Annotated in this window: 403 protein-coding genes, 4 tRNA genes and 2 riboswitches (2 of these 409 running past the window's edge); of the genes, 205 read left to right on the top strand and 202 right to left on the bottom strand. The window is 66.2% G+C overall.

Annotation, left to right across the window (positions count from 1 at the left end; genetic code table 11):
- A protein-coding gene (locus tag BXU08_RS09980) for a permease (RefSeq protein WP_253190331.1) crosses the window boundary here: on the bottom strand, positions 1-750 show its beginning. Its footprint begins 807 nt before the window's first position; only the first 750 of its 1,557 coding nucleotides appear in the window; the start codon lies at positions 748-750; its stop codon lies off the left edge, out of view.
- 255 nt (positions 751-1,005) lie between these two features.
- On the opposite strand from BXU08_RS09980, the gene BXU08_RS09975 reads away from it, so the two are divergent.
- The 7 genes from BXU08_RS09975 to BXU08_RS09945 all read left to right on the top strand — a co-directional run bounded on the left by BXU08_RS09975 (position 1,006) and on the right by BXU08_RS09945 (position 14,913).
- Positions 1,006-4,038 carry a TonB-dependent siderophore receptor gene (locus BXU08_RS09975; protein WP_077509924.1) on the top strand — a complete coding sequence of 1,011 codons (3,033 nt, stop codon included), beginning with the start codon at positions 1,006-1,008 and terminating at the stop codon, positions 4,036-4,038.
- A gap of 187 nt (positions 4,039-4,225) precedes the next feature.
- Complete coding sequence (locus BXU08_RS09970; protein ID WP_253190330.1) at positions 4,226-5,014, top strand: ZIP family metal transporter; 789 nt, start codon at positions 4,226-4,228, stop codon at positions 5,012-5,014.
- A gap of 430 nt (positions 5,015-5,444) precedes the next feature.
- Positions 5,445-7,070: a hypothetical protein gene (locus tag BXU08_RS09965; RefSeq protein WP_150125492.1), complete on the top strand. Its 1,626-nt coding sequence runs from the start codon at positions 5,445-5,447 to the stop codon at positions 7,068-7,070.
- On the top strand, positions 7,052-8,668 hold the full coding sequence (locus tag BXU08_RS09960) for a hypothetical protein (RefSeq protein WP_150125491.1): 1,617 nt from the start codon (positions 7,052-7,054) through the stop codon (positions 8,666-8,668). Before BXU08_RS09965 ends, BXU08_RS09960 begins: the two co-directional genes overlap by 19 nt.
- The gene (locus tag BXU08_RS09955) at positions 8,665-9,900 is read left to right on the top strand and encodes a cytochrome P450 (protein WP_077509921.1); all 1,236 of its coding nucleotides are present in this window, start codon (positions 8,665-8,667) and stop codon (positions 9,898-9,900) included. The genes BXU08_RS09960 and BXU08_RS09955 overlap by 4 nt, the downstream gene beginning before the upstream one ends.
- An 859-nt stretch (positions 9,901-10,759) precedes the next feature.
- A complete protein-coding gene (locus tag BXU08_RS09950; protein WP_077509920.1) occupies positions 10,760-13,912 on the top strand; it encodes a TonB-dependent receptor in 3,153 nt (1,050 codons plus the stop codon).
- 125 nt (positions 13,913-14,037) lie between these two features.
- Complete coding sequence (locus tag BXU08_RS09945; RefSeq protein WP_077509919.1) at positions 14,038-14,913, top strand: ROK family protein; 876 nt, start codon at positions 14,038-14,040, stop codon at positions 14,911-14,913.
- Positions 14,914-14,942: 29 nt separating this feature from the next.
- Here the strand turns inward: BXU08_RS09945 and BXU08_RS09940 are convergent, their stop codons facing one another.
- Together BXU08_RS09940 and BXU08_RS09935 are read right to left on the bottom strand one after the other, a co-directional pair.
- Positions 14,943-15,470, bottom strand: coding sequence for a DUF3617 family protein (locus BXU08_RS09940; RefSeq protein WP_171982488.1), 528 nt, complete (start codon positions 15,468-15,470; stop codon positions 14,943-14,945).
- Between the two features lie 66 nt (positions 15,471-15,536).
- Positions 15,537-16,160, bottom strand: coding sequence for a DNA-3-methyladenine glycosylase (locus BXU08_RS09935; protein ID WP_077509917.1), 624 nt, complete (start codon positions 16,158-16,160; stop codon positions 15,537-15,539).
- Positions 16,161-16,223: 63 nt separating this feature from the next.
- Between BXU08_RS09935 and BXU08_RS09930 the strand changes: the two genes are divergently transcribed.
- Complete coding sequence (locus BXU08_RS09930; protein ID WP_077509916.1) at positions 16,224-16,541, top strand: 2Fe-2S iron-sulfur cluster-binding protein; 318 nt, start codon at positions 16,224-16,226, stop codon at positions 16,539-16,541.
- A gap of 16 nt (positions 16,542-16,557) precedes the next feature.
- Here the strand turns inward: BXU08_RS09930 and BXU08_RS09925 are convergent, their stop codons facing one another.
- The 3 genes from BXU08_RS09925 to BXU08_RS09915 form a co-directional block, all read right to left on the bottom strand.
- On the bottom strand, positions 16,558-17,283 hold the full coding sequence (locus tag BXU08_RS09925; protein ID WP_077509915.1) for a hypothetical protein: 726 nt from the start codon (positions 17,281-17,283) through the stop codon (positions 16,558-16,560).
- Between the two features lie 155 nt (positions 17,284-17,438).
- Positions 17,439-18,185: a 23S rRNA (guanosine(2251)-2'-O)-methyltransferase RlmB gene (gene rlmB / locus BXU08_RS09920; RefSeq protein ID WP_077509914.1), complete on the bottom strand. Its 747-nt coding sequence runs from the start codon at positions 18,183-18,185 to the stop codon at positions 17,439-17,441.
- Entirely contained in the window at positions 18,185-19,798 is a 1,614-nt protein-coding gene (locus tag BXU08_RS09915) for a M20/M25/M40 family metallo-hydrolase (protein ID WP_077509913.1), read from the bottom strand. The genes rlmB and BXU08_RS09915 overlap by 1 nt, the downstream gene beginning before the upstream one ends.
- A 120-nt stretch (positions 19,799-19,918) precedes the next feature.
- On the opposite strand from BXU08_RS09915, the gene BXU08_RS09910 reads away from it, so the two are divergent.
- The 4 genes from BXU08_RS09910 (at position 19,919) to BXU08_RS09895 (ending at position 26,836) form a co-directional block, all read left to right on the top strand.
- Positions 19,919-20,005, top strand: a tRNA-Tyr gene (locus tag BXU08_RS09910).
- Between the two features lie 234 nt (positions 20,006-20,239).
- On the top strand, positions 20,240-23,407 hold the full coding sequence (locus BXU08_RS09905) for a TonB-dependent receptor (protein WP_171982487.1): 3,168 nt from the start codon (positions 20,240-20,242) through the stop codon (positions 23,405-23,407).
- 54 nt (positions 23,408-23,461) lie between these two features.
- Positions 23,462-24,121, top strand: coding sequence for a DUF6250 domain-containing protein (locus BXU08_RS09900; protein ID WP_253190329.1), 660 nt, complete (start codon positions 23,462-23,464; stop codon positions 24,119-24,121).
- A gap of 9 nt (positions 24,122-24,130) precedes the next feature.
- On the top strand, positions 24,131-26,836 hold the full coding sequence (locus BXU08_RS09895; protein ID WP_077509911.1) for a Tat pathway signal sequence domain protein: 2,706 nt from the start codon (positions 24,131-24,133) through the stop codon (positions 26,834-26,836).
- Between the two features lie 119 nt (positions 26,837-26,955).
- Here BXU08_RS09895 and rdgB read toward each other — a convergent pair whose 3' ends face one another.
- Complete coding sequence (gene rdgB / locus BXU08_RS09890; RefSeq protein ID WP_077509910.1) at positions 26,956-27,585, bottom strand: RdgB/HAM1 family non-canonical purine NTP pyrophosphatase; 630 nt, start codon at positions 27,583-27,585, stop codon at positions 26,956-26,958.
- The gene (gene rph / locus BXU08_RS09885; protein WP_077509909.1) at positions 27,582-28,295 is read right to left on the bottom strand and encodes a ribonuclease PH; all 714 of its coding nucleotides are present in this window, start codon (positions 28,293-28,295) and stop codon (positions 27,582-27,584) included. Before rph ends, rdgB begins: the two co-directional genes overlap by 4 nt.
- Before the next feature lie 126 nt (positions 28,296-28,421).
- On the opposite strand from rph, the gene BXU08_RS09880 reads away from it, so the two are divergent.
- The 9 genes from BXU08_RS09880 to BXU08_RS09840 all read left to right on the top strand — a co-directional run bounded on the left by BXU08_RS09880 (position 28,422) and on the right by BXU08_RS09840 (position 36,038).
- Complete coding sequence (locus tag BXU08_RS09880) at positions 28,422-28,919, top strand: DUF6438 domain-containing protein (protein ID WP_077509908.1); 498 nt, start codon at positions 28,422-28,424, stop codon at positions 28,917-28,919.
- Positions 28,920-29,026: 107 nt separating this feature from the next.
- Positions 29,027-30,070 carry a heat-inducible transcriptional repressor HrcA gene (gene hrcA, locus BXU08_RS09875; protein ID WP_077509907.1) on the top strand — a complete coding sequence of 348 codons (1,044 nt, stop codon included), beginning with the start codon at positions 29,027-29,029 and terminating at the stop codon, positions 30,068-30,070.
- A 12-nt stretch (positions 30,071-30,082) separates the two neighbouring features.
- On the top strand, positions 30,083-30,649 hold the full coding sequence (grpE, locus tag BXU08_RS09870) for a nucleotide exchange factor GrpE (RefSeq protein WP_077509906.1): 567 nt from the start codon (positions 30,083-30,085) through the stop codon (positions 30,647-30,649).
- 126 nt (positions 30,650-30,775) lie between these two features.
- Positions 30,776-31,174, top strand: a complete 399-nt coding sequence (locus tag BXU08_RS09865; protein WP_077509905.1) for a hypothetical protein — start codon at positions 30,776-30,778, stop codon at positions 31,172-31,174.
- Positions 31,175-31,216: 42 nt separating this feature from the next.
- Positions 31,217-32,026 carry a ferredoxin--NADP reductase gene (locus BXU08_RS09860; protein ID WP_253190589.1) on the top strand — a complete coding sequence of 270 codons (810 nt, stop codon included), beginning with the start codon at positions 31,217-31,219 and terminating at the stop codon, positions 32,024-32,026.
- An 81-nt stretch (positions 32,027-32,107) separates the two neighbouring features.
- Complete coding sequence (locus tag BXU08_RS09855; protein ID WP_077509903.1) at positions 32,108-34,855, top strand: [protein-PII] uridylyltransferase; 2,748 nt, start codon at positions 32,108-32,110, stop codon at positions 34,853-34,855.
- Positions 34,856-34,869: 14 nt separating this feature from the next.
- Positions 34,870-35,250: a VOC family protein gene (locus BXU08_RS09850; protein ID WP_077509902.1), complete on the top strand. Its 381-nt coding sequence runs from the start codon at positions 34,870-34,872 to the stop codon at positions 35,248-35,250.
- Positions 35,247-35,474 carry a hypothetical protein gene (locus BXU08_RS09845; RefSeq protein WP_077509901.1) on the top strand — a complete coding sequence of 76 codons (228 nt, stop codon included), beginning with the start codon at positions 35,247-35,249 and terminating at the stop codon, positions 35,472-35,474. Before BXU08_RS09850 ends, BXU08_RS09845 begins: the two co-directional genes overlap by 4 nt.
- A gap of 354 nt (positions 35,475-35,828) precedes the next feature.
- A complete protein-coding gene (locus BXU08_RS09840; RefSeq protein ID WP_171982486.1) occupies positions 35,829-36,038 on the top strand; it encodes a type II toxin-antitoxin system RelE/ParE family toxin in 210 nt (69 codons plus the stop codon).
- A gap of 97 nt (positions 36,039-36,135) precedes the next feature.
- Here the strand turns inward: BXU08_RS09840 and BXU08_RS09835 are convergent, their stop codons facing one another.
- The 3 genes from BXU08_RS09835 to BXU08_RS09825 form a co-directional block, all read right to left on the bottom strand.
- A complete protein-coding gene (locus BXU08_RS09835; RefSeq protein WP_077509899.1) occupies positions 36,136-37,002 on the bottom strand; it encodes a family 16 glycosylhydrolase in 867 nt (288 codons plus the stop codon).
- Positions 37,002-37,505 carry a translation initiation factor IF-3 gene (infC, locus tag BXU08_RS09830; protein ID WP_077509898.1) on the bottom strand — a complete coding sequence of 168 codons (504 nt, stop codon included), beginning with the start codon at positions 37,503-37,505 and terminating at the stop codon, positions 37,002-37,004. The genes BXU08_RS09835 and infC overlap by 1 nt, the downstream gene beginning before the upstream one ends.
- 213 nt (positions 37,506-37,718) lie before the next feature.
- The gene (locus BXU08_RS09825; protein WP_216352863.1) at positions 37,719-38,159 is read right to left on the bottom strand and encodes an acetyltransferase; all 441 of its coding nucleotides are present in this window, start codon (positions 38,157-38,159) and stop codon (positions 37,719-37,721) included.
- A gap of 149 nt (positions 38,160-38,308) precedes the next feature.
- On the opposite strand from BXU08_RS09825, the gene BXU08_RS09820 reads away from it, so the two are divergent.
- On the top strand, positions 38,309-39,148 hold the full coding sequence (locus BXU08_RS09820; protein ID WP_077509897.1) for a TorF family putative porin: 840 nt from the start codon (positions 38,309-38,311) through the stop codon (positions 39,146-39,148).
- Positions 39,149-39,288: 140 nt separating this feature from the next.
- On the opposite strand, the gene thrS is transcribed toward BXU08_RS09820, so the two are convergent.
- Positions 39,289-41,286, bottom strand: a complete 1,998-nt coding sequence (gene thrS / locus BXU08_RS09815) for a threonine--tRNA ligase (protein ID WP_376787779.1) — start codon at positions 41,284-41,286, stop codon at positions 39,289-39,291.
- A gap of 170 nt (positions 41,287-41,456) precedes the next feature.
- Between thrS and BXU08_RS09810 the strand changes: the two genes are divergently transcribed.
- Positions 41,457-42,488 (top strand): family 43 glycosylhydrolase, encoded by a 1,032-nt coding sequence (locus tag BXU08_RS09810; protein ID WP_077509896.1) that lies wholly within the window; start codon positions 41,457-41,459, stop codon positions 42,486-42,488.
- A gap of 42 nt (positions 42,489-42,530) precedes the next feature.
- Here the strand turns inward: BXU08_RS09810 and BXU08_RS09805 are convergent, their stop codons facing one another.
- Positions 42,531-43,349: an LD-carboxypeptidase gene (locus BXU08_RS09805; protein ID WP_077509895.1), complete on the bottom strand. Its 819-nt coding sequence runs from the start codon at positions 43,347-43,349 to the stop codon at positions 42,531-42,533.
- Positions 43,350-43,504: 155 nt separating this feature from the next.
- Between BXU08_RS09805 and murC the strand changes: the two genes are divergently transcribed.
- Entirely contained in the window at positions 43,505-44,899 is a 1,395-nt protein-coding gene (gene murC / locus BXU08_RS09800) for a UDP-N-acetylmuramate--L-alanine ligase (RefSeq protein WP_077509894.1), read from the top strand.
- A 62-nt stretch (positions 44,900-44,961) separates the two neighbouring features.
- Here the strand turns inward: murC and BXU08_RS09795 are convergent, their stop codons facing one another.
- On the bottom strand, positions 44,962-45,855 hold the full coding sequence (locus BXU08_RS09795) for an SWFGD domain-containing protein (RefSeq protein WP_077509893.1): 894 nt from the start codon (positions 45,853-45,855) through the stop codon (positions 44,962-44,964).
- 223 nt (positions 45,856-46,078) lie between these two features.
- Between BXU08_RS09795 and BXU08_RS09790 the strand changes: the two genes are divergently transcribed.
- A tRNA-Ala gene (locus BXU08_RS09790) sits at positions 46,079-46,154 on the top strand.
- Between the two features lie 149 nt (positions 46,155-46,303).
- On the opposite strand, the gene BXU08_RS09785 is transcribed toward BXU08_RS09790, so the two are convergent.
- The 3 genes from BXU08_RS09785 to BXU08_RS09775 form a co-directional block, all read right to left on the bottom strand.
- The gene (locus BXU08_RS09785) at positions 46,304-47,290 is read right to left on the bottom strand and encodes a copper resistance protein B (protein WP_077509892.1); all 987 of its coding nucleotides are present in this window, start codon (positions 47,288-47,290) and stop codon (positions 46,304-46,306) included.
- Positions 47,287-48,984, bottom strand: a complete 1,698-nt coding sequence (locus tag BXU08_RS09780; protein WP_077509891.1) for a copper resistance system multicopper oxidase — start codon at positions 48,982-48,984, stop codon at positions 47,287-47,289. Before BXU08_RS09780 ends, BXU08_RS09785 begins: the two co-directional genes overlap by 4 nt.
- A gap of 234 nt (positions 48,985-49,218) precedes the next feature.
- Positions 49,219-50,064 carry an N-formylglutamate amidohydrolase gene (locus tag BXU08_RS09775; RefSeq protein WP_376787754.1) on the bottom strand — a complete coding sequence of 282 codons (846 nt, stop codon included), beginning with the start codon at positions 50,062-50,064 and terminating at the stop codon, positions 49,219-49,221.
- Between the two features lie 113 nt (positions 50,065-50,177).
- On the opposite strand from BXU08_RS09775, the gene cpdR reads away from it, so the two are divergent.
- From cpdR to BXU08_RS09760, 3 genes are all read left to right on the top strand, one after another.
- A complete protein-coding gene (gene cpdR, locus BXU08_RS09770) occupies positions 50,178-50,552 on the top strand; it encodes a cell cycle two-component system response regulator CpdR (protein ID WP_077509890.1) in 375 nt (124 codons plus the stop codon).
- A gap of 61 nt (positions 50,553-50,613) precedes the next feature.
- Positions 50,614-50,688: transfer RNA gene (locus BXU08_RS09765), tRNA-Val, on the top strand.
- A 60-nt stretch (positions 50,689-50,748) separates the two neighbouring features.
- Positions 50,749-51,690, top strand: coding sequence for a class I SAM-dependent methyltransferase (locus BXU08_RS09760; RefSeq protein WP_077509889.1), 942 nt, complete (start codon positions 50,749-50,751; stop codon positions 51,688-51,690).
- On the opposite strand, the gene BXU08_RS20035 is transcribed toward BXU08_RS09760, so the two are convergent.
- From BXU08_RS20035 to BXU08_RS20525, 5 genes are all read right to left on the bottom strand, one after another.
- Positions 51,677-51,853 carry a hypothetical protein gene (locus BXU08_RS20035; protein WP_171982485.1) on the bottom strand — a complete coding sequence of 59 codons (177 nt, stop codon included), beginning with the start codon at positions 51,851-51,853 and terminating at the stop codon, positions 51,677-51,679. The two genes, BXU08_RS09760 and BXU08_RS20035, sit on opposite strands and share 14 nt — an antisense overlap.
- Before the next feature lie 132 nt (positions 51,854-51,985).
- Positions 51,986-52,198: a hypothetical protein gene (locus BXU08_RS09755; protein WP_077509888.1), complete on the bottom strand. Its 213-nt coding sequence runs from the start codon at positions 52,196-52,198 to the stop codon at positions 51,986-51,988.
- 77 nt (positions 52,199-52,275) lie between these two features.
- On the bottom strand, positions 52,276-52,488 hold the full coding sequence (locus tag BXU08_RS09750) for a cold-shock protein (RefSeq protein ID WP_077509887.1): 213 nt from the start codon (positions 52,486-52,488) through the stop codon (positions 52,276-52,278).
- A 336-nt stretch (positions 52,489-52,824) separates the two neighbouring features.
- Positions 52,825-52,977 carry a hypothetical protein gene (locus tag BXU08_RS20030; protein WP_171982484.1) on the bottom strand — a complete coding sequence of 51 codons (153 nt, stop codon included), beginning with the start codon at positions 52,975-52,977 and terminating at the stop codon, positions 52,825-52,827.
- 492 nt (positions 52,978-53,469) lie between these two features.
- The gene (locus BXU08_RS20525) at positions 53,470-55,002 is read right to left on the bottom strand and encodes a DUF3597 domain-containing protein (RefSeq protein WP_366926553.1); all 1,533 of its coding nucleotides are present in this window, start codon (positions 55,000-55,002) and stop codon (positions 53,470-53,472) included.
- 122 nt (positions 55,003-55,124) lie between these two features.
- On the opposite strand from BXU08_RS20525, the gene BXU08_RS09740 reads away from it, so the two are divergent.
- Positions 55,125-56,012 (top strand): IS1595 family transposase, encoded by an 888-nt coding sequence (locus BXU08_RS09740; protein WP_077509886.1) that lies wholly within the window; start codon positions 55,125-55,127, stop codon positions 56,010-56,012.
- 53 nt (positions 56,013-56,065) lie between these two features.
- Here BXU08_RS09740 and BXU08_RS09735 read toward each other — a convergent pair whose 3' ends face one another.
- A complete protein-coding gene (locus BXU08_RS09735) occupies positions 56,066-56,875 on the bottom strand; it encodes a hypothetical protein (protein ID WP_150125489.1) in 810 nt (269 codons plus the stop codon).
- A 576-nt stretch (positions 56,876-57,451) separates the two neighbouring features.
- Here BXU08_RS09735 and BXU08_RS09730 point away from each other — a divergent pair.
- Positions 57,452-59,161, top strand: a complete 1,710-nt coding sequence (locus BXU08_RS09730) for a retron Ec67 family RNA-directed DNA polymerase/endonuclease (RefSeq protein WP_077509884.1) — start codon at positions 57,452-57,454, stop codon at positions 59,159-59,161.
- Here BXU08_RS09730 and uvrA read toward each other — a convergent pair whose 3' ends face one another.
- Positions 59,162-62,086 carry an excinuclease ABC subunit UvrA gene (gene uvrA / locus BXU08_RS09725; RefSeq protein ID WP_077509883.1) on the bottom strand — a complete coding sequence of 975 codons (2,925 nt, stop codon included), beginning with the start codon at positions 62,084-62,086 and terminating at the stop codon, positions 59,162-59,164.
- A 192-nt stretch (positions 62,087-62,278) separates the two neighbouring features.
- Between uvrA and BXU08_RS09720 the strand changes: the two genes are divergently transcribed.
- From BXU08_RS09720 to BXU08_RS09710, 3 genes are read left to right on the top strand one after another with little or no spacing between them, the layout of a single operon-like run.
- Positions 62,279-62,599 (top strand): hypothetical protein, encoded by a 321-nt coding sequence (locus BXU08_RS09720; protein WP_077509882.1) that lies wholly within the window; start codon positions 62,279-62,281, stop codon positions 62,597-62,599.
- Entirely contained in the window at positions 62,596-64,050 is a 1,455-nt protein-coding gene (locus tag BXU08_RS09715) for a hypothetical protein (protein WP_150125488.1), read from the top strand. Before BXU08_RS09720 ends, BXU08_RS09715 begins: the two co-directional genes overlap by 4 nt.
- A 52-nt stretch (positions 64,051-64,102) precedes the next feature.
- Positions 64,103-64,531: a hypothetical protein gene (locus BXU08_RS09710; protein ID WP_150125487.1), complete on the top strand. Its 429-nt coding sequence runs from the start codon at positions 64,103-64,105 to the stop codon at positions 64,529-64,531.
- A gap of 15 nt (positions 64,532-64,546) precedes the next feature.
- Here the strand turns inward: BXU08_RS09710 and BXU08_RS09705 are convergent, their stop codons facing one another.
- Positions 64,547-67,066 (bottom strand): ATP-binding protein, encoded by a 2,520-nt coding sequence (locus BXU08_RS09705; protein ID WP_171982483.1) that lies wholly within the window; start codon positions 67,064-67,066, stop codon positions 64,547-64,549.
- Between the two features lie 212 nt (positions 67,067-67,278).
- Here BXU08_RS09705 and BXU08_RS09700 point away from each other — a divergent pair, with 212 nt between their 5' ends.
- The 3 genes from BXU08_RS09700 (at position 67,279) to BXU08_RS09690 (ending at position 69,470) form a co-directional block, all read left to right on the top strand.
- Complete coding sequence (locus BXU08_RS09700; RefSeq protein WP_077509878.1) at positions 67,279-67,650, top strand: response regulator; 372 nt, start codon at positions 67,279-67,281, stop codon at positions 67,648-67,650.
- Between the two features lie 9 nt (positions 67,651-67,659).
- Positions 67,660-68,046, top strand: a complete 387-nt coding sequence (locus tag BXU08_RS09695) for a response regulator transcription factor (protein ID WP_077509877.1) — start codon at positions 67,660-67,662, stop codon at positions 68,044-68,046.
- 89 nt (positions 68,047-68,135) lie between these two features.
- Positions 68,136-69,470 (top strand): hypothetical protein, encoded by a 1,335-nt coding sequence (locus BXU08_RS09690; RefSeq protein WP_077509876.1) that lies wholly within the window; start codon positions 68,136-68,138, stop codon positions 69,468-69,470.
- A gap of 3 nt (positions 69,471-69,473) precedes the next feature.
- Here the strand turns inward: BXU08_RS09690 and BXU08_RS09685 are convergent, their stop codons facing one another.
- Together BXU08_RS09685 and BXU08_RS09680 are read right to left on the bottom strand one after the other, a co-directional pair.
- Entirely contained in the window at positions 69,474-69,932 is a 459-nt protein-coding gene (locus BXU08_RS09685) for a vgr related protein (protein ID WP_077509875.1), read from the bottom strand.
- 746 nt (positions 69,933-70,678) lie between these two features.
- Positions 70,679-71,344 (bottom strand): DUF2625 family protein, encoded by a 666-nt coding sequence (locus tag BXU08_RS09680; protein ID WP_077509874.1) that lies wholly within the window; start codon positions 71,342-71,344, stop codon positions 70,679-70,681.
- Positions 71,345-71,570: 226 nt separating this feature from the next.
- On the opposite strand from BXU08_RS09680, the gene BXU08_RS09675 reads away from it, so the two are divergent.
- Both BXU08_RS09675 and BXU08_RS09670 read left to right on the top strand, forming a co-directional pair.
- A complete protein-coding gene (locus tag BXU08_RS09675) occupies positions 71,571-72,092 on the top strand; it encodes an SRPBCC domain-containing protein (RefSeq protein ID WP_216352862.1) in 522 nt (173 codons plus the stop codon).
- A 7-nt stretch (positions 72,093-72,099) separates the two neighbouring features.
- The gene (locus BXU08_RS09670) at positions 72,100-72,435 is read left to right on the top strand and encodes a helix-turn-helix transcriptional regulator (protein ID WP_077509872.1); all 336 of its coding nucleotides are present in this window, start codon (positions 72,100-72,102) and stop codon (positions 72,433-72,435) included.
- A gap of 17 nt (positions 72,436-72,452) precedes the next feature.
- Here the strand turns inward: BXU08_RS09670 and BXU08_RS09665 are convergent, their stop codons facing one another.
- The 10 genes from BXU08_RS09665 to BXU08_RS09620 form a co-directional block, all read right to left on the bottom strand.
- A complete protein-coding gene (locus BXU08_RS09665; protein WP_077509871.1) occupies positions 72,453-72,719 on the bottom strand; it encodes a DUF1294 domain-containing protein in 267 nt (88 codons plus the stop codon).
- A gap of 67 nt (positions 72,720-72,786) precedes the next feature.
- The gene (locus tag BXU08_RS09660; protein ID WP_171982482.1) at positions 72,787-73,377 is read right to left on the bottom strand and encodes a DUF922 domain-containing protein; all 591 of its coding nucleotides are present in this window, start codon (positions 73,375-73,377) and stop codon (positions 72,787-72,789) included.
- Positions 73,378-73,452: 75 nt separating this feature from the next.
- Positions 73,453-74,154: an NTP transferase domain-containing protein gene (locus tag BXU08_RS09655; protein WP_077509869.1), complete on the bottom strand. Its 702-nt coding sequence runs from the start codon at positions 74,152-74,154 to the stop codon at positions 73,453-73,455.
- A gap of 4 nt (positions 74,155-74,158) precedes the next feature.
- Positions 74,159-75,250: an inositol-3-phosphate synthase gene (locus tag BXU08_RS09650; protein WP_077509868.1), complete on the bottom strand. Its 1,092-nt coding sequence runs from the start codon at positions 75,248-75,250 to the stop codon at positions 74,159-74,161.
- 6 nt (positions 75,251-75,256) lie between these two features.
- Entirely contained in the window at positions 75,257-76,129 is an 873-nt protein-coding gene (locus BXU08_RS09645; RefSeq protein WP_077509867.1) for a CDP-alcohol phosphatidyltransferase family protein, read from the bottom strand.
- A 125-nt stretch (positions 76,130-76,254) separates the two neighbouring features.
- Positions 76,255-76,782 carry a PH domain-containing protein gene (locus BXU08_RS09640; RefSeq protein WP_077509866.1) on the bottom strand — a complete coding sequence of 176 codons (528 nt, stop codon included), beginning with the start codon at positions 76,780-76,782 and terminating at the stop codon, positions 76,255-76,257.
- A 52-nt stretch (positions 76,783-76,834) separates the two neighbouring features.
- Complete coding sequence (locus BXU08_RS09635) at positions 76,835-77,548, bottom strand: TadE/TadG family type IV pilus assembly protein (RefSeq protein WP_150125486.1); 714 nt, start codon at positions 77,546-77,548, stop codon at positions 76,835-76,837.
- Entirely contained in the window at positions 77,545-78,144 is a 600-nt protein-coding gene (locus BXU08_RS09630; protein WP_253190328.1) for a TadE/TadG family type IV pilus assembly protein, read from the bottom strand. The genes BXU08_RS09635 and BXU08_RS09630 overlap by 4 nt, the downstream gene beginning before the upstream one ends.
- Positions 78,141-79,901, bottom strand: a complete 1,761-nt coding sequence (locus BXU08_RS09625) for a TadE/TadG family type IV pilus assembly protein (protein WP_253190327.1) — start codon at positions 79,899-79,901, stop codon at positions 78,141-78,143. The genes BXU08_RS09630 and BXU08_RS09625 overlap by 4 nt, the downstream gene beginning before the upstream one ends.
- 175 nt (positions 79,902-80,076) lie before the next feature.
- Complete coding sequence (locus tag BXU08_RS09620) at positions 80,077-80,517, bottom strand: copper chaperone PCu(A)C (RefSeq protein WP_077509863.1); 441 nt, start codon at positions 80,515-80,517, stop codon at positions 80,077-80,079.
- A gap of 167 nt (positions 80,518-80,684) precedes the next feature.
- Between BXU08_RS09620 and dnaK the strand changes: the two genes are divergently transcribed.
- Together dnaK and dnaJ are read left to right on the top strand one after the other, a co-directional pair.
- Positions 80,685-82,601 (top strand): molecular chaperone DnaK, encoded by a 1,917-nt coding sequence (gene dnaK, locus BXU08_RS09615; protein ID WP_077509862.1) that lies wholly within the window; start codon positions 80,685-80,687, stop codon positions 82,599-82,601.
- Between the two features lie 66 nt (positions 82,602-82,667).
- The gene (dnaJ, locus tag BXU08_RS09610; RefSeq protein WP_077509861.1) at positions 82,668-83,789 is read left to right on the top strand and encodes a molecular chaperone DnaJ; all 1,122 of its coding nucleotides are present in this window, start codon (positions 82,668-82,670) and stop codon (positions 83,787-83,789) included.
- A gap of 48 nt (positions 83,790-83,837) precedes the next feature.
- On the opposite strand, the gene BXU08_RS09605 is transcribed toward dnaJ, so the two are convergent.
- A complete protein-coding gene (locus tag BXU08_RS09605) occupies positions 83,838-84,221 on the bottom strand; it encodes a hypothetical protein (RefSeq protein WP_077509860.1) in 384 nt (127 codons plus the stop codon).
- A gap of 119 nt (positions 84,222-84,340) precedes the next feature.
- Between BXU08_RS09605 and BXU08_RS09600 the strand changes: the two genes are divergently transcribed.
- Together BXU08_RS09600 and BXU08_RS09595 are read left to right on the top strand one after the other, a co-directional pair.
- Positions 84,341-85,120 carry a helix-turn-helix domain-containing protein gene (locus BXU08_RS09600; protein ID WP_077509859.1) on the top strand — a complete coding sequence of 260 codons (780 nt, stop codon included), beginning with the start codon at positions 84,341-84,343 and terminating at the stop codon, positions 85,118-85,120.
- A 391-nt stretch (positions 85,121-85,511) separates the two neighbouring features.
- A complete protein-coding gene (locus tag BXU08_RS09595; protein ID WP_077509858.1) occupies positions 85,512-86,363 on the top strand; it encodes a tail fiber protein in 852 nt (283 codons plus the stop codon).
- 72 nt (positions 86,364-86,435) lie between these two features.
- On the opposite strand, the gene BXU08_RS19565 is transcribed toward BXU08_RS09595, so the two are convergent.
- The 3 genes from BXU08_RS19565 to purB form a co-directional block, all read right to left on the bottom strand.
- Positions 86,436-87,248: a peptidoglycan-binding domain-containing protein gene (locus tag BXU08_RS19565; RefSeq protein ID WP_171982481.1), complete on the bottom strand. Its 813-nt coding sequence runs from the start codon at positions 87,246-87,248 to the stop codon at positions 86,436-86,438.
- Between the two features lie 88 nt (positions 87,249-87,336).
- Positions 87,337-87,891, bottom strand: coding sequence for a biliverdin-producing heme oxygenase (locus tag BXU08_RS09585; RefSeq protein WP_150125484.1), 555 nt, complete (start codon positions 87,889-87,891; stop codon positions 87,337-87,339).
- A complete protein-coding gene (purB, locus tag BXU08_RS09580; RefSeq protein ID WP_077512222.1) occupies positions 87,888-89,198 on the bottom strand; it encodes an adenylosuccinate lyase in 1,311 nt (436 codons plus the stop codon). Before purB ends, BXU08_RS09585 begins: the two co-directional genes overlap by 4 nt.
- 205 nt (positions 89,199-89,403) lie before the next feature.
- On the opposite strand from purB, the gene BXU08_RS09575 reads away from it, so the two are divergent.
- Positions 89,404-90,006, top strand: coding sequence for a hypothetical protein (locus BXU08_RS09575; protein WP_077509856.1), 603 nt, complete (start codon positions 89,404-89,406; stop codon positions 90,004-90,006).
- Between the two features lie 201 nt (positions 90,007-90,207).
- Complete coding sequence (locus tag BXU08_RS09570; protein WP_077509855.1) at positions 90,208-90,477, top strand: hypothetical protein; 270 nt, start codon at positions 90,208-90,210, stop codon at positions 90,475-90,477.
- A 336-nt stretch (positions 90,478-90,813) separates the two neighbouring features.
- On the opposite strand, the gene radC is transcribed toward BXU08_RS09570, so the two are convergent.
- Together radC and BXU08_RS09560 are read right to left on the bottom strand one after the other, a co-directional pair.
- The gene (gene radC, locus BXU08_RS09565; protein WP_077509854.1) at positions 90,814-91,494 is read right to left on the bottom strand and encodes a DNA repair protein RadC; all 681 of its coding nucleotides are present in this window, start codon (positions 91,492-91,494) and stop codon (positions 90,814-90,816) included.
- A 46-nt stretch (positions 91,495-91,540) separates the two neighbouring features.
- A complete protein-coding gene (locus tag BXU08_RS09560) occupies positions 91,541-92,311 on the bottom strand; it encodes a hypothetical protein (protein ID WP_077509853.1) in 771 nt (256 codons plus the stop codon).
- Between the two features lie 226 nt (positions 92,312-92,537).
- On the opposite strand from BXU08_RS09560, the gene BXU08_RS09555 reads away from it, so the two are divergent.
- The 7 genes from BXU08_RS09555 to BXU08_RS09525 all read left to right on the top strand — a co-directional run bounded on the left by BXU08_RS09555 (position 92,538) and on the right by BXU08_RS09525 (position 97,554).
- Positions 92,538-92,855 carry an AtpZ/AtpI family protein gene (locus BXU08_RS09555; protein ID WP_077509852.1) on the top strand — a complete coding sequence of 106 codons (318 nt, stop codon included), beginning with the start codon at positions 92,538-92,540 and terminating at the stop codon, positions 92,853-92,855.
- A 69-nt stretch (positions 92,856-92,924) separates the two neighbouring features.
- Entirely contained in the window at positions 92,925-93,677 is a 753-nt protein-coding gene (locus BXU08_RS09550; protein WP_077512220.1) for a F0F1 ATP synthase subunit A, read from the top strand.
- Positions 93,678-93,722: 45 nt separating this feature from the next.
- Positions 93,723-93,950, top strand: a complete 228-nt coding sequence (locus BXU08_RS09545; RefSeq protein ID WP_044330387.1) for a F0F1 ATP synthase subunit C — start codon at positions 93,723-93,725, stop codon at positions 93,948-93,950.
- A gap of 54 nt (positions 93,951-94,004) precedes the next feature.
- Complete coding sequence (locus BXU08_RS09540; RefSeq protein WP_077509851.1) at positions 94,005-94,496, top strand: ATPase; 492 nt, start codon at positions 94,005-94,007, stop codon at positions 94,494-94,496.
- Positions 94,489-95,130 carry a hypothetical protein gene (locus BXU08_RS09535; protein ID WP_077509850.1) on the top strand — a complete coding sequence of 214 codons (642 nt, stop codon included), beginning with the start codon at positions 94,489-94,491 and terminating at the stop codon, positions 95,128-95,130. The genes BXU08_RS09540 and BXU08_RS09535 overlap by 8 nt, the downstream gene beginning before the upstream one ends.
- 82 nt (positions 95,131-95,212) lie before the next feature.
- The gene (locus BXU08_RS09530; protein ID WP_077509849.1) at positions 95,213-95,512 is read left to right on the top strand and encodes a hypothetical protein; all 300 of its coding nucleotides are present in this window, start codon (positions 95,213-95,215) and stop codon (positions 95,510-95,512) included.
- A 194-nt stretch (positions 95,513-95,706) separates the two neighbouring features.
- Positions 95,707-97,554, top strand: coding sequence for an ATP-binding protein (locus tag BXU08_RS09525; RefSeq protein ID WP_253190326.1), 1,848 nt, complete (start codon positions 95,707-95,709; stop codon positions 97,552-97,554).
- A 3-nt stretch (positions 97,555-97,557) separates the two neighbouring features.
- Here the strand turns inward: BXU08_RS09525 and BXU08_RS09520 are convergent, their stop codons facing one another.
- On the bottom strand, positions 97,558-98,304 hold the full coding sequence (locus BXU08_RS09520) for a class I SAM-dependent methyltransferase (protein WP_077509848.1): 747 nt from the start codon (positions 98,302-98,304) through the stop codon (positions 97,558-97,560).
- A gap of 96 nt (positions 98,305-98,400) precedes the next feature.
- Between BXU08_RS09520 and uvrC the strand changes: the two genes are divergently transcribed.
- The 9 genes from uvrC (at position 98,401) to BXU08_RS09475 (ending at position 108,859) form a co-directional block, all read left to right on the top strand.
- A complete protein-coding gene (gene uvrC, locus BXU08_RS09515) occupies positions 98,401-100,323 on the top strand; it encodes an excinuclease ABC subunit UvrC (protein WP_077509847.1) in 1,923 nt (640 codons plus the stop codon).
- 32 nt (positions 100,324-100,355) lie between these two features.
- Positions 100,356-100,595 (top strand): type II toxin-antitoxin system CcdA family antitoxin, encoded by a 240-nt coding sequence (locus tag BXU08_RS09510; protein ID WP_077509846.1) that lies wholly within the window; start codon positions 100,356-100,358, stop codon positions 100,593-100,595.
- On the top strand, positions 100,596-100,898 hold the full coding sequence (locus tag BXU08_RS09505) for a CcdB family protein (RefSeq protein WP_077509845.1): 303 nt from the start codon (positions 100,596-100,598) through the stop codon (positions 100,896-100,898).
- A gap of 128 nt (positions 100,899-101,026) precedes the next feature.
- Positions 101,027-103,825 carry a DUF3857 domain-containing protein gene (locus BXU08_RS09500; RefSeq protein WP_077509844.1) on the top strand — a complete coding sequence of 933 codons (2,799 nt, stop codon included), beginning with the start codon at positions 101,027-101,029 and terminating at the stop codon, positions 103,823-103,825.
- A 43-nt stretch (positions 103,826-103,868) separates the two neighbouring features.
- On the top strand, positions 103,869-104,825 hold the full coding sequence (locus tag BXU08_RS20025) for a polysaccharide deacetylase (protein WP_077509843.1): 957 nt from the start codon (positions 103,869-103,871) through the stop codon (positions 104,823-104,825).
- Entirely contained in the window at positions 104,822-105,763 is a 942-nt protein-coding gene (locus tag BXU08_RS09490; RefSeq protein ID WP_253190325.1) for a GNAT family N-acetyltransferase, read from the top strand. The genes BXU08_RS20025 and BXU08_RS09490 overlap by 4 nt, the downstream gene beginning before the upstream one ends.
- A 141-nt stretch (positions 105,764-105,904) precedes the next feature.
- Complete coding sequence (gene recO / locus BXU08_RS09485; protein WP_077509842.1) at positions 105,905-106,636, top strand: DNA repair protein RecO; 732 nt, start codon at positions 105,905-105,907, stop codon at positions 106,634-106,636.
- 70 nt (positions 106,637-106,706) lie between these two features.
- A complete protein-coding gene (gene leuB, locus BXU08_RS09480; RefSeq protein ID WP_077509841.1) occupies positions 106,707-107,759 on the top strand; it encodes a 3-isopropylmalate dehydrogenase in 1,053 nt (350 codons plus the stop codon).
- A complete protein-coding gene (locus BXU08_RS09475) occupies positions 107,756-108,859 on the top strand; it encodes a glycosyltransferase family 2 protein (RefSeq protein ID WP_077509840.1) in 1,104 nt (367 codons plus the stop codon). The genes leuB and BXU08_RS09475 overlap by 4 nt, the downstream gene beginning before the upstream one ends.
- Positions 108,860-108,889: 30 nt before the next feature.
- Here the strand turns inward: BXU08_RS09475 and BXU08_RS09470 are convergent, their stop codons facing one another.
- The gene (locus tag BXU08_RS09470) at positions 108,890-110,188 is read right to left on the bottom strand and encodes a phospholipid carrier-dependent glycosyltransferase (protein WP_077509839.1); all 1,299 of its coding nucleotides are present in this window, start codon (positions 110,186-110,188) and stop codon (positions 108,890-108,892) included.
- 99 nt (positions 110,189-110,287) lie between these two features.
- Between BXU08_RS09470 and BXU08_RS09465 the strand changes: the two genes are divergently transcribed.
- From BXU08_RS09465 to BXU08_RS09445, 5 genes are all read left to right on the top strand, one after another.
- The gene (locus BXU08_RS09465) at positions 110,288-111,493 is read left to right on the top strand and encodes a PLP-dependent aspartate aminotransferase family protein (RefSeq protein ID WP_077509838.1); all 1,206 of its coding nucleotides are present in this window, start codon (positions 110,288-110,290) and stop codon (positions 111,491-111,493) included.
- Positions 111,493-111,891 (top strand): Co2+/Mg2+ efflux protein ApaG, encoded by a 399-nt coding sequence (gene apaG, locus BXU08_RS09460; RefSeq protein WP_077509837.1) that lies wholly within the window; start codon positions 111,493-111,495, stop codon positions 111,889-111,891. Before BXU08_RS09465 ends, apaG begins: the two co-directional genes overlap by 1 nt.
- Before the next feature lie 139 nt (positions 111,892-112,030).
- The gene (locus BXU08_RS09455; protein ID WP_077509836.1) at positions 112,031-112,822 is read left to right on the top strand and encodes a LysR family transcriptional regulator; all 792 of its coding nucleotides are present in this window, start codon (positions 112,031-112,033) and stop codon (positions 112,820-112,822) included.
- Positions 112,819-113,355, top strand: a complete 537-nt coding sequence (locus BXU08_RS09450; RefSeq protein WP_077509835.1) for a GNAT family N-acetyltransferase — start codon at positions 112,819-112,821, stop codon at positions 113,353-113,355. The genes BXU08_RS09455 and BXU08_RS09450 overlap by 4 nt, the downstream gene beginning before the upstream one ends.
- Positions 113,342-113,596 (top strand): hypothetical protein, encoded by a 255-nt coding sequence (locus BXU08_RS09445; protein WP_077509834.1) that lies wholly within the window; start codon positions 113,342-113,344, stop codon positions 113,594-113,596. The genes BXU08_RS09450 and BXU08_RS09445 overlap by 14 nt, the downstream gene beginning before the upstream one ends.
- Here the strand turns inward: BXU08_RS09445 and BXU08_RS09440 are convergent.
- The 3 genes from BXU08_RS09440 to parE form a co-directional block, all read right to left on the bottom strand.
- Complete coding sequence (locus BXU08_RS09440; RefSeq protein WP_077512214.1) at positions 113,593-114,909, bottom strand: serine hydrolase; 1,317 nt, start codon at positions 114,907-114,909, stop codon at positions 113,593-113,595. The two genes, BXU08_RS09445 and BXU08_RS09440, sit on opposite strands and share 4 nt — an antisense overlap.
- A gap of 31 nt (positions 114,910-114,940) precedes the next feature.
- Positions 114,941-116,128: a hypothetical protein gene (locus tag BXU08_RS09435; protein WP_077509833.1), complete on the bottom strand. Its 1,188-nt coding sequence runs from the start codon at positions 116,126-116,128 to the stop codon at positions 114,941-114,943.
- Between the two features lie 87 nt (positions 116,129-116,215).
- Positions 116,216-118,195 (bottom strand): DNA topoisomerase IV subunit B, encoded by a 1,980-nt coding sequence (parE, locus tag BXU08_RS09430; RefSeq protein ID WP_077509832.1) that lies wholly within the window; start codon positions 118,193-118,195, stop codon positions 116,216-116,218.
- Positions 118,196-118,368: 173 nt separating this feature from the next.
- Here parE and BXU08_RS09425 point away from each other — a divergent pair, with 173 nt between their 5' ends.
- Both BXU08_RS09425 and BXU08_RS09420 read left to right on the top strand, forming a co-directional pair.
- Positions 118,369-119,202 carry an outer membrane protein gene (locus BXU08_RS09425; RefSeq protein ID WP_077509831.1) on the top strand — a complete coding sequence of 278 codons (834 nt, stop codon included), beginning with the start codon at positions 118,369-118,371 and terminating at the stop codon, positions 119,200-119,202.
- Between the two features lie 370 nt (positions 119,203-119,572).
- Positions 119,573-119,947, top strand: coding sequence for a hypothetical protein (locus tag BXU08_RS09420; protein WP_077512212.1), 375 nt, complete (start codon positions 119,573-119,575; stop codon positions 119,945-119,947).
- A gap of 12 nt (positions 119,948-119,959) precedes the next feature.
- On the opposite strand, the gene BXU08_RS09415 is transcribed toward BXU08_RS09420, so the two are convergent.
- Positions 119,960-120,955, bottom strand: coding sequence for an alpha/beta fold hydrolase (locus tag BXU08_RS09415; RefSeq protein WP_077509830.1), 996 nt, complete (start codon positions 120,953-120,955; stop codon positions 119,960-119,962).
- Between the two features lie 82 nt (positions 120,956-121,037).
- Positions 121,038-121,721, bottom strand: a complete 684-nt coding sequence (locus BXU08_RS09410) for a GcrA family cell cycle regulator (RefSeq protein WP_077509829.1) — start codon at positions 121,719-121,721, stop codon at positions 121,038-121,040.
- Between the two features lie 52 nt (positions 121,722-121,773).
- On the opposite strand from BXU08_RS09410, the gene BXU08_RS09405 reads away from it, so the two are divergent.
- A complete protein-coding gene (locus tag BXU08_RS09405; RefSeq protein ID WP_077509828.1) occupies positions 121,774-122,616 on the top strand; it encodes an ABC transporter permease in 843 nt (280 codons plus the stop codon).
- Here BXU08_RS09405 and BXU08_RS09400 read toward each other — a convergent pair.
- On the bottom strand, positions 122,613-123,335 hold the full coding sequence (locus tag BXU08_RS09400; protein WP_077509827.1) for a hypothetical protein: 723 nt from the start codon (positions 123,333-123,335) through the stop codon (positions 122,613-122,615). The genes BXU08_RS09405 and BXU08_RS09400 overlap by 4 nt on opposite strands.
- Before the next feature lie 198 nt (positions 123,336-123,533).
- On the opposite strand from BXU08_RS09400, the gene BXU08_RS09395 reads away from it, so the two are divergent.
- From BXU08_RS09395 to queE, 7 genes are all read left to right on the top strand, one after another.
- Positions 123,534-124,730: an aspartate aminotransferase family protein gene (locus BXU08_RS09395; protein ID WP_077509826.1), complete on the top strand. Its 1,197-nt coding sequence runs from the start codon at positions 123,534-123,536 to the stop codon at positions 124,728-124,730.
- 150 nt (positions 124,731-124,880) lie between these two features.
- Positions 124,881-125,798: an ornithine carbamoyltransferase gene (gene argF, locus BXU08_RS09390; RefSeq protein WP_077509825.1), complete on the top strand. Its 918-nt coding sequence runs from the start codon at positions 124,881-124,883 to the stop codon at positions 125,796-125,798.
- A gap of 9 nt (positions 125,799-125,807) precedes the next feature.
- Positions 125,808-126,251, top strand: coding sequence for a hypothetical protein (locus tag BXU08_RS09385; RefSeq protein WP_077509824.1), 444 nt, complete (start codon positions 125,808-125,810; stop codon positions 126,249-126,251).
- A 126-nt stretch (positions 126,252-126,377) separates the two neighbouring features.
- Positions 126,378-127,295, top strand: coding sequence for an Hsp33 family molecular chaperone HslO (locus tag BXU08_RS09380; protein ID WP_150125637.1), 918 nt, complete (start codon positions 126,378-126,380; stop codon positions 127,293-127,295).
- Between the two features lie 91 nt (positions 127,296-127,386).
- Complete coding sequence (locus BXU08_RS09375; RefSeq protein ID WP_171982480.1) at positions 127,387-127,788, top strand: hypothetical protein; 402 nt, start codon at positions 127,387-127,389, stop codon at positions 127,786-127,788.
- Between the two features lie 148 nt (positions 127,789-127,936).
- Positions 127,937-128,620 (top strand): 7-cyano-7-deazaguanine synthase QueC, encoded by a 684-nt coding sequence (gene queC, locus BXU08_RS09370; RefSeq protein ID WP_077509821.1) that lies wholly within the window; start codon positions 127,937-127,939, stop codon positions 128,618-128,620.
- A complete protein-coding gene (gene queE, locus BXU08_RS09365) occupies positions 128,617-129,249 on the top strand; it encodes a 7-carboxy-7-deazaguanine synthase (RefSeq protein WP_077509820.1) in 633 nt (210 codons plus the stop codon). Before queC ends, queE begins: the two co-directional genes overlap by 4 nt.
- 106 nt (positions 129,250-129,355) lie before the next feature.
- On the opposite strand, the gene BXU08_RS09360 is transcribed toward queE, so the two are convergent.
- The 3 genes from BXU08_RS09360 to lipB all read right to left on the bottom strand — a co-directional run bounded on the left by BXU08_RS09360 (position 129,356) and on the right by lipB (position 131,248).
- The gene (locus BXU08_RS09360; protein ID WP_077512210.1) at positions 129,356-130,039 is read right to left on the bottom strand and encodes a hypothetical protein; all 684 of its coding nucleotides are present in this window, start codon (positions 130,037-130,039) and stop codon (positions 129,356-129,358) included.
- Positions 130,040-130,199: 160 nt separating this feature from the next.
- Positions 130,200-130,454, bottom strand: coding sequence for a hypothetical protein (locus BXU08_RS09355; protein WP_150125482.1), 255 nt, complete (start codon positions 130,452-130,454; stop codon positions 130,200-130,202).
- Between the two features lie 110 nt (positions 130,455-130,564).
- Positions 130,565-131,248: a lipoyl(octanoyl) transferase LipB gene (lipB, locus tag BXU08_RS09350; RefSeq protein ID WP_077509818.1), complete on the bottom strand. Its 684-nt coding sequence runs from the start codon at positions 131,246-131,248 to the stop codon at positions 130,565-130,567.
- Positions 131,249-131,306: 58 nt separating this feature from the next.
- On the opposite strand from lipB, the gene BXU08_RS09345 reads away from it, so the two are divergent.
- Positions 131,307-132,140, top strand: coding sequence for a hypothetical protein (locus BXU08_RS09345; RefSeq protein WP_171982479.1), 834 nt, complete (start codon positions 131,307-131,309; stop codon positions 132,138-132,140).
- Positions 132,137-132,874, top strand: a complete 738-nt coding sequence (locus BXU08_RS09340; protein WP_077509816.1) for a hypothetical protein — start codon at positions 132,137-132,139, stop codon at positions 132,872-132,874. Before BXU08_RS09345 ends, BXU08_RS09340 begins: the two co-directional genes overlap by 4 nt.
- On the opposite strand, the gene BXU08_RS09335 is transcribed toward BXU08_RS09340, so the two are convergent.
- Together BXU08_RS09335 and hemF are read right to left on the bottom strand one after the other, a co-directional pair.
- Entirely contained in the window at positions 132,841-133,437 is a 597-nt protein-coding gene (locus BXU08_RS09335) for a GNAT family N-acetyltransferase (RefSeq protein ID WP_077509815.1), read from the bottom strand. The two genes, BXU08_RS09340 and BXU08_RS09335, sit on opposite strands and share 34 nt — an antisense overlap.
- Complete coding sequence (gene hemF, locus BXU08_RS09330) at positions 133,428-134,270, bottom strand: oxygen-dependent coproporphyrinogen oxidase (RefSeq protein WP_077509814.1); 843 nt, start codon at positions 134,268-134,270, stop codon at positions 133,428-133,430. The genes BXU08_RS09335 and hemF overlap by 10 nt, the downstream gene beginning before the upstream one ends.
- Before the next feature lie 202 nt (positions 134,271-134,472).
- Here hemF and BXU08_RS19560 point away from each other — a divergent pair, with 202 nt between their 5' ends.
- The 6 genes from BXU08_RS19560 to BXU08_RS09305 all read left to right on the top strand — a co-directional run bounded on the left by BXU08_RS19560 (position 134,473) and on the right by BXU08_RS09305 (position 138,903).
- The gene (locus BXU08_RS19560; protein WP_171982478.1) at positions 134,473-134,916 is read left to right on the top strand and encodes a hypothetical protein; all 444 of its coding nucleotides are present in this window, start codon (positions 134,473-134,475) and stop codon (positions 134,914-134,916) included.
- A complete protein-coding gene (gene petA / locus BXU08_RS09325) occupies positions 134,903-135,487 on the top strand; it encodes a ubiquinol-cytochrome c reductase iron-sulfur subunit (protein ID WP_077509813.1) in 585 nt (194 codons plus the stop codon). Before BXU08_RS19560 ends, petA begins: the two co-directional genes overlap by 14 nt.
- Before the next feature lie 12 nt (positions 135,488-135,499).
- Complete coding sequence (locus BXU08_RS09320; RefSeq protein WP_077509812.1) at positions 135,500-136,789, top strand: cytochrome b/b6; 1,290 nt, start codon at positions 135,500-135,502, stop codon at positions 136,787-136,789.
- 15 nt (positions 136,790-136,804) lie between these two features.
- Complete coding sequence (locus BXU08_RS09315) at positions 136,805-137,638, top strand: cytochrome c1 (protein WP_077509811.1); 834 nt, start codon at positions 136,805-136,807, stop codon at positions 137,636-137,638.
- 83 nt (positions 137,639-137,721) lie between these two features.
- Complete coding sequence (locus BXU08_RS09310) at positions 137,722-138,261, top strand: adenine phosphoribosyltransferase (protein ID WP_077509810.1); 540 nt, start codon at positions 137,722-137,724, stop codon at positions 138,259-138,261.
- 78 nt (positions 138,262-138,339) lie between these two features.
- Positions 138,340-138,903, top strand: a complete 564-nt coding sequence (locus tag BXU08_RS09305) for a hypothetical protein (RefSeq protein ID WP_077509809.1) — start codon at positions 138,340-138,342, stop codon at positions 138,901-138,903.
- Between the two features lie 96 nt (positions 138,904-138,999).
- Here BXU08_RS09305 and BXU08_RS09300 read toward each other — a convergent pair whose 3' ends face one another.
- Together BXU08_RS09300 and BXU08_RS09295 are read right to left on the bottom strand one after the other, a co-directional pair.
- Positions 139,000-139,452 carry a MaoC family dehydratase gene (locus BXU08_RS09300; protein ID WP_077509808.1) on the bottom strand — a complete coding sequence of 151 codons (453 nt, stop codon included), beginning with the start codon at positions 139,450-139,452 and terminating at the stop codon, positions 139,000-139,002.
- Positions 139,453-139,490: 38 nt separating this feature from the next.
- Positions 139,491-140,759 (bottom strand): ectonucleotide pyrophosphatase/phosphodiesterase, encoded by a 1,269-nt coding sequence (locus BXU08_RS09295; RefSeq protein WP_077509807.1) that lies wholly within the window; start codon positions 140,757-140,759, stop codon positions 139,491-139,493.
- A gap of 91 nt (positions 140,760-140,850) precedes the next feature.
- Between BXU08_RS09295 and BXU08_RS09290 the strand changes: the two genes are divergently transcribed.
- The 9 genes from BXU08_RS09290 (at position 140,851) to BXU08_RS09250 (ending at position 153,732) form a co-directional block, all read left to right on the top strand.
- Positions 140,851-141,939 carry a glycoside hydrolase family 105 protein gene (locus BXU08_RS09290; RefSeq protein WP_171982477.1) on the top strand — a complete coding sequence of 363 codons (1,089 nt, stop codon included), beginning with the start codon at positions 140,851-140,853 and terminating at the stop codon, positions 141,937-141,939.
- A gap of 53 nt (positions 141,940-141,992) precedes the next feature.
- Positions 141,993-143,615, top strand: a complete 1,623-nt coding sequence (locus BXU08_RS09285) for a bifunctional diguanylate cyclase/phosphodiesterase (protein ID WP_171982476.1) — start codon at positions 141,993-141,995, stop codon at positions 143,613-143,615.
- Positions 143,612-144,337, top strand: a complete 726-nt coding sequence (locus BXU08_RS09280; RefSeq protein ID WP_077509804.1) for a LysM domain-containing protein — start codon at positions 143,612-143,614, stop codon at positions 144,335-144,337. Before BXU08_RS09285 ends, BXU08_RS09280 begins: the two co-directional genes overlap by 4 nt.
- Positions 144,338-144,387: 50 nt before the next feature.
- On the top strand, positions 144,388-146,055 hold the full coding sequence (locus BXU08_RS09275; RefSeq protein WP_077509803.1) for a serine/threonine-protein kinase: 1,668 nt from the start codon (positions 144,388-144,390) through the stop codon (positions 146,053-146,055).
- A 7-nt stretch (positions 146,056-146,062) separates the two neighbouring features.
- Entirely contained in the window at positions 146,063-147,049 is a 987-nt protein-coding gene (locus BXU08_RS09270; RefSeq protein WP_253190324.1) for a type VI secretion system-associated FHA domain protein, read from the top strand.
- Positions 147,046-147,807: a PP2C family serine/threonine-protein phosphatase gene (locus BXU08_RS09265; protein ID WP_077509801.1), complete on the top strand. Its 762-nt coding sequence runs from the start codon at positions 147,046-147,048 to the stop codon at positions 147,805-147,807. The genes BXU08_RS09270 and BXU08_RS09265 overlap by 4 nt, the downstream gene beginning before the upstream one ends.
- A gap of 213 nt (positions 147,808-148,020) precedes the next feature.
- Positions 148,021-151,107, top strand: a complete 3,087-nt coding sequence (locus BXU08_RS09260; RefSeq protein ID WP_077509800.1) for a TonB-dependent siderophore receptor — start codon at positions 148,021-148,023, stop codon at positions 151,105-151,107.
- 73 nt (positions 151,108-151,180) lie between these two features.
- Positions 151,181-152,764: a glycoside hydrolase family 28 protein gene (locus BXU08_RS09255; RefSeq protein WP_077509799.1), complete on the top strand. Its 1,584-nt coding sequence runs from the start codon at positions 151,181-151,183 to the stop codon at positions 152,762-152,764.
- Between the two features lie 446 nt (positions 152,765-153,210).
- The gene (locus BXU08_RS09250) at positions 153,211-153,732 is read left to right on the top strand and encodes a hypothetical protein (RefSeq protein ID WP_150125480.1); all 522 of its coding nucleotides are present in this window, start codon (positions 153,211-153,213) and stop codon (positions 153,730-153,732) included.
- Between the two features lie 272 nt (positions 153,733-154,004).
- Here BXU08_RS09250 and BXU08_RS09245 read toward each other — a convergent pair whose 3' ends face one another.
- From BXU08_RS09245 to BXU08_RS09235, 3 genes are all read right to left on the bottom strand, one after another.
- Positions 154,005-155,429 (bottom strand): aldehyde dehydrogenase family protein, encoded by a 1,425-nt coding sequence (locus BXU08_RS09245; protein ID WP_077509797.1) that lies wholly within the window; start codon positions 155,427-155,429, stop codon positions 154,005-154,007.
- Positions 155,430-155,577: 148 nt separating this feature from the next.
- A complete protein-coding gene (gene glnA / locus BXU08_RS09240) occupies positions 155,578-156,990 on the bottom strand; it encodes a type I glutamate--ammonia ligase (RefSeq protein ID WP_077509796.1) in 1,413 nt (470 codons plus the stop codon).
- 94 nt (positions 156,991-157,084) lie between these two features.
- Positions 157,085-157,423 carry a P-II family nitrogen regulator gene (locus BXU08_RS09235; protein WP_077509795.1) on the bottom strand — a complete coding sequence of 113 codons (339 nt, stop codon included), beginning with the start codon at positions 157,421-157,423 and terminating at the stop codon, positions 157,085-157,087.
- Positions 157,424-157,679: 256 nt separating this feature from the next.
- Between BXU08_RS09235 and BXU08_RS09230 the strand changes: the two genes are divergently transcribed.
- Positions 157,680-157,922: a hypothetical protein gene (locus BXU08_RS09230; protein ID WP_077509794.1), complete on the top strand. Its 243-nt coding sequence runs from the start codon at positions 157,680-157,682 to the stop codon at positions 157,920-157,922.
- A 108-nt stretch (positions 157,923-158,030) separates the two neighbouring features.
- Entirely contained in the window at positions 158,031-158,972 is a 942-nt protein-coding gene (locus BXU08_RS09225) for a hypothetical protein (protein ID WP_150125479.1), read from the top strand.
- Positions 158,973-159,180: 208 nt separating this feature from the next.
- Here BXU08_RS09225 and map read toward each other — a convergent pair whose 3' ends face one another.
- The gene (map, locus tag BXU08_RS09220; protein WP_077509792.1) at positions 159,181-160,005 is read right to left on the bottom strand and encodes a type I methionyl aminopeptidase; all 825 of its coding nucleotides are present in this window, start codon (positions 160,003-160,005) and stop codon (positions 159,181-159,183) included.
- 53 nt (positions 160,006-160,058) lie between these two features.
- Between map and BXU08_RS09215 the strand changes: the two genes are divergently transcribed.
- Complete coding sequence (locus tag BXU08_RS09215; RefSeq protein WP_077509791.1) at positions 160,059-160,814, top strand: molybdopterin-binding protein; 756 nt, start codon at positions 160,059-160,061, stop codon at positions 160,812-160,814.
- A gap of 16 nt (positions 160,815-160,830) precedes the next feature.
- On the top strand, positions 160,831-162,123 hold the full coding sequence (locus BXU08_RS09210) for an APC family permease (RefSeq protein ID WP_171982475.1): 1,293 nt from the start codon (positions 160,831-160,833) through the stop codon (positions 162,121-162,123).
- Here the strand turns inward: BXU08_RS09210 and BXU08_RS09205 are convergent.
- Positions 162,085-163,686 (bottom strand): NAD(P)/FAD-dependent oxidoreductase, encoded by a 1,602-nt coding sequence (locus BXU08_RS09205; protein ID WP_077509789.1) that lies wholly within the window; start codon positions 163,684-163,686, stop codon positions 162,085-162,087. The two genes, BXU08_RS09210 and BXU08_RS09205, sit on opposite strands and share 39 nt — an antisense overlap.
- 2 nt (positions 163,687-163,688) lie before the next feature.
- Positions 163,689-165,080, bottom strand: a complete 1,392-nt coding sequence (locus tag BXU08_RS09200) for a M20/M25/M40 family metallo-hydrolase (RefSeq protein WP_077509788.1) — start codon at positions 165,078-165,080, stop codon at positions 163,689-163,691.
- Between the two features lie 224 nt (positions 165,081-165,304).
- Here BXU08_RS09200 and BXU08_RS09195 point away from each other — a divergent pair, with 224 nt between their 5' ends.
- Both BXU08_RS09195 and BXU08_RS09190 read left to right on the top strand, forming a co-directional pair.
- Positions 165,305-165,592, top strand: a complete 288-nt coding sequence (locus BXU08_RS09195; protein ID WP_077509787.1) for a hypothetical protein — start codon at positions 165,305-165,307, stop codon at positions 165,590-165,592.
- 158 nt (positions 165,593-165,750) lie between these two features.
- Complete coding sequence (locus BXU08_RS09190; RefSeq protein WP_077509786.1) at positions 165,751-166,047, top strand: hypothetical protein; 297 nt, start codon at positions 165,751-165,753, stop codon at positions 166,045-166,047.
- A 147-nt stretch (positions 166,048-166,194) separates the two neighbouring features.
- On the opposite strand, the gene BXU08_RS09185 is transcribed toward BXU08_RS09190, so the two are convergent.
- Positions 166,195-166,265: transfer RNA gene (locus tag BXU08_RS09185), tRNA-Gly, on the bottom strand.
- 111 nt (positions 166,266-166,376) lie between these two features.
- Here BXU08_RS09185 and BXU08_RS09180 point away from each other — a divergent pair.
- Genes BXU08_RS09180 through BXU08_RS09170 form a run of 3 tightly spaced genes read left to right on the top strand, consistent with a single transcriptional unit; the run spans position 166,377 to position 169,493 of the window.
- Positions 166,377-167,864, top strand: a complete 1,488-nt coding sequence (locus tag BXU08_RS09180; RefSeq protein WP_216352916.1) for a DUF5597 domain-containing protein — start codon at positions 166,377-166,379, stop codon at positions 167,862-167,864.
- 37 nt (positions 167,865-167,901) lie between these two features.
- Positions 167,902-168,750 carry a diacylglycerol kinase family protein gene (locus tag BXU08_RS09175; RefSeq protein ID WP_077509784.1) on the top strand — a complete coding sequence of 283 codons (849 nt, stop codon included), beginning with the start codon at positions 167,902-167,904 and terminating at the stop codon, positions 168,748-168,750.
- Positions 168,747-169,493: a metallophosphoesterase gene (locus BXU08_RS09170; protein WP_077509783.1), complete on the top strand. Its 747-nt coding sequence runs from the start codon at positions 168,747-168,749 to the stop codon at positions 169,491-169,493. The genes BXU08_RS09175 and BXU08_RS09170 overlap by 4 nt, the downstream gene beginning before the upstream one ends.
- Before the next feature lie 29 nt (positions 169,494-169,522).
- On the opposite strand, the gene BXU08_RS09165 is transcribed toward BXU08_RS09170, so the two are convergent.
- From BXU08_RS09165 to BXU08_RS09155, 3 genes are all read right to left on the bottom strand, one after another.
- Positions 169,523-169,954 carry a glyoxalase superfamily protein gene (locus BXU08_RS09165; protein WP_216352915.1) on the bottom strand — a complete coding sequence of 144 codons (432 nt, stop codon included), beginning with the start codon at positions 169,952-169,954 and terminating at the stop codon, positions 169,523-169,525.
- 64 nt (positions 169,955-170,018) lie between these two features.
- Complete coding sequence (locus tag BXU08_RS09160) at positions 170,019-171,398, bottom strand: DUF1501 domain-containing protein (RefSeq protein WP_077509782.1); 1,380 nt, start codon at positions 171,396-171,398, stop codon at positions 170,019-170,021.
- A gap of 12 nt (positions 171,399-171,410) precedes the next feature.
- On the bottom strand, positions 171,411-173,102 hold the full coding sequence (locus BXU08_RS09155; RefSeq protein WP_171982474.1) for a DUF1800 family protein: 1,692 nt from the start codon (positions 173,100-173,102) through the stop codon (positions 171,411-171,413).
- A gap of 203 nt (positions 173,103-173,305) precedes the next feature.
- Here BXU08_RS09155 and BXU08_RS09150 point away from each other — a divergent pair, with 203 nt between their 5' ends.
- Genes BXU08_RS09150 through BXU08_RS09135 form a run of 4 tightly spaced genes read left to right on the top strand, consistent with a single transcriptional unit; the run spans position 173,306 to position 176,615 of the window.
- The gene (locus BXU08_RS09150; protein WP_077509780.1) at positions 173,306-173,872 is read left to right on the top strand and encodes a GbsR/MarR family transcriptional regulator; all 567 of its coding nucleotides are present in this window, start codon (positions 173,306-173,308) and stop codon (positions 173,870-173,872) included.
- A gap of 60 nt (positions 173,873-173,932) precedes the next feature.
- On the top strand, positions 173,933-174,622 hold the full coding sequence (locus BXU08_RS09145; RefSeq protein ID WP_253190561.1) for a DUF4166 domain-containing protein: 690 nt from the start codon (positions 173,933-173,935) through the stop codon (positions 174,620-174,622).
- The gene (locus tag BXU08_RS09140; RefSeq protein ID WP_077509779.1) at positions 174,619-175,014 is read left to right on the top strand and encodes a thiol-disulfide oxidoreductase DCC family protein; all 396 of its coding nucleotides are present in this window, start codon (positions 174,619-174,621) and stop codon (positions 175,012-175,014) included. Before BXU08_RS09145 ends, BXU08_RS09140 begins: the two co-directional genes overlap by 4 nt.
- Complete coding sequence (locus BXU08_RS09135) at positions 175,011-176,615, top strand: SDR family oxidoreductase (protein WP_216352914.1); 1,605 nt, start codon at positions 175,011-175,013, stop codon at positions 176,613-176,615. The genes BXU08_RS09140 and BXU08_RS09135 overlap by 4 nt, the downstream gene beginning before the upstream one ends.
- A 59-nt stretch (positions 176,616-176,674) precedes the next feature.
- On the opposite strand, the gene rpsI is transcribed toward BXU08_RS09135, so the two are convergent.
- From rpsI to BXU08_RS09050, 17 genes are all read right to left on the bottom strand, one after another.
- Positions 176,675-177,214: a 30S ribosomal protein S9 gene (rpsI, locus tag BXU08_RS09130; protein ID WP_077509777.1), complete on the bottom strand. Its 540-nt coding sequence runs from the start codon at positions 177,212-177,214 to the stop codon at positions 176,675-176,677.
- The gene (gene rplM / locus BXU08_RS09125) at positions 177,214-177,693 is read right to left on the bottom strand and encodes a 50S ribosomal protein L13 (RefSeq protein ID WP_056611554.1); all 480 of its coding nucleotides are present in this window, start codon (positions 177,691-177,693) and stop codon (positions 177,214-177,216) included. Before rplM ends, rpsI begins: the two co-directional genes overlap by 1 nt.
- Before the next feature lie 135 nt (positions 177,694-177,828).
- Positions 177,829-178,665 (bottom strand): hypothetical protein, encoded by an 837-nt coding sequence (locus tag BXU08_RS09120; protein WP_077509776.1) that lies wholly within the window; start codon positions 178,663-178,665, stop codon positions 177,829-177,831.
- Positions 178,665-178,979, bottom strand: coding sequence for a divalent-cation tolerance protein CutA (gene cutA / locus BXU08_RS09115; RefSeq protein ID WP_077509775.1), 315 nt, complete (start codon positions 178,977-178,979; stop codon positions 178,665-178,667). The genes BXU08_RS09120 and cutA overlap by 1 nt, the downstream gene beginning before the upstream one ends.
- Positions 178,976-179,998 (bottom strand): COX15/CtaA family protein, encoded by a 1,023-nt coding sequence (locus tag BXU08_RS09110; RefSeq protein WP_077512204.1) that lies wholly within the window; start codon positions 179,996-179,998, stop codon positions 178,976-178,978. Before BXU08_RS09110 ends, cutA begins: the two co-directional genes overlap by 4 nt.
- 41 nt (positions 179,999-180,039) lie before the next feature.
- Positions 180,040-180,189, bottom strand: coding sequence for an AbrB/MazE/SpoVT family DNA-binding domain-containing protein (locus tag BXU08_RS09105; RefSeq protein ID WP_077509774.1), 150 nt, complete (start codon positions 180,187-180,189; stop codon positions 180,040-180,042).
- A gap of 41 nt (positions 180,190-180,230) precedes the next feature.
- Complete coding sequence (locus tag BXU08_RS09100; protein ID WP_077509773.1) at positions 180,231-180,434, bottom strand: hypothetical protein; 204 nt, start codon at positions 180,432-180,434, stop codon at positions 180,231-180,233.
- On the bottom strand, positions 180,431-180,808 hold the full coding sequence (locus BXU08_RS09095) for a hypothetical protein (RefSeq protein WP_253190560.1): 378 nt from the start codon (positions 180,806-180,808) through the stop codon (positions 180,431-180,433). Before BXU08_RS09095 ends, BXU08_RS09100 begins: the two co-directional genes overlap by 4 nt.
- Before the next feature lie 37 nt (positions 180,809-180,845).
- Positions 180,846-182,768, bottom strand: a complete 1,923-nt coding sequence (gene dxs / locus BXU08_RS09090) for a 1-deoxy-D-xylulose-5-phosphate synthase (RefSeq protein WP_077509771.1) — start codon at positions 182,766-182,768, stop codon at positions 180,846-180,848.
- 77 nt (positions 182,769-182,845) lie between these two features.
- Complete coding sequence (locus BXU08_RS09085; protein ID WP_077509770.1) at positions 182,846-183,304, bottom strand: Fur family transcriptional regulator; 459 nt, start codon at positions 183,302-183,304, stop codon at positions 182,846-182,848.
- A gap of 40 nt (positions 183,305-183,344) precedes the next feature.
- Complete coding sequence (locus BXU08_RS09080) at positions 183,345-183,713, bottom strand: MerC domain-containing protein (RefSeq protein ID WP_077512202.1); 369 nt, start codon at positions 183,711-183,713, stop codon at positions 183,345-183,347.
- 276 nt (positions 183,714-183,989) lie between these two features.
- Positions 183,990-184,667, bottom strand: a complete 678-nt coding sequence (locus BXU08_RS09075) for an alpha/beta hydrolase (protein ID WP_077509769.1) — start codon at positions 184,665-184,667, stop codon at positions 183,990-183,992.
- Between the two features lie 277 nt (positions 184,668-184,944).
- Positions 184,945-186,345: a dihydrolipoyl dehydrogenase gene (lpdA, locus tag BXU08_RS09070; RefSeq protein WP_077509768.1), complete on the bottom strand. Its 1,401-nt coding sequence runs from the start codon at positions 186,343-186,345 to the stop codon at positions 184,945-184,947.
- 15 nt (positions 186,346-186,360) lie between these two features.
- Positions 186,361-187,158: a hypothetical protein gene (locus tag BXU08_RS09065; protein ID WP_077509767.1), complete on the bottom strand. Its 798-nt coding sequence runs from the start codon at positions 187,156-187,158 to the stop codon at positions 186,361-186,363.
- On the bottom strand, positions 187,158-187,550 hold the full coding sequence (locus BXU08_RS09060) for an acyl-CoA thioesterase (protein WP_077509766.1): 393 nt from the start codon (positions 187,548-187,550) through the stop codon (positions 187,158-187,160). The genes BXU08_RS09065 and BXU08_RS09060 overlap by 1 nt, the downstream gene beginning before the upstream one ends.
- Positions 187,543-187,770 (bottom strand): hypothetical protein, encoded by a 228-nt coding sequence (locus BXU08_RS09055; protein ID WP_077509765.1) that lies wholly within the window; start codon positions 187,768-187,770, stop codon positions 187,543-187,545. Before BXU08_RS09055 ends, BXU08_RS09060 begins: the two co-directional genes overlap by 8 nt.
- Before the next feature lie 7 nt (positions 187,771-187,777).
- A complete protein-coding gene (locus BXU08_RS09050) occupies positions 187,778-189,082 on the bottom strand; it encodes a pyruvate dehydrogenase complex dihydrolipoamide acetyltransferase (protein ID WP_077509764.1) in 1,305 nt (434 codons plus the stop codon).
- A 133-nt stretch (positions 189,083-189,215) separates the two neighbouring features.
- On the opposite strand from BXU08_RS09050, the gene BXU08_RS09045 reads away from it, so the two are divergent.
- Both BXU08_RS09045 and BXU08_RS09040 read left to right on the top strand, forming a co-directional pair.
- Positions 189,216-189,671: a universal stress protein gene (locus BXU08_RS09045; protein ID WP_077509763.1), complete on the top strand. Its 456-nt coding sequence runs from the start codon at positions 189,216-189,218 to the stop codon at positions 189,669-189,671.
- A 159-nt stretch (positions 189,672-189,830) separates the two neighbouring features.
- Positions 189,831-191,117, top strand: a complete 1,287-nt coding sequence (locus tag BXU08_RS09040) for a M20/M25/M40 family metallo-hydrolase (protein WP_077509762.1) — start codon at positions 189,831-189,833, stop codon at positions 191,115-191,117.
- A 181-nt stretch (positions 191,118-191,298) separates the two neighbouring features.
- Here BXU08_RS09040 and BXU08_RS09035 read toward each other — a convergent pair whose 3' ends face one another.
- The 6 genes from BXU08_RS09035 to BXU08_RS09010 form a co-directional block, all read right to left on the bottom strand.
- Entirely contained in the window at positions 191,299-192,195 is an 897-nt protein-coding gene (locus tag BXU08_RS09035; protein WP_077509761.1) for an RcnB family protein, read from the bottom strand.
- 127 nt (positions 192,196-192,322) lie between these two features.
- Entirely contained in the window at positions 192,323-192,808 is a 486-nt protein-coding gene (locus BXU08_RS09030) for a GAF domain-containing protein (RefSeq protein ID WP_077509760.1), read from the bottom strand.
- Between the two features lie 245 nt (positions 192,809-193,053).
- Positions 193,054-193,455: an alternative ribosome rescue aminoacyl-tRNA hydrolase ArfB gene (gene arfB, locus BXU08_RS09025; RefSeq protein ID WP_077509759.1), complete on the bottom strand. Its 402-nt coding sequence runs from the start codon at positions 193,453-193,455 to the stop codon at positions 193,054-193,056.
- A complete protein-coding gene (locus BXU08_RS09020) occupies positions 193,448-194,098 on the bottom strand; it encodes an RluA family pseudouridine synthase (RefSeq protein ID WP_077512200.1) in 651 nt (216 codons plus the stop codon). Before BXU08_RS09020 ends, arfB begins: the two co-directional genes overlap by 8 nt.
- Positions 194,099-194,212: 114 nt before the next feature.
- Positions 194,213-194,815, bottom strand: a complete 603-nt coding sequence (gene wrbA / locus BXU08_RS09015; RefSeq protein ID WP_077509758.1) for an NAD(P)H:quinone oxidoreductase — start codon at positions 194,813-194,815, stop codon at positions 194,213-194,215.
- Positions 194,816-194,873: 58 nt separating this feature from the next.
- On the bottom strand, positions 194,874-195,572 hold the full coding sequence (locus BXU08_RS09010) for a pirin family protein (RefSeq protein WP_077509757.1): 699 nt from the start codon (positions 195,570-195,572) through the stop codon (positions 194,874-194,876).
- 97 nt (positions 195,573-195,669) lie between these two features.
- Between BXU08_RS09010 and BXU08_RS09005 the strand changes: the two genes are divergently transcribed.
- Together BXU08_RS09005 and ctrA are read left to right on the top strand one after the other, a co-directional pair.
- Positions 195,670-196,584, top strand: coding sequence for a LysR family transcriptional regulator (locus tag BXU08_RS09005; RefSeq protein ID WP_077509756.1), 915 nt, complete (start codon positions 195,670-195,672; stop codon positions 196,582-196,584).
- A 173-nt stretch (positions 196,585-196,757) separates the two neighbouring features.
- Positions 196,758-197,465, top strand: a complete 708-nt coding sequence (gene ctrA / locus BXU08_RS09000; protein WP_077509755.1) for a response regulator transcription factor CtrA — start codon at positions 196,758-196,760, stop codon at positions 197,463-197,465.
- A gap of 74 nt (positions 197,466-197,539) precedes the next feature.
- Here the strand turns inward: ctrA and BXU08_RS08995 are convergent, their stop codons facing one another.
- Positions 197,540-199,192 (bottom strand): MFS transporter, encoded by a 1,653-nt coding sequence (locus BXU08_RS08995; protein ID WP_077509754.1) that lies wholly within the window; start codon positions 199,190-199,192, stop codon positions 197,540-197,542.
- Positions 199,193-199,399: 207 nt separating this feature from the next.
- Here BXU08_RS08995 and BXU08_RS08990 point away from each other — a divergent pair, with 207 nt between their 5' ends.
- A complete protein-coding gene (locus BXU08_RS08990) occupies positions 199,400-201,757 on the top strand; it encodes a penicillin acylase family protein (protein WP_077509753.1) in 2,358 nt (785 codons plus the stop codon).
- A 32-nt stretch (positions 201,758-201,789) separates the two neighbouring features.
- On the opposite strand, the gene BXU08_RS08985 is transcribed toward BXU08_RS08990, so the two are convergent.
- Positions 201,790-202,419: a helix-turn-helix domain-containing protein gene (locus BXU08_RS08985; protein WP_077509752.1), complete on the bottom strand. Its 630-nt coding sequence runs from the start codon at positions 202,417-202,419 to the stop codon at positions 201,790-201,792.
- Positions 202,420-202,567: 148 nt separating this feature from the next.
- Between BXU08_RS08985 and BXU08_RS08980 the strand changes: the two genes are divergently transcribed.
- From BXU08_RS08980 to BXU08_RS08945, 8 genes are all read left to right on the top strand, one after another.
- On the top strand, positions 202,568-204,541 hold the full coding sequence (locus BXU08_RS08980) for a serine hydrolase (RefSeq protein WP_077509751.1): 1,974 nt from the start codon (positions 202,568-202,570) through the stop codon (positions 204,539-204,541).
- Positions 204,542-204,545: 4 nt separating this feature from the next.
- Entirely contained in the window at positions 204,546-205,583 is a 1,038-nt protein-coding gene (locus tag BXU08_RS08975; RefSeq protein WP_077509750.1) for a dipeptide epimerase, read from the top strand.
- Between the two features lie 62 nt (positions 205,584-205,645).
- Positions 205,646-206,794 (top strand): dipeptidase, encoded by a 1,149-nt coding sequence (locus tag BXU08_RS08970; protein ID WP_077509749.1) that lies wholly within the window; start codon positions 205,646-205,648, stop codon positions 206,792-206,794.
- A gap of 23 nt (positions 206,795-206,817) precedes the next feature.
- Positions 206,818-209,025: a TonB-dependent receptor gene (locus BXU08_RS08965; RefSeq protein ID WP_171982473.1), complete on the top strand. Its 2,208-nt coding sequence runs from the start codon at positions 206,818-206,820 to the stop codon at positions 209,023-209,025.
- A 17-nt stretch (positions 209,026-209,042) separates the two neighbouring features.
- Positions 209,043-210,083, top strand: coding sequence for a DUF1611 domain-containing protein (locus BXU08_RS08960; RefSeq protein ID WP_077509747.1), 1,041 nt, complete (start codon positions 209,043-209,045; stop codon positions 210,081-210,083).
- Positions 210,080-211,210 carry a hypothetical protein gene (locus tag BXU08_RS08955; protein WP_077509746.1) on the top strand — a complete coding sequence of 377 codons (1,131 nt, stop codon included), beginning with the start codon at positions 210,080-210,082 and terminating at the stop codon, positions 211,208-211,210. Before BXU08_RS08960 ends, BXU08_RS08955 begins: the two co-directional genes overlap by 4 nt.
- Complete coding sequence (locus BXU08_RS08950; RefSeq protein ID WP_077509745.1) at positions 211,207-212,784, top strand: serine hydrolase; 1,578 nt, start codon at positions 211,207-211,209, stop codon at positions 212,782-212,784. The genes BXU08_RS08955 and BXU08_RS08950 overlap by 4 nt, the downstream gene beginning before the upstream one ends.
- Before the next feature lie 146 nt (positions 212,785-212,930).
- A complete protein-coding gene (locus tag BXU08_RS08945; RefSeq protein ID WP_253190586.1) occupies positions 212,931-214,109 on the top strand; it encodes a dipeptidase in 1,179 nt (392 codons plus the stop codon).
- Here BXU08_RS08945 and BXU08_RS08940 read toward each other — a convergent pair.
- Both BXU08_RS08940 and ychF read right to left on the bottom strand, forming a co-directional pair.
- Positions 214,094-216,133, bottom strand: a complete 2,040-nt coding sequence (locus tag BXU08_RS08940; RefSeq protein ID WP_171982472.1) for an ATP-binding protein — start codon at positions 216,131-216,133, stop codon at positions 214,094-214,096. The genes BXU08_RS08945 and BXU08_RS08940 overlap by 16 nt on opposite strands.
- A 445-nt stretch (positions 216,134-216,578) precedes the next feature.
- The gene (ychF, locus tag BXU08_RS08935; RefSeq protein ID WP_077509743.1) at positions 216,579-217,679 is read right to left on the bottom strand and encodes a redox-regulated ATPase YchF; all 1,101 of its coding nucleotides are present in this window, start codon (positions 217,677-217,679) and stop codon (positions 216,579-216,581) included.
- A 117-nt stretch (positions 217,680-217,796) separates the two neighbouring features.
- On the opposite strand from ychF, the gene BXU08_RS08930 reads away from it, so the two are divergent.
- Both BXU08_RS08930 and BXU08_RS08925 read left to right on the top strand, forming a co-directional pair.
- The gene (locus BXU08_RS08930; protein ID WP_077509742.1) at positions 217,797-218,684 is read left to right on the top strand and encodes an oxygenase MpaB family protein; all 888 of its coding nucleotides are present in this window, start codon (positions 217,797-217,799) and stop codon (positions 218,682-218,684) included.
- A gap of 76 nt (positions 218,685-218,760) precedes the next feature.
- Entirely contained in the window at positions 218,761-219,756 is a 996-nt protein-coding gene (locus tag BXU08_RS08925) for a transferrin-binding protein-like solute binding protein (RefSeq protein ID WP_077509741.1), read from the top strand.
- A 165-nt stretch (positions 219,757-219,921) separates the two neighbouring features.
- Here BXU08_RS08925 and pth read toward each other — a convergent pair whose 3' ends face one another.
- The 3 genes from pth to BXU08_RS08910 all read right to left on the bottom strand — a co-directional run bounded on the left by pth (position 219,922) and on the right by BXU08_RS08910 (position 222,209).
- Entirely contained in the window at positions 219,922-220,491 is a 570-nt protein-coding gene (gene pth, locus BXU08_RS08920; RefSeq protein WP_077509740.1) for an aminoacyl-tRNA hydrolase, read from the bottom strand.
- A 77-nt stretch (positions 220,492-220,568) separates the two neighbouring features.
- On the bottom strand, positions 220,569-221,183 hold the full coding sequence (locus tag BXU08_RS08915) for a 50S ribosomal protein L25/general stress protein Ctc (RefSeq protein ID WP_077509739.1): 615 nt from the start codon (positions 221,181-221,183) through the stop codon (positions 220,569-220,571).
- Between the two features lie 147 nt (positions 221,184-221,330).
- Positions 221,331-222,209, bottom strand: coding sequence for a TraB/GumN family protein (locus BXU08_RS08910; RefSeq protein ID WP_077509738.1), 879 nt, complete (start codon positions 222,207-222,209; stop codon positions 221,331-221,333).
- Between the two features lie 94 nt (positions 222,210-222,303).
- Between BXU08_RS08910 and BXU08_RS08905 the strand changes: the two genes are divergently transcribed.
- The 3 genes from BXU08_RS08905 to ppdK all read left to right on the top strand — a co-directional run bounded on the left by BXU08_RS08905 (position 222,304) and on the right by ppdK (position 228,476).
- Positions 222,304-223,170: a glycine--tRNA ligase subunit alpha gene (locus BXU08_RS08905; protein ID WP_077512196.1), complete on the top strand. Its 867-nt coding sequence runs from the start codon at positions 222,304-222,306 to the stop codon at positions 223,168-223,170.
- 238 nt (positions 223,171-223,408) lie between these two features.
- Complete coding sequence (gene glyS, locus BXU08_RS08900) at positions 223,409-225,625, top strand: glycine--tRNA ligase subunit beta (protein WP_077509737.1); 2,217 nt, start codon at positions 223,409-223,411, stop codon at positions 225,623-225,625.
- A 187-nt stretch (positions 225,626-225,812) separates the two neighbouring features.
- Positions 225,813-228,476: a pyruvate, phosphate dikinase gene (gene ppdK / locus BXU08_RS08895; protein WP_077509736.1), complete on the top strand. Its 2,664-nt coding sequence runs from the start codon at positions 225,813-225,815 to the stop codon at positions 228,474-228,476.
- Between the two features lie 43 nt (positions 228,477-228,519).
- Here ppdK and BXU08_RS08890 read toward each other — a convergent pair whose 3' ends face one another.
- The 8 genes from BXU08_RS08890 to BXU08_RS20520 form a co-directional block, all read right to left on the bottom strand.
- Positions 228,520-228,798, bottom strand: a complete 279-nt coding sequence (locus BXU08_RS08890; protein WP_150125478.1) for a hypothetical protein — start codon at positions 228,796-228,798, stop codon at positions 228,520-228,522.
- 77 nt (positions 228,799-228,875) lie between these two features.
- Positions 228,876-229,865, bottom strand: a complete 990-nt coding sequence (locus BXU08_RS08885; RefSeq protein WP_077509734.1) for a type II secretion system F family protein — start codon at positions 229,863-229,865, stop codon at positions 228,876-228,878.
- The gene (locus BXU08_RS08880) at positions 229,865-230,842 is read right to left on the bottom strand and encodes a type II secretion system F family protein (RefSeq protein WP_077509733.1); all 978 of its coding nucleotides are present in this window, start codon (positions 230,840-230,842) and stop codon (positions 229,865-229,867) included. Before BXU08_RS08880 ends, BXU08_RS08885 begins: the two co-directional genes overlap by 1 nt.
- Before the next feature lie 52 nt (positions 230,843-230,894).
- Positions 230,895-232,175, bottom strand: coding sequence for a pilus assembly protein CpaE (locus BXU08_RS08875; protein ID WP_077509732.1), 1,281 nt, complete (start codon positions 232,173-232,175; stop codon positions 230,895-230,897).
- Positions 232,172-232,795, bottom strand: a complete 624-nt coding sequence (locus BXU08_RS08870; RefSeq protein WP_077509731.1) for a CpaD family pilus assembly protein — start codon at positions 232,793-232,795, stop codon at positions 232,172-232,174. The genes BXU08_RS08875 and BXU08_RS08870 overlap by 4 nt, the downstream gene beginning before the upstream one ends.
- A gap of 17 nt (positions 232,796-232,812) precedes the next feature.
- Positions 232,813-234,516: a type II and III secretion system protein family protein gene (locus tag BXU08_RS08865; protein ID WP_077509730.1), complete on the bottom strand. Its 1,704-nt coding sequence runs from the start codon at positions 234,514-234,516 to the stop codon at positions 232,813-232,815.
- A gap of 1 nt (position 234,517) precedes the next feature.
- Complete coding sequence (gene cpaB, locus BXU08_RS08860) at positions 234,518-235,543, bottom strand: Flp pilus assembly protein CpaB (RefSeq protein ID WP_077509729.1); 1,026 nt, start codon at positions 235,541-235,543, stop codon at positions 234,518-234,520.
- 54 nt (positions 235,544-235,597) lie between these two features.
- Positions 235,598-236,263 (bottom strand): prepilin peptidase, encoded by a 666-nt coding sequence (locus BXU08_RS20520; RefSeq protein ID WP_366926580.1) that lies wholly within the window; start codon positions 236,261-236,263, stop codon positions 235,598-235,600.
- A gap of 58 nt (positions 236,264-236,321) precedes the next feature.
- On the opposite strand from BXU08_RS20520, the gene BXU08_RS08850 reads away from it, so the two are divergent.
- The 3 genes from BXU08_RS08850 (at position 236,322) to BXU08_RS08840 (ending at position 238,874) form a co-directional block, all read left to right on the top strand.
- A complete protein-coding gene (locus BXU08_RS08850) occupies positions 236,322-237,269 on the top strand; it encodes an alpha/beta fold hydrolase (RefSeq protein ID WP_077509727.1) in 948 nt (315 codons plus the stop codon).
- On the top strand, positions 237,266-238,351 hold the full coding sequence (locus BXU08_RS08845; protein WP_077509726.1) for an FAD-binding oxidoreductase: 1,086 nt from the start codon (positions 237,266-237,268) through the stop codon (positions 238,349-238,351). Before BXU08_RS08850 ends, BXU08_RS08845 begins: the two co-directional genes overlap by 4 nt.
- A 109-nt stretch (positions 238,352-238,460) precedes the next feature.
- Positions 238,461-238,874, top strand: a complete 414-nt coding sequence (locus tag BXU08_RS08840) for a thioesterase family protein (protein ID WP_150125635.1) — start codon at positions 238,461-238,463, stop codon at positions 238,872-238,874.
- 285 nt (positions 238,875-239,159) lie between these two features.
- Here BXU08_RS08840 and rnhA read toward each other — a convergent pair whose 3' ends face one another.
- The 3 genes from rnhA to ispH form a co-directional block, all read right to left on the bottom strand.
- On the bottom strand, positions 239,160-239,603 hold the full coding sequence (gene rnhA, locus BXU08_RS08835; RefSeq protein ID WP_077509725.1) for a ribonuclease HI: 444 nt from the start codon (positions 239,601-239,603) through the stop codon (positions 239,160-239,162).
- Entirely contained in the window at positions 239,600-240,556 is a 957-nt protein-coding gene (thrB, locus tag BXU08_RS08830) for a homoserine kinase (protein ID WP_077509724.1), read from the bottom strand. Before thrB ends, rnhA begins: the two co-directional genes overlap by 4 nt.
- A 122-nt stretch (positions 240,557-240,678) precedes the next feature.
- Entirely contained in the window at positions 240,679-241,632 is a 954-nt protein-coding gene (gene ispH, locus BXU08_RS08825) for a 4-hydroxy-3-methylbut-2-enyl diphosphate reductase (protein WP_077509723.1), read from the bottom strand.
- A gap of 116 nt (positions 241,633-241,748) precedes the next feature.
- Between ispH and BXU08_RS08820 the strand changes: the two genes are divergently transcribed.
- The 8 genes from BXU08_RS08820 to BXU08_RS08785 all read left to right on the top strand — a co-directional run bounded on the left by BXU08_RS08820 (position 241,749) and on the right by BXU08_RS08785 (position 248,698).
- On the top strand, positions 241,749-242,387 hold the full coding sequence (locus tag BXU08_RS08820; protein ID WP_171982470.1) for a hypothetical protein: 639 nt from the start codon (positions 241,749-241,751) through the stop codon (positions 242,385-242,387).
- 117 nt (positions 242,388-242,504) lie between these two features.
- A riboswitch (glycine riboswitch) is annotated at positions 242,505-242,600 on the top strand.
- Between the two features lie 169 nt (positions 242,601-242,769).
- Positions 242,770-243,933, top strand: a complete 1,164-nt coding sequence (gcvT, locus tag BXU08_RS08815) for a glycine cleavage system aminomethyltransferase GcvT (protein ID WP_077509722.1) — start codon at positions 242,770-242,772, stop codon at positions 243,931-243,933.
- A 3-nt stretch (positions 243,934-243,936) separates the two neighbouring features.
- Complete coding sequence (gene gcvH / locus BXU08_RS08810) at positions 243,937-244,305, top strand: glycine cleavage system protein GcvH (protein WP_077509721.1); 369 nt, start codon at positions 243,937-243,939, stop codon at positions 244,303-244,305.
- Positions 244,302-244,739 (top strand): hypothetical protein, encoded by a 438-nt coding sequence (locus tag BXU08_RS08805; RefSeq protein ID WP_171982469.1) that lies wholly within the window; start codon positions 244,302-244,304, stop codon positions 244,737-244,739. Before gcvH ends, BXU08_RS08805 begins: the two co-directional genes overlap by 4 nt.
- Positions 244,739-246,097, top strand: coding sequence for an aminomethyl-transferring glycine dehydrogenase subunit GcvPA (gene gcvPA, locus BXU08_RS08800; protein WP_077509719.1), 1,359 nt, complete (start codon positions 244,739-244,741; stop codon positions 246,095-246,097). Before BXU08_RS08805 ends, gcvPA begins: the two co-directional genes overlap by 1 nt.
- Complete coding sequence (gcvPB, locus tag BXU08_RS08795) at positions 246,094-247,665, top strand: aminomethyl-transferring glycine dehydrogenase subunit GcvPB (RefSeq protein WP_077509718.1); 1,572 nt, start codon at positions 246,094-246,096, stop codon at positions 247,663-247,665. The genes gcvPA and gcvPB overlap by 4 nt, the downstream gene beginning before the upstream one ends.
- 23 nt (positions 247,666-247,688) lie before the next feature.
- Positions 247,689-248,081: a DUF6481 family protein gene (locus BXU08_RS08790; RefSeq protein ID WP_077509717.1), complete on the top strand. Its 393-nt coding sequence runs from the start codon at positions 247,689-247,691 to the stop codon at positions 248,079-248,081.
- 23 nt (positions 248,082-248,104) lie between these two features.
- Entirely contained in the window at positions 248,105-248,698 is a 594-nt protein-coding gene (locus BXU08_RS08785) for a DUF938 domain-containing protein (protein WP_077509716.1), read from the top strand.
- Between the two features lie 44 nt (positions 248,699-248,742).
- On the opposite strand, the gene BXU08_RS08780 is transcribed toward BXU08_RS08785, so the two are convergent.
- On the bottom strand, positions 248,743-249,615 hold the full coding sequence (locus BXU08_RS08780; protein ID WP_376787773.1) for a DMT family transporter: 873 nt from the start codon (positions 249,613-249,615) through the stop codon (positions 248,743-248,745).
- Positions 249,616-249,843: 228 nt separating this feature from the next.
- On the opposite strand from BXU08_RS08780, the gene proS reads away from it, so the two are divergent.
- Genes proS through BXU08_RS08765 form a run of 3 tightly spaced genes read left to right on the top strand, consistent with a single transcriptional unit; the run spans position 249,844 to position 253,023 of the window.
- The gene (proS, locus tag BXU08_RS08775) at positions 249,844-251,373 is read left to right on the top strand and encodes a proline--tRNA ligase (RefSeq protein ID WP_077509715.1); all 1,530 of its coding nucleotides are present in this window, start codon (positions 249,844-249,846) and stop codon (positions 251,371-251,373) included.
- Positions 251,374-251,377: 4 nt separating this feature from the next.
- Complete coding sequence (locus tag BXU08_RS08770) at positions 251,378-251,983, top strand: TIGR02466 family protein (protein ID WP_253190559.1); 606 nt, start codon at positions 251,378-251,380, stop codon at positions 251,981-251,983.
- 14 nt (positions 251,984-251,997) lie between these two features.
- Positions 251,998-253,023: a pectinesterase family protein gene (locus BXU08_RS08765; protein WP_077509714.1), complete on the top strand. Its 1,026-nt coding sequence runs from the start codon at positions 251,998-252,000 to the stop codon at positions 253,021-253,023.
- Here BXU08_RS08765 and BXU08_RS08760 read toward each other — a convergent pair.
- Positions 253,013-253,345, bottom strand: a complete 333-nt coding sequence (locus BXU08_RS08760; RefSeq protein WP_077509713.1) for a PilZ domain-containing protein — start codon at positions 253,343-253,345, stop codon at positions 253,013-253,015. The two genes, BXU08_RS08765 and BXU08_RS08760, sit on opposite strands and share 11 nt — an antisense overlap.
- Positions 253,346-253,395: 50 nt before the next feature.
- Positions 253,396-254,877, bottom strand: coding sequence for a glycerol-3-phosphate dehydrogenase (gene glpD, locus BXU08_RS08755; RefSeq protein ID WP_253190558.1), 1,482 nt, complete (start codon positions 254,875-254,877; stop codon positions 253,396-253,398).
- Between the two features lie 29 nt (positions 254,878-254,906).
- Between glpD and rnr the strand changes: the two genes are divergently transcribed.
- The gene (gene rnr / locus BXU08_RS08750; protein ID WP_077509711.1) at positions 254,907-257,189 is read left to right on the top strand and encodes a ribonuclease R; all 2,283 of its coding nucleotides are present in this window, start codon (positions 254,907-254,909) and stop codon (positions 257,187-257,189) included.
- Positions 257,190-257,204: 15 nt separating this feature from the next.
- On the opposite strand, the gene BXU08_RS08745 is transcribed toward rnr, so the two are convergent.
- A complete protein-coding gene (locus tag BXU08_RS08745) occupies positions 257,205-258,368 on the bottom strand; it encodes a trans-acting enoyl reductase family protein (protein ID WP_077509710.1) in 1,164 nt (387 codons plus the stop codon).
- A 174-nt stretch (positions 258,369-258,542) separates the two neighbouring features.
- Between BXU08_RS08745 and BXU08_RS08740 the strand changes: the two genes are divergently transcribed.
- Both BXU08_RS08740 and BXU08_RS08735 read left to right on the top strand, forming a co-directional pair.
- Complete coding sequence (locus BXU08_RS08740; protein ID WP_216352913.1) at positions 258,543-259,457, top strand: class I SAM-dependent methyltransferase; 915 nt, start codon at positions 258,543-258,545, stop codon at positions 259,455-259,457.
- A 119-nt stretch (positions 259,458-259,576) separates the two neighbouring features.
- Positions 259,577-260,167: a hypothetical protein gene (locus BXU08_RS08735; protein ID WP_150125476.1), complete on the top strand. Its 591-nt coding sequence runs from the start codon at positions 259,577-259,579 to the stop codon at positions 260,165-260,167.
- 6 nt (positions 260,168-260,173) lie between these two features.
- On the opposite strand, the gene BXU08_RS08730 is transcribed toward BXU08_RS08735, so the two are convergent.
- Positions 260,174-261,958: an ABC transporter transmembrane domain-containing protein gene (locus BXU08_RS08730; RefSeq protein ID WP_077509708.1), complete on the bottom strand. Its 1,785-nt coding sequence runs from the start codon at positions 261,956-261,958 to the stop codon at positions 260,174-260,176.
- A gap of 183 nt (positions 261,959-262,141) precedes the next feature.
- Here BXU08_RS08730 and BXU08_RS08725 point away from each other — a divergent pair, with 183 nt between their 5' ends.
- Positions 262,142-263,374, top strand: coding sequence for a polyhydroxyalkanoate depolymerase (locus tag BXU08_RS08725; RefSeq protein ID WP_077509707.1), 1,233 nt, complete (start codon positions 262,142-262,144; stop codon positions 263,372-263,374).
- Positions 263,375-263,781: 407 nt separating this feature from the next.
- Here BXU08_RS08725 and BXU08_RS08720 read toward each other — a convergent pair whose 3' ends face one another.
- The 10 genes from BXU08_RS08720 to BXU08_RS08675 all read right to left on the bottom strand — a co-directional run bounded on the left by BXU08_RS08720 (position 263,782) and on the right by BXU08_RS08675 (position 271,421).
- On the bottom strand, positions 263,782-264,150 hold the full coding sequence (locus BXU08_RS08720) for a YkvA family protein (protein ID WP_077509706.1): 369 nt from the start codon (positions 264,148-264,150) through the stop codon (positions 263,782-263,784).
- Positions 264,151-264,192: 42 nt separating this feature from the next.
- Complete coding sequence (locus BXU08_RS08715) at positions 264,193-264,675, bottom strand: pyridoxamine 5'-phosphate oxidase family protein (RefSeq protein WP_077509705.1); 483 nt, start codon at positions 264,673-264,675, stop codon at positions 264,193-264,195.
- Positions 264,676-264,719: 44 nt separating this feature from the next.
- Positions 264,720-265,670, bottom strand: coding sequence for a glucokinase (locus BXU08_RS08710; RefSeq protein WP_150125475.1), 951 nt, complete (start codon positions 265,668-265,670; stop codon positions 264,720-264,722).
- 155 nt (positions 265,671-265,825) lie between these two features.
- Entirely contained in the window at positions 265,826-266,347 is a 522-nt protein-coding gene (locus tag BXU08_RS08705) for a DUF805 domain-containing protein (protein ID WP_077509703.1), read from the bottom strand.
- Between the two features lie 42 nt (positions 266,348-266,389).
- A complete protein-coding gene (locus BXU08_RS08700) occupies positions 266,390-267,568 on the bottom strand; it encodes an acetyl-CoA C-acyltransferase (protein ID WP_077509702.1) in 1,179 nt (392 codons plus the stop codon).
- 154 nt (positions 267,569-267,722) lie between these two features.
- Positions 267,723-268,154, bottom strand: coding sequence for a MaoC family dehydratase (locus BXU08_RS08695; RefSeq protein ID WP_077509701.1), 432 nt, complete (start codon positions 268,152-268,154; stop codon positions 267,723-267,725).
- A 279-nt stretch (positions 268,155-268,433) separates the two neighbouring features.
- Complete coding sequence (locus tag BXU08_RS08690; RefSeq protein WP_077509700.1) at positions 268,434-268,868, bottom strand: nuclear transport factor 2 family protein; 435 nt, start codon at positions 268,866-268,868, stop codon at positions 268,434-268,436.
- A gap of 13 nt (positions 268,869-268,881) precedes the next feature.
- Complete coding sequence (locus tag BXU08_RS08685; protein WP_077509699.1) at positions 268,882-269,256, bottom strand: VOC family protein; 375 nt, start codon at positions 269,254-269,256, stop codon at positions 268,882-268,884.
- A 12-nt stretch (positions 269,257-269,268) separates the two neighbouring features.
- Complete coding sequence (locus BXU08_RS08680; RefSeq protein WP_077509698.1) at positions 269,269-270,399, bottom strand: mechanosensitive ion channel family protein; 1,131 nt, start codon at positions 270,397-270,399, stop codon at positions 269,269-269,271.
- Between the two features lie 8 nt (positions 270,400-270,407).
- Positions 270,408-271,421, bottom strand: a complete 1,014-nt coding sequence (locus BXU08_RS08675) for a DNA topoisomerase IB (RefSeq protein ID WP_077509697.1) — start codon at positions 271,419-271,421, stop codon at positions 270,408-270,410.
- Positions 271,422-271,533: 112 nt separating this feature from the next.
- On the opposite strand from BXU08_RS08675, the gene BXU08_RS08670 reads away from it, so the two are divergent.
- A complete protein-coding gene (locus BXU08_RS08670; RefSeq protein ID WP_077509696.1) occupies positions 271,534-272,088 on the top strand; it encodes a type 1 glutamine amidotransferase domain-containing protein in 555 nt (184 codons plus the stop codon).
- Here BXU08_RS08670 and BXU08_RS08665 read toward each other — a convergent pair.
- The 4 genes from BXU08_RS08665 to BXU08_RS08655 form a co-directional block, all read right to left on the bottom strand.
- Entirely contained in the window at positions 272,036-273,133 is a 1,098-nt protein-coding gene (locus tag BXU08_RS08665) for an acyltransferase (protein ID WP_077512187.1), read from the bottom strand. The genes BXU08_RS08670 and BXU08_RS08665 overlap by 53 nt on opposite strands.
- A complete protein-coding gene (locus tag BXU08_RS08660; RefSeq protein ID WP_077509695.1) occupies positions 273,130-274,482 on the bottom strand; it encodes a putative O-glycosylation ligase, exosortase A system-associated in 1,353 nt (450 codons plus the stop codon). Before BXU08_RS08660 ends, BXU08_RS08665 begins: the two co-directional genes overlap by 4 nt.
- Complete coding sequence (locus BXU08_RS20020) at positions 274,475-274,627, bottom strand: hypothetical protein (protein ID WP_171982467.1); 153 nt, start codon at positions 274,625-274,627, stop codon at positions 274,475-274,477. The genes BXU08_RS08660 and BXU08_RS20020 overlap by 8 nt, the downstream gene beginning before the upstream one ends.
- A gap of 377 nt (positions 274,628-275,004) precedes the next feature.
- Positions 275,005-275,457 (bottom strand): DUF5063 domain-containing protein, encoded by a 453-nt coding sequence (locus BXU08_RS08655; RefSeq protein WP_150125474.1) that lies wholly within the window; start codon positions 275,455-275,457, stop codon positions 275,005-275,007.
- A gap of 287 nt (positions 275,458-275,744) precedes the next feature.
- On the opposite strand from BXU08_RS08655, the gene BXU08_RS08650 reads away from it, so the two are divergent.
- Both BXU08_RS08650 and BXU08_RS08645 read left to right on the top strand, forming a co-directional pair.
- Positions 275,745-276,986, top strand: a complete 1,242-nt coding sequence (locus tag BXU08_RS08650) for a TIGR04063 family PEP-CTERM/XrtA system glycosyltransferase (RefSeq protein WP_077512185.1) — start codon at positions 275,745-275,747, stop codon at positions 276,984-276,986.
- Positions 276,983-277,891, top strand: coding sequence for a hypothetical protein (locus tag BXU08_RS08645; protein ID WP_077509693.1), 909 nt, complete (start codon positions 276,983-276,985; stop codon positions 277,889-277,891). The genes BXU08_RS08650 and BXU08_RS08645 overlap by 4 nt, the downstream gene beginning before the upstream one ends.
- On the opposite strand, the gene BXU08_RS08640 is transcribed toward BXU08_RS08645, so the two are convergent.
- Positions 277,888-278,202, bottom strand: coding sequence for a hypothetical protein (locus tag BXU08_RS08640; protein ID WP_077509692.1), 315 nt, complete (start codon positions 278,200-278,202; stop codon positions 277,888-277,890). The genes BXU08_RS08645 and BXU08_RS08640 overlap by 4 nt on opposite strands.
- A complete protein-coding gene (locus tag BXU08_RS08635) occupies positions 278,199-278,381 on the bottom strand; it encodes a hypothetical protein (protein ID WP_077509691.1) in 183 nt (60 codons plus the stop codon). The genes BXU08_RS08640 and BXU08_RS08635 overlap by 4 nt, the downstream gene beginning before the upstream one ends.
- Before the next feature lie 95 nt (positions 278,382-278,476).
- Here BXU08_RS08635 and BXU08_RS08630 point away from each other — a divergent pair, with 95 nt between their 5' ends.
- A complete protein-coding gene (locus BXU08_RS08630; protein ID WP_077509690.1) occupies positions 278,477-279,100 on the top strand; it encodes a S24 family peptidase in 624 nt (207 codons plus the stop codon).
- On the opposite strand, the gene BXU08_RS08625 is transcribed toward BXU08_RS08630, so the two are convergent.
- Together BXU08_RS08625 and BXU08_RS19555 are read right to left on the bottom strand one after the other, a co-directional pair.
- Positions 279,044-279,865: a hypothetical protein gene (locus BXU08_RS08625; RefSeq protein ID WP_077509689.1), complete on the bottom strand. Its 822-nt coding sequence runs from the start codon at positions 279,863-279,865 to the stop codon at positions 279,044-279,046. The genes BXU08_RS08630 and BXU08_RS08625 overlap by 57 nt on opposite strands.
- Positions 279,866-279,871: 6 nt before the next feature.
- A complete protein-coding gene (locus BXU08_RS19555) occupies positions 279,872-280,054 on the bottom strand; it encodes a hypothetical protein (protein ID WP_150125473.1) in 183 nt (60 codons plus the stop codon).
- A gap of 158 nt (positions 280,055-280,212) precedes the next feature.
- Here BXU08_RS19555 and BXU08_RS08620 point away from each other — a divergent pair, with 158 nt between their 5' ends.
- Positions 280,213-280,425 carry a hypothetical protein gene (locus BXU08_RS08620; RefSeq protein ID WP_077509688.1) on the top strand — a complete coding sequence of 71 codons (213 nt, stop codon included), beginning with the start codon at positions 280,213-280,215 and terminating at the stop codon, positions 280,423-280,425.
- 87 nt (positions 280,426-280,512) lie between these two features.
- On the opposite strand, the gene BXU08_RS08615 is transcribed toward BXU08_RS08620, so the two are convergent.
- Positions 280,513-281,103 carry a hypothetical protein gene (locus BXU08_RS08615; protein ID WP_077509687.1) on the bottom strand — a complete coding sequence of 197 codons (591 nt, stop codon included), beginning with the start codon at positions 281,101-281,103 and terminating at the stop codon, positions 280,513-280,515.
- Between the two features lie 99 nt (positions 281,104-281,202).
- Here BXU08_RS08615 and BXU08_RS08610 point away from each other — a divergent pair, with 99 nt between their 5' ends.
- From BXU08_RS08610 to BXU08_RS08600, 3 genes are all read left to right on the top strand, one after another.
- Positions 281,203-282,975, top strand: a complete 1,773-nt coding sequence (locus BXU08_RS08610; protein WP_077509686.1) for an SLC13 family permease — start codon at positions 281,203-281,205, stop codon at positions 282,973-282,975.
- 8 nt (positions 282,976-282,983) lie between these two features.
- Positions 282,984-283,961 carry a quinone oxidoreductase gene (locus BXU08_RS08605; RefSeq protein ID WP_077509685.1) on the top strand — a complete coding sequence of 326 codons (978 nt, stop codon included), beginning with the start codon at positions 282,984-282,986 and terminating at the stop codon, positions 283,959-283,961.
- Between the two features lie 281 nt (positions 283,962-284,242).
- Complete coding sequence (locus BXU08_RS08600) at positions 284,243-302,362, top strand: right-handed parallel beta-helix repeat-containing protein (RefSeq protein WP_077509684.1); 18,120 nt, start codon at positions 284,243-284,245, stop codon at positions 302,360-302,362.
- A 90-nt stretch (positions 302,363-302,452) separates the two neighbouring features.
- Here the strand turns inward: BXU08_RS08600 and BXU08_RS08595 are convergent, their stop codons facing one another.
- Positions 302,453-303,076 (bottom strand): invasion associated locus B family protein, encoded by a 624-nt coding sequence (locus BXU08_RS08595; RefSeq protein WP_077509683.1) that lies wholly within the window; start codon positions 303,074-303,076, stop codon positions 302,453-302,455.
- A 135-nt stretch (positions 303,077-303,211) separates the two neighbouring features.
- Between BXU08_RS08595 and BXU08_RS08590 the strand changes: the two genes are divergently transcribed.
- The 6 genes from BXU08_RS08590 to BXU08_RS08565 are packed head-to-tail and all read left to right on the top strand — an operon-like array spanning position 303,212 to position 309,649.
- Positions 303,212-304,306, top strand: a complete 1,095-nt coding sequence (locus BXU08_RS08590) for an ABC transporter ATP-binding protein (RefSeq protein ID WP_077509682.1) — start codon at positions 303,212-303,214, stop codon at positions 304,304-304,306.
- Positions 304,306-305,178 carry a carbohydrate ABC transporter permease gene (locus tag BXU08_RS08585; protein ID WP_077509681.1) on the top strand — a complete coding sequence of 291 codons (873 nt, stop codon included), beginning with the start codon at positions 304,306-304,308 and terminating at the stop codon, positions 305,176-305,178. Before BXU08_RS08590 ends, BXU08_RS08585 begins: the two co-directional genes overlap by 1 nt.
- Positions 305,175-305,990 (top strand): carbohydrate ABC transporter permease, encoded by an 816-nt coding sequence (locus BXU08_RS08580; RefSeq protein WP_077509680.1) that lies wholly within the window; start codon positions 305,175-305,177, stop codon positions 305,988-305,990. The genes BXU08_RS08585 and BXU08_RS08580 overlap by 4 nt, the downstream gene beginning before the upstream one ends.
- Positions 305,987-307,291 carry an extracellular solute-binding protein gene (locus tag BXU08_RS08575; RefSeq protein WP_077509679.1) on the top strand — a complete coding sequence of 435 codons (1,305 nt, stop codon included), beginning with the start codon at positions 305,987-305,989 and terminating at the stop codon, positions 307,289-307,291. Before BXU08_RS08580 ends, BXU08_RS08575 begins: the two co-directional genes overlap by 4 nt.
- A 16-nt stretch (positions 307,292-307,307) precedes the next feature.
- Complete coding sequence (locus BXU08_RS08570; RefSeq protein WP_077509678.1) at positions 307,308-308,816, top strand: alpha-N-arabinofuranosidase; 1,509 nt, start codon at positions 307,308-307,310, stop codon at positions 308,814-308,816.
- A gap of 44 nt (positions 308,817-308,860) precedes the next feature.
- Entirely contained in the window at positions 308,861-309,649 is a 789-nt protein-coding gene (locus BXU08_RS08565; protein WP_077509677.1) for a FadR/GntR family transcriptional regulator, read from the top strand.
- Positions 309,650-309,901: 252 nt separating this feature from the next.
- Here BXU08_RS08565 and BXU08_RS08560 read toward each other — a convergent pair whose 3' ends face one another.
- Genes BXU08_RS08560 through BXU08_RS08550 form a run of 3 tightly spaced genes read right to left on the bottom strand, consistent with a single transcriptional unit; the run spans position 309,902 to position 315,090 of the window.
- Positions 309,902-311,215 (bottom strand): sugar MFS transporter, encoded by a 1,314-nt coding sequence (locus BXU08_RS08560; protein WP_077509676.1) that lies wholly within the window; start codon positions 311,213-311,215, stop codon positions 309,902-309,904.
- Positions 311,216-311,246: 31 nt separating this feature from the next.
- Positions 311,247-312,254, bottom strand: coding sequence for an arabinan endo-1,5-alpha-L-arabinosidase (locus BXU08_RS08555; protein WP_077509675.1), 1,008 nt, complete (start codon positions 312,252-312,254; stop codon positions 311,247-311,249).
- Positions 312,255-312,267: 13 nt separating this feature from the next.
- Entirely contained in the window at positions 312,268-315,090 is a 2,823-nt protein-coding gene (locus BXU08_RS08550) for a TonB-dependent receptor (protein ID WP_077509674.1), read from the bottom strand.
- Between the two features lie 276 nt (positions 315,091-315,366).
- On the opposite strand from BXU08_RS08550, the gene araD1 reads away from it, so the two are divergent.
- From araD1 to BXU08_RS08530, 4 genes are all read left to right on the top strand, one after another.
- Entirely contained in the window at positions 315,367-316,356 is a 990-nt protein-coding gene (gene araD1, locus BXU08_RS08545) for an AraD1 family protein (protein ID WP_077509673.1), read from the top strand.
- Between the two features lie 72 nt (positions 316,357-316,428).
- Positions 316,429-317,973: an alpha-N-arabinofuranosidase gene (locus BXU08_RS08540; protein ID WP_077509672.1), complete on the top strand. Its 1,545-nt coding sequence runs from the start codon at positions 316,429-316,431 to the stop codon at positions 317,971-317,973.
- Complete coding sequence (locus tag BXU08_RS08535; protein WP_077509671.1) at positions 317,973-320,306, top strand: glycoside hydrolase family 127 protein; 2,334 nt, start codon at positions 317,973-317,975, stop codon at positions 320,304-320,306. Before BXU08_RS08540 ends, BXU08_RS08535 begins: the two co-directional genes overlap by 1 nt.
- Entirely contained in the window at positions 320,303-321,628 is a 1,326-nt protein-coding gene (locus BXU08_RS08530) for a glycoside hydrolase family 27 protein (RefSeq protein ID WP_077509670.1), read from the top strand. Before BXU08_RS08535 ends, BXU08_RS08530 begins: the two co-directional genes overlap by 4 nt.
- Before the next feature lie 45 nt (positions 321,629-321,673).
- On the opposite strand, the gene BXU08_RS08525 is transcribed toward BXU08_RS08530, so the two are convergent.
- From BXU08_RS08525 to BXU08_RS08450, 16 genes are all read right to left on the bottom strand, one after another.
- Entirely contained in the window at positions 321,674-322,249 is a 576-nt protein-coding gene (locus BXU08_RS08525; RefSeq protein ID WP_171982466.1) for a DUF3617 domain-containing protein, read from the bottom strand.
- Positions 322,250-322,507: 258 nt separating this feature from the next.
- Positions 322,508-324,313: an IlvD/Edd family dehydratase gene (locus BXU08_RS08520; protein ID WP_077509668.1), complete on the bottom strand. Its 1,806-nt coding sequence runs from the start codon at positions 324,311-324,313 to the stop codon at positions 322,508-322,510.
- Positions 324,314-324,597: 284 nt separating this feature from the next.
- Entirely contained in the window at positions 324,598-328,737 is a 4,140-nt protein-coding gene (locus BXU08_RS08515; protein ID WP_077509667.1) for a contractile injection system tape measure protein, read from the bottom strand.
- Between the two features lie 2 nt (positions 328,738-328,739).
- Positions 328,740-330,068 carry an ATP-binding protein gene (locus tag BXU08_RS08510; protein WP_077509666.1) on the bottom strand — a complete coding sequence of 443 codons (1,329 nt, stop codon included), beginning with the start codon at positions 330,066-330,068 and terminating at the stop codon, positions 328,740-328,742.
- Complete coding sequence (locus tag BXU08_RS08505) at positions 330,065-331,969, bottom strand: hypothetical protein (RefSeq protein ID WP_077509665.1); 1,905 nt, start codon at positions 331,967-331,969, stop codon at positions 330,065-330,067. The genes BXU08_RS08510 and BXU08_RS08505 overlap by 4 nt, the downstream gene beginning before the upstream one ends.
- The gene (locus BXU08_RS08500; RefSeq protein WP_077509664.1) at positions 331,963-335,364 is read right to left on the bottom strand and encodes a hypothetical protein; all 3,402 of its coding nucleotides are present in this window, start codon (positions 335,362-335,364) and stop codon (positions 331,963-331,965) included. The genes BXU08_RS08505 and BXU08_RS08500 overlap by 7 nt, the downstream gene beginning before the upstream one ends.
- Complete coding sequence (locus tag BXU08_RS08495; RefSeq protein WP_077509663.1) at positions 335,361-335,783, bottom strand: GPW/gp25 family protein; 423 nt, start codon at positions 335,781-335,783, stop codon at positions 335,361-335,363. The genes BXU08_RS08500 and BXU08_RS08495 overlap by 4 nt, the downstream gene beginning before the upstream one ends.
- 3 nt (positions 335,784-335,786) lie before the next feature.
- Entirely contained in the window at positions 335,787-336,086 is a 300-nt protein-coding gene (locus tag BXU08_RS08490) for a PAAR domain-containing protein (RefSeq protein WP_077509662.1), read from the bottom strand.
- Entirely contained in the window at positions 336,086-337,885 is a 1,800-nt protein-coding gene (locus BXU08_RS08485) for a phage baseplate assembly protein V (protein WP_077509661.1), read from the bottom strand. Before BXU08_RS08485 ends, BXU08_RS08490 begins: the two co-directional genes overlap by 1 nt.
- Positions 337,882-338,574, bottom strand: a complete 693-nt coding sequence (locus tag BXU08_RS08480; RefSeq protein ID WP_077509660.1) for a hypothetical protein — start codon at positions 338,572-338,574, stop codon at positions 337,882-337,884. Before BXU08_RS08480 ends, BXU08_RS08485 begins: the two co-directional genes overlap by 4 nt.
- A gap of 1 nt (position 338,575) precedes the next feature.
- On the bottom strand, positions 338,576-338,785 hold the full coding sequence (locus BXU08_RS08475; protein WP_150125472.1) for a DUF5908 family protein: 210 nt from the start codon (positions 338,783-338,785) through the stop codon (positions 338,576-338,578).
- Positions 338,785-339,300, bottom strand: coding sequence for a phage tail protein (locus tag BXU08_RS08470; RefSeq protein ID WP_077509658.1), 516 nt, complete (start codon positions 339,298-339,300; stop codon positions 338,785-338,787). The genes BXU08_RS08475 and BXU08_RS08470 overlap by 1 nt, the downstream gene beginning before the upstream one ends.
- Entirely contained in the window at positions 339,300-339,755 is a 456-nt protein-coding gene (locus tag BXU08_RS08465; protein WP_077509657.1) for a phage tail protein, read from the bottom strand. The genes BXU08_RS08470 and BXU08_RS08465 overlap by 1 nt, the downstream gene beginning before the upstream one ends.
- 42 nt (positions 339,756-339,797) lie before the next feature.
- Complete coding sequence (locus BXU08_RS08460) at positions 339,798-341,564, bottom strand: phage tail sheath C-terminal domain-containing protein (RefSeq protein ID WP_077509656.1); 1,767 nt, start codon at positions 341,562-341,564, stop codon at positions 339,798-339,800.
- 19 nt (positions 341,565-341,583) lie between these two features.
- On the bottom strand, positions 341,584-342,786 hold the full coding sequence (locus BXU08_RS08455) for a hypothetical protein (RefSeq protein WP_077509655.1): 1,203 nt from the start codon (positions 342,784-342,786) through the stop codon (positions 341,584-341,586).
- A 7-nt stretch (positions 342,787-342,793) separates the two neighbouring features.
- Positions 342,794-343,384 carry a Pvc16 family protein gene (locus BXU08_RS08450; protein WP_077509654.1) on the bottom strand — a complete coding sequence of 197 codons (591 nt, stop codon included), beginning with the start codon at positions 343,382-343,384 and terminating at the stop codon, positions 342,794-342,796.
- 664 nt (positions 343,385-344,048) lie between these two features.
- Between BXU08_RS08450 and BXU08_RS08445 the strand changes: the two genes are divergently transcribed.
- On the top strand, positions 344,049-346,973 hold the full coding sequence (locus tag BXU08_RS08445; RefSeq protein WP_077509653.1) for a carboxypeptidase regulatory-like domain-containing protein: 2,925 nt from the start codon (positions 344,049-344,051) through the stop codon (positions 346,971-346,973).
- 172 nt (positions 346,974-347,145) lie between these two features.
- The gene (locus tag BXU08_RS08440) at positions 347,146-348,351 is read left to right on the top strand and encodes a hypothetical protein (RefSeq protein WP_077509652.1); all 1,206 of its coding nucleotides are present in this window, start codon (positions 347,146-347,148) and stop codon (positions 348,349-348,351) included.
- A gap of 131 nt (positions 348,352-348,482) precedes the next feature.
- On the opposite strand, the gene BXU08_RS08435 is transcribed toward BXU08_RS08440, so the two are convergent.
- Both BXU08_RS08435 and BXU08_RS08430 read right to left on the bottom strand, forming a co-directional pair.
- A complete protein-coding gene (locus BXU08_RS08435; RefSeq protein ID WP_077509651.1) occupies positions 348,483-349,919 on the bottom strand; it encodes a glucoamylase family protein in 1,437 nt (478 codons plus the stop codon).
- Between the two features lie 105 nt (positions 349,920-350,024).
- Positions 350,025-351,035 (bottom strand): LacI family DNA-binding transcriptional regulator, encoded by a 1,011-nt coding sequence (locus BXU08_RS08430; protein ID WP_077509650.1) that lies wholly within the window; start codon positions 351,033-351,035, stop codon positions 350,025-350,027.
- Positions 351,036-351,227: 192 nt separating this feature from the next.
- On the opposite strand from BXU08_RS08430, the gene BXU08_RS08425 reads away from it, so the two are divergent.
- Positions 351,228-353,519: a glycoside hydrolase family 3 N-terminal domain-containing protein gene (locus BXU08_RS08425; protein ID WP_077509649.1), complete on the top strand. Its 2,292-nt coding sequence runs from the start codon at positions 351,228-351,230 to the stop codon at positions 353,517-353,519.
- A 172-nt stretch (positions 353,520-353,691) separates the two neighbouring features.
- Here the strand turns inward: BXU08_RS08425 and BXU08_RS08420 are convergent, their stop codons facing one another.
- Positions 353,692-355,023 carry an MFS transporter gene (locus BXU08_RS08420; protein ID WP_077509648.1) on the bottom strand — a complete coding sequence of 444 codons (1,332 nt, stop codon included), beginning with the start codon at positions 355,021-355,023 and terminating at the stop codon, positions 353,692-353,694.
- An 84-nt stretch (positions 355,024-355,107) separates the two neighbouring features.
- Between BXU08_RS08420 and BXU08_RS08415 the strand changes: the two genes are divergently transcribed.
- Positions 355,108-356,493: an RNB domain-containing ribonuclease gene (locus tag BXU08_RS08415; protein WP_077509647.1), complete on the top strand. Its 1,386-nt coding sequence runs from the start codon at positions 355,108-355,110 to the stop codon at positions 356,491-356,493.
- Positions 356,494-356,561: 68 nt separating this feature from the next.
- On the opposite strand, the gene BXU08_RS08410 is transcribed toward BXU08_RS08415, so the two are convergent.
- Positions 356,562-359,936 carry a PAS domain-containing protein gene (locus tag BXU08_RS08410; protein ID WP_171982465.1) on the bottom strand — a complete coding sequence of 1,125 codons (3,375 nt, stop codon included), beginning with the start codon at positions 359,934-359,936 and terminating at the stop codon, positions 356,562-356,564.
- A 371-nt stretch (positions 359,937-360,307) separates the two neighbouring features.
- Between BXU08_RS08410 and BXU08_RS08405 the strand changes: the two genes are divergently transcribed.
- The 6 genes from BXU08_RS08405 to BXU08_RS08380 all read left to right on the top strand — a co-directional run bounded on the left by BXU08_RS08405 (position 360,308) and on the right by BXU08_RS08380 (position 371,228).
- On the top strand, positions 360,308-362,581 hold the full coding sequence (locus tag BXU08_RS08405; protein WP_077509645.1) for a beta-glucosidase: 2,274 nt from the start codon (positions 360,308-360,310) through the stop codon (positions 362,579-362,581).
- A gap of 68 nt (positions 362,582-362,649) precedes the next feature.
- Positions 362,650-365,778 (top strand): TonB-dependent receptor, encoded by a 3,129-nt coding sequence (locus BXU08_RS08400; protein WP_077509644.1) that lies wholly within the window; start codon positions 362,650-362,652, stop codon positions 365,776-365,778.
- Positions 365,779-365,871: 93 nt separating this feature from the next.
- Complete coding sequence (locus tag BXU08_RS08395) at positions 365,872-367,404, top strand: tryptophan halogenase family protein (protein ID WP_077509643.1); 1,533 nt, start codon at positions 365,872-365,874, stop codon at positions 367,402-367,404.
- Entirely contained in the window at positions 367,401-368,933 is a 1,533-nt protein-coding gene (locus BXU08_RS08390; RefSeq protein ID WP_077509642.1) for a tryptophan halogenase family protein, read from the top strand. The genes BXU08_RS08395 and BXU08_RS08390 overlap by 4 nt, the downstream gene beginning before the upstream one ends.
- Positions 368,933-369,982, top strand: coding sequence for a LacI family DNA-binding transcriptional regulator (locus BXU08_RS08385; RefSeq protein WP_077509641.1), 1,050 nt, complete (start codon positions 368,933-368,935; stop codon positions 369,980-369,982). The genes BXU08_RS08390 and BXU08_RS08385 overlap by 1 nt, the downstream gene beginning before the upstream one ends.
- A 34-nt stretch (positions 369,983-370,016) precedes the next feature.
- Entirely contained in the window at positions 370,017-371,228 is a 1,212-nt protein-coding gene (locus tag BXU08_RS08380) for an MFS transporter (protein WP_171982464.1), read from the top strand.
- Here BXU08_RS08380 and BXU08_RS08375 read toward each other — a convergent pair.
- A complete protein-coding gene (locus tag BXU08_RS08375) occupies positions 371,212-371,805 on the bottom strand; it encodes an alpha-ketoglutarate-dependent dioxygenase AlkB (protein ID WP_077509639.1) in 594 nt (197 codons plus the stop codon). The two genes, BXU08_RS08380 and BXU08_RS08375, sit on opposite strands and share 17 nt — an antisense overlap.
- A 187-nt stretch (positions 371,806-371,992) precedes the next feature.
- Between BXU08_RS08375 and BXU08_RS08370 the strand changes: the two genes are divergently transcribed.
- A complete protein-coding gene (locus tag BXU08_RS08370) occupies positions 371,993-372,295 on the top strand; it encodes a helix-turn-helix transcriptional regulator (protein ID WP_150125470.1) in 303 nt (100 codons plus the stop codon).
- Here the strand turns inward: BXU08_RS08370 and BXU08_RS08365 are convergent.
- The 4 genes from BXU08_RS08365 to manD form a co-directional block, all read right to left on the bottom strand.
- Positions 372,250-373,203, bottom strand: a complete 954-nt coding sequence (locus tag BXU08_RS08365; protein WP_077509638.1) for a 1-phosphofructokinase family hexose kinase — start codon at positions 373,201-373,203, stop codon at positions 372,250-372,252. The two genes, BXU08_RS08370 and BXU08_RS08365, sit on opposite strands and share 46 nt — an antisense overlap.
- A gap of 2 nt (positions 373,204-373,205) precedes the next feature.
- Positions 373,206-374,216, bottom strand: a complete 1,011-nt coding sequence (locus BXU08_RS08360) for an AAA family ATPase (protein ID WP_077509637.1) — start codon at positions 374,214-374,216, stop codon at positions 373,206-373,208.
- An 87-nt stretch (positions 374,217-374,303) separates the two neighbouring features.
- Complete coding sequence (locus BXU08_RS08355) at positions 374,304-375,443, bottom strand: endo-1,4-beta-xylanase (RefSeq protein ID WP_077509636.1); 1,140 nt, start codon at positions 375,441-375,443, stop codon at positions 374,304-374,306.
- Positions 375,444-375,564: 121 nt separating this feature from the next.
- Positions 375,565-376,788 carry a D-mannonate dehydratase ManD gene (gene manD, locus BXU08_RS08350; RefSeq protein WP_077509635.1) on the bottom strand — a complete coding sequence of 408 codons (1,224 nt, stop codon included), beginning with the start codon at positions 376,786-376,788 and terminating at the stop codon, positions 375,565-375,567.
- 111 nt (positions 376,789-376,899) lie between these two features.
- On the opposite strand from manD, the gene BXU08_RS08345 reads away from it, so the two are divergent.
- Positions 376,900-379,050 carry an alpha-glucuronidase family glycosyl hydrolase gene (locus BXU08_RS08345; protein ID WP_077512181.1) on the top strand — a complete coding sequence of 717 codons (2,151 nt, stop codon included), beginning with the start codon at positions 376,900-376,902 and terminating at the stop codon, positions 379,048-379,050.
- 18 nt (positions 379,051-379,068) lie between these two features.
- Positions 379,069-379,785, top strand: a complete 717-nt coding sequence (locus BXU08_RS08340) for a DUF6445 family protein (protein WP_077509634.1) — start codon at positions 379,069-379,071, stop codon at positions 379,783-379,785.
- Positions 379,786-379,843: 58 nt separating this feature from the next.
- On the opposite strand, the gene BXU08_RS08335 is transcribed toward BXU08_RS08340, so the two are convergent.
- Positions 379,844-383,236, bottom strand: a complete 3,393-nt coding sequence (locus BXU08_RS08335; protein ID WP_171982463.1) for a TonB-dependent receptor — start codon at positions 383,234-383,236, stop codon at positions 379,844-379,846.
- Between the two features lie 323 nt (positions 383,237-383,559).
- Between BXU08_RS08335 and BXU08_RS08330 the strand changes: the two genes are divergently transcribed.
- Genes BXU08_RS08330 through BXU08_RS08315 form a run of 4 tightly spaced genes read left to right on the top strand, consistent with a single transcriptional unit; the run spans position 383,560 to position 390,093 of the window.
- Positions 383,560-385,068 carry a tryptophan halogenase family protein gene (locus BXU08_RS08330; RefSeq protein WP_077509632.1) on the top strand — a complete coding sequence of 503 codons (1,509 nt, stop codon included), beginning with the start codon at positions 383,560-383,562 and terminating at the stop codon, positions 385,066-385,068.
- A complete protein-coding gene (locus tag BXU08_RS08325; RefSeq protein WP_077509631.1) occupies positions 385,065-386,567 on the top strand; it encodes a tryptophan halogenase family protein in 1,503 nt (500 codons plus the stop codon). The genes BXU08_RS08330 and BXU08_RS08325 overlap by 4 nt, the downstream gene beginning before the upstream one ends.
- Positions 386,564-388,279, top strand: a complete 1,716-nt coding sequence (locus tag BXU08_RS08320; RefSeq protein WP_077509630.1) for a glycoside hydrolase family 43 protein — start codon at positions 386,564-386,566, stop codon at positions 388,277-388,279. Before BXU08_RS08325 ends, BXU08_RS08320 begins: the two co-directional genes overlap by 4 nt.
- An 8-nt stretch (positions 388,280-388,287) precedes the next feature.
- A complete protein-coding gene (locus BXU08_RS08315; RefSeq protein WP_150125468.1) occupies positions 388,288-390,093 on the top strand; it encodes a glycoside hydrolase family 9 protein in 1,806 nt (601 codons plus the stop codon).
- A gap of 144 nt (positions 390,094-390,237) precedes the next feature.
- Here BXU08_RS08315 and BXU08_RS08310 read toward each other — a convergent pair whose 3' ends face one another.
- Entirely contained in the window at positions 390,238-392,637 is a 2,400-nt protein-coding gene (locus tag BXU08_RS08310) for a glycoside hydrolase family 3 N-terminal domain-containing protein (RefSeq protein WP_077509629.1), read from the bottom strand.
- Between the two features lie 152 nt (positions 392,638-392,789).
- On the opposite strand from BXU08_RS08310, the gene BXU08_RS08305 reads away from it, so the two are divergent.
- The 4 genes from BXU08_RS08305 to BXU08_RS08290 all read left to right on the top strand — a co-directional run bounded on the left by BXU08_RS08305 (position 392,790) and on the right by BXU08_RS08290 (position 398,156).
- A complete protein-coding gene (locus tag BXU08_RS08305) occupies positions 392,790-393,911 on the top strand; it encodes a LacI family DNA-binding transcriptional regulator (protein WP_077509628.1) in 1,122 nt (373 codons plus the stop codon).
- A gap of 89 nt (positions 393,912-394,000) precedes the next feature.
- Positions 394,001-395,416 carry a sugar porter family MFS transporter gene (locus BXU08_RS08300; protein WP_077509627.1) on the top strand — a complete coding sequence of 472 codons (1,416 nt, stop codon included), beginning with the start codon at positions 394,001-394,003 and terminating at the stop codon, positions 395,414-395,416.
- A 71-nt stretch (positions 395,417-395,487) separates the two neighbouring features.
- Positions 395,488-397,263 (top strand): IlvD/Edd family dehydratase, encoded by a 1,776-nt coding sequence (locus BXU08_RS08295; protein WP_077509626.1) that lies wholly within the window; start codon positions 395,488-395,490, stop codon positions 397,261-397,263.
- 215 nt (positions 397,264-397,478) lie between these two features.
- On the top strand, positions 397,479-398,156 hold the full coding sequence (locus BXU08_RS08290) for a GNAT family N-acetyltransferase (RefSeq protein WP_077509625.1): 678 nt from the start codon (positions 397,479-397,481) through the stop codon (positions 398,154-398,156).
- Positions 398,157-398,313: 157 nt separating this feature from the next.
- Here BXU08_RS08290 and BXU08_RS08285 read toward each other — a convergent pair whose 3' ends face one another.
- From BXU08_RS08285 to BXU08_RS08265, 5 genes are all read right to left on the bottom strand, one after another.
- The gene (locus tag BXU08_RS08285; protein WP_077509624.1) at positions 398,314-400,734 is read right to left on the bottom strand and encodes a TonB-dependent receptor domain-containing protein; all 2,421 of its coding nucleotides are present in this window, start codon (positions 400,732-400,734) and stop codon (positions 398,314-398,316) included.
- Positions 400,735-400,911: 177 nt separating this feature from the next.
- Positions 400,912-401,676, bottom strand: a complete 765-nt coding sequence (locus BXU08_RS08280; RefSeq protein WP_077512177.1) for an acyl-CoA thioesterase — start codon at positions 401,674-401,676, stop codon at positions 400,912-400,914.
- Between the two features lie 107 nt (positions 401,677-401,783).
- Positions 401,784-401,987, bottom strand: a riboswitch (cobalamin riboswitch).
- 18 nt (positions 401,988-402,005) lie between these two features.
- Positions 402,006-402,275, bottom strand: coding sequence for a hypothetical protein (locus BXU08_RS08275; RefSeq protein ID WP_077509623.1), 270 nt, complete (start codon positions 402,273-402,275; stop codon positions 402,006-402,008).
- Between the two features lie 42 nt (positions 402,276-402,317).
- On the bottom strand, positions 402,318-403,259 hold the full coding sequence (locus tag BXU08_RS08270; RefSeq protein ID WP_077509622.1) for a DUF4424 domain-containing protein: 942 nt from the start codon (positions 403,257-403,259) through the stop codon (positions 402,318-402,320).
- On the bottom strand, positions 403,259-403,720 hold the full coding sequence (locus tag BXU08_RS08265; RefSeq protein WP_077509621.1) for a nuclear transport factor 2 family protein: 462 nt from the start codon (positions 403,718-403,720) through the stop codon (positions 403,259-403,261). Before BXU08_RS08265 ends, BXU08_RS08270 begins: the two co-directional genes overlap by 1 nt.
- 154 nt (positions 403,721-403,874) lie before the next feature.
- On the opposite strand from BXU08_RS08265, the gene BXU08_RS08260 reads away from it, so the two are divergent.
- Together BXU08_RS08260 and BXU08_RS08255 are read left to right on the top strand one after the other, a co-directional pair.
- Positions 403,875-404,306, top strand: coding sequence for a hypothetical protein (locus BXU08_RS08260; RefSeq protein ID WP_150125467.1), 432 nt, complete (start codon positions 403,875-403,877; stop codon positions 404,304-404,306).
- Positions 404,307-404,531: 225 nt separating this feature from the next.
- Complete coding sequence (locus BXU08_RS08255) at positions 404,532-405,032, top strand: MarR family winged helix-turn-helix transcriptional regulator (RefSeq protein ID WP_077509619.1); 501 nt, start codon at positions 404,532-404,534, stop codon at positions 405,030-405,032.
- A 182-nt stretch (positions 405,033-405,214) separates the two neighbouring features.
- Here the strand turns inward: BXU08_RS08255 and BXU08_RS08250 are convergent, their stop codons facing one another.
- The 3 genes from BXU08_RS08250 to BXU08_RS08240 form a co-directional block, all read right to left on the bottom strand.
- The gene (locus BXU08_RS08250) at positions 405,215-406,105 is read right to left on the bottom strand and encodes an SMP-30/gluconolactonase/LRE family protein (protein WP_077509618.1); all 891 of its coding nucleotides are present in this window, start codon (positions 406,103-406,105) and stop codon (positions 405,215-405,217) included.
- 1 nt (position 406,106) lies between these two features.
- Positions 406,107-406,904 (bottom strand): SDR family NAD(P)-dependent oxidoreductase, encoded by a 798-nt coding sequence (locus BXU08_RS08245; RefSeq protein ID WP_077509617.1) that lies wholly within the window; start codon positions 406,902-406,904, stop codon positions 406,107-406,109.
- Between the two features lie 81 nt (positions 406,905-406,985).
- Positions 406,986-408,116: a fumarylacetoacetate hydrolase family protein gene (locus tag BXU08_RS08240; RefSeq protein ID WP_077509616.1), complete on the bottom strand. Its 1,131-nt coding sequence runs from the start codon at positions 408,114-408,116 to the stop codon at positions 406,986-406,988.
- A gap of 414 nt (positions 408,117-408,530) precedes the next feature.
- Here BXU08_RS08240 and BXU08_RS08235 point away from each other — a divergent pair, with 414 nt between their 5' ends.
- From BXU08_RS08235 to BXU08_RS08215, 5 genes are read left to right on the top strand one after another with little or no spacing between them, the layout of a single operon-like run.
- Entirely contained in the window at positions 408,531-410,831 is a 2,301-nt protein-coding gene (locus tag BXU08_RS08235; protein ID WP_077509615.1) for a TonB-dependent siderophore receptor, read from the top strand.
- Positions 410,828-411,142 (top strand): hypothetical protein, encoded by a 315-nt coding sequence (locus BXU08_RS08230; RefSeq protein ID WP_077509614.1) that lies wholly within the window; start codon positions 410,828-410,830, stop codon positions 411,140-411,142. The genes BXU08_RS08235 and BXU08_RS08230 overlap by 4 nt, the downstream gene beginning before the upstream one ends.
- On the top strand, positions 411,139-412,743 hold the full coding sequence (locus BXU08_RS08225; RefSeq protein WP_253190556.1) for a PepSY domain-containing protein: 1,605 nt from the start codon (positions 411,139-411,141) through the stop codon (positions 412,741-412,743). The genes BXU08_RS08230 and BXU08_RS08225 overlap by 4 nt, the downstream gene beginning before the upstream one ends.
- Positions 412,740-413,027 carry a DUF3325 domain-containing protein gene (locus BXU08_RS08220; protein ID WP_077509612.1) on the top strand — a complete coding sequence of 96 codons (288 nt, stop codon included), beginning with the start codon at positions 412,740-412,742 and terminating at the stop codon, positions 413,025-413,027. Before BXU08_RS08225 ends, BXU08_RS08220 begins: the two co-directional genes overlap by 4 nt.
- Before the next feature lie 29 nt (positions 413,028-413,056).
- Positions 413,057-413,683 carry a DUF4198 domain-containing protein gene (locus BXU08_RS08215; RefSeq protein ID WP_077509611.1) on the top strand — a complete coding sequence of 209 codons (627 nt, stop codon included), beginning with the start codon at positions 413,057-413,059 and terminating at the stop codon, positions 413,681-413,683.
- Between the two features lie 149 nt (positions 413,684-413,832).
- Here BXU08_RS08215 and tmk read toward each other — a convergent pair whose 3' ends face one another.
- The 9 genes from tmk to BXU08_RS08170 all read right to left on the bottom strand — a co-directional run bounded on the left by tmk (position 413,833) and on the right by BXU08_RS08170 (position 422,557).
- The gene (tmk, locus tag BXU08_RS08210) at positions 413,833-414,474 is read right to left on the bottom strand and encodes a dTMP kinase (RefSeq protein ID WP_077509610.1); all 642 of its coding nucleotides are present in this window, start codon (positions 414,472-414,474) and stop codon (positions 413,833-413,835) included.
- A gap of 31 nt (positions 414,475-414,505) precedes the next feature.
- A complete protein-coding gene (locus tag BXU08_RS08205) occupies positions 414,506-416,113 on the bottom strand; it encodes a bifunctional diguanylate cyclase/phosphodiesterase (RefSeq protein WP_077509609.1) in 1,608 nt (535 codons plus the stop codon).
- 83 nt (positions 416,114-416,196) lie between these two features.
- Positions 416,197-417,324 (bottom strand): helix-turn-helix domain-containing protein, encoded by a 1,128-nt coding sequence (locus BXU08_RS08200; protein WP_253190555.1) that lies wholly within the window; start codon positions 417,322-417,324, stop codon positions 416,197-416,199.
- 122 nt (positions 417,325-417,446) lie between these two features.
- Entirely contained in the window at positions 417,447-417,965 is a 519-nt protein-coding gene (locus BXU08_RS08195; protein WP_253190554.1) for a hypothetical protein, read from the bottom strand.
- A 76-nt stretch (positions 417,966-418,041) separates the two neighbouring features.
- Entirely contained in the window at positions 418,042-419,094 is a 1,053-nt protein-coding gene (locus BXU08_RS08190; protein WP_077509608.1) for a sigma factor-like helix-turn-helix DNA-binding protein, read from the bottom strand.
- A 229-nt stretch (positions 419,095-419,323) separates the two neighbouring features.
- Positions 419,324-420,376 carry a peptidoglycan-binding protein gene (locus tag BXU08_RS08185; RefSeq protein WP_077509607.1) on the bottom strand — a complete coding sequence of 351 codons (1,053 nt, stop codon included), beginning with the start codon at positions 420,374-420,376 and terminating at the stop codon, positions 419,324-419,326.
- Positions 420,373-420,801, bottom strand: coding sequence for a hypothetical protein (locus tag BXU08_RS08180; RefSeq protein ID WP_077509606.1), 429 nt, complete (start codon positions 420,799-420,801; stop codon positions 420,373-420,375). Before BXU08_RS08180 ends, BXU08_RS08185 begins: the two co-directional genes overlap by 4 nt.
- Positions 420,798-422,153 carry a flagellar protein export ATPase FliI gene (gene fliI, locus BXU08_RS08175; RefSeq protein ID WP_077509605.1) on the bottom strand — a complete coding sequence of 452 codons (1,356 nt, stop codon included), beginning with the start codon at positions 422,151-422,153 and terminating at the stop codon, positions 420,798-420,800. The genes BXU08_RS08180 and fliI overlap by 4 nt, the downstream gene beginning before the upstream one ends.
- Positions 422,154-422,164: 11 nt before the next feature.
- A complete protein-coding gene (locus tag BXU08_RS08170; protein WP_077509604.1) occupies positions 422,165-422,557 on the bottom strand; it encodes a flagellar biosynthesis repressor FlbT in 393 nt (130 codons plus the stop codon).
- Between the two features lie 184 nt (positions 422,558-422,741).
- On the opposite strand from BXU08_RS08170, the gene BXU08_RS08165 reads away from it, so the two are divergent.
- The 5 genes from BXU08_RS08165 (at position 422,742) to BXU08_RS08145 (ending at position 428,315) form a co-directional block, all read left to right on the top strand.
- Complete coding sequence (locus BXU08_RS08165; RefSeq protein ID WP_077509603.1) at positions 422,742-423,122, top strand: VOC family protein; 381 nt, start codon at positions 422,742-422,744, stop codon at positions 423,120-423,122.
- The gene (locus BXU08_RS08160) at positions 423,122-423,817 is read left to right on the top strand and encodes a YafY family protein (protein WP_077509602.1); all 696 of its coding nucleotides are present in this window, start codon (positions 423,122-423,124) and stop codon (positions 423,815-423,817) included. Before BXU08_RS08165 ends, BXU08_RS08160 begins: the two co-directional genes overlap by 1 nt.
- A gap of 154 nt (positions 423,818-423,971) precedes the next feature.
- Positions 423,972-425,273 carry a flagellar hook protein FlgE gene (locus BXU08_RS08155; protein ID WP_290439641.1) on the top strand — a complete coding sequence of 434 codons (1,302 nt, stop codon included), beginning with the start codon at positions 423,972-423,974 and terminating at the stop codon, positions 425,271-425,273.
- A 25-nt stretch (positions 425,274-425,298) separates the two neighbouring features.
- A complete protein-coding gene (locus tag BXU08_RS08150; protein ID WP_077509600.1) occupies positions 425,299-427,395 on the top strand; it encodes a flagellar hook-associated protein FlgK in 2,097 nt (698 codons plus the stop codon).
- 11 nt (positions 427,396-427,406) lie between these two features.
- Positions 427,407-428,315 (top strand): flagellin, encoded by a 909-nt coding sequence (locus BXU08_RS08145; protein WP_077509599.1) that lies wholly within the window; start codon positions 427,407-427,409, stop codon positions 428,313-428,315.
- Between the two features lie 150 nt (positions 428,316-428,465).
- Here BXU08_RS08145 and BXU08_RS08140 read toward each other — a convergent pair whose 3' ends face one another.
- Both BXU08_RS08140 and BXU08_RS08135 read right to left on the bottom strand, forming a co-directional pair.
- On the bottom strand, positions 428,466-430,268 hold the full coding sequence (locus BXU08_RS08140) for a hypothetical protein (protein ID WP_077509598.1): 1,803 nt from the start codon (positions 430,266-430,268) through the stop codon (positions 428,466-428,468).
- Positions 430,268-430,516, bottom strand: a complete 249-nt coding sequence (locus BXU08_RS08135) for a hypothetical protein (protein WP_077509597.1) — start codon at positions 430,514-430,516, stop codon at positions 430,268-430,270. The genes BXU08_RS08140 and BXU08_RS08135 overlap by 1 nt, the downstream gene beginning before the upstream one ends.
- Positions 430,517-430,623: 107 nt before the next feature.
- On the opposite strand from BXU08_RS08135, the gene BXU08_RS08130 reads away from it, so the two are divergent.
- The gene (locus BXU08_RS08130; RefSeq protein ID WP_253190553.1) at positions 430,624-431,037 is read left to right on the top strand and encodes a hypothetical protein; all 414 of its coding nucleotides are present in this window, start codon (positions 430,624-430,626) and stop codon (positions 431,035-431,037) included.
- 252 nt (positions 431,038-431,289) lie between these two features.
- On the opposite strand, the gene BXU08_RS08125 is transcribed toward BXU08_RS08130, so the two are convergent.
- From BXU08_RS08125 to fliL, 6 genes are all read right to left on the bottom strand, one after another.
- Positions 431,290-432,192 (bottom strand): alpha/beta hydrolase, encoded by a 903-nt coding sequence (locus tag BXU08_RS08125; RefSeq protein WP_253190583.1) that lies wholly within the window; start codon positions 432,190-432,192, stop codon positions 431,290-431,292.
- A gap of 98 nt (positions 432,193-432,290) precedes the next feature.
- Positions 432,291-433,265: a glycoside hydrolase family 43 protein gene (locus tag BXU08_RS08120; protein WP_150125466.1), complete on the bottom strand. Its 975-nt coding sequence runs from the start codon at positions 433,263-433,265 to the stop codon at positions 432,291-432,293.
- Between the two features lie 177 nt (positions 433,266-433,442).
- Complete coding sequence (locus tag BXU08_RS08115) at positions 433,443-434,009, bottom strand: magnesium transporter MgtE N-terminal domain-containing protein (RefSeq protein WP_077509594.1); 567 nt, start codon at positions 434,007-434,009, stop codon at positions 433,443-433,445.
- Positions 434,009-434,398: a DUF6468 domain-containing protein gene (locus tag BXU08_RS08110; protein WP_077509593.1), complete on the bottom strand. Its 390-nt coding sequence runs from the start codon at positions 434,396-434,398 to the stop codon at positions 434,009-434,011. The genes BXU08_RS08115 and BXU08_RS08110 overlap by 1 nt, the downstream gene beginning before the upstream one ends.
- Entirely contained in the window at positions 434,395-435,420 is a 1,026-nt protein-coding gene (gene fliM, locus BXU08_RS08105; protein WP_077509592.1) for a flagellar motor switch protein FliM, read from the bottom strand. The genes BXU08_RS08110 and fliM overlap by 4 nt, the downstream gene beginning before the upstream one ends.
- Complete coding sequence (gene fliL, locus BXU08_RS08100) at positions 435,417-435,968, bottom strand: flagellar basal body-associated protein FliL (protein WP_150125465.1); 552 nt, start codon at positions 435,966-435,968, stop codon at positions 435,417-435,419. The genes fliM and fliL overlap by 4 nt, the downstream gene beginning before the upstream one ends.
- Positions 435,969-436,084: 116 nt before the next feature.
- On the opposite strand from fliL, the gene BXU08_RS08095 reads away from it, so the two are divergent.
- The 9 genes from BXU08_RS08095 (at position 436,085) to BXU08_RS20515 (ending at position 442,449) form a co-directional block, all read left to right on the top strand.
- Positions 436,085-436,825, top strand: a complete 741-nt coding sequence (locus tag BXU08_RS08095) for a flagellar hook-basal body complex protein (protein WP_077509590.1) — start codon at positions 436,085-436,087, stop codon at positions 436,823-436,825.
- Positions 436,826-436,847: 22 nt separating this feature from the next.
- Positions 436,848-437,630, top strand: a complete 783-nt coding sequence (flgG, locus tag BXU08_RS08090) for a flagellar basal-body rod protein FlgG (RefSeq protein WP_077509589.1) — start codon at positions 436,848-436,850, stop codon at positions 437,628-437,630.
- Positions 437,630-438,067, top strand: coding sequence for a flagellar basal body P-ring formation chaperone FlgA (gene flgA, locus BXU08_RS08085; RefSeq protein ID WP_077509588.1), 438 nt, complete (start codon positions 437,630-437,632; stop codon positions 438,065-438,067). The genes flgG and flgA overlap by 1 nt, the downstream gene beginning before the upstream one ends.
- Before the next feature lie 17 nt (positions 438,068-438,084).
- Positions 438,085-438,840, top strand: coding sequence for a flagellar basal body L-ring protein FlgH (gene flgH / locus BXU08_RS08080; RefSeq protein ID WP_077509587.1), 756 nt, complete (start codon positions 438,085-438,087; stop codon positions 438,838-438,840).
- Positions 438,841-439,128: 288 nt separating this feature from the next.
- Positions 439,129-439,983, top strand: coding sequence for a flagellin (locus BXU08_RS08075; RefSeq protein WP_077509586.1), 855 nt, complete (start codon positions 439,129-439,131; stop codon positions 439,981-439,983).
- Positions 439,984-440,283: 300 nt separating this feature from the next.
- A complete protein-coding gene (locus BXU08_RS08070; protein ID WP_077509585.1) occupies positions 440,284-441,141 on the top strand; it encodes a flagellin in 858 nt (285 codons plus the stop codon).
- A 168-nt stretch (positions 441,142-441,309) separates the two neighbouring features.
- On the top strand, positions 441,310-441,711 hold the full coding sequence (locus tag BXU08_RS08065) for a hypothetical protein (RefSeq protein ID WP_077509584.1): 402 nt from the start codon (positions 441,310-441,312) through the stop codon (positions 441,709-441,711).
- Positions 441,712-441,838: 127 nt separating this feature from the next.
- Complete coding sequence (locus tag BXU08_RS08060) at positions 441,839-442,180, top strand: hypothetical protein (RefSeq protein WP_077509583.1); 342 nt, start codon at positions 441,839-441,841, stop codon at positions 442,178-442,180.
- A gap of 65 nt (positions 442,181-442,245) precedes the next feature.
- Positions 442,246-442,449, top strand: a complete 204-nt coding sequence (locus BXU08_RS20515) for a cytochrome b6-f complex subunit PetN (RefSeq protein ID WP_366926579.1) — start codon at positions 442,246-442,248, stop codon at positions 442,447-442,449.
- Positions 442,450-442,511: 62 nt separating this feature from the next.
- Here the strand turns inward: BXU08_RS20515 and BXU08_RS08055 are convergent, their stop codons facing one another.
- The 8 genes from BXU08_RS08055 to BXU08_RS08020 form a co-directional block, all read right to left on the bottom strand.
- Entirely contained in the window at positions 442,512-443,171 is a 660-nt protein-coding gene (locus BXU08_RS08055; RefSeq protein ID WP_077509582.1) for a flagellar hook assembly protein FlgD, read from the bottom strand.
- A 9-nt stretch (positions 443,172-443,180) separates the two neighbouring features.
- On the bottom strand, positions 443,181-444,629 hold the full coding sequence (locus BXU08_RS08050; protein WP_077509581.1) for a flagellar hook-length control protein FliK: 1,449 nt from the start codon (positions 444,627-444,629) through the stop codon (positions 443,181-443,183).
- Positions 444,630-444,696: 67 nt separating this feature from the next.
- Positions 444,697-446,778 (bottom strand): flagellar biosynthesis protein FlhA, encoded by a 2,082-nt coding sequence (gene flhA, locus BXU08_RS08045; RefSeq protein ID WP_077509580.1) that lies wholly within the window; start codon positions 446,776-446,778, stop codon positions 444,697-444,699.
- 70 nt (positions 446,779-446,848) lie between these two features.
- Positions 446,849-448,183, bottom strand: coding sequence for a sigma-54 dependent transcriptional regulator (locus BXU08_RS08040; RefSeq protein ID WP_077509579.1), 1,335 nt, complete (start codon positions 448,181-448,183; stop codon positions 446,849-446,851).
- Positions 448,183-448,533 carry a flagellar motor switch protein FliN gene (fliN, locus tag BXU08_RS08035; RefSeq protein WP_077512169.1) on the bottom strand — a complete coding sequence of 117 codons (351 nt, stop codon included), beginning with the start codon at positions 448,531-448,533 and terminating at the stop codon, positions 448,183-448,185. Before fliN ends, BXU08_RS08040 begins: the two co-directional genes overlap by 1 nt.
- A 10-nt stretch (positions 448,534-448,543) precedes the next feature.
- Positions 448,544-450,163, bottom strand: coding sequence for a flagellar basal-body MS-ring/collar protein FliF (gene fliF / locus BXU08_RS08030; RefSeq protein ID WP_077509578.1), 1,620 nt, complete (start codon positions 450,161-450,163; stop codon positions 448,544-448,546).
- Between the two features lie 263 nt (positions 450,164-450,426).
- A complete protein-coding gene (locus BXU08_RS08025) occupies positions 450,427-451,101 on the bottom strand; it encodes a FliH/SctL family protein (protein WP_253190552.1) in 675 nt (224 codons plus the stop codon).
- A 1-nt stretch (position 451,102) separates the two neighbouring features.
- Complete coding sequence (locus BXU08_RS08020; protein ID WP_077509577.1) at positions 451,103-452,137, bottom strand: flagellar motor switch protein FliG; 1,035 nt, start codon at positions 452,135-452,137, stop codon at positions 451,103-451,105.
- A 129-nt stretch (positions 452,138-452,266) separates the two neighbouring features.
- On the opposite strand from BXU08_RS08020, the gene BXU08_RS08015 reads away from it, so the two are divergent.
- Positions 452,267-455,005 (top strand): hypothetical protein, encoded by a 2,739-nt coding sequence (locus BXU08_RS08015; protein ID WP_366926578.1) that lies wholly within the window; start codon positions 452,267-452,269, stop codon positions 455,003-455,005.
- Positions 455,006-455,010: 5 nt separating this feature from the next.
- Complete coding sequence (locus tag BXU08_RS08010; protein ID WP_077509575.1) at positions 455,011-455,415, top strand: flagellar basal body protein; 405 nt, start codon at positions 455,011-455,013, stop codon at positions 455,413-455,415.
- A gap of 271 nt (positions 455,416-455,686) precedes the next feature.
- On the opposite strand, the gene BXU08_RS08005 is transcribed toward BXU08_RS08010, so the two are convergent.
- From BXU08_RS08005 to BXU08_RS07990, 4 genes are all read right to left on the bottom strand, one after another.
- Positions 455,687-456,460, bottom strand: a complete 774-nt coding sequence (locus BXU08_RS08005) for a Crp/Fnr family transcriptional regulator (protein ID WP_253190551.1) — start codon at positions 456,458-456,460, stop codon at positions 455,687-455,689.
- Positions 456,461-456,650: 190 nt separating this feature from the next.
- Complete coding sequence (locus BXU08_RS08000) at positions 456,651-457,073, bottom strand: flagellar protein FlgN (protein WP_077509573.1); 423 nt, start codon at positions 457,071-457,073, stop codon at positions 456,651-456,653.
- Positions 457,073-457,360, bottom strand: a complete 288-nt coding sequence (locus BXU08_RS07995; RefSeq protein ID WP_077509572.1) for a rod-binding protein — start codon at positions 457,358-457,360, stop codon at positions 457,073-457,075. The genes BXU08_RS08000 and BXU08_RS07995 overlap by 1 nt, the downstream gene beginning before the upstream one ends.
- A complete protein-coding gene (locus tag BXU08_RS07990) occupies positions 457,360-458,463 on the bottom strand; it encodes a flagellar basal body P-ring protein FlgI (RefSeq protein WP_077509571.1) in 1,104 nt (367 codons plus the stop codon). Before BXU08_RS07990 ends, BXU08_RS07995 begins: the two co-directional genes overlap by 1 nt.
- Before the next feature lie 83 nt (positions 458,464-458,546).
- On the opposite strand from BXU08_RS07990, the gene BXU08_RS07985 reads away from it, so the two are divergent.
- On the top strand, positions 458,547-458,969 hold the full coding sequence (locus BXU08_RS07985; RefSeq protein WP_077509570.1) for a flagellar assembly protein FliX: 423 nt from the start codon (positions 458,547-458,549) through the stop codon (positions 458,967-458,969).
- A gap of 512 nt (positions 458,970-459,481) precedes the next feature.
- On the opposite strand, the gene katG is transcribed toward BXU08_RS07985, so the two are convergent.
- On the bottom strand, positions 459,482-461,373 hold the 3' portion of the coding sequence (gene katG / locus BXU08_RS07980; protein WP_077509569.1) for a catalase/peroxidase HPI. Its footprint extends 307 nt past the window's final position; 1,892 of the gene's 2,199 nt are visible here — the last part of the coding sequence; the start codon falls outside the window, past its right edge — the gene reads right to left on this strand; the stop codon is at positions 459,482-459,484.

The raw sequence follows: 461,373 nt of genomic DNA, 5'->3' as shown, positions 1-461,373 counted from the left end.
GGCGGTGACCGTCGCCACTGCGAGCAATATGCCTGCGCTGGCGAGGAGGCCGGTGGCGAGCGCCGCGCCGCGTCCGCCGCCGCAACCGGGCGCGCGGGGGAGTAGTGCGAGGATCGGCAGCGGCACGGCGGCGCCGGCGGCAATCAGCAGGTACGCGGCAGTCCAGCCAGGCTCGATCCCGAAGCTGCGCAATGTCGCCGAGAGGCTGCCGGCAACGTCGGCGAACAGGAGCGCGCCGCTGCCTGCCGCGACCATGGCGGTGCGATAGCCCCACAGGTTCGATGCGGCGACGGGACCCTGTTCCTCGGGCGTCGGCGCGAGTTCGATGCGCCAGGCGTCGGCGGCGACTTCGAGCGTGGTCGTCCAGAAGGCGAGCAGCACGGCGAACAATGCGGTCAGCGGCAGGCTGGCGTCGTCGGAGAACACCGCCATCGCCACCATCGACGTGAGGATGCCGAGCTGCGACAGCATGATCCAGCCGCGGCGCTTGCCGCAAAAGCGCGCGAAGCCGGGCACGTCATATTTGTCGAGCAGCGGCGCCCAGAGAAACTTGAAGGTCGGCAGCAGCTGGACCCAGGCAAAGAAGCCGATGACCGCGAGCACCACGCCATGATCGGCGAGCCGGACGCTGAGCACGGTCGAGAACATGTAGAAAGGCAGCCCGGCCGAGAAGCCGAGCAGGACGTACAGCGCCATGCGGGGAAAGCCGCGGGGGATGCCGCCCGACCCGGCGGCGGCTGCCTCAGCCAAGCGCGGGTGCCGATCGATTGTGCAGCCGATGTTGCGTCATGTTGCGTATCCCGCGTCCTCCGGTTCGAGGACAGGCTTGCCCGGCACTTGCCGCCAGTCAATGGCCAAAGGTGTTGCAACCACGACACAATTGCTGCGCTAACATGCCGCTCGGCTATGGCTTGGGGAACAGAAACTATGGCGCGCTGCAACATTCTTGTTACTTAATGCCCGGGTCTCGCTGCGGGTTGGCGAGGGCGTTGGGGGCACGATCACATGACTGGTTATACGGCGTTCAGAAATTTCCTCGTTTCGGGAACGGCGTTCGCCGCGCTGGCCTGCGCGCTGCCCGCCGCAGCGCAGACGGTGCCTTCGGACACGACCGGCGCGGACCAGGGCGTGGCGACCGCGGGGCAGGAGCCCGCCAGCGACGAGTTGCTGGTGACGGGTTCGCGCATCATCCGCGACGGCTTCCAGGCACCGACGCCACTGACGGTGCTGACCCGCGACGACATCAACAAGACCTCACCGACGAACAACATTGCCGATTTCGTCAACCAGCTGCCGCAGCTCGCCGGCTCGACCAAGCCGGCCAATTCGCGCCTCAATTTGTCGAACGGCTCGGCCGGCATCAACGCACTCAGCCTGCGCAACCTGGGTGAGGGCCGCACGCTGGTCCTGCTCGACGGCCGCCGCTCGGTCGGTTCGACCATCTATGGCTGGGTCGACATCAACACGATCCCGCAGGGACTGGTCGATCGCGTCGAGGTCGTCACCGGTGGTGCCTCGGCCGCCTATGGTTCGGACGCAGTCGGCGGCGTGGTCAATTTCGTGCTCAACAAGAAGCTCGAAGGGCTGCGCGTCACAGCGGAATCCGGCGTCACCACTTATGGCGACGGCTTCAACTATTCGGGCAGCATCTCGGGCGGCAAGTCGTTCGCCGGCGGTCGCGGCCATATCCTGTTCAACGCCGAGATCGCGCACCAGGACGGCATTTTCGAGATCGATCCGAACGACCGCGGGTGGAACCACACCGGCTATGCGCGCGTCGAAGATCCGACCTGGACCGCGGCCAGCACCGACCGGCCGCGCTACATCACCACGCTGCGCCAGATCGGCGCAGCGAACTCGACCCCCGGCGGCTTGATCACGGCGTCCGCCGGCGCCTCCGCAAACGCGCTGCGTGGCCTGTATTTCGGGCAGAGTGGCGCGGTCAGCACCTTCAACTATGGCGTGCTCCAGTCTCCGACGTTCACCCGCGCGCCCAACTCCTCGCATCCAAGCGTCGTCCAGGGCGGATCGTGGCAGGTCAATGATTCCGGCCGCCGCATCGGCCTGATGCCCGAGGACGATCGCTGGGGCGTGTTCGGCCGGCTGAGCTATGAAGTCGCCGACGGCGTCGAGGCGTTCTTCGAGGGTTCGTACAACCACCAGAAGGTCTATTTCAACGCAGGTCCCAACCTGTCGACCGGCATCACCTACAACACCACTGGCTGCACCACCGTGCCGGTGCCGGTGACCTGCAATGCCTTTGCGCTGCAGACGCTCGGTGCCGCACGCCTGACTGGCGTCACCAGCGTCACCGTGGCGACCACCGCCGCCGACCTGCCGTTCCGCGCGATCGACAACGAGCGCAAGGTCCAGCGCTACGTCGCCGGACTCGAAGGATCGTTCGATGCGTTCGGCAAGCCCGGGCATTGGGACGTCTATGCCCAGTATGGCCGTTCGGACGTGCGCGAACAGCTGCGCAACATCATGCACACTGCCCGGATGAATGCGGCCACCGCCGCGGCGTTCGCGCCGGCCGGCAACGCGGCCGGCTACGCAGCCGGTTCGATCCAGTGTCTGATCAACGTCGACGCCAGCACGACCAACAATGATCCGAACTGCGTCCCGCTCAACCGTCTCGGCGTGGGCGTCGCCAGCGCGGCGGCGATCGATTACGTGCTGGGCGATCCGTATCGCGATCAGGTGCTCGAGCAATATGTCGTCGGCACCAACTGGGCGATCACGCCGTTCGCCACCTGGGCGGGCGACGTCAGCATCTCGTTCGGTGGCGAGGCGCGCAAGGAGAAGATCCGCGGCACCGTCCCAACCGAGTTCCAGCCGGTCATCAATCCCAACGGCACCACGAGCAATGCCTGGTCGGTCGGCAATTATCTGCCCTTCACCGGCGAATACAGCGTCAAGGAAGCCTATCTCGAGACTGTCGTTCCGCTGGGCTTCGGTCTCGAGTTCAACGGCGCAGTGCGGGGCACCGACTATTCGAACTCGGGCTATGTCACGACCTGGAAGCTGGGCGCGACCTGGGCGCCGATCGAGGACATCCGCTTCCGTGTGACGCGCTCGCGCGACATCCGGGCGCCAAACCTCAACGAGCTGTATCAGGCGGGCACCGCCAACAGCGACTCGGTCTCCAATCCGATCTTTACTCAGGACGGTTTGAACGGCCCGCGGACCTATGGCTATTCGGGCCTGACCACCGGCAACCCGAACCTGCTTCCGGAAGAAGCCAATTCGTGGAACATCGGCGGCGTGGTGTCGCCGCGCTTCCTGCCCGGCTTCACTGCATCGGTCGATTATTTCCGTATCAATCTGGAAGGCGCGATCGATTCGATCAGCGCGCAGGAAACCGTCAATCGTTGCTATGCCGACGGGAACCAGGACTTCTGCAATGCGATCAGCGAGGATCCGGCCCGCACCGTGGTGGGGCCGCCGCGTCAGCCCTATCTGCTGATCCGCACCCAGCCGTTCAACTACGTCAGCCGTCTGGTACGCGGTATCGACTTCGACGTGGCATATCGCCTCCCGCTCGGCGCCGACCGCCTGACGCTGCGCGGCATCGCGACGCGCTATATCGAGAACCTGGCAGTGACGGGCATCGCGAACTCGGCGCCGGTCAACACCGTAGGCGCCAATGGCGGCCAGGGCAGCACGCCGACCTGGATCTTCCGCGGCAGCGTCAACTTCGAGACCCCGACCTTCTCGGCGACGGTCGTCGGCCGCGGGGTCAGCTCGGGCAAATATGTCGCGAACGGCATCGAGTGCAGCACCAGCTGCCCGGTCTCGACCACGAACTTCCCGACCTATGACAACAACCGCGTGTCGGGGCTGTTCTATGCCGATCTCAACCTGACGCAGAAGATCGCAGTCAGCGGCAGCTCGGAAGCCGAGATGTTCTTCAACGTGACCAACCTGTTCAACCGCTGGCCGCTACTGGTTCCGGAAACCGGCAACGCATCGAACAGCACCTATTCGGACATGCTCGGACGCCAGTTCCGCGTCGGTGTCCGCTTCAACCTGAAGTGAGGTCGATCGCGAGGATCTGAACTCGCGATCGGGAAGGCAATCAACCGCTCCGGGGGGAGTGAGGGCCGTGGCAGTTCCTGCCGCGGCCCTTTTGCCGTCTAGCGCCCGCGGGAACTGGTGGTGTGGCGGCGGGTTGCTGATATAGGTGCCGCCGGCAAGGAGGCCGCAACCCTTTGGTCCAGACGTCGTGAACGAGATCGTAGCCGCAGGTGCGCTGGGCAGCCTGGCCGCCGGGATGGCGACCGGGCTTGGCGCGCTTCCTGTGCTGTTCATGCGCCGGCCGAGCGACCAGCAGCAGAATTTGCTGCTGGGTTTCGCTGCGGGAGTGATGCTCGCGGCAAGCTTCTTCTCGCTGATCCTGCCTGCGATCGAAGTGGCGCGCGAACAGGGGGCTGGCCAGGCCGGCGCATCGATCACCGTCGCCGCCGCGGTGCTGCTCGGCGCCTTCGTCATCGCAAAGCTCAACGACTGGGTGCCGCCGCTCGACAAGCTCGGGCTCGGCCCGCCGGGAATCGCCGCGGCAACTGCATCGGTGCGGCGGATCTGGCTGTTCGTCGCCGCGGTGACGCTGCACAATTTCCCCGAAGGCATGGCAGTGGGCGTCAGCTTCGGCGGCGGCGATTTCGAGGCCGGCCGCGTGACGGCGTTCGGGATCGGGCTGCAGAACATCCCGGAAGGTCTCGCCGTCGGGGTGGCGCTCTCGACGATCGGCTACAGCCGGACCCGCGCGGCGCTGATCGCAGCGGCGTCCGGACTGGTAGAGCCGGTCGCGGGGCTGATCGGGGTTAGCATCGTCACCGTGGCGCAAGCCTTTCTGCCCTGGGGGCTGGGCCTTGCCGCGGGCGCGATGATCTATGTCGTCGCCTCCGACATCATCCCCGACGCGCATGCCCGGATCAACGGCGGCGGCAGGGCGAGTACCGGATTGATGATCGGGCTCGCCGCGATGATGTTCCTGGATACTACTTTCGGCTGATACCCCCGCGCGGCTGCGACAAGCATGGCCGCAGCACTAGTCGTGACCTGCGTTCCTGGCAGCATGACCGCCTGGCGCATAGAATGTGGGGGAACGGGATGTTGGGTAATCCGGTTCGGATGCCCGCGATGACGGTCGTTGGACGGCGCCGCGATCGCTCCCGACAGATATTGACGGCGACCGGTTGTGGGGCGTCGATCCGGACAGCGAGTCGCTGCAGCGGATCGATACCGGCTTCATTTCATTCGATAATAGTCTGAAATACGGATCCTTGGCTTCACTTGCCCGGATCGGCACTGATCCTCTGCACTATTTGGTTGCGCGGCGATTAAGTCGGTTCTGTCCTATCTTTGTACGATTTGCTGTGTGACATTCCGCCCGACTCGCGGATCGCCAGGGGTGGCATCCGCGCGTGTTTGGGGGGAGATGCATGCGGCAAACAACCTTGTCCGTAGCGCTCGAGGTTAAGCCTGAGAGTTACGATCACCTGTCGTCGTTGCTCGACAAGCTGCGCGCGAAACGCAGCACCGACCCGTCCGGAGGGGAGGGGCCTTTCGCCGACTTCCTGACGCGGGTGCCGGCGCTGCATTTCATGTCGCTGAGCGTATTTCCCGGGTTCGACTACGACCCGCTGTTCGTGATCGAAGCCAATTTCGACGGCGAGGCCGGGCCGTTCTGGGCGCAGTTGGAATCGGCGATCGGTCCGGATCTGCGGACGATGCTGCGCTGCTGCAAGCGGCCGCTCGACAATGACGGCCCGCTGTTCGATTCGATCGTCGCGCCCGACGCGCGCGCACCGATCGCGCCTTATCTCGAATGCCGCTCGCTGACTCCGACGGTGTTCCACCAGGGCAATCGCGGGATGACGCGCGACCGCATCCTTGCCGAGCATAAATTGTTCGAGGCTACGCGGGTCGAGCTGCGCTGCGCCAATGTCGACGGGCCCAATCCCTATCGGGTGCTCCGGCCCAGCCAGATCCACGCCAAGCTGCGCGCGGTGGTGCTGCCCGATTTCGCCTGGCTCAATACGCCGGCGCCCAAGCGGATCTCGCTGTCGGAGAATATCGGCGACTGGGTGCGGCTGATCAGTTTCATCCTGGCCGCGGTACTGGTGCTGTCGGTGCCCGGGCTGATCCTCAGTCTGGCGATGCCGTGGGACCGGTATCTGATCCTGCTCGTAGTCATCTTCGCGGGCATCGCGCTGCTGCTCAAGAAGATCGGGGTGGCACTGCCGGGAACGGGGGTGGCAACCAAGTTCAGCTTCCTCAAATTCTTCCTCCACCAGCTGCCGCCGCTCGCCTTGTTCGTGCTCGGCTATCTGGTGCTTGCAGTAGCGGTGGGTACGCCGCTGTCGATGCTGCTCACGGCGCGCAGCTTCGATGCGGCATGGCACGGGATGGTGACCTGGCTGCTCTGGGGACTGGCGAGCGCGCCGGTCACCGTGGCGATCATCGTGCTGTGGCTGCGCGTGCTCGAGCGCGGCGACGCGTCGCAGGATGCGCCGCCGGTCGATCCCAAGATGCTGCGCGAAATGGCGCGGCGCGAGGACTGGATCCCCCAGAACCACATGGGCTCGCTGGTGCTGATCAAGCCCGGCATCCTGCGCATGATCCTGATCCGCGCGGGGCATCGTGGCCTGGGGCTCGTGCTGCGGATCCAGGCGCGCAGTGGCTATCTCGGCTCGATGCGGACGATCCATTTCGCGCATTGGGCGATGGTCAACAACAAGTCGCGGCTGATGTTCTTCTCGAACTTCGACCAGACCTGGGAGAGCTATCTCGACGATTTCATCGAGAAGGCGCACGCCGGGCTTACGCTGGCCTGGTGCTGCGGCGTCGGCTTCCCGCCCACCCGCTTCCTGGTCAAGGACGGCGCCAGCCATGGCCGCCAGTTCAAGGAATGGGCGCGCCATTCGATGACGGTCAGCCGCTTCTGGTACTCGGCCTACAAGGATCTCACCGCCGAACAGATCGAGCGGAATTTCCGCATCGCGAACGGGCTTCGCAAGCGAACACTCTCGGACAAGGACGCCGCTTTGTGGATCAACGACCTGTGAGCGCCGCACCGCAAAAGGGACCGCCGAGCTGGAAGCTGGCGCCGCCGCACGATACGCTGACGCAAGGGATGGTAGTGAGCGGCTTCGCGTCGCTGCCCACCGGCCGCGCGCTGTTCCTCGAATTCTGCTGGGACAAGGCGCCGAAGAAGGGCGGCGGCGGCTGGCTGGAGGCGCTCCAGGCAGTCGCGCCGATCACCGATGCCGACGGCAAGGACGCCCGCGCGGCAGGAATCGGGCTGACCTGGGAGGGGCTCCGCAAGATGGGGCTCCATCCGAACACGCTCGCTTCGTTCGATCGGCCGTTCAAGGAAGGCATGTTCCAGGAGGACCGGCTGCGCCGCCTCGGCGACCGGCGCGAGGACGAATGGCTCCAGACGGTGATCGAAGGCGGGCCGAAGTGGAGTGGGAACACGCCGCTCGACAATGCCGCGGTCGATGACGAGGCGCGCGCCTTCGACGACACCGAACAAATCGTCGAGCAGCGCGTGAAGACGCCGATCACGGTGCACGCGCTGCTGCTCCTCTACGAGAAGGACGAGGAGACCGCAGAGGCGTGGTGCAAGACCGTCGGCGAAGCGCTGGCGCCGCATAATGTGAAGATCGTCCACGGTCTGCCGCTCGATCTCCGCCCCGACGAGCGCGGCATCGCGCGCGAGCATTTCGGCTTTGCCGACGGCGTTTCGCAACCCGCGCCGTTCGAGCCGGGCACGGTGGTGATCAAGAGCGGCGAGGATTACCCGCACGATTATTGGAACGGCGTGCCGCTCGGCGAAGTGCTGATGGGGCACGTCAACGGCCATCACGAAGTCGCGCTCGGGCCGGTGGTGGAAGATACGCCTGCGGGGCGCGCAGCCGGACTGCCGGCGCATCCACGCGGCGAGGGCTTTCTCGATCTCGGGCTCGACGGCAGCTACATGGTAGTGCGCGAGCTCAAGCAGGATGTCGCCGCGTTCTGGAATTCGATGCAGGCGGGGGCCGAACGGATCAACAAGCGCGATCCCGAGCATTCGGGGCATATCGATGCCGAATGGATCGCCAGCCGCGTGATCGGCCGCGACCTCAACGGCAATCTGCTGTGCCCGAACAGCAAGACCGGCGTGCTGCCGGTCGACAAATATGACCAGCCGGACAATGATTTCCTGTTCTACGATCGCGACCGGCACGGACATGGCTGTCCGCTCGGAAGCCATGTCCGCCGCGGCAATCCGCGCGACGGGCTCGCGCCCAAGCCGAGTGACAAACAGACGCTGCTCGACGCGGCGAACAACCATCGCATCCTGCGCCGCGGGCGGAAATACGGGCCCGACATCAAGGATCCCAAGACGGACGACGGGGCCGATCGCGGGCTGCTGTTCATTTGCCTCAACACCGACATCACGCGCCAGTTCGAGTTCGTCCAGCAGACCTGGATGCTCAACCCGAACTTCGCCTTCCTCTATGACGAAGTCGATCCGTTGCTGGGTCCCAAGGGTATGCTGACCATCCCGCAAGATCCGTTGCGGCGGATCATCGAGATCGACACGTTCGTGAAGATGGCGGGCGGCGAATATTTCTTCCTGCCGAGCATGCCGGCCATTCGATATCTGGCGTCCCTATGAGCGCGATCACGTCCACCAACGTGCTCCGCCCGGGCCCCAAGGGGTTCAAGGCCTGGATGCAGCGCATGGTCTTCGCGCTGATGCCGACCTTTTTCGGGCTGCTCCGGCGGTTCAAGCCGGTGATGAAGCTGGGCAATAATTACCTCACGTCGCGCTATGATGACGTGCGCGAGGTCTTCGCCACCGATCCGGCGTTCGGTGTGGTATACAGGCCGCATCTCGACGTGATCATGGGCGGCCAGCCCTTCTTCCTCGGCATGGGCGACACGCCGCAATATCGCCACGATACCGATGCGATGCGCAAGGTGGTACTGCCCGGCGACTTGCCCAGGCTGGCGGCGCAGACCGAGGCGCTGGCCGAGCAGATCGTCGCGACAGCGGGCGGCAAGATCGACGTCGTCGATACGCTGGTGCGCCGGGTGACCTTCACGATGCTGGGCGATTATCTTGGCGTGCCCGAGCCGCAGGTCGGCGACCTCCGCGTCTGGGGCACGCGGCTGTTCGAATTCCAGTTCGCCGATCAGGGCAACGACCCCAAGCTTCGTGCCGAAGTCGACGAGATCGCCCCGGCGCTGCGTACTCATATCCAGAACGAAATCGACCGCCGGCGTGCCGATCCGGGCAAGGACGATGTGCTGTCGCGCTGCCTGGCAATGCAAAAGGCGGGGGATGCGGGCTATAGCGACGACTTCATCCGCACCTCGCTGATGGGGTTCATCGTTGGTGGGCCGCCGCAGCCGCCGATGGTGGTGCCACAGGCGATGGAGCAATTGCTCAAGCGACCCGACGTGCTCGCCGAGGCGCAGGCGGCGGCGCGTGCCGATGATGACGATCTGCTGCGCTGCTATGTAATGGAGGCGATGCGCTTCGATCCGCTCGCGCCCGGGCTGCCGCGCGTCGCGCTGAAGGACTGGACGCTGGGCACCGGAACGTCGCATGCGGCGACGATCCCCGCCGGCGCGCAGGTGCTCGCCGCCTTCGCTTCGGCAATGATGGACTCGCGCCGCGTCGCCAATCCCAAGGTGTTCGATCACACCCGGCCGGCCAGCAACTATATGCATTTCGGCTTCGGGCTGCACGAATGCTTCGGCCGCCACATCAACCATGCGACGCTGCACCTGATGCTCAAGCCGCTGCTCAAGCAACCGAAGCTGCGCCGCGCGCCGGGCAAGCAGGGCAAGCTGACCAAGAACGGCCCGTTCGCCGAGCGGCTGGTGGTGGCGTACGGCTGAAGCGCCTCTTCTCCCTTGATGGGAAGGGCGCGCGGAACGCGCGCGTGGGAGTAGAATGACCTCTTTCCCAGGGTTCGCACTCGGATTGGAAGCCCTGGCCGGTCGAGGCGAAGGCTGTCGCAGCGGCGCTTTGCGAAAGCAAAGGTCACACCAGGGTCACACTGTCGCGCATGTTTCAGCGGTGGTGTGGCCATGCGGGAAATGTCGAAGGTTCAGCCGACGCGAGTTTGCGTTCCGGCGGGATCGACGCTGTCAAAGAGCTGGGGGCCAAGTGCCCGAGCATCGATTTCAGCAGCCGAAATCCTACATTTCAAGCGGTTTGCGAGGCCGCAGCCAGACGCTCCTCAACTATCGGGAAACGGCCATCGCTGGCTCGCACCCGTGCGGCCGGACCCTAGTGCCGCTCGCCGAGATATTACCCACCCGGCAGGGCGTTCTCCGCATAGTATTTGGCTCGACATCGCGAGGCGCACCGCGATAGCCGTCCCTGGCGTTCGAGCATCCAGCCGGGATCTTTGGCGGGCGCTTTGCTCGCCGTGACGCGCCGGGCGAGTTCCGCATGTACGGGTGACGTCAACCGATCGTCAGCGAGCGGTCCGGCCGCTTCGTGCTGCGGATCACGCTTTGGCGATGGCCAGCGGCGTGGCTTATCCCACAGACATGAGTCGGAAATACGGAGGCGCGCGCGGGCTTGCCGTGGCCATGCTGCAAAGCGGTAACTCATTATACTGAAACCAAAGACTTTGTGCGCAAATGTATGAGTTGACAGCCACTCGGCCGAGGCATAGCCATATGTGACCGCTAACATTCGGATCCACCGATGGAGCGAACGGCCCGCAAGAGGCCTTTGGAGGGGACCATGCACGCATCCACTGCACGTGATTTTTCCGCGCGCCGCGCCGCCATGCTCGGCGCGGTGCTGCTTGCCGGAACTGCCTGGCCCGCGCTCGCCCAGACCGCCCCCCCCGAGTCGCAAAATCCACCGCCTGCCGAAGAGGCGCTGCCGACGAGTGTCGAGGACGAGATCGTTGTCAGCGGCTATCGCGCAAGCCTCGAAAGCTCGACCAACGCCAAGAAGAACTCGACGGGCTTCACCGACGCGATCTTCGCCGAGGATATCGGCAAGTTCCCCGACACCAACATCGCCGAGAGCTTCAATCGCATCCCCGGCGTGACGATCAGCCGCGAAGTGACCGGCGAGGGCCTGAGCATCGCGATCCGCGGGCTGGGCACCAACTTTACCAAGGTGCTGCTCAACGGCGCGCCGGTGGCGGTGGCGTCGACCGGGCGCACAGATTCGCAGAACACCAACCGCGAAGTCGATCTCGACTTGTTCCCGACCGAGCTGTTCACGTCGCTGACTGTCGACAAGAGCGGCAAGGCGAGCATGATCGAAGGTGGCGCGGCGGGCACCGTCAACATGCGCAGCGCCCGCCCGTTCGACCGCGAAGGCACGCGCGTAACCTATGGCGGCCAGCTGACCAAGAACACCAATTCGGACAAATGGGGCTATCGCGGTTCGCTGCTCACCAGCACGACGATGGGCGATTTCGGGATATTGCTCGGCGTGGCGGGGGTGCACAACGAAGTGCGCTCGACCGGCTTCGAGACGATCGGCTGGACCAATCCGAACCTGTCGGCTGCGCAATGCGGCGCGGCGACCGGCTGCAACCCCACGGGTGGCGGCAACTGGACGATCCCCGGCACGGTGCCCGCCAATGCCGGGAACGGGCTGACCGCCGGCGCGACGATCGACCAGGCATTCCTGCTCGCGCGCAATCCCGGTGCGACGATCCAGCAGCTCGACAATGGCATCATCCCGCGCCTGGGCCGGCCGATGTTCGAGGAGGGTACCAAGGAGCGGATCAACGCCGTCGCCAGCCTGGAATATAAGGGCGAGCGCTTCCACGCCTATGTCGATGCGATGTACGGCTGGAAGGACAACCAACTCGAGCGCGTCGACATGAACTGGGTCGGCCGCAACGGTGCGATGGTGCCGCTCAACACGACCTATGACCGCACCGATTGCGCGACAGGCTGCGTCGTCACCGGCGGCACCTATGCCAATGCGCAGTTCTTCCTCGAATATCGTCCGCATCTGGAGACGGTTAAGTTCTGGGGGATCAATCCGGGCTTCGACTTCGAAATCACCGACAGCCTGAAGATCGATATCCAGGGCAATTACACCAAGAGCGATTTCCACCGCGAATCGCCGACGGTGCTGGTTATCACCCCGGCCAGCTCGGGGGTGACGGTCACCTATGACAATAGCGACGGCAACATGCCGAGCATCGGCAGCAATATCGACCTGAACAATCCGGCGAACTTCGGCTGGCCCGGCGGCCGCGTGAACATCCAGGACGAGCGCCGCGAGACCGAGACCAAGGGCATTCGCGGCAACCTGACCTGGGGTGACAGCCAGTTCAACATTCGCGGCGGCGTCGCCTATGACGATGTGTCGCGGACGATCAGCGCGTTCGACAACAGCCAGGCCTGGCAGAACGCAGTGTGCGGCAACCGCCCCAGCGTGTTCCTGCCGAGCCCCAACACCCAGCCGCCGTGCAACGGACTGGTCCAGCCGGGCGCGGCGCCGGCGGGTTATCCGACCTATCCCGCGTTCGGCACGGGCTTCTCGACGGGGCAGACCGGGCCGGTCACCTATGCGGGATCGCTCATTTCGAACGCGCAGGTGCCCAGCTTCCTGCGGCCGACATCAAGCGGTTTCGTCACGGTCGATTGGGAGCGTTTCAAGGCAGCGTCCAACTATGACGCGTTCCACGACAGCGCGCCCGAGGCCGGATCGGCGAATACCGGCGCCAATGGCGGCTATGTCCGCGAGAAGACGCTGGGCTTCTATGGCGAGATCAACGGCGACACCTCGCTCGCCGGGGGCCGGATCAACTATAATCTCGGCCTGCGCTATGTCCGCACCAACCAGACGATCGGCGGTCGCGTGTCGGTAACCGATCCGCGCAACGGCACCGACCCCGACGGCGCCGGCCCGCTGCCCAATGCGTGCCCCGGCACCGGCAATCCGCGCGATGGATCCTGCTATCCCAACGTGGTGAGCTTCCTCTACACCGAGAGCGACTATGACAATTGGCTGCCCTCGGGCAGCGCGGCGTTCCACATCACCGACAATGCCGTGGTGCGCGCCGCTGCCTCGCGGACGATGACCCGGCCCAATCCGAACACCATGCTGCCGGGGCTGAGCTTCACCTCGCCTTCGGCGGATGCGGCGACGATCGGCAATCCGGCGCTCGATCCGTATCTTTCGACCAACTTCGACCTGGGCTTCGAATATTACACCGGCAAGGAGGGCTATGTCGGCTTCACGGCGTTCCGCAAGGCGCTGACCGGCTTCACGGTCAACAGCACGACCACGGCACCGTTCTCGACGCTGGCGCCGTTCGGCATCACTTATGACACGCTGTCGCCGACGCAGCAGGCGGCGATCACCGCGCGGGGCGGGCCAGCCGCCGCCAACATCACGCTGCAGCAACAGGTCAACGCGACCGGTACGCTCAAGGTCAACGGGCTGGAAGCGACTTGGGTGCAGCCGCTCGATTTTCTGCTGGGGCGCTATCTCGGAGTCAACGGCTTCGGCTTAAACGCCAATCTGACGCTGATCGACCAGACCGGTTCGGGGGCGGCGCCCGCAGTCGCGGTCGGCGTGTCACCGGTGACCTACAACATCACGGGCTATTATGAGCAGAACGGGCTGAGCGTGCGGCTGTCGACGACGTTCCAGCGCGGTTCGGTGTCGTCGGATCCAAACCAGAACGGCATTGCCCTCGCGCGCTTCTATTCGGATGATTATCAGCAGTTCGACATGACCGCGAGCGTCGACTTTGCCGAGCTGTTCGACCTCAAATGGGCGCCGCAGCTGACCCTCGACGTGATCAACCTGACCAAGGCGCAGCAGCGCACCTACTTCCAGTTCGAGAATGCCGCCTACACGCTCTACGAGCCGGGCCGGCAGGTGATGATCGGGCTTCGCGGCCGGTTCTAGGTCGCGCGCGGGCGGCTCGATTTCCCTCGGCCGCCCGTCTTTCTGTCCGCTGCCTCGGCCGTCCTAGTGGCGGCCGTTTTTTGTGCCGGCTTTCCGCGGGGCGCCGGCTGGGCTAGCCAAGACGCATGGGAGAACCAAGGATTGCCGGGATCGAACTCGGCGGCACCAAGTGCATCGTGCTGCTCGGCACCGGACCCGACGACGTGCGCGGCCAGCACATGATCCCGACGACCGATCCGGCGGCGACGCTGGCGGCGATCGAGGCAGTGCTTGACGGCTGGGAATTCGACGCACTTGGCGTGGCGAGCTTCGGCCCGCTTCAGCTCGATCGCAGCGCGGCGGACTATGGCGCGATCACCGCGACCACCAAGCCGGGCTGGACCGGCACCGATCTCGTCCGCCGGCTGGAGCGCCGCTACGGCCGGCCGATCGGTTTCCAGACGGACGTCAACGGCGCGGCGCTGGCCGAAGCCCGCTGGGGCGCGGCGCAGGGGCTGGCAACGCATGCCTATATCACGATCGGCACCGGCGTCGGCGTCGGGCTGATCGCCGGCGGGCGGCCGGTGCAGGGCGTCGCGCATGGCGAGGCCGGGCATATGCGCGTACCGCGCGCGGCCGGCGATAGCTATGCCGGCTGGTGCCGCTTCCATGGCGATTGCGTCGAGGGTCTGATCTCGGGACCGGCACTGGCCGAGCGCTTCGGCAGCCCGGGCAAGGAGTTGCCGCACGACGGGCCGGAGTGGGATTTGTTCGTCCACGATCTGTGCGGGTTGCTCCACAACCTCGTCACCGTCGCGGCGCCCGAGCGGATCGCGATCGGCGGCGGCGTGATCGCCGCGCGCGGGCATCTGTTTCCGCGGCTGCGGGCGCGGCTTGCGGAGAGCCTGGGCGGATATGGCTCGCTGGCCGGTTATGCCGCGGAACTCGACGCGCGGCTCGGGCCGCCGGGGCTTGGCAACATGGCGGGTCCGCTCGGGGCACTCGCGGTAGGATTGCGTTGACCAGGCAGGCTCCGGATATCGCCCCAGGCTCAGCACGTCCCTACGAACTTGCTCGACGTAGCGAGTTCGAGCTTGGTCATGGTCCCGGTGCCTCCCGAAAAGGCCGATACGCTGATCCTCGCGGTCATCGCGGTGTTCTGATAGCTGGCTTGGACCTCGGTCTTGACCTTGAAGCCATCGGCGCCGTCCCCGCAGGTCGATTTGAGCCGTAGGGTATGTCCACGTGCCTCGGCGTCGATCGGGAGACAGTCAGACGCGATCTTTATTCCGGGCAGAATTAGATCGCCGTTCGCGCGCTTGCTTCCGATGCAATCCTCGGTCTCGAAAGAAGTGCCCAGCTTCTTGCGAAGTTGGTCCTGAAGCTCGTCCGGGACGGTGCTTCCGGGCGTCGCAGGCAATATCTGTCCGCTGATGATCCGACCGGTCGTGTGCCAGCGCCCTGCCTTGAGGCCCATTTGTTGCACCAGCTTGCCAGGCTCGGCCTGTGGCGATGCCAGTGCAGATGCGATCAGAAGCGGTGCCGCCAGGCAGCACGTCAAAAACCAGCCTTTGCGCATGTGTTTCTTCCCCCGTTTACGATAATCGCACTGTCGCAGACTTCGCATCGCCGCAGGCAAGGCCTGTTAGATCACGTCCATGTCGGTCTTGTAGTGATGCCACGCGAAGATCGCCGCGGCGCCGCGGTACGGGCTCCAGGGAAGCGACCATTCGCGCACCTGCTTTTCCGACGGGCGATCGGCATGGCCGAGGATGCGACCGATCTCGATCTGCACTGCCAGGTCGCCTGCCGGCCAGATGTCGGGCCGGCCCTCGGCGAACAGTAAATAGATCTCGGCGGACCAGCGGCCTATGCCCTTGATCCGGGTAAGCGCGACAATGGCTTCCTCGTCGTCCTTGGGCAAATTCTCGAGATCGAGCCGGCCGCTGGTGACTTCTTCGGCCAGGCTGCGGGCGTATCCCGCCTTCTGGCGCGAAAGGCCGGCGGCGCGCAGTTGCTCGTCGCTTGCCCTGGCCACGGTGTCCGGATTGGTCAGGTCGCCGAGTCCGGCGGCGAGCTTGTTCCAGATCGATGCCGCCGCGGCGACGCTGACCTGCTGGCCGACGATCGTGCGCAGCAGGGTTTCGTAGCCGCGGTCGCGCAGCCGCGGTTCTGGATAGCCGGCGCGCTTCAATGCTGCGGCGAAGGCGGGCTCGATCCTCGCGAGCGCGTCGATCGAGTCCTTCAGCTCGGTTTCACTCAGGCCCATGGCCGGTATCCTTGAATCGAGGGGCCTAAGGCGGCATGGGAACGGCCGGCCAAGGAGAATTGCATGCCCAAGCTTATCGTCGTCACCAGGGAAGGGGAAGAACGCGAAGTCGTGGGCGAAGCGGGCCTCAGCGTGATGGAAGTAATCCGCGACAATGGCTTCGACGAGCTCCTCGCGATCTGCGGCGGCTGCTGCAGTTGCGCCACCTGCCACGTCCATGTCGATCCGGAATTTGCGGCCAAACTGCCGGCGATGAGCGAGGACGAGAATGATCTGCTCGACAGCTCGTCGGACCGCGACGAACGCTCGCGCCTGTCGTGCCAGATCCAGTTCACACCGGCGCTGGACGGGCTGCGGGTGACGATCGCCGCCGAGGACTGAGCGGAGACGGGCGCCCTTAGAGCGCCTTTTCCTGAAGGTAGGCGGCCTCGAGCTTCTTCAGGTCCGATTTGTCGATATTGTCGGCGCCGCCGGTGCGGTTCGCCACGCCATATTGCTCCAGCTTGTTTTTCTGCTTGAGCAAATGCACCCAGTGGCGAAAGTCCGGGTCCGATTTGAATAGGCCGGTGCCGGTGTCGCGCTTGCGGCCTCCGCCGACCTTGCGGCTCTGCGTATGATCCTCCTTGCCGAAATCGGCATTCTCCCGCGCCATGGCCTCTTCGTCGTCCTCGACGGATGCGGAGCTGCTGCTACTCGCCGCCTGCGCTTCTCCCTCCTCGGAATCGGATTCCGCGAATCGATTGGACAAATAGGCGAACAGGGCCTTCCTCGTTTTGAAAGCGCTTTTTTTTCCGGTGATCGCGTTGAGGTCGTCGATTGCGTCCTGCCGCTTGGCCGCGTCCATCTGGCCCTCGCCGATCGCCAGATCGACTGCGGTATCGACGGAGAGTGTGTTGTCGAAGGTAAAGGTCGCCACGCGCTGAACGACCGTGGACGGCGCCCCTATCTCCTTGCGTTGTGCGGGTGGCTCGCGGTTGAGCGCCGCGGCTAGCTGGGCGGTCGCGCGTGCGGATGGCCGGTCGTTCAGCGCTGCGGCGCGGAGTGAATCCGCTGCGTAGTGCGAGCGCGGTGCACCGCCGCGCTGTACGGAGAGCGAGCTGCTGCGGCTCGCATAGTCGGCCATGATTGCACCTCATCCGCATGCGTCGGTGCGGACGGCATCGACGTCGCGTGACAGCCTGCGGCCCGGGCGACGGGGCGGCAATCGGAGATGGCGCGGCTTCGGAGCGAAGCCGGCCCGGAACGGAGCTTGCGTTCAGGGCCGGCCAAGCGAAACGGTCATCCCCGCGCGGCGATCGCGTACAGCGCCACGGCCGCGGCGTTCGAAACGTTCAGGCTCTCGACCTTGTCCGAGATCGGCAGCTTGGCGAGCTGGTCGCAATGCGTTTCGGTGTTCTGGCGCATGCCTTCGCCCTCGGCGCCGAGCACCAGCGCGATGCGGCCCTTGCCCATCACTTCGCCGAGCGTGCTCTCGGCATGGCCGGTCAGCCCGATCCGCCAGAAATGCGCCTCCGCGATTTCCTCCAGCGCGCGAGCGAGATTGACCACGCGGACCCAGGGCACGGTCTCGAGCGTGCCGGAGGCCGACCGCGCCAGCGATCCCGATTCGGGCGGCGAATGCCGGTCCTGGGTAATGATACCGAGCGCGTCGAACGCTGCCGCCGAGCGCAGCACTGCGCCGACATTGTGCGGATCGGTAACCTGATCGAGCACCACGAGCGGGCGCTGGTCGTCTGCGCCTTGCTGGAGCAGGTCGCCCAGCCAGATATCCTCGAGCGGATCGACTTCGATGACCAGCCCCTGGTGCGGCGCGTCGCCGGGCACCAGCCGGCCGAGATCGGCGACATCGGCAAAGGTGATCGGAATCGATGCCGGGATGTCGAGCCCGCCCAGCGCCTCGCGAGTCCCCCAGATCTTCCGCACCGTGCGTTCGGGATTGTCGAGCGCGGCGAGCACCGCGTGGCGTCCATAAAAGCGCGGATGCGCCGTGGGTGCCTTGCTCGGGCGGTGTCCTTTGCGTGCCATCAGTCTAGATCATCCGGGTTGGGGTAGGCGAACGGATCGGTGACGTTCGGCTCGGTTGGGAAGGGGAGCCGCGGCAGCGGCTTGTCGGCATTGGCGGCGTTCAACAAGAAGCTTGCCAGGATCACCGAGGCCTGGCGCATGTCCGCCGCCTTGATGTGATCGAAGGTGTCGATGCTCGTGTGGTGGAGCCGGCTGCCATAGTCCAGCGGATCCTGGATGAACTGGAATGCGGGGATGCCGACCGCCGAGAAGAACACATGGTCGGTGCCGCCCGATTTGCGGATCGCCACGGTGTTGGCGCCGAGCGAATTGAACGGGGCGAACCATTCGCGGAAGGTCGGCACCACCGCGCCGTTATTCTCGGTATTGATCCCGCGAATCTTACCCGATCCGTTGTCGAGATTGAAATAGGCCGCGAGCTTGTCATAGCCGGGCTGGCGCGTGATCGGCCAGCGATTGGCCCAGCCATAGAAGCGCGCAAGGCCGGTGGTCGCCGCGCCCGGCTTGCGCTGGCGCGTGGCGATATGCTTCTCGACATAGGCCATCGAGCCGAGCAGCCCTTGCTCCTCGCCCGACCACAAGGCGAAGCGGATCGTGCGCTTGGGGCGAACGCCCATCGCCTGGAGGATGCGCGCGGCTTCCATCACCATCGCGACGCCGGCGGCGTTGTCGACTGCGCCGTCGCCCGCGACCCAGGAATCGAGATGCGCGCCGGCCATGACATAGGCGCCTGAGGGATCGCTGCCCGGGATGTCAGCAAAGATGTTGTACGCCTGGGTATCGGTGTCGACGAAATGTACGACCTGCTCGAGTTCGACCACGGGCGCATTGCCCTGCTTGGCGAGCCGCGCGAGCCGGCGATAATCCTCGGCGGCGATCTCGACGCCGGGAACCTGCTGGGTCTCGCCCGCGCCGAACAGATAGCCGGTGCCGCCGACCAGCTTGCCGTCGCGCGACGACATCGTGGCATAGGCAACGGCGCCCTCAGCCTTGAGGAACGCGTCGAGCTTCGCGCTGTAATCGAGCCGCTTCATCCGGCGATCGCTCGCCTCGGGATCATATTTAGGCTGCTCATAGGTGTCGAACTTGGCGAGCTCGTCGCCGGTCCAGCGCTTGAACGCGGGATCGGTGGGCTCCGAGCCGTCATTGGGCAGCGTGACCATCACGATCTTGCCGGCGAGCTTGCCGCGATAGCGCTCGAAATGGCGCTCCTCGGTCATCGGCGCGACGATCACCGGCGCGCTGACCTTGCCCGCGGTCGCCGGAGTCCAGGCGATCGGGATCGCAGTGAGGCTAATCGGGCGGGGGCTGACCATCCGCGCGCTCGACCGCTCGATCCACCAGCCGCGGCCGAAGTCGAAGCCTTCCTTGTGCGCATTCTTGAGGCCCCATTGGCGGAACCTGGCCAGCGTCCAGTCCTCCGCGGCGCGCATGCCGGGCGAATTGGTGAGGCGCGGTCCGATATGGTCGGTCAGATGCTGGACCGTGCGCATTGCCTCGGAGCGGTTGAAGCCCTCATCGAGGATGCGGTTCACTTCATTGCGATCGACCGACTGCGCGGCGAGCGGCGAAGCGGCGAGGGCGATAGCGAGGATGGCGGCGGCGGTGCGCATGGGACTCCTGCGGACGGAATGGATGGCTGGGACGCTATGCGTCGCCGGGCGTGCGCGCAAGGCGTTGACAGGTCGGGGTCGCTTCGGCATTGGACCGCCTCGCTTCGCTGGCGGCACCATGGACAGGTGGCCGAGTGGTTAAAGGCAGCAGACTGTAAATCTGCCCGGGTTTCCCGTACGCTGGTTCGAATCCAGCCCTGTCCACCACCGCCGCCGGCGGGGCGTTTTCTCCCAACCCAGAATACAGATTGCTCCCGGGCATGGCCTTGCCATGCGCGGCCGTCGGCATGTGCATTGTGTCTGAAATCCCACAATATGAGCACAACTATCACATTTAGTGAATTTTGCTTCCAATCGTGGGCGGCGCTGCTATTCGACGCACAACAGCCGAGTCATCGGCGCGCGACCCTGTTGGTCGCTATCGGGTCGAGTGGAGAGTGTATGCGTAAGGGTATCTGCGTCGTTCGTAACAGCGTTTCGCTGGCCGCCATTGCCGCCGCCGCCGTGTTTTCGCCGGCCGCCTTCGCGCAGGAAGCGCCGGCAGAACAATCCGCCGACTCCGTCGATCAGGCCGTCGAAGCGCCCGCCGACGAAGGGGCTGAAAATGATACGATCATCGTCACCGGCACGCGTGCGAGCCTCCAGTCGGCGATCGGCCGCAAGAAGAATTCCGGCACGGTCGTCGATTCGATCGTCGCCGACGATATCGCCAGCTTCCCCGACAAGAATGTCGGTGAGGCACTGAGCCGCATCACCGGTGTCCAGCTCAGCCGCGAGTTCGGCGAAGGCACCCAGGTTTCGATCCGCGGCGTCGAGCCTGATCTCAACCGCGTCCAGATCAACGGTGTCAGCCAGCAGAGCGCCACCGGCGGCCGCGGCGGCGACTTCCGCGAGCTCGCGGTCGAACTGGTCAAGTCGATCGACGTCTACAAGGGTTATATGGTCGATCTGCCCGAGGGCGGCATCGGCGGCACCGTCTCGGTCGAGACGCGGCGCCCGCTCGACCTCAAGGATCCGATCTTCAGCATCAAGGCCGAGGGCCAGCGCCTCGATTTGACCGAGACCTGGCAGCCGCGCCTTAATTTCCTGGCCGGCCGCGGCGACCTGCTCGACGGCCGCTTCGGCTTCATCGTCAACGTAACGCACAGCGCGGTCGATACGCGCTCGGACTTCGCTGCGAATACCAACTGGAAGCGGATCGCCGATTTCGATCGCTCGACCGAGAAGACGATCGCGAATTCGGCTTATTCGGGCTTCAACACCTATGAGAGCTGCGCGGGCGTGACCGGCGGCACTGCGGCGGTGGCCACCGCCAACCGTCTCGCCTGCGAAACCCAGTTCTTCGATTGGGCGCCGACCATCTATCGCTATCGCTCGCTCGACCGGCGCGACTACCGCACCTCGGTCGACCTGCAGGCGCAGTTCCGCCCTACGGACAATTTCAACTTCTGGGTGCAGGGGCAGCTCAACAAGCGCCGCCAGCAGCTCCGCGACATCAATTACTCGATCAACGCCGACCGGTTCGAGCGCTATAATTACGATGCCGCGCTGCCGGCCAATGCCGCGGGCGGCACCTCGCGCCCGCGCATCACCGACGGCACCTTCACGATCGAGGACCATGTCGTCACCAGCTCGACGCTGGCGCTCAACGGCGTCAATGTCGGCACTGCCAATGCGCCCAATTACAACGGTGCGAACAGCATCGTCAGCGTCCAGCGCCGCAACTTCGATTACGACCAGTTCACTCAATATTACCAGACCGGGTTCGACTGGGATCTCGATCGGCTCAAGGTGCGGGGCCTCGGCGCCTATTCGAAGGCGCAGCTGATCAACAATACCAATCTGGTGTCGCTCAGCACCGGCGTCAGCGGGATCACCGTCGATCGCCGCAACGAACTCGGGCTCCCGGTGTTCGGCTTCCCGTCGAGCTTCGATCCGGCCAATGCGGCAGACTATGGCGTCGCCCGGAATGGCGCGAACGGGCAGGCGCTCGTCCAGGCGGGGCCGACGGTGCAATACCGTCCGTCGGACGAGGGCTCGAACGAGAAGCTGGCGCAGCTGGACATGGATTACGAGCTCGGCTGGGGCCCGTTCACCACGATCGAATGGGGCGGCCAGTTCCGCGACCAGAGCTATTTCCGCTATCAGGGCGGTGGCGGCCGGCTGCTCCAGGCGGCGGTCCCGGCCGTGCCCGCGGCGGGCATCGTCGGCTCGCCTGCAGTGTTCCAGAGCACGGCCAATGTCAGCTACAACACCGTGATCGGGCCGGTCCCGGCGAGCGGTCCGGCGGCCGACACCTATTACTGGACGCAGGCGCAGTATCAGGCGTTCCTCGCGCAGACCGGGGTGGTCAATGGCGGCTCGCCGCTTTTCACCGGACTGCAGGGCGCGCCTTCGGGTGCGCCGGGCCGGATCGGTTTTGCCGAATTCGCTCCGGAGCTTGGCAATTATTATGATCTGTCGCGCTTCACCCAGGCGCTGGTCCGCGACGCCAACGGGCTGCCGCAGATCCCGGCCTATGTCATCGACGAGCAGATCGCGTCGGCCTATCTCAAGGCGAATTTCGAGCAGGAACTGCTCGGCATGAAGCTCAGCGGCAATATCGGCGTGCGCTATACGAAGACGCGCGACCGGGCGATGGGCACCAACCGCCGCAACGAGATCCGCATTCGCCCGGGCACCGGCGTGCCCGGCATCCCGGCGGTGACCGAGACGGTACAGGCGCTCACCCAAGAAATCACGATCGAGAACAAGTACGAGGACTGGCTGCCCGCTGTGAACCTCAACCTCGAAGTGGTGCCTAACCTGTTCGTCCGCGGCACCTATGCCAAGAATATGGCACGGCCGAAGCCCACCGACCTTGCCCCGACGATCAACTGCACGATCGACACGCTCGATGCGATCGGCGTCGATGATACCTGCACGGCGGGCAATCCCGATCTGCAGCCCTATCGCGCCGACCAGTTCGACGTGAACGCGTCCTGGTATCCGAACCGCGATACGCTGATCAGCGTTGGCTATTATTACAAGGACATCAAGAGCTTCGTCGTCCCCAACGTGACCCGCACCGGGGTCGATCTCTATCATGACGGCACCACCTATACGGTGCGTCAGCCGGTCAACGCGTTCGGTGCCAAGCTCGACGGCATCGAAGTCAGCGCGCAGACGGTGTTCAGCTTCCTGCCGGGGCCGTTCGATGGCTTCGGCGTGGGCGGCAACTTCACTTATGCCCGTGTGATCAATTCGGGCTTGACCAACCAGTCCACCGGCGAAGCGCTCGACGGCTATCCCGGCCTGTCGAAGTACACGTACAACGGCAGCCTGTTCTACGATAAGGGCTTCCTGAACGCCCGCATTTCGTACAACCGGCGCAGCGACTGGCTTGCCGTGGCGTCGGACGCGAACTTCGACAACAGCCCGATCTTCCGCAAGGGTGAGACCTTCATCGATGCCAAGGTCATGTTCCGGCTGACCGACAAGTACAGCGTCTGGGTGGAGGGGCTGAATCTGGGCAAGGAATACAGCCAGACCTATATCGATGCGTCCAAGCCGGTGGAGTATAACTATCCGGGCCAGCGCATCTTCGTCGGCATGCAGTGGAAGCTGTGATGCAGGTCCGACCGGATTTTGCTGCCTGCGGCTGGGCGTAGGGGTATTCCGGTTTTGCGTCCTGTTGCGCTAGCCGGATGCCTGCTTGCCGCGGGCTGCGCGTCGGGTGCGCGGCCCGCGATTACCCCTGCTGCGACCGAATGGAAGATCGCGGCCGAGCAGGCGGCGCTGGTCACGATCGGCGAGGTTATCGACATCGAGACGCCGGCCGGATTGTCGCTCTGGTATACGCGTGAACTCAAGGGGCCGGTGACGATCGAGTTCGAGGCGCTGGCGGTGTCCGAGGGCGGCGCGCTGGATGAAGTCAGCGACCTCAACGCGTTCTGGATGGCGCGCGACCCCGCCGCTGCCAGCGGGTCGGTGTTCGGCAAGAAGCGCTCGGGCGCATTCGCCGACTATGACGATCTCCAGACCTATTATGTCGGGATCGGCGGCAACCGGAACACCACGACGCGCTTTCGACGCTATGTCGGCGAGCCGGGCAACCGGCCGCTGCTGCCGGCGCACGACCTTAAGGGCAGCGAAAATCTGCTCGTCGCCAATCGCTGGACGCGCGTGCGGCTGATCGCCGACGGGCGGCACATTGCCGTTGAGCGCGACGGGCGGCGGATCTTCGAACTCAACGACGCCAAGCCCTACAAAAGGGGCTGGTTCGCGCTGCGTACTACCAAGAGCCATTTGCGCATCCGCAACCTGCGCATCGGAAAACCATAGGAGAGAGACATGGGCGTCACGCGACGGACGATGATGGCCGGGACGATCCTGTCGGCGGCAGTCGCAGGCCCCGCGCTGGCGCAGTCGCGGCGCGGCAAGGCAGTCGAAGCGCCGATCCGCTGGATCGACGGTGCCGCGCCCGAGCTCCACAATGGCCAGACCTTCGGTGTTGCCTGGGCGCGCGGCGCGCTTGCCAAGGGGCAGGCGCTGACCGTCCGCTCTAGCGCCGGTGAAGTGCCGTCGCAGAGCTGGCCGACCGCCTATTGGCCCGACGGCTCGATCAAATGGACCGCGCATGCGGTGCCGGCGGGGCAGGGCGGCGAGAAGCTGACCGTTGCTTCGGGCCGGCCCGCGCTGCCCGCTGCGCCGGTGTCGGTGCGCGAGACGGGGGACGCGATCCTGATCCGCTCAGGGGCGCTCGAGTGGGAAGTCGCCAAGAGCGGTTCCGCCGCGGTGCGAACGGCGAAGATCGGCGAGCGTACCTTGCTCACCAATGCCCGCCTGCTCGGCGAGATCCGCGCGGGTTCGCCCGAGGGCGAGCGCGTCGCGCTGACCGGCACGATCGAGCGCGCAGTGGTCGAGCAGAAGGGGCCGGTGCGCGCGGTGGTGCGGCTTGAGGGGCATCATGTCGGCGGCGGGCGTTCGGTCCTGCCCTTCGTGGTGCGGCTCTATGCCTATGCCGGTTCGGACGCGCTGCGCGTGGTGCACAGCTTCGTCCTCGATATCGAGGCGACCGACCATATCGCGGCGCTCGGCATCGCGACCGATGTGCCGATGCGCGGGCCGCTGCACGACCGTCATGTCCGCCTCGCCACTGCTGACGATGCGATGTTCGTTGAAGCGGTGCGCCCGCTGACCGGATTGCGTCGCGATCCGGGCAAGGCAGTGCGCGAGGCGCAGATCGCCGGCAAGGCGGTCACCGCCGAGATTCGCGATCCGGTGGGCAAGCTGCTCGAGCGCATCCCGGCGTGGAGCGACTTCAGCCTTGCCCAGCTCTCGGCCAATGGCTTCACCCTGACCAAGCGCACCGGCGAAGGCCATGGCTGGATCGATGGCGACGAAGGGCGCCGCGCGCCCGGCTTCGGCTATGTCGGTTCGCCGCAGGGCGGGGCGGGGATCGCCACGCGCTATTTCTGGCAGCGTCACCCGAGCCAGATCGACATTCGCAACGCCGCTACGGACACCGCCAGCCTCACCGCCTGGCTATGGTCCCCCGAGGCCAGGCCGATGGACCTGCGCCCCTATCACGGCACGATGGGGATGGAGAGCTTCGCCGCGCAGAACGAAGGGCTCGACGTTACCTATGAGGATTACGAGCCCGGCTGGGACGACGCCAAGGGGATCGCGCGCACCAGCGAGCTGATGCTCTGGGCATTCGACGCGACGCCCGAGACGCCGCGGCTCCAGGCGCTCGCTCGCGCCGCTGCCACGCCGCCGCAGTTGATGGCCGAGCCTGCGCACCTCCATGCTGCCGGCGTGTTCGGCGACTGGGGCCTGCCCGACCGCTCGACGCCGGCGCGCGCGCGGATCGAGGACCAGCTCGCCAACCTCGTCGATTTCTACGACGGCGAAGTCGATCGGCGGAGCTGGTACGGCTTCTGGGATCATGGCGACGTGATGCACAGCTATGACAGCGACCGGCACCAGTGGAAGTACGACATCGGCGGCTTCGCCTGGGCGAACTCCGAACTCTCGCCCGATTTGTGGCTGTGGTACACCGCGCTGCGCTCGGGCGATGCCAAGACGTGGCGGCTGGCCGAGGCGATGACGCGGCACACCGGCGAAGTCGACATGTACCACATGGGCCGTTTCGCCGGGCTCGGCACGCGGCATGGCGTCCAGCACTGGAGCGACAGCTCGAAGCAGCCGCGCGTCAGCAACGCCGCCTATCGCCGCATCTTCTATTATCTCACTGCCGACGAGCGGGTGGGCGACCTGATGCGGACGCTCGCCACGTCGGAACAGACACTCGCCGGCGTCGAGATCGGCCGCAAGACCAGCGCGCCGAAAGAGAACTTGCCCGCGGGCGTGATCCAGATGGCGTTCGGCACCACCTGGGCGGTGTGCGCGGGCGCGTGGCTCACGGAATGGGAGCGGACCGGCGACAGGAAGTGGCGCGACCGCATCGTCGCGGGGATGGACAGCATCGGCCGCCTGCCCAATGGCTGGCTGACCGGCGGCGCGCCCTATGACCTCAAGAGCGGGCGGTTCCTGAGCCGCGACAACATTGGGATATCGCACCTCAACGCCGTGTTCGGTGCTGTCGAGATCCAGGCCGAGCTGATCCAGCTGATCGACGTGCCGCGCTTCCGCCAGGCGTGGCTCGACTATTGCCGCTGGTTCAATGCGCCGCGCGACGAATGGGCGGCGAAGTTCAACCGGCCCTATGGCGGACGCAACTTGAAGCAGGGCCATTCGCGGCTGACTGCTTATGTCGCGAAGGCGACCGGCGACGCCGCGCTCGCCAAGCGTGCGGCGGAGGAATTCTATTCGGGCGAAGCCGGGCAGCGCATGGCCGCGGACCCGCGGGTGAAGCTGCCCGGCGGGGTGGTGGAATGGCCGGGCATTTCGACCAACGGTGCATCGCAATGGGGGCTGGCGGCGATCCAGACGCTGGCGCTGGTCCCGGAGGCGCTCGACACGGTGCCGGTTCCGACACGCGCGCCGCGGGCGGACCAGGCAAATCCGGAGCAGGCGCCGAGTTATCGGCCTTAAATCACCCGTCACCCCGGCCTTGTGCCGGGGTCCACGGTGCCGCGACGGCTAGACTAGAGGCTCGAGCTTCTCGCCCATCCGCGAAGTGGACCCCGGCACAAGGCCGGAGTGACGAAGAACTAAAATACTGCGCTTACCAATTGCCGAAACGCGTCGGCGCGGTGGCTCATCGCGTGCTTGGCGTCGGGGTCCATCTCGCCATAGGTGATGTCGTGGCCGTTGGGCACGAAGACGGGATCATAGCCAAAGCCGTGTTGCCCGCGCGGCGGCCAGACCAGCACGCCGTCGGCGCGGCCCTCGAACCATTCGACATGGCCGTCGGGCCAGGCGATAGCGAGCGCGCAGACGAAATGTGCATCGCGGCCGGTCTCAGGCGGGAGTGCGGCGAGCTTGTCCTCGACGCGCTGCATCGCGACGCCGAAGTCTTTGGTCTCGCCGGCCCAGCGTGCCGAGAAGATGCCGGGATCGCCGCCCAGCGCCTCGACGCACAGGCCGGAATCATCGGCCAGCGCTGGAAGCCCCGACAGGTCCGCGGCCTGCAGCGCCTTGAGTTCGGCGTTGGCGACGAAGGTCGTCCCCGTCTCGTCGGGCTCGGGCAAGTCGAGCTCGGCGGCGGACACCGGCTCGATCCCATAGGGACCGAGCAGTGCCTTGATCTCGCGCACCTTGCCGGGGTTGTGGCTGGCGATCACCAGCTTGCCGGGCTTCAGCTTGCGGATCGCCTGGGGGGTGTCGCCTTCGCCGCTCATCCTACGGCCTTCAACTGCGCAGCGAAGATCTGGTTGCACCCGATCCGCGCAAGGCGGAGCAGGCGGAGCAGGCCTTCTTCGTCATAGGTCGCGCCCTCGGCCGTCGCCTGCGCCTCGGCGATCTTGCCGTCGGCGAGGAGGACGAAGTTGGCGTCGGCATCGGCGGCGCTGTCTTCGTCATAGTCGAGGTCGAGCACCGGATTGCCCTGATAGATGCCGCAGCTGACCGCGGCGACCTGCGTCAGGATCGGGTCCTTGTCGAGCAGGCCTGCCGCCAGCAGCTTGTTGGTCGCGATGCGCAGCGCCACCCAGGCGCCGCTGATCGCCGCCGTACGCGTGCCGCCATCGGCCTGGATCACGTCGCAATCGAGCGTGATCTGACGCTCGCCAAGCAGCTTGAGATCGGTGACCGCGCGGAGCGAGCGCCCGATCAGCCGCTGGATCTCCTGGGTGCGGCCCGATTGCTTGCCCTTGGCCGCTTCGCGTGCGCTGCGCGTGTGAGTGGCGCGCGGGAGCATGCCATATTCGGCGGTGACCCAGCCTTCGCCCTTGCCGCGCAGCCAGGGCGGGATCCGCTCTTCGATGCTTGCGGTGACCAGCACGCGGGTGTCGCCGAAGCCGATCAGCACCGAACCCTCCGCGTGACGCGTGAAGTTGGGTTCGATCGTGATCGTGCGCATTTCGTCGGGGGCGCGGCCGGATGGGCGCATCGGTTCATTCTCCTGCAAACTGGTTGGCGCCACCTAGACGGTGTTGGAGGGCGGCACCAGTGCGCGCGCCGCCTCCGGAACAAAGCCGGGCTGCACCCGTACTGGGCGGAACCGAGGGAGTATAATATGCGCGAGTGGATGGCATTGAGCGCGGCGGCGCTGGCACTAGCAGGGTGCGTCGCGCCCGAGCGGCCCGATGTGGTGCGGCCGATCGAAGGCGATTCGATCAGCTATGAGACCGGACCCTGCTTCGGCCGCTGCCCGGTCTATGCAGTGACGGTGCGTCCCGATGGATCGGGCGTGTTCGAAGGCAAGAACTTCACTGCGGTGACCGGCGAGCGTAGTTTCCGGCTGACCAGGGCCGAATATGACGCGTTTGCCGCCAAGCTGGCCCCGTATCGTCCGGCCACGGGCGAGATCCGCTATACCCCCGACGAGCCGCGCTGCGGATCGGCGCCGACCGACATGCCGAGCGTGGAGGTCATCTGGACCCGCGCGATCGGCGACAGCCAGAAGCTGCATTTCTATTATGGCTGTCGGCGCGACAATGCGGCGATAGCCGATGCGCTGGGCCACGCTGCGGAGCTGCTGCCGATCCAGGCGCTGATCGGGCCGCGGCCGTAGTCACCCTCACCCTACCGGCCCTCAGCCCCTCCCTCTCCCGATGGAAGAGGGAGGGGCTGAGGGCGACGGAGGTTGAGGCCGAGCCGCGGGACGCTACATAGGGTGGCATGAGCACCCCACCGATCCACGAACTCACCGATCGCGCGCGCGACGTGTTTCGGATCGTCGTCGAATCCTATCTCGACAGCGGCACGCCGGTGGGATCGCGCACCATATCGAAGATCTCGACGCTCAATCTGTCGCCCGCCTCGATCCGCAACGTCATGCAGGATCTGGAGGAAGCCGGGCTGCTCGCCGCGCCGCATACCAGCGCGGGGCGGATGCCGACTCAGACCGGGCTGCGCCTGTTCGTCGACGGGATGATGCAGGCGAGTGCGCCTTCGGCCGAGGAGCGCGCCGCGATCGAATCGCGTGCCGGGCAGGCGGGGCCGGTCGAGGAGGCGCTGGCGAGCACCACCGCGGCGCTTTCGGGCCTGTCGTCCTGCGCCGGGCTGGTGCTGGTGCCCAAGGCCGAGCCGGCGCTGCGCCAGTTCGGCTTCGTGCCGTTGAGCCAGGATCGTGCCCTCGCGGTGCTGGTCGGCGAGGACGGGTCGGTCGAAAATCGCGTAGTTGAAATTCCCGAGGGGATCGACGCGGCGGCGCTTCAGCAGGCGGCGAATTATATCAGCGCGATGCTGAGCGGGCTGACGCTCAGCCAGGCGCGGGCGCGAATCGAGCGCGATCTCGGCCAGCACCGCGCCGCGCTGGACAGCGCCGCCGCGACCCTGGTCGGGCGCGGGCTTGCGGTGTGGAGCGAGGATGGCGATCGCCGGCCGGTGCTGATCGTGCGCGGACAGGCACGGCTGATCGACACGTCCGCGGCCGAGGATCTCGATCGCGTCCGCCAGCTGCTCGACGAGCTCGAAGGCAAGGAGGAGATCGCCCGATTGCTCGACAGCGCGCGCGAAGGCGAGGCGACGCGCATTTTCATCGGATCGGAGAACAAGCTCTTTGCGTTGTCCGGGTCGTCGGTGATCGCAAAACCGGTGCGCGCGCTGGACGGGCGGGTGGTCGGCGTGGTCGGGGTGATCGGCCCCACGCGGTTGAACTATGCGCGCGTCGTGCCCATGGTGGATTTCACGGCGGCCACATTGGCCCGATTATTAGCCTGACGAACGGGAATCATGTCGAACGAGAATGAGAAGATGAGCGCGGACCTGACGGACGCGGACACCAACCTTCGCGAGGAAACTGCGGAAGCGGCGCCCGAAGTGGCGGAGCATGACCGCGCCGCCGAGCTGGAAGCGCAGCTCGCCGAGGCACGCGCCGCGGTGATGTATGCGCAGGCCGAGACGCAGAATGTCCGGCGCCGGGCCGAGAAGGAGGCGCAGGACGCGCGGGCCTATGCGGCGACTGCATTCGCGCGGGACATATTGTCGGTTTCCGACAATCTGACGCGTGCGCTCGCGGCGATCCCGGCGGATCTGCGCGAGGACGAGAAGCTCAAGGGCCTCGTGGTGGGCCTCGAGGCGACGGGCCGCGAGATCGATTCGGTGTTCGCGCGCCACGGCATCTCGAAGATCGTCTCGGTCGGCGAAGCGCTCGATCCCAATCGCCACCAGGCGATGATGGAAGTGCCTTCCGCCGACGCCGAGCCGGGCACCGTCGTCCAGGAAATCCAGAGCGGCTACATGATCAAGGACCGCCTGCTGCGCCCGGCGCTGGTCGGCGTCGCGAAGAAGCCCGACTGAGAATCGCTCGCGATTGGCTACGAGAGTGGCCAGCCGCGAGTTCGAAACTTCGCTATTGCTAATCATTCGCAACGAACGCTAAAGGCAAGGCCGGCTCGCTTCTGGGCTGGTCGCGAGGGGTTCTGCGTGTATCAATACCTCGATCGAACGGTGTGCGAACTGGGCTCGGGCGAGGCGTTGCTCGTCTGGGCGATGCGCCAATGGGTCGAGGCGATGCGCGGCGGACGCTGCCCGTGCGCGGCGCTCGGGCCCACGCTTTCGGCGCGGCGACTCGGCGCGATTCTGCCCGACTTCAACATTGCGATGATGCTGCTCGATCGCGAAGGGGTCTGCGCGCTGCAGTTCCGGCCGGTGACATGTGCCAGCTTGGGCGATGACGAGGCATTGTTGCTTGCGCTTCACGCCGCCGCCGCGCAGGGGCAGCAGGCCGTGGTCCAGAATATCGTCCAAGCCCTTGTTAAGCCCGAAGCGCAGCGCACGCTGCAACTCGCCGCCACGCGCATCGCCCAGGCCCTGGCCGCCTGAGCATTTCTATTCAACGACCCAGGATCGTCTCTTCCCATGAACATGCACGCCCGCCCGCCCCAGCTGCTTCCCGAGCACGCCGCCTTCCAGACCTGCCAGGTGCGCTGGGTGCGGCATTGGAACGAGCATCTGTTCAGCTTCGCGATCGAGCGCCCGGCAAGCTTCCGCTTCCGCTCGGGCGAATTCGTGATGATCGGGCTCGAAGGCGAGAACAAGCCGCTGATGCGTGCCTATTCGATCGCCAGCCCGACCTGGTCGGACGAGCTGGAATTCCTGTCGATCAAGGTGCCCGACGGTCCGCTCACCTCGCGTCTCCAGATGATCCGCGAAGGCGACCAGCTCTATCTCGGCAAGAAGCCGACCGGCACGTTGGTGTCCGACGCGCTGCTCCCAGGCAAGCGGCTGTTCCTGCTCTCGACCGGCACCGGCCTCGCGCCGTTCCTCAGCATCGCGCGCGACCCCGACATCTATGATCTGTTCAGCCAGATCGTCATCGTCCACAGCACACGCCGGGTCAGCGACCTTGCCTATCATGACGAACTCACTGCGCAGCTCGCCGGCGATCCGCTGGTCGCCGATCAGGCACTGCTGCAGTTCCACTATATCCCCACGGTCACCCGCGAGCCGTTCCGCACCACCGGGCGGATCGGCCAGCTGATCGAGGATGGCTGGCTGTTCCACCCGCCGGTCGCCGGCGATCGCGCGCTCAACCCGGAGACCGACCGGGTGATGCTGTGCGGCAGCAGCGAGATGATCAAGGACTTCTCGGCGATGCTCGAGCGCCACGGCTTCGAGGAAGGCTCGAACGCCAAGCCCGGGACTTTCGTCGTAGAACGCGCCTTCGTCGGCTGAGCCGATCTAATTCCCCTCCCTGTAAGGGGGGGAGTCGTGAGAGCAGGTGACGGCGAGGCCGCCAGCTCCTATCTCCACTCCATGTCTTCGCGCTTCGATTCCGTCCCAAACCGCCGCGCTCTGATCGACCGGCGGGCCGTTGCCGAACGCCTCGCCGCGATCGAGGCGAAGGACCCGGCGGAGTTTCGGCGCGCGGCGACTGTCGAGCTCAAGGCGGCGCTCGATAGCGGGCAGGCGGAGATCGCCCGGCGGCTGAACGAGCATCCCTCGCGCGGGCATGAGACCGCAGCCGCGGGAGCGTTCCTGATCGACCAGCTGCTCCGATTGCTGTGGGACTTCACTACCGAGCGGCTGCATCCCAACCATAATCCCAGCGCCGGGGAGCGGCTGACGCTGATCGCGGTCGGCGGCTATGGCCGCGGCGAGATGGCGCCGCATTCGGACATCGATATCGGTTTCCTCACCCCGTGGAAGGTTACCGGCTGGTGCGAGCAAGTTATCGAATCGATGCTCTATTCGCTTTGGGACATGCAGCTGAAGGTCGGGCATTCGTCGCGCTCGCTCGACGACATGGTCCGCCAGGCGAAGGCCGATATCACCGTGCGCACAGCGTTGCTCGAAGCGCGTTATGTGTGGGGCGACGTCGCGCTCTATGACGAGGCCGCGGCGCGGTTCAAGGCCGAGGTCCAGGCCGATACCGCACGCGATTTTATCGCCCAGAAGCTCGCCGAGCGCGACTCCCGGCATCTGCGGATGGGCGACAGCCGCTATGTCGTCGAGCCCAACGTCAAGGAAGGCAAGGGGGGGCTGCGCGATCTCCACGCGCTCTTCTGGATCGGCAAATACGCCTATAATGTCCGCGAGCCGGCCGAACTGGTCGAGGCCGGGCTGCTCACGGCGCATGAATACCGCCAGTTCCGCCGTGCCGAGAATTTCCTCTGGGCGGTGCGCTCGCAGCTCCACTTGCTAACCGGCCGCGCCGAGGACCGGCTGACCTTCGACGTCCAGCCCGAGATCGCCGAGCGGATGCGCTATGCCGACCGGCCGGGCAAATCCAAGGTCGAGCGCTTCATGCACTTCTACTTCCTTCAGGCGAAGGTGGTGGGCGACCTGACGGGGGTGTTCCTGGCGCATCTCGACGAGAAGTTCGCCGCGCGCGGATCGCGCTTCGGCTTCCCGCGGCTGTTCAAGAGTCCGCGCAAACTCAACGGATTTACGCTGGAGCGCAGCCGGCTGGCGATCCCGCGCGACACGTTCTTCCGCGAAGACCCGGTTCGGCTGGTCGAGCTCTATCAGCTCGCCGACCTCCACGGCCTGGAGATCCACCCGACTGCAATGCGTGCCGCGGCGCGCGACGCGCGGCTGGTCGACGATGTCCGCGACGATCCGCGCGCCAACGCGCTGTTCCTCGACGTGCTGACCAGTCCGCGCACGCCCGAGATGGTGTTGCGCTGGATGAACGAAGCAGGGGTGTTCGGGCGGTTCGTTCCGGATTTCGGCCGCGTCGTCGCCCAGATGCAGTTCGACATGTACCACCACTATACCGTCGACGAGCATTCGATCCGCGCAATCGGGCTGCTCAACCGGATCGAGAAGGGCGAGCTCAAGGAAGATCATCCGCTCGCCACCGGCATCTTCGAGCAGATCGTGTCGCGGCGCGCGCTGTTCGTGGCGGTGCTGCTCCACGACATCGCCAAGGGCCGCGGCGGCGATCATTCGGTGCTGGGTGCCGAAGTCGCCGAGCGACTGTGCCCGCGGCTCGGGCTGAGCCCCGCCGAGACCGAGGCAGTGGCGTGGCTGGTGCGCTGGCATCTGCTGATGTCGGCGACAGCATTCAAGCGCGACTTGTCGGACTTCAAGACGATCCTCGACTTCGCCGGACATGTGCAGAGCCCCGAGCGGCTGCGCATGCTGCTGATCCTGACGATCGTCGATATCCGCGCAGTCGGCCCCGGGGTGTGGAACAGCTGGAAGCGCCAGCTGCTCACCAATTTGTTCGAATCCGCCGAGGAAGTGCTGCGGCTCGGCCACAAGCAGAAGGGCCGCAGCGAGCGCGTTGCCGCCAAGCAGGAGGATCTGACTGCGATTCTCGGCTGGACCGAGCCGCGGATGACTGCGCTGAAGAAGCGGCTGACCGAGCCCTATTGGATCGCCGAGCCGCTCGACGTGCTCGAACGCAATGCGCGGCAGATCGACGCAGCGGGCGATTCGCAGCTGTCGATCGAGGCGCAGGTCTATCCCGAGCGCGGCGCCACGCTGGTGACGGTCTACGCCTCGGACCATCCCGGGCTTTTCTACCGCATTGCCGGGGCGATCCATGTCGCCGGCGGCAACATCATCGACGCGCGCATCCACACCACGCGCGACGGCATGGCGCTCGACAATTTCCTCGTTCAGGACCCGCTCGGCCGGCCGTTCGACGAGGAAGCGCGGCTCAACCGGATCAAGGCGAGCATCACCGATTCGCTCGCCAATCGCTCGAAGCTGCAGGAGCGGCTCAAGACCCGGCCGCTGTCGCGCCCGCGCGCCGATGCATTCGCGATCGAGCCCAATGTGCTGATCGACAACAAGGCGTCGAACCGCTTCACCGTGATCGAAGTCAATGCGCGCGACCGGCCGGCATTGCTCTGCCATCTGGCGTTCGCGCTGTTCCAGTCGAAGGTGACGATCCACTCGGCGCATGTCGCGACGTATGGCGAGCGCGCGGTGGACACCTTCTACCTGACCGACCTGATCGGTGATAAGATCGAAGGTGCGGCACGATTGAAGACGATCGAGCGGCGACTTCTCGAAGCGGCCTCCGGACAGGATATTGCCCAGGCCGCGTGACTAAGGGGATATGCATGCCGGTGATCGGATTTGGCGGTTTCTTCTTCCGCGCGCAGGACCCGGAAGCGATGACGGCCTGGTATCGCGATACGCTGGGCGTCGGCGGCGGCTGCGGCAAGGACGCAAACGGGCAGTCGAGCGACTGGTTCTGGTATCCTGAACCCGGCCCCGTGGTGTTTGCGCCGTTCAAGGCGAGCACCGATTATTTCGCCGCGGACAAGCAGGTCATGCTCAACTTCCGCGTCCGCGACCTCGACAGCCTGCTCGACCAGCTCAACGCGCTGGGCATCGAGATCACCACCAAGGACGAATGGGACACCCCCGAAACGGGACGCTTCGCGCGGATCCATGATCCCGAGGGCAATCCGATCGAATTGTGGGAGCCGCCGGCATGACCTGGGCGAATTACCTCATCTTCGCGCCATTCGCGTGGATCGCGTGGTTGGTTGCGCGCGCGATCATCGACCCCTCTCGCGTCCGGCATCCCAAGAGCGAACCTCGCTTCGAGCGAGATAGCGTCGGCGCGGCCGCGGGTGGCGAGAATATGGTGTCGCACGCCAGTTTTGGGGCGGGGAATTGCCATGACGCCGGTGATGGCGGGTGCGACGGGGGCGACTGACGCCGCTGCCACCGGGAGCCGCTTGTCAAATGAGCGCGTTGGAGGTGAGGCGCAGCGTGATGTAACGTGCAGACCTAAGGAGCCACGGATGAGAATCGAAAAGCTCAAGTCGCGGTAAATGGCGAAATGGCGGAGTTGATTCGCGGCGCCGTGGACAGCGGCGAATATGCCACTTCGGGAAGTTGTCCGCGACGCGCTTCGCGGCTGGCAGGCGAGGCGCGACGCTGCCCAGCGCGAGGTTGATCGTTTGCGCGCTTTGATCGCCGAAGGGGAGGCGAGCCCTAGCCTGCCTTGGCCCGGCACGGAGGCGATACTGGCCGACATTCATCGCCGAGCGGCGGAGGCCCACGAAGCGTGAAGCGATGGCGGCTCGAGTGGAACGAGCGCGCCAACGACGACTTATGGGAGATTTGGAAGCACGTCGCAGCCGAGGATCGTGCGGCTGCCGATCGCCTGGTGGCCGCGCTTACCGCAGTTTTCGCCAAGGCTGCTGATTACCCCTATATGGGACATATCAACGAGGCGTTGGGAGAGGACTATCGCATTCTGACACGTCGCGACTAACTGCTAATCTATCGTGTGATTGCGGAACGACATACAGTCAAACTGAGGCGGGTAGCGCATGGCGCTCGCGATCTACGACTTTGTTCTGGGGTGCCGATTAGCGCCGCTGCCAAACCCGCACATAATCCACTTCCATCGCTGCCGGGAACGCGGCGGGATCGATCCCTTTCTGTCCGCCCCAGCCGCCGACCGCGACGTTGAGGATCAGATATTCCGGGGTGGCAAAGGGCCAGGTTGCGGGATCGCCCTTCTTGTCGTTGTCGAAGCGCATGTGGGCGCGGCCGTCGATGCCGATCAGCACGCGGTCCTCATTCCAGTCGAGCTGGTAGGTGTGGAACGCAGTGCAGGCGTCGGGGACCATCGCGTTGGCACCCTTCTGGGTCTTTGCGACGTGGTTATAGGCCTTGGTATGGATCGTGCCGTGGACGCGGCCGGGGTCCCAGCCGACATGCTCCATGATGTCGATCTCGCCCATCGCGGGCCAGCCGGCGCTGCCGTCGGCGGCGAGCATCCAGATCGCCGGCCAGATGCCGCGCCCGCACGGCAGCTTCGCCCGGACTTCGAGGAAGCCGTATTTCCACTCGGCCAACCCCTTGGTGACCAGCTTGCCCGAGGCATAGTTCTGACCGCCGAAATCGGGCTTGTCCGACAGCCGCTCCTTGCGCGCTTCGAGGACGAGCCTGCCGTTCTCGACCCGGACATTTTCCGGGCGATCGGCGGCGTAATATTGGAGCTCGTCGTTATACCAGCCGTCCTTGTTGCGGCTGGTGTCGTATGCCCATTTCTTCGGATCGGGCGCGCCGGGCCGGTCGAACTCGTCGGCCCAGACCTTGGCATAGCCGGCAGGCACCGCGAGCGGCGCATCGACCTGGGAAGTGCTGGAAGAAGCTGCGGTCTGCGCGTTGGCGGCGACCGGCAGCAGGAGGGCGGCGAGGGCCGCAATCGGCAGCCCTCGCGCACGCATCACTTGGGCGAGATGACCATCAGCATCTGACGGCCTTCCATGCGCGGATAGCTCTCGATCTTGGCGATTTCCGCCGTATCGTCCTGCACGCGCTTGAGCAGGATCATGCCGAGCTGGCCGTGCGAAAGCTCGCGGCCGCGGAAACGCAGGGTGATCTTCACCTTGTCGCCTTCGCCCAGGAACTTGTGGATCGCCTTCATCTTCGTATCATAATCATGATCGTCGATGTTCGGACGCATCTTGATCTCCTTGATCTCCTGCGTCTTCTGGGTCTTCCGCGCCTGGTTGGCCTTTTTCTGGGCCTCGTATTTGAACTTGCCGACGTCGAGGAACTTGGCGACGGGCGGATCGGCGTTGGGCGACACTTCGACGAGGTCGAGGCCGACCTCGCGCGCCTGCTCCATCGCCTCGCGCGTGAACATCACGCCGAGATTCTCGCCCTCATGGTCGATCACCCGGACCTTGGCCGACTGAATGAATTCATTGAAACGCGGGCCGTTCATCGGCGGCGGTGCCAGGGGGCGCCGGGATTGGGGAGGACGTATAAGGACTGCTCCTGTTGCTGTTGATACACGATTGCTGCGGCAGAATAGCGCGCGCGCGCCATTCCGAACAGGGGAAGAACGCGCGAACTGCCGTTTTGTGGCGCGCCGATGCCCGGGCGCCACAGTGATGCATATCGGGATGCGGCGTGCTTTGCGCAAGCGCGGGAGGATTCAGCGTCCGGGATGCCGCAGATGGACGAGCGGATACGGGCGGCCCTGGGGGTCGGTCTCCGAACGGCCGGTGCGCACGAAGCCGCGGGCCTCGTAGAACGGCAGGGCGTTGGTCGCCTGTTCGCTGGCGTCGACGATCGCGTTCGGCGCGAGCTTCAGGGCGTAGTTCAGCAGCGCAGTGCCGACGCCGCGGCCATGCACCGCGGGATCGACGAACAGTGCGTCGATCATCTCGCCGTCCATCACCAGAAACCCCTGCACCCGATCGGCGTCGTCCACGGCCAGCCGGAGTTCGGCGTTGGGCAGGAAGTCCTGTGCCACCATCGCGTCGATCTCGGCGCGGTCCGCGGGCGTCAGGAAGCCGTGCGTCGCGTCTACCGCAGCGCGCCAAATCTCCAGCGCGCGGGGCACGTCCTCGGGCCGACCGTTGCGGATTTGCATCACTTTCTCCTTGCTGCATCGCAGCAACACTTCTTTACACACGGGCAGGATTTTGTTCGATAGCCTTCAACTCGCTGGAACCAGAGCCTGCCCGATCAGAGGCAGCCTGACCGGCCCGCAGGGGACCGCCACCTATAAGGGGGAGTCCCATGAAAACACCTATTGCGCTTGCTATCCTGCTTTGCTCGGCCATGCCTGCCTTCGCGCAGGACGAGGAGCCGCCCAAGGCGATCACCGTCTCCGGCAGCGTCGCGCTCGTCTCCGACTATCGCTTCCGCGGCGTCTCGCAGACCGACGAGGAGCTTGCGGTGCAGGGCGGCGTCTCGATCAGTCATGAGAGCGGCTTCTATGTCGGCACCTGGGGGTCGAACCTCGCCGGCTGGGGCACGTTCGGCGGCTCGAACACAGAGCTCGACATCTATGGCGGCTTCAAGTTCCCGGTCGGCGGCGGCACGCTCGACGTCGGCGTGACCTGGTACATGTATCCGGGCGGCGCAGACATCACCGATTTCGCCGAGCCGTACGTCAAGCTGAGCGGCACGGCGGGCCCGGTCAGCCTGCTCGCGGGCGTGGCCTATGCCCCGGCGCAGGAAGCGCTGGGCAAATGGTATCTCAGCGGCGCTGACGCTGTCGCAGGCGTGTATAACGATCCGGGCGACAAGGAAGACAATCTCTACCTCTGGGGCGACATCAGCTCGGCCATCCCCAACACGCCGGTGACGCTGAAGGGCCATCTCGGCTATTCGGACGGCAATGCGGGGCTGGGCCCGAACGGCACAAGCATCGCGCCGACCGGCAAATATTGGGACTGGATGCTCGGCGCCGATCTCGCGATCGCGGGCACGCCGCTGGTGCTGGGTGTCGCCTATACCGACACTGACATCAGCAATGCCGATGCGGCGTATCTGCTGCCCAATTTCTCGTCGACCAAGGACGGGTCGAGCATTTCGGGCAGCCAGGTCGTGTTCTCGCTGAGCGCTGCGTTCTGACCTCCAACCCCCCTCCCTTTCAGGGAGGGGGGATTACAGGTGTATGCACCACCCCCCGTTCGCTTCGAGCGAAGTCGAGAAGCGGCCACGCGCCCAGCCAACGTTTCTCGACTACGCTCGAAACGAACGGAAGGCGTTGCTCAGGCCGAGCGCAAATCCGGCGCGGTCGCCTCTTCGATCAGTTTGGCCACCGCTTCATCCAGCGTCAGCATCTGCTGCCCTTGGGAGCCCAGAACGCGCAGCGCCACGGTGCCCTCCTCGGCCTCGCGCTTGCCGACCACCAGCAGGTTCGGCACCTTCGCCACCGAATGCTCGCGCACCTTGTAGTTGATCTTCTCGTTGCGCAGGTCGGTCTCGACGCGAATGCCCGCCGCGCGCAGCTTCTCGGTCACCTGTAGCGCGTATTCGTCAGCGTCCGACACGATCGTCGCGACCACGGCCTGGGTCGGCGCCAGCCACACCGGCAGCTTGCCGGCGAAATGCTCGATCAGGATGCCGATGAAGCGCTCATACGAGCCGAAGATCGCGCGGTGGAGCATCACCGGGCGGTGGCGCTCGCCATCCTCGCCGACATAGCTTGCGTCGAGGCGCTCGGGCAGCACCCGGTCCGACTGGATCGTGCCGACCTGCCAGGTGCGACCGATCGCGTCGGTGAGGTGCCACTCCAGCTTGGGGGCGTAGAAGGCGCCTTCGCCGGGCAGCTCTTCCCAGCCATATTCCTCGGTGGCGAGGCCGGCGCGGACTACCGCATCGCGCAGCTCGGTCTCGGCCTGGTCCCACATCTCCTCGGTGCCGAAGCGCTTGTCGGGGCGCAGCGCCAGCTTGATCGAATAGGTGAAGCCGAAGTCACGATAGATACGGTCGGCGAGGCGGCAGAATGCCTGCACTTCGTCGACGATCTGGTCTTCGCGGCAGAAGATGTGCGCGTCGTCCTGAGTAAACTGGCGGACGCGCATCAGCCCGTGCAGCGCGCCATGCGGCTCGTTGCGGTGGCAGCAGCCATTCTCGTACAGGCGCAGCGGCAGGTCGCGGTACGATTTGATCCCCTGGCGGAAGATCAGGATGTGCGCCGGGCAGTTCATCGGCTTGAGCGCCATCCACTGCGCGTCGTCGGAGACGATCGGACCCTCGTCGTCGACATTGGGCACTTCGTCGGGGATGACGAACATGTTCTCGCGATATTTGCCCCAATGGCCGGACTGCTCCCATTGGCGCGCGTCCATCACCTGCGGCGTCTTCACTTCCTGATAGCCCGCGGCGTCGATCGCGCGGCGCATATAGGCTTCGAGCGCGCGCCAGATGGTGAAGCCGTTCGGGTGCCAGAAGACGCTGCCATGCGCTTCGGCCTGGAGGTGGAACAGGTCCATCTCCTGGCCGAGCTTGCGGTGGTCGCGCTTGGCAGCCTCTTCGAGCCGGTGGAGATGCTCGTCGAGCTGCTTCTTGTTGAGCCAGCCGGTGCCGTAGATGCGGCTGAGCATCGCGTTCTTCTGGTCGCCGCGCCAGTACGCGCCCGACACGCGCGTCAGCTTGAACGCGTTGGGATCGACTTTGCCGGTCGAGGCCAGATGCGGCCCGCGGCACATGTCGAGCCACGCATCTTCGCCCTTGCCGGCGCGATAGACAGTCAGTTCCTCGCCTTCTGGAAGCTCGTGCGCCCATTCGGCCTTGAAGCTCTCGCCCTGTGCGGTCCAGCGCGCGATCAGGTCGGCGCGCGACCAGACTTCGCGGATGAGGGGCTCATCCGCGGCGATGATCTTGCGCATCTCGGCTTCGATCGCCGGCAGGTCCTCCTCGGTGAAGGGGCGGTCCTTGGGGGCGAAGTCGTAGTAGAAGCCGTCATCGGTCGATGGGCCGAAGGTGATCTGCGTGTCCGGAAACAGCTTCTGCACCGCTTCCGCCAGGATGTGCGCATAGTCGTGGCGCGCCAGCTCGAGCGCATCCGCCTCGTTCTTGGCGGTGACCAATGCGAGCTGCGAATCGCCTTCGAACGGGCGGCCGATGTCGCGCAGCTCGCCATCGACGCGCGCAGCGATGGCGGCCTTGGCGAGGCCCGGACCGATCGCCGCGGCGATGTCCGCCGGGGTAGTCCCCGGGGCTACCTCACGGACGGAACCGTCGGGCAGCGTGATACGGAACATCTCGGACACGGGATTGGCTTTCGAAAGGAGTGATTTGGAGCGCGGCTTATGCCCGCGCAGGCGCGATATAGGCAAGGCATCGCCCAAGAGCCATCACGATCACGCAAATGGGGGCAATAGTCTGATGATTGGACTTGCGCGGCGCGGTGCGATCGGGTTCACACGGGGACATGAACCAGAACCTAAATCGACGCGAACTGATCGTCGGCAGCGCGGCGCTCACCCTTGCCGCCGCCGTGCCGGCGGCCGCGCAGCCCAAGGAGGCGAAGATCGAAAACCCCCTCGTGCTCCAGCGCGCCGACCCGCAGATCCTGCGCCATGGCGGCTGGTTCTACTTCACCGGATCGGTTCCCGAATATGACCGCATCGTCCTGCGCCGCGCGAAGACGATCGCAGGACTGAAGGACGCGCCGGAGACGGTGCTGTGGCAGCGCCCGGCGAGCGGCAAGCTGGCCGGCTATATCTGGGCGCCCGAGATTCATCATTTCGACGGCGCCTGGCATGTCTATTTCGCCGCGGGCGATGGCGACGACAAGTTCCATATCAGAACCTATGTGCTCCAGGGCAAGGGCGCGAACCCGCTGACTGCCGACTGGTCGCTGCTCGGCCAGTTCGAGACGCCGTGGGACACCTTCACCCTCGACAGCACGATCTTCGAGCACAAGGGCGTGCGCTATATTTGCTGGGCGCAGAAGGAGCCGGGGATCGAGACCAACAGCAACCTCTATCTCGCGCCGTTGAAAACCCCGACCACGCTCGCCGCGCCCCCCGCGCGCCTGACCGTGCCGACGCTCGATTGGGAAGTGCAGGGCTACAAGGTCGCCGAAGGCCCGGCGCTGCTGGCGCGAAACGGCAAGCTGTTCCTGACTTATTCGGCGAGCGCCACCGATGCGCGCTATTGCATGGGGCTGCTCACTGCCGACGCAGATGCAAACATCATGGATCCGAAGTCCTGGACCAAGTCGCCCGTCCCTGTGTTCGCCACTTCGGAGGCGAACCAGGTATTCGGTCCCGGGCACAACAGCTTCGTCGTCGACGAGAAAGGCCGTGACCTGCTCGTCTATCACGGCCGCGACTATCGCGAGATCAAGGGCAACCCGCTGTTTGATCCCAATCGCCATGCGCGGGTGCAGCCGGTGCAGTATCGCAAGGACGGCACGCCGGACTTCGGGGTACCGGTGGCGAACGGGGTGGTGCGCTAGCCAAACTCCCCTCCCTGCGGGCAGGGAGGGGAACTTGATGCGTCAGCCCAGCCCGAACGGCACCACGCGGTTCAGTTCGACATGGCCGATCTCGGCGCGGCCGAGATAAGGGACCTTCATGTCGCGGCACCAGCGGGTGATGATCTGCTCGATCGTCTCGCCAAAGTCGTTGCCGTTATCTGCGATCGAAGTGACTGCGCCGAGCCGCACCCCGGCGATTCCCTTGAGCTGGGTGGAATGCGCCATCTGGAAGAGCATGCGGTCGATCCGGTAGAGCGGCTCATCGACTTCCTCGATCATCAGCACGTGATCGGTGAGGTCGGGCAGCCATTTGGTGCCGATCATCGCAGTCAGGATCGCCAGGTTGAACGCGGCGGCGGGGCGGCCATCGGCCAGGCTCGGCTCCAGCGCGCGGCGGTCCTTGTCGATCAGCCAGCCCAGCGCCCAGCCCGCGGCCTCGCCGGTGTCGTCCTTGCCGAGGCTGCTCGCCATCGAGGCGTGGACCGGACGACCGATGCGGCGGGCGTAAAGGGCGCCGAGCAGGAAGCCCATGTCGGAGAAGCCCATATAGGTCTTGCGGCCGGCGGCAGCGCCCAGCTGCGGCATCACCATGTCGAGGATGCGGTTCGAGCCATAGCCGCCGCGCGCGAACCAGATCGCGTCGAAGGCGGGGTCGTTGGCATATTCGAGGAAGGCGGCGGCGCGCTGCTCGTCGGTGCCGGCGAAGTGGCCGGATTCGTAATAGCATTGCTCGTGGAAGACGATGTCGTGGTCGGGATAGGTCAGCGCCATGAACGCCGCCATCCGCAGCGAGCCTTCGCGGCTGACCGGCCTTGCGGGTGCTACCACTCCGATACGCATGCTCGCCCAATTCCCCGTTCGCCCCGAGCTTGTCGAAGGGCCGTCCTGGTCTCGGCCAGCAGGTAGAGGACAAACCGGTGCCTCGACAAGGTCAGTACGAACGAAGTGAATGGGTGGCTTGCCCTTGGCCAGTGGATTGCCGATAGCCGGACGCCATGCAGCACGGCAAACCTTACTTCTTCGTCGGCATCGGTGGCTCCGGCATGATGCCGCTGGCGATGATCCTGGCCGGGCAGGGCGCCAAAGTCGCCGGATCGGACCGAAGCCTCGACGCCGGCCGGCTGCCCGCCAAGTTCGACGACCTCAAGCGCCGCGGCGCCGCGCTGTTCCCGCAGGACGGCAGCGGCATCGCCTCGCCCGATCAGATCGTCGTCGCGTCTGCAGCGATCGAGGCGAGCGTGCCCGACATGGTTCGTGCCGCCGAACTCGGCAATGCGCGGATGACGCGCGCCGAATTGAACGCCCAGCTGTTCAACGCCGCGCCGCTGTCGATCGGCGTGGCGGGGACCAGCGGCAAATCGACCGTGACCGGGATGATCGGCTGGATCCTCCACGCAGTCGGCCGCGATCCCACGGTGATGAACGGTGCGGTGATGAAGAACTTCGTCTCGCCGCAGGCGCCCTTCGCGAGCGCGCTGGTCGGCGCGGGGGATTCGTACGTCAGCGAAGTCGACGAGAGCGACGGATCGATCGCGCTCTATCGGCCCAGGGTCGCGGTGCTCAACAATGTCAGCCTCGATCACATGCCGATGGCGCAGCTGATCGAGCTGTTCGGCGCCTTCATCGCCAAGGCGGGCAAGGCAGTGGTCAACCTCGACAATGGCGAAGGCGCGGCGCTGGCGATGACGCTGCCCGCCGATCGGCTGACGACCTTTGCGATCGACGGCGCGGCCGATCTGGTGGCGCGCGATATCGAGCAGCAGCGCTTCGGCGCGGCGTTCACGCTGGAAGCCGGTGCGGAATCGGTGCGGGTGACGCTCCAGGTGCCCGGGCGGCACAATGTCTCGAACGCGCTCGCCGCGCTTGGTGCGGTACAGGCGGCCGGCGTCCCGCTCGACGACGCGGTCCGCGCGATCGCGGGGTTCACCGGGCTCAAGCGGCGCTTCGAGCTTGTCGGCGACGCCAACGGCGTCGCGGTGATCGACGATTTCGGGCACAATCCGGACAAGATCGCGGCGACGCTCGATACGCTCCACGCCTTTCCCGGCCGGCTGCTGCTGATGTTCCAGCCGCACGGCTATGGCCCGCTCAAGGTGATGCGCGAAGCGCTGGTCGCAATGTTCGCGTCGAAGCTCGGCGCCGACGATCTGCTGGTCCTGCCCGACCCGGTCTATCAGGGCGGCACCGTCAACCGCGAAGTGACCAGCGCCGACATCGTCGCGGAGATCGCCGCCACCGGGAAGCAGGCACGCCACATCCCCGAACGCGAGGCGGCCGCGGCGCATCTGGTGGCGCAGGCGCGGCCGGGCGACCGCATCGTCCTGATGGGCGCGCGCGACGACACGCTGAGCCTGCTGGCGCAGGACATGGTGGGCCAGCTCGCCCGCTAGCCTTGTAAAAAAGGCCCGGGGATCGCTCCCCGGGCCAGGTTGCTCATGACAATATGTCGGGCTCAATAGGTGCCCGAAAAGCTGCGGTTGAGGTTGCCCGCGCTCGACCAGGCCTGCCGGTCGTCGTCGCGGCTGCGTTCGCCGAACAGCGCGCCCGATCGCTCCTCGTCGCGCCAATGGGCCTTCGCTTCGTCGGCGGTCTTGCGCAGCGTCACCTTGTCGTCGACCGACTGGATCCAGCGCGACGGAATCGAATGATGATGCCCACCGGCGTCGCTGTCGCTCTTGGTCAGCAGGATGCGATCGCCGCGGATCTTGTCGACTACGCCGACATGGCTGCCGTCCGATCCGAGCACTTCCATATGCTCGTTGACGCGGTGCAGCGAGTCGCGCTGGGTCTGCCGTTCGCCGCGCCAGCTGGTGAACTCGTTGTGGAAGCGCTGCGAATTCTCGCGCTGATATTCGTCATAGTCGCGGTCGAGCTCGGCGATGCGCTGGCGGCGCCACGACTGGTATTGGCCGTCGCCGACGCCGCCAAAGCTGCGCTCGTCGCGGCCGGTCTGGGCGTCGTAGCGCTGGTCGCGCTCGCGGCGGCGCTCGGCATCCTCGTCGCCGAACCATGAGCGGATCTCGTCGCCGGCGCGATCGAGGAAGCCGCGATCCTCGTCATAGCGGTCCCGGCTGCGATCATGGCCGCGGTGGCGATCCTGCCCGCGATAGCCGTGCTCGGCGCCGGCCGAGCGATGATAATCGGTTACCCTGGCGCGGTCATAGTCCGGATATTGGCTGCGGTCGCCGGCGTCGTCGTCGCGCCATCCGCGGCTGCCATAATCGCCGCGCGGTCGGCCGGTCCGGCCGGCATAGTCACGGCCCGAACCATAGTCCTGCGGGTATTCCTGCGGGCTGCGGCCGCCATAATAATCGCGCTGTCCGTAGCGGCGGTTGCGGTCGTCCATGTGAGTCTCTCCTGTACTTTGGACAGGGGCCCGCAAGCGTGAGACCGCTGCGTGCCCGACGCCAATTCAGCGTGCGAGGCGCGGCTTCGGTTCCGCATTTCATCGTATTTGAGAGCGCCCGGTCGAGTGGCGCGGGGAGGCCCCGCGTGCCTTCCAACCCGGTTGCGTCGAGGTTCGCGGCTCGCTAAATGATGCGCCTCCCGGGCGACCGGGTGTCGGCGGCGGGGCTGTAGCTCAGATGGGAGAGCGCTGCAATCGCACTGCAGAGGTCAGGGGTTCGATTCCCCTCAGCTCCACCAGCCGCCTTTGATTTCAGCTGGTCGCCGAGAAGTCCGTAAAGGCTATGCGGAAGTGCAGCGCAGCGCAGGATGAGTCCGTGGACCCACTACGCGCGATGGACGCCATCGATTCGGTCGCGACTGCGAGCGTGCGCCGCTCGCGGGCAGCGCTAGAACCAGCTTCGAATACCCGCGACGAAGCTCGCGCCGCCGATGTCCTCGCCGCGGCGACGCGCCTGGGTCGCGGTTCTCCCGAGTCTGCGATCCCACGACACGCCCAGATAGGGCGCGAATGCGCGGGCCCGTTCGTAGCGGAGGCGCAGCCCCAGTTCGATATTGGACAGGCCGGCGCCGATGCGGTCTTGCGGCACGTCCTGGGCGGCAAGATTGGCTTCGGCGCGCGGCTGGAGCACCAGATCCTGGGTGATCCGCTGATCATACGCACCCTGGATCCGGGCGAGCAGGTCACCGTTGGTCGACAGGAACAACCCGCCTTCGAGCCCGAGCCAGTAGGGCGCCATGCCCTCGACGCCGAGCGCGGCATAGGTGGCGCGCCTGCCGGGGCCGAGATCCTGGCGGATGCCTGCCTCGACGTTCCACCAGGGATCGAGCGCGCGACCGTATAGCGCCTGGATTTCGGCATCGTCGATCCCGCCGCCGAAATCGCCGCTGCCTTCGGTCTTGACGACGAGGCGGTCGATGTCGCCGCCGATCCAGGCCTCGGCGTCCCAGCGATAGCCGTCGCGTCCGTCGCGGACCTGCACTTCGGCCAGATCGAACAGCATCCGATGCCAGCGCCCGCCGCCATGTTCGCGCCGCAGCTTGCGTTCCGCCTGCGCCATCGCATCGACGCCCCAATAGCGATCCGCTGCGCGGTCGACCGCAGGGGGCGGCGCGGGGGCGGTACCGGCGGGCAGGTCGGTGCCGCTCGCCGGTCCGGGCGCGCCGGGCATGGCATGACTCGCATGCGGGTCGGTGGGTTGCACCGGGGCCTCCATCGTCGACATGTCATGGCCGGCATGCGGATCGGGTTGCGGGGACGTCTGTGGCGGCGGCGTCTGCGCGGCATGCATGTCGTGCATCGAATGGTCCTGCGCGCATGCGGCGCCGGCAAACATCAGCGGGGCAAGGCCGAGCAGCAGCGCGAGCAGCCTCATGCCGCATCCTCCAGCGGACGCACCCGGAGGACCTGCATCATCCCGGCATGCATGTGGTAGAGCATATGGCAGTGGAACGCCCAGTCGCCGGCGACGGCAGTGACATCCCAACTCACCTTGCCGCCGGGCAGCACGTTGACCGTATGCTTGCGCGGCGAATGATCGCCATGGCCGGTTACCAGCTCGAAGAAATGGCCGTGGAGATGGATCGGGTGCGACATCATCGTGTCGTTGATCAGCGTGACGCGGAGGCGCTCGCCGGTGGTGAAGGCGATCGGTTTGCGGACTTCGCTGAGCTTCTCCCCGTCGAACGACCACATATACCGTTCCATGTTGCCGGTCAGGTGGATCTCGAGCGTGCGGGACGGCGCGCGGACATCGGGGTTGGGCGTCAGCGCGACCAGGTCGCGATAAGTCAGGACGCGGTGACCGACATCGTCGAGACCCTGTCCGGGGTCTCCGGTGCGGTCGACCGGCATCGGTGCGATCGTCTGGACGCCGGGGCCGAGCCTCACCTGCGGCGCATTGGCGCCGTCGCGCATGGCCATGTCGTGGCCCATGCCAGCGTGGTTCATGCCGGACATGTCCATTCCCATGTCCTTCATCGTCGCGATCGGCCGCGGGCGCAGCGGCGGGACCGCCGCGATCATCCCGGCACGCGGCGCCAGCGTCGCGCGCGCCATGCCCGATCGATCGACCGATTCGGCGACGATCGTGTAGGCGCGCTCCTCGGTCGGCGTGACGATCACGTCATAGGTTTCGGCGATGGTGATCTGAAGTTCGTCGACTTCGACCGGGCGGACGTTCTGGCCGTCAGCCTGCACCACGCTGAGCCGCAGGCCGGGAATGCGGAAATTGAAGATCGTCATCGCCGAGGCATTGACGATGCGCAGCCGCACGCGCTCGCCGGGGCGGAACAGCCCGGTCCAATTGTCGCGCGGGCCGTGGCCGTTGACCAGATAGGTATAGGTCGCGCCCGTCACGTCGGCGATGTCGGTGGGGTCCATCCGCATATTGCCCCATTCGCGGCGATCCCTTGGCGACTGGTCCTTGCCTGCCAATTGCCCGGCGAGCGTCTGGCGCTGGCGATTGAAGATGCCGGGCTGCTGCTTGAGCTTGAGGAAGATCTGGTGCGGATGGAGCGGGCTGTGATCCGACAGCACGATCACATGCTCGCGGTCGAACGCGACCGGATCGAGGCCGGTGGGGTCGATCACGATCGGTCCGTAATGCCCCATCTGCTCCTGGAGCCCCGAATGGCTGTGATACCAATAGGTGCCCGACTGGACGACCGGAAATTGATAGGTGAAGCGCGTCCGCGCCGGGATGCCTGGGAACGAAATGCCGGGTACGCCGTCCATCTGGAAGGGCAGGATCAGCCCGTGCCAATGAATGGACGTCTCCTCGTCGAGATCGTTGACCACATGCAACTGCGCCTGCTGGCCTTCGCGCAAGCGGATCAGCGGGGCAGGGACGGTGCCATTGACGGCGATGGCGTGGCTGCGGCGGCCGTCGACGGTCAGCATCTGGTGTGCGACATGCAGGGTGATGTCGTTGCCCGAAAGGGAGGGTGCTGCGGCCAGCCCCGGGGAAATGGACTGTGCCCAGGCGGGCATCCAGCGCCCGAGCGCGGCGGTGCCTCCGGCGAGTGCGGCGCCGCGCAGCACGCCGCGGCGATCGATCGAACCAAACATCACGGCCGTCTTTCAGGGTGCGGAGAGCTTGTCCAGAACGGAGCGAAAATCATCTGGGCCTCTGTGGCGCACGCTTCCTCGCAAGGCCTTGAACTAACAGGCCGCTCAACTATATCTACTCCTGTACGGCGCCGTGTCCCCCCTTTCACGCGCCGTGCGGCACGCCCTCGGGCGTGTCTCCTCCCTGAACCTTGGCCACCTCGTGCTCCGGCACGGGGTGGTTTTTTTATCTGCTCATTCCGCGGCGAGCGCGGTGGGGAGCGCTTCGTCGGTGACGGCGTCGATGATGCCGCGCAGCAGCCGGCTGATGGCGGGAAGGCCGGGCCCCGGTCCGTCGAGCGCATCGTCGAGATACAGCCCGCGATCGAATTCTAGCTGGACGGCATGCACGCCGCGCCGCGGTTCGCCGTGCCTTTCGAGGATATGCCCGCCCGAATAGGGTGTGTTCGCCGCGGTGGCGACGCCGTGCGCGCGGGCCACGCCTTCGATCCGGCTCGCGAAGCGTCCCGCCGCGGACTTGCCGAACCGGTCGCCCAGCACGAGCCGCGGCGCGCTTTCAGCTGGGCCGAGCGCAGGCATCGAATGGATGTCGATCAGCACCGCGACTCCGAAGCGCACCCGCGCCGCGGCAAGCGCGGCTGAAAGCGCGGCATGATAGGGCCGGTGATCGCTCTCGATCCGCATCTGGACTTCGTCCGCGGAAAGCCGGCGCTGCCAGATGTCGCCCGAAGTGCCGACGCGGCGGGGAACGAGGCCAAGGCCGCTGCGCAGCTTGGCCGATTGCGGGCGCCCCAGCGAGACTGCGCCCTCGTCGAGCCGCGGGTCGCGCTCGTCCTCGGCGCGGTTGAGGTCGATCCAGGCGCGCGCGCGGTGCGCGACGAACATCGTCTCTGCGCCGAGGGCGTCTAGCGCCAGTGCGTCGGCATAGCGATCTTCCAGCCCCTTGAGCGCCGTCAGCGGCACGCGGATGGCCGAGCGCAGCGGCAGCGGATAGTCGCGGCCGGCATGCGGCACCGACAGCACGACCGGGGTGAGCGGTTCGATCGGCCCGTGGCGGACGAAGGAGGAAAGGATCGTCACTGATCCCTGACTAGGCACGACGTGCCGTGTCAGCAATCGCTGGGCGGTAAACGCACTGGAAATTTTTAAAGGCTTTGCGCATAGGATGAGGCCTCTGATTAGTTGGGGTAGTGATGATCCGGATTTTGCTGGCCGAGGATGACCGCGTGATGCGGGAATACCTCACTCGAGCGCTCGAACGCTCGGGATATGCGGTCAGCGCCGTCGATCGCGGCACCGAAGCGATTCCACTGCTCGAAGCCGAGCGGTTCGATCTGCTGCTCACCGACATCGTCATGCCCGAGATGGACGGGATCGAACTGGCGCAGCGCGCCAGCGAGATGGCGCCGGAGATGCGAGTGATGTTCATCACCGGCTTCGCGGCGGTGACGCTCAAGGCCGGCAAGCAGGTGCCGCAGGCGCGCGTGCTCTCCAAGCCGTTCCATCTGCGCGACCTGGTTTTGGAGGTCGATCGCATGTTCCAGTCGGAGAATGCGGGCTTCAATTGATTTTAGCGTTCGAGGGCGCTTGCGCGGGCCGAAAAGCCCCGCTAAAGCCCGCCCTCCTTGGGGGCGTGTAGCTCAGTGGTAGAGCACTGTGTTGACATCGCAGGGGTCGCAAGTTCAATCCTTGCCACGCCCACCATTAAAGGAAGCCCGCGTTGAGCCTCTCGGCTCCGCGGGCTTTTTTTATGGCTGTGACTCGATGACCGATTCCGATTCCAACGCCGCGCTGCTGCGGTTGCTCGAAGCGCTGCAAAGCCGCGGCTATCGTTTCGTCACGCCGACCCCTGCGACGCATGCGCGGGTGATGGCCAGGGCTGACCGCCGCACGGCGTGCGACCTGACCGACATATTGGGCTGGAGCCTGCCGTTCGCGCCGGCCTGCATCGATGCGGAGATATTCGCGCTGCTGGAAGCCGCCGGAGCGCTCGTGGAGATCGAAAACGGGCGATTTTGCAGCAGGTTTCGCGTGTCCTCGCTCAGGGGCACACTCTACACCCACTCCGCCTGGCCCACCGACGCCCCGGATTCGGTGTTCTTCGGTCCTGACAGCTATCGTTTCGCCGACCTGATCGAAACGGAGCTGCGCGACGCAGATCTGCCGGCCGCGGCAACGATCGTCGACATCGGTACGGGTTCTGGGGTCGGCGCGGTGGTGGCGGCGATGCTCTGTCCGGATGCGGCAGTGTGGATGACGGACGTCAACCCGGCGGCGTTGCGGCTGGCGGCGGTCAATGCCCGGGCGGCGGGCGTGGCGATCCGGGCGGTGCAGAGCGATACGCTCGATTCGATCGCCGCGCCCATCGATCTGGCGCTGGCAAACCCGCCCTACATCATCGACGAAGGTGCCCGGACCTACCGGGACGGCGGGGGCATGCTGGGCGGGCAGGTTTCGGTGGACATGGCGTCGATGGCGGTGCGCCGGCTGGCGCCGCGGGGCAGGCTGGTGCTGTATACCGGCAGCGCGATCGTCCGGGGCGACGATGCGCTCCAGCGGGCGCTGGCGGGGCTTGCCGAGGCGCAGGGGTGCAGCCTGCGCTATCGGGAGCTGGATCCGGACGTGTTCGGCGAGGAGCTGGGCAGCCCGGCCTATGTCGAAGTCGATCGCATCGCCATCGTCGCGGCGGTGTTCACGAAGCTTTAGGGTCCAGCACGCGTTCCGGAGGGATGGTGCGCTTTCGGGCGGCGATGAGCGTGGCGTAGCCGCGGGCCATGCCGAGATGGGCGATGCGGGCGGGCGCCGAGTCGGCGGCGGCGGCGCGGGCGACGGCATCGGCGTGCCGACGACTCAGATATTCAAGGTCCATGGCAAGCTCCAGGAGATCCTGTAAGCGGGAGCGCGGTCCTGTCTCTCAGCCAGCGGCGCTTACGGAATACAGGCTGCCGCTGGTGAGTCGCGTCCTAGCATGGACGCAAGGAATTGCCGAGTCCGGCGTGGGTTATTCGTGTGCCCCGACCAGGGCGGCGCGGGCCTGTGCGGCGCCTTCGCGGACGGCGCGGCCGCGCTCGGTGCGCTCTTGGCGCTCGGCCATCTGGGTCCAGGCGTCGGCGGCGCGCTGGTTGCGCTCGCGCACATTGGCGAGCGTCGCATTGTCGGCCTCGGCCTGCGCCTTGTCAGCCTGCGCGCGATACGTGTTCACGAGATCGGCCATGATTTGCTCCGAGGGGAAGGGAAGAAGGAGGAGCGCGGCGCCCCGCCCGCAAAACGAGCGAGGCGCCGCGGCGTTCCTTATTCGCCGGCCTGGAGGTTGACTGCGGCCATCTTGCCCTTCTTGTCGGGCTCGAGATCATAGGTCACGCGCTGGTTCTGGTTCAGCGTGCTGAGGCCAGCGCGCTCGACCGCGGTGATGTGGACGAACGCGTCCGGGCCGCCATTGTCGCTGGCGATGAAGCCATAGCCCTTGTCGGCGTTGAAAAACTTGACGGTGCCCTGCTGGGTCATAACTTATTCCTTCTATGGTCGGCGCGCCCCGTACGGGCGGACCTCGTGCTGCGGAGGCGAGGAGAAGGAAAAAAGGAGCCGCAAAGCGCCCAAGTGACCGTCTGATTGCGACTGTAGCAGCCCCTATATGGGCGCTTTGGCTTCAAATTACAAATCGGCTGCCCGCGGCGCTCTGATTTGTAGGAATTCTGAGGCTCAACTTCGCGGGATTCCCGCGGATTCGCTTTTGAATTAGAGGGGCCGCAAGAATATTTGCACAATTCTGCAGCCCGATCGGAGCATGCCGTGCATGCCCCGGTGCAGGGCACGGCGTCAGCCGCGCCCTGATGGGCTGGTTCAGCCGAGCACTTCGCGAACGGCGGCGCGGGCGACTTCGCGCGGGCACGGCTCGATCGGGAAGAGGCGACGGTGAACGGGGATGAATGCGTCGAACGCCTTGCGCGCGCCGCGGGTAATCTGGGTGTCTTCGATATTGGTAAAAAAGTTCATTCTATATCCTGTTGGGGTTGTCGTACCGTCCTGGACCGAAGCGACCGGCGGAATGCCGGATGCGGAGATGCACTGCGGCCAATGCATGGCCAGATGCGATCCCGTGCTGCGGAAAAGGACGAAGGGCGCCGCGGTTCCATCCAATTTCTCGGTGGGGAACAGCCGCACTGCGGCGGGCGCCTGATCCGTATATAGGGTGGCAGGGTTAACGATTCAATAACGCGGCCGGCGTCATCGGAGGAAGAAGAGGGATTGCTCACGCGAAGGCGCGACGACGCGAAGAAGAGAATAAGGACGATTTCGCGCAGAGGCGCAGAGGCGCAGAGGCGCGGAGGGCGCAGGTTGGTCTGCTTCGATGCGCAGCATCTGACCTTCCGCCTTTGCGAATGAGGGCCGCTTGCGCGGCGTTCTCCACTTACGCCTCCGCGCCTCTGCGCGAACGACTCTTCTTCGTGCCTTCGCGGCTTCGCGTGAGTCACCTTCCTACGAACCTCAACCCTTCAGGCTCGCGGGGACGTTGCCGCCGTTCCTGGCGAGCTCCTGCATCACGGCCTTGTGCAGCCAGATATTCATCTCCGCGCTGCCGTCCCTGGCGCCGGTATAGCCGAGCTCGGCGGCGAGTTCCTTGCGGTTGTCGAGGCTCGAATCGAGGCCGATCAGCTTCATCAGGTCGACGATCGAGGTGCGCCAGTTGAGGTCCGACGTACCGCGCTCGGTCTCGAAGACCATCAGCACATTCTCGACATCGACCGGGGCGGGGGCGGCCGGCGCGGCCGGCGCCTGCTGCATCTGGGGCATGGCCGGCGCCTGGCCCTGTGCGGGCGCTTGGGGAGCGGCGGGCGCGGCGGCGGCCTTGTGGCCGAAAATGGCGTCCTTGATCTTGCCGAAGATGCTCATGCGGGGTGCTCCTGTACGGGCGCGGGATCGCGCTTTCGGGGCCTCAACGCACGAAGGCGCATCAATATGCCCGGGCGCGCAATCGGCGGGGGCGGCGGGCGCTTCCGGGGCGGGCGCGGCGGGGAAGCCGAAATAGGCGTCGCGTTCGCGGCCCTCGGTAGCGGCGAGTTCGGCGAGTTGGGCGCGGTCCTGGGCCTCGTAGGCGGCCAGCTCGGCTTCGCTCAGGGCGCGCGAATATTCGTCGTCGCCGAAACTGCCGTCCTCGTCGCCGTCGAACCCCGCGGGCGGGGGGAATTCGGTGCGCCATTCCTCGCCGACCTCGTCCCACCACACGCGATCGGAGGGATGGGGATCGAGCTGGCCAAGTTGATGAACTTGACGGTTTTCGGGGTTTTGATTCGGAGCCGGGGCGAGGGCGACCAGCCCGGCGGCCTCGGCGCGAGCCCATTGCTCGCCGGTCCAGCTGGCGCGCTCGGCGGGATCGAGATCGCTGGTGTCGAGGGGGTCGGCAATGTCGGTATGGGTGCGCAGCCAGCGATCGGCGCGGGCGAGCGCGCGGATCGGCGCGAGATCGTCCTCGCCGGCAGGCTCGATCCGCGCGCCGAGGAACACGCCGGCGCGGGCCGGGCCGGCGTCGCGTTCGATCAGGTCGAGATATTGGGCGAAGTCGGCGGCGATCAGCCGCGCGGCCACGCTGCCATCGGCGGCGCCGGCCATGCGGTCCAGCCGGTTGAGCATCGCCATCGCGTGGCGATTGTCGTGGCGGTGGCGAGTGACGATACTGCCGTCGTCGCGGGTGATCGTGTCGCGGACGCCGTTGAAGGCGCGGTCCATCAGGTCGTCGGCGAGCGTGTCGCGCGCCTTGAGCACCGCGGCTTGCCAGCCGAGCGCGAAGCTCTGGCCGCGCGGGGCGTTGCGCATCGCATAGGCCGATTGCGTCGACATGCCGACGATCGCGCAGGCGCGGGTGACATTATGCCCCTCGGACAAGGCTTCGAGGAAGCGGCGCTGCTTTTCGGGCGTCCAGCCATCGTAGCGGGTGGTGCCGGGGGGCGGGGAGAAGCCGTGATAGGCGGCATGATCGAAGGTGGCCGGATCGTAGGGCTGGATCTCGGTCTGGGCGTTCATGGCTTGTGTCCCCTTCGTGTGGTTCGACTCGGAGGACTCGCCAGATATGCCGGAATGGGGTCTGTAGGAAAGTGGGCACTTATCCCCTTGAAACATGTAAGCTGTTGTGGCATACAATGGGTATGAAGACGAAAGCCCCCACGCTCCGCCAGTTTCAGGCCCGGTTCTCGACCGAGGAAAGCTGCTTGGATCACCTGTTTCAGGTTCGGTACGGCAACGCTTTCGATTGCCCCGGCTGCGGTCGTGAGGCGAAGTTTTCGCGGGTGAAGGCGCGTCGTTCCTACCAGTGCCAGTGGTGCGCTTATCAAGTCTATCCGACCGCAGGGACGCCGTTCGATCGCACCCGCACCCCGCTGCGCGACTGGTTCTTCGTCATGTTCCAGTTCTGCTCGTCGCGGAACGGCGTTGCCGCCAAGGAAGTCGAGCGCCAGCTAGGCGTCACGTACAAGACGGCTTGGCGCATGTGTCACATGATCCGGGAGTATATGGGGAAGGTTGATGGTGACGACCGCATTGGCGGGCTTGGCCGTACCGTCCAGATTGATGAGACGTTCGTCGGGGGCTACCAGAGCGTCCCCGACAAGCTGGAAGCTGGCGCGTCGAATAAGACGCTCGTGTTCGGAATGCTGGAAGAGGGTGGTGACGTCGTTACCCAAGTCGTCCCGGATCGCCGCAGCGGCACCTTGCTGCCGATCATTCGCCAGACCGTCACAAAAGGCGCGAAGGTCAGCACCGACGAGCATCTGGCCTACGGCGGGCTCGGCACAATGGGCTACGTCCACAACAGCGTGAACCACTCGCTCGACCAGTATGTCTGCTCAAAGTCAGGCGCCACCGTGAACGCCATCGAAGGCTTCTGGTCGCAGCTAAAGCGCTCGATCAACGGCACCCACATTCACGTCAGCGGGAAGCATCTTCCGAAGTATCTTGGGGAGCATGAGTATCGCTGGAACATGCGTCGGGAGCCTCACCTGATGCTGGATCGGCTGCTTTTCGCGTTCTCGCGCTAGGGTGAGGGCCGTTCGCCATCGCGTCTAGGAGGCGGTCGAAGCGGTCGTTAGGGCTATCCATTGTTAAGCTCCTTCTCCCGCAGGATATCTGCTGCCTTTCCATGGTACGCAACCTGCTCGACTAATTTGCTGATACGGTCTCTAGCGGGCTGCCATTTCTCCCATTTGACCAAAAACCGGGCATGGCGAACTCTTGCGCCGTCATCCGAAAATGTATGCGGCAGCTTTGCGAGTTGCTCCGCCTCTTCTTCGGGTTGGACAGAAATAATGTGTGTCCAAACGTTCTGCTCATACTTACGCGCAACGTCAGCCCAGAACTCGACGCGGTGGAACCATTGCTCTTCCCGTAGCTGCCATTGGCGCCCGGCGTGATCGCCTGCGCCGTCCAAGCCGCGTAGGTTCAATAATTCGCCAGCGAGGTCCTCAACCGCCACAATCTTCCGGGGAAGTACTTGGAGGTCGCCTATGGCCTCTATCGCCATGTCAAACGCTCGATGCCGAAGTATGAGACGCCCTTCAAATGCGTTCAGCTCCTGCCTCCGCTGCTCCAAGTCGCCGTTAGTCTGCGCCAGTTCTTCCTTCAAGGCATCTATGGCGGCAGGTAGTTCCTCCAGTTTGATTATTCGTTCGATGACATCAGTTAAGATGTTCTGGGCGGCGGTCAGACGACGCTCTACGATCGCTATCTCCTGACTAACTTCGCCTGCCAGGTCAGCGCCTTTTGCCGCGGGAGAAAATGGGTCCGTTTGCGCCGAGCGGGAAGTTGCCCCCGAGGTTCGCCGAACGTACTCAAATAGGGCATAAACGAAGCCAAATAAGGCAACGAAGAGCCATCCCCACCAAGGAAATGCTGCGCCCGTCATGTTCCAAGTTTTCGGTAGAGTGGGAAGGCCGAACTGATCACAGCCAAATTGATAGGCAGTCGCGAATAGCGGCCCCCAGAATAGAACCTTCGCCGACCACGGGCGCAATATCTCCTGCAGCAAGTCCTTTCGAGACTCCGGCATAGCCCTTCTACCCCCTCCGACTCGCGGTTCGCGAGCGCCCTCATTGTCCGGCCTCTACCAGACATTGGGGTACATGTCCAAAGGGGATAAGTGCCGGAAAGTGTTTTGTTCGCTGTTTGTTCTTTTCTCAGCCCGAGTAAGTTAGGTCCGTCGCGTGCGGAGTGACCGAGGACAAGAAGGGAAGCGCCTATGCCGCGAGCGTCGGAGGACAGCGAGGTAAGCGATGGCCGGAACCACGATATTGTTGCTGTGACTTGCACCGCGCGACGGCTTGACTTAGCTTGTAGCTAAGGGCCGTGGATAGATTTTACTGCCGAGTTTCTTGGCAGCTGAGAAGTATGCGAGCATCGCTCGCTAATACGATCCAGCAATGATGATGCGCTTTGAGTTACACATGCGACACCGCGTCGCCTAAGGAGTGTCCACGGCCCGATGCTCTCCGATCTCAAGGCCTGCCAAGATCGAAAAGGGTTAGCCATATTACTTGGCGTGTCGCCGAAAGAATTCGCGTATACGCTTTTTCATATTCCAGGCGATCAGAAATACGAATCATTTTGCGTTAGCAAAAAGAACGGTGGCACCCGGAACATTTTGGCTCCAGTGCCAAGATTGAAGTGGCTTCAGCGAAGGCTGCTAGAAATATTATATCAATGCGCGGAGGATATATCAGTAAGTGCAGGTGAATCACCTAATTTGCACTTTGGGTTTCGTCCGCAATTTAATATTTACGAAAACGCATTCGTCCACCGTCGACGCAGGTTCGTATTGAACCTTGATATCGTCGATTATTTTGATCAATTCAACTTTGGCAGAGTGCAGGGATTTTTCCTAAAAGATAAGAATTTTGAACTGGTGCCGGCTGTCGCCACCGCGATAGCGCAAATCGCGTGCTTCGATAATAAGCTGCCACAAGGGAGCCCTTGTTCCCCGCATATCGCCAATTTAGTTTCTCAATTTTTTGATAACCGCATGGCGAGATTCTTGCGATCACGACGATGCTCGTATTCTCGATATGCTGATGACATCACCATATCTACGAATTTGCGCGTGTTCCCCTCAGATGTTGCTGAGGCTTCCGACTCTCCGCAGGGTTGGCAAATATCTCCAATACTGACGGATATATTTCAAAGAAGCGGTTTTGCAATTAATGATACTAAGGTTCGGATGGGAGTATTTCATAGTAGGCAAACCGTCACAGGCCTAACGGTGAACAAGCACCCAAATATATCGAGAGATTTTTACTTGAATTCCCGCGCGATGTGTAACTCATTGATTAAAAGCGGTAGTTTTATTGTGCAGGACATTTCCGGTAGTTTCGGAAACAGCTGCAACCCCGACTTGCCTCCACCTATAAAGTCACCATTAATGGTGCTGGAAGGTAGGTTATCTCATATACATAACATCAAAGAGAAAAATGACGGAAGAGATCTTAAGTATAAGCAGGCAAGCCCAACTCAATTCTGGAAACTACTACGGAAGTTCTATCAGTATAAATATTTTGTAATAAATGATTACCCCCTCATTATAACTGAGGGGCCTTCGGATATTTTCTATCTAAAGAGTGCGATTAGAAACACGAAACTTCTTGTTCCAAATCTCTACGCTGATGAGAAAGGTGGACGCCGCATCCTGCCGCAGTTCTTTAATCTTTCAAATCTTCCATCAAAAGTTCTGGCTCTCAACGGAGGTGCCGGAAATATAAAAAAGTTTATTCATCAGTATTCAATTGAGATGAGGAATTTCTTTACGCTAAATCGTACAAATCCTGTCGTCATGGTTGTGGATAACGACAGTGGTGGAGAGGATGTTTTTGGTCAAATCAAAAAGAGTTTTGGATTGTCCGTAAAAACATCAGATAAAGACTGCATGGTAAAGGTGAGTGATTATCTATATTTGATAAAAACGCCCCACATTGGTCCTCAAGACAAAACAAGCGTGGAGGATATGTTGCCATCTGCAGTTAGGGGCGTAGCCCTAAACGGGAAGACATTTTCGACTGCGTCGAAATTTGATACGTCGAAGCATTTTGGAAAGGTCGCGCTCGCCAGCTATGTGCACGCCAATTCTGGGTCGGTTGATTTTTCCGGATTCGATCCTCTTCTGCTCGCTCTAGATCGGGCAATTGCCGACTCCAAAAGCTAATCACTCCGCCGCCACCGTCTCCCGAACCTTCCCCCGCTCCAGCAACGGCGCCAGATAGCGCCCGGTGAAGCTCCGCGACTCCTTCGCCACGGCTTCCGGCGTGCCCTGGGCGACGATCTCGCCGCCCTTGACCCCTCCCTCCGGGCCGAGGTCCAGCACCCAATCCGCCGTTTTGATGACATCGAGGTTGTGCTCGATCACCACCACGGTGTTGCCCTGCTCGACCAGCGCGTGGAGGACTTCGAGGAGTTTGCGCACATCCTCGAAATGGAGGCCGGTGGTGGGCTCGTCGAGGATGTAGAGCGTCTGGCCGGTGGCGCGGCGGGCGAGTTCCTTGGCGAGCTTGACGCGCTGCGCCTCGCCGCCCGAGAGCGTCGTCGCCTGCTGGCCGACCTTGACGTAGCCGAGGCCGACTTCGGCGAGCATCGCCATCTTGTCGCGGATCGGGGGGACGGCCTTGAAGAACTCGAACGCGTCCTCGACGGTCATGTCGAGCACGTCGGCGATGCTCTTGCCCTTGAACTTCACTTCGAGGGTTTCGCGGTTGTAGCGCTGGCCGTGGCAGACGTCGCAAGTGACGTAGACGTCGGGGAGGAAGTGCATCTCGATCTTGAGCAGGCCGTCGCCGGTGCACGCCTCGCAGCGGCCGCCCTTGACGTTGAAGCTGAAGCGGCCGGGCTTGTAGCCGCGCGCCTGGCTCTCGGGCAGGCCGGCGAACCAGTCGCGGATCTGGGTGAAGGCGCCGGTATAGGTGGCGGGGTTGCTGCGCGGGGTGCGGCCGATCGGCGACTGGTCGATGTCGATCACCTTGTCGAGATGCTCGAGCCCGGTGACCTTGTCGTGCTTGCCCGCGAGGATGCGCGCGCCGTTGAGCTGGCGCGCGGCGGCGGCGTAGAGCGTGTCGATCGTGAAGCTCGACTTGCCCGAGCCCGAGACGCCGGTGATGCAGGTGAAGGTGCCGAGCGGGATGCTAGCGGTGACGCCGGTGAGGTTGTTCGCGGTGGCATTGTGGACGGTGAGCTTCTTGCCCGATCCCTTGCGGCGCTTGGCCGGCAGGGGGACTTCGCGGCGGCCGGTGAGATAGTCGGCGGTGATGCTGTTCTTGTTGGCGAGGACGTCCTCGAGGCTGCCGTGCGCGACGATTGCGCCGCCATGGACGCCGGCCCCGGGGCCCATGTCGATGACGTAATCGGCGGTGCGGATCGCGTCCTCGTCATGCTCGACGACGATCACGGTGTTGCCGAGGTCGCGCAGGCGGCGGAGCGTCTTGAGCAGCATGTCGTTGTCGCGCTGGTGGAGGCCGATGCTCGGCTCGTCGAGGACGTAGAGCACGCCCGAGAGGCCCGAGCCGATCTGGCTGGCGAGGCGGATGCGCTGCGATTCGCCGCCCGACAGGGTGCCGCTGGTGCGGTTGAGGTTGAGATAGTCGAGGCCGACATTGTTGAGGAAGCCGAGGCGCTCGTCGATCTCCTTGAGGATCGCGCGGGCGATCTCGCGCTGCTGGTCGGTGAGGTCCTTGGGCAAGTCGGCGAAGAAGGCGAGCGCGTCGACCACCGAGAGGCTGGTGACGCTGGAGATGTCGCGCATCGCGACCTTGACTGCGAGCGCCTCGGGCTTGAGGCGGGCGCCGTGGCAGGTCTCGCAATGGTGCGACGCCTGGTACTTGCTCAGCTCCTCGCGCATCCAGGCGGATTCGGTCTGGAGCATGCGGCGGTTGAGGTTGCCGATCACGCCTTCGAACGGCTTCTTGACGTCGTACGACTTGCGGCCGTCGACGAAAGTGAGGGTGACGGGCTTGCCGCGGGTGCCGTGGAGGATCGCGTAGTGGATCTCCGCGGGCAGGTCCTTCCACGGCGTGTCGAGGCTGAAGCCGAATTCGCGGGCTAGGCTGCCGAGGACCTGCATGTAGTAGGGGCTGGGCGGGTTGGACTTGGCCCAGGGAACGATCGCGCCCTTCTTGATCGTCAGGTCGTGATTGGGGACGACGAGGTCCTCGTCGAACACGAGCTTTTCGCCGAGGCCGTCGCAGGCGGGGCAGGCGCCCTGCGGGGCGTTGAACGAGAATAGCCGCGGCTCGATCTCGGCGATGGTGAAGCCGCTCACGGGACACGCGAACTTCTCGGAGAAGACGATGCGGTTGGCGGGGATGCCGGCGTTCTTCATGTTGCCGCCCGACGCGGCTTCGGCTTCGCGGCCGGGGACGACGCCGTCGACCAGGTCGACATAGGCAAGGCCCTCGGCGAGCTTGAGCGCCTGTTCGAACGACTCCGCGAGCCGCGTGGCGATCTCGCCACCCACGACGAGGCGATCGACGACGACTTCGATGTCGTGCTTGTACTTCTTGTCGAGTGCCGGGGCTTCCTCGATCAGATAGGTTTCGCCGTCGATGCGGACGCGCTGGAAGCCGGCCTTCTGCCACTCGAGCAGCTCCTTGCGATACTCGCCCTTGCGGCCGCGGACGACGGGGGCGAGGAGGAGCAGGCGGGTGCCCTCGGGGAGCGTCAGGACGCGATCGACCATCTGGCTGACGGTCTGCGCGGCGATCGGCAGGCCGGTCTCGGGCGAATAGGGAATGCCGACGCGCGCCCAGAGCAGCCGCATGTAATCGTAGATCTCGGTGACCGTCGCGACGGTCGAGCGCGGATTGCGGCTGGTGGTCTTCTGCTCGATCGAGATCGCGGGCGACAGGCCCTCGATATGATCGACGTCGGGCTTCTGCATCAGTTCGAGGAACTGGCGGGCATAGGCCGAGAGCGACTCGACATAGCGGCGCTGGCCCTCGGCATAGATGGTGTCGAAGGCGAGCGACGATTTGCCCGAGCCCGACAGCCCGGTGATGACCGTCAGCGTATCGCGCGGGATATCGATATCCACGCCCTTGAGATTGTGCTCGCGCGCGCCGCGGACGGAGATGTGAGTAAGCATACGGAGGCCTGACCGTTCCAGTTATGTTCCGAGTATAAGGAGCACGTTCCGGAGGTCAACGCGCGATCGGGATGTGGGGGTGCGGTGGGCGAGCGGCAAGGGTGACGAATAGTTGCGTGGGCGTGACGGGCGTCACGCGCACAAGATCGGACTTGTCGCAACATGCATGAGTACCCAGCAGGAGTTGCTACCATGCAGTACCAGATCACTGTCGAATCCGGTGACCGCACGGCGGCCCGGTGGATCGTCGAAATCTACGCGGAGAATGCCGACGACAATATCCCGATCCGATGGGATGAAACCGGCCTGATCGGCCGGGTGGAGCTCGCAGATGGCTTCCACCAGATGACGATCACCGCGCGTAGCGGGCAAAGCGTAAGCGTCAGCTTGCGGCCTTCGCCGACTATCTTTTCGCCTCCCGGACTGCAGTGGCCGGTCAGCGTGACGGCGGCCGCCGGCATGGGCAACCAAGCCGACAAGACCGTCCATTTTCTCACGGGAGCCGGCGCATGACGCGGAGCGCTTCACTAGCGACGATCGCTTCCACACTCACCGTCTTTACGGGAACCGCGGTTGCGCAGGTCGCGCCACCCGCGTCGGAACAACTACCGCAGGGTCGAGGCATAGAGAATGGGCGCCCAGCACCCGGACCTGCCGGTCGAACGGAGAACTTCGTCCAAGGCGCCGATTTCGACTACGAGATTAGCGAAGACAGCTCGAGTGCCTCGGTGCAGGTCGGCGGCTATACGACCAACACAATCCAGGACACCACGGGGACCAGCAAGGTCGATGACAGTTGGGCATTGCGATTGGCGGTGCCGATCGGAGGCGCATCGGATCTGACCAAAGCCACGCTCGATGGTCTCGCCAATGGTGCCGAACTAAGCTTCACATGGAGCCGTTTCGGCTTTCGCGGGGCCGGGGCCGGGATCAGGTCAGAAGCTTTCAGGGAGATCATGCGCGAGGCGAGGGATCGATGCCTCGCTTCCATCGAGAGCGCAGTCGCGGTCCTCGCTACAGCGGCAATCGAGGCGGCCGACGCCGAGCTTGCCGCCCGCAGGCGGTTCGGCTTTTCGCCCGTTCTCGATCTAGATGAGGTGCGCGCTGCGATGCTCAAAGGTGCGCGCGATGCGGCGGCGAAGCTCGATTTGGCTCCGCCGGGACCGATCGTGGAGCTGATGATCGAGGCAATGGCCGAGAAACTGCCCGCGCAAGTTCAGACACGCGAGGAGCTGGAAAGCGCGCTGACGCGACTTTCGAGTGAAGCTCAAGCCGCCATCAGAGCCAAGCTTGCAGTGGCGACCGAGAAGGATGCGCCAGGTCCCATACGCTTTTGGCTCCTGAGGGATCGCTACTGTCACGCCGTCAAAGATCGCCTGTCTGAAGATGGTGATTTCGCCAAAGCATATGCCCGGCCGCCAATAAGCCGGATCAACCGAATCTATCGTGCTCCGATGTGGCGCTATGGCGCGACGGGCTCGGTCGGTCTGGCACAATTCAAGTTCATCGATTCGGCCAGTCTCTCTGAGCGGGCCCCTAACAAGCCGCAATTCAAGGTTGCCGCTTTCGGCGCGTGGTATGGCGCGGACGGGGTCAGCGCGGTGCTGCTCGGCGCCGAATACCAAAATGCATTCGAAGCCGCCGAGGACGCGCTGGTCTGCAAGCCGGTGGTTGTCGATCCCGAAGAGGATTGCACCACGGGTGCGCCGACGCCGCCTGCGAATATCGAACGCGTCAACTTGTCCGTCGAATACCGACGGATATTCGACGGTGGCTGGGGGGCAGGGCAATTCGCGATCTCGCCCAAGGCGACGTTCGATACGCTCAGCAACGAATTCGTAGCGGAGCTGCCGATCTACTTCATTCCCCGCAAGGAGTCGCAATTCTCGCCGGGTTTACGGCTGTCTTATTCGAGCAAGACTGACGAGCCGAGCTTCGGCGTGTTCATGCGGACATCTTTCTGACCGCTCTCTCGCGCTGTTTGCACCCCGGGGTGCCCGAGCCATGGAGAACAGGATGACTCAGATCGACATTTTCTGCAGCACCTATATCGCGGCCGGGCTCGGCGTAGCCGAGCTGGCCTGGTTTTTCCTGGTGGCTGCGCTGGGTGCGGCGGTCATCGCCGTTATGGTCGACGCAGCGGTCAGACTGCGAAACTCCGCCGTCAAACAGAACTCGCCACCCGCAAGAGGGCTGGCGCCAGTCAATGAGATGGCCAACGCGCTGAACGGCCTGATCACCGCCTTAGCGACGGCGCCGATATGGCTCGCGCTTTTTGCCGCCGGCATCTTTGTGTTCTGGATACCTGGAACCGCGGTCTCAGGCGTGTGTGCGCAGGCAAAACCACTGCCGCAGCGGACAAAACCTGCGGCCCCATCTGGGGCGAGCAACACTTCCAGTGCCCCAAATGTCTCCAGCGAAGCCAATCCGACCAATAGCAATTGATCTAGAGCCAGCCCACTACGCCGCCTCGGTCAGCGCCTCGGTAACATCGCGCACCCGTGCCGCGCGTTCCTCGATCGCGCACACTTCCAGCGCGTCCTCGAGGTCCGCGGCGCGCGAGCCGAGTGCGGCTTCCTTGAACATGCCCGCCGAGCCGGCGAGCTTGTGGAGCAGGCCGCGCAGTTCCTCGATCGAGGCGTCGTCGAACTGGCCGTTGCGGGCGATGCGCTCGGCGCAGGCGAGGAGCTCGGCCTTGCGGGTTTCGTAGCGGGCGCGCAGTTCGGGGGAGATGGTGAGCCTGGGCACCGGCGCGGGGGCTGGGGCCGGCTCGGCCAGGTCGATTGCGGTCGTCGCGGCGCGGGCCCAGCGGCGGATGACCTTGCCGAGATCGGCGAGCTGGACCGGCTTGGCGATGTGCGCCTGCATCCCCGCGGCGAGGCAGGCGGCGACGTCGTCGGCATAGGCATTGGCCGTGAGCGCGAGGATCGGCAGGGTCTCGGCGCCGAAGCCCGCCTTGCGGATCTGCCGGGTCGCTTCGATGCCGTCCATCACCGGCATCTGCATGTCCATCAGCACCAGATCGAAGGGCGCGCCCGAACGGGCCGCGGCGGCGACGGTCTCGCATGCCTGCGCGCCGTCGGGGACAGTGACCGAGCTGTGGCCGAGCCGGGCGAGCATCGCCTCCATCAGCGCCTGGTTGACGTCGTGATCCTCGGCGAGAAGGATCTTGAGCGGGCGTTCGGGCTGATCTTCGCGCGCTTCGGACGGGGCGGCATGCGCGTCGGCAGGGTCGGCGAGGCGGAGGGGCACGCGCAGCGTGAAGCGGGTGCCGACGCCTTCCTCGCTGGTCAGCACCAGCGAGCCGCCCATCAGCGTGGCGAGGTGGCTGCTGATCGCAAGGCCGAGGCCGGTGCCGCCGAAGCGGCGCGCAGTCGATTGCTCGGCCTGGACGAATTGCTCGAAGATCGCCGCCTGGCGATCCTGGGCGATACCGATGCCGGTGTCGGCGACGGTGATCTCGATATGGGCGCGGCGATCGTGCCAGCCGCGCCGCGCCTCGATCGAGACGCTGCCATGGTCGGTGAACTTGATTGCGTTGCCGAGCAGGTTGAGCACGATCTGGCGCAGGCGCAGGCCATCGATCAGCACGAACATCGGCAGCTCGGGCTCGACATCGAACCAGATGCGCAGGTCCTTCTGCGCGGCGGCGGGCTCGATCAGCTTGACGCAATTGCGCAGCGCGTGGCGGAAGTCGACGCGCTCGGGGGCGATCTGCATCTGTCCGGCTTCGATCTTCGAAATGTCGAGAATGTCGTTGAGCAGGCGCATCATCGCCTTGCCCGAATCGACGATGAGCTGGGCCTGGCGCGCCTGTTGCTGCGTGAGCTCGCTGTTGAGCAACAGGTCCGCGAAGCCGAGCACGCCGTTCATCGGGGTGCGGATCTCGTGGCTCATATTGGCGAGGAAGCTCGACTTGGCGCTGGCGGCGGCCTCGGCGCGGGCGCGGGCGATTTCGAGGGCGAATTCGAGATGCTTGCGCTTGGTGACGTCGCGCAGCGAGGCGATGACTTCGACCGGCGCATTGGTCTCGGGATCGCGGACGAGGCCGCAATTGGCTTCGATCCAGGTCTCGTCGGGACGGCCGCGCTTGGTGATGCGATTGGTGGTGGTGCCGCGCTCGATCTCGCCGCGGACGAGGCGGGCGTAGAATTCGAACAGCGCCGGCCGGTCCTCGTCGATGACCAGCGCGGCCATCGAGGCGCCGACTGCCATTTCGGGCAAGGCGCCGAGCACCGGCTCGGTCGAAGGCGAGGCATAGGTGATGACGCCGTCGAGATCGATGCGGAACACCGCGTCGGTGGCGTTCTGGGCGAGCAGCGCGAGCTGCGCCTCGGCGATCTCGCGGCGCGCGATGTCCTGTTCGAGCTGGTCGTTGGCGTCGCGCAGCGACAGCATCCGCTCGCGGCGGTCGCGCAGCACGAGCAGGGCGAGCAGGAGGACGAGGAAGGCGCTGCCGACGAAGGCGATCTGGACGGGCTGTTCGAGCGCGTTGGCGCGATCGAGGCGCTGAGCGAGCAGGCGTTGTTCCTGCGCTTCGATCTCGCCGACCACGCCCATCAGCCGGGCGGTCGCCTCGCGCGCCTCCGCGCTGTCGACCATGGCGACGGCGTCGGCGGTGCGGCCGATGCTGCGCAGCCACATCGAGCGCTGCGACGCGGCGAGGCGCGCCTGCATCAGCGAGGCGAGGCGGGCGACGCGGATGCCCTGATCGGGATTGTCGGTGGTCATCGTGCGCAGCGCATCGAGCTGGATCGGCAGGGCGCTCCGCTCCGCCTCTACCGCTGCCTGGTTTTCCGGGTTCGGGGTGAGCAGATAGCCGCGGCGAAAGACTTCGGCGCGCAGGCTGATGATGCGGACCTTGGCGAGACGTTCGGAGACGGCGAACGTATGGCGGACCCATTTTTCGGCGCTCTGCTTCTGCCAGGCGAGCCAAAGCCCCGAACCGGCACAGCAGATCAACAGAATAAACACCGTCACGAGCATCGTTCGCGAGCGGCGTCGATTGGCGTCCATCATCATCGAGTTCCCTGAAACTCCGATTCTTACTATAGAGCGAAATCTCCAACTTTCGGTTGAGGGGGACAACTGGCGGCGCGCGCGATTTATCCCTGCGGTGCGACCGCAATCGGTTCTCAGGCGTTATAATGGGGTGTGGCGCGGGACGCCGCAGCGGAGTTTCGAGGTAGGCCATGGCACGGATCATCATCGCGGACGACGACGAGATCGTCGGCGAAATGGCACGCGACGCGCTGATCGCGGCCGGGCACGGCGCGGGGCTGGTCAGCAACGGCGCCGATGCGCTGGCGATCGTCAAGGCGCGCCGGCCCGACCTGCTGATCCTCGACTGCAACATGCCCGAGATTTCGGGCGTGCTGCTGGTCCAGGAACTGCGCAAGATGCCCGAATATGCCGATCTGCCGGTGATGATGCTCACCGGGCGGCGCAGCGAGCGCGACGAGGAACTGGCACGCTTCGCCGGCGCCAATGATTACATGAAGAAGCCGTTCGACCCGGACGAGCTCGTCTTCCGCGTCGAAGAACTGCTCGCCGCGAAGCGCTGAGGCCCGATCATGGCACGCATCATCTATGTCGAGGACGACGATCTGGTCGGCGCGATGGTCCAGCAGGTGCTGACCGATGCCGGGCATCTGATCGGCGTGATCGGCCACGGCACGCTCGCCTATGAGACGATCGCCTTCAAGAAGCCCGACCTGGTGATCCTCGATCGCGGGCTGCCGGGGATGCAGGGCGTCGATATCCTCACGGCGCTGCGCCGGCTGCCCGGGCTGTACCTGACCCCGGTGCTGATGCTGACCGCCAGGGGCGGCGAGGCGTCGATCGACGAGGCGATGGAGGCGGGGGCCAATGACTATCTGGTCAAGCCGTTCGAGCCCGAGGAACTGGTCCGCCGCGTCGAGCAGGTGCTCAAGAACAATCTATGGCGGCGCGCCGAATAGATCCTGTCGATTTGTTGCAGAGCATAGTCATCCTTTGTTCAGCGCATCGGGCGGAAGCTGGCGCGCATAGAACAGAGGGGAGACGGGCTATGATCGCAAGAACCGCGGCGCGGCTGGGCACGATAGGCGGCGCGCTGGCGCTTTCGGCGTGCATGATGCCGTATGGCGGGCTGTACGAAGCGCCGCCGGCGCCCGCCTATAGCGACATCGAAAGCCCGGACCTCTACGCCTTTATCGACCGCGCGGACTCGCTGTGGGGCGCGATCGGGGACGCGCCGCCCGATTATGCCTTTTCCTTCGACGGCACCGAGCCCTGGGCGTGGGAAATGCCCGACGGGCACCGCATCGTCGTCGAGGAAACCGGCGACGGCATCGAAAGCTATTATTTCTCCCCCGGCGACGAGGGTCCGTTCCTGGCGGTGCGGCCGGGGATGAGCTTCGGCTTCGAAGGCGAGACGGTGGCGGTGGTCTATGGCCCCGACGGCGGAGCGGTGCCGCGCGATGCGGGCGCGGCGCATCTCGGCGAGGGCGCCGAACGCTATGCGCGCGGCCGGATGTTGCTGCGCGCGATGCTACAGCGGCAATGGCGCGAAGTCGACAGCCAGGCATGGATCGACACCGGCCCGATGATCTGGGGCAGCGTGGCGCTGTGGGACGGCGGCTGGCAGCGGCATCCCGGCTGGGGCCGTCACCGCGACCGGGTGCGCGAAAGCGACTGGCGCCATCGCCTCACCGCCGAACGCCTCCGCCGCGAGGCACTGGCCGAACAATTCCGCCGCTGGCGCGAAGGCGGCTTCCAGGGGCCGCCGCCGGGCCGCTTCCACAAGCCCGGCGTCGGCCGGCCCGGGCGACCCTTTGCGCCGGGCGTCGTGCGGCCGGGAGTCGATCGGCCGCGCCAGCCGGGGCAGGGCGGAAGGCCGCCGGGCGCGCAGCCGGGCAGGCCGCGCCCGCCCGAGGCGGGGCAACCGGCGCGTCCCTGGCAGGGGCGGCCCAACCGGCCCGCGCCGCCGGTCGTGACGCCCGATGCGCCGGGCGCGACGCCGGTGCCGGGGGCCGGAAGGCCGCAGCGTCCCGGCTGGGGCGGACGTCCGCGTCCCGAGCGCGGCGATGCCGAAGCCGGCGGGCGGGGACGCCCGCAAACGCCGCCGATGGGCGGCGCGGTTCGCCCGCCGCGTCCGGAAGGCGCGGGTCCCGGCTGGTTTCGCCCGCGTCCCGAAGGTTCGGCGCCGGCGGTGCGGCCCGAGCGTGGCGGTGGCCGGGCGGAGGGTGCGCCGAGCCAGCGTCCCGAGCGGAGCGAGCGCCCTGCCGCAAGCCAGCCGCGTGCCGCGCCGCCGGCCGAGGCACCGCGTCCTTCGCCGCCGCCGGTATCGCGGCCGTCGACGAGCGAAGGCGTGCGCGAGCGGCGGGTGCCTGATCCGGACTGACGCTCAGGCGGGCTTGAACGGAATCAGCGTGTCATATTGGGCGAGCGACGGCGCCGCGGCGATCACGCAGCGGTGGCGCAGCAGAAAGGCGTGGCGAACGATCTCGGCCTGCTGCTCGAGCCCGTATTTCTCGAACGCCTGTCCGGGCTTGAGCGCATAGTCGTAGCGGCAGAAGGGGTGGCGCTTGAGCGGCAGGAAGATGCCCTTCTGATGCTGCCAGATATGCGTCATCTCGTGTATGAAGAGCGCCTGCACGCCGATCGGCGACTGGCTGAAATCCTCGTGATAGATCCCGCTCTTGGGATGGAAGTGGATCGTCCCCATCGGCGCCATCGTGGTGTTGGCGGGCTGGAAGAAGATCCACTTGCTGTTGGCGACGCGGGCCTGCGAATAGTCCACGGCATTGCCGAATACCGAGGCGCAGAGGCGGGTTTCACCTTCGGTGAGGGAGCGGGCGGTCATTCCGGCAGCATGAACACTTGCCGGGACTTTGTCACCGGGGTTTGTCGAATGGCAGGAGATGGCGGCCCGCGCGGGAAGGGGAGCAAGTGGGTGGGACGCGGACGGTCCGCTGTCGGGAAGCTGGGCCACGATGGGTGCCGTTAGCGGCCGCCCGTCGCAAACAACCGCAATGCGTCCAGGTGCGCGCGATGGCGGTGGCAAATCACCGTCGAGTCAGATGCGAGAACCAGAAGCATAGGACAGCAGCCAGCCAAAGCATCGAAAGGGCAAAGGCCTGCCTCCCAAGAAAGACAAAGAAGAAAAGACCGTGACCATAGGGATGCAAATGAGGAGCGGCATAATATTCGGCCAAGGTGACGACGCCGTCGCCCACCCACCAGAGTGGTAAAAGCCATCCGACCGAAACAAGAGTAAGCAGAACTCGTTGCCATGCGGGCCGCGATGGTCTCTCCACGTGATCCTCCCCGATTTGAAGCGCGCACCGTCGCATCCTGCGCTTGATGCATCAATGACGGCATTCCAGCACTTCCCGCCGCCTATTGGTCCGACCACAATGACCGGATGCGAACGACGGAGATGGATGGTTGGCGGATCGTCCGCTTCGGGAGCCATAGGCCTGTCAAATGTCGTTCCCAGCCGAATGATCGCGAATGGCTGCTAACGCCCAATCGCAGACGTTCGATCTGGCGAATGCACCGCCCTGAAGCAGACACGCGGGTGCCACAGGGCCGGGCCACAATTTTGGTTTAGCTGACCGCGAAGCCGCAGAGTTCGAGACGAAGCTTCAGGCTTTCATCCGCGCTGATTACTTGGACACTCGGCTGACGATCCTTCCCTTCCTTGGTCCACAGGAAAGGATAAAATGAGAGCGTCCCCTCGAAGGCAGGCAACGGTCGCATGGCGAACACGTCGAGATAAGTGAACGGCGCATACAGAGCGCTCAGGTCGCCTGTCAGACACCAATGGATAAAATCAGAATGGCCCACCCCGAGCGGCACCCAAACGGTATCGTCGGCTGCGAGGTGAAAGACCTGTCCCTGCCTCTCTGTTCCGAACCGTCCGCCATTGAGAGCAAACAAGCCTCCGAAAACATCGTCCCCGACAATAATTATATCAGGGTAGCTCCCATCCATTGGACATCCCGCTATCTTGGCGGTTTGAATTATCGAGCGTTCGGCCCCGGAGCCAAGTAGACGCACAAGGCCATCCGCGATCGATATACCGCCAGTTTCGTAGGCGAGAGTGCCGAGCATGGAACGAGTGGTGACCTGCAAACGCACCAACGTGTCGCCCGCCACTGCCTCGGCAGGCAAAAAAAGGATACCACCGTTACCAGCCGGTTCATCGATCCATTCGCATAAGAGTGGCAGTGCAGGCTCGTCACGTTCGAGAAGTTCGTCGAGTGTTCGCATCAGTGTCTCTCAAGCCGATGTCCGCTAGCGCTTCTTCTCGCTACAAAGCTGCCTGTCGGCAATCCACCCAAATTCGGACATTCGCATGCCATCCGACGGCTCAACGGCCCCGACGGCGAGCGTGGGGGAGGCAAAAGGCCGCTCCTGACAAGGTGAACGTCGGCACGCGACCGGCCATTGTCGGACTGCACTAACTGCCCAAGGCAAAGGATAGTGAAGTTACCACTTGACTATCAAATTCCAGTTATTAGTGAAGTCCAGGCTTCACAATGGGAGATACGGTATGTCTGCGATAGCGCACGCCAGCTTCGTGCTACGCCGCGAAATACCCGCGCCGCCAGCGCGCGTGTTCGAGGCTTTTGCCGACCCTGAAATCAAGCGGCGCTGGTTCGCCGAGGGTGACCAGCACGAAGTTGAAGAGTTTGCGAGCGACCTGCGCGAAGGCGCTACGGAACGTCTCCGCTATCGCTTCCGCGAAGGCACCCAATTCGCGGGCATGCGCATTGCGAACACGGACACGGTGCTCAACGTCGTGCCGGACGAACGAATTATCTGGGCGTCCAAGATGGCGTTCGGCGATGCTGACATCTCGGCGGCGCTGATCACGGCCGAACTCCTTGCCGTGGCGGCGGGGACAGAGCTTGTCCTCACGTTCCAGGGCGCCTTTTTCGAAGGTGCCGATGGTCCTCAAATTCGGGAAATGGGCTGGGAGACGCTTCTCGACAGGTTGGCCGGCACGGTCGCATAGCAGCGGCATGACTGCTTCCGATCCATCGGCAGACGCGGGATCGATCCTGCAGGCTTTGGGCGATCCCACCCGGCGACGGATCGTGGAAGCGCTGGGGCAAGGGCCGATGTCCGTGTCGGCTCTGGCCAAGCCGTTCGAGATGTCGCTGACCGCTATCGTCCAACACCTGCACGTGCTTGAGCAGTGCGGACTGGTCAGAACCGAAAAGGTCGGGCGCGTCCGCACCTGCCAGCTGGAGATGGCCGGTCTGGACGCGCTCGCGCTTTGGATCGACGAACGTCGGCCGGAATGGCATCGCCGCCTCGATCGGCTGGCAACTCTCCTCAGCGGTAACGAACCCTGATGCTGCATTGGGGCTGATCACAAGGCGAAGAGGCCGATCGCGATGCCGGCCTGTATCGCTGCGATCAGCATCAGGTTCGTGGAGAAGGGTTGCTTGCGCGTCTTGTGGCGGAACAGGTGCCGCGCGGCGAAGGCGCCTGGAGAGCCGCCGATCACGGCGAGCCCGAGGAGGTCGGCCTCCGGGATGCGGCGGGAACCCGCGATCGCGCGCTTCTTGTCCTGCCAGAAGCGCAGCATCGTCCACAGGTTGATGCCGAGGATCCAGGCGAGCGCGGCTGCGAGCATCAGCCGTGCGTGGACCGAAGATGGTTTCGGCTTCGTTGCCAATCGGCCGACGGACCGTGCAACAGGATCACTGCAATATCGCACCCTGGGTCGCACCGTGATTGGTCTCTCGATCATAGGTGCGCTGGAAAGCTTCGATCTTGCCGGCCGCGGCAAGGAATTTGGCCTCGAGCTGGTCGCACCTGCTTCCGATGAGCGCGGCCTCGATTTCGCGCATATGGCGGTAGTGGATGCGGACATGGCCGGCTTCATGCTCGCGCAGCGCGGCGATGAAGGGCCTCCATTTGGCCAATATACGCTCGGGCACGACGCTTTCGTCGGCGAGCCTGGGCAGCGTGACGACGGCGCCGAGAGCGACTTTGAGCTTCGTGACCTTGCAGGCGGGGCCGGTGCCTAGCTGGAAAGGCCGGTAGCCCACCTTGTATCCCGTCGCGCCCATTGCCTTGGTGCCATCGGGGCGCGTGGGCGCATTCCGGGTCAGCGAGGCGTTGATCGACTCCTCGTCGGACCCGTGGAGGTCATAATATTCGACGGTGACGTTCGGCAGGTCGCGAAAGGCATCGGGCACCGCGGCGCGGGGGAGAGACTGCGCGCTTCCCGATACTCCCCACGGCGCAAACATAAGGATCAGCGCAGTGGCATAGCGAATTGTCGGCATGTCTACTCCGGCCCCGTTTCGGGCTGCCATGGCGGATCGTGTGGCGAAAGCGAACCCGGAATTGCCGCCTGCGCGTCAGGCCGCGCGGAGCCATTCCTCGGCTTTGCCGAGCGCGGCGGGGTCGTCGACATCGATCCAGCCGAGGTCGCTGCAGTCGATCGTCAGCGCCGTGCCCGCGGCGGCGAGGACGCGCATGCCTTCGGTGAGCGAGGGAGAGGGCAGGCTGTTGAGCGCGGCAAACAGGCCGGGGCCGATCGCGAAGACGCCGGTGTCGAAACAGTCGTAGTCGGGCAGATGCTTGCCGATCGCGACGATGGCTTCGCCTTGCGTGCGGACCGCGGTGACGTCGTCGAGATCGACCAGGTCGCTGGTGATGTTGCGGTCGATCGCGAGGCGGGCGCCGCTGCCGGCACCGGCCTGGGCGACGCGGGCGTAGAGCGCGGGATCGACGAGGTGGTCGCACATCGCCAGCACCGCCTCTTCGCCGGCCAGAGCGTGCTCGGCCGCCAGGGTCGAGACGCCGTTGGGCTGGCGATAGTCGGCGGTGCGGACGGTCTCGACGGCGATCGGCCAGGCGCGCGACGCAAGATGCGCCTCGATCGCCTCGGCTTCATAGCCGAGCACCACCACCACCCGTGCGAGCCCCGCGGCGGCGAACCCGGTGATCGCATGCTCGATCAGCGGGCGCCCGCCGACCGGGCACAACGGCTTGGAGGCCGCAGCGGAACGAAGGCGGCTGCCTTCGCCCGCGGCGAGCAGGACGGCGGTGGTGATCATCGGATCAGGCGGCGGCGATGAACGCCTCGACTGCGGTCTGGGCCAGATCGTCGGTCATCTGCGTGCGCGGATGCTTGCAGAAATAGGCCGAGGCGGCGTCGATCGGGCCGGCGATGCCACGGTCCTTGGCGAGCTTGGCGCAGCGGATCATGTCGATCGCGACGCCGGCGCTGTTGGGCGAATCCTCGACCGAGAGGCGCAGCTCGAGGTTCATCGGCACGTTGCCGAACATCGAGCCTTCCATGCGCAGGAAGCAGACCTTGTTGTCGTTCTGCCACGGCACATAGTCCGACGGGCCGATATGGACGTTCTCGTCCTCGAGGCGCTCGGCCGCGACCGACTGGACGGCCTCGGTCTTCGAGACCTTCTTCGAGGCGAGGCGGCGGTGGTTCGACATGTTGAGGAAGTCGGTGTTGCCGCCGGTGTTGAGCTGATAGGTCCGCTCGAGCTTGACGCCGCGCTTGGCGAACAGGTCGGTCAGCACGCGGTGGACGATCGTCGCGCCGAGCTGGGCCTTGATGTCGTCGCCGATGATCGGGACGCCGGCCGCAGTGAAGCGATCGGCCCATTCGGGGTTGCTGGCGATGAAGACCGGGATGTTGTTGACGAAGGCGACGCCGGCCTCGAGCGCGCATTCGGCGTAGAATTCGGATGCTTCCTGGCTACCGACGGGGAGGTAGTTCATCAGCACGTCGGTCTTGGTCTCGCGCAGGACGCGGACGACTTCTTCCTTGGTGGCTTCGCGGTCCTTGGCGACGACGAAGGTGCGGTCGTCGTTGAAGTCGGCCATGTGATCGGCGACGCCGTCGAGGATGCGGCCCATCTGGACGACTGCGCCGGTCGCCTCGATGCTCTCGCAGAACACGGCGGTGCAGTTCGGCTTGGCGAAGATCGCTTCGGCGACGTCCTTGCCGACCTTGCGCGCATCGACGTCCCAGGCAGCGACGACGTGGATGTCGCTCGGGCGATAGCCGCCGAGGTCCCAGTGCATCAGGCCGACCGTGTCGTTGGCACCGTCACGATAATGCGAAAGGCCCTGGACGAGCGAGCTGGCGCAGTTGCCGATGCCGACGATCGCGATGTTGATGCTCTTCATGGGTAGTCACGTCCTTTGAATGGATGAACGGTCAGATTGTGAGTGCTGTTCGGGCGCGGGGCCCGCCATGCTGCGGAGAAGGCGCGACTCGACGGCGCGATGCCAGGTCAGGCCGAGGACGAGGATCGCAGTGAGCGGGATCAACTCGAACCAGAAGAAGAGATAGGGATTGCCGGCGAGGCAGGCGATGAAGATCGCGAACACCCGGGCATTGGCGCTGAGCGGGCGCATCAGCCGCATCGGGGCACTGGCGCGCATGCCGTAAAGCGTGCCTAGCGCGGCCGAGTCGGAGTCGCGAGTCATTGCCTCGTCGAAGCGATAGGCGACGCGATCGACGCTGCCCGCGACGAAATCATAGAGCTTCACCAAGGGGTTGCGACTCGGCACCGGCGGCTCGGCGGCGACGCCCTTGCAGCGGCGATGGAAGCGGGTGCGCTCGCCCTCGTAGAGACTCGACTGGACGGCGTGGAGCACGCCCGCGGCCGTGGCGAGGATCCAGCCCGAGAGCGTTCCGATCGAGAGCGCCAGCACCAGATAGAGCAGGAAGAACACGCCGTGGTCGCACATCCCGTCTAGCGCGCGGCCAAGCGGGCTGGCGGTCTTGGTGGCGCGGGCGATCATGCCGTCGAGACCGTCGGCGATCAGCCAGCCGACCGAGAGCAGAAGCCCCAGAAACGCGAAGGGCCAGGATGACCAATTGGCATAGGCGGCGGCGGCGAGGGCGCCGAGGATCAGCCCGACCACCGAGACGCTATTTGCCGAAATGCCGCGCGCTATCGCCCAGGGAAGCAGGAGCCGCCCTGCCGGGTGAATGATCCAGAGGTTGGTCGGATCCTCGATCCGGCGATCCCGCGACCCGTCCGGCGGAGGAATTGTCATCGGCCCGTCACATACAGCGTCGGCCGGGCAATCATCAAGTCATTTGCGGTAAATTAGCAAAGTTCAGGGAACGCGAAAGGCGGATCGGCGTTTTTGCCGACCCGCCGCAACTGTCACAATTGCTGTCACAATTCGCCGAGGTCCTCGTGGACCATGTCGATCTCGCGGACGCCGCGGGCGCGCCGCGCGGCGCTGACCAGCTCGCGCAGCTTCTCGCGCCGGGCGCGGGCATGATCGACGTTGCGGATTACCAGCGGCGCGTCGCGGGTAGTTTCGTCGGACGAGGTAATGCTGATCGTGCCGAGATCGGCCATCTGGTTGATGATGGTGAAATCGATGCGGACGTCCTTGACCCGGTAGAGCTCGATCTCGTCGATCGACTTGACCAGGATGCCGCGGTGGAGGATCAGCCGGTCGTCGGTGACTTCATAGGTGGTGGCCAGGTTGGTGAACCACTGTGCCAGCAGGATCAGCACGCCTGCGGCCAGCGCGATCGGAAACAGCCAGGCCCAGCCTTCGACCGGGCGCTGGGCGAGCGCCCAGATCGTGCCGACGAAGCCGGCGAGCAGGAGCAGGATCGTGCCCCAGCCGGCGAGCGTGCCGCGCAGCCAGCCCAAAGTGGACGAACGGAAACGATCGATGGCTTGCGGCATGTAACGGCCCTCCCTTTGGTGGAAGGATAGCGCGGATCACCGCGGCTTCAACTCAGGCGGTGTATTTGTCGCAGGTCGAGCGCGTCGCAGCGGGAGCGGGGTTGAACAGCTGCGCGAGATCGCGGCGGTCGCGCACGAGGAACGAGGCGACGTAGCGCAGCCTGGTCGGCGACAGGAAGGCGCTGCCGAACAGGCGCTGATAATCGTAATTCACTTCGACGAAGATCAGCGCGCTGCCAGTCGAGGCACTGACCATCGCGCCGGTGTCGCCCATGCCGGCGGACGTGGTGCCGGCATTGCCCTTGGTGGCATCGGTCCCGGCCGTCACGCTGGTGGTGCCGTAGCTCGAATCATAGCCTGCGCCGCGCTTGAGGCCGAAGCAGCGCTGCCAGTGGATGCGCTGGACCGGGGCGGTATCGTAGCTCTGCTGGATGTTCTCGAGGCTGGACATCGTCACCCGGCCATTCTCGGCCAGGTCGAACGCCGCGCCCTGCAGGCGCGACGCCTGAAGCGCATTGTTGATGTCGAGCTCACGCAGCTGGACGGTGGAGAGCGTGGTCATCATGCCCATGCGCGCGCCATTGTCGGCGAGGTTCGAGGCGATCTGGCTGACGCGCAGATTGGCGAGCGCCAGATTGGCGGTCTCGATGCCGTAGCAGCCCAGGATGAGCACCGGCGGCAGCGCCAGTGCGAATTCGATCATCGCGACGCCGCGGGTCGCGGCAGCGAAGCGGCGGAGCGGCGCGAAGGACAGAAGGCGCTTCATTTGCATATCGTGGCCGGGGTGTTGACGGTCTGGGTGGCGTAGGGCTGGTTCATCAGCGTGGTGCTGGCGCTGAGCGTCGCGGTGCCCGGCCAGCCGAACCAGCGCGCGACGGGGAAGAGCCGGCCATAGCCGATCGAGACGGTGTAGACGGTGACGTCGTTGGCGCCGCCCTGTCCGGCGCGGCCGGCATCGTCGTCCCAACGGCCATTGCCGTTGACGTCGGTGAAGCATTCGCCGGCATCGCGCTGGCCATTGCCGTTCGAATCGACGAACGGCTCGGGCGCGATCGCGCTGAAGCTCGAATAGCTGAGCCGCGTCGGATAGCCGCTGGTGAAGGCCGCGCCCCTTGCCGTCGCCTGGATCTGGGCCAGCACCCTGGCGTCGATCGTGGCGGGCGTCGCGCCCTGGATGGCGCTGTCGCGGCCGGCCTTCTGCACTGCGCCGGTGACTGCGGCCTGGACATAGGCCTGATAGCCGATCTCCATCATGCCCATCATGAGGGTGAGCATCAGCGGCAGCACGAAGGCGAACTCGATCACGGTGACGCCGCGCCGGTCCGCCGCCAGCCGCGCGAGGAAGCGGCGCGCCGCGATCACCGCGACACCCGCAGCATCGCGACTTGCTTGGCGATATTGGCGAAGGTGGTGGACAGCCCCGAACCGGTGGTGGTGAAAAGCGCCTGGCTGGTGGTGGTGGCGCAGGACTTCATCTCGGTGGTGGCGCTCGAATCGATCGTCACCGTCCAGACCTGGATGTTGCGCGACTTGGCCGCGGTGCATTCCGCGAGGAAGCGGGCATTGTGAAAGGCCTTGAGGTTGGTGAAGTCGCCGCCGCTCACCCGCCGATCGTAATATTCATTGCCGTACATGCCGTAGACGCCGGTGTTGGGCGCCATGTCGCCGTCGGTGAGGAACACGATCACGCGGTTCGGCGCCTGCCGTGCCGGCCATGGCGCGGTATCGTTCGCGAAGATGCCCGAGGGCGAGATCAGGCGGGTGCCCCAGATCATGCCGACATCGTGATAGGTGCCGCCGATCGGCCGGAAATCGGCTGCGTTGACGAAGTTCGACACCTGGGTGCGCGTCATCGTGTCGAGGCGCGAGACCGGCTTGCCGCACGAGACGAAGCCCGACTGTAGATACGAGGTGCCGCCGATATTGGGGTGGCTGTTGCTGTCGCCGGTCGACGTCGCAGTGGCGGTGCTGCCGTAATTGTTGCGGGCATAGAGAATCTCGGGCCACATCGGCTTCCACTGCGTGTCGATGTTGCTGCCCGGCACCAGATCGGGATCGAGATCGGCCGGCAGCGCCGCCTGGCTGAAGCCGGTCGTGCCGGCAGTGGTGGCGCGTTCCTCGATGCAGCCGGCCCAGCGGTTCATCGTGCCGTTGGTCTTGCTGGGATCGAGGACGGCGACGCCCGATACGAAATTGCGGACGTCGAAATTGAGCTGCTGGTAGCGCCAGGTCGGCGTGCCGAACGACGTGCCGGTCTGCGTGCGCGACTCGTAATTCCACTGGTTGTTGGCGCTGCCCGAGCCGCCGACCATGTAGGACGGCGAGATCGACATGATCGCCTTTCCGGCGTTGACCGTCGAGGTGTAGGTGACGAAGCCATAGCGGATGTGCGTCGACGGGTCGGCGGCCGAGGCCATCGTGTCGTAGAAGCTCATCACCGCCGAGCGCAGCGCCGCGATGCGCGAGCCGCTCTTCTCCGGGACGTAATAAGCGGTGCTGCCGGGATAGCCGGCGACGCTGTCATTGCCGCTGGCCGTGCCGTCCGCCGGGCGGATGTAGCTCGTCGTGCCGGCCGAGCCGACATAGTTGTTGCAGGCATTGTCGTCGTCGCTCGGCAGGCAGGCCATCGAGCCGGTGGTGTCGAGGACGAAGATCACATCGGTGTCGGCGATGTCGTAGCTCGCCTGGCAGGTGACGTTGATCTGCTGAGTCGCGAAGCCGAATATCGACATGATCGTCATCGGCACGTCGGCGGTGGCGTTGCCGGCCACCTGCGCGTCCGCGGTCTTGGACGGCGTGAAGCTCGCGGTGGCGGTCTTGAACCAGCCGGTGCGGAAATTGTTGGCGAAGAAGGTCTGCGCCTGGGCAGTGGCGGTCGGATCGAGCGTCGTGTTGGTGAGCGAGGTGTCGGTCATCGACTTGCGCCCGGCGAGCACGCCCGCGTCGCAGGCCTGCTGGAGCCGCGTCTTGACCACGTAGAGCCGGGCGGTGTCGATCGCGCAGCCGCAAAAGGCGGCGAGCGGGATGAGCATCGCCGCCATCATCGCGAGCGTGGAGCCGCGGCTGTCCCGCGCGAGCCGCGCCATGAACCCCGAACGCTGTTGCCGATCCTGCTTCACCAGTTGCTCCGCATGGGAACCGGTTGCGGTCCGCCATTTGGAGCGCCTTGTGCGGCGGCAATGAAAAATAGTTGGTTTGTAGTGGGTTAGGGAATTGTGCCGGGGGGGATTCTACGGAGGGATGGCCGCAATCCCTTCCCTGCGAGCAGGGAGGGGGGGGCACAGATCATATTGCCTAGCGCCCCGGGGGCGGATCGCCGGCGCCGACTATCGTCGCCTGGATTTCGAGGCGCTTGCCACTGGCGAAGGCGAGGGCGAGGGGCACGCGGGTGCCCGACTTCACGTTGGGACCGAGATCGAACAGCATGACGTGCCGGCCGCCGGGTTCGAACGCGACCGTGCCGCCGGCCGGAACCGCGACGTCGCTGGTCGGGCGCATCGCCTTGACGCCCTGGGTGGTCACCGTCTCATGGAGTTCGGCGCGCAAGGCCGCGGGGGTGGCGGCGGCGAGCAGCGTGTCCGCGGTGGCACCGCCATGGAGCGTGAAATAGGCCGCGCCGGGGCGGCCGGTCACTGCGGGCAGGCGCACCCAGGCGCCGTCGGCGCGCAACTCGGCGGGCTGTCCGCATCCGGCGAGCAGCAGCGCCGCCGCAACGATCCCCGAAAATCCACGCATCTTTCGCAACTCCCGTTTCGGGAAGCCTCTAGGATTGGGTCCTTCTTGCGGCAAGCGGAAGCGCACCTATATCGCGTTTGGACAGGTTCCCCCGTCGCCGATTTCGGGGCGAGGGGAGCCGGGTTTTTGACTTTGAACATTGAACATCTGGGGGCCAACGAGGGACCATGGCTAAAGTAATCGGTATCGATCTGGGCACGACCAACAGCTGCGTCGCGGTGATGGAAGGCGGCAAGCCCAAGGTCATCGAGAATGCAGAGGGTGCGCGCACCACGCCTTCGATCGTCGCATTCGCCAAGGATGGCGAGCGGCTGGTCGGCCAGCCGGCCAAGCGCCAGGCGGTGACCAACGGCGACAACACGATCTTCGCAGTGAAGCGCCTGATCGGCCGCCGCTTCGACGATCCGGTGACCAAGAAGGACACCGAGCTGGTGCCCTACACCATCACCCGCGGGCCAAACGGCGACGCCTGGGTGAAGGCGGGTGGCGAGGATTATTCGCCGTCGCAGATCTCGGCATTCACGCTGCAGAAGATGAAGGAAACCGCCGAATCGTATCTCGGCGAGACCGTGACGCAGGCAGTGATCACCGTTCCGGCATATTTCAACGACGCCCAGCGCCAGGCGACCAAGGACGCCGGCAAGATCGCGGGCCTCGAAGTGCTGCGCATCATCAACGAGCCGACCGCGGCGGCGCTCGCCTATGGCCTCGAGAAGAACGACGGCAAGACGATCGCAGTCTATGACCTTGGCGGCGGCACGTTCGACATCTCGGTGCTCGAGATCGGCGACGGCGTGTTCGAGGTTAAGGCGACCAACGGCGACACCTTCCTGGGCGGCGAAGACTTCGACTCGAAGATCGTCCAGTTCCTCGCGGACGAGTTCCGCAAGGCCGAGGGCATCGACCTCACCAAGGACAAGCTCGCGCTGCAGCGTCTGAAGGAAGCTGCCGAGAAGGCCAAGATCGAGCTTTCGAGCGCGCAAACCACCGAAGTGAACCTGCCCTTCATCACTGCCGACGCCAACGGGCCGAAGCATCTGGTCAAGGCGATCACCCGCGCCGATCTGGAGCGTCTGGTCGACGACCTGATCCAGCGCACGCTGGAGCCGTGCCGCAAGGCGCTGGCCGATGCCGGCCTCAAGGCGAGCGCGATCGACGAAGTCGTGATGGTCGGCGGCATGACTCGCATGCCCAAGGTCCGCGAGATCGTGAAGCAGTTCTTCGGCAAGGAGCCGCATACCGGCGTGAACCCCGACGAAGTCGTGGCGATCGGCGCGGCGATCCAGGCGGGCGTGCTGCAGGGCGACGTCAAGGACGTGCTGCTGCTCGACGTGACGCCGCTGTCGCTCGGCATCGAGACGCTGGGTGGCGTGTTCACCCGGATGATCGACCGCAACACGACGATCCCGACCAAGAAGTCGCAGGTCTACTCCACCGCTGACGACAATCAGCAGGCGGTGACGATCCGCGTCTTCCAGGGCGAGCGCGAAATGGCGGCGGACAACAAGATGCTCGGCCAGTTCGACCTGATCGGCATTCCGTCAGCACCGCGTGGCGTGCCGCAGATCGAAGTCACGTTCGACATCGACGCCAACGGCCTCGTCAACGTGTCCGCCAAGGACAAGGGCACCGGCAAGGAACAGCAGATCCGCATCCAGGCCTCGGGCGGCCTCAGCGACGCAGACATCGACCAGATGGTCCGCGACGCCGAGCAGTTCGCCGAAGAGGACAAGAAGCGGCGTGCGGGCGCCGAGGCCAAGAACAATGCCGAGAGCCTCGTCCACACGACCGAACGCCAGCTTGCCGAGAATGGCGACAAGGTCGACGCGTCGCTGAAGGGCGAGATCGAGGCGGCGATCGCCGAGACCAAGACTGCGATCGAAGGCGGCGACGCCGACGACATGCAGGCCAAGGCGCAGAACCTCGCCCAGGTGGCGATGAAGCTGGGCCAGGCGATCTACGAGAAGCAGGCTGCCGAGAACGCGTCGCCGAACGCGGACGGCGGTGCAGCTGCGGAGAACGAAGCGGGCGGCGAAGAAGTCGTCGATGCCGAGTTCTCCGAGGTGGACGACAACAAGGCGTAAGTTTGCGTACCAGCCGTCATCCCGGTGCAAGCCGGGATGACGGTGACGGGCGGGGGCCGAGGTTACATGACCACCGAAGTCGATTATTACGAGCTGCTCGAAGTCGAGCGCACCGCGGACGATGCGACGCTGAAATCGGCGTATCGCAAGCTCGCGATGAAATTCCATCCGGACAAGAATGGCGGGTGCAAGGATCACGAGGCCAAGTTCAAGGCCGTCAGTGAGGCCTATGACTGCCTGAAGGATCCGCAGAAGCGCGCGGCGTACGATCGCTTCGGCCATGCCGCGTTCAAGAACGGCATGGGCGGTGGCGGCGGTCCGGGCCATGGCGCGCAGGATTTCGGCGCGTTCAGCGACATCTTCGAAAGCGTGTTCGGCGAGTTCATGGGCGGGCGCGGCGGACGGCCGAACCTGCGCGGTGCCGACCTGCGTTACGACATGGAGATCAACCTCGAGGATGCCTATCACGGCAAGACGAGCGAGATCACCGTCGATGTCTCGGGCCTGTGCGATACGTGCAGCGGCACCGGCGCCAAGCCGGGGACGCATGCGCACCAGTGCAAGCAGTGCAACGGCCATGGCAAGGTGCGCGCGCAGCAGGGCTTCTTCATGGTCGAGCGGACCTGCCCGGTCTGCCACGGCGCGGGCGAAGTCATCGCCGATCCGTGCCGCGACTGCCGCGGCGAGGGGCGGACGGACAAGACCAAGACGCTCAAGATCAACGTGCCGCCCGGTGTCGACGAAGGCACCCGGATCCGGCTGAGCGGCGAAGGCGAGGCGGGTGCGCGCGGCGCGCCTTCGGGCGACCTCTATATCTTCCTCCACGTCGCCAAGCATGCGATCTTCGAGCGGCAGGGCACGACGCTGTTCGCCAATGCGCCGATCAGCTTCACCACGGCGGCGCTGGGCGGCGAGATCGAATTGCCCGCGCTCGACGGCGAGACGATTTCCATCAAGATCGCGCCGGGCACCCAGCCCGGCCGCGAAGTCCGCCATCGCGGCGCCGGCATGCCGGTGCTGCAGGGACGCGGACGCGGCGACCTGGTCGTGCGGCTCGATGTCGAGATGCCGACCAAGCTGACTGCCAAGCAGCGCGAGCTGCTCGAGGAATTCCGCGCGACCGAGACCGGGGACGAGTGCCCGCAGTCGAGCGGCTTCTTCGCCAAGCTCAAGTCGGCTTTGGGCTGACCTTTTCCACGTCGTCACCCCGGCACAAGGCCGGGGTGACGATGGTTTTCAGATGCTACCGGTGTGTGCCTTCCACCCGCCGAGCGTATGGAGCTGCAGTCCGGCAATACCTGCAACGGCCAATGCCTGTACTGCGATGAAGGCGATCCCCAGCGCATTGGGCTGGGTCCACGCGATCGCGGCGAAACTCGCTGCGACCCATGCCAGGTTCAGCCCGGCGACGAGTTGCGCCGGCCCGCTGCCACGCCGCGCCGCCCACAGCACGAACAGCGCGAACGGGAACAGCAGGATGCCGGCTTCGCGCAGCAGCGGCACCGGCAGGTCGGTGAGACCGGCGATCGGCCCGGCCGCGGCGACGAGCAGCGCGCCCATGCCGAGGCAGGTGGCCGCGTCGAACAACATCACCGGGCGGAGCAGGTTTTGGCGGGTCATGATCACTCTCCTTGGTTGTGACATCCCAAGCATCGCGATCCGCGGACGCCAGTCGATTACCCGGCAGGTAATGGAATGCGTGCAGCGGGGACGGTAGCAGGGCGGCGAAGGAGCGCGCGATGGACAGGCAGGTTCGGCCGCTGGGCGAGCAGATCAAGCATTGGCGGCAACAGCGCCGGTTGAGCCAGATGGAGCTTGCGCTGGGGGCGGAGATATCGACCCGGCATCTGAGCTTCGTCGAGACCGGGCGTGCACAGCCTAGCCGCGAGATGGTGCTGCTGCTCGCCGAGCATCTCGACGTGCCGCTGCGCGAGCGCAATGCGATGCTGCTCGGCGCGGGCTATGCCCCGGTCTATTCGGAACGGCCGCTCGACGATCCGCAGCTGGCGCCGGCGCGGCGCGCAGTCGAGCTGGTGCTCAAGGGGCATGAACCCTTTCCGGCGCTCGCGGTGGACCGGCATTGGCACATGATCGCAGCGAACGCTGCGGTCGCGCCGCTGCTGGAGGGGGTGGCGGGGCATCTGCTGGAAGGGCATGTCAACGTGCTGCGGCTGAGCCTGCACCCCGACGGGCTGGCGCCGCGCATCCTCAACCTTGGCGAATGGCGCGGGCATCTGCTCGATCGGTTGCGGCGCCAAGCCTGGCTGACCAGCGACCCGGTGCTGGCGGCGTTGCTCGACGAGCTTTGCGGCTATCCCTCTGTAGAAGGGGCGGGGCAGGTGGACGGGTTCGGCGAAGTCGTGGTGCCGCTGCGGCTCCAGTCGTCGCTGGGCGAATTGCGCTTGTTCAGCACAACCACGGTGTTCGGTACGCCGCGCGACGTGACGCTAGACGAGCTGGCGATCGAGGCATTCTTTCCGGCCGACGCGGCAACGCTGGAGCGGCTTGGCGCCAGATGATCGCGGGTTTGTTAGTGTTTATTAGGCCTTTGCCAAGGTACTCTCATAATAATGGAGGATGTCTCAGTGTTTTGCCGATGATCTGGTGCCGGGAATCGCAACTATATCGACTCCGGTTTCGAGCAATATCGTCCGAAATATTGGACGCCGGGAGCGTAACGAACTAGGGTGGCGTCCGGAGCTCGGGAAGCGCTCCTTGAGGAACTGTCCATGCTGGCAAGGCTCATCGACGCGCTGCGGCGCCTGTTCGCGATGTTCGGCGCGGGCAAGCTATCCCCTCCGACCGAGCAAGGCGGGGACTATCCGCCGCCCCGGCCGCCGCTGATTGAATCCCTCGGCAGCAACGCCACTCGCACCGTCGCCGACTCCGCCCGCGCCGCCGGCCGAGGGCATGCTGGCGCTGCCGCAATTGATGGCGATTTCCGGCGAATTCCCCGCGCGATCGGGCGGGACGGACTCGACTGGCTTCACTCTCGGCATGATCCACAGCTTTGCGGGGAAGGGCGGGGCCTATGGCGCGCCGATCACCGACGGGCGTACGCTTCCGGTGCCCGGCAACCAGCCGCTGATGGCGGTGCTCGGGCTCACCTTTGGCGGCGACGGCATGACGCTGGCGCTGCCGAACCTGAACGGACGCACGCCGGTCGGCGGGCAACAGATCGGCCTGTCGGGCGAGGAGACGCTGCGGCTGACCTATCTGATCGCGAGCACTGCGGCGAGCGGCGCGCCCGTGCTGGGCATGGTCGTCGCGTTCGGCGGCAATTTCGCGCCGACCGGATGGTCGGTCGCCGACGGGTCGATGCTGCCGATCTCGGCGAATGTGCCGCTCTACCAGGCGATCGGCCAGAGCTTCGGCGGCGATCCGGTGGCGTTCAACCTGCCCGATCTCGACGGTTTCGCCGTGATCGGGGCGGGCGAGGGGCCGGGGCTGCAACCGATTGCGCTTGGCGGCCGCGTGGCCGAGCCGGTGCCCGCACTGGCGCTCAACTATCTGATCAATGTTGACGCCGCACCCCCGCCAGTGAGCGGCGACGGCGCCTTTCCGCAATTCGGGGGCTGGCTGGGGCAGGTGATCGCCTTTGCCGGCAGCGAGGTTCCGGCAGGCTGGGAAGTGTGCAACGGCGCGCTGATCGAGGCGGCCCAGAACCCGGCGCTCTTCGATCTGATCGGCACCCGTTATGGCGGCGACGGCGCGACCTTCGCGCTGCCCGATCTGCGCGGGCGGGTCGTGATCGGCGGCTAGGATCGGGACTCGCGCGGGGCGACCTGTCCGCTGGCGGCGCTGCTGGAGGAGAGGTCACCCGCGCCGGGGCGATCAGCGGCCGTCGTCGCTCCAGTGCGGCGGGTCGGATGCGAGCTTGATCACGCCATAGGTCGCGCCGATCGCGTGGAGATCCTTGTTGGTGTCGCCCGAGCGCGGGGCCGACACCGCGCGCGGGCGGCCGGACCTGTCCTTGACCTGGATCGTGCCGGCCCAGCCGATCGTCATGTCGATCGCGCGCGCGTCGATGTGTCGCGATGTGAGCGAGGGCTGGAAGGCGATGCCGAACAGGTCGACCATTTCCTGCGCGGCCTTTCGCGAGCTGGCGAGGTCGCCGTGGTCCCATTTGATGTCGAGGCCGGGGACGGCAGGTGCGTCCTTCGGCGCCACCGATCCGTTCGCGATGCGCCAGCTATAGTGCATCAGGTGCGCGCGGGTGCGGTTGCGCGAAGTCGCCGACACCTTGACGGTCGCGCCGGCTTCCTTGAGCGCAGCGACGAACGCGGTGACCCTGTCGCGGAACGGCTGGACGAGATCGCCGATCGCCGCGCTGTTGGGGAATCTAGCCTGATTGGCGTGCCACCACGCCGCGCCGCTGAGCGCCGGGGCCGGCGCGGGGCCGGCGCGGGTGGAGAGCGCGTTCCACGTCCGCCCGCCCGGATCGATGCGGCCGTCGGGCTTGGTCGCGCCGAGCACGCGCACCTGGAATCCCTCGATCGCGGCGATGGTGAGCGGACCGCAATTGCCGGTGGTCGGCAGCACCGTCTGGCCGGTATCGGCGAGCCAGTCATTGAGCAGATGCTGGACGACGATCACGTCGGCGAGGTCGTTGACGCCGCCTTTGCCCACCGCTGCACCGATCGCCATCATATTTCCCCGTGTTGCCCGGGCGCAGGATAGGTCCGTTCGCCTGCGCTGGAAAGCGGGCGCGCTGCCTGGCCGTGCGGTTCGATATTCAGCCGTTCGACCAGCGCTTTGCCGATCGTTCGAACGCCGCGAATACGCGGTCGGCGGCGGCGAGCGCGGAGTCGAGCGCGCCCGGCTGCGACAGGACCGCATCGAGCCGGTCGAGCAGGCCGCGCCATTTTTCGGGCGCCTGGTCGGCATCCAGATAGGCGCGGGGAAAGCCGCGCGGCACTTGCCGGGCGAGGAAGCGCCCGCCCAGCCGCGACCCTTCGAGGACATAGAGCGTGCCGGCGAGGCTGGCATCATTGCCGGCTTCCAGCACCGGCACGGCGGGCTCGGCGCCCGCGACGGTGCCGGCGTCGCGGAGAAACGCCAGATCCTCGCGCAGCAGGTCGCCGCGCTTGCGCAATGCCCAATCGGGGGCGATCCGCTCGGCGCCGGCCGCGTCGAGCGCGGCTTCATAGGGCAGCAGCACTTCGGCATGCGCGCGCAGGAACGCGGCGTAGCGTTCCCGATCGGTCAGGTCGAACCCCGCAAAGGCGCGATCGACTCGGTCGTGCGCCTCGGCGGTGCCGGCGCGCAATGCCTGGTGCGTGGGGTTCAAGCGAAGACGCGATCGAAGATCGTATCGACCTGCTTGAAGTGATAGCCGAGGTCGAACTTGTCCTCGAGCTCCTGCACCGACAGTGCCGCGGTGACTTCGGGATCGGCCTTGAGCAGTTCGAGCAGCGAGAGTTCGCCGTCGCTCTCCCACACTTTCATCGCGTTGCGCTGGACGAGGCGATAGCTGTCCTCGCGGCTGACGCCGGCCTGGGTGAGTGCGAGCAGGACGCGCTGCGAATGGACGAGGCCGCCCATGCGATCGAGGTTCTTCTGCATCCGCTCGGGATAGATCAGCAGCTTGTCCATCACGCCCGAGAGACGGGCTAGGGCGAAATCAAGCGTGATCGTGGCGTCGGGGCCGATATAGCGCTCGACCGACGAGTGGCTGATGTCGCGCTCGTGCCACAGCGCGACATTCTCCATCGCGGGGATAGTGGCGCTGCGGACCATGCGGGCAAGGCCGGTGAGGTTTTCGGTGAGCACCGGATTGCGCTTGTGCGGCATCGCGCTGCTGCCCTTCTGGCCGGGCGAGAAATATTCCTCGGCCTCCAGCACTTCGGTGCGCTGCAAATGGCGGACTTCGGTGGCGAGGCGTTCGATCGAGGAGGCGATCACGCCGAGCGTGGCGAAGAACATCGCGTGGCGATCGCGCGGGATGACCTGAGTCGAGACGGGCTCCACCGCGAGGCCGAGCTTGTCGGCGACATGCTGCTCCACGCGCGGATCGATATTGGCGAAGGTGCCGACGGCGCCCGAGATCGCGCAGGTGGCGATATCGGCGCGTGCGGCGACCAGGCGTTCGCGGTTGCGCTTGAACTCGGCATAGGCCTGGGCGAGCTTCAATCCGAAGGTCACCGGCTCGGCATGGATGCCGTGGCTGCGACCGATCGTCGGGGTGAACTTATGCTCCCTGGCGCGGCGCTCGAGGATGACCAGCAACTGGTCGAGATCGGCGAGCAGGATGTCGGCGGCGCGGGCGAGCTGGACCGCGAGGCAGGTGTCGAGCACGTCCGAGCTGGTCATCCCCTGGTGCATGAAGCGGGCATTGTCGCCGACCTGCTCGGCGACCCAGGTGAGGAAGGCGATGACGTCGTGCTTGGTCACGGCTTCGATCGCGTCGATCGCGGGAACGTCGATCACCGGCTTGGTCGCCCACCAGTCCCACAGCGCCTGCGCGGCTTCGCGCGGGACAACGCCGAGGTCGGCAAGCGCCTCGGTCGCGTGTGCCTCGATCTCGAACCAAATGGCGAAACGGGCTTCGGGCGACCAGATCGCGGTCATCTCGGGCCGCGAATAACGGGGGACCATGCTCATACTCCGTGGACGGGCGTGGCGCGAACGCCACACAGCAAATGAAATGCGACGAGGCGCCACCTAGCAGGGGTGAACCGTGGCTGCAACGCCGCTGTTCCGGAACAATTACCTCAGCTTAGCGGTTCATATTTCCGAACAGTGTCAGTTTTCATGCTCCGCTAGCTTAGAACAGTCGGAGCAATCAACAGGAGATAGAAAGATGTTGAAGTCAATTCTTCTCGCGACGTCTATGCTCGTTGCTGCACCTGCCTTTGCGCAGGAAACTCCGACCCCCGAAACTACGCAGAACCAGCCGCAGACGCCGCCGGCGACTGAGGCTCCGGCCACCACTGACGACGCCGCGCCCGGCACGCAGGGCTCGGGCACGGTCGAAGAAGCTCCGGCAGCAGCCCCGGCGCCGGCTACCGAAACCGCCCAGCCGACTCCGACCGCGCCGGCCCAGCCCGCGACGACGCCTGAGCCTGCCCAGCCCGCCACCGCGCCGGCGCCCGAGGCAGCGCCTACCGGGACGACCGGTGCGGGCACTGCGGCGGCCGCCCAGCCTGCAGCGACCCAGGACCAGGTCGCCCAGGCAGTGACGCGCGATTTCGGCACCTATGACAAGGACGCCAACGGTGCGCTGAGCGATGTCGAATTCGGTGCCTGGATGGGTACGCTGCGCAAGGCTTCGGAGCCGGCATTCGTGCCGGGCTCGGCCGAGGCGAATGTCTGGTTGGGCCAGGCCTTTGCTTCTGCGGATGCCGACAAGAGCAAAACGGTCAACCAGGCCGAGCTGACGACCTTCCTGACTCCCAAGTCGTAAGGACTTCCGCGCCCCACGCATGGCGCACTCCCGAGCGGCCGTCGGATTTGTCTCCGGCGGCCGTTTGGCGTTGCTGCACAGGCAGCCGGCGGGCGGGGCGGCCATCGAGGGTGTTACGTTCACGGAACAAAAGACGGCTTCGCCTATTTGGCACTCGAACGAATTGAGCGTTCATGTCCAACTTCCCAAAGGGGTACGACGATGAAGAAGATTTTTGTTGTCGGGGCCATCGCTGGTCTGGCCGCGCTTTCGGCATGCAACAGCAGCCCTCGTGAACAGGCTGCGGACAATATCGAGGCGAATGCGGAGGCCGTGGCCGACAATCTCGAAGAGGCCGCCGGCAATGCGACGACGCCTGCCGTCGAGGACGCCCTTCAGAACCAGGCCGACGCAACGCGCGCGGTCGGCGAGAACAAGGCCGACGACATGCGGACCCACGACGCGGATACCAACCTGTCCAACGGTATCTAAGCCGCAGTCGAAGAAACAGGTCGGGCCGCTCGCACGCAGGTGGCTCGAACGGGAGGGCGCTCGGAATGTCGGGCGCCCTTTTTTGTTTGGCGCATCGAAGTGGTTGGATTGCCGCCGTGTCCTGGTTCGTATCGCGGCAGGCGATGAACCGGCGTCCCGGATGCGGACATCGAAGGTCACGCCAAAGTCGAACTATCGCGGCATTTTCGCGGAGTTGTCTGCGAGGTCAAGGAGCGTTCGACGAGGCCACGTTCAGGCAGGCGGCGCAAATCCTACATTGCAAGGCCGGACGACCGGGAGTGGGTGGAAAGACATCCCGATTCTATGATCGACTGCCTAGATCAGCCCCTGCGCGCGCAGGCTGACATGGCCTTCGGTCCCCAGGATGATGTGATCGTGCACTGCGATGCCGAGCCGCTTGCCGGCTTCGGCGACCTGGCGGGTGATCTCGATGTCGGCGCGGCTGGGGGAGGGGTCGCCCGAGGGGTGGTTGTGGACGAGGATGATCGCGGCCGAGCCCAGATCGATCGCGCGGCGGATGACTTCGCGGACATACATCGGCGCCTCGTCGATCGAGCCTTCGTTCATCAGCTCGTCGCGGATCAGCATGTTCTTGCCGTTGAGGTGGAGGACGCGCACCCGCTCGATCGCGTGGTGCGCCATGTCGGCGCGCAGATAATCGAGCAGCGCCTGCCAATTGGCGAGGATCGGCCGCTCGGCGACCTGTGCGCGCAGCAGCCGCAGCGCCGCCGCATGGGCGGCCTTGAGCGCGGCGGCGCTGGTCTCGCCCATGCCGGGGACGCGGGCCAGCGCCTCAGCATCGGCAGTGAGCAGACCGGCGATGCCGCCGAATTCGGTGAGCAATGCCTTGGCGAGCGGCTTGGTGTCGCGGCGGGGAATCGCCAGCGCGAGGAGATATTCGATCAGTTCGTGATCGAGCAGCGCGTCCGGCCCGCCCTCGAACAGCCGCTGCCGCAGCCGGGCGCGGTGTCCTGTGTTGTCGGGCTCGGCCGTCATGGCGCTGGTATAGTTCGGCGCGTCGGCGAGCGCGAGCCGTGACGGTTCAGGAATGTGCGGTCATGACGGCGAGCACCCGATCGGCCTGCGCGGCCGGGAGCCGGGCGAGAGTCTCGGTGAGGATCACGCCCGTCCGGCACTGATCGGCCTCGCTGAGCGACTGTGCCGCAGTCCCGTCGAGAAAAGCGGCGAGCTGACGGTCGCTCAGGCCCGCGCGCTTCATCTGGGCGACCAGCGCTTCGCTGTCGGCCTGGGACAGCGTGTCGATGTCGCGTTTGGCCGGCGCCTTCTGGCCCGCCGCGATCGCCTGGAACTGGACCGTGCCGATGTCCGCGAGTAGCTTCTGCACCGCGGGAGAGGGCGTGCTGCCGGGCTGGATGGTGGAGAAGGTGTATTGCGCGCACATCTTGGTCGATTCCGCCGCAAGCCCGCGCATCAGCGCAGCCTGGCTCGTGCGAAAGGCGGCGAGTTCGGGCGCGGGCGCCAATGCCAACTCGCGGACATGCGCCTTGCGGAAGGCCGCCATCCGATTGAACCCGAGCAGGCTGAGCGTCGCCGGGCTGGCGCCGGCGCGATATTGTGCGGCCATCTCGGCCTTCAGCGCGGCGTAATCAGCCGGGAAGTGCTTGCGGAAGGCCTGGAACATCGGCCCCATCGCCGGATCATTCTGCACCTGGGTCTCGAACTCCGCCTCGACATTTCCCGGGCGCTTCTCGAACGCGTCCCAGGCGAGCTTGCCGAGGAAAAACCCGGCAACCACCGCGATCAGCGTGCCGAGGATCTTGGCTGTCGATAGATTCCGGACCGAGGCGGCCATTCGCATTCCTTACTTCGAAACAGGAAAGTGTCGCCGTTGCGGGCGCATTAGCCTAGCGCGGGAGATGCGCGGCTGGGAAGCGGCGACTGTGGCGCTCGCGCATGCCGCGGGTTCGGGCGCTGGTGTTGACTCGGACCCGAGCCCTTCCTAAAGCGCCCCTGCTTTGGCGGGCTTGCCGCTCGGCACATGCGTCTGGCCTGCCGGAAACGGCTGACAGGAGAGACAATTGGCCGAGAACGAGCCCGGACTGGACCCCTTGCCCGAGGATGTTCGCCTTAACTCGCTCGACGAGCGACTGAAGCGAGCCAAATCGGAAGAGGCGATCAGAAACGGTGCCGTGGATACCAATGGCGATGCCAGTTATCGCCTCGGGAACCGCGTGCTGGCCGAACTGATCGGCAGCATGGTTGGAGGAGCAGTGATCGGCGGTACGCTCGATTGGCTGCTGGGAACCTCCCCGTGGCTCCTGCTCGTGCTCCTGTTCCTCGGAATAGGCAGTGCTTTCAGGAACATCATCAGGATTTCGAACCAGCGCTCGAAGTGACTCTTCGGGCGCTTTGGCTAATGAAACGGATCAACGCGCGTGGCGGCTGAATCAGGCAAGATCGACCCGATGCACCAGTTCGAGGTGCAGACGATCTGGGACGGCTTCAATATAGCCGGTCACCAGATCGCCTTCACGAACTCGGCGCTGTGGATGTGCGTCGCGGCCATCGTCCTCTGGGCATTCATGCTCGGCGGCATGAAGCGCGCCGTGGTGCCCGGCCGCTGGCAGATGCTGGTCGAGAACTTCACCGGCTTCATCGATTCGATGCTGGCGGCGAACGTGGGCAAGGAAGGGCGCAAATACCTTCCCTACGTGTTCTCGCTGTTCATGTTCATCCTGTTCGCCAACGTGCTCGGGCTGTTGCCGCTGGGCCTGGTGGGCATCCACCCGTTCACCTTCACCAGCCACTTCACCGTCACCGGCGTGCTGGCGATCATGAGCTTCTCGATCGTGCTGATCGTCGGCTTCTGGAAGCACGGGCTGCACTTCTTCAAGCTGTTCGTTCCGCACGGCACGCCGCTGTGGCTGATCTGGTTGATCCCCGCGATCGAGTTCGTCTCGTTCATGGTGCGCCCGTTCTCGCTGGGCCTCCGACTGTTCGTGGCGATGATCGCCGGGCATATCCTTTTGAAGGTGCTCGCAGGCTTCGTGATCAACGCCGGCAACGCTGGTCTCATCCCCGGCCTCGGCGTCGGCATCCCCAGCTTCGTGCTGATGGTCGGCATCTCGGCGCTCGAGATCCTCGTCGCCGGCATCCAAGCCTATGTCTTTGCGCTGCTCACGTCGCTGTACATCAACGACGCCGAGCATCTGCACTGAGTTTTCCGTAAAATTATCAACTGAATCTACGCAGGAGTTTTAGAAATGGACGCAGAAGCAGCAAAGCTCATCGGTGCGGGTCTCGCGGCGATCGGCGCCGGCATGGCCGCCATCGGTGTGGGCAACGTGTTCGGCAGCTTCCTCGAGGGCGCGCTGCGCAACCCGGGCGCCGCTGACGGCCAGCAGGGCCGCCTGTTCATCGGCTTCGCGGCCGCCGAGCTTCTCGGTCTGCTCGCGTTCGTCGTCGCGATGATCCTGATCTTCGTCGCGTAACTTTTCCGGTTCGGGCCGGGGCGCGTCCCCGGCCTGCTCCTGGATAGGAATCCAATGCCTCAGATCTCCCAGCTCGCCGAGACCTACGCGTCCCAGATCTTCTGGCTGCTCGTGACGTTCGGCTTCGTCTTCTTCGTCGTGGGCAAGATCATGCTGCCCAAGGTGATGTCGACGGTCGATGCGCGTGACGCATCGGTCGCCGGCGACCTCGCGGCTGCCGAGGCGGCGCGTGCCGCTGCCGACCAGGCGGAAGAGAATTGGCGGGCTGAGGAAAACGCCGCGCGCGAAGGCGCCCAGAAGCGTATCGCCGAGGCGCGCGCCCAGGGCACCGCAGCGTCGGAAAAGCGGCTCGCCGCCGCGCATGCCGAAACCGATGCCCGCATCGCGGCAGCCGAGGCGCAGATCGCCGAGGCGACGACTGCGGCGAGCGCCGAGATCGAGGCAGTGGCAGTCGAGGCCGCGCGCGACATCGTCGCTCGTTTCTCGGGTGCCAAGGTAACGGCTGCAGAGGCCAAGAAGGCAGTGAAGGCGGCGTTCAATGGCTGAGGCAGCAACTCCGGTCGCGGCCGATCCGGTCGCGCAGAATCTTGCCGCCGCCGAGCATGGCGAGGGCATGGCTGTGCCGCACACCGGCACCAACGCCGTGACGATCGAGCATGGCGGCCCGAGCGAGACGCATCCCGATCCGTCGCTGTTCGGCGTGCTCGACGCGACCGTCTGGGTCTCGATCGCGATGGCGGTGTTCATCCTGATCCTGATCTGGAAGAAGGTGCCCAGCCTGATCACCCGCGGGCTCGACAACCAGATCGCGGCGATCCGCACCCGTCTTGACGAAGCGAAGGCATTGCGCGCCGAGGCCGAGGCGCTGCGCGACGAATATGCCAGGAAGATCGCCGGCGCCGAGGCACAGGCCCAGGCAATGCTCGTCCATGCCGAGGAGGAGGCCAAGGCCGTCCTCGCCAAGGCCGAGAGCGATGCCGCCGAGCTGACTGCGCGCCGCGCCAAGATGGCCGAGGACAAGATCGCCGCCGCCGAGCGCGCCGCGATCCAGGCCGTGCGCACCAAAGCCGCCGAAGCCGCGACCCGCGCCGCCGCAGCGATCATCGCCGACAAGCATAATGCCGAGGCCGACAAGCCGCTGGTCGACCAGACCATCGCCGGGCTGGGCCGGCTCAACTGAGCCGCGGGCGCGCCGCGCGCCTGCCTCACATCGTCTGAGCAAAACCGATCTCCGTGCGGAAGCACGGGGATCGTTTGCGTTTTTGGCCGTCGGCACGCCCGGCGGTCTGGAAGCCGGCGGCTGGCGTGCTAAGGCTGGTGCCATGGCTCCCGAACAACAAGACAAGCAGAGTGCCCGGCACGATCCGGGCGCTGGCGCATCGCGCTGGCTCACGATCGGCGGCGGCGTCGCGCTGGTGCTGGCGCTGCTCTTCGTGCTGCTCGCATGGCAGCGGGCATCCGACGAGCGCCGCGCCGCGAGCGACGTCAAGGCACGCGTCGAGACGGAAATGAAGCGGATCGAGGCCGAAGCGCAGCGAATCGAGCGTGAAGCATCGAAATAAGTTTTCGGCGGCGGCCAAAACTGTTTGCAGGTGCAGCCACATCTCAGACTTTACGTTTACGTAACTTGCCGGGATTTACGGTTAGTTAGCGTTAACTCCACGAATAGTCTTTTATGGGCGCGAATTCGGTTGCTCTTCTTTGTGGGTTGCGCAAAGCCAATCCGATGGCCCGGAAACGCTTTGATGTAGGTCGTGTGGCCCTTCTCTCCGGACTGGCGCTTATTTTCGCGGCGATCGCGGGCACCTTCGTGCTGTTTCGCTCCGAGCAGCGCGCTGACGTGTCCGTGGTGCAGACACTCCAGGTCCAGGAGCGGCTCAACAGCCTGATCACCCGCGCGCAGGAAACATTGCTGGGAGAGAGCGGCTATCTGCTCGCCGGCGACCCGCGGTTTGTCGCGCGCTACGTCGATGCACGCGAAGGGCTCTATGGCGAGCTCGCAGCGCTGACTAGCGAAGTGCAAGCCGATCCGGTGCAGTCGCGAGCGGCAGCGCAGCTCGATCGCTGCTGGCGCTCGCGGCTGGCCTACACCGATGCGCGATTTGCGATGGCCCGATCGGGCCGGGTCGACGAGGCCCGGCGTTCGATCCGTCTGGTCCTCGACCGCCCGATTACCGATCGATGCCGTGCGATCGTCGTCGGAATGAAGGCCGAAGAGGCGCGGCGATTCGAACGGCAGCGAAATATGGCCGATCGCCAGGCGACCTTGCTGTCGGTCTGGCTGCTGGTGTGCGCGGCGGCGGTGATGGCGTTCGCGCTCCGCTCGACGTTCCGGGCGCTGTCGACGGCGCGCAATGCCTCGGTGGCGCGCGACCAGCTGCTCAACGCCAATACCCGGCTGCACGAGGAAGCTGCCAGCCGCGAAGTGGCCGAGGCACAGCTGCGCCAGATGCAGAAGATGGAGTCGATCGGCCAGCTGACCGGCGGTATCGCGCACGACTTCAACAATATGCTGGCGATCGTCATCGGATCGCTCGATCTCGCCCGCCGCCGGCTCGACCAGGACGTGAAGCGCGCGCAGGAGCATATCGATTCGGCGATGTCGGGTGCGCAGCGCGCCGCGCAGCTCACCTCGCAGCTGCTCGCGTTCGGGCGCCGCCAGCCGTTGGCGCCCAGCGCGCTCGACGCAAGCCAGCTGATCCGGCGCCTGTCGGAGCTCCTGCGGCGGACGATCGGCGGCAAGGTCGATTTTCAGGTCGATCCGGCGATCGGGCTGTGGCCGATCTTCGCCGACGTTGGCCAGCTGGAAAGCGCGCTGGTCAATCTGTGCGTCAATGCACGCGATGCGATGGTGGAGGGCGGCAAGCTTGTCGTCAGCACCGCCAATGTGAAGCTCGATCGCGACTATGCCGTGACCCACCCGGACGTGATGCCCGGCGATTACGTGCGGATCACCGTGCAGGACAGCGGCGCCGGCATGCCGGCCGAAGTGCGCGATCGCGCGTTCGAGCCGTTCTTCACCACCAAGGCCATGGGCAAGGGCACCGGACTGGGGCTCAGCCAGGTCTATGGCTTCGTCAAGCAATCGGGCGGGCACGTCGCGATCGAATCCGAGGCGGGACGCGGCACCGCGGTTCACCTCTATCTGCCGCGGCACAAGGGCAAGGTCGCCGAGAGCGAAAGCTGGCAGACCGGGCCCGAAACGCGCCTGCCCGGCGCGCGCGACAGCGAGATCATCCTTGTCGTCGACGACGAGGACAAGGTGCGGCAGCTGGCCGTCGATGCGCTGCGCGAACTCGGCTATATCGTGCTCCACGCGCCCGGCGGCGAAGCAGCGCTGGCGATGATCGAGGGGCAGCCGCGGGTCGATCTGTTGCTCACCGACGTCCTGATGCCCGGGATGAGCGGCTCGCAGCTCGCCGAACGTGTCGAGGCGCTTCGCCCCGAAATCCGGCTGCTCTACATGAGCGGCTATCCGAGCGACGGCATCGTCAGCGACGGCATGCTCACCGATGGCGTGGCGCTGCTCCCCAAGCCGTTCACCATCGCCCAGCTCGCCGCGCGCGTGCGGCAGATACTCGACGAGAAGACCGTCCCCGCCTGACTCTCAGCGCGGCTTGCGGAAGCGGAAGACGAACTGGTCGGTCTTGCCGCGGATCGCCGGATCGAACACGATCGCGGTGTGCGGATCGTCCGAATTGGCGAGCAGCGGCAGGCTGCCGTCGAAGGTGAACCCCGCGCTCTGGATCTCGGCGCGCGCCGCGGCGGGATCGATGCGGTGGAGTTTGTCGGGCGCGGTGAAGCCGGGGTCGGCGGCGGCGACATGATCGACCACCAGCAGCACCCCGCCGGGCTTGAGGCTGTCATAGAGCCGCTTGGCCATCGCGACGGCGAAGCCGGGCGGGACCATCTTGAGATGCATGTCGTGCCAGTTCTGCACCGTGACGATTGCATCGAGCGGCTCGGCGAACTTCACCGTCGCCAGCGAATCGCTGAGCGGGGTGACATTGGCATAGCCGGCAACCGCGGCCTTTTGCTCGTCGCCATAGGCGGGGCGGAACTGGATGAACTCGGCGGGCTGATAGGCATAGACGCGCCCCTTGCTGCCGACGGTCCTGGCGAGGATGCGCGTGAAATAGCCGCCGCCCATGATGAAGTCCGCGACCTTGTCGCCGGGCTTCACGCCGGCAAAGGCGAGCAGTTCGCCGGGATGGCGGGTCGCGTCGCGTTCCTTGTCCGTGGCCGGACGGGCTGGATCGGCGAGCGCCGCCTTGATCGGCGCGGACACGGTCTGGGCCTGCGCGGCGAGCGGCGCGGCAAGTGCGAGCAGGGCAGTGGTCACGAGCAGTTTCACGGCGACTCTCCCATGGTGTGTGAGCGCACTATGGCACGTTAATGTGACCGGGCAAGTTGCCGGGAATCGCGGCCGCGCCTACATCGCTTGCCAGCGATGTCCGACCCCAATTCCCCCAACCGATTCAACGAGGAAAAGGCGACCTATGCCGTGCGCGGCGAGGGAGCGCCCGATCTCGACGCAGGCGTGGCGGCGATCCGCAACGTCGTGAAGACGCTGCCGGTGCGGCCGGGCGTGTACCGGATGCATGATGCGCGCGGCGACGTGCTCTATGTCGGCAAGGCGCGCGCGCTCAAGAACCGGGTGACTAATTATACCCAGGTCATGCGGCTCTCGAAGCGTCTCCAGCGGATGGTGGCGCAGACGCGCTCGATGACGATCGTCACCACCAACAACGAGGCCGAGGCGCTGCTGCTCGAGGCGCAGCTGATCAAGCGCTATCGCCCGCCGTACAACGTGCTGCTGCGCGACGATAAGTCGTTCCCGTTTATCCTTTTGCGCCAGGACCACGCCTTCGCGCGCGTACAGCTCCATCGCGGCGCGCGGCGCTACAAGGGCGACTATTTCGGGCCGTTCGCGGGGGCGGGGCAGGTGCGTCAGACGCTCAACGCGCTGCAGAAATTGTTCCTGTTGCGGAGCTGCACCGACGGCTTCTTTGCGACGCGCGACCGGCCGTGCCTGCTGTATCAGATCCGCCGGTGTTCGGCGCCGTGCGTTGGCCGCATCGACGAGGCGGCCTATGCCGAGCTGGTCAGCGATGCGCGCGACTTCCTCCAGGGCAAGAAGACCCAAGTCCAGGCCAAGCTCGGCGAGCAGATGCAGGCCGCGGCGGAGAATCTGGATTTCGAGCTGGCCGCGATCCTGCGCGACCGGCTGAAGGCGCTCACCTTCATCCAGGGCAGCCAGGCGATCAACGCCGAGGGGGTCGGCGACGCCGACATCTTCGCGCTGGCGCACAAGTCCGGCGTGATGGGCATCCAGGCGTTCTTCATCCGCGGCGGGCAGAATTGGGGGCATCGCAGCTTCTTCCCTGCGCACACCAATGACGTGCCCGAGGACGAAGTGCTCAGCCAGTTCCTGATGCAATTCTATGAGGAAGTGCCGCCGCCGCGGACGATCTTCGTCGATCGCAATCTGGAGGAAGCCAAGCTGCTGAGCGAAGCGCTGGCCGAGCGCGCCGGGCACAAGGTGGCGCTGGGGGTGCCGCAGCGCGGGCCGCGGCGCCGGCTGCTCGAACAGGCGCAGCGCAACGCCGTCGAGGCGCTCGACCGGCGGATGGCCGAGAGCACGACGCAGGCCAAGCTGCTCGCCGAGGTCGCCGACCTGTTCGAGCTGCCCGAACCGCCCGAGCGGATCGAAGTCTATGACAACAGCCATATCCAGGGGACGAGCGCGCTGGGCGCGATGGTCGTTGCCGGGCCCGAGGGCTTCCAGAAGGGCCAGTACCGCAAGTTCAACATGAAGCGTCCCGAGACGATCGCCGGCGACGACTACGGCATGATGCGCGAGATGTTCGGGCGGCGCTTCGCACGGGCGCAGGACGAGGATCCCGATCGCCAGGGCGGCACGTGGCCCGATCTGGTGCTGATCGACGGCGGGCGTGGCCAGCTCAACGCCGTGAAGGGCGTGCTTGAGGATCTGGGCATCGAGGATGTGTGCCTGGTCGGCGTCGCGAAGGGCCCGCATCATGGCCGCGACGGACGCGAAGTGTTTCACCTGATGGACGGGCGCGAGCTGATGCTGCCGGTCAATTCGCCGGTGCTGTTCTTCCTCCAGCGGCTGCGCGACGAAGTCCACCGCTTCGCGATCGGCGCGCACCGCGACAAGCGCAGCAAGGCGATCGGCGCGAGCCCGCTCGACGAAGTCCCCGGGATCGGCCCGGCGCGCAAGAAGGCGCTGCTGATGCATTTCGGCACCGCGCGCGCGGTGCGCGGGGCGAGCCTTGAGGATTTGCAAAAGGCGCCGGGCGTGTCGGCGGCGGTGGCCCAGCAGGTGCACGACTTCTACCACGCGCGTTGATCGGCGGGGGAGGAAGGTGTATCGTCCGGGGCATGGCCACGCTCGCCAAAGCTCCGACCAAGTCGACGTACCGCATGTCGCATGCGGAGTTGATCGAGACGGCTGCCTATCTGGAGGTCGATCCCACCGGGCTGGATACCGAGGCACTGCGCGCCGAAGTGAAGCGGGTTGGCGAGGCACGGTGGACGGAAGAGAATCGCGAGGCGATCGAGCAGTGGAACGCATGGGAGAAGAGCCACGGTTCTCCGCTAGATCGGTATCGCGGCTTCTAGGTGGCCCGTTTCGGGGTATATCGCGCACGCGGTAGTTCGGTCCTCCTGCTCGACTGTCAATCGGACGTCGTAGATCTGGGCCGCCGATTGATGGTTCCGTTGCTGCCCGAAGCGGGCGCCGAGATACCGGCTCGAATGCCGGGATTGCATCCGGTCTTCACGATCCGGAGTGAGCGGCTCGTCATGGCGACGCACTTGATGGCCAGCGTACCCGATCGGGAAATCGGCGCAAAGCTCCTGTCGCTGTCGCAGGAAGCCGATCAGATCATGCGCGCGATCGACTATCTGCTTTCGGGCTATTGAACAGGATCGGATCCTCTAAGCCCTGGACATGCTGCTCACCGGATTTTGACGAAATCCGCACACCAATCGCGCTTGCCCGCCGTTTCCGAACCGCTAGTCTTGGGCTGATTGAGTCAGGGGGCTTCTGAATGTTTCGGCGAACGACGTTTGCGGCGGTGCTGTTGTGTGCGCCGGCGGTGGCATGGGCAGGGGACAAGCCGCTGTATCAACCGGTGCCGGCCTGGGTGAAGCCTGCGCCGGCGATCGACGTCTCCAAACTGAGCGACGCGGATCCGATCATGCTGGTGATGGACCAGCAGCAGCGCTTCGAGGACGGCCAGGTCTGGGTCTATGCGGACATGGCGATGCGCATCGCCTCGCCCCAGGTGGCGACCCAGGCGGGCACCGTGCCGCTGCCCTGGGATCCCGCCAAGGGCGACCTGACCGTCCACCGTATCGAGATCCTCCGCGGCGCCGAGCGGATCGACGTGCTCGCCGGCGGCAAGAAGCTGGAGGTGCTCAAGCGCGAGCAGCAGCTCGAACGCGCGATGCTCAACGGCATGCTCACCGCGACCCTGCCCGTCGAGGGGCTGCGGGTGGGCGACGTGCTGCGCGTCAGTTTCTCGACGACGCGCAAGGATCCGGCGCTCCACGGCCATGTCCAGTCGATGGCGCCGCTGCTCGCCGCGCCGATGCGGCTCCAGTTCGGCCGCATCCGGCTGCTCTGGCCCAAGGCAATGGATCTGCGCTGGCGCGGCTACACCAAGCTTCCCGATCTCAAGCCGGTGACGCTGCCCGACGGCTATAACGAGCTGTCGATCGACTTGCCGATCGCCAAGGCAGTCGAGATGCCGGGCGACGCGCCGCTGCGCTTCCGCCCGGTGCCGCTGATCGACGCCACCGACTATGCCGATTGGGCAGACCTGTCGCGCGACATGGCGCCGCATTACCGCACCGACGGCACGATCGCGCCGGGCAGCCCGATCGCCGCCGAAGTCGCGCGGATCGCCGCAGCGACCGCCGACCCGCGCAAGCGCGCGGCAATGGCGCTCCAAGTGGTGCAGGACAAGATCCGCTATCTGTTCCAGGGCATGGACAATGGCGACTATGTGCCGCAGGCGCCGGCGCATACCTGGTCGGTCCGCTATGGCGACTGCAAGGCCAAGACGCTGTTGTTGCTGGCGATGCTGCGCGCGCTCGACATCGAGGCCGAGGCCGTGGTGGTCAATACCGAGATGGGCGATCTGCTCCCCAAGCGTCTGCCGATGCCGGGTGCGTTCAACCATATCATCGTGCGTGCCGCGATCGGCGGCGACTCGCTGTGGCTCGACGGCACCGGCGGCGGGGCAAGGCTTGAGGATCTGGGCGACGTGCCGCCGTTCCGGCATGCGCTACCGCTGCGCACCGCGGGGGCCGGCCTGATCGAGATGCCGATGCGTGCCAATGCCCGGCCGATGAGCGATGCCGAGATCGAGATGGACGGGCGCGCCGGCGTGCTCTTCCCGATGCCCTACACCGCCAAGGTCACGCTTCGCGGCGGCAGCGCCGAGATGCTGCGGGTGATCGCGGCGCAGGCAGACCGGGAGCAGCTCGACCAGGGGATCGATGGCATCGTGAGCGGCCTGCTCAACGAAACGGAGATCGTCGAGCGCGGATTCAAATATGACGAGGCGACCGCCACCGCCGTCGTGACGGCGTCGGGCATCGCCTATCCCGACTGGTCGAAGGAGAATGGCCGCTACCGCGTCGAGCTGGATGGCACGATCTCGAATGTCAGCTTCTCCCCCGATCGCGCGCGGCCGGCATGGCGTGAGATCCCGGTGAGCAGCGGCGCCTATGACGATTCGCGCGTGCGGACGCGGATCCGCCTGCCTGCTGGCGGCATCGGATATGAAGTCGAAGGCAATCGCACGCTGCCGGCGACGCTGGCGGGCGTCGCGCTCAAGCGCAGCGTAGCGCTGGAGGGCGGCTGGCTGAGCATCGACGACCGGGTTGTGACCGGCATCGCCGAAGTCGCGCCGGCGGACATCCCGGCGACGCGCGCGCAGGTGGCGCAAGCCAAGGGCAAGCCGCTCAAGGCCATCGCGCCCAAGGATACGCCGCCGCTGTTCCGCCAGGTAGAGGCTGCGCGGCGCAGCAAGACGCTCGATCCGATCCTCGCGGTCTACGCCAAGCAGATCGCGCAGAAGCCCGAGGAATCGGGAAGCTATTCGGACCGTGCCTGGTTCCTCGACCGAATCTACGACCGCAAGGGTGCCATTGCCGACCTGACCAAGGCGATCGCGCTCGAGCCGAGCATCGAGCGCCACCTCTGGCGGTCGCGGCTCTATTCGGCGCTCAAGGACGATGCGCGGGCGATGGCCGATGCCCGCGCGGCGCTCGAGATCGATCCGGCGTCGTCGGCGTCCGTGATCCGCGTCGCGACTTTGCTCGCCGAACAGGGCAAGCGCGATGAGGCCGTCGGGATGCTCGCCGAGCATGCCGATCAGGGCGGCGACGACAAGAACAGCTATGTCAGCAGCCAGGCGACGCTGCTCGGCGATGGCGGGCGGGTGGACGAGGGCGTGGCGCTGCTCGACGCGATGATCGCCACGACGCCGGGCAAGTCCGATCTGCTCAACTCGCGCTGCTGGCTGAAGGCGACGAGCAATGTCACGCTCGACACTGCGCTGAAGGATTGTTCGAAGGCGATCGAACTCGCCGAGAACCCGGCCTCGATCCTCGACAGCCGCGGGCTGGTCTATTTCCGGCTCGGGCGGATGGAGGATGCGCTGGCCGATTTCGACGCGGCGCTCGATCAGGCGCCCGACATGGCGGCCAGCCTCTATATGCGCGGCCTCATCCGCAAGCGCTCGGGCGCCGAGGGAGCGGAGGCCGACCTGGCCGCCGCGCGGATGATCGCACCGCGGATCGACGAGGATTATGTGCGCTGGGGGATCAAGCCATAAGGGTATTGGGAGTTTCTTCACTCCGAAGCGCTAGGGGAGCAGCATGCCGACCCGCGTCTTCCTGACTGTCGATACCGAGCTGATGTGGCGCCACCACGTCGCCGGGCTGGATGCCGAGACGATCGTCCGCCGCTCGCTGGAGCCCGCGGAGGTCGGCGTCGGCTGGCAGCTCGCGCAACTGGCCGAACATGATCTCAAGGCGTGCTTCTTCGTCGATCCGATGCCCGCGCTGGTCTATGGGCTGGAGCCGATCAAGCGCGTGGTGGGATCGATCCTTGAAGCGGGGCAGGAGGTGCAGCTCCATTTGCATCCCAACTGGACCGGCGCGCATGCCGGCGACGGCGGAGCCACCTACGGCCCCTTCGAACTGATCGACTATAGCCTTATCGAGCAAGTCGAGCTGATCGCCGGTGCGGCGGATATGCTCACCGCGGCGGGAGCGCCCGACCCGATCGCGTTCCGATCAGGCTCCTATTCGGCGAGCGACGATACGCTGGCGGCGCTGGCCAAGCTCGATTTCGCGTATGATTCGAGCCACAACGGCTCCGAGCATCCCTGGCCGAGCGCGATCAGCCTCGCGCCGCGCCAGATCGCACCGATCCTGCATCGCGGCGTGATCGAAGTGCCGGTGACGCTGATCGAGGACCAGAAAGGACATCTCCGCCACTTCCAGATCTGCGCGCTGTCGGCGGCCGAGATGAAGGCGGCGCTCGACCACGCCGCGCGCGAGCGGCACGCCGCAGTGACGATCGTCAGCCACGGCTTCGAGCTCGCCAACCGTGCGGGCACGCGGCCCAACGCCGTGCATGTCCGCCGCTTCGAGGCGCTGTGCGGCATGCTCGCCGAACGCCGCGAATATCTGGAGACCGCGCATTTCGCCGACAGGCCCGAAATGGCGCTGGACCAGGACGATGCGCCGCTTGGACCAAGCGTGTTGCGCACCCGGCTGCGCCAGGCGGAGCAGCTCTGGTCGAACTGGGTCGAGGAACGCGCGGCGTGAATGCGTTGCACGAGATCGCCGCGGCGCCGCAGACGGTGCGGCTCAAGTTCGAGATTGGCGCGCGGACTCTGCTGACGGTCCGGCGCTCGTTGGTCCGCGTGCCGCTGACGCTGGCCGAGGCGCGGAGCGGACTGGCGCCGGTGCTGCCATCGCTCGACCGCCACGCCGATGGCTATTCGCTAACCTCGCTTCCCGAGGATCAGATGCCCGCGCTGGCCGCGCAGGCGGGCGGCATGCTTCCGTTCGTGCGACAGCGCTACACGCGCTACTTCCTCGATTTCGCCGGGAACTATGACGGTTGGTTCGCCAGCCTGTCGTCCAACGCGCGGCAGGGATTGCGGCGCAAGGCCAAGAAGATCGCGGCAGCCTCTGGCGGCGCGCTCGACGTCCGCCGCTTCCGCACGCCCGGGGAACTGGCGGCGTTCCATCCCGTGGCGCGGACGATCTCGGCGACGACCTATCAGGAGCGGTTGCTCGCTTCGGGGCTGCCGGAGGATGCCGGGTTCCTTGCCACGATGCGCGATATTGCGGCGGCCGGACAGGTGCGCGCCTGGCTGCTCTATATCGGCGGCGAACCCGCGGCGTATCTCTATTGCCCGATCCACGGCGACACGGTGATCTACGCCTATGTCGGGCATGATCCGAAGTTCAACGACTGGTCGCCCGGCGCGGTGCTCCAGTTGGAAGCGATGCAGGATTTGTTCGGCGAGGCGCATTTCGCGGCTTTCGACTTCACCGAGGGCGAAGGCCAGCACAAGCGCCAGTTCGCCACCGGCGGGGTGGCGTGCGTCGACTTGCTGCTGCTCCGTCCGACATTGGCGAACCGCGCGGTGATGGCGGCGCTGGGCGGGTTCAACGGCGCGGTGGCGCTGGCCAAGCAGGCGGTGCAGCGCGCGGGGCTGGCCGGGTTGGCGAAGCGGCTGCGGCGGGGCGGTTGACCTCCGTCACCCCGGCCTTGTGCCGGGGGCCATTGTGCCGCAGCGAAACGATAGCGGCTCCAGCTTCCCGATCGGCCGCTCGGCGGACCCCGGCACAAGGCCGGGGTGACGGGTTGTTGTTGGGCTTGCTATGCCCCCCTCATGCACCTGCGCGCCGAAGCCATTCTCCTCAGCGTCCGCGCACATGGCGAGCATGGCGCGATCGTGCGTGCGCTCACGGAGAATGACGGGCTGCAACCCGGCTATGTCCGCGGCGGCCGGTCGCGCGCGCTGCGGCCGGTGCTGCAGCCGTCGAACCTCGTGCTCGGCGAATGGCGCGCGCGGACCGAGGAGCAGCTTGCCGGTCTCACGCTCGAGCTGATTCACAGCCGCGCACCGCTGTTCGGCGAACCGCTGCCCGCCGCGGCGCTGCAATGGGCGACGGCGCTCACCGCCGCGGTGCTTCCCGATGCGCAGCCCTATCCCCGGCTCTATTCGGCGCTCGACGGCGTGCTCGCCGCGGTCGAGGCGGCGCCGGCCGCGCGGGGCTGGGCCGTGGCGCTGGTGCGCTACGAGCTGCTGCTGCTCGCCGAGCTCGGCTTCGGGCTCGATCTGGAGCATTGCGCCGCGACCGGCCGCAACGACGATCTCGCATTCGTCAGTCCGAAGAGCGGCATCGCCGTGAGCCGGATCGGCGCGGAAGGCTATGAGAACCGGCTGCTGCGGTTGCCGCCCTTCCTGACCGCAGGCGGCGAGGCCGGGTGGGACGACATCATCGACGGGCTGCGGCTGACGCTGCACTTCCTCCAGCGCGACTTGCTGATCGGGAAAGGGGCGGAAATCGTTGCCGCCCGCGCGCGGCTGGTGGATCGGCTGATGCGGGCGGTTGCCTAACGCGGCGGCTGTGGGCATTGCGGTATCGAACTCCCCTCCCTTTCAGGGAGGGGGAATATAGGGAAATCGAATGCCGCTGATTGCTGTTCTGCCCGGCGACGGGATCGGGCCCGAAGTCACCACGCAAGCGCGCCGCGTGCTCGAAGCGCTCGATCTCGGGCTGCAGTTCGAGGAAGCGCCGGTCGGAGGCGCGGGCTATCTCGCTTCCGGGCGCCCGCTTCCGCCCGAGACGCTCGCGCTCGCCAAGCGCGCCAATGCCGTGCTGTTCGGTGCGATCGGCGATCCGCGCTTCGAGGCGCTGGACCGGCATCTGCGCCCCGAGGCGGCGCTGCTCGGCATCCGCCGCGAACTGGGGCTGTTCGCCAATATCCGCCCGGCGACCTTGTTCCCGGGACTCGAGGACGCATCGCCGCTCAAGCCCGAGATCGTCGCCAACCTCGACATCGTCATCGTCCGCGAGCTGACCGGCGACGTCTATTTCGGCGAGAAGGGCCGCCGCACCAACGTCGAGGGCCTGCGCCAGGGCTATGACGTGATGAACTACAACGAGGCCGAGGTAGAGCGCATCGTCACTGTCGGCTTCGAGATGGCCAAGCGGCGCAAGAAGAAGCTTTGCTCGGTCGACAAGGCGAACGTGCTCGAGACCTCGCAGCTGTGGCGTGACGTGGTCAACGAAATGAGCACGCAATATCCTGAAATCGAATTGACCCATATGTATGTCGATAATGCCGCCATGCAGCTCGTCCGGCGCCCCACCGAATTCGACGTGATCGTCACTGGCAATCTGTTCGGCGATATCCTGTCCGATCAGGCGAGCATGTGCGCGGGCTCGATCGGGATGCTGCCCTCGGCGTCGCTGCGGGCATGGAGCGGGGATAACGGCATGTACGAGCCGATCCACGGCAGCGCGCCCGACATCGCGGGGCAGGGCAAGGCCAATCCGTGCGCCGCGATCCTTTCCGCGGCGATGCTGCTGCGGCACAGCCTGACCGACGAAGCCTCGGCCCAGCGCATCGAGAAGGCCGTCGGCGCCGCGCTCGCCAAGGGTGCGCGGACCGCGGATCTCGGCGGCAGCCTGACCACGACCGAAATGGGTGACGCGGTTCTCCGGGAACTCGTGTGACGCCTGACCTGCTCGAACTCGCGGTCGTCATCCCGACGTTCAACGAGCGGGGCAATGTGCCCGTGCTGATCGCGAAGCTCGACCAGGCACTGGCAGGCCGCAACTGGGAAGCGATCTTCGTCGACGATGACAGCCCGGACGGCACCGCCGCGGCGGCGCGCGAGCTGGGTCGGGTCGACAAGCGCGTGCGGGTGATCCAGCGGATCGGCCGGCGCGGGCTTTCCTCGGCGTGCATCGAGGGGATGTGCGCGACTGCGGCGCCGTTCGTCGCCGTGATCGACGGCGATCTGCAGCATGACGAGACGATCCTCCCGGCGATGCTTGATGCGCTGGAGGGCGACGACACGCTCGAAGTGGTGGTCGGATCGCGCTTCGTCGATGGTGGCGGCACCGGGGAGTGGGACCGCGACCGCGTCGCCAAGTCGGCCTTCGCGACCAAGCTGTCGCGCCGCGTGCTCAAGGCCGATCTCAGCGACCCGATGAGCGGCTTCTTCATGATCCGCGCCGAGATCGTGCGCGGGCTGGTGCCTACCTTGTCAGGCATCGGGTTCAAGATCCTGCTCGATATCATGACCGCGGCGCCGCACCCGCTCAAGTTCCGCGAGCTGCCCTACACCTTCCGCATCCGCACCGAAGGCGAGAGCAAGCTCGATCACGTCGTCGCGATGGAATATCTGATCGCGCTGTACGATCGGATGTTCGGCAAGGTCGTGCCGGTACGCTTCGCGATGTTCTCGGCGATCGGGGCGCTGGGGGCGGCGGTGCATTTCGTGGTGCTCGGCGCGCTGTTCCGCGGGCTTGACTGGCCATTCGTCACCGGCACCATCGTCGCCACGATCGTCGCGATGACGTTCAACTTCTTCCTCAACAACACGCTGACGTATCGCGAGCAGCGGCTGAAGGGCGCGCGCGAACTGATCGGCGGATGGGTGAGTTTCTGCCTGGTTTGCGCGGTGGGCGCGGCGGCGAACGTCGGCGTGTCGGCATTCCTGCACAACGTCCAGCACGGCGACTGGCGCATATCGGCGTTGGCGGGGATCGCAGTGGCCGCGGTGTGGAATTTCGCGCTGTCGTCGCGCTTCACCTGGGGACGCTACTAATCTCCTCACCCTCAGGGAGAGGGAGCAAAGTCACCGCCAGCTGTTGAACCACATCCAATAGGCGAAGCCCTGGCTGTTCTGCAGCGGCGAGGCAGCGAGGATCGGGTAGAAATAGGCGAAGGCGACCAGCGCCGCGAACACGAACCATTCCTCGCGCCCCTTGCCCCGCCCGCGGTCGAAATGATGGAACGCCGCCGCCAGCACCAGGCACAGGAAGATGCCCGAGAGGTGGTAGTAATAATAGAATCCCAGCGACTTGGGGATCACGACATAGATGCCGAGGCTGGCGATCCAGACCAGCGCCAGCGCCAAGGGCCGGTGCGCCTTTTCGCGGAATCCGGCCCACAGGCAGGCGAGCACGCCGACCAGACCGCCCCACATGATCACCGGATTGCCGATCAGCAGCACGCCGCGCTGGGCGCCATCGTCCCATTCATAGAAATACCAGATCGGCCGGAGCATCAGCGGCCAGCTCCACCAGTCGGACTGATAGGTGTGCGGTGCGAGCACCTGAGTCTGGAGCGCGTACATCTCCTGCTGAAGCAGGATAAGCCCGGCGAGGCTGAGCGGATCGCGCGCATAGAAGAAGGCGGGGAAGAAGGTCGCGAAATAGGTGAGGATGCTGACCGCCGCGAGCAGCAGAAGCGCCCGGGCGGTGTCGAGGCCGGGCCAGTGCGGCTGTTCGCGGCGCTCGAACGCCCAGGCCAGCGGGCGTTTGGCGCGCCGCGCGTCGCGCACGCGGATCACCACTAAGGTGAGGCCGGCCAGCGCGACATAGGGGATCGCCGCCCATTTGGTGCCCACCGCAATGCCAAACAGCATCGCGGCGCCGATCAAGCGGCGCTTCACTTGCCCCGGCGTCCCGCGCATCGCCCAGAGCATCACCACCATCGCCCAGAGCAAAAAGGCACCCAGAAACACGTCGAGCATCGCGGTGCGCGCCTGGACATACACCGTCTGGTTGAGCGCAACGAGGACCGCGCCGACCAGCGCGGCGCGCATCGAGCCCAGCAGCAGCCAGACGAACGCGAAGGCGGCGAGCACGGTGGCGGTGCCGGCAAGGGAAGTGGCGGCGCGCCAGCCGATCGGATTGTCGCCGAACACCAGGATCCCCGCGGCGATCAGCTCCTTGCCGACCAGCGGATGCTCGATGTTGCGCGGGCCTTCGAGATCGAGCAGCGCATGCGCGGCGGGAACATAATGCACCTCGTCGAACAGGATCCGGCTCGGCCGGTCGAGATGCACGCTGAACAGCAGCTGCGCGGCGAGGCCCAGCAGCAGCGCGACGAGATAGGGGCGGGTCTGGAGAGCCTTGAGGCGGGAGAGCATGCGCAAGGGATAGCTTGAAGCTCCCCTCCCTGAAAGGGACGGGAGTGCGAAGGGGAGAAGTGGTTGACGCGGGCGGTCCGTGCCCTGCAAAGCGAAACCATGAAACGTCGTACCGGACAGGACCGCAGCGTCACGCGCAACTGGAAGCCCGCAACCCAGGCGATCCGCGGCGGCACGATGCGATCGGAATTCGGCGAGACCAGCGAAGCGCTCTTCCTCTCCTCGGGCTATGCCTATGACTGCGCGGGCGATGCCGCGGCGCGGTTCGCCGGCGAGCAGGACGGTATGACCTATTCGCGCCTCCAGAACCCGACGGTGCAGATGCTCGAGGAGCGGATTGCGCTGCTCGAAGGCGCCGAGGCGTGCCGGACGATGGCGTCGGGGATGGCGGCGATGACCGCGGCTTTGCTCTGCCAGCTCGAAACCGGCGATCATCTGGTCGGCGGCCGCGCCGCTTTCGGATCGTGCCGCTGGCTGACCGACACGCTGCTGCCCAAGTTCGGCATCGAGACGACGATCGTCGATGCGCGCGATCCGCAGCAGTTCGAGGACGCGATCCGGCCGAACACCAAGGTCTTCTTCTTCGAGACCCCGGCCAACCCGACGATGGACGTAGTCGATCTCGAAGCAGTGTGCGGCATCGCCAGGGCCCGCGGCATCACCACCGTGGTCGACAATGCCTTTGCCACCCCCGCGCTCCAGCGCCCCCTGGAATTCGGCGCCGACGTCGTTGCCTATTCGGCGACCAAGATGATGGACGGGCAGGGGCGCGTGCTCGCCGGCGCAGTGACCGGCAGCGAGGACTTCATCAACAACACGCTGCTGCCCTTCACGCGCAACACCGGCCCGACGCTGAGCCCGTTCAATGCCTGGGTGGTGCTCAAGGGGCTGGAGACGCTCGACCTGCGCATCCGCCGCCAGAGCGAGAACGCCCTCAAGGTCGGCCGCTTCCTCGAGGGCCGGGTGCCGAAGATCAATTTCCCGGCGCTGCCCAGCCATCCCCAGCACAATCTGTTCATGCGCCAGATGGGCGCCGCGGGCCCGATCTTCTCGCTCGAAGTGGAAGGCCGCACCCAGGCGCACGCCCTGCTCGATGCGCTGGAGCTGATCGATATCTCGAACAATATCGGCGACTCGCGCTCGCTGATGACGCATCCGTCCTCGACCACCCATTCGGGCGTGGCCGAGGAGAAGCGGATCGAGATGGGCGTGACCGAGGGCATGCTGCGGCTGAATGTCGGGCTGGAAGATCCCGAGGATCTGATCGCCGATCTCGACCAGGCATTGCGGCGCGCCGGCTTGTGATGAAGGCGCTGTTCACGGACGAGGCCGAGACGCGCGGCATCGTCGTGCGCGTCTCCGTTTCCTATCTGCCCGAACAGTCCGAGCCGCAGCGCGGCTGCTGGTTCTGGGCCTATCATATCCGCATCGAGAATACCGGGCCGTTCACCGTCCAGCTGCTCACCCGCCATTGGGTGATCACCGACGGGCGCGGGGCGCGGCATTCGGTGGAAGGCGAAGGCGTGGTCGGCGAGCAGCCGATGATCGAGCCGGGCGCGAGCTTCGACTATGTCTCGGGCTGCCCGCTGTCGACGCCGACGGGCAACATGCTGGGCACCTATCACATGATCGGCGAGGACGGGACGGCGTTCGACGTGGCGATTCCGAAATTCACGCTAATCGCACCGGCGGTGACGGGATGAGCGGGCAACAGGCATTCTCCCTCCCCTGCCAGGGAGGGGATCAAGAGGTGGGTTTCGGCGGTCGGGATGACTGGCGTGGGAACGGCGCGGCTTTGCCGCGCACCCACAGCCAGGCCCTCCCTTTCAGGGAGGGGAGCAAGTGAAGAGGACCCATCTTCCCCTCAATGGCCTGCGCGTTCTCGATGCCGCCGCCCGCCACCTTTCCTTCACCCGTGCCGCGGACGAACTCGCGGTGACGCCGGCCGCTGTCGGCCAGCAGATCCGCGCGCTGGAGGATACGCTGGGCGTCGTCCTGTTCCGTCGCACGACCAAGGGGCTGGAGCTGACTCCCGAGGCCGAGGCGGGGCTGGTCGCACTGCGGGCCGGCTTCCTCCAGTTCGAGGAATCGGTGCGCGCGATGCAGGCCGGGCAATCGTCCAAGTCGCTGACCATCGCCGCGCCGCGCGACCTCTCCGCCAAATGGCTGATGGCCAAGCTCGCCGAAATCGCCCGGGGCGACGGCGAACTGCGCTTCATGCTGGTGCCCGCCGACGAGGCGCTCGACTTCACCGAGGCCAATCTCGACCTGGCGATCCGCTGGGGCGAGGGCCCCGGCGAGCATGAGGGCGAGGCGCTGGAGAGCGACGGAATGGTCACGGTCGAGCGGCCCGGCGGCGGCATCGACACGCCAATCGCCTGGACGGGATGCCTGGCCGAGGATGCCGGATCTTTGGTCCGCGTCGCCGATGCCGGGCTCGCGCTCGATGCCGCCGCTGAGGGGCTGGGGCGTGCGACGGTGCCCGAGCTTATCGCGCGCGCCGATCTGGCATCGGGACGCGTAGTCGCAGTGGGCGAGCCCAAATCGTCGCGGCTCGGCTATTGGCTGGTCGCGCCGCTGCCGCAATGGCGCCAGAAGAAGGTTAAGACATTGGTCGAGGCGCTGGGCGAGTGACGCCGCGCGATACGCCGGTGCTCGAGAGCACGCGGCTGCGGCTGCGACCGAGCGTGGCCGCGGACGTCGAGGCGCTCCATCCCGCTTATACCGATACGGAGATGATGCGCTGGTGGTCGCATCCCGCGCACAGCTCGATCGAGCAGACGCGCGCCGACCTGGCGTCGCGCGGCCCGGGATGGCGGCGCTGGATGATTACGCTGAAGGACGAGGATCGCGCGGTCGGCTTCGTCGCGGCGGGCGAGAAGCGACAGGGCAATGTCAGCGAGATCGGCTATCTGCTGCGCCGCGAATATTGGGGCAGCGGAATCGCCGCCGAGGCAGTGGCGTGCGTGATCGACCAGGTCTTTGCCGAGGGGCAGCGCCGCGTGTTCGCCGATACCGATCCCGACAATGCCGCGTCGCGACGGCTGCTCGAGCGGCTGGGTTTCCAGCTGGAGGGCGTGCTGCGCGGCGAATGGGAAACCCATATCGGCGTGCGCGATACCACGCTGTACGGCCTGCTCCGCGAGGAATGGCATGGCGGCGCCTGACCTCAAGGATCCCGCCCAGCGCGCGGCCTATCACAAGGAATTGCGCGGCGTGGCGGTGCGGCTGCGGCGCGCGGGGATCGGCGTGGCGCTGGCGGGCGCGCTGCTGGTGCTTCTCCATCGCAAGGGCGTCGAGGCTGTGCCGTTATCGCTGGGCGTCGGCGTGCTCGGGATCGGCGTGCTGGTGACGATCGCGGCGCTGTCGACGCGGGCGGCGTATCACCGGCTGCGGATGCGGAGCTAGGGCGCGGCGAGTTCGGCGAAGCGGGTGATGAGGCTGGCGAAGCGGGTTTCCTCGACTGCCCGCGCGGTGTCGTTCCAGCTGCTGGTCAGGACATACCAGTCGCCGCGCTTTGCCTGGAGCAGCAGCGTCATGTTCATCACGCCGGTCTCCGATCCGCCCTTGTAGCCGATCCATTGCCACTTGCCGGCGGCGGCGGGCGGTATGCCGGGATTCTTCGACAGGATCGCGCGGGCCTCGGCGCCCTTGGCGCCTTCGGTATTGCGGCGGAGCCAGTCCATCATGCGGACCAGATCGGCGGGCGAGAAGAACCATTCGACCTGGTCGATCATCGCGGGCGCGCGGCCCTCGGGCGGGGCGGGGGGAAGCGCGATCAGCGGGATGCGGGCAAGCTCGCCGGCGAGCAACGCGCGCTTGCCCGCATCGTCGAGCGCGAAATAGCGGCGCGCATAGCTGCCATCGGTGAGATATTTGAGCTTGAACGCCTCCAGCGTCGCGAGGAACGGGCGATTGCGCGCCGGGTCGCGCACGCCGAGCACGGGCAGCATCGCCTCGACCTTGTCGCGGCCCAGCGTGTGCAGCAGGATATCGGTGGCGCTGTTGTCGCTGACCGCAATCATCTTTTCGGCAAGCTCGGCCAGGCTGACCTGCGTGCCTTTGGGCCGGCCGAAATAGGCGCCGCCGGGGAGATGGCTGCCATCCAGCGTCGCCATGTCGGACCATGTGCGTTCGCCAGCACTGGTGGCGCGGACCAGTTCGGCGAGGATGACCAGCTTGAACGCCGAGCCGACGGCGAGCGGCGTATCCGCCTGATGGGCTTCGAGGAGCGTGGGGCCGTCGGGACCCAGCCGGGCCAGCGCATAGCCGGTGGTGCCGTGCAGCTGCCTCAGCGCTTCGGTCGTCGCCGCAAGCGTGGTTTCGCGCGCGCCGACATCGCGAATCAGCAGCGCCGAGACGCGGTGCGGGGCGTTGGGCTCGACGGCGATCTGGAGCGTCGCGGTCGCGTCGCGATAGGCGATCCGCACGGTCGCCGAATGCGAGGTATCCGCGACGATGGTCTCGACGCCGTGCACCGGTCCGTTGGCGGCGAGCAATTGCGCGATGATCGCGTCGAGCTTGGCCTTGGGGACGTTCGCTTGGAAGCCGGCGGCGAACAGGTCCGCATAATCCCCCTTGCCCGCAAGGAGCGAGACCAGCTCGCGGATGCGCGCTTGCAGGGCAGGGGAAGCTTCGACGGTGGCGGGCAGCGGCGGTGTCTGCGCGGCGAGCGGCATGGTCAGGCCGAGCAACGCTATCGGGAGCAGGAAGCGGCGCATATCGGTGCTTTGCTGCGTGCCGCCGGGCCGATCACGGATTGCCGCCGGGCGGCTTGCGCGCGGGTGCATCGTTGGTCAGGTCCAGCGACGAGATGCGGCCGCTCGCCGCGCGCTCGCGGATGCGCGAGCGGGTCGGGCGGTAGGTGTCGTAGACCATCGTGAAGCGTTCGACGCGTGCCATCCCGTCCGAGCCCGCGGCGAGCGCAAGCGGCGCATAGCGGCGCTGAGCCAGATTCTCGCGCACCTTGGCGGGCCAGGATCCCTGGAAATCGGGCGATTCGCGCAGCGTCTCGACGTCGTTCACGGTGCCGTCGGCCGCAATCCGGTAGCGCACGTCGATCCATTCGGGCGCCTTGTTGATGTTGCGGCCGACATCGAAGCGGCCGCCTTCGTGGCCGGGCGCGCGGTCGATGCGCAGCGGCGGGGCGAAGACCAGCACCGGGCGATCGAGCTTGTCGTCGCGAAAGGCGGCGAGCGCGGTATCGATCGCGGCAGGGTCGCCTCGCTCGGAGGCGAGGCGAGCGCGCAGCAGCCGCGCGGCGAGGCGGAACTCGGCGAGCTCGGGCTCGCGGGTCTGCTCCAGCGCCTTGATCCGCTGCTCGGTGGCGTCGCGATAGGCCGAGTTCGAATAGCTGACTGCGCCGTAGATCATCGCCTCGCGCAGCATGGCGAAGCCGGTCACCCTGGGCAGGCCGGCCTTGCGGCCCTGCTTGGCGACCTTGCGATACACATCCACCGCGGCCTTGAACCGCCCGCGCTTGCCGAACTGGTCGCCGACCGCCAGCCGCTGCATCAGCACGCGCGAATCGCCCTTGTCGAGCCCGGCCTTGAGCGCGTCGAGCGCGTCGATCTGGAGCGTGCGCGCGACGTCGGGATAGCCGGTATGATCGCTGAGCCGGCCATAGGCGCGCGTGAGATCGGCGACTTCGACCGGGAAGGCCGCGGCATGGCGCGCGTTGCGGCCCCGCGCGGCGCCCAGCGTCCTGCGCGCCTCGGCATAGTCGCCCGCGACGAACTGGTTCTCGGCATGCGCGAGGCTGGCGTCGATATCCTCGTTGGGCGGGCAACGCCGCGCGAGGCAGTCCTTCAGATCGGCTTCGGTTTTCGACAAAGGCGTGCCGGTGACGACGATCGTCTGGTCCGAGCGGGCTTCGTCCTGCGCGCTCGCCGGAACGGCGGCCAGCGTCACGAACACGGCGAACGCGCCACGAAAAAGCATATCGGTTTTCCTCACACGCCAGGCCGGATCGAAGGCCCTGCAAGTCACCCGGATGCTATCATCTGCGGCTTGCCGAGCAAAGACGGATCAGGCGTCGATGACTTCTTCGTCGAGCCGCGCTGCATTCTCCTGGATGAAGGCGAAGCGGTGGGCGGGATTGGTGCCCATAAGCCGGTCGACCAGGTCCTTCACGCCTGCGCGTTCCTCATATTCCTGCGGCAAGGTGACGCGCAGCAGCCCGCGCGTGGCGGGATCCATCGTCGTTTCCTTGAGCTGGTTTGGGTTCATCTCGCCCAGACCCTTGAAGCGGCTGACTTCGACCTTCTTGCCCTTGAACGCCGTCTTCTCGATCTCCAGCCGATGCGCGTCGTCCCGGGCGTACAGGCTCTTCGACCCGACGGTCAGGCGATAGAGCGGCGGCTGGGCGAGGTAGAGATGCCCCTGGCGGACGAGGTCGGGCATTTCCTGGAAGAAGAAGGTCATCAGCAGCGTGGCGATGTGCGCGCCGTCGACATCGGCGTCGGTCATGATGATGATCCGCTCGTAGCGCAGATTCTCGGGCGCGCAGTCCTTCCGCGTGCCGCAACCCATCGCCAGGATCAGATCGGCGATTTCCTGGTTGGCGAGGATCTTGGCCGACGTGGCCGAGGCGACGTTGAGGATCTTGCCGCGAATGGGAAGGATTGCCTGGGTCTTGCGGTTGCGCGCCTGCTTGGCCGAGCCGCCGGCCGAATCGCCCTCGACGATGAACAGCTCGGTGCCCTCGGGGCTGTCCGCGGCGCAATCGGTGAGCTTGCCGGGCAGGCGAAGCTTGCGCGACGACGTCGCGGTCTTGCGCTTGACCTCGCGCTCCTGCTTGCGGCGCAGGCGCTCGTCCATCCGGTCGATGACATAGGAGAGCAGCGCCTTGCCGCGGTCCATATGGTCCGAGAGGAAATGGTCGAAATGGTCGCGCACTGCCTTTTCGACGAGGCCGGTGGCCTCGGGCGAGGTCAGCCGGTCCTTGGTCTGCGACTGGAATTGCGGCTCGCGGATGAACACCGACAGCATCAGCTCGGAGCCGACCATCACGTCGTCCGCCGTGATGTCCTTGGCCTTTTTCTGGCCGATCAGATCGCCGAACGCGCGGATGCCGCGGGTGAGCGCCTGGCGCAGGCCCTGTTCGTGGGTGCCGCCGTCGGGCGTGGGGATGGTGTTGCAATACCAGCTGTAGCTGCCGTCGCTCCACAACGGCCAGGCGACGGCCCATTCGACGCGGCCCTGATTCTCGCCCGGGAAATCCTGCTGCCCGGTGAAAAATTCGGACGTCGCGCATTCGCGGCTCGCGATCTGCTCCTTGAGGTGGTCGCCCAGGCCTCCGGGGAACTGGAACACCGCTTCGGGCGGGGTCTCGTCCGCAATCAGCGCGGCGTCGCATTTCCAGCGGATCTCGACGCCGGCGAACAGATAGGCCTTGGAGCGCGCCAGCTTGTAGAGCCGCGCGGGCTTGAACAGCATTTCGCCGAAAATCTCGACATCGGGAGTGAACGCCACCGAGGTCCCGCGCCGGTTGGGCGTGCCGCCGAGATGTTCGAGCGGCCCGAGCGTCTGGCCCTGGCTGAAGCGCTGGCGATAGAGCTGCTTGTCGCGCGCCACTTCGATGACGGTATCGACCGACAGCGCATTGACAACGCTGATGCCGACCCCGTGCAGGCCGCCGCTGGTGGCATAGGCCTTGCCGGAGAATTTGCCGCCTGAATGGAGCATCGAGAGGATCACTTCGAGCGCCGATTTGTCGGGGAATTTGGGGTGCGGATCGATCGGCATGCCGCGGCCATTGTCGGTGATCGTCAGCCGGTTGCCTTGCTCCAGCGTGATTTCGATGCGGTTGGCATGGCCCGCCACCGCTTCGTCCATCGCATTGTCGAGCACTTCGGCAGCGAGATGGTGGAGCGCGCGCTCGTCGGTCCCGCCGATATACATGCCCGGGCGGCGCCGGACCGGCTCGAGCCCCTCGAGCACTTCGATCGAGGAGGCGTCATAGGTGCCGGAGGGAACGCCCGGCGCGGCAAACAGGTCTTCGGACATGGTATCAGCTATGGCCTGCGGAAGGGGGGCGGGCAAGGGCGCGGCGCGACGGCCATCGGCGGGCGCGGCGGGCCGGCGGGCTTCGGTAACAAAATGTTGCAATGCGACGAACGGAGGAAAGGACGCGAGTTCCGAGAGTTACCACTGTCCAGTATCGTAAACCGGAGTTCTCCATGTATCTGCGTACACTGCTCAGCGCTTCCGCGCTGACCCTTTCCGTTGCCGCCATGCCTGCGCTTGCGCAGGATGCCGAGTTCAACGGCCCCTATGTCGGCGGATCGCTCGGCCTTTCGATTCCCGGCAAGCAGGGCGGCGAGCGAATCGAGTTCGACCGCGACCTCAACGGCAGCTTTGGCGACACCGTGGTGACTGCGCCGCCGGCGAACGCCGACGCCTTCGCGCCCGGCTTCTGCAACGGCGCGGCCACTTCGGCCACGCGCACCGGCTGCCGCGACGACGGCAATCGTACCCAATATGCCGCGCGCCTCGGCTGGGACATCCAGTCGGGCAATTTCGTGATCGGCGCCGTCGGCGAGATCGGCCGCAACGAACTGCGCGACAGCGTCACGGCCTATAGCACGACGCCCGCCAGCTACACGATGACGCGCGAGATCGACTGGAACGCCGGGCTGCGCCTGCGCGCGGGCTATGCGCTGGGCGGCCGGACATTGATCTACGGCACCGGCGGCGGCGCCTATGCCAAGATCGACAACAGCTTCGCGACGACCAACACCGCCAACAGCTTCACGGCGAGCGACAAGTCCGACGCCTGGGGCTGGGCGGCCGGCGGCGGCATCGAGCAGAAGGTCGGTTCGAACTTCTCGGTCGGCGTGGAATATCTCTACACCCGCTATAACGACGACGATGCCCGCGTTCGTGTCGGCGCCGGCACGGCCCCGGCTTCCAACCCGTTCCTGCTCGCGGGTGCAGGCGGCACCGATTTCCGCCGTAGCGACACCAGCTTCGACCATCACGGCGTGCGCGCGACCGCCGCATACCGCTTCTAACCGATCGGGCATTGCCCGGGTGCGCGGCCGGCGGAGCGCTCCGCCGGCCGTGTTCGCATGCGGCAAGCGCGTCAGGCTGAAACCCTGCCCGACTGCCGCGCAGAGCGTGCGCGCCGCTGCGGGCGGCCTGCGCGGAGCGCGGCGAATTCGCGCATCTCGCTCAAGATACTGCCGATGCTGCGCGCTTCGGGAGCACGGGGCTCGCCGAGGTTCGACCATTCGCCGGGCTGTACATACATGGCAAATCTCCTAGCGCCCTTCCTACCATCAGGAAGCGCACAAGAAAAGAACAAAAAGAGAACTTTGTGGTTCCATGCGCGCCAGGGGTTCGATGCCGGAGCCAAAGGCGGCGGGCGACGTTGGGGCCGGCATGATCGCACTGCTCCTGGACCTGGCCAACATCCTCGGCGGCTTCCTGCTCGCCATCGCGCTGCTCGCGCAATCGCCGCGTATCGGCGACGATCTCGCGCGCTTTGCAGGCAGGCTCGCGCCGTTCGCCTGGATCGTCGGTATCGTCGCGCTGGCGACCGGCGGCTATTATCTGATCGTCCACCTGACCAGCGGGCCGCACGTCTTCCACTTCGAAATCGTCGCGATCGGCGTCGGTCTCGCACTGCTGTGGGACCGGCTCACCGGCCAGCCCGCCGAGCAGAGCGGCACCACCGGCAAGGGGCTTATACTCGCAATCTTCGGGATTATCGCGATCCTTGTCGGACTGCAGGGACTGTTTACGCCGGACGGTTGAAACCCGCTCGCCTCATCGGCTGAGCGCGCCATCGAGCGCTTCGAGGAAGCGCTCCGAATCCTCGACCTGCGGCGAATGACCGAGCCCGTCGAGCCGCACCAGCCGCGCGTCGGGGAACGCCTTTACCGCGGTTTCGGCCGCCTGTGGCACGGTGCGGATATTGGCGCGGATCGCCTCGGGCGCGGTGTTGGCGCGGAAGGCGGTGTTGTCGGTCTGGCCGATGATCAAGGTGGTCGTCGTGCGTACCCGGCCTAGCTCGGCGGCGACCGGCTGGGTCTGGATCATGTCCGAGAGGCGGGCCTGTGCCTCGCGCACGGTGTCGCCGCGCTTACTCGCATATTGGCCGGCCAGCATCGCCACCCAGTGGTCATAGGCGGGGCGCCACTGGCCGTTGTAATAGTTACGCTGCTGATAGGTCTTGATCGACGCGGCGTTGGTCTTGGCTTCTTCGGCGCGCAGCCCGTCGAGCGGAGTATAGGGCACGCCCTCGGCCAGCGTGTCGTTGAGCCCCAGCGGGTTGACCAGGACGAGCTTGGATACGCGATCAGGATGGAGCAGCGCGAAGCGCGTTGCCAGCACCCCGCCGGTCGAATGGCCGACAAGCACGATCTTGCCGGGCGCGCCGGCCTGGTCGAGCAGATGCGCGGTCAGTGTGGCGAGCGCGTGGAAGCTGTATTGATAGCCCGCCGGCTTGGATGATTTGCAGAAGCCGATCTGGTCGGGCGCAACCACGCGGTAGCCGCGTGCGACGAGCCCGCGGATCGTGTCGCCCCAGGTCGCGGCGCAGAAATTCTTGCCGTGGAGCAGCACGATCGTGGCGCGGGGTTCGGCGTTCGGGCGGACGTCGAGATACGCCATCCGCACCGGCGCGCCCTGCGAGCGGGTCTCGAACCATTGGACCGGATAGGGATAGTCGAAGCGCTCGAGATCGGCGCCATAGTCGGGTGTCTGCGCGAATGCGGCGAGCGGCGAGCCCAGCAGCGCCAGGGCCAATCCAATGCGCAACATTCGCGTCTCCCACTATCACCGACGCCCCAAAAGCGATCGCCCCGGAAACGGGTTCCGGGGCGATGCGAACTTCAGGACTGGATCAGCGAACCCGCGGGCCGCCGAACGGCAGCGGCGGCGGCGGCCGGCGATCGCGGCGCGGAAGCTGCGCCTGATAGGCGTGGCCGCAATGCGCGACACAATAGGGGAAGCCCGGGTTCACTTTGTCGCCACAGAAGTGGAAGTCGGGCTCGCCGGGATGGCCGAGCGGCCATTTGCAGATGCGGTCGTTGAGATCGAGCAGCCCGGTCTTGCCTGCGATCGCCTCGCTCGGCTTGGCCGGAACCAGACGGCGCGGCGGTGCCGGGGTGATCGGTGCGGACTGTTCGCCCGGGTTCTGGCGGAGAAAGCCGCCGGGGCCGACGGAGCGGAGCACAGGTGCGGGTGTGTCCGGCTTGGCATCCGCTGCGGGCGCGGCGTCGCTATCCGAAGGCTCGGCCGGCGCGGCGGGCGCGCGCGGCGGGGCGGCGGCTACCGGGGGCTTGGGCGGCGGTGGCGGTGCGGCAGGCGCGGCGGGCTTGGGCGCAGCCGGCTCGGTTGCCGCGGCGGCCGCCTTGGGTTCGTTGGGCTTGACCGGCGACGGGCGCGACTGGAGACCCAGCCGGTGCGCCTTGCCGATCACGGCATTGCGCGACACGCCGCCGAGCTCCTCGGCGATCTGGGTGGCGGTCAGGCCGCTGTCCCACATCTTCTTCAGCGTATCGATACGCTCTTCGGTCCAGCTCACGTCACTTCCTTCAACTTGCGGGCGGCGCGGGCAGCGTTTACGCGAACACGCGATGAGCAGCCACCCCGAAACCGGTCATACCCTCCCCGAGCCCGGCGTTCCGGTGATTCGCAACGTGAACTGGGGGGGATTGCGTACGCTCTATATCAAGGAGGTGCGGCGTTTCTTCAAGGTGCAGCTCCAGACGATCTGGGCACCGGCAGTCACGACGCTGCTGTTTCTGGTGATCTTCACCGTCGCATTGGGTGGCGGCGGACGCACGGTCGAGCTGCAGGGGCATCCGATTCACTTCGCCGATTTCATCGCGCCGGGGCTGATCGTGATGGGAATGCTGCAGAACGCCTTCGCCAATTCGAGCTTCTCGCTGCTCGTCGGCAAGATCCAGGGGACGATCGTCGATTACCTGATGCCGCCGCTTTCGACCGGCGAGCTGCTCGCCGGGCTGTGCGGCGGGGCAGTGACGCGGGCATTCTGCGTCGGCGCGGCGGTGTGGCTGGCGATGCTGCTGTGGCCGGGCGTCGATGTCACGCCGCGGCATTTCTGGGCGATCCTGTGGTTCGGCTTCCTCGGCGCGCTGTTCCTGTCGCTGCTCGGGGTGCTGACATCGATCTGGGCGGAGAAGTTCGATCATGCCGCGGCGGTGAGCAACTTCGTCGTCGCGCCGCTGTCGTTGCTGTCGGGCACCTTCTACTCGGTCGACAAGCTGTCGCCCGTGTTCCAGACGATCAGTCACCTCAACCCGTTCTTCTACATCATTTCGGGCTTCCGCTACGGCTTCCTCGGCGTCGCCGATTCGCCGATCCTGACCGGCAGCCTGATCATCCTGGCGATCGATATGGTGCTCGGGCTGGTCTGCTACCTGCTGCTGCGCAACGGCTGGAATTTGAAGAACTAGTCCAGACTGTCGGCGACCTTGCGCAGCGCGGCTGCGGGGTCGTCTTCGATCGGGTCGCCATGGCTGACGATGATCCGCTTGAGGTCGGGGATCGCCGCCCAGTCGCGGAGCTGCGCTGCCAGCGCCCTGGAATCGCCGATCATCATCCGCCTGACGATCCGCGGCACGCGCGGGCCGTGGACGCCGAAGCCCATCAGCCGCGCCATGATCCACGCGCCGATCCCGTGCGGATGGCGGACATGGCCGATCACATCGTTGAGGATCAGGTTGGTGCCGTCGGGGCGGTGCACCTGCAGTGCAAATTCGTCGAGCCGGGCACCGGCGATCTTGGCAAAGACGATTGCGGGATCGCCGATGATGTCCACCGTCGCATCGACCGGCACGGCCTGCGCCACTTGGTCGCGGGCGCTGGGCGGGGCGAGCACCTTCATGTCGGGGTAGCGCTGCTTCCAGATCCGGCTATCGAGCCGGTGCGCCTGGTTGGGGACGATCAGGAAGCGCGGGCGCCCCAGGGCCTCGATCCGCGCCATCTCGGGCTCGCGCAGCGCGATCGCGCTCCAGATCGCCGTGCCGCCGTCTTCCAGTGCGATCACCGTCATCCGCCGCGGGAAGCGCCCGAGTGGCATCACGATCTCGCCGGTGACCGTCAGCAGGCCCTCGTCGAGTTCAACCAGCGGGCCGTGGGGGCCGACTTGCCATTTTTCCAGTATCGCGGGCATCGCTCTCTCCGTGGGACCAAACCCATGGCGGCGGCGAAACGATCCCGGCCCATGCGGCGCTGGCATGGCCCACCGCCAAAGGATTATTGACGCCGGTGTGGCGCTGCCCCTAAACACCCGCTCCGGGCGGTCCGGTTGGCCGCCCTTTTGCGTTTCTGGAGCTCCACCCAGCTTTTTCGACCAAGGAGGATTGTACCAATGCCTATCACCCCGCTGATGCCCGTTTACCCGCGGTGCGGCGTGCGGCCGGTGCGAGGCGAGGGCGTCTACCTCTATGGCGAGCGTGGCGAGCAGTATCTCGACTTTGCCGCGGGGATCGCCGTCAATGCGCTGGGCCATGGCCATCCGCATCTGACCGCGAAGCTGCAGGAGCAGGTCGCGACGCTGATGCACGTCAGCAACCTTTATGGCAGCCCCCAGGGCGAGGCGCTGGCGCAGCGCATCGTGGACAACAGCTTTGCCGACACGGTGTTCTTCACCAATTCGGGGGTCGAGGCAGTCGAGTGCGCGATCAAGACCGCGCGCCGCTATCATTATGTCAACGGCAACCCGCAGCGCCACAAGCTGATCACGTTCAAGAACGCCTTTCACGGCCGTTCGATCGGCGCGATCTCGGCGACCGACCAGCCCAAGATGCGCGACGGCTTCGAGCCGCTGCTGCCGGGCTTTGCCTATGCGAAGTTCAACGATCTCGAAGCCGCGCTGGCGCTGATCGACGACGAGACCGCCGGCTTCCTGGTCGAGACCGTGCAGGGCGAAGGCGGGATGACCGCGGGCACTCCCGAATTCATCCAGGGCCTGCGCAAGGCGTGCGACGAGCACGGCCTGCTGCTGGTGCTCGACGAGATCCAGTGCGGCTACGGCCGCACCGGCAAGATGTGGGCCTATGAGCATTACGGCATTACCCCAGACATCCTGACCGCGGCCAAGGGCATCGGCGGCGGCTTCCCGCTCGGCGCGTGCCTGGCAACCGAGGAAGCGGCCAAGGGCATGGTGGTCGGCACGCACGGCTCCACCTATGGCGGCAATCCGCTGGCGATGGCGGCGGGGCAGGCGGTGCTGGACGTGATGACCGAGGACGGTTTCCTCGAGAATGTCGTCACGATGGGCGAGCGTCTCCGCCAGGCGTTCGAGCAGCTGATCCCCAACCACGATCATTTGTTCGAGGAGATCCGCGGCAAGGGGCTGATGCTCGGCATCAAGATGAAGGACCCGGCAGTATCGCGCGATTTCGTGGCGCATCTGCGCGACAATCACGGGCTGCTCACCGTCGCGGCGGGCGAGAACGTGTTCCGCGTACTGCCGCCGCTGATCATCGACGAGAGCCACATCGCCGAGTGCGTCGAGCGGCTGAGCGCAGGTGCGCGCAGCTTCGCGCCGCCGAGCGATGACTAGAATTGTTGTGTTCCTCCCTCGCGAAGCGGGGGAGGGGGACCATGCGCAGCATGGTGGAGGGGGCGTAGCCGCAAGCGTATCGCCCGCGGAGGGTTCCCCTCCGTCACGCTTCGCGCGCCACCTCCCCCGCTGCGCGAGGGAGGAATTCTGATGACACGCCATTTCCTCGACCTTTCCGATGCCGGCACGGTGGGCGTGCAGGCTATGCTCGACGACGCCATCGCCCGGAAGCAGGCGCGCGCCGGCTGGCCCAGGGGCAAGGCCGATGCCGATGCGCCGCTCGCCGGCCATGTCCTCGCGATGATCTTCGAGAAGAACTCGACGCGCACCCGGGTGTCGTTCGACATGGCGATCCGCCAGCTCGGCGGGACCAGCATCGTGATGGACGCCGGCAGCATGCAGCTCGGCCGCGGCGAGAGCATCGCCGATACCGCGAGGGTGCTCTCGGGCTATGTCGATGCGATCATGATCCGTACCGACGATCACGCCAAGGTGGTCGACATGGCGAAATATGCCAGCGTGCCGGTGATCAACGGGCTCACCGACGCCTCGCATCCCTGCCAGATCATGGCCGATCTGCTGACCATCCTAGAAAGCGGCCGTGCGCTGCCGGGGCTCAAGCTTGCCTGGCTGGGCGACGGCAACAACGTCCTCGCCTCGATCATGGAGGCCGGCGGACTGCTCGGCTTCGACGTGGTCGCCGCCTGTCCGCAGGGCTTTCAGCCGAGCGACGCGGATGTCGCACGCGGCCGCGGCCGCGCCAGGGTCGTGGGCAGCGCGAACGAAGCCGTCGAAGGCGCCGACGTGATCGTTACCGATACCTGGATCTCGATGGGCCAGGCGCATGCCGAGACCAAGCTCGCGGCGATGATGCCCTTCCAGGTCACCGAAGCGCTGATGGCATCGGCCAAGCCCGACGCGGCGTTCCTCCACTGCCTGCCCGCGCACCGCGGCGAGGAAGTGGTCGATGCCGTGATCGACGGCCCGCAATCGCTGATCTGGCCCGAGGCCGAGAACCGGCTGCATGCACAGAAATCCGTGCTACGGTGGTGCTTCGGACAGATCTAGGGGGCAGGCATGCCGGCAATCCGGAGTATCGCGTTCGCCGCTCTGATACTGACCGTCGCGCTCGCGATCGCAGCTTTCTTCGATGAGGAATTTCGCGGGGATTCGGGAGTGCTGCTCGTGTTGTTCGTGGCCGCCGCGAATGCAGGCGCCGTGGCTAAACTCGCGAGCGTTGGCCACGTTGGCATCGCAAGTGCGGGGCTATGGTTTATCCTGCTCAGCGCTTTGCTGGCTCTCGCAGCCGTGAGCTGCTCCTATTGGGTCGGCGTCGTCCTTCCTTCCGACGACAGCTTGTCTGGAAATTTGAATCGATTCTTCTTCCTGGCGTTTCTGGTCGAGCGGCTGCTCTGGGCCGGGCTCGCCGCACTGACTATCGGCTGGATGTTCTGGGTTGCGGCATGGTTCGCGGCGCGGCGAACCGAGCGTGTTGTTTCGAGCTCGCGGCGTCCTATCTAGGCCCGGAACCCAAAATCTCCGTTCGCCCCGAGCTTGTCGAAGGGCGGTTTGCCGCAAGCATCTCGCTCGTGGAGGGCCGCCCTTCGACAGGCCGGGGCGAACGGCTGGAGACGAGAAGTGACCCCTATCACCGCCCCCACCACCGATCTCGATCGCGTGATCGGCTTCACCATTCCGGACCGCCATGCCCGCGGCCGCGTCGCGCGGCTGGGGCCGGTGCTCGACGAGATCCTGTCGGCGCATGCCTATCCCACGCCGATCGAGCGGCTGCTCGCCGAGGCGCTGGTACTCACGGCGCTGCTCGGCGCGACGCTCAAGGACGCACAGGGGCAGATGACGCTTCAGGCGCAGTCGCCCGGCGCGATCGTCAGCCTGCTGGTGTGCGACTACAAGAATGGCGAGCTGCGCGGCTATGTCCAGTTCGATGCCGAGCGGCTGTCGCAGCTGGGCAAGAACCCGACGCTCGACGCGCTGTGCAAGAAGGGGCATCTCGCGATCACCTTCGACCAGGCGACGACCAAGGAGCGCTACCAGGGGATCGTCCCGCTCGCCTCGGCGTCGATCGGCGCGGCGGCGGAGGCGTATTTCCTGCAGTCCGAGCAGATCCCCACTCTGGTGCGGATCGGCACGCATCGCGGCAAGGACGGCAAGCTGATCGCCGGCGGCATCCTCGTCCAGCATTTGCCCGAGGGCGAGATCGGGCGCGAGCGGCTGCATACCCGGCTCGACCATCCCGAATGGCAGCATGTCGAGGCGCTTTCGGCGACGATGGGCCCGGACGAACTCGCCGAGCCGAGCATCGCGCTCGAGAACCTCGTTTGGCGGCTGTTCAACGAGGAAGAGGAAGTGCGCGTGCTCGCCGGTGCCACCCTGTCGCGCGGCTGCCGCTGCGATACGGGGTACATCACCGAAGTGCTCAGCAAGTTCCCGCCCGAAGATCGCGCCGAGATGGCCGATGAGAATGGCGTGATCAGCGTCGACTGCGCGTTCTGCTCGAAGAAGTTTCCGGTGCAGCTCGCCGATTTTGTTTCACCGCCGTTGTAATCGCAAAACGGGCTTCCATATCTCCGGCGAACCGCGGACGCAGCATTCGTTTGGGGCGCCGAATGCTGTCGCGCGGGGCGGGGAGTGATGGATGATATTTAAGCCTTTGATGCGCCCGGCGATTTTGGCAGCGTTGGTCCTGTTCGGTGCCGCGGCTGCGCCTGCCCAGCGCGGCGCGCCCAATGCACTGGGCGGGATCGAGCATGGCCAATGGCAGCTCAAGAGCCCCGACGGGACGACGCGGCGCGTGTGCGTCGCCAATCCCGCGTCGCTCATCCAGATCGTCCACGGCAACACCCAGTGCGAGCATTTCGTGATGGAGAATAGCGAGCGCTCGGCGACGGTCCGCTATACCTGCCCGAGCCACGGCCATGGCCGCACGGCGATCTCGGTCGATACGCCGCGGGTGATCAACATCCAGACGCAGGGCGTGGCCAACGGCGCGCCGTTTTCCGAGCAATATGAGGGGCGGCGGATCGGCGCCTGTAGCTGATCCGGCGCGGTGACGATTCGTTAACCTTGTTCGTTTAGAGTTTGCCTCGCTCCTTCCTGGAGCATTTCCTCTCTGGCAAATTCCAACTGGGCCGCTTCACCGCGGCCCATTTTGCGTTGCGGCACGAAACCGGCTAGCGGCGGCGATCATGACCGACAGCGTTGCAGTTGCCCTGATCTCGGGCGGTTTGGATTCGATGATCTCCGCGGCGCGTGCGCGCGAGGAGGGGCATCGGCTGCTTGCGCTTTCGATCGACTATAATCAGCGCCACCAGGTCGAGCTCGCCGCCGCGCGCCGCATCGCGCAGGCGCTGGGTGCCGAGCGCCATGTCGTGCTGCCGCTCGATCTGCGCGCATTCGGCGGCTCGGCGCTGACTGCCGAGATCGACGTGCCCAAGGAAGGCGTGGGCGACGATATCCCGGTCACCTATGTGCCGGCGCGCAACACGATCTTCCTCAGCCTGGCGCTCGGCTGGGCCGAGGCGATGGGCGCGCGCGACATCTATATCGGCGTCAACGCGCTCGACTATTCGGGCTATCCCGATTGCCGCCCCGAATTCATCGCCGGGTTCGAGAAGCTCGCCGAACTGGCGACCAAGGCCGGGGTCGAGGGCGAACCCTTCCGCATCCGCGCGCCGCTGCAGGACATGACCAAGGCCGATATCGTCCGCGAAGGCATGCGGCTGGGGCTCGATCTGGGCATGAGCTGGTCGTGCTATGATCCGGCGCCCGGCGGGGTGCATTGCGGATTGTGCGACAGCTGCCGCCTGCGTTCCAAGGGCTTTGAAGAGGCCGGCGTTCCCGATCCGACGGGCTACGCGACCGCACCATGAGCTACGCCGTCAAGGAAATGTTCCTCACGCTCCAGGGCGAGGGCGTGAATGCGGGAGCGCGCGCGGTGTTCGTGCGCTTCGCCGGGTGCAATCTGTGGTCGGGTCGTGAACAGGACCGCACGACCGCGGTGTGCAAGTTCTGCGACACCGATTTCGTCGGCACCGACGGGCTGGGCGGCGGCAAGTTCGCCGATGCCGATGCATTGGCGGACGCAGTCGTCCGGCATTGGGGTGCCGAGGCCGAGCGGCGCTTCGTGGTGCTCACCGGCGGCGAGCCGATGCTGCAGATCGACGACGGCCTTGTCGATGCACTCCATGCCCGCGGTTTCCGCATCGCGATCGAAAGCAACGGCACCTTGCCCGCGCATCCCGGGATCGACTGGGTGTGCATCAGCCCCAAGGCCGGGAGCGAAGTCGTCCAGCGCTCGGGCGACGAATTGAAGCTGGTCTGGCCGCAGGCGGGAACCGACATCGACCTGATCGAAGGCTGGGACTTCGCAAACTTCCTCGTCCAGCCGATGGACGATGCGAATGGCGAAACGAATGTCCGCGCCGCGGTGGCGCTGGCGATGGAGCGGCCGAAGTGGCGGCTGTCGCTCCAGACCCACAAGCTGCTGGGGTTGCGCTAGATTTACGACTTCTCTCGTTACCCTGGCGTTGAGCCGGGGTGACGCTGCCTTTGGGTCGGGCAGAAGAAGCGGAATCCCGGCTCAAGGCCGGGATGACTGAAATTATTTAGCGCGTGGCGATCTGCAGCGCGCCGCACTTCTTCACCTGATAGGTGTTCTTGCGCCAGCATTTGTCGTTGCCGAACGGCGGCAGCGGCGCGGAGGTCAGCACCTGATAGTTGACGCTGCGGCGGAACTGCTCGCCCCAGGAAGCAAGGCTGCCGCGAAGTTCGCGCATCCGGTCATGTGCGAGATCGCCGAATTGGCCGCGGCGCGTGAACAGCGCATCATGGCCGATTGTGGCGGCGGTCTGGCAGAAAGACAGCTGGCCAGAGACAGTCGAAAAGCCCGAATAGACGCGGGTGCCGAACCGGTCGAGTTCTGTTTGTCCGGCCTTCTTCGTCTTGTACACGCGTGTGAAATATTTCTCGAGCGTTCCATAGGATTCACGCAGTTCTACTTCGTGATCCTTGAGGAGCGCATTGTAATTGCCCAGCGTCAGCAGCGTCGGCTCGAACTGGCACTGCAGCGCGGCCACGTTGAGCGCGGCACGCAGGTTCCACACCAGCGCGGCGCGGAGCTCCGCGGGGCTGGCGTCGGGAAGGGCGGGGCCGGTCATGCCCGGCTCGGCGCCGGTCACACGCGCGCCGGCGAGGTTCACCGACTTGAGGAAGAATTGCGCCGATGCGGGTGCGGCGGCGAAGAGGCCGGCCGATACGGCCAGCATGGAAACGATACGCGGAACGAGCATCACGCCCTCTTTTTAGCTTGTCCCACGCGTGGTTAAGGAATTTTGAGTCCGCGCCCAAGCTCTTTTTTCGCGGTGGCCGCCGCGGCCCTGCACGGCACCAACGAAAAGGGCCGCCCGGTTGCCCGGGCGGCCCTTCAAAACACGCTCACGCGCGCGATGATTACATCGCGTTGGTGGTGGTGTTCTCGGTGACCGTGGTGGTCGTGTTGGTGGTCTCGACAGTGGCGTTCTCGACCGGAGCAGCCGCGTCGATGTTGGTGACCATCGTGTCGGTGACGGTGACGTTCTCGGTCGGCACGACTTCGGTGGTGTTGGTCACGTTGGTCGACGTCTCGTTGCTGGTGCACGCCGAGGCCAGAAGGGCCGCGCCGGCGATCATCGAACCTGCAACGATCTTGGAAAGGACTGCACGCATGTAAAAGCTCCCTAGATAGTGGATTTGGACAGCGGTTCCGCCGTTTAATAACCCAAACCGGACTGGACATTAGTCGGTTTGTGGCAGCCCCTCAAGACTCCATTTGCTCTTCAGGCCGCCAGGGCCCCCAAAAAAGGCAAAAATGTGGCGGCCAGCGCGGCGTCGAACCGCTCCGCCGTAACGTTCTTGCCCAGGGCAGCGGCGCTGGTGACGGGGAATTCGGCGATGCCGCACGGCACGATCCCGGTGAAGTGGCTGAGATCGGGGGACAGGTTCACTGCGAAGCCATGCAGCGTCACCCATTGGCGGATGCGCACGCCGATCGCGCCGATCTTGGCCTCGTGGCCACTCTGGTCGAGCGTCCAGATGCCGATCCGGCCGGGCGCGCGGAATGCCTCGATATCGCATGCGGCAAGCGCGGCGATCACCCAGCCTTCGAGCGCGTGGACATAGCAGCGCACGTCGCGCCGCCGCTCGCGCAGGTCGAGCACGACATAGCCGATCCGCTGGCCGGGCCCGTGATAGGTGTAGCGCCCGCCGCGGCCGGTCTTGTGCACCGGGAAGCGCGGATCGAGCAGCTCGGCGGCGTCGGTCGCGCTGGTGCCCGCGGTGTAGACCGGCGGATGCTCCAGCAGCCAGACCAGCTCGCGCGCCTCGTGCCGCGTGACTGCCGCCGCGCGCGCCTCCATTTCGGCCAGCGCCTCGGCATAGTCGATCCGGTCCGGCTCGACGCGCCATTCGATATCGGATGTCATCCGCGCCGATTGCGCCGCGCGCGCGATTTGCGCAAGCATTGGCAAGCCTCCGGCGGGAGGCTAACACCTTGGCCGGGTCAAAGGGAACAAGAGTGCCATGGTGAAAATGGGAACGGTCTGGGACCGTACCGCCGAGTTCCTGAGCGACAACATCGCCGCCATCGTGCCGGTCGCGCTGCTCGCCTTCTTCGTGCCCGCCTCCATCAGCGGCAATTTCGCCGCGGCGGCGACCAATGCCGGCGCGGGCCTGAAGATAGTGCTCCAGGTCCTGCAGATCCTGTTCGCATTGCTGGCGGTGTGGGGATCGCTGGTGATCACCGCGATGGCGCTCGACATCGCTTCCGAGCGCAGCGCCGCGAACATCGCCACGCGGCGCTTCGTCCCCGCGGTGATCGTGTCGGTGGTAATGTTCGCGGTCGCGTTCGTGCTGGTGCTGCCGATCCCCGGCATCCTGGCATCCAACGGCTATGACATGATGGCGATCGCCAATGGCGAGCCGGTGGCGATCGCCAGCGGCGTTGCGTGGTCCGTCGGCCTCTACGCGCTCGTGCTGCTGGCGGTGCTGCTGTGGGTGATCGCCCGGCTGATCGTCGCGACGCCGGTGGTGGTGCGGGAGAACCGCATCCTGAGCGCGCTGGGCGAATCCTGGTCGCTGACGCGTGGCGCGGCGTTGCGCATCGTCGGCGTCATCGTCCTGTTCGCGATCGTCAGCTGGGTGGCGGGGCTCGCCGCGCAGACCGTGTTCGGCGTCATCTTCGCACTGGTCGCGGGGAATGACGGCGACGGCGTGACGCTGTCGAGCGTGATGACATCGATCGTCGTCGCCGCGGTCCAGTCGGCATTCATGGTGATCCCGCCCGCCTTCACGGCCAAGCTCTACCTCGCGCTTGCCGCACAGGCGGGCCTGCGTCACGGCGACGCCGCGGCATGAGCCTGCGCCTTGCCGGCGTGCTCGCCGACGCCCGCATCCTGTGGCGCCGAGAGCGCGACTTGCTCCTGCCGATCGCGGGGGTGTTCTTCGTGCTGCCGATGCTCGGAATCGTGCTGCTGCTCGCCAATAGCGGCTTTCCCGGCGACGTCGCGCCCGAGAAGCTGCGCGAGGCCGTGATGGCGTTCTACGTCGCCAATCTGGCGCCGATTCTGATCGCCAACCTCGCAATCGACTTCGGCACCTTCGCCGTGCTCAACCTATACCTCCAGGGCGACGGCCGCACCCTGGGCGAAGTGCTCAAGCTCACGATGCGGCGCTTCCTGCCGTTCCTCGCGATCGACATCATCGGGTCGCTGCTGTTCAGCTTCGGCGCATCGCTGTTCCTGCTCCCCGGCCTGTTCGCCTTTGGCCGGACCTGGCTGGCGGGGCCCGCTCTGGCCGCGGCGCCGGAGGGCGGGGTGGTCGGCGCATTCCGGCAGGGCTGGCGGCGCAGCGCCGGCTTCGGCTGGGTCGTGCTGCTCGCCGCGGCAGGCGTGACCTTCCTCGGCGCGTTCCTGCTGATCGTGGTGTCGACCGGCCTGCTTGGCGGGCTCGCGGCGTTGATCGGCGACCCGCGCATCGCAGCGGTGCTCGGCTATGTTGCCACTGCATTGATCGGCGGTCTGGCCTGGTCGGTGCTCGCGGTGCTGCGTATCGCGGCCTATCGCTCCAGCGAGCCCAGACAGGGAATGTGAGGCGCCGCGTCGGGGGGCAAAACTCCGGCGATCCGTGGATCGGCAAAGCTCTCCACCGTGCGCTTGTACGGCACGAAGCCGTGCCGCCGGTAGAAGCCCAACGCCGCCGGATGGTCCAGCGTGCAGGTGTGCACCCAGACGCGCGCCACGCCCTTGCGCCAGGCGAGGCCCAGCGCCTGCGCCATCAGCCAGCCGCCATTGCCCTTGCCGGTAAGCTCGGGGACCAGCCCGAAATAGGAAAGCTCGCACACGCCCTGGGTGCGGAAGTCGAGCTCGAGCATGCCCAGCTCGATTCCGGCGCGGTCGGTCGCGGCATAGACTTCGATTCGTTCGTCATCGAGGATCCGGCGCAGCGCCGCCTCTGCCATCACCAGCCGCGAGAACCACAGCCAGGGCGCGCCGACGCGGCGAAACAGCGCCCGGTATTTCTCGCTGTCCGGCGCGGGCCAATGGCTCAGCTTGAGCGGCGAGGGCGGGGCAGGGCGCAACGGCGGCTTGCTGCGCATCTCCAGCGAGGTAACGATCGTCGCGATCTGGTCGTCCGGGACGGGCGTCAGGCCCATGCGGCGACCGGCGGCAGGCTCATCAGGATAGCATCGACATTGCCGCCGGTCTTGAGCCCGAACAGCGTGCCGCGGTCGTAGATCAGGTTGAACTCGGCATAGCGCCCGCGCCATTCGAGCTGCTGGTCCTTGTCCGCCTCGCTGAACGGCGCGTCCATCCGCCGCCGGACGATGCGCGGAAAGGCGTCGAGGAACGCGCGGCCGACATCCTGGGTGAAGGCGAAATTCGCGTCCCAATCGCCTTCGAGGTGATCGTAGAAGATGCCGCCGACGCCGCGATGCACCTTGCGGTGCGGGATGTAGAAATAGTCGTCGGCCCATTGCTTGAACCGCGGATAATGTTCGGGGTCATGCGCGTCGCATGCCGCGCGCAGCACTGCGTGGAACTCGGCGGTGTCGGCCTCGACCGGGATCGGCGGGTTGAGATCGGCGCCGCCGCCGAACCAGCGCTTGGTCGTGCACAGGAAGCGCGTATTCATGTGCACCGCGGGGACGTGCGGGTTGGCCATGTGCGCGACCAGGCTGATCCCGGTGGCGAAGAAGCTGGGATCCTCGCCTGCGCCGTGGATGGTCTTGGCGAATTCGCCTTCGAAGGCGCCGCCGACGGTCGAGACGTTGACTCCGACCTTCTCGAACACCTTGCCCTTCATCACTCCGCGCACCCCCCCGCCGCCGGGCGCGCCCGAGGGATCGGTGCGGTCCCAGGCGAGATAGTCGAAGCGCGCGTCCGATCCCGCCTCGGCCTCGATCGCCTCGAACTCGGCGCAGATCTGGTCGCGCAGGCTTTCGAACCAGGTCCGGGCGGTTTGCTGCTGGGGGTCGAGGTCTTGCATGGCCGGGCTAGTAGGCCCGGGCGGGGAAGCGTGTCGAGGGGACAGAATGTCCCGCCCGCACTCGCTCAGGCGGGAAAGCCGTCGGTCTGGCGCGCGTCTCGCCAGCGCAATCTCTTGGCGGTGGATACCAGCGCGCACCGCCTTGGCCGCCTAAACATTCCTGGAAATGTAGGATTTGTTCTGCTCTCGTGACGGCATGGGCATGCTCCGCCATTTCAACGCCGCGCCGTTGCTTGACCGTCAACGCTCGCGCGATGGCATGCGTCAACTTCGTCAACGCTCGCGCGATGGCATGCGTCAACTTCGTCAACCGTTCGCGCGATGGCATGCGTCAACTTCATCAACTGTACACGCGATATGCGTCAACTTCGTCAACTTCGAAGCCGTCCCGCCAAGCGAGACCCGGCAAAATCGCTCGTGGTTGGCGCTCGGAGATACCGCCGCGTCGGTCCACCGCGCCCCGCAACGCGTCATCCCCGGCTCAAAATCCCTGTTGGCAAAGCCGCTTCCCGCCGTCTATCAGGCCCGCCAAGCCACCGGGGGGCACCGGGCGGCTCTGGGCGTGTATGCGCCCGCGTCCCGTTTATCCCGCGTGTTCGTGCGGGCATGTTCTGAAGTGCAAGGGCTGAAGCATGGCAACGCTTGAAGACGGTGTTTCCCCGACCCAGACGGTGGTCCCGCCGGGTGACGTGATCGAGAATCCGCGCCGCCGCGACTATCTCCAGATCGCCGCAGTGTCGTTCGCGGGCGTCGGCGCCGGCGTCGTCGTGCTGCCGCTGATCAATTCTATGAACCCCTCGGCCGACGTGCTCGCGCAGTCGACCACCGAGCTCGACGTCTCGGCGATCGAGCCGGGCCAGGCGATCAAGGCGAGCTTCCGCAAGCAGCCGCTGTTCGTCCGCAACCTGACTCCGGCGGAGATCGCCGCGGCCGATGCGGTTCCCGTGTCGAGCCTGCGCGATCCGCAGACGCTCGCCGAGCGTACCAAGGAAGGCCATGGCAACTGGCTGATCACTTTGGGCGTGTGCACCCATCTCGGCTGCGTGCCGCTGGGTGCGGGCGAAGGCGAGAATCGCGGGCCGTTCGGCGGCTATTTCTGCCCGTGCCACGGCTCGGCCTATGATACTGCCGGCCGCATCCGGCAGGGCCCGGCGCCGACCAATCTGGCGGTGCCCGATTATGCATTCACGTCCGACACTGTCGTCGTGGTCGGTTGAGGATAGACGCAGATGAGCTTCCCCTGGGCACGCCATTACGAACCGAAGAACCCGCTGACGCAGTGGATCGACAGCCGGCTTCCGCTGCCGCGCTTCGTCTATAACGCGGTCGGCGCCGGCTATCCGGTCCCGCGCAATCTCAATTATTTCTGGAACTTCGGCGTGCTCGCCGGGGTGTGCCTGGTCATCCAGATCGTCACCGGCATCGTGCTGGCGATGCACTTCCACTCGTCGGCCGCCGGTGCGTTCGAATCGATCAACGGCACGATCATGCGCGACGTCAACGCCGGCTGGTTCCTGCGCTTCGCGCACGCCAACGGCGCCAGCATGTTCCTGCTGGTGGTCTATATCCACATCTTCCGCGGGCTCTATTACGGCTCGTACAAGGCGCCGCGCGAGATGGTCTGGCTGATCGGCGTGGTGATCTTCCTGCTGCTGATGGCCACGGCGTTCATGGGCTATGTGCTTCCCTGGGGCCAGATGAGCTTCTGGGGTGCGCAGGTCATCACCGGCTTCTTCTCGGCGATCCCGGTCGTCGGCGAATGGATCCGCGTCTGGCTGCTCGGCGGCTATGCGCCGGACGACGCCGCGCTCAACCGCTTCTTCTCGCTCCACTATCTGCTGCCCTTCGTGATCGCGGGCGCCGTGATCCTCCACATCTGGGCGCTCCACATCCCGGGTTCGTCGAACCCGACCGGCGTGGAAGTGAAGGGCGAGCAGGACACCGTTCCGTTCCACCCGTACTATACGGCGAAGGACGGCTTCGGAGTTGGCGTGTTCCTGATCCTGTTCTCGACGCTGATCTTCTTCTACCCCGATCTGCTTGGCCACCCGGACAATTACATCCCGGCCAACCCGCTCTCGACTCCGGCGCACATCGTCCCCGAATGGTATTTCTGGCCGTTCTACGCGATCCTGCGCGCCTTCACCGCGGACTTCATCATCCCGGCGAAGCTGTGGGGCGTGGTCGCGATGTTCGGCTCGATCCTGCTGCTGTTCTTCCTGCCCTGGCTCGACAAGTCGCCGGTGCGCTCGGCGAACTTCCGCCCGGCATACCGCATCGCCTTCTGGGTGCTGGTGCTCGACGTGCTGGTGCTGGGCTATTGCGGCGGTTCGGCTGCCACGCCGGCCGTGGTCATCATCAGCCAGATCACCGCAGCCTATTATTTCGCGCACTTCCTCATCATCGTGCCGATCATCTCGCGCCTCGAGCGTCCCAAGCCGCTGCCCAACTCGATCACCGAGGCAGTGCTGGGCGATCATGGTGGCTCGCGGATGAGCGAAACGGCGCTGAGCGCGTAAAGGGGAATCGAGAAAATGCTTCCGCTGTTCATGCGCTCGATCAAGTTCCTGGTGGGCCTCGCCTTTATCGGCGTGCTGTTCCTCTCGCTCGTCGGCACGATCGTCGGCCTCGTGCAGGAGCCGCCGCAGCCTACCGCCGAGGAAGAGTTCCATCACCACGCCAAGGAGCTGAAGCTCGCTTCGGACGGGCCGTTCGGCAAGTTCGACAACGCCCAGATCCAGCGCGGCTTCCTGGTCTATGAGAAGGTCTGCGCGGCCTGCCACTCGCTGAATCTGGTGTCGTTCCGCGATCTCCAGAAGGTCGGCTACAACGAAGCCGAAGTGAAGAAGATCGCCAAGGACTGGCCGTTCAAGCAGCCGGTGCAGGATCCCAAGGCCGGCACCTGGGGCGAGCGCGACAACCTTGCCTCGGATCGCTTCCCCAAGGTGTATTATCCGGGCACCGGCACGCCGCCGGATCTCAGCCTGATCGCCAAGGCGCGGCATGACGGCGGGGCCTATGTCTACTCGCTGCTGACCGGCTATGAAGAGAAGCAGCCGGCCGAGCTGCTCAAGCACTTCCCCGGCGCCAAGACTCCGGACGGTTCGCACTACAACCCGTATTTCGCGAACCTCAACATCGCGATGCCGCCGCCGCTGACTGCCGAGAATCAGGTCACCTATTCGGACGGCACCCGCGCCACGGTCGATCAGATGGCCAAGGACGTCTCGGCGTTCCTCGTCTGGACCGCGGAGCCGACGCTGCAGACGCGTCACTCGGCAGGCTTCGCCGTGGTGATCTTCCTGCTGATCGCGACGGGGCTCGCTTACGGCGCGTACCTGACCGTGTGGCGGGGCGTGAAGCACTAAGGCCGACGCCTCCCGCGTCGCTGAAATATTGGAACCCGCCGGAGCCTGTGCCCGGCGGGTTCCTCGTTTGAGGAAGGCCGGCCATGGCGAACGACAATGAAGACATTCGCCGGCGCATCCGCACGATCCCCGATTTCCCCAAGCCCGGCATCCAGTTCCGCGACATCACCACCTTGCTGCTCGACGCCGAGGGGCTCCGGCTGACGATCGAGCGCCTGGCCGATGGGGTCGAGGGCAAGGTCGATCTCGTCGCCGGGATCGAGGCGCGCGGCTTCCTGTTCGGCGCGGCGCTGGCGGTGAAGCTGGGCACCGGGCTGCTGCTGATCCGCAAGGACGGGAAGCTCCCCGGCGCGACGATCGCCGAGGATTATGCGCTCGAATACGGCACCGATCGGATCGCCATCCACGCCGATGCGTGTGCGCCCGGCGCCCGGGTGCTGCTCATCGACGACTTGATCGCCACCGGCGGAACGGCGCGCGCCGCGGTGCGGCTGCTGCGCAAGGCCGGCGCCAAAGTGACCCAGGCCGCCTTCGTGGTCGACTTGCCCGAGCTGGGTGGCGCCGATGCGCTGCGCGGCGACGGGATCGCCGTCAACGCGCTGGTCGCGTTCGATGGGCATTGAGCGGATCGGAACATCGCCGCTGCGATACCGTTCTCAAATCGTCAGCCGTCTGACCCGGCTGCGCTTGAGAGGATCGCCATGACGTTCATTCGCCGCATCTCCGCCATCGGGCTGCTCGCTGCGCTCGGGCTGGGCACCGCCGCCTGCACCGAGGACGGCTATGGCTATTCGGGCGTCTCGGTCGGCTATGCCAGCGCGGGCTATTACGATGGCTATGGTGGCGGATACGGCGGCTATGACGATTATGGCTATGCCGGCTACGGCAGCGGCTATGGCGCGTCCTATTTCGGCTGGTACGGCGACTATTATTATCCGGGCTCGGGCTATTACGTTTACGACCGCGACCGCCGCCCGCATCGCTGGAACAGTGGCCAGCGCCGCTATTGGGAGAACCGCCGCAACAATTGGCGCGGGGATCGCAGCCAGATCCGCGACAATTGGGGGCAATTCCGCAACGAGCGGCGCGAGGACCGCGGCGCCTATCGCACCGGCCGCGGCGACGATCGCCGAACCTATCAGCCCGGCCGCACGACGCGTCCCGAATTCCGCGAAAACCGCCCGCAGAACCGCAGCGAATATCGCGGTGCCCGCAGCCAGGACCGTGGCGAGCGGCGCGGAAGTCGCCGGGGTGGCCGCGACTAAGCCGGACGCGCTTGTAATGTAGGATTTCGTCTGCTTGCATCGAGCGGCGCTTTTGCCGTCCACTCTTTGAAATCGTCTGACCGATCCACTCTGCGCCTAGTCGGCGGCCGGCCGCCGTCGCATCAGTGCCAGCGCAATGAAACGGAGCACGGGTTCGTCCTTCTGGTTGAACGTCGTCATCTGGTTACGGACGCTGCCCATCTCGGGGCGGCTCTGTGATGGCCGCACTTCCAATACTTCGCTCTCGCAGCGCAGGACATCGCCCGGATAGACAGGCTTGAGCCAGCGCAGTTCGTCGACTCCCGCCGCGCCCAGGCTCGCCTGTGGATGCGCCTTCATATGCTCGACGAACATTGCCATCGTCATCGCGCAGGTATGCCAGCCGCTCGCCGCGAGCTTGCCGAAATGGGTCTCGGCCGCTGCCCCATCGGAGAGGTGGAAGGGTTGGGGGTCATAGCGCTGCGCGAACTCCAGAACTTCGTCGCGCGTCACTTCGTAGCTGCCAAAGCTGCGCTTCATGCCGACTTCGATATCGTCAAAATAGAGCATGACTTCAGTTTCGTATGGAAACTAACCTTTGGCAAGCCTCAGCGGCGCAGCGTCGGTGCGAAGACGGCGTCGGTGCCGTCAACGCCCGCTTTGGGACCGAGGCCGAGCAAGCCGCGGAGCAGCGGATAGACATCGACATTGTCGAAGGCGGGGAGGGTGGCGGGCCGGAACGCCGGACCATGGCCGATGAACAGCGCGGCCATCTCCGGCGCGTACACGTCATAGCCGTGATTGCCGCCGGTGGCAGGCTCCGACGGTGCCGCCTTTTCGATCTGCCAGCCGGTTTCGGCGAGGCAGAAGATCGGCGCGACCCGCACGTTCGTGCCGTAGTGAAAGCGTGCCGGGAACGCGCCTCTGCGCCAGCATTGCATGTGCGGGTGGCTGGTCAGCAGCGCCTTTTCGACAGCCGCTGCATTGCCCGGCGTCGGCGCGAGCGTGACGAAGGCGCCGGTCTCGAGAACGCGGACGTCTTCCAAAGGGACCACATCGCCGAGCACGACGACCCGGTCGCTGCTCGTCGGTGCCATGCCGTGGTCGGCGACGATCACGAGATTGGCGGGCTGGTGCTGCGCGGCGAGCCCCGCGACCAGTTCACCGATGTGCCGATCGACTCCGGCCACCGCCTCTAGCGTCCGCGCATCGCCGGGCCCGAAATCATGGCCGGCCTCGTCGACGGCGTCGAAATAGAGCGTCAGGAAGCGTGGGCGAATCGCCGCGGGGCGGCGGACCCAGTCCAGAATGCCGGCAACGCGCTGGGTGCCGCTGACCGACTGGTTGAATTGCTGCCAGTCCGATGGCCGCTCGCCGCCGATCGTTTCCCACTCGTCGGCCTTCTTCTTGGTGCCGCCGATCGCGATGTTGGAACCTGGCCAGAACTGCGTGGCGGTGCGGATCCCGGCGCGCTCGGCATCGAGCCAGATCGGGGCGGCGGCGCTCCACCAGAAGGGATCGTCGCTCTTCATCGTAAAGGTTTCGCCGGGGCGCGCCGGATCCTCCATCTTGTTGGCGACCAGGCCATGGCGATCGGGGCGCAACCCGGTGACCAGGGTCCAGTGATTGGGATAGGTCTTGCTGGGGAAGCTTGGCCGCATCGCACCGCGCGCACCTTCCGCCGCCAGCCGCGACAGCACCGGCGTGACGCCGCGATCGAGATAGTCCGGACGGAAGCCGTCGATCGAGATCAGGATCGTCACCGGCGCGCGCGTCTCGACCGACGCGGCCGATGTGGGCTGCATACCGGGTGCGGCGACGCAGGCCTGCAGAAGCGCGGCGAGGGCGGCCGCGACCAGCTTCGAACTCCAGTGCATGGCCGTGCCTTGCCACTGCGATGTTGCCGGAGGAAGTCGCTTGCGCTGACTTCGCTGCGCGGTAGCATTTCGAAAAATGGGAGGGAATGTCATGATTCGGAACGCTGCGCTCGCCGCCGGCTTGTTCGCACTCGGGGCAAGCGCCGCATCCGCAGGGCCGGACCGTGCTGACACTGTGGCGCCGGCACAATCGCCCGCCAAGGTCGGGGGAATGGTCGCGAAAGCCTATCTCGACCGGCCTGACATCGTCCCGCTCAGGATCCCGCAGGCACGCGGCGTCCACTATGCCGATGCCGCGTCGGGCTATGGCGCCGCCCGGCTTGCCGAAGCGACAGGCGACAGGGCGTTGCTTGCACGCGTGATCGCCCGCGAGACGGTGGCCAAGGGCATCGAGAATTCGGCCAGCCACGTTGATGTCAGCGTCTATGGTGTGTGGCCGCTGGAGATCGCGCGGCAGACCGGGGATGCCGATGCGCTGCGTCGCGGACTGGCGCTCGCCGACAATCAATGGGCGGTGCTGGGCAGCGACGGATTGTCGACGCAGGCGCGCTACTGGATCGACGATGTCTGGATGATCGGCACGCTTCAACTCCAGGCATATCGCGTATCGAAGGATGCCAAATATCTCGATCGCGCGGCGCTGATGGGGCGGCGCTATGTCGAGCGGCTCCAGCAGCCCAATGGACTGTTCTTCCACGGCGACGCGGCGCATTTCTATTGGGGGCGCGGCAATGGCTGGGTCGCAGCGGGCTTTGCCGAGATTCTCACCGATCTGCCTTCCGAGCATCCCGAGCGCGCGGCGATCGAGGCGGGGTATCGAAAGATGATGGCCGCGCTCCTCGCCAATCAGGCAAAGGACGGGATGTGGCACCAGCTGATCGACCATCCCGAGAGCTGGAAAGAGACTTCGGGAACCGCGATGTTTGGCTTCGCAATGGCGCGCGGCGTGCGGCTCGGTATCTTGGCCGACCCGGCCTATGCCGGTGCCTATAAACGCGCCTGGGCGGCGCTGCCCGCCTATGTCCGGCCCGACGGACAGGTCGCCGAAGTATGCGTCGGAACCAACAAGGCCGACAAATTGGAGCATTACCTCAATCGCCCTCGCGCGACTGGCGACCTGCATGGCCAGGCCGCCTTGCTATGGTTTGCCGCCGAGCTGGTGGCGCAGAACAAGCGCTGAAGGTGCGGATGCTTTAACCGCTTCGTATGAGTCGGCGCAGTAGCAAGCTGCTCATGCGGCGCGCTTATTTGCCCAACGGACGCGGTTCGAGCCGATTTTTGCACGCCAGCGGGTTGCTGCTGGCGGGCACCGCAATCCTTGCGGCCGCGGTGGCGGGGTACCCCGTTGTCGCAGTGGGGACGCTGGCCGCGGCATCCCTTGGCACGCTGCTGCTGATGCGCCGCCGATTCGCCGGACTCGCCGCGCAGCTGGCCGGGCTCGCCAAGGTCGAGCCGCGCGCATCCTCGTGGGAGACGCTGCAGCACGCCATCGATCGTATCGAGGATCGGGTCCGCAGCACCGACGACCGAGTCGAGCAGCGCCATGCCCTTACCGGACTCCCGACGCGCGAGCCGTTACTGGCGTGCATGCAGCGCGACGGGGAGGGGACGCTCGGGCTGGTTGCGCTCAGCGATTTCGATCGGCTCTGCGCATTCGATCCCGGGCTTGCCGATCGCGCGCTCAAGCAGTTTGCCGCGCGGATCATGCGGATGGTCGGCGAGGAGCGGATGGTCGCGCATGTCGATCGTTCGCATTTCGCCTTGTGGTTCGGCCCCGGCCTGGAAGCGGACGAAGTCGAGCGGCAACTCGTCGCGATCAGCTATGCGCTGAGCGACGTGATGAACGAGGATGGTCGCGAACTGGTGCCCGAGGTGCGCGTGCACCACGCCACCTGGTCGGCAGCTGAGGAGGCCGCGCCCGCGACACTGTCGCGCGTCCTTGCGGCATGCGCCGCCGGTGCCGAGGCGCCACTGCAGGTTCTGCGGATCGACGAGACTTCGGCGGCGGCCGAGCGCGATCGCTATGTGCTGGAGCAGGATCTGCGCGGAGCGCTGCATAATGGCGAGTTCGAGCTTCGCTACCAGCCGCAGGTCGACGCCGCGAGCGGACGAGTGATCGGCGCCGAGGCATTGCTGCGCTGGCTCCATCCGACGCGCGGCATGGTGTCGCCGACGCTCTTCATCCCGGTACTAGAAGCGGCTGGAATGATCGAGGAAGTCGGGCTCTGGGTGCTAAACGCCGCCTGCCGCGAGGCGCGGAGCTGGCACCGGCTGGGGCAGGGGCCGCTCACCGTGGCAGTCAACGTCTCGGCGCATCAGCTCGATCGCCCCGATATCCATACCTTAATCAAGCGCACGCTCGAGCGCCATTCGCTGCGCGCCAGTCTGCTCGAGATCGAGCTGACCGAAAGCGCCGCCGCGGCGGACGTGGGCCGCGCCGAGCGGCTGTTCGAAGCGCTGCACGCGCTGGGCATCCACATCGCGATCGACGATTTCGGCACCGGCTTCTCGAGCCTCTCGGCGCTCCGCGCGCTAGCTTTCGACAAGATCAAGATCGATCGACAATTCGTCACCGAGGTCGAGCAGCGCCGCGATAGCCAGGCGATCTGCCAGAGCATTATCGCCTTGGCACGTGGGTTGGGGATCCGGGTGCTGGCCGAAGGCGTTGAGCGGCAGGAGGAATATCTGTGGCTCCGCCGCCATGGCTGTTCCGAGTTCCAGGGGTATTATTTCTCGCCGCCGCTCGGTGGTGCCGAATTCCAGTCCTTCGTCCGCAACCTCGCCCCGCTTCGCGATCGTCTGGTGCTCGATGCGCGGCAGGTCCAGACGACGCTTTCCCAAAGGCTTGCCCGATGAATCACCGATCGTTCCTGCGCCTTGCCGTCCTCGCCAGCGCGACTGCGCTTGCCGCCTGTTCGAAGGGGGCGCCGCCGCAGCCCGCCGCAGTCCAGGCGCCGCTGCCCGGGAGCGAAGTCGATGCGGTCCAGGCGTTGCTGATGCAGGGCGATCGCAAGAGCGCCGAAAAGCGGCTCAAGCCCTTGCTCAAGCGCGAGCCGATGAACCCCAAGCTGCTACTGCTCCGCGATTCGATCTCCGGCGACCCCAAGGAGCAGCTGGGGCCGGTCAACTACCCCTATACGGTCCGAGCGGGCGAGACGATCGAGGAGCTTGCAGAACGGCTGCTCGGCAATCGCCTCAAGGCGTATCAGCTCGCGCGCTACAACGACCTCGTCAATCCTTCGGCGCTAGCGGCAGGCCAGGTCCTGCGGATTCCGGGCACGCCGCCGCGGCCCAAGCCCCAGCCGGCAGAGCGTCCCCCGGTGCGGCCGGCGCCGAGCACTGCGCGTCCCAAACCGGCGGCGCCGACGCCGGCACCTGTGCCCGCCAAGCCGGCAGCCAATCCGGCTGCAGCGCAGCGCGCGCGTTCGGCGGGTCTGGCGGCGCTCAATCGCGGCGCGGTGTCGCAGGCAGTGGGGCTGCTTCAGCGCGCGCATGCGCTCGATCCGGGCAACGCAGTGATCCTGCGCGATCTCCAGCGGGCACAGCGGATCGCAGCGACCGTACGCGCCCGGCAATAGGGCGTTTCGCGCACAATAAATCCTTAAGTTCCCGCCGCTAAGCTGCTGGGATGGACAGGCTGGGCCGTTACAGAATCGAAGCGCGGATCGGCGAAGGCGCGATGGCCGATGTGTTTCGTGCGCACGATCCGGATATCGGGCGCGTCGTCGCGATCAAGGCGCTAAAGCCCGACTATCGCCGCGACCCCGAGCTGGGCGCGCGATTCCTGCGCGAAGCGCGGGCTGCCGGTGCGCTTAATCATCCCAATATCGCGACGATTTATGATGTCGGCGAGGCCGATGGCGTTCCCTATATCGCGATGGAGCTGGTCGAGGGGCGGCCGCTCGACATGGTGCTCCAGGCCCAGGGCCGCATGCCGTTCGAACGCGTGCTCGCGCTCGGCGCGCAGCTGAGCGACGCGCTGGCCTATGCGCATGCCCAGGGCATCGTCCACCGCGACGTCAAGCCTTCCAACATCCTGCTGTCGTCCGACGGCAAGACCGCCAAGCTGCTCGATTTCGGCGTGGCGCGCATCGGCGAGAGTGACGGTGGTATCGCCGATCGCCAGATGGCGCGCACCCAAGCGGGCCAGATGATCGGCACGCCGCGCTATATGAGCCCGGAACAGGCGCTGGGCCTGCCGGTCGATCCGCGCTCCGACCTGTTTTCGCTTGGCGCAGTCCTCTACGAGATGGTCACCGGCAAAACGGCGTTCGACGCCACCGGCCTTGCCACGCTCGCGCTGCAGATCGCGCAGGAAAAGGTTACGCCGATCGAGCGTTCGGCAGCCGATTGCCCGCCGGGACTGCGCCAGATCATCGACAAGCTGCTCGCCAAGAAGCCCGACCAGCGCTTCGCCGACGGCACGCACCTGCTCCAGGCGCTGCAGCGGGAAACCGTGGCGCTGACCGCGGAGGACGGGGTGACTCGCCGCGGGCTTTCGATTCGCGTCAAGCTGCCCCTGGCGCTGGTGAGCATCACGCTTGTCGCGCTGCTGCTCAGCATCTCGGCGATCCTGACCCGCCAGCAGCGCGCGCTCGAACATATGGCCGTCACTTCGGGCGAGACGATCGCAACCTTCGTGACCAAGAATGCAGCGGTCCTGCTCGCCGACAATGCCGGGCTTTCGCCTGAGGAACAGGACTGGGCGCCGCTCCAGGCGTTTGTCACGGCTGCCAGCCAGGATGGCGGCGTGCGCGGGATCGTCGTTATCGACGCCGGCGGCACAATCCGGGCAGCGAGCGACGGCCGCCGCGTCGGACAGAGCTATGCGCGACCCGCCGGCGAGGAACAGTTGAGCGACGCCGTGACCAACGCCGCGGATGGGAAGGACGGCGCGCTGCGCTTCGTCCGGCCGATCCGCTATGCCGGCGCTGATTTCGGCTCGGTCGATATCCTGTTGCCGCGTACTTCGCTGGATGCGGCGATGGCAAATGCGCGAACGCTGCTGATCGTGCTCGCCTCGATCATCATGCTCGTGGTGCTGGTGATCGGCTATATGAGCGGCGCGATGGTGGTGCGGCCGCTGCGCCGGCTCCAGCAGAGCTTCGACCAGGCACGCGAACAGGGATTTGCGCTGCGCATCTCGCATCGCCGCCGCGACGAGATCGGCGCGTTGTTCGACGGGTTCAATCGCCTGGCGGCGGACACCGAGCCGAAGCTTCACGGCACCGCTTTTGCAGACGAGCCTGCGCTAGACGCCACGTGCATCCAGCTCGCACCTAAGCGGGCCGCATAGCATGTACATGCTCCAGCTCTTCGACATCGATGATTCGGTCCAGCCGATCGACGCGCGGCTGCTGCGCGACGGCGCGATCAGCATCGGGCGCGACACCAAATGCGACTGGCCGATCGCCGATCCCGATCGTGCGCTCTCGCGGGAGCATTGCGAAGTCGCGGTATCAGCCGACGGACTGATCATCCGCCCGATCGGCACCAATGGCGTCTTCAATGACGATACTGGCGATCGGCTTTCCGATCTGGTCGACGTGCCCGTGGGCGTGCCCTTCACGTTACGAATGGGGCGCTTCCGCATCGCCGCGACGCGGGCGCCGCTCGATGACGAGCCCACCGATACTTCGCGCACGATGGTGCTGACGCCGCCACTCGGCGCATCGACTGCGATCCCGACCGACTGGGCCGATGCCCAACCAATCGCGGCATCGGGCGGCGAATCGCTGCTCGAGGCTTTCTGCCGCGGGGCCGGACTCGATGCGTCGCTGCTTTCGAGCGAGGAGCCGGTCGAGGTGATGGAACGCGCCGGCGCAGTCTATCGCCAGATGGTGCTCGGCATCGCCGACCTGATGGTCGAGCGCGATCGCGCGCGCGGGCGCTACAATCTCAGTCGCACGACGATCGGCGGCACCGGAAACAATCCCTTCAAATGGGCACCGACCCAGCGGCTGGCGATCGACTTGCTGCTTTCGGGCGTCGGCGGCTTCCTGTCGGGCCCCGCGGCGATCAGCAGTTCGCTTCAGGACGTCAAACGCCATCTGATCGCGACCTTTGCCGGGCTGCAGGCGTCGCTTCATCGGTCGGTAGCGACCTTCGACCCGAAGGACATCGACGCCGCCGTCACGAAGAACAGTTCGCTCCTCAAGAGCAAGCATGCACTGCAAACACAGGAAATCGAGACGCGGCATGCCGATCTCACTCGGCAGCTCGAAGGCGAGGAGGGCACGCTCGACCGCGCCTTCGTCCAGGCCTATGCCGCTGCCGAGCAAGGCAAATGAGCGCTGCCCTGGCGAAGTCCGTCTCCGTTCCCGATGAAGCCTCCAGCGCCTTTCATTCGGTATCGCGGAGCCATGTCGGGCGCGTTCGCAAGGTCAATGAGGACCGTGTGCTCGACCGGCCCGACCGTTCGCTCTGGGCAGTAGCGGACGGGATGGGCGGGCATCGGGGCGGCGACATTGCCGCCGATCTCGCCATCTCCGCGCTGCGTGGGCTGGCGGATGCGCCGGCGCCGATCACACGAGAGGCGATCCTTGCCGCGCTCAAGCGCGCCAATGGCGAGATCCTCGCGCGCGGCGAGACTGCCGGCGGCGTCATTGGTTCGACGATCGTGGTGCTGCATATCGCCGATGGCGCGGCGCAAATCTTCTGGGCGGGGGACAGCCGCGCCTATCGCGCACGGCATGGTCATTGGGAACAGGTCACCAGCGACCATAGCCTCGTTCAGCAACTGATCGACCAGGGCTTGATCGATCGCGAGCAGGCAGCGCGCCATCCGCAGGGGCATGTGATCACCCGCGCACTTGGCGTCGAGGACTCGGTGGAGCTTGAAACCCTGGCGTTTCCCGTCGAGCAAGGGGCGTTGCTGATGCTGTGCTCGGATGGGCTGAGCCGATCGTTAGACAACGCTATCCCGACGAATTTCGTCGTTCTAGATCAGCAGGCCGGGGACCAGATCCTTGCAAACGCACTCGAGAAAGACGGTAGCGATAACATTAGTTTCGTGCTCATCGCCGGCGGCGAAGCGCTGCGCTCCTGAGCAGTCCCGGGGTAATCCGCGGATTTCCGCGATTGTGCCGTTGACTTCCTGATATCAATTAGTAGGCTGTGATACCAGCATGTGATACGACCATGCTTAATTATGATAGCGCTACCATAAATGGCAGCGCGAAGCGGCGCATGGATCAAGCGGGATAACTCGCGTCCGGTGTCGGATGGCCGCCTGAACGGGCGGCGCTGGAGGGGAGTTCTGATGAGCAATCACTATACGCGTTCGCGTCTGCTTTGCGGAGCGGCATTCGCCGCGGCAGGACTGTTGCAGGCCATTCCGGTTCTGGCGCAGGCTGCGTCCCAGCCGAGCACCGTAACGACTCAGGAAGCCCAGCCCGAACCGGCTGCCGAAGTGCAGGACGACGCCGGGATCCTCGTCACGGGCTCGCGCATCGCCCGCAACGGCTTCGATGCCTCCACCCCGGTCAATGTCATCGGTGCCGAGGACATCAAGCTCTCGGGCAACCTCAACATCGAGAAGACGCTCGCGCAGCTGCCCCAGGCGATTGGATCGCAGCTGGGCAGCGCGACATCGAACACCGTGCCGGGCGGCTTTGCCGATGTGAACCTTCGCGGCTTCGGCGCGACGCGCAACCTCGTGCTGGTCAATGGCCGCCGCTTTGCGATCTATGGCCCCGAGCAGGTCGTCGATCTCAATACTATCCCCTCGACGCTGATCGAGCGGACCGAGATCGTCACTGGCGGCTCGTCGGCGGTCTACGGCTCGGACGCGATCACCGGCGTGGTCAACTTCATCACCCGCGACGATTTCGAGGGGCTCGAGACCCGCTTCCAGTTGAACGTCGACTATCCGACCGGAACGCCGGTCTATAATGTCGATCTCACCGCCGGCGCCAACTTTGCCGATGGCCGCGGCAATTTCGTCGTCTCGGCCAATTACCTGATGCGCAACAGCATCACTCGCGGCGAGCGCGGCGACTTTGCGTTCGAATCGCTGTCGGACGGCTGCACCGTACCCGGCTCGGGCAACCGTGACACCAGCGGCACGCCCTTCGCGGTGCCGGGTGGGCAGACCTGCACCAGCGCTGGCGGCGAGCTTGGCTTCCTTGCTGGCGGTTCGGGCGACATCCCCAATGGCCGCTTCTCGGGAATCCCGGCTGCGGGCGGGGCTAATGCTGCGCTCAACGCGGCCTATGCCGCGGCGGGGCTGGGCGGGCTCGGCTCGCGCGGTTTCACCTTCGACAGCGCCGGGACCGCCGCGCGGCCTTCGATCACGCCGCAGGATGACTTCAACCTTGGTCCAGACAATTACCTGATCCAGCCGCAGGAGCGCTGGATGGTCAACAGCGTCAGCCACTACGACCTGACCGACGGCATCACCGCCTATATGGAGCTCCATTACTCGCGCAACAAAGTCGCGGCGCGGCTGGCACCGACCAATGTCGGGTCGCCGACGCTGTTCAACGTCAGCAATCCCTATCTCAGCCCGCAGCTTCGCGAAGTGTTCCGCCAGCTCGATCTTGCCGAGACCGGCACGATCACGGTCGCGAGCGGCACCGCGTCGCGTACGACGGTGGCAGGCGACGGGCTGGCGGTCGTCACCGCTGGCCGGCGCTATGTCGAAGTCGGGCCGCGCAAGGCGACCGAGACCCGCGACGTCTATCGCGGCGCGTGGGGCATTCGCGGCGATCTCGGCAGCGTTTCCGAGGATGTGCTGAGCAACCTCAAGTTCGACCTGTACTACACCCACTCACGCAGCGAGAACACGTTGCTGCTCCAGAACGCGCTCTCGCGCAGCCGCCTCCAGACGTCGCTGCTCTCGGCGGGCGGCGCCGCGCCGGTGTGCAACATCTTCGGCCAGAACGTCTCGACTGCGTGTACCAGCGCGATCGCGATCAGCGCGACCAACCGCACGCTCGCCACCCAGCAGGTTGCCCAGGGCAGCGTGACCGGCGAGCTGTTCAAGCTTCCAGCCGGGCCGCTCGGCTTCTCGGTCGGCGGCGAGTGGCGCAAGACCAGCGCGACCTTCAGTCCCGACGCCTATCTCTCCTCGGGCGACGTCGCCGGCTTCAATCCCGGCCTGCCGACCAAGGGCGGCGTCACGGTCAAGGAAGGGTTCGGCGAAGTCCGCGTGCCACTGATCCACGACACGCCACTCATCGACAGCCTCGTCGCCAACGGTGCGTTCCGCTACTCCGATTACAGCCTCGACGGCGTCGGCGGGGTGTGGACCTATCTGGGCGGAGTCGACTGGAAGGTCAGCCCCGACCTCGCCTTCCGCGGCCAGTATCAGCGGGCGATCCGCGCGCCGAACGTCGGCGAGCTGTTCGGCGGCACCACCCGGGTGACCGGCGTCGCCACCGATCCGTGTTCGAGCCGGGCTCCGGCCGCGCAGCAGACCGCCGCGGTCCGCGCGGTCTGCATCGCCACCGGGGTTCCCGCAGGCCAGGTGTTCGGTGCCGGCGTCCAGCCCAACACGATCTTCCCGGCCGATTTCGGCGGCAATCCGAACCTCGGCGCGGAGAAGTCCGACACCTATACGCTCGGCGTGGTGTTCACGCCGCGCTTCGCACCGCGGCTCTATATCAGCGTCGACTATTTCAACATCACGCTGAACGGCGCGATCGCGGCACTGGGCGGCGGCCTGCAGAACACGCTCAACCTCTGCTACAACGTCCTCCAAGACGCCAACAGCGAGTTCTGCCAGGCGATCAACCGCAGCCCGACCACCGGCGAGATCAACGACCCCTATGTCGCGCAGATCCGCAACGCCAACACCGGGGCGCTCAAGACCTCGGGGATCGATTTCGCCGCGCGCTACCATCTCGAAGCCGGCCGCATCGGCTCGTTCGATCTGGGAACCAACGTCACCTATCTCTACGAATTCACCTCGACCCCGGTCGAGGCATTCCCCAACATCAAGAATTACTGCGCCGGATCGTTCGGGCCGACCTGCGGCCAGCCGCTGCCCAATTGGCGCGGGATCAGCCGCGTGACCTGGAATATGGACGATGCGTTCAGCCTGAGCCTGCGCCATCGCTATATCGGCAAGGTCACCACCGACCGTTACATCGTCCCGACGCGCCAGGGTTCGACCTCGGCACCCGCGCTGTCGAGCATCGCCTATCCGACGCTGGCGGCGCAGAATTACTTCGACGTTTCGTTCGACTTGTCGGTCAACGACAAGGTCGAAGTGTTCGGCGGGGTCAACAACGTCACCGGGCACTTGCCGCCGGTCACGACCCAGGGGCCGAACGCCAATACCTGGTCGGCGACCTATGACGTGCTGGGAAGTGAGTTCTTCCTCGGCGCGACGTTCAAGTTCTAAGGCCTAAAGGGGGCGCGGCGGGCTGGAGCGCAATCGCGCCCCGCCCGCCAAGCTCGCGTTCCGGAGCAACGTTATGATCCTCGACCGGCGTAGAATGCTTCTCGGCGGCACGATCGGCGCGGTTGCGCTGCTGGGCGGTACTCCAGTGCGGGCCTTGACCTTGGCGGATCGGGCGCGGGGCTGGATCGATGTCCGCGATTTTGGAGCCAAAGGCGACGGCCATGCGATCGACACGCCGGCGGTCAACAAGGCGATCGACCATGCCGCAGCGCGCGGCGGCGGGACGGTGTGGTTCCCCGCGGGCACGTATGCCTGCTACACGATCCGGCTGAAGAGCAGGGTCACGCTCCACCTCGACAATGGCGCGACGATCCTCGGGGCGGCGGCGCCACAGGACGGCCGCGGCGGCTATGACCTTGCCGAGCCGATGGATCCGGCGATCTCGAGCTTCCAGGATTTCGGTCACAGCCATTGGCGCAACAGCCTGATCTGGGGCGAGGGGCTCCACGATATCGCGATCACCGGCCAGGGGCTGATATGGGGCAAGGGGCTCGGCCGGGGCGACGGCAAGGACGCCTGGCTCAAGGATCCCAACGGCCCCGGCACCGGCAACAAGGCGATCGCGCTCAAGAATTGCCGCAACGTCACGCTGAGCGACTTCAAGATCCTGGAGGGCGGCTGGTTCGCGCTGCTCGCGACCGGCGTGGACAATCTGACCATCGACAATGTGCTGGTCGATACCAACCGCGACGGCTTCGACATCGATTGCTGCAGGAACGTCCGCGTCTCGAACTGTACGGTCAATTCGCCGTGGGACGACGCGATCTGTCCGAAGAGCAGCTATGCGCTCGGCATGCCGCGGGTCACCGAGAACGTCACGATCTCGAACTGCCTCGTCACCGGCAACTACCAGGTCGGATCGGTGCTTGCGGGCACGTGGAAGAAGATGCCGGCCGAGTTCGCCAAGGACATCCATGGCCGGATCAAGTTCGGCACCGAGACCAATGGCGGCTTCCGTAACATCACGATCACGAACTGCATCTTCGAGGACAGCCGCGGGCTGGCGTTCCAGACGGTGGACGGCGGCATGGTCGAGGACGTCACGGTATCGAACCTGACGATGCGCGGGATCGTCAATGCGCCGTTCTTCCTGCGGCTCGGCAAGAGGATGCGCGGGCCGGCAGGGCGGCCGATCGGGACGATGCGGCGCATCTCGATCCAGAATGTGGTCAGCTCGGGCGCGAACCTGCTGCCCTCGGTGATCGCGGGGCTGGCCGATCACCCGATCGAGGATGTGCATTTCGCCAATATCCATCTTCACCATGTCGGTGGCGCACCCACCGCAATGGCGGCGCTACGCCCGCCCGAGGCCGAGCTTGGCTATCCCGAGGCGACGATGTTCGGGGACTTGCCGGCGAGCGGCTTCTTCATCCGCCACGCGCGCCGCGTCTCGATGCGCGATGTCGAGATCGCAGTCGCGGCGCCGGATCCGCGCCCGGCCTTCAGGCTGGAGGATGTCGAGGATGCCGATTTCACTGGCGTCCGGGTACCCAAGGGGGCGGCCTTCTCGTTGGACAAGGTCGTCAACTTCCGCACCGCGGGAAATCGCTGGCTCAAGGATCGGGTGATCGACGGGCCCGTGTCGGGAAGGTTCTAGACCGAACTTGCTTCAGCCGTTCGCGGCTGACCGTAGAGGCGCATCGAGCGGGTGCGACGACAGTGAGCCGAAGTGCTCGAAATGTTGGATTCGCGCCGCCCAATTTTACGTTTTTCACGGTGAATCGGCAATTGTCTTGCGTGGCGTGGTAATATTGTTGCGCTGGGACGAGATCAACTAGACGGTTTCAAAGAGCGGTCTGCCAAAGGCTGGCGGGTCGAGCAAAGCAGCCGAAATCCTACATTGCAAGCAGGCGCCATATGGTGGGCCGGCCGCGGCCTTAAATGGTATTTGCTGGTCCGCTAGCGACTCGCGGCTCTCAGGAGCCGAGCGCAGTTCCTCAAAACAGTTGTTTATCAATAGTCTAGAGGTTCCTTTCCTTAGGAAAAACCGATGGACGAATCAATGGTACTCGTATGATACTGACCGCAAAATCGGAGGTCGTAATGCCTGAGGTCGTATCAGCGGTGTTCGCGGGACTGGCGGTTGCGGTGTCGCTATGGGTGATGTTTCAGACAACGCGTTCGCAGCGATCTGCTACGACGATAGACATTTGGAAAGTCTGGATATCCAAAGAGTACCGGGCCTATCGCGTGAGGGCCTATAACTTGATCAAGGATGCTAAGGAGGCGGGGCCGGTCGGGGAGGCTCCCCGCTTCGCGCCTCTTTTAGAAGACCCGGATGCCGAAGAGGCCATAGGAAGCGTTGAACACTTCTTCGCGGAGGTGGACTCCGCCATTTCGAGCGGGATGCTGAACAATAGGCTTTTTGGAGCTCTATTTGGAAGAAGTGTTTGCGACTGGCAATATTTGCTTTTGGGATTCGATCGTCGCGGAGCAGACGCATTTAGCGACTCGGAAATCGGATTAATCTTTGGGCGACTTGAGCAGCACTGTAAGAAATCCGGAGAAGCTCATGTGCCGATCACATCTCGCCGTGAAGCACAGTTGATCGCACGCGATCCGTGAAGGTCAGGCGACTGAGTAATTTTCCCTAACCGATTGCTATAAGCACACCATTTCAAAATGGGTCCGGTACGTTTGAGGTTGGGAGCCATTTTTGCTCTACATGGCGATGGCGGCAACGAGAGCTATAGCGGCCGTTGGCCCGTTCTCCGGTCGAACCTCAGCTTCGGGGCAGGAGCGCAGAATGCTGAACGACCGACTTTGGGGCGCAGGCCGCCCTTGATGGAACGTCCGCAATTGGGGCGATAGCGGTAGTTCGGCTATGCCTTGGTGAACTAGGCGAACACTCCGATCACCGACTTTACCTCGAGGAACTCGGCGAGGCCGAACTTGCCGTGCTCGCGGCCGTTGCCGGATTGCTTGTAGCCACCGAAGGGGAGGTTGGGATCGGGCTGGCCGCCATTGACGTAGATCATGCCCGCGCGAAGCCGCGGCGCGACGCGTTTCACCGATTCCGCGTCGCCGAACAGGACTGCCGACAGGCCGTAATCGGTGTCGTTGGCGATGCGGATCGCGTCTTCCTCGTCCTCGTACGGGATGATCGTGACGACGGGTCCGAAGATCTCCTCGCGCGCGATCGTCATGTCGTTGCGGACGTTGGAGAAGAGCGTCGGCTTGACGAAATAGCCGGTCTCCACGCCGTCGGGACGGCCGGGGCCGCCGGTTTCCAGCTTGGCGCCCTCTTCGAGCCCCTTGGCGATCAGGCCCTGGATCTTGTCCCATTGGGTCTTGTTGACCACCGGGCCGATATGGCGGCCTTCCTGCGCGGGGTCGCCGGTCTGAGTGGCCTGCATCATCTGCGCGGCGAGCGCTGCGACCTGTTCCTGCAAATGCCGTGGCACGAGCAGGCGGGCAGGGGCGATGCAGCTCTGACCGGAGTTCATCAGTACACTGAACAGTGTGCCGGGGACCGCCTTGGCGATGTCGGCGCTCTCAAGGACGACCGAAGGCGACTTGCCGCCCAGTTCCTGGTGGACACGCTTGACCGTGTCGGCGGCATTCTTGGCAACGAGGATGCCGGCGCGCGTCGAGCCGGTGAAGCTGACCATATCGACGTCGCGATGCGTCGACAGTGCGGTGCCGACGCCGGGGCCGTCGCCATTGACGAGGTTGAACACGCCGGCGGGTACGCCGGCGGCGTCCATCACTTCCGCGAAGATCGCGGCGCAGCTCGGCGCTTCCTCGGAGGGCTTGAGGATCATCGTGCAGCCGGCGGCGAGGGCGGGGGCGACCTTCGAGACGATCTGGTTGAGCGGCCAGTTCCACGGGGTGATCATCGCGACCACGCCGATCGCTTCATGGACGACCAGGCTCTTGCCGATCTGCTCCTCGAACTGGAATTCCTGGAGCGCGCGTGCGGCGGACATCAGGTGGCCGATGCCCGAGCCGACCTGCGCGGTCCTCGCGAGGCTGAGCGGCGCGCCCATTTCGAGGCTGATCGCCTCGGCCATGTCGCCGGCGCGCGCCTTGTACGCTTCGAGGATGCGCTCGATCAGCGCGATGCGTTCTTCGACGCTGGTGCGCGAGAAGCTTTCGAAGGCGCGTTTGGCTGCGGCGACTGCCTTGTCGACATCGGCAGCGGAGCCCAGCGTGATCTCGGTGATGGCGGCTTCGGTGGCGGGATTGATCACTTCGTGGCGGGTGCCGCCGTCGCTCTCTACCCAGACGCCGTCGATATACTGCTTGATGTAGCTGCGCATCCCGCCTCTCCGATTCGAACTTCCGGTATGGCGTCTAGATGGCGGGCCGCGGGGACGGTTGCAAGCTGCAACCTTGTCGCGCCGGGCGGACAAAGCAAAACGCCCGGACCTTGCGGCCCGGGCGTTCCGTTCATTCCAGGCTCGAAGATTACGAGCTGTAGTACATGTCGTATTCGACCGGGCTCGGGGTCATTTCCCAGCGGGCGACTTCGCCGCGCTTGATTTCGACATAGGCCGCGATCTGATCCTTGGTGAACACGTCGCCCTTGAGCAGATAGTCCTGATCGGCTTCGAGGCTGTCGAGCGCTTCGCGGAGCGACGCGCAGACGGTCGGGACCTGCTCGAGCTCGGCCGGGGGCAGATCGTACAGGTTCTTGTCCATCGGATCGCCCGGATGGATGCGGTTCTGGATGCCGTCGAGGCCGGCCATCAGCAGCGCTGCATAGCAGAGGTACGGATTGGCGAGCGCGTCCGGGAAGCGGAACTCGACGCGCTTTGCCTTGCTGCCCGCACCATAAGGAATGCGGCACGAGGCCGAGCGGTTACGCGACGAATAGGCGAGAAGCACCGGCGCTTCATAGCCCGGGACCAGCCGCTTATAGCTGTTGGTCGACGGATTGGTGAAGGCGTTCAAGGACTTGGCGTGCTTGATCACGCCGCCGATGAAGTAGAGGCACATGTCGCTGAGGCCCGCATAGCCGTTGCCGGCGAACAGCGGATTGCCCTTGTCCCAGATCGAGATGTGGGTGTGCATGCCCGAGCCGTTATCTTCCTTGATCGGCTTGGGCATGAAGGTCGCGGTCTTGCCATAGGCATGCGCGACCTGGTGCACGACATACTTGTAGATCTGCATACGGTCGGCGGTTTCGACCAGCGTGCCGTAGGTCAGGCCGAGCTCGTGCTGCGCGGCGGCGACTTCGTGGTGATGCTTGTCGCAGGGCAGGCCCATTTCGAGCATCGTCGCGACCATCTCGCCGCGGATGTCGACGGCGCTGTCGACCGGCGCGACGGGGAAATAGCCGCCCTTGGCGCGCGGACGGTGGCCGAGGTTGCCGGCTTCATATTCCTTGCCCGAATTGCCGGGCAGCTCGATGTCGTCGATCGCGTAATAGCTGGTCGAATAGCTGTTCTCGAAGCGGACATCGTCGAACATGAAGAACTCGGCCTCGGGACCGACATAGACCGTGTCGCCAATGCCCAGCGTCTGCAGATAGGCTTCCGAGCGCTTCGCGGTCGAACGCGGATCGCGCGAATAGAGCTCGCCGGTCGAGGGCTCGACCACGTCGCAGACCAGGATCAGCATCGGCGTCGCCGAGAACGGATCGACCCAGACCGCGTCGAGATCGGGCTTGAGGATCATGTCGGACTCGTTGATCGCCTTCCAGCCCTCGATCGAGGAGCCGTCGAACATCAGGCCGTCGGTCAGCTCGTCCTCGCCGAGGATCTTCGCGACCATGGTCAGATGCTGCCACTTGCCCTTGGGGTCGGTGAAGCGCAGGTCGATCCACTCGATCTCCTGATCCTTGACCATCTTAAGGATGTCATTGGCCGAGTTCGCCATTTTCGTAAGCCCTTTCGCTCTCTTTCGTACGCCCGCCGAATCGGGCAATAAAATTACCTGTGCGTGCGCTGCAATATTACAGTGCTGCGCTGCGTCAAATGGCGTTCTCGTTGCGCTCGCCGGTGCGGATGCGCAGTGCGGTCTCGACGGGGATCACGAAGATCTTGCCGTCGCCGATCCGCCCGGTCTGCGCCGCGGCGGCAATCGCCTCCACGACACGGTCGGCGAGCGTGTCGTCGACCACCACCTCGAGCTTCACCTTGGGGAGGAAATCCACCACATATTCCGCGCCGCGATAGAGCTCGGTATGGCCCTTCTGGCGGCCGAAGCCCTTGGCTTCGGTGACGGTGATGCCGCTGACGCCGACTTCGTGCAGCGCCTCTTTCACTTCATCGAGCTTGAACGGCTTGATGATCGCTTCGATCTTTTTCACGTGTTCCCCCAAAGGAAATGAGGCAGTCCCCGTAGCGCGCGACTGGCAACAACCGTGCCAGAGACAGAGTCGAGGATGCCCCTCCGGTTGCATGCCGCGCAAGGCGAAACAAGTGCCTGTCAAACGGGCAGCGGTGATTGCCGTGCCTCATTCGACGGCAGGCGGGCCCTTGCAGACGCGGCAGCTTCCGCCGCCGACTGGAACATATGTTATATTTGCACGTTCTTGCATCAGTTGAACCATATCGGAAATTGCCGTGGGCCTGTTGCCGAATGTCCCTGCCGAATTGTGGCGTGTCGACGCATCCGGGCGCTCCTCGGGCAGCGTCGTGGCGCGGGGGCCGCTGGTCATCATGGCGCACAGCCTGCTCGCGATCGACGCGGCGCGGCGCGACGGTTTCAAGATCCGCAGTTCGCTCGGCGAGATCGATGCCGAGCAGGCGCGTGAGGCGCTGCGGCGCTGGACCATTCCGCCGCATCTCCTCGACAAGGCTGCATGACAGCAAACGCGTAACCGGCGCTCGCACCGCCTGACGATCTGTATTAGGAAAACGCCGCGGCCGAGGGGATGGCCGTGCGTCAAGAACAGATCGGAAGAGCCAGCGACGATGAAAATCCGTATGATTCTGGGCACCGCGCTTGCGGCCGCACTCGCACTCGGTGCCACGCCCGCCGCGGCACAATTCGGGGGGCTGGGCGGCCTCGCCAAAAAGGCCGGCATCGGCCTGCCGAGCCTGCAAAAGGCGCCGATCACCACCAGCCTGCCGGACGCGAAATGGGGCGACCCGAGCAAGGACGGCTTCACGCCGCGAGAGCCCAAGCGCAACCTGGCGACGCTGCAGCGCACGCCGAATGGCGGCTTCTTGCTCCAGCCGGGCTATTATGAATTCCACGACCAGAGCTATTGCCTGAAGGCGGGCACGCACGGTCCGGGCGGCGGCGACGGCTATCTGTTCGGCCCGACCAAGGGCCCGGCGGAAGATGCCGTGATCACGATCCTGCGCAATTCGGTGAACCGTCCCGAGATCAGCCAGCAGAAGATCCAGACGCTGCTCTGGGCGATCATCGCGCGCGCCAAGTTCGAGGACCTGTCGACCGAGCACAAGGCAGTCGCCGCGGCGCTGCTGACGCCGCGCCAGCTCGCCTCGCTCAACCGCAACGCGCTCGACATGCTTACCAGCGGGCCGATCGCGGACAATCTGCCGAGCGGCGTGCGCCAGGTGCTCCAGGCCGAGGCGGACCTGCGCCGAATGCTGGCATCGCCGGGCACCAGCTTCGCCGAACTGGAGCGCGTCGCCGTTCTGTCGGGCATGGCGCCGATGGGGCCGGGCAGCCGCGACGTCCCGTCGGGCCGGTGGAGCGCGCATCCGGACGGCTATTGGGTGCGCTATCTGCCGCGGGGCTACAGCAACACCGTGGTCAACATCTGGGTGCCGCAGGACAGCGCCGGCGTGGGCAGGGAATATGATCCCGCCACGCACATCGCGGTGCCCGGGAACACCAACAGCCAGCGCCTCGCCCAGTCGGGCCGGGCGTATGGAGGGCATTGATCCCTGACTTCCTTCTCCCGTGGGGAGAGGTTGCGCAGACGTAGTCTTCGCGAAGCGAAGGCTTAGTCGGAGCTGGGTGAGGGTTGCACAGGTTCAGGCTGCGGTGCAGCCTGAACCTGTGCATCCTAACGGGAGCGGGACACCCTCACCTAGCTCCGCTAGGCAGCAAGCTGCCAAGCCTCGCTACCTCTCCCCCAGGGAGAGGCGTTTAGTAAGGCGGCTGGTGCAGGCCCTTGGGGCTGGTCGTGAAGATCTCGCAGCCGGTTTCGGTGATGCCGATCGAATGCTCGAACTGCGCCGAGAGCGAGCGGTCGCGAGTCACTGCCGTCCAGCCGTCGTCGAGCAGCTTCACGTCTGGGCGGCCGATGTTGATCATCGGCTCCACCGTGAAGAACATGCCGGGACGCAGCTCCGGGCCGGTGCCGGGGCGGCCGACATGGACCACTTCGGGCGCGTCGTGGAAGATCTGTCCGAGGCCATGTCCGCAGAAATCGCGGACCACGCCGTAGCGGTGCTTCTCGGCATGCTGCTGGATCGCGTGGCTGACGTCGCCGAGATGGTTGCCGGGCTTGGCCTGCTCAAGACCCAACATCAGGCATTCATAGGTGACATCGACCAGCCGGCGCGCCTTGATCGGCACATCGCCGGCCAGGTACATCCGGCTGGTGTCGCCGTGCCAGCCGCCGAGCATCGGCGTGACGTCGATATTGACGATGTCGCCGTCCTTGAGCGTGCGCTCCGACGGGATGCCGTGGCAGACGACATGGTTGATCGAGATGCAGCAGCTGTGCGTGTAGCCGCGATAGCCGAGCGTCGCGGGCACGCCGCCCGCGGCGATCGTCATGTTGCGGACGATGTCGTCGAGTTCGGCGGTAGTTACGCCCGGCACGACATGCGGCACGAGCGCGTCAAGGATCTGCGCGGCAAGCTGGCCGGCCTTGCGCATGCCTTCGAAGCCCGCGGGCCCGTGGAGCTTGATGGCGCCGTCGCGCGCCTGCGGCATGTCTTCGGTGACGGTGACATATTCGGTCATGCGCGGCGATATAGGCGTTTGCGTGGCGGTTTGCGAGGCTCTACGCCATCGCGATGAGCGAGCGCATCTGGACAGCGGCACTGGTGGTGATCGGCGACGAGATCCTGTCCGGGCGGACCCAGGACAAGAATGTCGCGCAGCTTGCGACCTGGCTCAACGTCCAGGGAATCCGGCTGGCCGAAGTGCGGATCGTGCCCGATGTCGAGGCCGCCATCGTCGAGGCAGTCAACGCACTGCGCGCCCGCAACGACTATCTGTTCACCACCGGCGGCATCGGGCCGACGCATGACGACATCACCGTCGACGCGATCGCCGTGGCGCTCGGCGTGCCGGTGATTGTCCACCCTGGTGCGCGCGCGGTGCTTGAAGGCTATTACCAGACCCGCGGCGGCCTGACCGACGCGCGGCTGCGTATGGCGCGCGTGCCAGAAGGCGCCGACCTGATTCCCAACCGGATGTCAGGTGCACCGGGCATCCGCTGGGACAACATCTTCATCCTGGCGGGCGTGCCGCACATTACCGCGGGCATGCTCGACGCGCTTACCGGCACGCTGGAGGGCGGGCTGCCGGTGCTGTCGCGTACCGTCGGCGCGTGGGTTGCCGAGAGCGAGATCGCCGATCTGCTGGGCGCGACCGAGCGTGCGCATGACGGCGTTTCGATCGGCAGCTATCCCTTTTTCCGCGAGGGGCGGACGGGCGCAAATTTCGTGGTGCGGGCGACCGATCAGGCTACGCTCGATGCCTGCGCCGACGCATTGGTCGAGGGGCTTGCGACCAAAGGGCTGGAGGCGATCGAAGGGGGAATCTGATTTGCCGGGAACACACATGACGGAATCGCGAAGACCTTTCGGCTTCTGGACGGCGACGGCGCTGGTGATCGGCAACATGATCGGTTCGGGCTTTTTCGCGCTGCCCGCGCAGCTTGCCCCCTTCGGCTTTACCAGTGTTGTCGCCTGGATCGCGGCCATCGCCGGCGCGATGGTGATCGCCTGGGTGATCGCCGGCCTGTCGCGCGCGATGCCCGAGGCGACGGGAACGCTGGCGATCTGTGCCACGGCGCTGGGCCCGCTGCCCGGCGTGCTGATCGCGTGGACGATGTGGGTCGGCGTGTGGGCAGCCAATGCGTTCATTGCGCTCACTGCGATACGCTATCTCGCGGTGTTCTGGCCGCCGCTTGCCGCATCCTCGCTGACCCTGGTGCTGGCGGCAGTCGCGCTGCTCTGGCTGGTTACGCTGATCAACCTGCGCGGGGCGCGGACGGCGGGAAGCTTCCAAGTGGTGACGACGCTGATCAAGCTGGTGCCGCTCGCCGCTATCGTCCTGCTGCTCGGGCAATTGGGCGCGGCGGGCGACCTTGCCGCCGACACCCATCCGCATGCGCCGTTCGATCCCGGCCAGCTCGCCTCGGCGGTCACGCTCGCCTTTTTTGCGATGGTCGGGTTCGAGTGCGCCGGAGTGGCCGCCGAACGCGTGCGCGATCCCGCACGGACGATCACGCGGGCGACGCTGACCGGCGTCGGACTGACCGGGCTGCTCTATCTGATTGCCTGTTCGGGAATCATTTTCGCGATGCCGCAGGAGGCGGTGGCGGGCGCCAACGCACCTGTCTCGTTGTTCGTGGAGACCTTCTGGGGCCGCGGCGCGGGATTGGCCATTGCCGGCTTTGCCGCAGTGGCGGCGATCGGTGCGCTCAACGGCTGGACGCTGCTCCAGGGCGAAGTGCCGCTCGGTATGGCGCGCGCCGGCGTGATCCCTGCGCGGATCGGACGCACCAATGCGCGCGACGTGCCGGTAGCGGCACTGCTGGCATCGACGATCCTCGCCAGCGTGCTCGTGCTCAGCAACGCCTCTCGCGACACCGCGGCGATCTATGACTTCATGCTGCGCGTGACGACCGCTGCGACACTCTGGTTCTATGCAGGTGCGTGCCTGTCGGCGCTGGTGCTGGGTGTGGTGCGGCCGGTCGCGGCGATCGGGCTGGTCTTCGCTTTATGGGCGATCTGGGGCGCCGGATACGAAGCGATCCTTCTCAGCCTGCTGCTGATGGCGACGGCGATCCCGCTCTATCTGATCCGCGGCTCAGCCGAACAGGCGGCCGAGCAGGCTCCGATCGCGTAGGATCTCGTGCGCCGCATTATGGCCCGGCGCGCCGGTGACGCCGCCGCCGGGATGCGTGCCCGCGCCGCACATGTATAGGCCGGCGATCGGCCCCCGATAATCGCCATGGCCCAGCACCGGGCGTGCGGCCCAGAGCTGATCGAGCGACATGTGGCCGTGCATGATATCGCCGCCGATCAGCCCGAACTTGCGCTCCAGATCGAGTGGCGAATGGATCTGGCGGGCAATCACCGATGACTTGAAGTTGGGCGCGTGCTTGGTGACCGTATCAATGATGCGGTCGGCGGCGGCTTCGCGTTCGTCGTCCCAGCTGCGCCCGTCGGGCAGCGTCGGCGCGAATTGCTGGCAGAACAGCGCGGCGACGTGCTGGCCGGGCGGGGCGAGGCTGTCGTCCATCGTGCTCGGGATCGTGATCTCGACAATGGGTTCGTCGGAAAAGCCCTTGGCGCGCGCGCTGGTATAGGCGCGGTCCATATAGTCGAGCGTCGGGCAGATCATGATGCCGGCGGTATGGTGTTCGCCCTTGCCCGGCAAAACCGTGAAGTCGGGCAGTTCGGACAGCGCCACGTTCATCCGGAAGGTGCCCGATCCGGCCTTGTACCCGTCCATGCGGCGGGCGAAGTCGGCGGGCATGTCGCTGCGATCGACAAGCTGGCGGTAGAGCAGGGCAGGGCCGACATTGGCGGCGACGACCTTGGCGGCAATCTCCTCGCCGCTCTCCAGCCGCACGCCTGCGACCTTGCCACCATCGACCAGCAATTTCGCGACCGGTGCTTCGAGGCTGATCTCGACGCCCGCTTCGACGCACGCCTGCGCCATCAGCTGCGTGATCGCGCCCATGCCGCCGATGCTGTGGCCCCAGGCGCCCTTCTTGCCGTTCACTTCGCCGAAGACGTGGTGCAGCAGCACATAGGCGCTGCCGGGCGTATCGGGGCTGGCATAGTTGCCGACCACGGCGTCGAAGCCGAAGGCCGCCTTGACATAGTCGTTCTCGAACCAGCCATCGAGGAAGTCGCGCGCGGACTTGACGAACAGGTCCATCGTGTCGCGCTGCGCTTCGATCGACATGCCGGCGAGCCGCTTGCCCTGCGCCGCCGCCGAGAGCAGCGCGCGGATGCCGCCGCCGGCGTTGGGCGGCGTCTTCAGCGCCATGTCGCGCAGCACTTCGGCGACGCGCTCCAGCGCCGCCTCGTACAGCGGAAAGGCCCCGGCATCCTTGCTCGAAAAGCGTGCGAACTCGTTGGCGGTGCGTGCGCTGCCCCCGCCGAGCTTCAGATAGCCGCCGTCGTGCGGCAGGAAGTTGCTGATCTGCCGCTCGACCACGCGCCAGCCGCGTTCATAGAGGCGCATGTCGGCGATCACCTTTGGCCGGAGCAGGCTGACGGTGTAGCTCGCCGTCGAATTGCGGAAGCCGGGGTGGAATTCCTCGCTCACCGCCGCGCCGCCGACGACATGCCGCCGCTCGAGCACCCGGACCTTGAGCCCGGCGCGTGCCAGGTAAAAGGCGCAGACCAGCCCGTTATGCCCGCCGCCGACGATCAGCGCATCGGTGCGGCGAGTCATGCCTACTTCGCGAGCTCGGAGATCACGCGCTTGTAGAAGGTGATCGCCGGGGCGATTTCGCCCACCGGGATGCGCTCGTTAAGGCCGTGCGCGAAGCTGTCGCTCGACTTCATGAACAACGGGCTGACGCCGTAGCTCGGCACGCCCTTGCCCCGGAACCACATGCTGTCCGTCGCGCCCGACGACATCACCGGGACCACCGGCGCTTCGGGGAAGCGCGCGTGAACAGCCTTGGCGATGACCTTCATCAGCTCGGGGCGCAGCGGCGAGGCGTCGCTCGGCACCGATCCGCTTTCGACCTTGACCACCTTTACCGCCGGATCGGCAACCAGCTCGGCGAGCTTGGCCTGGACCTGCGCGATCGGCGTGCCGGGGAAGATCCGGCAATTGATGTTCGCAGTGGCGCGCTGGGGCAGCGCGTTGGTGGCGTGGCCGGCATTGGCCATCGTCGCGACGCAGGTGGTGCCGGTCTGGCCGACGAAACCGGGATCGGCGCGGAGCGCTGCGCGGGCCTCGGCATCCTCGGGATTGGCGGCAAAACGGCGCATCGCGTCGGCAAGCCTGGTGTCGGCGGTGCGGGCGGCGGTTGCGGCCCAGCTTGCCCTGGTGATCTCGTTGACCTGGCCGGGGAATTCGAACGCCTCGATCTTCGCCAGCGCGGCGGCGAGCTGGTAGATCGCATTGGGCTTGCGGGGTGCGCTGGAATGGCCGCCGGGATTGACGACGCTCAGCTGGAAATCGGCGTAGGTCTTCTCGGCGCCCTGGACGCCGAACATCACCGGCTTGCCGGCTTCGTCCATGTCGCCGCCGCCGCCGTCGATGTTGAGCAGCAGCTCGGCGTCGTGGAATTCGTTGGCGAGCGCGGCAGTAGTCTTCATCGCCGTCTCCTCGTCGCCCGAGAACAGCATCACGATGTCGCGGCCCGGCTTGAAGCCCTCGCGCTTAAGCTGGATCATCGAGGCAGTGAAGGTCGAGACGTCGAACTTGTTGTCGCTGGCGCCGCGGCCGAACAGATAGCCGTTCTCGACCACCGGGGTGAACGGATCGCGCTCCCAATCGGCCGGCTTGGCCTCGACCACATCCATATGCCCGGAGATCAGGATCGGTTTGGCGCCGTTCTTCGCCTTGCCGGTGCCGCGATAGCGCGCGACCAGATAGGCGGTGTCGCCGAGCTTCTCGACGCGGACATCGGCATCGGCGAACCCGCCGGCGACGAGCTGCGACTTTAGGTAGCTGGCATAGTCGAAGGTCTGGTTGCCGGCGCCGGAGACGGTGCGGAAGGCGACGCCGCGCTTGAGCAGTTCGAGTGCCTGGGCCTCGGCCTGCGGATTGGTCTGCGCATGCGCGGAGCCGGCGGCGAGCGCCACTGCGAGAAAAGCCGCGAAGTGACGCATGGGGCGGGAGCTCCGATCAGAAGGATGGAGCGGGTGAAGGGTATCATCCGCTAACCCACGTCGCTAACGAGACGGCGAATTCGCGTCAATCTGCATCGGGGCGGACAGCCCCTGAAGGTCCGCTATCGGGTGGCTCGCAGTCCGACCGCTTCTGGCTCCGGTGGCGCCATTAGCTGCCGTTGCACCCGTTCCGCTCGGAGTTTATTCTTCACGCCGGAGGCGACATGGCAAACGAGTTTCTGATCGATGGAATGCTGTCAGGAACTGGTGTTCGCAACGCCGTCGACGGCGGCTACGTCGATCCGAAATCCCTCGGCCTGTCGGATCGTCTCTCAGACCGCATTGCTACGTGGCAGGCGCAATACGAAGAGGTGCACTTCGCTGGCTTCCCAAATCATCGCGTAGCCGAACTCGACAAGGAGGGTGAGGCGCTCGCGTCGATGGTCAGTGAAGAACTGAGCGGCGCATTGGTCGGCTATTTCTCCAACGGGTTCATGAAGCGCTTGGATTAGGTCCGCTCTCGGGCAAGGCAAGCCGTGAGACTAATGGCCGACTTTGCGGCGATTGCGGATTGGCAGCTTTTGGCGTCCGCTTCCCCGATAGCGAATGGCAGAGATCGGGTGGATTGCGGACATTGCCCTCGTCCGGCTGTTAGCGCATCCTACGCCGCATGGCTCCGAACGATCTCGACGCTCTGCTTGAACTTGTCCACGACGAACAAAGCTTTGGCTCGTTCCTTCATGCGTTGGCGGCAGACTTTGAAGCCGATCGAGCGATGTATGAGGCGAATCCGGAGGAGTATAAGTACTCGTCCGGCCCGCTCGGCTGGGAGGTCGGGACAATCTCGGACCTTCTCTACGGCGCAGCCGCCGAAGCGGGGCGGCGACCACCTCTCCGGCCGCACGTCGCCGAAAACCCTTGGAAACGCTGCGCTGAAATGCTGCTGACTGCCAAGATAATGGAGTAGCGCCTTTACGCGGATTGAGCCTACTCCACGAGTGCCCGACCGGCGGGATTGTCCGCTACCGGGGCGTTAGCCGACCGTCCGCATTTTCGGTCATCTCAATCCCTCGATTTAGGAGGGATGGAGCGGGTCTTCGGGAGGAGACCGGGGAGCGGGTGAAGGGAATCGAACCCTCGTCGTAAGCTTGGGAAGCTTCTGCTCTACCATTGAGCTACACCCGCGCGGCAGCCCGGTTGCCACAGGGTGGGGCGGGCGGTCAATCGGCGAATGCGTGCATGCGCGAAAGCGCGGGTGGCTTGACTGCTTCCGTAGCGGCAGGGGATGACAGGGGCATGAAACGCCTGCTCGCCTCGCTCGCTCTGCTGTTCGCCGCAGTCCCCGCCGCTGCGCAGATTCCGCATCTGAAGAACGACCAGCTGATCGTCGATGGCAAGCCGTTCCTCGTGCTGGGCGGCGAGCTGGGCAATTCGAGTGCTTCGGATCGCCAATGGCTGGGGCCGCATTGGGCACGGCTCAAGGCGATGCATCTCAACACGGTGCTGGCGCCGGTGAACTGGGAGCTGATCGAGCCGCAGGAGGGAAAGTTCGACTTCACGACCGTCGGCTGGCTGATCGAGGATGCACGCGCGCATGACTTGCGGCTGGTGCTGCTGTGGTTCGGCAGCTGGAAGAACTCGATGTCGACTTACGTGCCCGCCTGGGTGAAGCGCGACGAGAAGCGCTTTCCGCGGACGACCGATGCGCGCGGCAAGGCGCAGGAGATATTGTCGGCGTTCGGCACCGCGACGCGCGACGCCGATGCCAAGGCCTTCGCGGCGCTGATGGCGCATCTCAAGAAGATCGACGGCGATCGCCATACGGTGATCATGGTGCAGGTCGAGAACGAGATCGGCTTCCTGCCGACGGCGCGCGAGCGCGGGCCGGTGGCCGAGGCGGCGTTCGCGAAGTTCAGGGGTTCGGAGGAGGCGTTCACTGCCAATGCCTATGCGCGGTTCACCGAAGCAGTGACACGGGCGGGCAAGCGCGAATATGCGCTGCCGATGTTCGTCAACGGGGCGCAGGGACGGCCCGGAAAATTACCCGGCGAATATCCGAGCGGTGGGCCGCTGGCGCATCTGCTGGATGTGTGGCGCAAGGCGGCGCCGTCGCTCGATTTCCTGGCGCCCGACATTTATTTCCCCAACTTCTCCGGGATCGTCGCGGGCTATGTCCGACCGGGCAATCCGCTGTTCGTGCCCGAGGCGAACAATGCCGGTGATCCGCGCGCGGCGGCCAATGCGTTCGGCGTGATCGCCCGGCACCGCGGGATCGGCTTCAGTCCGTTTTCGATCGAGAGCATAGATGCAGGCGGCGCGGCGAAGCTGGGCGCGCTGTACGGCCTGCTCGACAGCATGACGCCGGAGATCGTGCGTGCGCAGGCGAGCGGGCGCATCGCGGGCTTCTCGCCAACGGTGAGCTTCGAGGGGGCGGTGGACGAGACGCCGCAGGTCCAGACGCTGGGCGGCTATCGCTTCACGGTGAGCTTCGTCGATCCGTGGACGGCGAAAGACAAGCAGGTGCCTGCCGAGCATGGCGGCATGATCCTGTGGCTGGGCGGCGAGGACTATCTGATCGCCGGGGGCGGGATCACGGTCACCGTCGAACCTGCCGACGGCAAGGGCCGGGTCGGGCTCGACCGCGTCGAGGAAGGCCGGTTCGTCGATGGGAAATGGGTGCCCGGCCGGACGCTGAACGGCGACCAGACGCACCAGGGCCGCCATGTCCGGTTGCCGCCGGACGCGCAGGGTGTCCAGCGAGTCCGGCTGTATCGTTACGGCTGAGAAGCGACCAAACGCCGGCTCGCGCGTTGCGGCGGGCATGGAAACACTGTGGTTCATCACCAATCCCAACTCCGGCACTGCCACCCGCGCCAAATGCGAAGCACTGGAGGCCGTGTTCGAAGAGAGCGGGCTGAAGCTCGCCGGGCGGACCGAATTCCCCGACCAGGGCATGCCCAAGCCCAAGGAGCTCGACGAGGCGGGGGTCGATACCGTGGTGCTGTTTGCCGGTGACGGGACGATCAACGCGGCGCTCTGCGCACTTGAGAGATGGGAAGGCGCGTTCCTGATCCTGCCGGGCGGGACGATGAACCTGCTCGCCAAGGGGCTCCACGTCGAGACCGATCCGCACAAGATCCTCCACGCCGCGCACCAGAGCACCCGCCGGGTGGCACTGCCCTATGTCATCGCCGGCAAGCATCGTGCGTTCGTCGGTCTCATCCTCGGCCCGGCCGCCGCATGGGGCCGGGCGCGCGAGGCGGTGCGCAAGGGCAGGTTCGGCCGGCTGGTCGGTGCGGCCAGGGCGGCTTGGCGCAAGACTTTCGACGGGCGCGGCATCCGCGTCGAAGGCGCGCCGGGGCTGGGCGACGATTACCAGGCGGTGTTCGTCACGCCCGATCTCGACGGCCTGCATGTCGCGGGCGTCGATGCGCGCGACCTGGGATCGATCGCGCAGCTCGGCTGGGACTGGCTGACCGGCGACTGGGTCGCCGCGCGCGCAGTCAGCGAGACGCGGACCGGGGAACTGCGCGTGCGGGGCCGAAAGCCCGCTCAGGCGTTGTTCGATGGCGAGCCGGTGATGCTCCAGCCGCATGAGAAGATCCGCTCGGGCAAGAGCCTCGAGACGTTCATTGCCACCCGCACGGATGAGGAGGTGCCGGCGACATGACCCGCCTGTTTCACGTCAGCGACGTCCATTTCGGGCGCGAGGATCGCGAAGCGATCGATTGGTTCGGCGCCAAGGTGAAGGAAGAGCAGCCCGACGCCGTCATCATGACCGGCGACCTGACGATGCGTGCGCGGGCCAAGGAGTTCGAGGCGGCGGGCAAATGGCTCGAGAGCCTTGGCCGGCCGGTGACGGTCGAAGTCGGCAACCATGATCTGCCCTATTTCAACCTGTGGGCGCGGTTCGTGACGCCCTACAAGCGCTACATCGCGATCGAGCGTATGATCGAGAAGCCGCTCGACCTGAAGGGCGTCAGCGTGGTGCCGCTCAAGACCACGGCGCGCTTCCAGTTCCGTACCAACTGGTCGAAGGGCTATGTCAGCACCCGATCGTTGCAGGAATCGCTCGCGCTGGTCGAGGCAGTGCCCAAGGACGACCTGATCTTCATCGCCGCGCACCACCCGCTGATCGAGGCGGGGACGATGGCGACATCGAAGACCCGGCGCGGCCGCGAATCCCTCGATGCGCTCGCGACCGCGGGAGTGCATGCGGTGCTGACCGGGCATGTCCATGACCCGTTCGACATCGCGCACGAAGTGGCGGGACGGACGGTGCGGCTGATCGGCGCGGGGACGCTGTCGGAACGTGTGCGCAGCCAGCCGCCATCGTTCAACGAGATCCGGATCGACGGAAGCAGCTTCGAGACGATCGCCCGGTTCAAGGGCGAGGCAAGCGTGGCGCTGTAAGCTCCCCTCCCTTTCAAGGAGGGGAGAAACTATGTGCGCGTCAGATCCTGCCCGAACACCAGCAGGTTGCCATCCGGCGCCACCACCATCAGCTCGCGCTGGCCATAGATCTGGTCGATCGGGCCGTAGAGGTCGCCATCGTTGAGCAAAGTCGCCTTGGGCGCCAGCTCGGCCTCGACTGCGGCAACGTCGTTCACATCGACATAATAACAGAAGCGGCGATTGCCCGGGGGTGCGCCTTCGTCGCCGACATTCTCGACCAGCCGGAACGCCGCCGCCTCACGCTGGACATAGGCATAGATGCCCTGGCGGAAGCGGCATTCGAAGCCGAGGATGTCGGTGAAGAAATGCACCGCCGATTCTAGGTCCGGCACATGCATGAACGGCGTGACGCGATAGAAGTTCGGCGCGCCCTCCGCCGAGGTCTCGGTCGCCGCCACCTCGTGATAATGCAGTTCCATCGGCCCAATCTCCCTCCACTGCGCGGATAGCTGCGCACCATGGAAGGAATGTGATCGAACGCCGTTAAGCGCGGAACAACCCTAGCGGGCCGCGGCCGCCGGTGCTCCAGGTCGACCAATTTGGGAAGACATAGGGCATGTCGGCATCGCTGACGCCATGCCAGCGGGCGATTGCGCCGATATATTCCTCCTGCGCCACCGCAGGCACGAAGCGGCCTTCGTTGCTGACGTCGTTGACGCCGCCGATCACCGGATCGGGATAGGCGCCGAAGATGCCGCCCGGCGTGACGTTGCCGCCGACGACGAGGTGATTGCCGCCCCAGGCGTGATCGGTGCCGTTCTGGGCATTGCCTTTGAACGTGCGGCCGAAGTCGCTCATCGTGAAGGCCGTGACGTTCTCGCCCATGCCGATCGACTGCATTGCGCGGTGGAAGCCGGCGAGCGCCATGGCGAGGTCGCGAAGCAGATTGGCATGGGTGCCGGTATCGTTGTTTCCGCCGCCGACCTGGCCCGAATGATTGTCATAGCCGCCCTGGCTGACCAGGAAGGTCTGGCGGTCATGGCCGAGCGTCGAGCGCGCGGCGATCATGCGGGCGACGCGCATCAGCTGGCGGGCGACGTCGCTGGTCAGCGCCGCGCCGGTGTCCGGATTGACGAAATAGCCATCAATCGAACTGGTCGCGCTGATGATCGTGTTGGCAGTCACCGCCTGGCCATAGGAGCCGACGATGTCACGGGCCGTCGCTTCCGTCATCGCGCCATAGCCGCCGCCGTTGGCGAGCGCGTCGATCGCGGCGTTCTTGGCTTGATTCGCGGCATTGCCGCCGGTGCTGAAGCCGCTGCGGCCGAGCGTGCCTGTCGATGGGAGGACCAGCGCCGAGCTGGTCCGGCCGATCGTGGCGAGATTCGAGCCGGCCAGCGAGATCGTCGAAGGCGTGCCGGTGGCGACCATGCGATCGGCCATGCGGCCCATGAAGCCATCGATGCTGACATCGCGTGCGCGCAGCCCCTGCCAATGCGCCTGCTCGTCGGAGTGGCTCATCAGGTTGGTCGGACGCAGATCGGCGCGCGATTGATAGGTCGATTTGGTGAGCGGCGCGAACAGCGTGCCGGCGTTGAGCACCAGCGCCAGGCTGCCCTCGTCCCAGATCGGCCGCAGCGCCGCCATCGACGGGTGCAGCGCATAATTGGCATTGGTCAGCGGCGTCAGCGCCGCCGCCTTGATGCCGACCGAGCCGCGCGAGGCGAGATAGGTCGCATGCCGGGCGTCGGTGGGGATCACCATGTTCCAGCTGTCGTTCCCGCCGAACAGGAACACCCCGACCATGGCGCGGTAATTGCCGTTGGGCGCGGCCATCGCGCTGGTGCGGCCGAGCTGGCCCATGGCGGCCATCGCACCGGTGCCGGCAACGAGGCGAACGAAATTGCGGCGGGACAAGGTCATCTGTCGGTTCCCTTAGCGGTCGACAAGGAAGATCGGGCTCGAAGCCGCGACATAGAGCATCATCTGGGCGCGCTTGCGGGCCTGGACGACCGGATCGGCATGGGTGATCGCCGTGGCCGACGCCTTGAGCGCATCCTTTTGCGGCTGGCTCAGCGCGTTGGCGAACATCAGCAGATTGATGCGCGCGACCATGCCGTCGAGATCGGTGCCGAACGCCTCCCAATCGCTCCACAGCGGCTGGGTGAGCGAGGAATTGGGCAGGCCTGAGCTCACTGCATATTCGGCGCGGGTAGCGTCGCCGCCCACGGTCCAGTCATAGACGAAGTTGTGCCAGCGCAGCACGTTCGAGGTGTTGAGCAGCTTCGATGCCGGGCTCTTGAGCGTGGTGCTGCCGGGCAGCGGATAGTCGGTCGGATAGAAGTTGAACACCGAAGGCGCGCGCATCACCGGCTGGCCCATGCTCGAATCGCGATTGACGAAGACATAGCCGTCGGTGGTGAAACCGATCACCCGCGCGAGGCCGGCCATCAGCAGGATCGGCTCCTTGACCTTGCCGGCGCTCGCCGTGGGTGCATTGCGGGCCTCGGCGTCAGTCAGGATCGCGCGGACCACGGCCTTGAGATCGCCGCGCACGCCGCTGCCGTTATTGGCGAACACCGCCGATACGCGGCCGACATAGGCCGGCGTGGGGTTCGGCGTGACGAGATGGGTGATCAGGAACTTCGACACGAACGGCGCGGTCGAGGCATTGTTGAAGGCTGCATCGACCACGGCGGCAACGCTGGCATCCTGCGCAGCCCCCGCGGGCACATTGGTGCCAAGGAACGCCTTGGCAGTCGTATCGTAGCGAGTAGCGACCGCGATCATCGGCCGCGAATAGTCGCGGGCATTGCCGTCGGTGATCGCCGCGCCGCCGACCCGGGCATAGGTCCAGCCGGTGAGCGCACGGGCGACCCCGCGAATGTCGTCGGAGGTGTAATTGGGCTGGCGTGCGCCGCCGGCGTCGAGCTTGGGCGTGCCGTCCATGTTGAGCTGGTCGGGGCCCATCGAGAAGAGCTGGAGCAGCTCGCGGGCATAATTTTCCGACGGCGCCGACTTGTTGCTGTCGGCCATGTCGAGATAGTCGCCCATGTAGCCGAGCATCGTCGCCCGGGCGAGCACGTCGCGAAAATTGCCGAAGGCGTTTTCGAGGAAGATCTGGTTGAGCGCGGCGATGCCGGCGGTCGAATTCACTTCGGCCTCCGAAGCGACGATCATCTGACCCAGCGCGAAGGCGACGCGCTGGCGGAGCTGATCGGGTGCCATCACCGCATCGGCATAGAACCGCATCGCGACCGGAGTACGCGAGAAGCGCATCCGCGTGCAGACCGTGTCGGTGCTCGCGCAATAGTCGCGGCGCACTTCGCCTGCGAGATCGACATAGGTGCTGCCGGTCGCGGCGAACTGCTCGTCGAGCCAGGCGTTGACGCCCATCTCCTTGATCTTGGCGATCAGCGCCGGGGTCGGGCCGAAGCTCGCCTGCTTGGCGAGGCGCGCGGCATCGCCTTCGGTGAAGGTCGGCGTGGGTGTGGGGGTGGGCGTGACGGTCACCAGCCCGCCGCCGGTCGAGCCGCTGCCGCCGCCACCGCCGCTATCGCCGCCGCAAGCCGAGAGCACAGAGAGAAAAGCTACGCTGAGCGCAACCGATACGCGTGGTGTGAACACTGGATGATCCCCCGCCGCTGCGCCCGCGCGCAACCTGCATCCTTATGAATAGAGGGACAGGGTTAATCCGACAACTTGTGGAAATCCCTAAGGAAACCTTAGCCAAATTTTCATGTTTGGGGCCTGCGAGCGGGTGCCGACGCGCCGTCCGGATCAGCGTGAGGATCATTGACAGCACGCGTCCGGCGTCATATATTTCTGTTATGACAGAAATTACGGACAACAATGTATTGCTTCCGATGGCGGTCCAGCAGTTCGTGCTGCATTGGGGCGAGATGGGCGGGCAATGGGGCGTCAACCGCTCGGTCGCGCAGATCCACGCGCTGCTTTATCTCAGCGAGCGGCCGCTCAATGCCGAGGAGATCAGCGACACGCTGCGGATCGCGCGGAGCAACACGTCGAACAGTCTCAAGGAACTGCTCGGCTGGAAGCTGATCCGGCGGGTGCCGATGATGGGCGACCGGCGCGATCATTATGAAGCCGAAGTCGATCTGATGCAGATGCTCACGCGCATCGCCCAGGGCCGCAAGGAGCGCGAGATCGATCCCGCCGTCGCCGCGCTCAAGATCTGCACCGACGAGGCGCGCGACGACCCGCGCATCTCCGCCGTGGCGCGCGAGCGGATCGAGGCGATGCGCGATTTCGTGGCGACGATCGACGACTGGTATCAGCAGATGATCGCGATCCCGCCCAGCCGGCTGATGCTGCTGATCCGGATGGGCAAGCGCGTGCTGGCGTTTCTGCCCAAGGGCAAATCGAAAGAGGCCTAGGGCGCGCACGCGCAGGCTGTCCGTGAGGCGCGGGGTTTCGTTTTACAGAAAGGACCGACAGTGTTCACGCCCGGATATCGCTGCGGAGCGCTTGCCCGATATGCGGGCTGGGCGCCGGTCGCTGCCTGCGCGGACGCCGATGCGGCGAGTCCGTTCGCGCGGTTGCTCGGGCGGCGCTGGCTGTTCCTCGCGCCCGCGGTGCGTCGCCGCTTCCTTCGCAAGATCGCGCTGGGCGGCTGCGTGACGTATGTCGGCGAAGTCGTCGAGTGCCGCATGTCGATCGCGGGGCGGCTGCTGGCGCAGGTCGCGCGGCTGATCGGCGCGCCGCTGCCGCTTGGCAGCGATACCGGCGTGTCCGCCAGCGTCAGCATTACCACCGACAAGGACGGACGAAGCCAGTATTGGACGCGCCAATATGGCCGACGCCACGGTTTTCCACAGGTCATCCACAGCGCGAAGCGTTTCGCCGGGCCGACCGGGCTCGAAGAATATCTCGGGCTCGGCGTCGGCATTGCGTTGCGGCTGGAGGAGCGGGGCGGGGCGTTGTGGTTCGTCAGCGACCATTATTTCCTGCGGCTGGCGGGCGTGCGGCTGCCTATCCGCAATGGACTGATCGGGCAGCTCCTAGTTGGCCATACCGATCTGGGCAGCGGCCGGTTCGCGTTCAGCCTCGACCTCGTTCATCCCTGGCTGGGCGAACTGGTCCACCAGTTGGCGGTGTTCGCCGATCCGCCGGAGCATGCGGCATGAAGCATCCGGTCATCGTGTTCGATGCGGCGTGCATATTGTGCTCGGCACATGCGCAATTCGTACTGCGGCATGATCGGCGCGGCCGCTTTCGCCTTGCGTCGATGCAGGGGGATGCGGGCGCGGCGATCTATCGGCGCTTCGGGATCGATCCCGCCGATCCCGACACGTTGATCGTCGTTCAGGGCGAGACGGCGTTGCGCGACAGCGATGCCATCCTTGCGATCTGGCGCGGGCTTGGCTGGCCGTGGCGCGCCGTGGGTGTGTTCGGGCTGGTGCCGCGTGGGATGCGCGATCCGTTGTACCGCTGGGTCGCGCGGCGTCGCTATCGGCTGTTCGGGCGGCGCGAGACATGCTGGATGCCGACGCCCGAGCAGCGGGACCGCGTGCTGTGAGCCGTATCCTCGTGATCGGCGGTTATGGCGGCTTCGGCGCGCGGCTGACGCGGCGGCTGCTCGCTGCGGGGCATCAGGTGCTGGTGGCGGGGCGGAGCGGCGACAAGGCGGCGGCGTTCTGCGCGGGGCTCCCGGGTGCCGAGCCGGCGGTTGCCGATCGCGACAGCGGGATCGGCATGGTCCTGGCGCGCGAGCGGCCCGAGCTGGTGATCGATGCGGCGGGGCCGTTCCAGGCGAGCGGCTACACTGTGCCGGAGGCCTGCATCGCGATGCGCATCTCCTATCTCGACCTTGCCGATGGCCGCGCCTTCGTGGTCGGCATCGGCCGACTCGACGCCGCAGCGAAGGCGGCGGGCGTGCCGGTGGTCGCGGGCGCCTCAAGCGTGCCCGCGCTGTCGGGCGCAGTGGTGCGCGCGCTGGCCGGGGAGGACGCGGTCCGGCAAGTGGAGATCGCGATCAGCGCATCGAACCGCGCCGTCGCAGGCCGGTCGGTCGCTGCGGCGATCCTGTCCTATGTCGGCAAGCCGATTGTGTTGTGGCTAGGACGACGGCGGCATCTCGCGACCGGATGGCAGGAACTGCGCCGCGAATGCTTTGCGATAGCCGGCGAAAAGCCGCTGCGCCGATGGGTGGCGCTCGCCGATGTGCCCGATGCCGATTTGCTGCCCGCGGCGATCGAGGGGCGGCCGGCGACGATTTTTAGAGCCGGCACCGAACTCGGCTTTCAGATGATCGCGCTGTGGCTGTTGAGCTGGCCGGTGCGCTGGGGCTGGATCGGTACGCTGCGCGGCGCTGCGGGATGGCTGCATCCGCTCCAGCACCTGACCGGCTGGGCAGGCAGCGACCGTTCGGCAATGTCGGTGACCGTGACTCTGGCAGGCCTCGAACGGCGCTGGACGCTGATCGCGAGGGAGGGCGACGGGCCGGAGATACCGACGCTGGCCGCGGCGTTGCTGGCGGAGGAAATCCTCGCGGGCAGGGTGGCGCCGGGCGCTCGGGATGCAGGGGGGCTGCTGACCTTGGCGCAGTTCGAGCCCTTATTCGCGCGGCTGGCGATTCGTCATGCGATCACCGAGCGGAAATCTATTCCCTTGTACCAGCGGGCGATGGGCGCGCGCTTCCGCGCGCTGCCCGAGCAGGTACGCGAGATGCACCGGCTCCACGGCGATGGCGGCGCACGCGGCGAGGGAACCGTCATCCGCGGAAAGGGCGTGGCGCAGCTGATCGGCCGAATCATGGACTTCCCGCCTTCCGGGACATGGCCGCTCCACGTCTCGTTCGCCGAACGATGCGGCCGCGAACGCTGGAACCGCGACTTTGGTGGGCATCGCTTTTCGAGCGAACTTAGCCAGGCCCGCGCCGGTGTCGTGGAGCGGTTCGGCCCGTTGCGCTTCGAATTCGACTTGCCCAGCGACAGCGCGGGACTGCGCATGGTGCTGCGGCGCTGGTCGGCGTTCGGCGTGCCGATGCCGCGCCTGCTCGGACCGCGCATCGCAGCGCGCGAATGGCAGGAAGACGATCGCTTCCGCTTCGAAGTGGATGTGCGGTTGCCGCTGGTCGGCCCGGTAGTCCGCTATGCAGGCTGGCTCGAACCGGCCTGACGCCGATACGAAAAGGGCGGCCCGTTGCCGGACCGCCCTTCGCGTATTCTGTGAACCGCTTAGCGCTTCGAGAACTGGAAGCTACGACGGGCCTTGGCCTTGCCGTACTTCTTACGCTCGACCGTGCGGCTGTCGCGGGTCAGGAAGCCTGCTGCCTTGACCGGGGCGCGAAGCACCGGCTCATAGCGAGTCAGGGCCTGGCTGATGCCGTGCTTGACGGCGCCGGCCTGGCCCGAAAGCCCGCCGCCCTTGACGGTGCAGATCACGTCATACTGGCCCTGGCGCTCGGCGACACCGAACGGCTGGTTGATGACGAGACGCAGCGTCGGACGTGCGAAATAGACTTCCTGGTCGCGGCCGTTGATCGTGATCTTGCCGGTGCCCGGCTTGATCCAGACGCGGGCGACGGCGTCCTTGCGGCGGCCGGTCGCATACGAGCGGCCGAGGCTGTCGATGATCTTCTCGCGCAGCGGCATCGTCGGCGCAGCCGGAGCGGCCGGGGCGTTCAGATACTCGTGGGCGCTGGCCGGAACGCCCGTAGGCTCTTCACCGGCGGCGATGGCGCCGAGATCGGAAAGGGACTGGCGGTTGTCGGACATTATGCGCCCACCTTGTTCTTGCGGTTCATCGACGCGATGTCGAGGACTTCGGGGTTCTGCGCGGCGTGCGGATGCTCGGTGCCGGCGAAGATGCGCAGGTTACGCATCTGCTGGCGGCCAAGCGGGCCGCGCGGGATCATGCGCTCAACGGCCTTTTCGAGCACGCGCTCCGGGAAACGACCCTCGAGCACCTTGCCCGCGGTGATTTCCTTGATGCCGCCGGCATAGCCGGTGTGCTTGTAATAGACCTTGTTCGCCAGCTTCTTGCCGGTGAAACGGATCTTGTCCGCGTTGATGACGACGACGTTGTCGCCGCAATCGACGTGCGGGGTGAAGCTCGTCTTGTGCTTGCCGCGCAGGACGTTGGCGATGATCGTCGCAGCGCGACCGACCACCAGGCCGTCGGCATCGACGATATGCCACTTCTTCTCCACTTCGGCCGGCTTCACCGACTTTGTGGTCTTCATCAGCGCCTTCATGGCCTGTGACCTTTCGAGGTTTAAACGCGAGCGCGCCAGCCTCTCGGCCAGCGCGGTTGAGTGGCGTTTGGCGGAAGGGTGGCCGAAAGTCAAGCAAATCGGGGGCTTTGCTGACGGGTATCATGATACCTCGTGCTATTTCGGCCAGGCATTTCCGGGCGCGCGCTCGACGCGGGTATGCGTAACGAGCCGGGTTTCGCGGGTCGCAATGACGTTGCGAATGGTGTCGGTGGCCGTGGCCAGCATGCCGGTGCGCGGATCGAAGACGCGGACGCGATCGAGCGTCACGGACCCGGCGCGGGCGGGCGCATTGCCCTCGGCGGGGAGCGCGACCGTTGCCGTCGCCGTGGTCGAAACGTGGAGCAGGATGCCCACCGCTTCGGTACGGCGGATGCCCTGGAGCGTGGCGGGCGTGCCGAACGGCGAGGCACCGGGGAGCTGGACTGCGACGGCGCTGCCGGGTGCATCGACAGGGTCGGTCATGATTGCTGCGGTGACCAGGGTGGCGAGGAGCGCGCGCTGACGTTCGGGCGGCAATGCGCGGAGCGGCGCCACCAGCCGTGTGGCAAGCGCGTTGGACTCGCCCGGCGTCAGGCCGCGCCGCGCCGCCGCTGCGTCGGCGATATGCTGGCAGACCCTATCCCAAAGCGCCGTCATGTCGTCGATGCCGGTCACCTGGCCGTTGACATCGAGGTGCAGCACGATCGTCTGGCCAGCGAGGGCGGAAAGGCCGCGTTCGACAAGATCGCTCAATGCCTCGGGGGCCGCGCTGGCATTGGCGACCAGCACTGCCTCAGCGCGATAGCCAGTGCCGTCGGGTCTGAACCGCACCAGCCGCTCCTGCCGGTAGCGGCGTTCTTTTGGGGACGTCTCGACCCGCTCGACGGTGATGCGTATCGGCGTATCGAGCGGCGGCGCGAATACGGTGGCGGCCAGGCTCGCCTGAAGCAACATCGCGGCCGCGGCCAGCATCAACCGGTCTCCGCTTCGACCCAACCGCTGACGGCGGCGCTTGCGCCCACCGGCCATGCCTCGACGGCGGGCAGATCATAGGAATGGAGCGCTTCGATGCGGGTGCGGAGGCGCTCGGCTAGCGATGGCGTTGTCTTGAACAGCGCGGGAACTTCGTCGGCACGCTCGACTACGCCGTGCCAGCGATAGATCGAGCGGCAAGGCGCAAGGATGTTGACGCAGGCGGCGAGGTGCTCGGCGATCACGGTTTCGGCGACGCGTTCGGCTTCGGCGCGGTCCGCGAAGGTGCAATGCAGTAGTGCGATGTCGCTCATCGCCGCTGACCGATGGCGTGAACGCCCCAGGCGGTGGCGATCACGAGCAGCGCGCCGACCAGCTGGTGGAGTGCTGCAAGCGCGATGTTCATCCCGCTCATCACCGTGGCGATACCGAGCAGGATCTGAATCCCGAACGCACTGTGGATCGCGACAGAGGCGCGGCGATCGACGCGACGCGTGACGCGCGCGAGCACGATCAAGGCAGCGACCGCGACCCAGGCCCACCAGCGATGGATGAAATGGACGATCGCGGGATCGTTGAAGAGTCCGTCGAGGAACGGTCGGCCTACGGCGGTGGCGCCGGGGAAGAATTGGCCATTCATCAGCGGCCATTGATCAGTGACGAGCCCGGCATTGAGTCCCGCGACGAGCGCGCCGAACAGCAGTTGAACGAACAACACTGCGCCGGCGGCGATGCCGAGGCCGGTCAGACGGGCCGGGTTGGCCTGCGGATTGCGGGCAAGCACGCGCAGATCGCGCGCGGTCCAGACGATCCCGGCCAGCGTGAACAGCGCCACGAGCAGGTGTACGGCAAGCCGGACATGGCTGACATCGGTGCGGACGCTGAGCCCGGACTGGACCATCCACCAGCCGATCGCGCCCTGCATCCCGCCGAGCGCGAGCAGCGCGATGAGGCGTCCGCCATACCCGCGCGGAATCTGTCGGCGCACCGCGAACCACAGCAATGGCAGGGCGAAGGCGACCCCGATCAGTCGACCGAGCAACCGGTGGAGGTATTCCCAGAAGAAGATCGCCTTGAAGCCGGCGAGCGTCATCCCCTGGTTGAGCTGCTGATATTCTGGGATGCGCTGGTAATTGGTGAATTCGGCCTGCCACTGCGCATCGTTGAGCGGCGGGATTACGCCCGAAATCGGCTTCCATTGCGTGATCGACAGCCCGGACTCGGTCAGCCGGGTGATGCCGCCGATCACCACCATCAGCACGATCAATGCGGCCACGAAGTAAAGCCAGGTGGCGATGGTGCGCGGGCGGGCAGTGGCGGGTTGGAACGTCATCTGGAGCACGGTTCGATCTTAGCGCCCGGCAGTTCGGAAAGCTATGTGCGAAACGGGTTGGTGATCAGCGCGAACTCGCTTTGGTCGAGAGCGCGAAGCGTGACCTCGTCGCCTTCCTTCAAGCTCAACTGTCGCGCGACATCGGCGGGAATGCGGACGGCGAGGCTATTTCTCCATTTCGCTACCTGCACGACATCTGCAAAGTGGATATCTGCGCGCCGCGCCGCGAGCGTCAGCTCTCGGGAAGCTGGAGCGGCGGTGGGGCAGGGCGGCGTTTCATCGCGATGTCGATCAGCGTCTCGAGCTGGATCAGCCGTTCGCGCGTCTCCTGCGAGTCGCGGCGTGCTTCTTCGGCGACCTTGAGTGCCTGCTCGACCTTGTATTGGAGCAAGGTGACCTGCTGGAGCGCCCGCAGCGCATCGCTCCAGAAACTCACTGGCGAGTGTCGCTCGAAAGCGTGCTGCCCAGCGCATCCCAATCGATGTCGGTGCGTGCCTGCAACTGTTCGCGCACCTGCGCGCGATAGGCATCCTCGTCGAACGACGCGGCGCGGCCTTGCTCGGCCTCGAGCGCGGCGAATGCCTTTTCCGTGCTGGCATTCGCGGCCTCCAGCTGGGTTAGCAGCTCGCGCATCAGCATCTGTTCGGCTTCGCTCGGCTCCGAATAGCGCTCGGCGGCAGTGCGCAGATAATCGCTGACCGTCATGTCGGCAGCGGCGGCGCTGTCGGCGATGCGCTGCTTTTCCGCAGGGGAGACCAGAACGACGAGCCGACTCGATCGCGATCCGTGAAGCTGGGTGGCCATGCACATGTACATGTCATGTGCATGCTGGATTTTCAAGGGCGCGTCAGGCGCGTGCGTCGGTAACCGCGGCTTCATTGTAGCGCAGCGCCTTGAGCACCGTGTCGACGATGTTTTCGGCATTGAGCCCGGCCTCGGCATATTGCTTCTCGGGCTTGTCCTGATCCTGGAAGCTGTCGGGCAGGCGCATCGTGCGCAGTTTGAGGCCGGCGTCGATCAGGCCCTGGTCGCTGGCCAAAGTGAGCACGTGTGCACCGAGGCCGCCGACTGCACCTTCCTCGACCGTTAATGCGACTTCGTGGCTGGTCAGCAGCTTGCGGATCAGTTCCTCATCGAGTGGCTTGGCAAAGCGCAGGTCGGCTACAGTGGTCGACAGGCCGCGCGCCTCTAGCGCATCTGCGGCCTTGAGCGCTTCGGCCAGGCGCGTACCGAGCGACAGGATCGCCACTGCCTTGCCTTCGCGGACGATGCGGCCCTTGCCGATCGCCAGCTGCTGCGGGGCGTCGGGAATCGCAACGCCGGTGCCGTTGCCGCGCGGATAGCGCACCGCGATCGGGCCGCTGTCGTGGAGCGCCGCAGTGTAGGTCATGTGGACCAGCTCGGCTTCGTCGGCGGGCGCCATCACGACAAAATTGGGGAGGGTCGCCAGATAAGTGACGTCGAAGCTGCCGGCATGAGTCGCGCCGTCTGCGCCGACAAGGCCTGCGCGGTCGATCGCGAAGCGGACCGGCAGGTTCTGGATCGCGACGTCGTGGACGACCTGATCATAGGCGCGCTGGAGAAAGGTCGAATAGATCGCGCAGAACGGCCGCATGCCCTGCGCGGCGAGGCCCGCGGCGAAGGTGACCGCGTGCTGCTCGGCGATGCCGACGTCGAAGGCGCGGTCGGGATGCGCCTGGGCGAACTTGTCGACGCCGGTGCCCGACGGCATCGCCGCGGTGATCGCGACGATCCGCGGATCGGTCTCGGCCAGCTTGGCCAGCGTCTCGCCGAACACGTTCTGGTAAGAGGGGGGCCCCGGCGGGGCCTTGTCCTGCGTGCCGGTGATCACGTCGAACTTCTGGACGCCGTGATATTTGTCCGCCGACTCCTCGGCCGGGGCGTAGCCCTTGCCCTTCTTGGTAACCACATGGACGAGGATCGGGCCCTGTTCGCTGTCGCGGACATTCTCGAGCACCGGGATCAGATGGTCGAGATTATGGCCGTCGATCGGGCCGACATAATAGAAGCCGAGCTCCTCGAACAACGTACCGCCGGTCGCCATGCCGCGGGCGAATTCCTCCGCCTTTTCGGCGGCGTTGTGGACGCGCTTCGAAAGCTTGCGGATCGCACGCTTGGCGAGGCTACGCAGGCCGAGATATTCGGACGAGGAGACGACGCGGGCAAGATAGGCGGAGAGCCCGCCGACCGGCGGCGCAATCGACATGTCGTTGTCGTTGAGGATGACAACCAGGCGATTGCCCGCGGCCTCGGCGTTGTTCATCGCCTCATAGGCCATGCCGGCGCTCATCGCGCCGTCGCCGATCACGGCGATCCCCTTGCCGGGCCGGTCGTTGAGCTTGTTGGCGATGGCGAAGCCCAGCGCGGCCGAGATCGAGGTCGACGAGTGGGCTGCGCCGAACGGGTCGTACTCGCTCTCGCTACGCTTGGTGAAGCCCGACAGGCCCCCGCCCATACGCAGCGTGCGGATCCGGTCGCGGCGACCGGTGAGGATCTTGTGCGGATAGCATTGATGCCCGACGTCCCAGATCAGCTTGTCGCTGGGCGTATCGAACACATAGTGAATCGCAGTGGTGAGCTCGACGACGCCGAGCCCCGAGCCGAGATGCCCGCCGGTCGTCCCCACGGCCGAGATCGTCTCGGCGCGCAGCTCGTCGGCGAGCTGGCGGAGATCGGCGGGGTTGAGTTTGCGAAGATCGGCGGGCGTTTCGACGGTGTCGAGCAGCGGCGTGCTGGGAAGGTCGGCCATCACCAGTCTCTTACGCGAGTGATTCGCCTAAGTCGAACGCTCGAATCGCCGAAAAGTCGTGGAGTTTCCGTGCAGCCCTATTCGCAGTCGCCACATTTGCCGCGGACTTCGATCACCGGGCGGACGGGCGAGAAGCCTGCGTTCTTGGCGGCGGAGCGCACCGTCTTGGTGATCGAATCGTCGTCGATATGCGTGGTCTGGCCGCAGCTGTCGCAGACCAGGAAGATGCAGTCGTGCAGGCAATCGGGGTGCGCATTGGCGACATAGGCATTGGCACTCTCGACTCGCCGGGCGAGGTTCGAGCCGACGAACAGGTCAAGGATGCGATAGACGCTGTTGGCAGCGACGCGGCGGCCCTCGGCCTTGGAAACAGCCTCCGCGATGTCATAAGCGGAGGCAGGCTTGTCGAAGCCGGCCAGCGCCTCGAAAACGCGCTCGCGCATCGCCGTCCACTGCTCGCCGGATTTTTCCAGGGTGGTCTGGGCGGCGCGGGTGAGATCGCTTCCCGCGTGCTCGTGATGATCGTGGGCGTGCATGGCACAGATTTAGGGAGCCGGGGCCCCCGCGGCAAGCTGTCTAGTAGGTCGCGCGGCGGTTGAGGTCATGGCCGAGCGCGACGAGGCTCACACCGATCAGGGTCCAGATGATCTCGAACCCGCCATGCGGGAGCGTCAGCGCGCCGGCCATGATGCCGATGCCGAACGCGCCGACCAGCGCCGGGGCCATATAGCCGTGCGAGAGCACGCCCTTGCCGAGCGCGATGATGCCGAACACGATCGCGAGGGCGAGGCCGATTTCGTGAATCGCCGGGTGCAAGAAGGCGCCAGCCGAGGAAAGAACCGTGAGCAGAACGGTGGTCGCGACGCAGTGCACGAGGCACAGCCCGCTAAGCCCGATCGCAATGCGATCGAAGCTGGTATCGATACCGCCCCACAAGCGGGACATCGGGAGACTCACCGGCATGGGCCAGCATATAGGCCCGAATGTGCCAAGGTACAATATATCATCGAGTGCGCCGACAAAGTCTGCGACGAAACGAGCGCAGCGATGTGGGGAGGCGCCGAACCAGGCGGCAAGGGGCGGTGGAAGAGGCCGGGTGACGCTCTAGGGGGACGTCACCCGGCCACGCCCACTACCGGGATTTATAATGCGGTGCGGGTCGTATTTCATCCCGGGCTGCGACGATGCGGACGCCCGTTGCGCCGAGGCGAGCCGGTACTGTCATGCACGCTCACGATAGTAATGTGCCTGCGCGGCTTCGGTGGCGCTCACTGCGAGCAGGGTGCGAGCGTCGTTGGCCGACCGCACTTTGCCGGTGCGATCCTCGGCGGCGTCGAGCACGCGATCGAGCAGCGACTGACCCTCTTCCCACCAGCCGATACCGCTGGCGGCGTTGAGATGACCCTGCGGACCGGCATCGACGAAGAAGCTGCCCCAGCCGCCGGCAAGCGCGCGGGCCTTTTCGGGATGGACCCACGGATCGTCGCTGCTCGCCACAACGATCGAGGGGAAGGGAAGCGGCTTGGTCGGCGTCGGCTGGAAGGCCGCGAGTTCGGGACGCACCGAGTCGCGATCGACATCCGCGGGGGCGACCAGCAGCGCGCCGGCGACTGGCCAGCCAAAGGGCTGTCCGGCAAGCTCGGCCCACCAGGCGACTGCGAGACAGCCAAGGCTATGCGCAGCGAGCACCACGGGTGCCTGTGCCTGGCGAATCGCCTGGTCGAGCTTGGTCACCCAGGTGTTGCGATGCGGTGTGTCCCACATGCCGAGTTCGACTCGGTGGGTGTCGGGGCGCGATTGCTCCCAGAGCGTCTGCCAGTGCGAAGGGCCCGAGCCGCCCAGCCCGGGAACCGTGAGGATGATCGGCGAACTTTCGTCGAGAGGCGAAAAGATGGACATAGTTTCCACTCCACCGGGGGAGGCCGGACGGTTTATTTATATCCTATCTAAATAGTAGGCAATAAAGCTGCGCCGGATCGAAGGTCGTATGCGGCGACCTGAGACGGGCTGATCAAAGCCAGTCGTCACCCCGGCCTTGTGCCGGTCCACCAAGGGTCTGAGGGAGGAGCAAGCGCTCCTTAGACAGCGTGCGCGGCACCGTGGACCCCGGCACAAGGCCGGGGTGACGGTTGGTGTTGGGCTGGAGGCGGACCTGAGAAGTGCGCCGTCGGTAACCTCAGATGTGTAGCGCGCGTCCGTACGCCCCGAGCACGCTCTCGTGCATCATCTCGCTCAGCGTCGGGTGCGGGAAGACGGTTTCCATCAACTCGGCCTCGGTGGTCTCGAGCGTCTTGCCGATCGTGTAGCCCTGGATCAGTTCGGTGACTTCGGCACCGATCATGTGCGCGCCGAGCAATTCGCCGGTCTTGGCGTCGAACACCGTCTTGACGAAGCCTTCGGCCTCGCCGAGCGCGATCGCCTTGCCGTTGCCGATGAAGGGGAAGTTGCCGACCTTGACCTCGTAGCCTGCTTCCTTGGCCTTGGCCTCGGTGAGGCCGACCGATGCGATCTGTGGGTGGCAATAGGTGCAGCCCGGGATGTTGCGCGGGTCCATCGCGTGCGGATGCTTGCCGGCGATCGCCTCGACCGCGATCACGCCCTCATGGCTGGCCTTGTGCGCGAGCCAGGGCGGGGCGGTGATGTCGCCGATCGCATAGAGGCCGTCGATATTGGTCTTGCAGGCCGGATCGGTCTCGAGGAAGCCACGGTCGTTGGTCTTCACGCCGAGTTCCTTGAGGCCGATATTCTCGGTGTTCGGAACGATGCCGATCGCGACGATGACGTGGCTGAACACGCTCTGCGTGGCCTTGCCATCCTTGTCGGTGATCGTCGCCTGCACGCCATTGGCGTCGGCGGCGATCTTGTCGATCTTGGCGCCGGTCAGGATGTTCATGCCCTGCTTCTTGAGCGCCTTTTCCAGGAAGGTGGAAACATCGGCATCCTCTACCGGCACGATCCGGTCGAGCATCTCGACCACGGTCACTTCGGCACCCATGTCGTTGTAGAAACTGGCGAACTCGATGCCGATTGCGCCCGATCCGATGACGAGGAGCTTCTTGGGCATTTCAGGCGGCGTCATCGCATGGCGATAGGTCCAGACGCGCTTCCCGTCGGCGGGGAGGTTGGGAAGGTCCCGCGCGCGCGCGCCGGTGGCGAGGATGATGTTCTTCGCCTCCAGATCGGTCTTCTTGCCGTCCTTGTCGGTGACCGAGAGCTTGCCCTTGGCCGTGAGCTTGCCCTCGCCGAAATGCACTGCGATCTTGTTCTTCTTCATCAGATGCGTGACGCCCTGATTGAGCTGCTTGGCGACGCCGCGCGAGCGCTTGACGACGGCCTCGATGTCCGCGCTGATCTTCTCGGCGGCGAGGCCGTAATCCTTGGCGTGCTGCATATAGTGAAAGATCTCGGCCGAGCGGAGCAGCGCCTTGGTCGGGATGCAGCCCCAGTTTAGGCAGATGCCGCCCAGCAGTTCGCGCTCGACGATCGCGACCTTAAGGCCGAGCTGCGCGCCGCGGATTGCCGCGACATAGCCGCCCGGTCCCGAGCCAAGGACGATGAGATCGTATTGGTCAGCCAACGGATTGTTCCTCTTTCATTCGGCGAGCAGCGCGCTCGCCGCGGCCCAGACGAGGCCAGTTATCATGCCCAAGATGGTAATCGCCGCGGCGATGAGCAAAGAGCCCCACCAGCGCGATCGCGGTGTTTGGCGCAGCAACGGGGCGAGAACGAACAGGCCGGACACCGGCGCGGTCCCGATCGCTCCGGCGACCGGGTAGCGTAGCCAGTTGCTCGCCGGCAGCCACGCTGCCCAAGCAGCATTCTCCGCGGCGGAGAAGCAGAGGGTGGCCCAGGCGCCGACAAAAAACAGGGCCGCCGCGCCCGAGCGACGCTTCGTCCCCAACCGCGCGAACTTCGTGACGATAAGCGCAAGCGGAAGAGCGGTGAGGATCGGCGGCATCAGCGCGCGTGCGGCCAGGGGCAGATCCGGAAGCGAAAGCCCCGGACTCATCGCCACCAGGACTGCTCCCCAAGCCGCGACATAGCCCCAGACGAGCATCCCGATGAGGCGCGAGCATCCTCTCGCCCCGTAATCGCTGCCCCGAAACGCGAGCCAGAAGCCGATCAGCCCGGCCAGCGCGATCAGCAGCAGCCGAATGGGAGGCACGCCCGCGGCGAGGATGGGCACACCCAGGGCCGCAGCGATCAGGACCGGAATCGCCAGCGCCGCCGCGTTCAACAGCATGGCGAACACCGCCTGCCCCGCGCGTTGCCGAATCGAGCGCTGCGTGGGCGAGCGGCCGAACGCGATCATCGCGCCCGTCACGAGCAGCACGAACGCTGCGCTCACCACAGCAATGGCGAGCGCGCGTTCTGCCGCGGAGGCGAGCATCAGCGCCCGCCACCGTCCACGACTCGCGGCTGGCGATGCTCGTCGATCGCGACGAAGACGAATTGGGCCTGCGTAACGAGGCAGCTTTCCTCGGCGTGGCGCGCACGGCGCCAGGCCTGGACGTCGATCGTCATCGAGGTGCGGCCGACCCTGACCAGGTCGGCGAACACCGAGACTTCGTCGCCGACAGCTACCGGGGCGTGGAATTTCATCCCCTCGACGGCGATCGTCACGGCACGGCCATGCGAATGGCGCGAGGCGACCAGCCCCGCGGCCATGTCCATCTGGCTCATCAGCCAGCCGCCGAAGATGTCGCCATAGGGATTGGCGTCGGCCGGCATGGTAGTGACGCGGATCGCGGGCTGGCGATCGGGCGGGCCTTGCTCAGCCATTGGCGACGTCCTTCGGTTTGCGGCTCAGCTTGGCGCGATCGATCGCATAGGCGCGGCGGATCGGGCGGATTCCCATCAGCACGACCAGCGCCATCGCCACCGATGTCACCAGCCAGATATCGCCGGTGGCACGCGGATAGGACCAGGAAGCGGCGGCCGCGATCAGCGTCGCGGCGATCAGGCCGATGGCGATATGCGCCACTTCGATGAGGACGCGCACCGCCGCCTCAGGCGATCATGCCCAGCGGCGATTCGACCAACGCCTTGAACGTCTTCATCAGCTCGGCCCCGTCGGCACCGTCGATCGCGCGGTGATCGAAGCTGCCGGTCGCCGACATCACCGTGGCGATGCCGAGCGCGTCGTCGATGATGTACGGGCGCTTCTCGCCCGCGCCGATCGCCATGATCATGCCCTGGGGCGGATTGATCACGGCATCGAACTGGGTGATGCCGAACATGCCCATATTGGAGATGCTGGCAGTACCGCCCTGATATTCCTCGGGCTTGAGCTTGCCTTCCTTCGCGCGGCCGGCGAGGTCCTTCATCTGCGTCGAGATTGCCGAGACGCTGGCGCCTGCGGCATCGCGGATGATCGGGGTGATCAGCCCGGTGGGCGTCGAAACCGCCACCGAGACGTCGGCGCGGCTGTACTTGATCAATTTGTCGCCGGTGTAGGTGACGTTGCACTTCGGCGTCTGGATCAGCGCTACGCCGAGCGCCTTGATCAGCAGATCGTTGACCGAAAGCTTCACGCCGCGCGCCTCGAGCGACTTGTTGAGGTCGCTGCGCAGCTTGAGCAGCGCATCGAGGCGGATATCGACGGTGAGGTAGATGTGCGGGACCGTCTGCTTCGACTCGGTGAGGCGGCGCGCGATCGTCTTGCGGATGTTGGAGAGCTTTTCTTCCTCGTGCGGGATGCTCTCGTCGTACCAGACGGGCTTGTGCTCGGCAGGGGCGGCGGCCGCAGGAGCAGGCGTCGCGGCAGGCGCGGCAGCGGCGGGTTGCGCGGCAGGCGCTGCGCCGGGCTTGGCGCCCTCCAGGTCGGCCTTGACGATTCGGCCGTTGGGGCCCGAGCCGCTCAGCGAGGCGAGGTCGACGCCCTTCTCGGCGGCGAGGCGCTTGGCCAGCGGGCTCGCCTTGACCCGGCTGCCCGAATCGGCGCCGTTCGCCTTGGCCGGCGCGGGCTTCGGCGCAGGCGCAGCTTCGGTCTTGGCGGCGGGGGCAGGTGCGGCCTCGGCCTTCGCGGCGGGGGCAGGCGCCGGCGTCGGGGCAGGGGAGGAGACTTCCTCGCCATCGCCGGCCATCACTGCGATCACGGTGCCGACCTTCACATTGTCGGTGCCCTCGGGGACATTGATCTTGCCGATCACACCTTCATCGACGGCTTCGAATTCCATCGTGGCCTTGTCGGTCTCGATCTCGGCGAGGAGGTCGCCGGACTTTACCGTATCGCCTTCCTTCACCAGCCATTTGGCGAGGGTGCCCTCCTCCATCGTGGGGGAAAGCGCAGGCATCTTGATTTCGATCGACATGGAGGTTCCCGTCGTTGGTCCCTGGGGTAAAGGCTCGTCCTCCCTTTGCCGCCGCTAGGGCTTGGGTCAAGGCCTTGGGCTTGCGCGGCGGGGAATGACGGGGCAGTCAACGCGTGGAACGGGGAATGCATCCATGCGCACCTATCTGGTGGTGATCGACGAAAGTCCCGAATCCGAGATCGCATTGCGCTTTGCGGCGCGGCGCGCAGTGAAGACCGGCGGCAGCGTCGAGATTCTGGCGCTGACCGCGCCGCAGGAATTCGTCCAGTGGGGCGGCGTGATGGCGACGATCGAGGAAGAGAGCCGGCAACGCGCCGAGGCGCTGGTGACGCGTGCCGCAGGGACGCTGTTCACCGAATCGGGGCTCAAACCCTCGATTACCGTGCGCGAAGGCGACGGCGCCAAGGTGGTCCGGGAGATGATCGCGGCGAACGGCGACATCGCCGCGCTGGTGCTCGGCGCCGCGGCGAGCGGGCCGCCTGGGACTTTGGTGTCGCACTTCACCGGCGCGGATGCCGGGACGCTGAGCGTGCCGGTGATGATCATTCCGGGCTCGCTCGACGTGGCGGCGATCGACCGCTTGAGTTAATCTCTATGCGTCACCCCGGCCTCGGGCCGGGGTCCACGAGGCGGCAACCGTCAGACGAGAGGTCGAGGCATTCGAGCGCGGCACCGTGGCCCCCGGCACAAGGCCGGGGTGACGGTAGAGTAGATTGACCGGTCGAACAGACCACGTCACTCCTGCGTCATGCGCATCCTCCTCGCTTCGCTCGCCTTGCTTGCCACCCCTGCTGCCGCGCAGGAATCGCCTAGCCCCGCCCGGCTCAAGGCCGATGTCGAGAAACTCGTCAGCTTCGGCACACGGCACACGCTTTCCGATGCCGACCATCCCACACGCGGCATCGGCGCGGCGCGGCGCTGGTTTGCGAGCGAGCTTGGGCGGATCGGCGAGGGGTGTGGACGCTGCATCGAAGTGGCGAACGTCGCGCGGACCTTCACCAACGACCGCGCGCCCAAGGGCGTAGAAGTGGTCGACGTGCTCGGCTTCCAGCCCGGGCGCGACTCGAAGCGCGTCGTCATCGTGATGGGGCATATCGACAGCCGCGTGACCGATGTGATGGACGCGACGTCGGATGCGCCGGGCGCCAATGACGATGCTTCGGGCGTCGCGCTCGTGCTCGAGGCGGCGCGGATCCTGTCGAAGGAAAAGTTCGACGCGACGATCGTCTATGCCGCGCTGTCGGGCGAGGAGCAGGGGCTGTTCGGCGGGACGCTGCTTGCCGAGACTGCCAAGGAGCGCGGCTGGACCGTCACCGCGGTGCTCAACAACGACATCGTCGGCAACACGATCGGGCAGGGCGGCACGCGCGTTGCCGATCGGGTGCGGGTGTTTTCCGAAGGAATTCGCGAGATCGAGCCGGTCCCGGGTCAACTCGCGCGCCGCGCCGATGGCGGCGAGGACGACGGCCCCTCGCGCGCGCTTGCCAAGGCAGTCGATGCGGTCGCCGCCAGGCTCCCGCGCGGGCTCGAAGTGGTGGCGGTGCGCCGGCCCGACCGGTTCGGGCGCGGCGGCGATCATTCGCCGTTCCTCAAGCTGGGCTATCCGGCGGTGCGCTTCAGCGTCGGCGTCGAGAATTACGACGCGCAGCACCAGGACCTGCGCACCGACGGCGGCAAGGTCTATGGCGATACGGTCGATCGGATGGACTTCGCCTATCTGGCCAAGGTGACCGCGATCAACGCCGCAACGCTTCGCCGCCTCGCCAAGGCGCCCGCCGCCCCGGCCAGCGTGACGATCGGCGGCGCGCTGGCGACCGACACCTCGGTCAAATGGGAGCCGGTGCCGGGCGCGTCAGGCTATCGCGTCCACTGGCGCCGCGCCGATGCGCAGGACTGGCAGCGCCATCTCGAGGTCAAGGGCAGCGAGGCGGTTCTCAAGGGCGTGATCGTCGACGACAATTTCGTTGGCGTGTCGGCGCTGGCCGCCGACGGATCGGAAAGCCTGGTGACCTTTGGGGGACGCGCACGCCGCTAGGTTGGCAACTCCCCTCCCTGCAAAGGGAGCGGCAGGGGGTGGGTGCGCGCGTCTGCGCGCTCAAAAGATTCTTCGCCAAGAACCGAAGCGCGGCCGAGGCATCGAGCCTCGTCCGACGCTATGCCAATCCTTGATATACCAACCCTTGATCCCCTCCCTTGCAGGGAGGGGGAGTTTTAGCTCAGCGGCAGGCGCACTTCTTGCGGAGCAGGCGCTTGGTAGGGCGGCGTGCGTAGGAGCGCTCGACATATTCCGTGACGGTCGTGGTGGTGGTCACCGCGGGGATCACGACGACGGTGGTCGTGGTCCCGGCATAGCCACCATAGCTGCCGACCCAGGTGCCGTTCTGCCACGTCATGCCGGCGGGATAGCCGCTTGGGCAGACCTGCGGACAAGCGGGCGGCTGCGCATAGTGGACGGCGGGCGGCGGCGGCGCGATCGGCCCGCGATCGCCGCCGGGATAGGGACCGCGATAGGGTTCGCGATCGTCGTCGTCATAGGGACGCGGCGGCGGGGGCGCGTCATAGGGCGGGGGTGGCGGGCCATCGTCATAGCCGCCGTCATAATAGTCGTCGGGATCGACCGGCTCGATCCGCGGCGCAGGATAGCCCGCGCCGACGCCGGCCCGGCTGTCCGCGACGGCGTAGCCTGCGCTTGCGCTCGCTGCAGCGACCGCGCCGCCCCAGGCAATGCCGTCGCGCGAATCCCAGACGCTGCCTTCCTGATCGACGAGCACTGCGTCGTCATAATAGCGCACCCACGAATAGCCGTGGGGCGGCGCGGCGAGACCGAAGCTCAGATAGTCCTGAACGCGGAAATCGGCACCACGCCAATAGCCCGGCAGCGTCGCGCCGCGATGGAGCCTGCGATAGCTGTTCCAGCCGCCCGGCGCGCGATAGCCCGCGTCCCATCGCCCGTCGCGCATCGACCAGCGATGCGGATTGGTCCGCGCCACCATTGGCGCCGAGGTCCGCGGCATGACGACCCAGCGGCCGTCCTGCCACACGCGCTGCGCCGTGGCGGGCGTCGCGCCCGCAACCCCGGCGATCACCGCCGCTGCCAACCAATAGCTGCGCACTTCGTCATACTCCTTCTTGCAGGCCGCTGCCTGCGCTTAACGAAGAAGTAACCGTTACGCCGCGTGCACGAAATCGCGCGCGCGGCTCAAACCTGTCCCAATGCGGGGCAGCGTATCATCGCGAGATTCACCCGACCAGCCTAGGCGCGAGGATCCGCATCAGCGCCTCGCAGCCAGCGGCGTCGCCGGCATCGAACCGCGCGGGCAGCGGACTGTCGAGATCGAGCACCCCGAGCAGCGCACCCTGGTGGACGATCGGAACGACCAGCTCGGAGCGGCTGGCAGCATCGCAGGCGATGTGGCCGGGAAAGGCGTGGACGTCCTCGACCAGCTGCGTCTCGCGCGTCGCCGCAGCGGCGCCGCACACGCCCTTGCCGAACGGAATACGGATGCAGGCGGCCTTGCCCTGGAAGGGGCCGAGGACGAGCTCGTCGCCGACATTGCGGTAGAAGCCGGACCAGTTGAGATCGGGCAGATATTGACCGATCAGCGCCGATACATTGGCCATGTTGGCGATCGCGTCAGGCTCGTCGGCGGTGAGCGCGTCGAGCGCGGCAGCGAGGTCGCGATAGAGTTCGGACTTGGAGCCGGCGGCGATGTCGAAGCTGTACATGAGCGGTATATAGCGAATGGGTAAACCTTCTCCAGAGGGAGAAGGATACCGCAGCTTGGCAGCTTGCTGCCTAGCGGAGGTTGGACGAGGGGATGCGCTCTCGATAGGGTGATCCCCTCACCCAGCTCCGACTAAGGCCAGAAGCCGATCTAAGTCTGCGCAGCCAGTGCGAGGACGATCATGCCCCGCATGATCGAGGATCGCGCGGCGCGATCCGACCTCCCATTCCCGACGGGCGGGAAGGTTCAGTCGAACCGCACCCGTCCGCGTCCCGCTTTCACCTCGCTGCGGCCCTTCTTTTCGTCCACACGCCGCGCCTTCGCTCCCTTGCTCGGCTTGGTCTTCACGCGCCTCGCCTGGCGTTCGAGTGCCTTGTCGATCAGCTCGGCGACCCGCTCGCGGGCATCGCTGCGGTTGGCGTCCTGGGTGCGGAACTTGCGCGCGGTGATCACCAGCTCGCCCGCGGCGGTCATCTTGGTGCCCGCCAGCGTCTTGAGCTGCTGATAGGCATAAGGCGGCAGGCCGAGCGCGAACACGTTGATCCGCAGCTGGACCGCGGTCGCGACCTTGTTGACGTTCTGGCCGCCCGGGCCGGAGGCGGCGAGGAACTTCTCCTCGACGATCGCCTCGTCGGGCAGATCAGCCACGGCCGAAGCCGATATTGCCGAAGCGCAGCGGCAGCGGCGCTTCGGCGTGGATGTCGGGCTTGCCTTCGCGCGGGATGGTCAGCGCGGCGGCGTGGAGCATCACGGCGGGGCCGCCCTTGCCATAGACCGGGTCTCCGACGATCGGCAGGCCGAGGCCCTCGGCGGCGTGGACACGTATCTGGTGGGTGCGGCCGGTCTCGGGGAAGAAGGCGAGCATCGCCCGGCCGTTCCTGCGCTCGAGCACCTGCCAGCGCGTGCGCGCGGGCTTGCCGTTATTGGCGCCGGTCATCCGCCAGCCTTCCTCCTCGGTGGAGATCTTGATCAGCGGCAGGTCGATCGCGCCTTCCTCGTCGGCGGGTTCGCCTTCGAGGATCGCGACATAGCGCTTGACCACGGTGCCGGCTTCGAACGCCTGGCCGAAGCGCTTGTGCGCCTTGGGATTGCGCGCGAGCAACAGGCATCCGCTGGTATCGCGGTCGAGCCGGTGGACGGGCAGGGGCAGGCGCTGGAAGCCGAAGGTCAGCTGCTCGAGCATGTCCTCCAGGCTTTGCGAGCGGTCGCGCGGGCGATCGACCGGCAGGCCGGCGGGCTTGTCGATCACCATCGCTTCGCCGTCGATGAAGAGTACGCGGTCATGGAGCATGGCCCGCATATAGAGCAGTCCGCCCAAACGGAAAGCGGCGGTCCGGCTTTCGCCGAACCGCCGCTTCGTTCGAGCCGCGCAGGGAGAGGGCTGTTACGCGGCTCGCATGCGCGGTCAGGCCGCGAGCTTGTTGGCCACCTCGGCGATGCGGCGGCCCTGATAGCGCGCGCCGTCCAGTTCGACCTGGCTCGGCAGGCGGCTGCCGTCGCCATCGGCGATCGTCGTCGCGCCATAGGGCGAGCCGCCCTTGACCTCGTCGACGCCGGCCTGCCCCTGGAATCCATAGTCGAGCCCGACGATCGTCAGGCCGAAGTGGAGCAGGTTGGTGATGATCGAGAAGAGCGTGGTTTCCTGACCGCCATGCTGCGAAGCAGTTGACGTAAAGGCGCCGCCGACCTTGCCGTTGAGCTGGCCCTGGAACCAGACGCCGCCGGCACGATCCCAGAAGCTCGCCATCTGGCTCGACATCCGGCCGAAGCGAGTCGGCGCGCCGACGATGATGCCGTCATAGTTGGCGAGCTCGTTGACGTCCTCGAGCACCGGATGGCTATGATCGGCGACGAAGCCCGATGCGGCCGCGACTTCGGCGGGCGCGGTCTCGGGAACGCGGCGGACATCGACTTGCGCGCCGGCGCTGCGCGCGCCCTCGGCGACGGCATCGGCCATCTTCGCGAGGTGGCCGTAGGACGAATAATAGAGGACGAGGATCTTGGACATGGTGGCGTTCCCTTTGAAGAAGGCGCCCCTCCCCGGTCGAGGGAGGGGCGAAGTTTGATTATTCGGCGTCGACCAGGACGATCTCGGCGTCTTCGAGTGCCTTGATCGTCACGGTCTGGCCGCCCGAGAGCGCCGCGCCGTCGCGGGTGTCGATGCGCTCGCCGTCGATCTCGACTGCGCCGACGGCGGGGACGAGGTAAACGTGGCGACCGTCACCGATGCTGTGCTCGACGCTTTCGCCGGCCTTGAGTGTCGCGCCCAGGACCCGGGCATTGGCCCGGATCGGCAGCGCCTCGTCATCGCCTTCGAAACCCGAGGCGAGCGTGACGAACTTCCCCGAACGGTCGCCCTTGGGGAAGGGCTTGGCGCCCCAGCTCGGCTGGCCGCCGGCCTCGCGCGGCACGATCCAGATCTGGAAGATGCGCGTGGTCTCGGGCTCGAGATTATATTCGGAGTGGCGCACGCCGTTGCCTGCGCTCATCACCTGGACGTCGCCGGCCTCGGTGCGGCCTTTGTTGCCCAGCGAGTCCTGATGGGTGATCGCACCCGAGCGGACATAGGTGATGATCTCCATATTCTGGTGCGGATGCGCCGGGAAACCGCTGTTCGCGGCGATCTCGTCGTCGTTCCACACGCGGAGCGAGCCCCAGCTCGTGCGGGCCGGATCATAATAATCGGCGAAGCTGAAATGGTGGCGGGCATTGAGCCAGCCATGGTCGGCATGGCCGAGGCTTTCAAAAGTGCGTTTCTCGATCATCGCTGATCTCCCTTGGTGTTGGTGCCAAGATAGGGAACGGGATCATGCCGTAAATGGAAACGTTGGAAACCGATCGTTTCCATGATACGCATTGGGAATGAAGCTACCCGATTTCGAAGCCTGGGCGATCTTCGCCGCCGTGGTCGAGCATCGCTCGTTCAGCGGCGCGGCGGACGCGCTGGCGGTATCCAAGGCGACGGTGTCGAAGGCGATCACCCGGCTCGAGGCGCGACTGGGGACGTCGCTGTTCCATCGCACCTCGCGGCGGCTGACGCTGACCGACAGCGGCCGTGCGCTTGCCGATCACGCCCAGCGTATCCGTTCCGAAGGCGAAGCAGCCGAGGAGGCGGCGTTCGAATCCGCGAGCGCGCCGGCCGGGCTGGTGCGCGTCGCGGCGCCGCTGACCTTCGGCATCCAGGCGGTCGCGCCGGCGCTGGCAGACTTCATGGCGTTGCATCCGGGGATCAAGGTCGATCTGCGCCTCTCGGACGCGTTCGTCGACATCGTCGGCGAGGGGATCGACATCGCGCTGCGCATCGCCGAACTGCCGGACTCTTCGCTGCGCGCGCGGCGGCTGGGGCCGGTCACCGGGCACATCGTCGCGTCGCCCGCCTATTTCGATCGCGTCGGGCGACCGCGCCATCCGGCCGATCTCGCGACGCATGCCTGCTTCGTCTATACCAACACCGCCACCCCCGATGTGTGGCGCTTTCGCCGCGCGGGCGGCGAGGAGGCGGTCGTCCGGATCGACGGACCGATCCGCACCGACAATGGCGATGCGATGCTGCCCGCCTTACGCGCGGGATTGGGCGTCGCGCGCCTGCCCGACTTCCTAGTGGCCGAGGATATCGCCGCCGGGCGGCTGGAGTCAGTGCTTAGCGACTGGGCGGTCGGCGCGGCGGGGCTGCATTTGCTGACGCCGCCGGGCACATTGCGTCCTGCGCGAGTCGAGGCGCTGATCGAATTCCTCAGCGACCGGCTGAAGCGAATCTGCGGTGAAGCGCGTTTATGACTCGACTCCGAAACGAGTTTGAGTCTGCGTTTAGGTAGATTCCCTACGACTCGTGGAACAAGCCGGGTTAGTCGGAAATTAACCTTTTGCCTTCAGAGGTGCTTAGGTTAATGAATTCGTCCAGCGCGTCGGCCACGGGGCCCCAAACGCGTGTGAGGACAGGGGAACCGACGATGCGCGTGCTGCTGATCGAGGATGAGCCGTCGACTGCCAAGGCGATCGAGCTGATGCTCTCGACCGAAGGGTTCAATGTCTACACCACGGATCTGGGCGAAGAAGGCCTCGATCTGGCAAAGCTGTATGATTACGACATCATCCTGCTCGACCTCAACCTGCCGGACATGCACGGCTATGACGTGCTCAAGAAGGTCCGCGTCGCCCGCGTGCAGACGCCGGTGCTGATCCTGTCGGGCATCAACGAAATGGATTCGAAGGTGCGCAGCTTCGGCTTCGGCGCCGACGATTACGTCACCAAGCCGTTCCACCGCGAAGAGCTGGTCGCGCGCATCCACGCCGTCGTCCGCCGCTCGAAGGGTCATAGCCAGTCGGTCATCCGTACCGGCAAGCTGGCCGTCAACCTCGACGCCAAGACGGTCGAAGTCGATGGCGCCCGCGTGCACCTGACCGGCAAGGAATATGCGATGCTGGAGCTGCTTTCGCTCCGCAAGGGTACCACGCTCACCAAGGAAATGTTCCTCAACCACCTCTATGGCGGAATGGACGAGCCCGAGCTCAAGATCATCGACGTCTTCATCTGCAAGCTGCGCAAGAAGCTCAGCATGGCGTGCGAAGGCGAGAATTACATCGAGACCGTCTGGGGCCGCGGCTATGTGCTGCGCGAGCCCGAGGGCGGCGAAGAGGCACTTACCGAAGTCGCCTGACACCAGACAAATGGGGGCAAGAAGCCGCGGTCCGAAAGGGCCGCGGCTTTTTCTTGTCTAGGCGGGCGGCTTGGTCAGGCCGAGCCGGTGGGATCGGTTACCGAGCCGAGTTCGCGCGGGTCGGGGCTGCGCGAGCCGGGAAGCGAGCCGGTCTGGCGCTCGATCCTGCGATGGACGACGGGTTCGATGTCGCCGATGCGCAGCTGGCGCAGCGCTTCGCTATTGGCGTCGTCGGCATGGGTACGGCGGTGATTGTGGCGGACGTAATCGAGCCACGTCGCGACATGATAGCGCTCGATCCACAGTTCGGCATCGCCGAGGTCGCGCAACAGCGCCCAGTGCCGTGCGCCGTCGCGCCGGCGGATGCGGCGGCGCTCGCTCATCACGGCGAGGAAGGCGGGGACATTGGTTTCGGCGATGCGATGCTCGATCGTGATCACGATCGGGCCGCTGCGGGGCTCGACAGGGACGGCGGTTTCGGGCTCGAGCCAGCTGTCGCGCGGATCGAGGTTGAGCTGGCTGATCGCGGGCAGGTGCCAGACCAGGCCAGCGGCGACGCTCAGCATCTGGACCACGGCGGCGGCGAGGAGCGCGGTCTCGACGCCGCGCGTATCGGCGATCAGGCCGAACACCCAGCTGCCCGCGGCCATTCCGCCAAATGCCGCCATCTGATAGAGCGAGAGTGCGCGCGCGACGACCCAGCGCGGTGATGCCATCTGGACGCTGACGTTGAACGTCGACAATGCCACCACCCAGCCGGCGCCGCACAGCGCCAGCGCGACGAGAGTCAATGCCAGCCAGCTCGTCGCCGCCGTCGCCGCCGCGCCGATCGCCAGCGCCGGGGCCGACAGCCGCACCAGATTCTCGGTGGTCAGCCGGTTTCGCAGCCAATTGCTGCCGAGTGCCCCACCGACGGCACCGAGCCCGAACGCGCCGAGCAGCAGGCCATAGGTGAGTGGCCCGCCGCCGACGATGTCGCGGGCGACCAGCGGCATCATCGCCGGCACTGCGATCGCCGGGAAGCCGAACAGCGCCGCGCGCAGCAGGACTGTGCGGATCGGCGGCGAGAGCCGGACGTAGCGGATCCCGGCCGTCATCGCGACGCCGATCCGCTCACGCGGCAGCCGGGCCGGCGGGAGGTCGGGCTTCCACCGCGCAAGCACGGCGATCAGCCCGACATAGCTGACCGCGTTGATCAGGAAGGCTGTCGCAGCGCCTGCCACCGCGACGATCGCGCCGCCGATCGCGGGGCCGACGCTGCGTGCGACATTGAACCCCATGCTGTTCAGCGCCACGGCGTTGGGCAGCATCGTGCGCGGCACCATGTCACCGACCGAGGCCTGCCAGGCCGGGCCGTTGATCGCGGTGCCGCAGCCGATCAGGAAGGTGAACGCCAGCAGCAGCCACGGAGTGAGCAGCCCCGCCCAGCTGCCGATCGCCAGCGCCGCCGAGACCAGCAGCATGAAGAATTGCGCGGCGAGCATCACTCGGCGGCGATCGAGATTGTCGGCAACGGCACCCGCCCATAGCGAGAGCAGCATGATCGGCAGCGTCGTCGATGCCTGGACCAGCGCGATCATCTGCGGCGAGCCGCTGAGGCTGGTCATCATCCACGACGCGCCGACCGACTGGATAAGGCCGCCGAAGTTCGACGCGAGGCTGGCGATCCACACTGCGCGGAAAAGGGGCAGACCGAAGGGAGAGCTGGTTTCGCGGCGAACGTCCATGGCGGGTCAATCCCTCAATCGTCCGGGCGATCCCGAACGTCTCCAATCCGATCGGGCGCCGATGGCTTCAAGGGAGCGCTAGGTTGTATCGTGTCTGATGGCTTTGCCGGCCATAGCCGCATCCTATGGGCGAGGAAGCGCTTGCCATGCGACGCCGCCGCGTGCGGCGCTAGCTTCGCCGCGACGCCATTACAGGACGATTTGCCGATGTTCGACCGCCGTTTCTTCCTGCTCGGCTCGGTCGCGACGCTGGCGCTGGCACCCGCCGCCGTCGCGCGCGTGCAATTGGCCAGGCCGGTTCGCGATGCGGCGGTGCGCGGGCTCGATGCACCGATCGAGATCGTCGACGACGCATATGGCGTACCGCATATCCGCGCCGCCTCGATCCCCGATGCGTTTTTCGGTCAGGGCTATGTCGTCGCCCGCGACCGGATGTTCCAGGTGGATTTGTCGCACCGGCGCGAGCTCGGGCGGCTCGCCGAAGTGTTCGGCGCCGACTTCGCCAAACATGACGCAACCGCGCGGCTGTTCCACTATCGCGGCGACCTGGACGCCGAGTTGCGCAGCGTGCCCGAGAATGTGCTGGCCTGCGCGCGCGCCTATGTCGCCGGGATCAACGCGCGGATCGACGAAGTGCTCGCCGATCCTGCGCTGCTGCCGCTCGAATATGGCATCCTCGGGATCGCGCCGCTGCGCTGGGAGTTGCGCGATCTAGTGCTCGCGCGCGGCGCATCAATCGACAATGCCGATGACGAAGTGCGCCGTGCCCAACTCGCCGCGCTGGGGCTGCTCGATCTGGATGCGATCATCGCGCCGCTGCGTCCGAGCTGGAAGATGACGGTGCCCGAGGGGCTAAATCCTGCCGCGGTGTCGGAGGCCGATCTCGGCATGCTCCAGCTCGGCAGCCTGCCATTCAGCGCCGAGACCCCGGTCGCCGATCCCGCCGCGGGGCCCGAGACGCGTGCCAATGCCGGCAGCAATGCCTGGACGGTGGCGCCGTCGCGCTCCGCTACCGGCCGGCCGATCCTTGCCAACGATCCGCATCTCGGCATCGGCGGGTTCGGGCCGCGCCACGTCGCGCATCTGAGCGCGCCGGGGCTCGACGTGATCGGCGGCGGCTCGCCCGGGCTGCCCGGGATCATGCAGGGGCACACCGACCGTTTCGCGTTCGGGCGGACCAATTTCCATATCGACCAGCTCGACCTGTTCGTACTTGAACTCGATCCGTCCGACCCCGAGCGCTATCGCCACGACGGCGGCTGGAAGGCCTTCCGCAAGGTCGAGGTGGCGATTCCGGTCAAGGGCGGGGCGCCTTATGTGACGGTGCTGCGCTATTGCGCACAGGGGCCGGTGGTGTCGCACGATCCGGCGCGGCGGCGGGCTACGGCGGTGGCGTCGATCGGGATGCAGCCGGGCGGGCACGGCGCGTTCGCGATGATCGCGATCAACCTGGCGAAGGACTGGAAGAGCCTCAAGAAGGCGTTTCCGCTGCATCCCTCGCCGACCAACTTCCATTATGCCGATGTCGACGGGAATACCGGCTGGCAGGTGATCGGCTTCGCGCCGGTGCGGCGCAAGGGCGAAGGGCTGCTGCCCGTGCCCGGTGACGGACGCTATGACTGGACCGGAATGCGCAACTTCACGGCGCTGCCCAGCGAGTATAATCCGAGCAAGGGCTGGTTCGCCTCGGCCAACCAGAACAACCTCCCCGCCGATTGGCCGCGCGACCGCATCCCGGCCTTCTCGTTCCGCGATCCCTATCGCTACGAGCGGATCGTCGATGTGCTGTCGCAGCAGGACAAGCACCGCCTGATCGACAGCGTCGCGCTGCATCACGACACGTTTTCGGAGCCGGCGCGGCAGCTGGTCGCGCTGCTTCCGGTGCGGCCATCGCCTGCGAGCGACATGCTGCGCGGCTGGGATGCGCGGATCGACGGCGCGAGCGGCGCGGCGGCGTTGTTCGAGATTCTTTGGCGCGATCTCGGCAAGCGGATGCTTGCCGCGATCGTGCCCGTGCGCGCAAAGCATCTCGTCCGCGAGGTCGCGCCTTCGGTGCTGCTCGGGCTGCTCGCCAAGCCCGATGCGCGGCTCGGGGCGGATCCTATGGCGGCGCGCGATGCGATGCTCGACGCGGCGCTGGTCGCGGCATGGGCTTCGGCGCACGAGCTGATGGGTAGCGATCCGGCGACGTGGCGCTGGGACGCGTTGCACCAGGTCCGCATCCAGCATCCGCTGTCGCGCATTCCGGCGATCGCCAAGGCGTTTCCGCCGATCGAGGGCGAGGGATCGGGGGGCGATTCATACACGGTGATGGCGCGCTGGCTGGGCAGCGGCCCCGGCTGGCGGACCGGCGGCGGGGCGAGCTACCTCCAGGTGATCGACGTCGGCGCGTGGGACAATTCGCTGATGCTCAATTTGCCCGGCCAGTCGAACGACCCGCGCTCGCCGCACCACCGTGACCAATACGCCCCGTGGATCGCGGGGGCGATGCAGCCGATGCTGTTCAGCAAGGCGGCGGTGGATGCGCGGGCCACGGGGCGGACGCAGTTGAGGCCGAAGCGATAATTCCCCCCCCCCCGCATGCAGGGAGGGGAGAGTTACCCGTGCAAGTTGAGCAGCGAATCCATCAGCCCGTCCTCGGCGCTCGAGCACACGCCGAGCACCACCGCCTCGTCGCAGCCTTCGCCGGTGACATAGGCATGGCCCATGTTCGAATCGATGTAGATCGATTCGCCAGCCTCGAGCGTCACCGGATCGTAGAACTCGGTGTGGACCACGATGCGGCCGCTGACGATGTAGATGAACTCCTCGCCAGAATGGTGGACGAGGTCGCCGAATTCCTCGACCGACTTGGCGCGCACCCGGGTGATCACCGGGATCATCCGCTTCCTGCGCAGCTCGGTGCAGAGATAATAATAGTCGTAGTTCGCGGTGTTCACCCGCACCGCGCGGTCGAGATCGCCGATGCTGCGCCGCGCGGTCACCGGCGCCTCGGCGGGCGAGTCATTCTCGGCGAACAGCTCGGACATGCGGATGTTGAGCCGCTGGCTGAGCTGGAGGAGCTTGTCATAGGTCAGCGTCAGCCGATCGTGCTCGACCTTGGACAAGGTCGATACCGGGATGCCGCTGCGCACGCTCATCTCCTTGAGCGTCCAGCTGTTCCGGGCGCGCAGCTGGCGCAGCAGCGCACCCAGCGTCGGGTGCTCGGGCTTCAGCCGCGTAGCCATTTGTACCCTCGGTTTGACATTTTTCCGAACAGGATCATTATGTCTCAATCAGGCGTAACTGGTTCGTTCTGGATATAGCCTAACCGCAGAAGCAAACCGGCGCAATCGAGATGGCCGGAGCCCGCGGAGGACAAAGGGGATTAGCGCGATGTGGAAACGTTCGCTTTCGGTGCTCGCGGCAGGATTGCTGGGGCTCGCTATCGGTATGCCGGCCTTTACCCAGGCGCCTGCGCCGCTGACGCCAGTGGCGCAGACACCCGAGGCGAGCGTGTCGGCAAGTCCCGCGGCAACCGCCTCGCTCACCAAGACCGATGCCGATGCCTGGCTCGACGGCTTCATGCCCTATGCGCTCGCCCGCGGCGACGTCGCCGGCGCGGTGGTTGTCGTGGTCAAGGACGGGCAGGTGCTCACCCAGCGCGGCTTCGGCTATGCCGATGTCGACAAGCGCAAACAGGTCGATCCGGCGACCACTTTGTTTCGCCCCGGCTCGGTCTCCAAGCTCTATACCTGGACCGCGGTGATGCAGCAGGTCGAGGCGGGCAAGCTCAACCTCGACGCCGACGTCAACCAGTATCTCGACTTCAAGATACCGCCCCACGACGGCAAGCCGATCACGCTGCGCCAGATCATGACGCACACCGCCGGCTTCGAGGAGATCATCAAGGGCTTGCTCAGCTTCGACAAGCCGGTCGCGCCGCTGGGCGAGGTGGTCAAGCACCGCATCCCCGAGCGGATATACGCGCCGGGCAGCACCCCGGCCTATTCGAACTACGCCACCGCGCTCGCGGGCTATATCGTCGAGCGCGTCTCGGGGATGCCGTTCGACGATTATGTCGATCGCAACATCTTCGGCCGGCTGGGGATGCAGTATGCCACGTTCCGCCAGCCGCTCCCTGCCAAGCTCAAGCCGTTCATGTCGCAGGGCTACGAACTCGGCTCGGGCGAGGCCAAGAAGTATGAAGAGATCGGCATGGCGCCCGCGGGCTCCTCGGCGATCAGCGGCGGCGACATGGCCAAGTTCATGATAGCGCACCTCAGCCAGGGCGGCCCGCTGCTCAGCCCGGCGACTGCGGCGCAGATGCACAGCGCCCAGCAGAGCGCGATCCCGACGATCAACACAATGGCGCTCGGCTTCTACGAACAGAAGATCAACGGCCACCGTGCAATCGCGCATGGCGGCGACACGGTCTATTTCCACAGCGATCTGTGGATCTTTCCGCAAGATAATGTCGGGCTCTACATCTCGATGAACAGCAACGGGAAGGACGGCGTCGCCCGGGTGCTGCGCGGGCGGCTGTTCGAGGAATTCGCCGACCGCTATCTGCCCGATCCGAACAAGAAGCCGCCGGTCGAGCTGGCCACCGCCAAGGAGCATTCGAAGCTGCTCGTCGGCACCTGGACCAACAGCCGCCGGATCGATTCGAGCTTCGCCAAGGTCATCGGGCTGATCGGCGACACCAAGGTCACGCTCGACGCCGAGGGGCGCCCGGTGATCCCGGCGCTGACCAGCCCAGGCGGCGCGCCGCGCAAACTGATCGAAGTCGAGCCATTCGTCTGGCAGGACGCCTATGGCCATGAGCGGCTCGCCGCGCAGGTGGTCGATGGCAAGGTCGCGCGCTGGAGCTTCGGCGAAGTCTCGCCGTTCATGGTCTGGTATCCGACGCCCGGCGCGCTCGACGCGGCGTGGCTGCTGCCCGCCTTGCTGTTCGGCATCGGCGTGGTGTTCCTTACTGCGCTGTCCTGGCCGGTCGGCTGGGTCGCCCGTCGCCGCTATGGCGCGCCACTCCTGCTCGAAGGCGAGGCGCGGCGGACCTACCGCGTCGTCCGCGGCGTCGCCTGGCTGGTGATCGCGGTGCTGGTCGGCTGGCTGGTGGCGATCTCGGGGCTCGAGGATTTCGAGAGCCATGGCTCGACCGACGGGCTGCTCCTGCTGCTCCAGCTGGTCGGCACGCTGGCTTTCTTCGGGCTGTTCGGGCTGTCGATCTGGAACGCCTGGCTTGCCTGGACGCGCAAGAGCGGCTGGTTCGCCAAGCTGTGGAGCGTGCTGCTCGTGCTCGGCAGCTTCTTCATCCTGTGGACCGCCTTGGTCTACAAGCTGATCAGCTTCGGCACCGAGTTCTGAACCGATGGTGCAGCGTCTTTCCGTCGATGTGCGCGTGGAGCGGCTTCCCTTCGCGAAGCCGTTCCGGATCTCGGGCCATGTCTTCACCGAGTCTCCCGTGGTGGTCGTCACGCTCAGCGACGGCCTCCACACGGGACGCGGCGAGGCGAGCGGGGTCTATTATCTCGGCGACGACGAAACGGCGATGACCGCCGCGCTGGAAACGGTGCGCGCGGGGCTGGGCGACGGCATGACTCGTGCCGACCTCCAGCAAGCGCTACCCGCGGGCGGCGCGCGCAATGCGGCGGATTGCGCGCTGTGGGAACTCGACGCCAAACGCGCGGGTATTGCAGTGTGGAAGCTCGCCGGGTTGCCTGAACCCAAGCCGCTGCTCACGACCTTCACGCTGGGGGCGGACGATCCGGCAACAATGGCGCAAGGCGCGGCGGGTTATGCCGATGCGCGCGCGCTCAAGCTCAAGCTTACCGGTGATCTCGATCTCGACATTGCCCGGGTGCGCGCCGTCCGCGCGGCCCGGCGCGATTGCTGGATCGGCGTCGATGCCAATCAGGGCTTCCAGGTCGGGGAACTAGATGCGCTGATCGCGGTGCTGGTCGAATGCGGCGTCGCGCTGCTCGAACAGCCCTTGGCGCGCGGGCGCGAAGCCGATCTCGACGGGTTCAGTTCGCCGATCCCGATCGCCGCCGACGAGAGCGCACTCACGCTCGGCGACCTCGACGCGCTGGTCGGCCGTTTCGACACGGTCAACATCAAGCTCGACAAATGCGGTGGGCTTACCGAGGCAGTCGCGATCGCGCAGCGCGCGCGCCTGCTCGGGCTGGATGTGATGGTCGGCAACATGGTCGGCTCCAGCCTGGCGATGGCGCCGGCGTTCCTGCTGGGGCAGCTGTGCGATGTCGTCGATCTCGATGGCCCGACTTTCCTCGCCGCCGATCGCACGCCCGGCATCCGCTATGCCGACGGCTATATCCACTGCCCGGAAGAGGTATGGGGCCATCGCGCGCATGCAGCTTCGTGGCAACATAATTGCAATATCGGTTGACACTTCTCTAATCAGGATAATACCATCCTGATTAGATAATTAGAAACACAGGGAGTGCGGCAATGCAATCATTGCCCATCGTCTCGCGTCGCCAGATGCTCGGCGGGGCGGCTGCCGTCGCGGCCACGGGATTCCCGATGGTCAATACCGGCCAGTTCCGGCTGTCCGCTGCTTCGCCCGTCACCTATTCGCGCCGCGCAATCGATCTGGTCCGCACGTCGCTCGTCATCGACATGCTCGAAGTGCTCAAGATCGACGATCGCCCGCAATTCTACGGCGCGCCGATGACTGCGCAGGACGAGGCCGATTTCCGCGCCTGCGGGATCACCGGCTTTCACCATTCGATCGGCATCATGGGGCCCACCGCGCGCGAGGACACGCTGACCTTTCTCGCGCTGACTCAGGGCTATGTCGGGCGAGCCTCGCACCTGTTCACGATCGTCGACAAGGCCGCCGACCTCGATCGCGCCAAGAAGGACGGCAAGATCGCCATCATCCTCGGTCTGCAGAACAGCGAGCATTTCCGCACCATCACGGACGTCAAGCTGTTTCACCAGATCGGTCAGCGCTGCTCGCAGCTCACCTACAACACCCAGAATCTGCTCGGCTCGGGATCGACCGAACGCGTCGATGGCGGAGTCACCGATTTCGGCGCGCAGGTCATCGCGGCGATGAACGAAGTCGGCATGCTGGTCGATGTTTCGCATTGCGGCGATCGCACCACGCTCGACGCGATCGCGCTCTCGCCCAAGCCGATCGCGATCACCCACAGCAATTGCCGCGCGCTGGTGAACCATCCCCGGCTCAAGACCGACGAGGCAATCAAGGCGCTCGCGGCGAAGGACGGGGTGATGGGGATCACCGGGGTGCGGATGTTCGTCGCGGGCAAGGAGCCGACCGCGGTGTCGCACATCGTCGACCATATCGATCATGTCGTGAAGCTGGTCGGGATCGACCATGTCGGCATCGGCTCCGACGCCGATCTCAACGGCTATGAGGACATGCCGCCTGAAATGTATGCCCAGCTCAGGGCGGCATACAAGGCGAGCTACGCCTTCCGCGAGAAGGTCGACACCGACGGCTACGACCATCCCCGGAAGATCTACGATCTCACCGAGGAACTGATCCGACGCAACTATTCCAACGACAATATCGCGGCGATCCTCGGCGGAAACTTCCGCCGACTGCTCGCCGCGACATGGGGCGGATGATCTCGCTTTTCAGGGGAAGCAACATGAAGCGTTTTGCACCATCGGTTCGCGTATCGCTCGCCATTACCACCGCCGCCATGGCGCTCGCGGCAATGCCCGCAGCGGCGCAGGAGGATCAGCCCTCTGCCGCGCACGGCGACGAGATCGTCGTCACTGCGCAGAAGCGCGAACAGAACCTCCAGGACGTGCCGGTCTCGATCAGCGTCGTCAGCGGCGAGGCGATGCAGCAGCAGGGCGCCGCCTCGCTTACCGACTATGCCGGCTATGTCCCCGGCCTCCAGGTCACCACCACCGGCACGCCCGGCCAGACCACGATCACCCTGCGCGGCGTCGCGCCGCTTACCGCGAGCCAGACCGTCGGCATCTATCTCGACGATGCGCCGGTAGGGTCGAGCGCGATCTACAATCGCGGCGGGCAATTCTCGCTCGACTTGCTGCCCTACGACATCGAGCGCGTCGAAGTGCTGCGCGGGCCGCAGGGCACGCTGTATGGCGCCAGCTCGATCGGCGGGCTGCTGAAGTACGTCACCGTTACCCCCAGCACATCGACGTTCAGCGTCAAGGGCGGAGTCGAGGGCTTCGGGATCAACGGCGCGGGCGATCTCGGCTGGGCGGGCCAGACGATGTTCAATGCACCGCTCGTCCAGGGCAAGCTCGGCGTTACCGGCAGCTTCGCGTGGCGCAAGACGCCGGGCTTCGTCGGCAGCGTCAACAATGCGAGCCTCGACGACCAGAACGATTACGAGCAGATCGGCGGCCGTGTCGCTTTGCTGTGGCAGGCGAGCGACCGGTTAAGCGCGCGGCTGACTGCGATCTACCAGGACATCGATTCGGACGGCAACGGCATCTACGCCGCCGACCTCACCGGCAAGCGGCTGGGCGACGGAAAATCGTACAACAACTACGTTCCCGAATCTTTCAAGAACGAGCTGCAATATTATGCCGCCACGCTCGACTATGATTTCGGCGGGGTGACCGCGACATCGACCACCACGCACAGCACCACGCACGCCACCCAGCTCCAGGATGCGACCTATTCGTTCGGCGTGCTTTTCCCGCTGCTCACCGGCGGCGCGATTGCTCCGGGACTGACGCCGTTCGAGATCAATCTCGGCCTCAAGAAATGGACCCAGGAAGTCCGCTTGGCCTCGGCGAGCGGCGGCAGCTTCGAATGGCTGGTCGGCGGCTTCTACACCGACGAGAAGAGCTCGAATTCACAGCTCGTCCGCTCGTACGACATGGCGGGCAATGCGATCCCGGCGCTCGATCCGCTGGCGACGGTGGGCCTGCCGGCGACCTACAAGGAATATGCGGTGTTCGGTAACGCGACGCTGCGCTTCGGCGAGCGGTTGGAGCTCACCGGCGGGGTGCGCTGGGCGCGCAACGAGCAGACCTTCCGCCAGATCAGCGAAGGCGCGATCGTTCCGTCGGCGAACGATCCCGGCGAATCGCAGGAAGACGTGTTCACCTGGAGCGTCAGCCCGCAATTCCACTTGAACGACGACGCGATGCTCTATGGCCGCGTCGCCACCGGCTATCGTCCCGGCGGGCCCAACGTGATCGTCCCCAATGTGCCGCCGAGCGTCGATTCGGACTCGCTCACCAACTATGAAGTCGGCTTCAAGGCGGATCTGGCCGGACGCGCGGTGACGATCGACGTCGCCGCCTTCTACATGGACTGGAAGGACATCCAGGTGACGCGTGCGTTCGGCGGCGTCTCGGGCCAGGCCAATGGCGGCAAGGCGGTGAGCAAGGGCGTCGAGGGCTCGCTGTATATCCGCCCGGCATCGGGGCTGACGCTGGCGCTGACCGGCTCGTATACCGATGCCAAGCTGAGCGAGGACGTGCCCGAAATCAGCGGCGCCGATGGCGACGCGCTTCCCGCGGTGCCCAAGTTCAGCGGCTCGGCGCGGCTCGATTATCATGCCGAGCTGAGTGGCGACCTGAGCGCCGATTTCGGCGTCGGCGTGCGTCACGCAAGCAGCCGGCTGTCGCTGGTCGAGAGCGATCCGCTGGCGGCGCGGGCAACGGCCTATACCGCGGTCGATCTCAACGCGTCCCTCAACATCGGCGAACATTGGAAACTGCGGGCCTATGCGCGCAACCTGCTCGACGACGACGGCGAACTGTCGCGCTCAACGCTGACCAACGGGCTCAACGAACCGAGCTTCCTGCAGATCACGCCGCTCCAGCCACGCACGATCGGCGTCGCCTTCGATCTCTCGTTCTGAACTAGGAAGGCGCAATCATGAACGCCCCTTTCGGCCTGAAGGCCGACACGCTTGCCCTGCCGCAGCCCTATCTGCTGTTTTTGGGGGACACCGTCGAGCGCGGCTTCGCCAAGACGGCTTTGGGCCTGCGCGACTGGGCTCCCGAGAAATGCGTCGGCGAGCTTGCGCTGCCCGGCGCCGCGGTCAGCACGGGATTGCCGCCGATGACCCCTGCGCAGGCCTATGCGGCGGGCGCGCGGGCGCTGGTGATCGGCGTCGCCAATGCGGGCGGGGTGATCCCGCAGAGCTGGCGTGCGTCGCTGGTCGAGGCGCTTGAGGCGGGGCTCGATATCGTCGCGGGGATGCACACGCGGCTTGCCGACATTCCCGAACTCAGCCAGGCGGCGGCGCTGCTCGGCCGGCGGCTGATCGACATCCGGGTGCCGCCAGCCGATATTCCCGTTGCCACCGGGCGCAAGCGCAGTGGCAAGCGGCTGCTCACCGTCGGCACCGACTGCGCGCTCGGCAAGAAATACACCGCGCTGGCTTTGGCGCGGGCCTTTGCCGAGCGGGGCGTCCCCAGCGATTTCCGTGCCACCGGCCAGACCGGGATCATGATCGCCGGCGGCGGCATGCCGATGGACGCAGTAGTCTCCGATTTCGAAGCCGGCGCGGCCGAGTTGCTTTCGCCCGACGCGGCGGCCGAGCATTGGGACGTGATCGAGGGGCAGGGTTCGCTGGCGCATCCGGCCTATGCCGCTGTGTCGCTCGGGCTACTGCACGGCAGTCAGCCGGACGTGTTCGTGGTGTGCCACGAACCGGGACGTACCGACATGCTCGGCACCGCGGGTTATCAGGTCGCGACGATCGAGGAGATCATCGACCTTACCCTCGCATTGGGGCGGCGGACCAATCCGAACATCCGCTGCGGCGGAGTGAGCTTCAACACCTCTGCTTTGGACGAAGCAGATGCCGAAGAAGTGATACGTCGGGAAAGCGAACGGCTCGGGCTCCCGATCGCCGATCCGGTCCGCGGCGGACCGGCGTTCGACGCCCTGGTCGATAGCTGCCTGGCATGAGCATCCCCGTGGCAGGATCGAGCTGGTTCCAGCGCTTCCTGCTGCCGGGCTTCGCCATGAAGGCCGTGATCATCGGCGGCGGCTACGCCACCGGGCGCGAGCTGGCCGAGTATTTCCTGCCTTCGGGGCCGTGGGGCGGGCTTGCGGGCATGCTGCTGGCGATGCTGCTGTGGAGCGTCATCGCCGCGACCACCTTCGCCTACGCCCGGCTGGCGGGTGCGCTCGACTATCGCGCCTTCTTCGCCGACCTACTCGGCCCGGCGTGGGTCGCATTCGAGATCGCGTACGTGCTGTTCGTCATACTGATCCTCGCGGTGTTCGGGGCGAGCGCGGGGGCGATCGGCGCAGCGATGTTCGGCTGGCCCAGCTTCGTCGGGGCGCTGCTGCTGGCGGGGGGCATTCTCGCCACCGTCTCGCTCGGCAATGCGGCAGTGGAGGGCGTGTTCAAGTACGTCTCGTTCCTGCTCTACGGCGTCTATGCGCTGTTCCTGATCCTCAGCCTGCTGAGTTTCGGCGACCGCATCGCCACCGGCTTCGCCACGCCGGCGCCGTGGACCCGCTGGGCCTCGGGCGGGCTGACCTATGCCAGCTACAACATCATCGGCGCGGTGGTGATCCTGCCGGTGCTGCGGCACCTGACCAGCACGCGCGACGCCGTCGTCGCCGGGCTGATCGCGGGGCCGCTGGCGATGGCGCCGGCGATCCTGTTCTTCGTCTGCATGGTCGCCTTCTATCCGGGCATCGGCGCCGAGACGCTTCCGTCGGACTTCCTGCTGCGCCAGCTCAACGCGCCGGTTTTCCATTGGCTGTTCCAGCTGATGATCTTCGCCGCGTTGCTCGAGAGCGGGGCAGGGGCGGTGCATGCGATCAACGAGCGCGTCGCCGGCGTGGTGCGCCGCCGCCGCGGGGCTGAGCTCGGGGCACGCTCCCGCGCGTTCATTGCCGGCGCGCTGCTGCTGGTCTGCATGTTCGTCGCCGAGCGAGTCGGGCTGATCGCCTTGATCGCCAGCGGCTACCGGCTGCTCGCCTACCTCTTCCTCGCCGTGTTCGTGCTGCCGCTGCTGACGATCGGGCTCGCCCGGTTGCTCCGGCGGCGTCCTGCCGCTCCCAAGGAGATCGCCGCATGAAGCTGCGCCATCTGCTCGCTCTGCCGCTGCTCGCGCTTGCCACGCCCGCGCTCGCCGATCCGCCCGCCGGGCTCGAGGCCAGGATCGAGGCGCTTCGCAAACAGACCGGCGCGCCGGGTATCGCCGTCGCGATCGTCGAGCATGGCAAGACCACGCTCGCCAAGGGCTGGGGTTTCCGCAAGCTCGGCGATCCGGCCAAGGTGACACCAGACACGATCTTCCAGACCGGATCGACCGGCAAGGCATTCACCGCCACCGCGATCGCGATCCTCGTCGATCAGGGCAAGCTCGGCTGGGACGACAAGGTCATCGACCACATGCCGTGGTTCCGCATGTACGATCCCTGGGTCACCCGCGAGATCACCGTGCGCGACCTGCTGGTCCATCGCAGCGGGCTCGGGCTCGGGGCAGGGGATCTGCTGTTCGTTCCGCGCGGTAGCCTGTCGCGCAAGGAAACGGTCAAGCGCGTGGCCTATATCAAGCCGGCGACCAGCTTCCGCTCCAACTACGCCTATGACAACATCCTCTACATGGTCGCCGGCCAGCTGATCGAGGAGGTCAGCGGCAAGACCTGGGAAGCGTTCATGTCCCAGGAAGTGCTCAAGCGCGGCGGGATGACGGACGCCACCGCCACCTATGAGGCGCGCTGGGCGACACCCGACCGGGCATTTCCGCACGCGCGGATCGGCGGCGTGGTGCGCGGCGACGGGCCCAATTCGGTGCTCAATGAGCGCGAGGAACTCGGCCGCGCGGCGATGCCCGCGGGCGGGCTGGCGCTGAGCGCCAACGATCTCGCGCAATGGCTCAAGATCCAGCTCGGCCATGGCGCGCTGCCGCAGGGCGGACGGCTGTTCAGCGAGGCGCAGGCAGCCGAGATGTGGAAGGGCGCGACACTCCAACCGATTACGCCCTATCCGGGCGGTCTCGCCCCGCTCACGCCCAAGTTCAGCAGCTACGCGCTCGGCTGGGAAGTCGAGGATTATCGCGGCGCGCGGATCATCTCGCACGGTGGCGGGGTGTTCGGGTCGATCACCCATATCATCCTGCTGCCCGACCAAGACGTCGGCATCGCGGTGGTCGTCAATTCGGAGGAAGTCGCGCTGCTGCGCGGCGTCGCGCATATGCTCGCCGATCATTATCTGGGGCTTTCCGATCTCGACTGGCCCGCGCGCTTCGGGGCGTTCATGGAGCAGCGGCTAACCGGCGGAAAGGCTGCGCTGGCGAGCGTCAAGGCGGCCCCCGCCAAGATCGGCCCGTCGCTGTCGCCCGAGCGCTATGCCGGCACCTATCGCGATCCCTGGTATGGCGATGTCGCCGTTACCAGCGCCGCCGACGGACTGCGTATCGACTTCAAATCAACTCCGCGCATGGCGGGCAGGCTGGTCCACTGGCAGTACGACACCTTCGTCACGCGCTTCGACGACAAGGCGATCGAGCCGGCGTACGTGACCTTCGCGCTCGACGCCGACGGCAAGGTCGCGCGCGTATCGATGAAGGCCGAAAGCCCGATCGCCGACTTCAGCTACGACTATCACGATCTCGACCTGCGTCCGGTGGCGGAGGGGAAGAAGTGAGCGGCATGGTTCTCTCCTCCCTGCTTGCAGGGAGGGGCCGGGGGTGGGTGCGCGCGTCTGCGCGCCCAATAGACTCTTCGCCAAGCCCGAGGCGTCGGACGGGGCATCGAGTCCCATCCGACGCTAAACCCACCCCTGACCCCTCCCTGAAAGAGAGGGGAGCACTGACGCTTGCCCTGCTCCTTGCCGGCTGCGCCACCACGCAGGGGGAGCCGCCGCGCAAATCGCACCGCGACTTCCTCGTCCTCGACACTCACCTCGATACCCCGCTGCACTTCGCCCGCCGGGGCTGGAGCTTCGCGGGCTACCACGACTCCGCGACCGATCTGGTCCAGGTCGATCTCGAGCGGATGGAGGCCGGCGCGCTCGATGGCGGCTTCTTCGCGATCTACACCGATCAGGGTCCGCTGACGCCCAAGGGCTATGCCGATGCGCTCGCCTTTGCGCGCAAGCGATCGGACCTGATCGATGCGACGCTTGGCAAGTTGCCGAACCGCATCAGACCCGCTCTGACCGCCGCCGACGCGCGCCACCTTGATCGCGCCGGCCTGCGTATCGCCTTCAAGAGCATGGAGAACAGCTATCCGCTCGGCGAGGATCTCTCGCTGCTCGCGGAATTCCACAAGCGCGGCGTGCGCCTGGCGGGGCCGGTCCATGGCGCCAACAACCAGTTCGCCGATTCCTCCGGAGACAGGCCTAAATGGAACGGTCTCTCACCCCTCGGGCGCAAATGGGTAGCGGAGATGAATCGGCTGGGGATGGTGATCGACGCGAGCCACGCGTCCGACGCCGCGTTCGATCAGATGCTCGAGCAGTCGCGCACGCCGCTGCTGCTTTCGCATTCGAGCGGGCGGGCGGCGTTCGACCATCCCCGCAATCTCGATGACGGCCGCATACGGAAACTTGCCGCGAAGGGCGGGGCGATCTGCGTCAGCACGATCTTCCTGTCGAACATGAACATGGGGCCCGAGCGCGCTGAGCTGTTCGGCAAGTACGAGCATATGGATCTGCTCTCGCCGGCTGAGCAGGCCGATCTCGCCCGCCGTTGGCGCGCACTCGACAAGACCCAGCCGCTATGGGCGGCCGATTTCGAGCGTTACATGGCGTTGGTGCTCCACGTCATTGACGTCGCGGGGGTCGATCATGTCTGCTTCGGCGCAGACTGGGACGGCGGCGGCGGACTGCCGGGGATCGAGGACATCTCAGCGCTGCCCAAGATCACCGAGCGGCTACGCGCGGCGGGCTATTCGAACGAAGACCTTGCCAAGATGTGGGGCGGAAACATCCTGCGTATCGTGGAAGCGGCGGCTCAGGCCACGTCGTAGAGCAGCGCGATCTCGTCCAGCGGCAAGGTGAAGCAGATCGCCGCGCCGCCCAGGGGGCTGGTCCCGCTCCAGATCTTGCCGCCATAGGAATCGACGATCGTGCGGCAGATCGACAGGCCGATGCCCAGGCCATTGCGCCGCGTGGTGCTGAATGGCGCGAACAGGTCGCCGACATGCTCGGGCAGGCCCTTGCCGTTATCGGCGACGCTGACCATTACCATGCCGGCCTCTTCGCGGCGGCTGGAAACGAGCACCTGCGGATGATCGGCATGGGCGACAGCCTGTGCGGCGTTGCGGATCAGGTTGAGCAGCACTTGCTGGATCTGCACCTTGTCCGCGGCGACATGGCCCGTATCGGATTCGAGTTCCGAGCGGATCGCGGCGCGCGCGACGGCGGGATCGGCGACCTTGCTGAGCGCGATGGCTTCCTCGACGATGTCGTCGAGCGACGCCAGCTCGCCGGTCCGCCGGTCCGAGACCATGTCGCGTGCGCGCGAGATGATCTTGCCGCTGAGCCCGATCTGCCGGCTCGCATGGCTCAGCAGCACTGCGAGCCGCTCCTGTTCGATCAGCGAATGCTTGCCCTGTTCTGCCAGATAGGTCGCGGCGCTGAGATAATTGCTGGCGGCGGTGAGCGGCTGCGACAGTTCGTGCGCGATCGTCGCGGCCATCACATTGACTGCCTCGACCCGCGTGATGTGGGCGACTTCGGCGCGAAGCTGCTCATGCCGCCGCTCGGTGGTAATGTCCTGCTCGGTGCCCAGCACGGTCCGCACCCGGCCATCGGGATCGACCACCGGCGACATCCGGATCCGCAGATGCGCAACCCGTCCGTCACCCATCGTCGAGACGACTTCGCATTGCGCGGGCTGTTTCGACAATATCGCCGTGCGGAGCGTGCGCTGGATATCCTCCCGGCTGGCGGGGTCGTGATAACCCAGCGCTTCGTCCGCCGGCACCACGTCCTCATCGGGCGCACGGCCGTGCATCCGGCATGCTTCGTCCGAACAGAGCAGCAATCGGGTCTCCAGATCGAGCTCCCAATCGCCCATCTTGCCGATCGCTTGCGCCTCGGACAGCCGGTCGTTGGTCGCCGCGAGCCGCCGGATGATCGATTCACGGCGTCGCAGGCCCAGCCAGAAGGCGAGCGTGCCTCCCAGCAGCGCCAGCGTCAGCGCGCCTACGGTAACGTAGAAGATGCGCGCCCGGGCATAGGACGGCGCGAGTAGATCGTCGGTGCCGAGCCCGACACTGACGAACAGCCCGTAGCGCGGCAACCGCCGCTGGCTGAAGATGCGGGTCACGCCATCAACCGAACTGGGGCCGATATAGGTGCCGTTCGGTTCGGCCATCTGGCGCTGCATGGCGAGCTTGCCGGCAAGGTTCTGGCCATGGCTGACCACCGCGCCTTCACGCCGTGCCAGCGTCAGCCCGTCGAGGCGGACGACCGAGATCAGATCGTGCGGCCGGAAATCGGCGCCGTCATAGAAGACGGTCAGGCGATCGACCGGGATGCGCACCGCGACGATGCCGGCGAAGCTGCCGTCCTGCCCGCGGATCGCGCGTGCGATGACCAGCGCGGCGTCCTTTAGGTCGTCCGTCTCCGCAGGGGCGATGACGAGCGGCTCGCGCGGCCGGCCGGTGCTGAGCTGCCGAAACGCTGCGTCCTGCGCAACGCTGCGGGCTTCGTTTCCCCGACGGCTCGACCACCGGACGCGGCCGCGGACATCGGTGATGTCGATGTCGGCGAAGGACGGGTCCAGCGCCGCCGAGTCGATCAACGGCTGGGGAGAGGGGCCCGCGCCCGGCGCAAGGTCGCGATACCTGATCGCCAGATGCATCGCCGCGGCATCGGCGCGATCGAGGATCACGCCGACGAAATGCTCATAGCCGATCGCCCGGTTGCGGTTTTCGATGCTCGCGGACGTTACTTGGTTGCTGCGCTGCGTATGCGCGATCTGGATCGCGACGCCCCAGATCACCACGCACACCAATATCGCGGCAGCGGGAAGCAGGAGGGTCAACCAGCGCGGAGGCATCTGAACGGATCGGCGCAATTGAGCGCGGCGTACCGGCGGGAGGGAATCTATAAGCTTCACACGCTGATCAGCCTGGTTAACATCGAGGGCAGGATCGCTAAGAACGAGATTCAATATTTGTTAACTAAGGGTTTGCCCGGGGGAAACCAATGTGTAGCGGCGATCTTGGTTCCGGCAGGTGCAGAGCCGCACTTTGCATGGACGCCGCTAAATCTTGTTTCCAGAATAGTCTGCGCGGAACTCCTCAGACTCTGCGACGTGGCATGCAATCTCGTCCCGCCGCGCTCCGTACGCTTCGAGGTAGCTGCCGGGCGAGTTCATTCGCCGGTTTCTTAAGCGATTCCGGACAAGCGACGCCGTGGCCCATTAGCGACCGGCCGGGCACCTTCCAGCGATTCGGGTGGCGGCACATAGGTGGCCGCCGCGACGCTCAAACGTTGAAGCGGAACAGCATCACGTCGCCGTCCTGGACGACATATTCCTTGCCTTCGGAACGCAGCTTGCCGTTGTCGCGTGCGCCGCTCTCGCCCTTGAACTGCACGTAATCGTCGAACGCGATCGTCTCGGCGCGGATGAAGCCGCGCTCGAAATCGGTGTGGATCTCGCCCGCCGCCTGCGGCGCCTTGGCGCCGACATGCGTGGTCCAGGCGCGTGCCTCCTTCGGACCGACAGTGAAGAAGGTGAGCAGGTGGAGCAGGCTGTAGCCGGCACGGATTACGCGGGCCAGGCCGGTCTCCTCGAGCCCCAGCTCGGCGAGGAATTCGCCGCGGTCCTCGTGCGGCATCGTCGCGATATCGGCTTCGATCGCGGCGGAAACGACGACGGCTTCTGCGCCTTCGGCCTTGGCCTTGGCGAACACCTTGGCCGACAGTTCATTGCCGTTGGCGGCGTCTTCCTCGTTGACGTTGCAGACATAGAGGACGGGCTTGCCGGTCAGCAGTTGGGCCTGCGCGAAGACCCGCGCCTCCTCGGCGTCCTTGGGCTGGGTCAGCCGAGCGGGCTTGCCTTCGCGCAGCAGCTCGAGCGCCTGGCCGAGCACCGACGCGGCGACTTTGGCCTCCTTGTCGCCCTGCTGGCCCTTCTTGATATAGTTGGGCACGCGCTTCTCGAGGCTTTCGAGATCGGAGAGCATCAGCTCGGTCTCGACGGTCTCGGCATCGGCGATCGGATCGACCTTGTTGTCGACATGCTGGATGTCGTCATTCTCGAAGCAGCGCAGGACGTGGACGATTGCATCGACTTCGCGGATGTTGCCGAGGAACTGGTTGCCCAGACCCTCGCCCTTCGACGCACCGCGCACCAGTCCGGCGATGTCGACGAAACCGAGCTGGGTCTCGATCTTCTTGGCCGAGCCGGCGATCTCCTGCAGCTTGTCCAGCCGCGGATCGGGCACCGCGACGTTCCCCACATTCGGCTCGATCGTGCAGAAGGGATAGTTCGCCGCCTGCGCCGCGGCAGTCTCGGTCAACGCATTGAAGAGCGTGGACTTGCCGACGTTCGGAAGCCCGACAATGCCGCAGCGAAAACCCATGGGAAGCTCGATCCTGTGTCTGAAGGGCCGCATCGGGCCAGGTTGCGCGCTCGATAGGCGCAAAGCGGCGCGGTTTCCAGCCCGGAGCAAGCGCAGCCGCCCGAGCGTTGATGCGCCATGATACGCCAGCACCTCGATTCCGCCGCCACACGCCTGATGGGCCTCGACGGCACCGATTTCCGCCAGCCCGCGGGCGAGCCGGCGATGCTCCCGCCGGATTCGGTATCGTGGCGCGTGTTCCGCAATCCGGTGACGATGTATGTCGGCGGGATCGCCGCGGTGCTGCTCGAACTCGGCGAACCGCGCGTGCGCCACGGCGTCTGGGATCACACCAGCTTCAAGCGCGATCCCGCGACGCGGATGCGCCGGACCGGCGTGGCGGCGATGATCACCGTCTATGGCGCGCGCAGCCAGTTCGAGGCGCTGGCGCAGCGAGTAAACCGCATGCACGCCAAGGTGCGCGGCGAGACCGAGGACGGGCAAAGCTATGTCGCGAGTGACCCCGATCTGCTGCTGTGGGTGCAGGCGACCGCGAGCTGGGCGTTCCTCCACGCTTATCACCGTTACGCCGAGCCGCTGAATCAGGCCGAGCGCGACCGTTTCTATGCCGAGGCAAAGCCGGGCGCGGCGCTGTATGGCGTCGAGGCGCCGCCGGCGAGCGAGGCAGCGATGGACGCGCTGATGACACGGATGCGCCCGCAGCTCGAACCTTCGCCGGTGATCGAGGAATTGATCGCGATCCTGCGCACTGCCGAAATCCTGCCGCGCGCGCTGCGCCCCATGCAGAAGCTCGGTGTCCGCGCCGCGATCGACCTGCTGCCCCCGGAGATGCGCCGCCAGCTCGGGCTGGCCGACCGGACGCTGCACCCCGCCGAGCGCGTGCTGCTCAAGCTGCTCGCCAGGGGCGCGGCGCGGTTCGAGCTGCCGTCCAGCCCTGCGCGCCAGGCCGAAGCGCGCCTCTTGGCAGGCGGCAATTACGGGCCGCGCGCGCTGGCTACGTCATAACTTGACGGGCCCCCGTTCACCTGGGGTACAGGGGCACCGAGCCTTTTCAGGCATCGCGTATTTCAAGGAGCAGGGAATGATTCGCCGTCACATGATCATGAGCGCCGCCGCGGCGACGCTGGCGCTCGCGAGCTGCAGCGGCAGCGACGATCCCGATCCCACGCCGACGCCGTCGCCCACTGCGACGCCGACTCCGACGCCGACTGCGTCGCCGACCTATGCCGTGTTCCCGCTCACCGCGGCTGCGGAGTTCGCCTCGATCAACGCCTCGACCAGCTACACCGGCGACCCCGCCGTCGGCCCGGTGACGCTCGGCGTCGCTGCGACCGAGGGGCTGTCGACCCGCGTGCGTCTGGCGACCAGCAACGCAATCGCCACCGCGACCTATGTCATCAACGAGAACAGCGAAGAATCGCGCTTCGTGAACGCCAACGTCACGGTTCAGCCGGCACCGGGCGTCACCGAGTTCGTGTTCCGCACCACCGACACGGCGACTGCGGGCAAGTTCTCGCAGCTCGAATTCCTCAACAACACGATTTCGGCGGCAACGCTCACCAACAACACTGCGCTTCAGCTGACCAATGTCAGCTACGCCCAGTGGTGGCGTGGCGACTCGACCACGGGCGCCAAGCGGATCACCACGTCGGTGTTCGGCTATCAGACCGTGCTGACCGACGTGCCGAAGACCGGCACCCAGGCCTATACGTCGAGCGTCGCCGGCCGCCTGGTCAGCACCAATGCCGGTGCCACGACGCTGTGGCGCATCGGTGGTACGGTCACCACTTCGGTCAACTTCTCGACCGGCCTTGTCACCTCGACGCTCACGCTCAACCGCACTCCCGAGGGCGGCGGCGCGACGATCGCCTATGGCACCTTCACGGCGCAGGGCGCGATCCCGACGGGCCAGAACCAGTTCAGCGGCAGCTTCACCACGGGCAGCCCGCTCTCGGGGACGCTGGCCGGCGGCTTCTTCGGCTCGCAGGCCAAGGAAATCGGCATCACCTTCGCTGCCTCTGGCACCAATGGCGGCGACACGCAGAACCTTGTCGGTGTGATCGTCGGCAAGAAGTAAGCTTCCTGGAAACAGGGAAGGGGCTCCGGGAAACCGGGGCCCCTTTTCTATGCTGAACGCCATTCGCCCCGAGCCTGTCGAAGGGCAGCCATCCGCAGGTGACCGCTTGAGGGAGAGCAGGCCTTCGACAGGCTCAGGCCGAACGGGGCGATTATTGAGCCTCGCTCAGTCCTGCAGCCGCGATGCCACGTCACTCATGAACCGCGCGTCATTGCCTTCGGCCAGCCACGGCGCCTCGGCAGCGATCGCGCCGAGCATATCGGTCAGCGGCTCGATCTCGGCCTTGGCATAGTTGCCGAGCACATAGCCGGTCACCCGGTCCTTGTGCCCGGGATGGCCGATGCCAAGCCGCACGCGGCGGAAGTCTGGGCCGATATGCGCGTCGGTCGAGCGCAGGCCGTTATGCCCCGCAGTGCCGCCACCCAGCTTCACCTTGACCTTGAACGGCACGAGATCCAGCTCGTCGTGGAAGATCGTGATGTCGGCGGGTGTCAGTTTGTAGAAGTCCATCGCCGCGCGCACCGCGCGGCCGCTTTCGTTCATGAACGTGCCAGGCTTGAGCAGCACGATCTTGTCGCTGCCGATCCGCCCGTCCTGGGTCCAGCCCTGAAACTGCTTCTTGGGCGCCGAGAAGCCATGGACCTCGCCGAGCGCATCCACCGCCATGAAGCCGACATTGTGCCGGTGCATCGCATATTGCGGCCCCGGATTGCCGAGGCCCACCCAGAGTTGCATCAGAAGAACCCCAAAAGAAAAATCGCCCCCGCACCTAGGATGCGGAGGCGATTTTTTGAACCGCGAAGTTTGAAAGCTTACTCGCCCTCGGCCGGAGCCTCGTCCTCGGTTGCGGTGTCGCCTTCGCTCGACTTGAGCGCCGACGGCGCCACGATCGTCGCGATGGTGAAGTCGCGGTCGGTGATCGCCGGCTTCGCGCCCTTGGGCAGCGTCACGGCCGAGATGTGGATCGAATCGCCGACTTCGACGCCCTTGAGCGAGATCTCGATCTGGTCGGGGATCTCGGCTGCGTCGACGACGAGCTCGAGCTCGTGGCGGACGACGTTGAGAACGCCGCCGCGCTTGATGCCGGCCGATTCTTCCTCATCGGTGAACACGATCGGCACGTTGACGTGCACGCTGGCATGCTCGGAGATGCGCAGGAAGTCGACGTGGAGCGGACGATCGGTCACGACGTCGAATGCGACGTCCTTGGGCAGCGTGCGCTCGCCATTGACCATGACTACCGAGTTCATGAAGTGGCCGGTGTTAAGCAGCTTCATCAGCTCGCGCTCGTTGACATGGATGCCAACGGGGTCTGCCTTGTTGCCGTAGATAACGGCGGGGACGCGGCCTTCACGACGAAGCGCCCGGGAGGCTCCCTTGCCAGCCCGGTCGCGCGTCTCGGCCGACAGCGTAAGCGTCTCGCTCATGTGTCGTTCCAATGCGCTAAAGTGTTTCAGTTCCTTTGCCGGACAGGCCTCCAGGGATGACCCTGCCGCAGCAAGCGCGCGCCTCTAGCGGAGATGGCGGCGAAAGGCAATATCCGTCACCCCGGTACTAGGCGCGGGTGGCGAAGCCTAATAGTCGATCCGCTCCACTTTCACCCCGCGCTTGGCCAGCTCCGCCTGAACGCCGGCAGTCCCCGCCAGATGCCCCGCGCCGACCGCCACGAACACCACCCCCGGCGCCTCCATCCGCTGCTTGAGCCACTCCGCCCATTTCCGGTTGCGCTGGGCGAGCAGCGCGTCGGCCAGCTCGGGCGCGCGGCTGAGATCCTCGTTCATCAGCTTCGCCAGTCCGTCGGCATCACCCTTGCGCCACGCCGCCACCATCGCGTCGATCGTCTTGCCCGCCTTGGGCAAGTCGTCGAGCGTATCGACCAGCAGCGCCCGCTGCGCCTCGATCGGCAGGCGGTCGAAATAACCGAGCTGCTCGCGCGCAGTCTCCAGCCCGCTGACCTTCTTGCCTGCCTTTTTCGCCGCCGCGGTCAGCACCGCCTCGGCGCCGTCCTTCTCGTCATAGCCCAATTGGCGCAGCGGCGCGGCGGAGAGCATCGTCGCCGCCAGCCAGGGCTCGGCGCGGTCGAGGGCGTCGGGCGACAGCCCCATCTCGGGGAGCGCGGCGCGGAATTTGGCGGCCTGGGCGGGCGAGAGCTGGTCGGGCAGCGACGGGCCGCTTGCCGACATCCCCAATTCGCCGACCAGCGCCTGCATCTCGGCATCGGGCGGCATCACCAGTTCGAGCACCAGCTCGTCACTGGCGTCGAACGCCGACTTCACGCCGTCGTCGAACCATGTCAGCCCGGGCTTGAGCATGTGCACCGTGCCGAACAGATAGATCGTGGTGTCGTCGTCCTTGAGCACCCACAAAGCCGGATCGGCATCATTGGCCGGCTGCTTCGCCTGGCACCCGCCGAGCGCCAGCAGCGCCGCTCCGATCAGCAATTTGCGTAGCATCGCGCGACAGGAGCGCAGTCACTGCCGCCTTGTCAACTCGGGTCCGCCGCGCCAAAGCACCGCGGATATGTCCGAGCCCCTCAGCTTCCAGCGCATGATCCTGAAGCTCCATGACTATTGGAGCGAACGGGGCTGCGTGATCCTCCAGCCCTATGACATGCGCATGGGCGCCGGCACCTTCCACCCCGCGACGACGCTCAGGGCGCTCGGTCCCGAGCCGTGGAACGCCGCTTTCGTCCAACCGTGCCGCCGCCCGACCGACGGTCGCTATGGCGAAAACCCCAACCGCCTCCAGCATTATTACCAGTATCAGGTAATCCTCAAGCCGAGCCCGCCCGACCTGCAGCAACTCTATCTCGGCAGCCTCGCCGCGATCGGCATCGACTTCACCCGCCACGACATCCGCTTCGTCGAGGATGATTGGGAATCGCCGACCCTCGGCGCCTGGGGTCTGGGCTGGGAAGTCTGGTGCGACGGCATGGAAGTCACCCAGTTCACCTATTTCCAGCAGATGGGCGGGTTCGACTGCAAGCCGGTCGCCGGCGAGCTGACCTACGGGCTCGAGCGGCTGGCGATGTACATCCAGAACAAGGACAGCGTGTACGACCTCGCGTTCAACGACAGCGGCGTGAGCTATGGCGACGTGTTTCTCGAGAACGAGAAGCAGATGTCGAAGTATAATTTCGAAGTCGCCGACACCGAGACGCTGTTCGAGGGCTTCCGCAAGGCAGTCGCCGAATGCGAAAACTGCCTGGAGGCGAACGTCCCGATCGCCGCCTATGAGCAGGCGATCGAGGCGAGTCACCTGTTCAACCTGCTCCAGGCCCGCGGCGTCATCTCGGTCGCCGAGCGCCAGGCCTATATCGGCCGTGTCCGCGATCTGGCGAAGGGCAGCTGCGAGGCATGGATCGCGCACATGACGCCCGAATGGGTGAGCAAATATCCGGAGTGGACGGTATGACTCTGTTCACGCGAAGCCGCGAAGAGGCGAGGCGGAAGAGGTTCGCGCAACGACGCGACGACGCGACGAGCTGTCTTCGCCGCGCCAGCGGCCTCCAACAGTCACCGTTCGCGAAGCAGCCTGCACGTCGAGAGGCGACTGACGCGGCCGGGCAGCACGTCTTCGTCGCGTCGTCGCGTCGTTGCGCGAACGATCCTTCCTTCCTTCGCGCCTTTGCGCCTTCGCGTGAAACCTTCCAATGACCGAAGACTTCCTCCTCGAGCTCCGCTCCGAAGAAATCCCCGCGCGCATGCAGGAGCGCGCGCGGACCGATCTCGCCGCGCTGTTCGAAGCGCGGCTCAAGGCGCTCAACCTCGCCTTCGAGTCCATCGAGAGCTTCGCCACTCCGCGCCGCCTCGCGCTGATCGTCCGCGGCGTCGCCGAGACCACCACCGCGGCGACCGAGGAGCGCAAGGGCCCCCGCGCCGACGCGCCCGACGCCGCGATTCAGGGCTTCCTCCGCTCGACCGGGCTCACCCGCGACCAGCTCGTCGCGCGCGACGACGGCAAAGGCGGGCAAGTGTTGTTCGCCGTGATCGAGCGCCCCGGCATCGTTGCCGGCTCGGTGCTCGCCAGCGCGGCGAGCCACGCAATCCACAATTTCGCCTGGCCCAAGTCGATGCGCTGGGGCGCCGCCTCGTCCTCGACCGAGAGTCTGCGCTGGGTCCGCCCGTTGCAGGGCATCGTGGCGCTGCTCGGCGACAAGCTCGTGCCGATCGAAGTCGCCGGCATCCAGAGCGGCGCGCAGACCGTCGGCCACCGCTTCCACCATCCCGGCGTTATCACAATCGGCAGCGCCAACGACTATGTCGAGAAGCTCCGCGCCTGCCACGTCATCGTCGACGGTGCCGAGCGCCGCGCGATCATCGCCATCGGCGCCAAGATGGCGGCGAAGAAGGCGGGCCTCACGCTGATCGAGGACGAGGGGCTGCTTTTCGAAAATGCCGGGCTCACCGAATGGCCGGTGCCCTTGCTCGGCCGCTTCGACTCCGAATTCCTCAGCGTGCCGCCCGAAGTGATCCAGCTCACTGCGCGGGTGAACCAGAAATACTTCGTCTGCGCCGGCCCTGACGGCAAGCTGGCCAACGCCTTCGTCTGCACCGCCAATATCGACGCGTCCGACGGCGGCGCGAAGATCGTCGAGGGCAACCAGAAGGTTCTCGCCGCCCGCCTCAGCGATGCGCGCTTCTTCTACGATACCGATCTCAAGACCCGGCTCGACGATCTCCGGCCCAAGCTGGAGAAGATCGTGTTCCACGAGAAGCTGGGCACGGTAGCCGACAAGGTCGACCGCGTCGCCAAGCTGGCGCGCTGGCTGGTCGAAGAGGGAATCGTCACCCCGGCGAAGGCCGGGGCCTCAGGCGATGGCGCGGGGCAGGAGTCGCCTGAGACCCCGGCGTCCGCCGGCGTGACGGAATTGGCCGACATGGCCGAACGCGCCGCGCGTCTCGCCAAGGCCGATCTCGTCACCGGCATGGTCGGCGAATTCCCCGAGCTTCAGGGCCTGATCGGCGGCTATTACGCCGCCGCGCAAGGCGAAGACCCCCAGGTCGCCGAAGCGATCCGTGATCACTACAAGCCGGTCGGGCAGGGGGACGAGGTGCCGACCGCGCCGGTGACGGTCGCTGTGAGCCTCGCGGACAAGCTGGATACCATCGCGGGCTTCTTCATGAAGGACTTGAAGCCAACGGGCTCCAAGGACCCGTTCGCCCTTCGACGAGCAGCGTTGGCGGTCCTCGCGCTGATTTTCCAGAATCAGCTACGCGGTTCCGTCGGAGGATGGCTCGCTGAAGCACGGCACGGATTCGGCGCTCAAGGTATTGCCGACGAACGGGCCGAACTTGGGACGACGACACTCAGGGAAGAGCTCGTTCAGCAGTTCGCGCGTATCTATATGCGCGACGTGAGAGACTTCTTCGCCGACCGCCTCAAGGTCCAGCAGAAGGAAGCCGGCGTTCGCCACGACCTGATCGACGCGGTGTTCGCCCTCGGCGGCGAGGACGATCTCGTCCGGCTGCTCGCCCGCGTCCATGCACTCCAGGCGTTCGTCACCACCGAGGACGGCAAGAACCTCCTCGCCGGCTACAAGCGCGCTGCGAACATCCTCAAGAAGGAAGATTGGACCGGCGAAACCGGAACGAAGAAAGAACTTTCCTACACACCCCTTCCTGAGGAACAATCGCTGATCCAGGCCCTCGATTCGGCCGAGCCCATCGCGGCCGCCGCGATCGAGCGTGAGGATTTCGAAGGCGCGATGGCGGCACTGGCAACGCTGCGCGCGCCGATCGATGCGTTCTTTGAGAAGGTGACGGTCAATGATGCTGATCCAGACAAGCGCGAGGCCCGCCTCGACTTGCTCGCGCGCATGCGCAACGCAGTGCACAAGGTGGCGGATTTCTCGAAAATCGAGGGTTGAGGGGCGTCAAGCGCGGCCGCGAAAACTGCGTTTTGCGTCAACTTCGTCAACTTCGCTCAGTTGAAGTGCCCGCCGCGTCCGTCGCTTTGTCGCGCCGCAACCAAATCTTGTCGCTGACAACGCAGTCAGCATCTTTCGTCCTCTTCGCACCTGCGGTACGCGCGGCGCAGCGCGAAAAGGGGTTGTGATGACGCAGTACGTGTACCGCTTCGGCGGCGGGGTTTCGGACGGCGGCAACGGCGACAAGAATCTGCTCGGCGGCAAGGGCGCCAATCTCGATGGCATGGCGGGCATCGGCCTGCCGGTACCTCCCGGCTTCACGATCAGCACGCCGGTCTGCGCGCTCTATTACGAGGAAGGCGAGACCTTCCCCGATAGCCTCAAGGCTGAAGTCGCCACCGGCGTTGCGCATATCGAAGGCATCACCGACAAGAAGTTCGGCGATCCGGCGGACCCGCTGCTCGTCTCGGTCCGCTCGGGCGCGCGCGTATCGATGCCCGGCATGATGGATACCGTGCTCAACCTCGGCCTCAACGACCAGACCGTGGTCGGGCTCGCGCAGGTCAGCGGCGACGACCGCTTCGCCTGGGACAGCTATCGTCGCTTCATCCAGATGTATTCGGACGTCGTCCTCGGGCTCGATCACGGCCGCTTCGAGGAAGCGCTGGAGATCGCCAAGGAAGATAACGGCTTCAGCCTCGACACCGAGCTGACCGCCGGCGACTGGCAGAAGCTCGTCGCCGAGTACAAGGCGATCGTCGTCGAGCTGTGGGACGGCAAGCCCTTCCCGCAGGACGTCCATGACCAGCTCTGGGGCGCGATCGGGGCGGTGTTCGGATCGTGGCAGTCCGAGCGCGCCAAGGTCTATCGCCGCCTCAACGACATCCCCGGCGACTGGGGCACCGCAGTCAACGTCCAGGCGATGGTGTTCGGCAATATGGGCGAAACGAGCGCCACCGGCGTCGCGTTCACCCGCGATCCGGCCAAGGGTGACAACGCCTATTATGGCGAGTTCCTGATCAACGCGCAGGGCGAGGACGTCGTCGCCGGCATCCGCACCCCGCAATATCTGACCAGGGCCGCGCGCGAGGCAGCCGGCGCCAAGCCCGCGTCGATGGAAGAGGCGATGCCCGAGGTGTACGCCCAGCTCGCCGAGGTCTTCGAGACGCTGGAGACGCATTACCGCGACATGCAGGACATCGAGTTCACCGTTGAGCGCGGCAAGCTCTGGATGCTCCAGACCCGCAGCGGCAAGCGAACCGCCAAGGCCGCCCTCAAGATCGCCGTCGATATGGCCAACGAAGGGCTGATCACTCAGGAAGAGGCGATCCTGCGCGTCGATCCGCAGGCGCTCGATCAGCTTCTCCACCCGACGCTGGATCCCAAGGCGGCGCGCGACGTGCTGACCAAGGGCCTGCCGGCGTCGCCGGGTGCGGCCTCGGGCACTGCCGTGTTCGACAGCGACACTGCCGAAAAGCGCGCGGCTGCGGGCGATTCGGTGATCCTCGTCCGCGTCGAGACCAGCCCTGAGGACATTCACGGCATGCATGCCGCCCGGGGCATCCTCACCGCGCGCGGCGGCATGACCAGCCACGCCGCGGTGGTCGCGCGCGGCATGGGGCGTCCCTGCGTCTCGGGCGCCGGCACGCTCGCGATCGTCGCCAAGGAAAAGCTGTTCCGCGTCGGCGGGCGCGAGGTGCGCGAAGGCGATACGATCACCATCGACGGCACCACCGGCGAAGTGATGTTCGGCGCCGTGCCGACCGTCCAGCCCGAGCTGTCGGGCGATTTCGGCACGCTTATGGAATGGGCCGACGCCAAGCGCCGTCTGAAGGTGCGCGCCAATGCCGAGACGCCGCTCGATTGCCGCACTGCGCGTGAGTTCGGCGCCGAGGGCATCGGGCTGTGCCGCACCGAACATATGTTCTTCGAACAGTCGCGGATCACTGCGGTGCGCCAGATGATCCTCGCCTCGGACGAGAAGGGGCGCCGCGCCGCGCTCGACAAGCTGCTGCCCGAGCAGCGCAGCGATTTCGTCGAGATCTTCGAAGTGATGGCGGGTCTGCCCTGCACGATCCGCCTGCTCGATCCGCCGCTCCACGAATTCCTGCCGCATGAAGAGGCCGAGTTCGAGGAAGTCGCCAAGGCCGCCAACATCGACGTCGAGACATTGCGCCGCCGCGCCGCGGAACTGCACGAATTCAATCCGATGCTCGGCCATCGCGGTTGCCGCCTCGGCGTGACCTATCCCGAGATCTACGAGATGCAGGCCCGCGCGATCTTCGAGGCGGCGATCGAAGTCGCCGAGAAGTCGGGCGCGGCGCCGATCCCCGAAGTGATGATCCCGCTGGTCGCCACGCGCCGCGAGCTCGAGCTGATGAAGATCGTCGTCGACAAGGCGGCGCAGGCGGTGTTCGCCGAGAAGGGCCGGACGATCGAATACCTTGTCGGCACCATGATCGAGCTACCCCGCGCCGCGCTGCGTGCGGGCGATATCGCCGAGGTCGGCGAGTTCTTCAGCTTCGGCACCAACGATCTCACCCAGACGACTTTGGGCGTCAGCCGCGACGACGCCGCGCGCTTCCTGACCACCTATGTCGAGAAGGGCATCTATGCCCGCGATCCGTTCGTCAGTCTCGATGTCGAGGGCGTCGGCGAGCTGATCAGCCTCGCCGCCGAGCGGGGCAGGGCGACGCGGCCCGAGATCAAGCTGGGCATCTGCGGTGAACATGGCGGCGACCCTGCCTCGATCGCCTTCTGCGAGGCGACCAAGCTCGATTACGTCTCGGCCTCGCCGTACCGCGTGCCGATCGCGCGGCTGGCGGCGGCACAGGCAGCGCTAAAGGCCTGACAATCCCCAGTGCTCCGGCGACAAGGCCGGAGCACTGATGAGGTCAGTAAGGATCGACCGCTCGCGGAGGCGCCACCACTCCTGGCGTCGCGGTGCGCAGCCGGGCATTCTCGGTCTCAAGCTCCCGCAGGCGGCGCTGGGCCTCGCGTAGCTCGGCGCCGGTCTCGTCGCGATAGGTACGATGGCGGAGTTCTTCGTCCTGGTAGCGCTCGCGCCACTTGCTGCGGCCCGACCGGGCGGCGAGGCCGAAGAAGAAGCCGGCGACGAGCGTGATGCCCAGGGCAATCAGCTGCGTGACGGTGTCGAATGGCAATCCTGGCATCGCTCGATCTCCCTGTACCGGGCGGGCAGGCTAGCGTGCCTGCACCACCGAAGCCACAGTAACGAACGAACGCGCGATCAGGTCATCAGTGCGTCGTTGATCGAGCAGGCCGCGGGCCCGAGGATCACGATGAACAGCACCGGCAAGATGAACAAGATCAGCGGAATGGTCATGATCGCGGGCAACCGCGCGGCCTTTTCCTCGGCGCGCATCATGCGCTCGTTGCGGAATTCGGCCGACAGCACGCGCAGCGCCGAGGCGAGCGGGGTGCCGTATTTCTCGGTCTGGATCATCGTCGTGACGACGCCGCGGACCGCTTCAAGATTGATGCGATGCGCAAGGTTCTCGAACGCCTGGCGGCGATCGGTGAGGAAGCCCAGTTCGATCCCGGTCAGCGAGAATTCCTCACCCAGCTCGGGATAGGCCTTGCCCAATTCCTTGGAGACGCGGGCGAAGGCGGCATCGACGGTCAAGCCGGCCTCGGCGCAGATCACCAGCAGGTCGAGCGCGTCGGGAAGGCCCTTGCGGATCGCATGGCTGCGCTTGGTGATCTTGTTCTTGAGATAGATGTCCGGCGCCTTGTAGCTCAGGATGAAGCTGATGGCGACGAGGCCGTACTTCTTCATCGGGCTCCATTCGAGGAACATGTCGGTGCCGTAGACCATGTACAGGATCGGCCCGCCGATCACGATCGGGAGCACCAGCCGGCCGAAAATCACTGCGACCGCCCATTCCTTCGAGCGGATGCCCGCCTGAAGCAGCTTGGTCTGGGCGACCTTGATCTGGCTCTCCTGCAGCACCTTCATCGAAGAGAGCAGCGAGCGGATGCGATCGGTGGTCTCGTTCTTCTGGACAAGCTTGGCGCGGCGCTTCGACGTCGAGGCGGTGATGCCCGCCTTGAGCTGTTCGCGGCGATCGTTGAGCGCCTTGACGCGCTTGGCCATCGGATCGCGCACCGTGGTCGCGGTGTAGATCGCGAACACGACCGCGGTGGCGGCGATGGCGCTGAGGAACGTCGCGACCCAGAGGACGTCGACGCCGAGGAGAGTGGGTCCTTCGGTCATCATCAGATCTCGAAATTGACCATCTTGGCCATGATGAAGGCACCGAGCCCCATCCAGATAAGCCCGCCGCCGCCGGCGACCATCAGCCGCTCGTCCTTGAAGAAGTTCATCATGTAATTGTTGTTGATGAACCAGACGAGGCTGAACACGATGAACGGCAGCGAACCGACGATGAGCGCGGAAGCCTTCGACTCCGAAGACATGGCTTTGATCTTGAGCTTCATCTGCGCGCGCTTGCGTAGCACTTCGGCCAGGTTGGCGAGGGTCTCGGCAAGGTTGCCGCCCGTCTCGCGCTGGATCGCGATGGTGATCACGAAGAACTGGAATTCAGGCGTGCCGAGCCGGTCCGCAGTTTCCTGCAGCGCGGCGTCGAGTGTGCGGCCGATCTTCATCTTGTCGGATACGGCGCGGAATTCCTCGCCGACCGGCCCGCGGACTTCCTGGCCGACGACGCCCATGGTCTCGGTGATCGGCAGGCCCGAGCGCAGGCCGCGGACGAGCAAGTCGATCGCATCGGGGAAATTGTTCGTGAACTTGTTGATGCGCCACTTGATGAAGAAGCTCACCACCTTGTGCGGCAGGCCTACGCCGACGAACAGACCGAGGAACAGCGCCAGCCAGATCGGCGCGCCCTGCAGCAACAGCAGCCCGCCCGGGACGAGGATAAGGCCGAGCGTGATCAGGCCGTACTGGCTCAACGTCCAGTTCTTGCCGGTCATGTTGAGGCGCTTCTGGAGCAGCGCGGGGTTGGGCAGAAAGCGCGAGGCGGCGAGATCCATGCCGCTCGCGCCCTTGGACGTGACGCGGCGGATCTGGGCTTCCATTGCCACCGAACCGCCGGCGCCGGCGTGGCGCTCGCGCACGCCGGTGAGGCGGCGGGCGCTCGCGCGCGCCACCGATGGCCCCGAAAAGGCAAGCACCATCAGCGAGAGCACCAGGAAGGTGCCTCCACCAAGCATCAAAACCGGCAGCAATTCCACGCTGACGTGCCTCCGAACCCGTTAACCCGTGCCCAGACTAGGCACGGATTGGTTACTTCTTTGCCTTTGACGGCATCTTGACCCTGATCTTGTCGAGCAGCGAGCTGCCCTTCGATCCCTTGGCCGGTTTGGCCAGCTTGTCGTCGCGCTCGCCCGAATCGGTGATCGCAGTGATCCGCGTCGCCAGTTCGCCGAGGGGCGCCAGCGACTTGGCCGACTTGCCGGCTTCGGCGAGCGGCTTGCCGAGCTTGGCCGCCTGTGCGGCGACCTTCGGCTCGAACGGGATCAGTACGTCGATCTTGCGCTCGATCGAGCCTTCGAAATCCTTGCGGCTGATCTCAAGCAGCGCTTGCGGCTGGACCTTGTTGGCGACGACGATGACCTGAGTCTGCGGCGCGTTCGACTTGAACCAGCTGAGGATGCGGATCGCATCGCGCGCGGCGGCGAGCGTGAGCTCGGTCACCAGCACCGCGACCTGCACGTCGGTGATCAGATGCGGATGGTTGACCAGCATGTTGCGCGGCAGATCGACGACGGTGCATTCGAACGCACTGCGCATCTCTTCCTGCAGCTGGTAGAAGGCGGCGCCGTCGGTCAGCACGGGTGCGTTGATCGGGGCTTCGGCCGAAAGCACCGCGAGGCGCTCGGACGCCTTGACCATGGCGCGTTCGATGAACAGCCCGTCGATGCGGCTCGGATTCTCGATCGCGTCGGTCAGGCCGCGGCCAGGCTCGAGGTCGAGCGCGAGCGCGCCGGTGCCGAAATGGACGTCGAGGTCGAGCAGCGCAGTGGTGCGCGTATGCTTGTCGCTGAGCAGCCAGGCGAGCGAAGTGGCGATCGTCGAAGCGCCGCAGCCGCCGCGCGTGCCGATCACTGCGACGGCGCAATGCGGCACGTCGCTGCCCGTTTCGGCCTGCTTGGGCGCATTGAGCGCGACCTGCGCCTGGGCGAAGGTGTCGCGCAGCGCGTCGGGGTTGAGCGGCTTGAGCAGGTAATCGTGGATCCCGCTCGCGACGAGGTCGCGGTACAGGCGCACATCGTTGACCTGGCCCGACGCGATCACGATCGTGCCGGGTTCGCAGACTTCGGCGAGTGCGTTGATGTCGTTGAGCGGATCGCCCGATTCGGAGAGGTCGACGAACAGTACCTGCGGGCTCGCCGAGACCGACAGGGTCTGGACCGCGTTGCGCAGCCCGCCCTTGTTGACCTTCTCGGGCGACCAGCCGAGCTCGACGGCGATCGGGCGCAGCGCCTCGGCCGTCGTCTCGTCGCAGACGAATGCGATGAACGGCTCGCGATGGCCGGTGCGCGAGGGATTGAAGGGCGCGTTCACTTGATGCCTCCGGACTTCACTTCGGTGCCGCCGTTGCCGCTGGGCTTCGCGCCGCGCAGTGCGTTGATCGCCTTGCTGCCGGTCGCCGGATCGGTGAGCGACGAGCCGCTGGCGCCGCGGACCAGATCGGCCGGGTCGGCGATCATCGCCGCCAGGTTGCTGTTGGTCGCGCAGCCATAGTTGGAGCTGGTGCTCTGCGACCAGTCGGGCGTGTATTGGCGCGAGAAGTCGGGGCAGCTCGGCACGCTGGCGGTCATCCGCGTGACGACCACGCGCAGGGTGCCCGGTGCGATCTGGCCGACGGTCACCGGTGCCTGATCGGCGAGCAGGATACCGTAGTTGTTGGCGAGGGCGGTGATCTCGTCACGCCCGCCATTGGGAGTGCCACCATCGTCGATCGCGATGCGGTCGCCGTAGCGCAGGCCCATCGATTCGAGCCAGCCGGCAAGCCGCTGGCTTTCGCCGGGTGCGAGGGCGTAGCCCGCGGTCTGGACGTCGAAGACATAGTCGTTCCGCTCGACCACCGGCTGGTGGATCGATTCGACGCCGCCATTATAGGTTCCGCACGCGCTCAGCAGCACGGCCGGGACCAGGAGGAGGGGAGTGAAGCGCGACAACATTGCGATCTCCTCGAGGATCAGAAACCGAAGCCGGGAGCGGCGTTGCCACCCTTTTTCGGCTTCGACGAAACGGGCGCGGCCTTGGCGGGCTGCGGAGCGGGAGCGAGCGGCGATGCGGGCCCGGGGGCGAAGGCGCCCACGGTGGGCGTCGCGCTGCCGGACGGCGCCATGCTCGGCTTGGGACGATCGCCGCCGGACTTGTTGCCGACCAGGTCGCCGCCGATGATCCGCTCGAAATCGTCCGGCGCCTTGTAGCCATCGGTCGGCAGGACGATCTGGTTCGCGTTGACCGGCTTGACCAGATACGGGGTGATCACGATCACCAGCTCGGTCTCGTTGCGGCGGAAGCCGTTCGAACGGAACAGCGCGCCGAGCACCGGCACGTCGCCGAGGCCGGGCGTCTTGTCGATCGAATTGTCGTGGGTGTTCTGCAGCAGGCCGCCGATGACCATGCTCTCGCCCGAGCCGAGCTCGACCGTGGTTTCGGCGCGGCGCGTGGTCAGTGCCGGAATCTGCGTGCTGCCGACCGAAATCGCGCCGGTCGTGGTGATCGCCGATACTTCGGGCCGCACGCGCAGCGAGATGCGCCCGTCCGAAAGCACGGTCGGCGTGAAGGCCAGGCTGACGCCATAGGGCTTGTATTCGACCGACACCTGGCCGAGTCCCTGGCTCACCAGCATCGGAATTTCGCCGCCGGCAAGGAAGGTGCTGGTTTCGCCCGAAAGCGCAGTGAGGTTCGGATTGGTGAGGGTCGTCACCTGGCCGATACGCTCGCCGAGATCGAGCGCGCCGAGCACGTCGAGGCCGAGCAGCTTGCCGGCCATGCCGAGCGTGCTGAACTGGTTGCCCTTGGTGAATTCATAGGTCGAGCCGGTGCCCGGGAGCACGAAGTCGCCCTTGGCCGGATCGAACGGAAGGCTGATCGTGCCGGCGGGGAACCCGAAGCGCGACGACGCGTCGAGCACCGGCAGGTTCGCCAGGCTGGGCGTGCCGATCGTGCCGAAGTTGCTGCGCGCGCCGGAAGACACGCCGAACTGGAAGCCGCCGGTCCGGTCGCGGGTGAGCAGGTTGACGCCCACGTCCTTGACGAAGCTGCGGCTGACTTCGGCGAAGCGCACCTGCAGATTGACCTGCAGCGGCGTTGCGGTCTTGAGCCGGTTGATCACCGGGATCTTGAGCTGTGCGGAGGGATCCGCGGTGTTGACGCCCGGGTTGAGCGCCGCGAGCACCAGCCGCTGGGCCTGCTCGCTGTCGTCCGGCGACGCGACGGTGCCGGTGATCACGGCCAGCTGGCCGGCAGTGATCACGCGGATGTCCGAATCGGGCATCGCCGCCTTGATCATGCGATCGATCGAGGTGATGTTCTGGGCGACGCGGATGTTGGTCGAATAGACCACGGTTCCGCCGGCAGTGGTGGCGAACACGGTCGCTTCGCCGAACGCCTTGCCGAACAGATGGATCTGCCGCGGATTGGCGACGTAGACGTCGGCCGCTTCGGGGTTGGACGTCCACACATTGGTGACGTTGGCGGGCAGTGTGACGAGTTCGCCCTCGCCGATCGACAGCAGGACCTCGCTGGTCGGGCGCTGGGCGTCCACCGGCAGGTTCGCCACGCGCGCCTTCTGACGCGCCTGAGCCATCACTTCGGCCGGGAGGCTCATCGCCATCGCCGCCATCACCGTGGCGCCGAGCGCCCGGTTCAGGAAAGTCTTGCTGCGCATCTTAGTTCGTACCCCCGAGCTCGACCTGGGTCACGCTGTTGCCCCGGGCAACAGTGACCGTCGGCCCCCTTTTGACGCCGGCGGCACCTGGATAGGTGGTTGCCGTCGGTGCCGCTTTCGCTTCACGATCTTCGGCCCGGCCGGGTACGGTGCTGCGCTGGAAGCGCGACACGTCGGCACCGGTGGCGAAGCCGCCGCGGCCTTCCGTCGGACGTGCGGCGGCGCGCGCCAGCATGGCCTTTTCCTTCTTCGGGTCGCCATCGGCCGGGACATCGATGTCCCCGTTCGCAATGGCTTCCTCGAGATCGCCCTGATTGTCGGCGATCGAGCGCAGCGACAGCGAGAGCTGGCCCACGGTCTGTGCGACGGCGATCTTCTCGGCGATCTTGGGCGTCGCCTCGACGGTGACCGTCGAATAGGTGGTGACGACGGTGTTACCCTTGTCGTCGCTCTGCTTGTCGGTCTTCTGGTCGGTGGCGAGCACGCGCAGGTTGCTCAGGATCGTTTCCGAAGCCTTGAGCGGCGGACCATCGCCACCGCCGGAAACCGACTGGGTCAGCACCAGGTCGACGCGGTCGCCCGGGAACACGAAGCCTGCAACGGCGCTCTGCGTGGAAACCGGAACGGTGACGGCGCGCATGCCGGCGCCGAGCGCCGCGGCCAGGAAGCCGCGATCGCCGGGCTTGACCAGCGCGCCCTGCGTGATCGGCTGGCCCGCTGGAATAGCGAAGCGGACGACCGTGCCCTGCAGCTTGGCAGGTTCGGATTCGCCCTTGATGTAATAGGCGCCCTCGATCAGCTCCTTGGGCCAGGCGACGAACTTGACCGACGTGGCGTCGAGGATCGTGCCTACCGGCAGGCTGCGGGTCGCAACCATCACCTCGGTGGTGTTCTGCGGGGCAGCCGCAGCCGGTATCGCTCCAGCGGTGGGCGCAGGCGTGCCGAGCACGAGACTGCGCGCCATGAACGCGGTGATCGCGGCGACGACGAGCGCGCCTACGAGCAGAATGAGCTTGCGTGCATCCATTTCGCTTCAAGCCTTTTCAATAACATGGCCGGTCTAGGGCGCCGGCGTTAAGCATCACGTAAACTGGTTAAAAATCGGTTCGCGAAGAACGAGAAGCGTCGCGATCGCAATCGCGACCCCGTATGGCGTCTCGGGAATGACCCCGCCGCGGCGCGCCGCGCGCATCGCGAAGATCAGCAGTCCGCCGATCGCCATGAGCAGCGTCATCACGCCCAGCGCGGCGATCACGGGCCGGCCGGCGACCAGCGTCAGGAAATGTGGCCATCCTGCCCAGCCGAGCGCCAGCAGGGCGATCAGGCCAAGCGCGATCGGCGCGATCGTCCGCCACGGCAACGCCGCGATTCCGCCGCGCAGCTGCGTCCAGCGCTCCGCCACCATCACCAGCGTCAGCGCGCCGCCCAGCAGCGACATCCACACCAGCATGCCGACCAGCGGCTGCACCGGAAGCCACAGCGCCAGCGCCGCGACGAGCTTGACGTCACCGCCGCCCATCTGGCCGATCGCATAGGCCCCGACGAAGACGACGAGAACGAACATTGCGACGCCGAGCTGGAGCGCGACGTCAGGCCATAATCCGAGCCCGTTGGCCCACCACCAGGCGGGTGCGAGCAACGCGATCACGGCGTTTTTCCAATTGGCGATGTTGCGCGTGCGCGCGTCTTCGATCCCGGCGGAAACCAGGAGCAAGCCGAGTGCGATCAGCAGCAAAGAAAGAAACACATCCCCCATCCCGCCTCACACCTAGACGGCATGGCTTATCAAAACGTAACCAAGCCTCATGGCAACTTCCCGTATAGACCGCCGCACGATCCCCGCCGGCGCGCGTATCGACCGCTGGACCGCTCCCGACGGCTGGGAGCACCGTCGGTTCGATTGGCGCGTGGAGGGGGATTCGGCGCGCGGGTCGATCCTTTTCCAGGGCGGGCGCGGCGACATTTTCGAAAAGTATCTCGAAACCTTCGCGCACTGGCATGATGCGGGCTGGAACGTCACCTCGTTCGACTGGCGCGGGCAGGGCGGCTCGGGTCGGCTGACCCCTGCGAAGAACTGCGGGGATATCGAGGATTATGCCGATTACGTCCGCGACCTGCGCGATTTCTGGGCGGAATGGACTGCCGTTACGCCTGGGCCGCATATCGCGATCGGCCATTCGATGGGCGGGCATCTGGTGCTGCGCGGGATGGTGGAGGGCGCGATAACGCCCGCCGCTGCGGTTCTCGTCGCGCCGATGCTGGGGTTCAGACCGGGGATTTTCGGCCCCTTTGCCGAGCGGGCCGCGCGCCTGCTCGGCGGGCTCGGCAATCCGGCACGCCCGGCGTGGAAGGGCAATGAAAAGCCCTATACGACCGAAACCCGCGCCTCGCTGCTCACCCATGATCGCGATCGTTATGCCGACGAGATCTGGTGGCAGACCCACGATCCGGCGATCCTCACCGGTCCGCCAAGCTGGCGCTGGGTGATCGAGGGGTTCCGCTCGATCCGCGAGCTCGCCGCCGATCCCCGGCTCGGCGAGACGCGCGTGCCGATGCTCATGCTGGTAGCCGAGCATGACGGGCTGATCGACGGCCGCGCCGCGCTCGCCCTCGCGCCCAGTCTGCCCGACGTCCATGTCGTCAGCTTCGGCAAGGAAAGCGCGCATGAGATCCTGCGCGAGGCCGATCCGGTGCGCGATCGTGCGCTGGGCGCAATCGATACGTTCCTGGCGGAGCGGGCGCCGGCCAAGTGACTCGATACGATATTGCGATCGTCGGCGCCGGGATTGCCGGAGCGAGCCTTGCGGCCGAAGTCGCGCCGCACGCCCGCATACTGCTGCTCGAAGCCGAGGACCGTCCCGGCTATCACGCCACCGGGCGCTCGGCGGCGTTCTGGTCGGAGACCTATGGCGGCCCCGGCATCCAGCCGCTCACCACTGCCTCGGGGCCGCTGCTTGCGGCGGGCGGGTTCCTCGATCCGCTCGGATCGCTCCACATCGGCCGCACTACGGAACGGGCGCAGGTCGACGCGTTTCTCGCAGCGTTCGAAGGCAGCGGTGTCGAGCTTCGCGCCGTCGATCCACGCGAGACATTGCCCGGCCTCCGCCCCGAATGGACGCTCGGCGTGTTCGAACCGAGCTGCGAATATATCGATGTCGGCGGGCTCCACGCGGCTTATCTAGCCACCGCGCGCCGCGCCGGCGTGGAACTGGCCGTCTCCGCCGGGCTGCAAGCTGCCACCCGCGAACATGGCCACTGGCGCCTCGAAACGCGCGCGGGCGGGTTCGAAGCCGACCTGTTGATCGATGCCGCTGGCGCCTGGGCAGATCCGATCGCGGCGATGGCCGGCGCGCAGCCGCTCGGCATCCAGCCCTATCGCCGCACGATGCTTCAGCTTCGCACCGATCCCGCGCCCCCTCAGGCGTGCCCGCACGTCACCCACATCGGCGGTAGTTTCTACTTCAAGCCAGAGGCCGGCGGGCGGCTATGGCTGACGCCGCATGACGAGACCGCCTGCCCCCCGGGCGACGCCGTGGCGGAGGAACTCGACATCGCCACCGCGATCGATCGCTTCGAACAGGTCGTCGATTGGCGCGTTGCGGCGCTCGAACATAAATGGGCGGGCCTAAGAAGCTTCGCGCCCGACCGGCTGCCGGTCTATGGCTTCGATCCGCGCGTCGAGGGCTTTTTCTGGTGCGCGGGGCAGGGCGGCTTCGGCATCCAGACCGCCCCCGCTGCGGCAAAGCTGGCGGCAGCGCTGTTGCTGGGCCGCTCGCCCGATCGCGACGTGGAGGCGATCGATCCGGCACGATATTCGCCGGCGCGGTTCCGCTGATTGCCTTTGCCGCTACGGAAACCGCCGCTCCGGATGGAATGTGGGATTTCTGCGATTTACCATGGATTTCGCTCGCTGCGAATCGCCTGGGATGATAGCTTCACCCATCATGCAAGGCACTGCGCTTCCCTATGAATTTCAGATCGATGTCGCGCGCGAGGACATCGATTTCATGGGCCATGTTAATAACGCCAGCTATCTCAAGTGGGTGCAGGAAGCTGTCATCAGCCATTGGCGCGGGCTCGCTCCGCCCGATGCAGTCGCGAGCCACCTGTGGGTCGCGCTCAAGCATGAGATCACCTATCGCCGCCCGGCATTCTTCGAAGACGATGTCGTGGCGACGGTGTTGCTCGAAAAGGTGCAGGGCGCCCGCGCCTTTTACGAGACGGTGATCAAGCGCGGCACCGACGTGCTCGCCGAAGTCAAGTCGAGCTGGTGCTGCGTCGATGCCGAGACGCTGCGCCCCGCGCGGCTGGCGCAAAGCGTGATCGACCACTTCTTCACCAGAGGCGACGAAGCTTAAGGGGTCTTGCCCGGCTGGATGATAGCCGTTTTCCCGGTGGCTGAGCGGCGTCCGGGGCGGCGTGGCAAGCCATTTGGAATGTAGGATTTCGCCTGCTGAAATCGACGCTCGGGGCACTTCGTCCTTAGCTCTTTGACAGCGTCGATCCCGGACCGAACGCAAAGTCGCGGGGGCTGACTTTTCAGATTTTCCGCATGGCTACGCCGCTGCTGGAACATGCGCGACGGTGTGACCCTGGTGTGACCTTTGCAGCCCTCGCCTCGACCAGCCGGGTCGATCGACTCCCTAACGCTGGGCGAGCGCGGCGTCGCTGGCGAGCTTGTCGGCGCGTTCGTTGTCGGGGTGGCCGGCATGGCCCTTCACCCACACCCATTCGATGCGATGCGGCTTGGCGGCGGCGAGCAGTTCCTGCCACAGCTCGGCATTCTTGACCGGCTTCCTGTCGGCGGTCCGCCAGCCATTCTTCATCCAGCCATGGATCCACTTGGTCAGCCCGTCCATCACATAGCGGCTGTCGGTCGACAGCGTAACGCGGCAGGGGCGCTTGAGGGCGTTCAGTCCCTGGATCGCCGCCATCAGCTCCATGCGGTTATTGGTGGTGTGGGGCTCGCCACCGGACAAATCCTTCTCGACGCCGCCCATCCGCAGCACTGCGCCCCAGCCGCCACGGCCCGGATTGCCCTTGCACGCGCCGTCGGTGGCGATTTCGACATGTTCCAGTTCGCTCATGCGAAGAGCGCGTCGCCGTTCGCTGCGTAGAAGTCCAGCCGGCGCAGATAGGCGAGCGGATCTTTCCTGGTGACAAGTGCGTCGGCCGGCGTGTTGAGCCAGTCCCAGGCGCGGGTGAGGAAGAATCGAATTGCCGCGCCCTCGGCCAGCACCGGCAGCGCCGCCCGCTCCTCGGGCAGCAGCGCGAAGTTCGCCGCAAAGCCCTCGACCAGCGCCTTGCCGACCGCGGCGTCATACTGCGCCCCGGTGGCGTCGAACGCCCAGGCGCCGTGCATCACCGCCAGGTCATAGGCGCGCACCTCGGTGCAGGCGAAATAGAAGTCGATCAGCCCGGTGATGCGGTCGCCGAGCATCAGCACGTTGTCGGGGAAGAGATCGGCGTGGATCGCGGCGCGTGGCAAGTCGCGCGGCCAGCTTGCCAACAGCTTGTCCAGAGCCTTGTCCACATGGTCGTACAGTCCGGGCTGGATCGCATCCATGTCGCGGCCGCAGCGCTCGAACAGCGGGCGCCAGTCGTCCGGGCCGAGCGAATTGGCGCGCTCGAGGCCGAAGTCGCGCAATGCTTCATGCATCTTGCCCATCGCCGCGCCGGCGGCATGCGCCTGTTTCGGGCTCGGGTGCGAGACCGATACGCCCGAGAGGAACTGGATGAGGCAGGCCGGACGCCCCTCGATCTCGTGGATCGTCCGCCCGTCGCGGTCGGGCACCGCCGGCGGCACGGGCAGGCCGCGATCGGCGAGATGGTCGAGCAGTGCGAGGAAGAAGGGCAGGTCGTCCGCCGAGACGCGCTTCTCGTAGAGCGTCAGGATGAAACGGCTCTTGCTGGTATCGACGAGATAGTTGGAGTTCTCGACGCCCTCGGCGATGCCCTTGGCCGAGACCAGGTCGCCGACGTCGAATCGCTCGAGGAAGGCACCAAGCGCCTCAGCCGAAACCTGTGTGTAAACCGCCAAGCCAACCCCCCGTTCGCCCCGAGCGTGTCGAAGGGCTGTTCTTGCTCGGCGGTTAAAGGAAACAACGGTGCTTCGACAAGCGCAGCACGGACGGGTAATTGTTTATCGCCCGCAACCGACGCTTACGCCGCCTCCAGCCCGCGCGGCAGCTTGAACACGACATTTTCCTCGACCGTCTCGACATCGCGCTCGCGCACGTCGAACCGCTCGGAGAGCTTGTCGACCAGCTCGCGCACCAGCAGCTCGGGTGCCGAGGCGCCGGCACTGATGCCGAGCGAGCCGACGCCCTCCAGCCACGCCCAGTCGAGATCCTCGGCGCGGGGGATCAGATAGGCTGTCGTGCCCTGCCGCTCGGCGACTTCGACCAGCCGCAGCGAATTGGACGAGTTCCTGCTGCCGATCACCAGCACCAGATCGACCGAGGAGGCGATCGCCTTGACCGCGCCCTGGCGGTTGGTGGTGGCATAGCAGATGTCGTTGGGGCCGGGCGCGAGGATCGCGGGGAAGCGCCGCTTGAGCACGTCCAGCGTCGCCGCGGTATCGTCCACCGACAAGGTCGTCTGGGTGAGGAAGGCGAGGTTGTCGGGATCGGCGACCTGCACCGCCTCGGCATCGGCGGGCGTCTCGATCAGCGTCATCGCGCCTTCGGGAACCTGTCCGAAGGTGCCGATCACCTCGGGATGCCCCTTGTGGCCGATGAACAGGATGTGGCGTCCCGCGGCGACCAGCCGCTCGGCTTGGCGATGGACCTTGGAGACCAGCGGGCAGGTCGCGTCGAGATAGGAGAGTCCGCGCTCGGCCGCCTTGGCGGGCACCGCCTTGGGCACGCCATGCGCCGAGAACACCACAGGCACCCCGTCGGGCACTTCGTCAAGCTCTTCGACGAAGATCGCGCCCTTGGCCTTGAGCGTGTCGACGACGAACTTGTTGTGGACGATTTCGTGCCGGACATAGACCGGCGCGCCGTATTTCTCGATCGCCAGCTCGACGATGCGGATCGCGCGATCCACCCCGGCGCAGAAGCCGCGCGGGGCGGCGATGAGCAGTTCGAGCGGCGGTTTTGCGGTCGCGTTCATCACGGGCCGGGCTCTACGCGATTGCTTGCGCGCGCGAAAGCCGGTTCCTATGGTGCCCGGCATTTCCCGGGCCGCGCGTGCGTGGCCCGTTGTTCCGTCTGAAAGGTGTTTCGCCCGTGTCGCTCGCCAAGCTCGCCGTCCCCGCCCTGATCCTGCTGGCTGCCGGCGGCTGCTCCCGCACCGGCGAGATCGCCGAGGGCGGCATCACCGCGGTGCGCTCGGCCTGCCCGCATATCGGCGTCCCTGCCGGCACCGGCGACGTCACGCTGTTCAATCCCGCGAACAGCCGTGAGGCGAGCGCGATCGACGTGACCGCGGTGCTCACCAACGTCCAGTCGACCTGCGACGAGACTGGCCCGCAGATCCAGGCCAATGTCCGCTTCGACGTGCTGGCGCGGCGCAACCAGGCCGGGCCGGCCCGCGATGTCTCGCTGCCCTATTTCATCACCGTCGTGCGCGGCGGCACGTCGGTCACCGCCAAGCGCATCGGTCGGGTCACCGTCCATTTCGACGAGGGCCAGCTCCGTGCGCAGACCAGCGGTCAGGCAAGCGCGAACATCGATCGTGCCGCGGCGACTCTGCCCGAGGAAGTGCGCAAGCGCCTGACCGAGAAGCGCAAGGCCGGTGACCAGGCCGCGGCAATGGACCCGCTCGCCGATCCGGCGATCCGCTCGGCAGTGCTCGCTTCGACTTTCGAAGCGCTGGTCGGCTTCCAGCTGACCGAGGACCAGCTGAAGTACAACGTCACGCGCTGACTTATTCCCCTCCCGCAAGCGGGAGGGGCGCGATTGCGATCATCGTTGCGCCTTTCGCGATTGACTCGAATCACCCCCCCCGCCAAGGCTGCGCGCGTCGATGTCGGGCAACCGGCATAGGCACGCGCGGGAGAGTGGTGGTCCTTCGAGGGCCACCCGCCGAAGGAGCAACCGCCCCGGAATCTCTCAGGCATCAGGGACCGCGCGTGCAGTGACACTCTGGAAAGCGCCGCTCCAGAAGCGGCCACCGAAGGGGTAAGCGGATGCTCTCATCAAGAGAGCGGCGTGAAAGCTCTCAGGTTCCGTGACAGAGGGGGCGAGGGATTGTGACGCATCGCCGTGCGTTCGGACTCTCGTTCAAACCTCGCGCGGAGTGCCTTTGATGAGCCTGGATATTCCCGAGACCGAAGAAGACGCACTGGAAATCCAGCAGCTGCCGCTCGATGCCTGGCACCGCGCGCGCGGCGGCCGGATGGTGCCGTTCGCGGGATACGAGATGCCCGTCCAGTATGAAGGCATCATGGCCGAGCATGTCTGGACGCGCGAGCATGCCGGGCTGTTCGACGTCAGCCATATGGGTCAGCTTTTGTTCTCGGGGCCTGATGTCGATGCACAGCTCGAAACGCTGCTGCCGGGCGACATCAAGGGGCTTGGCGAGGGGCGGATGCGCTATTCGCTGCTGCTCGCCGAAAATGGCGGGATCCATGACGATCTGATGGTCACCCGGCTCGGCCAGGAGAATGCGTTCGAGATCGAAGCCGGCGCCTTCTACATGGTCGTCAACGGTGCGACCAAATGGGACGATCTCGGCGTACTGCGCGAGCATCTGCCCGACGAAGTGATGATCAACCATCTCGACGAGCAGGCGCTGCTGGCGCTGCAGGGTCCCGAGGCAGTTACCGCGCTGGAGCGTGTCGTGCCGGGCGTGGGCGCCCTTGTATTCATGACCGCCGCGGCGTTCGAATGGAACGGCAATCCGCTCTGGGTCAGCCGCTCGGGCTATACCGGCGAGGACGGGTTCGAAATCTCGCTTCCAGGCGACGCCGCCGAGGCATTAGCCGAGGCGCTGACTGCGCAGCCCGAGGTCAAACCGATCGGGCTGGGCGCGCGCGATTCGCTGCGGCTCGAAGCCGGATTGCCGCTTTACGGCCACGACCTCGATCTCGAGACCACCCCGGTTGCCGCCGATCTGGGCTTCGCGCTGTCCAAGCGTCGCCGCGAGGAAGGCGGCTTCCCCGGCCATGCGCGGATCATCGCCGAGCGCGAGAACGGGCCGATCGCCAGGCGCGTCGGGCTGATCGTCGAGGGCCGCCAGCCCGTGCGTGAAGGTGCGGCGGTAGTCGATGCCGACGGCACCGAAGTCGGCAAGGTGACCAGCGGCGGGTTCGCCCCTACCGCGCAAAAGCCGATCGCAATGGCCTATGTGCCCGCTGCGCTCGCGGTGCCCGGAACGCGGATCACGCTCGCCCAGCGCGGCAAAGTTCATCATGCGGAGGTCGTCGCGATGCCCTTCGTGCCTCATCGTTACGTCAGAAAGGGAGCCTGACCCGTGCGCTATTTCACTGAAGATCATGAGTGGATCGACGTCGACGGCGATGTCGCGACGGTCGGCATCACCGAGTACGCGCAGAGCCAGCTCGGCGACATCGTGTTCGTCGAGACCCCCGAAGAAGGCAAGTCGGTCGCCAAGGGTGACGACGCCGCCGTGGTCGAGAGCGTCAAGGCCGCGTCGGACGTCTACGCGCCGGTCGCCGGCACGGTGATCGAGGGCAATGCCCAGCTCGCCGACAATCCTGCGCTGGTCAACGAGGATCCCGAAGGCGAGGGCTGGTTCTTCAAGCTGACACTGGCCGATGCCGGCGAGCTCGAAAGCCTGATGGACGAAGCCGCGTACCAGGATTTTGTGAGCAAGCTTTGAGGCTTGCGGTCGCCTTGGCCGGGATGTGGGTCGGTGGGTGCGGCGCTGCTGAGCAGCCGCTCCCGCTCACCCAGCTTCTGAGCCAATGTGACTCGTTCAAAGGTAAGTCGGTGCAGGTGGGCGGCTATCTGGATGATTGCGCCAAATATAGCTGCCAACTGTTCACCGGTAAGCCAGGATCGGAACGATTTGTCGCTGTCGAGAGCGCCGGCGTGGCGCGATCGGCTATCGGCATCGGCGGCGATAATGAAGCGTTCGATCAGAAGGCCGCGCCACTGCAGCGCAGTTACGTCGTCGTCACCGGTCGTGTGGACGATCGCAGCTGTGATGGCCAGGGTGGGACCGATCGCTCGCCGGGTCTGCATCCTTCCGATATTCGCGCCTCGACCATGACTGAGGCAGCGCCCGCAAAACTCGTAGTGAGAAATTCCTGATGCGCTATCTGCCCCTTACCCCGACTGACCGGACGGCGATGCTCGCCACGATCGGTGCCAAGTCGGTCGATGATCTGTTCGTCGACGTGCCCCAGGCCGCGCGGCTCGACGGGCCGGTCCATGGCCTGCCCAACCATGCCAGCGAACTGGCGGTCGAGCGGCACATGTCGGCGCTGGCGAAGAAGAACCTCGCTGCGGGCGACGTGCCGTTCTTCCTCGGCTGCGGGGCGTACAAGCATCATGTGCCGGCATCGGTCGATCACCTGATCCAGCGCGGCGAGTTCCTCACTGCCTATACGCCGTACCAGCCCGAGATCGCGCAGGGCACGCTCCAGGTGATGTTCGAATTCCAGACGCAGGTCGCGCGGCTGCTCGGCTGCGACGTGGCCAATGCGTCGATGTACGACGGCTCCACGGCGTGCTGGGAAGCGATCACGATGGCGCGGCGCGTGACCAAGCGCGGCAAAGCGATCCTGTCGGGCGGGCTGCACCCGCATTACGTCTCGGTCGCCAACACGATGGCGAAATTCACCGGCGACCTGCTGGTGACGTCGCTGCCGACGCTGTCGCCGCACCCCGACACCGACGATCTGATCGCGCAGATCGATGACGAGACCTCATGCGTCGTGGTCCAGTATCCCGACATCCTCGGGCGGATCGGCGACTTGTCGAAGCTCGCCGAGGCGGCGCATGCGAAAAAGGCGCTGCTGGTCGCGGTCGTCACCGAGCCCGTTGCGCTCGGCGCGATCCGCTCGCCGGGGGAGATGGGCGCGGATATCGTCGTCGGCGAAGGCCAGTCGATCGGCGTCGGCCTCCAGTTCGGCGGTCCGTATGTCGGCTTGTTCGCCTGCTCCGAGAAGCTGGTCCGCCAGATGCCGGGACGGCTCTGTGGCCAGACGGTGGATGCCGAGGGCAGGCGCGGCTTCGTGCTGACGCTCTCAACGCGCGAGCAGCATATCCGCCGCGAAAAGGCGACGTCGAATATCTGCACCAGCTCGGTGCTGTGTGCGCTCGCCTGGTCGATCCACATGACTCTCCTCGGCGAGAAGGGGCTGCGGCAGCTCGCGGCGGTCAACCATGCCGGCGCCAGCGCGGCGGCCGATCGGCTGGCGCAGGTGTCTGGCGTCGAGCTGGTAACCCCGACCTTCTTCAACGAGTTCACGCTCAAGCTCTCGAAGGAAGCGCGCCCGGTGGTTCGTGCGCTGGCCGACAAGGGCATCCTCGCCGGCGTGTCGCTCGGGCGGCTCTATCCGGATGCGGCCGGCCTCGCCAACGGGCTGGTCGTCGCGGTCACCGAAACCACCACGCAGGAGGACGTCGAGACGCTTGCCTCCGCGCTTCAGGAGGCGCTGGCATGAGCACCATCAACCAGAGCGGCTGGCGCCCGACCACCCCGCAGGCCGGCTCGGCTTCGAGCGATACCTTCACCGGCAACCGGGCGTTGATGCTCGAGGAAGCGCTGATCTTCGAGATCGGTTCGGCGGACACCACCGGCGTCGATTTCGCCGACGCGCCGACAGGCAAGTCCCGCCTCGGCGATCTCGGCCGCGACACTGCGATCGGGCTTCCCGGCCTGTCCGAGCCCGAGGCGGTGCGCCACTATACCCGCCTCAGCCGCCAGAATTACGCGATCGACCTCGGGCTCTTCCCGCTCGGTTCTTGCACGATGAAGCACAATCCGCGCCTGAACGAGCGGATGGCGCGGCTTCCCGGCTTCGCCGATCTCCACCCGCTGACTCCGGTCGATGCGTGCCAGGGCGCGTTCGAAGTGATCCATCAGCTCGCGCATTGGCTGGTGACGCTGACCGGCATGCACTCGGTGGCAATGAGCCCCAAGGCCGGCGCGCATGGCGAGCTTTGCGGCGTGCTCGCGATCCGCGCGGCGCTCGACGCCAAAGGCGAGCAGGCGCGCAAGGTGCTGCTGGTTCCGGAGAGCGCGCACGGCACCAATCCGGCGACCGCAGCCTTCGCCGGCTTCTCGGTCGAGGACATTCCTGCGACCGAAGCAGGCCGCGTCAACCTGCGCGCGCTCAAGGAACGGCTCGGGCCCGACGTTGCGGGCGTGATGATCACCAACCCCAACACCTGCGGCCTGTTCGAGCCCGACATGCGCGAGATCTCGGACGCGGTGCATGAAGCGGGCGGCTTCGTCTATTGCGACGGCGCCAATTTCAACGCGATCGTCGGTCGTGTGCGGCCGGGCGATCTCGGCATCGACGCAATGCATATCAACCTGCACAAGACCTTCTCCACTCCGCATGGCGGCGGCGGGCCTGGCTCGGGGCCGGTGGTGTTCTCCGAGGCGCTCACGCCCTATGCGCCGTTGCCCTTCGTCGAGATGCAGGGCGATCACTTCGCGCTGGTCGAGGAAGAAACTGCGGGCGAACATCATGCGTCGAGTTTCGGCCGGATGGTCGCGTTTCATGGCCAAATGGGCATGTTCACCCGGGCGCTAACCTACATCCTCTCCCACGGCGCCGACGGCCTCCGCCAGGTCGCCGAGGATTCGGTGCTGAACGCAAACTATATCCTCCGCTCGATGGAGGATGTGCTCGACGCGCCGTTCGGCAAAGCGGGTCCGTGTATGCACGAGGCGATTTTCTCGGATAAGGGCCTGCCCGAGGGCTTTTCGACGATCGATATCGCCAAGGGGCTGATCGACGAGGGCTTCCATCCGATGACGGTATATTTCCCACTCGTCGTACATGGGGCAATGCTGGTAGAGCCCACCGAGACCGAATCGAAGGCGGCGCTCGATCAGTTCATCGGCGCATTCCGTTCGGTCGCCGCCCGGGCGCGCAATGGCGACCCGGAAATCAAGACGGCGCCGCACTTCGCACCGCGTCGGCGTCTCGACGAGACGCTTGCCGCGCGCAAGCCGGTCTTGGTGTGGAAAGAGCCCGTTAGGGCAGAGGCGGCAGAATAGCCGCGCAGGAGTTTGAATACCGAATGACGTATAACGACACTTTCCGTGACCGCGCCGGACGCTCGGCCGACGCCAAAAAGGCGCTGCTCGACAAGCTCAAGGCCGCTCCCAAGCTGAGCGAGGCCGAACTGGCCGAGCGCAAGGCTGCGCGCCTTGCCCGCGAGCAGGCCGAGATCGACGAGCGTGCGGCAAAGCAGGCAGCGATTGAAGCCGAGAAGGCCGCGATCGAAAAGGCCAAGTCCGATGCCGAGGCGGCAAAGCTCGCCGCCGAGCGCGAAGCCGCCGAGGCAGCTGCTGCCAAGGCCGCTGCCAAGGCTGAAGCGGCCAAGGCCGCCAAGGAGAAGCTCGCCGCATCGTTCATGCTCCCGCCCAAGGGCAGCGACAGCCGCTATCCGGCGCGCAAGGGCGGCAAGTAGGATCCGGTAGCGGCGCTCGCGACATGAGCGCGCGCCGCCACGCTCCTGCCACCGCGCGCAATCGCGAGCCGATCGCTGCGGTGCTCGAACGCGTGCTTCCAGCACGCGGACTGGTGCTCGAAGTGGCGAGCGGCAGCGGGGAGCATTGCGCCTTTTTCGCTGAACGCTTTCCCGCCCTGCAATGGCAGCCGAGCGATCCCGAGGATGGGGCACGCGAGTCGATCGCCGACTGGTGCGCAAGCTTGCCCAACGTCTTGCCGCCGCTTGCGCTGGACGCCACAGCGGATGCCTGGCCAATCGTCGCCGCCGACGCGGTGCTCTGCGCAAACATGGTCCATATCAGCCCATGGGAGGCGACGCTCGGGCTGATGGACGGAGCAGGTCGGCTGCTCGCGCCGGGCGCGCCGCTGATCGTCTACGGACCCTATCGTCAGCGCGACATGCCCACCGCAGAATCGAACGAGGCCTTCGATGTCTCACTCAAGGCGCGCGATTCGCGCTGGGGCCTACGCCATGTCGAGGAGGTGTCGGCTGCGGCCGCCGCCTGCGGGCTGGTGCTCGAACAGATCGTCCCGATGCCAGCGAACAATCTCAGCCTGGTTTTCCGCCGGGAATAGCGTCGCCTGCGCAGGCCCTGCGATGAAGTCTGTTGTGCCCGACTCTAGGAAGTGGCCGCGTCGCTGATCGCTTCGGTGTTGCGGACATGGAGCACGCGCTCGCGCCAGACGATGTATAGGCCGCTGGCGATGATGATTGGCGCGCCAAGCCAGGTCCATGGCGTCGGCCAGGCGCTGAAGATCAGCCAACCATAGAAGGTGCCCCAGATCAGGCTCGAATAGTCCATCGGGATCACGGTGGAGACCGGCGCGAAGCGCACCGACGCAGTCAGCGCGAGCTGCGCGACGCCCCCGACCAGGCCAATCGCGACCAGGTTGAGCCACGTTCCCCAATCGTGCGACTGGAGCTGGAAGGCATAGGCGATGCCGAGCGGCGGCAGCGACAGCACAGAGAACCAGAACACCGTGGTGCCGGCGCCCTCGGTCTTGCCGATCTGGCGCAGCGTGATCGCGACGATCGCCACGAACAAGGCCGCCATCAGCCCGACAAAACCGCCGAACAGCGGGAACTCGCCGCTGCCCGGCTGGGCGACGACCAGCACGCCCGCAAACCCGACGATCACTGCGCCCCAGCGGTGCCAGCCGGTCTTCTCGCCGAGGACCAGCGCGCCGAGGATGGTTGCGAAGATCGGCACGGTGAACTGCAGCGTCGTCGCTTCCGCCAGCGGGAGCAGCAGCACTGCGCCGAAGGTGAAGACCATCCCGGTGAGGCCAATCGCAGTGCGCGTGACATGCGCGCCGAAGCGGGCAGTGCGGATCGAGCCGAGGCCGGGGCCTGCCATGATCCACGCCGTGACGATCGGCACCGCCCAGAGCTGCCGATGGAACATCGTCTCGACCAGGGTGGCGCCGCGGGTCTCGGCGAGCTTGATCAGCGCCGACATGGTCGAAAGGCACAGGATTGCGAAAAGGCGCAACGCCAAGCCCTTGAACGTGCTGTCTGCTATCGTTTGCGCCACGCGGTCCGGTTAGGCGGCGGTGCTGCGGCGCACAACCCTGCGCTTCTCCTTATTCGCGCGCTGCCATACAGCGCCAAACATCGAGTCGGTCCGGCTTTCTTTTCCTAAGCGTACGAATGTTGTCACCGCCTCGACGAAGCTCGTGCCGCCATTGCGGGTATCGACCACGGGCTTTAGAGGCACGGCATGATCAAGCACGCTCTCAACGTCACCCGCGAAGCCGATTTCGCTGCCTGGTATCAAGCCGTCATCTCGGAGGCCGATCTGGCCGAGGAGAGCGGCGTGCGCGGATGCATGGTCATCCGGCCGTGGGGCTATGGTATTTGGGAGCGTATCCAGCGCCTGCTCGACGATCGCATCAAGGCGACCGGCCATGAGAATTGCTATTTTCCGGTGTTCATCCCGCTCTCATACTTCGAGAAAGAGGCTGAACATGTCGAGGGCTTCGCCAAGGAAATGGCGGTGGTCACACATCATCGGCTGATTTCGGACGGCAACGGGAGGCTGGTGCCCGATCCTTCGGCGAAGCTGGAAGAGCCGCTGGTCGTTCGGCCGACGTCGGAAACGGTGATCGGCATGGCGTTCGCGCGCTGGGTGCAGTCGTGGCGCGATTTGCCGGTGCTGATCAACCAATGGGCCAATGTGGTGCGCTGGGAAATGCGCACGCGGATGTTCCTGCGGACCTCCGAGTTCCTCTGGCAGGAGGGGCATACCGCGCATGCCAGCGAGGCAGAGGCGCGCGAAGAGACGCTCAAGATGCTCGAAGTCTATCGCAGCTTCGCCGAGGAATGCGTCGCGCTGCCTGTGGTGGCGGGCGAGAAGCCGGAGAATGAGCGCTTTCCCGGCGCCGTCGCGACCTATTCGATCGAAGCGATGATGCAGGACGGCAAGGCGCTGCAGGCGGGCACCTCGCATTTCCTCGGCACCAATTTCGCGCAGGCGCAGAATATCCGCTTTCAGAACGCGGCGGGCGAGCTCGAGCTGGCGCAGACGACCAGCTGGGGCATGTCGACGCGAATGATCGGCGGACTGATCATGGTGCATGGCGACGATGACGGGCTCCGCGTGCCGCCGCGCGTCGCGCCGTGGCAGGTGGTGATCGTGCCGATGCTGCGCGATCAGCCCGAGGACGCCGAGATCGTGGCATATTGCAAGACGCTCCAGCAGGAACTGGCGGTGTTCAGCGTGTTCGGCGAGCCGGTGCGCGCACTGCTCGACCAGCGCCCGGCCAAGGCCGCGACCAAGCGCTGGGGCTGGGTCAAGAAGGGCGCGCCGATCGTGATCGAAGTCGGTGGGCGCGACGTCGCTGGCGGCAACGTCTCGGTGATCCGCCGCGACCGGCTGTATCGCGAGGACGGCAAGCTCGACAGCTCTGTGGTGCCGCGCGGGCAGTTGGTCGACGAGGCAACGCAGATGCTGGAGAGCATCCAGCAGGCGCTGTACAGTCAGGCGCGCGAACGGATGGACGCCAATATCCGCCGCGACGTGACCGACTTCGCCGCGCTCGAAAAGGCATTCGAGGGCAGCAAGCCGGGCTGGGTCGAAGTCAACTGGTCGAAGCCGACCGGTGCGGAACTCGACAAGGTTGTCGAGCGGCTAAAGGCACTCAAGCTCACCGTCCGCAACGTGCCGGGCGATGCCGCTGTGGCGGAAGGCGCGTGCATCTTCACTGGCGCGCCTGCGGTCGAGCGCATCCTGGTCGCCCGGGCATATTAAGCCCGTGGCGGTCCGTTCCCTCTTCGCTTCCTTGCTCTATCAGGAGGCATTGGGCGACGACCCGCTGATCGAGGAGCTCGAAGCCTCCTGCCTCCAGCTTGCCGAAGACGACCGGGCGGGCCGCGGCTGGGCGAAGGAGCATGGCTATCGGGGCTATACCTCCTATGCCTCGCTCAACGACTTGCCGATCCGCGATCCGGCGTTCGCCGATCTCAAGAGGCTGCTCGACAGGCATGTCGCGAAGTTCGCGGACGCGTGCGGATTCGAACTGGGCGGCAAGAAGCTCAAGCTCGACAGCCTGTGGGTCAACGTGCTCGACGGCAAGGGCGGGCACAGCGCGCATATCCATCCGCACAGCGTGGTCTCGGGCACCCTCTATGTCGCACTTCCGGTCGGATCGCGCGGGCTCAAGCTTGAGGATCCGCGCCACGCAATGATGATGGCCGCCCCGCCGCGGCGCCCTGATGCACCGGAGAGCCTGCAGAACTTCGTCGAAATCGTGCCCGAGCCGGGCACCGTGCTGCTGTGGGAAAGCTGGCTGCGGCATGAAGTGCCGGCGGGATCCGGAAAGGGCAAAAGGATCAGCGTGAGCTTCAACTATCGCTGGTAACCGGGGAAGGGAATATGGTCGATCGACGGACGGTGCTGGCCGGGGCGCTGATGCTGCCCATCGCCGCGCAGGCCGAGGAGCGCTGGGACGCGATCGTCGATCCCCGCACCGGCACGCTCTGCAAGGCACTCGAAGCGGCCGCGGCGGCAGGCGGACGTCCGTTCCGGATATTCGTGCGCGAAGGCGTGCTGGTCGAGAAGCTGACGATCGCTGTTCCCAACGTGACCATCGTCGGCAGCGGGCGCGGCACGGTGCTGAACTTCGGCACTTATGCCGGGCTCAAGCATCCCGACGGCAACAATTGGGGCACCGGGCGCACCGGCACGCTGACCATCGCAGCGCCGGGCACCACGCTGCGCAATCTGACCATCCGCAACAGCTTCGACTATATTGGCGCTAGGCGCGACAATGCCGGCAATGGCGCGCAGGCGGTGGCACTGGTGATCGGTCGCGAGGCGGACCGGACGCTGGTCGAGCGCTGCTGGCTCGAAGGCTATCAGGACACGCTCTACGTCCAGAGCCGCTCGCGGATCGCCGATTGCCGGATCGTCGGCGGAGTAGACTTCATCTTTGGCGGTGCAGCGACGTGGTTCGAGGGGTGCGAGATCGTCACGCGCTTTGTGCCGGGCGCGACCGAGTTCGGCTTCCTCACTGCACCGAGCACGCCGCTGGAGCAGGACTATGGCCTCGTCTTCTCACGCTGCCGCCTGCGCCATGAGCGTGGCGTGCCGGCACGGTCGGTCTGGCTCGGCCGGCCGTGGCGCGCTGGCGGCAACATGGCGCTGACCGGCCAATCAGTGTTTCTCAATTGCTGGATGGACGCGCATATCCGGCGCGAGGGCTGGACCTGGATGGGGTATAAGGGGCCCGACGGCGAGCCGCGGAGGTTGATTCCGCAGGAGGCGCGGCTGTTCGAATATGCCAGCTACGGGCCGGGTGCGGGGCCGGCTTCGGCGACGCGACGGATGCTAAGCGTTGCGGATGCCGCGAAGTTCACCCGCGCAAACGTACTCGGCGACTGGGACGGGTTCAGCAGATAACGAGGGTCAGCGAGCGCATCAGGCTCCGCTCGATCGGCGCATCGAAGCGGCAGCCGATATGGACGCCGTCGTTCCACATGACCGTGGCGGCGATGGGAAGGCTTTCCTGGAGGCGCAGCCAGACGCGTTCGCCTTCGCCATGTTCACTGGTGCAGGCGAGGCGGCAACCATAGACCGAGAGGTCGCGCAGGATCGCTTCGATCGAGGTGTTGCCTTGCTTGCGGACGGTGGCGCGGGTGACGATGATGCGATGCCGCGGCTCGCTGCGCTGTTCTACCAGCGCAGGTCCAACCGTCCGGAATTGCGAAAGCCTTGTTGCCATTTTTTCTGCCCCCGCAGAGCGCGCCCGGGGGTGGACCTATCGACAAATGGTTAAACGAATGTTGCGCTCCACCAGCGCGCGAAGGCGTCGCGCTCGGCGCGGGAGAGATGAAGCCCGAGCTTCGAGCGGCGGAAAAGCGCGTCGTCGGGGGTAAGGGCCCATTCCCGGTCGTGCATCCAGCGCGCTTCGATCTCGGTGAGGCCGGCGCCCAGCGTTGTGCCCATGCCGGCTTCGTCTTCGACATCGCCGAGCATCTCGCCGAGCAAATTTCCATAGGCACGTGCCATCCGGCGGGCCCGTTCCTCGCCCAGGAACGGCCAGCGCGCCAGGACGTGTTCGAGGTGAAGATCGAACCCGGCGATCGCGCCGCCGGGAAAGACACGGGCACGGGTGCGTGGACGCGGCTCGATGCCCAGCGCCGGGCCGATCTTTTCGATGGCCTCTTCGGCGAGCGCGCGTGCAGTGGTGATCTTGCCGCCGAAGATGGAGAGCAACGGTGAACCATCCTCGTCGAGTTCGAGGAGGTAATCGCGCGTGACGGTCTGCGCCTTGGCCGCGCCGTCGTCGTGGAGCGGGCGCACGCCCGACCAGGTCCAGACGACATCGGCAGGCGAGACTTTCCGAATCAAATAGCGGTTCACTGCGTCGCAGAGATACTGCGTTTCCTCTTGCGAACAGATCGCATCTTCGGGCCGCTCGACTGCAATGTCGGTGGTGCCGATCTCGGTGAATTCGTCCTCATACGGGATGGCGAAGACGATGCGGCGGTCGGGCTGCTGGAGGATATAGGCGTGGTCTCCCTCGAACAGTTTCGGCACGACGATATGGCTGCCCTTGACCAGCCGGACCTGCGAAGGAGTCGCAATAGATAGCTTGTTGAGAAGCGTTCGCACCCAGGGGCCGGCCGCGTTGACCAGACCCCGGGCTTCGACGGCGCGACCATCGGAGAGCATTGCCCACCAGACGTTGCCGGAGCGGACAGCGGACGTCAGTTCGGTCCGCGTTGCGATCTCGGCACCGTGCGCGGCGGCGTCGAGGGCGTTGGCCAGCGTCAGGCGGGCATCATCGACCCATGCGTCCGAATAGACGAAGCCGCGATGGTCGCCGGCTAAGGGGCCGAGGAAGGCGGTGTCGGTTGCGTGGAGGCTGCGCGAGCGGGGCAGCGAGGATCGTCCGGCGAGCATATCGTAGAGCCACAGTCCGGCGCGGACCATCCACCACGGGCGGACCGCATGCGCGTGCGGCAGCACGAAGGTCATTGGTCGGATCAAATGCGGCGCGGCAGCGAGCAGGCGCTCGCGCTCGTGCAGTGCTTCGCGGACGAGGCGAAACTCATAGGTCTCGAGATAGCGCAGGCCGCCATGGATGAGCTTGGTCGAGGCGGAGGACGTGTGGCTGGCGAGATCGTCCTGCTCGACGAGCAGCACTTTCAATCCGGCAAGCGACGCCTCGCGGGCGATCGCGCAGCCGTTGATCCCGCCGCCGACGATGAGGAGATCATAGTGCACGCCGCCAGTTACGCAGTTGGACAAGTTGCCGCGAGCCCCTATCTTCGGGGTCAATGACAAAACAGAACAAAAGAGCCGGACTGCCCAGCAGGGAGCAGATCCTCGATTTCATTTCCACCTCCCCGACCCCCGCCGGCAAGCGCGAGATCGCCAAGGCGTTCGGGCTGCATGCGCAGGACAAGATCGCGCTCAAGGCGCTGCTCAAGGACATGGGCGACGAGGGGCTGATCGACAGCGCCCCGGGCCGCGCCTTCCACAAGATGGGGGGCGTCCCCAAGGTCACCGTGCTGCGGATCGTCGATGCCGATGGCGACATGGTCTGGGCAGTGCCCGAACGCTGGGAGGCCGAGGGTATCCCGGTGCCGCGGCTGCGCGTCCGCGAACAGCGCGGCAAGCGCTCGGCGCTCGGCGTCGGCGACCGGATCCTCGCGCGCACCGAAGAGGCCGGCAAAGGCTGGATCGCGCACCCGATGAAGAAGCTTGCGGGCGGCGAGGAGCAGATGCTCGGCGTCGTTCGCGAGGAAGGCGGGCGGCTGTTCCTGCACGGCGTCGACAAGAAGGAACGCAACACCTACCCGATTTCCGAGCGCAATGGCGCCGAGCCGGGCGACCTCGTTCTCGCCAACAAGGCAGGCAAGCCGCCGCGGATCTTCGCGCATGTCGTCGAGCGGCTGGGCGATCCGTTCGCGCCGCGCAGCTTCTCGCTGATCGCGATCCACAAGCACGGCATTCCCAACGTCTTTTCGGAAGAGCTGCTTGCCGAAGCGGAGCGGGTGTCGAAGCAGGATCTCGGTGCGCGCGAGGACCTGCGCGACTTGCCGATCGTCGCGATCGATCCGGCCGATGCGCGCGATCACGACGACGCGGTGTGGGCGGCGCCCGACGACGATCCCAAGAACGAAGGCGGCTGGAAAGCGGTGGTCGCGATCGCCGACGTCAGCTTCTATGTGCGGCCCGGCTCGCAGATCGACCGCGAGGCGCGCAAGCGGGGCAACTCGGTCTATTTCCCCGATCGCGTCGTGCCGATGCTGCCGGAGATCCTCTCGGCAGAGATCTGCTCGCTCAAGGAAGGCGAGGACCGTGCGGCGCTGGCCTGCCACATCCAGGTCGGCAAGCACGGCGAACTCAAGAGCTGGCGTTTCACGCGTGCGGTGGTGAGCATCGCCGCGAACATCGCCTATGACGATGCCCAGACGATCATCGACGGGCCGAAGAGCGCGCGCGCCTTGCTCGACGATCGCTTCGCTCCCGGCGCGGAAATGCGCGATGCGATCGAGCCTGCGCTACGCCATCTCTGGGACTGCTGGCGTGCGCTTAACAGCGCGCGCGAGAAGCGCGAGCCGCTCGACCTCGATTTGCCCGAGCGGCGGATCGTGCTCGACGAGAAGGGGCGGATCCTGTCGGTGGCGCCGCGCGAGCGGCTCGACGCGCACAAGCTGATCGAGGACTACATGATCGCCGCCAACGTCGCCGCGGCCAAGGCGCTCGAGGCGAAGAAGGCGCCGGTGATGTACCGCGTCCACGAGCCGCCGGCACGCGAGAAGCTCGTCGCGCTCAAGGAATATCTGAAGACCTACGACATGGAGTTCGCGCTGGGCCAGGTGATCAGGCCGGCGACCTTCAACCGCATCCTGGAGCTGGTGGGCGAAGCGGACTTCCGCGACGAGGTCATGCAGCAGGTGCTGCGTACCCAGACCCAGGCCTATTACGGCCCCCAGAATGCCGGGCATTTCGGACTGTCGCTGGGCAGCTACGGGCACTTCACCTCGCCGATCCGGCGCTATGCCGACCTGATCGTCCACCGCTCGCTGGTCGATGCGTACAAGCTCGGGCCGGGCGGGTTGACCGCCGAAGAGGCTGGCTCGATGGACCGGATCGGCGAGAGCATCTCGACGCTGGAACGCCGCGCGATGGAGGCCGAGCGCGAGACGATCGACCGCTATGTCGCCGCCTATCTCTCCGCGCATGTCGGCGAAGTGATGGACGCGCGGATCACCGGCGTGCAGAATTTCGGTTTCTTCGCGACGATCGACGGGATCGGCGGCGACGGGCTGGTCCCGGTGCGCGATCTCGGCACCGAATATTTCCGCTACGATGAAGCGAGCCAGCGACTGATCGGCGAGGACACCGGCGAGTTCTTCGCGATGGGCCAGCGCTTGAAGCTGCGGCTGGCCGAGGCGAACCCGGTCTCGGGCGCGCTGCGTTTCGAATTGCCCGACGGCAAGGGTTCGGCATCGAGCGGCGGCGGACGTGAGGAGCGCGGCCGGGGGCCGAAGCGCGTGATCAAGCATCGCGGCCGCCCGGCGAACATCCGGCACCAGGGGCGCAAGCGCTAGCCGCTCCCCAGATCGCTATTCGATCGTGAAGGTCAGCCCCGCTTTCTCCTGAAGCCGGGCCTTGAGCGGCTCGGCCATCAGCGCGCCGGGGGTCCAGATCCCGCCTTCGCCCTGGACGTCGCGGAGCAGGCAGAGCGCGCTTTCGGCGATCATCTTGCTGGTCGAGCCATAGCCCGGATCGCGGTCGCCCTTGACGCTTGCGGTGACGCGTTCGCCGCCCGGCATCTCGGCGATGAAGGCGATGTCGTAATGGCCGGTCTCGCGCTCTTCCTTGCTCGGGCCTTCGCCGGGGGCGGGGCCCTTGTCCGAACTCATCGGATTCATCTTGGCGATCGCCTCGGCCGCGGCCTTGCCGATGTCGCCCAGGCCCGGCGCGACCATCATCTCGTCATACTGGAAGTCCGCGCCATAGGGACGGCCGGCGAGGAAGTTGGTACGGTGGACGTTCTTGGTGTTGATCACCGCCATCATGAACGGCGCGACCCAGCTGCCGACGGCTTCGTCATATTCGGGGAGCACGCCCTTGGGCTGGCTCGGCCCTTCGAAGCCGGGCGTGAGTGCGAACGGATCGATCAGCGCCTTGAACACTGCGGGATCCTTGGCCGCCGCCATCGCGGTCGCCTTGCCGCTGGCGAAGGTGCCGCCCGAGAAGGTGCCCTTCATCGTGCGGACACGGCCCTTCACGCGCGGCGCGGGCTTGCCGAAGCGGCGGATCGCTTCCTGCTCGACCGTCCAGACCCCAAGATCGAACGGGATGGAATCGAAGCCGCACGAAAAGACGATGCGCGCGCCGCTGGCCTTGGCGGCCTCGTGATATTTGCCGATCATCGCATGCATGAAATTGGGTTCGCCGCATAGATCGACATAGGCGGTGCCGGTCTCGACGCACGCCGCGAGCAAAGGCTCGCCGTAGAGCTGATAGGGGCCGACGGTGGTGATGATTACCTGCGCCCGTGCAGTCAGCGCCTTGAGCGCCGCGGGATCATCGGCGTTGGCGGTGAGCAAAGGCGTGTCCGCCGAGGCGCCGATTTCGTCGCGGACCTGTTCGAGCTTGGTCAGCGAGCGGCCGGCCATCGCCCAGTTCACTTGCGGGTAGCTGGCCGCGAGATATTCGGCGACCAGCCGGCCAGTGAAGCCGGTGGCGCCATAGACGATGATCTCGAATTCTCGGTCGGCCATTGCTCTCTCCATACCATCGGCACGCGTCGGTCGCGTGCGCCGCTTTGGCATACCCGATATTCTGAAATCTCCGGGAGCGCCAGCCCGGGCGGGCGTTCGCTCCATGTGTGCGCAAAGCATTCTATAAAGAACGGACTGCCGCGGATTAACTACGGCGCTGGGGACAGCAGAGACATGAGCTTCGGAACCTTCATCGAGCCGTATGAAAGCGCGCAGGACATCACCGCGCTGCGCGAGCGCCTGCAGAGCCATATCGGCTGCGGCTATCGTGCGGTCTCGGCCGCCGGGCCGCTGCTGGGGCAGAACCGCATCTTCGACCGGATCGTCGAGAGGATTCACACGCTCGATATCGACTATGAGGACCAGTGCTCGGCCCAATATTATTTCGACCTCGTCCGCACGCTCCGCGACTTCAACGGCCAGTTCGACCGCGTCGTCGAAGTCGGCGTGTTCATGGGCGGTTCGACGTCGTACCTTGCAGGCTGCGCCGAGAGCTTCGACTTCGACATCGATCTGGTCGACGTCAGCGCCTCATACCTGCGCTTCGCCTATGAGCGTGCGCGGCGACTTTACCCCGAAGCGGCCAAGCGCATGCGCCTGTTCCACGGCGACTTGCCGACCTATGTCCGCGAAGTAATGCTCGAGGAGAGCGATCGCCGCTCGATCGTCCATCATGACGGCTGCCATGAGTTCAACCAGGTCGTGAAGGACATGGGGTCGCTCTATTATGCCCGGCAGAATCTGCTCGCGGTGATCGCGCAGGACACGCATCTGCGCGGGTCGGCCAAATATCTGAACTTCGTCGACATGGCCCTCTACGCCGTGTTCGGGCTGGACCTGAAGTTCGCACCGATCGGCAAGGTGCTGAGCCAGCACGATCCGATGACGTCGCCCGATCAGTATCACGGCAACTATTTCATGGCCGGTGTGGCCGAAGGCGTGGTGCTGCCGATGGCGGCGAACAATTTCGTCTATCCCCATCCCGCGCATGCGATCGACCATTTGCTGCCCACGCAGGAAGAAATCGCCGAGATCCACGCAATCTATGGCGACGATGTCGTGATGACCTGGACTGCCGCCGCCGCGTAGTCGGCGAGGTCGCTCGCGATTTCGCCACGGGACAGCCCGGATGGGCCGCTCGTGGCGGAACTCGCCCTGTGGTGGCAGGCGTTGGACGGGGCATGAACTTTCCCCCAAAATCCATGCGCATGCCGCTTCCCGGAGCGGCGGTCGCGGCGCTGTTCGCGCTCGCCGCCTGTTCGCAGGCCGATGACGGCAACGTCACCGCTGCAGATCCTGAGCCCGTGGTGGCGACAGACAATGCCGCCAGCGCGCACGCGCCGGTGGCCGTTCCAGCATCGCCAAGCCCGACACCGACGCAGTCGCCTTCGGGAGCCGTGGACGGCGAGACCATTGGTGGCGATGGGTCCCAGATCCGGCTGTCGCCGCTGGGCGAGAAGGACATCACCGATGCCGCGCTTTCGGGCGAACTGGCCTGCAGCTTCGGGCAGGGTCGCAATGCCACGTTACTGCTCGCCAAGGGCGACGTCGCGTCGAAGGAGCGCGCCTGGGGCGTGATCAAGGTCGGGGACTATGTCGAGCGCGTCAGCGCGCCAGGCGGCTATGACGGGATGCTGAAGGGCGGCACCTTTGCCGGCAAGGGCGTGGTGTTGCGAATCGCAGTGGCCGGTCCGCCCCGGGGCGGTGGGGAGTCGCCCCCTCAGAGTGCGACGCTGACCTATCAGCGGCCGGATGGCGCCAGCCGGGTGTTCCGTGGAAGCTGGACCTGTGGGCCCTGATACAGTCTAGGCGTCGTTGAACTGCAGCGCTGCGAGCCGCGCGTAGAGGCCGCCGGCGCCGACCAGTTCTGCATGGGTGCCGGTCTCGACGATGCGGCCCTCGTCCATCACGATGATCCGGTTGGCGGCGCGCACCGTCGCCAGGCGATGGGCGATGACGAGCGTTGTGCGGTGCTCCATCAGTCGTTCGAGCGCGTCCTGGACGAGGCGCTCGCTCTCCGCATCGAGTGCGGAGGTGGCTTCGTCGAGCAGCAGGATCGGCGCGTCGCGGAGCAGTGCGCGGGCGATCGCGATGCGCTGGCGCTGGCCGCCCGACAGGCGCGCGCCAGCTTCGCCGAGGAAGGTGTCGAGGCCCTGCGGCAGCTCACGCAGGAAGTCGGCGGCATTGGCGGCCTCCGCCGCGGCCCAGATGGCGTCGTCATCGGCGTCCCACGCACCATAGCGGAGATTGTCGCGTGCCGAGGCGCCGAAGATCACCGTGTCCTGCGGGACGATCGCCATGCGGCCACGAATATCGGCCGGATCGGCTTGGCGGACATCGACGCCATCGACCCGGACGCTGCCGGTCTCGGGGTCGTAGAAGCGCTGGAGCAGTTGGAAGAGCGTCGACTTGCCGGCACCAGAGGGGCCGACCACCGCTACGGTTTCGCCCGGGCGGATGTCGAGCGAGAAATCGGCGAGCGCCGCGACTTCGGGGCGGGTGGGATAGCGGAAGGTGACATCCGCAAACGCCACTGCGCCTTGCGGGGGCTGCGGTAGCGGCATCGGATTGGCCGGTGCGGCGATGTCGGGGGTCTCGCGCAGCAGCTCGGCAAGGCGGCTGGCGGCGCCCGAGCCGCGGAGGAGCTCGCCATAGACTTCGGTCAGCGCGCCAAACGAGCCGGTGACGAGGCCCGCGGTGATCACGAAGGCGGTGATCGAGCCGCCAGAGATGCGGCCCTCGGCGACGCCGTACACTGCGTCCCACATGATCAGCGTGATCGCCGTGAAGAGCAGGCCGATCACCGCCGCGGTCATCACGGCACGCAGCGCGAAGCGGCGCTTGGCGGCGGCGAAGCTGCGCGCGACGGCGTCTTCGAAACGCTCCGCCTCACGCCGTTCCTGCCCGAAGGCCTGGACGATGCGCATCGCGCCCAGCGTCTCGGAGGCGATCGAGCCGATATCGGCGACGCGGTCCTGGCTGGAGCGCGAGAGATTGCGTACGCGGCCGCCGAGCCAGACGATCGGCAGCACGATCACCGGGATGCCGACGATCAGGTAAGCCGCGATCTTGGGCGACAGCGTGAACAGATAGATGATGCCGCCCACGCCGGTGAGCAGGTTGCGCAGCGCCGTCGATACGGTGTTGCCGACCACCATTTCCACAATCGCGGTGTCCGAAGTGAGCCGCGAGGCGATCTCCGACGGGCGGTTTTCCTCGAACCATTTGGGCGGCAGGCGCAGCAGGTTGCGATGGACCGCGGTGCGCATGTCGGCGACGGTGCGCTCGCCCACCCACGAAACGAAGAAGAAGCGGACTGCCGTGGCGACTGCGAGCACGAGCACGACGAGCAGCAGGCCCTGGAAGTGGACGCCGATCTTGCTGGTGTCGGCGCCGGCGGCGAAACCATTGTCGACGATCTGCTTGAAGGTGCGCGGGATCCACAGGGTCGCAACCGACGAGCCGATCAGCGCGAGCGTCGCCATGGCGAGCTGGAGCGGATAGCGGCGCGTGAAGCTCCACACGACGAGCAGATTGCTGAGCTTGCGCCGGGGCTGGGGTGCGGGCGCAGGCGGGACGGGTTCGGCCATGGCGCGGGGAACTAGCGTGAATGCGCGGGGAGGGGAACACTTCTTGCTCCCGATGGGAGAGGGAAATGGGAACCAGTTTCATATTTGGAAGATTTGGTATGACAACGTTGCACCGCAACACGGCGCGTTCTATTAGTAATATAAGTCGCCGCCGTTCCAACGGGTGACGGTGGAAGGAATTACATGCTCTACGACGCATATGAGATTCAGCGCTCGCTCCTTGCCGGGGCCAGCGCCTGGGCCAATTTCTCCGCCGGTCTGCTCAACAATCCGTCCAACCCCTTCGCCTATTTCGGCGGCGGACCCGTGGTCGCTTCGGCGCTCGAAGTGTTCGCGCATGCCTCGGCACCGCGTGGCAAGCCCGATTTCGGGCTTGATTTCACGATGATCGACGACAAACAGGTCGAGGTGCACGAGGAAATCGTGCTTCGCAAACCGTTCGGCCAGCTCAAGCGCTTCGTGCGCAAGGGCGTCGAGGGTGGTCCCAAGCTTCTGATCGTCGCACCCATGTCGGGCCATTATGCCACGCTGCTGCGCGGCACGGTCGAGCGGATGCTGCCGGTGGCGGACGTCTACATCACCGACTGGCGCGACGCTAAGCTGGTCCCGCTCGCCGACGGCGTGTTCGACCTCGACGACTATGTCGATTATCTGGTCGAGTTTCTCGCGCACATCGGTGCGCAGGGTGACGCCCGCGCGCATATGCTGGCGGTGTGCCAGCCTTCGGTTCCGGCGTTCGCCGCCGCAGCGCTGATGAGCGCGGACAAGCATCCCAACCGGCCCAGAACGCTCACCATGATGGGCGGCCCGATCGACACCCGCGAGGCGCCGACCGCGGTCAACACGCTAGCGACCGAGCGTCCTCACAGCTGGTTCTCGCAGAACGTCATCGCGACGATCCCGGCGACGTACGCCGGCGCGGGGCGGCGGGTCTATCCCGGCTTCCTGCAGCTTGCGGGCTTCATGACGATGAACCTGGGCAGCCACATGATTTCGCACTGGGAGATGTTCAAGCATCTCGTCCAGGGCGACGGCGAAGCGTCCGATTCGACGATGAAGTTCTACGAGGAATATCGCTCGGTTTGCGACATGACCGCCGAATTCTATCTCCAGACGATCGACGTCGTGTTCCAGAGCCACGCGCTGCCCAAGGGCGAGATGATGCACCGCGGGCGCAAGGTCGATCCGGCAGCGATCACCGACGTTGCCATCTTGGCGATCGAAGGCGAGCGCGACGATATTTCGGGGCTAGGCCAGACCAAAGCGGCGCTGACCATCGCGACCAAGCTGCCAGCCAAGCTCAAGAAATATCACATGGCACCCGAAGTCGGCCATTACGGCATCTTCAACGGATCCAAGTGGCGGACCAAGATCGCGCCGGTGCTCGAGCAGTGGATGGCTGCGCACAGCGGCTGACGTCTGGCCAAAGGTCACACCAGGGGCACACTGTCGTGCATGTTCCCGCGGCGGCGTAGCCATGCGGAAAATCGCAAAGGTTGAGCCCAACGGGCGTTTGCGTTGGGGCCGGGATCGACGCTGTCAAAGAGCGAGGGCCAAGTGGCCCGAGCGTCGATTTCAGCAGGTGAAATCCTACATTTCAAGCGGCTTGTCAGTCGCAGCCAGACGCCCCCAGCCAATGGGGAGAATGGCCATTATCAAGCCGCACCCGATCGAATCTCATGGTGTAGAGACCTCCGTCACCCCAGCCTCGTGTCGGGCTGCACGGTGCCGCTGCCGAAAGGCTGGAGGCGCTTGCTTCTCGCAGGCGGCTTGGTGGGACCCCGGCGCAAGGCCGGGGTGACGGTAAGGAGGTGTGGCGCTCGTCAGTCGTACGCCGTAACCAGCACGCTCCACGCCAGCAGCGCGAGCGCGCCCCAGATCGCAACAACGATCAGCACGCCGCCCCAGCTTACCGGGCGGCGGGTGGCGATCTCGGCGTTGGCGCGGTGTTCGGCGAATTGGGCCGAGTCGATCATCTTCTCGAATAGCCACACGCCGATCGGAATCAGGATCGCGTCGTCGAGCAGGCCCAGCACCGGGATGAAATCGGGGATCAGGTCGATAGGCGACAGCGCATAAGCTGCGATTAGCAGCCCGAACAGCTTGGCATAGAGCGGCGTCCGCGGATCGCGCGCGGCTAACCAGACGGCGTGCGCTTCGGTGCGGATGCGGTGCGCGAGCGAGGGGCCCATGGCGCACCGTTCGCGCGCCCGGGCCCCGCGGTCAATGGCGGATCAGCTTTCGGCAGTGGTATCGACCACCGCGTGGCTGCCTTCCTCGCCGCTCTTGATCTTGCCGCCGAACAGCATCTTGAGCTTGCCGCTCACCGACATGTCGGTCTCCCACAGTTCGGCGCTGTCGATATCGAAGCGGAGCAAGGCCAAGTTGGGATCGTCCTTGCCGCCGGGAAACCAGGCTTCGACATGGCTGTTCCACAGCTTGTCGATCTGGGCGAAGTCGTTGTCGATCTTCGCAGTGCCGTCGAAGCAGGCGAAATAATCATGACCCTTGGAGACGAAATGCGCCATCGCGCGCCCGCCGGGGGCGAGGCGATTATCCTTGCCGATGAAGAAGAACAGCGTGTCGACCTGATCCTCGTCGAGCTGCGCGGTCAGCGGGATATGGTGCTCGGGGCTGTCGGTCAGCCCGATCATCACGAAGGGGCTGGCGGCTAGCTTCTTCCAGAGGTCCTGCTTGAGTTCGGTAGTGTCGGCCATGATGCGCTCCCGGATAAGGTTCGGAAGAGTAACGGCGCGGACGTTCAGGCGTTCCCGAGTGCGGCGGCGGCGCCGAGCAGTTCTAGGTCGTTGCGGTTGACCAGCGAGACGGGCACCTCGGTGAGCTGACGGCGGAACGCGGCCTTGCCTTCGAGACGGCGGCGGAAGCCCGGGTCCATAAGCTGCGGGTGGAGCGCGCGGGCGATCGCCCCGGTGAGGAAGACGCCGTCCCACGCGCCATAGGCGAGCGCGAGATCGCCCGCGAAGCTGCCGAGATGCTCGACGAACATGCGGACCACCGCGGTGCTCACCGGATCGCGGCCGACATTGCGAGTCACCTCCTCGGGCTTGTCGAGCTTCTTGCCGCCCGACAGCGCTTCATAGGCGAGCAGCAGGCCCGGGGCGCTGAGCAGGGTCTCGATGTCGAATTGCAGGCCCTTCGACGTGCAATAATCGGCGAAGCGGCGCTCGTCGGGTGTGCTGGCGGCCAGCGACATGTGCCCTGCCTCGGTCTGGAGCGCGCTGAGCTTGCCGCTTGCAGTCACCAGCGCGGCGACGCCGAGGCCGGTGCCGGTGCCGAGCACCACGTAATTGCCGCCGGCCTCGACCAGCTTGGGGGCGGGCCCCTGAAGCGGCGTGAAGGCGGATACCGGCAGCATGGTCAGTGCGAGCGCGTTGGCCGCGCATTCGTTGAGCGCCTGCGGACGGACGCGCAGCACCGCTTCGACGCCCGTCAGCGAGATGTACCAGCGGCTGCCTGTCAGGTTGATGAGGTCGCCGCGCACCGCCCCGGCCACGGCGAGCACGCTGGGCAGCCGCGCTTCCTGCAGGCCGACGCCCCCGAGATAGGCGACCAGCGCGCTGGTGAAGGTGGGATGCTCGACGGTGAGGAACTTGCGCACGTCGCGCGGCACCATGCCCGCGTCGCCGCCGGTCAGGCCAAATCGAACCGATTGGCGGCCGATATCGGCCACCAGCGCTACGTCTCCAGCCACTTGCGGCCCCTCCATTGCGGCTCCCTTGGCGGGAGCTCTGGCGCTGGTATCGCTAACAGACGTTACGGAAATCACAACGTTGTGTGATGCCAGCGTTGTCAGGAGGTTATTATGCGAATGGCCGCCGGGGCAAGTGGAAGTTGTTACATCGCTTGTTACATGGGCGCGAGGGTCGCGGAGGAGCCTTTTCGCGGATCGGAGCCATACTGATTGTCGCCCGCCGTGCCCGGCAGAAAATCTAGGATGATCGTGCAGATGATTAGTCCGAGATAGGCGAGTTCCAGGAGCGTCGCGGCCAGACCCGGTGCCGGGTGCGCCTTCCATAGCAACAAGGTGAACCTTCCGCCGCCCCCTTGCGGGAGCCAAGCGGCTATCGCCCACACCAGCACTGCCGCTGCCTGGACCAGCAGCCACCATGCAGACCGACCCTGATCGTGGAGCCGCCGGACGGTGAGGGCCGCAAGCGGAACGGTCCAGAATGCCATCCAGCCGATTTCGGTCCATGACGGCGGTGTTGGCGGATCACCGAAAAAGGCTGGGCGAACCGCGTTCGCCAACATCCCGAAGCCGAGAAAGGTGAACAGCTCCGATCGCGTCGATCGGCCGGCGAAGGACAGGCAATCGCGAAACGGCCTGATCGCCAGGAGCAGCAGGCTTGGCTGGCGGGTCTCGGGCATCGCGGCAGACTGCACTGCCGCGATGCTCCGATCAAGCGGGCGTCAAAGGACCTCGAACAGCCCCGCCGCGCCCATGCCGCCGCCGACGCACATCGTCACGACGACGTACTTTGCGCCGCGGCGCTTGCCTTCGATCAGGGCGTGGCCAGTCATCCGCGCGCCGCTCATGCCATAGGGGTGGCCGATCGAGATCGCGCCACCGTTGACGTTGAGCAGCTCGGCCGGGATGCCGAGCTTGTCCTGGCAATAGAGCACTTGGACAGCGAATGCCTCGTTGAGCTCCCACAGGCCGATATCGTCCATCTTGAGGTTGAAGCGCTCGAGCAGCTTGGGGATCGCGTAGATCGGGCCGATGCCCATCTCGTCGGGCTTGGTGCCCGCAACGGCCATGCCGACATAGCGGCCGAGCGGGGTGAGGCCGCGCTTCGAGGCGAGCGATTCCTCCATCAGCACGCTGGCCGAGCTGCCGTCGGAAAGCTGGCTGGCGTTGCCGGCGGTGACGGTGCCGTTGGGGAGCACGGGATTGAGGCCCTTGAGGCCCTCGATCGTGGTGTCCGCGCGGTTGCCTTCGTCCTTGGTGAGCGTGACTTCCTTCTGCGAGACTTCCTTGGTCTCCTTGTTGACCACGTTCATCGTCGCGGTGACGGGCACGATCTCGTCGTCGAACTTGCCGGCGGCCTGTGCGGCGGCAGTGCGCTGCTGCGACTGGAGGGCATATTCGTCGCAGCGATCGCGATCGATGCCGTAGCGCGACGCGACAATTTCGGCGGTCTGGAGCATCGGCATGTAGATGTCGTTCTGGATCGCGAGCAACTCGCGGTCGGGCTCGACGCGCATTGCCGCGGTCTGGACGAGGCTGATCGATTCGACGCCGCCGCCGATTGCGATGTCCATGTTGTCGGTGATGATCTCCTTGGCCGCCGTAGCGATCGCCATCAGGCCGGAGGCGCATTGGCGGTCCACCGACATGCCGGCGACCGAGATCGGCAGCCCGGCGCGGAGCAGCGCGTTGCGGGCGATGTTGCCGGCCTGACTGCCCTGCTGGAGCGCGGCGCCGAACACCACGTCCTGCACTTCGGCCGGATCGATCCCGGCGCGCTCGACTGCGGCGCGAATCGAATGGCTGGCGAGCGTGGGTGCGGGCAGCGCATTGAAGGCGCCGCGATAGGCGCGGCCGATCGGGGTGCGGGCGGTAGAGACGATGACTGCGGAGCGAGACATGGGTTCTTCTCTCTTCTGCTCCCCTCCCTGCAAGGGAGGGGCTGGGGTGGGTGCCGACACGGCAGCGTCGGCCTCTTCTTCAGCGGAAGGGAGGCTCGCCTGCGGCTCGCACCCACCCCCGACCCCTCCCTTGCAGGGAGGGGAGATTTTTACGTCAAACGTAAACCAGCGCGATCCATTCGGCGATCAGCGCGGGCTTTTCCTCGCCTTCGATCTCGAGGGTATATTGCTGGACCTGCTCCCAGACGCCGGGCTTGCGCTCGGTGAATTTGAGCAGCTCGAAACGGCCGCGGACGCGCTTGCCCGAGCGGACGGGGGTGAGGAAGCGGACTTTGTTGCCGCCATAGTTCACGCCCATCTTGACGCCCTCGATCGCCGGCGCGCCGGTCTTCGCGGCGAGCATCGGCATCAACGACAGCGACAGGAAGCCATGCGCGATCGTCCCACCGAACGGCGTCTTCGCGGCCATTTCCGGGTTCACATGGATGAACTGGTGGTCGCCGGTCGCCTGGGCGAACTGGTCGATCATCGCCTGGGTGACCTCCACCCAGTCGGACACGCGTTCGGTGCCGATGCTGTCGGCCATCTGCTGAACGGTGATCGATCCCGTCGTCACTGAGGCTTCCTCCCCGCGCCGCTCCTATAGGGGCGCACCCCCATCTAGGGAAGGCGGTGGGGCTATCGCAAGCCTTGGCTGACCGGGAATTTTAAAATGTCGACTGACGTAGCGTCGCGCTAGGGCGCAATCACGCGGAGTTGGGCAGTTTCGGCAAACCCGATGTTCTAAAGCCGGTGTTCCGGGTTCAGTGCCGAGTCGCGCTCAAGGCTCAAGAACGCGCCAAACAGATCGATAGCCTGTTGCGGCTCAGCTGGGCTCGAGGTAGGTCAGAGCCTTGCCGGAGCCGTCCATCGCCATCGGGACCGAGGTGTGGATATGGGCGATCTTCCAGGCACCTTCGATCCGTTGCGCGGCAATGGTCGTGCGGAACCACAGCGACGAGGGACTCTCGCCCTTCTTGGTGCCGGTCATGCGCTGGAGGCCGTGGACAACTGCCAGGTCGCCATCCTCCAGGACGTGGAGATCGCGGTGGGTGACGCGCAGATCATCTTCCCAAGTGTCGAACCATTCGCGAACGGCGGCGGCATCGTGCAGCGCCTCGCCTAGCTGGACCAGCGGCGGGGCGAGGTCGTAGCCGATTGCGTCGGGGGCATAGTCGGCGACAATCGCGTCGGCGTCGCGGCGCGCGATCGCGTCTTCGTAGCGGGTGAAGATGTCGCTGGGGCTCTGGCTATCGGTCATCGCGTCGCTCCGATCACATGCTGTTGATGTGGAGGATATTGCCGTCGGGATCCTTGAACCACGCCGCCTTGAAGTCGCCGGCGGTGTGGATGCCGTCGGACACCTGCATGCCGAGCACGGGATATTCCTCGAAGGTTACGCCGTTCATCTTGAGCTGCGCGACCACGGCGTCGAAGTCGGCACCGGCGCTCCAGACCGCGGCATTGGCCTTGTTGGTGCCGGCTGCGTCCGAGACATAGACGGCCAGCGTCGTTGCGCCAGTGCGGAAGGTGAGGACCTGATCGTCCTCGGACGCCAGCGCTAGGCGGAGCGTGTTGGCGTAGAATGCCCGGGCCCGGGCGAGATCCTTCACCGCGACGATCGCGGACGAACTGACATCGGAAAACATCGGCTATTCTCCTTATTCTTCCCCGCCGCCGTCGCCCTCCTCGCGTACCACCTGCGCCTGGGCGGGGGCGTAGAAATGGATGCCCTGCGCGTCGAAACGCTTGAGGATCTCCATCGCTACCCGGTGCTTCTTTTCGTCGGCGACGTCACCGCTCGGCGAAGGCGAGTCGAACTCGATCTCGAAGTTCATCGAATGGGCGGCGAAATCGGACAGCCAGGCCTTGCCGAATTCGCAGCCTTCCGCCTCGACTGCTTCGCGGACGATATCGGGGACCAGCGCGGCCTTGTCGCCGGGCGTGCTGTAGGCGAGGCGGATCGTCAGCGTCACGCGGCGATATTGGCGGTTCGAATTGTTGAGCAGTTCGTAATCGAGCAGCTTCTTGTTGGCGATGATCCGCTCTTCGCCATTGGGGCCGCGGATGCGAGTGGACTTGAGGCCGATCCGTTCGACCCGGCCCTTGCTGCCGCTGAACGCAATGTTGTCGCCGATGCGGAAGGGCTTGTCGAAGATGATCGCCAGCGCGGCGAGCAGATCGGCGAAGATGCCCTGCGCGGCGAGACCGATCGCGATACCGCCGACGCCGAGACCGGCGACGAGGCCGGTGACGTTCACCCCGACATTCGACAGCACCATCACCAGCGCGATGGCAAACAGGACGACGGTCACCAGCATGCGGATGATGCCCAGCGCACTGGTCAGCCCGGCGCCGTGATAATCCTCCGAGCTTGTGCGATGCTCGATCGCGCCGAAGATGATCTCGCGCACCCAGATCGCCGCCTGGAATACCGCCGAAACCGTGAACAGGAAGCCGATCGTGGTGGTGACCATCACCGGTGGATTGGCATATCCCGCCACCAGCCGCAGCGCGACCATCAGGATGAAGAAGTTGCCCGTCTTGCTCAGCGCCCGGCCGATGATCGAATACCAGTTGGCGACGCCTGCGCCGCGCTGGCACAGCCGCAGCGCCCAGCCGCGAACCGCGTGGAGCGCCAAGATGATCGCCACCGCGGCGCCCGCGGCGATCGCGATGTTGAGCCAATGGGTCTCTATCCAGATCAGCGAATCGTGGAACAGCGTATTCGCCTGTGCCTGCAGGTCTGCGCCCGCGGGGATGAGCGGTTTATCGACAGTCGTGTTGGTCATGGGATTGGTCAGGCTGCCTTGGCTTGCGGCGCGGCGCTCTCTTCGAGGAAAGAGATCAGACCGCGCTCGTAACGCGTGAGGTAGCGGGTGGCGCGCGGCAGGCGCAACCCGGCACGGAATTCGGCTTGCGCGTCCTTGTTTTTGGCCAGCTCGATCAGCCGCGGATGGACATAGGATTTGCGCGCGATCGAAGGCGTATTGCCCAGCGCTTCGGTCACCGGTTCGAGCATCGTCTTGATGCCGAGATAGGTGGTGGCGCTGGCCAGCGCCTCGAACGCCAGCACGCTGGCGCCCCAGGTGCGGAAGTTCTTAGCAGTGAAATCGTCGGCCATCGCCTCGCGGATATAGGCGTTGACGTCGGTCGAAGTGACCGGATGCGCATCGCCGGCGTCATCGACCCAACGGAACAAATTCTGCCCGGGCAAATCCTGGCACCGCTTGACGAAACTCGACAAAGTCCGGTCGGTGATCGTCATCACGCGCAGCTTGCCCGATTTGGCGCGGAACTGGAGCTTGAGCGTCTGCCCCTTCACCTTGACGTGGCGCTTGCGCAACGTGGTGGCGCCGAAGCTCTTATTCTCCTGCGCGTAGGACTCGTTGCCGACGCGGATCGTGCCGAGATCGAGCAGGCGGACGACCGCGGCAACGGCCTTCTGCTTGCACAGTCCGCGCAGCTTGAGGTCGGCCTCGACGCGTTCGCGCAGCTTGGGCAGGCGATGCCCGAAGCCGGCACAGCGATCATATTTGGCCGCCTCCTGCGCGTCGCGGAAGCCGGTGTGGTAGCGATATTGCTTGCGATGCCTGTCGTCCCAGCCGACCGCCTGGATGTGTCCATTAGGATCGGGGCAGAACCATGCATCGACATAGGCCGGGGGCAGGCCGATCTTGTTCAGCCGGTCGATCTCGTCCCGATCGGTGATCCGCTTGCCGTCCGGGGCCCAATAGCCCCAGCCGTGGCGAACCTTGCGCCGCGTTATTCCCGGTTCGTGATCATCGACATAGACGATGGCGTCGAGCGTCATCGGGCCTCCTCGCTTGTCCCGTTGAATGCGCGGCCCATCGCTTCGTTCCGGAACCTGCGACGGGGTGAAGATGTTTGGCGGCGTAACTCCCCAGAAAAAAGAGGTACTCCCCATGGTCGCATTGTCCCAGGCGCGCGTGCTGATGCTCGCCACCGATGGCTTCGAGCAGTCGGAGCTGTTCGACCCGCGAGAGGCGCTGCTCGATGCAGGCGCGCAGGTCACGCTGGCGTCGTTGAAGCCCGATCCGATCACCGGCGAGAAAGGAGGCGAGAAGGGCGAGAGCATCACGCCCGACCTCACGGTCGATGCCGTCGATACGGCGGACTATGACGCGCTGGTGCTGCCTGGTGGCGTGGGCAATCCCGACAAGCTGCGGATGAACAAGCGCGCGGTGGAGATCGTTCGCGAATTCTTCGACGCAGACAAGGTGATCGCGGCGATCTGTCACGCGCCATGGCTGCTGATCGAAGCCGATGTGGTCGATGGCAAGCGCGCGACCAGCTGGCCTTCGCTGCGTACCGACCTGGCCAATGCAGGTGCCAGCGTCCTCGACGAGGAAGTGGTTGTCGACGGCAAGCTGATCACCAGCCGCAATCCCGGCGACATCCCCGCGTTCAACCGTGCGCTGATCCACTGCCTGGAGCTCGAAATGGCCGTGGACGCCTGAGCGACAGTCCGTTCACCCAGCGCTGCGCGGGGCGCTCTACGCCGTGGTAGAGCGCCACCGAGCTTGCCAGCACCAGCACGCAATATAGCGCGATCAGTGGCCATGCCACCGCACGGGCATCGCTGACAAAGGCTAGCTTGAAGGCAAACCACAGCAGGAAATGGCCGAGATAGGTCGCGTAGCTGACTTCGCCGAGATAATGGAGTGCGCGGCCCTCGAGCGGGTTGCCCGCCTTTCCAGAGGTGAGCGCGAGCGCGAGGAGCAGCGCGGCGAAGGCGGCCGGGACGGTGAGCGTTTCGGGTAACAGGCCCACGATCCAGATGCCGATTGCAGCAATGCCGGCCGCGGACGAGAACAGCGCCGGCGCCCGCCAGCGTTCGCGCCAGCGCAGCCATAGCGCGCAGACCGCGGTGCCGCTGGCGAATTCGAGGATGCAGCGGACCATTCCCAGCCGCGGGATATGGTCTCCTTGCGCCGCGACGCCCTGCAGCGTGAATATCATGTGGAGCAGCGTCAGCAGCGCGGTGATCGCCGCCAGGATCGCGGGGGTTGGCGCGCGTCGCCAGTCGATTGCCAGCACGAGCAGCGGAAAGAGCAGATAGGCGGCAAGCTCGCATGAGATCGACCAGGCCGGGTCGTTCCACGCGAGCGCGCCGGTGAAGCCCCAATTCTGGATCAGCAGGGCATGGAGCGGCAATTCGCCCAGCGGAAAGTGGGGCGCTTCTCGTCCAGTCGCCAGCAGGACGAGCGCAAGGGCCAGCCCGAAACCGAGCACCACCAAGTGCAGCGGCCAGATCCGGGCGATGCGGCGCTTGAGGAATTCGGGAGCCGCGCCCAACCCACCGATGCGAAGCCGCTCGCCCCAGCTCAGCCAGATGACGAAACCGGAGAGCAGGAAGAAGAAGTCGACTGCCAGATAGCCCTTGTCGATCACCGCCGCGGCCGGCGCCGGCAAGGCGGGGAGCGACAGGCGGATATGGAACAGCACGACCAGCCACGCCGCGATGCCGCGGACCGCCGTCAGCGCCCGCAGCTCGGCCTTCATGCGGTGGCGACCCGGGCCTTGCGCAGCGGCCGCCACGCGCTCTCGGCCCGCTTGCGCGCGCAATAGGTGTCGAGCCCGATCTGCGCACCGATCAGCATATAGACGAAGGGCTGGAAGGCGATCGCGATGAACACCGCGCCGAGCAGATAGATGACGTGCGCGCTCTGCAGTGCCGAGGCGAGCGGTGCGATCCATTCCTGGCCGGGCTCGGGCTTGCGATAACGGCGGCGGAGCACTTCCATGCGGAACAGCCCGGCCAGGTTGATCACCAGCCAGATCGCCAGTCCGGGCCAGCCCTGTTCGCCGAGCATCTCGAAATAGGCGCTGTGATAGGCGCGCGCCTTGTCGACCTCGAGGCTGCGGTCGATCTTGGCGGTGCTGCCGTCGGCCTGCTGGACCGCGACCTTTTCGTAGCGGATCTGGTTCTGGCGATACGCCTCGAACCCGCCGCCCATCGGATGGGTCTTCACATAGTCCATCGTCCACTTCCATACCGCGATGCGCGTCGAGGCGGAGGCGTCGGCCTGATAGGTCTTGATCGTCTCCATCCGCTCGGTGAACGCGGAAGGGAGGAAGGGAATGGCAGCCAGCCCGAGCGTGCCGAGCGCCGCCAGATAGACGAACTTGCGCTTGGTATCGCGGATCATCAGCAAGGCGAGCAGCCCGATGCAGAGCAGCCCGGTGCGGGTCGAGGTGCCCACCGGGATCAGCAGGCAGGCGAAGATCAGCGCATAGCAGAAGGTCTTCACCCGCCAGTCGGGCGCGAAGATCGTACCGTGTCGCGTGAACCACACGATCAGCGGGATGATGGCGATCGCCACGGTCGAGATGGTCGAGCCTTCGTAGAGCCCGGAATTGTTGGTCACCATCAGGTTGAGCTCGCCGTACCCGCCGCCCGAGCCGACGGTCTTGATCCCGCCGACGATGATGATCGAGGCGGCTGAGAGCACCATAAACAGCAGCAGCGATTCGATCCGCAGCCGAGTGCGCAGGGTCAGCGGCAGGAAGGCGGCGAAGGCCAGCGCCTTCCACACCCATTCCCATTTGTCCTTGGCCTCGATCGGGAAATCGGCGTGGAGCGTGGTATAGAAGCAATAGCCGAGCAGCAGCACGATCAGGAACTGGCGCGGAGCGACGCGGACGTCCTTCTTGTCATCGACTGCCAGCCAGCCCGCGACGGCCAAGCCCACGGCGATCATCGAGATCGGCACCGAATTGAGCAGCAGATAGGTCAGCCGCTGCGGCGAGACGATGTCGATATAGGCATAGGCGAGCACGAACAGGAACGGCCGGCGAAAGCCGAACGCCAGCAGCGCTGCGAGAAAGCCGACAAAGGCGAGATCACGCACCGGGCTTTCCCCAGCGGCTCTTCTTGGCCTTTGACTCCTGATCGCCCGGTCCGGGCTCGCGATCGAGGTCGGGCCGGCGCAACAGCAGGAACGCCGCGAGCAGCATCAGCCCATGCGAGAGCCCGAGCGATAGATTGTCGATCATGTCCGCCCGCGCGCTCCTTCTGGGCGCGGGTCTAGCGGGGTTGGGTTGACGCCGCGTAAACTAGGGCGGGGGGTAATGAAACGGAGGAAAGTCGCTCGCGGCTCACGGTGTAGGATTGGGCTCACGCAATTTCACGGTTTTCACGGCAAACAGGCAATTTCATTGCGTCTCGGCGTCACATTATTGCGCAATGAGCAGAGGCCATCTCGACGATGTCAAAGAACAGGACGCGGACGATGGCACAGGAAATCCTACATTCCCAGTGGCCTTACTAAAAGCGCCGGGGACGATGTGGGCTGCGAGATTACATGGCTACCGTTGGGTGGTAAGCAGCTGGCGGCTTTTCTTTCTTGATCTGAAATAGCCGCAATAGCGGATTACGGTTCGTCCTCGACCCGCAGTCGAGAATACAAGTAGCGGGCGAGGTCGCGCAGATGTTCGCCCCAATGCATCTGATACAGGAATCGGAAATACCAGTGGGCGTCGTTCGGCCCGAACTTATCGAACCGCCACAACACCTCTTTGAGGTCGTTGGCGATGTCCATGATGTCGTCGATGGCATCGCCTACGATGGCTTCGCCCGGAACCCCTTTGGGGTCGGCAGAGCCATAGTAACCGAGGTCGGGAAAGCGCGAGCCTATGTCTGCATATTTAACTCGATCTTCGTGCGTAGGACGCTCATCGCTCTCATCGGGATCGCCGGGAGGCGTGTCATGGTAACTCAGGGCAAGTTCGTCCAGCCGTCGCGCAAGCATCGCTATGGAAGGGTTTTTTTCCTTCGTGACGAGATCAACGAAGCGTTGAGCAGCAGATATGTTTGGCGGCGGCATATGCGCGACCTTACCCGGTGTTCCAAAACCTCGCGACCACGAATGTCTGGTATGGGGCGGCCCGCGTGTCTCGTCACAAGTCCACTTTTTGGGGCGTAAGCCGCCATTGTCTTCCGGGCCCGCATATCTTCGTCACCCCGGCCCGGTGCCGGGGTGACGATCCGTCGAAGTGGCAACTGCCTCCGCTATCAGGTCGGCGGAGGTGCGTGTTTGCTTCGGAAGGCTCGCTTGCGTGCGGGTGACCGCGGTTGACGCCGCGTTAAGTGTCCGCGTGGCAGAGCGGCGCAATGCGGATTCTCCACATCCTCGATCACGGACTGCCGCTGCACAGCGGCTATACTTTTCGCACCCGGGCGATCCTCAAGGCGCAGATCGCGCGCGGATGGGATGTCGCGGCGGTGACCGGGTGCCGGCACGGCAAGTTCGATGCCGATGAAGAGACGATCGACGGCATTCCATTCCACCGCACGCCGCGAGTCAATTCGGGACCGCCGGTGATCGGCGAACTGCGCGAAGTAGCGGCGTTTGCGCGGCGGATCGAGGCGGTGGCGCGCAAATGGCGGCCCGACGTGCTGCACGCCCATTCGCCGGTGCTCGATGCGATGGCGGCGCAGCGCGTGGCGGACAAGCTCGGCCTGCCGCTGGTCTATGAGATCCGCGCCTTCTGGGAAGACGCCGCGGTCGGCAACGGCACCGGGCGCGAAGGCAGCCTCAAATACCGCGCCACCCGCGCGCTTGAAACGCGCGCGGTGCGCAAGGCGGATGCCGTGGCGGTGATCTGCGAGGGATTGAAGAGCGACCTCGTCGCGCGCGGGATCGACTCGGGCAAGATCTTCGTATCGCCCAACGGCGTCGATCTGTCGCTGTTCGGCGAACCTCTGCCTTATGACGAGGGGCTGGCCGCCGAACTCGGCGTGGCCGGCGCCGAGACGATCGGGTTCATCGGCAGCTTCTACGATTATGAAGGCCTCGACGTGCTGATCGATGCGATGCCCGCGCTGGTCTCGGCGCGGCCGTCGGTGAATCTCGTGCTGGTCGGTGGCGGGCCGATGGAAGCTGCGCTGCGCGCGCAGGCCGCGGCGTCGCCGGTCGCCGAGCGGATCCGCTTCGTCGGGCGCGTGCCGCATCAGCTGGTCGAGCGTTACTATAGCGTGATCGACATCTTGGTATATCCGCGCAAGCATATGCGCCTCACCGATCTGGTGACGCCGCTCAAGCCGCTGGAGGCGATGGCGCAGCTGCGGCTGGTCGCCGCCTCGGACGTCGGCGGGCATCGCGAGCTGATCCGCGACGGCGACACCGGCACGCTGTTCGCGCCCGATGACGCCGCGGCGCTCGCCGCCTCGGTCGCCGGGCTGCTGGCAGACCGCGACCAGTGGGATGCGCGACGGGGGCGGGCGCGCGCGTTCGTCGAGGAAGAGCGCAATTGGGCTGTCAATGTCGCGCGCTATCAATCTGTTTACCAAAATCTTGCACAGTCGCTTCCCATGAAGGACTCGCGGTCGCACGCATCTCCGGTGAACGCATGAACCTGCCGCTCGCACCCGCAATCGCCGGCGCGCTCGGCGGGGCCGTGGCGCTGTGTGCGCTGGCGGTTCCGATGCCGGTGCTCGAAGCGCTGGTGATGGACAGCGGCTTGCCCGCGATCATCGCCGCCGCGGAGCCGCCGCTGGGATTCACGGCGCGCGCCGCAGTTGCGATCCTGGCCGGGGGCACAACTGCGCTGTTCGGCTGGTTCGCGCTGTCGCTGCTGCTGGGGACGCGAAGCATCTCCCTGGGTGCGGACCAAGTGCTCGACCTCGGCGCGATCGCCACGCCGATACTCCGCCGGGCCGATGCGCATCCCGATGCGCCGCCGCGCGCGCCCCTGCTGGCGACGCGCGATCTCGGCAGGCCGTTCCTCGATCCGCGTGGCGCTTTCGAGGCCGAGGCTGAAGTGGAACCCGAACTGGTCGAGGAAATCGAAGCGGAAGCGCCGGTCGCTCCGCCGGCAATTACGCCGCAGCCAATCGCTCCGGTCGAGCAGCCGCTTCCGCGCGACCTGGATCAGCCGCTCTCGGCGTTCGATCCGGCCGCCGTGCCCGACGTGCCGATGCCGGCTCCCGTGGCGCTGCCCCCGCTGCAGCGCAGCGCCAAACCGCCGGTGTTCGACGAGAGCGAGCGTTTCGAAATATTCGAACTGCGGCCGCCGGTTCGCCCCGCGGTTGCGCCAGCGCCGCGCCCGGTGTCGCGGGAAGATGCGATCACGCGTCCCGAGACCGAGGCTTCGGTCCACGCGCTGTTGGAACGGCTCGAGCGCGGCGTGGTCCGCAAGGGCATCGCCGCTGCGCCCGCGACTTCGCCGACGCCTTCGCGCTGGGTCGAGCGCCGCGCGAAGGAGCGCGGGCTCGAAGACGCACTCGTCACGCTGCGCAACATGGCGCGCCGCGCCTAACGCTCCTCGACCGTCAGCGCTTCGAGTGCGACCGTCGCGACGGCGCCGTCCCGGATCAGCCGAGTCACGGTGAGGTCCGCCACCAAATAATTGCGCAGCCGGAACTCGGCTTCGCTCAGCCCCGCCAGCCACTGGTCCAGCATCGGCCCCGCCGCGGCGGTGAGCGTCAGCGTGTGACGCGCGCCGGTGAAGGTGGCACTCGCCCAGCGCGTCCAGTCGGACGTGGCGATCGCGATCGGACAGCCGGCCGACTGGGCAGTGGCGACGAGCGCGCGTTCGAGCTGCGTCGCGGCGTCGGGTCCCCGGCTCATCGTGTGATCTCCTGTTGGGCGAGAAAGGCTTCCAGCCGCGCGGCGGTGGGCGGGCGAAGCTCACGTCCGTTGCGCAGATCATGCACCAGCCGCGGATCGCCGATCGCCAGTCGGCCGAATTTGGTGGCGGGCATTTCCGTCCGCCGCAGGAATTTCTCGATCTTGCGATGCACCGACATCGGGCCCTTCTCCTACGCGAGTCGTTCAATTATGATCCTGTTTTGTTCTTCATTTCCTACTTGTCTAGGAAAAATCCTATGAGTATGAGGCGAGGATGGAACCGGCTGCGCAACGGGCTGTGCTGGAAGCGCTGATGGCCGAGCAGGGCGTCAGCTTTGCCGAGCTGTCGCGCGTGATCGGGCGCAATGCCGCCTATCTGCAGCAATATGTCCGGCGCGGATCGCCGCGCGAGCTGGCCGAGCGCGACCGCGCGCTGCTTGCGCGGTTCTTTGGCGTGGCCGAGGCGCGGCTGGGCGGGCGCGAGGCCGAGGGGCTGGCCGAGATCGCCCGGCTGGATGTTCGTGCGTCGGCCGGGCCGGGGCGGATGGCAGACGACGAAGCGGCGCGGCGACCGGGCGCGCTGTCGCAGGCGCTGCTTCGCGAGCTGGGCGTGCGGCCGGCCGCGGCCTCGATGATCCGGGTCGAGGGCGATTCGATGGAGCCGACGCTGTCCGACGGCGACGAGATTCTCGTCGATCGCGATCGGCGCGAGGTGCGCGGCAAGGGAGGGATCTATGTGATCCGGCTGGACGGCGCGCTGATGGTCAAGCGGCTGCGCGTGGCGCTGGGCGGCGTCGAGATCGTCAGCGACAATCCGGACTGGCCGGTGAAGGTCCGTGCGTTACGCGATGTCGAAGTGATCGGCCGCGTCGCCTGGTTGGGACGCGCGCTGCTGTGATCGGCCGGGCGCGCGGCCCCAGCCGTGCCAGCTCGGCGCAGCGCGCAAGGTAACATGGAGCGCCGCGCCGACGATCGCCGCGATCAGTCCCACGACCAGGCTGTCGAACGCCATCAGGCTCCAGACCAGCACATCCGGTTGGCCGAGCGCGAGCAGGTGGTTGGCCTTGTGCAGCAGCTGGCCGGGCGCCATCGCCGCGGCGAACAGCACTAGCAGCAGAAACGCAGTGGGCAGCTGCGTGGTGAGCAGGCGCGCAAGCGATGTCGACCGGTCTTCGGTCAGCTCGGCGATCGCCCAGGCCGCCAGCCCCGCCTGGAGGATCGCTGCGACGATCGACAGCGCACCGCCCGGGAGCGGGGGAAGCATGCCGGCAAGGTGGTCGAGCGCCGCGCCGGTTAGCATCGTCGCCGCGATGGCGGCGGCAGTGCGCAGCAGCGTGCGGGGCGGGACCAGGAACGCGCGGCGCAGCGATCCGTCGAGCGCCCAGAACCTGGCGGTGAGCAGGATCGCCAGGACGAAGCCGGTCAGCTTCACATAGCCGAACCCCCAGCGCAGCGGATCGTCGGCCAGCGCCCGCGCGGCGTCGCGGCTGTCGAACATGCCGATGCCGATCTCGGCGGCATGCTGGGCGAATTCGGGGATAACGGCGATCGCGACGATGGCAGGCGCGACGCGGAGCGTCCTGCCGCCGAGCCGGTAACTGTCATAGATGCAGCGGACGAGGCCCCGGATCGCGCTCCAGATCGCCAGCGCCGCGCCGTGCATGCCCCGCTAGCCGATCCTGGCCCGGTCGATCAGCCACACGATCACCAGCAGGACCAGCCCCACGCCCAGGCCCGATACCAGGCCGATCGAGGCTTGGCCCTGGCCCGCGCCGATGACGGTGCCGGCGATCAGGCTGACGGCGAGGAGGAAGCCGCCGGCCATCGGCGTGCGGGAGGGGGGACGTGCCATGCGTGCGCCTTAGCCCGTTCGATGCGGTCGCGCCACTGCCGCAGGCGGCGCGGCAAATGGTTAGCGCGCCTTCACCTTGCTGAGCCGCGAAAGCTTTAGATTCCTGTGACAAAGGAGGCATGGCGAGTCCGCAGGGACCGCTCGTAGCCGGAGTTTGCATGGAACATCTGCCCTATCTTGCCGACACCCGCGAAGTCGCCGACGCCGCCGAGCTGATCCGCGCGTTCGGCGAAGAAGCCGGCTCGGAAGCCGCCGCCCGTGCCGACCGCAGCCGCGATCTGGGCAACCACATCCATTTCTGCCGCTGGCGCCAGATCGAGCGGCTGGTGGTGCTGATGTCGATCCCGCGCGCGGTAGGAACGGTCCACTAGGCTGAGGACCCAAGCAGGCTATCGATAATTCAGAGGCCGGGGTGACGAGGAAGAGTATGAGCCCTCAACCCGGGTCGCGCCGCGACGCTAGGGGCGTTTGATCACAAAAAGATTGGGCATCGGGAAATAGCAATTCTCCCGTTTGGTGTCCCAAACGCATATTTGTAATCGAGCCGAATCGCGCTGACCGAACATCGTCTGCATCGGAACTTCGTAGGTCAGTTCCGCATTTCCATCGGCCTTGAGCTGGCCCAGCTTGACGAATCCGCCCATGACAAACGCGTCGCAATCCGACGAGCTATAAATCTTGTTCGGATCAGACTGCATCGCGGTAAAAATATATTGCCCGCAGAACACACTGCCTCGCGTGTCCTGACCGATCTTGAAGTCGGGACTTTGCAATTCGTCGGACGATTGCCGCGGGCCATAGCCCCAGACGCCATTCTGATCGCCGTCGACCGCTACCGAAAACGACCAGCCGGCGGGGAGTTCGCTGGAAAACTGGATGGAATCCTTCCCGAAGCGGTAGCGGATTTCGATCGATCCATCGCGGACGATCGTCTGCCCGTTCGAGGGAATATAGACTATAGGTGGCCTGGTCTGTGCTTGGACCCCACTTCCCGGGACGAGGCAGGCAAGCGCGACGGCAGCCATCGATATCTTGAAAATATCATGCATGTGCTTGTGCTTGCAAAATAGTCATGCCGCCGCAAGGGGACCGGGAGCCTCGTGCCGCTTCGTCGGTTGAGGCTGTCCCTCCAGGAGCCCGGCCCACGAATGACGCTCCCCCAAATCCTGTCGGTCGCGGTGCTCACCGGCATGATGCTGCTCTTCATCTGGGGGCGGTTCCGCTATGATCTGGTCGCGGTGATGGCGCTGCTCGCGGCGCTGGCGGTGGGGATCGTCGATCCCAAACACGCCTTTGCCGGCTTTTCCGACGACATCGTCATCATCGTCGGATCGGCGCTGGTACTGTCGGGCGCGGTGCAGCGATCGGGGGTGATCGAGAGCGCGATGCTGGTGCTCCAGCGTCGCGTCCGGCGTATCCGATCGCAATTGCTGCTGCTGTGCGCCAGCGTCGGCTTCGCCTCGGCGCTGGTCAAGAATATCGGCGCGCTGGCGATGATGATGCCGGTGGCGTTTCAGATGGCGAAGCATTCCAAGGCGACGCCGGCGGTGTTCCTGATGCCGATGGCGTTCGCCTCGCTGCTCGGCGGACTGATCACGCTGATCGGCACGTCGCCCAACATCATCGTCAGCCGCGTGCGCGAGGAGATGACCGGCCAGCCGTTCGGGATGTTCGACTATGCGCCGGTCGGACTCGGGCTGACGGTCGTCGGGCTGATCTTCCTGCGCTTCGGCTATCGGCTGCTCCCGCGCGACCGCCGCGCCACGGCGACGCTGGGCGAGGCGCTCGACATACAGGACTATGTGACCGAGGCGGAGATCCCCGCGGGCTCGCCGGCGATCGACGAGACCGTCGCCGAGTTTCGCGCGCGCCACGATAATGAAGTCAGCGTCACGGCGATCCTGCGCGCCGGCATGCGCAGCACGCCCTTTCCCGATACCACGCTCAAGCCCGAGGACCTGCTGATCCTCGCCGGCGCGCCCGACAGCCTGGAGCGCGTGATCGCCGCCGACGGGCTCGAGCTCGAGGGACAGCATCGCGACAAGCCCGAGGGATCGGGCCGCGAAGTCGGCGTGCTCGAAGCAGTGGTCGGCACCGAAAGCCCGCTGATCGGGCGCACTGCCGGACGGCTGGGCCTGCACGAGCGCTTTGGCGTGAACCTTATCGCAGTGTCGCGGCAGGGCGAGCGGCTGGCGACCCGGCTCGGCGAGATCGAACTGAGCGCAGGCGACGTCATCGTGCTGCAGGGCCCGCTCGACCTGTTGTTCGAGCGGCTGGGCGAGCTCGGCTGCCTGCCGCTCGCAGAGCGCACGCTGCGGCTCGGCAGTGCGCGCAAGGGGCTGTTGCCGCTGGCGATCCTCGGCGTCGCGATGCTCGCGACCGCGACGGGCTATGTCCCGGTGGCGGTGGCGTTCTTCGCGGCGGCGGGTCTGACCGTGCTGAGCGGCGCGCTGCCGGTGCGCGAGGCCTATGACCATATCGAATGGCCGATCCTGATTATGCTCGGCGCGCTGATCCCCGTGAGCGACACGCTGCGCACCACCGGCACCACCGACCTGATCGGCGAAGGGTTGTCGCACTTCGCGGCGACTTTGCCGCCCTGGGGCGCCGTCGCGCTGATCCTCGCCGCGGCGATGGCGGTTACCCCGTTCCTCAACAATGCCGCGACGGTGCTGGTGATGGCGCCGATCGCTGCAACGTTCGCGACCGGGCTCGGCTATCGGCCCGAAGCGTTCCTGATGGCGACGGCGGTCGGCGCCGGGTGCGACTTCCTCACGCCGATCGGCCACCAGTGCAACACGCTGGTGATGGGGCCGGGCGGGTACAGGTTCGGCGATTATGCCCGGCTGGGCGCGCCGCTCTCGCTGCTGGTGCTGGTGGTGGGGACGCCGCTCATCCTATGGGTCTGGCCGGTACATTGAAGGAGGCGATGGTGGCGCGTGTGGCGAGGATCGAGCGGACGGGCGGGCCCGAGGTGATCGGCTGGACGGATGTCGAACTGCCACCCCCGGGGCCGGGCGACGTGCGGATGCGCAATGCGGCGATCGGGCTCAACTTCATCGATACCTATCATCGCTCGGGCCTCTATCCCGTGCCGTTGCCGGGCGGGCTGGGTCTCGAGGCTTCGGGCGTGGTCGAAGCGGTGGGCGAGGGCGTAACCAGCTTCGCGCCGGGCGACCGCGTTGCAACCTTCGGGCCGCCGCTCGGCGCCTATGCGACCGAGCGCAACCTGCCCGCCGCCAGCCTGTTCCCGCTCCCCGACAGCGTCGATCACGAGACCGCCGCGGCGATCCTGCTCAAGGGGCTGACCGTGGAGTTTATGGTCGAGCGCGCGGCCCGGGTCGAGCCGGGCTGGACGGTGCTCGTCCATGCCGCGGCAGGCGGCGTGGGACAGATCCTCGTTCAATGGCTGACGGCGATCGGCGCGCAGGTGATCGGCACGGTCGGCAGCGACGCCAAGGCCGAAATGGCGCGCACGGCAGGGGCGGCGCACGTGCTGCTTTCCCGCTCAGAGGACATCGGCGCCGGCGTGCGCGAGATCACCGGCGGCGTCGGTGTGCCGGTAGTGTTCGACGGCGTCGGCAAGGCGACCTGGGCGGCGTCGCTGGCTGCGGCGAAGCGGCGCGGTCTGATTGTCAGCTATGGCAATGCCAGCGGTCCGGTGGAGGGCGTCAAGCTCGGCGCGCTCAACGATCACGGCTCGCTGTTCGTCACGCGGCCCAAGCTGTTCGATTATTACCAGTCGCCCGAGGAGCGCGCGGCCGGCGCTGCACGGCTGTTCGCGATGCTCGAAAGCGGCGCAATCTCCGCGCAGATCGGGCAACGACATGCGCTGGAAGACGTCGCCGAAGCGCATCGCCAGCTCGAAGCCGGAAAGACGACCGGGTCGACGATCCTGCTTCCCTGACCCGGCTGGCGCGGGTCCGGTAAGTTCATTGCGCAAGCGTATCATAATCGGCGTGAACACGGGTAATCTACTCGCGCGGCAAGCTGTGAAAAGCCGCGTAATCATCTATAATTATCCGTAAATTTACTTAGCGCTCGCTTGTTGCAGATATTAGCCTGTGCTAGTCGTCAACGCCGGTGTCGCCCGAGCGATCGACAATATCCGCATCAGACGGATGTACGAACGCGCATGCATGATGGGAGCGCCGGTGGCTATTGCGACTGGCGAACGGGGGATATTCGATGCGTAAGTCCAGCAAGGCACGCCTGTTTTCGACGTGCCTGACCGGAGCCGTCCTCGTCGCGGCGTCGCCCGCATGGGGACAGACCAGCGGTGCCCCCACCTGGAAGCCCCGCGCCGAAGTCGATGCCCAGGCGGGCAAGGATATCGGCATCTCGACCTCCTTGTTCGCGCCGATCGCGCAGAATGATTCGGGGCTCGTCTATGTCGACGGGCGCATCGGATACGACCAGCGCTTCGACCGCAACGGCTCGGCCACGGTCGGCGCGCGCTTCCGCACCAGCGAGGACACGGCGATCGGCGTCAATGTCGGCGCCGATTTCTATCGTTCGGACATCGGATCGCGCGATCAGGCGGCGGTATCGATGGGGCTCGAGGGATTCAGCTCGGTCTTCGACGTGCGCGTCAATTATCGCCTGCCGCTCAGCAAGAAGCAGACGATCGGCTATATCGATCCGGCTGCCGCCGGATCGGCCGCGCTGCTGCTGGAGAACAACCGGCTGATCGAGCGCTATAGCGGCTTCCGGCTGGAGGCGATTCCGCTCCAGGGCTTCAACGGCGAGGCGGGCGTGCGCCTGCCGGTCGGCAGCAATGCCAGCATCCGCGGTTCGGTCGGCGGGTTCGATTATTGGGATAAGGATGCCGACGCGAACTATCGCGGCGTTCGCGCCGGCCTCGAAATGGACATCGAGGACAAGAACAGCGGCGCGCGCTTCACCTTTGGCGGCACGTTCGAGCATGACAAGCGCTTCGGCTCCGATGCACGCGCGACGGTGCGGCTGTCGGTTCCGTTCGGCGGGCGCGCGAACGATCGCGGTGCCGTGCCCACCGGGCTCGACCGGCAGATGGGCGACCGGGTACGCCGCGATTATGTCGCGCGCTCGGGCAGCCGCTATACCGACCTGACCACCAGCCGCTTCGCCGTCGATGCGCGCACCGGCAACCAGTTCGGCGGTTTCTATTACGCCAATGGTGCGGGCGTCACCGGCGCGGCGGGCACGCTGGCGAGCCCGACGACGATCGCCGATGCTGTGACGCGCGCGGGCGCCAATGGCGTCGTCGTGGCGCTCGGCAACGCCGGGACGATCAACACGGCCGGCGTGACGCTTGCTGCCAACCAGTATCTGGTCGGCGGCGCTAGCACCGTCGATGTGCGCCTGATCGGCGGCAACACCGTGTCCTATGGGCTGGGCGGCACCAACGGCATCGTCGTCGGCACCAGCGCCGCGGGCGCGGCAGTGGCGCTGGGCCAGGGCTCGGTGGTCCGCGACGTGACGATCCGCGGCGCGGGCGTCGGCATCGCCGCGACTGGCGTCGGCGGCTTCGCGATCGAGCGGACGATCGTCGAGAATACCGGCGGCGCGGGCATCTCGCTGACCAATACGCTCGGCACGGTGGCGCTGACCGGGCTCACCGTACGCGGCGGCGCGGGCGCGGGCGTTCTGGTCACCGGCGGCAGCAATGTCTCGCTCGCCAATTCGACGATCTCGGGCGGCGCGGGTGCCGTCGACATCAACGACGGCGGCGCCAACCTCAGCACCTCGCTGTCGAACCTGATCCTGTCGGCGACCGGCGGCAACGTCCTCGACATCGACGGATCGGGCGCAGGCACCGTCACCGTCACCGGGCTATCCGGGATCACCGTGCGCGGCGGCACCGGCGAGACCGGCGGCGTCAGCGTCCGCTCGGCGACGTTCGATGCGAACACCACCACGGCGGGCGTACAGGTCGTCAACGCCGGCCGGATGGAAGTCGGCACCAGCGGCGCGCGCGTGAACGGGCAGGGCGTGTTCCTCACCGACGTCACCGGCAGCCTGAGCTTCGCCGATCTCGACATCGCCAATAGCGGCGCCACCGGGCTCCGTGTCGTCAATTCGAAGGTCAACAGCTTCACGCTGGCGACGCTGGACGGGACGATCGACACCGTCGGCGGCACCGCGGCGGACCTCGATCCGCTGGTGATCAACCTCAATTTCGCCGGCATCAGCTCGGTTGGCGCGGCCGGGCCGGGCGTGATCCTGGATACTGTCGAAGGCGGCGGGACCGGCGGCAACGCACTTACCATCGGCACGCTGACGGTTTCGAACAGCGGCGGCGAGGGCCTGGTCATCCTCAATTCGACCGGGCTTGTCCGCGTCAATGGCGGCACGGTTTCGGGCAGCGGCGGCAGTTCGGTACGCATCGGCGAACAGGGCGTCGCGGGCAGCGGCGGCAGCGTCAATCTGGTATTCGGCGCGTCGATCACCGATCCGACCGGCGCCTTGCCGATCGTGGCGATCTTCAGCACCGGTGGGACAATCGGCTTCACCGGGCCGATCAGCGGCAGCGGCGGGATCGTCGTACAGGATACGCTGGCGGGCTCGACGGTCAGCTTCGGCGCGATCACGCTCACCGGCACCATCGGCGATGCGATTTCGCTCAACAACCTTGCCGGCGCGACCAGTTTCGCCGGGCTGCTGACGATCGCCAATCCGGGCGCCAACGGCATCGTGATCGGCAGCGTGCCGGGCGGGGTGACCTTCGCCAATGTCGACATCACCGGGCTGGGCGACTTCACCGGGCTCGACGTGCGCAACACCCAGGGCACGGTGCTGTTCACGACGCTCGACATCACCGGCACCGGCCTCGGCACGGGCATCGACGTCACCGGATCGACCAATAGCGGCAACGTCATCATCCTGACCGGCAGCGTGATCCAGAACGTCGATATCGGTGTCGATCTCACAGATGCCGCGATGACCGGCCAGTTCCGCTTTGGCGACGGCGACGGCGGCACGATGAACAGCCGCATCACGGCGAATACCCCGATCATCATCGCGGGGATGAATGCCGGCCAGGGCAGCTATAATTTCGCCGACGTGATGCTGCAGGGCGACATCACCAACATCACCGGCGCGGGCGTCAGCGCCTATTATGCGCAGGTCGGCGCAGTCGGCACGGGCACGCGCGACGATCCCGGCAGCCTTGCCGGTGCCGAGGCATCGGGCGCCGAATATATCGTGCTGCTCAACGATTCCACCGGTGGGCAGGATGTGTTCGACGCGGCGAGCGCGGGCGGATCGTTCGATCTCGCGGCCGGCCAGTCGCTGATCAGCTTCCTCGCGCAGGACTTCTTCGCGACCGGCGGCGGCAACATGCCCGCCAACCTGATCCTGACCGGCGTGGGCCCTGCCGGAATCAGCAATCCCTATGCGGGGTCGGGCGGCGCAGTGCTCACCACCAGCCTCGCGGGTTCGGCGACGGTCAATCTGGCGAGCAACAGCACGATCGACGGGCTGGTGATCCGCAACGCCGCGGGCGATGTCGGGGTCGAGGGCAGTGGCGTCGGCAATGTCCGCATCCTCAATTCGGACATCGCCGGGGCGACCGGCGCGATCGCGATCAGCGACGGCGGCGCAGCGAGTTCGGTTCAGCTGACCAATCTCGACCTGGCGTCGAGCGCGGGCGTGACGCTTGCGCTGAGCGGCACGGGAGCGGGGACGCTGAGCGTCTCGGCCGCCGACGTCGATATTGCCGCTACCGGCGCCAGCGCGGCGCTGTCGCTCACCGATGTCGCATCGTCCGGGATCAGCTTCGGCACGGTAACCGCCGGCACGTCGGCGACCAGTGCGGTTTCGATCCAGAACGTCACCGGCGCCGGCGTCGCGATCGGCAGCATCGCGGTCGCGGGAACGACGGCGGGCGAAGGCGTGTCGATCGGCGATACCAGCAGCGCGATTACGATCCAGTCGATCAGCGTGGCGGGCAGCAACGGCGACGCGGTCCAACTCACCGACAATAGCGGTGCGATCAGCATCGGCACGATCAGTGCGAACGCCAGCGGCGACGGCGTCGCGCTCACCCGCAACGGCGCGGTCTCGATCGGCGGCCTGGTGGTTACCGGCGCCAATGCGGGGCTGGCGATCGCAGACAGCCTGGGCGACGTCACGATCGGCGATGCGGCGATCAGCGGCACCGGCATCGGCGTAGTCATCGACGGCGTCAGCACGGGCACCAGCGTGTCGATCGGCGACCTGAGCATCAACGGCGTTTCGGCGGAGGGGATCTCGCTCGGTCGCGTCGATGGCAGCGTGACCTTCACCGGAACGACCGACATCGCGGGCGTCGGCACTTCCGGCATCCTGCTCGGCGCGGGCAGCACCGGTGCGATCAGCTTCGCCGACGTCAACATCACCGGCCTTGCCGCCGGCACCACCGGCGTCCTGGCGCGCGATGCTTCGGGCACGATCAGCTTCAACACGCTCGACATCGCCGGCAGCTCGACCACAGGCACGCGCGGCATCGACCTGACCGGCGCGACCTTCGCGACCGACTTCACCACCACCGAGAGCAGCAGCATCACCGGCGTCGGCGTCGGCGTCGATCTGACCAACGCCGCGATCACCGGCAATTTCCGCTTCGGTGACGGGTCGAACACCGATGCCGACGGCGCGGCGTCTTCGATCAACGCCGTCACGCCGATCGTCATCACCGGGATCAACGTCGGCACCGGCAGCTATAATTTCCTCGACGTGGCGCTCACCGGCGACACCAGCTCGCTGACTTCCTCGGCGACGCTCTATTTCGTCAAGGCCGGGGCGACCGGGGTCGGCACGATCGCCGATCCGGGCAGCCTGGCGGGCGCCGAGGCGTCGTCCGCGGACACGATCGTGTTGCTCAACGATTCCGCCGGCGGGCAAGACGTCATCGACGCGGCGGGGGCGGGGGGCTCGTTCGACCTCGCAGCCGGGCGCACGCTGCTCAGCTTCCTCAACGGCGATACGCTGATGCTGCCGGGCGGCGCGCCGGCGAACCTGCTGCTCTTCGGCGTGCCTTCGGGCCAGATCGGCAATCCGTTCGCCGGATCGGGCGCGCCGGTCTTGACGACCACCACCGCCGGCATGAGCACGCTGGTGCTCGGCGGCGGCAACGTTCTCGACGGGCTGGTCATCCGGAACAGCGGCAACGGCGCGGGCGTCAGCGGCGTCGGTGTCGCCAATATCATCATCCGCAACAGCGCGATCTCGGGACCGGGCGGCGCGATCACGCTCGCCGATGGCGGCGCCACTGCCAATGTCGCGCTCAGCAATCTGGTGCTCTCGTCGAGCAGCGGCACCGTCGCGACGTTCGACGGCACCGGCGGCGGCACGCTCACGGTTACTGCGCTGAGCGGCATCACGGTCCAGGGCGGCAATGGCGAGACCGGCGGGCTGTATTTCGATCACGCGCTGTTCGATTCCGACCTGGCGACCGCAGGCGCGCAGGCAGTGACTGGAACGTTGGCGATCGGCACGACCGGCGCGCGCGTCAACGGCATCGGCCTGGCGCTCAACGCGACCAATGGCAGCCTCGATTTCACCAGCCTCGACGTGGCGAACACGGCCGGCGTCGGCGTCCTGCTCAGCGGCAACGGCGCCTTCTCGGCTATCGTGCGCTCGGGCTCGATCGACACGACGGGGGACGACGCGCTGGTCGCCCAGAATTCGGCGCTCGCGCTTGTGTTCAACAGCGTAACCGCCACCGGCGGGGGCATCACCATGCTCGGCAACACCGCCCTCGCGCCGGTGGCGCCGGTGCTGAATGTCGGCGCGCTCGACCTGACCAACGGCGGACTTAGCCTAGATGGCAGTGGCGACTATGTGTTCGCCAACGCATCGATCACCCATAATGTCGGGGCGGCAGTGCTGCTCGGCGGCGCGGTCAATCTCGATTATGCCGGCGACATCACCAGCAATGCCGGCGCCAGCGCCACCGTGGCGACGCTCTCGCACAGCGGAATCGCCGGCTTCCGCGACGGCACGATCGACGTGTTGGGCGGCGACGGCCTGCAGTTCATCGATGCCGACGGCAATTACACCTTCAACGGCACCACCACGCTGCACGGCGGCAATGCCGGCATCAACATCGCGTCCGGATCCTCGGGCACGTTCATCTTCGGCACCGGGACCAGCGTCACCGACGGCGCGATCGCCAATTTCGTCCTGCAGAATTCGAACGCCAGCGTCGCCTATTTCGGCAGCCTCACCCAGGGCCTGAATTCCGACAATTTCGTCGTCAGCGGCCAGACCGGCGGCATGCTCGACTTCAGCCAGGCGACGATCAGCGCAAGTGCGGGCAGCGGACTGCTGTTCATCGACGCCGACGGCACGGTCACGCTCGGCGACGTGGCGCTCTCGGGCGGCGCGGGCGTCGCGATCACCTCGGGCTCCAGCGGGACGCTGAGCTTCGGCAATGTCGACATCACCGGGCTCGGCGCCAACCGCACTGCAGTCGACCTGACTGGCGCGACCGGCAACGTCACCTTCCAGACGCTCGACATCGCCGGCATTTCGGTGACCGGCACCAAGGGCATCGACCTCACCGGATCGACCACCGCGGCGAACATCATCGTCACGGAGAGCAGCAGCATCACCGGCGTCGATATCGGCGTCGATCTCACCAATGCCGCGATCACCGGCACCTTCCGCTACGGCGACGGATCGAACACCGATGCAGACGGCGCAGCATCGTCGATCAATGCGGTCACGCCGATCGCCATCACCGGGCTGAACGGCGCCGTCGGCACGTATAATTTCGCCGATGTCGCGCTCACCGGAAACCTCACTGCGCTCCAGAGCAACAAAACGATGTTCTGGGTCCAGGCCGGCGCGACCGGCGCGGGCACGCGCAGCGATCCGGGCAGCTTGTCGGCAGCAGAAGCGTCGGGCGCGCAGGTCATCATCCTGCTCGATACGCAGGCCGGTGCCGCACAGGACGTGATCGATGCCGCATCGGCGGGTGGCAGCCTCGACCTGATCGCCAACCAGAGCCTGCTGGCCTTCCGCAACGGCGACACGCTGAATGTGGGCGGCGGCGCCCCGGCGAACCTGGTGCTGTTCGGGATTGCCGGCGGCACCGTGACCAATCCCTATGCGGGCTCGGGGGCGGCACTGCTGACCACCACCCAGGCGGGCGCCAACACCGTCACGCTCGCCTCGGGCGCGCTGATCGACGGCGTCCAGATCGGCAACCTCGACGCGCGGGGCGTGTACGGCGCCGGCGTCACGGGTGTCACCATCCGTAACAGCACGATCTTCGGCGACCTCCACGCAGTCGAGATCATCGACAATGGCGTCGCTTCCAATGTCGCGCTTAGCAACCTCGCTCTGTCGGGCGGCAACGTTGGCGGCCACGCGCTGTCGCTGATGGGCAATGGCGGCGGCCAGCTCACCGTCACCCAGCTAACCGGCATCACAGTCGCCGGCGGCAGCCTGACCGGGGGCGTATTCGGCCGGGACGTGATTTTCGACGCCGATCTGTCCACGGCCGGGATTCAGACGGTGACCGGCACGGTCGATATCGGCAGCGCAGCCAGTCGCGTCACGGGCTATGGCTTCGTGATGGAAGGTGCGACGGGCGCGCTCAGCCTCGCGACGACCATCTTCAACACGGGGTCGGCCGGCCTCTACGCCGATGGCGGTGCCGGCGGCTTCACTCTCGCCATCACCGGCGGAACCATCGACCGGATGAACGGCCTGAACAACGGCGCGATCGAGCTGTTCAACCTCTCGGCCGATATTCAACTGACCAGCGTCGATTATGTGGGCACCGATGTCGGCATATTGCTGGACAATGTGACCGGCGTCGGCACGGGCGGGCGGGCGCTTGATATCGGCACGCTGACGATCTCCGGCAATCCGGGTACCGGCATTCGCCTCCGCGGCGCCGCCACCGGCAATTTCAATTTCGGCAGCGGCTCGTCGATCACGATGTCCACGGGCACGGGAATCGAGCTGACCAACACCGGCGCGGGCAATTTCACTTATGCCGGCGACATTACCATTTCCGGAGCCGCCTCCGCGCTGGTAGATGTCAGCAACGGCAACATCACCGCCGCGACCTTCGGCGGGACGCTGAACGCAACGGGCGGCCGCGGGCTGCAGTTCGACAATGCCGACGGCACCTACAGCTTCACCGGCACCACTACGCTCAATGGCGGCGATGTTGGCATCAACATCGTCAACGGCTCGGCCGGCATCTTCAGCTTCGGCACGGGCACCTCGATCACCAGCCCGAGCGGTGCCGGGATCAACATCGCGGACTCGACTGCGGGGCTGACCTATAGCGGCGCCCTGACCTTCGCCACCGCCGGCCAGGCGGCGGTGAACGTCGTCAATCACACCGGCGGCACGCTGCTGTTCCAGACCGGCACGCTGAATATCACCAACGGCTCCGGGCTACAGTTCGACAATGCCGACGGCACCTACAATTTCACCGGCACCACCACGCTCAACGGCGGCGATGCCGGCCTCGACATCGTCAATGGTTCTGCCGGTGCCTTCACCTTCGGCACGGGCACCTCGATCACCAGCCCGAGCGGCACCGGGATCAGCATCGCCAATTCGACCGCGGGGATGACCTATAGCGGCGCCCTGACCTTCGCCACCGCGGGCCAGGCGGCGGTGAACGTCGTCAATCACACGGGCGGCACGCTGCTGTTCCAGACCGGCACGCTCAATGCTACCAACGGCACCGGGCTGCAGTTCGACAATGCCGACGGCACCTATAATTTCACCGGCACCACCACGCTCAACGGCGGCGATGCCGGCCTCGACATCGTCAATGGTTCTGCCGGTGCCTTCAGCTTCGGCACGGGCACCTCGATCACCAGCCCGAGCGGCACCGGGATCAATATCGACGGCTCGACGGCTTCGGTCACCTATTCGGGCAATCTGACCTATGCGACGGCGGCCCAGGCGGCGATCAACGTCGCCAATCACAGCGGCGGCACGATCACCTTCCAGACCGGCACGCTCGGCATCACCGGCGGCACCGGCGTTTCGCTGAACAACGCCGACGGCACCTACAATTTCAACGGCACAGCCTCGCTGGGCAGCGGCGCGCAGGGCGTGCGGATCACCACGGGGTCCACGGGCACGTTCGACTTCGGCTCGGGGACTAGCGTGAACGCCGCGTTGGGCGGCCTCGCCGTATCGAATTCGTCTGCGAACATCACGTACGCAGGTACGCTCACCGCCAGCGCCCCCGGCGCGGCCGCGGTGTTCAGCGCGACCACCGACCAGAGCATCGTCGATCTGACGACCGCCATTTTCAACGTCACCAACGGCGCGGGGATCGCCTTCGACGATGCCGACGGCACTTATGATTTCGGTACGGTCGCGCTTTCGGGCGGCGCACGCATCGCCGTGCTCAATGGTTCGTCGGGCGCGTTCACCTTCGGCGATGTCGACATCACTGGCCTCTCTGCCAATCTGACCGCAGTCAACCTGACCGGCGCCACCGGCGACGTCACCTTCAACACGCTCGACATCACCGGCGCCTCGGCGACCGGCACACGCGGCATCGATCTCACCGGCAACACCGGCACCGGCGACATCGTCGTCACCAACAGCAGCGCGATCACCGGCGTCGGCATCGGCGTCGACCTGACCAACGCCTCGCGCCCCGGGCTCTTCCAATATGGCGACGGCGAGAGCGCAGTCGACGTCGCGTCGACGATCAACGCCACGACTCCGCTCGTCATTACCGGTCTTAATGCCGGGACGGGCACGTATAATTTCGCTGATGTGGCCCTGGTGGGCGACACCAGCGGGCTCGCCACCTCGGCGACGGTCTATTACGTTCTGGCCGGCGCCACCGGTGCGGGCACGCTCGGCGATCCGGGCAGCCTGGCAAGTGCCGAAGCGGCGACGGCGGACTTCATCATCCTGCTCAACAACCCCACTGGCGGCCAGGACGTGATCGACGCGCTGGGCTCCAACGGCGACGACACGCTGCTGCTCGACATCAACCAGGCGCTGCGCAGCTTCCGCGACGGCGACACGATTGCGCTGCCCGGCGGCGCACCCGTCAACATCATCCTGACCGGCGTGACCACCGGATCGGTGACCAATCCCTATGCGGGTTCGGGCGCGCCGACCCTGACCACCACCGGTGCCGCCAACACCGTCACCCTCGCCAACGGCAGCAGCATCAACGGCGTGCTGGTGCAGAGCGCGGTGGGCAATTCGGCGGTGTTCGGCTCCGGGGTTTCCGGCGTCACGCTTTCGAACGCGACGCTCTTCGGTCCGGGCGGCGGGCTCAGGCTGAACGACGGTGGCGTGGCGGCTTCCGCGACGCTGACCAATCTCAGCACTTCGTCTTCCGGCAACGGTATAGCGTTCTGGCTGGCAGGAGACGGCGCCGGCACTATGACGGTGACTGGGTCGGGCAACAACGTGTCGCACAGCGGCGCGGGCGCGTTGCTCAACCTCACCGACATCGCCGTCGGCGGCGCTGGCCTGGCCTTCGGCACGGTTACGGCGACTGCAGCGGGCGGTGGTGTCGAGCTCGGCTCGATCGCCGGCGCAGGCACGCTGTCGTTCACCGGCATCACGGTCGCCGGGGCGGCCGGATCGGCCGTCGCGCTCCATGATTCGAGCGCCACGGTGAACCTCGGCAACGTCACGGTGTCGGGCGCGCTCGGCACCGGTATCGCGCTGACCGCCAACAGCGGTGCCACCACTATCGGCACCGTCAACATCGGCAGCAGCGCCACGGGTATCGCGGCCACCGGGCTCACCGGCACGCTGACTGTCGGCGACACCGCGATCGACGGCGCCACCACCGCAGGAATCCTGTTCGGCACCGGCAATACCGGCACGATCGGTTTCGGCAATGTCAGCATCACCGGCGTGCCTGCCAACGCCCGCGGCGTCGATGCGCGCAACATCGGCGCGGGCGATGTCACCTTCGAAACGCTCGACGTCACCGGCGCTTCGGCCACCGGCACGCGCGGCATCGACTTGACCGGCAACACCGGCACCGGCGACTTCATCGTCACCAACAGCAGCACGATCACCGGCGTCGGCATCGGCGTCGACCTGACCAATGCGTCGCGCTCCGGCAACTTCCAGTATGGCGACGGCGAGAATGCGATCAACGTCCTCTCGACGATCAATGCCACCACGCCGATCGTCATCGCCGGCCTGAACGGCGCGATCGGCGACTACAACTTCCTCGACGTCAATCTGGTCGGCGATACCAGCCCGCTCGAAGTGAGCGCGTTCTTCGTCCGCGCCGGCGCCACCGGTGTCGGCAGCCGGCTCGATCCGGGCAGCCTCGCCGCCGCCGACGCTTCGAGCGCGAGCTTCATCGTCCTGCTCGACACCCAGGCGGGGGCGGGCAGCTTCGACACGATCTCGGGCGCGATCACCCTGGCCGATGGCCAGTCGCTGATCAGCTTCCGCAATACCGACACGCTTAACGTCGGCGGCGGTGCGCCCGCCAATGTTCGCGTCACCGGGATCACCACCGGCGTCATCAGCAATCCCAATGCCGGCTCGGGCGCGCCGCTGCTGACCTCCACCGATGCGCTCGGCACGATCCAGCTTGGCGGCACCAGCACGATCGACGGCATCGTCGTCTCGAATACCGGCACCGGCGCGGGGATCTACGCCAACGCCACCGCGGGGACCGCGACGATCCGCAACAGCAGCATCTCGGGCGGCGGCGCGGGCATCGACATCCGCTCGGGCGCCGCGGCGCGCATCGTCAATCTCCAGAACCTGACGCTGCGCAACGTCGGCAACAATGCCGGTGCGCTGCTAACGCTCAACGGCACCGGCGGCACGCTGACCCTAACCGGCATGTCGAACTTCGCCATCGACACCAGCGGCGGCGAGACCGCGGGCCTGATCTTCAACACCGTCACCTTCGACAGCGATCTCGCCACCGCGGGCATCCAGGCAGTCAATGCCGGCGCATTCACCATCGGCACCAGCGGCGCACGCGTCCAGGGCGGCGGCCTCAGCCTGACCAACGTCTCGGGCGCGCTGACTTTCACCGATATCGACATCGCCAACAATGGCGGCACCGGGCTGCTGGTGGCGAACTCGAAGGCGAACAACTTCCTGCTGACCACGCTCGACGGCAGCGTCGACACGACCAACGGCACCGCGGTCAACCTCGATCCGCTGGTCGTCAACATGACGTTGGCCGGCATCACCGCAAGCGGCGGCGCCTGGGGCGTGCTGCTCGATCAGGTCGAGGGCAGCTTCACGGTCAATGGCGCGGTCAACGTCACCGGCGCCACCACCGCCGGTATCGCGATCCAGGACAATACCGCGCAGGCCACGCCGCTCGCGGCCAACTTCAATGGTGCTGTGACCATCAACAACACGACCGGCGCGGGCCTGTCGCTGACCAATAACACCGGCGCGACGATCGTCTTTGCCGGCGGCGGCACCGGCGTCGATGTCGTCACCACCAGCGGCGCGGGCCTCGTCGCCTCGGGCGGCGGCACGATCAACTTCGCGGGCAGCGGCAATTCGATCCAGACCGCGACCGGCCAGGTGCTGGGCCTCGCCAACGTCACTGCGGCGGCGGGCGGCATCGCCTTCGGGTCACTGGCCAGCACCGGCACCGTCGCCGGAGCTACCGCAATCAACCTCGACAATCTCGACGGTGGCGCGTTCAGTGGCGGCACCGTCTCGATCGCCGGGACCAGCGGCGCGACCAGCGACGGCATCTTCATCGGCGGCGGATCGAACTCGACGATCAGCTTCGGCGCCACGACGATCTCAGCCACCGGCGACGAAGGCGTCGAGATCAACGGCGCGGGCAACGGCGCGGTGACCTTCTCGAGCGTCACGATCGACGACACCGCCGGCAACGGCGTGCTGATCGACGGCGCGACGGGATCGGTGACGATCAGCGCGGGTGCGATCGGCGGCACCAACGATCCCTCGGGCAACGGGGTCTTCGTCAACGGCGGGACCGGCAACGTCACGATCGATGCCGCGATCACCAAGACCAGCGGCAACGTCGCCCTCGCAATCGCCAACCGCACGGCGGGTACGCTGAGCTTCGGCGGCAACATCGCCGCGTCGGGAACGGGCCTGGGCGTCGGGATCGATGCCGTCACCGGCGGATCGGTGAGCGTGAGCGGGAATCTGACGCTCAGCGGCAACGAGAATTTGGTTCAGGTCCGCGATTCCGCCGCTGCGATCACCTTCTCGGGCGCCAGCAAGAGCGTCTCCGGGACTGCCCTCCAGGCCATCAACCTCACCAACAACACCGGCAGCACGATCGCTTTCACCGGCGGCGGGCTGGCCATCGGCGGCACCCCCGCGGTGGCGTTGAACGCGAGCGGCGGCGGCACACTGACCGTCACCGGCAGCGGCAACACGATCAACGGTCCCACCGCGCTGAACCTCAACGCGATCACCGTCGGTGCCGCCGGTCTCAATTTCGCCAGCGTGACGACCAACGCGCGTGCGACCGGGATCGCCCTGACCAATGTCGCCTCGAGCGGCGGCGGCGCGATCACCCTCGGCTCGGTCAACCTCCAGGGCATCACCAGCGCCGCGATCAGTGTCGACGGCACGCTCGGCGCCGCGCTGAACATCACCGATCTCGATATCGGGCTGAACAACGCCGCCGCGATCGGGCTCGACCTCAACGCCGCGACGCTCGCCGCCGGGATCACCGCCGGCGACTTCGACCTCACCAACGCCGCTGCAGCGGGCACCACGATCGGCGTCGATCTGCGCGGCACCACCGGCGGGCAGATCGTCCGGCTGGGCGATGCGACCGCGGGCGGGGCCTTCTCGACGATCGCCGGTGTCGCGACCGGCGTGTGGCTCGATGCCGGCACCAATGCGGCCTTCACCTATGGCGACGGCGAATTCGGCACCGACGGCACCTCGACGATATCGGCGGCGACCGCGATCAACGCCGCGGCGGCGCCCGCTGCCGGCACCTATGACTTCCGCGATGTCACCTTCGGCGCCAGCCCGGGCCTCGGCTTCGGCGTCGGCCGCACGTTGTTCATCGATTCGAATGGCGCGACCGGCGGTGGCAACGGATCGGGTGGCGATGGTGCCAATCCGATGACGCTCGCCGCGGCCGAGCTCGCGCTCACTGCCACCGACGTGATCGTGCTGGTCAACAATGGCGCCGCGATCAACGCCGCGGGTTCGAACGGCAACGACACGCTGGCGCTGCTCGCCGACACCCAGGTCCGCGGCTTCGGCCAGGGCCCGCTCGCGCTAACCTTGAGCGTGCCCGCGACGATCCTGTTGTCGAGCAACACGGTCAACATCGCCGATCCCACCGGCAACGGCGCGGCGACGCTCACTTCGGCGGCGGGCGCCAATGTCATCACGCTGGGCGCCAGCGGCAACCGCATCTCGGGCTTCATCCTCGACGGCGCGCCTGGCGGCGCGCTGCGCGGCATCGTCGACAATGGCGGCGCCACCGGCACGCTCATCAACCTCATGACGATCCGCAATTTCAACGCGGTAGGCGGCTATGGCATTGAGATCACGCCCTCGACCAACACGACGATCGATAGCGCCAGCCTCACCGGCAACACCAACGACATCTTCCTGAACGCCGCCGGCAGCACGATCAGCAACGTCACCGCCCTCGGTGCGACGGGCATTTCGATCACGCTCAACAACGCCACCGGCACGACGACGCTGACCAACGTCAACATCAGCGGCGCCGCCACCGGCCTGTCGTTCACCACGCCCGCCGGCACGATCAACGCCACCAATGTCGACATCGCCGGCGCCGGGACTTCGGCGCTTACCGTCAGCGGCGGCACTGCGAGCCTCAACTTCGACGCGGCGAGCTCGATCGTCCAGGCCGCGGGCGGCTTGGCGGTGAACTTCACCGGCAACCACACCACCGGCACCTTCGCCTATGCCGGGCTGGTCAACGCCAGCAGCGGCGCCGGCCTCCAGTTCAACAATGCCGACGGCACGTATACTTTCACCGGCACCACCACGCTCAACGGCGGCGATGCCGGGATCGACATCGTCAACGGCGCCACCGGCACCTTCGCGTTCGGCTCGGGCACCACGCTGACCCATAACGGCGCCGGCAATGCCTTCGTGCTGCAGAGCAGCGCCACTGTGACCTATGACGGCACGATCACCGACAATAACGGCTTCGCGGTAGAGATCGACGGGCACGACGCCGGCACCGCCACCTTCAACGGCGCGATCAGCAGCAGCATCGCCAATGCGAGCACCGTGGTCTCGGTGATCAACAGCAACGCCGGGACGATCGCCTTCAACGGCCAGATGAACATCGCCAGCACCGGCACGGTGGTCAGCCTGTCGGGCAATGACGGATCGACGGTCACCTTCAATGCCGGCGGCACCGGGCTCGACATCACCAGCACCACCGGCAGCGGCTTCGCGATGAGCGGCGGCGGCACGGTGAACGTGCTGGGCAGCGGCAATTCGATCGCCACGACCAGCGGCACGCTGCTCGACATCGCCAATACCGGCGCGACCACCGCGACGCTCAACCTGAACTTCGCCTCGGCGAGCAACACCGGCGGCACCAACGGCATCCTGGTCAACCGCACCGCGGGTACGCTCGCCGGCACCGTCGACATCGCCGGCGGCGCAATCACCGCGACCACCCGCGGCGTCTCGCTCACCGGCGATGCGCTCAACCTCACCTATGGCGGGACGATCACCACCAGCGGTGTCGCGGCACGCTCGGTCGAGGCGACCGGCCGCACCGGCGGCACCGCGACGCTTTCGGGCAACCTCACCGATACCAGCCTGGGCATCAACATCGCCAACAACACCGGCGGCGCGGTCACCTTCAGCGGCCAGAACGTCAGCCTCAGCACCGGCGCCAACGCCGCCGTGACGCTGGCCAACAATGGCGGCTCGACGGTCAATTTCGCATCCGCAGGAGGCGGCACCGGCTTCGATGTCGTCACCACCAGCGGCGCCGGCCTCAGTGCGACCGGCGGCGGCACGCTCACCATCACCGGCAGCGGCAACAGCATCCAGACCGCGACCGGCCAGATCCTCTCGCTCTCGGGCGTGAGCGCCGGTGCGGCGGGCATCACCTTCGGCAGCCTGCAGAGCACCGGCACCGTCACCGGCATCGCCGTCAACTTCAACAATTTCGACAGCGTCGGCGGCGGCGCGTTCAGCGGCGGCACCACCAGCATCGCCGCGACCACCGGCGGCGACGGGATATTCATCGGCAACGGCTCGAACGCCAATATCGGCTTCGGCGCGACGACGATCGGCACCACCGCGGGCACGATCGGCGGCGACGGGATCGAGGTCAACGGATCGGGCAACGGCGCGGTCACCTTCGCCAGCGTCGACATCGACGGCACCACCGCGCACGGAGTCAACGTCACCGGCGCCGCGGGCGCGACCGGCGCGGTCTCGATCAACGGCGGCACGATCGGCGCCACCGCGAGCAGCGCGGGCGACGGCGTCAACCTCACGGGCGGCGGCACCGGCGTCACCGTGGCGGCGGCGATCACCAAGACCAATGCCGGCAATATCGTCGAAGTGAGCAACCGTGCCGCCGGCACGGCGACTTTCTCGGGCAATCTTTCGGCGACCGGCGGCGTCGCCAACGGCATCCTGATCAACAACAACAGCGGCGGCACGATCACCTTCTCGGGTGCGACCAAGACGCTCACCACCGGCGCCAACAACGCGATTCAGTTCGACAACACCGGCCCCACCGGTGCGGCCGTCTCCTTCACCGGCGGCGGCCTGGTTGTCACCACTGCCGCCGGCCGCGGCATCACCGCGACGTCGACCACCGCGGGCGCAGGATCGCTGGCGATCACCGGCACCGGCAACAGCATCACCTCGGGCACCGGCATCGCGCTCAACCTCGTCAACACCAACATCGCCGCGGGCGGGGTCACCCTCCAGTCGGTATCGGCGAACGGCGCCGCGCGCGGCATCCTGCTTAACACCACGGGCGGGGCCGGGGGGCTGACGATCACTGGCACCGGCAGCACCGACGGCTCGGGCGGCACGATCATCAACACCACGCGCGGTGTCGAGTTGCTCAACACGTCGTTGGTCAGCATCAGCAACATGGCCCTGACCAACGCCAGCCTCACCGGTGAGGCGGCCGGCCAGGATCTCACGCTCGCCACGGCGAACGGCTCGCTCTATCTGAGCAACGTCGCCACGGCCGTGTTCAACAATGTCGACATCACCGGGACGATCGCCGACAACGGCATCACCGGCATCAACGTCAGCAATTTCCAGTTCAACAACGGCCTGATCGACAATGCCGGCGACGGTGCCAACGAAAGCGGCATCGAGTTCATCAACCTGTCGGGCACGTCGTCGCTGACCAATACCGAGATCCGCTTCTCGGAAACCAACAGCCTCGACATCGTCAACACCGACGTGAACCTCAACCTGACGCTCAACAACGTCATTTTCCGCGACACGCAGAGCAGCGCCACCAATGGCGAGGGCGGGCTCCAGTTCCGCAGCTTCAGTAACGCCGCGGGCGCACCGACGACCAACATCGACATCCTCGACAGCGATTTCCTGCGGCTGCGCACGCAGGCGATCCAGGTGATCGGCGAGGATGATTCGATCGTGAACATCGACATCACCAACAACGTCATCAACGTGGATACCGGGATTGGCACCGGCATCGACATCAACGGCAACGACACCGCCACGGTCAATTTCAACATCATCGGCAACCCGACGATCCGCGCGAGCGGCGGCGCGGCGATCAACATCAGCTCGTTCCTCAACGCCAATGTGATGGGGCGGATCACCAACAACGCCAACATCACCGTGTTCAGCCAGTCGGGCACCACGAACGCGTCGGGCAGCGGCATCCGTCTGCTCGCGCAGGAGAGTTCGCGCATCATCGTCGACGTCTCGGGCAACACTGTGAACATGGGCGCCTTCAACAACAGCGCCGCAGTCGACGTGATCGCCCGCGAGGGCAGCGCCCGGCTCGATCTGCGGCTGCTCAACAACGTGATCGATTCGACCGATACGAACACGCTTGCCGACATCAATATCCAGAGCGGCTCGTCGTCCGGCAGCAATATCGAGACCAATCAGATCTATGCGTATATCGCCAACAACAACCTCTCTGCCACCGCCGCACCCAATGTCCTGCGGTTGCGCGTCTCCGAGCTCGACAACACCCATGATCCGCGGATCTTCCTGCAGGGCTTCGTAGAAGGCGGCGCGGGGATCGAGGATGACGCGGTTGCCACCTGGAATGCGAACGGCAACACGCCGGGCGCAACCACCGGGAATATCGCCGTCAGCCTGACGGGCACGGCCACCGGGCCGAGTGCGGGCACCGCGGTGGCGCCGAGCAATCCGCTGCCCTGACGCTGATAAGGTTATGGGAAGCGCGGCGGTCCGGCCGCGCTTTCTACCTCTTGCGCAAACGCGGGGCGGACGACCCCGCGGCGCGCGGCGTCAGCGCGGTGCGGGCGCCGGGGACGGCGTCGCCGGTGCAGCAGCGGCGCGCGGCGCAACCGGTAACGGGCTCTTGTCGAGCGCAGTCAGGCCGGCGGGAAAGTCTCTGAGCGTCACGGGCACGATGATCCGCTGGCCATTGCCGCCGGTGAAGCCGAGCTTGAGCGTCTTGCCGCCACGCAGCGCCGTCAGCAGCGCTGCATCGACCGGCGTGCCGGTATAGGCACCGTTCTGGTCGCTGGTCTGCACCGCCAGCGGCTTCTCCGGCGCCTCATCGACTTGCAGGCTGACTCCGGCGGGGAACAGCACGCCATGCGGCAGCGCGATCGTCATGCTGTGTCCCGCCTGGGGCGTGCGCTGCAGGATGACGGTCAGCAGCCGCTGCTTCTGCTCGCCGGCAAGCAGGTTCTGGACGAGGCTGCACGGTTGACTGGCGGCGGCCGGCGCCGGCGCAGGCGTAGTGCCCGCGGACGGAGCGGGTGCGCAGACCAGTTGCCAGGCAGGCCCGCTGGGTTGCACCGCCGCCGGGGCAACCGTCGGCGCCGATTGCGCAGGTTGCGCCTGTCCGGCGGAGATTCCAGCCCAGCCCGTGCTCGCAACGAGCAATGCCGCGATCGTTCCCATTTCAATCCTCCCGCTATCCCCGCAGCCTAGCCCTGATGCAGGATCGGTCAACGCCGATCTGGGAGCGCGACGAGTACCGTTGACAGGAGATGGGTTTTCCCTCCAATCATCAGACAATTATAAGGGAGAGGCTGATTGGCGGGTGTCCAGCTGGCTGAGGTCGGCAAGGCATATGGTGCGGTCACCGTGATCGAGCGACTGTCGCTCGATATCGCGGCGGGCGAGTTCGTGGTGTTCCTGGGGCCCTCGGGCTGCGGCAAGTCGACACTGTTGCGGATGATCGCCGGTCTCGAGACCACGGACACCGGCGAGATCCACATCGGCGATCGGCGCGTAGACACGCTGCCGCCCGGCGAGCGCGGCGTCGCGATGGTGTTCCAGCATTATGCGCTCTATCCGCATCTCAGCGTGCGCGAGAATATGGCGTTCGGGCTGCGCAACCAGCGCGTGCCCGCAGACGAGATCGCCACCCGCATCGCCGCGGCGTCGGCCAGCCTGGAGATCGAGGCACTGCTCGATCGCAAGCCCGGCCAGCTCTCGGGCGGCCAGCGCCAGCGCGTCGCCATCGCCCGCGCGATCGTCAAGCAGCCCGAGCTGTTCCTGCTCGACGAGCCGCTGTCGAACCTCGACGCGGCGCTGCGCGTCCGCACCCGGCTCGAACTGGCGCAGCTCCACCGCCGGCTCGGCGCGACGATGATCTTCGTGACGCACGATCAGGTCGAGGCAATGACGCTTGCCGACCGGATCGTCGTGCTCAACGCCGGCGGGATCGAGCAGGTCGGCACGCCGATGGAGATCTATCTCCGCCCGCGCACGCAGTTCGTCGCGACCTTCGTGGGATCGCCGAAGATCAATTTGCTGCCGGTTGACGTCAAAGCCGGGCCTGCGGGCGAGGCGCGCGTATTGCTGGGCGACGGGACCGTGCTCGATACCGCGGTGCCTTTTGCCGGCGTTCCGCAAGGCCCGACGACGCTGGGGCTGCGCGCCGAGACGGTGTGCGTCACTGCCGGCGACGATGCCGCAACACATGGCACCGCGGAAGTGGTCGAGCGGCTCGGCGAGCGCACGCTGATCCATACGCTGCTGAGTGACGGTTCGCGGCTGGTGGCGGAGGACGCCGGTGTCTCGGCGGTCCGCCCCGGCGATCGCGTCGGCCTCACGATCGACGCGGCGGCGGCACATCTCTTCGACGCATCCGGCCTCGGCCATCACCGCCGGGAGGCGCGCTGATGGTACGGCGCGGGGCAGGGGACTGGCGCGCTGCGCTGTTCGTCGCGCCCTATCTGCTCGTCTTCGTGGTGATGCTCGTCATCCCGCTGGCGATGGGGATGTGGCTGTCGACCACCAAGAGCGACCTGTTCGGCACCGAGCGCTGGGTCGGCCTCGCCAATTTCGTCCGGCTGTTCGGCGATGCGATCTTCCTGCAGACCGTCGCCAACACCTTCGTCTTCGTGGCGCTCACCGTGCCCTTCCTGACCCTCGCCGGGCTCGGCCTCGCTTTGGTGCTCAACCGCCAGGAGCGCTGGGCGGCGGTTTTACGCACGATCTTCTTCGCCTCCACCGTGCTCTCGGTCACCGTCGTCACGCTCGTCTGGCGCCTCGTCTTCCTCCCCGACGGCGGGCTGCTCGGGGTGACCGCCGAGGCGCTCGGCAAGACTCCGATCGCCTTTCTCAACAACGAGAAGCTCGCGATGCCCGCGATCGCGATCACCACGATCTGGTGGTGCATCGGCCTGCCGATGGTGCTGTTCCTCGCCGCGCTCCAGCAGGTGCCGCGCGATCTCTACGAAGCCGCCGCGCTCGATAACGCCACGCGCTGGACTACGCTGACGCGGATCACTTTGCCCGCGATCAAGCGGACCTTCTTCCTTGTGATCATCATCGAGGTCATCCTCCAGTTCCAGCTGTTCGGCCAGGCGCAGCTGATGACGCTCGGCGGTCCCAACAACGCCACCCGCCCGATCGTGCTGTTCATCTACGAGACCGGCTGGCGGCAATGGGAGCTTGGCTATGCCGCGGCCGCCGCCCAAGTCCTGTTCGCGATGATCCTGGTCGCCGCGATGCTCCAGTACCGCATTTCCTCGCGCAAGGAGCCGGCATGACCCGCAGCCGCCTAGCCATCGCGCTGGTCGTGCTCGCGGCGGTGCTGATGCTGGTGCCGTTGCTTTGGGTGCTGGCGCTATCACTCAAGGCCAATTCGGAGCTGATGACCGACACCGCCTCGGTATTCAACGGCCGCTACACGCTCGACAATTACCGCAATCTGTTCGGCAACGGCGCGGTGTTCCGCTGGATCGGCAACAGCCTGATCGTCTCGCTTGGCATGACCGCAGGCGTGCTCGTCCTCGCCTCGCTTGCCGGCTACGGCTTCGCGCGACTGGAATTCCGCGGGCGCGACATACTCTTCGTGATCGTGCTGCTCGGGCTCGCGGTGCCCGAACAGGCAGTGATCATCGCCCGCCACCAGATGTTCAGCTGGCTCGGCCTGCACAACAGCTATCCCGCACTTATCCTCCCCGGCCTCTCGGCCCCGTTCGGCGTCTTCCTGATGACGCAATATTTCCGCGCGATTCCCAAGGACATCGACGAGGCCGCGTTGCTCGACGGCGCCTCGCGCTTCACGATCTTCTGGCGGCTGCTTCTCCCGCTGACGATCCCTGCCCAGGCGACGCTCGGCATCTTCACCTTCCTCCACGCCTGGAACGACTATTGGTGGCCGCTGATCTCGGCGACCAACAAGGACATGTTCACCCTCACCGTCGGTATCGCCTCCACCCAGATGAACTTCGCCCAGACCGAAGGCCTTGGCTTCCTGATGGCGCAGGCCGTGTTCGCCGGCGCGCCGATGCTGATCGTGTACCTGTTCTTCCAGAAATACATCGTCCAGGCAGTCGCCGGAGCGGCGGGCAAATGAAGGCGCTCTGGCTCCTGCCGCTGGCGCTGCTCGCCGGCTGTTCGGACGCCAAGCCGAACAAGACCCGGCTGGTGATCCAGCGCTTCTTCGGCGCATGCGAGGCCGAGTACGGCCGCACCACCGACATCGCCAAGGCCGAAGGCGAATGCGGGATCATGACCGCGATGATCAATCGCTTCGAGGCCGAGAACCCCGACATCCATGTCGTCGAGAATGTCGTGTTCTGGCCCGGCTACGACCAGCTCACTGCGCAGCTTGCCGCCAACGACGCGCCCGATCTGGTGACGATGCACGGATCGGTGATTGCGGACTATCAGGCGCGCGACCTGCTCGAGCCGCTCGATGCCGACCTGACCGCGATCGGCGCCCCGCCGGCCAGCCTCACCACCGCCGCGCGCACCGCAGTGACGGTCGAAGGCCATGTCTGGGGCCTGCCGATCGATACTTGGGCGCCGCTCTGGCACATCAACATGAACCTGTTCCGCAAGGCCGGGCTGGTGCGGAACGGCAAGCCGATCCTGCCGCGCTCGCCGGAGGAACTCTACGCCCATGCACAGCAATTCCGCGAGCGTACCGGCAAACCCTATCTCGTCCAGGGCGCCGCCAACGAATATGCCGGCTTCACCCGCAACTTCTACACCTTCGTGATGCAGCAGAACGGCACGCTGTTCCGCGATGGCCACGCGACCTTCGCCACGCCCGAGGGCCGCAACGCGCTCCAGCTCTTCAAGACGATCTACGACCGCGACTTCACCACAAAGAACCAGGATTACAGCGCCGCAGTCGCCGGCTTCCTCAACGGCGATGGCGGGGTGTTCCTCGTCGGCACATGGATGGTCGGCACCTTCGACGCGAAGTCGCGCGAGTCCACCGGGGCGCTCGCCAACGGGGGCTACACGGTGATGCCGTACCCCAAGCTGTTCCAGCGCGAAGCCACCTTCGCCGACGGCCATAATTGGGTGATGCCACGCGACTCCCGCCGCACCCCCGAGGAGCGCGCCGCCGCGCTGCGCTTCCTCAAATTCTTCGCCGGCCATGCCAAGCACTGGGCGCGCACCGGGCATCTGCCGGCGTTCCAGTCAATCATCGACAGCCCGCAATGGCGCGCGCTGCCGCATCGGGGCAATCTCGCGATCCTCGCCACCACTGCCCAGCCGCTTCCCAAACAAGTGCGCCGCCAGTTCCCGCTGGAGACGATCGTCGGTACCGAGGCGGCGTCGGCGATCTCCGGCGCCAAGCCGATCGACCGCACGCTCTCCGACATGGAGCGGCGCGCGAACGAAGTGCTTGACAATCTGTGACCTCATGGAGCCCCCAATGCTCAAGTCCCGCGTAATCGCCGATCCCGCCTTCGTCGTCGCCCCGCTCGATCGGCGCGTGTTCGGCACGTTCGTCGAGCATCTCGGGCGCTGCGTATATGGCGGCATTTACGAGCCCGGCCACGCCACCGCCGACGCCAACGGCTTCCGCCGCGACGTGCTCGATCTCACCCGCGAACTCGGCGTGACGATCGTGCGCTATCCCGGCGGCAATTTCGTCTCGGGTTACAATTGGGAAGACGGAGTAGGGCCCAAGGCCGATCGCCCGGTCCGCCTCGACCTCGCCTGGGGATCGACCGAGACCAACCAGTTCGGCACCAACGAGTTCATCGACTGGTGCCGCCTCGCCGGGCTCGAACCGATGTTCGCAGTCAATCTCGGCACCCGCGGCCCCGCCGAGGCGCAGAACTTCCTCGAATATTGCAACCACCCCGGCGGCACGCAGTATGCCGATCTGCGCCGCAGCCACGGGTACGAGGCGCCGCACGACATCAAATTCTGGTGCCTGGGCAACGAGATGGACGGCCCGTGGCAGACCTGCGCCAAGACCGCACACGAGTATGGCCGCGTTGCCAAGGAAACCGCCAAGGTGATGCGCTGGACCTCGGACGGGCTCCAGCTCGCGGTATGCGGCTCGTCGGCACGCGACATGCCCACCTATGGTGCATGGGAATATGACGTGCTCGATCACTGCTTCGAGGACGTCGACTACATCTCGCTCCACCAATATTTCACGAACCATGAGGACGATGTCGCGCGCTTCCTCACCGCGATCGATGGGCTCGAGCGCTTCATCGTCGAAGTCGCCGCGATCGCTGACGCCGTCGCCGCCAAGCGCCGCAGCCCCAAGCGGATCATGCTGTCGGTCGACGAATGGAACGTCTGGTATCGCGCCCGCGCCGGCGAGCAATTACGCGGGGTCGGCTGGCCCGAAGCGCCCGCGCTGCTGGAAGAGATCTACAATTTCGAGGATGCGCTCGTCGTTGGCGGGGTGCTGCTGACGATGATCAACCACGCCGATCGGGTGAAGTCGGCGTGCATCGCCCAGCTTGTCAATGTCATCGGCCCGATCATGACCCGGACCGGCGGCCCCGCTTGGCGCCAGACGATCTTCCATCCCTTCGCCCAGGCGGCGCGCTATGGCCGCGGCAATGTGCTGCGCGCCTCGGTCGAGACCGGCAGCTTCGCCGCGGGGGACGAGACCGCGGCGCCGCTGCTGGTCCAGTCGATGCTGCACGATCCGGAGACCGGCGCGGTCACCGTCTTCGCGCTCAATCGCAGCCTCGATGCCGAGATGGAGCTGACCGTCGAACTGCGCGGCCTCGGCGAGCGCAACCTCGCCGAAGCGTTCGAGCTCCATCACAGCGATCTCAAGGCGATCAACACCGCCGAAGCACCTGATGAAGTCGCGCCCAAATCGCATCCGCGCGCCGACTTTGCCGATGGCGTGCTCAAGACTGTCCTGAAACCGCTCTCGTGGAACGTATTCGTCACGCATCCTGCATGATCGATCGGTTGTACCGGAGCCCTTGGCAGCGCTAGGATCGAGCGATGGTTGCAAAGGTCAAGACGGCGAAGCCGCTCAACGTCCGCGAACGGCGCAAATCGCTGCGCCTGCACGGGACGATCGCGCGCGATCTCGGCATCCTGATCGTCTCCGGGCGCTACAAGCCCGGCGAGATCCTCAACAACGAAGTCGCGGCGAGCGACCGGCTCCATGTCTCGCGCACTGCGTACCGCGAGGCGCTGCGCATCCTTGCGGCCAAGGGGCTGGTCGAAAGCCGCCCGCGCACCGGCACGCGAGTCAGCGATCGCGAGAAATGGCATTTGCTCGATCCCGACGTGCTGTCGTGGATCTTCGAGTTCGAGCCCGATGACGAGCTGCTGTTCAGCCTGTTCGAGCTGCGGAAGATATTCGAGCCCGAGGCCGCGGCGCTCGCCGCCGAGCGGCGCACCGACGCGCAACTCAAGCGCATGGCGGTCGCGCTGGCGGAAATGGCGAAACACACGCTTGCAGTCGAGGAGGGGCGGGTTGCCGACCAGGACTTCCACGCCGCGTTGCTCGAAGCCTCGGCAAACCCGTTCATCACTACGCTGACCACCAGCGTCAGCGCCGCAGTCGCCTGGACGACGATCTTCAAGCAGCGCAACAGCCCGTTGCGGCGCGATCCGATCCCCGATCACCAGAGGGTGTTCGACGCGATCGCCGCGCGCGATTCCGAGGGTGCGCACGCCGCAATGGCGCACCTCGTCGACATGGCGTTCCTCGACACCACCCGCAGCCGCGGCCCCAAGCTCCGCCAGCCCAAGGGCACGCGAAGCGAAGTGGTGGCGGGGTAGACCCCACGGAGGGTAGGGGGCATCGCCAAACAAATTCCCCTCCCTGAAAGGGAGGGGATTGAGGGGTGGGTTTAGCGTCGAGCGGGCTCGATGCCCGGCTCGACGCTCCGATGCTTGGCGAGGAGTCTTGTGAGCGCGCAGACGCGCGCACCCACCCATGATCGGGTGAACAGCGCCCCGCGCTGTTCAGGCCATGCTGGGAGCATGGCCGACCCGACCATCCCTCCCTGCAAGCAGGGAGGGGAGAAGACATCACTCCACCGCAGTCACTACTTCGTCCTCCAGCGCGTGGGTCACCCGCGAACCCCACAGCGCATAGAACAGCACATAGAGTTCGCAGATCGCGCAGATGATGAACGATTCCTGCAACCCATAGGCATCGGCGAACTTGCCCTGGAAATAGACCAGTGCGCCGCCCGCGATCGCCATGATCAGCAGCCCCGAACCTTCTTCGGTCAGCGGACCAAGCCCCTTGATCCCGAGCGTGAAGATCGTCGGGAACATGATCGAGTGGAACAGCCCCACCGAAATCAGCGACCACATCGCGATCGGGCCATGCGCGAAGGTGGTGATGACCATCACTACGAACGCCAGCGCGCTGGCCACCGCAAGCACCGTCTCGGCCCTGACCGAGCGCATCAGGAACGCGCCGATGAAGCGGCCGACCATCATCCCGCCCCACAGCAGGAACAGGTAGTTCCCGGCCTGCTGGTGGGTGAGGTTGCCGATGTCGGGCTTCGAGACGAAATTGACGAAGAGGTTGCCGACGCCGATCTCGGCGATCAGGTAGATCGCGATCGCCGGCACGCCGAATACGAGATTGCGATGCTTCCACAGCGAGTGGTTCTTGCGATCCTCGCGCGAGTGGCGCGAGACGGCATTGCCCATTGCGGGCAGCTTGAAGCGCGCGATCACCACCGCGAGGACGATCAGCACCACGGCGACGATCAGATAGGGCAGCTGTACCGTCTGCGCGTCGGCAAGCCGCTGCTCGAGCGTCAGCGACGCCGCGCCGCCCTCGGTCGTGCCCGAGACGCTGCGGCCGAGGATCAGATAGGCGCCGAACAGCGGGGCGAAGGTGGTGCCCATCGAGTTGAACGCCTGAACCAGGTTCAGCCGCGACGACGAACTCTCGGCCGGGCCGATGACGGCAACATAGGGGTTCGCGGCGACCTGGAGCAGCGCGATGCCCGATGCGATCACGAACATCGCAGTCAGCACGACATAATAAGAGAGCAGCATCGATGCCGGAATCATGATCAGCGCGCCGACCGCCATCACGATCAGCCCGGTGACCATCGACTTTTTGTAGCCGATCCGCTCGATGATCTTGGCCGAGGGGATCGACGCGACGAAATAGGCGATGAACCACACGCTCTCGATCAGCGTGGTCTGCGCATAGCTGAGCACCATGACGCTGCGCAGATGCGGCAGCAGCGTGCCGTTGATGACGGTGATGAACCCCCACATGAAGAAGAGCGTCGCGAGCATCGAGAGCGCGGCGCCATAGGGCGCGCTCGAGCCCGACGGGGCACCGGCACGGGGTGTAACGGGAACGGCTGGCATGGGCTGTTTCTTCTCCTGGGGTAGGCGTGTTCTAGAGTGCGACCGGCCAGCCGTCGCCCGTCCAGCCAAGCGGCTGGATGCGGAGCGTCGGCACGCCGCGCGCTTGCGTATCATAAGCGTGGTATACGATGTAATCCTGCTTTGGCTCGCGCAGGATCGCGACATGGCCCGGCCCGACGAAGCGTCTGCTCCGGTCCAGATCGGCATGCAGCACGATCAGGCCGCCGCCCTCGGTCAGCTTCTTGCCCTTGCGGTCCAGATACGGCCCCTTGGGATCCTTCGAGCGGCCGACCACGGTGTAGTAGGTGCTCTCCGCCCGGCGGCAGCAAAAGTCGTAGGACGCGAACAGATAATAGAAGCCGCCGCGGCGGATCACGAACGGCGCCTCGACTGCGCCGGGGCTCGGGCGGCGTGCGATCGCATGGACCTTGGTGTCGGCCGAGCGCAGGCCGGTCTTCGGATCGAGCCGGACCAGCTTGAGTCCCGACCAGAAGCTGCCGAATGCCATCCATTGGCCGCCCTTGTCGTCGGCGAAGATGTTGGGATCTATTGCATTGAAATCGTCGCGCTGGTCCGATGCGATCACTTGTCCCCGATCGGTCCACACCGGCTTTTCGAGCGAAGGCGTCGTCACCAGCCCGATCGCCGAGCGGTTCTTCCCGAAGGTCGAGACCGAATAATAGACGCGGTATTCGCCCCCGGCGAAGAACGCGTCGGGCGCCCAGATACCGCGCGCGCCGGGCACCGCGTCCTTCACCCATGCCGGCATCTCGGCGAACACCGGGTGCGAACGCGTCCAGGTTGCCAGATCCTTCGAGCTGCGGATGTGGATCAGCCCCTTGCCGTCGCGCTCCTGGCTGGTGGTGAACAGGTAATAGGTGTCGCCCTGGCGGAGGATCGCCGGGTCGTGGATCGGGGCGATGTCCCCCGTGAGGCGCGCGTTGAGCGATGCCGGCGCAGACGGGGCGGTCTGCGCCGGCACCTTCGCTCCCGAAGCGCCGATAAGGAGCGCCGGGAGCAGGAGGCAGACGATGCGGATGCGTTCCCTCCGGTCAGTCGAACGAGTAGCGCAGGCCGAGCGCGAAGGTGCGGCCGAGAACCGACGTGCCGAAACTGTGCGTGTCGGGTCCGCCCGCGTCGCCGAATGCGTAATAGGATTGGCTGAGCTCTTCGGTGAGGTTCACCGCGTCGAGCGTGACCGCCAGCCGCCGGTTGACCTTGGCCGTCAGCTGGAGATCGAGGCTCTTTTCCGGGCGGCGCCAGATGCCGATCGGATTGGCGAACAGCGAGGCCTCGTTGTTGTTGAGGAATTCCTTGCGCCACACATAGGAGAGCCGCGCGCCGACCGGGCCGTTATCATAGGCGAGCGTGACGTTGTACGACAGGTCCGACACGCCGAAGAACGGCGTCTCGACTTCGCCGGTCACCGTTCCCGACGCATCCTGGATCGGGATGTTCTGCTTCGAATCGAGGAAGGTCACGCTGCCCTGCACGCCCAGGCCATTAAGCAGGCCGGGGAGAGTGGGGAAGTAGACCAGGCCGATTTCGGCGCCCTTCAGTACGCCTTCCGATGCGTTGGTCGGGCGGTTGATGATGAAGGTGGTGGTGTTGAGCCCGGTGCCGGTGACCTGTTCGATGCTGCGGAACGGCACGACCAGCCCGTCGATCTCGCGGCGGAACAGCGTGGCGTAGATCGCGCTGTCATTCTCGAAATACCATTCCAGCGCGGCGTCGTAATTGGTCGCGCGGGTCGGGGCGAGGTCGGGATTGCCGCCGCTGCCCGAGCCGTAGCCGACATTGGTCAGGTCGCCGGTGAGGTTGAGATTGGGGTTGAGGTCGACGAAGTTCGGGCGGCGCAGCGTCTTGCCGTAGTTGAAGCGCAGCCGCAGATTGTCGGTGATGTCGTAGCGCAGCGTCGCGCTCGGCAGGAACTCGTCGGTGGTCGCCGAGGCACCCGTCGCGGCGCCGCTGATCGCGTCGAGGAAGTTCATGTCGGTCTTGACGTTGACGTAGCGCACGCCGGCCTGGACCCGCAGTGGCCCGAGCTCGAAATCGCCCTGGAGATAGGCCGCCCAGGTCGTCTCGTCGATGTTGAAATTCTCGTTGAGCGTCAGCGCGTCGCTGGTCTGGATGCCGGGGTCGACCGTGCTGCGATAGAGCGACCGCACGTCGTCGGCATGGTCGAACAGATAATAGCCGTTGGCGACCACCCAGCTGCGCGGCACGTTCGAACGGCCGTCGAAGAATGGCTTGTTGTAGAAACGGAAGCCCGGATCGAGCGAAGCGAAGGGCCGATTGAGCGACGGGGCGTCCTGCGCGCGCGAAGCTTCGCTGGCATTGCGCTTGTCATACCGGACGCCAAAACTGATCGTCTTGAGAAACGCACCGACATCATAATCGCCGTCGATCGTGCCGGTCCAGGCATTGCCCTTGTTGCGATTGGCGTTGTCGTAGAGCTCGCCGACCGTCCATTGCGCCGGATCGCGCAGCAGCACATTGTTGTCGAACTGGAAGGCAGTGATGCCGCCGCCCTGGTTAAAATCGACGAACACCGAATTGGCCACGCGGGTGGTGCGCATCGCCAGGAATTCGGTGTTGAACTCGCTCTTCTGATAGGCCGCGTCGGCGGCGAGCTTGAGGCGGTCGCCGATGCTCCACTTGCCGCTCAGCGCATAGACGAAGCTGTCGGTGCGCTGCTTGGTCGCATCGCCGCTGTTGAATTCGAACGGCGCGCCGACCGTGCGGGTCTTCATGATGTTGGTGTCGGGGAAGAGCGTGAAGCTGCCCGCCGGGTTGGGCCCGAGATTTCCCCACCAGTCGACGAAGGTGAAGAACAAATTGTTGAACGTCGTGTTGCGATACCCGTCCCAGAAAAACTCGAACGTATATTCGGAGCTTTCGTTGGGCGCCCATTGCAGCGCGGCGTTGACTGCCGGCCGCTCGCGCTCGCCATAGAGGTCGCTCATGAACACCGCGTCGCGCGAGAGATAATAGGGCACGTTCGCGCCGTTGATCGCCAGCGTCGAGCCGGGAGCAGTCGGGAGGCCGGGCTGCAAGCCGGGGATCCACAGCTGCTGACCCGGCGCGCGCCCGTCGGTCGGCTGGATGCGCTCCAGCGGGGTCCAGCCGGCGGGCGGGGCTGTCGCGGTGGCGAAGGGCACCATCGCGCCCGCGGTCACGCTCTGGTCGCGGTACTTGGTCTTGGCGTAGCTGACATTGACCAGCACGCCGATATCGCCGGCGCCGGTCGACCAGCGGTTGCTGAGCAGTGCGCTCACGTTGGGATTAAACGTGTCGGCCTGCTCGTTGTAGATGCCGCGCGCCGAGGCGGAGAAAGCGAAGCCGTCGAAATCGAGCGGGCGGCGCGTGAACACGTCGACTTGGCCGGCGATGCCAGTCTCGATCTGCTCGGCGGCGCGGGTCTTGTAGACGTCGATCCGCCGGACGAGGTTGGCGGGGATGTCCGCCAGCGCGAACTGGCGGCCCGAGGCTGTGAAGATGTTGCGGCCGTTCCAGGTGGTGGTGATGTCGGAGAGGCCACGGATCGAGATCGCCGAAGCCTCACCGCCGGTGCGGTTGGTCACCTGGATGCCGGTAACGCGCTGGAGCGCTTCGACGACATTGTTGTCGGGGAGCTTGCCGACATCCTCGGCCACCACCGATTCGATGATCTGGGTGGCGTCGCGCTTGTTCTGCAATCCTTCGATCAGGCTGGCGCGGACGCCAGTGACGACGATGTCGTCCTGGGTCTGCTGGTCGAGCGTATCCTGGGTTTCCTGCGATGTGACCGGGTCGGTTTGTGCTGCGGCGGGCGCCGCCAGCGACGTCAGCGCGACAAGCGACGCCGAACAGAGAATCCTGCGCTTCAGAGCCATTGCTTTTCCCCTCTCCTGTCGCGCTCCCCGATGGGTTGGCCCATTCTGAAGAAAACGCGTCGTGATTAGTCAGACAAAAATACGAAAGCTTCCAGATCGTGCAAGCGCTTTGTGGTGACCGGTGTCAGTCCTGAGCCAAGTGACGAGGAAGACACGTCTTTTCTCCCGCCCTTGACGTGGCGCGCTGGACGGCTAGCCGGGGTGGCAAGGATTGATTGCGCCGAGGAGCGCATATAAGTCTGACTAATATTCGAATCGGAAGAGGATCCCAAGATCATGGCGTTCAGGCTCGTGCAGTTTCGTAATTCGGCAGGCGAGCGGGGCGTCGCGGCGTTCCTCGAAGACGGCGCCGCGGTTCGGCTGAACGGCGTGTCCACCACGTACGAACTGGCGCTCGCCGCGCTCCGCGAGGGTGCATCGCTGGAGAGCGCGGCGCGTGCGCGGGCAGGCGAGGCGGTGGACCTGACGGCGGCGGAAGCCGAGGGCCGGCTGCTCGGCCCGATCGACCATCCCGATGCCGCGCATTGCTACGTCACCGGCACCGGGCTCACCCATCTCGGCTCGGCCGAGGGGCGCGACAAGATGCACAAGGCCGCGGCCGGCGGCACGCTCACCGATTCGATGCGGATGTTCAACATGGGCCTCGAAGGCGGCAAGCCGACCGACGGCCAGCCCGGCGTCCAGCCCGAATGGTTCTACAAGGGCGACGGTTCGTCACTGGTCGGCCCCGGCGAGCCGCTCCCGTCGCCGCATTTCGCGCTCGACGGCAGCGAGGAGCCCGAGATCGCCGGCATCTATATCATCGACGATGAAGGCCGTCCGCGCCGCCTGGGCTTCGCGCTCGGCAACGAATTCTCGGACCATATCACCGAGCGTGGCAATTATCTCTGGCTCGCCCATTCGAAGCTGCGCCATGCCTCGCTCGGCGCCGAACTGCTCGTCGGCGAGCTTCCGGCCGACGTCCGCGGCACCAGCAAGATCGTCCGGGGCGGCGAAACGCTCTGGGAGAAGCCCTTCCTCTCGGGCGAGGCGAACATGTCGCACGCCATCGCCAATCTCGAGCATCACCATTTCAAATACGGGCTTTTCCGCCGCCCCGGCGACCTTCACGTCCATTTCTTCGGCACTGCGACGCTGTCGTTCGCCGACGGCATCAAGACCGAGGAAGGCGATGTCTTCGAAGTCATCGCCGCGCCGTTCACGCTGCCGCTGCGCAATCCGCTCAAGACCGTGCCGGGCGGGGAGGCCAGCGTAATTCCGCTTTGAGTCGCGTTCCGACTCGGATTAATAAGACAAATCAAGATTCGGCCAACGGGCCGGCACCAAGGGGAGAGTTGCATGAAGCACTGGAAACAGGGCCTGGTCTCGGCCGCGGCTGTCATTACGATGGCCGCGCCGGCGCTTGCGCAGGCACCCGCCAGCGTCACCGTCACGGTCGATACCGCCAAGCCCGGCGCCAGGATCGAGCCGGCGATCTACGGCCAGTTCGCCGAGCATCTCGGCCGCGGCATCTATGAGGGGCTGTGGGTCGGCACTGACTCGAAGATCCCCAACACCAACGGCTATCGCAACGATGTCCTCGCCGCGCTCAAGCACATCAAGGTGCCGGTGGTTCGCTGGCCCGGCGGCTGCTTCGCCGACGAATATGACTGGCGCGACGGCATCGGCCCCAAGGCCAAGCGCCCGGTCCGCATCAACCGCCATTGGGGCGGCGTGACCGAGGACAATGCCTTCGGCACCCACGAATTCATGAACTATTCCGAGATGCTCGGCACCGACGCCTATGTCGCCGGCAATATAGGCTCGATGGGCCCGCGCGAAATGAGCCAGTGGGTCGAGTACATGACCGCCGAGCAGGGCACGCTGGCCGAGGAGCGCAAGAAGAACGGCCGCGACAAGCCGTGGGCCGTCAAATATTTCGGCGTCGGCAACGAGACCTGGGGCTGCGGCGGCAGCATGCGTCCCGAATATTCGGCCGATCTCCACCGCCGCTATGCGGAGTTCGTCAACGCTCCCGCCGGCAAGCCCAAGATCGTCAAGGTCGCCAGCGGCGCCAATGCCAGCGACTATAATTTCACCGACGTGATGATGCGCCAGGCGCGCGATCGGATGAACGCGCTCAGCGTCCATTACTACACGCTGCCCACCGGCAAATGGGACAAGAAGGGCGCCGCCACCGGCTTCAACGAAGACGAATGGGCCTCCACGCTCGGCCGCGCGATCTTCATGGACGAGCTCATCTCCAAGCATGTCGAGATGATGGACAAGCACGATCCCGAGAAGAAGGTCGCGCTGTACGTCGATGAATGGGGCACCTGGTACGATCAGGAATCGGGCTCGGTCCCGGGCTTCCTCTATCAGCAGAACAGCCTGCGCGACGCCGAAGTCGCGGCGCTCACGCTCAACATCTTCCACCGGCACACCGATCGCGTGAAGATGGCCAACATCGCACAGATGATCAACGTCCTCCAGGCGATGATCCTCACCGACAAGGGCCGGATGGTGCTGACCCCGACCTATCACGTCTTCGACATGTACCAGCCTTTCCAGGGCGCCACGCCCTATGCGGCGGACGTGAAGGGGCCGAGCTATGAAAAGGCCGGGTTCAAGGTGCCGATGATCGATGTCTCCGCTGCGCGCGGCGCCGACGGCAAGCTGTATTTGTCGCTGACCAACACCGATCCGAACAAGCCGGCGCGGGTGACGACCAACCTCAGCGGCAATGCCCGCGGCCGCATCCTGACCGGTCCGGCGATCGACACGCACAATACGTTCGATCGGCCGAACACGATCATGCCCGCGCCCTATTCGGCACGCAGCCAGGGCGGCAAGCTGACCTTCGACCTGCCGGCCAAGTCGGTCGTCGTGGTCGCGGTCGACTGATGCTGACGCGGCGGCTGTTCCTGGGTTCGGCGAGCGCCATCGCGCTCGCCGGCCCGGCTTTCGCCACCGTCCGGGTCGAGGAAGCGCCGATCAAGGTCCGGCCGCTGCCGCTCAGCGCGGTACGGCTCAAGCCTTCGGTGTTCCTCGACGCGGTCGAGACCAACCGTCGCTACCTGCTGTCGCTCTCCCCCGAGCGGCTGCTCCACAATTTCTACGCCAGCGCCGGGCTCTCCACCAAAGGCGAGACCTATGGCGGCTGGGAAGCGCGCGGGATCGCCGGGCACACGCTCGGCCACTACCTCTCGGGCCTCGCGCTGCTCTTCGCCCAGACCGGCGACGCCGCAGTGCGCGATCGCCTGCGCTACACCATCGCCGAGATGGCGGCGATCCAGAAGGCGCAGGGCGACGGCTATGTCGGCGGCACCACTGTCGAGCGCGACGGCAAGACGGTCGACGGCAAGATCGTCTTCGAGGAAATCCGCAGGGGCGACATCCGCACCGGCGGGTTCGACATCAATGGCGGCTGGGTGCCGCTCTACACCTGGCACAAGGTCCATGCCGGGCTGATCGACGCAGTGCGGCTCGGCGACGTGACCGAGGCGATGCCGGTGATGCTGGCAATGGCGGGCTATCTCGCCACGATCCTCGAAGGGCTCGACGACGCGCAGATGCAGAAGCTGCTCGCCGCCGAGCATGGCGGATTGAACGACAGCTATGCCGAAACCTATGCGCTGACCGGCAATCCGCGCTGGCGGCGGCTGGCAGAGCGCATTTATCACCAGCGCGTGCTCGCGCCGCTGGCGGCGGGCAAGGACGATCTCCCCGGCCTCCACGCCAACACCCAGATCCCCAAGCTGATCGGCCTCGCCCGGCTCTACGAACTGACCGGCGAGCAGCGTCACGCCGATGCCGCCCGCTTCTTCTACAAGACCGTGACCGAGCATCACAGCTACGTCATCGGCGGCAACAGCGAGCGCGAGCATTTCGGTCCGCCCGACCAGATCTCCACCCGGATCACCGAGCGCACCTGCGAAGCATGCAACAGCTACAACATGCTCAAGCTGACCCGCCATCTCTATGGCTGGCAACCCGATCCGGCGCTGTTCGACACGTACGAGCGCATCCATCTCAACCATCTGCTCGCGCACCAGCATCCCGAGACGGGGATGTTCGTCTATTTCATGCCCCTGAGCGCCGGCGCGCGGCGGACCTATTCGACACCCGAGGACAGCTTCTGGTGCTGCGTCGGCTCGGGGATGGAAACCCACGCCAAGCATGGCGAGAGCATCTACTGGCACGACGATGCCGCGCTGTTCGTCAACCTGTTTATCCCGTCGACTGCGGAGTGGAAGGAGCGGGGGTTCAAGGTCGAGCTTGAGACGGGCTATCCATTCAGCGAGCAGGTCACGCTGCGCATCGTCAAGGCGCCGCGCGCCGCGACAGCGGTCGCGCTGCGGCTCCCCGGCTGGTGCGATGCGCCTGCGCTGGCGCTCAACGGCGCCCGCCAGCCGCTCGACCGCGCCGCCGGCTATGCCCGACTGAATCGTCGCTGGCGGGCAGGGGACAGCATCACGCTGACGCTGCCGATGCGCGTGCGCACCGAGGCGACGCCCGATGATCCGCGCATGCTCGCCTATCTCAGCGGGCCGCTGGTCCTCGCCGCCGATCTCGGCCCCGCCGACCAGCCGTTCGACGGCCCGGTCCCCGCGCTGGTCATCGGCGATACGGTGACTGCGCTGGAGTCGGTGAACCCCGCCGAACATCGCTTCCGCCTGCCGGACGCCCGGCCCGCGGCACTGTCGATGGTGCCGTTCTTCCGCCAGTATGACCGCCGCACCGCAGTCTATTTCCCGCGCTTCACCGCTGCCGAATGGAAGGCCGAGGAAGCGAGCTTCCGCGCCGAGAGCGAGGCCCGTGCCGCGCTCGCCAGGCGCACCGTTGATGTCATCCAGCTGGGCGAGATGCAGCCCGAGCGCGACCATGACTATCGCTCGAACCATGGCGACCTGTTCTCCTGGGGCGGCCGCAGCGCGCGCCAGCTTCCCTGGGGCACGGGCAATTATCTCGAATTCACCCTCGCGGTCCGCCCCGGCCCGATCCTGCTCGGCGTGCTCTATTGGGGCGAAGAGGTGGGCAAGAACTTCGACATCTCGATCGACGGCACCCGCATCGCCAACGAGCGCCGCGCCGGCCCGCCGGTCAAGCGCTTCGTCGGCGTCGACTATCCGATCCCCGAGCCGCTCACCCGCGACAAGGACAAGGTCACGGTCCGCTTCGAGACCCGCGGCACCGACGCTTTCATCTACGAAGCCCGCACGCTGGAGGCCAAATGAGCATGCTGAGCCGCCGCCACGCCCTCGGCCTGCTCGCCGCGGCCCCGGTTGCCGCGCAGGCCCGCGCCCAGCGCACCTTCCGCGATCTCGCCCCGCGCCCGCCGATGGGCTGGAACAGCTGGGACAGCTTCGCCGCGACGATCAACGAGGAGCAGGCCCGCGCCAACGCCGCGGTGATGGCGGCCAAGCTGCTCCCGCACGGCTATGACGTCTTCACCGTCGACATCCAATGGTACGAGCCCGGCGCGACCGGCTTCGACTATCGCGTCGGCGTCGAGCTGGCGATGGACGCCAACGGCCGCCTGCTCCCCGCGCTCAACCGCTTTCCCTCCGCCGCGAAGGGCAGGGGCTTCAAGCCGCTTGCCGACTATGCCCACAGCCTCGGCCTGAAATTCGGCATCCACCTGATGCGCGGCGTCCCGCGGCTGGCGGCGGACCGCAACCTGCCGATCCTCGGGACGAAGCATCGCTGCGGCGACATCGCCGACCGGGTGAACATCTGCACCTGGAACTCCGACATGTACGGCGTCGACATGTCCAGGCCCGGCGCGCAGGCCTATTATGACAGCGTATTCAGGCTGATCGCCTCCTGGGGCGTCGACTTCGTCAAGGTCGACGACATCTCGCGCCCCTATCACCGCAACCAGCCCGAGATCGAAGCGATCCGCCGCGCGATCGATCGCAGCGGCCGGCCGATGGTATTGAGCCTCTCGCCCGGCGAGACCGCACTCACCGCCGCCGCGCATGTTGCCAGCCACGCCAACCTCTGGCGGATCAGCGACGATTTCTGGGACGAATGGAAGCTGCTGCTCGCGCAGTTCAAGCGCCTTGCCGACTGGGCGCCGCATTTGCGCCCCGGTGCCTGGCCCGATGCCGACATGCTCCCGCTCGGGTTGCTCGCGATGGGCAAGCGCCGCACGCGTTTCACGCCGACCGAGCAGCGCACGATGATGTCGCTCTGGTCGATCGCGCGCTCGCCGCTGATCATGGGCGGCGACCTGCGCGCGCTCGACGCCGACACGCTCGCCCTGCTCACCAATGACGAAGTGCTCCGCGTAAACCAGCACGGCAGCGAAGCGCGCCAGCTGTTCCGCACCGGCAACCACGTCGCCTGGACGTCGCGCGATGGCAACGCCCGCTATCTCGCGCTGTTCAACATCGGCGAGACCACGGACGAAGTCGCGGTCGATCTCGCTGCGCTCGGCATTTCGGGCAATGCTCGGGTCCGTGATCTGTGGACGGGCAAGGACCTGTCCGACGCCCATCGTCGCATCGCAGTCACGCTGCCGCCACACGGCTCCGCGCTGTACCGTTTGAAGTAAGTCAATAGCCCTCTCCCCAAAGGGAGAGGGCGAGGGGGCGTACGCCTACGAAGCCTTGCCCGGCGGGGTCGGTGCCTTGTTCTCGGTGCCGTTGCATTCGCCGGTGCGGCGCGCTTCCATCTTCATGTTCATCGTGTGCGCCGACATCGGCTGGCCGGGGACGCCGGCGCTCTTGCTGGTCAGCGCCATCTGGAAATTGTCGCTGGCGAACTTGCCGTCCATCGTCATGTCGACGGTCATGCCGCCGCTCTTGCACTGCATCTTCGCGTCGAGCTTGCCGTCGGCCATGGTGAACTTCTCGTATTTGCAGTCCTTCTGGCCGCCCGCGAAGAAGTCCGCCGCGGGCTTCTTGGCCTGCTCGGGCGTCAGGCAGCTGGCGAAGGGCTGGCCGGTGCCCATCGCGCTCTTCATCTTGGCGGCCTGCTCGGGGGGAAGGCCGGGGATTTCCATGCTGACGATGCTCGCGCTGCCTTCCCAGCGGCCCGGCGAGAGCTGCGGCGCGGCGCCGCTCGCGGCAACCTTGTTGGCCACTTCCTCGACGCTGGCGTTGGTCGCCTCGACCTTCGAGCCCGAATTGCACGCGGCGAGCGCCAGCGGCGCAAGCAAAAGCAGCTTCTTCATCCAGATACTCCCTGTTGAGGCGGGCAGCATAGAAACGCTGCCCAACCCCGACAAGTGCGCATCAACTATATCGCGCAAGCATCTGAGATCGTTACTTGAGGCTCTGACTCCCCTCCCTGAAAGGGAGGGGCAGGGGGTGGGTGCGCGCGTCTGCGCGCCAAAGACTCATCACCAGGCACCGAAGCGCCGGCCGGGCATCGAGCCCGCCCGGCGCCGGACCCACCCTAACCCCTCCCTTGCAGGGAAGGGAATAAGGCCTCAGTGATTATGCCGCGGCACGCCGAAGGTCTGCGCCAGCCGCTGATATTTCACCGCCGGCTCGAGCACCGCGCCGCTCTCGGCCTGGCCGACCACCGCGCGCTGCATCTCCTGCCACGGCGTCTGGCTCGCCGGGAAGGCGAAGCCGCCCGCGGCTTCCAGCGCCTTGCGCCGCTCGGCGAGCTCCTCGTCCGAGACCAGCATGTTCGCGGTGCCCTTGCGCAGGTCGATCCGCACCCGGTCGCCGGTCTGCAGCAGCGCCAGCCCGCCGCCCGCCGCCGCCTCGGGCGAGGCATTGAGGATCGAGGGCGAGCCGCTCGTCCCCGATTGCCGCCCGTCGCCGATGCACGGCAGCGCGTGGATACCCTTCTGGATCAGCTGCACCGGCGGCCGCATGTTCACCACCTCCGCCGCGCCCGGATAGCCGATCGGCCCGGCGCCGCGCATGATCAGCAAGGTGCGATCGTCGACGCCCAGCGCGGGATCGTCGATGCGGTGGTGATAATCCTCGGGCCCGTCGAACACCACCACCGGCCCTTCGAACGCGTCGGGATCGGCCGGATCGGCGAGATAGCGCTCGCGGAATTCGGGCGAGATCACGCTCAGCTTCATGATCGCGCTGTCGAACAGATTGCCGCGCAGCACCGAAAAGCCCGCCGCATCCTTGAGCGGCGCATCGAAGCGGCGGATGACCTTTTCGTCCTCGATCTCCGCGTCGCGGCAATTGTCGCCGATGCTGCGGCCGTTGACGGTCAGTGCGTCCTCGAGGATCAGCCCCTGGCGCATCAGCTCGGCGACGACTGCGGGAACGCCGCCGGCGCGATAATAATCCTCGCCCAGATATTCGCCTGCGGGCTGGAGGTTGACCAGCAGCGGCACGTCGCGGCCATGTGCCTGCCAGTCGTCGAGATCGAGCTCGACGCCGATATGCCGCGCGATCGCGTTCAAGTGGATCGGCGCATTGGTCGATCCGCCGATCGCCGAATTGACTCGGATCGCGTTGAGGAACGCCTCGCGCGTCAGCACGTCGCTCGGCTTGCGGTCGGCATGCACCATCTCGACGATCTGGAGCCCGGTGCGATACGCCGATTCCTGCCGGTCGCGATACGGCGCCGGGATCGCCGCCGATCCGGGCAGCGACATGCCCAGCGCCTCGGCCAGGCTGTTCATCGTCGAAGCGGTGCCCATCGTGTTGCAGAAGCCAGTCGACGGCGCCGAGGTCGCGACCAGCTTGATGAAGCCCTGGTAATCGATCTCGCCCGCGGCGAGCAGCTCGCGCGCCTTCCACACGATCGTCCCCGATCCGGTGCGCTCGCCCTGGTGCCAGCCGTTGAGCATCGGCCCGACCGAGAGCGAGATCGCCGGGATGTTCACCGTCGCCGCGGCCATCAGGCACGCCGGCGTCGTCTTGTCGCAGCCGGTGGTCAGCACCACGCCGTCGATCGGATAGCCATACAGCGTCTCGACCAGCCCGAGATAGGCGAGGTTGCGGTCGAGCCCCGCGGTCGGGCGCTTGCCTGTCTCCTGGATCGGGTGGACGGGGAATTCGATCGCGATTCCGCCCGCCTCGCGAATGCCTTCGCGGATGCGCTCGGCCAGCACGATGTGGTGGCGGTTGCACGGGCTCAGGTCGCTGCCGGTCTGCGCGATGCCGATGATCGGCCGTCCCGACTGCAGCTCCTCTAGGCTGATCCCGAAGTTCATGTAGCGCTCCAGATAGAGCGCGGTCATATCGGCGTTGGAGGGATCGTCGAACCACGCGCGGCTACGGAGCTGACGCGGCGAAGTGCTGGAATCTTGTGTCATTGCGGTGATGTGAGCCCTGGGGCGCTGTGCCCTTATTAGTCAGACTATTGGCAAGGACTTGCGCCCCAAACAAGCGAAAACAACGGTGATTCCCCTCCCTGCTTGCAGGGAGGGGGCAGGGGGTGGGGCCGCGCGTCTGCGCGCCCGAAAGACTCATTGCCCAGCATCGAAGCGCCGGTCGAGGCATCAAGCCCCGCCCGCCACTGACCCGCCCTCATTCCTCCCTGAAAGGGAAGGGAGGCAGTTTGCAGCAACAAGCGGACGCTTCTTCTCCGATGCAAGCCTCACCGCCACTGCACCACAATCGGCGCCGCCATCCACGGCAGCAGGATCGTCGAATATCCCCAGGGCAGCTGCGCAAGCAGGATGTCGAGCACCCGCGTCTCCACTTCCAGCCGCCACCCCGCTTCGGTCCGCGTCAGCCGGCCCTCGCGGCGGAAGAAGGTCTCGCGCAGCGCTTCCACACCGCTCTCGGCCAGTGGCGGCCAGCTCGCCAGCATCGTGCGCAGCAAGGTCGCGCCCATCCGCAATTCCTCCTCGCTCAGCATTACCTCGGCGGCGATCGGCTCGGCCGGGACCAGCCCGCACAGCAGCTTGTTGAGCGCCAGCTGCGGTTCGGGCGCGTCGCCCCGGCCGTCGACCAGCCATTGCAGCAGGTGGACTGCGCGCGCCTGGCATCCCTCCACCCAGGTCCAGCCCGTATCCTCGGCCGCGCCATAGCCCAGGCTCCCGAACAGCCGCGGCAGGAACGCGCAGGCAAGCACCAGACCGGCATTGCCGACATACAGCAGCGCGGGCGCATCCTCCGCCACGCCGACCTGCGTCTCGGCCACGCGCTGCGCCCGTTCGCGCCGGCGCAGGTCCAGCACCACGCGCAGCGTCGCATCGCGCATCCCTTCGAGCGACGCCGCCAGCATCGCCTCGACGCGCCCGCGCACCGGCTGGGGCAGCGAAGGCGCCGCCTCGCTGCCGTCGAGCACCAGCCCGACCAGCATCGGAACCGGATCGCGGCCAAGCGCTGCTGCCAGCACGCACGCCCATTGCGCCGCGCGCGACAGCGGCGTCGCGCAGGCCCGCCGCGCACCCGACAGCCGCTCGGCGACATGGAGCAGCCCCGCCGCCGCGCCCGGTGCCAGCAGCCCGAGCAAGGCGACGCGCTCGGCCTCGCTCAATTCCCGCGCCAGCCGCGCGCGTACCGAAGCACGGCCAAGCGCCTTGCGAACCGCACCCGGCGTCGCACCTGCCGGCAATCCGAGCAGCGCCCGCACTCGATCGAGCAGCCTGGGCGGCTGCCGCGAGGTTTCGGCCTGACGGTCCGACGGCCCGATCTGCCGTTCGGGCGGCAGCGTCCCGAGCAGCCGCCGCACCGCTTTCTGCTCGGACAGGCTGGCAAGCATTGTAACCTGGCGCAGCCACTCCGCCGCGAACCCGCGACCGCCGCTGCTCCGCCAGTCGCGTGCCGCTACTGCGCGCGCGAGCGCCTGCGCCAGCTTGTCGGGCGCGACTGCCAGCCGCCCGCGACGCCCGGTGAGCAGCGCCGCCAACTGCGCCGCTTCCTCGCGCGCCGCCGGCGCCATCGCCGCGAACAGCAACGGCGCGCGCCGGCTTTCGAGCAACGCCTTCAGTTCCGCCGGTGCGTCGCCGCGCTGCGCGACGTGCCGCAACGCCGCAAACGGCCGTGCCCGCACCAGCGCTGCCATGCGGTGCTGCGCGTGGCTCGCGTCGGCGCGCCCGCGGCCCCGCGACAGGGCAGGGCCATCCGCCCGCAGCACCTCCAGGATCAGCGCCCGCGCCTCCGCCTCGATATCGAGCGCGCCTCGCAGCCGCCGCCGGACCCGAGCGCGATCCCCGCTGTCCGCGGGTGCCAGCCGGGCAAGCAGCCTTAGCAGCGTCCGCGCGGGCATCCGTGCAAGTGCCGAGGCGTCGAGCCCGGCAAGGTCCGACGTCTCGGTCGCCCAGGCATCTGCCGCCTGCTGGCCGTCGCGCGGTGCGGGGGGCATCGGCTGGATGTCATTGAGCGCCGCAGCTTCCTCCGATGTGAAAGTGCGGTTGCGGTCAGGAATGTAGCGCAGCGGCATATCGAACGCCCTTGGCGTTGCGAAGGCATAGCGGTTCGCCATGGTTGCATCGCCATGCGCGGCAATGCCCGGCCCACCAAATTCCTCCCCCGGAGCGGCGCTCCGGGGGAGGGGGGCCATTTGCGCAGCAAAAGGTGGAGGGGGCGCGCCGAGGGCGCGTCCCGAGCTCGCCGAGAGTTCAGGACGGTGCGGTTGGGCCTCGCGGTCACCTCCGTCGCGCCTCCGGCCTCCCGCTCGCGGTGCAAGGGAAGAATGGGAACTCGGAATGTCGCCGCGGCCTGAACCCGAATCTCCGCGCGCGCGGGCAATAGAGCTGCTTGTGTCGATCGCCTCCGCGTGGGGCGCGGCGGAACGGGAAGCATCCTCAGTCGGGGAGCGTTGTCCGCCCGCCGTGGTGCTCCGGCGCGCAATCGCCTCGCCCAGACCTGCCGCCGACGACCCTCGCACCGCCGCCTTCGGCATCCCCGCCAGCAACGCCAGCCGCAGCAGCCCCGCCGCCGGCATCGCCCGCAACAGCCGCAGCAGGTCCGCGGGATCGGCACCGCCCAGCCGCACCCGAACCGCCTCGGCCGCTATCCCCGACAATTCCGGCAACAGCGTGGCCAGCGCCGCCACCCGATCGCCTGCCCCAAGCAATCCGGCGTCGCCCAGCACGAACCGCAGTTGCTCCAGCGCCGCATGCCGCGCCTCAAGCCGCCGCATCGCCAACACCGGCGACCGGCAGAGCGACAGGATCGCCACCCGCTCCGACGCGCCCAACCTGCCAGCCGCCAGGCGCAGCTCTCGCCGCAGGGACGCTGCCGGCATGCCGCGCGCGCGCGCCAATGCCATCACCGCCTTCGCCAGCAGCATTTCCGCCAGGTCGCCATCGCGCGCACCTGCGGCCACGCCGACCAGCACCACCATCTCCGCCTCGGAGCAATCGGCGGCCCGTGCCAGCGCGGCGAGGCTCGCAGCAAGGTGTGGCACCAGCAGGCGCGCCGCCACTTCGATCGGCGCCCCGAGCAGTGCGCACAGCCGCGCCGGATCGGCCGCCGCATAGTTGCGCAACATTTGTCGCGCCGCCCCTGGCTCCGCCGCCAGCGCCGCGTCCACCAGTGTCCGCAACCGCGTGATTTCGGCGAACGAGGGCAAGTCACCAACCGTCGCCAACGCCGCTCCCAAAAGTTGCAACGCGCCCGCCGGGCGTCCCGCCGCGCGCGTCCATGTCGCGGACAATTCCCCTCCGCGTTCGAACAATCCTGCCAGCGCCGCCGTCAACTTCGGCGTTGCGATGTTCTTCAAAGTCTCTCTCGCATCCGTAAAGCGAGAAACCCCCTCCATCCTCTGAACCAACCATCGAATCTGGTCCGGCGCCGCGGTCCCGATCAGCCGCCGCGCCCGCCGCTGTTCGCGCGGAGAAAGCGTCCCTCGACCCAGCAATTCGGCCAGTTCGGCGATCCCGGCCTCGCCGGCGAGCAGCTCGGGGACCTCGTCGATCAGTTCGCCCAGCACCGCCACCAGCGACCCCGCCGCCCGCCGCCGTGCCCGCGTCCGCGGCAACCCCCGCCGCAGCTGCGCGATCAGCGTCGCCAGCGTCGTCCCGCCGCTCCGCGCCAGCTGGATCAGCAGCCGCCGCAGGAACGCCTTGCGGTTGGCCTGCAGCCCGGTCTGCTGCAGCGCATCGCGCAGCACGATCGTCCACAGCATGTCCGCCAGCTCGGCGGGGGTGGCGGGTATCAGCCGATCCACCGCGTGGTGCTCGCGAACTTCCCCCAGATACGAGAGGACATAGGCCGCGTGCACCGGCTCGAGCCGATGCAGCAGCGCCGCCAGCAGGCCGTCGTCGATCTGCGCGACCAGGCGGCGCAGCAATGCCTCGCTCGAACCGCGCCGCCGCAGCATCGCCACCAGTGCCAGCGGATCGTCCGCGATCAGCTGCGCAAGCATGTCCGCCGGGGTAACCGTGCGCGCGACGGCGCGGGTGGCAGGCCAGGTGCCGTGCAGCAGATAATGTTCGAAGGTCGCGACCAACGCGCGGTCCTCGCGCTCGCGCACGGCCGTTTCACCGGACGCCCGCATGCCGAGGGCTTCGGCCAGCGCGATGCGCAATCGATCGCGCAACCGGTCCTCGGCGCGATGCAGCGCGTCCGGCGCGAAGCGGCCGAGCGTGACGGAGAGCTGCTCGATGCGGACGACTTCGCCGGCCATATCGAACTCGTCGAGCACCTGTTCGACGATGGGTACGAAGCGCCGCCGGCTGAGTTCGCCCAGCCGGTCGAGCAGTGCCGGGCCGGCCAGTGATCGCGATACGTCGATGGCCAGGAGCTGCTCCTCGATGAGGTGATCGAAGCCGATGCGCGCCATCGTCAGCCCGCCATCCGCCCGCTGCCGGCGAGCTCGCGGGCGACGGCTTCGGCGATCCTGTCCTCGGGGGCGTATCGCGCGCCGTCGCGCAGCGCGTGGACGCTCAGGCGGCGCAGGACGTTGATCATCTCGCCGCCGCTCAGCTCGTGACGGCGTGCCAGCGTTTCCAGCGAGACGTCCCGAGCGAGCCTGCCGCGCGGTTCGGCGAACACCATCTGCCATAGCTTCAGCCGCGCCGCCGCGTCGGGCATCGGGAAATAGACCATCGCCTGGAAGCGCCGCGCGAAGGCCGCATCGATATTGCCCTTCAGGTTGCTGGCGAGGATGACCACGCCCGGGCAATCCTCGATCCGCTGGAGAAGGTAGGCGATCTGCTGGTTGGCGTGGCGGTCGTTCGCGCTCTGGGTGTCGCCGCGCTTGCCGAACAGCGCGTCGGCTTCGTCGAAGAACAGCAGCATGTCGCCGGTCGCGGCGTGATCGAACAGCGCGGCGAGGTTCTTCTCGGTCTCGCCCACCCATTTGCTCACCACCCGCGACAAGTCGACGCGATAGACCGGCAGGTCCAGCTCCTTGCCCAGCACCGCCGCGGCCATGGTCTTCCCGGTCCCGGGAGGGCCGTGGAACAGCGCGCGGTAGCCCGGCTTGAGGTGCTTGCGCAGGCCCCAATCGCCCATCAGCAGCCGCTCGTTGCGCACCCAGACGAGCAGGTCCTCCAGCTCTTCGCGAACGGTCGGGCCGATGACCAGATCGTCGAAGGCGTAGGGCGTGTCGAGCAAATGCGCGGGGAAGGCCGGTCCAGGCGCGTGCAGCGCGGCCCGGCCGGTGGCGACGCGGGCAAGCCAGTGCTGACTGGCGAGAAGAGGCCCCCAGGGGCCCTGTTCGTCGGAACTGTCGAGGATGCGGCGCGCGCGAAGCGGCGCATCGGCTTCGAACAAGTCCAGGGCGGCGAGCCGGGCGTCCATGTCTTCCCCGGCCAGAAGGAACAGCGCCGTCTCACGCGTCGGGCAGAAGGCGCCTTGCGGGCCGCCGTCGCTGCCGCCGAATTCGGTGAAGCGGCGCTTGGTGACGTCGTTCTGGATCAGGAAATGATCAAGCGACTGCGGCCGGAGATGCGGCGCCAGCGCGAGCATCTGCACCAGCCGCTCGGCCGGCGACAAGCCCGCCACGCGCACCGCATCGGCATAGGGGAGCGTGAGACCCTTCAGGCTCGGCGGCCGCGTGGCGGCGGCGACTTCGCCTTCGTCTGCGGCAGCGTGCAGGTCGAGGCGGCGTTCGATGGCACGGCGGAGCCAGGCGATCTCCGCCTCGATCACGGCGCCGTTGGTCTTCATCCGCGGGGCGGCTCGCGGCGGGACCAGCGTTCGAGCATGTCGCGCAGCTCCATTGCCAGCTGGTCTGCGGCGTGATGCTCGCCCAGCCGGAGCGCGGCGCGCCACAGATGCTCGAGATCGCGCAGCCGCCGCCAGCGTGCGGGGTCGACGAAATGCAGGTGCAGTCCCAGATGCGCGGGCAGCTCGGCGCGGATCGCCGCTTCGATATCGGCGCGATAGCGATCGTCTTGGCGCGCATCGTCGTCCAGCCGGATTACGGCGCTGACGGCCATCGCATAGCGGAACTGGCCGTTCTCGCGCTCCCGGCGCTCGCGGGTACGGGGGCGAAGCATATTGTGCTCGACCAGGCAGAATCGCCTGCGACGCCCGTCGCCGCCGTGCAGGATCAGGTCGAGGCGATAGGCGATTCCCGAATCCCGTCGCGGCGATCCACGGCCCTGGGTGTCGAACCCGCGGCCACGGCGCTTCGCCAGCACCGCGCGATGATCGAGCAGGCGCTGCTTCACGGCGATCCGGCGCTGCGCCGCCGCCGCGTGGCGATGCGCGAGATGCGGCGCCAGCGGGATGTCATCAGCGGCAACGCCGTAGAGCGTCAGCAGCAGATCGAGCAGCTTTTCGTGATGGCCGGGCGACAGCATCGGCGGGACCTCGCCGGCGACGAGCGCGCCGGTCGCTACCAGCCGCGCGCAGAAAGCGGACATCATCGTTTCGAAGATACGCAGAAACCCGTCGAGCTGCGCGGCGGCCGCGTTGCGCGGCTTGTCGGGGTCGGCGAGCCCATAGACGCGCGGCAATTGTGGGCCGAGCCGCGCGATCTGGGTAAGCGCCCGCGCGCGTCCCTGCGGCAGCGTGAAGGCCTTGCGGTACACCGGCTTGAGCGGGTGTACGGCACGGTGCGCGTCCCACCGGCGCAACAGCCGGCGCAGCACGTCGCCGCGATCGATCCGGCAGGGCCGCCCGCCGATGCTGAGCTCCAGCGGCAGCGCATCGCCTTCGATGCCGGCGTCGAGGCTGCAATATTCGTCGCGATCGACCGAATAGACGCTGTCGCAGATCCCGGTCCCCTCGACCCAAAGCCGCGGATCGGCCACGCGCAGCACCCCGGGGATGTCATGCAGCAATTCGGCCAATGCCTCGGGATCGATCGTGGCCGGCTTGTCGGTGAGCTCGCCGGCGGCGATCAGGCCATTGAGCAGCAACGGGCCATCCAGCGCGGAAGCGGCGCGTTCCGGCTCGAGCGGGCTGCGGCGCGGCTCTGGCGCCAGCGCCAGTGCAAGCCGGAACAGTGCCTCGGCCATCGCCGCTTCTGGATCGACGCCATGATCGAGATCGAGCGCTGCATGCACCACCATGCGGCGCGGGCGCAGCACGCGGATCGATCCGATATCCTCGCACAGCGGCCGATTGCGCTCGAACACGCGGCGCGTCCGCCGGATCAGCGCGCGATATTGCGGGTGCTGCTCGGGATGGACACCCGGCAAGGGCAGGGCGGCGTGCAGGCGGATGTCGTAGAGCCCCGGCACGCCGTCGCCGGTTCGCGGCGTGAGCCAGGCATTGGCGAGCCCGTGGACGCGATCGAGTAGCAGGCGCCGGAAATCGGCGAGTGTGACCGGTGGCGAGGGGAGTGCGCGCCACGGCGGATAGATGCCCCCTCGCGTGGCCAGCGTCGCCGCGGCTAGCAAATCCTCTACCGGCAGCGTCGCGCGATAGCCGAGATCGGTCAGCGCGTAACTCAGCAGCTCGACCAGCGTCACCCCGGGATCGTGCGCGTTATAGTCGGTCCAGCCGCCGCAGAGCTGCTGAAGCAGCGCGACTGCCTCGGACTTGAGCGTGTCGAAATCCTGTGCGGGCGGCAGCGCGGGATCGCGGGCAAGCGCCACCGGGGCGGCTGGCGCTACCATGACGCCGTCGCCAGCGCCGCGATGCCGGTTACGGCGATTTCGCCTGCGACCGGGACCTGCCAGCCCGAACCGTCCGCGTGCAGCGTGACGTTGAGGCGGTCGATCGCCCGCACCTGCGGCTGTTGCAGCAGGAAACGCGCGATTGCGGCGCGGACGCGGTCGGCATCGGCATGATCGGGCAGGTCCAGGCCCGGGGTCGCCCAGGGCGACAGCAAGGCGACCAGCGCGGCTTCGACGCCTTCGGTGTCGCCGCTATCGAGGATCAACCGGGCCGCGACGTCGACGGGTGCATAGACCGGATCGATCACGGCGATGTTGGCGAAGGGACTGGCGAGCTGGACGAGCCGATCGGTGATGCCGGCGCGCAGCCGCGGCGCGGCGCTGGGCCGCAGCGGATCGCCGACGCCGGGGACCGGGATCACCACGACGCGGATTTCGGCGCTGGCCGCCTCGCGCGCGGGGTCGCCCTCGGTCAGCACGCGGACGCGGGCGATATCGGGAAATTCGGCGAGCACCAGCCGCTCGACGTCCCAGCCGGTGACCGCGCGGCCGCGATGGCGCACGCGCTCGGCGGCGCGCGCGCGGAGCATGGCCGGCGCTTCGGGCGGCTGGCCGCCGGCGGTGTCCAGCGGCTGGAGCACGCGCGCCAGCCCGGCAAGCCGCGTTACCGTTCCCGCGGCAACGGGCGGCATCGCGCGCTCGCTGCCGTCGATCAGGCGCGTTGCCGAAACCGCGTCGGGCAGGATCGCAACGATCGCGGGTGGATCAGCGCCGGAGAAAGCGAGCCTGAGCGACACGGGTTCGGCCGCGTCGGCGGGGATGGCGATCCGGAGAATACCGGTGGTCGCAAAGCCCTGCGCCTGATCAGCGCGCAGCGCTGCGGCGGGAAGCGGGCGCCAGTCCGTGGCCGCACGGTAGCTCCAGAGCGGGTCGAGACTTGCCGGCGTAACTGCGGCCAGCCGAACCAGCAGCGCGAGTTCGTCGCCCGGCGTGGCCCCGTCGAAGCATAGGTCCAGCGTCAGCGCATCGGGCCCGGCGGGAAAGAGCATCGCGCCGCCCAGCGGCCGTTCCTCGGGCGTGTCGAGCGTCGTGGCATGATGAAATGTCAGGCCCTCGCTCTCGACGATGCGCGCATAGTCGAGCGCGATGCCGGAGAGGAGCGGCTGGAAGGGCGGGTTGGGCAACAGCACCGCCACGGCATCCGGCGCGCCGGGCTCCACCATCTCGGCACCTTCGATTCTGCGCAGCAGCCTGGCGGGGAAGCTTAGGATCGCGCGGAGCAGCCGGCGCAAAAGGCCCGGACGTGCAGGTGGCGTATCGCCGCGGGCGATGGCTTCGGTGGCATATTGAACATTGGCGGCGTGGAGCGCGTGGCCGAAGCCATGCGTCGGCCCGGCCAGCGTCACGCAGACATGGTCGGGGATCGCGCCGTCAGCATCCCTTGCCGCGGCGGCGAGCCAAGAGCCCGGCGCCAGCGGCCCCCTTTCCGGCGTCAGCGGCGGCGCGGGTTCGAATTCGGCATCGAAGATGTCGGGCGGCGGTGCGGCGGAGACCGGCGGCGCGGTGTCGAGGCTTGCGGGCGCGAACAGCGGCAGGCGGTGCGCCGCATCCCAGCCGCGGACGGGTGCCGCCAACGTGACCGTGAAGGCGGCATTGTCGAACGGCGGCCAATCGAACAACTGGCCCTGCTCATCGACGACATAGCCGCGATAATAGCTCGCAAACCCGCTTTGGCCGGGCGGCAGACCGGCCCAGTCGAAGCGCAGGACCAGCCGGTCGAGCGGCGGTCCGGCAAGGACGGGATGATCGACCCGCAGCCAGCCGCCGGGCCAGGGCGGCGCGCCGAACGGGGCGGCGGCCGAAGAGCTGGCGAGGCCCAAAGGCGTGCGGACTTCGAGGCCGGGCACATCCTTGACTGCAATGGTTACGCGCGCGGCGAGGAGGCGTGCGTCGAATGGCGCGCCGGCGCCGTGGGTCAGGCGTAACGCTGGCGCGGCGAATGCGGCTGGGCAGCCTGTCAGCGCCGCAAAGTCGGCCGGGAGCGTGACGGTTACCTGCAAGCCCGTATCGATCGGGACAATCGATGCGGGGACGGCCAGCCACCCCTTCGCCGTCGTTACGCTGAAACCCAATGTCGCAGCGAGCGCGGCATCGACTGCGCAGTCGAGATCGAGCTCGAGCCTGACCCGGCGCGTGCCGCCGGGCAAGTCGAGCAGCGGCGTCGAGAAGATCGCATGCGTCTCGAACGCTGTTCCTGGAAGCGGCGTGGCAATGCCGGAAACCGCGTCGCCCAGCGCGCCATCGGGCCCGGCCGCGAACCGTGTCACGGTGCCCCCCTCGGCGCCCGGCCGCCACAGCCGCGCTTCGCATAGCGAGGCGCCGGTGACGTCGAGGACCGTGTCGGTGGCGAAGGCGATGCCTTTGCCCGCCGGGATCAACATGCCCTTGGGCAGCTTCGGGCGGCTCCGGGGACGCGGCACGACTGCCAGCAGCATGCGATCGGGCCGGGCGCTCGCCGGCGCGGTGTGGAGCAACCGCAGCTGATAGAAATCGATCAGCTGCTGCGGCACGTCGTTCAGCAGGTGGCGCGCATGGGCGAACATCCGGGCGAAGGCGATTACCAGCGCAGGGTGCGGGCTGTGGTCGCCCGAAGCGAGGCTCGCCTCGAAGGCGCCCGCGGCGCGCCTGCCCAGCTCGCGCATTTCCTCGACAAAGGCTTCGACGGCGTCGGCAAGTTCGCCGAGCATCCGGTCGGCCCAGGCGCGCTCGACTGCTTCGGCCACGCCGCGCACCTCGCCTTCCAGCACCGCCCGGTGCCAAGGCCGAAGAGCCTGTCGGTGCTCATGCCAATGGTCCTGTTCGTGGCGGAACCGGTCGGTGAGTTCGGCGGCTTCCCGCTCGGCGACATGGTCGGCAAGACGCTGCAACTGCAGGCCGAGCACACGCTCGATAACGTTTTCGGCGAGCCGGCGGATCGATTGGCCGCGCGTCGCGCCGCCGAGATCGGCCGGGGCCAGCCATGCGTCGAGATCGTCGGCGAAGCTCAGCAGCGCCTCGACCAGCCCGGTCAGCCGCGCCTCGTTCTCGCGCGGGCTCCCGCCGGATCGGGCGCCGTCGAGCAACGCATCGAGCGCTTCGGCCCGGGCGTCGATCGCGGCGGTGGCGAGCAAGGCGAGCACGAAGCTCTGGTCGGCGAGCAAAACCCGTCGCCAATTGCCGTCCACGGCACCGGCATCGTCATGGAACGGAATGTCCGCGGCGGTCCGCGCGATGTCGGCGAGCAGATCGGGCAAGTCGCGCGGATCGAGCTGGGCATTCTCGGGCGCGAAGGCGTCGGGCGCGCGGCCGGCCTGGCTGGCCCAGCGCGTGAGAAGCAGCGGCGTCGCGGCGATCACGGGCCTTCCACCAGCGTGCCTTCGTTCTTGTAGAAGGGGAAGACCAGGTTGTTGCGCGTGTTGGTGGCGCGCACGCGGTAATGGATGCCGATCAGCACCAGCGCAGGATCGTCGGCATCAGTCGCGGCCGTCACGTCGATCAAGTCGATCCGCGGCTCCCAGCGGATGATCGCAGTGGTGACCATCTCGCGCATCTCGCTGAACAGGCTGGCATTGAGGTCGGCGAAGACGAAGCGCTGCAAGTCGCAGCCATAGGTCGGCACCATCACCCGCTCACCCTGCGGCGTGGAGAGCAGCACGAACAGGCTCTGGCGGATGTCGGAATCGCCTTCCTCCATCTCGGTGCCGAGCGTGACGGTGGAAACGCGCGGCGGGAAGCTCCAGCCACGGCCCAGAAAGGCGATCGGCTTGGGATGCATCGCTCAGCCTCCGATCAGCACGGTGGGCAGGCCGAGCACGATGCTGCCGCCATGCGCGCAGGCATCGCCCAGCCGCGCGGCGGGCATGCTGGCGATGATCACCGTCGCCGATCCCATCACGATGCTGTCGGGCGGGCCGACGCACACCGCCATGTCGCCGATGCGGGCGGCGGGCAGGCCCCCGATCAGCACGGTCGGTGCGCCGGGTCCGCTGATCGGGCCGCCGACATGAGGGATCGGCGGCACCCCCGGCGTCACCATCGGGCAGGCATGCATGTCGGTGAGGCGCGCGGCGGGGGGCATCAGTTGATCTTCACCAGCGCACCATTGACCTCGAGGATCGCAGCGGCCTTGAGCGAACCCATGCCGTTGCTGGCGAGCGCGAGCTGCGCCGATCCGGTGGCGTTGATCTGCACCGCGCTCACGTCGCATTTTGCCGCGGCCTTGATCTCCAGATTGGCGCCGCAATCGATCGTCATGTTGGCGGCGGACTTGATCGTCATGTTCGCCGCGCTGACGAGCTCGACTGCGTCGCTCTTCATCACCAATTTGTTCGCGTTGGGATCGGTGACGGTGACCGTGCCGCTCTTGTCGTCGAGCTCGACATAGCGACCGCCCGGCGTGCTGATCTTGAGGATCACGTCCTTGTCGTTGAAGTTCACTTCCATCTTCGATCGGGTGACCAGCGCCTTGATGTCGTTGGTCTTTTCGGGCGCATGAGTCGGCGCGCGCTGGTTCGAATAGACGCTGGCAAGGATCACCGCGCTCGCCGGATCCTCATTCATGAAGCCGAGCACGACTTCGTCGCCGATCTCCGGAAAAAACGCCCAACCGAACCCATTGGAAGCAAAAGGCTGCGCAAGCCGTGCCCAGATCGCGTTGTCGGCATCGGTGAGCGGCAAGGTGACCTGCACCCGGAAATCGCCGTTCGGATCCTCGGCGATGGCCTTGACCTGCCCGATATGCAGCCCGCGTAGCGGCGGCGCGAGCCCGGCGGCGGGGGGATCGACGATCCGGCCGTCCCGGCTGGCAAAGCGCTCGGCAGGCATCCCCAGATCGGCAATGCTATGCCAGTCGCCGCCGCGGATCAGATGCCGGACCCCGCTGACGAACGCATCGCCGTTGAACCGCTCGCCCAGCCCGGCCAGCGTGACCATCTTTCCGGGCTTTGCCAGCGCACTCCCCTGGAACTTCACCGTCCCGGTAAATTGCGAGAGCTTGGCTCGCATCAGCGCGGCGGCGGACCATTTGCCGAGCTCGTCCTCCGATCGCGACGCGGCGGTCTGCTGGACATAAGCGGCGACGCCGAGAACGTCGGCGAGGGCCGCGGCCTCGATGTTACCCGGGGCGGTGATGTCGGTGGTGCCGGCGGGTGTCGCCTCGGTCACGGCCTGGTCGGCATAGCTCCACGCGCGGCTGTTGACCGCGCTGTCGCCGAGCTGTGACACCGCGTCGATCTGAGCCTCGAAGGCGAGGATCGAATCGCCATATTCGAGCGTGAGCACCGGGGTCGTCGTTGCGGTGGGGGAGAGCACATCGACCTTGCTGTCGTCGATCGTCACCACGCAGCCGCTCGCCTCGGCGCGCAGCAGCATCAGGTCCCAGTCCGAAGCATGCGCCTGGACCATCGCCTCGACCTGCATGGTCGCCGCGGCGTTGCTGCCCATGCTTCCATCATTGGCCGAGACCAGGGCCGAGATCAGCGCGGCATCGGTCGCCTGTTCGGTGACGGCGCTGTGGCGGGCGAGGGTCATCTTGAGCAGCGGATCGCTGGTGTCGACTACCAGCTGGGCCGAGGCGCCGGGGACGATGCGCAGTCCGTGGCGGACCACCACGCCCTTGTGGATCACCGCGAGATCCGACCCATAGCCCGCGGAAAGCACGATCTTCGCCCCGGGAACGAAGGTCTCGGCATCGCTGAACGGAAAGCTCTCGGTATCCGGCTGGCCGTCGTAGATCACGATCCGCGCGCGCGGGATGCGATTGGCTTCCCACCAGATCTCGACCGAAGCGATCTGGTCGGTGTCGATCGTCTCGCCGTCCGCGGTGAGCGCCAGCTTGACCGGCAAACCGGTCTTCGAAGCGGGCGAGACGGCGTTCATCGCCCGGCCTGCGCGATCGGCGGGAACAGCAGCGCGTGGCCCGGCTCGAGCGTGCGGAAGTCGTCGAGCCCGTTGTGATCGGCGACCGCGAGATAATAGCGGCTGTCGCCATAGATGCGGTGGCAGAGCAGGGGCAGCGTATCCCCCGCGAGCACGGTGACGACATGCGTCATGTCGGGCGAGCTCAGCTTCTGCGCCGCGCGCCCGTCGGTATTGTCGTGATAGCCGAGAAAGGTGGCTTTCACCTTGGCGCGCAGCGCGGTGCCGTCGGGCGCGAATAGCGTGTAATCGATCCCCATCGTCTTGAGCCGGCCCTTGAACAACAGGCTGCCCCAGGCGAGCTGGACGTAATTGGGCGAATGGATCTCGCCGTTGATCTCGTAGATCAGCCGGCGCAGGTCGGCGAGCTGGTCATCGACAGACTTGGTCGGCGCATCAGGAACGGTGCCGGTGCCGTCGAACACAAGGGCGAGCTCCAGCGCCTCGCCCTTGTCGCGGTTGAACACCACTTTCTTGCCGGTGCCGCCCGCGCCCTGCTGCTTGGTGTAGCAGACCCCCATCGCCTGCGAATATTGATTTGGGTTGATCATCACCTTCAGAGGATTGGGCCGGGTCTTGGCCTGGCTGTTGAACCCCGGATCGGCGAAGCCGGTGATCGTCAGCTTGTCGAGGCCGCCCTTGCCGCCCATGTCACCACGCCTCGCGGCGGGCGAGTTCGGCGAGCACCGCCTCGACGCAGCGCTCGACCAGCGCGGTCTGCTTTTCCTCCTCGTCGCCTTCGTCGCAGTCGCAATCGACGAGGCCCATCACCGAGCGCGGGCCGCTTTCCGCTTCCTCCTGCTCGCCGGGATCCTCGGCTACACGCATCTGGATGGCGATCTGGCGGATCTCCAATGGCATCACGCGGCCTGCGGGAAGTTCTGGCGCTGGAAGAACTGGTAGCTGAGCTCTACCGTCTCGATCAGCACGTCATTGCCCATCGCGTTGAGCTGCGAATGCTCCCAGCGCAGCGGGTAGGCGCCGAACACGTTCCACACCACCAGCGGCTGGCGCTTCTCGTTGAGCAGCTTGACGTTGATCGTCTTGGCCGATCCCTGCCGCACCAGTCCTCCCGAAAGCGCACGCGACACCCAGCCGCCGAACGCCGACGCCTGCGTCACCACGCCGCGCTTGAGCAGCAGGTTCGAATATTTGGTGCGCGTCGGCAGCCGGTGGACGAAGCGGTTCTGCCCGCCCTCGACCACGTCCTCGCTCTCGAACTGGACCTCCAGACCCGACACTTCCTGGAAGCTGGTGTCGCTTTCCGCGCCGTCGATATCGACGCGGAAAGCGAACACCGGCGGCGGCACATAGACGCTGTCGGTGCGGAGCGGACGCTCGCGGGGATCGGCGGCAGGGGCACCGGCAGCCGGCATCAGGCAGCCTTTACCGCCAGCGTCTCATAGGCGAGCTCGAGCGTCTCGATCGCGACTTCGCTGGCGTCGGACTTCATGTCGGTCGCCTGCATCTTGACCGGGAAGGCGTTGGTCAGCGTCCAGGTCATCATCGGCGACGCCTTTTCGTTGAGCAGGTTGATGATCACCGTGCGGCGCTTGATGACGTTGAGCTGGGTCTCGTTGAACCAGGTCCAGAAGATCGAGTCCTTGGTGAACACGCCTTTCTTGAGCGTGACGTTGCCGACGCTGCGCAGCCCCGGCATCTTGATCGGCGCGAATACCGCGCTGTCGCCGTGGCGATATTCGATCGCCTTGGTCTCGCTCTCCAGCCCGCTGATCTCGGAAAATCCCTGCGTCTTGCCGTCGCCGAGATCGATGTTGAAATAGAATTTGGGAAGCGGCCAGACATCGTCCTGTGCACTGCCGTCAGCCATGATCTGCTCCTGTCAGAAGAGTTGAGGGGAAAGGACGGGGCCTCAGGCGCCGCCGAGCATCTGCTGCTTGAAGGTGAGTTCGATGAACTCGGCCGGGTGGACCATCTGCAGCGTCACCTGCACCCGCATCACCCCGTTGAGCACGTCGTCCGGCGTCATCGTGCTGCCCAGCCCGGCGACGACGTTATAGGCCTGCGCCGGACTGTTCCCCATCAGGCCGCCCGAGGCCCAGAGCCCATGGAGGAAACTCTCGATCATCGAGACCACGGTCACCCAGGTCTGCGCGGTGTTGGGACGGAAGACCATCGCGTCCAATGCCTGCTTCACCGATTGCTCGACATAGATCATCGTGCGGCGCACCTGGATATAGCGCCAGTCGTTGGACAGGCTGTCGAGCGTGCGCGCGCCCCAGATCAGGCTGCCGCGTCCCTGGAAGGTGCGGATCGCGTTGATCGCCAGCCCTTGGACGGGGACGTTGAGGTCGTCCTGGTCGTCGCCCGCGATCGGCAGCTTGGGCATCACCATCGTCGCGATGCCGACATTGGCCGGGGCGTTCCACACCCCGCGCGAGGCATCGTTGGTCGCCCACACGCCAGCGATCGCGCCGCTGGTCGGCAGTACACCCTGCGTAGCGGCGATCGCCGTCAGCAAATTCTGGAAGCCGGGAACGGTGGCGACCAGCGCCGAGGTCAGTTGCTTGTGGGTAATCCCGGCGGCCACCGCGTTGGTGTCGGACGCCTTGGGCAACACCGCCAGCGACGTGCCGATCTTCTGGACATAGCTGGTGTATATCGTCTGGCCCTTGTCGCTCAGCGCCGCGACCGTGGCGGGGGGCTTGGCGGCGGGGTCGCCGGCATCGACGGGCGGCTTTCCGGTGCCTGCCGGGACGGTCTCGGCTGCATCGCCCGGCTTGGTCGGAGGTGGTGGTGGTGCCGGATAGGCGGCAGTCAGCACGCTGAGCAGCGCGGTCTGCAGCGTGGCATTCTTCGTGCCATCGCCCGCGAAGTTGGAGATGTCGATCTCGCTCGGCGACACAACCGACGTCACCAGCGGCGGGAAATAGGCGGCGCCGAACCGCCACATCTCGGGCGGCACCTGCGAGGCGATGCCATCGCGGAAATCGGCGATCGCCGGTTTCCAGTCGTCGCGCGGCTGGAGCGTGTTCGCCCCCCACACGTCGAGCAACGCCATACGGTCGCCGGTCTTGGCGCAGCTGCGCAGCATCCGCGCAGTGACATTGTTGAACTGGTTCTTGTCGGAAAGCTGGATCGCGTCGGGGATCGCCACCATCGTCGGACCGACAAAGCTTTCGCACACGCCCAGCGCGGCTTCGAAATCGTCCGCGCTGATCGGCGTCGGGTTGCCGTCGCTCTCGAACGCCCCGCACGATATGACGTAGCAGGCGCCGCCGCCATTGGCGTAGAACAGCCGCATGCTGTTGAAGAGATTGAACACGGTCTTGCCGATCTGCATCAGCGCATAGGACGTCGTCCCGTCGAGCGAGACATTGCCCCAGCTGAGATCGGGGGAAGTGCTCGCATTCTCCTCTGCATCGGGCGTGCCGTCGTTATCGGCATCGACTGCAGCGAGATAATATTTCTGCGAATAGCCGCGACCATAGAATTGGGCGAACTCGGCCATCGATTCAACGCGCTTGGGGATCAGCGTCAGGTCGCGCTTGTCGGTGTCGGTCGCCTGCTGGGTATAGCCGATGAAACAAGGCACCGCGGTCTCGACGCCGACGATCGAGGGCGGGAAGCTGTCGGGCTCCTGGATGTAGACGCCCGGGGTCTTGTATTGGGTAGCCATCGCTTTTCTCCCGCTTGTTTCAGACGAACACGTAGATATCGGACCATGCCGGCGGCTGGTCGCCGGTCGGCGGCACAGCGCTTGCCGGCAGGATGTTCTCGCTGGACGGCCCCGGCAACCGATCGACCAGCGCGCGCGGCCAGCTGCGCCCGGCAAGCGGGCGGCCCATCAGGGCAAGGTGCGCATCCGGGCTGGCGAGGATAGCGCGCGGATCATCCGCGGTCAGGCACGCGGCGACTCGCCCGTCGGGCAGTCGGCGTGGCGCATCGTCGCGGCGGAAGCCCGCATCGCAGCCATCGGGGCCCACCACGCTGAGGCTGGCGGCATCGACGCTGCCGTCGCGTGCTGCGACCAGATAGCGCCAGCGCGTCCGCCGCGCTTCGAAGCCCAGCGTGTAGCGGACCGGCCGGAAGAAGGATGGCGGCCCCGATCGCGGCGTGGCCGGGGTGCGATCGACCGGCATGCCGTCCCATGCATCGGACGGCGCAGGGTCGGCGCGGGTGAAGTGCAGGTCGAGCAGCGCGAAAGCCTGCGAGCGTCGTTCGAACTGTCCGCGCTCGCGTGCCGCCGGACCCTGGTCCTGCGGCGCGAGGGGCTTCGGCTCGGGCTTCGCGTCTTCGGGAGGCGCGCTGTTGCCCAGACCCTCCATGCCGCGGCTCTCGACGATGCTGGGCCGGTCGAGCTGTGCGCTCCAGTCGATCGCCAGCCGGGCCTCGCCATCGGCGCCTGGAATATTGGCGCGGGAGGAGAGCTGGAGCGGCGGATCGCCGATCCGGAAGTCGGACGGCATGTCGGTAAACACGGCGAACCGGGGTTCACGCAGCCTCAGGGTGAACAGCAGCGGCGGTTCGTACAGCCGCGCCCAGATGTCGGCGGGCACCTGTCCGAAGCGTCGCTGGAGATCTGCGAAGACGCCGTTGGCCTGCGCCTGGACGCCTGCGTCCCAGAACAGGTCCACGCCGTCATCGCGGCAGCGGACGATATAGCCATATAGCTTCAGGCGTTCGCGGGTGCGCGGCGTCGGCTCGATGGCGATGTCGGTGCAGACGCCCTGGTCGCGATTGTAGAATTCGTGACGGACATCGATCGAGAGGAAGCGGACATAGCGCCCCGTGAGCGCGCTGCCCGCCGGTGGCGTCGCGCGCTTGCGCGCCGGACGCAGCGTTGCGGGCGGCAGCGTACGCAGCGCCTGATCGAGGAAGGAATCGAAGATCGTCGTCATCGCGCGCTCATGCCTGCGGCTGCAGCAGGGGCGGGGGTGCTTGCTGCACCGCCGGCGCGACCGACGAGATCGCGGCGCCGACAAAGGGCAGGCGGCGCAGGCGATACAGCACGAAGGGTTGGCCCTTCAGCCCGGTAAAGGTGGCGAGATGGCTCGCCTGGCTTAGGTCCAACCCGACCAGCTCGATCGCGAGATTGCCCATCCGCGCGCCGATATCGGGCGAGCTGGCCGCGTCGAACACCGGATATTCCTGGAGATACTCGATGATCCGCGAGAGGATCGCGAGCCCCGCGGCATAGCTCGCCTCGACGAAGCACGAGGCGAACAGCACATAGGCGTCGATGAATTGCGGCGCGCTCGACATCCCGTAGCTGTCGCCGCTGCCCGCCCGCGCCTGCGGGAACGCGCCCAGGCTGGTATCGTGCTGGAGCGCGGCGAGCGACATCACGATCCGCCCGGCAATCTCGGGCTGCACGCTGCCGTCGAGCCCGGTCAGGTTGGTCAGCCGAATCCATTCCTCGTCGCGCGACTGGGCCGCCTGGAGCGTGGCCTCGATCCGGTTGCGCACGGACAATAGAATATCGTTGATCATGACCATGGGCCAAGATCTTCCCCCTCAGGCGTGAAGCGACGATAGAAGTGTCTGCCGCTCCTGCACGGGGGCGGCTGGACTCGAATGCAACCTGGGGCCGAGACTATTTGGAATCGGCGCGCTGGCAACAGACGACGCATCCGAATCTACCGGGTTCATGTCCAGAAGCGATCATTTCCCTGCTTGGTCGGCCCCGGCGAGTGCGGCGGAAATGCTGGTCGAGCGGATGTGCAGGCAACTGTTGCCGTTCGGACACGCTATCGCACGCACCTGCCCATGAGAACGTTCTCAATCGATCGTGGCATTGACAGCGGCGTGTAAACGGCTTTTTGACATCGTTGTCGGACGGCGTATCCGTTCCATGAGAATATGTAACCGGTTACAAGATCGGGATTGGGAGAGAGTACAGCATGAACCCCGGCGGCAATCGGGCGAATCCCGCACTCGATTTCGGGTGGGGTCATGCCTGAAACGGCCCGGCGAGCCCTTGGCGGCTGCAGCCGATACGGCCTCCGGCCCGATCCATCGATCCAGACATTTCAGGTGCTTGCGCATTGTGCGCAGAGCCTGCGCAACGCTGTGGCGCGACGTGCGTTCCGCAGCCTCGACGAACGACAACAAGCCATGGCGGCATAACAAAAGCGTACGAAACGCGAGAAGGGACAGCGATATGACGATCCACAAGGGCAGGGCGTTCAGGGCCTATCTGGCAGCGGCGACGATGCTGGCGAGCGGAGCGGCGATGCTGCCCGCGCCCGCTGCGGCGCAGGTCACCACCGGCTCGATCCGCGGGCAGGTCACCGGTGCCGATGGCGCGGCCGCCGGCGGCGCACAGGTCACCGCGCGCAACACCGGCACCAACCAGACCTATCGCGCCACCAGCGCCGCCGACGGCCGCTACACGCTGAACGGCCTGCGTCCCGGCCCGTACGAAGTCACCGCGACCGCGGGCGACCAGACCGTCAGCCAGACCGTGACGCTCGGCGTCGGCCAGGCCGCGTCGCTGGATCTCGCAGTGGCCCCCGAAGTCGCCGCCGGCGTCGATGATGCGGGTGGTGGCGAAATCGTCGTCACCGGCTCGCGGCTGACCGAGACCCGCACCAGCGAAGTCGCGACCAACATCAGCCAGGAGCAGATCCGCACCCTGCCGCAGACCGACCGCAACTTCCTGTCCTTCGTCGCGCTCGCTCCTGGCGTGCGCTACAACGACAGCGAGACCGACAAGGGCTTCTCTTCGGGCGCGTCCAGCGCGAGCCAGGTCAACGTCTTCATCGACGGCGTCAGCCTGAAGAACCAGCTGCGTGAAGGCGGCGTCGCAGGGCAGCAGAACAGCCGCGGCAATCCGTTCGGCCAGCTCGCCGTCCAGGAATTCCGCGTGCTGACGCAGAACTACAAGGCCGAGTACGAGAAGGCCGGCGCCGCGATCGTCACGGCAGTGACCAAGTCGGGCACGAACGAGTTCCACGGCGAGGTGTTCGGGCAATATACCGACAAGGGACTGAGCCAGAAGGCCTATCTCGATGTCCGCAACAACCGCGCCGAGCCCGCTTTCGAGCGCAAGCAATATGGCATTTCGCTGGGCGGCCCGATCATCAAGGACAAGCTGTTCTTCTTCGGCGCCTATGAAGGCAATGACCAGGATCGCGCGTTCAACGTCGGCAATCCCAATGCAACGCCAGCCGCGATCGCGGAGTTCGAGCAGTTCTCCGGCCGTCGCTACGATGAGTTCACCGGCGCATTCGTCAGCCCGTTCCGCGGCGATTTCTACTTCGGCAAGCTGACCTTAACGCCCGACGACCGCCAGACCTTCGACTTGTCGTACAGCCGTCGCGAAGAAACCGACATCCAGGGCTTCGGCAATACCGTGGCGTACGAAGGTGCCGAGAACAAGCGCAACACCGTCGAGACCTATCTCTTCAAATACACCATGGCTGGCAGCGACTTCACCAACGAGTTCAGCGCCAACTATTTGAACTATGTGTTCAACCCGACTTCGCTGAACCCCGACCTGCCGTCATACGAATATTCGGACGTGATCATCATCGGCGGCAAGGACTCGACTCGGCGCGAGACGCAGCAGGGCTATACGATCCGCGACGACGTCACCTACACCGGCATCGACGGCCATGTGCTCAAGGCGGGCCTGCGCGTCGAGATCACGGACATCGATTTCGACAACCAGGCGTATCTCCAGCCACGCTACACCTACCGCCGCGAGCCCGGAAACAACCTCAACTTCGCCTTTCCTGCAGAAGCGCGCCTCGGCCTCGGCAATTCGCTGATCAAGGCGTCGAACACCCAGTTCGGCGCGTACATTCAGGACGACTGGAGCATCACCGACCGGCTCGAACTCAATCTCGGCATTCGCTGGGATTATGAGACCAACGGCTTCGCCAATGAGTATGTGACGCCCGATAACGCCGCGGCAGCGCTGCGTTCATTGCCGAGCACGTTCTACTTCGATCCCGAGAACTACATCACCGACGGCACCGACCGTTCGCCGTTCACCGGCGCGTTCGCACCGCGGTTCGGCTTCTCCTGGGACATGAAGGGCGATCGCAGCACGGTGATCTTCGGCGGCGCCGGCCGTTATTTCGACCGCAACAACTTCAGCAATACCGTCGACGAATTGTCGCGCCGAGTGAACCCGGTGGGCGTGTTCCGCTTCTCTGCGGACGGCTCGCCGCGTTCGGGACTGCCGACGGTTGCGTGGAATCCGGCCTATCTCACGCGCGAGGGCCTGATCCAGCTGCGCGCCACGGCTACCTCGGGCCTGCCCGAACTGTTCGCCGTCAAGAACGACGCCAAGCCGCCGGTCAACGACCAGTTCAGCCTCGGCGTGCGCCAGCGCATCGGGCCGTTCGAGGCATCGCTCACCGGTTCGTACCAGCGCGGCCGCAACGGCTACACGCATCTGTTCGCCACCCGCCAGAACAACGGGCTCGGCAATTGCTGCAACACGTCGACGGTGGTGCCGTTCGGCTTCTCCAACGTGCTGATCGGCTATGACGGGCTCGATACCCGCTACAAGGCGGTCTATTTCACGCTCGACAAGAATTACACGCCGGCGTCGGGCTGGGGTTTGAACATCGCCTATACGCTCAGCAAGTCCGAGCAGAATGGCGGCGATCTGTTCAGCCTCGATGGCCTGACGCCGGATGGCTATGGCTGGCGTGCCCGCGCCGGCGACGAGCGTCACCGGGTCGTGATCTCGGGCATCGTCGATCTGCCGCTCGGCTTCAAGTTCGCCACGATCACCCAGCTGGGCAGCGGCGCTGCCTATCAGGTAACCGATGGCGGGCGCGGCACGGACAGCGGCGCTTCGCTGCTGACGGCATCCTACCCCGAGAAGAACTGCATCGAGGGGCTGTTCGCGTTTTGCGAAGTAAACATGACGCTGTCGAAGAACTTCACCATTCTTGGCGGCGACAATCTCGAAGCCGCGGTCGATCTGCTGAACGCCTTCAACAACAAGAACTTCAAGGACTTCGACACTTTCTATTCGCCCACCGATCCGCTCGTCCCGGGCAATATCGGCGCGAACACGATCACCCTGCCGCGGCGCGTCCAGTTCCGTCTGGGCTACCGCTTCTAAGACCCTCCCCGGCGGGGCGCCTTCCCCTTTGTGCGCCCCGCCACCCCGTTCCCGACTATGGCCGCTTCCCACCAATGCCGGTCTCCGCGGTCGATAAGTCTGCGGCCCGGTCCCTGCGGGCATAGACCGTACGGCACATTGCGCCCTCTCGATCAGGCTGTACCCTCGCAGCATGATCGACAGTGGTTCGATGCTTGCGCTGCTGAAATGGGCTGCCATCGCCCTCGCTCTGGCATCGGCCCTGTGGGCACTTCTCGGCCGCAAGCCGACGGTCGAGGACGAGCATGGCCGCAAGCAACTCACTGCCGCAGGCTTCGTCACTGCTGCGCTGATCTTGGGCGGGGCTTCGATAAGCGCGATGTCCTTCGGCTTCGAGACCGTGGTGAAGCAGCGCGAACGAAGCGACGCCGCAGCGAAGGCGATAGCCGATAAGCGCGCGGCGCAGGAGGATCTGCGCATCCGGAACGCGCAGCACTCTCTCCTGCGGGCCGATGCGCGCGCGCTTCGCGCCGAAAACCGCGCCGATGCAGCCGAAGAACGAACCGCGCGCATCGCGCTGGCCGTCGAGGAGCGCGAACGCGACTTGATGCTGGCCCGCAATGTCAGCCTGGGCGCACAACAAAATCTGAGCCGGACGAGTCTTGCGCTGAACCAGCTCGAGCGGCTTGCGCTACCGCTCGAGCCGCTGACGATCGAAAGCGTCTGGGAGCTTCCTGCGGACGCGCCGGGGATGGCGAGCTGGATCGCGCGGGCAGCGGCGGCAGTGCGGAAATCCGAGGATGCGCAACGTGCGGCCACCGCCGCGGCGTGGCGCGTCAAGCCGGCGTTCGTACCCGTCTCCGAATTGCCGATCGAAGGGGGCGCTGACTACCCCGGCCGCGGAAATCGCGCCGAGACCTGGATACGGGCACATCTGCTGACCTTGTCGGTCAACGTCTCCTGCTTCCGCCAAGAGGCGGGCCATCGGCTTGCGCGCGGCATTGGAAGCGCGCCAAAGGGGCTGCGGTCGGTCGGGGATCTCAGAATGTCCTTCCGTGCGGACTATCCGCCGACCGTGCGCTATGTCGTCGCCAGCCGCTCGCTGCGGGTGTCGGTCTCCGCCGAAGTGCCGCTGGCATCGATGGAGCGCACCGGCGCGATCATATCGTTTCCCGATCTCGAACGCGGCCTCCTGCTCATCGAACTCGAGAGCAACATGGGGCACGCGGACAAACGGCATCTCTGGAAGCTGGTGTCCCTGACAGTTGCCAGCCGCTCGCGCGAATATGACTTCGGCGACGTCCGTTTCAGCCGCTATTCCGCGCTGGCCGACCGCGCCGTATTCGTTGCGCCGTCACTCGCGCGCTATGGTCGGCTGAAGGGCGAATTAGTCGACTGACAAAAGCTTCCGCCGACCATTCAGGCCAGAGCGTTCCGACATCCAAAATTCCTCCGCGAAGCGGGGGAGGTGAACCTCGCCCGCAGGGCGTGGTAGAGAGGGCCTGGCCACCAGCGCCGCTTGCGGCCACCCTAACCCAGCCACCCTCCGGTGAACCCGGCCAGCTTCAGCCCGCGTTGGATCGACAGATCCCCGCGCATGCGGTTCCACACGAAGTCGTTCCGGTAATTGGCCGCCTGGAGCAGGATCGGGCCCTGGTCGATGCCAAGATAATCGTCGTCGACCCAGCCCTTCACCGGGTCCACCGAACCCTTTTCGGGCTTCACGCCGGTATATTTGAAGCTCGGGTTGAACGAGTCGAGGAACCCGTACTTTCCGTAGAGCCGGTCGCCATGCTCGCGGCGCAGCGCCTGTGCGCACGGGATGACGATCTCGGGCGCGAAGGGCAGGCAGCCGAGCGCCGCGGTCGGCGCCAGCGTGCCGTCGTCGCGTTCGTCGGGCTGGCTCAGCGGCCCGCGCGCAGCGTAGCCGAAGAATTCGCGCGTCTCGCCCTTGAACGGCAGCCGGTGATTGCCCGGCCCGTCGCACGCAGTGAGCCCCCAGACATCCTTCGACCAGCCGTCCCAGCGCTGCGGGTTGGCGGTGCAATAGGCGCGGTTGGCATAGGCCGCGCGGCGGCTATTCTCGAAATAGTCGAACCCCGCCTCGCGCATCGTCGCGTCCTGGATGCCGCGGAAATCGATCCACACCTGGCTGTACTGGTGGCCGAACAGCGGCGCGAAGGCCAAGTGGCGGGTGGCGCCTTCGCCACGCCACGAATGGGCGTAGGTCGAGGCCCAGACGTTCCAACTGTCGGCGGGCAGCGGATGCTGCGGCGCGCCGAGCCCGAGCACATAGACGCACATCCCCTCGTTATAGCCGGTCCAGTTCGCCGGGATCAGCCCGGTCTCGGGGTGCCAGCCCATCGACACCGGCTTGCGCCCGTCGCTGCGGAAGAAATTCCAGTCGGCCCGCGCATAGATCGCCTGCGCGCGGCTGCGGATCTCGGCCTCGGCGGCATCGTCGCGGTCGTAATAGCGCCCGGCAAACAGCACCCCCATCAGCAACAGGGCGGTATCGACGCTCGAAAGCTCGACTTCGCGGAAGCGATGCCCGGTCTCCATGTCGAGGAAATGGTAGAAGAAGCCCTTATGCCCGGCCTTGCCGCTGCGCTCGGGGCCCTGCGGCGCGTTCCACAGGAAGCGCAGCGTGGTCAGCGTCAGGTCGCGCGCTTCGACGCGCGTGCACCAGCCGCGCTCGACGCCGACCGCGTAGGCGGTCAGCGCGAACCCGATCGAGGCGATCGAGCAGAAGCTCGGCGTCGGCCAGCGATCGGGCACCATCCCGTTCTTGCGGTTCACCGTGTCCCAGAACCAGCGGAAGGTCCGCTCCTCGATATCGGCATAGAAATCGGGAAGGCTGTTGCCCGCGGGCGCGGCGCCGGGCCGGGCCATAGGCGTGCAGGCGGGCAGGGCAGTCGCCGCGGCGAGCAGCGAGGAACGGGTAAGCAAAGCGCGTCGATCGATCATCTTGTCCTCATACCCCAAAAAGACGGGAGGCGGCGCGCGAGCACGCCGCCTCCCAGGAGGGGTGTCTTGAAACCGGTTACATCAGGAAGCGAAAAAATTGCCCGCTCAGCCATGGGCGGCCCCCGTGCGGGCGGCGGTGGTGGCGCGCGCGATCAGTTCGGGCGCGTGCAGCTCGATCGGCGCGCCCGGGCCGTGGCCTTCGAGCATGTCGATCAGCCGCGAAACCGCGCGCGCGCCGATCTCGGCAATGCGCACCTGGATCGTGGTGAGCGCGAGATAGCGCGCGAGCGGCACGTCGTCGAAGCCCGCCACCGCCAGGTCCTCGGGCACCCGCTTGCCCGCCTGGCGCAGCGAATGGAGGCAGCCGATCGCCATCATGTCGTTGGCGGCGAACACCGCGTCGCACGGCTCGCCGCTCGCCAGGATCTGCCGCGCCGCCGCCTCGCCGGCGGCTTCGTTGAAGTCGCCCGCGATGATCCGCACCGGCATGTCGGGTGCGAGCTCGGCCAGCGCGTCGCGAAAGCCCTGCGCGCGCTCCTGTGCGTCGACATTGCCCTCGGGCCCGGCGATATGGACGATATGACGATAGCCGCCGTCGAGCAGGTGCCTGACCATCGCCAGCGCACCGGCGCGGTTGTCGAGCCGCAGGGCAGGGCGCGACGCGATCTCGCCCGGCGCGTTGATCAGCACCGCGGGCAGCGCAGCGGGCAGCGCGCGCGCCAGCGATTCCGGCGGAATATGCGGTGCCATCACCAGCAGCCCGTCGACGCGCCCCCGCATTGCCCTAAGCGCCACCGCGGCCTGCTCGCTGTCGTCGTGCATGTTCGAGAGCAGCAGCAGATAGCCGCGCCGGCTCGCCTCGCGGTCCATGCCGCGCACGCATTCGGAAAAGAATTCGCCGTGCAGGTCGGGCAGGACGACGCCGATCGCATGCGCCCGCGCCAGGCTCAGGCTGCGCGCGCCGGCATGCGGGACATAGCCGAGCTCGGCCGCGGCGGCGACGATCCGCTCGCGGGTCTCGCCGCGGACATTGTTGAGGCCGTTGAGCGCGCGCGACACCGATGCGACCGATACTTCGGCGCGGCGGGCGACATCGCGGATGGTGGCCTCTCCCATTTTGCTCCTGCTGTTTCCGGTCCCACGCATGTTTCCTACGTTTCAGACCGCAAGGGCGATTGCAATCCTCGCCCGGCACAAGTTATGTAACCGGTTACGGAACCCCGCGCCAAGCAAAAAGATTGCGCAGCGGCACGGTCGATATTCTGGCGCGTTCGACCTCGAATTGCGCCGATCAGGGAGAGGTACGAAATGCTCGACACCAGGATTTCGCGACGCGCGGCGCTGATGGGTGCGGGTGCGGTCGCGGCTTGGGTCTCCAGCCCGGCGCGCGCGCTGTTCCAGGCCGCGGCCCGGCTGCCGGTCCCCGCGTTCATCGACGGCCTCGTCGCCCAGATGACGATCGCCGAAAAGGCCGGCCAGCTGACGATCATGCCCGCGGCCTGGGCCGGCGGCGTCGCGGTCGCGCTCAATCCCGCGGGCAACGGCCCGGGCTTCGACCAGCAGCTCGAAGAAGTCCGGACAATGCAGATCGCAGGCGTGTTCAACGGCAACGGCGCCGAGATGGCGCGGCGGATGCAGAGCGCCGCGGTCAAGGAATCGCGGCTCAAGATCCCGTTGATCTTCGCTGCCGACATCATTCACGGCCACCGCACGATCTTCCCAGTGCCGGTCGGCGAGGCGGCGAGCTTCGATCCCGATCTTGCCGAGCGCACTGCGCGGATGGCGTCCTACGAGGGCGCCGCGTCGGGGATCGACTGGACCTTCGCGCCGATGGTCGACATCGCGCGCGACCAGCGCTGGGGCCGCACGATGGAAGGCGCCGGCGAGGACGTTCATCTCGGCAACCTCATGGCCGCCGCGCGCGTCCGCGGCTTCCAGCGCAAGGACTTGAAGGCGCTCGATTCGATGATGGCCTGCGCCAAGCATTTCGCCGCCTATGGCGCGGCCGAAGCCGGGCTCGACTATAACACCGTCGACGTTTCCGAGCGGACGCTGCGCGAGATCTATTTCCCGCCATTCCAGGCCGCGCTCGGCGAAGGCGCAATGACTTTCATGGCCTCGTTCAACGAATTGTCGGGCATTCCTGCCACCGGCAACGAATGGCTGATGCGCGGCATATTGCGTCAGGAATGGGGTTTCGAAGGCTTCGTCGTCTCCGATTACACCGGCGACATGGAGATGATCGACCATGGCTTCGCCAAGGATTCGCGCGAGGCCGCCAAGCTCGCCTTCCTCGCCGGCGTCGACATGAGCATGACCAGCGGCTTCTACCGCAAGCACCTGCCCGAGCTGGTCGAGGCTGGCGAAGTCCCCATGGCGCGCGTCGATGATTCGGTCCGGAAAGTGCTGGCGATCAAGGCCGCACTCGGGCTGTTCGACGATCCCTTCCGCCGCATCGATGCCAAGCGCGAAAAGGCGCGCTCGCGCACCAAGCCTGCCCAGGCGCTGGCGCGTGAGGCCGGGCGCAAGTCGATCGTGCTGCTCAAGAACGATGGCGACCTGCTGCCGCTGCCCAAGGCGGGCAGGAAGATCGCGATCATCGGCCCGTTCGCCTCGGGCAAGCACGACCTCAATGGCCCCTGGGTGGTCTATGGCAGCAACGATTACGCGATCGATCTTGCTGAGGGCGTCCGCAATGCGGTGACCGACAAGAATAGCGTCACCGTCACCGCCGGCTCGGGCGTGGACGAAGTGCTTCCCGGCGGGATCGATGCCGCGGTCGCCGCGGCGCAGGCCGCCGACGTCGTGCTGCTCGCGATCGGCGAAAGCGAGAACATGTCGGGCGAGGCACAATCGCGTGCCGAGATCGTCGTGCCGCCCGCGCAACAGGCGCTCGCCGAGGCCGTCGCCGCGACCGGCAAGCCGGTCGTCGTCGTGCTCAAGAACGGGCGCTCGCTGGCATTGCAGGGCGCAGTCGCCAACGCGCCGGCGATCCTCGTCACCTGGTTCCTCGGCACCGAGAGCGGCAACGCCACTGCCGATGTGCTCTTCGGCGACTACAGCCCCTCGGGCCGCCTGCCGTGCAGCTTCCCGCGCTCGCCGGGCCAGCAGCCATATTATTATGCGCACAAGCCCACCGGCCGTCCCAACCCGTCGGACGACAAGCTCGAGCCGTACAAGGCGCATTACCGGGGCATGCCCAACAAGGCGCTCTATCCGTTCGGTCACGGCCTGACCTATGGCAAGATCGACTACGCCGATCTCAAGGCCGCGCCGAGCCTGGCCTGGGACGGTGAACTGAGCGTCTCGGCGACGATCACCAACCGTGGCACCCGTGCCGCCGAGGAAGTCGTCCAGCTCTACATCCGCGATCGCACTGCGAGCATCACGCGCCCGGTCCGCGAGCTGAAGGCCTTCCGCAAGCTGAGGCTCGCGCCCGGCGCATCGGAAACGGTGACCTTCAAGCTCAACCGCGCGCTGCTCCTCTTCATCGGCCGCGACAACAAGCCGACGGTCGAGCCCGGCACCTTCGACGTGTGGGTCGCGCCATCGGCCGAGGCCGAAGGGGTGCATGCCCAGTTCGAGCTGGTGGCGGGCTAATTCCCCTCTCCCGTCGGGAGAGGGTTGCGCGGACTTAGTCTCTGCGCAGCAGAGGCTTAGTCGGAGCTGGGTGAGGGGATCACGCTAACGAGAGCGGGAAACCCTCACCTAGCTCCGTTAGGCGGCAGAGCCGCCAAGCTGCGCTACCTCTCCCACAGGGAGAAGAAACAGGTCAGCGCGCCAGCCCCTTCAAAATCCGCGCATGCGCCCCCTTGCCCAGCGGGTTCAGCCACATCACCGCACACGACACCCCCAGCGCGCCAAGCGGCACCAGTGCGATCGTCCAGCGCATCGCCGCCAGCGTCGCCTCGCTCTGCGCCTGGTTGGCGACATAGCCCGCGCTGTCGAATCCCAAACCAAGGATGGCCGTCGCCACCCCGATCGCCACGCGCTGGAGCAGCGCCGCCGCGCCGAACACCGCGCCCTCCACCCGCAGCCCGGTCGCCTGCTCGCCATATTCGATCGTGTTGGGCAGCATCGCCCAATAGGCGAAGTGCAGCCCGACGATCAGCGCCTGCATCCCCACCAGGAACAGCTGCATCGCCAGCGGGGTCTTCATATGCACGGTGGCGAACAGGGCCAGCCCGGCCATGCACGCGCACGCCGCGACGAACCACAAGGCGCGCGTCCCCAGCCAGCGCTGGAGCAGCATCCACAGCGGCACCGCCACGCCGCTTACCACCCCCATCCAGGCGAGCGCGCTCTGCCCGGCATCGTCGCTGCCCAGGAAATATTTGAAGTAGTAGAGCACCGACTTGTTGAGGACGGTGACTGCGACGATCATCGCCATCATCGCCAGGTTGAGCGTCACGAACGCGCGGTTGGCGCACAGGCTGGCGATGCTTGCGCGCATCGAGGGCGGGGCAGGGGCGGCCGGCATCGCGACTTCGCGATAGGTGGCGCCGACCAGCATCAGGATCGCCGTCCCCAGCGCCGCGAACAGCACTGCGGCCCATAGAAAGCCCTGCGCCGCCACGGCATCGCCGCCGATCCACGCGCCGATCGGCACCGTCCCGCGCGCCACCACCACCCAGGCCAGCGTCCCGAACAGCATCCGCGCACCCGCAACGAACGCGCGGTCGCGGCTGTCGGTGCTGATCCGCGCGCCCATCGCCAGATACGGCACGTTGATCGCGGCATAAGCGGTGCGGAACAGCAGATGCCCGATCACCACCAGCGCCAGCCCGACCGGCCCGGTGCCGAGCGGCGCATAGGTGAGCACGCAGGCGAGCCCGAGCGGCACGCTGCCCAGCATCAGCACCCGGCCATAGCCGCGCTTGGGCGGCCGTCGGTCGGTCACTTCCCCGGCGACGAAGCTGGCGATCCCATCCCAGATCGACGCCGCGGTGTAGATCGCCGCCGCAGTCGCCATCGGCAGCCCGAGTGCGTCGGTGTAATAGAACAGCAGGAAGAGCATGATGCTCTGCCAGTAGAGATTGAACGCGAAGTCCCCGAAGGCGAACAGGATCAGCCGGGCCTTCATGGGCAGGGGCGAAAGCGTCATCCGATCGAACTAGGCGAGGCGCGGCAACGTGTCACCTCGCGCGCGGGGTTTCCGGACAGGCGGTCCCGCGTGTACCGAGCGGGCATGAAGACGCTCGCCGATCCCGCCAACAGCCTCACCCCCGGCCTCGCCGCGATCCGTGCACGCTTCCAGGTGCCCGAGACTTTCCCGCCCGCGGTGCTGGCCGCCGCCGAGGCCGCCGCACGCCGCGCGCCCACCGAACATGCCGATCGCACCGACCGCCACTTCGTCACGCTCGATCCTGCCAGCGCGACCGATCTCGATCAGGCCTTTGCGATCGAAGCGAGCGGCGCCGATCTGCTGCTGCATTATGCCATCGCCGATGTCGCCTGGTTCGTAGACGACGGCGGCGCGCTCGACACGGAGGCATGGCGCCGCGGCACCACGCTCTATTTGCCGGACGGCAAGGCGGGGCTCTACCCGCCTGTGCTCAGCGAAGGCGCGGCGAGCCTGTTGCCCGACGGTCCCCGGCCTGCGGTACTCTTCACGGTTCGCGTCGCGCCCGACGGCACCGTGCATCTCGATGGCGCCGAGCGCGCAGTCATTCGCAGCCGCGCCAAGCTCGCGTATGACAGCGTCCGCGATGAGGATTTGCCGACGGGTTTCGGCGAATTGACCTTGCGCCTGCAGGCGGCCGAGGCCCGGCGCGGTGCCGCTCGAGTCGATCCGCCCGCGCAGGAAGTGGACGCGCACGAAGATGGCCGCTTCGCATTGGTGTTCCGCCCGCGGCTGGTCTCGGAGGAGCGTAACGCCGCGCTGTCGCTCGCCGCGAACATGGCGATCGCCGATGTGCTGCGCGCGCACCAGACCGGACTGTTTCGGGTGATGGCCGAGCCTGACGACCACGCGGTTGCGCGGTTGCGTCAGACTGCGGCGGCGTTCGGGCTGGACTGGCTGGCGATGGCGCCGCTCGCGCAGTTCGAAGCGACGCTCGATTCGGCCGATCCCAAGCAAGCCGCATTCATGCTGGCGGTTCGCCGGGCCGGGCAGGGCGCGTCCTATGCGGCGTTCCAGCCCGGCGTGGTGCCGTGGCATGCAGCGGTCGCGGCGAGCTATGCCCATGCCACCGCGCCGCTCCGCCGCCTCGCCGACCGCTATGTCATCCGCGCGACGCTGGCGGTCGCCAACGGTCTGCCGGTCCCGGCGGTGGTGACCGAGGCGTTCGAGAAGCTGCCTGCGGTGATGGCGCGCGCCGATGCGATCGGCGGGCAGATCGATCGCGCGGTAATCGATCTGGCCGAAGCGGTGATGCTGCGGGGGCGGGAAGGGGATGTCTTCCCCGCGATCGTCACCGACGCGGACGATCGCGGGGCGCGAATACAGCTATGCGATCTGCCGATCGTGGCGCGGCTGGCGATGCGCTGCGCGTCGCCCGGCGATGCGGTCAGGGTGCGGCTGACGACCGCCGATCCGGAGCGGCAGAAGATCGGCTTCGAATCCGTTTCGTAAACACGGCGCCGCGAAAGCACCGTGCCAGCCCTCCGATCAGCGCGGGGCGAACGGTGGAGGGAGCCCGGTCACCCCAATCCCACCATGCTCGCCGCCAGCTCATCCTGCCGGAACGGCTTGGCCAGTCGCGGCAGATCGGGCGAGATGCCGTCCAGATTGGCATAGCCCGAAACGATCAGTGCCTTCACCTGCGGGTGCCGCTCGCGCACCGTGCGGACCAGGTCGCTGCCGGTCATCCCGGGCATCAGATGATCGGTGACGAGATAATCGACGCCGTGCTGCGCGAGATAGTCCAGCGCCTCGCGTCCGCTCTCCGCCTCGACAACCTGATAGCCCAGGTCGCGCAGCAACTCGCCGGTCGCGGCGCGCACCGGCGCCTCGTCGTCGACCAGCAGCACGCTCCCCGCCGCGTCGCCGATGCATGGGATCGCCCGCGCGTCTTCCGCCGTCACGACACCTTCGGCCAGGGGCAGATACAGTTCGACCATCGTACCGAGCCCCGGCTTGCTCGACAGCAGCATCGCGCCGCCCAGCTGCGAGATCAGGCCATGCACCATCGACAGTCCCAGCCCGGTGCCCTTGCCGATGCCCTTGGTAGAGAAGAACGGCTCGACGGCGCGCGCCATCGTCTCCGCGTTCATGCCCGCGCCGGTATCGGCGACGCACAGCCGCACATACTGCCCGGGCGGCAGCTCGGATCGGTGCCCCGCGGCCAATTGCTCGGGATTGGCCGAGAGTGTCAGCCGACCGCCATTGGGCATGGCGTCGCGGGCGTTCACTGCGAGGTTCAGGATTGCCATCTCGATTTGGTTGGAGTCGGCGAGCGCGGCGGGCAGGTTTTCGGCAAGATTTACGCCGAATTTGATCTGCGGACCCGATGTGCTCGCGATCAGATCGGACATGCCGTTGATCAGCGCGGCCAGATCGACGGGGCCGGGGCGCAGCGGCTGGCGGCGGGCAAAGGCGAGCAGGCGCTGCACCAGGATCCGGGCGCGCTCAGACGATTCGAGGGCCGCGCCGATCAGCCGCAACTCGCGCTCGGTCGCGGTCCGGCTGCGGCGCAGCAAGTCGAGGCTGCCGATGATCGGGGTGAGCAGATTGTTGAAGTCGTGCGCGACGCCGCCGGTCAGCTGGCCGAGCGATTCCATCTTCTGCGACTGGCGCAACGCGTCCTGCGCGCGCTCCAGCTCGGCGCGACGCTCGACTTCCTCGGTGACGTCGCGGCCGATCACATAGGCTTCGCCCTCGCCCGGCGCCGCGGTCCAGGCGAAGCGCCGCCACGATCCGTCCTTGGCGCGCAGCCGGCCGACGAAGTCGCGCAGCGTGGCCGTGGCGGTCGTCCGGATCGCCAGCACCACGTTCTCGAATTCATCGGGATGGAAGAAGCGGACGAAGCGCTCGCCGATCACTTCCTCGGGCGTGTAGCCGAGCAGGCCCGTCACCGCCGGATTGACTGCGCGGATCTCCCAGCGCCGCCCGATGACGAGGAACAAATCCCCGCTCAGCCGCCACATCCGGTCGCGCTCGGCGGTGCGTTCGGCGATCTGATGCTCGAGCGTCTCGTTGAGCGCCTTGAGCGCTTCCTGCGCCTCGCGCCGCTGGGTGACGTCGCGCACCGTGCCGATGATCCGCACCGCCGCACCCTGATCGTCGCGCGTCACCTGCCCGCGCGACGCGATCCAGCGCAGCCCGCCATCGGGGCGCACGACCCGGTATTCGGTCGCGATATCCTTGCCAGCCGCGATCGCCCTGGCAAAGGTCTCGCGCACCCATTCGCGGTCGTCGGGATGGATCAGCCGGTAGCGCAGCTCGACCGTGACGTTCTCGCCGCTCGCCACCCCCATGATCTCGGCGGTGCGCTCGGACCACGACCCGATCATCGTGCGCAGGTCCCAGTCCCAGGTGCCGATCCGCGCGCCTTCCACCGACAGGCGCAGCCGGCTTTCGCTCTCGCGCAGCGCGGCTTCGGCGCGGACGCGTTCGATATGCGCCCAGCTCCGCTCGGTCACTTCGCGCAGCAGTCCCAGCTCGTCGGCAGTCCAGCGGCGCGGCGTGGCATTGTGGATCGCCATCAGCGCCGTGAGCCTGCCTTCCTTGAGGAAGGGCATGCAGATCGTCGCCGCGCTGCCGATGGCCCGGAACGCCGCTGCGCCGTCCTCGCCGAGCTGGCTCGTGTCGTCGAGGACCAGCGGATGGCCATGCCTGAGGCTGACCACCGCAAAGCTGCCGAAGCTGGCGAGGCTGTAGCGCCCAACGATGCTCGGCGCGTCGCTGGCATGCCAGTCGCCACGAATGTTGAACCGGTCCTCATCGGCTTCCATGTCGGCATAGGCACAGTCCGACCCGCCGAGATGCTCGCCCAGCATCCGCGTGGTCACGGCCATCACTGCGTCGGCATCGCGCGCCTGCGCCGTCGCGCTGCCCAGCGCATCGAGGAAGCGCAGCCGCGTCTCGTTCTTGCGCAGCGCCTGTTCGGCCTCGCGCCGGGCGACGGCGTTGCGGGTGCGCTCGGCGACGTCGCGGATCAGCTCCAGCTCGTCGTCGCTCCATCGCCGCGCCTCGCCATGGTTGAGGAACAGCATGGCGACGAAGCCGCCCTGTTCGGTGACCGGCATGTTGACGAACGACTGCGCGCTCATCGCCTTCAGACCTGCGGCGGCGTCGCGCGTGCGCGGATCCTGTTCGGCGTCGGAGACCACGACGGTGCGGCCCGCCTTCAGGTCGTCGACATAGCTGCCATAGTCGCGGAAGCGCAGGGTCCCGGCGATGCTCCGTACCCCCGGAGCGTTCCAGTCACGCTCGATCCGGATGGTCTCTGCCTGGGTGTCGATCGTGCCATAGCCGGCGCGGCTGGCTCCCAGCCGCTGCCCGAGCAGCTCCGCCGCAGTATAGGCGATCTCGTCGGGATCCTCGACGTCGCGGAAGCGATCGGCCAGCTCCGCAAGCGCATCGTGCCGCCGCTCGATCACCCCGCGCGTCGTCTCGGTACACAGAACCAGCACCCCGCCGACATCGCCGGCATCGTCGATCGGGCTGTAGCTATAGGTCCAATAGACCTGCTCGAGCCTGCCATGGCGCTGGATCGGGACCAGCTGGTCCGCCTGGTAGCTCGAGCCCTTGCCGGCGAACACGCGTTCGAGCTCGGCGCCGACCACCGGCCATACCTCCTGCCACATCGGCCGCCCTTGCGCGCCGAGCATCGCGGGATGCTTCTCGGGCCCCAGCGATTGCGCGAAGCTGTCATTGTACAGGCAGTGGAAGTCGCGGCCCCAGAAGATCAGCGTCGGATGCCTGGTGGTGAGCATTAGCCGCACGACGGTGCGCAGCCCCTGCGGCCAGGTCTCGGGATCGCCGAGCGGATGCCGGCTCCAGTCATACGCGCGAATCCGCCGGCCCATCTCGCCGCCGCCGCTCAGGAACTCTGCCGCGTGTCCGCTGGTCATGCGTCCAGGAAATCCGCTCCATGACGGCGCTTGGCCGATCGCCCGACAATACAGCCAAGACCACGTAAAACCATAGCATTCTGTCGAATGGTGAGGGGCGGCGTGTGGCCTTGCTGTGTCTCGCATACAACGCTGTCAGTCAAAATCACCGATCGTGAGAACGTTCTTGAGAACGCTCTCAACCTGTGCTTAAACGCCGTCATCGGAGCGACAGACTCCACGAACGAGGGGTGTTGGAAGGGAATTGCATGCGCGCAGACGCGCGCTGCCGTTCGTCTCGGCCAGGGGCTAGACAGCGTTGTCAGTCTCCAGAAGCCGCCCCCGAAGAATAACGCGCCGCCCAGCCGCGGCGAAAGGGGAGACGAGGGGTAATGGTTTCAAGTTTTGCGAGCGTCGCGCGTCCGATTGCGATGATCGCCATGGTTGCGGCCGTGCCGGCGCTTGCGCAGGATGCCGCGGCGCCTTCCACCCGCTCCACCTCTGTCGCGCGTCCCTGGACCGATGCGGCCTTGGCGCCCGCCGCCCGCGCGGAAATGCTGCTCGCCGCGATGACGTTCGAGGAGAAGCTCCAGCTCGTCTACACCTTCTTCCCGCCCTTCGCGAAAGGCCCGGACGCGCCGGCCGACCTGATCCAGTCCGCTGGCCACCAGCCCGCGATCCCGCGTCTCGGCATCCCGGCGCTGCGCGAGACCGACGCCAGCCTTGGCGTCGCCAACCAGGTCGAGCAGCGCAAGGGCGACGTCGCCACGGCGCTCCCCTCCGGCCTCGGGCTCGCCGCCAGCTTCGATCCGCAACTTGCCTATGCCAGCGGCGCGATGATCGGCAGCGAGGCGCGCGCCAAGCGCTTCAACGTCATGCTGGCGGGCGGCATCAACTTGACTCGCGATCCCTGGGGCGGGCGAAATTTCGAATATCTTGGCGAGGATCCGCTGCTCGCCGGGCTGATGGCGGGCGAATCGATCCGCGGCATCCAGTCGAACCGCGTCGTCTCGACGATCAAGCATTTCGCGCTCAACGCGCAGGAGACCGGCCGCTTCGTCATGGACGCCCGGATCGACGAAGCGGCGTTTCGCGAGAGCGACCTTCTCGCCTTCCGCATCGCGCTCGAGCGCGGCCAGCCCGGCTCGGTGATGTGCGCCTATAACAGGGTCGGCGGCGACTATGCCTGTGAGAATGACTGGCTGCTCAATCGGGTGCTCAAGGGCGACTGGGGCTATCGCGGCTGGGTGATGTCCGATTGGGGCGCGGTCCACTCGACGGTCAAGGCGGCGCGCAACGGGCTCGATCAGCAATCGGGCGGCGAGCTGGACACGCATCCGTTCTTCCGCGCCGATCTGCGCAAGGCCGTCGAGAGCGGCGAACTTCCCCGCGCCCGGCTCGACGACATGGTTCGCCGCATCCTGTTCGGCAGCTTCTCGGCCGGCGTGATGGATGCGCCGGTGGTCGATACGCCGCAGCCGATCGATTACGCCGGGAACGCCGATGTCGCCCAGCGCGCCGCCGAAGCCGGCATCGTGCTGCTCAAGAATGATCGCGGTATCCTGCCGCTGGCGAAGTCGGCCAGGCGCATCGTGCTGATCGGCGGCCATGCCGATGTCGGGGTACTTTCGGGCGGCGGCTCTTCGCAGGTCCGTTCTGTTGGCGGTGCGCCGGTCGAGATCCCGCTCGCCCATGGCGCGCCCGCGTCGTTCTCGCGCACCACCTGGCACGCCTCGTCGCCGCTCAACGCGATCCGCGCGCTCGCGCCGAGGGCCGATGTCCAGTTCTTCGATGGCAGCGATCCAGCCGCCGCCGCGGCCGCCGCACGCGGTGCCGATCTCGCGATCGTCGTCGCGACGCAATGGACCACCGAAGCCGCCGACCCGGAGGGCATCGCGCTCGACGGCAATCAGGATGCGCTGATTGCCGCAGTCGCTGCCGCCAATCCGAAAACCGCAGTGGTGCTGACCACCGGCGGCCCGGTGCTGATGCCGTGGATCGATCGCGTGCCCGCTGTGCTCGCCGCCTGGTATCCCGGCCAGCGCGGCGGCGAGGCGATCGCGCGGGTGCTGTTCGGCGAGGTCAATCCCTCGGGCCGCCTGCCGATCACCTTTCCGGCGACCTCGTCACAGGCGCCGCGGCCGCAGGTGCCCGGCATCGAGCAGGTGCTCGCCGATCCCAAGCATGGCGAGGACGCCCGCGCGATCCGGCCGTTCGAGGTCCAGTATCGCGAAGGCTCGGACGTCGGCTATCGCTGGTATGCCCGCCAAGGGCACAAGCCGCTCTTCGCGTTCGGCCATGGCCTTTCCTACACGCGCTTCGACTATGCGAAGCTGCGCGTCGAAGGCGGCGACAGCCTAAAGGTCAGCTTCGACGTCACCAATCGCGGCAAGCGGGCAGGGGCGGACGTGCCCCAGCTCTATGTCACGCCGCAGGGCGGCGCCCGGCCGCTGCGCCTCGCCGGCTTCGAGCGGGTGGCGCTCAAGCCCGGCGAGACGCGCCGCATCACGCTCACCGCCGAGCCGCGGGTGATCGCCGACTATGACGTCGCCGGCGCCAGCTATCGCATCGCGCCCGGAACCTGGCGCGTCGCGATCGCACGCGACGCCGCACAGCCGGTGCTCACCGGCACCACCGATTTGCGGGAGCGCCGGCTGGCGCCCTGACGAAGGCAAACCTGGACGCTCGGGGCGCGGAAGAACGTCCCACCAGGCAATTTTGGGAGGAAGACAGAATGAAGCAGGGGTTATCAGGGGTAATTGTCGGCCTGTTGGCTACCACCGCAATGGTGGCGCCGGCATGGGCACAGGATGCGGTTCCCGCACCTGCGCCTGCCGCGCAGGACGATCCGGTCGAAGCGGGCGAGGACATCGTCGTCACCGGCATCCGCGCGTCGCAACAGGCCGCGATCGACATCAAGCGTGACGAGACCGCGATCGTCGATGCGATCTCGGCCGAGGATATCGGCAAGCTGCCCGACGTCACCATCGTCGACGCGCTTCAGCGCATTTCGGGCGTCCAGATCCAGCGCAGCGCAGGCGAGGGCGCCAACGTCAACATCCGCGGCCTGCCGCAGGTCATCACGCTGCTCAACGGCGAGCAGTATCTGAGCCCGGGCAATCTTGGCGAGGCACGTCCCAACCTCAACGACTTGCCCGCCCAGCTGATGAACAAGGTCGTCGTCTACAAGTCGACCGACACCACCAATGCGCTGTCGGGCATCTCGGGCACCGTCGATCTGCGCACCCGGCGTCCGTTCGATCTCGATGCGGGCCTCACCGTCTCGGGCCAGGCCGAATATTCGCGCGGCGACTATACCAAGCAGAACGACTATCTGGTCAGCGGCCTGGTGGCGTGGCGCAGCGACAATTTCGGCGTGATGCTCTCGGCGGTTAAGAGCAATTCCAACCTTGGCAACAACTATGCCGGCATCGCCGGCGGTCCGTTCGGCAGCAACGACTGGGGGGGTACGGGCGCCAACTGGATCTCGCCGCACGGCTATGAATTCTTCAACCGCGTCGTCGAGCGCGATCGCCTGGGCATCAACGCGGCCGCACAGCTCAAGTTCGGCGAGGGCTTCACGCTTACCGGCGAAGTCTTCCACACCGACTTCACCGAGCATAACCGCGCCGCGGGCATCAACATCTCGAATCGCTGGAGCGGTCTGGGCTGGACCAATCCGACTGCGTCGTCGGATTCGGGCCAGGTCGGCGGCAACGGCCAGCCTTGGCTCGACGTCGACGAATATGACCTCAACGTGTGGTGGCTGAACAGCTTCACCGTCAATCGCACCACCAAGTCGAAGGCGACGAACTACAATCTCGAGCTCGACTATGACACGGGCAGCAACTTCCGGTTCACGGCGCGGGCAATGCGCGCGGACGCCAATTTCCGCAGCGTGAACGGCCAGGTCCAGGGCGATATGAGCAACTGGCGCCAGACCAATACCTTCACGCTGTTCCGTGACGGCGCGGATCCGACGCGCGGACCGTTCTACCCGGCGAACATCGCGTCGCAATTCCCGGCATCGCGCTACACCAACGGGATCGTCGGCTCGAACGGCGGGCGCTATATCGATCCCAACCCGCTCGGCTATGGCCAGAACCCGCAGATCCACATGGATATCAGCGGCGACCATCCGGTGCTCAGCGGTTTCCAGAACCCGATCAGCGGCGGCCTCGGCACGCGTCCGCTCGCCGACTATATGGCGAACCTCGACAGCTATGCGGTCGGCGCCTTCTCGTCGGAGGGCAATCAGGAGAATGATTCGGATCTCGGCGTCTTCCGGGCCGATGGCTCGTACGACTTCGACGGTGACGGTCTGTTCGGCGCATTGAAGCGCATCGATGTCGGCGTTCGCCGCAGCGATCGCGGCGTCCAGATCCGGGCCTTCCACCTCTTCTCCAACTTCTATGGCGGCAACGGCGCTACCGTGCCCGATGGCTGCGGCGCGCAGTGGAAGGCGATCGACGTGGTGATGAACCAGTCGGGCTGCCAGGCGGGCGAGCAAGTCGCGAACCCGGCGTTCAACCCGGCGCTGCCGGTCAGCGCGACCAATCCGACAACGGTGTTCCAGGGCTATACGGTCAACAAGCCGACCAAGCTCAACGAGTATAACAACGTCTATTTCCTCACCAACCTCGGCGGAGTCAGCTCGGGCATTCCGGGCTTCTGGGTCGCCGATCCGCGCGACTTCGACGATGCCAAGGCGTTCCATGAGCGCGTGTTCGGCGGCGCCGACGAAGTCATCATCCCGGGCCGCACCTATGACGTCGATCTGGTCGAGGAGAGCGCCTATGTGAACACCGCGTTCCAGACCGGCATCTTCAGTGCGGCGATCGGTGCGAAGATCATCAACACCAAGCTGACGGTGAAGCAGAACATCACCGGCGGCACGCGCAGCTATGGCGATACCAACACCGATGAAGGCGATACCGTCACTCGGCGCGACTATGTCGACGTCCTGCCGGCGGTGAACCTCAAGGCGGATATCACGCCGAACCTGCGTCTGCGCGCCTCGTTCGCCAAGACGATGATCCCGCTTGATCTGGGCAATTACGGCGGCGGCCTGACCATCTCGACCGCGGACTCGCTCTGCCCCAAGCCGGGCGATCCGCCGCCGCCGGCCGATGCCGCGCCGTGCGGCGTGCGTCAGGTGACGGGGGCCAATTCGAGCGGCAACCCGTATCTCAACCCGTGGCGCTCGAACAACTATGATGTCGCGATCGAATATTATCTGGGCCGCGGCACGCTGTTCAACGTCAGCCTGTTCAAGCTCGATATCGGCAGCTTCGTCCGTTCGGCCACCACGCCCACCGGCCGCTTCCCGGATCAGGACGGCGTCATCCGCCGCACGGTTCCGGTCACCCAGCCGGCGCAGGGCGAGGGCGGTTCGCTCAAGGGCGTCGAAGTCGGGGCCAAGATTTCGTTCGCCGACTTCGTCCGGGGCGGCGTTTTGAGCAACTTCGGCCTCGACGCAAACTACACCTTCTCCGACAGCAGCCAGACCGACCTCGGTCTGGATGGCGAACGGTTGCCCTTCCCGGACAACTCGAAGCATCAGGTCAATCTGATCGGCTGGTATCAAGACGATCTGGTGCAGCTGCGCGTCGCATACAGCTATCGCACGCCGCGCCTATCGACGACGTTCGGTAATATCCCGATCTTCCAGGATACGGCGCAATATGTCGATGCGAACGTGACGTTCAACATCAACGAGAACTTTGCGATCTACGGCAACGCATCGAACGTGTTCGGCGAAATCGAGCGCTACTACTTCCAGTTCGACAAGGACTCTAAGCAGTTCCACTCGCAGAACGAATTCGAGCCGCGCTATTCGGTGGGCGTCCGCGCCCGCTTCTAAGAGCCAACCCTCCTGAGCCGGCGGCCTTGCGTCGCCGGCTCATTTTTTGCGGTTTCGCTTGCGATACCGCTACCAAAAAGATCAGATGTTTCCATGATGGACGGGGCGGCAGAGCGGGCGATCGAACGGATCGTCATCGTGGGCGGCGGCACTGCGGGCTGGATGGCGGCCGCGGCACTGTCCGCGCATCTGTCCGGGACCGACGTCGCCATCACGCTTGTCGAGAGTTCGGAAATCGGCACGGTCGGCGTCGGTGAGGCGACGATCCCCACAATTCGCCGCTTCTATGGCGCACTCGGCATGTCCGACGCCGAAGTGATGCAGGCGTGCGACGCCACTGCCAAGCTTGGCATCTGCTTCGTCGACTGGCTTCGCGACGGCCACAGCTTCGTCCACCCGTTCGGCCGCTTCGGGCAGGACCTGAAGGGCATCGATTTCCATCACTATTGGCTGAAAGCCCGCGCTGCGGGCGATCGCGCGCAGCTCGGTAACTATTCGCTGGGATCGCTGCTGGCGAGCGAAGGCCATGCCACCTTGCCAGCGCCCGATCCGGGCTCGCAGCTCGGCATCTTCGATTGGGCACTGCATTTCGATGCCGCCTTGTTCGCGCAGCATATGCGCCGCTTCGCCGAAAAAATGGGCGTGCAGCGCGTCGATGCCCGCATCACCGATGTGGCGCTCCGCGGCGCGGACGGCTTCGTCGAAGCGCTAACGCTCGACAGCGGCGCCCGCATCGAAGGCGATCTGTTCATCGATTGCTCGGGCTTCCGGTCGCTGCTGCTCGGTGAGAAGCTGGGGGTCAGCTACGAGGACTGGTCGCATTGGTTGCTCTGCGACGGTGCCCTCGCAGTGCAGAGCGAGCGGGCAGGGCTGCCGCCCTCCTGCACCACCGTCACTGCGCGAACCGCCGGCTGGCAATGGCGCATTCCGCTGCGCAAGCGCGAAGGCAACGGCCTGGTCTTTTCCAGCCGATTCCAGAGCGATGACCAAGCTCGCGAAGAATTGCTCGCGCATCTTCTCGGCGAGCCGACGATGGAGCCCCGGAAACTGCGCTTTACCCCTGGCCGCCGTCAGGTCGCCTGGGCGAAGAACTGCGTCGCGCTCGGCCTGGCCTCGGGCTTCCTCGAGCCTTTGGAATCCACCAGCATCGCGCTGATCGAAACCGGGATCGAACGGCTCAAATCCTTGTTTCCGGACAAGGATTTCGACCCCACGGTGATCGCCGAATATAACGAGCAGTCGGCCGAGGAGATGGAGCGCGTCCGCGATTTCCTGGTCCTCCATTACAAACTCAACGGCAGGACCGGCGCGTTCTGGCAGGCCTGCCGCGACATGGACGTGCCCGACAGCCTGAACGCCAAACTCGCTTTGTGGCGCGCACGCGGCGCCTTCGTCCGCTATCGCTGGGAGATGTTTTCCCCCGCAAGTTGGCTGGCGATCTATGCCGGCTTCGAAGACCTGCCCACCCGTCTCGACCCCGCAGTCGCCGCGGTGGACAATGCCCAGTTGACCCGATCGCTCGAAACCATGCGCCGCTCGCTCCGCGACACTGTTGCCGATACGCCCACGCACGAGGAGTTTCTCGAGATCATGGACGGCGCCGCCGCACAGGGACGGGCCGCATGAGGGCTACCGACGCGCTTCGGAAGGTTTGCATCGTCGGCGGCGGCACCGCCGGGTGGATCGCCGCCGCGGTGATGGCCGAGCATTTCAAAGGCAAGCTCTTCGAGATCGAACTGATCGAGAGCGACGATATCGGCACGATCGGCGTCGGCGAAAGCACGATCCCGCCGTTCATGGAGCTGATCGCCAAGCTGGGTATCAACGAGCAGGAGTTCGTCCGCGCGACGCAGGCGAGCTTCAAGCTCGGCATCGAGTTCGAGGATTGGCACAAGAAGGGTGAAAGCTATTTCCACCCCTTCGGATCGATCGGCCAGCCGGTCGAGCTCAGCGAATTCTATCAGTGCTGGCTCAAGGCCAAGCGCAGCGGACAGCCGTTCGGGCTGATGGACTTCGCGCCCGCCGCGGCGATGGCGAAGGACGGTCGCTTCATGCTGCCGTTCAAGGCGCAGAAGACGCCGGTCGGCGGCGCGGCCTATGCGCTTCATGTCGATGCCAAGCGGGTCGCCCAGTTCCTGCGCGGCCATGCCGAGGCGCGGGGCGTCAAGCGCACCGAAGGCATCGTCTCGGACGTCCGCCTCGACGACCGCGGTTTCGTCGACACGCTCGTGCTCAAGGACGGCCGCGAGGTCACCGCCGATTTCTTCATCGACTGCTCGGGCTTTCGCGCGGTGCTGATCGAGAAGGCGTTCGGCGTGGGATATGAGGACTGGTCCGAATGGCTGTTCTGCGACCGCGCGATCGCTGCGCAAACGCAGAATGTCGGCCCGCCGCGACCCTATACGCTTGCCCAAGCGCAGGATTATGGCTGGCGCTGGCGCATCCCGCTCCAGCATCGGACCGGCAACGGTCACGTCTTCTGCAGCGAATTCCTGTCGGATGACGAGGCAACGCGCACCCTGCTCGATCAGGTCGAGGGCGACGTGGTCGCCGGGCCGATAGTGGTGCCGTTCAAGACCGGCGTACGGGACAAGATCTGGCACAAGAACGTATTGTCGCTCGGGCTCGCGTCAGGGTTCATCGAGCCGCTCGAATCGACGGCGATCCACCTGGTCTATCGGGGCATGGATTTCTTCTTCCGCTATCTGCCCGACCGGCACTGCAACCCGCGGCTGGCGGACGAATATAATCGCCGTATGACCGCGGACTATACCGAGATCCGCGATTTCATCGTGCTCCACTATTGCGCCACGCAGCGCGACGACACGCCGTTCTGGCGCAAGTGTCGTGACATGACGCTGCCCGACAGCCTGCAGGCGCGGATCGAGCTGTTCCGCGTCAACGGCGTGCTGCGTGAGGGCATGGACGAGCTGTTTCGCGCGGTCAGCTGGCATTCGGTGCTGGAAGGCATGGGCATCCACCCGGCGACCTATCACCCGCTGGTCGATCGCATCGACGAGGCGTGGCTATTCGAAGGCATGAGCCAGGTCCGCGCGCAGCTGGCGCAGGTGGTGGGCACGCTTCCGACGCATCAGGAATTCATCGACGCGCATTGCCGCGCCGATGCCGTCGATCTCGGCAAGCCTGCGCGCTGATGCTGAAGACCGGCGCGATCACGATCAAGCACGTCGCGGCCGAGGCGGGAGTCTCGTTCCAGACGGTGTCGCGCGTCATCAATGACGGACCCAACGTCACCCCGGCGATGCGCGAGCGGGTGATGAACGCCGTCAACAAGCTGGGCTATGTCCCCAGCCTCGCCGCACGGCGGCTGGGCGGATCGCGCTCCTATCTGGTGCTCGCCTTCAACGATCGCCGTCCGACCCTCGAAGGCTGGGAATCGCGGCGCGGCAACGACTGGGTCGATCAGATGCTGTATGGCGGCATGCTCAAATGCGCCGAGCATGGCTATCGCATGTTGTTCGAGCTGGTCGACTCACACTCCGACGAACTGGAGACGCAGGTCCAGGCGGCGATCTCCGCGTTGCACCCGGACGGCGTGATCCTGACTCCGCCGCATAGCGACGATGCGCGGATCACCGAACTGCTCCACCGCAACGGCCTGAACTTCGCGCGGCTCGGTTCGCGTCGCGAGGGCGAGGGCTGCGCAGTCTATATGGACGACGAGGCCGCTGCGCGCGCTGCGACCAAATATCTGCTCGATCTTGGCCACACTCGCATCGCCTATGTCGAGGGCCATCCCGAATATGCGATCAGCGGCGATCGCCTCCGCGGCTTTCGCGGGGCGATCGAGAGCAAGGGGCTGACCATCCGACCCGAATATCTCCAGCCCGGCGACTTCACTTACGAAGCGGGTACGCGCGCGATGGCGGCTCTCGCTAAGCTCGACACGCCGCCGACTGCGGTGCTCGCGAGCAGCGACGAAATGGCGCTGGGCGTGCTGCATGCCGCGCCGCCGCTGGGCTTTGTGGTGCCGGGCGACCTTTCGGTCGTCAGCTTCGACGACACGCCGACGGTGCGGATGAGCGTGCCCTCGCTGACCGCGATCCGCCAGCCGATCGCGGCGATGACCGCCAAGGCGGCCGAGCTGCTGATCGAAGGCAAGGCCAAGGGTCTCGAAGGTAATGGCCGGCATTTGCTGCCGTTCGACTTCATCGTTCGGGATTCGACTGCGCCGCCGCGTTGACTTGGATGAGGGGCGCGCCGATGGTCGCGCGTCCATGCATTTCACTTCGCCAGGCCGCGGCTTCATCCTGCTCTATGCGCTTGCTTATGCCGGGCTTTTCGTCAGCTTCATCCCCTTCGTATCGGTGCTGCTCCCGCTCAAGGTGACCGCCGTCGCCGATGCCGAAAACCGCGTCGCGCTGCTCAGCGCGGCGGCTTTGGGCGGGGCGGCGATGGCCAGTGTTGCCAACCTCGTCTTCGGCATGCTCAGCGACCGGACCTATCGCCGGCGGGGTACGCGACGGCCATGGATCCTTGGCGGGCTGGGCCTGCTGATCCTCGGTTATACGTTGTTTCACTGGAGCAGCACCGGCGCGGCGATGCTCGGCGCGGTGGCACTGCTGCAGATCGCGATCAACATGATGTTCGCACCCGTCGGGGCGATCATGGCCGACGAAGTGCCCGATGCGCAGAAGGGGCTGGTCGCCGGCCTGATGGGCGCGGCGCATCCGTTTTCCTCGCTGGTCGCAGTGGCCGTGACGCTGCGCGGGGTGGGCCCGGAGGGCGTACGCTATGCGCTGCTCTGCGGGATCATTGCGTTGCTGGTGTTGCCGCTGATCCTGCTGCTGCGCGAGCGGCGAGATCCGCTGCCCGAACCACCGCCCGCACTCCGCGTCCGCCGCCGTGCCGATTTTGCGCGGATCTGGATCGCCCGGGTGCTGGTCCAGATCGCCGGCAACGGGCTGTCGACCTTCGGGCTGTTCTATTTCCTCGCGGTGCTCGGTCAGAAGATGCCCGAAAAGGGCGGCGCAGAGGCCGCCAGCGAAGGCGTGGCGGGGATTTTCGCCGTGGTGACGATCGTCGCGCTGCTGCTGACGATTGCCGCGGGTCGCCTCTCGGACCGGGTGATGCAGCGCAAGCCGTTCCTCGTCGTGTCGGCGGTGATCATGGCGGGCGGACTGGCGCTCATGTCGAGCGCGCATAGCTGGCCCATGGCGACGCTGGGCTTCGGCGCCGCCACCGCGGGGATGTCGGTGTTCCTCGCGCTGCAATCGGCGTTGGCGATGCAGCTGCTGCCCTCGCCGGGACATCGCGGCCGGGATCTGGGCATCCTCAATCTGACCAACACGCTGCCGGCGATGGTCGCGCCGCTGCTTGCGCTGGCGCTCAGCCCGGACAAAATGGGCTATGCGCCCTGGCTGCTGGTGCTCGCTCTCGGCGTGCTGGCCGGGGGCGCCGCGGCGATGACGATCAGGACGCAGAACTGATCGCGCGGCCCTTGTCGGACAGGCTGCGAAAGGTGATCGACCAACGCGGCGCCTCCATCGGCGCGATGCTGTGCTCCCATTCGTGCCGCGCTGCGCCGGTGAGGTGATAGACCGATCGCGGCGCCAGCGGCGCGGCGAAACGATCGAACCCGCCCGGGCGGCGCCGGCGGAAGCGCAGCGTCGCCGGGTTGCCCAGCGAGACGCCGATGACATGCTCGAACACCGGACGGTCCTTGTGCCAGCCGATCCCGGCGCCGGGATCATAGCGTGTCACCAGCGCATGCTCGAGATCGCCGGGCAGGAGGCCCGCGAAGCCCGCCGCCTGGCCGCGCAATGGGAGCAGCCATTCGGGGAGTGGCGTCCCCTGGGTGAAGCTGGCGTCGTCGAAGTCGTAGCGCCAGCCGAAGCTCGTCGTCAGCCGCTTGCCGAGCCATCCCTGGAACCGGAACGGATGCAGATCGAGACCGTCGATTGCGTCAATCAGCCGCTGCTCCTCATCAGGTGTGACGAGAGCGTCGCGGGAGCCGAGTCCGGGCAGGTGAGGGGCACCGAACAGGTCGGGCGCGAGGAGGGGCATTTGTACGTCAGTCTCAGAGGGTATTGTCGCTAAAGCTGGGAAGGCTGCTACCGGTTTCCAACTGCCGAACTTTCGCGATTGCGTTTCGTGCAACGACGATTTCTTGTCGAAATCCGTTCCGAATCCGATCGATAGCGGTTGCAACAAACGCATTCCGGGCATAGCGGTGCGCGCCGTGAAAGACCAAATGATTGCTGAAATCGACCGCGCGTCGCTATTCCTCAAGGCGCTGTCGGGTCGTAGCCGCCTGTTGCTGTTGTGCCATTTATGGGATGGCGAAAAGTCCGTCGGCGAGCTCGCAAGGCTCACCGGCGCGCGCGATACTGCCGTGTCGCAACAGCTCGCGCTGCTCCGTCGCGAAGGCATGGTCGCTGCCCGCCGTTCGGGCCAGATGATCTTCTATTCGCTGGCGAGCGCGGAGGCGAAGCGCATGCTCGAATCGCTTCACGCGCTGTTCTGCGCCGAGCCCCTAGTCGAAGCCGCGGAGTAGAGTCGCTCGACATCCTCGCGTCGAGCCAGCTCGGTGCCGGGGGTGAGCAATGCTGCGGCGCCCGCGGCGATGCCGTAGCGCAGGGCGTCCTCCAAGCTCTTGCCAATAGCGTGCGCCAGCGTGAACCCGGCGACCATCGAATCGCCGGCACCCACGGCGCTGCCGATCGGCACTTCGATCGCGGGCATGCGCAGCTCGATCCCTTCGGAGACGAGCAGCGCGCCGCGCTCGGCGAGCGACACCAGGATCACGTCGGCGAAGCCGCGTTCGAGCAGTTCGCGCGCGGCTGCGCATTCGTCGGCCTCGCTGGCAAGTTTTCGACCGACCAACTCCTCCACTTCGCGCAGGCTCGGCTTGATCAGCCAAGCGCAGCTGCCTTCGACAGCGGCGAGTGCATCACCCGACGTATCGACGACGAACCGCGCGCCGATCTTGCCGCACAGCGCGCATAGACGCCGGAAGATGTTAGGATCGCAATCGGGCGGCAGGCTGCCGCTGGCGATCAGATAGGCAGGGGGCCCGTCCAACGATTCGAGCGTGTCCAGCAGCTTGGCCAGCTCATCCTCGGTGAGCGACGGCCCCGGCAGTACGAACCGATATTGCTCGTTGCTGTCCTCCTCGTCGACCGTGAAGCTCTCACGCGTGGTCCCGGCGATCGGCACCGGGGTGATCGGCACGCCGGTTTCGCGCAGCAGCTTCTCGAAGGTGGCGCCGGCCCCGCCGCCACAGGGAAATACCGCGGTCACGTCGCCGCCCAGCGCATGGACTACCCGGGCGACATTGATCCCGCCGCCTCCGGGCTCGAAACGCGGCGGGGTGCAGCGGAGCTTGTGGGTGGGCCGGAGCTTGTCGGTCCGCGTCGATACGTCGAGCGCCGGATTGAGCGTCAGGGTAGCGATCTTCGCCATGTTCAGCGCCGCCGCTCGAGCACCGCGCGTGCGGCGGGGATGATCAGCGCGAGCGGCCGGTTGACCCGCATCCGGTGCCAGCCCGACAGTTCGCCGATCGACAGGCGCGATTGCTCGCGCACTACTTCGGGCGTCGCGTCGGAGGCATCGCCGTTGCGCGCAGCGACTCGCGCGATGCGATCCCGCTCTGGCGCTTCGAGCCAGATGCCGGTGAACGGCACGTCGAGGCGATAGGCGAGCGCCTCTGCCACGTCGCGTTCGCTGCGGCTGATGAACACGGCGTCGAGGATCACCGAGCTCCCGCAGGCGAGGTGGTCATAGGCGGACTCGAACAATGCCTCATAGGTCTTCTCGTCGCTGTGCCGGGTATAATGCGCGGGTGGCAGCCGGGTTTCCGGTGCCAGCCCGGCCAACCGCTTACGGAATACATCGGATCGCAGGACGCGAGCGCCCGGGGATCGCCCCAGTCGTGCGCCAAGCAGGCGCGAAAGTGTCGATTTGCCCGTGCCTGATAGGCCGCCGATCGCAACGAGGCGGGGTAGGGAGGGCGCGAGCGCGGCGTCGGCGAGCGCGGTGTCGCCGGCTTCTGCCGCGCGCAACGACAAAAACAGCGGCAGCGTGGCCCAGCCCGTAGCGCCCTGCGGCGCCAGGTCGAGATAGCGGTTGGCGACGATATTGGCCTCGGTCGCGAGGCCGCGTTGCGCGAGTTCCGCCAGACGCCCGGCAAGGTCGTATAGGATGTCCTGCGGCGTGCCGGAGGGCAGCTGACGTACGCGCTTGCCGCCAGCACGGCGCTGGAGATGCGGGAGCTGGCGAGGCAATTCTCTGCGCTGGCTGTCCGAGGCTGCGAGCTGCTCGATTCGAGCGAGGAAACCCGCGCCCGGACCGGTGGCGGCGGCGGCGTGGCTGGATACCAGCATGTCGGCGAGCCGGTGCAGAGCGGACACGTCGAGCCCGCCCTCTGCGAGCAGCGTCTCCAGCGAAGCACTTCCTGTCGCGGCCGCCGCGGCCATTGCCGGCTCTCCCTTGGGCGCCCCCTTTACTGGCGCTTTGTCGGCGTAGCACCGCTTTTCTGAACGGCAGCTAGTCTGGCAGAATGTTCAGGCCGGGCGCGCCGTAGCCGCGGCAAAGCGCCTGGCGAAGACATCGTAGAGCGGCTTGGGCTGGAATTTCTCGTCATAGGGCGTGGCGCGCTTGATGCTGCCGTCTGCGCGCGGGCTGAACCCGTTGAGCCAGCCATATTTATCGCACATCCCCCAAGCCAGCACATCCCGGAGCTGCGGATAGGCGAACATGATCTCGAGATAGGCGTCGGCATAGGCGGCGACCGCCGCGTCGCGTACCTTGGTGTCGCTCGGCAGCCCCTTGTCGTTGACGTCGAACTCGGTGACAACGAGCTTGTAGCCCATCGCCGTTACGGCATCGAGGAAGCGGCGCCATTCGGTTTCCTGCCCGGCGGCCGACCGCCGAACGTCACGGTCATAGACGCCGATATGCGATTGCACGCCGAGCGCATCGACCGGCACGTTGCGCTTGCGGAATCCCTCGAGCAGATTGAGCACGCCGGCGCGATGCTTTTCGTTGCCGGGCTCCCAGTTCATATAGTCGTTATAGACCAGCTCGCTTTTGGGCGCATGCTCGCGCGCGGTGTGGAAGGCGAGATCGACGAGCGCATCGGCGTCGCCGAACGCTTTCGAAAGCGACGTCTCGCGTTGCAGTCCAGTCGTCTGGTCGATCGTCTCGTTGACTACGTCGAAGCTGACCACGCGGTCGCCATAGAGCCGGCAGAGCGTGCGGATATGGCCCGTCAGCAGCTTCTCGCCGCTGGTGCGCGGATTGGCGCCGAAATCATAGTCGTTCAGCCATTTCGGGAAATATTGCGCCTTGTGCCAGAGCAGGGTGTGTCCGCGCATCGCCATGCCTTTGGCCTCGGCATAATCGAGCATGTCGGCGAACCGGGTGACATCGAACTTGCCCGGTTCGGGGCGTACGCGCTGCCATTTGAACTCGTTCTCGGGGACGAGCATGCCGCAGTCGCGTTCCAGCAATGCCGCATAGGCCGGGTTGGCGAAAGAGCCTGCGTCGGCGCCGTTCTCGCTCCATGCGAGGCACGAACCGAAGCGCATGCCCTTGGCCTTGGCGAGGCCGTGCAGCGATGTACTATCGTGCGCGAAGGCGGGGGCCGAGATCGCGCAGGCAGCGGTGGCGGCGAGCATCTCGCGGCGCGTAAGTCCTGTCATCTATGCTCTCCTATTTTCTCTGATCCTGGAGGGGGCTTTGGCGTGGGCGGTGCACTTGCGGAGACGCCCCCTCCGTCGCCTTCGGCGCCACCTCCCCGCTGCGCGAGAGAGGATCGATTTCTCACCAACTGAACATCGTGCCGTCTTCGAGCCGCGCGACCGGCAGATAGGCGCGCTTATATTCATATTGGGTGGCCAGTTTCTCGTCGATCTCGACGCCGAGGCCTGCCGCCTCGCCCGGACGCATCATCCCGTCGGCATAGGAATAGGCATGCGGGAATACCGCGTCGGTCTCAGCGGTATGCGGCATCAACTCCTGGATTCCAAAATTGGGCACCGACAGGCCGAAATGCAGCGCCGCCGCCATCGTGACCGGCGAAAGATCGGTGGCGCCGTGGCAACCGGTACGGACTTGATAGAGATCGGCGAGCGCCGCGATGCGACGGACATGGGTCAGCCCGCCGGCATGGACGATCGTCGTGCGGACATAGTCGATCAGTTGTTCCTCGATCAGCTGCTTGGCATCCCAGATCGTGTTGAACACCTCGCCCACGGCAATCGGTGCGGTGGTGTGCTGGCGGATCAGCCGGAAGCCGGCCTGGTTCTCGGCCGGGGTGGGATCTTCCAGCCAGAAGGGGCGGTAGGACTCCAGCTCCTTGCCCAGCCGCGCCGCCTCGATCGGCGTGAGGCGATGGTGGATGTCGTGGAGCAGGTGCACATCCCAGCCGAGCGCGTCGCGCGCCTGTTCGAACAGCGGCGCCACCGAGCGGAGATATTTCTCCGTCGACCACAGGCTTTCGGTCGGCAGCGCGCCGTCGGCGGGCTCGTAGCGCTGGCCCGCTTTGGCAACGCCATAGGTTGCGGCCAGCCCTGGCACACCCGACTGGAGGCGGACTGCCTTATAGCCTTGCTCGCGATGCTGGATCGCGCGTTCGATCGTCTCCTCGATCGTCGCGCCATTGGCATGGCCATAGACCATGCAGCCCTCGCGGCTTGCCCCACCCAGCAACTGATAGACCGGCAGCCCGGCGATCTTTCCCTTGATGTCCCACAGGGCCATGTCGACTGCGGCGATCGCGCTCATCGTCACCGGGCCGCGCCGCCAGTACGCACCCTTGTAGAGATACTGCCAGATATCCTCGATCCGGTGCGCGTCGCGGCCGATCAGGCAGGGGATGACATGATCGGTGAGGTAGCTGGCTACCGCCAACTCGCGACCGTTGAGCGTGGCATCGCCCAGGCCATAGACGCCGTCGCGCGTCTCGATTCGCAGTGTCACGAAATTGCGGCCCGGGCAGGTGACGATTACGCGCGCTGAAATGATCTCGGCGCGTTGCGCACCCATCTGCCTCTCCTATGATGCGCATTTGCTGCGCCAGCTGGTAGCGCTACCATGAACAAGCTGCTATCGGCTTGTCAACGCACGGCGTCAGACCGGAGCGATGAGAGGATGAAAATGCGTCGCTTCCTTGCCTTGTTGCTGTTGCTCCTGTCCGCCGCCACGCCGCTCGGCGCCCATGCCGAGACGGGGTACGACCTCTGGCTGCGGTATCAGCCGGTCGAGGACGAATGGCGCGTGCGCTACGCTGCAGCGACTGCCCAAGTCATTGCACCATCCAGCCCGGCAATCGATGTCGCTTTCGATGAGCTCATCCGCGGGCTGGAGGGCTTGCTGGGCAGGGCGCCGACTCGCCGAGACGGCGCAATCGGCGACGGCGCTATCGTCCTCGGCACCGAGAAGTCGCCGCGCATCGCGTCGCTCGGTCTGCCGCTCGCCCGATTGGGTAACGAAGGCTATCTGATCCGCAGCGCGACGATCGAGGGAAAGCGCGTCACGGTGATCGCAGCCAACCGGGACGTTGGCGTGCTGTATGGCGTATTCCGCTTCCTCAAGCTCATCCAGACGCGCCAGTCGCTCGACGCTCTCGACATCACCGACGCGCCCAAGCTTCAGGTGCGCGTGCTCAATCACTGGGACAATCTCGATCGCCATGTCGAGCGCGGCTATGCTGGCCAGTCGATCTGGGACTGGCAGAAGCTGCCGGGCTACAAGGACCCGCGCTACACCGATTATGCGCGTGCCAATGCGTCGATCGGGATCAACGGCACCGTCCTGACCAACGTTAATGCCAATGCCGACGTGCTGCGCCCCGAATGGCTGGAGAAGGTGAAGGCCCTGGCCGAGGTGTTTCGGCCCTATGGCATCAAGGTATATCTGACTGCGCGCTTCTCTGCCCCGATCGAACTGGGCGGGCTCAAGACCGCCGACCCGCTCGACCCGCAGGTGGCAGCTTGGTGGAAGGCCAAGATCGACGAGATCTATCGCGTCATCCCCGACTTCGGAGGGCTGCTGGTCAAGGCCAATTCGGAAGGACAGCCCGGCCCCAACGACTATAAGCGCACCCATGCCGACGGCGCCAACATGCTCGCCGACGCGCTCGCCCCGCACGGCGGGACGCTAATGTGGCGCGCCTTCGTCTATGCCGCCGAGAACCCCGACGACCGCCACAAACAGGCGTATACCGAGTTCCAGCCGTTAGACGGCAAGTTCCGCGACAATGTCCTCGTCCAGGTCAAGAACGGCGCGATCGACTTCCAGCCGCGCGAGCCCTTCCATCCGCTGTTCGGGGCGATGCCCAAGACGCCGCTGATGATGGAATTCCAGATCACCAAGGAATATCTCGGCTTCGCAACGCACCTCGCTTATCTCGGCACCATGTGGGAGGAGGTGCTGGAGGCCGATACGTTCCGCCCGCGCAAGGGCAGCACCGTCGCCAAGATACTCGAGACTCCAGTCGAGGCGGGCGCAGTCACCGGCATGGCCGGGGTCGCCAATATCGGCAGCGATATGAACTGGACGGGCTCGCAGTTCGACCAGGCGAACTGGTATGCATTCGGCCGCTTCGCCTGGGATCCGGACGCCCAGGCCGAGCCGATCGCGCGCGACTGGGCGGCGATGACGTGGGGCGGCGATCCCGCAGTCACGCGCCCAGTCGTCGCGATGATGATGGGTTCGCGCGAAGCGGTGGTCGATTACATGACACCGCTCGGCCTGGGCCATCTCATGGCCACTGGCCACCATTACGGGCCTGGCCCCTGGGTGGCCGATCTGGCCCGTCCCGAGTGGAATCCGGCTTATTATCACAAGGCCGATGCTGTCGGCATCGGCTTCGACCGCACCGCGAAGGGCACCAATGCCGTCGCCCAATATGCCCGACCGGTCGCCGCGCAGTTCGGCGACCTGAAGCGGGTGCCCGACGCATTGCTGCTCTGGTTCCACCATGTTCCCTGGGAGCATCGCATGCGCTCGGGCCGCAGCGTGTGGGAAGAACTGGTCGTCCGCTACGATCGCGGCGTCGATGCGGTGAAGGCGATGGAATCGGAGTGGGATGGGCTGAAGGGCAAGATCGATGATCGTCGCTGGACGGAGGTCCGCGATTTCCTGAGCATCCAGCGGCAGGAGGCGGGCTGGTGGCGCGACGCGTCGGTGGCGTATTTCCAGTCGGTCTCGAAACGGCCGCTCCCCGCTGGCCACGCGGCGCCGGCGCATGACCTCGACTGGTACAAGGCGATCAACACGCCCTATGCTCCGGGTAACGGCAAGTGATCGTGGGACGCGGCTGCGGTGAAGGCTTATGATTTTGCTCTGAACTCGCGACCTACGCTGTCGCTGCGCCCTATCGGCAGCGAAGGCGAGCCGCTGTTGCAGATCGACGACGTGCTGCGCGACCCGCAGGCGTTGATCGACTTCGCTGCGGAAGAGGCGCGGTTCGAGCCCGCTTATGGGTCCGGCGGTGGCTATCCCGGCATTCGGGCTTCGGCACCGCTGGAGTATGTCGAGACGGTGGTGCGCGCCGTCGATCCGCTGCTGCGCGAAGCCTTTGGGCTGGCGCGCGTCAAGTTGGGCAAGGCGGAGTGCAATCTGTCGCTGGTGACGCTACCGGCGGCCTCGCTCGTCGCCGCACAGCGCGAGCCGCATGTCGACACCGGCGATCCGCTCCAGTTCGCCTTCCTCCATTATCTCTGCGCGGGCTCGTTCGGCGGTACGGCTTTTTATCGCCACCGCGCGACGGGGTTCGAGACGCTGACGCCGGAGCGCCTCGATCGCTATCAGGCGGCGCGCGCGCGCGAGCGCGGTGAGGAGGCGGCCGCCGGCTATATCGTCTCCGACACGGCGCATTTCCTGCAGACCGCGACAGTCGAGGCGGCGTTCAACGGGCTGGCGATCTATCGCAGCCGCGTGCTGCATTCGGGAAAGATCGCGCCGGATGCGCCGCTGTCCGCCGATCCGCGCCGGGGCCGGCTCACCGCGAACATCTTCCTGACGTACCGGCAGGCATAGCCGACAAAAAAACGCCGCCGGTGGAAGCCGGCGGCGCAAGGCAGGGTGTAGTTCGAAATCAGAAGTTGAAGCGCGCGATCATCGAGAAACGGCGGTCGTTCATGAACCAGCCGCGCGGGATGATGCGGATGTCGTCTACCCCGTCCGGCCCTTGGATCGCGACCGACGTCTTGGTGATCGCATTGGTCAGGTTCACGCCCTGCACGCCAAGCCGCAGGTTCTTCGAGACCTGATAGAATAGCGAGGCGTCGAGCTGGCCGTAATCCTCCTGGAACACCGGATCGAACGGCGTGATCACGTCGCGGGTGGTCAGCATGTAGCGCGAACGCCAGCTGTACGAACCGCGAAGCGACAGACCCTTATAATCGTAGAACGGCGTGATGTTGAAATTGTGCTTCGACAGACCCTGGAGACCAAAGCCGGAGACATCGATGTTCGACACCAGGCCGCCGGCCACACTGGGATCGCCCGGATCGAGCGTTGGTTGGGGGACGCCGGAGCTGTTTACGTAGGTGTAGTTTGCCTGGAGGCCGAGGCCGGAGAAAATGCCCGGTAAAAAGTCGTACGTTTGCTGATATGCGACTTCGAAGCCCTTCACCTTGCCGGTTTCGGGCGAGTTGAACTCGCGCGAAACGACCGCTTCATAGGTCTGGCCGTTGTTGGTGAAGCTCTGGCGCTCGGTGTTGAACACCACCACGCCCTTGATCTCCTTGTAAAAGGCCGAGACGGTGAACGAGCCCACGCGGTTGAAGTACCATTCGGCAGTGAGATCGAAATTGTTCGCAGTCACCGGCTTGAGGTCGGGCGAACCCACCCGGATGCCAGCGCCTTCGATCCTCACCCCGGACTCGCCCGAGATGATGCCGTCGTTCGGATCCGCCGTGGCGGTGTTCGGCGTCACGCCCAGCGTCGCGCCGGCCGGTGCCTGGGCGCTGATCGAGATCGGGAAGTAGTTCCGGATCTGCGTAGTGTTGGGCGGCGAAATCCCCTTGAAGAAGGCAGCACGGAACTGGAGCCCGCCACCGACTTCCAGCTTCAAATTCGCGCTGGGCAGCCAATAATCATAGCTGAGCTCATAGTCGTTGGGGACGATCGCGCCGTTCTGGAACGAGCGCGCGGCCGCGCGGCGTGCGGGATCGCTGTAGAGATAGGCGCAGCCCAGCGGCACCGTCGCGGCGGGCGGAGTCGTTCCCGGCGCCGGATTGACGATGTTCTGGATGGTGGTGCGGCACGTCGCATCGGTCGTGAGCGGATCGATCGTTGCGTACTGCACGAAGCCGCTGCTCGTCCGCTTGGTGGTCGAGTAGCGCACGCCGACATTGCCGCTCAGATTCCACCCGTTCGAGAAGTCCTGATCGATCCGCGCCATCACATAGGCGGCGTGGTTGATCTCCTCGATCGGGTTGATCTCGCCCGGCAGATAATAGCTGCCGTTCACCGTGCCCGGCCGGTTGGCCAGCGAGAGCCAGCCGCCGGCACCGCCCGTAGGCGCAGTGCCCCCGGGCAGCCATTCGTTGCGCACGGCATTGGCGAACGCGATGTACGACGCGTAATCGCTCGCCGGCTTGCCCGAATAATAGAGACGGCCACCGCCGCCGGCGGGGTTGCTGGTCTGGCCGCGGAAGAAGTTGCTGAACAGGAACGGCGTGTACGAACCCGCCTGCGACGTGGTGCCGAGCTGGTCACCACCCACGCCGCCGATATTCTCGTCGAGCCAAACCGGGCCGCCATTCCCCCAGATTTCCGACAGCGCACCCCAGTTATAGGTCGAGTTGCGGGCGATCTGATCGCGATCGGCGAAGCGATAACCAGCGCGTACCGACTTGAGGAACCCGCTTTCGGGGAAGCTCAGCTCGGCATCGACACGGAAGGCGTCCGAATTGCCCGAAGACTCCTCGGCATGATCCATCGCCGCGCGCCAGAAGCTGTTATACGGATCGAGGAAGCTCTGGTGCGCGCCAGTGTAATAGGTCGGATCGTTGCCCGACCCGCCGGGCACGCCGGTGCAGACGCCCTGGGCGTTCGGCGCGACGCAGCTCTGCGGCGCGACGAAGTTGACGGTCGGGATGTCGAGGCCGTTCAAGTCGATCGACACGTCCTGGAAGGTCGACGACCAGATGCCGTTGTCCAGCACCTTGCCCGAGGACTCGACATGGTCATAGTCTAGGGTGAGGCCGAGCCGGTCGTTCACGTCCCACTTGAAGTTGAAGCCGTAATCGTCGGTGACGCTGCGATCGATATGCTGACGATACTGGTTGTTCGACTGGAGGCCGAATGCCGGAGTGCGGCGGCCGGCAAAGGCCGCGCCGGTGCCGGGAGCGGTATTCTGGTCGGCGCGCCAGCCGGTGGGGCCGGTGATCAGGCCCTTGTCGAACAGCATGTCCTCATCGAACAGCACTGACGTGCCGGCACGCGCGCGGCTGTCGCCGTTCGAGGTGACGTTGTCGGTCGCGATTTCGATGGTCTCTTCGGTCCAGTCCTGGCGCGCATCGGAGCGGAGGAACTGGAAGGACGCTTCCATCGATCCGTCGTTGCTGCGCCACTGGAGCGCGGCCGAATAGCCATAGCGTTCGCGCTCGAATTCCTGCGTGCCCATCACGGCGCCGCGCGGGAAGATGCCGTCGCCCTGCTGCGTCGCGCCGGTGAAGGGCACCACGTCGGTGCGGGTGCCGTTCGAATAGACCGGGCGGACGCGGAAGCTCGACACCTGCAGGCGATCGTTGCGCGTATAGAGCTGCGAATAGACGGCGCTGCCCAGGATGCCGATCTCGCCGATGCCCGTCTCCCAGCGCGTGCTGGCAAGCAGCGACACGGTGGGCGAGGATTTGTCGACGAAGTCGCCATAGTTGAGCTCGAGCGCGCCGGCGACATAGGTGCCCTTGGAATCGAAGGGCAGGCGGGTGCGCAGGTTGACGATGCCCGAGATGCCGCCTTCGATGCGGTCGGCGGTGGGCGTCTTGTAGACATCGACGCCGCCGAGCAGTTCGGATGGCACGTCCTGGAAGCCGAGCGAGCGGCCGTTGAGCGCGGAAAACGCCTCGCGGCCGTTGAACTCGGAGCGGACATAGGTGAGGCCGCGGACCGTGGCCTGCGAGCCTTCGACTGCGAAGTGATCGGGGTCGTTGCCCGCGGCGAAGCGGCTGATCGACACGCCCGGGATGCGCTGGAGCGTCTCGACCACCGAACGGTCGGGAAGTGCGCCGATATCCTCGGCGGTGACCGAATCGACGATGCTGTCGGACGTGCGCTTGAGCTGCTGGGCGCTCTGCAGCGCCTGGCGATAGCCCTGGACGACGATGTCGGCCTCGGCCTGCGCGTCCTGCACCGCAGCCTCATCCGCATCCACTGCGGTGGCCGGGGTGGTCTGCGACGGCGACGCCTCGGTCTGAGCCCAGGCCGATCCGGCGCCGAACAGGCACAGAGCCGCTGCGGAGACTCCGGCGCGGAGCAATCCCGATTTCAGTTTCGCAGTATTGTCAGATGCATGAATAGCGTGCTGCTTGCGCATCAAGCGTCCCCCTCCCGTGTTAGCGCTACCATTAACTGGCGCGAATTGTTGTAGTTATGCGGCATGGGTAGAGGAGGTTTGCGGCAAAGATCAAGAGAGATAGTGACAATGACGCGCTTATGTGCTGATTTTGCAACGCTTTTGCTGCGGTGCAACGATGAAATTCCCAGCTGCCATTTTGGCGGCCCAGAATGTGGGAGCGCTAACATCGCAATCGGGGAGGAAATGCTGATTTTGCCGATATTTCGCTGCCGGGCAGGGCGCCGATGAGCGCGCCGGCGATCCGCAAAGTCGTTGTCGTCGGCGGGGGCACTGCGGGCTGGATGACTGCCGCCGCACTGGCCCGTCTGACTCGGGCCGGCGTGCAGGTGACGCTGATCGAATCCGATTCTATCGGCATCGTCGGCGTCGGCGAGGCGACCATCCCGCCGATTCGCAGCTTCAACGCGATGCTCGGCATCGACGAGAATCACTTTCTTGCCCACACGCAGGGCTCGATGAAGCTGGGGATCGAGTTCGTCGACTGGAACCAGCCCGGCCATCGCTATCTCCACCCGTTCGGCGAATATGGCTTCAGCATCGATGGCGTCCGCTTCCACCATGTCTGGCGCAAGCTGCGCGCGGCAGGCCGGGCGGGGCTGCTCGACGAATATTCGATGTCGGCGACGGCGGCGGGGCTCAATCGCTTCTCCGCGCCTGTGGCTGAGCAGAATTCGCCGCTGTCGCAGCTCGTCTACGCCTATCATTTCGATGCCTCGCTCTATGCCGGCTATTTGCGCGGCTATTCCGAGGCGCGCGGCGTGGTGCGGCGCGAGGGCAAGATCACGGACGTTGCGCTGCGCGGGGAGGACGGCTTTGTCGAGGCCGTGACGCTGGAGGACGGCACACGGATCGAAGCCGAGCTGTTCATCGATTGCTCGGGTTTTCGCGGGCTGCTGATCGAGGAAGCGCTCCACACCGGCTACGAGGACTGGACGCACTGGCTGCCCTGCGATCGCGCGCTCGCGGTGCCGACGGAGAACGCCGGACTGCTCACGCCCTATACCCGCGCGACCGCGCGGCCGGCGGGGTGGCAATGGCGGATCCCGCTGCAGCACCGCACCGGCAACGGCTATGTCTATTCCAGCGCGCATGTTTCGGACGACGAGGCGGCCGCGACGCTGCTTGCCAATCTGGAAGGCAAGCCGCTCGCCGACCCGCGCCCGCTGCGTTTCACCACCGGCCGCCGCAAGCTGGCGTGGAACCGCAACGTCGTCGCGATCGGGCTGTCGAGCGGCTTCCTCGAACCGCTGGAATCGACCAGCATCCATCTGATCCAGTCGGGCATTTCGCGCCTGCTCGCCCTGTTCCCAGACAGCGGCTGGGGGAATGCCGAGCGAGACGCCTATAACGCGTTCACCCGCAGCCAATATGAGCGCGTCCGCGACTTCGTCATCCTCCACTACAAGACCAATGGGCGCGACGAGCCGCTGTGGCGCTATGTCCGCGAGATGGCGGTGCCCGACAGCCTGACACAGCGCATCGAGCTGTTCCGCAATCGCGGGCGCATCTTCCGCCACGAGGATGAATTGTTCGCCGAGGCGAGCTGGGTTGCGGTGCTGCTGGGGCAGGGGGTGACGCCGACAGGCTGGGACCCGCTCGCCGACGCGCTCGATTCCGATCAGGTCGCGACGATGCTCGAACGCATCCGCACCACCTTCCGCCGCGCCGCGGAGGCGATGCCCGACCATGCTGCGTATCTTTCCCGGCATTGTGCCTCGCGAGGAATCGCATGACCGACAATCGCATCCGCAACATCGTCATCGTCGGGGGCGGCACCGCCGGCTGGATGGCGGCCGCGACGCTATCGCGCATCCTTGGGCCGGACTATGCCAGGATCACGCTGATCGAATCCGACGAGATCGGGATCATCGGCGTGGGCGAGGCGACGATCCCGCAAATGGCGACGTTCAACCGCATGCTCGGCATCGACGAGAATGAATTCGTGCGGGCGACCAAGGGCAGCTTCAAGCTGGGCATCCAGTTCGTCGACTGGGGGCGGCGGGGGCACAGCTATTTCCACCCGTTCGGCAAATATGGCGTCGATATGCAGGGCGTGTCGTTCCACGCCTATTTCCTGCGCCTGCACCAGCTGGGCGAGGCGCCGGACATCGATCAATGGTCGCTCCAGGCCAAGGCCGGGCAGATGGACAAGTTCATGCGCCCGGTCGACGCGGGCCGGTCGCCGCTGTCCGACATCGCCTATGCCTTCCACTTCGACGCCGGGCTCTATGCGCGTTTCCTGCGCGGCTATGCCGAGGCGCGCGGCGTCACCCGGCGCGAGGGCAAGGTGGTGGACGTCACGCTGCGCGGCGAGGATGGTTTCGTCCAGTCGGTGACGATGGAGGACGGGACGACGATCGAAGGCGATCTGTTCGTCGATTGCTCGGGGTTTCGCGGGCTGATCATCGAGCAGGCGCTCGATGCCGGCTTCACCGACTGGTCGAAATATCTCCCGTGCGACCGCGCGATCGCAGTGCCGTGCGAGAGCGTTCCTGAATGGACGCCCTATACCCGATCGACTGCGCACAAGGCCGGCTGGCAATGGCGGATTCCGCTCCAGCACCGCACCGGCAACGGTCATGTCTTCTGCTCAGAATATATGAGCGACGACGAGGCGACGGCGATCCTGCTGGCCAATCTGGACGGCAAGCCGGTCGCCGATCCGCGCACGGTTCGGTTCAGGACCGGGCACCGCAACAAGTTCTGGGTCAAGAACTGCGTGGCGCTGGGGCTGGCGGGGGGCTTTATCGAGCCGCTCGAATCGACGGCGATCTGGCTGATCCAGAGCGGTCTTTCGCGCTTCCTGACGATGTTCCCCGACAAGCAGTTCAACCAGGCCGATATCGATCGCTACAACCGCATCATGGCGACCGATTACGAGGAGATCCGCGACTTCATCGTGCTCCATTATCACGCCACCGAGCGCGACGATTCGCCCTTCTGGGACTATTGCCGGAACATGGAGATCCCCGAGCGGCTCGCCGAGAAGATGCGGGTCTTCCGCAGCCACGGGCGCTGCTTCCGCGAGAATGAAGAGCTGTTCAACGACACCAGCTGGTTCGCGGTGATGCACGGCCAGCTGATGACGCCGCAGGGCTTCGATCCGGTCGCCGAAGTGATGACCCTGGACGAGACCCGCGCCCGCCTTGCGCATATCCGCGAGGCGATCGCCAATTCGGCCGAATATATGCCGAACCACCGCGACTTCATTCAGGAGAATTGTGCGGCATGAGATTTCTCGCGTCCCTCGCCCTGCTGCTCGCCACGCCCGCCGCCGCGCAGCCCGTCGCCAGCTTCGACTGGTTCGAATATCGCGGCGAGGATCCGATCGATCGCACCGCCAAGGCCGATGCCGGAAGCTATCGCAACCCGATCCTCCAGGGCTTTTATCCGGACCCCAGCGTCACGCGGGTGGGCAGCGATTTCTATCTGGTCACTTCGACCTTCAGTTTCTTTCCCGGCATTCCGGTGTTCCACAGCCGCGACCTGGTCAGCTGGACGCAGATCGGCAATGCGATCGACCGGCCCGACCAGCTCGACTTCAAGCAGCTCGGCCTCTCGCGCGGGGTGTTCGCACCGACGATCCAGGCCAAGGCGGGGATTTTCTACATCCTCAACACCTGTGTCGATTGCGGCGGCAATTTCCTGATCACCGCGAAGAACCCCGCGGGGCCCTGGTCCGATCCGATCTGGCTGCCCGAGCTGGAGGGCGGGATCGATCCCTCGCTGTTCTTCGATACCGACGGCAAGACCTGGATCCTCAACAACGGCCCGCCCGAGGGCGCGCCGCACTATGAGGGCCATCGCGCGATCTGGATCCAGCAGTTCGATCTCAAGGCGCGCAAGACGGTCGGTCCGCGCAAGGTCCTGGTCAATGGCGGCGTCGACTTCTCGAAAAAGCCGATCTGGATCGAAGGACCGCACATCTTCAGGAAGGATGGCTGGTATTATCTGAGCTGCGCCGAGGGCGGCACGGCCGAGGGCCACAGCCAGGTGATCCTCCGCTCGAAGACCGTCACCGGGCCGTACGAGGCCAACCCGGCCAATCCGATCCTCACCCAGCGCGGGCTTCCGGGCGACCGCGAGGACCCGATCACGTCGGCGGGCCACGCCCAGCTCGTCACCACGCCCGACGGCAAGTGGTGGGCGACCTTCCTTGCGGTGCGGCCCTATGCCGATGATTTCTATTCGACGGGGCGCGAGACCTTCCTGATGCCGGTCGAATGGGAAGCGGGCTGGCCGCGGATCACCGGTCCCGGGCAGGTAATTCCCTGGCGCTATCCGCGGCCCGATCTCCCCGCACAGCCGGCGGCGACGGTGCCGACCAATGGCGGCTTCACGGTGCGGGACACGTTCGACGATGCGAAGCTGCCGCCGTACTGGATGATGCTGCGCAACCCGCGGAGCAGCTGGTTCACGCTCGAAGGCGGCGCGGCGAAGCTGCAGGCGCGTCCCGTGGGACTTGGCGACAACGGCAACCCCTCATTCCTCGCGCGCCGCCAGCAGCACCAGAACGCCGTTGCGGAGACGGTGGTCCGCTTCACGCCGGAGAAGGACGGCGACCGCGCCGGCATCGCGGTGCTCCAGAATGACGAATATTGGTTCCTGCTCGGCCTGAAGCGGATCGACGGCAAGCTGGCGCTGGTTCTCGATCGCCGCGACGGGCCCGATACCGCGGCCGGCGGCGAGACGATCGCCGCAGTCGATGCCGCCATGTACGGCATCGCGGCGGGCAAGCCGCTGGGGCTGCGCATCGAAGTGCGCGGCAATCGCTACGTCTTTTCCTATGCGCGCGTGCTGGGCAGTCCCGACAATCCGATGCTGGCATGGCGGCCGCTGACCCGGCTCACCACCGACGCGCTGACCACGAAGACCGCGGGCGGCTTTATCGGCTCGACCTTCGGCATGGTCGCCGAAAGCGCAAAACCGTCATCCAAGGAATAGCGGCCATCATGCGCGCCCTATTGTTAGCCGCCACCGCGCTCACCCTTGGCGCCGCCGCGCCGCAATCGGTGCAGGTCAACCAGCTCGGCTTCGAGCCCGGAGACGCCAAGCTGGCAATCGTGCAGGCCGGCGGCGCACCGCTCGACTGGACGCTGACCGACGCGGCGGGAAAGGTCGTCGCGCGCGGCAAGACCACTGCGTACGGCAAGGATCCGGCCTCGGGCTATGAGGTCCAGCGGATCGATTTCTCGAACTACCGGACTCCGGGCGACGGCTATCGTCTTTCGGTCGGCGGCGCGCGCAGCGAACCCTTTCCGATCCGCGCCAGCATCTATCGGCCGCTGGCACGCGATGCGCTGGCCTTTTTCTATCACCAGCGCGCGGGCGTCCCCATCGAGGCGCGATTCGTCGGTGCGAAATGGGCGCGGCCGGCGGGGCATGCACGCGAAGTGGCGAAATGCTTTGCGGGCAAGGACGAGCGCGGCATCGGCTGGGACGGCTGTGGTTACACGCTCGACGTCACCGGCGGCTGGTACGATGCCGGCGACCACGGCAAATATGTCGTCAACGGCGGCATCGCAGTGTGGACGCTGCAGAACGCCTATGAGCGGAAGCCCTCGGCCTATGCCGACAACAGCCTGAAGATGCCCGAAGCGGGTAACCGGCACAACGATCTGCTGGACGAAGCGCGCTACGAGATTGAATTCCTGCTGCGCATGCAGATCGCCGACGGCACGCGAGCGCGCGTTCCCGTCGGTCCGCCTAAACCGGCCAAGCCCGGCAAGCCGGTGTGGGAGTCCGAGCCCGCCGATTTCGCGGCGATCGATGCGGGCGGCATGGCGCACCAGAAAGTCGCCGACCGCAACTGGACCAAATTGCCGATGCCACCGCAGGACGATCCGGAAGAGCGATTGCTCTACCCGCCGACCACCGCGGCAACGCTCAACCTCGCCGCCACTGCGGCGCAGTGCGCCCGCCTGTGGCGCAGACTCGATGACGCCTTTGCCAAGCGCTGCCTCGCTGCCGCTGAGCGCGCCTGGGCGGCCGCCAAGCGCAACCCGCAGGTCTATGCGACGAACAGCTTCACCGGCAGCGGCGGCTATGGTGATGGCGACGTATCGGACGAATTCTACTGGGCGGCCGCGGAGCTGTTCGCCACCACCGGCGCGGCCGAATATCGCACCGTGGCAACGCACTCACGGCACTTCACCGCCGAACTGCGCGAGCCCGGCTGGCCGAGCACTGCTTCGCTCGGCACGATTACCCTGGCAACCGCGCGCACCCCACTTCCCAAGGCGGAGACCGACCGTCTGCGCACAGCGATCGTTGCCGCCGCGGACCGCTTTCTCGCCGACGCGAAGGGCAATGGCTATGGCATTCCCTATGTCGCGAGCGGCTATCCCTGGGGCTCGAATTCGAACCTGCTCAACCGCGCGATGCTGCTGGGGCTGGCGCATGACCTCACCGGCGATGCGAAGTATCGCGCCGGCGTGGTCGCAGCGATCGACTATGTCCTCGGGCGCAACCCGATGAACATCTCCTATGTCAGCGGCTATGGCGCCCGCGCAATGCAGCATCCGCATCACCGCTTCTGGGCGCCTTCGCTGGACCCTAAGCTGCCGGGGCCGCCGCGCGGTGTGCTTTCGGGCGGGCCCAACTCGACTGCCATGAGCGACGACGTCGCCATGAAGCTGAAGGGGAAATGCGCGCCGCAGACCTGCTGGGCCGACGACGTCAACGCCTATGCGCTCAACGAAGTCGCGATCAACTGGAACGCGCCGCTGTTCTGGGTCGCGGCGTGGCTGGACGACTGACGAGAAGCGGCATCCGAGCATTTGCCAAATCCGTCACCCCGGCCTTGTGCCGGGGGCCACTGCGCCTCGAAATGAGCAGCCTTGAACCGCCTGCTCTTCCCCTGCCTCCCGGTGGACCCCGGCCCAAGGCCGGGGTGACGGGGTTTATTTGACGGTAAGCGTGGTGCTCTTGAGCTTCACCGAGTCCGGACCCGCAGAGATCGTGAAGGTGCCCGGTTCGACGACGCGCTTCATGTCGACGTCCCACAGTGACAGATCGCGCGGCGTCAGCTCGAAGCTTACCGTCTTCTTCTCGCCCGGCTTCAGGCTGACGCGCTCGAAGCGCTTGAGCTCCTTCACCGGCCGGGTGACGCTGGCGAGATCGTCGCGGACATAGAGCTGGACGACTTCGTCGCCGGCCCGCGCGCCGGTGTTCGTGACGTCCACGCTGACCTTCACATTGCCGTACCGCCCGATCGTCGGCGTCGCGAGGACCGGCGTTCCGACTTCGAAGCTGGTGTACGAAAGCCCGTAGCCGAACGGGTAGAGCGGGCTGGTCTCGGCGAAGAGATAGCCGCGCCGTGCGCTCGGCTTGTGGTTGTAGAACATCGGCAACTGGCCGACGTCGCGGGCGATCGTCACGGGCAGCTTGCCGCCGGGATTGGCGCGGCCGAACATCACGTCGGCAACGGCGTTGCCGGTCTCCTGACCGAGATACCAGCCTTCGATCAGTGCGGGGGCATTCTCCGAGAGATACTTCACCGACAACGGCCGGCCGTTGAGCAGCAGCACAACCACCGGCTTGCCGAGCGCGAATATCTCCCTGGCGAGCTGGTTCTGCGGGCCGATCAGCTCGAGGCTGTTGCGGTCGCCCAGATGGTTGTCGGCCCAGGCTTCGCGGCTTAGCTGTTCGTTGTCGCCGAGCACCAGCACGATCGTGTCGGCATTCTTCGCGGTCTCGATCGCTGCGGCGCGGAGCCGATCGTTGGTCGCGTCATCAACCAGTTCGACGGCATCCTCGGCCCAGGCGCGGCTCTTGGTCAGCTTCACGCCCTCGGCAAAGTCGACTTCGAACTTGCCCTTGCCTTCTGCCTTGAGACCTTCGAGCACGCTGACGACGTGGCGGGGAATGTCCGAATAGCCGCCGATCGGCGTGTCGCTGGCATGGGTGCCGATCACCGCGAGGCGCTTGATCTTGCCGGCGTCGAGCGGGAGCAGGCCCTTGTCGTTCTTGAGCAGCACCATCGATTGGCGTGCGGCCTCGCGAGCGAGGGCGACGGCATCGGGCGTCTCGGTCTTTGCCGCGGCCGCCTTGGCATCGACATAGGGGCTTTCGAACAGCCCGGCGTTGAACTTGAGCTTGAGGATCCGGCGCACCGAATCGTCGATCTGCTGCTGGCTCACGCGACCTTCGCGGACGAGCTTGGGCAGATTGGCATAGGCTTCGGCGTCCGGCGTCTCGAAATCGACGGTCGCGTCGAGTGCGCGAACCGCGGCGTCGCTGAGGTTATCGAACAGATGGTGCCGCGTGTTGAGCTCGCGGATGGCGAAATAGTCGCTGAGAACCACGCCCTTGAAGCCCCATTCCTGGCGCAGCACGTCGTTCAGCAGCCAGCGGTTGGCGTGGCTGGGGATGCCGTCGATCTCGTTGTACGACGGCATCACCGACATCACCGGAAGCTCGGTCACTGCGCGCTCGAACGGCGGGAAGAAGAACTCGCGCAGCGTCCGTTCGGAAACGGTGGCCGGACCGATATTGGTGCCGCTTTCGGGCGCGCCATGGCCTGTCATGTGCTTGAGCGTCACATAGACCTTGTCCTTGGCGAGCGGCAGGGTGGTGCCCTGGAAGCCGCGGATCGCAGCCAGGCCCATCTCGCCGACGAGGTACGGATCCTCGCCATAGGTTTCCTCGATCCGGCCCCAGCGCGGATCGCGGGCGACATCGACCACCGGGGCGAGAGCGAGATTGGCACCGCGGGCACGCATTTCGCGCGCGGCGACCGAGAAGATCTTCTCCTGCAGCGCCGGGTTCCAGGTGCTGGCGAGCGCGATCGCCTGCGGGAAGCTGGTCGCGCCGGGGGCGACATAGCCGTGCAGCGCCTCCTCATGCATGATCAGCGGGATGCCGAGACGCGTCTTCTCGACTGCCCATTTCTGCGCGGCGTTGATGTAGCGCGCGGTATCCTCTGCGCTGCGGTTGACCGTGCCGGCGGCGGCGCCCGCGGCGGGACCCTGGGTGATTGCGCGGCGGTCATAGGGCCGCGAGATCTGGCCGAGGCCATTGGGGAAGTTCTGGCTGGCCTTCGCCGCGTCGAATTCGCCGGTGGGATTCTGGATCTTCTCCTTCTGGAGCCAGATCGCCACCATCTGCTGGACCTTTTCCTCCAGCGTCATCCGGGCGAGCAGATCCTCGACGCGGGCATCGATCGGCTGGGATGCGTCCTTGTAGAGCGGCTTGTCGGCGCGGGCCGACTGCGCCTGCGCGGCGGGCGCGAGGCCCGGCGTCAGCGCGATCGCGGCGACTGCGGCGAGCGCCGCGGAGCGAAACCGGCGGGAAACAGTCATGGTCTCTCCTGATCGTGACGCTGCTGCGCCCATGTTTTGGTAGCGCTATCAGCTATCGCCGCACGGGCTCGCGGTCAACCGTACCGCAACCGGTTTCACGCTGATTGCATTCCGCGAAACCGCATCCTATGCCTCGGACGCAAAGGACGGGGATGAGCAAACCTAGCCGAAGAAGCCGCGGTTCAGTCACCGTGCAGGACGTCGCACGCGCCGCGGGGGTATCCGCGATGACGGTGTCGCGCGTCGTCAACGGGGGCACGAACGTCCGCGAGACCACGCGCACCGCGGTGCTCGCCGCGATCGCGCAGCTGAACTATTCGCCCAACAGCGCCGCGCGCAGCCTTGCCGCGGGCGATGCGACGCAGATCGGGCTGCTCTATTCCAACCCGTCGGCCGCCTATCTCTCGCAGTTCCTGATCGGCGCGCTGGCTGCGGCGCGGCGCGCGGGGTGCCATCTGGTGCTGGAAGCGTGCGAGAGCGAACGGCCCGACGAACAGGCCGAAGCGACGCGCAGCTTTGCCTCGACCAGCGTCGAGGGCGTGATCCTGCCGCCGCCGCTCTCCGAGGCTGCGCCGGTGCGCGCCGAGCTAGAAGCGGCCGGTATTCCCTGGGTGTCGGTGGCGATGGGGCTCCCGCCGGCGCGCAGCCTCAACGTCCGGATCGACGATTTCGAAGGCGCTGCGGCGATGACGCGGCATCTGCTCGACCTCGGGCACCGGACGATCGGCTTCATTCGCGGCAACCCGAACCAGACTTCCAGCGCCGAGCGCTATCGCGGCTTTGCAGCGGCGCTCGAAGAGGCGGGGATCGACGTCAAGTCGGTGCCGGTGGAGCAGGGCTATTTCACCTTCCGGTCGGGCATCGTCGCCGCCGAGCGGCTGCTCGACCGGCCCGAGCCGCCGACGGCGATCTTCGCGAGCAACGACGACATGGCTGCCGCTGCGGTGGGCGTCGCGCATCGCCGCGGGCTGCATGTGCCGCAGGATCTGAGCGTCGTCGGGTTCGACGATACTTCGCTCGCCACCACCGTGTGGCCGGAGCTCACCACGGTCCGCCAGCCGATCTCGACGATGGCCGAGGAAGCACTGGCCTTGCTGCTCGCCCGCATCCGCGCGCATCGCTCGTCGGAGACCGACAAGCTCGAGGAGCAGGTGCTCGATCACGAGCTGATCGTGCGCGAATCCTCGGCACCGCCCAGGGGTGCGGCCGCGATATCCGCCAGCCGCGGCACTGCGGCGGGGCGTCGTGCTGCGTCCAGTCCCGGCCCTCGCTAGAGGCGCTTGCATTTCCTGAGCGTCCGGGCCACCGTTACCGCTAACACGCCGTGCCGGTCGCGCACGGGTGACCAGGAGAGGAAGTGGGGATGAGCCAGACTGGCGAACGGGCCAATATAGGCCTGATCAGCGCCATTGTCGCAGTAGCGACGATCGGCGGATTGCTATTCGGATATGACAGCGGCGCCGTGAACGGCACGCAGCCCGGCCTCAAGGCCGCGTTCCTGCTCGACGATGCCGGGCTCGGCTTCACCGTCGGTTCGCTGCTGATCGGCTGTGTCGTCGGCGCGTCGCTGGCCGGCATTCTGGCCGACCGCATGGGCCGTCGCAACGTGATGCGGCTCGCCGCGATCCTCTTCCTCGTCGGCGCCTTGGTCCAGGGCCTCGCGCACGATCACACCATCTTCGTCGTCGCGCGTATCCTGGGCGGCATGGCAGTCGGCGCGGCCTCTGTGCTGTCACCTGCCTATATCTCCGAAGTCGCCCCGGCGAACATTCGCGGGCGGATGACGACGGTGCAGCAGATCATGATTATCTCGGGGCTCACCGCCGCGTTCGTGGTCAACTACTACCTTGCCGGAGCCGCCGGCGCTTCGACCAACCCGTTCTGGGGCGGGATCGAGGCATGGCGCTGGATGTACCTGATGCAGGCGCTGCCCGCGGCAGTGTTCCTCGTTGCCCTGTTCTTCATCCCGGAGAGCCCGCGCTATCTGGTCTCCAAAGGCCGCAACCCGGATGCGCTTCGCGTTCTCACCGACCTGTTCGGCCCCACCGAAGGCGGGCTCAAGCTTGCCGAGATCCAGGCGAGCTTTTCGGTGGACCACCGTCCGCGGCTGAGCGACGTGCTCACCCCGGCCGGCGGCCGCGGGTTTCTCGGTATCCGTGCGATCGTCTGGGCGGGCCTGTTGCTCGCGGTGTTCCAGCAGCTCGTCGGCATCAACGTGATCTTCTATTACGGCTCGACGCTGTGGCAGGCCGCGGGCTTCTCCGAGGCCGATTCGCTGCTGATCAACATCGTCTCGGGCGCAGTCTCGATCGCGGCGTGCTTCGTCACCATCGCAGTGATCGACAAGATCGGCCGCAAGCCGCTGTTGCTCATCGGCTCGGCGGGCATGGCCGTGACGCTGTTCGTGATGGTCTATGCGTTCGCGCAGGGCGCGCTGGTCGACGATAAGCTGGTATTGCCGGGGCAGAGCGGGATGATCGCGGTGATCGCGGCCAATCTCTATGTGATCTTCTTCAACGTCAGCTGGGGCCCGGTGATGTGGGTGATGCTCGGCGAGATGTTCCCGAACCAGATCCGCGGCTCGGCGCTGGCGGTGTGCGGCTTTGCGCAGTGGTTCGCCAATTACCTGATCGCGCAGGCGTTTCCGATCATGCTGGCAGGCATCGGGCTCGCCGCGAGCTACAGCTTCTACGCGGTCTGCGCGGTGATCAGCTTCTTCCTGGTCCAGCGGTTCATCAACGAGACCAAGGGCAAGGAACTGGAGGCGATGGAAGGCTGAGCCTTCCCGCGCCGACACTTTGGGGGGCGCGGGCCGCGAGGCTCGCGCCCTCTGCACGACAAGAGGACGATATGACCCGTACGCCCGCCCGCCCGTTCCGCTCGCGCGAATGGTTCGCCGCGCCCGGCCGCAGCGACATGGCCGCGCTCTATCTCGAGCGCTTCATGAACTACGGCATCACCCCCGATGAGCTCCGCGGTGGCAAGCCGATCATCGGCATCGCGCAATCGGGCAGCGACATCGCGCCATGCAACCGCATCCATCTGGAGACGGTGAAGCGGGCCCGCGAGGGCATCCTCGCCGCGGGCGGCATACCGATGGAGTTTCCGCTCCACCCGATCTTCGAGAATTGCCGTCGCCCCACCGCGGCACTCGACCGCAACCTGGCCTATCTCGGGCTGGTCGAGATCCTCAACGGCTATCCGATCGACGCGGTGATCCTCACCACCGGGTGCGACAAGACGACGCCAAGCTCGCTGATGGCGGCCTCGACCGTCGATATCCCGGCGATCGTGCTGTCCGGGGGGCCGATGCTCGACGGGTGGCACGAAGGCGAACTTGTGGGCAGCGGTACAGTGATCTGGCGCTCGCGGCGGAAGATGGCGGCGGGCGAGATCGACGAGGAGGAATTCCTGCAGCGGGCGATGGAGAGCGCGCCGTCCTCGGGGCATTGCAATACGATGGGCACCGCTTCGACGATGAACTCGATTGCCGAGGGGCTGGGAATGAGCCTGCCCGGCTGCGCGATGATCCCGGCGCCGTATCGCGAGCGCGGGCAGATGGCGTACGAGACCGGGCGGCGGATCGTCGAGATGGCCTACGACGATCTGCGGCCCTCGCAGATCCTCAGCCGCGCGAGCTTCCTCAACGCGATCAAGCTGCTGACTGCGATCGGCGGATCGACCAATGCCCAGCCGCATCTCGTCGCGATGGCGCGGCATGCCGGGATAGAGATCACGCCCGACGACTGGCGTTCGGGCTACGACCTGCCGCTGATCGTCAACATGCAGCCGGCGGGGAAATATCTGTCCGAGCGTTTCCACCGCGCGGGGGGCATTCCCGCAGTGATCGCCGAGATGCTCGCGGCGGGCGCGCTCGACGGCGACGTCATGACCTGCACCGGCAGAACGCTGGCCGAGAACGTCGCTGGCGCGCCGACCCGCGACCGCGACGTGATCCTGCCCTGGGATGCGCCGCTGATGGAAAAGGCCGGGTTCCTCGTGCTCACCGGCAATCTGTTCGACATGGCGATCATGAAGACCAGCGTGATCTCCGACGATTTCCGCGCGCGCTATCTGGCACGGCCGGGGCAGGAGGGCGTGTTCGAGGGGCGGGCGATCATATTCGACGGATCGGACGATTATCACCACCGGATCAACGATCCCGCGCTGAACATCGATGCGAACTGCATCCTGGTGATCCGCGGCGCGGGCGTGCTGGGCTGGCCGGGCTCGGCCGAAGTGGTCAACATGCAGCCGCCCGACCACATCATCCAGCAGGGCATCATGAGCCTGCCGACCTTGGGCGACGGACGGCAATCGGGAACCTCGGACAGCCCGTCGATCCTCAATGCTTCGCCCGAGAGCGCGGCGGGGGGCGGGCTCTCCTGGCTGCGGACCGGGGACATGATCCGCATCGACCTCAACGCCGGAACCGCCGACGCGCTGGTCGAGCCCGACGAGATCGCGCGGCGCAAGACCGAGCCGGCGCCGCCGATCCCGGAGAGCAGTACGCCGTGGGAAGAACTGTATCGCGAGAAGGTCGGCCAGCTGGGCGAGGGCGGCGTGCTCGACTTCGCACTCAAGTATCGCCGAACCAGCGAGAAGGTGCCGCGGCACAATCACTAAGTTACGATGACGTTTGTAGGATTTTCGGCGCCTAGTTTCACATCTTTCACGGTGAATCAGCAATGTTGTTGCGGCGACTTGTAACAATATTTCTTGGCGGCAGCGGCAAGGTTTACGGATTCAAAGAGCCGAGAACGAAGCGTCTCATACGAAATCCTACATTGGAAGTGGGGAGCGGAATGGGCGGCGCCGCTTGATCTCGCTACATCATAGCGATGGCGCATCCGCTCGATCGACCGGCCTGGACTTCGCTGCATGCCGGGCAGCGCGCGTTGGCACGCGGGCGCTATCCGGCGCTGCGGTACGACCCTGACTATGCCGTGTTCGCGGCGATCGGCGACCACGACGTGCCGTCGCTCGCGGCGTTGGGAACGCTGATCGGCGAAACCGGGCCGGCGATCATGTTGCAGAAGGATCCGCTGCCACCGGTGCCGGGGACGCGAGTCGAGAAGCACCGGATGGGCGTGCAGATGGTCGCGGAGACACCGACCGCACCGGGCGACCTCGACTTTCTCGAGCTTGGCGACGCCGACGGGGCCGAAATGCTCGCGCTGGCGACGCTGACCGAGCCGGGCCCCTTCTTCAGCCGCACGCATCGGCTTGGAGACTTCATCGGCATCCGCGATGGCGGAAAGCTGGTGGCGATGGCGGGCGAGCGGATGAAGCCCGACGGGTTCACCGAAGTCAGCGGGGTCTGCACGCATCCCGACTGGCGTGGGCGCGGCTATGCCGGTGGACTGATGCAGGTGGTTGCGGCGCGGATCGTCGCGCGGGGCGAGATGCCGTTCCTGCACGCTTATGCCGACAATCGCGGGGCGATCGGGCTGTATGAGAGGCTGGGGTTTCGGGTGCGCTGTGCGGTGAATGTGACGGTGCTGGCGCCGGTGAAGTAATCCATGCGCGGCAGGGCCGCCGGCCCCGCTCAATACATTTTGCGGCGGCATCCGGTCATCCGAAGCCTGTTTGCGACTGGCCCCGGCCTTGGCCGGAGAACGGATTTGACGCAGTGATCGCGTTCCAGGGTAGCTTTCTTGCTCTTTGGGTTCCCAACTAGAACAGCTTTCTCAGGTTCAACTGGATCCATCTGCCCTGGGGATCGAGCAAAGCGGGCTGATACCGGTTTGGCGTCACGCCGTTGCGATCGCGGACGCGCTGGCGTTCGTTGAACAGATTGTCCACCGACAGGCTGATCCTGGCGCCCCGCGCCCAGGACGATTTGGGCGCCAGCACGTCGAGCATCGCGGACGCCTCCACGTTGAGCTTGAACAGGCCGGAGAATGTCAGATCGCTTGCCGGGTCCGGACTGCGGATGCGAGTCCCGGCCTGCCAGCTCGGCGCGAAGCCCAGATTTGTGCCGCGATATGACAGGCTTGCATTGCCGAAAAGCCGAAACCGTGGCGGGCCGCCGGTGCCTCCCACCGTATCGCCATCGAGAAGATCGAGCGTCTCCAGCCCGCGCCTCAGCAGGAGCGTGTCCTCGAGCCGCCACGACGGACTGAACCACAGGAAATAGCCGACCCGTTCGCGCGGCGCCTTCGCATCGGGCGGCGGCGCCTTGCCGAAATTGCCGTAATATTGAAACGTGGCGCTGAGGTCGCGCTGGTTTTCGAGGGCGAAGTTGAGCGGCTGGAAATTGACCGAGACCAGCTGGCCGGAAGCGCCGCGGACATAGGCATCGGGAAACGCCGCCTGGATCATCTGCGTCACTGCCGACAGGACGCCAACCTGGTCGGCGATCCGGGTGTCGGCATAGCCAATCCCCAGACGCAGTTCCGAACTGGCGATGGGCTGCGCGTCGAGGTTGATCGAGGCGATGCGGCGCCGTTCTGCCTTCAGGTTCGGGTTTCCGCCGGCGAAGGCAGTGACGAGGACGCTCTCGCCGGTCACGAAATCGAAGAAGGGCGTGTTGGGCGTCGTGACGATCGGGCTTGCCAGCGAAACCAGAGCGGGGGCGTTGCGCGCGTTCGCGATGGACGCGACAAGCTGGATGCGCGGCATGGGCTTCCAGTTGAGGCCATAGCTGGTTTCGACGAACGCGCCGAAGCGGCTCACGCTGTTAAGCCCCGCCTTGGCATCCAGCGACAGTCCCATGGTGACCGGCACGTTGAGCGCGACGCTGGCGCCACTCTGGAAGCGGCCGAGCCGTGCCGAGCTCGTCGCAATCGCCTGCGTCGTCCGGTCTGCTCGGGCATGTTGCGCGGTGGCTGCGGCGGTGAGCGTCACATGGCCGGCAGGGACGGCGAACAGCGTTCCGTTCATCACCACCCGCATGTCCGCGTTGGTCAGGATCGTGCGCGACCGCTCGTCGGGAAGAAGGGGCGACTGGCTTGTCCCGAAACGCGCAAAGGGGTCTGTGCCATCGGCGATCCGGGCCGTGAGTCCGGCAATATCGACATTGCCGCGCGTGACCGATTCGAGCTGTTGCCGATCGATGCTGGCCGTGAGGTTCCAGCCCCATCCGCTGAACGTGCCGGATCCTCCCAGCGCGGCACGGGCGATCGTGCTGGTGGTGCGCTGGCGGACCGGCCCTGCTTCGTCGAGGTAGCGATGGAGCAGGATATCGGCGTCGAACGGAGAATAGGGATTGGCCGCAGCAATCGGCAGGATCGCAGCCGGCAATCCCTGGACGGAGCGTTCGCGCTTTCGCTCGAGCGATGCCGCAAAGGATGCTGTGGTATTGCTGCCGATCGGGCTGGCGATCGCGCCGCCCAGCTTCCAGCTTTGCTGGTTCGGAATGAGCGTGCGGAACGCGGCGGTATCGGTGATGCGCGGGGTCCCCGCATTGTCGAGATACGCCGCCAGATCGCCGCGGCCGGCGGGATCGGACGGGACCGGCGCGACGAGGACCGGGCCGCCGGCCAATGCAGTGAGGCGCGGATCGATCGCGCCGCCCGCTGCGCCCGTCACATTGCCGATCGTATCGAAATACAGCGCCGGGTCCGCCACGATGCGGCGTTCGTTCTGGCGCAGTTCGGACGTTCCGGTATAGCTTCCGGTCAGGGTCAGGCGGCGCTGGTTGCGGATGCGCGTGATGCCCGCGGTTTCGCTGTGATTTGCCGAGCCGCCTTCGGTCGCGGCCTGGTAGTTCGATTTGAGCTCGACTGCGCCGAACCGGTCCTTGGTGATGAAATTGAGCACCTTGCGGGTGGGCGGATAGCCGAATTTGGTCGCGACCGACGCGGGGAAGCTCTCGAACTGCCGAAAGGCTTCCATCGGCATCTCGAATATCTCGAACGTGCTGGCGGGCAGGCGGCCATTGAGCGTGTAGATAGGCTGCGCGCCGTCGGGGGCGAGGCCCAGCTTCTTGACCAGTTCGGCTGCGCCGACGACGCCGAGCTTGCGGATCGCGTCGGCATCGAGCCGCATGGTTGGCAGGACATCGGTGTCGATCGAGCCGGGCAACCGGCTGGCCCGCACGACGATGTCGGCGTCCGGCTGCTCGGGCACGCTTTCCTGGGCAACGGCCGGCATTGCGAAGGGCGTACCGAGTGCCGCGGCAATCGCGCACAGTAGATCGCGCTTGCCCGCCCTCCGGGACGGGGGCGCCGCACCTCTGAACTCCACGCGCCGCCTTCCCCGCCTCCGCCGTGAACGCAGAAGTATCATCGTATACGATATATGCAACTGGCAGGCCGTTAGGGTAAGAAGTTACTCCGCATGCCATTGCTTCGGCCGGCCCTCGCTGTCGACGGCGACCATGGTGAACACAGCAGTGGCGGACTGGCGTCGCTCGCCGGTCATCAGGTTCTCGGCCCACAGCTCGACGCCGACGCGCAGCGAGCTTCGTCCGGTCATCTGGACGCGCGCGGCGAGTTCGACCATCTCGCCGGCGCGGATCGGCGAGGCGAAGTCGATCCGGTCGGATGCGGCCATCACCATTACTGCGCGGGCGCGCCGCGAGGCAGCGATGAAGGCCGCCTTGCCCATCATCTTGAGCGCGTCGCCGCCATAGAGCGTGCCGTAATGGTTGGTCTGGGGCGGGAAGACCATCTCGGCCATGCGCAGGATATCGCCGGGCTGCTCGGGCCGCGCGGCGGGGAGCGGCGGCAAGGGCAGGCGCGTGTCCGGGCCCCTGACCGCCACGAGCGTGAAGCGGCCGCGCGTGCAGGGCCGGCGCTCGCCGGACACGGGATTTTCCGCGACCAGCTCGACTTCGACATCGAGCGAGGCATTGCCGACGCGGACGACGCGGCCGGTCGCCTCGACCATGTCGCCGGCCCTGGCAGGGGCGGCGAAGTCGATCTTCTCGGAGGCGGCGGTGACGAACGGCGCGCGGCCGTGGCGCGTCGCGGCGAGGAACGCGACCTTGTCCATGTGGGCGAGCGCGACGCCGCCGAACAGCGTGCCGTGATGGTTGGTGTCGCCCGGAAACACCATGTCGATCAGGCGGACGGGACTATCGGTATCGGTCATGCTTTTCCTGCCTTCGGAGGCGGGATAGGCAGGCGCACGCACCGGACGCACGCCGCCGGCGAGCCGGCCACGGCGGGGCAAGCGGCCGAACCGGGCACCCCGCCGGTGGGTCGTTATCGCGCCGAGGCAGGTCTCCTGGCTCGCGGATCGACACGAACGGTCTGGCCTTCCCGGCGAGTGAACCCGCCAGTGACACGCATCGACCGCCGCTCACCGCTTACAGTTGCGGGGGCAGCGCCGGCATCGCACCGGCTTCCCGTCTTAGCTCCGACGCAGCGACGCGGCGGAGAACCTCGACGGTTCCGCCTTCCGCGCCATCGGGGTCGCCGTCAAGCGTCTGGTTCGGCCTGATCGGCGGCGAACAGGTCCATGAAGTTGCGCGCGGCTTCGCGATCGGCTTCGTCGGCGAACGCGACGTCGAGATCGGGGGCGCTGCCGAGGATGTGGAGCAGCGCCCACAAGGCGAAGCGGCGGTTGCGGTCCTTTTCGAGGCCGAGATCGACGCGGATGCGCTCGGTGCCCTCGGCGAGCGCGTCGGGGTTGAGCGTCGCGGGGTCGGCGCTCCCGAAATAGCGGCGAAGCTGGTCGTCGAAATCCATGGCGCCTTGCCTAGGCCCGTGCGCGCGGGGCGCAAGGGGGTGTTATAGGGCGGCGGGCGCCAGGAACAGCACCGCCAGGTCGCGATCGGGGCGCCAATTGGTCTTGCGCATCTCGAACCGGGTTGGCCCGATCTTGCGGACGCCGTCGCCGCAGAAGCTGACGAGGTCGCGCGGGTCTTCCTTGTCTACGACGAGGCGGAAGCTGCCGATCGGCTTCTTCCAGTTGCCGCCGGTGACGAGGATATAATCGACCCAGTTCTCGCGATAGTGGCGTTGCTTGGCTTCCGCGGCGCGCAGCGTGGCGAGCAGCGGGGGATCGACGCAGTAGCGCGCGATATTGGGGTCCTTCGCGTCGCTGCCGAGCAGGGTGGCGACGGTGCCGCCGACCGAGGGGCGATAGACATGCTCGATCGCCACCGGCATGCCGGCAGGGAAGCGCTGGAGCCAGTGATAGGTGGTCTGCAGCGTCCAGCCGGGGCGGTCATTGTCGTCGATCAGGCCGAGCTGGACCGCCTCGCGGCGTCTGGCGGGCGTAAGGCGGGCGAGCGCGGTCTCCGTCTCGTCGGCGTGGGGGCGCAGCGGAATCGCGTTGGCGCGCAGCCAGCCGGTTCGATCGGTGGTGCCGACCAGCGCCTTGTGCTCGATCTCCATCGCAACGGGCTTGCCATCGACTTGCGTGGAGAAGCCGAGGAAATTGTCGGTGCCGTCGATGGGGATCGCGACATCGCCGTCGAAGAAGCCCGGCCCGCCGATCGCGGGAAGCGGGAAGGCGACGCGCACCGTGGTGTCGCGCCCGCTGGTGTTGACGAACTGATAGCGGACACGGATCTGGCTTCGCGAGATGTGGAGGTCCTCCGAGCGCATCTCGATCGCGTCGGTCCTGGTCAGGACCAGTCCGCCGGCAGCGAGCTCGGCGGTGCTGTCGTTGGCGAGGGCGGCGGCGCAGGCGAGCAAGGCGCAGGCAGCGAGCAGCGGCTTGAGCATCACCTGGCGACCGGGAGGCGGGTGACCTGGATGTGGACGGCGCGCCACTGACCATCGATCCGGCGGAAAATGTCGGTGAAGCGCAGGGCGCTGGCGAAGCGCGTGCCGTCCGAGCTGCCGGTGAGAGTGGTTTCTGCGGTGACGAGGAATGCGTCTGGGCCGAGCGCGACCACGCGGCGGTCAAGCAGCACGGCCGGATCGAAGCGATCGCCCGGTGCGGTCCAGCCGGCAATGAAGCCGCGCTTGTCGAGACGCTTGCCGCTGCCGTCGATGAAGATCAGGTCGTCGGCGACCATCCGTTCGAGCGCCGCCGCGTCGCTGGTCAACTGCGCGCGGTCGAAGGCATCGGCGACTTGCAGCGGCGTCTCCGCCGTGGGCAGGACCCGGGCTTGTGGTACGGGCCCCAGCGCTACGGGCGACGCGAGCATCGCGGCTGCCGCCATTCCCAATAGTGCGTACATTCGCCGTCCGTCCCCTGTGCATGCCTGGGCACGGCTTAACGGAGCCGGGCGGCGTCACAAGTGGATTTGCGCACTGCCAGCCTCGGGTAGAATGCGTGGCATGGGTTGCGGAGGTCGAGCTCGGCTATCAGGATGTGCATCGAGGGGGCGAAGGATGACTGGGCGCCGGATGAGGAAATATGCGGCGCGCTTCTTCAATGCGGCGTCGTGGTTCACTGCCGGCGCCTACGTCGCCGCCGCCTATATCGAACATTACAGCCCGTCGCTCACCGACCTTCGGGACGCGCGTCAGTTCGTGGGGTTGGTGTGGATAGTGTGTTTCGTCACCTTATCGGCGTTGCGGCCCCAAAACCCCAGCTCTGTCGCCGAGCCCTCGCCTGCAAAGAGCGGGACGACCGTCGTGCTGGTGACGGGCCTGGCTGCTGCGGCAATCGTGGTGACGAACGATCCGACCGCGGCGAGCGTGACGATCGCCGCCGGGATTTCCGGTGCAACGCTGGTGCTCGCCTGGCTGGTATATCGGTTCGCGAGCAGGAACGCGGATCAGATCGGCGAAGCGCGGTTCGATACGATGAAGCCGCGCTAAGCGCGTCCGACGCACGCCGCAAAGTGCCCCGCGAACGCTTGCAAAGCCGCGCTGAATGGGTTCAATTGGCATAATCAGAAGGAAAGGTTCGCTGTTAACCCGCGCTCATATATCTCGTCTTCGAGATAAATATCTTGACTTTGAGGCAAGCATCTTATCTTCGAGATATCCATCTTGATGTCGAAATTCTCGATGTCGAGATAAATATCTTGATGGCGAGATAGCATGGCCGAGACCGACCCTGTGGACCAGCTGATTACCTTGTGGTCTGCGGCGATGCCCGAAGTGGATACGCGCGGGCTTTCGGTGCTCGGACGGGCCCGGCGGATCATGTTGCGGGCGCGCGCGGCAGCTGAGCCGTTGCTGGCGCGGCATGGGATCGACGGGGGCGGCTATGACGTGCTCGCCACGCTGCGCGCGGTACCGGCACCGCACCGGCTTCGGCCGACCGAACTCTATCGTGCGCTGGGCATTTCTTCGGGTGGGCTGACTGCGCGGCTCAACAAGCTGGAAGTGGCGCGGATGATCCGCCGGCCGGCGGCAAGTGACGATAAACGCAGTGTTTTCGTGGAGTTATCCCCCAAGGGCAGGGGACTCGTCGAACAGGTTTTCCGGGAGGAAATGACCCTCCAGGCCGGGCTTGTTTCCGGGCTGGCCGAGAAGGAGCAATGGGTGCTTTCGGCGCTGCTCAAGAAGCTCGAGGCGACGATGGGCGGGGGCAGCTGATGCGATTCGTTCGCAGTGTTGTTGCGAATTTATCGCAATAGTAGTGCGAGGGGTTTGCAATAAGGTTCTTTGCGAGGGTTTTAAGGTTCTCGATAGGGGCGATCCCTTCACCCAGCTCCGACCAGGCAGCAAGCTGCCAAGTCTGCGCAACCCTCTCCCGACGAGAGAGGGGAGTTTGGCGGTCAGACGCCTTCGCGGATCAGGTAGTTCTTCTGGCCAGGGACACTGACTTCGAAGCGGAACAAGTCGCCGGCGTGCGGCTCCCGGGCGAGGTCGCTAGGGGTGATGTGCTTGTTCGCGGTTGTGGCGAACACGGTCTTGCCGTCGGGGCCGCCGAACGCAATCTTGGTGATGGCGCTGACCGGGAACTTGACGGTCTCGAGCAACTCACCGGCGGGCGAATAGCGGCGCACCGCCCAGCCATTGTAAAGGCCGACCCAGATGCAGCCTTCGCTGTCCACGGTGGGGCCGTCGGGATGGCCTTCGTCGTTGGGGATGCGGGCGAATTCGCGGCTGTTGGTAAGCGTGCCGTCGGCCTCGATGTCGCAGGCGTGGATCACGCCGACCAGCGTGTCGACATGATAGAGCGTCTTGCCATCGGGCGAGATCGCCGGGCCGTTGGTGATGGCGACGTGATCGGTGCTCTTCACGCACGTGCCGTCGCCGGCCAGGCGATAGATCGCGCCGGTGGTGTCGCTCTCGCCATCGTCCATGCTGCCGAACCACAAGCGGCCCTGCGGATCGACGGTGGCGTCGTTGAGGCGGTTGGTCGGGAGGTCGGGCTCGGGCGAGGAGATATGGGTGAAGCTGCCGTCGCGCTCGTCGAACTTGCTCAACCCGGTCTGGAGACCGGCGACGAAGCCGCCGCTCTCGATCGGCAGGAGGAAGCCGACCTGGCCGGGGGCGTCCCAGCTGCGCGTCGCGCCGGTTGCAGGGTCCAGACGGTGGATCTTGTGGCTCTTGATGTCGACGAACCAGAGCGCCTGGTCACGCTCGACCCAGACCGGGCCTTCGCCGAGTGGCGCTCCGAGCTGCCAAATGCTGACCGGCTCGGAAATCGCCACGTTGCTCATCTTATCGCCACCCTGCGTCCACGAAATACTCGTGGCCCGTTACCAGCCGTGCGTCGTCGGAGGCAAGGAACAATGCCATCGCGGCGATGTCGTCGGGGACCAAGCGGCCCTTGAGGCACTGCGCCTTGACGATCTCCGCCTCACCCTCGGGCGTGTACCATTTCATCTGGCGGGGCGTCTTGACGTTGCCGGGGACGATGCAGACCGAGCGGATATTGTCGGGGCCGAGTTCGCGCGCGAAGCTGCGGGTCAGGCCCTCGATGCCGGCCTTGCAGGTCTGGTAAAGGGTGAGCTCCTCGAGCGCCAAATGCCATGAGATCGAGCCGAGATTGACGATCACGCCGCCGCCCGCAGCCTTCATGCCGGGGATCACTGCCTGCGCGGCGAAGAACAGATGGCGCAGGTTCACGGCGATGCGGTTGTCCCAATATTCCGGGGTAACCTGTTCGATCGTGTGGCGATCGTCATTGGCGGCGTTGTTGATCAGGATATCGAACGCGCCGTGCTCCGTGATCAGCGCGACGATCGCCGACTGGACCGCGGCAACATCGGTAAGGTCGAGGCGCTGGAAGACCGGGGCGATCTCGGCGCCCTTCAGGCTGGCGACGAGCTCGGCCGAATCCGCTTCCGCGATGTCGAAAAAGGTGACCTGTGCGCCCTGGCGGACGAAACCTTCGACCATGCCCGCGCCGATGCCCGAGCCGCCGCCGGTAACGAGCACGCGCTTGCCCTTGAGGCTGGGGTAGATGGCGCGCCGGTCGCTGGTGAGCGGGGCGTGCAGGGGATCAGCTTCGGACATGGAGGGGGCGAGTTCCTGTAAGCGCACGGGGCGCGAATGTCGGGATAGCGTAGAGGCGAAATTCGCCAGTGAAAACGATTTTCACGCGAGCAGGCCGCGGGTGGCGAGGTTGCGCATCAAGTCGCGGATGCCGAACTCCCATGGCGCTGCGGCCTTGGAGGTGGTCACGCGGTTGACGAGGGCGCCGAGCTTGGGCGTGGCGATACGAACGACATCGCCGGTCTTGTGGGTGAAGCCGCGGCCGGGATGGTCGCGGTCCTGCACCGGCGCGAACAAGGTGCCGAGGAACAGCGCGAAGCCGTCGGGATACTGGTGCTCGCTCAGTGCCTGGGCGACGAGATCGGTGGGATCGCGGCTGATCTCGCTCATCTTGTTGGTGCCGGCGAGCGTGTAGCCCTCGGGACCGTCGATGGTGAGATCGACCACGGCCGAGCGGACGTCGTCCATCGTGAAGCTGGCGTCGAACAGGCGGATGAAGGGGCCGAGCGCAGTTGAGGCGTTGTTGTCCTTGGCCTTGCCGAGGAGGAGGGCGCTGCGGCCTTCGAAATCGCGCAGGTTTACGTCGTTGCCGAGCGTTGCGCCCCTGGGCGTGCCGTGGCGATCGACGATCAGCACGACCTCCGGCTCGGGGTTGTTCCAGTCGCTGTCCGAGCGGATGCCGATCTCGTCGCCCCAGCCGACCGCAGAGAGCACGGGAGCCTTGGTGAACACCTCGGCATCGGGGCCGATCGCGACTTCGAGATATTGCGACCACATGCCGGCATCGATCAGCGCAGCCTTGAGCGCCGCGGCTTCGTCGCTGCCCGGGACGACGGAGCGGATGCCGCTGCCGACCCTGGCTTCGAGGTCGCCGCGGATCTCGGATGCCTTGTCGGCGTCGCCGCGGGCGCGTTCCTCGATCACGCGCTCGATCGCCGAGAGCGCGAAGGTTACGCCGCATGCCTTGATGCACTGGAGATCGACGGGGGCGAGCAGGCGGGGCCCGGCTTCGGTGCCGAGTGCTTCGACGCCGCAGATCCGCGAGCCGGTGATCTGGGCAACATCGTCGCGTTCGAGCAGGTCGGCGACGGTCGCGGCAGTTGCCGAAACATCGAGCACGTCGCCGTCGCGAATCACGATGGGGGTGGGGCCCGCATCGAGCAGGACGCGTCCAACCAGAGTGGCCTGCGCATGGTCGGCAGGCAGCAATTCGACACTAGACGCTTCCAACATTCCTCGCCTTGAAGATTTCTGCTTTTGATAGCGCTACCATTGGGTTGCGATGGAAGCGCTGTCAAGTTGTTCGGGGCTGGGCGGGCGGGAAACCGGGCGAGCGCAGGCGCATTTGCACTCGAACGATCCGTAGCAGATCGACCGCGCAAATTCTTCCGTCATCCTGGCCTTGTGCAGGGAGCCACCGGGCCGATCGGGAGGAGTCTGGATCTCAGGTCCAGCCGCGCGGTGGACCCGGCACAAGGCCGGGGTGACGTAAAGGAAGCTTTCGACGCGGCCGGCGGCGCGGTGCCCTTGCTGCAGCACCTATCGGCAGGTGACATTTTTGCACGCGCACGCAGATGTTATTGAGAGTGACTTGCAACAGCTTTAAGCTTATTGGCCCCGGCGAATCGAAAACAAAGGGGTCGAAATTTGCGTATCGTTGCCGTCTTGCTTGCCAGTGTTGCCGCAGTTGCAGTGGTGTCTCCCGCCTATGCCGAGGACGATCGCGCAGCGGATGCCGCCGTCGCGGCGCAGCAGCGCGCCGAGGAAATCGTCGTCGTCGGCAAGAGCTATGGCCAGGAAGTCGGCAAGACCGTCACGCCATTGAAGGACGTGCCCAACACGATCACCGTGATCGACCGCGAGCAGATCGAGGCGCAGAACCTGCTGTCGCTCGAGGATGCGCTCACCGCGGCCAACGGCATCACCGTGACCGGTGTCGGCAGCGAGGACCCCTCGTTCATGTCGCGCGGCTTTGCGATCAACAATTATCTGATCGACGGCGTTTCGACGCTCGCCTTCAACTTCCCCTCGGTCGTGCCCGACCTGTTCTTCTACGATCGGCTGGAAGTGCTGCGCGGCCCGGCTGGCCTGTTCAGCGGATCGGGCAACCCGGCGGGCAGCATCAACCTGGTCCGCAAGCGTCCGCTCGACGCCTTCAAGCTGCAGGCATCGGCCGGATATGGCAGCTGGAACAATATCCGCGGCGAGCTCGACGTCTCGGCGCCGATCAGCAGCAGCATCGGCGTCCGCGGCGGCGTGATGGTGCAGGATCAGGACCAGTTCTTCGACGTCGGGCACCGCTTCCGCCTTGCCGGCTTCGGCACCGTCTCGGTCGAGATCGATCCTGCGACGACGCTGACGGTCGGCGGCAATTACGATCGCTACCAGCCCGCGATCCAGTCGGGCCTGCCCGGCTATGCCGGCGGCCCCGACGGCAGCGAGGGCCGGCTGCTCGACGGCGACCGCTCGACTTATCTCGGCGCGGACTGGAATCGCTTCCGCTCGGACACCTGGACGGTGTTCGGCGACATTTCGCACCGGATCAGCGACCGCTGGACGCTGCGGTTCAGCGGCCTCTACAGCGATGTCGAGCGGATCGACGTCTATAGCTATATCGGCAGCCAGGCGGTCACCGACGCCAGCAACACGACGCCCACCGGTACGCGCAACAACGGCGTGACCAACCACATCGCCTATCGCGGCGACAGCTTCGCCAAGACCACGGCGTTCGATTTCAACGGTATCGGCAGCTTCTCGCTGTTCGGCCGAGACCAGACGCTGATCCTGGGCGCCGACTATCAGGCGCAGGATTACGACAGCTATTATACCCGCCTGTCCAACTATGCGCGGATCAACGTGTTCGATCCGGTGTCGCCGGCCGAGCCGCTGCTCAATCCCTATGGCCCGCTCAATTACTATCCGGTGCAGGGCTCGGGCGCGACCTGCCCGGCGACCAGCACGCCGATCGTGCCGGCGCCCGCCAATTGCGTGCTTCAGGTCTATGGCGCCACCAACACCGTGGTCGAACAATACGGCCTGTACGGCCAGTTGCGCCTGTCACCGGTCGCGGGAGTGACGATCACCGGTGGCGGCCGCGTGACCTGGTGGGAGAGCAACAACCAAGTGCTGCTGCCGACCCGCGGCAACCGCACCTCGCAGCAGATCGACGGCCGCTTCACGCCCTATGCCGGCATCGTGTGGGACGCGACTGACAACCTCAATTTCTACGCGAGCTATGCCGACAGCTTCTCGCCGCAGGCAGCGCCCAGCGGCCGGCGCAAGCCCGACGGTTCGGCGGTGCTGCCGCTGATCGGTGCGCAGTTCGAGGGCGGCACCAAATTGTCGCTGATGAACGACAAGCTGCTGCTCTCGCTCGCCGCCTATCAGATCGAGCAGACCAACCGCCTGTTCAACGATCCGGATGATGCCACCGTCTATCTGCAGGTCGGCAAGGTCCGCGCGCGCGGGATCGAGGCCGAGATCGGCGGCGAGATCCTGCCGGGCTGGCGGATCAACGGCGGCTATAGCTACACCAAGACGAAATATCTGGAGGACGCCAACACCGCGTTCGAAGGCATTCCGCTCACTCCGATCATCCCGGAGCATATGGTGAAGTTCTTCACCAACTATGCGCCGGCGGATGGCGCGCTACGCGGGTTCAGCCTGGGCGGCGGCGTCACCTGGTTCGACGGGACCTATGGCGGCAATCCGTCGTACATCAACCCGGTGAACAACCAGCGGGTGATCTCCACGATCGTGCGCCAGGGCAGTTATGCGGTGGTCGATCTGCGCGCAGGCTATAAGCTGAGCGAGCAGATCTCGCTCTCGGTGAATGCCAACAACGTGCTCGACCGCAATTATTATGCCCGCATCTCGGCGGCCGGGCGCGGCAATTACTACGGCACGCCGCGCAGCGTGTTCGGCACGATCCGGTTCACCTTCGAATGAGTGGCGGCGGCAGCCTGGCCCAGCGCAGCTGGGCAAAGCGCGGCGACATGCTGCTGCGCGTGCTCGCGGCGATCCCGCTGGGCTATGCTGTCGGCAGCTTGTGGGCGATGGCGCTCGCCCGGGTGATCCCGGGCGCGCGTTCGGAAGCCACGGTGATCGCGACCCTGGTGGCGTTCGTAGTCTGCGCGTTCGCGGCGATGTGGGCATTCGCGGCGCGCAGCGGCTGGCGGGCAGTGTGGACGCTGGTGCTGCTGGGCGCGGTCGCCGGGGCGATCGCATGGATGTCGATACAAGCGACGGGGCGCCTGTGAGTCAGGTTGTGAACAACAAGGGTTTTCGCCAGTCGCAGGCCTTTCTGCACACCTGGTCCGGGCTGCTGCTCGGCTGGCTGCTGTTCGCGGTGTTCGTCGCGGGGACGATCGCCTTCTACCGTGAAGGGTTGAATCGCTGGATGCGGCCCGAGCTGGCCAAGGTCGAGGCGCCGATGCAGGTGCTCGCCGGGGCGCAGCGCTTCCTCGACGGGAAGGCGCCCGACGCGAAGAGCTGGTTTATCCCGATGCCGGGCGGCACCAGCCCCGGCACCCAGCTGTTCTGGCAGCCCGAACCCAAAAAGGGTGAGCCGCCGCGGCGGCGCGGGCGGCGCAACAACCAGGCGCTGATCGGCGCCGACGGCGAGCCCACTACGGCGCGTGAGACGCGTGGCGGCGAGTTCTTCTATCGCTTCCACTTCGACCTTTATTACATGCCGGTATTCTGGGCGCGCTGGCTGGTCGGCTTCGCGGCGATGATGATGCTGGTCGCGATCCTGAGCGGGATCGTGACGCACAAGAAGATCTTCAAGGACTTCTTCACGCTGCGCCGCGCCAAGGGACAGCGCAGCTGGCTCGACGGGCACAACGCCACCGCGGTGCTCGGGCTGCCGTTCCACTTGATGATCACCTATACCGGGCTGGTCACGCTGATGGCGATGCTGATGCCCTGGGCGACGGTCGCCAATTATGCCGACGACGCCAAAATGTTCGAAACACTGTTCCCGCAAGCACCCGAGGTCGAGCGATCAGGGACCCGCGTGCCGATGGTGCCGCTGACGACGATCGTGCAAGACGCCGAACGTCGGATGGGCGCGCCCGCAGGCTATATCGACGTGGCCTTTCCCGGCGATGCGTCCTCGCGGGTGACGATCAGCCGCAGCGCGTCTTCGATGCTCTCCGCGCGCTCGCCGAGCCTCACCTATGAAGGCGCGACTGGCAAGCTGGTGTGGCAATCGCCGGCGCCGGGTGGCGCTTCGGTGACTGCGGGCGCGATGATCGGGCTGCATGCCGGGCGCTTCTCCGGCGACGGGCTGCGCTGGATCTATTTCCTGTGCGGCGTCGCAGGCAGCGTGATGGTCGCGAGCGGGCTGGTATTGTGGACGGTCAAGCGGCGCGAGAAACTGCCCGATCCGGCGCGACCGCATTTCGGCTTCCGGCTGGTCGAGCGGCTCAACGTCGCGACCATCGCGGGCTTCCCGCTGGGTGTAGCCGCGATGTTCTGGGCTAACCGCCTGCTGCCGGTGGCGATGCAGGGGCGGGCGGAGTGGGAAATCCATGTCCTGTTCCTCGCCTGGCTGGCGTCGCTAGTGCTTGCGCTGGTCCGGCGGCCGCAGATCGCCTGGACGATCCTGTTGGGGACGACTGGCGTGCTGCTCGCGGCCCTCCCGTTCTACAATCTCCTCGCCACCAATCAGGGCGTATTCGCGACGCTGCTGCGCGGGGACTGGCTGATGACGGGGATCGACCTGACGATCCTGGCGTTCGGCATCGCCTTCGTGGCGACGGCGGCGCGGGTAGGGCGGTACAAGCCGGTGGCGCGCAAGTCGCGGCGCAAGATGGCGGCCGAGCCTGCCGCGCCGATGCTGGAGCCTGCGGAATGAGCCTGATCACCCTATTGTTCGCGATCGGCGCGTTCGCGCTGTTCGGGTTCGCCACCGACGAGCATCACCAGCGGCGGCTGAACAAGCGGCCTGATATTGCGACGAAGAAGCGATTGCGGATTGCCGCATGGGTGCTGATCGTGGCAGCGTTCCCGCCTGCGCTGGCGGCGAGCGGCGGCGTGTTCGGCCCGATCCTGTGGGCCGGGATGCTGATGCTCGGCGCGGGCATCGTGTTCCTGATACTCAACCTGTCGCCGGCATGGCGGCGTACCGACCGGCGCTGATGCGTGCCGGCACATCCTGGGAGGTAGCAATGAAGCGACTGATTTTGGCGGCCCTGATGCTCGGCGTCGCGGGCAGCGCGCAGGCACATGAAGTGTGGGTCGAGCGCGACGGCAACGGCGCGGTTCGCATCTATCTGGGCGAGCCCGGCGACGTGCTGCCGGAGGGCGGCGATCCCGAGTTCAAGAACCTCAAGGCGCCCAAGCTGCTCGGCGGCACTGCTGCGCAGGTGCGCAAGGCCGGCTATATCGAGACCAGCGCGCCCGCGGGCGACGTCCGCGTGTGGGACGACAATGTCTTCGCGCCCTGGGATTCGGAAGGAAAGAAGGAAGGCGTTGTCTATTACGCCCGCGCTGGCCGCAGCGACACCAGCGCCAAGCTGCCCTTCGAGATCGTACCCGCTTCGGCAAACGCCAACCGCTTCACGGTGATCCGCGACGGCAAGCCGGTCGCTGGCGCCAAGGTCGTCGTGGTCACGCCGGACAAATGGTCGAAGACGATTACTACCGACGCTGGCGGCGGACTCGAGATCCCGGTGAACGAGAAGGGACGCTACATCCTCGCCGCGACGGTGAAGGACGACGCCAAGGCGACGCTGCCGGGTGGGGCAGTGGATGCGGTGCACCGGATCACTACGATTACGTTCGTGGCGGGCTGATTGCTCATCCCCTCCCTGCAAGGGAGGGCTAGGGTGGTTTGGCGGCGGTCGGGGCTCGATGCCCTGGCCGCCGCTTTCGTTCTGGGCGAGGAGTCTTTTGGCGCGCAGACGCGCACCCACCTGCAACTCCTCCCTTTCAGGGAGAGGAGTTAGTGGGCGTGCCAGGCGTCGATCGCAGCGATCACCCTCGCGCGTACTTCTTCCGGCGTGCCGAGCGCGTCGACGATTGCGTGCCGTTCGGGATCACGCGCGGCCTGGTCGAGATACGAGCGGCGGATGCGGTGGTGGAAATCGAGGTCGAGCGTCTCGAACCGGCCTTCGTCGATCGCGTCGGCGCTCAGGCGCTTTTTGCTGCGCGCCAGCCCGATTTCGGGATCGAGATCAAGGATGAGGACGAGGTCGGGCCAGACATCGCCGACCGCATCCCTGTGGAGGCGCCGGATATAGTCCTCCGGCATGCCTCGCCCGGCGCCCTGATAGGCGATCGTCGAACCGACATAGCGGTCCGACACCACCGAAGTGCCACGGGCGAGGGCGGGGAGGATGACGCGCTGGACGTGCTCGACGCGCGCCGCGGTCATCATCAGCAGCTCGGATTGCTGGTCCCAGGCGTCGTCGGTGCCGGCGAGCAGCAGCGCGCGAAGCTTCTCGCCTTGCGGCGTGCCGCCGGGCTCGCGCGTCGCGATCGTCGGCCGGCCGGTGCGTTCGAGATGCGCGACGATGCCGGCGACCATCCCGGACTTGCCGGATCCGTCGATCCCCTCGACTGCGTAGAAGGCAGCTTCGTGCATCCGCCTGCCTTAAGCACGGCGGCGCGCGATGTCACGGCGTGGCGCGGCGGACCTGGTGAAGGCCGATGGGGACGGGCGCTCCGGCGCCGTGGCCGAGATAATGCGCGGCGCGCGCGATCTCGAGCGCCTCTTCGGGCTCGACGGCGCGGCTGTAGAGGAAACCCTGGCCATATTCGCAACCGAGCCCGGCGAGCATTGCCGCGCTCTCGCTCGATTCGATGCCCTCGGCCGTGACGGGCAGGCCCAGGCCCTCGCTGAGATTGAGGATCGCGCGGACGATCTTGCCGTTGTCGCCGGCGCGCATGTCCTGGATGAAGGCGCGGTCGATCTTGATCCGGTTGAACTGCAACTCGCGCAGATGCTTGAGGCTGGCATAGCCGGTGCCGAAATCGTCGAGCGCGATCTGGATGCCGGCATTGCGCAGCGAGACGAGGATCGCGCGCGCCGCTTCGATATCCTGCACCAGCCGGGTCTCGGTGATCTCGACGATCAGCCGCGCGGGCGCGAAGCCGGTGCTGCACAATACCTGGAGGATGCGCTGGGGCAGCCAGGGATCGTTGAGCTGGAGCGGCGAGATATTGACCGACAGCGTCAGGTGCTGGGGCCACATCCGCGCATCGGCACAGGCGCGGCGCAGCACCGAGAAGCCCAGATCCTGGATCATGCCCGCATCCTCGGCGATCGGGATGAACAGGTCGGGCGCGACGAGGCCGCGGGTCGGGTGGCGCCAGCGGGCGAGCGCCTCGAAGCCGATCAGGTCGCCGGAGGCGAGCGCGACGATCGGCTGGAAATAGGGGACGAATTCGCCGCGATGGATGCCGGCGTGCATGTCGAGCTCGAGCTGGGCGCGCTCGCCCATCTCGGCTTCGATCTCGGCAGCGAACACGCAATAGCTAGAACGGCCCGAACGCTTGGCGCGGTACATCGCGAAGTCGGCGGCGCGCAGCATCTCCTCGGCATCGGACGCGCCGGGCGCGCAGGTGACGAGACCGACCGAGGCGCTGACCTCGGCAAGGCCGCCGCGCAGCTGGATCGGCTTGGCGACGGCAGCGAGGATCGCCTGGGCGGTCTCGACCGGGACCGGCGAGCCGGCCGGATGTTCGAGGACGCAGGCGAATTCGTCGCCGCCGATGCGCGCGACCAGTCCGCCCATCCCGGCGAGCAGCTTGAGCCGGCTGGCGACCTTGACGAGGACGGCGTCGCCGCCCTCATGCCCGTAGGTGTCGTTGACGGGCTTGAAGCGATCGAGGTCGAGCATGAAGACGCTGATCTCGGTGCCTTGTGCGGCGCTCGCGACCCGCGCCGCGAGATGATCGACCAGCGTGCGCCGATTGACGAGGCCGGTGAGCCAGTCGTGCCGGGCGAGCTGGGTGGCTTCGCTCTCGGCGCGCCGGCGGCGGCGGAGTTCGTGCCGCAGCCCGCGGGTGCGGCAGACGAGCAATACCATGTAGATCAGACCGGCGAGGAAAAAGGCGGGAACGACTTCATCGAGCTGCCAATTCTCGTGCCGGCTGGTAAAATCGCTGAAGCGTTCGCTGAGATTGAGCAGGGCGCCAAGCATCAGCATCGACGCGACGGGCGCGACGATCAGCAGGTAATCCCGATAGCTGACGAACAACCGACGCAGCCGGTTCTTCATTGCCCCACTCCCAGGCGCGATGCCTTCTTTAACCTTTATAGAAGGTTGATGGCTGCCTGGACGTGAAGGCGTGGGAATTTACGTTACGGAAAGATCGCACTGACCAGCGCGGCGAGGCGCGCGGGATCGCAATCGTCGAGTGCGATTTCGAGTTCGGGATTGCTGCTATACCCGATCATGCGGCCTTCGCGGTCCGATCCGACCGAAAGCAGCCGCCAGCCATCCGCCTCACGCAATGCCGCAAGGCTGCCGGCGGAGGGGTAGCGATCGGGATCGACGATCACCACTGCCTGGCCCGGCAGCCCGCCACCCAGCGTGGCGCGGCAGACCTTGAGCCCGAAGGCGCGCGGGCCCGCGGCGTGCGGCGCCTCGGCCTTTTCGGGGGTGGGCGTGTCGGCGATCAATCCCTGGGCGAGCGGCGCGCCGAGAACGGGAACGAGCCGTACCGAAGCGGCGCCGATCACCGGGAGTGGCGCCAGGACGGGCGCGGCTGCGAGCGTGGGTGTCGCGTCGTCGGCGCGCAGCGCAGCGGCGATCTCGGCGATACGGGCGCGGGTGCGTTCGTGGCGGACGGCGGGGCCGGGGATCCCGGCGAGGAACGCGTCGAGCGCGCCATTGGCGTGGAGCATCGCGACATGGTCGCGCAGTTCGGCGGCGTCGGCGACCCGGAGAAGCTGGTACAGTGCGCTGTGCGTGGCGGCATTCCAGCGATCGAACGTCTTCTGCGCGTTTTCGACGCGCGAGAGATTGACCGGGGCCAGCGCATAGTCGCGCTCGATCGCGGCGATGGTGAGCGCGGGATCGCCGGCCCGCCGAGCGCGCAGCGCCGCGGCGAGCAGCACCGCAAACCGCTCTTCGTCCAGATCGGCGGGCGCGCCTTCGACGAAGGGCTGGGCCCAGTGCGCGATATCGAAGCCCGGGGCGTCCACATCGACCAAGAGGTCGGCCGGCGCGATGTTCAGCGCCGCGGCGATACGGCGAAGTTCGTCGGCGCGGGGCACGACTTCGCCGCGCTCGATCTTCGACAGGCGGATATAGGGAATTTCGGGAAGCGTCGTGGCCAGCCGCAGCAACCGTGCATGCCCCGCGATGCGGCGCTGCTCGCGCATGCGATTGGGGAAGACGAAGCAACGGTACAGATCGACCGGCACGTCGCCGAGCGTCGAACGGGCGCCGCCCTGCCGCTTCTTGTTCCCCTTTGCCATCGCCATGTCGGTCCTCCGCGGGCTGACGCCGCTTGCGACCTCTTCTGAAGCGAAACAAGAATAATGCAAGGTTAACGCCCGCTCCTTTAGTGGAACGAGCGTAGCTTTAATGGAACAGATGTGCCGGATTAGTGGAGCGAGCGCTCCGGACGCTGCCCGAACAGTGCGCAGGGGCCGGCAGGATCGAGCGCCACGATCGCGAGAAGGGGTGCGCTGTCGGTCGCCTGCCGCAGCAGCCAGCCCGACGCCGAGGGCGCGGGATGATCGGGGGCGAAGGCGACGCCGGTGCCGTCGGTGATCACGCCGAACCCGGCGGGCGGCGTGGGCCAGCGCCCGGCGAGATAGTCGAGCAGCTCGGCCGCGGCGTCCTGAAGCGCGCCTTCATCGGTGTCGGCAGGGCAGAAGCCCTCGGGCGCGGCACTGATCTCGGCAACGAGACTGAAGTCTCGCGAGCGCCACCAGAGCAGGCGGATCGCGCCATCGGCATGCGCTTCCAGGCCCATGAACAGTCCCGCTCCTTGCGGAAGGAGCGATCCAGCGCAGCGCGCCACTTCCCGGGCCAGCGCGGTAAGGTGCCGATTGGGGCGGGGCATCATCGCCCAGCCCTGCACGCCCTCATTCTCGGTCACTTCGATCTCGCCGTACATCGGCTCTCTCCAGTTATCTTCCTGCATTATAGGAAGAATACGGATAGGCTGTGTGTCGGATATGTGTCCGGTGAAATTAGTGCAGCGCGGCGCTCGACGGAGCAGCGGCCTGGGCGAGAAGCATGGCGTCGATGCGCTCGACACCCTCGACCGGGGCGGCCAGTGCGGTGCTCAGCTCGGCCGGCTGGATGGCGCGGACGCTGGCAAGACGGTTGTGCGGCTGGCTGGCGTCGGGGAGCAGCGAGGCAGTGGCCGGGGCCGACTGGCGACGCTTGGCGGCGACCGGGCGGTCATGCTCGGCCATCACGGCGAAGCGCGGGTCGGCAGCGGCGATCTCGGCGATCGTCTTGGCAGCGCGCTTGGTGATCTGGCGGACGCGCTCCTTGGTGACGCCGGTCTCGAGCGAAAGATCGTCGAGAGTCGATGCCTGGAACACGCGGCGGACGACGATCTCGCGGTCACGGTCGAGCTTGGCTTCGAGCTTCTCCAGCTCGGCGGGATCGATGCCGTAGGTGGCGGTGCGGAGACGCGGGCCTTCGCGGCGCAGCGCGGCTTCTTCCCGCTTGGGACGGGGACGACGGCGGAGCGCTTCGATGCCGACCTTGCGGAGATGATCGACATAGGCGTCGACCAGCGAATTGATTGCGCCGTCGGCGAGATAGTCGGCTGCGCCGGCTTCGGTGCGGGCGAGGGCGTCCTCGTCGGCGATCAGCGTCTCGGGCGACATTTCCTCGCCGTCGGCGCCGGTGGAGAGTGCGTTGAGCGACACGGTGGTCGCTTCGACCTTCTTCGCCGAGGGGCGCTGGTCGGTCATCAGGCGGAAGCGGAGGCTCTGAAGCTCGCCGCGGATCTGCCAGTTCACGAAGGTGGTGAACTGCGCCTTGGCGGGGTCATAGGCTTCGATCGCGCGGTGCACGGCGATGGCGCAGCACTGCTCGGCGTCGTCCCAATGGGCGACCAGGCCGTACTGGCGGATGAAGTGGCGGATGCGCGGGGCGATCAGCTTGAGGATCTGGGCGAAGGCACGATCGACATAGACGCGCTGGCGGTTGGTGCGGTTGCCGTCGGCAGGCGTGTTTTCGATGACAGTAGCAACGGCGGCTTCGAGCGCGATCGTGATCTTCGACATGTGCAATCCCCTGGTTCGTGGAGGCCGCCGTGAGGCTGCCCTTTCGACAAGGCGGTAAATGCCAGCCAATCCTTTAACGGATAGAAACCGATCCTATATGTAGAAATACGCAGTCGGGATGCCCCGTAGGGTGCCGAGAAACGGCTGAAAACCGTGGATTTCAGTGGTTTATAGCGAATTAACCGGCCTTGGCCGATCGCTGACCCGTCAATTAATTATAGGACAGAATTTACGAAGCGAACGCTTCGGGGCGAATTCTGCGATCGATGAAGCCCGTGAGCCACTGGCGATGCGCCTGGGTGGCATTGCCTGCGCTGGCGATGCGCTGCTCGGCGGCGGAGGCGCCGATCTGGGCGGAAAGCAGCATGCGGGCGCGGCCCGCCTCGATCCCGCCGCTGAGGAACTTCTTGGCGTCGCCCAGCCCGAGATGATGGCCGAGATAGGCCGCCTTGGCGAGAGTCTCCGAATCGGTGCGCACGCGCACGCCGGACTTTTCGAGCCGGTCGAGATTGGTCTTGGCCAGATCGGCGACGCCTAGAATCGACGCCTTGGGATCGTAGCGCAGCGCGAGCAGCTCGGCGCGATTGCCGGTCTGCAGCCGGCCGCGGCCGTCGAGCCAGCCGCGATCGGCGGCATAGCTGTTGAGCCAGGTGCCCTGGGTCTGCGCCAGTTCCTGCCACGTCCCGCTGAGGAACTGGCCGAGGCCCGCGGCGCTCGACCGCGGATTGCGCGAATGGGTATTCCAGCTGCCGTCGCCGGTCTTGGCGGCTTCGGCATCGACGATGGCGGCGAGCGCGGACGCCGGGATGCCGGTGCGCGATTCCGCCACGGCAAAGGTGGCGGCATAGCGGGCGTTGGGGCCGAGCTTGAGGTCGCCGCTCGCGGCGCTGCTGCCCGCGCCGGCCAGCGAGATCATCGCAGCCGGGGTGGCGCGGGGCTCGTCGGGATCGATTGCGCCGGCGCCGGTGGTGCCGACGCCCATGGCCTTGCCTTCGCCGCCCGCGCCGGTGGCGGCTGCGGGCGTGTGGCAGCTGCACGCGCAGTGGCAGGCACAATGGCCCTGCGCGCCGGTCACGCCTTCACGACCGCCGAGCAGGCCGATCAGCGAATCCATGTTCATGTTGTTCGCGCCGAACGGTGACGTCTCGCGCGTATCCTTGCTGTCGCCATCGCCGAGCGCAGCGCGCCACAGCCGGCTCGAAAGCTGCGACTGCGCCTCGGCATAGATCACCTGCGCGCGCTTGGCGGGGGTGAGGTTGGCAAGCTGGGTGGCGTTGATCATGCCGAGCGCTTCCGGATGGAGGCGCGGGCGCGCAGGAAGCGCGCCGCGGCAATGTCGTCGATCGCGCTCTGCTCGGCGAGGCTGAGCACGCGCTCGGCTTCGTCCTCATAGCGTTCGGCAGCGCCTTCGATGGCGCGCATCGTACCATAGGCTTCGACGGCCTGTGCGCGGAGACGCCCGAGCCGGGCCTGCGCCAGATAGGCGGCTTCGTCGAGACGGCGACGCTCGGCCTTCATCCGCGCGGTCCAGGCGTCGCTGGCAAAGGGCAGGGCATAGGCGAGTGCGCGCTCGTGCTGCACGGTCGCGTCATGGCTGCGCGCCTGAGTCTCAAGCGTGGTGATGCGCTCGACTTCGACGCTGATCGACACCTTCACGGCATCGACTTCGCGGCGCTGGACGCGGAGCGCGGTGTCGAACGGCGTCATGCGGCGGCTCGCACGGGTTCGGCCATGACCGTCTCAGCGCCGACGATCTCGGCCAGTGCGGCAAAATCGATATCTGCATCGCCCTGGTCGTGCTTGCCCTGGTTGATCAGCGTCTCGATCAGCGGCGCGAGCGCGACGGCGCGGTCGACTTCTTCAGACGAGCCGGCCTTGTACGCGCCGAGGCGGACCATCTCTTCCATGTCGGCATAGGTCGACAGCAACTTGCGCGCGGCGAGGCGCGTGGTGTTCTGCTCGTCGTTCATGCAATGCGGCAGGGTACGCGAGACCGACTTCAACACGTCGATCGCGGGATAGCGGCCGCGCTCGGCGATCGCTCGGCGCATTACGACGTGGCCGTCGAGGATGCCGCGAACCGCGTCGGCGACGGGCTCGTTATGGTCGTCGCCATCGACGAGGACCGTGAACAGGCCAGTGATCATGCCCTTGCCGGGCTCGCCGGGGCCGGCGCGCTCGAGCAGCCGGGGCAGCTCGGCGAAAACGGTGGGGGTGTAGCCCTTGGTCGCCGGCGGCTCGCCCGAGGCGAGGCCGATCTCGCGCTGCGCCATCGCGAAGCGGGTGACCGAATCCATCAAGCACAGGACGTTGAGGCCCTGGTCGCGGAAATGCTCGGCGACGGCAAGGGTGGTCCACGCGGCCTGGCGGCGCATCAGCGCGGGCTCGTCCGAAGTGGCGACGACGACGACCGAGCGGGCCATGCCCTCGGGTCCCAGATCGTCCTCGATGAATTCCTGCACTTCGCGGCCGCGCTCGCCGATCAGGCCGATCACGGCGACGTCGCACTGGGTCCAGCGCGCGAGCATCGACAGTAGCACCGACTTGCCGACGCCCGAACCGGCGAACAGGCCGAGACGCTGGCCGATGCAGAGCGGCACGAACATGTCGAGCGTGCGAACGCCGGTCTGGATGCGCTGACCGACGCGGGCGCGGTTGGAAGCGGCGGGAGGAGAGGCCTTGATCGGCTGTGGATCGGCGCCGTTGGGAAGCGGGCCCTGACCATCGACCGGGCGGCCGAGACCGTTGATCATGCGCCCCAGCCACGCGGCCGAAGGGCGGACGCTGAACTGGCCCGCGGCGAGCTCGGCACGCGAGCCGAGGCCGACGCCCTGCGGATCGACAAAGGGGAGGCAGAGCGCGACGTTGCGGTCGAGCGCAGTGACTTCGGCCTCGACCGTGCCGTTCGAGCCCTGGATTTCGACGCGGCTGCCGATCTGCGCAACGCCCGCGAGCCCTTCCACTTCGATCAGCGCGCCGCGAACTGCGACGACACTGCCGAAGCGGCGATCGGGCACCATGGTGCGGATCGCGCGGGCTGCGCTGGCGAGAGTCTGCACCGCGGTGGTCCTTACGCGGCCTGGGCTTCGGTCGCGACGTTCTCGAAGCCGATCAGCTCGCGCGCGGCCGAGAGCGCCTTGTAATAGTCACCGGTGGCGATGTCGTGCGCGAAGGCGATGCAGGTGGCGCGCGCTTCGGGTGCGGTGAGCGTGGCGACGAGGCCGCCGATCAGGCCGACGACATGGTCCTGATGCTGGGTGCGGTTGGCCGGGTCGATATAGGCGAGCATCGCCGCGAAATAGAGCTGGCGTGCGGGCGTGGTGGCTTCCTCGGGCTGCATCACTTCGCGGCCGCGCAGGATCGACACCTGGTTCTCGACTGCGATCTGCGTGCGGCCGACGGCACGAAGCACGGCGCCGTTGACGATTGCCTTTTCGCCGTCGCGAAGGGTGATGCGGAGCATTGGGAACAACCTTTTAGAGTGCGTTTGCTCTCTTATAGGATGATCGCGCAGGGGTGCGGTCGCGCACCCGGCAATTTTTGCCCAGTGCGCCGATGGCCTGCTCGCGCCAGTCGCGTCCCTACTGACTCAATGCTGTCAGGAGGGGCATGCCAAAAGGGTTCTTCGACACAGGAGGAACGGACCGATGACTGACAAAGTGCAGCCGCAGATCGTATTTACCGAGATACCCGTCGCCGATCCCGAGCGGGCGTGCAAATTCTATGAGACGTTGCTGCAGGGCCCGCTCGCCAGGAGTGACAATGGCCCCAACCCCATCTGGATGCTGCCGCATGCCGAAGGCGATCATGCCGCGGGACATCTCTATCCCGGCCAACCAGCGAAGGACGGCGGCGGCATGACTGCCCATTTCGCGGTTGCGGATGACGATTTGGCCGACGCGATGGAGCGCGTGCGGCGGGGCGGGGGCGAAGTTCTCTCCGAGGTGGTGGACATTCCAGTCGGTTCGTTCTTCTATGCCAGGGATAGTGAGGGCAACAGCCTGGGCCTTTTCAAGTACAAGGGTTGATGCGCCGAGCCGACCGCCTCTTTCAGATCGTGCAATATTTGCGCGGCGGTCGGCTGGTTACCGCGACCATGCTCGCCGAACGGCTGGAGGTTTCCGAGCGCACCATTTATCGTGATATCGCCGACCTCCAATCTACCGGAGTGCCGATCGATGGCGCCGCCGGCATTGGATACATCCTGCGCAGCGGCTACGACCTGCCGCCGCTGATGTTTACGCGAGGCGAAATTGCCGCGCTGGTCGCTGGGATTCGAATGGTGAAATCCTGGGGCGGGGTCGGCATGGCCCGCGATGCGGCCGAGGCCTTGGTGAAGATCGAGCTGGTTCTGCCACCGGCCGTCAGGAAGGGAGTCTCGGAGACCGCCATATTCGCGCCGCCGATGGAGTTGACCGACGCGGTGCGCGAACGGATCGACTTGATGCAAAGAGCTATCGCGGCCTGCGACATCGTGCGTTTCGACTATGAGGATCAGGACGGCATCGCGACCGTGCGGAGCGTCTACCCGCTTGGCTTGTGGTTTTGGGGGAAGGTCTGGACGCTGGTCGCCTGGTGCGAAATCCGCGAGGATTTCCGGATGTTCCGGCTTGATCGCACGACGGGCGCGGCGATTACGGGGCGGCAATTCAGCCCGGTCAAGGAGCGTTCGCTCGCCGAATGCCTGCGGCGATATGAATCGCAATTCGGACCACAGAGTTGAGGCGCCGGCCGATTGTATCCGAACGGTTCGTGCGCGGCTGTGTATCGCGCCATTGCGCAATTTCTCCCGCCCGAAGTCCGGCCGCGCGCATTCCATCCTAAAATGCACCTGTGGCCTGCGCGATCGATCCGCGGGCGTCGTCAGGAGTAATGACTTGAGCCTCTATTCCGCTCTCTACGCCGGCGTGTCCGGTCTCAGCGCCCAAGCGAGCGCAATGGCGACCGTCGCCGACAACATCACCAACATCAACACCGTCGGGTACAAGGGCGTCGAAGCCCAGTTCCGCACCATGGTCACCGACGGCCGTGCCAAGAGCAACTATTCGGCGGGCGGCGTGGCCGCAGCGCCGGTTTCGATGGTTTCCAAGCAGGGCCTGCTTCAGGCCTCGGGCAGCAGCACCGATCTCGCGATCGACGGCGGCGGCTTCTTCGTGACGCGCGCTTCGTCGGATTCGACCGGCGACGTCGCCTATACCCGCGCCGGCGCGTTCCGCCCGGACGAAGAGGGCTTCCTGCGCAATCCGGCGGGCCTCTATCTCTATGGCTGGCGTCTCGACGCGTCGGGCGACTACACCAACACCGGCAGCGTCGAAGCGCTCGAGCCGGTGCGCGTGAGCGACCTGATCGGCACCGCCTCGCCGACCACGCGCATCCAGGCGCGCATGAACCTGCAGTCGACCACCGCCAACTATGCGGGCACCTACACCGCCGGTAACATGGCGTCGGGCGCGGTCACGCCGCAGTTCACCCGCTCCTTCGACGTGTCGGACTCGCAGGGCGGCACGCACCGCGTGACGATGGGCTTCATCAAGACCGGTGCGAACACCTGGCAGAGCGAAGTCTATTCGAACCCGGCCAGCGACGTCACCGCCACCGGCGGCGTGCTCGCCAGCGGCACCATCAAGTTCAATCCGGACGGCAGCCTTGACCGCGCCGGCTCGAGCGCCGCGCTGTTCGATCCGCTCAACGTCACCTGGACCAACAATGCGGGTTCGGTTCCGATCACGCTGTCGATCGGCAGCGACGACGGCATCGACGGCATCACCCAGTTCGGCACCGAGAGCTCGCTGATTTCGTCGAACGTCGACGGCGGCATGCTCGGCAACCTCTCGTCGGTGGAAATCGACAAGCAGGGCACCGTCAGCGCGATCTTCTCGGACGGTTCGACCCGCGCAGTGTTCCAGCTGCCGATCGCCACCTTCCAGAATCCGGACGGCCTCACGCGCCTGTCGGGCAATGCCTACACGATCAGCCGCGCCTCGGGCGGCATGACGCTCAACGCACCGGGCCAGCTCGGCGCGGGCGGGATCGCAGCGAACTCGCTCGAAGCCTCGACCGTCGATCTGGCGGGCGAGTTCACCAACATGATCCGCTTCCAGCGGGCATACAGCGCCTCGTCGAAGATCATCACTACGGTCGACGACATGCTGCGCGAAGTGAGCGACCTGAAGCGTTAATCCTCCAAATCCGAGACCATAGGCGATGTCGCTCAATCATATCCTCGGATCCGCGGTTTCCGGCCTGGCAGCTGCCCAGGCCGGACTCCGCTCGGTCTCGAACAACATCGCCAATGTCGGTGTGTCGGGTTACGCGCGCGAGCGCGTCAGCCTCAGCACCGGCGTGGTCTCGGGCCAGGTCAACGGCGTCACGGTGGGCGAGCCCACTCGCGTCGCGGACCGTTTCCTCGAAGCCAATGTCTATCGCCGCGCGGGCGACTATGGCCGCGCGGACGTCACTGCCGGTTATCTTGACCGGCTCCAGTCGCTGCTGGGCGAGCCCGGCGCGGCTTCGGGCCTGCCAGCGCGGCTCGACTCGGTCACTGCCTCGGCAGTGGCGATGACCGGCTCGCAATCCTCTGCACAGACCGTTGCGGTGTTCACTGCCGATGTGCAGGACGCGATCGATTCGATGCAGCAGCTGACGACCGACGTCGACGGCCTGCGCGGCGACGTCGAGTCCGAGGTCGGCTATTCGGTCGACAAGATCAACAGCCTGCTCAAGCGCATCCATGATCTCAACAGCACCGTCGCCCAGGCCACCGGCCAGGGCAAGAATGTCGGCGGCGCCGCCGACCAGCGGATGACTGCGATCGAGGAACTCAGCAGCCTGATCTCGGTCAATGTGCGCGAACAGCCGGACGGCCGCGTCTCGATCGAGACTGCCAATGGCGGCGTGCTGCTCGACAAGAAGCTGCGCCAGCTCAATTATCCCAATGCCGGGCTCGGCGCCTCGCAGCCCATTTATCCGACGATCGAGATCCGCTTCGCCGAAGACAGCGGCGCGATGGGCGCGGCGACCGGCGAGAAGCTCGATTCGGCCGCGGTCGGCGGCAAGCTGGGCGGCCTGCTCGACTTGCGCGACCGCGCATTGCCGGCCTTTTCCGAACAGATGGGCGTGCTCTTCGCGGGGCTGTCCGAGGCGCTCAACGCGGTCTCCAACGCCGGCACCACCGTGCCGCCGCCCACAAGCCTGAACGGTCGCCAGACCGGTCTGGTCGGCACCGACCGGCTGGGCTTCACCGGCGCGGCGACCTTCGCAGTGACCAAGGCCGACGGCACGCTTGTCGCCAAGACCAGCATCGATTTCGACGCGATGCCCGCGGGCGCCACGATCGCCGACATGGTCTCTGCGATCAACGCAGGGCTGGGCGGCGCGGGCACCGCGACCTTCACCGACGGCAAGCTGAGCATCGCCGCCAGCGGCTCGGGCAACGGCGTCGTCGTTGCGCAGAACGAGACCAAGCCGAGCAGCCGCGCCGGCGTGGGCGTCTCGCAATATTTCGGCCTCAACGACTTCGTCCGCAGCGATTCGAGCACGTTGGTCCCCTCGGGTCTCGCAACCGGCGACCCCCATGGCTTCGCTGCGGGCGAAACCGCCCAGATCGTCCTGCGCGACACCACCGGTCGTGCGCTGACCAGCTATACGCTGACGCCGGCCGCCGGGGGCACCGTCGGCGATCTCGTCGGCCAGCTCAATTCGAGCCCGCTCGGCGATTTCGGCAATTTCAGCCTCGACGATCGCGGCCGGATGCGCTTCGAGCCGACCGCCGCGCTTTCGGGCGCAGTGCTATCGGTCCCGTCGGACTCGACCGATCGCTTCGGCACCGGGCTCGGTTTCTCTGGTCTGCTCGGGCTCACCGGCGCGTCGAGTGGCCTGCCCAATGCGCAGGTGCGTCCTGAAGTGCTCGCCACGCCGGCCAAGCTGCCGCTCGCGCGCTTTCAGGAAAATGCCGCAGTAGGCGCGAAGGCGCTCGGCGCCGGCGACACCCGTGGTGCGACTGCGTTCGTCGACAAGCTCGCCGGCGCGATCGACCTCGGCAAGGATGGCACGACCACGATCGAGCGCTTCTCGAGCCTGTTGCTCGGCCGCACCGGCCTCGAGGCGAGCCAGGCGGAGGGCAATCTGCTCGACGCCGCAGCGCGCCGCGACGACGCAGTCAATCGCCGCGACAGTTTCTCGGGCGTCAATATCGACGAGGAACTCGCGCAGATGGTGGTCCTGCAGAACAGCTATTCCGCCGCAGCGCGGGTGATCTCCACGGCGTCGGAAATGTACGACACCCTGCTCAACATGGTCTGATCGGAAATCCAATGACTCGCGTAGCCACCATCCCGCTCCAGCGCACCATGTCGAGTGCGATCCAGCGTTCGCAGGAAGCGCTGGCGATCACGCAGCAGCGCCTTGCCACCGGCAAGAAGGCGTCGGACTTCGCCGATCTCGGCACCGAGACCGTGCGCAATCTCTCGGCGCACAGCCTGCTCGCACGCCAGGACGCGCAATCGACCGTGTCGAAGCGCGTCGGCACGACGCTGTCGCTCTATCAGGGCCATCTCGAAGGCATGGAGAGCGCCGTCGGCGATCTCAAGAACGACATCCTCAACGCGATCGGCACCGGCGACGCCGCCGGCCTGCAGGAAGCGATCGAAACGGCGTTCAGCCAGTATCGCACCTCGCTCAACGCCAGCGAGGGCGGCGGGCCGCTGTTCGCCGGGTCGCAGACCAACGGCAATCCGTTCACGCCTGACACGCTCGCCCAGGTCGCCACGACCAGCGCGGACGATGCGTTCAAGGACGATGGCATCCGCGCGACCGCACGCGTCGCCGATGGTGTCGACGTGACCTATGGCATCACGGCGAGCGCGGCAGGCAAGGGCCTGTATGCCGCGTTCCAGACGCTCGCACAGGCGGGCACGATCGGCCCTAAGCCGACCGCCGCGCAGCTCGACGCGCTCAAGCAGGCGATCGGCCAGCTCGGCACCGGGATCGACAGCCTCCAGGCGGTCAACGCGGACAATGGCCGCAAGCAGAACCAGGTCGAGACGCTGACCACCCGCGGCGACGCACGCTCGCTGCTGCTGGAGAGCGTGATCGAGACCAACGAAGACGCCGATCTGGGCCAGGTCGCCATCGATCTGGCGCAGCAGAAGACGATGCTGCAGGCGAGCTATTCGGTGTTCTCGCAGCTCTCCGACCTGAGCCTGGTCAACTACATCCGCTAGATGAGAAGCATATTCGTCATCCCGGCCTTGCGCCGGGTGACAAGGAAAGAACGGGCGCTCTCCAACCTAAGCCGGAGCGCTTCGCCACAAACGAAAAGGGGCCAGCTGCGCGTGCAGCTGGCCCCTTTTCTTGTTCCGGGTTCAGCAGGTTCAGGAAGACGCGTCGATCAGGTCGCCGGTGGCGCCTGCGGGGCTGGCCTGCGGGATCGCCGTCATCGCCGCGCCGATCGCGGCCGGATCGATAGTGCCGACCTTGCGCGTCAGCACGTCGAACGCCTGGGCACTGGGCAGGCCCTTGAACGCCGCGGTATAGCGCGTGCGCAATGCGTCGAGCTGGTCCTCGCGGCCGAGCATCGCAAAGGCGACGGCCTGGCGAAGCACCGCCGCCTGGGCGGGTTCGCTGAGGCTGCCCTTGGGCGCCGGCAGGGCGTTTTCGGTGACGAAGCTGCCCCAGTCCTTGACCTGCCAGCGCATCTCGGCGCGGATCGCGTGCGCGTCCGGCAAGCCTTCGAGCGCGGCCATCGCCGCATCGACCTTGCCGAGGCGATGGAGCGCGACGGCTTCGACGCGCTTGCGGTCCTGGCGCATCGCCTCCGAATAGCTCGGCTGCTCGGTGTTGCGGATCGCGTCGAGCGCCCGATCGGGGCGGCCGGCGAGGATGTGGAGCGATGCCACCTTCACCGACAGCGGTCCCTGCGCCACGTCCTGTGCGCGCGCAGTCAGCTGATACTGCAGCAGTTCGGCGGCGCGGGCGTAGAGCGACGCGTCCTGGAGCCGACCGGCGAGGCGCAGCACCATGGCGTCGCCCTCGGCACCGGCGGGCGCCAGCTCGCGATAGTCCCAATAAAGACCCGCGGCCTCGGGCAGCGGCACGCCGCTGTCTGGCGTCAGCGCCGCGGCGAGCGCGGCCTGGAGTTCGGCGAGCATCGGCGCGGCCTTTGCACCGACCTTGAAATAGCGGATCAGCGCGGCGCCGGCGCGGAGCTGGCTGCGCAGATCATGCGCTTCGTTCGCGAGGCGGAGCTGGATCTCGAGCACGCGCTGCTCGATCGTGCCGCCGCGCCAGCCGAAGCGGAGCGCTTCGAGCTGCTTGAGGGCTTCGGCAGGGGCCAGGCTGTGCGTGGCGAGTCCGGCCTCGATCGTGCCGAGCTTCGCCTGCGCCTTGATTTCGTCGCCGCCGCTGAGCGCAGCGCGTTCGAGGCGCAGCTTGCCCCCCTGCGGATCGCCGGTGGCGACCATCGCGCGGCCGCGCAGGACATTGGCTTGCGCATCCTGATCGCCGAACAGCTTGAGCCAGGCGAGGGCGGGTGCGGGCTGTCCCGCGTCGATCGCGGCACCGGCGGCGGCGAGCACGAAGGGCGCGCGCGCTGCGGGAGCGCGGCCGTTGATCGCGGGTAGCGCGCAATTGACTTGGCGCACTGCATCCTGCGCGGCGCCGGCGCGGGCAAGCGCGCGCATCCGCCAGGCACAGGCTTCGGGATTGGTGGCGAGTTCGTCGGCGGAAAGCGCGCTCACGGCTTCCTCGTCACGCTCGACCAGAATGAGCGCGACACCGCGCGCGAGAAGGAAGGGGGCGACGAGGCCGAGATCGCGGTCGTTCGACTGCATCACTTCGAGCACGCCGAGCGCCTCGGCGCCGCGGCCTTCGCCGATCAGCCCGAGCGCATAGTTCCAGCGGCGCAGCTGGCGGTTGTCAGGACGCGAGGCGGCGAGCAAGGCCCAGCCGGCCTCGCCGATCTGGCCATGCCAGCCCGTCGCGCCGGTGATCATCGGCATCTGCGCAAGCTCGGCGGCGAAGGGCGGCAGCACTGCGGTGGGCGCATTGGTGCCCGGCGTTTCCGTGGCAGGGGCAGCGCCGTGTGCGGTATCGGCGACGGGCGCTGCGACATGCGGCGCCGCGTGCGGCGTCGCAGTGGCGGCGCCGGCGAGCAGCGCGATGAGTGCGGTGCGCATCAGCCTAGCCCGAGCGGGCGGATGACCGCGACGAGCACGCCGCCGGCCGCGCAGGCGAGCAGGAACAGCCCGGCGGGGAGCAGGGGAAGCCCGCCCTTGGCGCTGGCACTGGCGGCGCCGAGTGCGCCGGCCGTCCCGCCCGCGGGGTTGGCGCCGCCGACGACTTCGAACGAATTCTGGCCGGCATCGTTTGCCGTCGCGTTCCCGCCGCGGCGATCGCCGCCGGCTGGATCCTTGACGACGCGCATGCGTCCGGGACGTTGATCGTGACTCACTAACGACACCTTCTGCGTGATTTCATTCTATTATAGAGGCAAGGGCGCACACTTGACCGTCCGAGCGATGGAGTTTTGACGTGCGTAGGAGTCTTACGGTGATCGCGCTGACGATGGCGCTGCTGCCCCTGCCGGGCGGCGGGGCGCATGCGTCCGGCGGCGGTGGCGGTGGAGGCGGCGCCGGGTTGAACCTCGTTCCCATGGAAGAAGTGACCGTGCCGATCATCGAGGCCGATCGCCTCGCCGGCAACATGCGCTTCAAGCTGGTGCTGGAGGCGCATGACGCCGCTGCAGCCGCGACCGCGACCGCGAAGATGCCCGAACTGCGTGAGACGACTGTCGCCACGGCGCTCGAATTCGCGCGGCTCAATGCCTCGGGCCTGCGCGCGATCGACGCCGAACGCCTCGATCACGATCTCAACGCCGCGCTCAAGGCGGCCGACCCCGGCGTGTCGCGGGTGCTGCTCGTCGAGATCGCCGCCGCGCATAATTGATCGCGCGGCACGGCGCACGCCCGAGCTGATCCCTACAATTCGATCGGATGTGGCTGAGCAATGCCCGTTTTCCCGGTCGCGGAGGAGCGTTGTGACCCTGGTGTGACCTTTGCGCCTCCGCAATATCCCCCGCGGCGATAGCTCTCGCCTAGACCGGCAAGGCTTTCAGCCGCGTCCGGACGCTAAACAGTGCGAGTGTTTCCGCGCGTCGCTGTCCCGGCGCCGCCGAGGTGCGAGGTTCGCGCAGGCATATCAAGGCCGAACGGCCTTGGTCAGGAAACCGTGCATTCGCAGCCAGTCCGCGAAGGCTTCGAACCAGCCCGTGCTGGTGGTATCCTTCTTGTACATGCCAAAGCCATGGCCGCCCTGTTCGTACAGGTGGAACTCGACCGGGCGCTTCGCCGTCCTCCAGCTGTCGATCAGGCCATAGCCGCTGTTTCCGAACAGAGGATCGTCGGCGGCGAGCGCGACGAACATGGGTGGGGCGTCCGCCGGTGCCGCCATCGGCGATAGCGGGCCATATATGTTGCCGATGAACGCCGGCTTGGCATCCTGCCCGGCGAGCGTCGTCGCCATCGTCAGCATGGCGCCGGCGGAGAAGCCGATCATGCCGATGCGTTCGGGATCGACTTGCCATTCCTTTGCGCGGCGGCGGACCAGCGCGAATGCGGCGCGCGCGTCGGCGATCTGTGGCGCCAAGCCTGCGAACGCCGCCTCCGTCGTCGGCCGCGGCGGCCGTGCGGCGCCACTGAATATTTCGCGCATCGAGCGTTCGAAGGCGGGCATGTCCTGCGGCGTCTGGTTGAGACGGTATTTGATCACGAACGCGGCCACGCCCCGGTCGGCGAGTGCCTTGGCCACATCCCAGCCCTCATTTGCCATCGACAATGTCCGAAAGCCGCCGCCCGGCGCGACGATTATGGCAGCGCCGGTTGCCTTGGCCGGATCGGGCAGGAAGGGCGTGAGCGTCGCAACCGTGACGTTTCGCGCAAACACACTGCCATATTGGCTATGCCATGCTTCGGGCGCGGTGGCGCCGGGCAGTGGGCCGGTTCCCAGTTCGATTGCGGTGGGCTGCGCCGGTGCTGCAATCGGCGTCATCTTGTCGTCTTGCGCCCGCGCGCCCGGCGCGAGCGCGCAGGTGGCGACCAGCATGATCGCCGCCAGGCTTGCGCCGATCCATTGTTCCCGATTGGTGGTGCGCATCCTCGTGATCCTCTTCTCATGGCGATTTCTAGATGTCGGGGCGGGGCCTAGCGGGAGGGCGCCGCCGAAACGCCCGCGTCGGTCTGCACGACCGGCTTCATCGTCCCGTCGGCATTGTATCGGAGGCGCTCGACAGTGACCGCGCGGCGGCCGATCGCTCCGTTGAGTTCGCCGATCGTGAGCGCCGCATTGTGCAGGAAGATATACGAGCTGCCCTTGAACTCGGCGATTCCGGGATGGATCGTGAAGCTGTATTTGCCCGATCCGGTCAGTTCGCCGCGATAGGTCCAGGGGCCCTTGATCGAAGGCGCGGTGGCGTACGACACCTTCTCGTCACGGTGTTTCGAGCGGTCGAGCGAGGCATAGGTGAGATAGTAAAGCGCACCGCGCTTGTGCAGCCAGGGCCCTTCCTCGAAATGCGGCGGCGTGATCTCGGTGATCGGGCCGTCGATCTCGATCATGTTGGGCTTGAGCTTCGCGATATAGCATTGGCGATTGCCCCAGGAGATCCACGTCGTCCCGTCATCGTCGGTGAACACGGTGGGATCGATGTCCTCCCAACTGTGCGTGCCCTTGGGCGTCATGTCGTTCGTGATCAGGGCCGAGCCCTTGGCGTCGACGAACGGGCCGGTGGGCGTGTCGGATACTGCGACTGCGATCGCCTTGCCGGGGTGTTTGTCGTCGTGCTCGACCGCCGCATAGAACCAGAACTTGCCGTTCTTCTGGATCGCCTGGGATGCCCAGGCGTCCTTCTTGGCCCATTTGAAGCCAGCCACATTCAGGATCGGACCGTGGTCGGTCCAGTGTTTCATGTCCTCGGTCGAATAGACCAGCCACTCGCGCATGTTGAACATTTCGTCGCGCTGCGCTTCGTCATGGCCGACATACAGATAGAGCCGATCGCCCACTACGAGCGGCGCCGGATCGGCAGTGAATTTGTCGCGGATGATGGGGTTTGCCCCCGGAGCAGTCGATGGGGCCGACTGCGCCGCCGCCACGGACGGAATTGATAGCGCTATCATCAATAGCGCGCCAATTCCTGCGCGCCTGAAGCGGTCCCCCATCATCACTCTCCGATTTATGTTTGCGCTAACATTAGTCTGACTAATCGCTTCGTCAATCCCCGCCGACTGCCGCTCGCGAACGCGAAAAAGGCCGCGGATCGCTCCGCGGCCTTTTCGTTTCCGGTGACCGAGGGCTTACTTGCCCTGGCGCCTGGCCGCTGCTGGCTGGGGCGGGGCGACCGCGGCCATGCGGGCCGACTTGCGAGCCAGCGCCATGCTGAGTGCGGCGGCTGCCTTGGGAGTCATCGCGGCCATGATCATTGCAGTCGAGCGCTCGCGCATGCGCTGGGCGACCTTCATCTGTACTTCCATGTCGAGCTGCTCGAAGACCACCGCAGCGGCCTTGGGCTTCATCGCCTGGTAGATGCGGGCGAGTTCGTCGAACTGGGCACCGGGCTCCTCGACCGGACCGCTGCCGGCCGCGCCAGGCGCGGCGGCGGCTTCGCCTTCCTTCTGGCGCGCTTCGAGATCGGCCTGGAGCCGGGCCTGCGCCGCCTTGGTCGCCTGCTCGCGCAAGTCGAGCCCGCGCTTGCGCCGCGCCGCGGCGGCATCGCGCTCGGCCAGGTCCTGCTCGATCGAGCTGCCGAGCCGGGTCTTGGGCGTGCTGCTCTGCGTCGCGCTGGTCGCAATGGTCGAGGCGTTGGCGACGACGGCGAGCGCGGAGGCCGCCGCCGTCAGCAGCAGGAGGGAAGGGCGGGCCATCAGACGAGCTCGGCTTCGGATTCGGCCTTGGCTTCGGCAGTCTCGTCTTCGGCCGTCTCGGCGGTGCGCAGCGCATTGGCGAGGCCGACGACGTTGACGACGCGCTCGCATGCCGCGTCGGCGATGCCGATCATGTCCGACAGCTCGTCGCGCAGCCCCTTGGCCTGATCGACGAGACGCGCGTGCTGGGCGCAATCGGTGCCGAGCGTCATCTTCATCTCGGAGAGGACCGAACGGGCGCCGGCCGTGGCCTTTTCGAGCGCAGTCACCACTTCGGTGAGCGCGCCGTCCTTCACGGTGCGCAGGCTGCGCATCATGCGCACGCTCTGCACGAGCACGGCCATGCAGAGGATCATCGTCAGCGCGTTGGCGAGAATGGCGAAGCTCATGATTTCATCTTTCCCTGGGAGGAGACGTCGTTGACAAGGCGCACGGCGACCTTGCCGCGGCGCTGGCCGATCTGGGCCTGGGCGAGCGTGACGCCGCCGCAGGCGAGGTCGAGTGCGTCGTCCGGGCTCTTGTGCAGCGCGATGGTCTGGCCGACTTCGAGCGCCTTGAGCTCTGCGATGGCCATCGCCTTCTCGCCGAGCACGACGTTCACGTTGACATTGGTCTTGACGATCTCGGACGCCATATGGGCCTCCCAGACGCCGTCGCGGCCGCTCTTCTCACCCATGAAGCGCTGAAGCAGCTTGTGGCGGACCGGCTCGAGCGTGGCGTACGGGAACACCAGGGTGAACTCGCCGCCGCGGCCGTCCATGTCGACGCGGAAGGTGGCGATCGCGCAGATGTTCGACGTGCCGGCGATAGCGGCGAAGCGCGGATTGCTCTCAATGCGCTCGAGATCGATGCTGATCGGCTCGATCGGCTCGAACGCTGTCGCGAAATCCTTGAGCGCGAGCTCGAGCATGCGCGAGACCAGGCCGGTCTCGATCGTGGTGAAGGCGCGGCCATCGATCAGCGTCGGTGCACCGCCGCCGCGACCGCCAAGCAACCCGTCGACCACGGCATAGATGAGGCTCGATTCGACGGTGACGAGGCCGAAGCTCTCCCATTCCTGAACCTTGAACACGCCGACCATTGCCGGGAGCATCACGCGGTTCATGAATTCGCCGAAGCGGATCGAGGTGACGTTCTCGAGGCTGACGTCGATCGCGTCCGAGGTGAGGTTGCGCATCGAACTGGCAAACGAGCGAACCATGCGATCACAGACCACTTCGAGCATCGGCAGACGCTCGTGGCTGATGACCTTGGACTCGATGACCGCGCGCAGGCCCTTCTTCTTCTCGACCGGGCCGCCGAAGTCGCCGAACAGCGCGTCGATGTCGGACTGGTCGAAGCGCACGTCGCCATCGGCACCCATCGCTGCGACGGGCGGCTCGGGGAGGTCGAAATCGTCGAGATCGATCATTGCTGGATGAGATCCTGGATGAGGATGTCTTTGACGGCGCCGGTGCCGGCCACTTCGGTGGCGCGGACCAGCATCTCTTCCTTGATCCGGAAGACCGCCGCCGAACCGGCGAGATCCTCGGGGCGCAGTTCGCGCAGGAAGGGCTGATAGGCGTCGAGGATCAGCGGCAGCTTCTCCTTGAGACCATCGAGGGTGCCCTTGGTGCCTGGCACGATCATGAAGTGGATCTTGAGGAAGCGCGAGGCGCCGTCGGGCGAACGCAGGTTCACCACCATCGGCGGCACGTCGACAAAGGCTTCCTTGCTGTCGCCGCCGCCATGGCCGCCACTCTCGGCTTCGGCCTCGGGCGCAGCTTCTTCGCCATGACCGCCTTCGGCCGCAGTCTCGGCCTTGGCCGACCCGCCCGAAAGCATCACCGCGGCGCCACCGCCGCCGCCGAGCAGCAGAACGCCTGCAGCGGCTCCTATAATAATGAGCTTCTTCTTCGACTTCGGCGCTGCGGGCTTCGCGCCCTCTGCACCTTCCTCGACGATCTCGGGTGACGACATTTCCCTGGCACCTTTCGAAATCAGCGCTCCGGCACCACGCCGGCTGATTTCCCTCTATTATAGGATGGTCACCCGGCAATTTCTGCCTAGCGACAATTTTCTGAAGGGACGGTCCGGTGGACATCTCATCTTATGTATTGCTGAGCCAGGAACAGGCGCTGCGGCGCCGGCTCGACGTTGCGGCGAACAACCTCGCCAACATGAATACGGTCGGCTTCAAGCGGGAGCAGCCGGTGTTCCGCGAGTTCGTCAAGGAAGGCGAGACCACGGTCACGCCCGACGCGAAGAAGACGTCGTTCGTGCTGGATTACGGCGCGGTGCACGATGCTTCCTCGGGCGGGTTCCAGCTGACCGACAATCCGCTCGACGTGATGATCGAGGGACCGGGCTATCTGAGCGTCGAGGCGCCCAATGGCGGCACTGCGTACACGCGTGCGGGCTATATAAAGGTGCTGCAGAGCGGCGAGCTTGCCACCGCGGGGGGCCAGAAGGTCCTTGGCGAAGGCGGCAAGCCGATCATCGTGCCGCCCGAGAGCGCCGGCCGCCTAAGCATTTCTCCTGATGGCAGCGTGATCGGTCCCGATGGTCCGCTCGGCCGCCTGACCGTGACCGTGTTCGACGAAGCGGGCATGGATCCGCGCGGCGACGGCATGTTCAATGGCAGCAACGGGCGCGAGCTCACCGCCGCCGAGACCAAGCTCAAGTCGGGCGGCGTCGAGGGCTCGAACGTCAATGCGATCGTCGAGACCACCGACATGGTCGAGATCCTGCGCGCCTATCAGACGAGCATGAACCTCAACGAAAGCATGTCCGACCTTCGCAAGAAGGCGATCGACCGGCTCGGCCGCGTCGGCTGATATTCCAGAAAGGTAAGATCCAATGCGTTCGCTCTCCATCGCCTCGACCGGCATGCTCGCGCAGCAGACCAACGTCGACGTCATCTCGAACAACATCGCCAACATGAATACCACGGGCTTCAAGCGCCAGCGCGCGGAGTTCCAGGACCTGCTATACGAGCAGATCGAGCGTCCCGGCGGCGCGACCGGCCCGGACACCAAATCGCCTTCGGGCATCCAGATCGGCTCGGGCGTCAAGACCGGCGGCGTCTATCGCATCCAGCAGCAGGGCGCGCTGCAGCAGACCGACAATCGCTATGACGTGGCGATCACCGGCCGCGGCTATTTCCAGATCACGCTGCCTTCGGGCGACACCGCCTATACCCGCGACGGCTCGTTCGGTGTTTCGGACCAGGGCGAGCTGGTGACGCAGGACGGCTATCCCGTGCAGCCGGGGATCACGATTCCGCAGGGCACGACCGACGTGACGATTTCCAAGACCGGCGAGGTCCAGGTGATCACCTCGGGCGATCCGCAGCCGCAGACCGTCGGCCAGCTCGAGCTCGCGACGTTCATGAACGACGCCGGCCTCGAAGCGAAGGGCGAGAACCTGTTTCTCGAGACCTCGGCTTCGGGTCAGCCGACCGTGGCTGCGCCTGGCGAGCCGGGCCTCGGCACGCTGAGCCAGGGCTTCGTCGAAGCGTCGAACGTCAATGCAGTCGCCGAAATCACGGCGCTGATCACCGCGCAGCGCGCCTATGAGATGAACAGCCGCGTGGTGAAGACCGCCGACGAGATGCTGTCGACGACGAGCCAGCTGCGCTGATGGGCGTGCTTTTCGCACTGGCGCTGCTCGGCGCGGGCCCGGCGGCTCCGGCCGAGGACGTGCAGGTCGCCGTCCTCGCCCATCCGGTCGAGAAGGGCACGCGGCTCGAGCGCAGCGACTTCGAGAGCGAGGCGCGTGCGCCTGCCGCCGCGCGCGGCACGCTCTCGGCAGAGGATGCGGCCGGCATGGAAGCGGCGCGGAACCTGACTGCCGGGATGACCGTGCGGCGCTCCGACCTGATGAAGCCGCAGCTGGTGAAGCGCGGCGAGCCGGTGACTGTCCGCATCGTCAGCGGCGCACTGGTGATCACTGCCTCGGGCCGTGCGCTGAACGGCGGCGGGCAGGGCGAAATGGTGCGGGTGGTGACCAATGCCACCAACCGCACGCTCGATGGAACAATCGAAGGCTCCGGCGCCGTCCGGATCGCCGCACCGTAAGCGTAGAGGGAATCAACATGCGCAAGATCATTCTTCTCGTGGCGCTCGGCGCCATGGTTTCGGGCTGCGGCTCGGTCGGCCGCCTTCAACAGGTCGGCAAGGCGCCGAAGCTTTCGGGCATCGACCCGATCGCGACGCCCGACGTCGAAGCATCGCTGGCGATGCCTTCGGATCGCGGCCGCCCGAACTCGGCCGTGGCGATGCAGCAGCCGGCTCCGGCGCCCAGCGCGTCGCTGTTCCGCACCGGCGCGGGCGCGTTCTTCCGCGACCAGCGCGCCGGCAAGACCGGCGACATCCTGACGATCAAGATCAACATCCAGGACAAGGCCGATATCGGCAACAACACCTCGCGCACTCGCGGTGGGTCCGAGAGCGGCGGCCTGGGCAATTTGCTCGGCATCGCGCCAGTCGCCAAGCTGGTGGGCGCCGACGCGGGCAAGGTGTTCGAGACCGATTCCGGCTCGAAATATTCGGGCGGCGGCAACACCGCGCGTTCCGAGACGATCAACATGACGATGGCGGCGATCGTCACGCAGGTTCTGCCCAACGGCAATCTGATGATCCGCGGCAAGCAGGAAGTGCGCGTCAATTTCGAGATGCGCGAACTGCTGGTCACCGGCATCATCCGTCCCGAGGACATCGCGCGCGACAATTCGATCAGCCACAGCCAGATCGCCGAGGCACGCGTGATCTATGGCGGTAAGGGCCAGCTAACCGACGCGCAGCAAGCACGCTGGGGCCAGCAGATCTACGACGCGCTGTTCCCGTTCTGAGTTAAGCCCTTCGGGGGGAAGGTGAAAGGGTCCGTCCGAGCAATCGGACGGGCCCTTTTTATTTTGCCCGCGACCCGTGTCGAATGTTGCATCGGCCTCAATATACGTTGGTCTACTTAAGGTAGGACCCGATTTAACTGTTCGGCAACTATATAAAATTGCACGATTATTTTGGCGTGACCGGAAATCTTCCCATGATGAACCTGCAGGGCGCGAAGGCGCCAGGTCGCGGATCGGCGCTTCCGGTCCGGGTCGCAGAAGCGGCTCTTGTCCAAGAAGGAAATTATCATGGGTTTCTCTGTCAACACCAACACCGGCGCGATGGCGGCTCTTCAGAGCCTCAACGAGACGAACAAGGGCCTGTCGCAGGTTCAGAGCCGCATCAACACCGGCCTGAACGTTGCTTCGACCAAGGACGACTCGGCTTCGTACACGATCGCTCAGGGCCTTCGCGGTGACGTAGGCGGCCTCAAGGCCGTTTCTTCGTCGCTGAGCCGCGCCAAGAGCGTGACTGACGTTGCGGTCGCGGGTGCCGAGCAGATCTCGGACGTCGTCAACCAGATGAAGGCGAAGGCCTATCAGTCTGCTGACGCCGGCATCGACGATGCGACGCGCACGGCGCTGAACAACGACTTCGTGGCTCTGCGCGATCAGATCACGACGATCGTCAACTCGTCGGACTTCAACGGCACGAACCTGTTGAAGGCTTCGGGTGGCAGCGTGACTGCACTGCAGTCGCTGCAGGACTCGAACACGGGCACCACCAACTGGAACCCGGATTCGCTCAGCGTTGCCAACCAGGGTCTCGACCTTGGTGGTTCGGTCGTGACCGTTTCGTCCAGCGGCAGCATCGCCACCCAGGCTTCGGCCCAGGCGATGATCGACACGCTGACCACGACCCAGTCGAACCTGAAGACCAGCCTGAGCACGCTCGGCGCGGCATCGCGCAAGATCGACGCTCAGTCGACCTTCACCAGCAAGCTCTCCGACTCCATCGAGGGCGGCATCGGCAATCTCGTCGACGCCGACCTCGCCAAGGAATCGGCGAAGCTTCAGGCGCTGCAGGTCAAGCAGCAGCTCGGTGTGCAGGCTCTGGGGATCGCCAATCAGGCACCGCAGACCATCACGTCGCTGTTCCGTTAAGGTCAAGCTTTTCCCTGGAAGCTTACCTGACGACAGAGAGGGGCCGGGACGGCGACGTCCCGGCCCTTTTTTTATGCGCCGAACGCGCATCAGAGAGACCGGATTTTTGCCGTGAAACGAACGGGTTGGCGATGCTGTGCCAGCGGTAACCAATTGCTAACCATTTAAATTCGCGGAGTAATTTTGGTCCTCCGGGAAATCTTCCCAAAATGAACCTGCAGGGCGCGAAGGCGCCAGGTCGCGGATCGGCGCTTCCGGTCCGGGCTGCAGAAGCGGCTCTTGTCCAAGAAGGAAATTATCATGGGTTTCTCTGTCAACACCAACACCGGCGCGATGGCGGCTCTTCAGAGCCTCAACGAGACGAACAAGGGCCTGTCGCAGGTTCAGAGCCGCATCAACACCGGCCTGAACGTTGCTTCGACCAAGGACGACTCGGCATCGTACACCATCGCTCAGGGCCTTCGCGGCGACATGGGCGGCCTGAAGGCCGTTTCCTCGTCGCTGAGCCGCGCCAAGAGCGTGACCGACGTTGCAGTGGCTGGCGCCGAGCAGATCTCGGACGTCGTCAACCAGATGAAGGCGAAGGCCTATCAGTCTGCTGACGCCGGCATCGACGATGCAACGCGTACCGCGCTGAACAACGACTTCGTGGCTCTGCGCGATCAGATCACGACGATCGTCAACTCGTCGGACTTCAACGGCACGAACCTGCTGAAGGCTTCGGGCGGCACCGTGACTGCACTGCAGTCGCTGAAGGATTCGGACACCTCGTCGGCAACGACCTGGAACCCGGACTCGCTCAGCGTTGCCAACCAGGGTCTCGACCTTGGTGGTTCGGTTGTGACCGTCGGCGCCAGCGGCAACATCAGCAGCCAGGCAAATGCCCAGGCGATGATCGACACGCTGACCACGACCCAGTCGAACCTGAAGACCAGCCTGAGCACGCTCGGCGCGGCATCGCGCAAGATCGACGCTCAGTCGACCTTCACCAGCAAGCTCTCCGACACCATCGAGAGCGGCATCGGCAACCTTGTCGACGCCGACCTCGCCAAGGAATCGGCGCGCCTGCAGGCGCTGCAGGTCAAGCAGCAGCTCGGTGTGCAGGCTCTCGGGATCGCCAACCAGGCGCCCCAGACCATCACGTCGCTGTTCCGTTAAGGTCAAGCTTTTCCCTGGAAGCTTACCTGACGACAGAGAGAGGCCGGGACGGCAACGTCCCGGCCTCTTTTTTTGTGCGTGCGGCCCGGCCGGGCGCACAACGAAATCCGCGGTTCTCCGCCGTCATAATGGTTGACCCATCTATAATGATGGCAAGGAGATAGTCGCTTGTTCCCACGTATCCGAGAAATCACCGACGCATTCGGCGGCAAGCTGCGCGTCAGCGTCGAGGAGCATCCTTCGGGCGCGCTCGTCGTGCTCGAACGGCCGGACATGACCGGGCGCCCGCGTATCCTGCTCGACGGATACGGCACCGATGTGCTGGCGGGCTATATCATGTCGGCGCGCCTCGCAGTGCCGCACGACCTTCCCGACGAACATGTCGACGGTACGTTCAGCACGCGCTTCGCGCTCGGCCTAGAGCCGCGCGCCGCGCTGGAGCTCAGCCAGGACGGCGACACGATGCTGGAAATTCCCGCACCCTTCTGGGACCGGCTTTACGCCGAATTGTGCCTGGTTGCGGCGCATGCGCGCGAGCTGGCGCGGCGCGCCGAGGCACGCGTCCATTGAGTTCGTCACACCGGCGTCACCGACACCGGTAATCTACGTATCGGGGCATCCCCGGACTACGGCGCGGCGCGACGCTGATGCATTGGGCGGGCAAGCCGGATCGGCAAAAAAACAAAAAGGGTTACGCATGAATCTTCGCGACATCAGCAATGCTCCTGCGACTGCCGGCACGGCCTTCACGGTGACGTTGACGCTGAACGTGGCGGACGCCCGCGCGCTGTGGGGCGCTGCCGCCGACAAGGCGCTGCAGGCAGGCATGGCGTTGTCGGACGTGCTCGACACGATCGGGCCGCGCGAGGATCCTTCGATCGCCGACTGCATCGCGATGCTCACTGCTCCGACTGCGATCGCTGGCTGCGAGCTCGATGACTTCACGGTCGAGACGACCCCGGTGATTGCTTCGGCCGAGCTGTTCCAGCTGCCGTTCGACACGCGCCGCGCTGCGCTGATGCCCGCCGCCCACGGCTGAGCCGGGCGCGCCAATCCAGATTCCCGGTTTCGCGCGGGGCGCAAACCTGAAGAGCCAGGCTGGTCATGACCAGCCTGGCTCTTGTCGTTTGGGGCCGCGAGGGAAGGCGGCCGTCAAAGGGGAGAAGAGACGAGCGGGTCGTAGAGGGGATCGGAACGCCCACCCGTCTCTCTACATTTATTATAGGCTGCGAACGAGCCGAGGGATGCCTTACAGGGCCAAAAATGCACGCTAAGTATTTGTGCAGTATGCATAATTTGCCTAGGTAAAAAGAAAGCGCCGGAGCGGGGATACCGCTCCGGCGCCATGAGGCTGGAAAAGATACTGGGGATCAGCCGACGCGGAGCAGATCGGCGGTCGAGACGCTGAGACCGTTGATGGTCAGCTTGACCGAGCCATTGTCCAGCTCGACATCGTTGACCTTGCCGAAGGCGTGCGCAGTCGCGGCGACCTTGGTCCCCGATGCGTCCTTGCCCTCAAGCTCGAGCTTGTAGAGACCCGGATCGACCTTCTTGCCCGAGCTGGTTGTGCCGTCCCAGGTGAAGGCGCCGGCGGCACCGGTGGCGGTGATCGGCAACGTGTCGATGATCTTGCCCTTCTCGTCCTTGATCGTGGCAGTCATGGAGGTGACGTCGCGCGTCGACGACCAGGTCCACTGCGCCGGGGTGGCGGCGCTGAGGCCCGACACTGCCGAGTTGGTCTCGACCTGCGCGCCGACCAGCGCCGAAGCCTGCATCAGGTTCTGCGTGCCGAACGCGGAGAGCATTTCCTTGAGCGTCTTGGTCTGCTCGATCGACTGCTCGACCTGCGAATACTGCACCAGCTGCTGGGTGTACTGCGCAGTGTCCATCGGATCGAGCGGATCCTGGTTCTGCATCTGCGTGGTCAGCAGCTTCAGGAACATGTCGAAATCGGCGTTGATCTTCGACGAAGCGGCGGCGGTCTTCGCGTCGGTCACGGCTGCCGACGTGGTGGAATTGACGGTGGTCATGGTGATTCCTCAGGCGAGAAGGTCGACTTGCCCGTCGCTGCGGATCGGGCGGTAAATGGGTTCGGCGATGGCTGCGTCGTCGTCGGACGAGGCGAACTGGCCGCGATTCTGGGAAGGTTGCTGGCCCTGCTGGCCGCCGCCGTCGCCGCTGCGGTTCTCGAAGCGGAAGCTCTGCGCGTCGGTGCGGACGCCGGCCTGGTCGAGCGTGCGGGCGAGGTCGGGCATGTCCTGGCGGAGCAGGTCCATCGCCTGCGCGCTCTCGGTGCGCACTGTGGCCTGCAGGCTGCCCTTGTCGTCAAAGGCGAGCGTCACTTCGATACGACCGAGTTCGATCGGATTGAGGCGAATGCGCAGCGTTTCTTCGCCGAGCTCGACCTTGCGCGCGATCTCGACGCCCAGCGAATGGCCCAGATGGTTGGCGCGGGCTTCGATCATCGGCTCGGCAGTCGGAGCGGGCGCGGCTGCGGTGGCAGTGCGGGCGGGATCGGCCGCAGCGACTGCATGCGTCGGCTGCGGGAATTGCGGCGCGACGGAATCGGCCTTGGCGGCGATCGTGATCCCGGCGTCGGGCTGCGCCTGGCCATCTGCATTCGCTTCCGAACCGGTGGATTCGCCACGGGCAGCGATAGCGCGCGCGAAGTCGACGTTGCCGGTGCTGATGGCCTGGGCGCCGGCATCCGTTGGTGCAGCGGCCAGGGTGACCTTCTTGATGCCCGTTGCAGCATTGCCGGTCTGTGGCGTTGCAACGTCGCGCGGTGTAACCTGCGGCTGGATGACTTGCTGCGGGACTACGACAGTAGCGAGCATGTCGATCGGCACGGCCGTCTTGGCGTCGGCCGTCGGGATCGGGTCCGCATCGCATGCTGCGGCGCCGGCGCGCGGGCCCTTTTGCGGTTTTGCCGGGACACCCTCGACAGACTGCGTCGTTTCCGGCTGGGGTTCGGGTTCGGGTTCGGGCACGGCCTGCGCGGCAACCGTCGCCGGCTGCGGGGCAGGGGTAGCGGGCTGCGAAGAAGTCGCACGGGGCTCGGCCGGAATCGTCGTCGGCACGGCCTTGCCGTCCGGCTGTGCGGCTACGGCCAGCGCGGTGGTGCCCACGACTGGCGTCGTTGCAGGCTGCCCGGCAGGCAGAATGGGTTCGGCCACCGGCATGGCGTCGGCAGTCGGCAACTTGGCGGCAGTGGCCATCAACTGCGAGAGCGAAGTCGTCTGCTGGAAGCCCGGCAGCGTGGCGATCTCCGGCGCGGGTTGCGCGGCGAGCTGAGTCTGCGCGAGCAATGCCTGCAGCTTGGGATTGAGCGTCTGGGGCGGCGTGGGCGATGCCACGAGGCGCACCGGTTGCGCCCCGCCTTCGATGGCGACGCCAAGCGCCTCGGCAAAGCCGAGCTCGGCGGCACCGAATCCCGGTGCGGGCTGCGTGCCCGCGCCTAGCGGAAAGCCGAAGGGGTTGATCTGCATCCGGTCGCCTCTTGCCCGGCCTCTAGGACCGCTTCTTCATTATAGGAGATTTGCGTAGTGAACGGTCTCAGCCGATCGTGCCGAGTGCACGAATGCGGGCGCGGGCGTGGATTTCGTTCTGCGAGAGCACCACCGTCGCGGGGCGGACGCGCTCGATGATCGAGCGGACGAACGGGCGGATCGACGGGCTGCACAGCAGGCAGGGGATCTCGCCGTCCTGCGCCAGCCGGTCATAGGTTTCGCGTACCGACAGGATGAACTTCTGCAGCGAAGACGGGGCCATGGCCAGTTGGCGATCATCGCCCTGGCCGAGGATCGACTCCGCGAAAGCCTGGTCCCATTCGGCCGACAGCGTGACCACCGGGATCGCTTCGCCACGCACCTGCGAGGCGCTGATCTGGCGGGCGAGGCGGCCACGGACATGCTCGGTGATCTGCGTGAGATTGGCAGTCAGTGGCGCGGCCTCGGCGATGCCTTCGAGGATCGTCGGGATGTCGCGGATCGAGATGCCTTCCGACAGCAGGTTCTGCAGGATGCGCTGGACGCTCGAGATCGAAACCTTGCTCGGGACGATATCGGCGACGAGCTTCTCGGAGTCCTTGTGGACCTCGGTCAGCAGCTTCTGCGTCTCGGTGTACGAGAGCAGGTCGGCGATGTTGTCCTTGACCAGCTCGGTCAAATGCGTGGTGATGATGGTGCCGCAATCGACGACGGTCAGCCCGCGGAAGCCGGCTTCGTCGCGCAGCTCGCGATCGATCCACAGCGCGGGGAGGCCGAACACCGGCTCCTTGGTGTTCTCGCCCGGCAGGCCGACGGGGCCACCGCCCGGATTGATCAGCAGCAGCTTTTCGAGCTTGATCTCGCCGCGCGCCGCTTCGGTCTCCTTGATCGTGATGACGTATTCGTTGGGCTTGAGGCCCATATTGTCGATGATGCGGACCGAGGGGAGGACGAAGCCGAAATCGGTCGCCATCTGGCGGCGCAGCGCGCGGACCTGATCGTCGAGGCGCGGCTCGCGCTGCTCGTCGTTGATCATCGGCAGGAGGGCATAGCCGATCTCGATACGGACGGCGTCGAGCGCAAGCGTCTGCGAGATGGGCTGCTCGACCACGGCGGCCTGTGCCTGCTGCTGTGCCTCGACGGCGAGTTCCAGCGCGGCCCGGGCCTGGGCATTCTTGCTCATCTTCCACGCGGCATAGCCGGCGGCGCCCGAGAACATCGCGAACGGGATGAAGGGCAGGCCCGGCATCAGTGCCAGCGCGCCCATCAGGAACGACACCATGCCGAACGCCTTGGGGTAGCGGCCGAGCTGATCGCCCAGCGTGCTACCGGTCTTGCCCTTGATGCCGCCCTTCGAGACGAGCAGGCCCGCGGCGATCGAGATGATCAGCGCGGGGATCTGGCTGACCAGACCTTCGCCGACGGTGAGCACGGTATAGGTGTGGAACGCCTCGCCGACCGGCACGCCGTGCGAGACGACGCCTATTGTCAGGCCGACGACGATGTTGACTGCAGTAATTAGCAGCGCGGCGACCGCGTCGCCCTTCACGAACTTCGAGGCACCGTCCATCGCGCCGTAGAAGCCGCTTTCGGCTTCCACTTCGGCGCGGCGCTCCTTGGCCTGGTTCTCGTCGATCATGCCTGCGGAGAGATCGGCGTCGATCGCCATCTGCTTGCCGGGCATCGAATCGAGGCTGAAGCGCGCGGCGACTTCGGCAATGCGGCCGGCGCCCTTGGTGATCACCACGAAGTTGATGACGATGAGGATCATGAAGATGGTGAGGCCGATGATGACCTCGCCACCCATCAGGAACTCGCCGAACGCGCCGATGACGCCGCCGGCGGCGCCGTGGCCTTCATGGCCGTGGGTGAGAATCAGCCGGGTCGAGGCGAGGTTGAGGCCGAGCCGGAACATCGTTGCGATCAGCAGGATCGTCGGGAAGGCGCTGAGTTCGAGCGGCTTCTCGATGAACAGCGAGGTCATCAGGATCATCACGGCGATCGTGATCGACAGCGCGAGGCCGAGATCGAGCAGCCAGCCCGGCATCGGCAGGATCAGCATGCCGATGATCGCGACGACGGCGCCCGCGAGCGCGAGATCGCGGCTCATGCCGATGCGGTTCAAGATGTTCATGACAGCGGGGGGCATCTATCGGTCCCTGTAACCTGATGACGGCGCCTCCCTGTCGGTCGGGAGGATTTTGGTAAATCTCGGGAAACTACGGCGCGGGGGCGACCGCGATGCCGGCTTCGATGAAGGTGCGCAGCTTGTTGCGCATCGTCCGGACCGAGATGCCGAGGATGCTCGACGCCGAGGTGCGGTTGCCGTGGCAGCGCGTCAGCGTCTGGAGGATCAGCTCGCGCTCGACTTCCTCGACGGTGCGGCCGACCAGACTCTCGATCTGCAGGCCGCCGGGCTCGGCGAGCTCGAGATCGAGCAGGCGCGTGCCGTCCGAGCGGACGAGGTCGTCCGGCTCGATCGCCGGGCCCTGCGCGAGCAGAACCGCGCGGTGGATGCAATCCTCCAGCTCGCGGATATTGCCCGGCCATGCATAGCGCGAGACCAGCACCAGCGCGGCTTCGCTGAACGGGCGCGCGGGAACGCCATCGGAGATGGCTAGCTGCGCAGCGAAATGCTGGGCGAGCTGCGCCAGGTCACCCCCGCGCGCGCGGAGCGGCGGCACTTCGACGCGGACGAGGCCGAGGCGGATGAGCAGGTCGGCGCGAAAGCTTCCGGCGTTGACTGCAGCTTCGAGGTCCATGCTGGTCGATGCGATCAGCCGCGCGTGGAACGGCACGATTTCTTCGCCACCGATACGGTAGAAGCGCTGCTGCTGAAGGGCTTCGAACAGCCGCGCCTGGGTGGCAGGCGCGAGCTTGCCGACTTCGCGCAGGAAGATCGTGCCTTGTCCGGCCTTTTCGAGCCGGCCGATGCGGCGGGCGACGGCGCCGGGGAACGCGCCGGCTTCGTGTCCGAACAGCTCGGATTCGAGCACGTCTGCGCCGACGCCGGCGCATTCGACGACGTGGAGCGGATTCGCGCGGCCCGAGGCCTCGTGGATCGCGCGGGCCATGACTTCCTTGCCGCTGCCGGTCTCGCCGGTGACGAGGACGGGCGCAGCGGTCGGCGCGACGGCGGTCGCCAGCGACAGCGCGCGGGCGAGGGCCGGATGGTCGCCAATGCGAACCGGTGCCTTGTGCTCGATCACCGACGCGATCGCCGCGGCGATCAGCTCGCGCTGCGGGGGTAGGGGAACATAGTCACGGGCGCCGGCACGGATCGCAGCGACGGCGCGCTCGGCCGAAGCCTGGATGCCGCAGGCGAGCACGGGAATGGTGAAGCGTTCGGCGCGCAGGCTGGCCATGAAGCCGGCGATGTCGGCGTCGACATCGATCATCACCATGTCGCCGCCGCCTTCGCGGAGCAGATCGAGCGCCTGTTCCGGCGTGTCGGCCATCGACACGGCGGCGCCGGCGTCGCGGGCCAGTTCGGCCGCGCGGCGGAATTCGCCGCCAGGCGCACCGACCAGGATCATTCGGATGGTATTCGGCATCAACGGTCCTGACGAACGATTTCGGTGAGGGTCACGCCCAGTGCGTTATCGATCAGCACGACTTCGCCGCGGGCGATCAGGCGATCGTTGACGAAGATGTCGACCGGCTCGCCGACGCGGCGGTCGAGCTCGACCACCGTGCCCGAGGTCAGATGGAGCAACTCACCGACGGGCATGCGCGCCCGGCCGAGAACTGCCTGGACCTTGACCGGCACGTCGTGGACGGCCTCGAGGCCTTCCGAGCCAATCGGCGCCTGCTCGGTGCCGGGGAAGGGTTCGAAGTCTTCGAACACGGGGCCGCTTGCGTCGTTGGCGTCGGCGGGGATGATGTCGTGGGGTTCGATGTTCATCGTCATATCCTTACGTGTTCATCCATTGGCGGATCACGGAGGCCGCTTCGGGCGGGCTCGCATGGATCGCATCGCCAATGCGCTTGAGGGCGGAGAGCTTGATGCGGCCGTCGACCTGGGCGAGCGCGATCTCCTGATCGAGCAGAGGCTGGTCGGCGTTCATCGATTCGAGCTGCTTCATCGCTTCTTCGTCGCCGTCGGCGGCGCGTTCGGCGAGGGCGAGCATCTCGGGCGACTGGCCGGTGATCGGGATTTCGCCGGCCGGGCCTGGGAGTGCGGGCATTTCGGACTGCGGCGCGATCTTGGGCTTGATCATGCGCAGGGCGATCAGGCCGACCACGCCGATGATGACGATCTGCAGCAAGCCCCAGATCCGGTCCATCGGCAGCGTCGAAAAGATGCCCGATTCCTTGTCCGCCAGGCTGTCGTCGTTGGCGAAGCGCATGCTCTCGACCACAACGCTGTCGCCACGCTCGGCATCGAGGCCGACGGCGTTCTCGACTAGGCGCTGGAGGCGCTGCATCTGCGGCTGGGGCAGGCCCTTTTCGCCGCCATCGACCATCACCGCGACGGTGAGGCGGGTGACCTTGCCGGGACCGCGCAGCGTGACCGTCTTGGTCGAGCTGTTGTCGTAGGTGGTGTCTTCGGAATTCTGGTTGCTGCGCGACTGCTTGCCGGCGCCCGGGGCGCCCGGGGCCTGTGCCTGCGCATCGGGCATCTGGTTGGCGACGGTCGCGGTCTGCGGACCGGAGTCCTGCTCGCTGTTCTGCTCGCCATTCTCGACGCTGACCTGGCGCGAGATGACCTGCTTGTCGGGATCGAACACGTTCGATTCCTCGCGGGTCTGGTCGCGGTCGATCTGCGCGGAAACCTCGGCGCGGACCTTGCCTTGGCCGACGATCGGCTCGAGCAGCGATTCGACTTCCTCGCGCAGCTTTGCCTCAACGGCCTGCTGGCGTTCATCGGCGTCGGCGCCGCCGGCCGAACCGGCTTCGCCGGCACGGGCGAGCAGGGCGCCGGTCTGGTCGACGACTGAGACGGATTCAGGCGAGAGCTCCGGAACCGAGGAGGAGACGAGGTAGCGGATCGAGGCGATCATCTCGGACGAGAGGCGCCCCTTGGTCTTGACGGTCACCGCGGCGGTGGCCTTGCGGCTCTCGGCGGCGAACATCGCGCGTTCGGGCATCACGATATGGACGCGTGCGGCGCTGACGTTCTGAATGGTCTGGATCGACTTGGAGAGCTCGCCTTCGACGGCGCGTGTCTCGTTCATCTTGGCGCGGCTGGCGGAGACGCCGAAGGGCTGCTCCTCGTCGAGCACTTCATAGCCGATCTTGCCGCCGAGTTTCTCGCCGGCGAGGCTCATGCGGAGCTCGGCCAGCTTGTCCTGCGGGGCCATCACCGAGCTGCCGTCGGCCGAGAGCTTATACTCGACGTTCTGCGCCTTGAGCTTCTCGGTGATCGTCGCCGCGGCCGCCGGATCGAGATCCGTATAGAGGAACCCCATCTGCGGATCGGAACCGCGCGTCGCGACGAACGCGAGCGCGGCGAGAAGCGCGAACGCCACTCCGCCCATCAGCATCAGCCGCTTTGGGCCAAGCTGCCCGGCAAATTTCTTGATCGCTTCCAATGCCGCCCCGTGGTGTCGACCTGCGGAGGCGGAAATGCCTCCATAATTGAATTATAGAGGGGTGGCGGGCGGCAGTTTGTGCCGGGTGGGAATTTTTTGCCTAGTGGCGTTTGCGGAGGTGCGCTCAGGTACGAAAAATCCTCCCCGAGCTGGCTCGAGGAGGGGACCGCGCCCGCAGGGCGTGGTGGAGGGGCGCCGCATTGCGGCGTTGTCCCTGTCAGCATGCGGAGACCGCGCCTGCGGCGCGGCTCCTCCAGGATTACTCAGTTCGCGCCAGCGGGGCTCGGCAACAGGGTTTCGAGCTCTTCCATCACTGCCTGGCGTCGGGCGGTGGCGTCGAGGGCGAGGCCGCCTTGTTCCCAGCCGATCAGCGCGTCGCCGATCGCAATCGTCACGTCGCCGATCACGGTGAGGTTGAGCTTGCGGCGGTCCTTTGCCTGACGATCGGCGATACGGCCTTCGATCGCCTCGATCAGATCGGGATGAACGCGGATTTCGAGCTCGGTGCCGCGGGCGACCTGGCTAAGCGCGCGGCCGATTGCCGCGTCGATTGTCTCGGCGGGCACTGCCTCGATCGCGCGGCCGGCGATCATGTCGGCGGCGGCGAGGGCGATTTCGGCAGCTTCGCCGGTCACGCGCTTGGATACGTCTTCAAAGCGATCATCAAGCGCCTCGATTCCTGCGTGCAGCGCATCGACTGCGCTCAGCAGCGCGACGTCGCGCTCGGCGCGGGCCTGGGCGAGCCCGGCCTCGAACGCTTCGGCGCGGGCGAGATTGACCTGTGCGTCGATATCCGAGCGAAGCAGCGCGAGTTCGGCGCGAAGTGCGGAAATCTCGAGCAGCATGTCGCCGCTCGGGATGGTCGCGCTCTCGCTCGCCGGAGTCGAGAAGATGCGGTCGAAAGCGAAACGCTCGACGGTCTGGAAGGCCATGGTCATATCAGATGATCATCGCATCGTCGGACTTGGGATCGACAAGCAGGATCTCGCCGCGATCGGCAAGGCTCTTGGCGAGGCGGACGAGTGCCGACTGGGCCTCTTCGCAATCGCGTGCGCGGATCGGACCCATTGCCGCCATGTCCTCGCGCATCAGCTTGGCTGCGCGCTCGGTCATCGCACCGAAGAACATCTGCTTGAGCTGATCCGGGGCGCCCTTTAGCGCCAGCGCCATCTCGCGTTTGTCGGCGTTGCGGACGATGACCGAAATGGCCGCCGGCAGCAGGTTCGACAGATCCTCGAAGGTGAACATCAGCGCGCGGATACGCTCGGCGCTGTCGGGCGCCTTGTTGTCGAGCGCGGTGAGCATCGCTTCCTCGGTCGAACGGTCGAGCGAGTTGAACAGCTCGGCCATCGCCTCGTGCGGATCGCGCTTCTGCGAACGCGAGAGATTGGTCATGAACTCGCTCTTGAGCGTCGCTTCGACCTGGTTGATCACGTCCTTCTGGACAGTTTCCATGCGCAGCATGCGCATGACGACATCGACCGAGAATTCGCGCGGCAGCTCGGCGATGACGCGCGCGGCGTGATCGGGGCGCAGCTTCGACAGGATGACCGCGACGGTCTGCGGATATTCGTGCTTGAGCGCGCCGGCGAGGACGGACTCGCTAACGTTGGACAGCTTGTCCCACATCGTGCGGCCCGAAGGACCACGGATGTCCTCCATGATCTCCTTCACCTTCTCGTTCGGCAGGATGCCGGCGAGCAGGCGCTCGGTGGTCTCGTAGCTGCCGTGCATCGACGCCATGCTGGCGATCTCGCCGGTGAACTGGACAAGCAGATGCTCGACGACCTGCGACGGAATGCGGCCGAGACCGGCGATCGTCGAGGAAAGCTCCTTGATCTCGTCGGTGGTCAGCTGCTCCCAGATCGGAGCGCCGTGCTGCTTGCCCAGCGCCAGCATCAGCGCAGCTGCACGCTGCGGACCGCTGTAGCGCTTGAGTTCGACCGGCTCGGCAATCGGCGCCATCAGGCTCATTCTGGACCCCTCACAGAAAAATGCACGTAAGCGCACGGAAGGTGCGCTCTCCCGTCTATTATAGGAGCATGGGGGATAGGTGCGGTCGCTATGTCAGTTAATTTTTCCGGAAGTCTGATGGGGTTAAGCTTGTTGACGGGAGACTCCTCGGTCTTCTCGCTGGCGACGAGCACCATCGCGTTCGACAGCAAGGCCGTGCGTATCGCAAAGGCCCAGTTCACGCTTCCCGAGACGACGCCGCCCTGGAAGGAGCCGGCCGGAAACACGTCTATCTCGTCGCAGATCGCATCGATCCTGGCGTCGAAGACGATCGTAGACAAGACGAGCAGCAGCACCGCGATCCTGCCCGACGACATCAAGACCAGCTTCACTGCCTACAAGGCGCTCGAGAAGCTGCGGCTGCTGGCCGAGGCGGCTACCGTCAAGACTGCGACCAGCGCACAGCGCGCGCAGTATGAGAAGGCCTTCGCCAAAGGGCTGACCGACCTGCAGGGCTATCTGACCACCGCACCGTCGGACAAGGTCAACCTTTCCTTCGGCAAGCCGAGCTCGACTGCCCAGTCGAGCAAGCTCGGCGCGAGCGCCGCCTATGAAGTCGGCGGCAAGCCGCTGGTTTCCAAGCGCACCGATCCGATCCCCAATCTGACTGGGCAAGAGCAGTTCAGCATCAAGCTTAACCGCGGGACGCTGACCGAGACCTTCACCGTCGATCTTTCGCAGGGCCCCCAGCCGCCGACGCTCGATTCGGTGACGTCGCAGCTCAACAGCGCGATCAGCTCGACTGTAATCTACAAATCCGACGGGACGCCGCAGCTCGACGCCAAGGGCGAACCGGTCACGCGCTGGTCCGCGCGTTTCGAGCCGTCCTACAGCGGCGGCAAATGGGCGATGAAGCTCGAGACGCCCGACGGCATGGAACAGGTTTCGCTCGACCAGGTCGGCGCGAAGGATTCGCTGGTCGTCGCCAGCGGCCAGACCGCGCTCGACGCGCCCACCGCGACCCAAGTGTTCCGCTTCAACGATCCGGAGGGCAGCAATACCCGCGTGTCGATGGGAACGATCGCCGCGCTGGACCGCGACGGCACCGCGCAGAACACGCTGGCGGGCAAGACCACTACGGTCACCACCACGTCCACCGACATGGACGGCAAGATCAAGACCAACACCACCAAGACCAGCAACGTCTACGCCAGCACCGATGCCGCCGCCGTCGTCACCGACGCGCAGGGCAACAGCTATGTCGTCGGCACCACTTCGGGCGATCTGGGCGCCAACAAGTCCGACGGCGACAACAACCTGTTCCTGACCAAGATGGACGGGGCGGGCAAGGTCGTATGGCAGCGCAGCCTGGGCGCCAGCGGTTCCTCGACCGGCGCTGCGGTGTCGATCGGCGCGGACGGCAGCATCGTCGTGGCGGGCACCGTCACTGGCAGCTTCAACGGCGTGACCTCGGCGGACGGCGACATGGTCGTCGCCAAATATGCCGCGAACGGTGACGAGAAATTCTCCACCGTGGTCCGCTCGGCCGGCACCGATGCGGCGAAGGCCGTGACGGTCGGCGCCGATGGCTCGGTCTATGTCGGCGGACGTACCGCGAGCGGCAATGGCGATGCCTTCGTCGCGCGCATCGACGCCACCGGCAAGCTCGCCGAGCGGCGCACGATCGCCGGCGCGGGATATGATTCGATCAATGCGCTGGCGATGGACAAGGACGGCAATCTGCTGGCCGTGGTCAATCAGGATGGCAATGCATCGGTTCGCAAGATGAGCGCGTCGTCGCTGTCGACCGATCTGGGCAGCATCGACCTGGGCACCGCCGATGTCCGCGCGATCGCAGTGGCCGCGGACGGCAGCATCGCCGTGGGCGGCGCTACCAGCGCGGCAGTCACCGGCAGTCAGGTCAATGCGCAGAGCGGCGGCCGCGACGGCTTCGTCGCGCGGATCGATTCCGCGCTGGGCAGCGCGAGCGTGACCTATCTCGGCTCGGCCGCCGACGACCAGGTCGATAGCATCGCCTTCATGGGCGACGAACTCTATGCCGGCGGCCGTACCACCGGCGATCTCGCCGCGCCGCGTCGCGGGCCGACCGACGGCTTCGTCGCGCGGATCGACGCCGCCACCGGCGCGATCGAGAATACCAGCCAGTTCGGCCAGGCGCTGCTGCGTACCGAGCCCGTCCGCATCGCCGCGGACACCGGCGGCGCGAACTCGATCTCGGCGCTCGGCTTCGGCCGCGGCACGATCAACCCGGCGGTCTCGGAAAAGGTGACCACCCAGACGACGCTGCGCGCCGGCGACTTCTTCTCGATCAAGGCCGACAGCGGCGCGATCCGCAAGGTCAGCATCGAGGCGGGGGACACGCTCAAGACGATCGCCGCGCGGATGCAGGGCATGATCGGCGCATCGAAGGGCACCGTGACCGCGACCGTGGTCGACGGCGTCCAGCAGCTGCGCGTCACGATGAAGCCCGGGCACGAGATGGAGCTCATCCCCGGCGGCGCCGATACCGATGCGCTGGCCAAGCTGGGCATCGAGCCGCAGCGGATCGCGACCCAGGCGACGCTGTCCAGCAGCGCCTCCAAGGTGCGTCCGGGCGGCAATTACGGGATGGACCTTACCGAGGCGCTGAGCCTCGCCACGCTCGACAACGCCAAGGTCGCGATGAAAAAGGTCGAAGAAGCGATCTCGATGACGCAGACCGCCTATCGCTCGCTATATTGGGATGAGGGCAAGGCCAAGATCGTCGACGGCGTCAAGAACACCGTCACCGGCACCCAATCCACCGCGCGCGAAAGCGCGCAGCTCGCCAATTATCAGGCGGCGCTGACTCGACTCAACTCGGGCGCGTCCGCGACGCTGGGATTCTGATCGTCATGAACACGCCCCCGATCCTCGCCGGCATCCGCGACCGGATGCAGAACCTTTCCGAGCGCCAGCGCACCGTCGCGACCAACATCGCGAACAGCGAGACGCCGGGCTACAAGGCGCGCGAAGTCTCCGAGCCGAGCTTTGCGGCACTGGTCGGCGGCAGCGGCATGGTCGCCGCGCCCCGTGTCCAGCTGACCGACCGGATGAAGAGCCTCGGCGCAATCCAGCCGCTCGGTGCCGGCGTGGTCCTCGACAGGGACATCACCGAGACCAAGCCCGACGGCAACAACGTCACGCTCGAAGACCAGCTGCTCAAGATGGGCGAGATCCAGGCCGACTTCACTGCGATGACCAGCCTGTACCGCAAGCAGATGTCGATGCTGAAGACTGCCGTGGGCGGCCGCGGCTGATAACGGCGCGTATGCTGGATCCCAAAATTAGCTTCTAAAAAGTTGATCTAGGATAGAATTTCGTACCCGTAATCGGCTCTTCGAGCATAGCCCCTCGGGACGTCACGCCGCTGGCGATCCACCTCCTTGAAAGGGGACGCCGTTCGTCGTTTATACCGGCACCGGGCTGCCCGCCGAACTGGCGAAATCGCATCCGGGTTACCTACTATTCTAAAACCGGCCCCGGTCGAGACTGTGCTGATTGCACTGATCGAACGCATCGCGCTGCATGTCACAGTGCGGCGGGATGCACCTGATCCAGATGGAGATAAGCCGGATTGAAGTCGCCGGCCTGAGTCAGGCCGTCCCAGTCGCGAATTTCGATCCAGCGCCGTGATCGATGAATCAGTCCCTCCGCCTGAAGCGTCTGGAGCACGCGATTGACGTGCACCGACGTCAGGCTCACTGCGTCGGAGATCCACTCTTGGCTCATCGGAACGGTAAAGCCGTCCGGAGTGCCGAGCTTGGCCGCTTTTAATCGCGTCGCGAATTCGCAGATCAGGTGCGCGATACGGGCATGGGCGGTTCGCCGGCCGATATTGGCAATCCACTCGCGGAAGACCGATCCCTCGACCAGCGTCTCGTACCACATCGCCATGCCTATGGCTGGACGGTCGAACGCGATCTTGCGGATCGCCTCCACGGGTATCAGCGCCACTTCGCAGTCGGTGAGCGTCTCGACATTGTGATCGGCACGGCCGAGCAGCGAGTTCTGAAGATCGATCAGGTCGCCGTCCATGTGGAGCGAGAAAATCTGCTTTTTTCCCTCCCGCACGATCTTGTGCCGATAGGCATAGCCGCGGATCAGGAGGCAGCTATGCTGCGGTATATCGCCTTCCCAGACGATATGATGGCCCGCTTTCAGGCGCCGAATCGTGCAGGGGAGCTGAAGCAGGGCATCGCCGTCCGCCTCGCTCAACGGCGCCCAGAACTGTAACTTATGCACCAACGGGTGCAACGGATGCTCTTGAATCGCCATTGTGTGCTCCGGCAGGCGGGAGCACACGCGAGTCTCTCAGCCACCGATACGCTTATAAGATCGGTGATGAAACGACCTTAGCCCAGTTCGGTGTAAGTTCCTAACACATCCTGACTTTTGTTCTTAACATCAAGCAGCTTAAGCCGTCCGGGGCGGTGGCGCGATCGAGTTGCCGGCGGACGCCGCAGCGTCCGTCCGCCCGCTCGGCCGGGCAGCGTCAGAGCTTGGCGTTGATCGAGATCGGGGCAGGGGCGTCCATGCCGCCCAGTCCGCCGCATGCGCCATAGGTGGTGCTGCGCGTGCCGGTGAGGCGCTGCGCCTCGGCGGCGATCGCGCCCATCATCTCGACCGACAGCTCGATCTGGCGGGACAGGATCTGCTGGTTGACTGCCGATGCGTCGCGCAGGTTACGGCTGGCGTCCGACAGCAGGATGCGGTTCTCCTCGTCGAGCTGCTCGGCCCAATCGGCATGCTCGCGCTTCAGGCGGGCGAAATCGGCTTCGATGCGGCCGGTGAGGCGGAGCTTGGCGTTGGCGATCTCACCCAGTTCGGGCACGAACGCCTTGCGCGCCAGCTTCTCGCTTTCCTCTTCCATAAGCGCCGTCAGAGAAACCATCGCGTCGATCAGATGTGCGGTCATTATTGTCCCTGCTGGAGCTTGAGGATCGAATCGAGCACCATCGGCGCGAGGCCGACGCCGCCGCGGTTGGCCATTTCGGTGCCGAGCTTCTCGGCCAGTATGCCCTTGAACATCTCTTCGCCGGCGCCCCCATTGATCTCGCCCTTTTCGACGCTTTCGAGCATCATCTTGGTCATCTGGCCGAGGAACATCGCCTCGAAATCCTTGGCGGTCTGGGCGTTCTTGACGTCGACCTTGCGGACCGGCGTGGCCGCCGACGTGGCGGAGGTGGCAGTGAGTTCGTTCATTACTGGACCTCGATCTCGGCCTGGAGCGCACCTGCGCTCTTCACGGCCTGGAGAATGGTGATCAGATCGCGCGGGGACACGCCGAGCGTGTTGAGCCCGCTGACCAGCGACTGGAGCGATGCGCCGCTGACCAAGGCAAGGCTCGCGCCGTTGCCGTCGTCGACCTGCACGTCGGTGCGCGGCACCACGGTGGTCTGGCCGTTCGAGAGCGGGGCGGGCTGCGAGACCTGCGGGCGCTCCGACACGGTGATGGTCAGGCCGCCCTGGGCGATCGCCACCGGCGTGATCCGCACATCGGCGTTCATCACCACGGTGCCCGAAGCTTCGTTGATCACGACCTTGGCGACCTGATCGACCTTGATGTCGAGTTCGCCGATGCGCGTGACGAGATCGATGACATTGCCCTGGAAGCTGGCCTGGGGCGCGACTTCGACGGTCGACGGATCGAGCACGACGGCGCTGCCCGCATATTTGGCGTTGATCGCGCGGGCGATCCGGTCCGCCGTGGCGAAGTCGGGATTCTTGAGCGCGAGCTTGAGGCTGGTGGCCGAGCGCAGCTGATAGGGTACTTCGCGTTCGACGATCGCGCCGCTGGCGATTCGTGCGGACGTGGTCACGCCGCGGCTGACGCTGGCGGCGGCGCCCTGGCCCTTGAAGCCGGAGACGGCGACATTGCCCTGCGCGACGGCGTAGATCTCGCCGTCGAGCGCGCGCAGCGAAGACGCGATCAGCGTGCCGCCCTGAAGACTGGAAGCGTCGCCGAGCGCGGCGACCTGAACGTCGATGCGCGAGCCCGAACGGGCGAACGGCGGCATCGTCGCGGTGATCGACACGGCGGCGACGTTCTGCGTGCGCATGTTGGTGCCGCGGATGTTGACGCCCATGCGCTCGAGCATCGCCTGCATCGATTCCTCGGTGAAAGGCGCATTGCGCATGCGATCGCCGGTGCCGGCGAGGCCGACCACCAGGCCATACCCCACCAGCTGGTTCTCACGGACATTCTCGACATCGACGATGTCTTTGATCCGCGTCTGGGCGGATGCATGCGTACTGGCGCTAAGTGCCAGAAGCGGAAGCAGGAACCAGGCGACGATGCGCTGCATAAACCCTCTACGAAAGTGGAAAACCCTCGGTAACTTTCTTATAGAGGAGTTAAGCCCAATGCGGGCCGCGAGGACCTGATTTCGTGCGTATCGACAACCTGACGCCGCTGATGGCGCGCAGCCTGCTGGCGGCGCTGCCCAAGGCCGCGCCCGGGTTTCCGGTGGCCGAAGAAGAGATCGCCGCGCGGCAGATGCCGGTGCCGGTGCAGGGCTCGGCTGCGAATCAGCCGGTTCCCAGCGTCGCGATGCTGGTCACGCTCGCCGCGGCCGATCCCGCGATAGAGCGGCGGCGCAAGCAGGCTATCGATGCCGAACGCGGCGTCGATGCGCTCGACAAGCTCCACAAGGAGCTGGCGGCTGGCACGCCGAGCGTTGAGCGGCTGCAGGAAATCGTCGAATGGTCGGAGAATATCGAGGCGTCGGACGATCCGGTGCTGCAGTCGATCCTCTCCGAAATCGAGCTGCGCGTCCGCGTCGAACTCGCCAAGGTGGATGTGCAGGCGTAACGCTCGCTACCTTTGCGCGAGCTAGAGTCAGACTGCTCGCCTTAGGGTCCATACTCAATTAGATCTTGAGCTAAGGCGTTGAGATTCGAGAACAACCCTCTCCCTTGATGGGAGGGAGGGGCTGCCGAAGGGAGGGTGAGGGTGACCTCGGCCCAGCCTGCGTCGCTCGTGGAGAGCTCACCCCATCAGTGGGAGGACTTTGCAAACCGCTTGAAATGTAGGATTTCGCCTGCTGAGACGGGGTACTTGGCCCTTAGCTCTTTGACAGCGCCGATCCCGACCAGGACGCAAACCGCGTCGGCTCAACCTTTGAGATTTTCCGCATCGTAACGCCGCCGCTGGAACATGCGCGATGGTGTGACCCTGGTGTGACCTTCGCAAATGCGCGCCCGCTGTGCGCAGGGCAGGGAAGGGGCTTGGTACAAGCACGTCGTTGCGGCCAAAGCTACCTCCGTCGCGCTGCGCGCCACCTCCCCCGCTCCTGCGGAGCGAGGGAGGAATTTGGGTAGCGCCTATTTCGCCAGGTCGAAGCGATCGGCGTTCATCACCTTGGCCCACGCGCTGACGAAGTCCTGCACGAACTTTTCGCCGGCATCGTCCGAAGCGTAGACTTCCGAGACCGCGCGCAGCTGCGAATTGGAGCCGAAAACCAGGTCGGTGCGCGACGCGGTCCATTTCCGCTCGCCCGATGCGCGATCGCTGCCGACGAATTCCTCGTCGCCGCTATCATCGACTTGCTTCCACGCCGTATCCATGTCGAGCAGGTTGACGAAGAAATCGTTGGTAAGCTGGCCCGGCCGGTCGGTGAGGACGCCGTGCTTCTCGGCCTTTGGATGGTTGGCGCCGAGCACGCGGAGCCCGCCGACCAGCACCGTCATCTCTGGCGCCGACAGACTGAGCAGCTGGGCGCGATCGACCAGCAGTTCCTCGGTGGGGACGTTGAACTTGACCGAGAGATAGTTGCGGAAGCCGTCGGCCTTGGGTTCGAGCGGGTCGAAGCTCTCGGCGTCGGTCCACTCCTCGGTGGCGTCGCCGCGGCCCGACGTGAAGGGAATGGTCAGGTCGTGGCCGGCCGCCTTCGCCGCCTGCTCCACGCCCAGATTGCCGCCGAGCACGATCAGGTCGGCGATGCTGACATTGCCGCCGAACCCTGCCTTGATGTCCTCGTAGACGGCGAGCACTTTGGCGAGCGCGGCCGGCTCATTGACTTCCCAATCCTTTTGCGGGGCGAGGCGGATGCGCGCGCCGTTGGCGCCACCGCGCTTGTCCGAATTGCGGAAGGTCGAGGCCGAGGCCCAGGCGGTTTTCACCAGCTGCGCTACGGTGAGGCCGGACCCGGCGATCTTGCCCTTAAGCGTCGCGATATCGGTCTCGCTCAGCGGCGTGCCCGCGGGGATCGGATCCTGCCAGATCAGATCTTCCTGCGGCACTTCGGGACCGATGTACCTGCTCTTCGGCCCCATATCGCGGTGAGTCAGCTTGAACCAGGCGCGGGCGAAGGCGTCGGCGAAATAGGCGGGGTCGGCGCGGAATTTCTCGAGGATCTTGCGGTATTCCGGGTCGTCCTTGAACGCCTTGTCCGCGGTGGTCATCATCGTCGCGACCTTCTTGCCCGGCGTATGCGCGGCCGGGGCCTGGGTCTCTTCGGGATTGCCGACCGGCTGCCATTGCTGCGCGCCCGCCGGGCTCTTCACCAGCTCATATTCATGGTCGAGCAGCATGTCGAAATAGCTCATGTCCCATTGGATCGGCGTCGGGGTCCAGGCGCCTTCGATTCCCGACGTGATCGTATGGTCGCCCATGCCGCTTTCGTGCGTCGAGGCCCAGCCGAGCCCCATCTGCGCGATGTCGGCCGCTTCGGGTTCGCGCCCGACCTTCGACGCATCGCCTGCGCCATGCGCCTTGCCGAAGGTATGGCCGCCGGCGGTGAGCGCGGCGGTCTCCTCGTCGTTCATCGCCATGCGGCTGAAGGTGGCGCGCAGGTCGCGTGCCGAGCCCCTGGTGTCGGGCTTGCCGCCCGGCCCCTCGGGATTGACGTAGATCAGGCCGTGCTGGATCGCGGCGAGTGGCTCTTCCAGCGCCATGCCCGCCTCGTCATCGATGCGGGTCTGGCCGAGCCATTCCTCTTCGGTGCCCCAATAGATGTCCTTTTCGGGCTCGAAGATGTCGGCGCGCCCGCCGCTGAAGCCGAACACCGGGCCGCCCATCGACTCGATCGCGACATTGCCGGTGAGGATAAACAGGTCGGCCCAGCTGATTGCCGCGCCGTACTTCTTCTTGATCGGCCACAGCAGGCGACGCGCCTTGTCGAGATTGCCGTTGTCCGGCCAGCTATTGAGCGGAGCGAAGCGCTGCCCGCCCGACGAGGAGCCGCCGCGGCCGTCGCCGGTGCGATAGGTGCCCG

Source organism: Sphingomonas sp. LM7 (genome assembly GCF_002002925.1).
Lineage (GTDB): Bacteria > Pseudomonadota > Alphaproteobacteria > Sphingomonadales > Sphingomonadaceae > Sphingomonas.
This window is presented reverse-complemented; position numbering and strand designations above follow the sequence as displayed.

Excerpts from the sequence above, each read along its gene's own strand:
- BXU08_RS09975 (WP_077509924.1), top strand. The coding sequence starts at position 1,006 with ATGACTGGTTATACGGCGTTCAGAAATTTCCTCGTTTCGGGAACGGCG.
- BXU08_RS09965 (WP_150125492.1), top strand. The coding sequence starts at position 5,445 with ATGCGGCAAACAACCTTGTCCGTAGCGCTCGAGGTTAAGCCTGAGAGT.
- BXU08_RS09955 (WP_077509921.1), top strand. The coding sequence starts at position 8,665 with ATGAGCGCGATCACGTCCACCAACGTGCTCCGCCCGGGCCCCAAGGGG.
- BXU08_RS09950 (WP_077509920.1), top strand. The coding sequence starts at position 10,760 with ATGCACGCATCCACTGCACGTGATTTTTCCGCGCGCCGCGCCGCCATG.
- BXU08_RS09945 (WP_077509919.1), top strand. The coding sequence starts at position 14,038 with ATGGGAGAACCAAGGATTGCCGGGATCGAACTCGGCGGCACCAAGTGC.
- BXU08_RS09940 (WP_171982488.1), bottom strand. The coding sequence starts at position 15,470 with ATGCGCAAAGGCTGGTTTTTGACGTGCTGCCTGGCGGCACCGCTTCTG.
- BXU08_RS09935 (WP_077509917.1), bottom strand. The coding sequence starts at position 16,160 with ATGGGCCTGAGTGAAACCGAGCTGAAGGACTCGATCGACGCGCTCGCG.
- BXU08_RS09930 (WP_077509916.1), top strand. The coding sequence starts at position 16,224 with ATGCCCAAGCTTATCGTCGTCACCAGGGAAGGGGAAGAACGCGAAGTC.
- BXU08_RS09925 (WP_077509915.1), bottom strand. The coding sequence starts at position 17,283 with ATGGCCGACTATGCGAGCCGCAGCAGCTCGCTCTCCGTACAGCGCGGC.
- rlmB (WP_077509914.1), bottom strand. The coding sequence starts at position 18,185 with ATGGCACGCAAAGGACACCGCCCGAGCAAGGCACCCACGGCGCATCCG.
- BXU08_RS09915 (WP_077509913.1), bottom strand. The coding sequence starts at position 19,798 with ATGCGCACCGCCGCCGCCATCCTCGCTATCGCCCTCGCCGCTTCGCCG.
- BXU08_RS09905 (WP_171982487.1), top strand. The coding sequence starts at position 20,240 with ATGCGTAAGGGTATCTGCGTCGTTCGTAACAGCGTTTCGCTGGCCGCC.
- BXU08_RS09895 (WP_077509911.1), top strand. The coding sequence starts at position 24,131 with ATGGGCGTCACGCGACGGACGATGATGGCCGGGACGATCCTGTCGGCG.
- rdgB (WP_077509910.1), bottom strand. The coding sequence starts at position 27,585 with ATGAGCGGCGAAGGCGACACCCCCCAGGCGATCCGCAAGCTGAAGCCC.
- rph (WP_077509909.1), bottom strand. The coding sequence starts at position 28,295 with ATGCGCCCATCCGGCCGCGCCCCCGACGAAATGCGCACGATCACGATC.
- BXU08_RS09880 (WP_077509908.1), top strand. The coding sequence starts at position 28,422 with ATGCGCGAGTGGATGGCATTGAGCGCGGCGGCGCTGGCACTAGCAGGG.
- hrcA (WP_077509907.1), top strand. The coding sequence starts at position 29,027 with ATGAGCACCCCACCGATCCACGAACTCACCGATCGCGCGCGCGACGTG.
- grpE (WP_077509906.1), top strand. The coding sequence starts at position 30,083 with ATGTCGAACGAGAATGAGAAGATGAGCGCGGACCTGACGGACGCGGAC.
- BXU08_RS09860 (WP_253190589.1), top strand. The coding sequence starts at position 31,217 with ATGCACGCCCGCCCGCCCCAGCTGCTTCCCGAGCACGCCGCCTTCCAG.
- BXU08_RS09855 (WP_077509903.1), top strand. The coding sequence starts at position 32,108 with ATGTCTTCGCGCTTCGATTCCGTCCCAAACCGCCGCGCTCTGATCGAC.
- BXU08_RS09850 (WP_077509902.1), top strand. The coding sequence starts at position 34,870 with ATGCCGGTGATCGGATTTGGCGGTTTCTTCTTCCGCGCGCAGGACCCG.
- BXU08_RS09845 (WP_077509901.1), top strand. The coding sequence starts at position 35,247 with ATGACCTGGGCGAATTACCTCATCTTCGCGCCATTCGCGTGGATCGCG.
- BXU08_RS09835 (WP_077509899.1), bottom strand. The coding sequence starts at position 37,002 with ATGCGTGCGCGAGGGCTGCCGATTGCGGCCCTCGCCGCCCTCCTGCTG.
- infC (WP_077509898.1), bottom strand. The coding sequence starts at position 37,505 with ATGAACGGCCCGCGTTTCAATGAATTCATTCAGTCGGCCAAGGTCCGG.
- BXU08_RS09825 (WP_216352863.1), bottom strand. The coding sequence starts at position 38,159 with ATGCAAATCCGCAACGGTCGGCCCGAGGACGTGCCCCGCGCGCTGGAG.
- BXU08_RS09820 (WP_077509897.1), top strand. The coding sequence starts at position 38,309 with ATGAAAACACCTATTGCGCTTGCTATCCTGCTTTGCTCGGCCATGCCT.
- thrS (WP_376787779.1), bottom strand. The coding sequence starts at position 41,286 with ATGTTCCGTATCACGCTGCCCGACGGTTCCGTCCGTGAGGTAGCCCCG.
- BXU08_RS09810 (WP_077509896.1), top strand. The coding sequence starts at position 41,457 with ATGAACCAGAACCTAAATCGACGCGAACTGATCGTCGGCAGCGCGGCG.
- BXU08_RS09805 (WP_077509895.1), bottom strand. The coding sequence starts at position 43,349 with ATGCGTATCGGAGTGGTAGCACCCGCAAGGCCGGTCAGCCGCGAAGGC.
- murC (WP_077509894.1), top strand. The coding sequence starts at position 43,505 with ATGCAGCACGGCAAACCTTACTTCTTCGTCGGCATCGGTGGCTCCGGC.
- BXU08_RS09795 (WP_077509893.1), bottom strand. The coding sequence starts at position 45,855 with ATGGACGACCGCAACCGCCGCTACGGACAGCGCGATTATTATGGCGGC.
- BXU08_RS09785 (WP_077509892.1), bottom strand. The coding sequence starts at position 47,290 with ATGAGGCTGCTCGCGCTGCTGCTCGGCCTTGCCCCGCTGATGTTTGCC.
- BXU08_RS09780 (WP_077509891.1), bottom strand. The coding sequence starts at position 48,984 with ATGTTTGGTTCGATCGATCGCCGCGGCGTGCTGCGCGGCGCCGCACTC.
- cpdR (WP_077509890.1), top strand. The coding sequence starts at position 50,178 with ATGATCCGGATTTTGCTGGCCGAGGATGACCGCGTGATGCGGGAATAC.
- BXU08_RS09760 (WP_077509889.1), top strand. The coding sequence starts at position 50,749 with ATGACCGATTCCGATTCCAACGCCGCGCTGCTGCGGTTGCTCGAAGCG.
- BXU08_RS20035 (WP_171982485.1), bottom strand. The coding sequence starts at position 51,853 with ATGGACCTTGAATATCTGAGTCGTCGGCACGCCGATGCCGTCGCCCGC.
- BXU08_RS09755 (WP_077509888.1), bottom strand. The coding sequence starts at position 52,198 with ATGGCCGATCTCGTGAACACGTATCGCGCGCAGGCTGACAAGGCGCAG.
- BXU08_RS09750 (WP_077509887.1), bottom strand. The coding sequence starts at position 52,488 with ATGACCCAGCAGGGCACCGTCAAGTTTTTCAACGCCGACAAGGGCTAT.
- BXU08_RS20030 (WP_171982484.1), bottom strand. The coding sequence starts at position 52,977 with ATGAACTTTTTTACCAATATCGAAGACACCCAGATTACCCGCGGCGCG.
- BXU08_RS20525 (WP_366926553.1), bottom strand. The coding sequence starts at position 55,002 with ATGAACGCCCAGACCGAGATCCAGCCCTACGATCCGGCCACCTTCGAT.
- BXU08_RS09740 (WP_077509886.1), top strand. The coding sequence starts at position 55,125 with ATGAAGACGAAAGCCCCCACGCTCCGCCAGTTTCAGGCCCGGTTCTCG.
- BXU08_RS09735 (WP_150125489.1), bottom strand. The coding sequence starts at position 56,875 with ATGACGGGCGCAGCATTTCCTTGGTGGGGATGGCTCTTCGTTGCCTTA.
- BXU08_RS09730 (WP_077509884.1), top strand. The coding sequence starts at position 57,452 with ATGCTCTCCGATCTCAAGGCCTGCCAAGATCGAAAAGGGTTAGCCATA.
- uvrA (WP_077509883.1), bottom strand. The coding sequence starts at position 62,086 with ATGCTTACTCACATCTCCGTCCGCGGCGCGCGCGAGCACAATCTCAAG.
- BXU08_RS09720 (WP_077509882.1), top strand. The coding sequence starts at position 62,279 with ATGCAGTACCAGATCACTGTCGAATCCGGTGACCGCACGGCGGCCCGG.
- BXU08_RS09715 (WP_150125488.1), top strand. The coding sequence starts at position 62,596 with ATGACGCGGAGCGCTTCACTAGCGACGATCGCTTCCACACTCACCGTC.
- BXU08_RS09710 (WP_150125487.1), top strand. The coding sequence starts at position 64,103 with ATGACTCAGATCGACATTTTCTGCAGCACCTATATCGCGGCCGGGCTC.
- BXU08_RS09700 (WP_077509878.1), top strand. The coding sequence starts at position 67,279 with ATGGCACGGATCATCATCGCGGACGACGACGAGATCGTCGGCGAAATG.
- BXU08_RS09695 (WP_077509877.1), top strand. The coding sequence starts at position 67,660 with ATGGCACGCATCATCTATGTCGAGGACGACGATCTGGTCGGCGCGATG.
- BXU08_RS09690 (WP_077509876.1), top strand. The coding sequence starts at position 68,136 with ATGATCGCAAGAACCGCGGCGCGGCTGGGCACGATAGGCGGCGCGCTG.
- BXU08_RS09685 (WP_077509875.1), bottom strand. The coding sequence starts at position 69,932 with ATGACCGCCCGCTCCCTCACCGAAGGTGAAACCCGCCTCTGCGCCTCG.
- BXU08_RS09680 (WP_077509874.1), bottom strand. The coding sequence starts at position 71,344 with ATGCGAACACTCGACGAACTTCTCGAACGTGACGAGCCTGCACTGCCA.
- BXU08_RS09670 (WP_077509872.1), top strand. The coding sequence starts at position 72,100 with ATGACTGCTTCCGATCCATCGGCAGACGCGGGATCGATCCTGCAGGCT.
- BXU08_RS09665 (WP_077509871.1), bottom strand. The coding sequence starts at position 72,719 with ATGCTCGCAGCCGCGCTCGCCTGGATCCTCGGCATCAACCTGTGGACG.
- BXU08_RS09660 (WP_171982482.1), bottom strand. The coding sequence starts at position 73,377 with ATGCCGACAATTCGCTATGCCACTGCGCTGATCCTTATGTTTGCGCCG.
- BXU08_RS09655 (WP_077509869.1), bottom strand. The coding sequence starts at position 74,154 with ATGATCACCACCGCCGTCCTGCTCGCCGCGGGCGAAGGCAGCCGCCTT.
- BXU08_RS09650 (WP_077509868.1), bottom strand. The coding sequence starts at position 75,250 with ATGAAGAGCATCAACATCGCGATCGTCGGCATCGGCAACTGCGCCAGC.
- BXU08_RS09645 (WP_077509867.1), bottom strand. The coding sequence starts at position 76,129 with ATGACAATTCCTCCGCCGGACGGGTCGCGGGATCGCCGGATCGAGGAT.
- BXU08_RS09640 (WP_077509866.1), bottom strand. The coding sequence starts at position 76,782 with ATGCCGCAAGCCATCGATCGTTTCCGTTCGTCCACTTTGGGCTGGCTG.
- BXU08_RS09635 (WP_150125486.1), bottom strand. The coding sequence starts at position 77,548 with ATGAAGCGCCTTCTGTCCTTCGCGCCGCTCCGCCGCTTCGCTGCCGCG.
- BXU08_RS09620 (WP_077509863.1), bottom strand. The coding sequence starts at position 80,517 with ATGCGTGGATTTTCGGGGATCGTTGCGGCGGCGCTGCTGCTCGCCGGA.
- dnaK (WP_077509862.1), top strand. The coding sequence starts at position 80,685 with ATGGCTAAAGTAATCGGTATCGATCTGGGCACGACCAACAGCTGCGTC.
- dnaJ (WP_077509861.1), top strand. The coding sequence starts at position 82,668 with ATGACCACCGAAGTCGATTATTACGAGCTGCTCGAAGTCGAGCGCACC.
- BXU08_RS09605 (WP_077509860.1), bottom strand. The coding sequence starts at position 84,221 with ATGACCCGCCAAAACCTGCTCCGCCCGGTGATGTTGTTCGACGCGGCC.
- BXU08_RS09600 (WP_077509859.1), top strand. The coding sequence starts at position 84,341 with ATGGACAGGCAGGTTCGGCCGCTGGGCGAGCAGATCAAGCATTGGCGG.
- BXU08_RS09595 (WP_077509858.1), top strand. The coding sequence starts at position 85,512 with ATGCTGGCGCTGCCGCAATTGATGGCGATTTCCGGCGAATTCCCCGCG.
- BXU08_RS19565 (WP_171982481.1), bottom strand. The coding sequence starts at position 87,248 with ATGGCGATCGGTGCAGCGGTGGGCAAAGGCGGCGTCAACGACCTCGCC.
- purB (WP_077512222.1), bottom strand. The coding sequence starts at position 89,198 with ATGGTCCCCCGTTATTCGCGGCCCGAGATGACCGCGATCTGGTCGCCC.
- BXU08_RS09575 (WP_077509856.1), top strand. The coding sequence starts at position 89,404 with ATGTTGAAGTCAATTCTTCTCGCGACGTCTATGCTCGTTGCTGCACCT.
- BXU08_RS09570 (WP_077509855.1), top strand. The coding sequence starts at position 90,208 with ATGAAGAAGATTTTTGTTGTCGGGGCCATCGCTGGTCTGGCCGCGCTT.
- radC (WP_077509854.1), bottom strand. The coding sequence starts at position 91,494 with ATGACGGCCGAGCCCGACAACACAGGACACCGCGCCCGGCTGCGGCAG.
- BXU08_RS09560 (WP_077509853.1), bottom strand. The coding sequence starts at position 92,311 with ATGGCCGCCTCGGTCCGGAATCTATCGACAGCCAAGATCCTCGGCACG.
- BXU08_RS09550 (WP_077512220.1), top strand. The coding sequence starts at position 92,925 with ATGCACCAGTTCGAGGTGCAGACGATCTGGGACGGCTTCAATATAGCC.
- BXU08_RS09545 (WP_044330387.1), top strand. The coding sequence starts at position 93,723 with ATGGACGCAGAAGCAGCAAAGCTCATCGGTGCGGGTCTCGCGGCGATC.
- BXU08_RS09540 (WP_077509851.1), top strand. The coding sequence starts at position 94,005 with ATGCCTCAGATCTCCCAGCTCGCCGAGACCTACGCGTCCCAGATCTTC.
- BXU08_RS09535 (WP_077509850.1), top strand. The coding sequence starts at position 94,489 with ATGGCTGAGGCAGCAACTCCGGTCGCGGCCGATCCGGTCGCGCAGAAT.
- uvrC (WP_077509847.1), top strand. The coding sequence starts at position 98,401 with ATGTCCGACCCCAATTCCCCCAACCGATTCAACGAGGAAAAGGCGACC.
- BXU08_RS09510 (WP_077509846.1), top strand. The coding sequence starts at position 100,356 with ATGGCCACGCTCGCCAAAGCTCCGACCAAGTCGACGTACCGCATGTCG.
- BXU08_RS09500 (WP_077509844.1), top strand. The coding sequence starts at position 101,027 with ATGTTTCGGCGAACGACGTTTGCGGCGGTGCTGTTGTGTGCGCCGGCG.
- BXU08_RS20025 (WP_077509843.1), top strand. The coding sequence starts at position 103,869 with ATGCCGACCCGCGTCTTCCTGACTGTCGATACCGAGCTGATGTGGCGC.
- recO (WP_077509842.1), top strand. The coding sequence starts at position 105,905 with ATGCACCTGCGCGCCGAAGCCATTCTCCTCAGCGTCCGCGCACATGGC.
- leuB (WP_077509841.1), top strand. The coding sequence starts at position 106,707 with ATGCCGCTGATTGCTGTTCTGCCCGGCGACGGGATCGGGCCCGAAGTC.
- BXU08_RS09470 (WP_077509839.1), bottom strand. The coding sequence starts at position 110,188 with ATGCTCTCCCGCCTCAAGGCTCTCCAGACCCGCCCCTATCTCGTCGCG.
- BXU08_RS09465 (WP_077509838.1), top strand. The coding sequence starts at position 110,288 with ATGAAACGTCGTACCGGACAGGACCGCAGCGTCACGCGCAACTGGAAG.
- apaG (WP_077509837.1), top strand. The coding sequence starts at position 111,493 with ATGAAGGCGCTGTTCACGGACGAGGCCGAGACGCGCGGCATCGTCGTG.
- BXU08_RS09445 (WP_077509834.1), top strand. The coding sequence starts at position 113,342 with ATGGCGGCGCCTGACCTCAAGGATCCCGCCCAGCGCGCGGCCTATCAC.
- BXU08_RS09440 (WP_077512214.1), bottom strand. The coding sequence starts at position 114,909 with ATGCGCCGCTTCCTGCTCCCGATAGCGTTGCTCGGCCTGACCATGCCG.
- BXU08_RS09435 (WP_077509833.1), bottom strand. The coding sequence starts at position 116,128 with ATGCTTTTTCGTGGCGCGTTCGCCGTGTTCGTGACGCTGGCCGCCGTT.
- parE (WP_077509832.1), bottom strand. The coding sequence starts at position 118,195 with ATGTCCGAAGACCTGTTTGCCGCGCCGGGCGTTCCCTCCGGCACCTAT.
- BXU08_RS09425 (WP_077509831.1), top strand. The coding sequence starts at position 118,369 with ATGTATCTGCGTACACTGCTCAGCGCTTCCGCGCTGACCCTTTCCGTT.
- BXU08_RS09420 (WP_077512212.1), top strand. The coding sequence starts at position 119,573 with ATGATCGCACTGCTCCTGGACCTGGCCAACATCCTCGGCGGCTTCCTG.
- BXU08_RS09415 (WP_077509830.1), bottom strand. The coding sequence starts at position 120,955 with ATGTTGCGCATTGGATTGGCCCTGGCGCTGCTGGGCTCGCCGCTCGCC.
- BXU08_RS09405 (WP_077509828.1), top strand. The coding sequence starts at position 121,774 with ATGAGCAGCCACCCCGAAACCGGTCATACCCTCCCCGAGCCCGGCGTT.
- BXU08_RS09400 (WP_077509827.1), bottom strand. The coding sequence starts at position 123,335 with ATGCCCGCGATACTGGAAAAATGGCAAGTCGGCCCCCACGGCCCGCTG.
- BXU08_RS09395 (WP_077509826.1), top strand. The coding sequence starts at position 123,534 with ATGCCTATCACCCCGCTGATGCCCGTTTACCCGCGGTGCGGCGTGCGG.
- argF (WP_077509825.1), top strand. The coding sequence starts at position 124,881 with ATGACACGCCATTTCCTCGACCTTTCCGATGCCGGCACGGTGGGCGTG.
- BXU08_RS09385 (WP_077509824.1), top strand. The coding sequence starts at position 125,808 with ATGCCGGCAATCCGGAGTATCGCGTTCGCCGCTCTGATACTGACCGTC.
- BXU08_RS09375 (WP_171982480.1), top strand. The coding sequence starts at position 127,387 with ATGATATTTAAGCCTTTGATGCGCCCGGCGATTTTGGCAGCGTTGGTC.
- queC (WP_077509821.1), top strand. The coding sequence starts at position 127,937 with ATGACCGACAGCGTTGCAGTTGCCCTGATCTCGGGCGGTTTGGATTCG.
- queE (WP_077509820.1), top strand. The coding sequence starts at position 128,617 with ATGAGCTACGCCGTCAAGGAAATGTTCCTCACGCTCCAGGGCGAGGGC.
- BXU08_RS09360 (WP_077512210.1), bottom strand. The coding sequence starts at position 130,039 with ATGCTCGTTCCGCGTATCGTTTCCATGCTGGCCGTATCGGCCGGCCTC.
- BXU08_RS09355 (WP_150125482.1), bottom strand. The coding sequence starts at position 130,454 with ATGCGTGCAGTCCTTTCCAAGATCGTTGCAGGTTCGATGATCGCCGGC.
- lipB (WP_077509818.1), bottom strand. The coding sequence starts at position 131,248 with ATGCTTGCGCAAATCGCGCGCGCGGCGCAATCGGCGCGGATGACATCC.
- BXU08_RS09345 (WP_171982479.1), top strand. The coding sequence starts at position 131,307 with ATGGTGAAAATGGGAACGGTCTGGGACCGTACCGCCGAGTTCCTGAGC.
- BXU08_RS09340 (WP_077509816.1), top strand. The coding sequence starts at position 132,137 with ATGAGCCTGCGCCTTGCCGGCGTGCTCGCCGACGCCCGCATCCTGTGG.
- BXU08_RS09335 (WP_077509815.1), bottom strand. The coding sequence starts at position 133,437 with ATGGGCCTGACGCCCGTCCCGGACGACCAGATCGCGACGATCGTTACC.
- hemF (WP_077509814.1), bottom strand. The coding sequence starts at position 134,270 with ATGCAAGACCTCGACCCCCAGCAGCAAACCGCCCGGACCTGGTTCGAA.
- BXU08_RS19560 (WP_171982478.1), top strand. The coding sequence starts at position 134,473 with ATGCTCCGCCATTTCAACGCCGCGCCGTTGCTTGACCGTCAACGCTCG.
- petA (WP_077509813.1), top strand. The coding sequence starts at position 134,903 with ATGGCAACGCTTGAAGACGGTGTTTCCCCGACCCAGACGGTGGTCCCG.
- BXU08_RS09320 (WP_077509812.1), top strand. The coding sequence starts at position 135,500 with ATGAGCTTCCCCTGGGCACGCCATTACGAACCGAAGAACCCGCTGACG.
- BXU08_RS09315 (WP_077509811.1), top strand. The coding sequence starts at position 136,805 with ATGCTTCCGCTGTTCATGCGCTCGATCAAGTTCCTGGTGGGCCTCGCC.
- BXU08_RS09310 (WP_077509810.1), top strand. The coding sequence starts at position 137,722 with ATGGCGAACGACAATGAAGACATTCGCCGGCGCATCCGCACGATCCCC.
- BXU08_RS09305 (WP_077509809.1), top strand. The coding sequence starts at position 138,340 with ATGACGTTCATTCGCCGCATCTCCGCCATCGGGCTGCTCGCTGCGCTC.
- BXU08_RS09300 (WP_077509808.1), bottom strand. The coding sequence starts at position 139,452 with ATGCTCTATTTTGACGATATCGAAGTCGGCATGAAGCGCAGCTTTGGC.
- BXU08_RS09295 (WP_077509807.1), bottom strand. The coding sequence starts at position 140,759 with ATGCACTGGAGTTCGAAGCTGGTCGCGGCCGCCCTCGCCGCGCTTCTG.
- BXU08_RS09290 (WP_171982477.1), top strand. The coding sequence starts at position 140,851 with ATGATTCGGAACGCTGCGCTCGCCGCCGGCTTGTTCGCACTCGGGGCA.
- BXU08_RS09285 (WP_171982476.1), top strand. The coding sequence starts at position 141,993 with ATGCGGCGCGCTTATTTGCCCAACGGACGCGGTTCGAGCCGATTTTTG.
- BXU08_RS09280 (WP_077509804.1), top strand. The coding sequence starts at position 143,612 with ATGAATCACCGATCGTTCCTGCGCCTTGCCGTCCTCGCCAGCGCGACT.
- BXU08_RS09275 (WP_077509803.1), top strand. The coding sequence starts at position 144,388 with ATGGACAGGCTGGGCCGTTACAGAATCGAAGCGCGGATCGGCGAAGGC.
- BXU08_RS09270 (WP_253190324.1), top strand. The coding sequence starts at position 146,063 with ATGCTCCAGCTCTTCGACATCGATGATTCGGTCCAGCCGATCGACGCG.
- BXU08_RS09265 (WP_077509801.1), top strand. The coding sequence starts at position 147,046 with ATGAGCGCTGCCCTGGCGAAGTCCGTCTCCGTTCCCGATGAAGCCTCC.
- BXU08_RS09260 (WP_077509800.1), top strand. The coding sequence starts at position 148,021 with ATGAGCAATCACTATACGCGTTCGCGTCTGCTTTGCGGAGCGGCATTC.
- BXU08_RS09255 (WP_077509799.1), top strand. The coding sequence starts at position 151,181 with ATGATCCTCGACCGGCGTAGAATGCTTCTCGGCGGCACGATCGGCGCG.
- BXU08_RS09250 (WP_150125480.1), top strand. The coding sequence starts at position 153,211 with ATGCCTGAGGTCGTATCAGCGGTGTTCGCGGGACTGGCGGTTGCGGTG.
- BXU08_RS09245 (WP_077509797.1), bottom strand. The coding sequence starts at position 155,429 with ATGCGCAGCTACATCAAGCAGTATATCGACGGCGTCTGGGTAGAGAGC.
- glnA (WP_077509796.1), bottom strand. The coding sequence starts at position 156,990 with ATGGCGAACTCGGCCAATGACATCCTTAAGATGGTCAAGGATCAGGAG.
- BXU08_RS09225 (WP_150125479.1), top strand. The coding sequence starts at position 158,031 with ATGAAAATCCGTATGATTCTGGGCACCGCGCTTGCGGCCGCACTCGCA.
- map (WP_077509792.1), bottom strand. The coding sequence starts at position 160,005 with ATGACCGAATATGTCACCGTCACCGAAGACATGCCGCAGGCGCGCGAC.
- BXU08_RS09215 (WP_077509791.1), top strand. The coding sequence starts at position 160,059 with ATGAGCGAGCGCATCTGGACAGCGGCACTGGTGGTGATCGGCGACGAG.
- BXU08_RS09210 (WP_171982475.1), top strand. The coding sequence starts at position 160,831 with ATGACGGAATCGCGAAGACCTTTCGGCTTCTGGACGGCGACGGCGCTG.
- BXU08_RS09205 (WP_077509789.1), bottom strand. The coding sequence starts at position 163,686 with ATGACTCGCCGCACCGATGCGCTGATCGTCGGCGGCGGGCATAACGGG.
- BXU08_RS09200 (WP_077509788.1), bottom strand. The coding sequence starts at position 165,080 with ATGCGTCACTTCGCGGCTTTTCTCGCAGTGGCGCTCGCCGCCGGCTCC.
- BXU08_RS09195 (WP_077509787.1), top strand. The coding sequence starts at position 165,305 with ATGGCAAACGAGTTTCTGATCGATGGAATGCTGTCAGGAACTGGTGTT.
- BXU08_RS09190 (WP_077509786.1), top strand. The coding sequence starts at position 165,751 with ATGGCTCCGAACGATCTCGACGCTCTGCTTGAACTTGTCCACGACGAA.
- BXU08_RS09180 (WP_216352916.1), top strand. The coding sequence starts at position 166,377 with ATGAAACGCCTGCTCGCCTCGCTCGCTCTGCTGTTCGCCGCAGTCCCC.
- BXU08_RS09175 (WP_077509784.1), top strand. The coding sequence starts at position 167,902 with ATGGAAACACTGTGGTTCATCACCAATCCCAACTCCGGCACTGCCACC.
- BXU08_RS09170 (WP_077509783.1), top strand. The coding sequence starts at position 168,747 with ATGACCCGCCTGTTTCACGTCAGCGACGTCCATTTCGGGCGCGAGGAT.
- BXU08_RS09165 (WP_216352915.1), bottom strand. The coding sequence starts at position 169,954 with ATGGAACTGCATTATCACGAGGTGGCGGCGACCGAGACCTCGGCGGAG.
- BXU08_RS09160 (WP_077509782.1), bottom strand. The coding sequence starts at position 171,398 with ATGACCTTGTCCCGCCGCAATTTCGTTCGCCTCGTTGCCGGCACCGGT.
- BXU08_RS09150 (WP_077509780.1), top strand. The coding sequence starts at position 173,306 with ATGACAGAAATTACGGACAACAATGTATTGCTTCCGATGGCGGTCCAG.
- BXU08_RS09140 (WP_077509779.1), top strand. The coding sequence starts at position 174,619 with ATGAAGCATCCGGTCATCGTGTTCGATGCGGCGTGCATATTGTGCTCG.
- rpsI (WP_077509777.1), bottom strand. The coding sequence starts at position 177,214 with ATGTCCGACAACCGCCAGTCCCTTTCCGATCTCGGCGCCATCGCCGCC.
- rplM (WP_056611554.1), bottom strand. The coding sequence starts at position 177,693 with ATGAAGGCGCTGATGAAGACCACAAAGTCGGTGAAGCCGGCCGAAGTG.
- BXU08_RS09120 (WP_077509776.1), bottom strand. The coding sequence starts at position 178,665 with ATGCTGGCCGCGGCCGCGATGTTGCTTCAGGCGAGCCTGGCCGCCACC.
- cutA (WP_077509775.1), bottom strand. The coding sequence starts at position 178,979 with ATGAGCGACATCGCACTACTGCATTGCACCTTCGCGGACCGCGCCGAA.
- BXU08_RS09110 (WP_077512204.1), bottom strand. The coding sequence starts at position 179,998 with ATGACGTTCCAACCCGCCACTGCCCGCCCGCGCACCATCGCCACCTGG.
- BXU08_RS09095 (WP_253190560.1), bottom strand. The coding sequence starts at position 180,808 with ATGTGCATGGCCACCCAGCTTCACGGATCGCGATCGAGTCGGCTCGTC.
- dxs (WP_077509771.1), bottom strand. The coding sequence starts at position 182,768 with ATGGCCGACCTTCCCAGCACGCCGCTGCTCGACACCGTCGAAACGCCC.
- BXU08_RS09085 (WP_077509770.1), bottom strand. The coding sequence starts at position 183,304 with ATGCACGCCCACGATCATCACGAGCACGCGGGAAGCGATCTCACCCGC.
- BXU08_RS09080 (WP_077512202.1), bottom strand. The coding sequence starts at position 183,713 with ATGTCCCGCTTGTGGGGCGGTATCGATACCAGCTTCGATCGCATTGCG.
- BXU08_RS09075 (WP_077509769.1), bottom strand. The coding sequence starts at position 184,667 with ATGTCCATCTTTTCGCCTCTCGACGAAAGTTCGCCGATCATCCTCACG.
- BXU08_RS09065 (WP_077509767.1), bottom strand. The coding sequence starts at position 187,158 with ATGCTCGCCTCCGCGGCAGAACGCGCGCTCGCCATTGCTGTGGTGAGC.
- BXU08_RS09060 (WP_077509766.1), bottom strand. The coding sequence starts at position 187,550 with ATGGCTGAGCAAGGCCCGCCCGATCGCCAGCCCGCGATCCGCGTCACT.
- BXU08_RS09050 (WP_077509764.1), bottom strand. The coding sequence starts at position 189,082 with ATGTCGATCGAAATCAAGATGCCTGCGCTTTCCCCCACGATGGAGGAG.
- BXU08_RS09045 (WP_077509763.1), top strand. The coding sequence starts at position 189,216 with ATGCGCACCTATCTGGTGGTGATCGACGAAAGTCCCGAATCCGAGATC.
- BXU08_RS09040 (WP_077509762.1), top strand. The coding sequence starts at position 189,831 with ATGCGCATCCTCCTCGCTTCGCTCGCCTTGCTTGCCACCCCTGCTGCC.
- BXU08_RS09030 (WP_077509760.1), bottom strand. The coding sequence starts at position 192,808 with ATGTACAGCTTCGACATCGCCGCCGGCTCCAAGTCCGAACTCTATCGC.
- BXU08_RS09020 (WP_077512200.1), bottom strand. The coding sequence starts at position 194,098 with ATGCTCCATGACCGCGTACTCTTCATCGACGGCGAAGCGATGGTGATC.
- wrbA (WP_077509758.1), bottom strand. The coding sequence starts at position 194,815 with ATGTCCAAGATCCTCGTCCTCTATTATTCGTCCTACGGCCACCTCGCG.
- BXU08_RS09010 (WP_077509757.1), bottom strand. The coding sequence starts at position 195,572 with ATGATCGAGAAACGCACTTTTGAAAGCCTCGGCCATGCCGACCATGGC.
- BXU08_RS09005 (WP_077509756.1), top strand. The coding sequence starts at position 195,670 with ATGAAGCTACCCGATTTCGAAGCCTGGGCGATCTTCGCCGCCGTGGTC.
- ctrA (WP_077509755.1), top strand. The coding sequence starts at position 196,758 with ATGCGCGTGCTGCTGATCGAGGATGAGCCGTCGACTGCCAAGGCGATC.
- BXU08_RS08995 (WP_077509754.1), bottom strand. The coding sequence starts at position 199,192 with ATGGACGTTCGCCGCGAAACCAGCTCTCCCTTCGGTCTGCCCCTTTTC.
- BXU08_RS08990 (WP_077509753.1), top strand. The coding sequence starts at position 199,400 with ATGTTCGACCGCCGTTTCTTCCTGCTCGGCTCGGTCGCGACGCTGGCG.
- BXU08_RS08985 (WP_077509752.1), bottom strand. The coding sequence starts at position 202,419 with ATGGCTACGCGGCTGAAGCCCGAGCACCCGACGCTGGGTGCGCTGCTG.
- BXU08_RS08980 (WP_077509751.1), top strand. The coding sequence starts at position 202,568 with ATGTGGAAACGTTCGCTTTCGGTGCTCGCGGCAGGATTGCTGGGGCTC.
- BXU08_RS08975 (WP_077509750.1), top strand. The coding sequence starts at position 204,546 with ATGGTGCAGCGTCTTTCCGTCGATGTGCGCGTGGAGCGGCTTCCCTTC.
- BXU08_RS08970 (WP_077509749.1), top strand. The coding sequence starts at position 205,646 with ATGCAATCATTGCCCATCGTCTCGCGTCGCCAGATGCTCGGCGGGGCG.
- BXU08_RS08965 (WP_171982473.1), top strand. The coding sequence starts at position 206,818 with ATGAAGCGTTTTGCACCATCGGTTCGCGTATCGCTCGCCATTACCACC.
- BXU08_RS08960 (WP_077509747.1), top strand. The coding sequence starts at position 209,043 with ATGAACGCCCCTTTCGGCCTGAAGGCCGACACGCTTGCCCTGCCGCAG.
- BXU08_RS08955 (WP_077509746.1), top strand. The coding sequence starts at position 210,080 with ATGAGCATCCCCGTGGCAGGATCGAGCTGGTTCCAGCGCTTCCTGCTG.
- BXU08_RS08950 (WP_077509745.1), top strand. The coding sequence starts at position 211,207 with ATGAAGCTGCGCCATCTGCTCGCTCTGCCGCTGCTCGCGCTTGCCACG.
- ychF (WP_077509743.1), bottom strand. The coding sequence starts at position 217,679 with ATGGGTTTTCGCTGCGGCATTGTCGGGCTTCCGAACGTCGGCAAGTCC.
- BXU08_RS08930 (WP_077509742.1), top strand. The coding sequence starts at position 217,797 with ATGATACGCCAGCACCTCGATTCCGCCGCCACACGCCTGATGGGCCTC.
- BXU08_RS08925 (WP_077509741.1), top strand. The coding sequence starts at position 218,761 with ATGATTCGCCGTCACATGATCATGAGCGCCGCCGCGGCGACGCTGGCG.
- pth (WP_077509740.1), bottom strand. The coding sequence starts at position 220,491 with ATGCAACTCTGGGTGGGCCTCGGCAATCCGGGGCCGCAATATGCGATG.
- BXU08_RS08915 (WP_077509739.1), bottom strand. The coding sequence starts at position 221,183 with ATGAGCGAGACGCTTACGCTGTCGGCCGAGACGCGCGACCGGGCTGGC.
- BXU08_RS08910 (WP_077509738.1), bottom strand. The coding sequence starts at position 222,209 with ATGCTACGCAAATTGCTGATCGGAGCGGCGCTGCTGGCGCTCGGCGGG.
- BXU08_RS08905 (WP_077512196.1), top strand. The coding sequence starts at position 222,304 with ATGATCCTGAAGCTCCATGACTATTGGAGCGAACGGGGCTGCGTGATC.
- glyS (WP_077509737.1), top strand. The coding sequence starts at position 223,409 with ATGACCGAAGACTTCCTCCTCGAGCTCCGCTCCGAAGAAATCCCCGCG.
- ppdK (WP_077509736.1), top strand. The coding sequence starts at position 225,813 with ATGACGCAGTACGTGTACCGCTTCGGCGGCGGGGTTTCGGACGGCGGC.
- BXU08_RS08890 (WP_150125478.1), bottom strand. The coding sequence starts at position 228,798 with ATGCCAGGATTGCCATTCGACACCGTCACGCAGCTGATTGCCCTGGGC.
- BXU08_RS08885 (WP_077509734.1), bottom strand. The coding sequence starts at position 229,865 with ATGATGACCGAAGGACCCACTCTCCTCGGCGTCGACGTCCTCTGGGTC.
- BXU08_RS08870 (WP_077509731.1), bottom strand. The coding sequence starts at position 232,795 with ATGTTGTCGCGCTTCACTCCCCTCCTCCTGGTCCCGGCCGTGCTGCTG.
- BXU08_RS08865 (WP_077509730.1), bottom strand. The coding sequence starts at position 234,516 with ATGCGCAGCAAGACTTTCCTGAACCGGGCGCTCGGCGCCACGGTGATG.
- cpaB (WP_077509729.1), bottom strand. The coding sequence starts at position 235,543 with ATGGATGCACGCAAGCTCATTCTGCTCGTAGGCGCGCTCGTCGTCGCC.
- BXU08_RS08850 (WP_077509727.1), top strand. The coding sequence starts at position 236,322 with ATGGCAACTTCCCGTATAGACCGCCGCACGATCCCCGCCGGCGCGCGT.
- BXU08_RS08840 (WP_150125635.1), top strand. The coding sequence starts at position 238,461 with ATGCAAGGCACTGCGCTTCCCTATGAATTTCAGATCGATGTCGCGCGC.
- rnhA (WP_077509725.1), bottom strand. The coding sequence starts at position 239,603 with ATGAGCGAACTGGAACATGTCGAAATCGCCACCGACGGCGCGTGCAAG.
- ispH (WP_077509723.1), bottom strand. The coding sequence starts at position 241,632 with ATGAACGCGACCGCAAAACCGCCGCTCGAACTGCTCATCGCCGCCCCG.
- gcvT (WP_077509722.1), top strand. The coding sequence starts at position 242,770 with ATGAGCCTGGATATTCCCGAGACCGAAGAAGACGCACTGGAAATCCAG.
- gcvPA (WP_077509719.1), top strand. The coding sequence starts at position 244,739 with ATGCGCTATCTGCCCCTTACCCCGACTGACCGGACGGCGATGCTCGCC.
- gcvPB (WP_077509718.1), top strand. The coding sequence starts at position 246,094 with ATGAGCACCATCAACCAGAGCGGCTGGCGCCCGACCACCCCGCAGGCC.
- BXU08_RS08790 (WP_077509717.1), top strand. The coding sequence starts at position 247,689 with ATGACGTATAACGACACTTTCCGTGACCGCGCCGGACGCTCGGCCGAC.
- BXU08_RS08785 (WP_077509716.1), top strand. The coding sequence starts at position 248,105 with ATGAGCGCGCGCCGCCACGCTCCTGCCACCGCGCGCAATCGCGAGCCG.
- proS (WP_077509715.1), top strand. The coding sequence starts at position 249,844 with ATGATCAAGCACGCTCTCAACGTCACCCGCGAAGCCGATTTCGCTGCC.
- BXU08_RS08765 (WP_077509714.1), top strand. The coding sequence starts at position 251,998 with ATGGTCGATCGACGGACGGTGCTGGCCGGGGCGCTGATGCTGCCCATC.
- BXU08_RS08760 (WP_077509713.1), bottom strand. The coding sequence starts at position 253,345 with ATGGCAACAAGGCTTTCGCAATTCCGGACGGTTGGACCTGCGCTGGTA.
- rnr (WP_077509711.1), top strand. The coding sequence starts at position 254,907 with ATGACAAAACAGAACAAAAGAGCCGGACTGCCCAGCAGGGAGCAGATC.
- BXU08_RS08745 (WP_077509710.1), bottom strand. The coding sequence starts at position 258,368 with ATGGCCGACCGAGAATTCGAGATCATCGTCTATGGCGCCACCGGCTTC.
- BXU08_RS08740 (WP_216352913.1), top strand. The coding sequence starts at position 258,543 with ATGAGCTTCGGAACCTTCATCGAGCCGTATGAAAGCGCGCAGGACATC.
- BXU08_RS08735 (WP_150125476.1), top strand. The coding sequence starts at position 259,577 with ATGCCGCTTCCCGGAGCGGCGGTCGCGGCGCTGTTCGCGCTCGCCGCC.
- BXU08_RS08730 (WP_077509708.1), bottom strand. The coding sequence starts at position 261,958 with ATGGCCGAACCCGTCCCGCCTGCGCCCGCACCCCAGCCCCGGCGCAAG.
- BXU08_RS08725 (WP_077509707.1), top strand. The coding sequence starts at position 262,142 with ATGCTCTACGACGCATATGAGATTCAGCGCTCGCTCCTTGCCGGGGCC.
- BXU08_RS08720 (WP_077509706.1), bottom strand. The coding sequence starts at position 264,150 with ATGGGCCCCTCGCTCGCGCACCGCATCCGCACCGAAGCGCACGCCGTC.
- BXU08_RS08715 (WP_077509705.1), bottom strand. The coding sequence starts at position 264,675 with ATGGCCGACACTACCGAACTCAAGCAGGACCTCTGGAAGAAGCTAGCC.
- BXU08_RS08705 (WP_077509703.1), bottom strand. The coding sequence starts at position 266,347 with ATGCCCGAGACCCGCCAGCCAAGCCTGCTGCTCCTGGCGATCAGGCCG.
- BXU08_RS08700 (WP_077509702.1), bottom strand. The coding sequence starts at position 267,568 with ATGTCTCGCTCCGCAGTCATCGTCTCTACCGCCCGCACCCCGATCGGC.
- BXU08_RS08695 (WP_077509701.1), bottom strand. The coding sequence starts at position 268,154 with ATGGCCGACAGCATCGGCACCGAACGCGTGTCCGACTGGGTGGAGGTC.
- BXU08_RS08690 (WP_077509700.1), bottom strand. The coding sequence starts at position 268,868 with ATGACCGATAGCCAGAGCCCCAGCGACATCTTCACCCGCTACGAAGAC.
- BXU08_RS08685 (WP_077509699.1), bottom strand. The coding sequence starts at position 269,256 with ATGTTTTCCGATGTCAGTTCGTCCGCGATCGTCGCGGTGAAGGATCTC.
- BXU08_RS08680 (WP_077509698.1), bottom strand. The coding sequence starts at position 270,399 with ATGACCAACACGACTGTCGATAAACCGCTCATCCCCGCGGGCGCAGAC.
- BXU08_RS08675 (WP_077509697.1), bottom strand. The coding sequence starts at position 271,421 with ATGACGCTCGACGCCATCGTCTATGTCGATGATCACGAACCGGGAATA.
- BXU08_RS08670 (WP_077509696.1), top strand. The coding sequence starts at position 271,534 with ATGGTCGCATTGTCCCAGGCGCGCGTGCTGATGCTCGCCACCGATGGC.
- BXU08_RS08665 (WP_077512187.1), bottom strand. The coding sequence starts at position 273,133 with ATGAAGGCCGAGCTGCGGGCGCTGACGGCGGTCCGCGGCATCGCGGCG.
- BXU08_RS20020 (WP_171982467.1), bottom strand. The coding sequence starts at position 274,627 with ATGATCGACAATCTATCGCTCGGGCTCTCGCATGGGCTGATGCTGCTC.
- BXU08_RS08655 (WP_150125474.1), bottom strand. The coding sequence starts at position 275,457 with ATGCCGCCGCCAAACATATCTGCTGCTCAACGCTTCGTTGATCTCGTC.
- BXU08_RS08650 (WP_077512185.1), top strand. The coding sequence starts at position 275,745 with ATGCGGATTCTCCACATCCTCGATCACGGACTGCCGCTGCACAGCGGC.
- BXU08_RS08645 (WP_077509693.1), top strand. The coding sequence starts at position 276,983 with ATGAACCTGCCGCTCGCACCCGCAATCGCCGGCGCGCTCGGCGGGGCC.
- BXU08_RS08640 (WP_077509692.1), bottom strand. The coding sequence starts at position 278,202 with ATGAGCCGGGGACCCGACGCCGCGACGCAGCTCGAACGCGCGCTCGTC.
- BXU08_RS08635 (WP_077509691.1), bottom strand. The coding sequence starts at position 278,381 with ATGTCGGTGCATCGCAAGATCGAGAAATTCCTGCGGCGGACGGAAATG.
- BXU08_RS08630 (WP_077509690.1), top strand. The coding sequence starts at position 278,477 with ATGGAACCGGCTGCGCAACGGGCTGTGCTGGAAGCGCTGATGGCCGAG.
- BXU08_RS08625 (WP_077509689.1), bottom strand. The coding sequence starts at position 279,865 with ATGCACGGCGCGGCGCTGGCGATCTGGAGCGCGATCCGGGGCCTCGTC.
- BXU08_RS19555 (WP_150125473.1), bottom strand. The coding sequence starts at position 280,054 with ATGGCACGTCCCCCCTCCCGCACGCCGATGGCCGGCGGCTTCCTCCTC.
- BXU08_RS08620 (WP_077509688.1), top strand. The coding sequence starts at position 280,213 with ATGGAACATCTGCCCTATCTTGCCGACACCCGCGAAGTCGCCGACGCC.
- BXU08_RS08615 (WP_077509687.1), bottom strand. The coding sequence starts at position 281,103 with ATGCATGATATTTTCAAGATATCGATGGCTGCCGTCGCGCTTGCCTGC.
- BXU08_RS08610 (WP_077509686.1), top strand. The coding sequence starts at position 281,203 with ATGACGCTCCCCCAAATCCTGTCGGTCGCGGTGCTCACCGGCATGATG.
- BXU08_RS08605 (WP_077509685.1), top strand. The coding sequence starts at position 282,984 with ATGGTGGCGCGTGTGGCGAGGATCGAGCGGACGGGCGGGCCCGAGGTG.
- BXU08_RS08600 (WP_077509684.1), top strand. The coding sequence starts at position 284,243 with ATGCGTAAGTCCAGCAAGGCACGCCTGTTTTCGACGTGCCTGACCGGA.
- BXU08_RS08595 (WP_077509683.1), bottom strand. The coding sequence starts at position 303,076 with ATGGGAACGATCGCGGCATTGCTCGTTGCGAGCACGGGCTGGGCTGGA.
- BXU08_RS08585 (WP_077509681.1), top strand. The coding sequence starts at position 304,306 with ATGGTACGGCGCGGGGCAGGGGACTGGCGCGCTGCGCTGTTCGTCGCG.
- BXU08_RS08580 (WP_077509680.1), top strand. The coding sequence starts at position 305,175 with ATGACCCGCAGCCGCCTAGCCATCGCGCTGGTCGTGCTCGCGGCGGTG.
- BXU08_RS08575 (WP_077509679.1), top strand. The coding sequence starts at position 305,987 with ATGAAGGCGCTCTGGCTCCTGCCGCTGGCGCTGCTCGCCGGCTGTTCG.
- BXU08_RS08570 (WP_077509678.1), top strand. The coding sequence starts at position 307,308 with ATGCTCAAGTCCCGCGTAATCGCCGATCCCGCCTTCGTCGTCGCCCCG.
- BXU08_RS08565 (WP_077509677.1), top strand. The coding sequence starts at position 308,861 with ATGGTTGCAAAGGTCAAGACGGCGAAGCCGCTCAACGTCCGCGAACGG.
- BXU08_RS08560 (WP_077509676.1), bottom strand. The coding sequence starts at position 311,215 with ATGCCAGCCGTTCCCGTTACACCCCGTGCCGGTGCCCCGTCGGGCTCG.
- BXU08_RS08550 (WP_077509674.1), bottom strand. The coding sequence starts at position 315,090 with ATGGCTCTGAAGCGCAGGATTCTCTGTTCGGCGTCGCTTGTCGCGCTG.
- araD1 (WP_077509673.1), top strand. The coding sequence starts at position 315,367 with ATGGCGTTCAGGCTCGTGCAGTTTCGTAATTCGGCAGGCGAGCGGGGC.
- BXU08_RS08540 (WP_077509672.1), top strand. The coding sequence starts at position 316,429 with ATGAAGCACTGGAAACAGGGCCTGGTCTCGGCCGCGGCTGTCATTACG.
- BXU08_RS08535 (WP_077509671.1), top strand. The coding sequence starts at position 317,973 with ATGCTGACGCGGCGGCTGTTCCTGGGTTCGGCGAGCGCCATCGCGCTC.
- BXU08_RS08530 (WP_077509670.1), top strand. The coding sequence starts at position 320,303 with ATGAGCATGCTGAGCCGCCGCCACGCCCTCGGCCTGCTCGCCGCGGCC.
- BXU08_RS08525 (WP_171982466.1), bottom strand. The coding sequence starts at position 322,249 with ATGAAGAAGCTGCTTTTGCTTGCGCCGCTGGCGCTCGCCGCGTGCAAT.
- BXU08_RS08520 (WP_077509668.1), bottom strand. The coding sequence starts at position 324,313 with ATGACACAAGATTCCAGCACTTCGCCGCGTCAGCTCCGTAGCCGCGCG.
- BXU08_RS08515 (WP_077509667.1), bottom strand. The coding sequence starts at position 328,737 with ATGGCGCGCATCGGCTTCGATCACCTCATCGAGGAGCAGCTCCTGGCC.
- BXU08_RS08510 (WP_077509666.1), bottom strand. The coding sequence starts at position 330,068 with ATGAAGACCAACGGCGCCGTGATCGAGGCGGAGATCGCCTGGCTCCGC.
- BXU08_RS08505 (WP_077509665.1), bottom strand. The coding sequence starts at position 331,969 with ATGGTAGCGCCAGCCGCCCCGGTGGCGCTTGCCCGCGATCCCGCGCTG.
- BXU08_RS08495 (WP_077509663.1), bottom strand. The coding sequence starts at position 335,783 with ATGCATCCCAAGCCGATCGCCTTTCTGGGCCGTGGCTGGAGCTTCCCG.
- BXU08_RS08490 (WP_077509662.1), bottom strand. The coding sequence starts at position 336,086 with ATGCCCCCCGCCGCGCGCCTCACCGACATGCATGCCTGCCCGATGGTG.
- BXU08_RS08485 (WP_077509661.1), bottom strand. The coding sequence starts at position 337,885 with ATGAACGCCGTCTCGCCCGCTTCGAAGACCGGTTTGCCGGTCAAGCTG.
- BXU08_RS08480 (WP_077509660.1), bottom strand. The coding sequence starts at position 338,574 with ATGGGCGGCAAGGGCGGCCTCGACAAGCTGACGATCACCGGCTTCGCC.
- BXU08_RS08475 (WP_150125472.1), bottom strand. The coding sequence starts at position 338,785 with ATGCCATTGGAGATCCGCCAGATCGCCATCCAGATGCGTGTAGCCGAG.
- BXU08_RS08470 (WP_077509658.1), bottom strand. The coding sequence starts at position 339,300 with ATGCCGGCTGCCGGTGCCCCTGCCGCCGATCCCCGCGAGCGTCCGCTC.
- BXU08_RS08465 (WP_077509657.1), bottom strand. The coding sequence starts at position 339,755 with ATGGCTGACGGCAGTGCACAGGACGATGTCTGGCCGCTTCCCAAATTC.
- BXU08_RS08460 (WP_077509656.1), bottom strand. The coding sequence starts at position 341,564 with ATGGCTACCCAATACAAGACCCCGGGCGTCTACATCCAGGAGCCCGAC.
- BXU08_RS08455 (WP_077509655.1), bottom strand. The coding sequence starts at position 342,786 with ATGACGACGATCTTCGATTCCTTCCTCGATCAGGCGCTGCGTACGCTG.
- BXU08_RS08450 (WP_077509654.1), bottom strand. The coding sequence starts at position 343,384 with ATGGTCATGATCAACGATATTCTATTGTCCGTGCGCAACCGGATCGAG.
- BXU08_RS08445 (WP_077509653.1), top strand. The coding sequence starts at position 344,049 with ATGACGATCCACAAGGGCAGGGCGTTCAGGGCCTATCTGGCAGCGGCG.
- BXU08_RS08440 (WP_077509652.1), top strand. The coding sequence starts at position 347,146 with ATGATCGACAGTGGTTCGATGCTTGCGCTGCTGAAATGGGCTGCCATC.
- BXU08_RS08435 (WP_077509651.1), bottom strand. The coding sequence starts at position 349,919 with ATGATCGATCGACGCGCTTTGCTTACCCGTTCCTCGCTGCTCGCCGCG.
- BXU08_RS08430 (WP_077509650.1), bottom strand. The coding sequence starts at position 351,035 with ATGGGAGAGGCCACCATCCGCGATGTCGCCCGCCGCGCCGAAGTATCG.
- BXU08_RS08425 (WP_077509649.1), top strand. The coding sequence starts at position 351,228 with ATGCTCGACACCAGGATTTCGCGACGCGCGGCGCTGATGGGTGCGGGT.
- BXU08_RS08420 (WP_077509648.1), bottom strand. The coding sequence starts at position 355,023 with ATGACGCTTTCGCCCCTGCCCATGAAGGCCCGGCTGATCCTGTTCGCC.
- BXU08_RS08415 (WP_077509647.1), top strand. The coding sequence starts at position 355,108 with ATGAAGACGCTCGCCGATCCCGCCAACAGCCTCACCCCCGGCCTCGCC.
- BXU08_RS08410 (WP_171982465.1), bottom strand. The coding sequence starts at position 359,936 with ATGACCAGCGGACACGCGGCAGAGTTCCTGAGCGGCGGCGGCGAGATG.
- BXU08_RS08405 (WP_077509645.1), top strand. The coding sequence starts at position 360,308 with ATGGTTTCAAGTTTTGCGAGCGTCGCGCGTCCGATTGCGATGATCGCC.
- BXU08_RS08400 (WP_077509644.1), top strand. The coding sequence starts at position 362,650 with ATGAAGCAGGGGTTATCAGGGGTAATTGTCGGCCTGTTGGCTACCACC.
- BXU08_RS08395 (WP_077509643.1), top strand. The coding sequence starts at position 365,872 with ATGATGGACGGGGCGGCAGAGCGGGCGATCGAACGGATCGTCATCGTG.
- BXU08_RS08390 (WP_077509642.1), top strand. The coding sequence starts at position 367,401 with ATGAGGGCTACCGACGCGCTTCGGAAGGTTTGCATCGTCGGCGGCGGC.
- BXU08_RS08385 (WP_077509641.1), top strand. The coding sequence starts at position 368,933 with ATGCTGAAGACCGGCGCGATCACGATCAAGCACGTCGCGGCCGAGGCG.
- BXU08_RS08380 (WP_171982464.1), top strand. The coding sequence starts at position 370,017 with ATGCATTTCACTTCGCCAGGCCGCGGCTTCATCCTGCTCTATGCGCTT.
- BXU08_RS08375 (WP_077509639.1), bottom strand. The coding sequence starts at position 371,805 with ATGCCCCTCCTCGCGCCCGACCTGTTCGGTGCCCCTCACCTGCCCGGA.
- BXU08_RS08370 (WP_150125470.1), top strand. The coding sequence starts at position 371,993 with ATGATTGCTGAAATCGACCGCGCGTCGCTATTCCTCAAGGCGCTGTCG.
- BXU08_RS08365 (WP_077509638.1), bottom strand. The coding sequence starts at position 373,203 with ATGGCGAAGATCGCTACCCTGACGCTCAATCCGGCGCTCGACGTATCG.
- BXU08_RS08360 (WP_077509637.1), bottom strand. The coding sequence starts at position 374,216 with ATGGCCGCGGCGGCCGCGACAGGAAGTGCTTCGCTGGAGACGCTGCTC.
- BXU08_RS08355 (WP_077509636.1), bottom strand. The coding sequence starts at position 375,443 with ATGACAGGACTTACGCGCCGCGAGATGCTCGCCGCCACCGCTGCCTGC.
- manD (WP_077509635.1), bottom strand. The coding sequence starts at position 376,788 with ATGGGTGCGCAACGCGCCGAGATCATTTCAGCGCGCGTAATCGTCACC.
- BXU08_RS08345 (WP_077512181.1), top strand. The coding sequence starts at position 376,900 with ATGCGTCGCTTCCTTGCCTTGTTGCTGTTGCTCCTGTCCGCCGCCACG.
- BXU08_RS08330 (WP_077509632.1), top strand. The coding sequence starts at position 383,560 with ATGAGCGCGCCGGCGATCCGCAAAGTCGTTGTCGTCGGCGGGGGCACT.
- BXU08_RS08325 (WP_077509631.1), top strand. The coding sequence starts at position 385,065 with ATGACCGACAATCGCATCCGCAACATCGTCATCGTCGGGGGCGGCACC.
- BXU08_RS08320 (WP_077509630.1), top strand. The coding sequence starts at position 386,564 with ATGAGATTTCTCGCGTCCCTCGCCCTGCTGCTCGCCACGCCCGCCGCC.
- BXU08_RS08315 (WP_150125468.1), top strand. The coding sequence starts at position 388,288 with ATGCGCGCCCTATTGTTAGCCGCCACCGCGCTCACCCTTGGCGCCGCC.
- BXU08_RS08310 (WP_077509629.1), bottom strand. The coding sequence starts at position 392,637 with ATGACTGTTTCCCGCCGGTTTCGCTCCGCGGCGCTCGCCGCAGTCGCC.
- BXU08_RS08305 (WP_077509628.1), top strand. The coding sequence starts at position 392,790 with ATGAGCAAACCTAGCCGAAGAAGCCGCGGTTCAGTCACCGTGCAGGAC.
- BXU08_RS08300 (WP_077509627.1), top strand. The coding sequence starts at position 394,001 with ATGAGCCAGACTGGCGAACGGGCCAATATAGGCCTGATCAGCGCCATT.
- BXU08_RS08295 (WP_077509626.1), top strand. The coding sequence starts at position 395,488 with ATGACCCGTACGCCCGCCCGCCCGTTCCGCTCGCGCGAATGGTTCGCC.
- BXU08_RS08290 (WP_077509625.1), top strand. The coding sequence starts at position 397,479 with ATGGCGCATCCGCTCGATCGACCGGCCTGGACTTCGCTGCATGCCGGG.
- BXU08_RS08285 (WP_077509624.1), bottom strand. The coding sequence starts at position 400,734 with ATGCCGGCCGTTGCCCAGGAAAGCGTGCCCGAGCAGCCGGACGCCGAC.
- BXU08_RS08280 (WP_077512177.1), bottom strand. The coding sequence starts at position 401,676 with ATGACCGATACCGATAGTCCCGTCCGCCTGATCGACATGGTGTTTCCG.
- BXU08_RS08275 (WP_077509623.1), bottom strand. The coding sequence starts at position 402,275 with ATGGATTTCGACGACCAGCTTCGCCGCTATTTCGGGAGCGCCGACCCC.
- BXU08_RS08270 (WP_077509622.1), bottom strand. The coding sequence starts at position 403,259 with ATGCTCAAGCCGCTGCTCGCTGCCTGCGCCTTGCTCGCCTGCGCCGCC.
- BXU08_RS08265 (WP_077509621.1), bottom strand. The coding sequence starts at position 403,720 with ATGTACGCACTATTGGGAATGGCGGCAGCCGCGATGCTCGCGTCGCCC.
- BXU08_RS08260 (WP_150125467.1), top strand. The coding sequence starts at position 403,875 with ATGACTGGGCGCCGGATGAGGAAATATGCGGCGCGCTTCTTCAATGCG.
- BXU08_RS08255 (WP_077509619.1), top strand. The coding sequence starts at position 404,532 with ATGGCCGAGACCGACCCTGTGGACCAGCTGATTACCTTGTGGTCTGCG.
- BXU08_RS08250 (WP_077509618.1), bottom strand. The coding sequence starts at position 406,105 with ATGAGCAACGTGGCGATTTCCGAGCCGGTCAGCATTTGGCAGCTCGGA.
- BXU08_RS08245 (WP_077509617.1), bottom strand. The coding sequence starts at position 406,904 with ATGTCCGAAGCTGATCCCCTGCACGCCCCGCTCACCAGCGACCGGCGC.
- BXU08_RS08240 (WP_077509616.1), bottom strand. The coding sequence starts at position 408,116 with ATGTTGGAAGCGTCTAGTGTCGAATTGCTGCCTGCCGACCATGCGCAG.
- BXU08_RS08230 (WP_077509614.1), top strand. The coding sequence starts at position 410,828 with ATGAGTGGCGGCGGCAGCCTGGCCCAGCGCAGCTGGGCAAAGCGCGGC.
- BXU08_RS08220 (WP_077509612.1), top strand. The coding sequence starts at position 412,740 with ATGAGCCTGATCACCCTATTGTTCGCGATCGGCGCGTTCGCGCTGTTC.
- BXU08_RS08215 (WP_077509611.1), top strand. The coding sequence starts at position 413,057 with ATGAAGCGACTGATTTTGGCGGCCCTGATGCTCGGCGTCGCGGGCAGC.
- tmk (WP_077509610.1), bottom strand. The coding sequence starts at position 414,474 with ATGCACGAAGCTGCCTTCTACGCAGTCGAGGGGATCGACGGATCCGGC.
- BXU08_RS08205 (WP_077509609.1), bottom strand. The coding sequence starts at position 416,113 with ATGAAGAACCGGCTGCGTCGGTTGTTCGTCAGCTATCGGGATTACCTG.
- BXU08_RS08200 (WP_253190555.1), bottom strand. The coding sequence starts at position 417,324 with ATGGCGATGGCAAAGGGGAACAAGAAGCGGCAGGGCGGCGCCCGTTCG.
- BXU08_RS08195 (WP_253190554.1), bottom strand. The coding sequence starts at position 417,965 with ATGTACGGCGAGATCGAAGTGACCGAGAATGAGGGCGTGCAGGGCTGG.
- BXU08_RS08190 (WP_077509608.1), bottom strand. The coding sequence starts at position 419,094 with ATGTCGAAGATCACGATCGCGCTCGAAGCCGCCGTTGCTACTGTCATC.
- BXU08_RS08185 (WP_077509607.1), bottom strand. The coding sequence starts at position 420,376 with ATGATCAACGCCACCCAGCTTGCCAACCTCACCCCCGCCAAGCGCGCG.
- BXU08_RS08180 (WP_077509606.1), bottom strand. The coding sequence starts at position 420,801 with ATGACGCCGTTCGACACCGCGCTCCGCGTCCAGCGCCGCGAAGTCGAT.
- BXU08_RS08170 (WP_077509604.1), bottom strand. The coding sequence starts at position 422,557 with ATGCTCCGCATCACCCTTCGCGACGGCGAAAAGGCAATCGTCAACGGC.
- BXU08_RS08165 (WP_077509603.1), top strand. The coding sequence starts at position 422,742 with ATGACTGACAAAGTGCAGCCGCAGATCGTATTTACCGAGATACCCGTC.
- BXU08_RS08160 (WP_077509602.1), top strand. The coding sequence starts at position 423,122 with ATGCGCCGAGCCGACCGCCTCTTTCAGATCGTGCAATATTTGCGCGGC.
- BXU08_RS08150 (WP_077509600.1), top strand. The coding sequence starts at position 425,299 with ATGTCGCTCAATCATATCCTCGGATCCGCGGTTTCCGGCCTGGCAGCT.
- BXU08_RS08145 (WP_077509599.1), top strand. The coding sequence starts at position 427,407 with ATGACTCGCGTAGCCACCATCCCGCTCCAGCGCACCATGTCGAGTGCG.
- BXU08_RS08140 (WP_077509598.1), bottom strand. The coding sequence starts at position 430,268 with ATGCGCACCGCACTCATCGCGCTGCTCGCCGGCGCCGCCACTGCGACG.
- BXU08_RS08135 (WP_077509597.1), bottom strand. The coding sequence starts at position 430,516 with ATGCGCGTCGTCAAGGATCCAGCCGGCGGCGATCGCCGCGGCGGGAAC.
- BXU08_RS08125 (WP_253190583.1), bottom strand. The coding sequence starts at position 432,192 with ATGCTGGTCGCCACCTGCGCGCTCGCGCCGGGCGCGCGGGCGCAAGAC.
- BXU08_RS08120 (WP_150125466.1), bottom strand. The coding sequence starts at position 433,265 with ATGATAGCGCTATCAATTCCGTCCGTGGCGGCGGCGCAGTCGGCCCCA.
- BXU08_RS08115 (WP_077509594.1), bottom strand. The coding sequence starts at position 434,009 with ATGGCCCGCCCTTCCCTCCTGCTGCTGACGGCGGCGGCCTCCGCGCTC.
- BXU08_RS08110 (WP_077509593.1), bottom strand. The coding sequence starts at position 434,398 with ATGAGCTTCGCCATTCTCGCCAACGCGCTGACGATGATCCTCTGCATG.
- fliM (WP_077509592.1), bottom strand. The coding sequence starts at position 435,420 with ATGATCGATCTCGACGATTTCGACCTCCCCGAGCCGCCCGTCGCAGCG.
- fliL (WP_150125465.1), bottom strand. The coding sequence starts at position 435,968 with ATGTCGTCACCCGAGATCGTCGAGGAAGGTGCAGAGGGCGCGAAGCCC.
- flgG (WP_077509589.1), top strand. The coding sequence starts at position 436,848 with ATGCGTTCGCTCTCCATCGCCTCGACCGGCATGCTCGCGCAGCAGACC.
- flgA (WP_077509588.1), top strand. The coding sequence starts at position 437,630 with ATGGGCGTGCTTTTCGCACTGGCGCTGCTCGGCGCGGGCCCGGCGGCT.
- flgH (WP_077509587.1), top strand. The coding sequence starts at position 438,085 with ATGCGCAAGATCATTCTTCTCGTGGCGCTCGGCGCCATGGTTTCGGGC.
- BXU08_RS08075 (WP_077509586.1), top strand. The coding sequence starts at position 439,129 with ATGGGTTTCTCTGTCAACACCAACACCGGCGCGATGGCGGCTCTTCAG.
- BXU08_RS08070 (WP_077509585.1), top strand. The coding sequence starts at position 440,284 with ATGGGTTTCTCTGTCAACACCAACACCGGCGCGATGGCGGCTCTTCAG.
- BXU08_RS08060 (WP_077509583.1), top strand. The coding sequence starts at position 441,839 with ATGAATCTTCGCGACATCAGCAATGCTCCTGCGACTGCCGGCACGGCC.
- BXU08_RS20515 (WP_366926579.1), top strand. The coding sequence starts at position 442,246 with ATGACCAGCCTGGCTCTTGTCGTTTGGGGCCGCGAGGGAAGGCGGCCG.
- BXU08_RS08055 (WP_077509582.1), bottom strand. The coding sequence starts at position 443,171 with ATGACCACCGTCAATTCCACCACGTCGGCAGCCGTGACCGACGCGAAG.
- BXU08_RS08050 (WP_077509581.1), bottom strand. The coding sequence starts at position 444,629 with ATGCAGATCAACCCCTTCGGCTTTCCGCTAGGCGCGGGCACGCAGCCC.
- flhA (WP_077509580.1), bottom strand. The coding sequence starts at position 446,778 with ATGCCCCCCGCTGTCATGAACATCTTGAACCGCATCGGCATGAGCCGC.
- BXU08_RS08040 (WP_077509579.1), bottom strand. The coding sequence starts at position 448,183 with ATGCCGAATACCATCCGAATGATCCTGGTCGGTGCGCCTGGCGGCGAA.
- fliN (WP_077512169.1), bottom strand. The coding sequence starts at position 448,533 with ATGAACATCGAACCCCACGACATCATCCCCGCCGACGCCAACGACGCA.
- BXU08_RS08025 (WP_253190552.1), bottom strand. The coding sequence starts at position 451,101 with ATGACCATGGCCTTCCAGACCGTCGAGCGTTTCGCTTTCGACCGCATC.
- BXU08_RS08020 (WP_077509577.1), bottom strand. The coding sequence starts at position 452,137 with ATGAGCCTGATGGCGCCGATTGCCGAGCCGGTCGAACTCAAGCGCTAC.
- BXU08_RS08010 (WP_077509575.1), top strand. The coding sequence starts at position 455,011 with ATGAACACGCCCCCGATCCTCGCCGGCATCCGCGACCGGATGCAGAAC.
- BXU08_RS08000 (WP_077509573.1), bottom strand. The coding sequence starts at position 457,073 with ATGACCGCACATCTGATCGACGCGATGGTTTCTCTGACGGCGCTTATG.
- BXU08_RS07995 (WP_077509572.1), bottom strand. The coding sequence starts at position 457,360 with ATGAACGAACTCACTGCCACCTCCGCCACGTCGGCGGCCACGCCGGTC.
- BXU08_RS07990 (WP_077509571.1), bottom strand. The coding sequence starts at position 458,463 with ATGCAGCGCATCGTCGCCTGGTTCCTGCTTCCGCTTCTGGCACTTAGC.